The organism is Nocardia australiensis (genome assembly GCF_020733705.1).
GTDB lineage: Bacteria > Actinomycetota > Actinomycetes > Mycobacteriales > Mycobacteriaceae > Nocardia > Nocardia australiensis.
Map to the genome: position 1 here is coordinate 1,954,119 of NZ_JAJFZM010000001.1, position 461,373 is coordinate 2,415,491.

At 65.3% G+C, this 461,373-nt stretch carries 400 protein-coding genes, 6 tRNA genes, 7 pseudogenes and 1 riboswitch (2 of these 414 running past the window's edge); of the genes and pseudogenes, 235 read left to right on the forward strand and 178 right to left on the reverse strand.

Annotation, left to right across the window (positions count from 1 at the left end):
• Both LKE06_RS08810 and LKE06_RS08815 read right to left on the reverse strand, forming a co-directional pair.
• Nucleotides 1-509, reverse strand: partial view of an alpha/beta fold hydrolase gene (locus tag LKE06_RS08810; protein WP_227998112.1) — the 5' end (the start) only. The gene continues 544 nt to the left of window position 1, outside the view; the window shows 509 of its 1,053 coding nt (coding positions 1-509); its start codon is at nucleotides 507-509; its stop codon lies beyond the left edge, outside the window.
• Between the two features lie 401 nt (nucleotides 510-910).
• A complete protein-coding gene (locus LKE06_RS08815) occupies nucleotides 911-1,180 on the reverse strand; it encodes a hypothetical protein (RefSeq protein WP_227998114.1) in 270 nt (89 codons plus the stop codon).
• Nucleotides 1,181-1,404: 224 nt separating this feature from the next.
• Here LKE06_RS08815 and LKE06_RS08820 point away from each other — a divergent pair, with 224 nt between their 5' ends.
• Both LKE06_RS08820 and LKE06_RS08825 read left to right on the forward strand, forming a co-directional pair.
• Complete coding sequence (locus LKE06_RS08820; protein ID WP_372477307.1) at nucleotides 1,405-1,875, forward strand: DUF2752 domain-containing protein; 471 nt, start codon at nucleotides 1,405-1,407, stop codon at nucleotides 1,873-1,875.
• Between the two features lie 56 nt (nucleotides 1,876-1,931).
• Nucleotides 1,932-2,120: a hypothetical protein gene (locus LKE06_RS08825; RefSeq protein WP_227998116.1), complete on the forward strand. Its 189-nt coding sequence runs from the start codon at nucleotides 1,932-1,934 to the stop codon at nucleotides 2,118-2,120.
• Between the two features lie 9 nt (nucleotides 2,121-2,129).
• Here the strand turns inward: LKE06_RS08825 and LKE06_RS08830 are convergent, their stop codons facing one another.
• Together LKE06_RS08830 and LKE06_RS08835 are read right to left on the reverse strand one after the other, a co-directional pair.
• Complete coding sequence (locus LKE06_RS08830; RefSeq protein WP_227998117.1) at nucleotides 2,130-3,476, reverse strand: M1 family metallopeptidase; 1,347 nt, start codon at nucleotides 3,474-3,476, stop codon at nucleotides 2,130-2,132.
• Nucleotides 3,476-7,456: a Pls/PosA family non-ribosomal peptide synthetase gene (locus LKE06_RS08835; protein ID WP_255648974.1), complete on the reverse strand. Its 3,981-nt coding sequence runs from the start codon at nucleotides 7,454-7,456 to the stop codon at nucleotides 3,476-3,478. The genes LKE06_RS08830 and LKE06_RS08835 overlap by 1 nt, the downstream gene beginning before the upstream one ends.
• Nucleotides 7,457-7,912: 456 nt before the next feature.
• Nucleotides 7,913-8,026: riboswitch (SAM riboswitch) on the forward strand.
• A gap of 45 nt (nucleotides 8,027-8,071) precedes the next feature.
• Here LKE06_RS08835 and LKE06_RS08840 point away from each other — a divergent pair.
• The 4 genes from LKE06_RS08840 to LKE06_RS08855 all read left to right on the forward strand — a co-directional run bounded on the left by LKE06_RS08840 (nucleotide 8,072) and on the right by LKE06_RS08855 (nucleotide 11,442).
• Entirely contained in the window at nucleotides 8,072-9,391 is a 1,320-nt protein-coding gene (locus tag LKE06_RS08840) for an aminotransferase class V-fold PLP-dependent enzyme (RefSeq protein ID WP_227998119.1), read from the forward strand.
• Between the two features lie 121 nt (nucleotides 9,392-9,512).
• The gene (locus LKE06_RS08845; protein WP_227998120.1) at nucleotides 9,513-10,025 is read left to right on the forward strand and encodes a YbaB/EbfC family nucleoid-associated protein; all 513 of its coding nucleotides are present in this window, start codon (nucleotides 9,513-9,515) and stop codon (nucleotides 10,023-10,025) included.
• Between the two features lie 5 nt (nucleotides 10,026-10,030).
• A complete protein-coding gene (locus LKE06_RS08850; protein WP_227998121.1) occupies nucleotides 10,031-10,378 on the forward strand; it encodes a hypothetical protein in 348 nt (115 codons plus the stop codon).
• Nucleotides 10,379-10,383: 5 nt separating this feature from the next.
• Nucleotides 10,384-11,442 (forward strand): WXG100-like domain-containing protein, encoded by a 1,059-nt coding sequence (locus tag LKE06_RS08855; protein ID WP_227998122.1) that lies wholly within the window; start codon nucleotides 10,384-10,386, stop codon nucleotides 11,440-11,442.
• A gap of 53 nt (nucleotides 11,443-11,495) precedes the next feature.
• Here the strand turns inward: LKE06_RS08855 and LKE06_RS08860 are convergent, their stop codons facing one another.
• The 3 genes from LKE06_RS08860 to LKE06_RS08870 all read right to left on the reverse strand — a co-directional run bounded on the left by LKE06_RS08860 (nucleotide 11,496) and on the right by LKE06_RS08870 (nucleotide 12,969).
• Nucleotides 11,496-12,047, reverse strand: coding sequence for a flavin reductase family protein (locus LKE06_RS08860; protein ID WP_372477308.1), 552 nt, complete (start codon nucleotides 12,045-12,047; stop codon nucleotides 11,496-11,498).
• A 78-nt stretch (nucleotides 12,048-12,125) separates the two neighbouring features.
• The gene (locus tag LKE06_RS08865; RefSeq protein ID WP_227998123.1) at nucleotides 12,126-12,599 is read right to left on the reverse strand and encodes a YbaK/EbsC family protein; all 474 of its coding nucleotides are present in this window, start codon (nucleotides 12,597-12,599) and stop codon (nucleotides 12,126-12,128) included.
• 49 nt (nucleotides 12,600-12,648) lie between these two features.
• Complete coding sequence (locus LKE06_RS08870) at nucleotides 12,649-12,969, reverse strand: 2-oxo-4-hydroxy-4-carboxy-5-ureidoimidazoline decarboxylase (protein WP_227998124.1); 321 nt, start codon at nucleotides 12,967-12,969, stop codon at nucleotides 12,649-12,651.
• A gap of 151 nt (nucleotides 12,970-13,120) precedes the next feature.
• On the opposite strand from LKE06_RS08870, the gene LKE06_RS08875 reads away from it, so the two are divergent.
• The 4 genes from LKE06_RS08875 (at nucleotide 13,121) to LKE06_RS08890 (ending at nucleotide 16,593) form a co-directional block, all read left to right on the forward strand.
• Entirely contained in the window at nucleotides 13,121-13,942 is an 822-nt protein-coding gene (locus LKE06_RS08875) for a crotonase/enoyl-CoA hydratase family protein (RefSeq protein ID WP_227998125.1), read from the forward strand.
• A 15-nt stretch (nucleotides 13,943-13,957) separates the two neighbouring features.
• Entirely contained in the window at nucleotides 13,958-14,458 is a 501-nt protein-coding gene (locus LKE06_RS08880) for a MarR family winged helix-turn-helix transcriptional regulator (protein ID WP_227998126.1), read from the forward strand.
• A 198-nt stretch (nucleotides 14,459-14,656) separates the two neighbouring features.
• On the forward strand, nucleotides 14,657-15,961 hold the full coding sequence (locus LKE06_RS08885; RefSeq protein WP_227998127.1) for a sensor histidine kinase: 1,305 nt from the start codon (nucleotides 14,657-14,659) through the stop codon (nucleotides 15,959-15,961).
• On the forward strand, nucleotides 15,949-16,593 hold the full coding sequence (locus LKE06_RS08890) for a response regulator (RefSeq protein ID WP_227998128.1): 645 nt from the start codon (nucleotides 15,949-15,951) through the stop codon (nucleotides 16,591-16,593). Before LKE06_RS08885 ends, LKE06_RS08890 begins: the two co-directional genes overlap by 13 nt.
• A gap of 106 nt (nucleotides 16,594-16,699) precedes the next feature.
• Here LKE06_RS08890 and LKE06_RS08895 read toward each other — a convergent pair whose 3' ends face one another.
• The 3 genes from LKE06_RS08895 to LKE06_RS08905 form a co-directional block, all read right to left on the reverse strand.
• Nucleotides 16,700-18,223 carry an alpha/beta fold hydrolase gene (locus LKE06_RS08895; RefSeq protein ID WP_227998129.1) on the reverse strand — a complete coding sequence of 508 codons (1,524 nt, stop codon included), beginning with the start codon at nucleotides 18,221-18,223 and terminating at the stop codon, nucleotides 16,700-16,702.
• 92 nt (nucleotides 18,224-18,315) lie between these two features.
• Entirely contained in the window at nucleotides 18,316-19,494 is a 1,179-nt protein-coding gene (locus LKE06_RS08900) for a serine hydrolase domain-containing protein (protein ID WP_227998130.1), read from the reverse strand.
• A gap of 533 nt (nucleotides 19,495-20,027) precedes the next feature.
• Nucleotides 20,028-20,516, reverse strand: coding sequence for an inorganic diphosphatase (locus LKE06_RS08905; RefSeq protein ID WP_227998131.1), 489 nt, complete (start codon nucleotides 20,514-20,516; stop codon nucleotides 20,028-20,030).
• A gap of 211 nt (nucleotides 20,517-20,727) precedes the next feature.
• On the opposite strand from LKE06_RS08905, the gene dacB reads away from it, so the two are divergent.
• From dacB to hpt, 4 genes are all read left to right on the forward strand, one after another.
• Nucleotides 20,728-22,167 (forward strand): D-alanyl-D-alanine carboxypeptidase/D-alanyl-D-alanine endopeptidase, encoded by a 1,440-nt coding sequence (gene dacB, locus LKE06_RS08910; RefSeq protein ID WP_227998132.1) that lies wholly within the window; start codon nucleotides 20,728-20,730, stop codon nucleotides 22,165-22,167.
• Nucleotides 22,168-22,180: 13 nt separating this feature from the next.
• Nucleotides 22,181-23,302, forward strand: coding sequence for an Rv3626c family coenzyme F420 biosynthesis-associated protein (locus LKE06_RS08915; RefSeq protein ID WP_227999360.1), 1,122 nt, complete (start codon nucleotides 22,181-22,183; stop codon nucleotides 23,300-23,302).
• Between the two features lie 164 nt (nucleotides 23,303-23,466).
• Complete coding sequence (gene tilS / locus LKE06_RS08920; RefSeq protein ID WP_227998133.1) at nucleotides 23,467-24,540, forward strand: tRNA lysidine(34) synthetase TilS; 1,074 nt, start codon at nucleotides 23,467-23,469, stop codon at nucleotides 24,538-24,540.
• Nucleotides 24,541-24,617: 77 nt separating this feature from the next.
• Nucleotides 24,618-25,178, forward strand: coding sequence for a hypoxanthine phosphoribosyltransferase (gene hpt, locus LKE06_RS08925; RefSeq protein WP_227999361.1), 561 nt, complete (start codon nucleotides 24,618-24,620; stop codon nucleotides 25,176-25,178).
• Nucleotides 25,179-25,327: 149 nt separating this feature from the next.
• Here the strand turns inward: hpt and LKE06_RS08930 are convergent, their stop codons facing one another.
• Both LKE06_RS08930 and LKE06_RS08935 read right to left on the reverse strand, forming a co-directional pair.
• The gene (locus tag LKE06_RS08930; protein WP_227998134.1) at nucleotides 25,328-26,020 is read right to left on the reverse strand and encodes a cyclase family protein; all 693 of its coding nucleotides are present in this window, start codon (nucleotides 26,018-26,020) and stop codon (nucleotides 25,328-25,330) included.
• Nucleotides 26,021-26,029: 9 nt separating this feature from the next.
• Nucleotides 26,030-28,084: a serine/threonine-protein kinase gene (locus tag LKE06_RS08935; protein WP_372477309.1), complete on the reverse strand. Its 2,055-nt coding sequence runs from the start codon at nucleotides 28,082-28,084 to the stop codon at nucleotides 26,030-26,032.
• A 217-nt stretch (nucleotides 28,085-28,301) separates the two neighbouring features.
• Between LKE06_RS08935 and LKE06_RS08940 the strand changes: the two genes are divergently transcribed.
• Nucleotides 28,302-29,621, forward strand: coding sequence for an amidase family protein (locus tag LKE06_RS08940; RefSeq protein ID WP_372477357.1), 1,320 nt, complete (start codon nucleotides 28,302-28,304; stop codon nucleotides 29,619-29,621).
• A 7-nt stretch (nucleotides 29,622-29,628) separates the two neighbouring features.
• Here LKE06_RS08940 and LKE06_RS08945 read toward each other — a convergent pair whose 3' ends face one another.
• The 3 genes from LKE06_RS08945 to LKE06_RS08955 all read right to left on the reverse strand — a co-directional run bounded on the left by LKE06_RS08945 (nucleotide 29,629) and on the right by LKE06_RS08955 (nucleotide 33,371).
• Nucleotides 29,629-30,516, reverse strand: a complete 888-nt coding sequence (locus LKE06_RS08945; protein WP_227998135.1) for a LysR family transcriptional regulator — start codon at nucleotides 30,514-30,516, stop codon at nucleotides 29,629-29,631.
• Between the two features lie 417 nt (nucleotides 30,517-30,933).
• On the reverse strand, nucleotides 30,934-31,767 hold the full coding sequence (locus LKE06_RS08950) for an SDR family oxidoreductase (protein ID WP_227998136.1): 834 nt from the start codon (nucleotides 31,765-31,767) through the stop codon (nucleotides 30,934-30,936).
• The gene (locus LKE06_RS08955) at nucleotides 31,764-33,371 is read right to left on the reverse strand and encodes an aldehyde dehydrogenase family protein (protein ID WP_227998138.1); all 1,608 of its coding nucleotides are present in this window, start codon (nucleotides 33,369-33,371) and stop codon (nucleotides 31,764-31,766) included. Before LKE06_RS08955 ends, LKE06_RS08950 begins: the two co-directional genes overlap by 4 nt.
• Nucleotides 33,372-33,532: 161 nt before the next feature.
• On the opposite strand from LKE06_RS08955, the gene LKE06_RS08960 reads away from it, so the two are divergent.
• Nucleotides 33,533-34,840, forward strand: coding sequence for a PucR family transcriptional regulator (locus tag LKE06_RS08960; RefSeq protein WP_227998140.1), 1,308 nt, complete (start codon nucleotides 33,533-33,535; stop codon nucleotides 34,838-34,840).
• 22 nt (nucleotides 34,841-34,862) lie between these two features.
• Here LKE06_RS08960 and LKE06_RS08965 read toward each other — a convergent pair whose 3' ends face one another.
• Complete coding sequence (locus LKE06_RS08965) at nucleotides 34,863-35,123, reverse strand: DUF2277 domain-containing protein (protein WP_227998141.1); 261 nt, start codon at nucleotides 35,121-35,123, stop codon at nucleotides 34,863-34,865.
• A gap of 111 nt (nucleotides 35,124-35,234) precedes the next feature.
• Between LKE06_RS08965 and LKE06_RS08970 the strand changes: the two genes are divergently transcribed.
• Nucleotides 35,235-36,068 carry a DUF1266 domain-containing protein gene (locus LKE06_RS08970; protein ID WP_227998142.1) on the forward strand — a complete coding sequence of 278 codons (834 nt, stop codon included), beginning with the start codon at nucleotides 35,235-35,237 and terminating at the stop codon, nucleotides 36,066-36,068.
• Between the two features lie 97 nt (nucleotides 36,069-36,165).
• Here the strand turns inward: LKE06_RS08970 and LKE06_RS08975 are convergent, their stop codons facing one another.
• The gene (locus LKE06_RS08975) at nucleotides 36,166-37,107 is read right to left on the reverse strand and encodes a hypothetical protein (protein ID WP_227998143.1); all 942 of its coding nucleotides are present in this window, start codon (nucleotides 37,105-37,107) and stop codon (nucleotides 36,166-36,168) included.
• A gap of 351 nt (nucleotides 37,108-37,458) precedes the next feature.
• On the opposite strand from LKE06_RS08975, the gene ftsH reads away from it, so the two are divergent.
• From ftsH to LKE06_RS09070, 19 genes are all read left to right on the forward strand, one after another.
• Nucleotides 37,459-39,849 (forward strand): ATP-dependent zinc metalloprotease FtsH, encoded by a 2,391-nt coding sequence (gene ftsH, locus LKE06_RS08980; RefSeq protein WP_227998144.1) that lies wholly within the window; start codon nucleotides 37,459-37,461, stop codon nucleotides 39,847-39,849.
• A gap of 176 nt (nucleotides 39,850-40,025) precedes the next feature.
• Nucleotides 40,026-40,670, forward strand: coding sequence for a GTP cyclohydrolase I FolE (gene folE / locus LKE06_RS08985; RefSeq protein WP_227999364.1), 645 nt, complete (start codon nucleotides 40,026-40,028; stop codon nucleotides 40,668-40,670).
• A gap of 62 nt (nucleotides 40,671-40,732) precedes the next feature.
• Nucleotides 40,733-41,560, forward strand: a complete 828-nt coding sequence (folP, locus tag LKE06_RS08990; RefSeq protein ID WP_227999365.1) for a dihydropteroate synthase — start codon at nucleotides 40,733-40,735, stop codon at nucleotides 41,558-41,560.
• Nucleotides 41,557-41,928, forward strand: a complete 372-nt coding sequence (gene folB / locus LKE06_RS08995) for a dihydroneopterin aldolase (protein WP_227998145.1) — start codon at nucleotides 41,557-41,559, stop codon at nucleotides 41,926-41,928. Before folP ends, folB begins: the two co-directional genes overlap by 4 nt.
• Nucleotides 41,929-41,953: 25 nt before the next feature.
• Nucleotides 41,954-42,496 carry a 2-amino-4-hydroxy-6-hydroxymethyldihydropteridine diphosphokinase gene (gene folK / locus LKE06_RS09000; protein WP_227998146.1) on the forward strand — a complete coding sequence of 181 codons (543 nt, stop codon included), beginning with the start codon at nucleotides 41,954-41,956 and terminating at the stop codon, nucleotides 42,494-42,496.
• Between the two features lie 5 nt (nucleotides 42,497-42,501).
• Entirely contained in the window at nucleotides 42,502-42,972 is a 471-nt protein-coding gene (locus tag LKE06_RS09005; protein WP_227999366.1) for a DUF3180 domain-containing protein, read from the forward strand.
• A gap of 70 nt (nucleotides 42,973-43,042) precedes the next feature.
• A complete protein-coding gene (locus LKE06_RS09010) occupies nucleotides 43,043-44,083 on the forward strand; it encodes a DUF6779 domain-containing protein (RefSeq protein ID WP_227998147.1) in 1,041 nt (346 codons plus the stop codon).
• 200 nt (nucleotides 44,084-44,283) lie between these two features.
• Entirely contained in the window at nucleotides 44,284-45,237 is a 954-nt protein-coding gene (locus tag LKE06_RS09015; RefSeq protein ID WP_227998148.1) for a Rossmann-like and DUF2520 domain-containing protein, read from the forward strand.
• On the forward strand, nucleotides 45,237-46,190 hold the full coding sequence (panC, locus tag LKE06_RS09020; RefSeq protein ID WP_227998149.1) for a pantoate--beta-alanine ligase: 954 nt from the start codon (nucleotides 45,237-45,239) through the stop codon (nucleotides 46,188-46,190). Before LKE06_RS09015 ends, panC begins: the two co-directional genes overlap by 1 nt.
• A gap of 14 nt (nucleotides 46,191-46,204) precedes the next feature.
• Entirely contained in the window at nucleotides 46,205-46,624 is a 420-nt protein-coding gene (gene panD / locus LKE06_RS09025) for an aspartate 1-decarboxylase (protein ID WP_227998150.1), read from the forward strand.
• Between the two features lie 5 nt (nucleotides 46,625-46,629).
• Nucleotides 46,630-47,430: a type III pantothenate kinase gene (locus tag LKE06_RS09030; RefSeq protein WP_227998151.1), complete on the forward strand. Its 801-nt coding sequence runs from the start codon at nucleotides 46,630-46,632 to the stop codon at nucleotides 47,428-47,430.
• A gap of 158 nt (nucleotides 47,431-47,588) precedes the next feature.
• Nucleotides 47,589-48,209, forward strand: a complete 621-nt coding sequence (locus LKE06_RS09035) for a cysteine dioxygenase (RefSeq protein ID WP_227998152.1) — start codon at nucleotides 47,589-47,591, stop codon at nucleotides 48,207-48,209.
• Nucleotides 48,210-48,217: 8 nt separating this feature from the next.
• Nucleotides 48,218-48,640 (forward strand): rhodanese-like domain-containing protein, encoded by a 423-nt coding sequence (locus LKE06_RS09040; RefSeq protein ID WP_372477358.1) that lies wholly within the window; start codon nucleotides 48,218-48,220, stop codon nucleotides 48,638-48,640.
• Nucleotides 48,641-48,937: 297 nt separating this feature from the next.
• On the forward strand, nucleotides 48,938-50,404 hold the full coding sequence (gene lysS / locus LKE06_RS09045) for a lysine--tRNA ligase (RefSeq protein ID WP_227999367.1): 1,467 nt from the start codon (nucleotides 48,938-48,940) through the stop codon (nucleotides 50,402-50,404).
• Nucleotides 50,405-50,520: 116 nt separating this feature from the next.
• Entirely contained in the window at nucleotides 50,521-50,880 is a 360-nt protein-coding gene (locus tag LKE06_RS09050; RefSeq protein ID WP_227998154.1) for a histone-like nucleoid-structuring protein Lsr2, read from the forward strand.
• A 248-nt stretch (nucleotides 50,881-51,128) separates the two neighbouring features.
• Nucleotides 51,129-51,689 (forward strand): FHA domain-containing protein, encoded by a 561-nt coding sequence (locus LKE06_RS09055; RefSeq protein ID WP_227999368.1) that lies wholly within the window; start codon nucleotides 51,129-51,131, stop codon nucleotides 51,687-51,689.
• A 158-nt stretch (nucleotides 51,690-51,847) separates the two neighbouring features.
• Nucleotides 51,848-52,540: an anthrone oxygenase family protein gene (locus LKE06_RS09060; RefSeq protein WP_227998155.1), complete on the forward strand. Its 693-nt coding sequence runs from the start codon at nucleotides 51,848-51,850 to the stop codon at nucleotides 52,538-52,540.
• Nucleotides 52,541-52,993: 453 nt separating this feature from the next.
• Nucleotides 52,994-55,555: an ATP-dependent Clp protease ATP-binding subunit gene (locus LKE06_RS09065; RefSeq protein ID WP_227998156.1), complete on the forward strand. Its 2,562-nt coding sequence runs from the start codon at nucleotides 52,994-52,996 to the stop codon at nucleotides 55,553-55,555.
• Nucleotides 55,556-55,898: 343 nt separating this feature from the next.
• A complete protein-coding gene (locus LKE06_RS09070; protein ID WP_227998157.1) occupies nucleotides 55,899-56,543 on the forward strand; it encodes a vWA domain-containing protein in 645 nt (214 codons plus the stop codon).
• Nucleotides 56,544-56,603: 60 nt separating this feature from the next.
• On the opposite strand, the gene LKE06_RS09075 is transcribed toward LKE06_RS09070, so the two are convergent.
• Complete coding sequence (locus LKE06_RS09075; protein WP_227998158.1) at nucleotides 56,604-58,019, reverse strand: sensor histidine kinase; 1,416 nt, start codon at nucleotides 58,017-58,019, stop codon at nucleotides 56,604-56,606.
• A gap of 329 nt (nucleotides 58,020-58,348) precedes the next feature.
• On the opposite strand from LKE06_RS09075, the gene LKE06_RS09080 reads away from it, so the two are divergent.
• On the forward strand, nucleotides 58,349-58,789 hold the full coding sequence (locus tag LKE06_RS09080) for an OsmC family peroxiredoxin (RefSeq protein ID WP_227998159.1): 441 nt from the start codon (nucleotides 58,349-58,351) through the stop codon (nucleotides 58,787-58,789).
• Nucleotides 58,790-58,837: 48 nt separating this feature from the next.
• Here the strand turns inward: LKE06_RS09080 and LKE06_RS09085 are convergent, their stop codons facing one another.
• The 4 genes from LKE06_RS09085 to mhuD form a co-directional block, all read right to left on the reverse strand.
• Entirely contained in the window at nucleotides 58,838-59,356 is a 519-nt protein-coding gene (locus LKE06_RS09085; RefSeq protein WP_227998160.1) for a hypothetical protein, read from the reverse strand.
• Nucleotides 59,357-59,392: 36 nt separating this feature from the next.
• Nucleotides 59,393-60,181: a CbtA family protein gene (locus LKE06_RS09090; protein ID WP_227998161.1), complete on the reverse strand. Its 789-nt coding sequence runs from the start codon at nucleotides 60,179-60,181 to the stop codon at nucleotides 59,393-59,395.
• Entirely contained in the window at nucleotides 60,172-60,366 is a 195-nt protein-coding gene (locus tag LKE06_RS09095) for a CbtB domain-containing protein (RefSeq protein WP_227998162.1), read from the reverse strand. The genes LKE06_RS09090 and LKE06_RS09095 overlap by 10 nt, the downstream gene beginning before the upstream one ends.
• Before the next feature lie 422 nt (nucleotides 60,367-60,788).
• Entirely contained in the window at nucleotides 60,789-61,103 is a 315-nt protein-coding gene (gene mhuD, locus LKE06_RS09100; protein ID WP_227998163.1) for a mycobilin-forming heme oxygenase MhuD, read from the reverse strand.
• A 94-nt stretch (nucleotides 61,104-61,197) separates the two neighbouring features.
• Between mhuD and LKE06_RS09105 the strand changes: the two genes are divergently transcribed.
• Nucleotides 61,198-61,944 carry an alpha/beta fold hydrolase gene (locus LKE06_RS09105; RefSeq protein WP_227998164.1) on the forward strand — a complete coding sequence of 249 codons (747 nt, stop codon included), beginning with the start codon at nucleotides 61,198-61,200 and terminating at the stop codon, nucleotides 61,942-61,944.
• Between the two features lie 3 nt (nucleotides 61,945-61,947).
• On the opposite strand, the gene LKE06_RS09110 is transcribed toward LKE06_RS09105, so the two are convergent.
• Entirely contained in the window at nucleotides 61,948-62,841 is an 894-nt protein-coding gene (locus LKE06_RS09110) for an HhH-GPD family protein (protein WP_227999369.1), read from the reverse strand.
• A 152-nt stretch (nucleotides 62,842-62,993) separates the two neighbouring features.
• Here LKE06_RS09110 and LKE06_RS09115 point away from each other — a divergent pair, with 152 nt between their 5' ends.
• Both LKE06_RS09115 and LKE06_RS09120 read left to right on the forward strand, forming a co-directional pair.
• Complete coding sequence (locus tag LKE06_RS09115; RefSeq protein WP_227998165.1) at nucleotides 62,994-63,617, forward strand: carbonic anhydrase; 624 nt, start codon at nucleotides 62,994-62,996, stop codon at nucleotides 63,615-63,617.
• A gap of 122 nt (nucleotides 63,618-63,739) precedes the next feature.
• Nucleotides 63,740-64,405: a hypothetical protein gene (locus LKE06_RS09120; RefSeq protein ID WP_227998166.1), complete on the forward strand. Its 666-nt coding sequence runs from the start codon at nucleotides 63,740-63,742 to the stop codon at nucleotides 64,403-64,405.
• Nucleotides 64,406-64,414: 9 nt separating this feature from the next.
• Here LKE06_RS09120 and radA read toward each other — a convergent pair whose 3' ends face one another.
• The gene (gene radA / locus LKE06_RS09125) at nucleotides 64,415-65,824 is read right to left on the reverse strand and encodes a DNA repair protein RadA (protein WP_227998167.1); all 1,410 of its coding nucleotides are present in this window, start codon (nucleotides 65,822-65,824) and stop codon (nucleotides 64,415-64,417) included.
• A gap of 112 nt (nucleotides 65,825-65,936) precedes the next feature.
• Nucleotides 65,937-66,608, reverse strand: a complete 672-nt coding sequence (locus LKE06_RS09130) for a copper chaperone PCu(A)C domain-containing protein (RefSeq protein WP_227998168.1) — start codon at nucleotides 66,606-66,608, stop codon at nucleotides 65,937-65,939.
• 341 nt (nucleotides 66,609-66,949) lie between these two features.
• Between LKE06_RS09130 and carD the strand changes: the two genes are divergently transcribed.
• The 6 genes from carD to LKE06_RS09160 all read left to right on the forward strand — a co-directional run bounded on the left by carD (nucleotide 66,950) and on the right by LKE06_RS09160 (nucleotide 71,422).
• Entirely contained in the window at nucleotides 66,950-67,438 is a 489-nt protein-coding gene (carD, locus tag LKE06_RS09135; RefSeq protein WP_040686206.1) for an RNA polymerase-binding transcription factor CarD, read from the forward strand.
• 3 nt (nucleotides 67,439-67,441) lie between these two features.
• A complete protein-coding gene (ispD, locus tag LKE06_RS09140) occupies nucleotides 67,442-68,155 on the forward strand; it encodes a 2-C-methyl-D-erythritol 4-phosphate cytidylyltransferase (RefSeq protein ID WP_227998169.1) in 714 nt (237 codons plus the stop codon).
• A gap of 2 nt (nucleotides 68,156-68,157) precedes the next feature.
• The gene (gene ispF, locus LKE06_RS09145; RefSeq protein WP_227999370.1) at nucleotides 68,158-68,625 is read left to right on the forward strand and encodes a 2-C-methyl-D-erythritol 2,4-cyclodiphosphate synthase; all 468 of its coding nucleotides are present in this window, start codon (nucleotides 68,158-68,160) and stop codon (nucleotides 68,623-68,625) included.
• Nucleotides 68,626-68,690: 65 nt separating this feature from the next.
• Entirely contained in the window at nucleotides 68,691-70,118 is a 1,428-nt protein-coding gene (gene cysS / locus LKE06_RS09150; protein WP_227998170.1) for a cysteine--tRNA ligase, read from the forward strand.
• Nucleotides 70,118-71,098, forward strand: a complete 981-nt coding sequence (gene rlmB / locus LKE06_RS09155; RefSeq protein WP_227998171.1) for a 23S rRNA (guanosine(2251)-2'-O)-methyltransferase RlmB — start codon at nucleotides 70,118-70,120, stop codon at nucleotides 71,096-71,098. Before cysS ends, rlmB begins: the two co-directional genes overlap by 1 nt.
• Before the next feature lie 45 nt (nucleotides 71,099-71,143).
• Nucleotides 71,144-71,422, forward strand: coding sequence for a DUF4190 domain-containing protein (locus LKE06_RS09160; RefSeq protein WP_227998172.1), 279 nt, complete (start codon nucleotides 71,144-71,146; stop codon nucleotides 71,420-71,422).
• Between the two features lie 19 nt (nucleotides 71,423-71,441).
• On the opposite strand, the gene LKE06_RS09165 is transcribed toward LKE06_RS09160, so the two are convergent.
• A complete protein-coding gene (locus LKE06_RS09165; protein WP_227998173.1) occupies nucleotides 71,442-72,251 on the reverse strand; it encodes an enoyl-CoA hydratase/isomerase family protein in 810 nt (269 codons plus the stop codon).
• A 354-nt stretch (nucleotides 72,252-72,605) separates the two neighbouring features.
• Here LKE06_RS09165 and LKE06_RS09170 point away from each other — a divergent pair, with 354 nt between their 5' ends.
• Nucleotides 72,606-73,742: a serine hydrolase domain-containing protein gene (locus tag LKE06_RS09170; RefSeq protein ID WP_227998174.1), complete on the forward strand. Its 1,137-nt coding sequence runs from the start codon at nucleotides 72,606-72,608 to the stop codon at nucleotides 73,740-73,742.
• Between the two features lie 293 nt (nucleotides 73,743-74,035).
• Here LKE06_RS09170 and LKE06_RS09175 read toward each other — a convergent pair whose 3' ends face one another.
• The 6 genes from LKE06_RS09175 to kstR all read right to left on the reverse strand — a co-directional run bounded on the left by LKE06_RS09175 (nucleotide 74,036) and on the right by kstR (nucleotide 80,783).
• Nucleotides 74,036-74,623, reverse strand: coding sequence for an MmyB family transcriptional regulator (locus tag LKE06_RS09175; protein ID WP_227998175.1), 588 nt, complete (start codon nucleotides 74,621-74,623; stop codon nucleotides 74,036-74,038).
• The gene (locus tag LKE06_RS09180) at nucleotides 74,575-75,411 is read right to left on the reverse strand and encodes a metal ABC transporter permease (protein WP_255648989.1); all 837 of its coding nucleotides are present in this window, start codon (nucleotides 75,409-75,411) and stop codon (nucleotides 74,575-74,577) included. The genes LKE06_RS09175 and LKE06_RS09180 overlap by 49 nt, the downstream gene beginning before the upstream one ends.
• Nucleotides 75,412-75,440: 29 nt before the next feature.
• The gene (locus LKE06_RS09185) at nucleotides 75,441-76,376 is read right to left on the reverse strand and encodes a metal ABC transporter ATP-binding protein (RefSeq protein ID WP_227998177.1); all 936 of its coding nucleotides are present in this window, start codon (nucleotides 76,374-76,376) and stop codon (nucleotides 75,441-75,443) included.
• Nucleotides 76,376-77,260, reverse strand: a complete 885-nt coding sequence (locus tag LKE06_RS09190; protein WP_372477310.1) for a metal ABC transporter solute-binding protein, Zn/Mn family — start codon at nucleotides 77,258-77,260, stop codon at nucleotides 76,376-76,378. The genes LKE06_RS09185 and LKE06_RS09190 overlap by 1 nt, the downstream gene beginning before the upstream one ends.
• 153 nt (nucleotides 77,261-77,413) lie before the next feature.
• Nucleotides 77,414-79,984, reverse strand: a complete 2,571-nt coding sequence (otsB, locus tag LKE06_RS09195; protein ID WP_227998178.1) for a trehalose-phosphatase — start codon at nucleotides 79,982-79,984, stop codon at nucleotides 77,414-77,416.
• Between the two features lie 145 nt (nucleotides 79,985-80,129).
• Nucleotides 80,130-80,783, reverse strand: coding sequence for a cholesterol catabolism transcriptional regulator KstR (kstR, locus tag LKE06_RS09200; RefSeq protein ID WP_227998179.1), 654 nt, complete (start codon nucleotides 80,781-80,783; stop codon nucleotides 80,130-80,132).
• Nucleotides 80,784-80,915: 132 nt separating this feature from the next.
• On the opposite strand from kstR, the gene LKE06_RS09205 reads away from it, so the two are divergent.
• The 7 genes from LKE06_RS09205 to LKE06_RS09235 are packed head-to-tail and all read left to right on the forward strand — an operon-like array spanning nucleotide 80,916 to nucleotide 88,455.
• The gene (locus LKE06_RS09205) at nucleotides 80,916-83,141 is read left to right on the forward strand and encodes an acyl-CoA dehydrogenase family protein (protein ID WP_227998180.1); all 2,226 of its coding nucleotides are present in this window, start codon (nucleotides 80,916-80,918) and stop codon (nucleotides 83,139-83,141) included.
• 24 nt (nucleotides 83,142-83,165) lie between these two features.
• On the forward strand, nucleotides 83,166-84,230 hold the full coding sequence (locus LKE06_RS09210) for an acyl-CoA dehydrogenase family protein (RefSeq protein WP_227998181.1): 1,065 nt from the start codon (nucleotides 83,166-83,168) through the stop codon (nucleotides 84,228-84,230).
• Entirely contained in the window at nucleotides 84,215-85,375 is a 1,161-nt protein-coding gene (locus tag LKE06_RS09215; protein ID WP_227998182.1) for an acyl-CoA dehydrogenase family protein, read from the forward strand. Before LKE06_RS09210 ends, LKE06_RS09215 begins: the two co-directional genes overlap by 16 nt.
• Nucleotides 85,376-85,397: 22 nt before the next feature.
• A complete protein-coding gene (locus tag LKE06_RS09220; RefSeq protein WP_305082795.1) occupies nucleotides 85,398-86,336 on the forward strand; it encodes a bifunctional MaoC family dehydratase N-terminal/OB-fold nucleic acid binding domain-containing protein in 939 nt (312 codons plus the stop codon).
• Entirely contained in the window at nucleotides 86,333-86,809 is a 477-nt protein-coding gene (locus LKE06_RS09225; protein WP_227998183.1) for a MaoC family dehydratase, read from the forward strand. The genes LKE06_RS09220 and LKE06_RS09225 overlap by 4 nt, the downstream gene beginning before the upstream one ends.
• The gene (locus LKE06_RS09230) at nucleotides 86,802-87,980 is read left to right on the forward strand and encodes a lipid-transfer protein (RefSeq protein WP_227998184.1); all 1,179 of its coding nucleotides are present in this window, start codon (nucleotides 86,802-86,804) and stop codon (nucleotides 87,978-87,980) included. Before LKE06_RS09225 ends, LKE06_RS09230 begins: the two co-directional genes overlap by 8 nt.
• A 22-nt stretch (nucleotides 87,981-88,002) precedes the next feature.
• Nucleotides 88,003-88,455, forward strand: a complete 453-nt coding sequence (locus LKE06_RS09235) for an NUDIX hydrolase (RefSeq protein WP_227998185.1) — start codon at nucleotides 88,003-88,005, stop codon at nucleotides 88,453-88,455.
• On the opposite strand, the gene LKE06_RS09240 is transcribed toward LKE06_RS09235, so the two are convergent.
• Together LKE06_RS09240 and LKE06_RS09245 are read right to left on the reverse strand one after the other, a co-directional pair.
• Nucleotides 88,449-88,610 carry a hypothetical protein gene (locus tag LKE06_RS09240; protein ID WP_227998186.1) on the reverse strand — a complete coding sequence of 54 codons (162 nt, stop codon included), beginning with the start codon at nucleotides 88,608-88,610 and terminating at the stop codon, nucleotides 88,449-88,451. The genes LKE06_RS09235 and LKE06_RS09240 overlap by 7 nt on opposite strands.
• Before the next feature lie 55 nt (nucleotides 88,611-88,665).
• Nucleotides 88,666-89,259 carry a TetR/AcrR family transcriptional regulator gene (locus LKE06_RS09245; RefSeq protein WP_227998187.1) on the reverse strand — a complete coding sequence of 198 codons (594 nt, stop codon included), beginning with the start codon at nucleotides 89,257-89,259 and terminating at the stop codon, nucleotides 88,666-88,668.
• A gap of 63 nt (nucleotides 89,260-89,322) precedes the next feature.
• On the opposite strand from LKE06_RS09245, the gene zapE reads away from it, so the two are divergent.
• The 6 genes from zapE (at nucleotide 89,323) to LKE06_RS09275 (ending at nucleotide 94,956) form a co-directional block, all read left to right on the forward strand.
• On the forward strand, nucleotides 89,323-90,411 hold the full coding sequence (gene zapE, locus LKE06_RS09250) for a cell division protein ZapE (RefSeq protein WP_227998188.1): 1,089 nt from the start codon (nucleotides 89,323-89,325) through the stop codon (nucleotides 90,409-90,411).
• A 410-nt stretch (nucleotides 90,412-90,821) separates the two neighbouring features.
• Nucleotides 90,822-91,736 (forward strand): DUF4129 domain-containing protein, encoded by a 915-nt coding sequence (locus tag LKE06_RS09255; protein ID WP_227998189.1) that lies wholly within the window; start codon nucleotides 90,822-90,824, stop codon nucleotides 91,734-91,736.
• Nucleotides 91,733-92,227 (forward strand): hypothetical protein, encoded by a 495-nt coding sequence (locus LKE06_RS09260; RefSeq protein WP_227998190.1) that lies wholly within the window; start codon nucleotides 91,733-91,735, stop codon nucleotides 92,225-92,227. Before LKE06_RS09255 ends, LKE06_RS09260 begins: the two co-directional genes overlap by 4 nt.
• Nucleotides 92,228-92,256: 29 nt before the next feature.
• Nucleotides 92,257-93,219, forward strand: a complete 963-nt coding sequence (locus LKE06_RS09265; protein WP_227998191.1) for an AAA family ATPase — start codon at nucleotides 92,257-92,259, stop codon at nucleotides 93,217-93,219.
• Between the two features lie 10 nt (nucleotides 93,220-93,229).
• A complete protein-coding gene (locus LKE06_RS09270) occupies nucleotides 93,230-94,504 on the forward strand; it encodes a DUF58 domain-containing protein (RefSeq protein ID WP_227998192.1) in 1,275 nt (424 codons plus the stop codon).
• A complete protein-coding gene (locus LKE06_RS09275; RefSeq protein WP_227998193.1) occupies nucleotides 94,501-94,956 on the forward strand; it encodes a hypothetical protein in 456 nt (151 codons plus the stop codon). Before LKE06_RS09270 ends, LKE06_RS09275 begins: the two co-directional genes overlap by 4 nt.
• A gap of 55 nt (nucleotides 94,957-95,011) precedes the next feature.
• On the opposite strand, the gene chsH3 is transcribed toward LKE06_RS09275, so the two are convergent.
• Entirely contained in the window at nucleotides 95,012-95,872 is an 861-nt protein-coding gene (gene chsH3, locus LKE06_RS09280; RefSeq protein ID WP_227998194.1) for an enoyl-CoA hydratase ChsH3, read from the reverse strand.
• Between the two features lie 98 nt (nucleotides 95,873-95,970).
• The gene (gene kstD, locus LKE06_RS09285) at nucleotides 95,971-97,716 is read right to left on the reverse strand and encodes a 3-oxosteroid 1-dehydrogenase (RefSeq protein ID WP_372477311.1); all 1,746 of its coding nucleotides are present in this window, start codon (nucleotides 97,714-97,716) and stop codon (nucleotides 95,971-95,973) included.
• Between the two features lie 83 nt (nucleotides 97,717-97,799).
• On the opposite strand from kstD, the gene LKE06_RS09290 reads away from it, so the two are divergent.
• From LKE06_RS09290 to dmpG, 4 genes are read left to right on the forward strand one after another with little or no spacing between them, the layout of a single operon-like run.
• Nucleotides 97,800-99,434, forward strand: a complete 1,635-nt coding sequence (locus LKE06_RS09290) for an FAD-binding protein (protein ID WP_227999373.1) — start codon at nucleotides 97,800-97,802, stop codon at nucleotides 99,432-99,434.
• Between the two features lies 1 nt (nucleotide 99,435).
• Nucleotides 99,436-100,221 (forward strand): 2-keto-4-pentenoate hydratase, encoded by a 786-nt coding sequence (locus tag LKE06_RS09295; RefSeq protein ID WP_227998196.1) that lies wholly within the window; start codon nucleotides 99,436-99,438, stop codon nucleotides 100,219-100,221.
• 10 nt (nucleotides 100,222-100,231) lie between these two features.
• Nucleotides 100,232-101,146 (forward strand): acetaldehyde dehydrogenase (acetylating), encoded by a 915-nt coding sequence (locus LKE06_RS09300; protein WP_227998197.1) that lies wholly within the window; start codon nucleotides 100,232-100,234, stop codon nucleotides 101,144-101,146.
• A 14-nt stretch (nucleotides 101,147-101,160) separates the two neighbouring features.
• Complete coding sequence (gene dmpG, locus LKE06_RS09305) at nucleotides 101,161-102,192, forward strand: 4-hydroxy-2-oxovalerate aldolase (RefSeq protein ID WP_227998198.1); 1,032 nt, start codon at nucleotides 101,161-101,163, stop codon at nucleotides 102,190-102,192.
• Here the strand turns inward: dmpG and LKE06_RS09310 are convergent.
• The 3 genes from LKE06_RS09310 to LKE06_RS09320 all read right to left on the reverse strand — a co-directional run bounded on the left by LKE06_RS09310 (nucleotide 102,189) and on the right by LKE06_RS09320 (nucleotide 103,133).
• Nucleotides 102,189-102,584 carry a DUF5615 family PIN-like protein gene (locus tag LKE06_RS09310; protein ID WP_227998199.1) on the reverse strand — a complete coding sequence of 132 codons (396 nt, stop codon included), beginning with the start codon at nucleotides 102,582-102,584 and terminating at the stop codon, nucleotides 102,189-102,191. The two genes, dmpG and LKE06_RS09310, sit on opposite strands and share 4 nt — an antisense overlap.
• Entirely contained in the window at nucleotides 102,581-102,814 is a 234-nt protein-coding gene (locus LKE06_RS09315; RefSeq protein WP_227998200.1) for a DUF433 domain-containing protein, read from the reverse strand. The genes LKE06_RS09310 and LKE06_RS09315 overlap by 4 nt, the downstream gene beginning before the upstream one ends.
• Before the next feature lie 136 nt (nucleotides 102,815-102,950).
• Nucleotides 102,951-103,133 (reverse strand): PIN domain-containing protein, encoded by a 183-nt coding sequence (locus tag LKE06_RS09320; RefSeq protein ID WP_227998201.1) that lies wholly within the window; start codon nucleotides 103,131-103,133, stop codon nucleotides 102,951-102,953.
• Nucleotides 103,134-103,384: 251 nt separating this feature from the next.
• Here LKE06_RS09320 and LKE06_RS09325 point away from each other — a divergent pair, with 251 nt between their 5' ends.
• Nucleotides 103,385-103,918: a hypothetical protein gene (locus tag LKE06_RS09325; protein ID WP_227998202.1), complete on the forward strand. Its 534-nt coding sequence runs from the start codon at nucleotides 103,385-103,387 to the stop codon at nucleotides 103,916-103,918.
• A gap of 119 nt (nucleotides 103,919-104,037) precedes the next feature.
• Here the strand turns inward: LKE06_RS09325 and hsaB are convergent, their stop codons facing one another.
• The 4 genes from hsaB to hsaA all read right to left on the reverse strand — a co-directional run bounded on the left by hsaB (nucleotide 104,038) and on the right by hsaA (nucleotide 107,669).
• The gene (gene hsaB / locus LKE06_RS09330) at nucleotides 104,038-104,613 is read right to left on the reverse strand and encodes a 3-hydroxy-9,10-secoandrosta-1,3,5(10)-triene-9,17-dione monooxygenase reductase subunit (RefSeq protein ID WP_227998203.1); all 576 of its coding nucleotides are present in this window, start codon (nucleotides 104,611-104,613) and stop codon (nucleotides 104,038-104,040) included.
• Between the two features lie 20 nt (nucleotides 104,614-104,633).
• Nucleotides 104,634-105,536, reverse strand: coding sequence for an iron-dependent extradiol dioxygenase HsaC (gene hsaC, locus LKE06_RS09335; protein WP_227998204.1), 903 nt, complete (start codon nucleotides 105,534-105,536; stop codon nucleotides 104,634-104,636).
• On the reverse strand, nucleotides 105,536-106,426 hold the full coding sequence (gene hsaD / locus LKE06_RS09340) for a 4,5:9,10-diseco-3-hydroxy-5,9,17-trioxoandrosta-1(10),2-diene-4-oate hydrolase (RefSeq protein WP_227998205.1): 891 nt from the start codon (nucleotides 106,424-106,426) through the stop codon (nucleotides 105,536-105,538). The genes hsaC and hsaD overlap by 1 nt, the downstream gene beginning before the upstream one ends.
• A gap of 79 nt (nucleotides 106,427-106,505) precedes the next feature.
• On the reverse strand, nucleotides 106,506-107,669 hold the full coding sequence (gene hsaA / locus LKE06_RS09345; RefSeq protein WP_227998206.1) for a 3-hydroxy-9,10-secoandrosta-1,3,5(10)-triene-9,17-dione monooxygenase oxygenase subunit: 1,164 nt from the start codon (nucleotides 107,667-107,669) through the stop codon (nucleotides 106,506-106,508).
• Between the two features lie 195 nt (nucleotides 107,670-107,864).
• On the opposite strand from hsaA, the gene LKE06_RS09350 reads away from it, so the two are divergent.
• Complete coding sequence (locus tag LKE06_RS09350; RefSeq protein WP_227998207.1) at nucleotides 107,865-109,151, forward strand: 3-ketosteroid-9-alpha-monooxygenase, oxygenase component; 1,287 nt, start codon at nucleotides 107,865-107,867, stop codon at nucleotides 109,149-109,151.
• Complete coding sequence (locus LKE06_RS09355) at nucleotides 109,151-109,480, forward strand: hypothetical protein (protein WP_227998208.1); 330 nt, start codon at nucleotides 109,151-109,153, stop codon at nucleotides 109,478-109,480. The genes LKE06_RS09350 and LKE06_RS09355 overlap by 1 nt, the downstream gene beginning before the upstream one ends.
• A gap of 10 nt (nucleotides 109,481-109,490) precedes the next feature.
• Here LKE06_RS09355 and LKE06_RS09360 read toward each other — a convergent pair whose 3' ends face one another.
• Complete coding sequence (locus LKE06_RS09360; RefSeq protein WP_227998209.1) at nucleotides 109,491-109,898, reverse strand: PIN domain nuclease; 408 nt, start codon at nucleotides 109,896-109,898, stop codon at nucleotides 109,491-109,493.
• Between the two features lie 21 nt (nucleotides 109,899-109,919).
• Between LKE06_RS09360 and LKE06_RS09365 the strand changes: the two genes are divergently transcribed.
• Together LKE06_RS09365 and LKE06_RS09370 are read left to right on the forward strand one after the other, a co-directional pair.
• Nucleotides 109,920-110,174, forward strand: a complete 255-nt coding sequence (locus tag LKE06_RS09365; RefSeq protein ID WP_227998210.1) for a type II toxin-antitoxin system Phd/YefM family antitoxin — start codon at nucleotides 109,920-109,922, stop codon at nucleotides 110,172-110,174.
• A complete protein-coding gene (locus LKE06_RS09370; protein ID WP_227998211.1) occupies nucleotides 110,171-110,437 on the forward strand; it encodes a type II toxin-antitoxin system RelE family toxin in 267 nt (88 codons plus the stop codon). Before LKE06_RS09365 ends, LKE06_RS09370 begins: the two co-directional genes overlap by 4 nt.
• Before the next feature lie 93 nt (nucleotides 110,438-110,530).
• Here the strand turns inward: LKE06_RS09370 and LKE06_RS09375 are convergent, their stop codons facing one another.
• The 3 genes from LKE06_RS09375 to LKE06_RS09385 form a co-directional block, all read right to left on the reverse strand.
• Nucleotides 110,531-111,283: a DUF427 domain-containing protein gene (locus LKE06_RS09375; RefSeq protein WP_227998212.1), complete on the reverse strand. Its 753-nt coding sequence runs from the start codon at nucleotides 111,281-111,283 to the stop codon at nucleotides 110,531-110,533.
• Nucleotides 111,284-111,799: 516 nt separating this feature from the next.
• A complete protein-coding gene (locus LKE06_RS09380) occupies nucleotides 111,800-113,050 on the reverse strand; it encodes an MFS transporter (protein WP_227998213.1) in 1,251 nt (416 codons plus the stop codon).
• Between the two features lie 7 nt (nucleotides 113,051-113,057).
• Nucleotides 113,058-113,507 carry a MarR family winged helix-turn-helix transcriptional regulator gene (locus LKE06_RS09385; protein WP_227998214.1) on the reverse strand — a complete coding sequence of 150 codons (450 nt, stop codon included), beginning with the start codon at nucleotides 113,505-113,507 and terminating at the stop codon, nucleotides 113,058-113,060.
• A 456-nt stretch (nucleotides 113,508-113,963) separates the two neighbouring features.
• On the opposite strand from LKE06_RS09385, the gene LKE06_RS09390 reads away from it, so the two are divergent.
• Nucleotides 113,964-114,539 carry a phosphatase PAP2 family protein gene (locus tag LKE06_RS09390; protein ID WP_227998215.1) on the forward strand — a complete coding sequence of 192 codons (576 nt, stop codon included), beginning with the start codon at nucleotides 113,964-113,966 and terminating at the stop codon, nucleotides 114,537-114,539.
• A 399-nt stretch (nucleotides 114,540-114,938) separates the two neighbouring features.
• Here the strand turns inward: LKE06_RS09390 and LKE06_RS09395 are convergent, their stop codons facing one another.
• From LKE06_RS09395 to LKE06_RS09415, 5 genes are all read right to left on the reverse strand, one after another.
• Nucleotides 114,939-115,994 (reverse strand): acyl-CoA dehydrogenase family protein, encoded by a 1,056-nt coding sequence (locus tag LKE06_RS09395; RefSeq protein WP_227998216.1) that lies wholly within the window; start codon nucleotides 115,992-115,994, stop codon nucleotides 114,939-114,941.
• A complete protein-coding gene (locus tag LKE06_RS09400; protein WP_227998217.1) occupies nucleotides 115,991-117,016 on the reverse strand; it encodes an acyl-CoA dehydrogenase family protein in 1,026 nt (341 codons plus the stop codon). Before LKE06_RS09400 ends, LKE06_RS09395 begins: the two co-directional genes overlap by 4 nt.
• A gap of 88 nt (nucleotides 117,017-117,104) precedes the next feature.
• On the reverse strand, nucleotides 117,105-118,322 hold the full coding sequence (locus LKE06_RS09405) for an acyl-CoA dehydrogenase family protein (protein WP_227998218.1): 1,218 nt from the start codon (nucleotides 118,320-118,322) through the stop codon (nucleotides 117,105-117,107).
• Entirely contained in the window at nucleotides 118,322-119,215 is an 894-nt protein-coding gene (locus LKE06_RS09410) for an enoyl-CoA hydratase (RefSeq protein ID WP_227998219.1), read from the reverse strand. Before LKE06_RS09410 ends, LKE06_RS09405 begins: the two co-directional genes overlap by 1 nt.
• Nucleotides 119,215-120,768, reverse strand: a complete 1,554-nt coding sequence (locus tag LKE06_RS09415; protein ID WP_372477312.1) for a FadD3 family acyl-CoA ligase — start codon at nucleotides 120,766-120,768, stop codon at nucleotides 119,215-119,217. The genes LKE06_RS09410 and LKE06_RS09415 overlap by 1 nt, the downstream gene beginning before the upstream one ends.
• Before the next feature lie 98 nt (nucleotides 120,769-120,866).
• Between LKE06_RS09415 and LKE06_RS09420 the strand changes: the two genes are divergently transcribed.
• From LKE06_RS09420 to LKE06_RS09440, 5 genes are all read left to right on the forward strand, one after another.
• Nucleotides 120,867-122,057: an acyl-CoA dehydrogenase family protein gene (locus LKE06_RS09420; protein WP_227998221.1), complete on the forward strand. Its 1,191-nt coding sequence runs from the start codon at nucleotides 120,867-120,869 to the stop codon at nucleotides 122,055-122,057.
• Between the two features lie 23 nt (nucleotides 122,058-122,080).
• Nucleotides 122,081-122,905 carry an SDR family oxidoreductase gene (locus tag LKE06_RS09425; protein ID WP_227998222.1) on the forward strand — a complete coding sequence of 275 codons (825 nt, stop codon included), beginning with the start codon at nucleotides 122,081-122,083 and terminating at the stop codon, nucleotides 122,903-122,905.
• 102 nt (nucleotides 122,906-123,007) lie between these two features.
• Complete coding sequence (locus tag LKE06_RS09430) at nucleotides 123,008-123,745, forward strand: hypothetical protein (protein ID WP_227998223.1); 738 nt, start codon at nucleotides 123,008-123,010, stop codon at nucleotides 123,743-123,745.
• Nucleotides 123,746-123,875: 130 nt separating this feature from the next.
• Nucleotides 123,876-124,511, forward strand: coding sequence for a TetR/AcrR family transcriptional regulator (locus tag LKE06_RS09435; RefSeq protein ID WP_227998224.1), 636 nt, complete (start codon nucleotides 123,876-123,878; stop codon nucleotides 124,509-124,511).
• A 10-nt stretch (nucleotides 124,512-124,521) separates the two neighbouring features.
• The gene (locus LKE06_RS09440) at nucleotides 124,522-125,703 is read left to right on the forward strand and encodes an acetyl-CoA C-acetyltransferase (protein ID WP_372477313.1); all 1,182 of its coding nucleotides are present in this window, start codon (nucleotides 124,522-124,524) and stop codon (nucleotides 125,701-125,703) included.
• A gap of 174 nt (nucleotides 125,704-125,877) precedes the next feature.
• On the opposite strand, the gene LKE06_RS09445 is transcribed toward LKE06_RS09440, so the two are convergent.
• The gene (locus tag LKE06_RS09445; protein ID WP_308188333.1) at nucleotides 125,878-126,195 is read right to left on the reverse strand and encodes a hypothetical protein; all 318 of its coding nucleotides are present in this window, start codon (nucleotides 126,193-126,195) and stop codon (nucleotides 125,878-125,880) included.
• A 93-nt stretch (nucleotides 126,196-126,288) separates the two neighbouring features.
• On the opposite strand from LKE06_RS09445, the gene LKE06_RS09450 reads away from it, so the two are divergent.
• The gene (locus tag LKE06_RS09450) at nucleotides 126,289-126,504 is read left to right on the forward strand and encodes a hypothetical protein (RefSeq protein WP_227999448.1); all 216 of its coding nucleotides are present in this window, start codon (nucleotides 126,289-126,291) and stop codon (nucleotides 126,502-126,504) included.
• A gap of 11 nt (nucleotides 126,505-126,515) precedes the next feature.
• Here LKE06_RS09450 and LKE06_RS09455 read toward each other — a convergent pair whose 3' ends face one another.
• From LKE06_RS09455 to LKE06_RS09470, 4 genes are read right to left on the reverse strand one after another with little or no spacing between them, the layout of a single operon-like run.
• Nucleotides 126,516-127,604 (reverse strand): NAD(P)H-dependent flavin oxidoreductase, encoded by a 1,089-nt coding sequence (locus LKE06_RS09455; protein WP_227998225.1) that lies wholly within the window; start codon nucleotides 127,602-127,604, stop codon nucleotides 126,516-126,518.
• Nucleotides 127,601-128,359, reverse strand: a complete 759-nt coding sequence (locus LKE06_RS09460; protein ID WP_227998226.1) for a CoA-transferase subunit beta — start codon at nucleotides 128,357-128,359, stop codon at nucleotides 127,601-127,603. The genes LKE06_RS09455 and LKE06_RS09460 overlap by 4 nt, the downstream gene beginning before the upstream one ends.
• Nucleotides 128,356-129,240, reverse strand: a complete 885-nt coding sequence (locus LKE06_RS09465; protein WP_227998227.1) for a CoA transferase subunit A — start codon at nucleotides 129,238-129,240, stop codon at nucleotides 128,356-128,358. Before LKE06_RS09465 ends, LKE06_RS09460 begins: the two co-directional genes overlap by 4 nt.
• Before the next feature lie 14 nt (nucleotides 129,241-129,254).
• Nucleotides 129,255-130,019 (reverse strand): enoyl-CoA hydratase family protein, encoded by a 765-nt coding sequence (locus LKE06_RS09470; protein WP_227998228.1) that lies wholly within the window; start codon nucleotides 130,017-130,019, stop codon nucleotides 129,255-129,257.
• Between the two features lie 74 nt (nucleotides 130,020-130,093).
• Here LKE06_RS09470 and LKE06_RS09475 point away from each other — a divergent pair, with 74 nt between their 5' ends.
• The 5 genes from LKE06_RS09475 (at nucleotide 130,094) to LKE06_RS09495 (ending at nucleotide 135,373) form a co-directional block, all read left to right on the forward strand.
• Nucleotides 130,094-130,906, forward strand: a complete 813-nt coding sequence (locus LKE06_RS09475; RefSeq protein WP_227998229.1) for an SDR family oxidoreductase — start codon at nucleotides 130,094-130,096, stop codon at nucleotides 130,904-130,906.
• A gap of 42 nt (nucleotides 130,907-130,948) precedes the next feature.
• Entirely contained in the window at nucleotides 130,949-131,860 is a 912-nt protein-coding gene (locus LKE06_RS09480) for an SDR family oxidoreductase (RefSeq protein WP_227998230.1), read from the forward strand.
• A 904-nt stretch (nucleotides 131,861-132,764) separates the two neighbouring features.
• Nucleotides 132,765-133,841: a hypothetical protein gene (locus LKE06_RS09485; RefSeq protein ID WP_227999449.1), complete on the forward strand. Its 1,077-nt coding sequence runs from the start codon at nucleotides 132,765-132,767 to the stop codon at nucleotides 133,839-133,841.
• 9 nt (nucleotides 133,842-133,850) lie between these two features.
• On the forward strand, nucleotides 133,851-134,366 hold the full coding sequence (locus LKE06_RS09490) for an ImmA/IrrE family metallo-endopeptidase (protein ID WP_227998231.1): 516 nt from the start codon (nucleotides 133,851-133,853) through the stop codon (nucleotides 134,364-134,366).
• Between the two features lie 29 nt (nucleotides 134,367-134,395).
• Nucleotides 134,396-135,373, forward strand: coding sequence for a hypothetical protein (locus LKE06_RS09495; RefSeq protein WP_227998232.1), 978 nt, complete (start codon nucleotides 134,396-134,398; stop codon nucleotides 135,371-135,373).
• Between the two features lie 100 nt (nucleotides 135,374-135,473).
• On the opposite strand, the gene LKE06_RS09500 is transcribed toward LKE06_RS09495, so the two are convergent.
• Together LKE06_RS09500 and LKE06_RS09505 are read right to left on the reverse strand one after the other, a co-directional pair.
• The gene (locus LKE06_RS09500) at nucleotides 135,474-135,890 is read right to left on the reverse strand and encodes a helix-turn-helix domain-containing protein (RefSeq protein WP_033244044.1); all 417 of its coding nucleotides are present in this window, start codon (nucleotides 135,888-135,890) and stop codon (nucleotides 135,474-135,476) included.
• A gap of 362 nt (nucleotides 135,891-136,252) precedes the next feature.
• Entirely contained in the window at nucleotides 136,253-137,416 is a 1,164-nt protein-coding gene (locus LKE06_RS09505) for a steroid 3-ketoacyl-CoA thiolase (RefSeq protein WP_227998233.1), read from the reverse strand.
• A gap of 143 nt (nucleotides 137,417-137,559) precedes the next feature.
• Between LKE06_RS09505 and LKE06_RS09510 the strand changes: the two genes are divergently transcribed.
• On the forward strand, nucleotides 137,560-138,861 hold the full coding sequence (locus tag LKE06_RS09510) for a cytochrome P450 (protein ID WP_227998234.1): 1,302 nt from the start codon (nucleotides 137,560-137,562) through the stop codon (nucleotides 138,859-138,861).
• 103 nt (nucleotides 138,862-138,964) lie between these two features.
• Here LKE06_RS09510 and LKE06_RS09515 read toward each other — a convergent pair whose 3' ends face one another.
• The 5 genes from LKE06_RS09515 to LKE06_RS09535 are packed head-to-tail and all read right to left on the reverse strand — an operon-like array spanning nucleotide 138,965 to nucleotide 143,477.
• Entirely contained in the window at nucleotides 138,965-139,381 is a 417-nt protein-coding gene (locus LKE06_RS09515) for a nuclear transport factor 2 family protein (protein WP_227998235.1), read from the reverse strand.
• The gene (locus LKE06_RS09520) at nucleotides 139,378-140,268 is read right to left on the reverse strand and encodes a TIGR03619 family F420-dependent LLM class oxidoreductase (RefSeq protein WP_227999375.1); all 891 of its coding nucleotides are present in this window, start codon (nucleotides 140,266-140,268) and stop codon (nucleotides 139,378-139,380) included. Before LKE06_RS09520 ends, LKE06_RS09515 begins: the two co-directional genes overlap by 4 nt.
• A gap of 11 nt (nucleotides 140,269-140,279) precedes the next feature.
• Entirely contained in the window at nucleotides 140,280-141,446 is a 1,167-nt protein-coding gene (locus tag LKE06_RS09525; protein ID WP_227998236.1) for a thiolase family protein, read from the reverse strand.
• Nucleotides 141,443-142,477 (reverse strand): thiolase family protein, encoded by a 1,035-nt coding sequence (locus tag LKE06_RS09530; protein ID WP_227998237.1) that lies wholly within the window; start codon nucleotides 142,475-142,477, stop codon nucleotides 141,443-141,445. The genes LKE06_RS09525 and LKE06_RS09530 overlap by 4 nt, the downstream gene beginning before the upstream one ends.
• Before the next feature lie 10 nt (nucleotides 142,478-142,487).
• On the reverse strand, nucleotides 142,488-143,477 hold the full coding sequence (locus LKE06_RS09535; RefSeq protein WP_227998238.1) for a Zn-ribbon domain-containing OB-fold protein: 990 nt from the start codon (nucleotides 143,475-143,477) through the stop codon (nucleotides 142,488-142,490).
• A 195-nt stretch (nucleotides 143,478-143,672) separates the two neighbouring features.
• On the opposite strand from LKE06_RS09535, the gene LKE06_RS09540 reads away from it, so the two are divergent.
• On the forward strand, nucleotides 143,673-144,710 hold the full coding sequence (locus LKE06_RS09540) for an LLM class F420-dependent oxidoreductase (RefSeq protein ID WP_227998239.1): 1,038 nt from the start codon (nucleotides 143,673-143,675) through the stop codon (nucleotides 144,708-144,710).
• 22 nt (nucleotides 144,711-144,732) lie between these two features.
• Nucleotides 144,733-146,289, forward strand: coding sequence for an acyl-CoA synthetase (locus LKE06_RS09545; protein WP_227998240.1), 1,557 nt, complete (start codon nucleotides 144,733-144,735; stop codon nucleotides 146,287-146,289).
• Nucleotides 146,290-146,374: 85 nt separating this feature from the next.
• On the opposite strand, the gene LKE06_RS09550 is transcribed toward LKE06_RS09545, so the two are convergent.
• Entirely contained in the window at nucleotides 146,375-147,373 is a 999-nt protein-coding gene (locus tag LKE06_RS09550) for a sigma-70 family RNA polymerase sigma factor (protein ID WP_227998241.1), read from the reverse strand.
• A 168-nt stretch (nucleotides 147,374-147,541) separates the two neighbouring features.
• Here LKE06_RS09550 and LKE06_RS09555 point away from each other — a divergent pair, with 168 nt between their 5' ends.
• The 5 genes from LKE06_RS09555 (at nucleotide 147,542) to ehuA (ending at nucleotide 151,179) form a co-directional block, all read left to right on the forward strand.
• Complete coding sequence (locus LKE06_RS09555; protein WP_227998242.1) at nucleotides 147,542-147,961, forward strand: VOC family protein; 420 nt, start codon at nucleotides 147,542-147,544, stop codon at nucleotides 147,959-147,961.
• Between the two features lie 145 nt (nucleotides 147,962-148,106).
• Nucleotides 148,107-148,994: an ectoine/hydroxyectoine ABC transporter substrate-binding protein EhuB gene (gene ehuB / locus LKE06_RS09560; RefSeq protein ID WP_227998243.1), complete on the forward strand. Its 888-nt coding sequence runs from the start codon at nucleotides 148,107-148,109 to the stop codon at nucleotides 148,992-148,994.
• Nucleotides 148,995-148,998: 4 nt separating this feature from the next.
• The gene (locus tag LKE06_RS09565) at nucleotides 148,999-149,724 is read left to right on the forward strand and encodes an amino acid ABC transporter permease (protein ID WP_227998244.1); all 726 of its coding nucleotides are present in this window, start codon (nucleotides 148,999-149,001) and stop codon (nucleotides 149,722-149,724) included.
• Nucleotides 149,724-150,401, forward strand: a complete 678-nt coding sequence (locus LKE06_RS09570; RefSeq protein ID WP_227998245.1) for an amino acid ABC transporter permease — start codon at nucleotides 149,724-149,726, stop codon at nucleotides 150,399-150,401. Before LKE06_RS09565 ends, LKE06_RS09570 begins: the two co-directional genes overlap by 1 nt.
• Before the next feature lie 13 nt (nucleotides 150,402-150,414).
• Nucleotides 150,415-151,179: an ectoine/hydroxyectoine ABC transporter ATP-binding protein EhuA gene (gene ehuA, locus LKE06_RS09575; RefSeq protein WP_227999376.1), complete on the forward strand. Its 765-nt coding sequence runs from the start codon at nucleotides 150,415-150,417 to the stop codon at nucleotides 151,177-151,179.
• Between the two features lie 3 nt (nucleotides 151,180-151,182).
• Here the strand turns inward: ehuA and LKE06_RS09580 are convergent, their stop codons facing one another.
• Nucleotides 151,183-151,965: a crotonase/enoyl-CoA hydratase family protein gene (locus LKE06_RS09580; RefSeq protein WP_227998246.1), complete on the reverse strand. Its 783-nt coding sequence runs from the start codon at nucleotides 151,963-151,965 to the stop codon at nucleotides 151,183-151,185.
• 61 nt (nucleotides 151,966-152,026) lie between these two features.
• Between LKE06_RS09580 and LKE06_RS09585 the strand changes: the two genes are divergently transcribed.
• Entirely contained in the window at nucleotides 152,027-153,676 is a 1,650-nt protein-coding gene (locus LKE06_RS09585) for an acyl-CoA synthetase (protein ID WP_227998247.1), read from the forward strand.
• A gap of 200 nt (nucleotides 153,677-153,876) precedes the next feature.
• Here LKE06_RS09585 and LKE06_RS09590 read toward each other — a convergent pair whose 3' ends face one another.
• The 3 genes from LKE06_RS09590 to LKE06_RS09600 are packed head-to-tail and all read right to left on the reverse strand — an operon-like array spanning nucleotide 153,877 to nucleotide 156,599.
• A complete protein-coding gene (locus tag LKE06_RS09590) occupies nucleotides 153,877-154,341 on the reverse strand; it encodes a type II toxin-antitoxin system VapC family toxin (RefSeq protein WP_227999450.1) in 465 nt (154 codons plus the stop codon).
• Nucleotides 154,268-155,377 (reverse strand): acyl-CoA dehydrogenase family protein, encoded by a 1,110-nt coding sequence (locus LKE06_RS09595; RefSeq protein WP_227998248.1) that lies wholly within the window; start codon nucleotides 155,375-155,377, stop codon nucleotides 154,268-154,270. Before LKE06_RS09595 ends, LKE06_RS09590 begins: the two co-directional genes overlap by 74 nt.
• Before the next feature lie 28 nt (nucleotides 155,378-155,405).
• Nucleotides 155,406-156,599 (reverse strand): acyl-CoA dehydrogenase family protein, encoded by a 1,194-nt coding sequence (locus tag LKE06_RS09600; RefSeq protein ID WP_227998249.1) that lies wholly within the window; start codon nucleotides 156,597-156,599, stop codon nucleotides 155,406-155,408.
• Between the two features lie 156 nt (nucleotides 156,600-156,755).
• On the opposite strand from LKE06_RS09600, the gene LKE06_RS09605 reads away from it, so the two are divergent.
• The 12 genes from LKE06_RS09605 to LKE06_RS09660 all read left to right on the forward strand — a co-directional run bounded on the left by LKE06_RS09605 (nucleotide 156,756) and on the right by LKE06_RS09660 (nucleotide 168,323).
• Nucleotides 156,756-156,944: a ferredoxin gene (locus LKE06_RS09605; protein ID WP_227998250.1), complete on the forward strand. Its 189-nt coding sequence runs from the start codon at nucleotides 156,756-156,758 to the stop codon at nucleotides 156,942-156,944.
• 45 nt (nucleotides 156,945-156,989) lie between these two features.
• Nucleotides 156,990-157,907 (forward strand): 3-oxoacyl-ACP reductase, encoded by a 918-nt coding sequence (locus LKE06_RS09610; protein ID WP_227998251.1) that lies wholly within the window; start codon nucleotides 156,990-156,992, stop codon nucleotides 157,905-157,907.
• Between the two features lie 296 nt (nucleotides 157,908-158,203).
• Entirely contained in the window at nucleotides 158,204-158,968 is a 765-nt protein-coding gene (locus LKE06_RS09615) for an MlaE family ABC transporter permease (RefSeq protein WP_227998252.1), read from the forward strand.
• Nucleotides 158,969-158,972: 4 nt separating this feature from the next.
• The gene (locus tag LKE06_RS09620; protein ID WP_227998253.1) at nucleotides 158,973-159,824 is read left to right on the forward strand and encodes an MlaE family ABC transporter permease; all 852 of its coding nucleotides are present in this window, start codon (nucleotides 158,973-158,975) and stop codon (nucleotides 159,822-159,824) included.
• A gap of 7 nt (nucleotides 159,825-159,831) precedes the next feature.
• The gene (locus LKE06_RS09625) at nucleotides 159,832-161,046 is read left to right on the forward strand and encodes an MCE family protein (protein ID WP_372477314.1); all 1,215 of its coding nucleotides are present in this window, start codon (nucleotides 159,832-159,834) and stop codon (nucleotides 161,044-161,046) included.
• Complete coding sequence (locus tag LKE06_RS09630) at nucleotides 161,043-162,074, forward strand: MCE family protein (protein ID WP_227998254.1); 1,032 nt, start codon at nucleotides 161,043-161,045, stop codon at nucleotides 162,072-162,074. The genes LKE06_RS09625 and LKE06_RS09630 overlap by 4 nt, the downstream gene beginning before the upstream one ends.
• Nucleotides 162,074-163,141 (forward strand): MCE family protein, encoded by a 1,068-nt coding sequence (locus LKE06_RS09635; RefSeq protein WP_227998255.1) that lies wholly within the window; start codon nucleotides 162,074-162,076, stop codon nucleotides 163,139-163,141. The genes LKE06_RS09630 and LKE06_RS09635 overlap by 1 nt, the downstream gene beginning before the upstream one ends.
• Entirely contained in the window at nucleotides 163,138-164,421 is a 1,284-nt protein-coding gene (locus LKE06_RS09640; protein WP_227998256.1) for an MCE family protein, read from the forward strand. Before LKE06_RS09635 ends, LKE06_RS09640 begins: the two co-directional genes overlap by 4 nt.
• Entirely contained in the window at nucleotides 164,418-165,656 is a 1,239-nt protein-coding gene (locus LKE06_RS09645) for an MCE family protein (protein ID WP_227998257.1), read from the forward strand. The genes LKE06_RS09640 and LKE06_RS09645 overlap by 4 nt, the downstream gene beginning before the upstream one ends.
• A complete protein-coding gene (locus LKE06_RS09650; RefSeq protein ID WP_227998258.1) occupies nucleotides 165,653-167,059 on the forward strand; it encodes an MCE family protein in 1,407 nt (468 codons plus the stop codon). The genes LKE06_RS09645 and LKE06_RS09650 overlap by 4 nt, the downstream gene beginning before the upstream one ends.
• Entirely contained in the window at nucleotides 167,056-167,838 is a 783-nt protein-coding gene (locus tag LKE06_RS09655; RefSeq protein WP_227998259.1) for an Rv1363c family protein, read from the forward strand. Before LKE06_RS09650 ends, LKE06_RS09655 begins: the two co-directional genes overlap by 4 nt.
• Nucleotides 167,835-168,323 carry an Rv1363c family protein gene (locus LKE06_RS09660; protein WP_227998260.1) on the forward strand — a complete coding sequence of 163 codons (489 nt, stop codon included), beginning with the start codon at nucleotides 167,835-167,837 and terminating at the stop codon, nucleotides 168,321-168,323. Before LKE06_RS09655 ends, LKE06_RS09660 begins: the two co-directional genes overlap by 4 nt.
• Before the next feature lie 28 nt (nucleotides 168,324-168,351).
• Here the strand turns inward: LKE06_RS09660 and LKE06_RS09665 are convergent, their stop codons facing one another.
• From LKE06_RS09665 to LKE06_RS09680, 4 genes are all read right to left on the reverse strand, one after another.
• Nucleotides 168,352-169,851 (reverse strand): sensor histidine kinase, encoded by a 1,500-nt coding sequence (locus LKE06_RS09665; RefSeq protein ID WP_227998261.1) that lies wholly within the window; start codon nucleotides 169,849-169,851, stop codon nucleotides 168,352-168,354.
• Nucleotides 169,848-170,582, reverse strand: coding sequence for a response regulator transcription factor (locus tag LKE06_RS09670; RefSeq protein ID WP_227998262.1), 735 nt, complete (start codon nucleotides 170,580-170,582; stop codon nucleotides 169,848-169,850). Before LKE06_RS09670 ends, LKE06_RS09665 begins: the two co-directional genes overlap by 4 nt.
• Before the next feature lie 585 nt (nucleotides 170,583-171,167).
• The gene (locus LKE06_RS09675; RefSeq protein ID WP_227998263.1) at nucleotides 171,168-172,757 is read right to left on the reverse strand and encodes an alpha,alpha-trehalose-phosphate synthase (UDP-forming); all 1,590 of its coding nucleotides are present in this window, start codon (nucleotides 172,755-172,757) and stop codon (nucleotides 171,168-171,170) included.
• A gap of 83 nt (nucleotides 172,758-172,840) precedes the next feature.
• On the reverse strand, nucleotides 172,841-173,011 hold the full coding sequence (locus tag LKE06_RS09680) for a hypothetical protein (protein WP_227998264.1): 171 nt from the start codon (nucleotides 173,009-173,011) through the stop codon (nucleotides 172,841-172,843).
• 166 nt (nucleotides 173,012-173,177) lie between these two features.
• On the opposite strand from LKE06_RS09680, the gene LKE06_RS09685 reads away from it, so the two are divergent.
• From LKE06_RS09685 to LKE06_RS09700, 4 genes are all read left to right on the forward strand, one after another.
• On the forward strand, nucleotides 173,178-174,011 hold the full coding sequence (locus LKE06_RS09685) for an alpha/beta fold hydrolase (protein WP_227998265.1): 834 nt from the start codon (nucleotides 173,178-173,180) through the stop codon (nucleotides 174,009-174,011).
• A 132-nt stretch (nucleotides 174,012-174,143) separates the two neighbouring features.
• Entirely contained in the window at nucleotides 174,144-174,386 is a 243-nt protein-coding gene (locus LKE06_RS09690) for an MbtH family protein (protein WP_011207082.1), read from the forward strand.
• Between the two features lie 76 nt (nucleotides 174,387-174,462).
• Nucleotides 174,463-174,534: transfer RNA gene (locus LKE06_RS09695), tRNA-Thr, on the forward strand.
• Between the two features lie 263 nt (nucleotides 174,535-174,797).
• Nucleotides 174,798-176,042, forward strand: a complete 1,245-nt coding sequence (locus LKE06_RS09700; RefSeq protein ID WP_227998266.1) for a hypothetical protein — start codon at nucleotides 174,798-174,800, stop codon at nucleotides 176,040-176,042.
• 15 nt (nucleotides 176,043-176,057) lie between these two features.
• On the opposite strand, the gene LKE06_RS09705 is transcribed toward LKE06_RS09700, so the two are convergent.
• Both LKE06_RS09705 and LKE06_RS09710 read right to left on the reverse strand, forming a co-directional pair.
• Nucleotides 176,058-176,483 (reverse strand): HIT family protein, encoded by a 426-nt coding sequence (locus LKE06_RS09705; RefSeq protein WP_227998267.1) that lies wholly within the window; start codon nucleotides 176,481-176,483, stop codon nucleotides 176,058-176,060.
• Between the two features lie 38 nt (nucleotides 176,484-176,521).
• Nucleotides 176,522-176,899, reverse strand: a complete 378-nt coding sequence (locus LKE06_RS09710; RefSeq protein ID WP_227998268.1) for a PH domain-containing protein — start codon at nucleotides 176,897-176,899, stop codon at nucleotides 176,522-176,524.
• A 187-nt stretch (nucleotides 176,900-177,086) separates the two neighbouring features.
• On the opposite strand from LKE06_RS09710, the gene purD reads away from it, so the two are divergent.
• Nucleotides 177,087-178,352, forward strand: a complete 1,266-nt coding sequence (gene purD / locus LKE06_RS09715) for a phosphoribosylamine--glycine ligase (protein WP_227998269.1) — start codon at nucleotides 177,087-177,089, stop codon at nucleotides 178,350-178,352.
• A 109-nt stretch (nucleotides 178,353-178,461) separates the two neighbouring features.
• On the opposite strand, the gene LKE06_RS09720 is transcribed toward purD, so the two are convergent.
• A complete protein-coding gene (locus LKE06_RS09720) occupies nucleotides 178,462-178,803 on the reverse strand; it encodes a DUF6463 family protein (protein ID WP_227998270.1) in 342 nt (113 codons plus the stop codon).
• Between the two features lie 29 nt (nucleotides 178,804-178,832).
• Here LKE06_RS09720 and LKE06_RS09725 point away from each other — a divergent pair, with 29 nt between their 5' ends.
• Nucleotides 178,833-179,462, forward strand: a complete 630-nt coding sequence (locus LKE06_RS09725; protein ID WP_227998271.1) for a TetR/AcrR family transcriptional regulator — start codon at nucleotides 178,833-178,835, stop codon at nucleotides 179,460-179,462.
• A gap of 113 nt (nucleotides 179,463-179,575) precedes the next feature.
• On the opposite strand, the gene LKE06_RS09730 is transcribed toward LKE06_RS09725, so the two are convergent.
• Nucleotides 179,576-180,541, reverse strand: a complete 966-nt coding sequence (locus LKE06_RS09730) for a M23 family metallopeptidase (RefSeq protein WP_227998272.1) — start codon at nucleotides 180,539-180,541, stop codon at nucleotides 179,576-179,578.
• A 64-nt stretch (nucleotides 180,542-180,605) separates the two neighbouring features.
• Between LKE06_RS09730 and LKE06_RS09735 the strand changes: the two genes are divergently transcribed.
• From LKE06_RS09735 to purB, 3 genes are all read left to right on the forward strand, one after another.
• Complete coding sequence (locus LKE06_RS09735) at nucleotides 180,606-181,769, forward strand: pyridoxal phosphate-dependent aminotransferase (protein ID WP_227998273.1); 1,164 nt, start codon at nucleotides 180,606-180,608, stop codon at nucleotides 181,767-181,769.
• A 131-nt stretch (nucleotides 181,770-181,900) separates the two neighbouring features.
• Nucleotides 181,901-182,539 carry a TetR/AcrR family transcriptional regulator gene (locus tag LKE06_RS09740; protein ID WP_227998274.1) on the forward strand — a complete coding sequence of 213 codons (639 nt, stop codon included), beginning with the start codon at nucleotides 181,901-181,903 and terminating at the stop codon, nucleotides 182,537-182,539.
• Nucleotides 182,540-182,545: 6 nt separating this feature from the next.
• A complete protein-coding gene (gene purB / locus LKE06_RS09745) occupies nucleotides 182,546-183,967 on the forward strand; it encodes an adenylosuccinate lyase (RefSeq protein ID WP_227998275.1) in 1,422 nt (473 codons plus the stop codon).
• Nucleotides 183,968-184,037: 70 nt separating this feature from the next.
• Here the strand turns inward: purB and LKE06_RS09750 are convergent, their stop codons facing one another.
• Nucleotides 184,038-184,220, reverse strand: a complete 183-nt coding sequence (locus LKE06_RS09750) for a recombinase family protein (protein WP_305082796.1) — start codon at nucleotides 184,218-184,220, stop codon at nucleotides 184,038-184,040.
• Nucleotides 184,221-184,470: 250 nt separating this feature from the next.
• On the opposite strand from LKE06_RS09750, the gene LKE06_RS09755 reads away from it, so the two are divergent.
• Nucleotides 184,471-184,899, forward strand: a complete 429-nt coding sequence (locus LKE06_RS09755; RefSeq protein ID WP_227998276.1) for a hypothetical protein — start codon at nucleotides 184,471-184,473, stop codon at nucleotides 184,897-184,899.
• 308 nt (nucleotides 184,900-185,207) lie between these two features.
• Here the strand turns inward: LKE06_RS09755 and LKE06_RS09760 are convergent.
• From LKE06_RS09760 to LKE06_RS09775, 4 genes and pseudogenes are all read right to left on the reverse strand, one after another.
• Nucleotides 185,208-185,312: pseudogene (locus tag LKE06_RS09760) on the reverse strand (hypothetical protein); the annotation flags it as partial.
• A gap of 31 nt (nucleotides 185,313-185,343) precedes the next feature.
• A complete protein-coding gene (locus LKE06_RS09765; protein WP_227998278.1) occupies nucleotides 185,344-186,249 on the reverse strand; it encodes a TIGR03564 family F420-dependent LLM class oxidoreductase in 906 nt (301 codons plus the stop codon).
• Nucleotides 186,250-186,259: 10 nt separating this feature from the next.
• Nucleotides 186,260-186,976: a TetR/AcrR family transcriptional regulator gene (locus LKE06_RS09770; RefSeq protein ID WP_227998279.1), complete on the reverse strand. Its 717-nt coding sequence runs from the start codon at nucleotides 186,974-186,976 to the stop codon at nucleotides 186,260-186,262.
• An 80-nt stretch (nucleotides 186,977-187,056) separates the two neighbouring features.
• The gene (locus tag LKE06_RS09775) at nucleotides 187,057-187,407 is read right to left on the reverse strand and encodes an HIT domain-containing protein (protein ID WP_227998280.1); all 351 of its coding nucleotides are present in this window, start codon (nucleotides 187,405-187,407) and stop codon (nucleotides 187,057-187,059) included.
• A gap of 44 nt (nucleotides 187,408-187,451) precedes the next feature.
• On the opposite strand from LKE06_RS09775, the gene LKE06_RS09780 reads away from it, so the two are divergent.
• The 4 genes from LKE06_RS09780 to LKE06_RS09795 all read left to right on the forward strand — a co-directional run bounded on the left by LKE06_RS09780 (nucleotide 187,452) and on the right by LKE06_RS09795 (nucleotide 192,137).
• Nucleotides 187,452-187,649 carry a hypothetical protein gene (locus LKE06_RS09780; protein WP_372477315.1) on the forward strand — a complete coding sequence of 66 codons (198 nt, stop codon included), beginning with the start codon at nucleotides 187,452-187,454 and terminating at the stop codon, nucleotides 187,647-187,649.
• 179 nt (nucleotides 187,650-187,828) lie between these two features.
• Nucleotides 187,829-188,788 carry an alpha/beta hydrolase gene (locus LKE06_RS09785; RefSeq protein WP_227998281.1) on the forward strand — a complete coding sequence of 320 codons (960 nt, stop codon included), beginning with the start codon at nucleotides 187,829-187,831 and terminating at the stop codon, nucleotides 188,786-188,788.
• 148 nt (nucleotides 188,789-188,936) lie between these two features.
• Nucleotides 188,937-191,114, forward strand: a complete 2,178-nt coding sequence (locus LKE06_RS09790) for a S9 family peptidase (protein WP_227998282.1) — start codon at nucleotides 188,937-188,939, stop codon at nucleotides 191,112-191,114.
• A gap of 321 nt (nucleotides 191,115-191,435) precedes the next feature.
• On the forward strand, nucleotides 191,436-192,137 hold the full coding sequence (locus LKE06_RS09795) for a DUF2334 domain-containing protein (RefSeq protein WP_227998283.1): 702 nt from the start codon (nucleotides 191,436-191,438) through the stop codon (nucleotides 192,135-192,137).
• A gap of 99 nt (nucleotides 192,138-192,236) precedes the next feature.
• On the opposite strand, the gene gad is transcribed toward LKE06_RS09795, so the two are convergent.
• The gene (gene gad / locus LKE06_RS09800) at nucleotides 192,237-193,763 is read right to left on the reverse strand and encodes a glutamate decarboxylase (RefSeq protein ID WP_227998284.1); all 1,527 of its coding nucleotides are present in this window, start codon (nucleotides 193,761-193,763) and stop codon (nucleotides 192,237-192,239) included.
• Between the two features lie 169 nt (nucleotides 193,764-193,932).
• Here gad and LKE06_RS32870 point away from each other — a divergent pair, with 169 nt between their 5' ends.
• Complete coding sequence (locus LKE06_RS32870) at nucleotides 193,933-194,817, forward strand: amino acid permease (protein ID WP_308188336.1); 885 nt, start codon at nucleotides 193,933-193,935, stop codon at nucleotides 194,815-194,817.
• A gap of 9 nt (nucleotides 194,818-194,826) precedes the next feature.
• Nucleotides 194,827-196,185 (forward strand): dipeptidase, encoded by a 1,359-nt coding sequence (locus LKE06_RS09810; RefSeq protein ID WP_227998285.1) that lies wholly within the window; start codon nucleotides 194,827-194,829, stop codon nucleotides 196,183-196,185.
• A gap of 7 nt (nucleotides 196,186-196,192) precedes the next feature.
• Here the strand turns inward: LKE06_RS09810 and LKE06_RS09815 are convergent, their stop codons facing one another.
• The gene (locus LKE06_RS09815) at nucleotides 196,193-196,837 is read right to left on the reverse strand and encodes an MBL fold metallo-hydrolase (RefSeq protein WP_227998286.1); all 645 of its coding nucleotides are present in this window, start codon (nucleotides 196,835-196,837) and stop codon (nucleotides 196,193-196,195) included.
• A gap of 111 nt (nucleotides 196,838-196,948) precedes the next feature.
• Here LKE06_RS09815 and purS point away from each other — a divergent pair, with 111 nt between their 5' ends.
• The 3 genes from purS to LKE06_RS09830 all read left to right on the forward strand — a co-directional run bounded on the left by purS (nucleotide 196,949) and on the right by LKE06_RS09830 (nucleotide 199,310).
• Nucleotides 196,949-197,185, forward strand: a complete 237-nt coding sequence (purS, locus tag LKE06_RS09820) for a phosphoribosylformylglycinamidine synthase subunit PurS (RefSeq protein ID WP_227998287.1) — start codon at nucleotides 196,949-196,951, stop codon at nucleotides 197,183-197,185.
• The gene (gene purQ, locus LKE06_RS09825; RefSeq protein WP_227998288.1) at nucleotides 197,182-197,838 is read left to right on the forward strand and encodes a phosphoribosylformylglycinamidine synthase subunit PurQ; all 657 of its coding nucleotides are present in this window, start codon (nucleotides 197,182-197,184) and stop codon (nucleotides 197,836-197,838) included. The genes purS and purQ overlap by 4 nt, the downstream gene beginning before the upstream one ends.
• A 173-nt stretch (nucleotides 197,839-198,011) precedes the next feature.
• A complete protein-coding gene (locus LKE06_RS09830) occupies nucleotides 198,012-199,310 on the forward strand; it encodes a M18 family aminopeptidase (RefSeq protein WP_227998289.1) in 1,299 nt (432 codons plus the stop codon).
• Here the strand turns inward: LKE06_RS09830 and LKE06_RS09835 are convergent.
• Nucleotides 199,259-200,536: a glycosyltransferase 87 family protein gene (locus LKE06_RS09835; protein ID WP_227998290.1), complete on the reverse strand. Its 1,278-nt coding sequence runs from the start codon at nucleotides 200,534-200,536 to the stop codon at nucleotides 199,259-199,261. The two genes, LKE06_RS09830 and LKE06_RS09835, sit on opposite strands and share 52 nt — an antisense overlap.
• A gap of 248 nt (nucleotides 200,537-200,784) precedes the next feature.
• Between LKE06_RS09835 and purL the strand changes: the two genes are divergently transcribed.
• A complete protein-coding gene (gene purL, locus LKE06_RS09840; protein ID WP_227998291.1) occupies nucleotides 200,785-203,079 on the forward strand; it encodes a phosphoribosylformylglycinamidine synthase subunit PurL in 2,295 nt (764 codons plus the stop codon).
• The gene (locus tag LKE06_RS09845; protein ID WP_372477316.1) at nucleotides 203,076-204,839 is read left to right on the forward strand and encodes an alpha/beta hydrolase; all 1,764 of its coding nucleotides are present in this window, start codon (nucleotides 203,076-203,078) and stop codon (nucleotides 204,837-204,839) included. Before purL ends, LKE06_RS09845 begins: the two co-directional genes overlap by 4 nt.
• A gap of 60 nt (nucleotides 204,840-204,899) precedes the next feature.
• On the opposite strand, the gene LKE06_RS09850 is transcribed toward LKE06_RS09845, so the two are convergent.
• Nucleotides 204,900-205,190: a YiaA/YiaB family inner membrane protein gene (locus LKE06_RS09850; protein WP_227998293.1), complete on the reverse strand. Its 291-nt coding sequence runs from the start codon at nucleotides 205,188-205,190 to the stop codon at nucleotides 204,900-204,902.
• Between the two features lie 304 nt (nucleotides 205,191-205,494).
• On the opposite strand from LKE06_RS09850, the gene LKE06_RS09855 reads away from it, so the two are divergent.
• From LKE06_RS09855 to LKE06_RS09865, 3 genes are read left to right on the forward strand one after another with little or no spacing between them, the layout of a single operon-like run.
• Nucleotides 205,495-207,228: an alpha/beta hydrolase gene (locus LKE06_RS09855; protein WP_227998294.1), complete on the forward strand. Its 1,734-nt coding sequence runs from the start codon at nucleotides 205,495-205,497 to the stop codon at nucleotides 207,226-207,228.
• The gene (locus LKE06_RS09860) at nucleotides 207,225-207,866 is read left to right on the forward strand and encodes a CPBP family intramembrane glutamic endopeptidase (RefSeq protein WP_227998295.1); all 642 of its coding nucleotides are present in this window, start codon (nucleotides 207,225-207,227) and stop codon (nucleotides 207,864-207,866) included. Before LKE06_RS09855 ends, LKE06_RS09860 begins: the two co-directional genes overlap by 4 nt.
• A gap of 11 nt (nucleotides 207,867-207,877) precedes the next feature.
• A complete protein-coding gene (locus LKE06_RS09865; protein ID WP_227998296.1) occupies nucleotides 207,878-208,273 on the forward strand; it encodes a sterol carrier family protein in 396 nt (131 codons plus the stop codon).
• 5 nt (nucleotides 208,274-208,278) lie between these two features.
• On the opposite strand, the gene LKE06_RS09870 is transcribed toward LKE06_RS09865, so the two are convergent.
• The gene (locus LKE06_RS09870; RefSeq protein ID WP_227999378.1) at nucleotides 208,279-209,532 is read right to left on the reverse strand and encodes a YhgE/Pip domain-containing protein; all 1,254 of its coding nucleotides are present in this window, start codon (nucleotides 209,530-209,532) and stop codon (nucleotides 208,279-208,281) included.
• Between the two features lie 219 nt (nucleotides 209,533-209,751).
• On the opposite strand from LKE06_RS09870, the gene purF reads away from it, so the two are divergent.
• From purF to purM, 6 genes and pseudogenes are all read left to right on the forward strand, one after another.
• Nucleotides 209,752-211,380, forward strand: a complete 1,629-nt coding sequence (gene purF / locus LKE06_RS09875; RefSeq protein ID WP_227998297.1) for an amidophosphoribosyltransferase — start codon at nucleotides 209,752-209,754, stop codon at nucleotides 211,378-211,380.
• Between the two features lie 351 nt (nucleotides 211,381-211,731).
• Nucleotides 211,732-213,348 (forward strand): ABC transporter substrate-binding protein, encoded by a 1,617-nt coding sequence (locus tag LKE06_RS09880; RefSeq protein ID WP_227998298.1) that lies wholly within the window; start codon nucleotides 211,732-211,734, stop codon nucleotides 213,346-213,348.
• A 101-nt stretch (nucleotides 213,349-213,449) separates the two neighbouring features.
• A complete protein-coding gene (locus tag LKE06_RS09885) occupies nucleotides 213,450-214,457 on the forward strand; it encodes an ABC transporter permease (protein WP_443678129.1) in 1,008 nt (335 codons plus the stop codon).
• Between the two features lie 77 nt (nucleotides 214,458-214,534).
• Nucleotides 214,535-215,410: pseudogene (locus LKE06_RS09890) on the forward strand (ABC transporter permease); the annotation flags it as partial.
• 269 nt (nucleotides 215,411-215,679) lie between these two features.
• Complete coding sequence (locus LKE06_RS09895) at nucleotides 215,680-217,383, forward strand: ABC transporter ATP-binding protein (protein WP_227998299.1); 1,704 nt, start codon at nucleotides 215,680-215,682, stop codon at nucleotides 217,381-217,383.
• 314 nt (nucleotides 217,384-217,697) lie between these two features.
• Nucleotides 217,698-218,777: a phosphoribosylformylglycinamidine cyclo-ligase gene (purM, locus tag LKE06_RS09900; RefSeq protein ID WP_227998300.1), complete on the forward strand. Its 1,080-nt coding sequence runs from the start codon at nucleotides 217,698-217,700 to the stop codon at nucleotides 218,775-218,777.
• Nucleotides 218,778-218,939: 162 nt separating this feature from the next.
• Here purM and LKE06_RS09905 read toward each other — a convergent pair whose 3' ends face one another.
• The 4 genes from LKE06_RS09905 to ygfZ all read right to left on the reverse strand — a co-directional run bounded on the left by LKE06_RS09905 (nucleotide 218,940) and on the right by ygfZ (nucleotide 222,379).
• Nucleotides 218,940-219,155, reverse strand: coding sequence for a DUF3073 domain-containing protein (locus LKE06_RS09905; RefSeq protein ID WP_227998301.1), 216 nt, complete (start codon nucleotides 219,153-219,155; stop codon nucleotides 218,940-218,942).
• A 174-nt stretch (nucleotides 219,156-219,329) separates the two neighbouring features.
• Nucleotides 219,330-220,283, reverse strand: coding sequence for an asparaginase (locus tag LKE06_RS09910; protein ID WP_227998302.1), 954 nt, complete (start codon nucleotides 220,281-220,283; stop codon nucleotides 219,330-219,332).
• Between the two features lie 55 nt (nucleotides 220,284-220,338).
• Entirely contained in the window at nucleotides 220,339-221,025 is a 687-nt protein-coding gene (locus LKE06_RS09915) for an MOSC domain-containing protein (RefSeq protein WP_227999380.1), read from the reverse strand.
• 187 nt (nucleotides 221,026-221,212) lie between these two features.
• The gene (gene ygfZ / locus LKE06_RS09920; RefSeq protein WP_227998303.1) at nucleotides 221,213-222,379 is read right to left on the reverse strand and encodes a CAF17-like 4Fe-4S cluster assembly/insertion protein YgfZ; all 1,167 of its coding nucleotides are present in this window, start codon (nucleotides 222,377-222,379) and stop codon (nucleotides 221,213-221,215) included.
• A gap of 70 nt (nucleotides 222,380-222,449) precedes the next feature.
• Between ygfZ and LKE06_RS09925 the strand changes: the two genes are divergently transcribed.
• From LKE06_RS09925 to LKE06_RS09955, 7 genes are all read left to right on the forward strand, one after another.
• Nucleotides 222,450-223,370, forward strand: a complete 921-nt coding sequence (locus tag LKE06_RS09925; RefSeq protein WP_227998304.1) for an aminodeoxychorismate lyase — start codon at nucleotides 222,450-222,452, stop codon at nucleotides 223,368-223,370.
• Nucleotides 223,371-223,501: 131 nt separating this feature from the next.
• On the forward strand, nucleotides 223,502-225,001 hold the full coding sequence (locus tag LKE06_RS09930; RefSeq protein ID WP_227998305.1) for a cytochrome ubiquinol oxidase subunit I: 1,500 nt from the start codon (nucleotides 223,502-223,504) through the stop codon (nucleotides 224,999-225,001).
• Nucleotides 225,002-225,010: 9 nt separating this feature from the next.
• Nucleotides 225,011-226,060, forward strand: coding sequence for a cytochrome d ubiquinol oxidase subunit II (cydB, locus tag LKE06_RS09935; RefSeq protein WP_227998306.1), 1,050 nt, complete (start codon nucleotides 225,011-225,013; stop codon nucleotides 226,058-226,060).
• A 3-nt stretch (nucleotides 226,061-226,063) separates the two neighbouring features.
• Nucleotides 226,064-227,854 (forward strand): thiol reductant ABC exporter subunit CydD, encoded by a 1,791-nt coding sequence (gene cydD / locus LKE06_RS09940; protein ID WP_227998307.1) that lies wholly within the window; start codon nucleotides 226,064-226,066, stop codon nucleotides 227,852-227,854.
• A gap of 58 nt (nucleotides 227,855-227,912) precedes the next feature.
• A complete protein-coding gene (locus LKE06_RS09945) occupies nucleotides 227,913-229,817 on the forward strand; it encodes an ATP-binding cassette domain-containing protein (protein WP_227999381.1) in 1,905 nt (634 codons plus the stop codon).
• Between the two features lie 497 nt (nucleotides 229,818-230,314).
• The gene (locus LKE06_RS09950) at nucleotides 230,315-230,542 is read left to right on the forward strand and encodes a hypothetical protein (protein WP_227998308.1); all 228 of its coding nucleotides are present in this window, start codon (nucleotides 230,315-230,317) and stop codon (nucleotides 230,540-230,542) included.
• Nucleotides 230,543-230,660: 118 nt separating this feature from the next.
• Nucleotides 230,661-231,107 carry a hypothetical protein gene (locus LKE06_RS09955; protein WP_227998309.1) on the forward strand — a complete coding sequence of 149 codons (447 nt, stop codon included), beginning with the start codon at nucleotides 230,661-230,663 and terminating at the stop codon, nucleotides 231,105-231,107.
• A 163-nt stretch (nucleotides 231,108-231,270) separates the two neighbouring features.
• Here LKE06_RS09955 and LKE06_RS09960 read toward each other — a convergent pair whose 3' ends face one another.
• From LKE06_RS09960 to LKE06_RS09985, 6 genes and pseudogenes are all read right to left on the reverse strand, one after another.
• The gene (locus LKE06_RS09960) at nucleotides 231,271-231,969 is read right to left on the reverse strand and encodes a heme-binding beta-barrel domain-containing protein (RefSeq protein WP_227998310.1); all 699 of its coding nucleotides are present in this window, start codon (nucleotides 231,967-231,969) and stop codon (nucleotides 231,271-231,273) included.
• A gap of 289 nt (nucleotides 231,970-232,258) precedes the next feature.
• Nucleotides 232,259-232,564: a DUF1416 domain-containing protein gene (locus tag LKE06_RS09965; protein ID WP_227998311.1), complete on the reverse strand. Its 306-nt coding sequence runs from the start codon at nucleotides 232,562-232,564 to the stop codon at nucleotides 232,259-232,261.
• A 4-nt stretch (nucleotides 232,565-232,568) separates the two neighbouring features.
• Nucleotides 232,569-233,402: a sulfurtransferase gene (locus tag LKE06_RS09970; RefSeq protein WP_227998312.1), complete on the reverse strand. Its 834-nt coding sequence runs from the start codon at nucleotides 233,400-233,402 to the stop codon at nucleotides 232,569-232,571.
• Between the two features lie 131 nt (nucleotides 233,403-233,533).
• Nucleotides 233,534-234,001 (reverse strand): annotated as a pseudogene (locus LKE06_RS09975) (DUF4395 domain-containing protein); the annotation flags it as partial.
• Nucleotides 234,002-234,294: 293 nt separating this feature from the next.
• Nucleotides 234,295-234,732 (reverse strand): thioredoxin family protein, encoded by a 438-nt coding sequence (locus tag LKE06_RS09980; protein WP_227998314.1) that lies wholly within the window; start codon nucleotides 234,730-234,732, stop codon nucleotides 234,295-234,297.
• Nucleotides 234,733-234,737: 5 nt separating this feature from the next.
• Nucleotides 234,738-235,544 carry an LmeA family phospholipid-binding protein gene (locus LKE06_RS09985; RefSeq protein ID WP_227998315.1) on the reverse strand — a complete coding sequence of 269 codons (807 nt, stop codon included), beginning with the start codon at nucleotides 235,542-235,544 and terminating at the stop codon, nucleotides 234,738-234,740.
• Between the two features lie 295 nt (nucleotides 235,545-235,839).
• Here LKE06_RS09985 and LKE06_RS09990 point away from each other — a divergent pair, with 295 nt between their 5' ends.
• From LKE06_RS09990 to pstB, 6 genes are all read left to right on the forward strand, one after another.
• Nucleotides 235,840-236,604 carry a winged helix-turn-helix transcriptional regulator gene (locus LKE06_RS09990; protein WP_227998316.1) on the forward strand — a complete coding sequence of 255 codons (765 nt, stop codon included), beginning with the start codon at nucleotides 235,840-235,842 and terminating at the stop codon, nucleotides 236,602-236,604.
• Nucleotides 236,605-236,727: 123 nt separating this feature from the next.
• On the forward strand, nucleotides 236,728-237,636 hold the full coding sequence (gene mshD, locus LKE06_RS09995; RefSeq protein WP_227998317.1) for a mycothiol synthase: 909 nt from the start codon (nucleotides 236,728-236,730) through the stop codon (nucleotides 237,634-237,636).
• 247 nt (nucleotides 237,637-237,883) lie between these two features.
• On the forward strand, nucleotides 237,884-238,996 hold the full coding sequence (gene pstS / locus LKE06_RS10000; protein WP_227999382.1) for a phosphate ABC transporter substrate-binding protein PstS: 1,113 nt from the start codon (nucleotides 237,884-237,886) through the stop codon (nucleotides 238,994-238,996).
• Nucleotides 238,997-239,084: 88 nt separating this feature from the next.
• Nucleotides 239,085-240,056, forward strand: coding sequence for a phosphate ABC transporter permease subunit PstC (gene pstC, locus LKE06_RS10005; protein ID WP_227998318.1), 972 nt, complete (start codon nucleotides 239,085-239,087; stop codon nucleotides 240,054-240,056).
• Entirely contained in the window at nucleotides 240,056-240,955 is a 900-nt protein-coding gene (gene pstA, locus LKE06_RS10010) for a phosphate ABC transporter permease PstA (RefSeq protein WP_227998319.1), read from the forward strand. Before pstC ends, pstA begins: the two co-directional genes overlap by 1 nt.
• A gap of 18 nt (nucleotides 240,956-240,973) precedes the next feature.
• Entirely contained in the window at nucleotides 240,974-241,750 is a 777-nt protein-coding gene (gene pstB / locus LKE06_RS10015) for a phosphate ABC transporter ATP-binding protein PstB (RefSeq protein ID WP_227998320.1), read from the forward strand.
• Between the two features lie 172 nt (nucleotides 241,751-241,922).
• Here pstB and phoU read toward each other — a convergent pair whose 3' ends face one another.
• The 3 genes and pseudogenes from phoU to LKE06_RS10030 all read right to left on the reverse strand — a co-directional run.
• A complete protein-coding gene (gene phoU, locus LKE06_RS10020) occupies nucleotides 241,923-242,585 on the reverse strand; it encodes a phosphate signaling complex protein PhoU (protein ID WP_227998321.1) in 663 nt (220 codons plus the stop codon).
• 327 nt (nucleotides 242,586-242,912) lie between these two features.
• Complete coding sequence (locus LKE06_RS10025) at nucleotides 242,913-244,658, reverse strand: LCP family protein (RefSeq protein ID WP_227998322.1); 1,746 nt, start codon at nucleotides 244,656-244,658, stop codon at nucleotides 242,913-242,915.
• 937 nt (nucleotides 244,659-245,595) lie between these two features.
• Nucleotides 245,596-246,393: pseudogene (locus LKE06_RS10030) on the reverse strand (tRNA-dihydrouridine synthase); the annotation flags it as partial.
• A 121-nt stretch (nucleotides 246,394-246,514) separates the two neighbouring features.
• On the opposite strand from LKE06_RS10030, the gene LKE06_RS10035 reads away from it, so the two are divergent.
• Together LKE06_RS10035 and LKE06_RS10040 are read left to right on the forward strand one after the other, a co-directional pair.
• Nucleotides 246,515-246,748, forward strand: coding sequence for a ribbon-helix-helix domain-containing protein (locus LKE06_RS10035; protein ID WP_227998323.1), 234 nt, complete (start codon nucleotides 246,515-246,517; stop codon nucleotides 246,746-246,748).
• Complete coding sequence (locus tag LKE06_RS10040; protein WP_227998324.1) at nucleotides 246,745-247,179, forward strand: PIN domain-containing protein; 435 nt, start codon at nucleotides 246,745-246,747, stop codon at nucleotides 247,177-247,179. Before LKE06_RS10035 ends, LKE06_RS10040 begins: the two co-directional genes overlap by 4 nt.
• A gap of 234 nt (nucleotides 247,180-247,413) precedes the next feature.
• Here the strand turns inward: LKE06_RS10040 and dusB are convergent, their stop codons facing one another.
• Nucleotides 247,414-248,532, reverse strand: coding sequence for a tRNA dihydrouridine synthase DusB (gene dusB, locus LKE06_RS10045; RefSeq protein ID WP_227999383.1), 1,119 nt, complete (start codon nucleotides 248,530-248,532; stop codon nucleotides 247,414-247,416).
• Between the two features lie 494 nt (nucleotides 248,533-249,026).
• Here dusB and LKE06_RS10050 point away from each other — a divergent pair, with 494 nt between their 5' ends.
• Nucleotides 249,027-249,788 (forward strand): helix-turn-helix transcriptional regulator, encoded by a 762-nt coding sequence (locus LKE06_RS10050; RefSeq protein ID WP_227998325.1) that lies wholly within the window; start codon nucleotides 249,027-249,029, stop codon nucleotides 249,786-249,788.
• Nucleotides 249,789-249,832: 44 nt separating this feature from the next.
• Here LKE06_RS10050 and LKE06_RS10055 read toward each other — a convergent pair whose 3' ends face one another.
• Nucleotides 249,833-251,455, reverse strand: coding sequence for an acyl-CoA synthetase (locus tag LKE06_RS10055; protein ID WP_227998326.1), 1,623 nt, complete (start codon nucleotides 251,453-251,455; stop codon nucleotides 249,833-249,835).
• Between the two features lie 98 nt (nucleotides 251,456-251,553).
• Nucleotides 251,554-253,164, reverse strand: coding sequence for an acyl-CoA synthetase (locus LKE06_RS10060; protein ID WP_227998327.1), 1,611 nt, complete (start codon nucleotides 253,162-253,164; stop codon nucleotides 251,554-251,556).
• A 71-nt stretch (nucleotides 253,165-253,235) separates the two neighbouring features.
• On the opposite strand from LKE06_RS10060, the gene LKE06_RS10065 reads away from it, so the two are divergent.
• The gene (locus LKE06_RS10065) at nucleotides 253,236-253,505 is read left to right on the forward strand and encodes a hypothetical protein (RefSeq protein WP_227998328.1); all 270 of its coding nucleotides are present in this window, start codon (nucleotides 253,236-253,238) and stop codon (nucleotides 253,503-253,505) included.
• 24 nt (nucleotides 253,506-253,529) lie between these two features.
• On the opposite strand, the gene LKE06_RS33105 is transcribed toward LKE06_RS10065, so the two are convergent.
• From LKE06_RS33105 to LKE06_RS10085, 4 genes are all read right to left on the reverse strand, one after another.
• Nucleotides 253,530-253,685 carry a hypothetical protein gene (locus tag LKE06_RS33105; RefSeq protein WP_372477317.1) on the reverse strand — a complete coding sequence of 52 codons (156 nt, stop codon included), beginning with the start codon at nucleotides 253,683-253,685 and terminating at the stop codon, nucleotides 253,530-253,532.
• Nucleotides 253,686-253,975: 290 nt separating this feature from the next.
• Nucleotides 253,976-254,149: an acyl-CoA dehydrogenase family protein gene (locus LKE06_RS10075; RefSeq protein WP_227998329.1), complete on the reverse strand. Its 174-nt coding sequence runs from the start codon at nucleotides 254,147-254,149 to the stop codon at nucleotides 253,976-253,978.
• A gap of 176 nt (nucleotides 254,150-254,325) precedes the next feature.
• Entirely contained in the window at nucleotides 254,326-255,291 is a 966-nt protein-coding gene (locus LKE06_RS10080; protein ID WP_227998330.1) for an acyl-ACP desaturase, read from the reverse strand.
• A gap of 363 nt (nucleotides 255,292-255,654) precedes the next feature.
• Nucleotides 255,655-255,727, reverse strand: a tRNA-Lys gene (locus tag LKE06_RS10085).
• Nucleotides 255,728-256,594: 867 nt separating this feature from the next.
• Here LKE06_RS10085 and LKE06_RS10090 point away from each other — a divergent pair.
• From LKE06_RS10090 to LKE06_RS10105, 4 genes are all read left to right on the forward strand, one after another.
• A complete protein-coding gene (locus tag LKE06_RS10090; protein WP_227998331.1) occupies nucleotides 256,595-257,260 on the forward strand; it encodes a TetR family transcriptional regulator in 666 nt (221 codons plus the stop codon).
• Between the two features lie 94 nt (nucleotides 257,261-257,354).
• Nucleotides 257,355-257,427: transfer RNA gene (locus LKE06_RS10095), tRNA-Glu, on the forward strand.
• Between the two features lie 29 nt (nucleotides 257,428-257,456).
• A tRNA-Asp gene (locus LKE06_RS10100) sits at nucleotides 257,457-257,530 on the forward strand.
• Nucleotides 257,531-257,589: 59 nt separating this feature from the next.
• A tRNA-Phe gene (locus LKE06_RS10105) sits at nucleotides 257,590-257,666 on the forward strand.
• Nucleotides 257,667-258,085: 419 nt separating this feature from the next.
• Here LKE06_RS10105 and LKE06_RS10110 read toward each other — a convergent pair.
• Nucleotides 258,086-258,784 carry a hypothetical protein gene (locus tag LKE06_RS10110; protein ID WP_227998332.1) on the reverse strand — a complete coding sequence of 233 codons (699 nt, stop codon included), beginning with the start codon at nucleotides 258,782-258,784 and terminating at the stop codon, nucleotides 258,086-258,088.
• 429 nt (nucleotides 258,785-259,213) lie between these two features.
• On the opposite strand from LKE06_RS10110, the gene LKE06_RS10115 reads away from it, so the two are divergent.
• Nucleotides 259,214-259,396 carry a hypothetical protein gene (locus tag LKE06_RS10115; RefSeq protein ID WP_227998333.1) on the forward strand — a complete coding sequence of 61 codons (183 nt, stop codon included), beginning with the start codon at nucleotides 259,214-259,216 and terminating at the stop codon, nucleotides 259,394-259,396.
• 49 nt (nucleotides 259,397-259,445) lie between these two features.
• Here the strand turns inward: LKE06_RS10115 and LKE06_RS10120 are convergent, their stop codons facing one another.
• Nucleotides 259,446-260,081 (reverse strand): cytochrome P450, encoded by a 636-nt coding sequence (locus LKE06_RS10120; RefSeq protein WP_227998334.1) that lies wholly within the window; start codon nucleotides 260,079-260,081, stop codon nucleotides 259,446-259,448.
• Nucleotides 260,082-260,273: 192 nt separating this feature from the next.
• Between LKE06_RS10120 and LKE06_RS10125 the strand changes: the two genes are divergently transcribed.
• Complete coding sequence (locus LKE06_RS10125) at nucleotides 260,274-260,993, forward strand: polyprenol monophosphomannose synthase (RefSeq protein ID WP_255648506.1); 720 nt, start codon at nucleotides 260,274-260,276, stop codon at nucleotides 260,991-260,993.
• 35 nt (nucleotides 260,994-261,028) lie between these two features.
• On the opposite strand, the gene LKE06_RS10130 is transcribed toward LKE06_RS10125, so the two are convergent.
• Complete coding sequence (locus tag LKE06_RS10130) at nucleotides 261,029-262,528, reverse strand: HAD-IB family hydrolase (protein ID WP_227998335.1); 1,500 nt, start codon at nucleotides 262,526-262,528, stop codon at nucleotides 261,029-261,031.
• Entirely contained in the window at nucleotides 262,528-264,984 is a 2,457-nt protein-coding gene (locus LKE06_RS10135) for a glycerol-3-phosphate 1-O-acyltransferase (RefSeq protein WP_227998336.1), read from the reverse strand. The genes LKE06_RS10130 and LKE06_RS10135 overlap by 1 nt, the downstream gene beginning before the upstream one ends.
• Before the next feature lie 122 nt (nucleotides 264,985-265,106).
• Here LKE06_RS10135 and LKE06_RS10140 point away from each other — a divergent pair, with 122 nt between their 5' ends.
• Together LKE06_RS10140 and LKE06_RS10145 are read left to right on the forward strand one after the other, a co-directional pair.
• Nucleotides 265,107-265,871 (forward strand): DUF2127 domain-containing protein, encoded by a 765-nt coding sequence (locus tag LKE06_RS10140; protein ID WP_227998337.1) that lies wholly within the window; start codon nucleotides 265,107-265,109, stop codon nucleotides 265,869-265,871.
• A 103-nt stretch (nucleotides 265,872-265,974) separates the two neighbouring features.
• Nucleotides 265,975-267,285, forward strand: coding sequence for a salicylate synthase (locus LKE06_RS10145; protein WP_227998338.1), 1,311 nt, complete (start codon nucleotides 265,975-265,977; stop codon nucleotides 267,283-267,285).
• A gap of 84 nt (nucleotides 267,286-267,369) precedes the next feature.
• Here the strand turns inward: LKE06_RS10145 and LKE06_RS10150 are convergent, their stop codons facing one another.
• The gene (locus LKE06_RS10150; RefSeq protein WP_227998339.1) at nucleotides 267,370-268,989 is read right to left on the reverse strand and encodes a (2,3-dihydroxybenzoyl)adenylate synthase; all 1,620 of its coding nucleotides are present in this window, start codon (nucleotides 268,987-268,989) and stop codon (nucleotides 267,370-267,372) included.
• 144 nt (nucleotides 268,990-269,133) lie between these two features.
• Here LKE06_RS10150 and LKE06_RS10155 point away from each other — a divergent pair, with 144 nt between their 5' ends.
• The 3 genes from LKE06_RS10155 (at nucleotide 269,134) to LKE06_RS10165 (ending at nucleotide 274,617) form a co-directional block, all read left to right on the forward strand.
• Nucleotides 269,134-272,781, forward strand: coding sequence for a non-ribosomal peptide synthetase (locus LKE06_RS10155; protein ID WP_227998340.1), 3,648 nt, complete (start codon nucleotides 269,134-269,136; stop codon nucleotides 272,779-272,781).
• Between the two features lie 300 nt (nucleotides 272,782-273,081).
• Nucleotides 273,082-273,573: an SLOG cluster 4 domain-containing protein gene (locus tag LKE06_RS10160; RefSeq protein WP_227998341.1), complete on the forward strand. Its 492-nt coding sequence runs from the start codon at nucleotides 273,082-273,084 to the stop codon at nucleotides 273,571-273,573.
• 165 nt (nucleotides 273,574-273,738) lie between these two features.
• Entirely contained in the window at nucleotides 273,739-274,617 is an 879-nt protein-coding gene (locus tag LKE06_RS10165; protein ID WP_227998342.1) for an oxidoreductase, read from the forward strand.
• Between the two features lie 3 nt (nucleotides 274,618-274,620).
• Here the strand turns inward: LKE06_RS10165 and LKE06_RS10170 are convergent, their stop codons facing one another.
• Nucleotides 274,621-275,250 (reverse strand): disulfide bond formation protein B, encoded by a 630-nt coding sequence (locus tag LKE06_RS10170; RefSeq protein ID WP_227998343.1) that lies wholly within the window; start codon nucleotides 275,248-275,250, stop codon nucleotides 274,621-274,623.
• On the reverse strand, nucleotides 275,250-275,414 hold the full coding sequence (locus LKE06_RS10175) for a DUF5993 family protein (RefSeq protein ID WP_227998344.1): 165 nt from the start codon (nucleotides 275,412-275,414) through the stop codon (nucleotides 275,250-275,252). The genes LKE06_RS10170 and LKE06_RS10175 overlap by 1 nt, the downstream gene beginning before the upstream one ends.
• Nucleotides 275,415-275,898: 484 nt before the next feature.
• Here LKE06_RS10175 and LKE06_RS10180 point away from each other — a divergent pair, with 484 nt between their 5' ends.
• Nucleotides 275,899-276,990 carry a 3-deoxy-7-phosphoheptulonate synthase gene (locus tag LKE06_RS10180; protein WP_227998345.1) on the forward strand — a complete coding sequence of 364 codons (1,092 nt, stop codon included), beginning with the start codon at nucleotides 275,899-275,901 and terminating at the stop codon, nucleotides 276,988-276,990.
• 37 nt (nucleotides 276,991-277,027) lie between these two features.
• Here the strand turns inward: LKE06_RS10180 and LKE06_RS10185 are convergent, their stop codons facing one another.
• Nucleotides 277,028-277,465 carry a GNAT family N-acetyltransferase gene (locus LKE06_RS10185; protein ID WP_227998346.1) on the reverse strand — a complete coding sequence of 146 codons (438 nt, stop codon included), beginning with the start codon at nucleotides 277,463-277,465 and terminating at the stop codon, nucleotides 277,028-277,030.
• 88 nt (nucleotides 277,466-277,553) lie between these two features.
• Between LKE06_RS10185 and LKE06_RS10190 the strand changes: the two genes are divergently transcribed.
• A complete protein-coding gene (locus LKE06_RS10190) occupies nucleotides 277,554-278,474 on the forward strand; it encodes a sigma-70 family RNA polymerase sigma factor (RefSeq protein ID WP_227998347.1) in 921 nt (306 codons plus the stop codon).
• Between the two features lie 62 nt (nucleotides 278,475-278,536).
• Here the strand turns inward: LKE06_RS10190 and LKE06_RS10195 are convergent, their stop codons facing one another.
• Nucleotides 278,537-278,746, reverse strand: a complete 210-nt coding sequence (locus LKE06_RS10195) for a hypothetical protein (RefSeq protein WP_227998348.1) — start codon at nucleotides 278,744-278,746, stop codon at nucleotides 278,537-278,539.
• 173 nt (nucleotides 278,747-278,919) lie between these two features.
• Here LKE06_RS10195 and LKE06_RS10200 point away from each other — a divergent pair, with 173 nt between their 5' ends.
• Nucleotides 278,920-280,098, forward strand: a complete 1,179-nt coding sequence (locus tag LKE06_RS10200) for a pyridoxal phosphate-dependent aminotransferase (RefSeq protein ID WP_227998349.1) — start codon at nucleotides 278,920-278,922, stop codon at nucleotides 280,096-280,098.
• An 11-nt stretch (nucleotides 280,099-280,109) separates the two neighbouring features.
• Here the strand turns inward: LKE06_RS10200 and LKE06_RS10205 are convergent, their stop codons facing one another.
• Entirely contained in the window at nucleotides 280,110-280,796 is a 687-nt protein-coding gene (locus LKE06_RS10205; RefSeq protein ID WP_227998350.1) for a trimeric intracellular cation channel family protein, read from the reverse strand.
• Nucleotides 280,797-280,914: 118 nt separating this feature from the next.
• Nucleotides 280,915-281,559 carry a LysE family translocator gene (locus LKE06_RS10210; protein ID WP_227998351.1) on the reverse strand — a complete coding sequence of 215 codons (645 nt, stop codon included), beginning with the start codon at nucleotides 281,557-281,559 and terminating at the stop codon, nucleotides 280,915-280,917.
• Between the two features lie 151 nt (nucleotides 281,560-281,710).
• On the opposite strand from LKE06_RS10210, the gene LKE06_RS10215 reads away from it, so the two are divergent.
• The 4 genes from LKE06_RS10215 to LKE06_RS10230 all read left to right on the forward strand — a co-directional run bounded on the left by LKE06_RS10215 (nucleotide 281,711) and on the right by LKE06_RS10230 (nucleotide 286,344).
• On the forward strand, nucleotides 281,711-283,369 hold the full coding sequence (locus LKE06_RS10215) for a DNA repair helicase XPB (protein WP_227998352.1): 1,659 nt from the start codon (nucleotides 281,711-281,713) through the stop codon (nucleotides 283,367-283,369).
• Between the two features lie 85 nt (nucleotides 283,370-283,454).
• Nucleotides 283,455-284,123, forward strand: a complete 669-nt coding sequence (locus LKE06_RS10220) for a DUF3239 domain-containing protein (RefSeq protein WP_227998353.1) — start codon at nucleotides 283,455-283,457, stop codon at nucleotides 284,121-284,123.
• Between the two features lie 53 nt (nucleotides 284,124-284,176).
• Nucleotides 284,177-284,815 (forward strand): LysE family translocator, encoded by a 639-nt coding sequence (locus tag LKE06_RS10225; protein WP_227998354.1) that lies wholly within the window; start codon nucleotides 284,177-284,179, stop codon nucleotides 284,813-284,815.
• A gap of 134 nt (nucleotides 284,816-284,949) precedes the next feature.
• Nucleotides 284,950-286,344: a M1 family metallopeptidase gene (locus LKE06_RS10230; RefSeq protein ID WP_227998355.1), complete on the forward strand. Its 1,395-nt coding sequence runs from the start codon at nucleotides 284,950-284,952 to the stop codon at nucleotides 286,342-286,344.
• A gap of 6 nt (nucleotides 286,345-286,350) precedes the next feature.
• Here the strand turns inward: LKE06_RS10230 and LKE06_RS10235 are convergent, their stop codons facing one another.
• Nucleotides 286,351-287,172: a hypothetical protein gene (locus LKE06_RS10235; protein ID WP_227998356.1), complete on the reverse strand. Its 822-nt coding sequence runs from the start codon at nucleotides 287,170-287,172 to the stop codon at nucleotides 286,351-286,353.
• Between the two features lie 310 nt (nucleotides 287,173-287,482).
• Between LKE06_RS10235 and LKE06_RS10240 the strand changes: the two genes are divergently transcribed.
• Entirely contained in the window at nucleotides 287,483-288,010 is a 528-nt protein-coding gene (locus LKE06_RS10240; RefSeq protein ID WP_227998357.1) for an LppU/SCO3897 family protein, read from the forward strand.
• 11 nt (nucleotides 288,011-288,021) lie between these two features.
• Here LKE06_RS10240 and LKE06_RS10245 read toward each other — a convergent pair whose 3' ends face one another.
• The gene (locus LKE06_RS10245; RefSeq protein ID WP_227998358.1) at nucleotides 288,022-290,319 is read right to left on the reverse strand and encodes a helicase-associated domain-containing protein; all 2,298 of its coding nucleotides are present in this window, start codon (nucleotides 290,317-290,319) and stop codon (nucleotides 288,022-288,024) included.
• 108 nt (nucleotides 290,320-290,427) lie between these two features.
• Here LKE06_RS10245 and LKE06_RS10250 point away from each other — a divergent pair, with 108 nt between their 5' ends.
• Nucleotides 290,428-290,616 (forward strand): hypothetical protein, encoded by a 189-nt coding sequence (locus LKE06_RS10250; RefSeq protein ID WP_227998359.1) that lies wholly within the window; start codon nucleotides 290,428-290,430, stop codon nucleotides 290,614-290,616.
• Between the two features lie 114 nt (nucleotides 290,617-290,730).
• On the opposite strand, the gene LKE06_RS10255 is transcribed toward LKE06_RS10250, so the two are convergent.
• Nucleotides 290,731-291,378 (reverse strand): resuscitation-promoting factor Rpf1 domain-containing protein, encoded by a 648-nt coding sequence (locus tag LKE06_RS10255; RefSeq protein WP_227998360.1) that lies wholly within the window; start codon nucleotides 291,376-291,378, stop codon nucleotides 290,731-290,733.
• A 371-nt stretch (nucleotides 291,379-291,749) separates the two neighbouring features.
• Complete coding sequence (locus tag LKE06_RS10260) at nucleotides 291,750-291,992, reverse strand: hypothetical protein (RefSeq protein WP_227998361.1); 243 nt, start codon at nucleotides 291,990-291,992, stop codon at nucleotides 291,750-291,752.
• 199 nt (nucleotides 291,993-292,191) lie between these two features.
• Here LKE06_RS10260 and LKE06_RS10265 point away from each other — a divergent pair, with 199 nt between their 5' ends.
• A complete protein-coding gene (locus tag LKE06_RS10265; RefSeq protein ID WP_227999386.1) occupies nucleotides 292,192-292,617 on the forward strand; it encodes a cold-shock protein in 426 nt (141 codons plus the stop codon).
• Between the two features lie 88 nt (nucleotides 292,618-292,705).
• On the opposite strand, the gene LKE06_RS10270 is transcribed toward LKE06_RS10265, so the two are convergent.
• The 3 genes from LKE06_RS10270 to LKE06_RS10280 form a co-directional block, all read right to left on the reverse strand.
• Complete coding sequence (locus LKE06_RS10270; protein WP_227998362.1) at nucleotides 292,706-293,293, reverse strand: DUF2771 domain-containing protein; 588 nt, start codon at nucleotides 293,291-293,293, stop codon at nucleotides 292,706-292,708.
• Nucleotides 293,294-293,344: 51 nt separating this feature from the next.
• Nucleotides 293,345-295,156: an MFS transporter gene (locus tag LKE06_RS10275; protein WP_227998363.1), complete on the reverse strand. Its 1,812-nt coding sequence runs from the start codon at nucleotides 295,154-295,156 to the stop codon at nucleotides 293,345-293,347.
• A 111-nt stretch (nucleotides 295,157-295,267) separates the two neighbouring features.
• Nucleotides 295,268-296,041: a glutaminyl-peptide cyclotransferase gene (locus LKE06_RS10280; RefSeq protein ID WP_227998364.1), complete on the reverse strand. Its 774-nt coding sequence runs from the start codon at nucleotides 296,039-296,041 to the stop codon at nucleotides 295,268-295,270.
• Between the two features lie 17 nt (nucleotides 296,042-296,058).
• Between LKE06_RS10280 and LKE06_RS33110 the strand changes: the two genes are divergently transcribed.
• From LKE06_RS33110 to LKE06_RS33120, 3 genes and pseudogenes are all read left to right on the forward strand, one after another.
• Entirely contained in the window at nucleotides 296,059-297,468 is a 1,410-nt protein-coding gene (locus tag LKE06_RS33110; RefSeq protein ID WP_372477318.1) for a DUF3027 domain-containing protein, read from the forward strand.
• 194 nt (nucleotides 297,469-297,662) lie between these two features.
• A pseudogene (locus LKE06_RS33115) lies at nucleotides 297,663-297,797 on the forward strand (hypothetical protein); the annotation flags it as partial.
• Nucleotides 297,782-298,261 (forward strand): annotated as a pseudogene (locus LKE06_RS33120) (hypothetical protein); the annotation flags it as partial. The pseudogenes LKE06_RS33115 and LKE06_RS33120, both read left to right, overlap by 16 nt.
• 2,412 nt (nucleotides 298,262-300,673) lie before the next feature.
• Here the strand turns inward: LKE06_RS33120 and LKE06_RS10295 are convergent.
• Nucleotides 300,674-301,288 (reverse strand): TetR/AcrR family transcriptional regulator, encoded by a 615-nt coding sequence (locus tag LKE06_RS10295; protein WP_227998365.1) that lies wholly within the window; start codon nucleotides 301,286-301,288, stop codon nucleotides 300,674-300,676.
• Nucleotides 301,289-301,415: 127 nt separating this feature from the next.
• On the opposite strand from LKE06_RS10295, the gene LKE06_RS10300 reads away from it, so the two are divergent.
• Nucleotides 301,416-303,479 carry a neutral/alkaline ceramidase gene (locus LKE06_RS10300; RefSeq protein ID WP_227998366.1) on the forward strand — a complete coding sequence of 688 codons (2,064 nt, stop codon included), beginning with the start codon at nucleotides 301,416-301,418 and terminating at the stop codon, nucleotides 303,477-303,479.
• Between the two features lie 15 nt (nucleotides 303,480-303,494).
• Here the strand turns inward: LKE06_RS10300 and LKE06_RS10305 are convergent, their stop codons facing one another.
• Complete coding sequence (locus tag LKE06_RS10305) at nucleotides 303,495-303,731, reverse strand: DUF2530 domain-containing protein (RefSeq protein ID WP_227998367.1); 237 nt, start codon at nucleotides 303,729-303,731, stop codon at nucleotides 303,495-303,497.
• Between the two features lie 64 nt (nucleotides 303,732-303,795).
• Here LKE06_RS10305 and LKE06_RS10310 point away from each other — a divergent pair, with 64 nt between their 5' ends.
• Complete coding sequence (locus tag LKE06_RS10310) at nucleotides 303,796-304,227, forward strand: MarR family winged helix-turn-helix transcriptional regulator (RefSeq protein ID WP_227998368.1); 432 nt, start codon at nucleotides 303,796-303,798, stop codon at nucleotides 304,225-304,227.
• A gap of 898 nt (nucleotides 304,228-305,125) precedes the next feature.
• Here LKE06_RS10310 and LKE06_RS10315 read toward each other — a convergent pair.
• Nucleotides 305,126-305,533 (reverse strand): YccF domain-containing protein, encoded by a 408-nt coding sequence (locus LKE06_RS10315; RefSeq protein WP_227998369.1) that lies wholly within the window; start codon nucleotides 305,531-305,533, stop codon nucleotides 305,126-305,128.
• A gap of 110 nt (nucleotides 305,534-305,643) precedes the next feature.
• Nucleotides 305,644-306,849: a GNAT family N-acetyltransferase gene (locus LKE06_RS10320; RefSeq protein WP_227998370.1), complete on the reverse strand. Its 1,206-nt coding sequence runs from the start codon at nucleotides 306,847-306,849 to the stop codon at nucleotides 305,644-305,646.
• A 185-nt stretch (nucleotides 306,850-307,034) separates the two neighbouring features.
• Here LKE06_RS10320 and LKE06_RS10325 point away from each other — a divergent pair, with 185 nt between their 5' ends.
• The gene (locus LKE06_RS10325; RefSeq protein ID WP_227998371.1) at nucleotides 307,035-307,838 is read left to right on the forward strand and encodes a TrmH family RNA methyltransferase; all 804 of its coding nucleotides are present in this window, start codon (nucleotides 307,035-307,037) and stop codon (nucleotides 307,836-307,838) included.
• Complete coding sequence (locus tag LKE06_RS10330; RefSeq protein ID WP_227998372.1) at nucleotides 307,835-308,149, forward strand: DUF2537 domain-containing protein; 315 nt, start codon at nucleotides 307,835-307,837, stop codon at nucleotides 308,147-308,149. Before LKE06_RS10325 ends, LKE06_RS10330 begins: the two co-directional genes overlap by 4 nt.
• On the opposite strand, the gene LKE06_RS10335 is transcribed toward LKE06_RS10330, so the two are convergent.
• The 3 genes from LKE06_RS10335 to serC form a co-directional block, all read right to left on the reverse strand.
• On the reverse strand, nucleotides 308,146-308,889 hold the full coding sequence (locus tag LKE06_RS10335; protein WP_227998373.1) for a DUF6928 family protein: 744 nt from the start codon (nucleotides 308,887-308,889) through the stop codon (nucleotides 308,146-308,148). The two genes, LKE06_RS10330 and LKE06_RS10335, sit on opposite strands and share 4 nt — an antisense overlap.
• Before the next feature lie 461 nt (nucleotides 308,890-309,350).
• Nucleotides 309,351-310,481, reverse strand: a complete 1,131-nt coding sequence (gene sepH / locus LKE06_RS10340; protein ID WP_227998374.1) for a septation protein SepH — start codon at nucleotides 310,479-310,481, stop codon at nucleotides 309,351-309,353.
• 236 nt (nucleotides 310,482-310,717) lie between these two features.
• On the reverse strand, nucleotides 310,718-311,842 hold the full coding sequence (gene serC, locus LKE06_RS10345; RefSeq protein WP_227998375.1) for a phosphoserine transaminase: 1,125 nt from the start codon (nucleotides 311,840-311,842) through the stop codon (nucleotides 310,718-310,720).
• 64 nt (nucleotides 311,843-311,906) lie between these two features.
• On the opposite strand from serC, the gene LKE06_RS10350 reads away from it, so the two are divergent.
• Nucleotides 311,907-312,611 carry a hypothetical protein gene (locus LKE06_RS10350; protein WP_227998376.1) on the forward strand — a complete coding sequence of 235 codons (705 nt, stop codon included), beginning with the start codon at nucleotides 311,907-311,909 and terminating at the stop codon, nucleotides 312,609-312,611.
• 13 nt (nucleotides 312,612-312,624) lie between these two features.
• Here LKE06_RS10350 and LKE06_RS10355 read toward each other — a convergent pair whose 3' ends face one another.
• From LKE06_RS10355 to LKE06_RS10370, 4 genes are all read right to left on the reverse strand, one after another.
• Entirely contained in the window at nucleotides 312,625-313,212 is a 588-nt protein-coding gene (locus LKE06_RS10355; protein ID WP_227998377.1) for a GTP-binding protein, read from the reverse strand.
• Nucleotides 313,209-317,024 (reverse strand): HAMP domain-containing sensor histidine kinase, encoded by a 3,816-nt coding sequence (locus LKE06_RS10360; protein ID WP_227998378.1) that lies wholly within the window; start codon nucleotides 317,022-317,024, stop codon nucleotides 313,209-313,211. Before LKE06_RS10360 ends, LKE06_RS10355 begins: the two co-directional genes overlap by 4 nt.
• A 175-nt stretch (nucleotides 317,025-317,199) precedes the next feature.
• Complete coding sequence (locus LKE06_RS10365; protein WP_227998379.1) at nucleotides 317,200-318,054, reverse strand: polysaccharide deacetylase family protein; 855 nt, start codon at nucleotides 318,052-318,054, stop codon at nucleotides 317,200-317,202.
• Between the two features lie 175 nt (nucleotides 318,055-318,229).
• On the reverse strand, nucleotides 318,230-319,378 hold the full coding sequence (locus LKE06_RS10370; protein WP_227998380.1) for a citrate synthase 2: 1,149 nt from the start codon (nucleotides 319,376-319,378) through the stop codon (nucleotides 318,230-318,232).
• 244 nt (nucleotides 319,379-319,622) lie between these two features.
• Here LKE06_RS10370 and pdxH point away from each other — a divergent pair, with 244 nt between their 5' ends.
• The 4 genes from pdxH (at nucleotide 319,623) to LKE06_RS10390 (ending at nucleotide 323,499) form a co-directional block, all read left to right on the forward strand.
• Nucleotides 319,623-320,279: a pyridoxamine 5'-phosphate oxidase gene (gene pdxH / locus LKE06_RS10375; protein ID WP_227999388.1), complete on the forward strand. Its 657-nt coding sequence runs from the start codon at nucleotides 319,623-319,625 to the stop codon at nucleotides 320,277-320,279.
• Between the two features lie 54 nt (nucleotides 320,280-320,333).
• Nucleotides 320,334-321,620 (forward strand): MFS transporter, encoded by a 1,287-nt coding sequence (locus LKE06_RS10380; RefSeq protein WP_227998381.1) that lies wholly within the window; start codon nucleotides 320,334-320,336, stop codon nucleotides 321,618-321,620.
• Nucleotides 321,621-321,793: 173 nt separating this feature from the next.
• Entirely contained in the window at nucleotides 321,794-323,098 is a 1,305-nt protein-coding gene (locus tag LKE06_RS10385; RefSeq protein WP_227998382.1) for a citrate synthase, read from the forward strand.
• 41 nt (nucleotides 323,099-323,139) lie between these two features.
• Nucleotides 323,140-323,499 (forward strand): FKBP-type peptidyl-prolyl cis-trans isomerase, encoded by a 360-nt coding sequence (locus LKE06_RS10390; RefSeq protein ID WP_227998383.1) that lies wholly within the window; start codon nucleotides 323,140-323,142, stop codon nucleotides 323,497-323,499.
• Nucleotides 323,500-323,628: 129 nt separating this feature from the next.
• Here LKE06_RS10390 and LKE06_RS10395 read toward each other — a convergent pair whose 3' ends face one another.
• From LKE06_RS10395 to LKE06_RS10415, 5 genes are all read right to left on the reverse strand, one after another.
• Nucleotides 323,629-324,798: a YhgE/Pip domain-containing protein gene (locus LKE06_RS10395; RefSeq protein ID WP_227998384.1), complete on the reverse strand. Its 1,170-nt coding sequence runs from the start codon at nucleotides 324,796-324,798 to the stop codon at nucleotides 323,629-323,631.
• A gap of 71 nt (nucleotides 324,799-324,869) precedes the next feature.
• Nucleotides 324,870-326,177: a sensor histidine kinase gene (locus LKE06_RS10400; protein WP_227999389.1), complete on the reverse strand. Its 1,308-nt coding sequence runs from the start codon at nucleotides 326,175-326,177 to the stop codon at nucleotides 324,870-324,872.
• A 133-nt stretch (nucleotides 326,178-326,310) separates the two neighbouring features.
• A complete protein-coding gene (locus LKE06_RS10405; RefSeq protein WP_227998385.1) occupies nucleotides 326,311-327,018 on the reverse strand; it encodes a response regulator transcription factor in 708 nt (235 codons plus the stop codon).
• A gap of 760 nt (nucleotides 327,019-327,778) precedes the next feature.
• Nucleotides 327,779-328,168 carry a hemophore-related protein gene (locus LKE06_RS10410; protein ID WP_227998386.1) on the reverse strand — a complete coding sequence of 130 codons (390 nt, stop codon included), beginning with the start codon at nucleotides 328,166-328,168 and terminating at the stop codon, nucleotides 327,779-327,781.
• A 125-nt stretch (nucleotides 328,169-328,293) separates the two neighbouring features.
• Entirely contained in the window at nucleotides 328,294-330,348 is a 2,055-nt protein-coding gene (locus LKE06_RS10415) for an AMP-binding protein (protein ID WP_227999390.1), read from the reverse strand.
• Nucleotides 330,349-330,694: 346 nt separating this feature from the next.
• Between LKE06_RS10415 and LKE06_RS10420 the strand changes: the two genes are divergently transcribed.
• From LKE06_RS10420 to LKE06_RS10445, 6 genes are all read left to right on the forward strand, one after another.
• Nucleotides 330,695-334,513, forward strand: coding sequence for a sensor histidine kinase (locus LKE06_RS10420; protein WP_227998387.1), 3,819 nt, complete (start codon nucleotides 330,695-330,697; stop codon nucleotides 334,511-334,513).
• On the forward strand, nucleotides 334,510-334,923 hold the full coding sequence (locus tag LKE06_RS10425) for a roadblock/LC7 domain-containing protein (RefSeq protein WP_011207200.1): 414 nt from the start codon (nucleotides 334,510-334,512) through the stop codon (nucleotides 334,921-334,923). Before LKE06_RS10420 ends, LKE06_RS10425 begins: the two co-directional genes overlap by 4 nt.
• A gap of 7 nt (nucleotides 334,924-334,930) precedes the next feature.
• A complete protein-coding gene (locus tag LKE06_RS10430; RefSeq protein ID WP_227998388.1) occupies nucleotides 334,931-335,305 on the forward strand; it encodes a DUF742 domain-containing protein in 375 nt (124 codons plus the stop codon).
• Nucleotides 335,286-335,888 (forward strand): GTP-binding protein, encoded by a 603-nt coding sequence (locus LKE06_RS10435; RefSeq protein WP_227998389.1) that lies wholly within the window; start codon nucleotides 335,286-335,288, stop codon nucleotides 335,886-335,888. The genes LKE06_RS10430 and LKE06_RS10435 overlap by 20 nt, the downstream gene beginning before the upstream one ends.
• A 54-nt stretch (nucleotides 335,889-335,942) precedes the next feature.
• Complete coding sequence (locus LKE06_RS10440; protein WP_227998390.1) at nucleotides 335,943-337,448, forward strand: carboxyl transferase domain-containing protein; 1,506 nt, start codon at nucleotides 335,943-335,945, stop codon at nucleotides 337,446-337,448.
• A gap of 241 nt (nucleotides 337,449-337,689) precedes the next feature.
• On the forward strand, nucleotides 337,690-338,547 hold the full coding sequence (locus LKE06_RS10445; RefSeq protein ID WP_227998391.1) for an aldo/keto reductase: 858 nt from the start codon (nucleotides 337,690-337,692) through the stop codon (nucleotides 338,545-338,547).
• A gap of 564 nt (nucleotides 338,548-339,111) precedes the next feature.
• Here the strand turns inward: LKE06_RS10445 and LKE06_RS10450 are convergent.
• A complete protein-coding gene (locus tag LKE06_RS10450; RefSeq protein ID WP_227998392.1) occupies nucleotides 339,112-340,200 on the reverse strand; it encodes an NAD(P)-binding domain-containing protein in 1,089 nt (362 codons plus the stop codon).
• A gap of 90 nt (nucleotides 340,201-340,290) precedes the next feature.
• Here LKE06_RS10450 and LKE06_RS10455 point away from each other — a divergent pair, with 90 nt between their 5' ends.
• From LKE06_RS10455 to LKE06_RS10480, 6 genes are all read left to right on the forward strand, one after another.
• Nucleotides 340,291-341,016: an enoyl-CoA hydratase gene (locus tag LKE06_RS10455; protein WP_227998393.1), complete on the forward strand. Its 726-nt coding sequence runs from the start codon at nucleotides 340,291-340,293 to the stop codon at nucleotides 341,014-341,016.
• Nucleotide 341,017: 1 nt separating this feature from the next.
• The gene (locus LKE06_RS10460) at nucleotides 341,018-342,160 is read left to right on the forward strand and encodes an MBL fold metallo-hydrolase (RefSeq protein ID WP_227998394.1); all 1,143 of its coding nucleotides are present in this window, start codon (nucleotides 341,018-341,020) and stop codon (nucleotides 342,158-342,160) included.
• A gap of 36 nt (nucleotides 342,161-342,196) precedes the next feature.
• Nucleotides 342,197-342,403, forward strand: a complete 207-nt coding sequence (locus LKE06_RS10465) for an antitoxin (RefSeq protein WP_227998395.1) — start codon at nucleotides 342,197-342,199, stop codon at nucleotides 342,401-342,403.
• A gap of 49 nt (nucleotides 342,404-342,452) precedes the next feature.
• On the forward strand, nucleotides 342,453-344,747 hold the full coding sequence (locus tag LKE06_RS10470; protein ID WP_227998396.1) for an ATP-dependent DNA ligase: 2,295 nt from the start codon (nucleotides 342,453-342,455) through the stop codon (nucleotides 344,745-344,747).
• A 93-nt stretch (nucleotides 344,748-344,840) separates the two neighbouring features.
• Nucleotides 344,841-345,029 carry an antitoxin gene (locus tag LKE06_RS10475; RefSeq protein WP_227998397.1) on the forward strand — a complete coding sequence of 63 codons (189 nt, stop codon included), beginning with the start codon at nucleotides 344,841-344,843 and terminating at the stop codon, nucleotides 345,027-345,029.
• 211 nt (nucleotides 345,030-345,240) lie between these two features.
• Complete coding sequence (locus tag LKE06_RS10480; protein WP_227998398.1) at nucleotides 345,241-346,455, forward strand: lipase family protein; 1,215 nt, start codon at nucleotides 345,241-345,243, stop codon at nucleotides 346,453-346,455.
• A gap of 30 nt (nucleotides 346,456-346,485) precedes the next feature.
• Here LKE06_RS10480 and LKE06_RS10485 read toward each other — a convergent pair whose 3' ends face one another.
• The 5 genes from LKE06_RS10485 to LKE06_RS10505 all read right to left on the reverse strand — a co-directional run bounded on the left by LKE06_RS10485 (nucleotide 346,486) and on the right by LKE06_RS10505 (nucleotide 352,534).
• Nucleotides 346,486-347,127: a DUF8020 domain-containing protein gene (locus LKE06_RS10485; RefSeq protein ID WP_227998399.1), complete on the reverse strand. Its 642-nt coding sequence runs from the start codon at nucleotides 347,125-347,127 to the stop codon at nucleotides 346,486-346,488.
• A 218-nt stretch (nucleotides 347,128-347,345) separates the two neighbouring features.
• A complete protein-coding gene (locus tag LKE06_RS10490; RefSeq protein ID WP_227998400.1) occupies nucleotides 347,346-348,023 on the reverse strand; it encodes a DUF1345 domain-containing protein in 678 nt (225 codons plus the stop codon).
• A gap of 119 nt (nucleotides 348,024-348,142) precedes the next feature.
• A complete protein-coding gene (locus LKE06_RS10495) occupies nucleotides 348,143-348,880 on the reverse strand; it encodes an energy-coupling factor transporter transmembrane component T family protein (RefSeq protein WP_227998401.1) in 738 nt (245 codons plus the stop codon).
• Nucleotides 348,877-351,009: an ABC transporter ATP-binding protein gene (locus LKE06_RS10500; RefSeq protein ID WP_372477319.1), complete on the reverse strand. Its 2,133-nt coding sequence runs from the start codon at nucleotides 351,007-351,009 to the stop codon at nucleotides 348,877-348,879. The genes LKE06_RS10495 and LKE06_RS10500 overlap by 4 nt, the downstream gene beginning before the upstream one ends.
• A gap of 58 nt (nucleotides 351,010-351,067) precedes the next feature.
• Nucleotides 351,068-352,534 carry a flavin-containing monooxygenase gene (locus tag LKE06_RS10505; protein ID WP_227998402.1) on the reverse strand — a complete coding sequence of 489 codons (1,467 nt, stop codon included), beginning with the start codon at nucleotides 352,532-352,534 and terminating at the stop codon, nucleotides 351,068-351,070.
• Between the two features lie 106 nt (nucleotides 352,535-352,640).
• Between LKE06_RS10505 and LKE06_RS10510 the strand changes: the two genes are divergently transcribed.
• Nucleotides 352,641-353,699 carry an AraC family transcriptional regulator gene (locus LKE06_RS10510; protein WP_227998403.1) on the forward strand — a complete coding sequence of 353 codons (1,059 nt, stop codon included), beginning with the start codon at nucleotides 352,641-352,643 and terminating at the stop codon, nucleotides 353,697-353,699.
• Nucleotides 353,700-353,702: 3 nt separating this feature from the next.
• Here the strand turns inward: LKE06_RS10510 and LKE06_RS10515 are convergent, their stop codons facing one another.
• A complete protein-coding gene (locus tag LKE06_RS10515; protein ID WP_227998404.1) occupies nucleotides 353,703-354,482 on the reverse strand; it encodes a metallophosphoesterase in 780 nt (259 codons plus the stop codon).
• Nucleotides 354,483-354,640: 158 nt separating this feature from the next.
• A complete protein-coding gene (locus tag LKE06_RS10520; protein ID WP_227998405.1) occupies nucleotides 354,641-355,078 on the reverse strand; it encodes a MarR family winged helix-turn-helix transcriptional regulator in 438 nt (145 codons plus the stop codon).
• Nucleotides 355,079-355,165: 87 nt separating this feature from the next.
• Between LKE06_RS10520 and LKE06_RS10525 the strand changes: the two genes are divergently transcribed.
• The gene (locus tag LKE06_RS10525) at nucleotides 355,166-355,801 is read left to right on the forward strand and encodes a TIGR03086 family metal-binding protein (RefSeq protein ID WP_227998406.1); all 636 of its coding nucleotides are present in this window, start codon (nucleotides 355,166-355,168) and stop codon (nucleotides 355,799-355,801) included.
• 21 nt (nucleotides 355,802-355,822) lie between these two features.
• Here LKE06_RS10525 and LKE06_RS10530 read toward each other — a convergent pair whose 3' ends face one another.
• Together LKE06_RS10530 and LKE06_RS10535 are read right to left on the reverse strand one after the other, a co-directional pair.
• Nucleotides 355,823-356,617, reverse strand: a complete 795-nt coding sequence (locus LKE06_RS10530) for an RluA family pseudouridine synthase (RefSeq protein ID WP_227998407.1) — start codon at nucleotides 356,615-356,617, stop codon at nucleotides 355,823-355,825.
• An 85-nt stretch (nucleotides 356,618-356,702) separates the two neighbouring features.
• A complete protein-coding gene (locus LKE06_RS10535; RefSeq protein ID WP_227998408.1) occupies nucleotides 356,703-357,704 on the reverse strand; it encodes an adenylate/guanylate cyclase domain-containing protein in 1,002 nt (333 codons plus the stop codon).
• A gap of 378 nt (nucleotides 357,705-358,082) precedes the next feature.
• Between LKE06_RS10535 and LKE06_RS10540 the strand changes: the two genes are divergently transcribed.
• Nucleotides 358,083-358,565 (forward strand): cation:proton antiporter regulatory subunit, encoded by a 483-nt coding sequence (locus tag LKE06_RS10540; protein WP_227998409.1) that lies wholly within the window; start codon nucleotides 358,083-358,085, stop codon nucleotides 358,563-358,565.
• 3 nt (nucleotides 358,566-358,568) lie between these two features.
• Complete coding sequence (locus LKE06_RS10545) at nucleotides 358,569-359,816, forward strand: cation:proton antiporter (protein WP_227998410.1); 1,248 nt, start codon at nucleotides 358,569-358,571, stop codon at nucleotides 359,814-359,816.
• Here LKE06_RS10545 and LKE06_RS10550 read toward each other — a convergent pair.
• Nucleotides 359,790-361,898, reverse strand: a complete 2,109-nt coding sequence (locus tag LKE06_RS10550; protein ID WP_372477359.1) for an acyltransferase family protein — start codon at nucleotides 361,896-361,898, stop codon at nucleotides 359,790-359,792. The two genes, LKE06_RS10545 and LKE06_RS10550, sit on opposite strands and share 27 nt — an antisense overlap.
• 196 nt (nucleotides 361,899-362,094) lie before the next feature.
• On the opposite strand from LKE06_RS10550, the gene LKE06_RS10555 reads away from it, so the two are divergent.
• Complete coding sequence (locus tag LKE06_RS10555) at nucleotides 362,095-362,307, forward strand: hypothetical protein (protein ID WP_227998411.1); 213 nt, start codon at nucleotides 362,095-362,097, stop codon at nucleotides 362,305-362,307.
• A 238-nt stretch (nucleotides 362,308-362,545) separates the two neighbouring features.
• Here the strand turns inward: LKE06_RS10555 and LKE06_RS10560 are convergent, their stop codons facing one another.
• The 3 genes from LKE06_RS10560 to LKE06_RS10570 form a co-directional block, all read right to left on the reverse strand.
• Nucleotides 362,546-363,301, reverse strand: a complete 756-nt coding sequence (locus LKE06_RS10560; protein ID WP_227998412.1) for an SDR family NAD(P)-dependent oxidoreductase — start codon at nucleotides 363,299-363,301, stop codon at nucleotides 362,546-362,548.
• Between the two features lie 199 nt (nucleotides 363,302-363,500).
• On the reverse strand, nucleotides 363,501-365,033 hold the full coding sequence (locus tag LKE06_RS10565; protein WP_227998413.1) for an acyl-CoA synthetase: 1,533 nt from the start codon (nucleotides 365,031-365,033) through the stop codon (nucleotides 363,501-363,503).
• Between the two features lie 9 nt (nucleotides 365,034-365,042).
• Nucleotides 365,043-366,170: a DUF5938 domain-containing protein gene (locus LKE06_RS10570; RefSeq protein ID WP_227998414.1), complete on the reverse strand. Its 1,128-nt coding sequence runs from the start codon at nucleotides 366,168-366,170 to the stop codon at nucleotides 365,043-365,045.
• A gap of 258 nt (nucleotides 366,171-366,428) precedes the next feature.
• Between LKE06_RS10570 and LKE06_RS10575 the strand changes: the two genes are divergently transcribed.
• Nucleotides 366,429-367,070: a TetR/AcrR family transcriptional regulator gene (locus LKE06_RS10575; protein ID WP_227998415.1), complete on the forward strand. Its 642-nt coding sequence runs from the start codon at nucleotides 366,429-366,431 to the stop codon at nucleotides 367,068-367,070.
• A gap of 256 nt (nucleotides 367,071-367,326) precedes the next feature.
• Here the strand turns inward: LKE06_RS10575 and LKE06_RS10580 are convergent, their stop codons facing one another.
• The 3 genes from LKE06_RS10580 to LKE06_RS10590 form a co-directional block, all read right to left on the reverse strand.
• Nucleotides 367,327-367,722, reverse strand: a complete 396-nt coding sequence (locus tag LKE06_RS10580; protein ID WP_227998416.1) for a cytotoxic translational repressor of toxin-antitoxin stability system — start codon at nucleotides 367,720-367,722, stop codon at nucleotides 367,327-367,329.
• A gap of 149 nt (nucleotides 367,723-367,871) precedes the next feature.
• A complete protein-coding gene (locus LKE06_RS10585; protein WP_227998417.1) occupies nucleotides 367,872-368,660 on the reverse strand; it encodes a GTP pyrophosphokinase in 789 nt (262 codons plus the stop codon).
• Nucleotides 368,661-369,046: 386 nt separating this feature from the next.
• Nucleotides 369,047-370,039, reverse strand: a complete 993-nt coding sequence (locus LKE06_RS10590; RefSeq protein WP_227998418.1) for a hypothetical protein — start codon at nucleotides 370,037-370,039, stop codon at nucleotides 369,047-369,049.
• A 301-nt stretch (nucleotides 370,040-370,340) separates the two neighbouring features.
• On the opposite strand from LKE06_RS10590, the gene LKE06_RS10595 reads away from it, so the two are divergent.
• Nucleotides 370,341-370,892 (forward strand): hypothetical protein, encoded by a 552-nt coding sequence (locus tag LKE06_RS10595; protein ID WP_227998419.1) that lies wholly within the window; start codon nucleotides 370,341-370,343, stop codon nucleotides 370,890-370,892.
• Nucleotides 370,893-370,923: 31 nt separating this feature from the next.
• Here LKE06_RS10595 and LKE06_RS10600 read toward each other — a convergent pair whose 3' ends face one another.
• The 9 genes from LKE06_RS10600 to LKE06_RS10640 all read right to left on the reverse strand — a co-directional run bounded on the left by LKE06_RS10600 (nucleotide 370,924) and on the right by LKE06_RS10640 (nucleotide 378,665).
• Nucleotides 370,924-371,076, reverse strand: coding sequence for a hypothetical protein (locus LKE06_RS10600; RefSeq protein WP_227998420.1), 153 nt, complete (start codon nucleotides 371,074-371,076; stop codon nucleotides 370,924-370,926).
• Nucleotides 371,077-371,234: 158 nt separating this feature from the next.
• On the reverse strand, nucleotides 371,235-372,563 hold the full coding sequence (locus LKE06_RS10605) for a hypothetical protein (RefSeq protein ID WP_227998421.1): 1,329 nt from the start codon (nucleotides 372,561-372,563) through the stop codon (nucleotides 371,235-371,237).
• 3 nt (nucleotides 372,564-372,566) lie between these two features.
• Nucleotides 372,567-372,869 carry a WXG100 family type VII secretion target gene (locus LKE06_RS10610; RefSeq protein WP_227999393.1) on the reverse strand — a complete coding sequence of 101 codons (303 nt, stop codon included), beginning with the start codon at nucleotides 372,867-372,869 and terminating at the stop codon, nucleotides 372,567-372,569.
• A complete protein-coding gene (locus tag LKE06_RS10615) occupies nucleotides 372,869-373,207 on the reverse strand; it encodes a WXG100 family type VII secretion target (protein ID WP_227998422.1) in 339 nt (112 codons plus the stop codon). The genes LKE06_RS10610 and LKE06_RS10615 overlap by 1 nt, the downstream gene beginning before the upstream one ends.
• Before the next feature lie 874 nt (nucleotides 373,208-374,081).
• Complete coding sequence (locus LKE06_RS10620) at nucleotides 374,082-374,387, reverse strand: hypothetical protein (RefSeq protein WP_227998423.1); 306 nt, start codon at nucleotides 374,385-374,387, stop codon at nucleotides 374,082-374,084.
• Nucleotides 374,388-374,813: 426 nt separating this feature from the next.
• Nucleotides 374,814-374,889: transfer RNA gene (locus LKE06_RS10625), tRNA-Arg, on the reverse strand.
• Nucleotides 374,890-375,067: 178 nt separating this feature from the next.
• Entirely contained in the window at nucleotides 375,068-375,889 is an 822-nt protein-coding gene (locus tag LKE06_RS10630) for a DUF1542 domain-containing protein (protein ID WP_372477320.1), read from the reverse strand.
• A gap of 88 nt (nucleotides 375,890-375,977) precedes the next feature.
• Nucleotides 375,978-377,450, reverse strand: a complete 1,473-nt coding sequence (locus LKE06_RS10635; RefSeq protein WP_227998424.1) for a flavin-containing monooxygenase — start codon at nucleotides 377,448-377,450, stop codon at nucleotides 375,978-375,980.
• A gap of 72 nt (nucleotides 377,451-377,522) precedes the next feature.
• Nucleotides 377,523-378,665 (reverse strand): acyl-CoA dehydrogenase family protein, encoded by a 1,143-nt coding sequence (locus tag LKE06_RS10640; protein ID WP_227998425.1) that lies wholly within the window; start codon nucleotides 378,663-378,665, stop codon nucleotides 377,523-377,525.
• Between the two features lie 166 nt (nucleotides 378,666-378,831).
• Here LKE06_RS10640 and LKE06_RS10645 point away from each other — a divergent pair, with 166 nt between their 5' ends.
• Nucleotides 378,832-380,484, forward strand: coding sequence for a long-chain fatty acid--CoA ligase (locus tag LKE06_RS10645; RefSeq protein ID WP_227998426.1), 1,653 nt, complete (start codon nucleotides 378,832-378,834; stop codon nucleotides 380,482-380,484).
• 108 nt (nucleotides 380,485-380,592) lie between these two features.
• On the opposite strand, the gene LKE06_RS10650 is transcribed toward LKE06_RS10645, so the two are convergent.
• Both LKE06_RS10650 and LKE06_RS10655 read right to left on the reverse strand, forming a co-directional pair.
• Nucleotides 380,593-380,985 (reverse strand): SCO5389 family protein, encoded by a 393-nt coding sequence (locus LKE06_RS10650; RefSeq protein WP_227998427.1) that lies wholly within the window; start codon nucleotides 380,983-380,985, stop codon nucleotides 380,593-380,595.
• 68 nt (nucleotides 380,986-381,053) lie between these two features.
• Nucleotides 381,054-382,100: an NAD(P)H-dependent flavin oxidoreductase gene (locus LKE06_RS10655; RefSeq protein ID WP_227998428.1), complete on the reverse strand. Its 1,047-nt coding sequence runs from the start codon at nucleotides 382,098-382,100 to the stop codon at nucleotides 381,054-381,056.
• A gap of 260 nt (nucleotides 382,101-382,360) precedes the next feature.
• On the opposite strand from LKE06_RS10655, the gene LKE06_RS10660 reads away from it, so the two are divergent.
• From LKE06_RS10660 to LKE06_RS10695, 8 genes and pseudogenes are all read left to right on the forward strand, one after another.
• Entirely contained in the window at nucleotides 382,361-383,191 is an 831-nt protein-coding gene (locus LKE06_RS10660) for a M23 family metallopeptidase (protein ID WP_227998429.1), read from the forward strand.
• 42 nt (nucleotides 383,192-383,233) lie between these two features.
• Nucleotides 383,234-384,217, forward strand: a complete 984-nt coding sequence (locus tag LKE06_RS10665) for a helix-turn-helix domain-containing protein (protein WP_227998430.1) — start codon at nucleotides 383,234-383,236, stop codon at nucleotides 384,215-384,217.
• Between the two features lie 201 nt (nucleotides 384,218-384,418).
• Nucleotides 384,419-391,762 (forward strand): non-ribosomal peptide synthetase, encoded by a 7,344-nt coding sequence (locus tag LKE06_RS10670; RefSeq protein ID WP_227998431.1) that lies wholly within the window; start codon nucleotides 384,419-384,421, stop codon nucleotides 391,760-391,762.
• 131 nt (nucleotides 391,763-391,893) lie between these two features.
• Complete coding sequence (locus tag LKE06_RS10675) at nucleotides 391,894-397,716, forward strand: non-ribosomal peptide synthetase (RefSeq protein WP_372477321.1); 5,823 nt, start codon at nucleotides 391,894-391,896, stop codon at nucleotides 397,714-397,716.
• A 329-nt stretch (nucleotides 397,717-398,045) separates the two neighbouring features.
• On the forward strand, nucleotides 398,046-405,437 hold the full coding sequence (locus LKE06_RS10680) for a non-ribosomal peptide synthetase (protein WP_227998433.1): 7,392 nt from the start codon (nucleotides 398,046-398,048) through the stop codon (nucleotides 405,435-405,437).
• A gap of 300 nt (nucleotides 405,438-405,737) precedes the next feature.
• Nucleotides 405,738-418,145, forward strand: a pseudogene (locus LKE06_RS10685) (amino acid adenylation domain-containing protein); the annotation flags it as partial.
• Between the two features lie 248 nt (nucleotides 418,146-418,393).
• The gene (locus tag LKE06_RS10690) at nucleotides 418,394-419,416 is read left to right on the forward strand and encodes an alpha/beta hydrolase (protein ID WP_372477361.1); all 1,023 of its coding nucleotides are present in this window, start codon (nucleotides 418,394-418,396) and stop codon (nucleotides 419,414-419,416) included.
• Nucleotides 419,417-419,565: 149 nt separating this feature from the next.
• Complete coding sequence (locus LKE06_RS10695; RefSeq protein WP_227999396.1) at nucleotides 419,566-420,804, forward strand: Nramp family divalent metal transporter; 1,239 nt, start codon at nucleotides 419,566-419,568, stop codon at nucleotides 420,802-420,804.
• Here the strand turns inward: LKE06_RS10695 and LKE06_RS10700 are convergent.
• Nucleotides 420,801-421,826, reverse strand: coding sequence for an SDR family oxidoreductase (locus LKE06_RS10700; protein ID WP_227998435.1), 1,026 nt, complete (start codon nucleotides 421,824-421,826; stop codon nucleotides 420,801-420,803). The two genes, LKE06_RS10695 and LKE06_RS10700, sit on opposite strands and share 4 nt — an antisense overlap.
• 673 nt (nucleotides 421,827-422,499) lie before the next feature.
• A complete protein-coding gene (locus tag LKE06_RS10705) occupies nucleotides 422,500-423,315 on the reverse strand; it encodes an enoyl-CoA hydratase (protein WP_227998436.1) in 816 nt (271 codons plus the stop codon).
• Nucleotides 423,316-423,455: 140 nt separating this feature from the next.
• Between LKE06_RS10705 and LKE06_RS10710 the strand changes: the two genes are divergently transcribed.
• On the forward strand, nucleotides 423,456-424,718 hold the full coding sequence (locus LKE06_RS10710) for a TetR/AcrR family transcriptional regulator (protein ID WP_227998437.1): 1,263 nt from the start codon (nucleotides 423,456-423,458) through the stop codon (nucleotides 424,716-424,718).
• On the opposite strand, the gene LKE06_RS10715 is transcribed toward LKE06_RS10710, so the two are convergent.
• Entirely contained in the window at nucleotides 424,671-426,170 is a 1,500-nt protein-coding gene (locus LKE06_RS10715) for an aldehyde dehydrogenase family protein (RefSeq protein ID WP_227998438.1), read from the reverse strand. The genes LKE06_RS10710 and LKE06_RS10715 overlap by 48 nt on opposite strands.
• A gap of 387 nt (nucleotides 426,171-426,557) precedes the next feature.
• Here LKE06_RS10715 and LKE06_RS10720 point away from each other — a divergent pair, with 387 nt between their 5' ends.
• Genes LKE06_RS10720 through LKE06_RS10730 form a run of 3 tightly spaced genes read left to right on the forward strand, consistent with a single transcriptional unit; the run spans nucleotide 426,558 to nucleotide 429,240 of the window.
• Nucleotides 426,558-427,562: an ATP-binding cassette domain-containing protein gene (locus tag LKE06_RS10720; RefSeq protein ID WP_227998439.1), complete on the forward strand. Its 1,005-nt coding sequence runs from the start codon at nucleotides 426,558-426,560 to the stop codon at nucleotides 427,560-427,562.
• Entirely contained in the window at nucleotides 427,559-428,377 is an 819-nt protein-coding gene (locus LKE06_RS10725) for an ABC transporter permease (RefSeq protein ID WP_372477322.1), read from the forward strand. Before LKE06_RS10720 ends, LKE06_RS10725 begins: the two co-directional genes overlap by 4 nt.
• Nucleotides 428,374-429,240 (forward strand): ABC transporter permease, encoded by an 867-nt coding sequence (locus LKE06_RS10730; RefSeq protein ID WP_227998440.1) that lies wholly within the window; start codon nucleotides 428,374-428,376, stop codon nucleotides 429,238-429,240. The genes LKE06_RS10725 and LKE06_RS10730 overlap by 4 nt, the downstream gene beginning before the upstream one ends.
• Before the next feature lie 419 nt (nucleotides 429,241-429,659).
• Here the strand turns inward: LKE06_RS10730 and LKE06_RS10735 are convergent, their stop codons facing one another.
• Both LKE06_RS10735 and LKE06_RS10740 read right to left on the reverse strand, forming a co-directional pair.
• The gene (locus LKE06_RS10735; RefSeq protein ID WP_227998441.1) at nucleotides 429,660-430,844 is read right to left on the reverse strand and encodes a lycopene cyclase family protein; all 1,185 of its coding nucleotides are present in this window, start codon (nucleotides 430,842-430,844) and stop codon (nucleotides 429,660-429,662) included.
• Nucleotides 430,845-430,967: 123 nt separating this feature from the next.
• On the reverse strand, nucleotides 430,968-431,444 hold the full coding sequence (locus LKE06_RS10740; RefSeq protein ID WP_227998442.1) for a hotdog fold domain-containing protein: 477 nt from the start codon (nucleotides 431,442-431,444) through the stop codon (nucleotides 430,968-430,970).
• Nucleotides 431,445-431,980: 536 nt separating this feature from the next.
• Between LKE06_RS10740 and rpsJ the strand changes: the two genes are divergently transcribed.
• The 12 genes from rpsJ to LKE06_RS10800 all read left to right on the forward strand — a co-directional run bounded on the left by rpsJ (nucleotide 431,981) and on the right by LKE06_RS10800 (nucleotide 438,555).
• Nucleotides 431,981-432,286, forward strand: a complete 306-nt coding sequence (gene rpsJ, locus LKE06_RS10745; protein ID WP_003938093.1) for a 30S ribosomal protein S10 — start codon at nucleotides 431,981-431,983, stop codon at nucleotides 432,284-432,286.
• Nucleotides 432,287-432,300: 14 nt separating this feature from the next.
• Nucleotides 432,301-432,966: a 50S ribosomal protein L3 gene (gene rplC / locus LKE06_RS10750; protein WP_227998443.1), complete on the forward strand. Its 666-nt coding sequence runs from the start codon at nucleotides 432,301-432,303 to the stop codon at nucleotides 432,964-432,966.
• Nucleotides 432,963-433,649, forward strand: a complete 687-nt coding sequence (gene rplD, locus LKE06_RS10755; protein WP_227998444.1) for a 50S ribosomal protein L4 — start codon at nucleotides 432,963-432,965, stop codon at nucleotides 433,647-433,649. Before rplC ends, rplD begins: the two co-directional genes overlap by 4 nt.
• Nucleotides 433,646-433,951: a 50S ribosomal protein L23 gene (rplW, locus tag LKE06_RS10760; protein WP_040731336.1), complete on the forward strand. Its 306-nt coding sequence runs from the start codon at nucleotides 433,646-433,648 to the stop codon at nucleotides 433,949-433,951. Before rplD ends, rplW begins: the two co-directional genes overlap by 4 nt.
• A gap of 33 nt (nucleotides 433,952-433,984) precedes the next feature.
• The gene (gene rplB, locus LKE06_RS10765; protein WP_227998445.1) at nucleotides 433,985-434,824 is read left to right on the forward strand and encodes a 50S ribosomal protein L2; all 840 of its coding nucleotides are present in this window, start codon (nucleotides 433,985-433,987) and stop codon (nucleotides 434,822-434,824) included.
• A gap of 17 nt (nucleotides 434,825-434,841) precedes the next feature.
• Nucleotides 434,842-435,123 (forward strand): 30S ribosomal protein S19, encoded by a 282-nt coding sequence (gene rpsS / locus LKE06_RS10770; RefSeq protein WP_227998446.1) that lies wholly within the window; start codon nucleotides 434,842-434,844, stop codon nucleotides 435,121-435,123.
• Nucleotides 435,120-435,521, forward strand: coding sequence for a 50S ribosomal protein L22 (gene rplV / locus LKE06_RS10775; RefSeq protein ID WP_227998447.1), 402 nt, complete (start codon nucleotides 435,120-435,122; stop codon nucleotides 435,519-435,521). Before rpsS ends, rplV begins: the two co-directional genes overlap by 4 nt.
• A complete protein-coding gene (rpsC, locus tag LKE06_RS10780; protein WP_227998448.1) occupies nucleotides 435,522-436,331 on the forward strand; it encodes a 30S ribosomal protein S3 in 810 nt (269 codons plus the stop codon).
• A 3-nt stretch (nucleotides 436,332-436,334) separates the two neighbouring features.
• Nucleotides 436,335-436,751, forward strand: coding sequence for a 50S ribosomal protein L16 (rplP, locus tag LKE06_RS10785; RefSeq protein ID WP_227998449.1), 417 nt, complete (start codon nucleotides 436,335-436,337; stop codon nucleotides 436,749-436,751).
• Complete coding sequence (gene rpmC, locus LKE06_RS10790) at nucleotides 436,751-436,990, forward strand: 50S ribosomal protein L29 (RefSeq protein WP_227998450.1); 240 nt, start codon at nucleotides 436,751-436,753, stop codon at nucleotides 436,988-436,990. Before rplP ends, rpmC begins: the two co-directional genes overlap by 1 nt.
• A complete protein-coding gene (rpsQ, locus tag LKE06_RS10795) occupies nucleotides 436,987-437,256 on the forward strand; it encodes a 30S ribosomal protein S17 (protein WP_227998451.1) in 270 nt (89 codons plus the stop codon). Before rpmC ends, rpsQ begins: the two co-directional genes overlap by 4 nt.
• A gap of 129 nt (nucleotides 437,257-437,385) precedes the next feature.
• Nucleotides 437,386-438,555, forward strand: coding sequence for an MFS transporter (locus LKE06_RS10800; RefSeq protein ID WP_227998452.1), 1,170 nt, complete (start codon nucleotides 437,386-437,388; stop codon nucleotides 438,553-438,555).
• Here LKE06_RS10800 and LKE06_RS10805 read toward each other — a convergent pair.
• From LKE06_RS10805 to LKE06_RS10815, 3 genes are all read right to left on the reverse strand, one after another.
• Nucleotides 438,548-440,131 (reverse strand): hypothetical protein, encoded by a 1,584-nt coding sequence (locus LKE06_RS10805; RefSeq protein WP_227998453.1) that lies wholly within the window; start codon nucleotides 440,129-440,131, stop codon nucleotides 438,548-438,550. The genes LKE06_RS10800 and LKE06_RS10805 overlap by 8 nt on opposite strands.
• Nucleotides 440,132-440,456: 325 nt before the next feature.
• Nucleotides 440,457-441,200 carry a CPBP family intramembrane glutamic endopeptidase gene (locus LKE06_RS10810; RefSeq protein ID WP_227998454.1) on the reverse strand — a complete coding sequence of 248 codons (744 nt, stop codon included), beginning with the start codon at nucleotides 441,198-441,200 and terminating at the stop codon, nucleotides 440,457-440,459.
• Nucleotides 441,201-441,401: 201 nt separating this feature from the next.
• Entirely contained in the window at nucleotides 441,402-442,331 is a 930-nt protein-coding gene (locus LKE06_RS10815; protein ID WP_227998455.1) for an RluA family pseudouridine synthase, read from the reverse strand.
• A 160-nt stretch (nucleotides 442,332-442,491) separates the two neighbouring features.
• On the opposite strand from LKE06_RS10815, the gene LKE06_RS10820 reads away from it, so the two are divergent.
• On the forward strand, nucleotides 442,492-444,357 hold the full coding sequence (locus tag LKE06_RS10820) for an ABC transporter ATP-binding protein (RefSeq protein WP_227998456.1): 1,866 nt from the start codon (nucleotides 442,492-442,494) through the stop codon (nucleotides 444,355-444,357).
• Complete coding sequence (locus tag LKE06_RS10825; protein ID WP_227998457.1) at nucleotides 444,354-446,090, forward strand: ABC transporter ATP-binding protein; 1,737 nt, start codon at nucleotides 444,354-444,356, stop codon at nucleotides 446,088-446,090. The genes LKE06_RS10820 and LKE06_RS10825 overlap by 4 nt, the downstream gene beginning before the upstream one ends.
• 95 nt (nucleotides 446,091-446,185) lie before the next feature.
• Here LKE06_RS10825 and LKE06_RS10830 read toward each other — a convergent pair whose 3' ends face one another.
• The gene (locus LKE06_RS10830; protein WP_227998458.1) at nucleotides 446,186-446,887 is read right to left on the reverse strand and encodes a siderophore-interacting protein; all 702 of its coding nucleotides are present in this window, start codon (nucleotides 446,885-446,887) and stop codon (nucleotides 446,186-446,188) included.
• Nucleotides 446,888-447,226: 339 nt separating this feature from the next.
• On the opposite strand from LKE06_RS10830, the gene LKE06_RS10835 reads away from it, so the two are divergent.
• The 7 genes from LKE06_RS10835 to LKE06_RS10865 all read left to right on the forward strand — a co-directional run.
• A complete protein-coding gene (locus LKE06_RS10835; RefSeq protein WP_227998459.1) occupies nucleotides 447,227-448,522 on the forward strand; it encodes a SidA/IucD/PvdA family monooxygenase in 1,296 nt (431 codons plus the stop codon).
• 35 nt (nucleotides 448,523-448,557) lie between these two features.
• Nucleotides 448,558-449,493, forward strand: a complete 936-nt coding sequence (locus LKE06_RS10840; RefSeq protein ID WP_227998460.1) for a methionyl-tRNA formyltransferase — start codon at nucleotides 448,558-448,560, stop codon at nucleotides 449,491-449,493.
• 24 nt (nucleotides 449,494-449,517) lie between these two features.
• Nucleotides 449,518-450,273, forward strand: a complete 756-nt coding sequence (locus LKE06_RS10845) for a thioesterase II family protein (protein WP_227998461.1) — start codon at nucleotides 449,518-449,520, stop codon at nucleotides 450,271-450,273.
• Entirely contained in the window at nucleotides 450,270-451,613 is a 1,344-nt protein-coding gene (locus LKE06_RS10850; protein WP_227998462.1) for a beta-ketoacyl [acyl carrier protein] synthase domain-containing protein, read from the forward strand. Before LKE06_RS10845 ends, LKE06_RS10850 begins: the two co-directional genes overlap by 4 nt.
• Nucleotides 451,606-454,707: a nocobactin polyketide synthase NbtC gene (gene nbtC, locus LKE06_RS10855; RefSeq protein ID WP_227998463.1), complete on the forward strand. Its 3,102-nt coding sequence runs from the start codon at nucleotides 451,606-451,608 to the stop codon at nucleotides 454,705-454,707. Before LKE06_RS10850 ends, nbtC begins: the two co-directional genes overlap by 8 nt.
• Before the next feature lie 12 nt (nucleotides 454,708-454,719).
• Nucleotides 454,720-460,995, forward strand: coding sequence for a non-ribosomal peptide synthetase (locus LKE06_RS10860; RefSeq protein ID WP_227998464.1), 6,276 nt, complete (start codon nucleotides 454,720-454,722; stop codon nucleotides 460,993-460,995).
• A 100-nt stretch (nucleotides 460,996-461,095) separates the two neighbouring features.
• On the forward strand, nucleotides 461,096-461,373 hold the 5' portion of the coding sequence (locus tag LKE06_RS10865; RefSeq protein ID WP_227998465.1) for a non-ribosomal peptide synthetase. It continues 4,666 nt past the right edge of the window; 278 of the gene's 4,944 nt are visible here — the first part of the coding sequence; it begins with the start codon at nucleotides 461,096-461,098; its stop codon lies beyond the right edge, outside the window.

Genomic DNA, 461,373 nt, shown 5'->3' on the forward strand with positions numbered 1-461,373 from the left:
GTGTTCACCAGCATGACAGCGCTCGCGCGGCGGCGGACCTGCTCGGGGTAGCGAGCTGCCCACGCCTGCAACGTCATTCCGCCCATGCTGTGCCCGGCGAGCACGGCGCGTTCGCCGGGGCTGAGGGCGGCGTCCAGGACCGCGGACAGATCGTCGGCGAGCGATTCCACGCTGGGGCCGACGGTGCCGAGTTGGCTTTCGCCGTGGCCGCGCTGGTCATAGCAAACCACGCGATACCGGTCGGCGAAGGCGTTGATCTGGGGGTTCCAGTACTCGATGCTGCAACTCCAGCCGTGGATCAGCACGATTGGCTGTCCATCGGCGGGGCCATAGGCGTGCACGCGCAAGCTGGCGCCGTCGACGGTGGTGACGGGGATGACCTCGTGGGGGACGGTGGGTGTGTTCAACGTTGCGGTCCGGTAGGTCCGCGATCGCAGTCCGGCACGGTAGGCGGCGGTGAGGGCGCCATTGCGCACCTCCGCCAGCGTCTTCATCGACTTCACCAGCATTACGGCACTCCTTTGTGTCTGGCGCCACGCTACCGCGCAAGCAGAGTGCTTGCTAGTGCAAGCGCTTGTTGCCCGAAAATCTGGCTCAATCACCTGGATATCCGATATTCGGACGGTCGAACTGTCCTAATCAAGGAAAACATTGAGCACTCTACGTTTCTTCCGCCGTCCCAGTGGGCATATCGCCGGTGCCGCGCGCGCCGTTATCCCAGGACATCAGGGCCTCTGACCTGGGGTCGAACTCAGAACCGGTCGGGCACCGACCAACGGTCGTCCGGCGTGCTCGTTTGGGCATCGCGATGGACGATGCGACTGGGTGCCGACGGGGTGTGAGCACCCGTGGGCACCGCGCAATCGTCGCCCGCTACTCGAGGCGCCGGCGTGAGGTCGAAGTCGCCGACTCACCCGATGGAGAACAGGGCCGCGATATCCTCGGGCATTACCAGGCAGACCTGATCGTCTGGGTGAAAGTCGTCGGGAGCGTCGCGCCGGTTCGGCGCCTGTACGAAGACGACCAGGGAGGAACCATCTCCCGGATCGATTTCTACCGCGACATGACCGGAGAAATCGTTGTCCGGAGGTATATGCCAGTGGCTCACGTGCCCGAATTCGAGCTTACGAGCCGCACTGACCCCGAATCCGTCGAGCCGGGTATCGCCAGCGGCATCCACCCGCGAAATTCTACTCTAGCTGCGGAAACGCCGGGATTTTTCGATCATTTCAGGCCGCGAAGGACTGCCGATACGCTAACTCGGGCGGTCCGAGGGAACGGGCCTCGAGTCGGTGGCCCCGTCGCGCAATATCTTGCGGGTTCGCATAACTGGCCGACGATCGGCGATGCCCGCGCGGTCGATGTCCGCGGGTGGCGGCGGTGGGCGCGGCGCGGCTACCGTGGATGCTTGTGGATACCTCGCACGCGGCAACCGATTCGGCTGTGCACCCGGCGCCGGATCGCGAGAATCGCCCGGGGTGGCGTGCGGTCGGAGTGCCGCTGATGGTCGCGGGTACGGGTGTCGCGGCCGCGTTGCTGCTGCATTTCCGGGATCCGCACGTCGAGGGCTCATACGGGATCTGCCCGGTGTACGGACTGACCGGGTTCTACTGTCCGGGCTGCGGTGGGATGCGCGCGATCCACAATCTCACCGATGGACAGGTCGTGGATTCACTGCACAGCAATGTGCTCGCGGTGCCGCTGGTCCTCGGCTTCGTGCTGTTGGTGACCGATTGGACGGTGCGGGCCTGGCGCGGGCAGCGGATGCGTCTGCCCAGTATCAGCCGCACCACCATGTGGACGCTGCTCGCACTGTTCGCGGTGTATTCCGTGGTGCGCAATACGCCGTGGGGCACCTGGCTGACTCCGGTCTAGCCGCGGTCCGCGTGGTCGGCGTGATTCTCGTGGGCGCGACCAGGCAAGCTTCGAGTATGAGCAACTCACTGAAGGAACGCGTCCGCGCGAAGCTGCTGCGCCAGCTCGGCGAGGACGGACCACTGGATTCCGAGCAGGATGACCCGCGACAGATTTCGGTTGAGTCCGATCTGGACGCGCTCGACAGCGTCGCCGACGACGATCCGCTTGTCGAAGAACTGGCGGCGCGCTATCTCGTGTTCTAGCCCGGCCCGCTAGCCGGCCGACGTGCCGCCATAGGGCGGTAGCTGGGGCAGCGGCTCGTTGTTCAGCCACTGGTCCCACAGCGGGCGCAACGGAACGAGGCTGTAATGCTCTGCCAGGTCGGTGAATTCCTCGGTGCTGACCGAGGCGTGCCGGTGGCGAATGGTCCACTCCCGCAGCAGATCGAAGAACGTCAGGTCGCCGAGTTCCAGGCGCAGGGCGTGTAGCGTGAGCGCGCCGCGCTTGTAGACCCGGTCGTCGAACATGCGCTGCGGGCGGGGATCGCCGACGCAGATGTCCTGAGGTTCCCGCGCCAGGTTGTGGCGGGCGGCGCGGGCCATTTGGTCAGCGCTGGGGCCGCCCGATGCCTCCGACCAGATCCACTCGGCGTAACAGGCGAAGCCCTCGTGCAACCAGATATCGCGCCACTGCCGGATGGTGAGGCTATTGCCGAACCACTGGTGCGCCAGTTCGTGTGCGACGAGGCGTTCGGCACCGCGGCGGCCGTCGCAGTGATTGGCACCGAAGATCGAGATGCCTTGGGCTTCAGTGGGAATTTCCAGGTCGTCATCGGTGATGACGACCGTGTAATTCTCGAAGGGATACGGGCCGAACCGTTCGGCGAAGACGTCCATCATCATCGGCTGCCGAGCGAAGTCGTGTTCGAAGTTGGCGCGCAACCGGGCAGGCACAACCGCCTGCATCGGCACCGGCCCGTGTGGGGGACCGATCCGGTACTTCTGGTAGTGGCCGATCTGGACGGTGGCCAGGTAGCTGGACATCGGCTCGGACTGTTCGTACACCCAGGTGGTCTGGCTGGCCTTGGTCTGCTTGCGCACCAGAGCGCCGTTGGCGAGCGCGTAGTACGGCGTGTCGGTGGTAATCGAAATCCGGTAGCTCGCTTTGGAACTCGGGTGATCGTCGCACGGGAACCAGGAGGCCGCGCCGTTGGGCTGACTCGCCACCAGCGCGCCTTCGGTCAATTCTTCCCAGCCCACTTCGCCCCACGGCCCGCGCACCGGTTTCGGCACGCCGACGTACTGGATCACCAGTGCGAGCACGCCACCCGCGGGGATCGCGTGTTGCGGTGTGATGACCAGCTTTCCGTGCTGGTGGGTGTATTTCGCGGGCTTGGCACCATTGACCGTTACCTTGGACACGCCGAGCGATTGGGCCATATCGAGCGCGAACCGAGGCCTGACGGCCGTGGTGACCGCGGTGATTTCGGCGCGCGCCGCCAGCCGGTTACTGGCGACCTTGTAGACGATGTCGAGTTCGTACCTGGATACCCGGTAGCCGCGGTTTCCGTTCTGCGGCAGGTACTCATCGATGGGTTCGTCGTAGAACTTACCTGGCATCAGCGGGCCGCTCCGGCCTCGCTCGGCGTCGATTCGGGCCCGTCGGGTGTGGGGGCGGGACTTGACCATGGTGCGATTGGATTGCCCCACCAACGCGTGGACGGCGGGACCGTGTCACCACGCATGACCAGCGAGGCCGGGCCAATTGTCGCGCCGTCGCCGATCCCGGCTGCGGGAAGCGCGACACAGTGTGGTCCGAGGGTGGCCCCCGCGCCGAGAGTGACGGTGTCCATAGCCATGATCCGATCGTGGAAGAGATGGGTCTGCACCACGCAGCCACGTTCCACGGTCGCGCCGTCACCGAGAGTCACCAGGTCCGCCTCCGGTAGCCAGTAGGACTCGCACCATACCCCGCGACCGATTCGCGCACCGAGACCACGAAGCCAGAGGTTCAATACCGGAGTACCCGTTGCGGCACGTGCGAACCATGGCGCGGCAACGGTCTCGACGAAGGTGTCGGATACTTCGTTGCGCCACACGAACGGACTCCACAGCGGATGCTCCTCGGCGCGGATTCGACCGACCAGCAACCATTTCGCGGTGACCGCGCTCACGCCCGCGCTCGCGCCCGCGGCCATCAGCACCAAGCCACTCAGCAGCGCGGCGGCCAGGTAGCCGATCGATTGCGCGGTCCATGCCAGGGTGAACAGCACACCGAGACCGATGGCAAAACTCACCAGTACTGGGATGAGCCTGCAGGTTTCGACGATCCCGCGAGCCACCTTCAGCCGCGGTGGCGGATCGAAGGTGCGCGCGGTATCACCGGCCTCGGAGGCGCGGCGCAGGCGCACCGGCGGGCTGCCCAGCCAGGAGGATCCGGCTTTCGCCTTCGACGGAGCGGCCGAAAGCACGGCGACCAGACCGTTTTTCGGCACACGTCGACCCGGCGCCGTCATTCCGGAGTTTCCGAGGAACGCGCGCTTGCCGACCTTCGCGTCACCGATATGCAGCCAGCCGCCACCGAGTTCGTAACTGGCGATCATGGTGTCGTCGGCGAGAAACGCGCCATCGGCGACGGTGGTGAACTTCGGTAGCAACAGCACCGTGGACGCCTCGACGCTCTTGCCGATCTTCGCGCCGAGCAGGCGCAGCCATACCGGCGTGAGCAAGCTGGCGTAGAGCGGGAACAGGAAGGTGCGGGCCGAGTCCAGCAGCCGCTCGGTGGCCCAGGCTTGCCAGCCGACCCGGCTGCGCACCGGGTGGTGGCCCTCGGTCAGCCCGATGCTGAGCAGCCGAACCGCGATCAGGGTTGCCACCGCGTAGATGGTGAGGCTGAGCAGCGTGGCGACGGGCAGGATGGCGAAGCCGCGGCCGAGCGCGCCCGGAAGCGTGCTGGCGTCACGGATGAACCAGGCGATGAACGCGCCGCCCGCGGCAAGTCCGAGGATGGGCATGGACGCCAGCGCCATCGAGGTCACGCCGAAGATCGCGACCCAGTGCGGTGCCCTCGCGGGGGTGCTATCGGGCCAGCGGTGGTGGGCCTTACCGACTTTCGTCGCGGGTGAACCCGCCCATTCCTGCTCGGCCTTCACCTTGCCCGATACCGCCGAACCCGCCACGATCTCGGCGTTCTTGCCGATTCTGCTGCCGGGTAACAGGATCGACCGCGCACCGATCACAGCGCCGGGCCCGATGACGATCGGGCCGATATGCACGACATCGCCGTCGATCCAATAGCCGGACAGGTCGACCTCGGGTTCCACGCTGCAGCCGTCGCCGAGTTCGAGCATCCCGGTCACCGGTGGCAAGGTATGCAGGTCGACACCGTTGCCGATCTTCGCGCCGAGCGCCCGCGCGAACGGCACCATCCATGGTGCGCCGGAAAGGCTTTCGGCGCCGCTGGCTTCCGACAGTCGGACCGCCGCCCAAAGTCGCAGGTGTACCGATCCGCCACGCGGATAGTTGCCGGGGGTCACCCCGCGCAGCAGAATTCGAGCGCCGGTCGCGCAGATCACCATGCGGCCGGGGGGCGAGATGAACAGCAGGAACGCGGCAAGCGTCCACCACCAGGACAAATGTGGCAGCCACGGTAGCGAGCCGGACCACCCGGCGATATTCCCGACGATCGCCAGCCAGGTGAGCCACTGCAATCCGGTGAGTGTGGACAACGGAACGGTCGCCAGTACCTGGATGATTTGGGCACGGCGCGGGGTGGGACGCACGGCGCGGGTCTCGACGGCCGCGCTCGGCGCCGTTTCGTCGAGCAGTTCGGCCAGCGCGCCGAGGCGAGGGTGGTCGTAGAGGTCGGCGACGGCGATGCGAGGGTAGCGTTCGCGCAGTGCGGTGACCAGTTGTGCGGCCGCGAGCGAGCCGCCGCCGATGTCGAAGAAGTCGGTGTCGGGGCCGGTGACTTCGGCGCCGAGGATGGCGTCCCACAATCCGGCGACCCACTGTTCGGTCTCGGTGAGGTTGTGGGCGGGGGCTTCGGTGTCGTTCGGTAGCGGCCAGGGCAGCGCATCCCGGTCCACCTTGCCCGAAGTGCGGGTGGGCAGTTCGGGGACGATGGCAAGTCGTGGGACCAGCGGGGCTGGAAGTTGTTCGGCGAGTATGGCTCTGGCGGCCGGTATATCGAAGTCGGGGCTCGTTCCGGTCAGATAGCCGATCAGAATCTTGTTATCGGCCTTGGTAGTTCGTATCGCTACGGCGGCTCCGGTGACACCGGGCAGATGTTGTAGCGCGTTGTCGATCTCGCCGAGCTCGATGCGGCGTCCGCCGAGCTTGATCTGGTCGTCGGCACGGCCTAGGAAGACCAATCCGGCACGATCGTTGCGGACCAGATCACCGCTGCGATATGCACGTTCCCATCCCAATGACGGTAGGGGAGCGTATTTTTCGGCGTCCTTCGCCGGGGCGAGATAGCGAGCCAGGCCGACGCCGCCGATCACGAGTTCGCCGGATTCGCCTTCGCCAACCGGGTTTCCGGCCGGATCGACGACCGCGAGATCCCAGCCGTCCAGCGGTAGTCCGATCCGAACCGGAAAACCGCCGTCGAGCAGTGCCGCGCAGGCGACCACCGTGGCCTCGGTGGGGCCGTAGGTATTCCAGACCTCACGTTCGTCGGTGCCCGCCAAGCGTTCGGCGAGTTCGGGCGGTACCGCCTCGCCGCCGAAGATCAGCAGACGGACCGGGTCCAGCGCGTCGGCGGGCCAGGTCGCGGCCAGTGTCGGCACCGTGGAGACGATGCTGATTTCCCGGCGGACGAGCCAGGGCCCGAGGTCGGCGCCGGTGCGAACGAGGGCGCGGGGCGCGGGCACGAGGCAGGCGCCGTGGCGCCAGGCCAGCCACATTTCCTCGCAGGACGCGTCGAAGGCGACCGACAGTCCGGCCAGCACCCGGTCGCTGGGACCGATCGGTGCGTCCTGGAGGAACAGCCGAGCCTCGGCGTCGACGAATGCGGCGGCGTTACGATGAGTGACCGCAACACCTTTCGGTATTCCGGTGGAACCGGAGGTGAAGATGATCCAAGCGTCGTCGGCGGGGGTGGGACGCGTGGACGAGTCGTCGGCCTGTTCGAGCTCGGCCGCGCTACGGTCGGCGCCGACCGCGGTGGTTTCGACACCGGTTGCCGTCACGATCGCGGTGACGCGTGCCTCGCCGAAGACCAGCCGGGCGCGCTCCTGCGGATCGTCGGCGTCGACGGGAACATAGGCCGCACCGGCAGAAAGGATCGCGAGAATTGTGACGTAGAGCGCACGGTTCCCCGACGGCATCCGGATACCGACCCGGTCGCCCGGGCGAACCCCCGCAGCGGTCAATCGAGCTACTTCGGACTCGACCTCGGCGAGCAGTTCGGTGTAGCTGAGTACAACCTGCCCGTCGTCGATCGCGGCAGCCTCGGGGTGGGTGTGCGCGGTGTCGGCCAGAATGTCGACAAGGGTCCTGGCCTGCGGTGCGAGTGTGCCTCCGAGCAGTGGGTCGGGTGCCGGTTGGCCAGGGATCGGGCCCTCGCCCGCCGCGGCGTCGACCTGCGGCTGCAGCATCACGTCCTACCCGCCTCTCATAGACCTGCCTAGCGCTTCATGAGTGTTGTTTCACAAGAGGGTTACCAATGGGCGAACTCCACGGTGACCAAGTGTCCACGGTACCTGCGGTACTGGGCTTTTTGCCGCGCGCCGAACCGAGTGGTCGGTCGGCTCGGGCCTGCTATTTCGCCGCCGAGTACCTACAGCCCGAGCGGGTGCGGGTCGGCTTTCCTTCGTCGTCGAGCCGGTGCGGGCCGGTGTCGGTGGCCGTTCGATATGTGCGTCGGTACGGCGGCGCTCGGTCCGTCCGATCTGGGTGATCGACAGTGACCGCCAGTCGGCGGGCTCACGAATTTTGGCCTCGCGAAACCGTGTTCTACCTGCGTAAACGGTACAGCTGGAGTACGGTGGGCGCGACGGTGTTCTGCGAATTTTGTTTGACAGCGGCCAGTCGGGTCTGTCAATCTCGCATCAGGTCATGAGTACCAGCGAGAAGCCCTGGCTAGCTGGTCGGCAACCCTCCTCCGCGGTGGGGTGCTCCAGGTGACGACCCGGCCGCCGCCTAACCGGGCGCGGCAAGCGCGGACTCGAACATCCACTGGTGACGAGTCCCATAGTCGACGGGATTTCGTAATGACTGCTGTTGTGGACCAAGCCTGTGTCGCCCTCGCTCGGGTATCCGGCGACGATCTGCGGGTGCCACTCGTCCAGGGCGGGACGACCACCTACGCGAACTTCGATTACGCCGCGAGCGCTCCGGCATTAGCGCAGGCCACCGACCGTGTGCAGCAGTTGCTGCCGTTCTACGCCAGCGTCCATCGCGGTGCGGGTTACGCCTCACGGATCTCCACCGAGTGCTACGAGGCGGCCCGCGGCACGCTGACACGATTCCTCGATGCCGCCGACGATCAGGTGGTGGTCTTCACCCGCAACACCACCGATTCGCTGAATCTGCTCGCGGGGTGCGTGCCGGGCGACACCGTGGTGCTTGATATCGAGCACCACGCGAATTTCCTGCCGTGGAACCGGCACGGTCGGCGCGTCGTACCGGCCGCTGACACGGTGGAGGAGACTATCCGGCGGCTCATCGCCGGACTGTGCACCAAACCTGTGGCGCTGTTGGCGGTCACGGGCGCATCGAATGTGACCGGCGAGGTGCTTCCGCTCGAGCGGCTGGCCACCATCGCCCATCAATGCGGCGCCAGGATCCTGGTCGATGCCGCGCAACTTGCACCGCATCGGCGAATCAGCTTGCGCGACACCGGTATCGACTATCTGGCCTGCTCCGGTCATAAGTTGTACGCACCATTCGGTGCGGGAGTACTGGTCGGCAGGCGCGATTGGCTCGATGCCGCCGAGCCGTATCTGGCCGGCGGCGGCGCGGTTCGTCAGGTCAGCGCCACGCATACCGATTGGGCGCCCGCTCCGCAGCGTCACGAGGCCGGTTCCCCGAACGTGCTCGGTGCCGCCGCGCTGGCCGCCGCGTGTGACGCACTCAGTGCGATCGATTCCGAATCCCTTGCCTCCCATGAGCGTTTGCTCGCCGAGCGCCTTCGTGCCGGGCTGTCGGCCATCCCCGGTGTCGACCTCCTGCGGATTTGGTCCGACAGCCCCGACACCGTCGGCATCGTTGCCTTCTCCGTCGACGGTTTCGCCCCCGGTGAGGTTGCCGCATACCTCTCCGCCGAACACGGCATCGGTGTTCGCGACGGCCGCTTCTGCGCGCATCCGCTGCTCGCCCGCCTCGGCCTGGACGGTGCCCTGCGCGCCAGCATCGGCCTCGGCACCTGTTCGGCCGACGTCGACCGCCTCGTCGGCGCCATCGTGACCCTCGTCGAATCCGGTCCCGCCTGGAATTATGCGAGCACCGACGGACTGTGGAACCCGACACCGGAAACTCGCCCCTTCAGCACGACAGACTCCGGTGCCGGTGGAGCACCCTGCGTGATCTGACGGCCGGACCGAGGGTGTGTGCCGAGGTTTTCATCCTGATGGAACCGATCGCCGCTTACCGGCGTCTATAAACGGTGATGGCACTCGTCCGGTCGGGGCGGGAGATCGGGAAGGCGGCTGAATGAGTTCGGCAGAGTTGAACGCGCTCCAGTCCTGGACGGACACTATGAGCGGCCAAGTCCAGCACATGACAGAGGTTTACGAGCGGCAGTTACAGCAGTTCGGGGAGACCAAGACGGAGCTGGCGAAACTCACCGTGCAGGGGTGGTCGCAGGATCAGCTGGTCCGGGTCACCGCGAATTCGGCGGGAGTTCCGCTGGAGGTGTGGGTGGCGCCCGAGGCGTTCAAGCGATCGAACCCGGAACGGCTCGGCGCGGCGATGACCGAGGCGGCACAGGCCGCGGCGCGGGCGGCCAAGGAGCAGCTCGACACCAGGTTGGCGCCGGTGCTTTCGGAGCTGGCCGAGATCGGTCTGCCCGAGGATCCGTTCGGTGCGTTGCCCTCCATAGCCCGGCCCGATGGCGATCTGCTGCCGCCACCGCCACAACCCGCGCCGCAACCGGAGGTCGCCGCGGTGCCGCGCAGGCTCGACGACGATCCGGACGATGAAGGCCCGCACTGGAAGGGCTGGTAACCGTCATGGCTGGTAACGACAACTTCCGGCTCGATCCGGATCAGTTTCGTTCGATCGCAACCGAATTGAGTGCTTTCAGCCAGGAGTTCGCCGCCGATGTCGCGGAGTTCACCAGCGGGTTCAGTGCCGACGAAGACGGAATCGGCGACGACGAGTTCGCCCAGGCGTTCATGCAGAACTTCACCGACCCATCCGGTGACGCGATGCAGATGCTGCAGGGAGTGGCCGGTCTGATCGAGTCGATCGGGCAGCGGTTCACCACGGTGGCGGACGCGGTGAATCTGACCGACACGAACTTCAAGGAAGCCATCGACAAGGTCACGAACGAGGTCGATCCGAAAGAGCAGGGGTAGGGGACATGGGTTTGCAGATTCCACCGGCGTTGCGGCCGGTGGCGGCAGTTGTCGTCTATCGCTGGCCGAAGGCGGACGAGACCAAGCTATTTCGGCTGGGCAACCTGTTCGAGAAGAAAGCTGTCAAGGTCGACCGGTACCGCGACAAGGTCGACGCCAAGGTCGAGGAGGCACTCGGCCATATCGAGGGCAAGACCCATGACGCGATCGAGGAATACCGCAAGAAGGTCAATGATGCGCTCGACACCCTGGTCGAGTTGCTGCACGGCCTCGCGCTGGCGCTGAAAATCTATGCGGCCCTTGTGCTCGCGATCAAGCTCTACATCATCGCGATGCTGATTTACACCGCTGCTCAGCTCGCCATCGCCGCCGCGGCCGCAGCGCCGACACTCGGTGCGAGCGCGGCCGAAGCGGCGGCGATGCAGGCCGCGGTCAAGGCGGCAGTTACCGCCGCGTTGCGCAAGCTGATCACGCAGATCTTGACGCAAACGGTGGTCAGAGCAGCTATCGGCGCCGGACGCAGCGCATCACTGGAATTCATCCGGCAGACCGTAAAGATCGAATTCGGCCGCCAGAATGGTTATGACACAAGCCGTCTCGCTTATGCGGCCGAACGTGGCGGGTTGACCGGCGGCGTTCAGGGTGCACTGAACAAACTGGGTTTCGATCCCGTAGAAGCGAAGAAACTCGGCACCCAGCTATCCCAAGCGGTCCTCGGTACGATGCCGAAGCTCTCGGAGGAGAACAAACCCGATCATTCCGACGACAGCGCCGAGGTGCCCCCGACGCCGAATGCGCCCAGCGTGGAGCCGACCAGTCCGCAGCACGCACCGTATGTTGACCCATCGCAACAGCCTTCCGGCGAGGCGGGCAGCGAGAGTGCCGGTGGTCAGGGAACGGAGCCGTCGTCGGTGCCTGCGATGGGCACCTCGACTCCCGTCGAGCTCGAGCAGAGTTCGATACCCGACGTCGGCCCGGTGCCGACCCAGCCCTCATCGCTGGACTTGGGGCAGGGCGACACCTTCAATATCGAGGTGCGCGTGGGGTCTTCACTGGATCTGTAGGCGCCGGATTCGCCTGCCGGGCAGTTGTATTCGGTGAAAACGTCCGGCCGAGCTCACTCGTTGAGTGAAGTCGGGCGGTGGTAGTGGCCCTTGTAATAGAGCAAGGGTGCGGCGATCGGGGTTTCGTCGGTGTTGTCATGGACTCGGGTGACCAAGCCGACGGTGAGCGTGTGATCCCCGATGGGAATGAGCTGTTGGAGGGTGGCGCGCACCCAGATAGGCGTGCCGTGCAGGACCGGCTCGTCGGTATCCAGAGTCGTCCAGAGCGAACGGTCGACGAAGCGTTCCTCGGCCGTGCGCGCGAAGCGCTGCGCCAAATGCTGCTGGTGCTCGCCGAGGAAGTGGATGACCACCGAATCGGCGTCGAGCAGGGCCGTGATGCTCGATGAGGTGTGTGCGATGTTGAACGAGACCAGCGGCGGTTCCAACGACAGCGATGCGAAGGAGGTCGCGGTGAAACCGACGGGACCATTGGGGGAGGAGAGCGTAATGATGGTGACGCCCGCTGGATAGTGGCGCATAGCTGCGCGGTACTGCTCGGCGGCGATGCCGCTCAGGTCATCGGGGATCTGCAGGTTCGTGGCTGGCCGTGGTGCTTCGGTCACATGACGAAACTACGCCCATTAACGCGGTGCCGTGGGTGGGTGGCCATAGTTCGACATCGGCCTGGGCGCACTCGAGGTTCAATCCACGTCGATCGGAAGCCCCGCAGTAATGCGCACCAGCTCGCGAAAAGAGGTGCGGAACACGGTGTTCGGATGTCCACCCGCGGCCCACAGCTCGCGATGGCCCGCCAGTGCGGTGTCGACCCAGGTCGGCAGGTTGGTGGGATGCCCGACCGGGGCGACGCCACCGATCGGCTGACCGGTGACCTCCTGGACCATATCGGCGGGCGCCTGGGTGAGCTTGCCCTCCAACCGCTCGCCCGTGAGCCGCAGATCGACCTCGTGCGCGCCGGAGACCAACAGCAACACCGGATCATCGTCCAGCAGGAACACCAGTGATTTGGTGATGGCGCCCACATCGACGCCGAGCGCCCGCGCGGCATCGACTGCGGTGGGGGTCGGTGCGGGCTGGGTAACGATGACACCGTGATGGCCGCGCGCGATCAATGTGTCCGCGACTCGGCATGCGACTGGTGGTAGGGACCTGCGCATATGACCAGGGTAGAGCGACTGCGGGCGGTGCGCCGGGCGAGAAGGTCGGTCAGTATTCGGGGTAGCCCTCGGCGGGGCCGAGCATCGTATCGATCCGCGCGCGGACTATTCGAGCAAGTTCGGTCACGCATCGCTGCGAAACCTGTTCGTGCACAATCGCATCGAACGCACGATTCAGATCGGACCGTGACAGAGCGAGCAGTTCGATATCCGCCTGTGCCAGCAGTGCGTCTCGATTGGGGAACGGTCGGGCATCGGCGATCTTGGCGGCCCAGGTGACATTGCAGCAGCACTCGAACAGCGCGTGAACAGCGTGGCTGTGACCAATGATGTTGAAGCGGTCCAACCCGATTCCTTGATGCATCAACATAACGGCCTCCGTGCCCGATAACGCAGATTGCCCAGGGGACCAATCATGAGCCTGCGGCAAAGTGCCAGACCAGCGCTGTACGTCATTTTTGCACAGCGTTAACACTGGGATCCGGAATTGCGGTCCCCACGTGCCTGGATACGCTGGGCGGATGACTGATTGGCAGGCTTTCGCCGTTGAAACCAAGGACCATGTCGCACAGGTCACCCTGATCGGTCCAGGTAAGGGCAATGCGATGGGGCCGGATTTCTGGCGCGAGTTGCCGGAAATCTTCGGTGGGCTCGACGCCGACCCCGAGGTGCGGGCGATCGTGCTCACCGGTTCGGGAAAACATTTCTCCTACGGACTCGATCTGCCCGCGATGGCGGGGATGTTCGGAGCGCTGTTGGCGGATAAGGCGTTTGCCGCGCCGCGCACCGATTTCCTTACCGAGGTGCGCCGGATGCAGGCCGCGGTGACCGCTGTGGCGGATTGCCGCAAGCCGGTCATCGCCGCGGTGTCGGGCTGGTGCATCGGTGGCGGGCTGGACCTGATTGCAGCCGCCGATATTCGCTACGCGAGTGCGGAGGCGAAGTTCAGTCTGCGCGAGGCGAAGGTGGCGATCGTCGCTGATATCGGGTCGCTGCACCGGCTGCCCGGCATCATCGGCGAGGGACAATTGCGTGAGCTCGCCTTCACAGGCAAGGACATCGATGCGGCGCGGGCGGAGAGGATCGGTCTGGTCAACGAGGTATTCGCCGATCAGGACGCGGTGGTCGACGCGGCGCACGCGACGGCGCGCGAGATCGCCGCGAACCCGCCGCTAGTGGTGCAGGGTGTCAAGGACGTGCTCGAGCAACGGACGAAGAACGAGGTGGCCGCCGGGCTGCGGTATGTGTCCGCGTGGAACGCCGCCTTCCTGCCGTCAGAGGATCTGACCGAGGCCATTGCGGCGGTGTTCGAGAAGCGGGCACCAGAGTTCAAGGGCCGGTGAAGGCAGGTCTGCGTCGTGCAATCAGCAACTGATGAACGGGCGATCGACACGATCGCGGTTCAGCTCACCGCGCTCCAGCGGATTCGCAACAGCGCTCTCGGGGCCCGAACCGATGACGGTCTCGACCCTGCGGCGTTCGCGGCACTGTTCCGGCTGCTCACCGACGGGCCGATGCGCTCGGGCGCGCTCGCGGAGCTGCTGCGTTCGGATGCCTCGACGATCAGCCGCCAGGTCGCCCAGCTTGTCGAGCGGGATCTGGTGCAAAGACAGGCCGATCCGGCCGATGGCCGCGCCACCGTGCTGGTGGTGACCGACTGCGGCCGTCGTCTGGCCGAGCGGATTCACGAACACAGGCGCGAGAACCTCACTCAGGTAATGGCGGAGTGGACCGCGCCGGACCGGACCGTCTTTGCCGAGTTGCTGCGGAAGTTCGTCGAGGACTTCGAACGTGCCGGACCACACATGGTCGCGGCGATGCGCCGGTTGAACCTTGACAGGACGGAGAACGAGTCGTGACAGCGCCGGCGGTTGCTCGCGCTCATCCGGTGCTGTCTCGAAGGGAAGCGCCCGCCGTGCAGGTCGGCGGATTCGAGGCTGTCCCGAGCGCGAGGCGCCATTCGCGCAGGATGCCGGGTCGTGGTTTGAGGTGGGTCCGGAGGACAGTTTGCCGACTGGTGAATCCAGTTGCGCAGTCGGTTGATATGGCGGGCAGACGTGAAGTCGCCGGTAAACGGTGCGGGTGGACTACGGTTTTTCCGTGACGATGTCGTGGGTGCGCTGACGATGCGCCAGTTCCGGGAGCGGGTGCGGCGGCTGCCGTCGGCGATCGGCTATCTGGGTGTCGGGGGTGTCACGTCGGTGTTGTCCCTATTCGCGCTGATCGGTCTGTTGATCGTGGCCGCACTGAGTTTGATCGGGGTGGGGATTGCGGCGATACCCGAGGCGATTCGGGTCATCCGGCCCCTTATCGGAGCTGAACGGCGCCGTGCCGGTCGGCGACTCGGTGTGCCGATCGAGGCGGCCTATCAGCCGATGGTTGGTGATCTGCGGCATCAACTCGGGACGGTTTTCACCGATCCGGCCAACCGGGGCGATATCGGGTGGCTGGTACTGCACGCGGTCACCGGAATCTATGTCGCGGTGCTGGCGGTCGCGTTGCCGCTGAGCGCACTGAATCAGCTGGCGATTCCGGTGTATTGGCGGTTGGTTCCCGAGGGCTCGATCACCAGCTTCGGTTTTGTCGTCGATTCGTGGTCGAAAGCGCTGTTGAGCCTGCTGATCGCGGTGCCGGTCGGCGTTTTCGCGCTGCAACTTCCTACTATCGCGGGCTGGCAGGCCGCTGCGGCCCGAATACTTCTCTCGCCCCCTGAGGGCGTCGTGCTCGCGGACCGGGTAGTCGCCCTCACCGCGACCAGGGCGGCCGCGCTGGACGCGCACGGCGCGGAACTGCGCCGGATCGAACGCGATCTGCATGACGGCGCGCAGGCCCGGATCGCAGCGGTGATCATGCAACTCGGCCTGGCTGACCAACTGCGTGAACAGGACCCGGAGGCGGCGCGAAACCTGGTACGCAAGGCGCAGGACACGGCGACCGCCGCGCTGGCGGAGCTGCGCGATGTGGTGCGCAGTGTGTATCCGCCGGTGTTATCGGATCGCGGTCTGGCGAGCGCGATTTCGGCCCTGGCCGCCCGCGGCCCAATCCCGGTCGTGCTCGACCTCGACCACGTGGGTAGGCGTCCGGCGGCGGTCGAGGCGGCAGCCTATTTCGTTATTACCGAGGCGCTGACGAACGCAACCAAACACTCTGGTGCAGCGGCTATTTCGATAGTGCTCGGCGGTGCGCCGGAGCTGCTGCGGATCGAAATCTCCGACGACGGCGGCGGCGGCGCTCACGAGTCATACGGCGGCGGCCTCGCCGGCATCCGCCGACGTGCCGAAGCGCTCGACGGACGCATGGAACTGACCAGCCCGGAGGGTGGCCCTACTGTGTTGCGGGTGGAGTTGCCGTGCGGGTCATGATTGCCGAGGACGATGCCCTGTTGCGTGAGGGGCTGGTGCTACTGCTGAATACGGCGGGCATCGAAGTGGTCGCCGCGGCCGATAATGCGGATGACTTCCTTGCTGCGGTGTCCGCGGATCGCCCGGACGCGATCGTCGTCGATGTTCGGCTGCCACCGACGTTCACCGATGACGGGCTGCGCGCTGCGGTGCGGGCGCGTGAACTGCATCCCGGGCTGCCGGTGCTGGTGCTGTCGTCCTACGTCGAGGATAGTTATGCCGCCGAATTGCTCGGTGATGGCGCCGGAGGGGTCGGTTATCTACTCAAGGAGCGGGTCGGGAAGGTGGATCGCTTCCTCGACTCGTTGCGCCGGGTCGCCGATGGCGGTACCGCGATGGATCCCGAGGTGATCTCGCAACTGCTGGTGCGGCGCAAGGCGGACGATCCACTCGCGCGCCTGACCGTGCGGGAGCGTGAGGTGCTCGCACTGATGGCGGAGGGGCACGACAACTCGACCATCGCCGAGCGCATAGTCGTCAGCGAGGGCGCAGTGCAAAAACACATCAGGAGTATTTTCGCGAAGCTCGGGTTGTCAGCCGACGATGTCGGTCATCGACGGGTGCTTGCGGTACTCGCCTATCTGAACGCGTGATCCCGCCTGGGCGCGTCGCGAATACGTAACTCGCTGGGTCCGGTCATGGCGGGGCCCAGCGAGTTATCGTGCTCGAAATCAATTGTCACCGAGGGAAAATACGGTTTCAGTCCGCGTGGCAGGTGATGTCTTCGGCGGGCAGGGTGCCGTCGCGGAGGTAGGTGTTCACCGCGTCGTAGGTGCAGTGGTTCTCGAAGCGCCCGAATATCCAGTGAATCGGCACATCCTGCAATGTCACCATGCGTGACGCACTCAACGCGTTGTGCATTGCGACCGCGCCCGGATAGGACGTGCGAGTGTCGCCGGTGGACTGGACGATCAACGTTGGCACCGAATTGTGCACCACCGTAGGTGATTCGACGGGTGGCGCCCAGAACGCGCACGGTGTGATGTTATTGACGAAACTGCCGAATACCGGCTGCGTGGCACGGGTGGCCTCGATATTGCGCAGATACCAGGCCGGGTCGCGTGGTGCGGCGACATCACCGCACATGACGGCCATCTGAGCCGAATTATCGCGTGGTTGCGCGTCCAGCATGAAGACGAGGTCTGTGTGCAGGTCCGGCGAGATGTCGACAGGCTTGCCCTCGGCGGCATCCGCGATCTGTCGCAGCTGCTCGGCGACATGCTCGTACTGACGTGGGTCGTCCAATCCGGTGAACAGGACCAGCGGCAGGATGTGGTCGTCGATCATGAAGCCGCCGAGCCGAATCGGGTCCGCGGCCGAGCGTCGGATCAGATCCGCCACCGTGGTGCGAACCGCGTCGCGGGTGGTACCGAAGTGGTATGTGTCGTCGCGGGACGCGGTCCAATCCGCCCAGAGGTCGAGGGCGTTCTCATTGGCGGTGCCCATGTCCTGGATCATGCCGACCGGGCCGTAGCGGGCCGGGTCAACACTGCTGTCCAATACGATTCGGTCTGCGCGTTCAGGGAACATCTGAGTGAAAACCGATCCGAGGTAGGTCCCGTACGACGTGCCGAAGTAGCTGACCCTGTCCACACCGAGGGCGCCGCGAATCACATCCATATCCCGTGCGGTATTGCGGGTGGTGAAGTACTGTAATCGCGCACCCTCGGCAGCCGTGCAGCGTGCCGCGAGGTCACCCTGTGACGCAACGGATTCCGCGAAGCTCGCAGCATCGATACCGGCCGATTGCAATCCGAATCCGTGCGGCCAGTGGCAGTCGACCGGGGAGGAACGTCCGACCCCGCGCGGGTCCATACCGATCAGGTCGTAGCCGGCTCGCACGTCGGGCGTCATCGCCGCGCCGACGTCAACCATGAAGTCCAAGCCCGCGCCGCCCGGCCCGCCCGGGTTGGACAGCATTACCCCGCGCCGATCAGTATCGGCCGCGGCTATCCGGGATATTGCGACAGTGATCGTATTACTCTGTGGCGCAGCATAATTCAGCGGAACGGTAACGTCGGCGCACTGCGCGCCCGCCGGGTCCAGTCTTGGGTCCTCGCACGACTTCCAGTCGAGCGTTTGGTGATAGAAGCGGTCGAGGGCCGGGGTATTCGGGTCGGCCGGGCTGTGTGCGTCGGCAGGGGCCGTGCAGGCCACCATCGCTCCGACAATCAGGGCGGCGATTGTGGCCTGTACGGTCACCATCGCCTTCTTGCGATTCACGGGAGATCCTCCGATTGTCGTTCGCCTATGCGGCTTTCGGTGTATTCCGGTCGGCTCTGTTTGTGGCCGATAGTGTTGTGCTGCCGCTTTTTTCATTCACCGCAGATGGCGATGCCGAACGCTTTCTCTGTCGCGTCGAATGCCTCTTGGTCGGTGGGTAATTGGTTGACACTCACCGTCACCGCGGTTCCGTCGGCAGCGACGCCGGTGCGAACCTCGAAGCCAGGGATGCTGCCGCCGTGGCCCCAGACTTCTTTGCCGCACGGCATCGTGCGATGAATCAGGCCGAGGCCGTAACCCGCCCCCGGCTCCCGATCGAATGGCATGGTTTGCCGCATCTGCGTCAATTGCGCTGCCGGGACCAGCTTTCCGGCCAGAAGTGCGGTGAAGAACCGATTGATGTCTGTTCCGGTAGAGATCATGGCGCCCGCCGCGCCACCCCAAGAAGGGTCCGCGTTTGTGAAATCGACACGCTTGCCATCAATTTCGTGATATCCGGCCGGATGCGGTTCGCGAATGGTCGTCTCGCCAGGTCCGGGAAAATACGTCTCGTGCAACCCGAGCGGCTCGATGATTCTGCTGGTGATCTCCGCGGCGAACGGACGGCCGGTCACCTGTTCGATCAGCATGCCGAGCAGGATGTAATTGGTGTTCGTGTAGACCGCTTTGGTGCCCGGTTCGAAGCTTGGAGGCATCCTCATCGCCCGGTGGACCAGGTCGGCGGGTGTGAACGACCGCCAGCGCATTGCGTCGTCGAGCGGGTCGAGCTGCGCGCCGTCGCGATTTTCCATACCGCCGCCGGGGACGCCGTGGCCGACATAATCGGGTAGACCGCTGCTGTGCTGCAATAGATTTCGCACCGTCACCCGGTTCCCGTCGTTGCCGTTGCCCTGCGCGACGCCGGGGAGATACCGCTCGATCGGTGCGTCCAGCTCCACCTTTCCTTCGGCTACCAGCTGCATGACCACCGTCGAGACGAATGTCTTGGTATTGCTGCCGATTCGCACATGCGCGTCCGGGTCGAACGGTGCGCCGGTGCTCAGATCGCCGGCGCCCGAGGTAACTGTCCGATGCCCGCCAGGGCCGTCGATGACAACCTGGACACCAGGAAGACCGCTCTGGACGATGTCATCCATCGCCTTGGTCAGTGTGGGTGACGGCGCGGAGTCGGTCGGCGTCGGTGTGGTGGGATCGCCACTGCACGCCGTCGCGGTCAGGATCGCGGCCGTCATGATTCCCGCTAGCGCGGCGCGGCGTCGTAATACCTTCATCAGCAGGGGTTTCCTCCTCGTGAAGCCGGGATTCCAACGTGCTGCCCCGACGCAAACGAGCCTAGGAATCCGGGCCCCCGCTGCCGATCTCCCGCGCACCCGAATTCCAGATGGTGCCCGCAGGTGCCCGGCGGTAGTGCCAGCACTACCGCCGCAGAATTCTCCGGTGCGAAAACAAGAAGCGCGGGAAGCCCGAGATGTGGACTTCCCGCTCTAATGTGTTGCGCCGGAGACTAATGAACCGCCAAACCCTGGGCTGCCGCACGTCCCCCCACACGCGCCCACTCGCCACGACAACAGTTTCCGAGTCAAGCAAGACCGACTGGATCGCCAAACCCTGGGGGGCCGCACCAGCGCACCCACGTGCCCACTAGGCACAACAACAGTTTTCGAGCGAAGCGAGATCGAGCACTAAAGTTCGCGGCCGGCTCGCGTCCGAGGGGCAAATGCGATCCTGCGACGAAGTCGCGAGCATTTGCCCCTCGGACGCGAGCCATAGGGGCCGCGAACACGCCGCGCCAGCGGCCAAAAACTCAGTGCCCGTTGTCCTTCAGCCGCTTGATCGACGCTTCGACCTCGGCTTCGGCTTCGGCGCGCCCGACCCATTCCGAGCCTTTGACGAACTTGCCCGGCTCGAGATCCTTGTAGCGCTCGAAGAAGTGCTTGATCGCGGCCAGTTCGAACTCCGGCACATCGGCGAGATCCTGGATATGATCCCAGCGCGGATCGCCCGCGGGCACGCACAGCACCTTGTCGTCGCCGCCCGCCTCATCGGTCATCTTGTACATCGCGACCGGGCGTACCGCGATGAGCACACCGGGGAAGACGGAATCGGGGAGCAGGACCAGCGCGTCCAGCGGATCGCCGTCCTCACCGAGCGTGTTCTCGATGTAGCCGTAGTCGGCCGGGTAGACCATCGACGTGTACAGGAACCGGTCGAGCCGGACCCGGCCGGTCTCGTGATCGACCTCGTACTTGTTACGAGACCCCTTGGGGATCTCGATGGTGACGTCGAACTCCACGCCATCTCCTTCTTCCAGTGGATATAAGAGTCGGCCGGGCATGAGCTGCCAGCGACTGCTCGCGGGTCGCTCGAAACACACTGCCGACTCGTCAGGTTGTTCTGGGGAACGGTTGCGCAACGAGGATAGTGTGGGCGTCGAGCACATGGGTGCGGCAGGCGGCCGCGTTGAGGAGAGACGGCGGGACGTGGTTGGTCGGAGCAATAAAAACATGGGTGGTCTGGCTGCCAAGCGGCGCCGCAGGATGTGGATCTGGTTCTCGGTCACACTGGTCGTGCTACTGGTGGCCGGGGGCGGGGTGCTGTTTGCCCTCAAGCCGTGGACGCCGGAATTCCGGCACGGTGGGCTGACGATAGCGCAGCCGCCCGCATCGGCCCACCCGTTCCCGCAGGTCGCGCCCGCGCCGTCGAACGCGCCCGCGCCGAGCACTTCGGGTATCGCCGCCGCGCTCGGGTCCGTTGTCGGAAATCCCGATCTCGGCGCGTTCGCCGGTGAGGTCACCGATGCGGACGGTTCGAGCGTGCTGTGGAGCGGCGAAGCGGACAAGCCGATGATCCCGTCCTCGACCGCCAAAATCCTGACCACGGCCACGGCGCTGCTGGAGATGCCACCGGACCACCGGGTGACCACCCGCGTGGTGGCCGGCGCGACACCGAACGAATTGGTGCTTGTCGGTAGTGGCGACCCAACGCTGACCGCGCAGCCCGATGGCAACGGCTACTACACGAACCCAGGGCGCCTGCAGGATCTTGTGACACAGATCCGGTCCGCGGGTGCCGCGGCAGACACCATCGTGGTCGATACCTCCGCCTATTCCGGCCCGACGATGGCACCCGGATGGGACCCGATCGACATCGGCGACGGTTCTATCGCCCCGATCGAACCGGTGATGATCGATGGCGGGCGGCTCGATCCGCTCGTCGAGTACTCGCCGCGCACCGCGACCCCCGCACTCGACACCGGACGCCGCCTGGCCACCGAACTCGGCCTCGACCCGGCTCGAGTGCGCATCGGTGCGGCCGCGCCGGGTGCACGCGAGATTGCCGCCGTGCATTCCGCGCCGCTGCGTGACCGTCTCCACGACATGATGGTCCACTCCGACAACATCCTCGCCGAGACGATCGGCCGCGAGATCGCGGTCATGACCGGATTCGACCAGTCCTTCACCGGCGCGGTCGCGGCCGTGACCGCCGGACTGACCAAGGCTGGATTCGATCTCACCGGCATGTCGATGCACGACAACAGCGGGCTATCGACGGAGGATCGGGTGCCACCACGGCTACTGAACAAGGTCCTCTCGACGGCCGCGAAGCCGAGCGGTTCCGGCGTCGTACAACCGACCGGCACCATGGCTCAACCCGAAACCGACCAGCTCGCGGTCACTTTGGCGCCGCTGCTGGACGACCTGCCGGTCGCGGGTTCCACCGGCTCGTTGATCAGCCGCTACGTCGACCGGAATCGGGAGGGCGCGGGTTGGGTGCGGGCCAAGACCGGAACTCTCTCGGTGGCCAGTGCGTTGGTCGGTTATGTGCTCGACCGCGATGGGCGCGTGCTCACGTTCGCGCTGATGTCGAATGATCGGCCACCGGAGGTCAGCAGGCCCGCACTGGATGCCATCGCGGGCACGCTGCGCAATTGTGGATGTACATGACAGGTGGATGACCATGTTCGAAGGCGCTGACAAATCAGGCGATGCCAATAACGGTGTCGCCGCACCGGACAGCGCTACCGAGCGTCGTTCCGGACTGTCCGGTGCGGTCGATTGGCGGCTGGCCGCGCGTACCGGTGCCGCGTTGGTGCCCTCGGGGCCCCGCACATCGCGGTATTCGGCCGAACAGGTCGTCGCCGAGTTGGCAGAGGCATCGGTGCGGGCCGAACGGCCGGTCCGCGAGGTGAGCGGATTGCTCGACGATCAGCCGGTGCCCTCGGCCCGGATCGTCGACCGGCGCGGTTGGATAGGTGCCGCCGCCGACTCCATGGCCCAGCTGACCGGCACCGGACTGGATACGAACGGGCGCGGCAAGCTCACGCTCGTCGGAAAACCGGCGGGTGTGCAGGCCGGCGCGATGCTGGCTTTTCTGTCTACCGCGATCCTCGGCCAGTACGACCCGTTCACCGGTCCTGACGGGACACTGCTGCTGGTGGCACCCAACATCATGTCGGTGGAACGCGCGCTCGGCGTCTCGCCCACCGACTTCCGTCTCTGGGTCTGCCTGCATGAGGTGACCCACCGTGTGCAGTTCTCCTCCGCCCCCTGGCTCGCCGATTACATGCGCACCAATGTCGATGTGCTAGGTGCGGCAGGCGATGAGCCGCTCACGGATATGATGTCGCGGCTCGTCGACGAGGTGCGCGATCGCCGCCGTGGTACCAATGCCGACGATCCGAGCGCACGCGGCATTGTCGGCCTGCTGCGTGCGAGCCAGGCGCCCCCACAGCGGGAGGCGCTCGACCGACTGTTGATGCTCGGCACACTGCTCGAAGGTCACGCCGATCATGTGATGGACGCGGTCGGACCGGTCGTGGTGCCATCGGTCGAGCAGATCCGGGCCGCCTTCGACAAGCGCCGCACGCGTCCGACCAATCCGCTCCAGCGGCTACTGCGCGCCCTGCTCGGGGTGGACGCCAAGGTCGCGCAATACGTGCGTGGCAAGGTATTCGTGGATCATGTGGTCGATCGGGTTGGCATGACGCAGTTCAACACCGTATGGACGGATGCCGAGACCCTGCCGCGTCCGGACGAAATCGACGATCCGCAGCGGTGGATCACGCGAGTGCTCGATTAGTCACCCATGTCGGGGCCGGCCGGAGCCTCGCCGCGTTGCGGGTGCGCTGACCGCTCGGTTTCCATGATGGTGTCCGCAGCACTTCTCGTGCGATGGCCGAGCCGGTCCTATCGATGCTATTGGTCGGCGCCGATGGGCGCGGCTCTCGTCGGTAGTCTCCGGGTATGAGCGGAGCGGCAGGGGCGACGCCACGGAATACGCATCCGAGGACCGAACACGGCGGCGAGCCGGTTCGACGGCTGCCCGAAACCGAGGCTGTGCTGAAGGTTCGGCACGCTGTCCGGGGTTGGCTGGCCGAGTATGCCCCGCAGGAACGGTCGGTCGCGGTGGCGCTGTCCGGTGGCGCGGATTCGCTGGCGCTGATGGCAGCCGCGGTGGTGGAGGCGGACCAGGTCGATGCTTTGGTCGTCGATCATCGACTCCAGACCGGATCGGATGCGGTCGCCGCCGCCGCGGCGTCCGCTGCGTTGAAACTCGGTTGCCGGTCGGCGCGTGTGCTCACGGTCGATGTCGGCAGCGACGGGGGGCCGGAGGCGGCGGCACGGCAGGCGCGATATGGGGCACTGGACGCGGCGCGCGACGGACTACCCGTATTGCTCGGTCACACCCTCGATGACCAGGCCGAAACCGTGCTGCTCGGTCTCGCACGCGGGTCGGGCGGACGCTCGATCCAGGGTATGGCGGCGTTCACCGCCCCGTGGGGCAGGCCGCTACTGGGCGTGCGGCGCGCGACCACCAGACAGTTATGCGCCGACCTGGGACTGACGCCACACGAGGATCCGCACAATTCCGCTCCGGAGTTCACCAGGGTCCGTTTGCGCACTGAGGTGCTGCCGCTGCTCGAAGAGGTACTCGGTGGCGGTGTCGCGCCCGCCCTCGCCCGCACCGCCGAGCAACTCCGCGACGATGGCGTGGTGCTCGACACGCTCGCGGCCGAACTGTTGCGCACGGCTGGTGCGGATTCGGGCACTGCCGACGCGATCGGTCCGGTCGCCGATGGGGCGACTCTGTCGATCGAGACACTCGCCACTGCCCCCGCGGCGCTGCGCAGGCGGGCGATGCGGGCGTGGCTGCTGGCAGGTGGAGCGAAAGCGCTGACCGACAGGCATTTACGCGCAGTCGACGAACTGGTGACCAGCTGGCGTGGACAAGGCGGCGTCGCCGTCGGCGGCGGGGTGCCGGGCCACAGGTTGGTCGTGGCGCGTGAACATGGCAGGCTGACTCTGCGTCTGCGTTGATCACACCCAACCAACGCGGCCGATGACGCACAATGAAACAGCAGTCGGGATCGACACCACGGAAGGACACCTCTGACGTGTACGGGGATGACATCGCGTCGGTGCTGATCACCGAGGAACAAATCGCGGCCAAGACCCATGAGCTGGCCGATTTGATCGCCAAGCGCTACCCGGCCGACGCCCCCGAGGGCGACCTGTTGCTGGTCGGTGTGCTCAAGGGCGCGATCTTCTTCATGACCGACCTGGCCAAGGCGCTGCCGATTCCCACCCAGCTGGAATTCATGGCCGTCTCCTCATACGGTTCGTCCACCTCGTCCTCGGGCGTTGTGCGCATCATGAAGGACCTGGACAAGGACATCGCGGGCCGCAACGTACTGATCGTCGAGGACATCATCGACTCGGGCCTCACCCTGTCCTGGCTCGAGCGCAACCTCTCCACCCGCAACCCGGCCTCCCTGGAGGTAGTCACCCTCCTACGTAAGCCGGACGCACTACGCACCCCCGTCGACGTAGCCCACGTAGGCTTCGACATCCCCAACGAATTCGTCGTCGGCTACGGCCTCGACTACGCCGAGCGCTACCGCGACCTCCCTTACATCGGCACCCTCGACCCAAAGGTCTACGGCGGCCCCGCCTGACCACGCGGCGTTGCCCCGCCCCAACAATTCGCTCTCGAGTGCGTCCCAACAATTCGAGTCACACCGAATTCCGTCGTGCGATCTGCTTCGGTCAAGACCACAATGCCGCGACACGATTTCGGTGCCATCGGGCTTGGTGCCCGAGACACCTACGGCACGATCCCGAAAACCGTTGCGGGCGAGCCCGAACCGCCCCGATATATCGCCCCACCCACGAGGATCCAGGCCCCGGTCACCGGCAGTTCGGCAAGGTTTGCGAGGCATTCCAGGCTGATCCGATGTTCCCGATACAGCAATTTCGATACCGCGTAACTGTCATCACTGCCGAGATCCGGTCCGAAAGTGTCGATGCCGAGCGCGCCGCGCCGACCGAGTCGTCCGGTTCGCAACAGCCACCGCATTGTCTCGACCGCGAATCCCGGCTGCTGGTCTCTGATGAATGCTGGTGTGCCCCATTTCCCATCCCATCCGGTCCAGGCGACTACCGCGGACTCATCGGGTATGCGGCCGTGTTCGCTTTCCCATTCGGTTAGATCGGCGACGGTGATCGCGTAGCCGCTGTTGCGTTCGCACCGCTGCCGGACATCGACTTTCACGACGGGCAGCAGTAGATCGTCGAGATCGAGTTGGTCGGCGGCCAGTCCGTCGGCATGAAAGTGGATCGGTGCGCCCCAATGGGTTCCGGTGTGCTCGCCCTGGTGAATATGGCGCAGGTAGTAGCCGTCATCGGCGATCGTGGCCACGAGATCGGTGCGGAATTCCGGGTCCCCGGGAAACAGAGCTATGGTCGCCGGATCGTGCACATGCGACAGGTTTATCAACCGCCCGAACGGCGCTGTCATTAATTCTCCTCAGGCGGACGCGCCCAGTTCTCGCTCCATCGGTTCATCCGGCGCGACAACCCGTTCCAGGGCGCGCAGATCGGCCTCCAATGCCCGGAATAGTAGGTACGCGCCGATGAACGCGACGATACCGCCCGCGCACAGCACGCGAACCGCGACAATCACGGACGGAATGTCGCCGGGCGGTAGGAACGTCACGCCCGCGACCGCGAGCAGCGGCACCGATGCGGCGATGGCCAGATATCGATTGCAGCGACGATCCAGCCCGCGCAGCCTCGCGGCGTCGTCGGGACTGATTTCGCCGCGCCGCAAGAACACTGGATAAATGCAGCGAACCATGTAGAACGTCACCAAAAAGAACGGATATGCCACTGCGATCGCGCCGCACACGATCTGTGATGTCAGGAAATGGACAACCGTGCTGGCTGTGATGTTGTCGCCGGTTGCCAATTTCAATGCGACCGGGAAGATAATCCCGGCGATCACCCACAACGAGAACGCGATGACCACCGCACGGTCGCCGAGTAGGAGCGCGTCGGCTCTGGCGCGGCGCAGTGTGCCCGCGTCGTATCGCCGTCCGCGCCGCAGCCCATGCGGTACCGATAGGACGTATCGGGACGTGTACACCAGCAGCGCCGCGCCGAGCGGGAAAAACACTGAATTCACTACACCGGTGATGACGAGAAATGTGTGTTGGGCGTCCGCGTCCATTCTGTTGATGATCAGATGCTTGTTGTGCTGGATGTTGTAGATCGCCGCGAGCACATTCGGCACTCCGACGGCCAGCGCGACGATCAGGAATCGCCATGGCCGTAGCCGTAGCCGCCAACTGTTCCGCGGCGGATCGACCAGGTCCCGTGCCCGCGAATCCATGCACACGTCCAATTGCTTGGCCAGCGTCGCACCGCTCGACCAGCGCCGGGAGCGGTCGGGTTCCAGGCAGGTCAGCAGCACCCGGCGCAGCGCGGCGGGGCAGTTGGGCGGCACCCGGTCCAGTGCGGCCGCCTCCACACCTGTGCTGCGTTGCTCCAGCATTGCCTCGAGCGTGGTGTCGTCGCCCTGCCCATCTGCGTCGGCGGTAGAGTCATCGAAAGGTTTTGCGCCGGTGAGTAATTCCCACAGCACCACACCGAGTGCATAGATGTCGGCGCGGGTGTCGAGGTCCGCGGCGCTGCGGTCGCGACCTGGGTGGCACGCCTCCAACTGCTCCGGCGACATGTAGGCAAGGGAGCCGCCGAAGTAGGCGACCGGACTACTGTCTTTCGCATTGCGGCTGTAGCTGATGTTGAAATCGGCCAGTTTCGGCACCGCCTCGGCGGTGAGTAGCACATTGGCGGGTTTCACATCGCGATGCAGTACACCATTCCCAGACGCGTATTCGAGGGCGTCGGCAAGTCTGCGGCCCAGCCACGCCACGGTTTCCGGCCAGTTGAGTGCGGCAATTTCGGTGCGCACGCTGGAATCGGTCGGCCGGATTTCGCCTTTTTCCTCCATGGCCGCGTCGACGGCGTCGAGAAGCAATTGCCCGTTGCGTTCGGCGGGGGGCGTGGCACGGACCCAGCGCAATACGCCAAGCAGCGTGCCGCCCGGCAGGAACTGCATGTAGAGCAGCCGCAGGCGAAGCATTTCGCCGTCGGCTTGCTGCTCGGCGCCGAGGACCCGTTGATCGAAGACGCGCACGATGTAGTCATGGTCGAGCTGGGCCAGCGTCTGCGGTTCGGTGCCGCGATCAGCGGAAATCTTCACCGCGACCAGCCGCTGCATGGAGCGCTGCCTGGCCAGGAAGACCCGGGCGAACGAGCCGGTGCCCAGGCCGGTCAGCAGGTCGAAATCATCGATTTGCTGCCCGATTTCGATCTTGTCGAGGGCGTCGTATTGCCCGGGACCGCTCCCGGCACTCGGGATCGCGGTTGCCGTTCGGGTGAGATCGGCGGTGTAGCGGGTCACTTCTGTATTACGAAGAGGCCCCGTCGTTTGGTTCAGTTGAGTACCGGCGGGTAGGCGGTCGGCGGATTCCCTCGAGGAATTCCGCCACACCCGACGCCATCGTTCCCGAGCGGTCATCCGAAATGATAACTTGCGCCTCAATAGCGGATCACCCGATTTCGACAACGATGCGACGGGGGAGAACCAGCACATGCGCAATAAGGCCACCGCGGTTGCGGACGAAACGACCAGTACGGATGCGACTCCCGAGGCAGTGACTGATCGAGCACCGGCGGCCGCCGAGGAAATCCCCGACTCGATTGATTCAGCCGCGCCACGCGGCCCCGCCGCGACGATGGCGGCTGCCGTACGGGACGGTTCGATGATTCCGACCGAAATTCTCGATACCACCCTGGAACAGATCACTGCGGACAGTCGGAAACTGAACGCGTTCACCGTGGTTCGCTCCGCGAAGGCGAAGGCCGAGGCGCTGGCATTGGAGCAACGCGCTGATCTGGATGCGCTGCCACTGGCGGGTGTGCCGCTCGCGGTCAAAAACAATATTCCGGTCGAAGGCGAGACGAACCTAGCTGGTTCGGCCGCCACCGACACCGGCCCCGCGACCGCCGATCACCCGGTGGTGCGTAGGTTGCGCGCTGCGGGTGCGGTGATTGTCGGGTTGACCGCCGTTCCCGAGTTGGGCTTGTGGCCGATGACGGATGGTGCGGGGCGCACGACCCGCAATCCGTGGAATACCGCCCGCAGCGCGGGCGGCTCGTCCGGCGGTTCGGCGGCGGCGGTAGCGGCTGGGCTGGTTACGGTGGCGCATGGCAGCGACGGGCTCGGTTCGGTGCGTATCCCCGCGGCGTGCTGTGGGGTGTTCGGAATCAAGCCGGGCCGTCATACGATTCCCTCCGAGGTCGGTCGCGACTCATGGGCGGGCATGGTCGAAAACGGTGTTCTCGCCACGACCGTAGGTGACGCGGCGCTGACGCTATCGGTGATGGCGGCGCGACCTGATCTTGCCGACCTGGATCCACCGGGCCGACTATGTATCGCGCTGGTGGTGGCGCCGCCCTCCCGATGCTTCCGCGTCGACCGTAATTGGACCGAAGCGGCACGCACCGCAGCCGCCGTCGCCGAGGCGGCCGGGCATCTCGTGGAGCCGGCAATGCTGCCCTACGGTGAGTCGATCATTCCGGTATTTCTGCGCTGGCTCGTTGCCGGTCTGCGTGATGCCGCGGCGCTCGCCCATCCGGAACGGCTGCAGAAGCGCACCCGCCGTCACCTTGTGCTGGGCAGGTTGGTGCAGCGACTCGGCCTGGTCCGCCAGGGGCAGGCCGATCGGGTGGAGGCGCGACTGCTGGAATTCTTCGAGCGCTACGACGTGGTGATCACCCCGGCACTGGCCGCGCCGCCACCGAGGGCCAGGGCATGGCACACCCGTGGCTGGCTTGCCAATGTTATCGCCGGTTCCCGGTTTTCGCCGTTCACCCCGTTGTGGAACTTGGTCGGCTGGCCCGCGGCCTCGGTGCCGATGGGTATGCATCCGCGATCGGGTACGCCGGTGGCCGCGCAGCTCGCGGGACCGCCCGGCAGCGAATCGATCCTATTGCGCCTGTCCGCGCAACTGGAAGGGCTTCACCCGTGGGAGCGCACCGCGCCGCGCCCGTAGCGAAACCTCAGGCGTTGACTGTGGAGGTCTGCGATGAAAAACCACCGTCGGCGGCTCGTCCGGCGAATTCGAGAATGGTCGGGCGATTGTCGTCGGCGCGCCACGCGACGGCCAACTCGCACGGTGCGATACCGGTGACCGGTCGCGCGGTCAGGCCCGGCCAGCGATACATCGGGACGTTGTTCTCGGCGAGCAGGCAGATGCCAAGGCCAAGGCTCACGGCCTCGAGGCGGTCTTCCGGAGTGGCTGCCTCGGCGCCGATCTTCGGCTGACGTCCGTTGCGGGCGTCGTTGCCGAGCCAAAAGTCGCGTACCGCACCGGCTTCGGTGGGCAGCGCGATAAACGACTCGTCCAGCAGATCGGTGAACTCGATGCTTTCCTGGCCGGCCAACGGGTGGTTTTCCGGTAATAGCGCCCAGCGCGGCTCGGTGCGCAATACCTGCCAGCGGTAGCGGTTCGGATCGGGTAGCGGGAGCCAGACCAATGCCAGGTCGGCTTGGCGGCCCGAGAGCCCACTGGACGGATCGGTCCACGATGCCGAGTGCAGCGCAAGTCGGTGGCCACTGGCGCTTTCCAGGTCGTTGAGTAGACCGCGGCCGAGCGTGGACTGGATGCCTACGCGCAGCACCTCGCCCGCCTCCTGCAGCGAGACGTTGGTGACCTCCCACAGCTCCAGGATCTTGCGGGCACCTTCGAGCAGTTCCTTGCCCGCGACGGTCAGCGCGACGCTGCGCTGGTTGCGGTCGAACAGGACCACGTCGAGCTGACGTTCCAGCTGACGAATCTGACGCGACAGGGTGGGTTGAGCGATATGCAGCCGATGCGCGGCGTTGGTGAAATGCAGCTCCTCAGCGACAGCGACGAAATACCGAAGGTCGCGCAAATGCGGGTCCATAGCCCCTTGCTATCAGAATCGGTCCTGAATTTCTAGCCTAATCAGGCCGGAAAGTTCGGATAGTGGCATCAAAACAGTCGATGGGTTTGTTAGGGACAGCATATTGCCTGCCATGGTCATTCGCACTATCGAGTCCGCGAACATCCCGGGCTTACCTGGTGTATTGGTCTTGCGCGAGCTTGTTGGGCGGGTGACCAGCGGCGATGTAACGATTCCCGCTGCGGTCGCGGTTGTCGTCGCGTATTCGAGAGTGGTCGGTCATCGTCTAGAAATCGACGTCGGGGCCAGGAGGCTCCCTTGCGAGGCTTGTGGTGATATATGTCACAGATCAGTTTGCAATTGGGTTACGACGATCGAAAAAGGCGCTGTGGCCGTGGAATACACGACCACAACGCCTCGCGTCGAGACCGCCGAGCGTCAGAGCCCGCGAGCCCGGTCCTCGTAGGCCTTTCGCTTCTCCGCATCCACATCGCCGAGGAACGCGTCACCGGAACCGAGCGCCCTGGCGAGCCCATCGGCGACGGATTCCGGCAGCAGATTCACCAGCTGCGCGAGGAACCCGGCCATTGCGGTCACCCTGACCTTCGACTTCGGGGCCGAGATCAGGCCGACGACGGCACTAGCGATTTCCTCCGGCTCTGCCGGCCGTAGCAGCTTCGGGGCGCTCACTCCGGACCCCAACTCGGTGTTGGTCAGCGTCGGCAGCACCGAAGAGAATGCGACGCCTGAACCCCGATACTCCGCACGCAGTGTGTCGGTGAACCCGAGCACCGCATGCTTGCTCGCGTTATATGTGGCCAGGCCCGGGATATGGGTCTCGCCCGCCAATGACGCGATATTGATGATGTGGCCGCTCTTGCGCGGCAGCATTCGCGCCAAACCGAGCTTGGAACCGAGAATTACGCCGTAAACATTGATGTCGAGGATCCGGCGGGTGATCTGATCCGGCTCGTCCACAACCCTGCCGGTCGGCATGATGCCCGCATTATTGATAAGGACGTCGATCCGGCCGACGGTGCGCTCCACCTCGTCGAGGAAACTCTCGAACGAAGCGGGATCGGTGACATCGAGCTTGGCGGACAGCTCGAAATCGTGGGTGGCGCCCGACTCCTTCAGCGTCGTCTCGTCGATATCGCCGATCGCGATCTTGGCGCCGAGTGCTCGCAACGCGGTCGCGGTGGCCAGTCCGATGCCGCGCGCGCCACCGGTGATGACGACAACCTTGCCGCGAATGTTTGCCGTGTTGCTCACCGGTCGTCTCTCTTGAGCTTCAGCAGTGCCGGAATATCGATTCGGCGCAGGCCGCGCGCACCAGCGGCTCGCATTGCGCCGATCGCGACGAGCAGCTTCGGCATCTGGTACGGGAACCAGATCAGCTCCTTCTGCTGGGTCGGCAGGATCGGCTTGGTGATCGCCTTCTGACGGCAGTACTTCCGGACGCCGTTCGCACCGCCCCAGCGAGCGCCGACGCCGGACTGTCCCCAGCCGCCCATCGGCAACGCGAAGTTGAAGAGGTTGGCGAAGACATCGTTGATATTGACCGCGCCCGCGTTCAACTGCCGCGCAACGCGTTCGCCGCGATCCTTGTCTCCGGTCCACACGGAGGCGGACAGGCCGTAGGTCGAATCGTTGGCCAGGCGCACCGCTTCGGCCTCGTCGGCGACCTTCACCACCGGCAGGGTCGGGCCGAAGGTTTCCTCGTTGATGCACGACATGGTGTGATCAACATCGACGAGCACGGTCGGCTCGAAGAAGGTGCCGACACCGGTTCGTTTGCCGCCGGTCAACACCTTCGCGCCGGCCGCGACGGCCTCCTCGACGTGCCGTTGCACGATCGCCACCTGGTTCTCGTTGGCCAACGCGCCGACATCGTGCTTGGATTCGCGGCCGTCGATGCCCAGGCGCAATTCCTTGACCGCGGCGGTCAGCTTCGCCACGAACGTGTCGTAGACCGGCGCTTCGACGTACACCCGCTCCACGGAAATACATACCTGGCCTGCGTTGAACATGCCGCCGAACGCGATGCCGTGCGCGGCGCGGTCCAGGTCGGCATCGGCCAGCACGATGGCCGGATCCTTGCCGCCCAGCTCCAGGCTGGAGGGAATCATCCGCTCGGCGCAGGCAGCGGCGATCCTGCGGCCGGTGGCGGTCGATCCGGTGAACTGGATGTAGTCGGCGTTCTCCACTACCGCGGCGCCGGTCGCCCCGGCGCCGGTGACCACGGCGAAGACCGGCGGCGCACCGATTTCGGCCCAGCCCCTTGCCAATTCGAGTGCTGAGAGTGGAGTCACCTCGGACGGCTTGAGAATGACCGCGGCGCCGGCGGCGAGCGCGGGAATCACGTCGATGATCGGCATGGCCAGCGGGAAGTTCCACGGCGTGATGATGCCGACGACCGGGTGCGGCTGGTAGATGGTCGTGAGCTTCTTGACCCGAGCCAGCGGGCTGTGCGGTGACGGGTGCTCGTCGGCGAGGAACTTCGCGGCGCGACGGGCGTAGTAGCCGGTCAGGTCCACCGAGAATGCGGGGTCGATGAGAGCGTCGACGCGTGGCTTGCTCGTTTCCGATTGCAGGACATCGGCGAGGTGTTCGGTGTTGTCGACCAACCAGTCCTGCAGCTTCAGCAGCCATTCCTTGCGGCCGTCGGGACCGATGGCCTCCCACTCCGGTTGGTAGAGGCGAAGCTCGCGCACCTTGGCCGCGACCGCCTCGGGGGCCTCGTCGGGTACGGTGCCGACGAGCTCCCCGGTACCGGGATTTCGTACCTCGATGATCGCGGGGGCCGCGCTCTCGGGAGCGGCCTTGCGTGTCGACGCCTTCTTCGCCGCGCCAGGCGCGGATTCGGTATTGGTCACTGCTGTTCTCCCACTGATGTTGTGCTGTGAACCGCTGGTGCCTGACGACTGAGAATCAGTTCACTGACCTATGATCGTGGCACAAGTGCATGGGACTTTCTTGGACCGATTTGTCAAGGTGGCCGGTCATTTTTGTATCAAGAGAACAAATCGGAGGCACGATGACTCAACTGTCGCGTTCCGGGACGGATACTGTCGGGCCCAATAGCGAAGTGGTTCGAGACTGGCTGGCCGAATACGTGTACGAAACGACGCGCATAGGAGCCATCGAACAGGTCGTCGACCGGCTCGATGGCGCGATCATCGCGCGGGTACCGGAGCTGGCCGATCGCGATATGCGTCGCGATCTCGCCGCGAGTACCAGGGCCCATGCCAGGGTGATGCTGAGCGGACTCGCCAGTGACACATTCGAATTCGTATTGCCGTCGGAGGCGCATGCCTTCGCGCGGACACTCGCCCGGCGCGGCTACGACCTGCGGGTACTGCTGCGGACCTACCACGTCGGCCAGGAAGCGGTGCTCGAATACATGACCGAAGCCGTCGACGAGCGACGCCCGCCCGCCGATATCGAACGCGCCGTGATGCTGCGGCTGTTCGAGCGGTCGACCAGATGGGTCAGCACCTCGGTCGAGGAGCTCACCGATACCTACATGGAGGAGCGCGAACGGGTGCTGCGCGCGGCCCTCAACCGGCGCACGGAAACCGTGCGCGCGCTGTTGGCGGGCGATGAACTCGATATCGAACAGGCCTCGGTCCGCCTCGGCTACCGGCTCGCCCAACAACACTTGGCCTTCGTGATGTGGACCGACGAACCCGCGGGCGGCGACGGTGAGATGAGCGGAATGCTGGAACGGGTCGCAGGCAGGCTGGCCTCGGCTCTCGGCAGTGGTCGGATGCTCACCATGCCATCCGGAGCGAGCGGTATGTGGGCGTGGCTCGGACTCGACGATGAACAACGCGCCACCGAATTGGCTGTGTCCGGACAGTTGGAGCGCATTACCTCGGAGCTGGTCGCACCTCCGGTGTGGGTGGCGTTCGGGGTTCCAGCCCCGCAGGTCGCGGGGTTCCGGCGCAGTCATCATGAGGCCGTCGCGGCCAGGCAGGTCACCGAGCGTGGGCCGGTATCCGGGGAGAAGTCCGATCGTGTCACCGGGTATCGAGGCGTGGAAATCGCGTATCTGATCGGGAGCGACGATGTCGCTATGCGCGGCCTGATCGACCGGGAGTTGCGTGCGCTGGCCGGCCGGGACGCCAATGCCGGACGGTTACGCGACACGCTGCACGCCTACTTGAAAAGTCGTCGCAGCCCAGAGGCCGCGGCGAAACTGCTCGGAGTGCATAAGAACACGATTCGCTATCGGATCCAGCGAATCGAAGAGCTGCTCGGACATCCGATCGAAGAGCGCGGTCTGCCCCTGGAGCTCGCACTGACCTGCGTCGCTACCTATGGCACCGACATATTGCCATGAGCCATGACGCTTGCGGCGAACCCTATTCCGCCGCTTCGCGAGCCGCGATCCGGCGTAGTGGTGGCTCGGTGCTCGGCGCGACCCGTCGATCCGGTAGCTCCGCGAGTAGTTGTGTGGTCGCCGACGCGATGGCCGCGACGGCCTTGTCTACCGCTGGTTTCGTCGTGGAGCTCAGGCCGGACACGCCACCGACCTTGCGCACGTACTGCACTGCGGCAGCATAGATTTCCTGCTCGGTGGCCGCAGGTTCCAGGCCACGCAGGACGGTGATGTTTCTACACATGGGTGCACACTAGTCCTCCGCTTGCCCATGCGGCAGGGCAAGAACGACACCGGCGAATTCCGTTGCCGAATACACGAGCCCTCCGCGGAATGATGGGGAACAATCGGGGTCATGTCTGCCCGCGGTGTACCCACCATGACTACCTTCCCCTACGAAGAGCTGGACAAGCGGGAGGAAGACCATTGGTCCGGCTCCGCGGTCACCGACAACGAACTGAGGTCTTTGGCGCTGGGCGCGTTCTATTCGGCCCGCTGGGACGCCTTCCATGACGCGCTGTTGCTCGGCCCCGAACGCGAGCACCCGCTCGGTGACCGCCGCGAACTCGCCATCGATACTCTGACCGGCGCCTGGGGCATCACCGACGGCACCGAGGCGCGAGCGTCGATGGAGCAGCTGCTCGAAGGAATGCACGCGCCGCTGTACGCGATGGTTCATCCGCTCGTGATGGCCTCGGTCAACGCCAGCGAGCGAGACCGCTTCGGGGAACGGGCCGATCGGCACCGCGCCTTCCTACGCCAGGTCGGTTCGTTTCGCGGCATGGACAATCCAGAGTCGCTGGTTCGCGATTACGACATCTGGTCTCAGGCCATCAAGATCGGTTTCACCGACCACCTGGCCCGCCCGCTGCCGAGCGATATTCACGCTTGGGACCTCGCCAGAGTGGTCGCGGTGGCCCGAATGGCTTTCACCGCAGGCTATCTGGACGCCGACATCGCCTGGAGCTACCTCGCCCGTGCCCTGCCGCTCGCACAGCGCAAATACCGCAACTGGCGCCAATTCGGCGACGCCTACCTGGCCGGCTGGACCTATTGGCAAGCGTGCGAGGACCTCGCCGAACTCAAAAACGGCGGCGTCGACCGTCGCATGGAACTACTGCGCCTGTGGATGCGCCCGACCAGCCCATGGCGCCGTATCACCTTGTCGGAAAATAACCTCGAGGAGTAACCGGCACGCGTCCGAGTGGCCGAGACTTACGCTCGCGGGCGCAAGTCTCGGCCACTAGGACGCCGGCCGCAGCGTGTCCGGCACATGCAGTGCGAAGCTAACTCGGCAGTGAGCGCAGGATCCCGCGACCGTAACGCTGGAACTGGGTGTCGTCGACCATGCCGAGGGAGTGCCGCTCGACGAGCAGTTCCCATTCGGAGTACAGCTGGGCGACGCCCGGGTCGGCCGGGCCGGCCACACCATCCGCGGAATCGAGCCGAACGGCGAAGTTCACCGCGCAGGTGACGCGTTCGATGTCGGCCCGGTCGGTTCCGGTGAAATGCAGCGTCACATTGCCATCGTGCACGTCGATACCGGATTCGCCGCGAATCGCGCCGATCTCACCCGGTGCCGTCGTGGCGCCCTCGGTGGTACGGGCCCACAGGACGGCAGGCATGGGTAGTTCGTGCGCGTAGCGTGAGCCGGTGCCGATCGAGATGAACAGCAGCCTGCCCGTCGTCGCGGCAAGTAGGCCCGGTCCACCGTCCGTGGGTGGGTGGGCGGCGGCGATCGCGGTCTCGAGCACATATTCATCGGCGGTGACGTAGCGGTTCAGTGCGGTGATCGCCGACTTCGCCTCACGCTTGGGGGCCATGCGACGCACAGCCCGCTCCACGTCCGCCCTGGTCGGTCCGCTCTTGCCCCAGGTCGGGGTGGGCGGGGCCAGATCGGGAGCGGCGACGTCGATGCGCTGCGAGTCCAAGATCTGGCCGTTGATCCGGTCCACGATCTCGTTGGCGGCGGGCACATCATGTTCGGCTATGAGTACCGGAAGTGGAGTCCGGTCGGCGGGCACGCCCGTGAGTACCGGTGTCGGATAACGCAGGTAGATCTCGATTACGACCGCGTCATCGGCGCGCCGGTTCAGCCGGACCTTCAATAGGTCTGTGACCGGCACATCGAGCACGCGCTCGCCGTCGGTTCCCGGCCGTAGGACGACCAATCGTCCGCCCCCGTGCCGCAATATCGCTGTGGGTGTCCGTAGCTCGACTATGTCCATACCCCCTGCGCTCTGTTTGGTTATGCGGCGCTCCCGGGGTCTCCAGGGCTACGCAAGTTACCGCCTCCGTGCCTGTCGCTCGCGCCGCGATGTCTGTGTCGTCGCTCACGATAGGCCGAACATGCCATGATTGTGACCACTTGGAGCAACCCGACCTGAGACCTCGGGAACCACCGTCGTTCCCCGGGCGTTTACTTGTCGAACCGCACCAACTGCCGAACTGCGCGATGTATCGAGTAGACCGTACGCGGTAACGTGGCATGTCCGCATCCGAACCCACCGGAACCGGACGCGTCGCTAGGCATGCACCGGAGACACACCGGAAAGGACTGGCCGCCCGGCCTACGCTCTATGAACCGCAAGACAGTGTTTCGCACCCTGGCAATAGTCTCGGGCATTCTGCTCGTGATCTATGCGTTCAGCTATTTCGGCAATGACACGCGCGGCTGGAAGAGCGTCGACACATCGGTGGCGTTGACTCAGCTGAACGACAAGAGCAACGTCAAGACCGTTCAGATCGATGATCGCGAGCAGCAGCTTCGTATCGAGCTGAACAACGGCAACGATGCGACCAGTGGCTCGACGAAGATCATCGCCAAGTATCCGGGCGGTGGTGAGGCGTCCGCGCAGGTTTTCGACGCTCTGCAAAAGTCCGGTGCGCCCTTCAACACCGTGGTCAAACAGGAGAGCTGGTTCACCCAGATCTTGCTGTTCGTGCTACCGATGGTGATTCTGCTCGGCCTGTTCATCTTCGTGATGTCGCGTATGCAGGGCGGTAGTCGTGGCGGCATGATGGGCTTCGGTAAATCGAAGGCCAAACAGCTGTCGAAGGATATGCCCAAGACCACGTTCGCGGACGTGGCGGGTGCCGATGAGGCTGTCGAAGAGCTGTACGAAATCAAGGACTTCCTGCAGAACCCGGTCCGCTACCAAGCGCTCGGGGCGAAGATCCCGAAGGGTGTGCTGCTCTACGGCCCGCCCGGCACGGGTAAGACGCTGCTGGCTCGCGCCGTCGCGGGCGAAGCCGGCGTGCCGTTCTTCACGATCTCCGGTTCGGACTTCGTCGAGATGTTCGTCGGTGTCGGTGCTTCCCGAGTGCGTGACCTGTTCGAGCAGGCCAAGCAGAACAGCCCCTGCATTATTTTCGTCGACGAGATCGACGCGGTTGGCCGCCAGCGCGGCGCCGGCCTCGGTGGCGGTCACGATGAACGTGAACAGACCCTCAACCAGCTGCTGGTCGAGATGGACGGTTTCGGCGACCGTACCGGCGTGATCCTGATCGCCGCGACCAACCGGCCGGACATCCTCGACCCCGCGCTGCTGCGTCCGGGCCGGTTCGATCGCCAGATTCCGGTCAGCAATCCCGATCTCGCCGGTCGTCGTTCGATTTTGCGGGTGCACTCGCAGGGCAAGCCGATCTCACCTGACGCGGACCTGGATGGTCTGGCCAAGCGCACCGTCGGTATGTCGGGCGCGGACCTGGCGAACGTGATCAACGAGGCCGCCCTGCTCACCGCGCGCGAGAACGGCGCGGTGATCAGCGGCGAGCAACTCGAGGAGTCGGTGGACCGCGTGGTCGGTGGACCGCGTCGCAAGAGCCGCATCATCAGTGAGCACGAGAAGAAGATCACTGCCTATCACGAGGGTGGGCACACGCTTGCCGCGTGGGCGATGCCGGATATCGAGCCGGTCTACAAGGTCACCATCCTGGCGCGTGGTCGCACCGGTGGGCACGCCATGACGGTGCCCGAGGACGATAAGGGCTTGATGACCCGCTCGGAAATGATTGCCAGGCTGGTCATGGCGATGGGTGGTCGTGCGGCCGAGGAACTGGTGTTCCACGAGCCGACCACGGGCGCGTCCTCCGATATCGATCAGGCCACCAAGATCGCTCGCGCGATGGTGACCGAATACGGCATGAGTGCGCGCCTCGGCGCGGTGCGCTATGGCCAAGAGCAGGGTGACCCGTTCCTCGGCCGTTCGATGGGCATGAGTTCGGATTACTCACACGAGGTCGCGGGTGCCATCGACGAGGAGGTACGTAACCTGATCGAGGCCGCGCACACCGAGGCGTGGGCGATCCTGAATGAGTACCGTGACGTGCTGGATGTGCTGGCCACCGCGCTGCTGGAGCGGGAAACGCTGCATCGCAAGGACCTCGAAGTGATTCTCGATGCGGTTGACAAGCGTCCGCGGATCACCGCGTTCAACGACTTCGGTGAGCGGTTGCCCTCGGACAAGCCGCCGGTGAAGACGCCGGGTGAGCTGGCCGCCGAGCGCGGCGAGCCGTGGCCGCCGGAAGATGCGGTCGTGCCGCCGTTGCCCGCGGCCGCAACGGCCAACGGCTACCCCGATCCCGGCTTCCAGAACCCGCCGCAATACGGCGGCTATCCAACGCAGCCCGCGAATGGTTACCCACTGCCGCAGCAGCCCCCAACCGCCGCCTACCCGCGGCAGGGTGGTGGGACGCACGGCTCACGACCGGACTACGGTGCTCCGGCCGGTTGGTCGGCGCCGGGCTGGCCGCCGCGCGACGAAAACCAGCAGCCCTCAGGGCAGCCGGGTTACGGCGGCAGGCCGCAGGATGGACCGCCGCAGCGGCAGGGGTACCAGCAGCCGTGGAACCAGCCGCCGGGTGGACAACCCGGCGCGGACCGTGGCGGTTACGGCGAACCGGGCCGGGACGATCCCAACATCGAGGGCGAGAATTCCGACTGGGATGGGCCGAACGGCCGCCGCTGAACAATGGCGACGTTCGCAGTCCTGGGCGGCTGTGCGCGTGACCCGTCGTTCGTACGGCAGACCAGTGACGATTAGGCTCGACCATCGGGGTGCCGATTGATTGCCGGCACCCGAGATTTTGGAGGTGTCCTCGATTGTCGGCCAAGAATCACGTCGGCGGCCACACACTTGCCGGGTTGGACAATGGCCAGGCGGACAAAGGACGGTCGGATATTGCGCGCGAACCGGAACTGATCGCGCTCGAAACGGGTAGCACATTCGACCAACCACGGGCCGAAGCCGCGATCCGGGAATTGCTGATCGCGGTCGGGGAGAATCCCGACCGCCCCGGTCTGCTCGACACGCCGGCCCGCGTGGCCCGCGCCTATCGAGAGATGTTCGCCGGCCTGTACGTCGAGCCGGACTCGGTACTGAATACGACGTTCGACGAGGGGCATCAGGAGCTCGTGCTGGTTCGTGACATCCCGTTGTACTCCACCTGTGAGCACCACCTGGTGTCGTTCCACGGTGTCGCGCATGTCGGGTATATCCCGGGCACGCACGGCCGGGTGACCGGACTGTCCAAACTGGCCAGGCTGGTCGACCTCTACGCCAAGCGCCCGCAGGTGCAGGAGCGGCTGACCAGCCAGATCGCCGACGCCATTATGCGCAAGCTGGACCCGCGCGGCGCGATCGTCGTCGTCGAGGCCGAACATCTGTGCATGGCGATGCGCGGTATCCGCAAGCCCGGCGCCAGCACAACCACATCCGCCGTACGCGGACTGCTGCAATCCAATGCCGCCTCGCGTGCCGAGGCCCTCGATCTCATTCTGCGGAAGTGAACGAGGTCGCGGTGCCCGGTCTCGGGGGCGTCAGTCCGCGCGGCGGTCGTTCCTGCGTCGTGATGGGCGTCGTGAATGTCACCAGTGATTCGTTCTCCGACGGTGGCCGTTATCTGGATCCCGGTCTGGCGGTCGCACACGGTATCGAGATGTTCGAGTCCGGCGCCGACATCATCGATATCGGCGGTGAATCGACCAGGCCCGGCGCGATTCGGATCGATCCGGAATCCGAGGCGGCTCGAGTGGTTCCGGTCATCCGCGGCCTGGTCGCCGCGGGCGTGCCGACCAGTGTCGACACCATGCGCGCGGGCGTGGCCGAGGCGGCGCTGGCGGCGGGGGTATCGGTGGTGAACGATGTCTCCGGCGGTCGCGCCGATCCCGATATGGTGAAAGTCGTTGCGGCGGCTGATGCTCCGTGGATCCTCATGCACTGGCGGGCTGGCGCCGACTATCGGCACACCGGCCCGGCTGACCATTACGACGACGTGGTCGCTGAGGTGCTCGCCGAACTCTCCGCACAGGTGGAACTGGCTGTCGCCGCAGGCGTCGATCCGGGTCGCCTGATCCTGGATCCGGGCCTCGGCTTCGCCAAGACCGCCGAACACAATTGGGAGTTGCTCGCCGCACTGCCCGAATTGGTGGCCAACGGCCTGCCGATTCTGATCGGCGCGTCCCGAAAACGCTTCCTTGGCGCGCTGCTCGCCGACGCCGCGGGCCCACGCCCGCCCGGCGGTCGCGAAACCGCGACCGCGACGATCTCCGCATTGGCGGCCGAGCACGGCGCCTGGGGGGTGCGGGTGCACGATGTCCGCGCCTCACTGGATGCCATCGCCGTCACCGACGCCTGGCAACGCGCTGCTCGGCAGCTCTCCGGAGGAGACGACCGATGAGTGACCGAATCGAGCTGCGGGGCTTGCGCGCCTTCGGCTATCACGGAGTCTTCGAACACGAACGCCGTGATGGTCAGGAGTTCGTCATCGATCTCACGGTGTCCGCCGATTTCGCCGCGGCCGCGGCGTCCGACGATCTCGCGGCCACCATCGACTACGGACAGCTCGCCGAGCGCGCCGTAAGGATCATCGAGGGCCCACCGCGCAATCTCATCGAGACGGTGGTGTCGGAGATCGCCGATGACGTCATGTCCGATCCGCGCGTACGGTCGGTCGAGGTGGTGGTGCACAAACCGTCCGCACCCATCCCACACACCTTCGCGGATGTTCGCGTCGTCACCTCGCGGGACCGGGAGAACGTGGCGTGAGCGAGCGCAACAGCGGGGGGCGGTCTTGAGCCGGGCCGTGCTGTCGATCGGCTCGAATATGGGGGATCGGCTCGCCCATCTGCGCAGCGTGGTGGATGGCTTCGGATCGCGGGTTGTCGCGGTGTCGCCGGTATATTCGACCGCGCCGTGGGGTGGTGTCGAGCAGGACGATTATCTCAATGCCGTTGTGGTGGTGGACAACCCGCAATACGGTTGTCGCGAATGGCTGCGGCGCGGTCAGCAGTTGGAGCAGGCCGCTGACCGCGTGCGTGAGGTGCGATGGGGGGCAAGGACTCTCGACGTCGATGTGATCACGTGTGTCGAATCGGTGGGCGGTTCCCCGTGCCACAGCGCGGATCCGACCCTGACGCTGCCGCATCCGCAAGCGCACAATCGGGCCTTCGTCTTGATTCCGTGGCTCGATGTCGAGCCGGATGCGGTGTTGGAGGTCGACGGCCGTCCGCGGCCGACGCGTGAGCTGCTCGACGGTCTGGCTGCCGGGGAACGCGCGGGTGTGCACCCGACCGAGTTCTCGCTGTCGAGACCGGGGCCGCAGAGGGAGGTGTAGTGCAGCTGAAGCCGACTCGGATTCTGGACCTGGTGGCGAATGTTGTTGTCGCCGCGGTCATTGCGTGGATCGCGACCCGGATGGCCTACAGCAATTTTCCGCCGATTTCGGTATATGCCGGTGCCTCGCTCTATCCGGTCGCCGCGATCGAGGTGGCGCTGGCGTTCATCATCCGGTCGCGCATCAATGAACATCAGATCGGCACCGGCACGCACCAACTGCATCCGATTACCGCCGCTCGCGCAGTCGCATTGGCAAAAGCGTCGGTGCAGGTGGGTTCGCTGGCAGCGGGTGTCTGGCTGGGCTTTCTCTGCTGGGTTTTTCCGCAGCGCGGAGAACTGCGCGCTGCCGCCGCCGACAGCCCCAGCGCGGTGGTCGGACTGCTGGCGGGGGTGGCATTGGTTGCTGCGGCCCTGTGGCTCGAGTATTGCTGTCGTGCCCCCGACGACCCATCGGACGATCCAGCTACCACGTAGCAAATATTGTTGATCGAATCACGACATCGGATTCTGGGCGCGGCTCGTCATGCAAGCTACCCTGGCGTCCATGGTTTCACCCTCCCGTAGCAGCACTTCCCGTCGTTCACGGGTCGATGCGGGAAAAATATTCGTTGGTGTCTTGATTCTGACCGGTCTGGTTGCCAGTTTTTTCCTGGTATTCAGCGACAGTCTGCAATTTGTTCGTATCGGTCTGGTGGCGGCGCTCTGGGCTGCCGTCATCGGCGCGTTGGCCGCGACCCGGTATCGCAAAGAGGCCACTATCGACAAGGCTAAGGTGCGCGACCTGCAGACGGTGTACGAGCTCCAATTGGAGCGCGAGATCACCGCGCGGCGCGAATACGAGCTAGGTGTCGAAGCGCGGGTGCGTTCCGAAGTCGGCGCGGACGCGTCCGAACTCGCCGCGTTACGTGCCGAACTCACCGTGCTACGCCAGAGCCTGCAGCGTCTGTTCGACGGCGATCTGCCGATGGACCGTCCCGCGCTGCACGCCGATGCCACCCGAATCCAAGAACTGCCGAGCGCGGTGGCCGATCCCGCGAACGATAGCTCGGCGAATGCCGGCACCGCATCCGCTGCGGCCGCGCAGCAATCGTGCAGCAACGTCACTCCGGTCTTCTACGAAGATCATCCGGAGCCCCCCATGTTCGCCAGCCCCTTCGACGAACCCGTTACCGCCGAAACCTCGGTCGTGACGAGCGATCGCGAAGAGGATCAGACCACCACCGATCCCACCGATGTCGAACGCGACGACAATGGCGAAGTAGCCCCGCCGTGGTCCCCCCGTGGCTGGGCAGATGCCTTCACCGAAACGTCCCTCGACTCCGATGAGGAACCCGCCCTCCTCGAAGCATCGACCCCGGCGCAAGCTGCCACCCCCGCCGGGCCGAAACCGGCCCCGCAGCCCACCTCCTCACCCCGCCCAACCGCATCCCCACGCCCGACCTCATCAACCCCAACCATCGGCACCTCCAGTTCGCGCCGTCGACGCCGAGTGGATGCCGACGCCGACTCCAGCACCCCCTCCCGCCGCCTCTCGGTGGCCGAGATCGTGGCAAACCTCCAGTCAGAACAAAACGGCCGAAACTAGTACCCGCGAACCCGAACCGGACACACAACAGTCGGGTGCCGGATCAACACTGCGTCCAACCTCACCCTCACACCCCATGGCACCGGCAAACTCCCGGCCGATATCCTCGACACGTAACGTCCGGTACCCACGCAACGGGACTGGAACGGATTAAGCGTTTGGCTGGACATATCCGCCCATCGCACTTCGAGAGGACAGTGTTGACCTCGAATCCTGGCAACGGGCCGGTGGGGCAGGGCCCGGCCGGCTTCGATCCCGCGCCCGCACGCCTGACGGTGGGAGTCGTTTCGGCGGGTCGCGTCGGTTCGGCGTTGGGTGCCGCGCTCGAGCGCGCCGGTCATGTGGTGTTCGGTGTCGTCGCGATTTCCGATGCTTCGGTGCAGCGCGCCCGTACTCGGTTGCCCGATTCCGAGATTCTGCCGGTCGAAGCGGTGGCGGCGCGTAGCGAGTTGTTGCTGCTGGCGGTGCCGGATGCGGAATTGGCCGGGTTGGTGCGTGGTTTGGCGTCGGCCGGTGTGGTTCGCCCCGGCACGATCGTCGCGCATACCTCAGGCGCCAATGGTGTCGGTGTGCTTGCTCCATTGGCCGAGCGCGGTGCGCTGCCGTTGGCTATTCATCCCGCGATGACCTTCACAGGGCACGATGAGGACGTGGCCCGGCTCGGTAACGCGTGTTTCGGGATCACCGCCGCTGATGAGGTCGGTTTTGCGATCGCGCAGTCGTTGGTCATCGAAATGGGTGGTGAGCCGGTCCGGGTGCAGGAGGAGAACCGGCTGCTCTACCACGCCGCGCTGGCGCATGGCAGCAATCATCTCGTCACGGTGATCGTGGATGCGCTCGACGCGCTGCGTACGGCGCTATCGGGGCCCGGCCTGCTCGGGCAGCAAATCGTCGACGATCAGCCCAACGGGTTGGCCGAGCGCCTGCTTGCCCCGTTGGCCTCGGCCGCGCTCGATAATGCGCTGCGGCGCGGCCAGTCCGCGCTGACCGGTCCGGTTGCGCGTGGTGACGCTGATGCCGTCGCCGCTCATCTTGCCGCGCTCGCCGCCGTCGACACCCGGTTGGCGGCGGGCTATCGCGCGATGTCGTTGCGCACCGCCGAGCGCGCAAAATCCGATCCCGCTCTGATCGAACTGTTGGAAGGACGCCATTGATGGATCCGAAATTGCGCGGCACTTTCCGGCCGGGCGAAATTACCGTGCATCACGATCCCGAGGTGCTGCAGGCCGTATCGAAGGCACTGCGCGGGGTCGGGCGCACCGTCGGTTTGGTGCCGACTATGGGCGCGCTACACGAAGGGCATTTGGAGATCGTGCGCCGCGCCAAGCGGACCAACCAGGTGGTGATCGTCTCGATCTTCGTGAACCCCTTGCAGTTCGGGGCGGGCGAGGATCTCGACAAGTATCCACGCACGCTGGACGCCGACGTCGAATTGCTCCGCAATGAGGGCGTGGAGTTGGTGTTCGCGCCGAGCGCGTCCGATATGTATCCCGACGGGATGCGAACCACGGTGCATCCGGGGCCGGTCGGGGCCGAGTTGGAGGGGGCGAGCCGCCCGACGCATTTCGCGGGTGTGTTGACGGTGGTGGCCAAGCTGTTGCAGATCGCGCATCCGACCGAGGCGTTCTTCGGCGAGAAGGACTATCAGCAGCTCACCTTGATCCGTCAGCTGGTACGCGACCTGAACCTCGATGTGAAGATTGTCGCGCTGCCGACTGTTCGCGAGCCCGATGGGCTCGCACTGTCCTCGCGCAACCGGTATCTGGATTCGCCGCAACGTGAATTGGCGCTGGCCTTGTCGGCGGCGCTTGCCGCGGGCAGGCATGCGGGCGGACTCGGCGCGGACGCGGTGCTCGCTGCCGCGCGCGGCGTCCTCGACGCGGCCCCCGGTGTCGAGGTCGACTACCTCGAGCTGCGCTCCTCGACCCTCGGTCCCGCGCCGGTGAACGGTAATGCCCGGTTGCTCATCGCGGCCAAGGTCGGCGTCACCCGCCTGATCGACAACACGGCCGTCGCACTCGGCGCGCCGGTGGACGGCGGCCATCCCACTCTGCCCGATTCGCGTGTAGTCGCGGACGACCCCCAGCCTGCCCGGGCCGACATTTAGGAAAGGCGGCGACGATGTTGCGCACCATGATGAAGTCGAAGATCCACCGTGCCAAGGTGACCCACGCGGACCTGCACTATGTGGGTTCGGTCACCGTCGACCAGGACCTGCTCGACGCCGCCGACCTGCTCGAGGGCGAACAGGTCTGCATTGTCGACATCGATAACGGCGCCCGTCTCGAGACGTACGTGATCGCGGGTGAGCGTGGTTCTGGTGTGATCGGAATCAACGGTGCCGCAGCCCATTTGGTCCATCCGGGTGATCTGGTCATTTTGATCGCATACGGAATGATGGACGAGCGTGAGGTCCGCGAGTACGCGCCGAAGGTGGTATTCGTCGACGACCGCAATCGTCCGACCGATCTCGGCTCCGATCCCGCGCACGCGCCGGAGGGCTCCGGTTTGGTCACACCGCGCTCGCTGACCGTCGTCTGACGGCCATGCTGCTGGCCATCGACGTCCGCAATACCGGTATCGAGCTCGGGCTTTTCTCGGGTAGTGGAACGCATGCGAAGTTGGTGCGGCACTGGCGGATGCACACGAATCCGCTGCTGACCGCCGACGAGTTCGCCATGCATGTGCGCGGCCTGCTCGGCGCGCAGGTGACCGAAATCGTCGGGGTTTCGGCGCTGTCCACGGTGCCGCCGGTGCTGCGCGAAATTCGCACTATGCTCGCCCGCTATTGGGAAAATGTGACGCATGTCGTAGTGGAACCCGGTGTCCGCACGGGGATTCCGTTGCTTGTCGATAATCCCAAGGAGATCGGTGCGGACCGCATCGTGAACACTCTTGCCGCGCATCATCTCTACGGCACCGCCGCGATCGTGGTGGATTTCGGCACCGCGACCACTGTGGACCTGGTTTCGGCCAAGGGGGAATTCCTCGGTGGCGTACTCGCGCCAGGTGTGGAGATTTCCAGCGAGGCCCTGATCGAGCGTGCCGCATTGCGCCGGGTCGAGTTGGCGCGGCCGCGGTCGGTGATCGGGAAGAACACCGTGGAAGCCATTCAATCCGGCGCGGTATTCGGTTTCGCCGGCTTGGTGGACGGCCTGATCGATCGGATCCGCGACGAATTCGACGCCTTCGCGGGTGACAACGTCGCGATCGTCGCGACCGGCGCGAGCGCGCCGCTGATCGTTCCGGAGTCGGAAACGATCGACCACCACCAGCCGTATCTGACGCTGACCGGCCTGCGTTTGGTCTATGAACGCAACAATCAGCGTCGTAAAGGAACTGCGTAGCGTGGCCGTACATTTTGACCCGGGTTTGCGCACTGCTACACTCGCGGACGTGTATTTCCGCGTGACCACCCAGGAGTGTTGTCGAGGCTGATCCAGCCTCGACCGTTCGAGGCTGACCAAGTCCCTCGACCGTTGACACATCTCCTGGAGATTCGCTCATGCGTTCTTCCGCGCCTTCCCTTTCTTCCGACCGGGACGCCTTTTCGGCTGACCCGCCATTGAATCGCGCCATCGCTTCCGCACTTCCAACTCGGTTGCGTCCGGCCGATCTGCTGCGATTGACCGACGAGGGCGCCGAGGATGTGCTCAGCGGCCGTTATGACCATTTGCTGCCTGTCGGCGGGGTATGGCCATCCGACGAACGTTGGGCGGCTCGACTACTGACCGATGACGAGGTCGATGTCTGGCTGATCAGCTGGACTCCGGGAAAATCCACCGAATTGCACGATCACGCTGGATCCCTCGGCGCACTGACCGTGCTCAGTGGCGCCCTCTCTGAATATCGCTGGAACGGAACGGAATTGCGGCGGCGCACGCTCACCGCAGGTGATCAAGCCTCGTTCCCGATCGGTTGGGTGCACGACGTGATGCGTGTCCCTGCCGGTCCCCAGCCTGTCGACGAATCCAACGCCGCATCTGTCGGTCCCCTCGATCCGACGCTCAGCGTGCACGCATATTCACCGCCGCTGACTGCCATGTCTTATTACGAGGTCACCGGCCATGGCAACTTGCGGCGCACCCGAACCATCCTCACCGATCAGCCCGAAGGTGATATGTAATGACCCGCTTGACCATCGCCCAGATGCTCGACAACGCACGGTCCCAGCTGAACCGGATGTATGCCTTCGAATTGCCGAAGGCGCTCGATAGGGGTGCGATTCTGGTGGACATCCGGCCGCAGGCGCAGCGCGGGCGCGAAGGTTCGTTGCCGGGCGCATTGGTGATCGAGCGGAATGTGCTGGAATGGCGTTTGGATCCCTCCAGTTCCGCCCGCTTATCGCTGGCTACCGATCACGATGTGGAATGGATCGTCGTCTGCTCGGAGGGCTATACCTCCAGCCTGGCCGCCGCCGCACTGCAACAACTCGGTCTGCATCGCGCGACCGATGTGATCGGCGGTTACCAGGCGATGAAGGCGGCGAGTCTGCTTACCATAGGAACTCGGTCTCCGCACTTCGCCCGTGAGATCGCCTCGCTCGCCTCGCTGTAATTTCCGGCCGGTTAGTTCTTCTTCGAAATAGGCGGCGACGCAGCGGGTTTCGCCTATCTTCGGCGATAGCGCGCGGCTGATGCCCAAGCAAAATCGGGCATCGGACGGTGCCGGAATCGATACCGAAGTGTTGTCTCATCGCGCAGCCTGGGCGGCGCGTAAAACGATTTCCGGTGCCCGCTAGTGTTGTTGGCTGTGAGCACCCCGAACACCCCCTCGTCCGGTCGCTCTGCGGGCTCGGTTCCTGCGGAGCAATCCAGCCGTCCTGCGCCGGAAGTCGATGACGTCCCGGAACAGATCCGCATTCGACGAGACAAGCGCGAGCGGCTGCTCGCCGAGGGCGGTGAGGCGTATCCGGTGGTGGTGCCGCGTACGCATACCCTCGCCGAAATTCGGACCGCCTATCCGGACTTGGAGCCCGACAGTCAGACCGGTATGCAGGCCGGTGTCGCCGGCCGCGTCATTTTCATGCGCAATACCGGAAAGCTGTGTTTCGCGACCCTGCAGGAGGGCGACGGCACCAAACTGCAGGCGATGATCAGTCTGGGCGGTGTCGGCGCCGACGCGCTCGCGGCCTGGAAGGCCGATGTCGACCTCGGCGACTTCGTATTCGTGCACGGTGAGGTCATCTCGTCACGGACCGGAGAATTGAGCGTGATGGCCGATTCCTGGTTCATGTCGGCCAAGTCGCTGCGCCCGCTGCCGGTTGCGCACAAGGAGATGAACGAGGAGTCCAGGGTCCGGCAGCGTTATGTGGATCTGATCGTGCGTCCCGAAGCCAGGGAAATGGCGCGGACGAGGGTCGCGGTGGTGCGCGCGATGCGCGATGCGCTGGAACGCCGCGGTTTCCTCGAGGTCGAGACGCCGATGCTGCAGACGCTGCATGGCGGTGCTGCGGCCCGGCCATTCGTCACGCATTCAAATACGCTCGATATAGACCTCTACCTGCGAATTGCGCCGGAACTGTTCTTGAAGCGTTGCGTGGTCGGTGGCCTCGAGCAGGTCTTCGAGATCAACAGGAACTTCCGTAACGAAGGGTCCGACTCCACGCATTCTCCGGAGTTCGCGATGCTGGAAACGTACCAGGCCTACGGTACTTACGATGACTCCGCGCGTATGACTCGAGAATTAGTGCAGGAAGTTGCGCAGGAGGTCTTCGGAACGCAGGTGGTGACCCTCGCGGACGGTACCGAATACGATCTGCGCGGCGAGTGGGCGACGGTCGAGATGTACCCTTCGCTGTCGGATGCGCTCGGTGTCCCCGTCACTCCGGAAACTACGGTCGCAGAATTGCGTGCACTAGCCGATCGGGTCGGTCTGGAAATTCCCGAGGATAAGGGCTATGGCCACGGCAAACTTGTCGAGGAACTCTGGGAACATCAGTATGGCGACAAGTTGTACGCACCAACATTCGTGCGTGACTTCCCGGTGGAGACGTCACCACTGACGCGGCAGCATCGGAGCAAGCCGGGAGTTACCGAGAAGTGGGACCTCTATGTCCGTGGCTTCGAGTTGGCAACGGGCTATTCGGAGTTGGTGGATCCGGTGATCCAGCGCGAGCGGTTCGTCGATCAGGCTCGACTGGCCGCACAGGGCGATGATGAGGCGATGAAGTTAGACGAGGACTTCCTCGCCGCGATGGAGCACGGCATGCCGCCAACAACGGGAACTGGTATGGGAATCGATCGGTTGTTGATGGCACTGACGGGATTGGGAATCCGGGAAACGATACTGTTCCCAATTGTGCGTCCAGTCACCCGCTGACCATCGGATTCCATAGCAGTAGTCCCCGTGTTGGAATTTTCGGAATTCGGGGTATTCTTGCCTCGGGTAATCGGCCTAGTATGCGGGTCGCACGATTTCGAGAGGACGTTCATCTCATGGCAAAGAAGGTCACCGTTAGCCTGATCGACGATGTCGACGGTGAGTCCATCGCGGACGAGACCATTGAGTTTGCGATCGACGGTGTGTCGTACGAGATCGACCTGTCGTCGGCAAATGCGTCAAAGCTGCGCGACGGGCTGGAAGAGTGGGTTTCGAGTGCACGGCGTGTGAGTGGTCGGCGCCGGGTCAAGGCTGCCGCAGCTGCGCCGGGAAGCCCCAAGAGCCGGGTATCGATCGATCGCGAACAAAGTGCTGCAATTCGCGAGTGGGCGCGGCGTAATGGCCACAAGGTGTCCGCGCGGGGGCGTATCTCCGCCGACATTACCGACGCGTACAACAAGGCTGCGAAGGCCTAAGAAGGCCTAATTTTCTCTTTTAGGGCTGCCGCCCCGGGCAAATCGTGCGACGCCTGGGCGGCAGACTTGTTTGTGTATGTCGTTGTATAGGGACGGTTCGATCTTGCTCGGCTTACCCGAAGGCGGCACGATGGAACCGTGCAGACGATGTCGCTGACGGTATGGCATGGCGAGGTATCGGCGCAGTGACCGGATTTGTCGGATCGTTGTTGCGGTTTACCGATGATTCGGGCCGCCAGCAGGAGTTCATGCTCAGCCCGGACCAGCAGCGCGTCACCATCGGCCGGTCCTCGCAGGCCGATCTGGCGCTGCGCTGGGACGCCGAGGTTTCCAGGCTGCACGCGGCCATCGAGTATCTCGGGACGCAGTGGACCATCGTCGATGACGGTCTGTCGCGCAATGGCACGTTCGTCAACGGCGAGCGGCTCGTCGGCAGGCGCAGGCTGATGGCGGGGGATCGAATCCGCGTCGGCACCTCGCTGGTGTCCTTTCATGATTTCGGCAGAGTCGTCGACGACGCCACCCGCACTTCGGCCGCAGCGATTCCAACATTGCGCTCGCTTACCGAGACTCAGCGCGCGGTGTTGATCGCGCTGTGCCGTCCGTATAAAAACGGGGCCGGGTTTGCGACGCCCGCCTCCAATCAGCAGATCGCCGACGAACTGTTTCTGAGCGTCGATGCGATCAAGACTCATCTGCGTGCGCTATTCGCCAAGTTCGGTGTGGAAAGCCTGCCACAGAACCGGAAAAGAGTCAGACTGGCCGGTTTAGCCATGCAGAGTGGACTCATATCCGATCGGGATCTTTGAACCGTATTCACCGCGGCCTCGTCGCGCCGTGATGACCGTAGACGATCGCTTAGCCGGGTGAGTGTCTGGACCATGGTTGGTCGCGGCCGTCGGCGGTTGACTGAGAGTCGTAAAACGGAGCGGTTCGGGCTCCGGCACGATCCTCGGTAGGAGAAACCATGACCGCCTTTCGAATCGCCGCACTGGTAGCGGCGACGCTGGCAACCGGCCTGATCGCCGGTGTCTTCTACGCGTACGCGAATTCGGTGATGCCCGCGCTGAACCGGACCGATGACCGCGCCATGGTCGATGTGATGCAGAAGATCAACGTGGTGATCATCAACCCTTGGTTCATGATCGGGTTCCTCGGCACCGTCGGGTTCACCGCGCTCGCCGCGGCGCTGCACCTCGGCAAGGACCATCGCACCGTCCTGATCTGGGTCGCGGTTGCCTTGGCGCTCAACGTGATCGCCTTCGCGGTCACCTCCGGACTGAATGTTCCGCTGAACGACCAGCTCGCCGCGGCGGGGGATCCGGCCTCGATCGGCGATCTGGCGAAGATCCGTGCCGACTTCGAATCCGCTTGGGTCCGTTGGAATATCGTCCGGGCCGTGCTGCACACCGTGGCGTTCCTGGTGCTGTGCGGTGCGTTGTTCGTCGCCGGGATGCGGCACGGGCGCGTGGCAGCGGACGCGGAGGTCAACAGTCCGTCTTTCGCTCGACATGGCGCCGCCGCGGTGACTGCGGGCGGCGGCCCGGCTGTCGCGGGGCAGCCGCAGCGCCACTACCTAACCCACTATCAAACGCGGCATGCGCCACGGGGCGGGCAGTTCCCCGGCCAGTTCGGCGGCCCCGGATACCGCCGCGCTTGACCCCTACCGGTTGTCTCCGTCGTCCGCCCCATGTGACCGGTTCCGGCCCCTCCCAGCCATGGGAGGGGCCGCTTACTCTGGATTCCGAGGGCGAGAACACCATCGTTCCGATTGCCCTCGTTCGGCCCGGGTGTGCGACTCATTCAGGTTTGTCTCCGGGGCCGCCGGGTAGCCCAGGTTGGCCAGATATGACGGGTTGAGCCTGGTCGGTGTTCGCTGAGGGCAAAACCTCGGCGGAAACGAATCCCGCGATGCCCGCGTTATGAGTGAATGACCGTGCTGTCGCTGGTCCGCAATAGGGTGGACTGGAGGCGGCGTGAACCCCTGCCAACTAGAGTGGATGGCGGGGGCCGCAACCCCCGGGCTTCATGGCAGGCTGACGCCCAACCGTTTGTTACACAGCACACTGCGGCGTCTGTTGCCAGAATGTCGGAGCAGGAGAGTGAGGGAGCGATGTTCGAGAGGTTCACCGACCGCGCGAGGCGTGTCGTTGTCCTGGCCCAAGAAGAGGCCCGGATGCTCAACCACAACTACATCGGCACCGAGCACATCCTGCTTGGGTTGATCCACGAGGGCGAGGGCGTCGCGGCGAAGTCGCTGGAGTCGCTTGGTATTTCGTTGGAGGGTGTGCGCAGCCAGGTGGAGGAGATCATCGGTCAGGGCCAGCAGGCTCCGTCCGGTCACATCCCGTTCACCCCGCGTGCCAAGAAGGTGCTGGAGCTGAGTCTGCGCGAGGCGCTGCAACTCGGCCATAACTACATCGGCACCGAGCACATTCTGCTCGGGCTCATCCGCGAGGGTGAGGGTGTGGCGGCCCAGGTGCTGGTCAAGCTGGGCGCGGACCTCAACCGCGTGCGCCAGCAGGTCATCCAGCTGCTGTCCGGATACCAGGGCAAGGAGCCGGTCGAATCCGGTTCCCGTGGTGAGGCGGGTACTCCGTCCACCTCGCTGGTGCTCGACCAGTTCGGCCGCAACCTGACCCAGGCAGCGCTCGAGGGCAAGCTCGACCCCGTCATCGGCCGCTCGAAGGAAATCGAGCGCGTGATGCAGGTGCTGAGCCGCCGCACCAAGAACAACCCGGTACTGATCGGTGAGCCAGGTGTCGGTAAGACCGCCGTGGTCGAGGGCCTGGCCCAGGCCATCGTCAACGGCGAGGTGCCCGAGACCCTCAAGGACAAGCAGCTCTACACCCTCGACCTGGGTTCCCTGGTGGCGGGCAGCCGCTACCGTGGTGACTTCGAAGAGCGCCTGAAGAAGGTGCTCAAGGAGATCAATACCCGCGGCGACATCATCCTGTTCATCGACGAGCTGCACACGCTCGTCGGTGCGGGTGCCGCCGAAGGCGCCATCGACGCTGCCTCGATCCTGAAGCCGAAGCTGGCCCGCGGTGAGCTGCAAACCATCGGTGCGACCACCCTCGACGAGTACCGCAAGTACATCGAGAAGGACGCCGCCCTGGAGCGCCGGTTCCAGCCGGTCCAGGTGGGCGAGCCGACCGTCGAGCACACCATCAACATCCTCAAGGGTCTGCGCGACCGTTACGAGGCGCATCACCGGGTGTCCATTACCGACGGTGCGCTGGTGGCCGCGGCGACGCTGGCCGACCGCTACATCAACGACCGGTTCCTGCCGGACAAGGCGATCGACCTGATCGACGAGGCGGGTGCGCGCATGCGTATCCGTCGCATGACCGCGCCGCCGGACCTGCGCGAATTCGACGACAAGATCGCCGATGCGCGCCGGGAGAAGGAAAGCGCTATCGACGCGCAGGACTTCGAGAAGGCGGCGCGGCTGCGCGATAAGGAAAAGCAGCTGGTCGCCAAGCGCGCCGAGCGCGAAAAGCAGTGGCGCTCGGGTGATCTCGACGTGGTTGCCGAGGTCGACGATGAGCAGATCGCGGAGGTGCTGGCCAATTGGACCGGTATCCCGGTCTTCAAGCTCACCGAGGAGGAGACCACCCGTCTGCTCCGCATGGAGGACGAGCTGCACAAGCGGATCATCGGCCAAGAGGATGCCGTCAAGGCCGTCTCCAAGGCGATCCGCCGCACTCGCGCCGGTCTGAAGGATCCGAAGCGCCCCTCGGGCTCGTTCATCTTCGCCGGTCCGTCCGGTGTTGGTAAGACCGAGCTGTCCAAGGCGCTGGCGAACTTCCTGTTCGGCGATGACGACGCGCTCATCCAGATCGACATGGGCGAGTTCCACGACCGCTTCACCGCGTCGCGGCTGTTCGGTGCCCCTCCCGGGTACGTCGGCTACGAAGAGGGCGGTCAGCTCACCGAGAAGGTGCGCCGCAAGCCGTTCTCCGTGGTTCTGTTCGACGAGATCGAAAAGGCCCACCAGGAGATCTACAACACCCTGTTGCAGGTCCTGGAGGACGGTCGTCTCACCGATGGCCAGGGTCGGACCGTGGACTTCAAGAACACGGTGCTGATCTTCACCTCGAACCTCGGTACCGCGGACATCTCCAAGGCCGTTGGTCTGGGCTTCTCCCAGAGCAACGCCGAGGGCTCGAACTACGAGCGGATGAAGCTCAAGGTCAACGACGAGCTGAAGAAGCATTTCCGCCCCGAGTTCCTCAACCGCATCGACGACGTGATCGTCTTCCATCAGCTCACCACGGAGCAGATCGTGGAGATGGTGGATCTGATGATCGCTCGCGTGGCCAAGCAGCTGAAGAACAAGGACATGGAGATCGAGCTGGCTCCGCAGGGCAAGGCGCTGCTCGCCAAGCGTGGCTTCGACCCCGTGCTCGGTGCCCGGCCGCTGCGTCGCACCATTCAGCGCGAGATCGAGGATCAGCTGTCGGAGAAGATCCTCTTCGGCGAGATCGGCCCCGGCCAGACCATCGTGGTCGATGTCGAGGGCTGGGACGGCGAAGGCTCGGGCGAGGATGCCAAGTTCACCTTCACCAGTAAGACGAAGCTGACCAAGGAACCCGCGACCGAGGAGAAGCCGGAAGTCGTGCTTACCGGCGCGGGCGAAGGCACCACTGAGACAGCGGCTTCGGGCGAGTAGGCCGAATCGCATCGAAAAGGCCCTCCTCCACTGGATTTCAGTGGAGGAGGGCCTTTCGCTATCGCCGTGCGCGCCGATCGGACTCACGGAGCACGGCCAGCCGGCTGCGGTACTGATCCTCGGTGGTTTCACCGCGTGCGAAGCGATACGCAATGCGCCGATTCCGCTCTGGTGCCGGAAGAACTGCCGCCAGCCTGACGCCGGGCACCCCGCACCCGACATCGGTCCTGCGGCGCTGGTCGCAGTACGCCTGCACGCGTACGGCGTAATAACGCGCGGGCGGCGGTTGCCCGGTCCGCGTACGGTGGATGACGTTCGCGAAATCGAATCAACGGGGGTGTTCATGACAAATCAAGACCTGACACTGATCGCCGTGCTGCTCGACCGCTCCGGATCGATGCAGTCGATCAAATCGGATACCGAGGGCGGGCTCGCCGCCTATTTCGAGCAGCAGCGCGCTGTGCCGAAAACCATTCAGGTGACGCTGGCACAGTTCGACACCGAATACGAATGCCTGTACGCGAACCGTCCGCTCGCCGAGGTGCCGCCGCTCGAGCTGCGGCCACGCGGAATGACCGCGCTGTATGACGCCGTTGGCAGGCTGATCACCGATGTGGGTGCGGAACTCGCGACGCGGCCCGAGCATGAGCGGCCTGGCACGGTTATTGTCGTCGTTCTTACCGACGGACATGAGAACTCCAGCAAGGAGTGGACACACGCCTCGGTGAAATCGCTGATTACCCAGCAGCAGGATGTGTACAACTGGAACTTCCTGTTCCTCGGCGCGAATATGGACGCGGTGGCGATCGGCACCGAAATGGGTTTCGACCCGAAGCAATCGATCACCTACGCGGCGGCACCGGCCGGTGTCCGTGGCGTATTCGGTGCCGCGGCCGCGTATTCCGCACGTGCCCAGGCCGCCGCGCCCGGCGCCCCTCGTCAGGCGTTCACCGATGCCGAGCGCGAGCAGGCGAACCCAGGCAGCTGATCGTCATTTTGCGGGGGTTCCCGCACCCCGTCGGCTCGATGAGTGCTGCGCGATTGTGTCTCACCGCGCCTCCTGTGTGGTCGAGTCACTCGGTTTCGGACCGAGCATCCGCGAGGGCAGGCGTGCCGCGACCCGGAACCCGCCGCTGGGGCGTGGGCCCGCGGTAAGCGCGCCGCCGAGTGCGTGGGCCCGTTCGCGCATGCCGATGATGCCATTACCGCTGGTCGATCCGGACCTCGTCGCAGTGTTGGTGGGGCGCGTGTTGTCGACGGTGATATCAACCGACTCCGCGGTGTAGCGCACGGTCACCATGGCCGCCGCGCCCAGCGCATGGCGCGCCACGTTGGTTAGCGATTCCTGGATGATCCGCACCGCGGCTACATCGATCACGGTCGGCAAATGGTGTGCCTCGCCGATGACGCGTGTCTGTACCGTCAGCCCGGCCGCGCGGGCGCGTTGCAGGAGAACATCGAGGTCCGCGATGCTCGGTGCGGGTGCACGAGGTGCGTGGCGCGGTGTCACGATATCGGAATTGCGTTCGGTATGAACGGAATTGCGTGCAGCCCGCTTCGGACCACGCTGAGCCTTGCTCGAACTCGACGCCTCCCCGGAAACCGGCGCCTCCCGATTCGAATCACCCGACGCGTGCTTGTTATCGTCTCGCAGGTTGTCGATCTCCCTGATGGGAGCGCTTTCCGTCGACTCGGGATCGGTGCTCGCGGCTCCGCTGCGGATCGAATGCAATAGCGTGTGCACCTCGGCGAGCGCGTCCCTACTCGCGGTCTTGATCGCCGCGAGTGCGGATGCTGCCTGCTCCGGCTGCTTGTCGAACAGCTCTAATGCCACCGATGATTGCACGTTGATCAGCGAAAGGCTGTGTGCCAGTACGTCGTGCAGCTCGCGCGCGATGGCCAGCCGCTCCTCGGTCGCCCGCCGCTGACGCTGCGTCTGCTCGTCACGTCGCGCGGCCTCGGCGCGCTGTCTGCGCACCGACAGCATCGCGTGGCGCTGCCGGATCCCTTCGACCACCGCAATGAGCACACCGAGCCAGGCGATCATTCCGAAGGCCAGCCACGAATTGGCGGGGTATCCGATCAGTGCCGGTACCGGCCATACCAGTACGAGATAGCCGATCGGAACGAGAGGGTAAGTCCACCAACGTGATCCGATCACCGCCGCGGAGATGAACGCGATCACCAGCGAGACAAAGATCGGACCGTAACCGTAGCCGCGCAGAAGATAGGTCACGCAGGCCGCGATCGTCACAAACAGCACCGCGAGCGGCTGGTGACGCCGGAAGATCAGCGCAATGGGGCCGACCAGCAACAGCGCGTAGCCGAGCAGGTCCAATGCGTGCGCTTCGGGCTGATTCAGGTTGGCGCCTCGGCCCCCTGCCACCTGGATCACCCCGACCACAAGCACAATGCCGAGGTCCAAGCCGACCGAGCCACGTTTCCATTCCCCTGGCGCTGTCACCCTTGCAGCCTATTAGCAGCTACGTCGCCTGGCGTCCGCCGCGCTATGTATTCAAGGGATATGACTGCAAGGGATACGACTGCAAGGGATACGACGCGGGTAGGCCCAGGCGCGTATCCCGAACACCGCCGCGCGACGGATGTGTCGAACCTGGTCGGCGGCGGATTCTCGAAGCATGACAGATTCCATTGTGGTCACTGTGGGGTTGACCTATGCCACACAGCGGTCGACGGCGTGAGCATGAGCGTCACCTCCGGTGAGGTCTACGGATTTCTCGCCGCGTAGGTTCGAGATGAACCTTGATTCGCACCTCGAGTGAAAGGACCGTGATGCCCACACGTACCGCGCGCACCGCTTGGACCGGCACCCTGCAGGAGGGTTCGGGACAGGTCGAGCTGGCCAGCTCCGGAGTCGGCAAGTATGACGTGTCGTTCCCCAAGCGTGCCGCCGAGGATGCCGACGGCACGACCAGTCCGGAGGAACTGATCGCGGCGGCGCATTCCGCGTGCTTCGCGATGGCGCTTTCGGCGCAGGTCACCAACTCGGGTGGTACGCCGGAGAGTCTGGATGTTTCGGCCGATGTGACTCTGGGCCCCGACCGGGACGGCGGGTTCCGCATCAGCGCCATCAAGCTGACCGTGCGCGGCCGGGTCACCGGACTGGACGACAACGGGTTCGCCGCGGCCGCCGCGGCGGCCAAGGCGGGCTGCCCGGTCAGCAAGGCTCTGGCGGGCGTCGACAACATCACCCTCGACGCGGCCCTCGTCTAGATCGGCTTCGCGACGATCCCCGCACACCATTCAGGGCGCTGCCCGGTGTCATTCAGGCGCTGCCCGGTGTGCGGGGATCGTCGCGCGAAAGTAGCGGCGTGCGGACGGCGCGTACATCGCGGGGATGGCGACGAGGACCGCGATAACATGCCCGGTTCGGAAGGTTCCGGTGAGCGCGGCGGTGACCGTCAGATTCTCGAAGAGGTCACCGATTGCCTTGGCGGACAACGTCGCTGCCAGCGGTTCGATGATCAATGAGGCCAGCCCGACCACCCCGATGCCGAAGGTGAGAATGATGCGGGCCCAGCGCGCGCCGCGCAACATTCGGCAGGCGACGGCGAGAACGACCAGGTAGATAGTGCCCCGGATGGCAAGGCCGGTCGCGAGGGAGCCCACTGCGGCATTCGGTTCGTCGAGTCGCACGGTGACATAGGTGAGCGCCTCGCCGGCACCGCACAGCAGCGCGACGACGAGTGCGGTGAATGCCACCGATACCGAGCGGGGTTGCTGTCGAGGATGTTCGGTGCGCAGCTGTGCTGGCCACACGGAAAAGGCAGTGCCGGTCATGGAACCGACACTGCCCTGGGGTTTCCGAACGCCGAATCAGTCCGAGGTAGCGACCCGCCCTCGTACCGGAGTGCTAGTCCGCGTTGCGAATTCGGTCAGCGCCGCGAATCCGAGGCCGAGGCAGACCCACAGCGTGGTCGATTCGGCCAGCGATGCTGCCCGGAACTGCCACAGCAGGGTTGCCGGGAAGTCCGCGCTCACCTCGTTCACGCCGGGCAGCAGGATGTAGCCGAACCCCGCGACCAGCACGAAAGCCGCCACGCCCGCGATCAGCCGGACAGTATCGAGCTGTGCGGCAAGCCTTTTGTAGACAAAAACACCGATGGCCACGGCCGCGAGGCCGAGCAGTACCGAGGCCAACCACAACAGGGTGCGCTGATTGATCGTGTCCGGATCGCCGACCGCGGGTGGATTCGCCGGGTACTTGAAGAACGGCACCGCGACTAGGGCCGCCCAGCCGCCGATCGCCAGTCCGATCGCGAATTTCGGCCCGGCCAGCATGGTGTACCGACGGGTGAAATGCGCGACCGACGCGAAGATCGCGCCGAACGCCAAACCGGCGAGGCCGAGCGCGAGGAATTGCCCCGCCCTCTGACCGTTCCGGCTGACCAGCGGTTCTTTTGCGTCACCGTGCGAATGCCCGGATCCCGCTTCGGCACCGTGCTCGGTGTGTTCGGATGCGGAATGCGCTTCTTCGATGGCAATTGCGGCGTCCACCTTGGGCTCGCCGACGAAATAGCCCACCGTAGCGGCCAGCAGACCGGCGATGAGGCCGGCCAGCAGGCCGCGTAACAGTAGGATCTTCAGCGTTCCGATCAGTGGCACGGGACACTCAGCAGGTGGCGTCCGTCGTGCATCAGCTCATGCAGGTACATCCCGCTACGCGAGATAACGCCCTGGTCGAAGCCGACCAGGTACAGCGTGAGCAATGCGAGAAGAACGACACCGACTGCGATGAGCACGGTTGCCAATGAGTCGGTTGCCCGGCTCGGTGAATGCGCGATGGCCATTGGAATCCTCCTAGGGATGCGCGTCCCGTCGAGTGGTCGATGCGACGGTGCCGGTGTCTGGCTTTCCGGCACCAGGACTCGAATCGAACCCTTCTGGGTAGGGAACTCATCCTGATGCTCGGAATACAGTGGCGCGACCGCTCCGGATTCACACCGGAATTACCGCGTCACCATCGCGTTTTGTCATTCGAACTGTGACATCCGTATGCGCTTGCCGTCAATAGCTCAAATCTTTACCCAGTCGCGCCGCGCGCTCGGGTCGATGCACGGCGGATCTGCCGGGCGATCAGGAACAAGTGGGACCGTCACGCGCGACGGCCATCTTGTTCCACCAGGTGAGCACGGGCGCGACCACCGCGCCCGCGCCGTATGCCGCGCAGAGCAGGCGATCGGCGCGGGTCAGCGAATGCGGTGCCGAATCGTCAGGAGGCGGACTTCGCGGCGACGTCGAGGACGACCTCGAACTCGAGCAGCGAAGCCCCGGTCGCGACCGGCTTGGCCCGTTCGCCCGAATGCGCTTCGCGCGCGGGCCCGTCCCGCCACTGCGCGAAGGACTCTTCCGAATCCCATTGGGTGACAACGAAATACCGGTTGTCACCGGCCACCGGGCGGAGCAACTGGAAGCCGAGGAACCCCGGCGAGCCCTCGACCGCGTGCGCACGGTGGGCGAACCGCTTCTCCAGTTCGGGCCCCGCGCCCTCGGGAACCTCGATCGCATTGATCTTCACAACAGCCATGGGACCGACAATACGTCTGTCGATAGCAAACGCCTACGGCGAGCGGCGGGGGGCCGCGAACACCCGGCGGTGTCGGCGCTGCAAAATCGACAGGGTGTTACACGACGAGGGTGGGGCAGGGGTGCCGATCCTGCTGCTACATGGATTGATGGGGAGCGCGCGCACCTGGGGTGATCAGGTGGCGTGGCTGCGCGGGTATGGGCACGTGTACACCTTCGATGCGGCCGGGCACGGCCGTGCGGCGCCCGCGGAGTTGACCACCGAGGCATTCGTCGCGGACCTGGCCGCCGCGACAGCGCCGATCACCGAGCCCATGGTGGTGATCGGACATTCCATGGGCGGGCTGCACGGCTGGGTCTTCGCCGCGCAGTACCCGCGGCGAGTGCGGGCGCTGGTCGTGGAGGACATCGCTCCAGATTTCACCGGACGTACCGCGCAGCACTGGGCGGCCATGATCGACGCCTGGCCGCAGCCATTTCCGGATGAACGCGCGGTGCTCGACTTCTTCGGCCCGGTGGCCGGACGGTATTTCCTGAATTCGTTCGAGCATGGGCCCGACGGCTACCGGCTGCACGGATCGGTCGCCACCTTCCGCGATATCTCCGAGGAGTGGGGCACCCGCGATTTCTGGGCCCAATGGCGCGCGGTGCGGGCGCCGGTGCTGCTGATCGAGGGCGAATTCACGATTACTCCGGAGGGGCAGATGCGGCAGATGGCAGCCGAGCACGCCGACGCCGACTACGTGCGCATACCCGATTCCGGTCATCTCGTGCACGATGACCAGCCTGCGCGTTATCGCGCCGAGGTCGAGCGATTTCTGCGCCGGGTGCTCGGACGGTAGCGGCTACCCCTCGGGTTGGCCACCCTCGCCTGCCAGCGCGAACAGACCGTCCGCAGTCTGCTCGATCAGCCCGTCGATCAGCAGTGAATCCAGGGCGCGATCGCGCTGTCCCGGGTCGCGAGTCCAGGCGATATCCAGCCGGATCCGTTCGACCGGTCCACTGGCGTCGCGCAGTACGTCCAGTAGCCTGCCGCGGGCTTGGCGGTCAGTGCCTTCGTATTTCTGCGTGCGCTTGACTACCTCGGATACCGGCCTGCCCGCCGCGACCCACGCACATTTCGGCAGTGGGCAGCGCGCGCAGTCGGGCGTGCGTGCGGTGCACACCGTTGCGCCGAGTTCCATCAGCGCCGCGGAAAACATCGCGGCCCGGTCGATCTGCCGTGGCAGCAGCGCCTCGGTCTCCGGTAGATCGCGCGATGACGGATTCCCCGCCTCGGCGCGTCCATGCACCGCGCGAGCTACCACCCGGCGAACGTTGGTGTCCACCACCGGAACTCGTTGACCGTAGGCGAAGCAGGCGACCGCACGCGCTGTGTACGCGCCGACGCCGGGCAGTCCGAGCAGCACCTCGACATCGGCGGGGACCTCGTCGTCGTGCTGTTCGGCGAGCACTCTGGCGCATTCGTGCAGCCGCAGCGCCCGGCGCGGATAACCGAGTTTGCCCCACGCGCGCAGTACCTCGGCCTGCGAGGAGGTCGCCATGGCAGACGGCACCGGCCACCGGGCGACCCATTCCCGCCAGATCGGTTCGACCCGCACCACCGGTGTCTGCTGCAGCATGATCTCGCTCATCAGGATCTGCCAGGCAGACACTTCAGCGCGGCGCCAGGGCAGATCACGCGCGGTCTCCTGGTACCACCGCAGCAATGCCTCAGCATCCACGCGGTTTACTGCCACTCCGTCCGTTCGCACCTGGCCCGCACCCTCGTGCGCTGCGCTTGGCTTCGGCACCGCCTCACCGTTCCTCGTGTATTTCGGCCCGTCAATATTTGCCGACTCGTAACGAGCCGGACTCGCTGGTAGCCATTGGTGCATGCACAATGGACGGTATGCCTGATTCCAACCCGGTCAGTGCTTGGAAATCCCTTCGCGAGGGAAACGAGCGCTTTGTCAATGGCAACCTGCTGCATCCTAGCCAAGGGGCTATCGACCGGGCCAAACTCGTCAGCGGCCAGCAACCCTCGGCGATCCTGTTCGGTTGCGGTGACTCGCGCGTCGCCGCCGAACTCATCTTCGATCAGGGTCTCGGCGATATGTTTGTGGTGCGCACCGCCGGTCACGTAGTGGACAGCTCGGTGCTCGGCTCGATCGAATACGGCGTGCAGGTGCTGGACGTGCCGCTGATCGTGGTGCTCGGACATGACAGCTGCGGTGCGGTCGGTGCGACGATCGCCGCGCTCGATGGAGGCGAGGTGCCAGGTGGGTTCATTCGCAGCGTCGTCGAGCGGGTCACGCCGTCGATCTTGATCGGCCGCCGGGAGGGGTTGTCGACGATCGACGAGCTCGAGGCGAGGCACGTGGTGGAAACGAGCAAGCTGCTGATGCAGCGGTCCATGATCATCTCCCAGCGCGTCGCGACGGGAGGGTGCGCGATCGCTTGTGTCACATACAAACTCGCCGACGGCAAGGTCAAATTGCAGCGGGTCGTCGGCAATATCGGGGAGCTCGCCTGACTCGGAAGAGGAACTGTTTTCCCAGCGTGCGGGCCGAAATTTGGTTGCCACGATCGCGTTTTCCAGCCCGACACGCCGGGGTCCTGAGTCGCTGCGCTCGATCGTGCGCTTACCGTTGAGGCGTGCTGGAACCGAATGGACCGCTGCCTCCGGAGATCTATTGGCGTCGACGCGTTCTCGCCATCGGAATCCTGGTGGTGGCGCTCGCGCTGGCGATCTGGTTGGTAGTTATGTTCGCGCGCGGTGGTAAGTCCCCCGCGGACACGTCGGCGGCGACTTCGACGTCGGCGCCGACGGCAGCCGGCACGTCCTCGGTTAAGCCGTCGACCAGTGCGGAATCGAGCGCGCCGAAGCCCTCCGACGGTGCCGACGTGAGTGGTGCTCCGGTCGCGCAGGAGCAGTGTCCGGATCAGTCGCTCGCCGTGCGGGTCACCGTCGAACAGCCCACCTATAAAACCGGCGAGCAGCCGGTCTTCGGCATTGTGATCACGAATATCTCCTCGGCGGCGTGCTCGCGCGATGTGGGTTCCGGCCTTCAGCAGGTTTCCGTGCTCACCCTCGACGGTCAGCGCAGGCTGTGGTCGAGCACCGATTGCTACCCGGACGGCCAGCCCGATGTGCGCACTCTCAACCGCGGTGAGCAGGCGGCGTTTACCGTCACCTGGTCGGGTTCGACCTCGCAGCCCAACTGTGCGGGTGATCGTGTTCCGGTGCCGCCGGGCGCGTACGCCGTTGTCGCGCAGCTCGGTTCGGTACGCAGCTCGAGCGAACCGTTCAATATCGCGTAGTCGTGGTGGTCAGAAGGTAGGGGCCAGTTCCGCCGCGGGTTCGTTGCGTGCCTTACGTAACTTGGCCAGTCGAATAGCCGACTTCACGTCGGTCACCTCGTGAATCTTCATACCGCTGCGCGCCCGTTCGGTTCCCGGTGGCACCAGGGCGGTCGTGAAACCGAGCCGCTCGGCCTCGGCCAGCCTGCGCGCGAGTCCGGTCACCTTGCGTACCTCACCCGCCAATCCGACCTCACCGAGGATCACCCAGCCCGGCGGAATCGCGATATCGGATTCGGCGCTCGCGATGGCGAGGGTAATCGCCAGATCGGCCGCGGGTTCCAGCAGCCGCATGCCACCCACCGTAGCGGCGTACACGTCGTGCTTGCCGACGAAGATCCGGCCGCGACTCTGTAGCACGGCCAGGACCATGGCGACACGGTTGTAGTCGAGCCCACTGACCGCTCGGCGCGGCGACGGATTGTCCGTTTTCACGGTGAGGCCCTGGACCTCGGCTACCAGCGGTCGTTTGCCGTCCATCGCGACGGTGACCGCGGTGCCGGGCACCGAATCGGTGCGGTGGTGCAGGAACAGTCCCGATGGATCGGTGACGCAGGCGATGCCGTCGTCGTGCAGTTCGAAGCAACCCACCTCGTCGGCGCCGCCGAAGCGGTTCTTGATCCCGCGCACCATGCGCAGCGTCGAATTCTTGTCGCCCTCGAATTGCAGTACGACGTCGACCAGGTGCTCCAGTGTGCGCGGGCCGGCGATATTGCCGTCCTTGGTGACATGTCCCACCAGCAGAACCGCGATCCCGCTCGCCTTCGCCAGTGATGTCAGCGCGGCGGCCACCGCCCGCACCTGGGTGACGCCGCCGATGGTGCCGTCCACATCGGGCGCGAGCATCGTTTGCACCGAGTCGACCACCAGCAACGACGGCCGCACCTGTTCGACGTGTCCGAGTACCACTGAAAGATCGGATTCCGCTGCGAGATACACCCGTTCGTGCACCGCACCGGTTCGATCGGCGCGCAGCCGAACCTGTCCCGCCGACTCCTCCGCGGTGACATACAACGACTTCTCATCGCGCTGATTCGCCCAGCGGTGCGCGACCTCGAGCAGCAGTGTCGACTTGCCTACTCCCGGCTCGCCGGAGAGCAGCACGACCGACCCCGGCACGATGCCGCCACCGAGCACCCGATCGAGTTCCTCGACCCCGGTCGGCCTGGCGCGAGTCACCTGAGAATCGATCTGGGAGATCGGCGCCGCGGCCGTGCTCGGCAGCATAGCCCGCCGTCCGGCCGGTGTGCCCGGACCGCCCGCCGACCCGGCTACCTCGTCGACAGTGCCCCACGCGCCGCAGTCGGGGCACTTACCCACCCACTTGGCGACCTCATGCTTGCAGGCCGAGCATCGGAAGATCGACTTGGTCTTTGCCACAGGCGCACCTTACGTACCGCATCCGACAACCTGCCGTGCCCAAAAGAACACGGCTGCCGCGCCGATGCGCGGCAGCCGTGTCGACCCCGCGCTGCGGCGGAGCGGCAAGCGATCAGTGCCCGCCCTTGGCGGGCTCGGCGGGGCCGGACAGGTCCGACTCGTGCCGCTCGGTCGATCCGGCATCGACCGGAACATGGACCTGCACGGTGCCGTTCTGCTTGAAATTGAACGAAACGGTATAGGTGAGGCCGGGGGTGATGTCCTCGGTCAGGCCGGTGATCTCGATGGTCGCCGCCTTTGCCGCCGGATCGGTGGCCGGCTTGTCAGTGGGCTGCTGGGCGTGCGCCCCGGACGTCGGCGTGGCCGAGGTCGTCTCGGCCGCGCGCTCGGTCGAGCTGGCCACGACGGTCTGCTGTGGCCTCAGGATGAACGCCGAGTCACCCGGCGGCGGGGTGATTTTCACGGTGCCGAGATCGGTGGTGACGCTGGTGAGTTCGTCCTGGACCGACTCGCTGTTGTTGATGATCGACAACGCTATGAGCGCACTGCCGCCCTTGGTGTTGGTGTAGCCCTCGCCGGGGAAGACGATGTGCAGGTTGCGCAGCGAGATCGTGTTGACGTCCGCGTGGTTGCCGTTCACCGCGGCAACCTGGTCCGCGGTCTGCGAGACCTGGCCCGCGCTACAGCCGGACAGTACGAGCGCCGCGCCTGCTGCGAGCGCGGCAACCGTCACCATGCGACGTCGCGGCCCCTTCGAGGCGGTCACAGCTTTCAGGGCAGTCACGGGTTGTCCCTCCATGTCGACCGGGCACACTCCGCTAGGGAGAGTAGTAACTAGGCAGCGTAGTAGTTGTCTCCACGCAGCGGACGCCGGGGCTCGCGACTCGCTGGTGATTGGTAACAGTTCGGTCGACTGTGTGGCGGGGCGGAGTTGCTGCCAATCGGGCCGAAGGGGTGATGTGGCAATCGCACCGGTCGATAACTCGTTCTGGCACAACGTAATGCACACCAGGTGTGTTCTGTCAACCCCCGTGGTTGGCTCGTTGTGGCCCTGACCTGCACAGTTGATCGCGCCGTTATCGAGTCGCATGTTAAACTGTGAACATCGAAAGGGGCACGGGACACATGATTTTTAAGGTCGGAGACACCGTCGTTTACCCCCACCATGGAGCGGCGCTGATCGAAGCTATCGAGACTCGCACTATCAAGGGTGTGCAGAAAGAGTATCTGGTCCTAAAGGTCGCTCAGGGTGACTTGACTGTTCGCGTTCCCGCGGAGAACGCCGAATATGTCGGCGTTCGTGACGTCGTCGGCCAGGAGGGTCTCGACCGAGTCTTCCAGGTGCTACGGGCGCCGCATACTGAGGAGCCGACGAACTGGTCTCGCCGATACAAGGCCAACCTGGAGAAGCTCGCCTCCGGCGATGTGAACAAGGTCGCCGAGGTCGTCCGCGATCTGTGGCGTCGTGAGCAGGATCGTGGCCTGTCCGCGGGCGAGAAGCGCATGCTCGCCAAGGCCCGCCAAATCCTGGTCGGTGAACTCGCGCTTGCCGAGGGTACCGATGACGGCAAGGCCGAGACACTTCTCGATGAGGTTCTCGCAGCGGCCTCCTGAGGCATGAATGTTGTGAGCAACGACGGTTCTGTCGTTGCATTGGTACCTGCCGCCGGTCGTGGCGTCCGTCTTGGTGAGTCGACACCGAAGGCGTTCGTCGCGGTCGGCGGTACACCTATGGTCCGGCTTGCCGTCGACGGTCTGATCGCCTCCGGGGCGGTCGACCGGGTCATCGTGATGGTTCCCGCCGAATTCGTGGACAGCGCCGTTGCCCTGCTGCCGCCCTCGGATTCGGTTCGGGTGGTGGTCGGCGGCGCCGAGCGCGTCGATTCGGTGCGCGTCGGCATCGCGGCCGCTCCCGACGCTGGTTATTTCCTCGTACACGACGCCGCCCGCGCGTTGACGCCGCCCGCGCTGATCGCCCGGGTCGCTGCCGAACTGAGGGCCGGGAAGCCCGCAGTCGTACCCGCCCTGCCGGTTGTCGACACCATCAAGTCGGTCGACGCGCTCGGCGGCGTGACCGGTACCCCGGACCGCGCGGGACTGCGGGCCATTCAGACACCGCAGGGTTTCGCGGCCGGGCTGCTTCGCGACGCGTACGTGGCCGAGGGCGTCGCGGCCACCGACGACGCGGGGCTCGTCGAATTGCTCGGCACCCGGGTGCACACCATCCCCGGAGATCCATTGGCTTTCAAAATCACCACGCCACTCGATCTGCTGCTCGCGCACGCGGTACTCGACGGCGCGGACATTCGACGGGCGGTTGGCAGGACATGACCATGCGCGTGGGGATCGGCAGCGACGTGCATCCGATCGAACCCGGCCGCCCGTGCTGGATGGCAGGGCTGCTCTTCGACGGCGCCGACGGCTGCGCCGGACACTCCGACGGCGATGTCGCGGCACACGCGCTATGTGACGCATTGCTCTCGGCGGCTGGCCTCGGCGATGTCGGCGCGGTATTCGGTACCGGCAGACCGGAATGGGAAGGCGTATCCGGCGCCGCCATGCTCAAAGAGGTGCGCAGGCTGCTCGACGCGGCGGGCTTCGATGTGGTGAATGCGGCAGTGCAGGTCATCGGCAACAAACCGAAGATCGGACCACGCCGAACAGAGGCGCAGGAGGTGCTCGGCGAGCTGCTCGGGGCCCCGATTTCGGTGTCAGGAACCACCACCGACGGACTCGGACTCACCGGTCGCGGTGAGGGGGTCGCGGCGGTGGCTACCGCGTTACTGACGGCTCGGGTATAGCATCCGGCCCGCCGGACCCGAGCCGGGCCATGAACCAGCAGGTCGACCCGCTAGTATCGACGGTCGTGACTCTGCGCCTTTTCGACACCGAGACGCGGACCATGCGGGAATTCACCCCGCTGGTCCCCGGCCATGCCTCGGTGTACCTCTGTGGCGCAACGGTTCAGGGGGAGCCGCACATCGGCCATGTGCGCAGTGGCGTCGCCTTCGACGTGCTGCGGCGTTGGCTGAGCGCCAACGGCTATGACGTGGCCTTCATTCGGAATGTCACCGATATCGACGACAAAATCCTGAACAAGGCCGCCGCCGCGGACCGGCCCTGGTGGGAATGGGCCACGACGCACGAGCGCGCGTTCGACCGGGCCTATTGCGAGCTCGGCGTGCTGCCGCCATCGGTGGAGCCGCGGGCAACCGGCCACATCACGCAGATGGTCGAGCTTATGCGGCGGTTGATCGATCGTGGGCACGCGTACGCGTCCGAAGGCAATGTCTACTTCGACGTGGTCAGCTACCCGGATTACGGCAGCCTGTCCGGACACAAACTTGATGACGTGCACCAGGGCGAAAGCCTCGGCCTCGGTAAACGCGATCCACGCGACTTCACGATGTGGAAGGCGGCCAAACCGGGCGAGCCGTCGTGGCCGTCGCCTTGGGGACCCGGACGGCCCGGCTGGCATCTGGAGTGCTCGGCAATGGCCGAGTACTACCTCGGCGCGCAGTTCGACATCCATTGCGGTGGTATGGATCTGATCTTCCCGCACCACGAGAACGAGATCGCCCAGTCCAAGGCCGCCGGTGACGGTTTCGCTCGCTACTGGCTGCACAACGGCTGGGTGACCATGGGCGGCGAGAAGATGTCCAAGTCGCTGGGCAATGTGCTGTCGGTGCCCAATGTGCTCAAACAGGTTCGGGCCGTGGAACTCCGGTTCTACCTGGGTAGTGCGCACTACCGTTCGATGCTGGAGTACTCGGACAAGGCGCTGCACGACGCCGCGCAGTCCTATCAGCGCATCGAGGCATTCATCCACCGGGTCGCCGAGCGGGTGAGCGGGATCCCCGTCGGCAAGTGGACCGATGGGTTCGCCGCCGCCATCGAGGACGACCTCGCGGTGCCGAAGGCGCTGGCCGAGATTCACCATGTGGTGCACGAAGGCAATAAGGCGCTGGAGGCGGGTGCGGTGGACGCCGCGCAGGAGCTGGCCGGTCAGGTGCGCGCCATGCTCTCCATCCTCGGAGTCGATCCGCTCGATCCGCACTGGTACACCGCGCAGGACAATTCGGCCGCACTCGACGCGTTGGACGTGCTGGTGCGTGCGGAACTCGAACGCCGCCAGCAGGCGCGCGCGCAGAAGGATTGGGCGAACGCCGACGCGGCGCGAGACCGGTTGCAGGCTGCCGGCATCGAAGTAACAGATACAGCTAACGGTCCGGAATGGTCGCTGGCCGCTACGGCATCATCGCCCCGCGCGGTGCAGAGTGGAAAGGCGAACTGATGGCGGGTAACTCGCAACGACGCGGCGCGATTCGTAAGGGCGGCACCAAGAAGGGCGCCGTCGTCGGCTCCGGCGGCAAGCGCCGTCGCGGCCTCGAGGGACGTGGCGCGACTCCGCCCGCCGAGGCCCGTACCAAGCATCCTGCGGCCAAACGTGCCGCCGCCAAGGCGAAGGCCGAGGCGAAGGGACGTCCCGGCCCTCGCGGCAGTGCCGGTCGTCCAGCGGGTCGCAAGAACGATGACGCACCGGAGATGGTGCTCGGTCGCAACCCGGTGGTCGAATGCCTCCGGGCCGGTGTGCCCGCGACCGCGCTGTATGTCGCGGTCGGCACCGAGAACGACGACCGGCTCTCCGAGAGCGTGCAGATGGCCGCCGACGCGGGCATCGCCATTCTGGAGGTGCCGCGCACCGACCTGGATCGGTTGAGCGCCAACGGTTTACATCAGGGCGTCGGGCTACAGGTGCCGCCCTACCGATACGCGCATCCGGACGACTTGCTCGCCGAGGTCCGTGGTTCCGCCGAACCGGCCCTGCTGGTGGCGCTGGATAATATTTCCGACCCGCGCAACCTCGGCGCCGTCATTCGCTCGGTGTCGGCCTTCGGCGGTCAGGGCGTGCTGATTCCACAGCGGCGCAGTGCGAGCGTTACCGCGGTCGCCTGGCGGACCAGTGCGGGCGCCGCGGCCAGGCTGCCTGTCGCGCGGGCCACCAATTTGACTCGCACGCTGAAGGATTGGGCTGCCAAGGGCATTCAGGTCGTCGGCCTCGACGCGGGTGGCGACACCACCCTCGACGATTTCGACGGCACCGAACCAACCGTGATCGTGGTCGGTTCGGAGGGCAAAGGACTGTCGCGACTGGTCCGCGAGACCTGCGACTCGATTCTCGGGATCCCGATGGCGGGCCCGGTGGAATCGCTGAACGCCTCCGTCGCGGCAGGCGTCGTGCTCTCGGAGATCGCCCGACAGCGCCGCGCCTGAGACGAATCACGCGCAAAGGCGGACCAGCCCAGTAGAATTCGGCTTGTGGTGATACCCAACCAGCCCATCGGTCAGCCGATCGAACACCCGAATGCGACGGCGGTGCTGTGGCTGGGCGCGGCGAGCATGTTCTGCTGCGGCCTACTGGGGCCGGTAGCGTGGGCGCTCGGCAAGCGCGCCCTCGACCAGATCGAAGAATCCGGTGGCGCCTACGGTGGCCGGGCTCAGGTGCTCGTCGGATATATCCTCGGGGTCATCGGCACGATCTGCATGGTCATCTTCGCCGGGATCTTCCTGCTCATGCTGATCGGCGGACGCGCCTGAGCGCGCGGCCGAACATCGATCAATCCAGGCCCGGTTGCTCCGACGCATCGTTGCGGTCCCAGGCCGGCCATTCCTCGGTGACGCTGCCGGACCAGTTGGGCTGCCTGCGGTCACGAAACGCCGCCATGGCTTCGCCGCCGTCGATGCTCTTGCCGACACGCTCGTTCAGGTCCGTTTCCAGCCTGCCGACCATTGCCGGAGTCATGCCGATGCCCTCCCATAGCAGCCGCTTGGATAGTGCCACCGGCAGCGGCGCCGACCCGTTCGCGATGTCGTGCGCGATCGCCAGCGCCGTCGGCAGTACCTCGCCTGCCGAAAGTGCGCCGTTGGCCAAACCCATCGCCTTCGCCTCGTCGCCGTCGAAGGTACGACCGGTCAACATGATGTCCGCCGCATTGGCCATTCCCGCCAGCCGCGGCAACGTCCAATGCACGTAGCCGTCGGCGAGCACCCCGCGCCGCACCTGATTGAGCCCGTACACCGCATCCTGTGCCATGTAGCGCAGATCGCACTGCAGAGCCAGCGCCAGACCGATGCCGACCGCGTGGCCGTTCACCGCAGCGATCACCGGTTTGCGCACCCGCCACGGCGGTGGGTCGATGGTGGCGCTCACATCGCCTACACGACTGGACAGATCCGCTCCCGCACAGAACGCAGGTGGCGTACCGGTGATCACGACGACACGAATCGAATCCTCGACGTCACACCGCTGTAGCGCCGAACTCAACTCGGTAGCCATCGCCGGAGTGAAAGCGTTCTGCTGGGCGGGTCGATTCAAGGTAAGCACGGCGATGCCCGCAGAGACATCAACGAGCAGTTCCGAACTCATGCCACAGGATGGTAGCTGTGTTTGTTTGGCAGCGCCTGCGGCGCTGCGTGTTCGCGGCCCCTTTGGCTCGCGTCCGAGGGGCAAATACTTGCTCCTGCGTCGCTTCGTATTTGCCCCTCGGACGTGAGCCGGCCGCGAACTCTAGTGCTCGGTCTCGCTTCGCTCGAAAACTGTTGTCGTGGCGAGTGGGTGCGTATGTGGGGTGGTGCGGGACCCGGAGTGCGGTAGGAGGCGTTGCGTACCTGGGTGCGCCAGGACGCGCGGGCGGCCGGGATGCCGGGGCTCCGAAATTGGCAGATATGGTGGGGTTGGCACTACCGCCATGGCCGGGTCGAGCCTGAGAATATGGAAGGCGTGAAACGAGGAGTTCTCGCCTGTGCCGGTGCCGTGCTCGCCGGTGTTATCGGTGTCACGACGCCCGCCCACGCGACCGCCCCGCCGCCCCCACGACTGCAGGAGGCGCTGGACCGAGCGGTGGCCGAGGGGTATCCGGGCGTCATCGCCTACGCGAGAAATGGGAGCGAGGTGTGGCGCCTGAGCGCAGGAACGGCCGACCGCGCGAGCCAAGCTCCGGCCGAGACCACCGACAGGTTCAGGATCGCCAGCAATACCAAGGCGTTTGTTGCCACGGTCGTGCTGCAACTTGCCGCCGAGGGCCGCCTGGGGCTCGACGATCCGATCGAACGCATCCTGCCGGGCGTCGTGCGCGGCAACGGTAACGACGGTCGCTCGATCACGGTCCGGGAACTACTGAACAACACCTCCGGCATCTACGACCCCACCACCGACCCCGCCTTCTTCGATCCGTATCTGAGTGACCACGATTGGGGATTCGTGTATCGCCCGCACGACGTGGTGGCCGCGGCGATGACCCATCCGCCGCTCGCCGCCCCGGGTACTACCTGGTCCTATTCGAATACCAACTATCTGCTCGCGGGCATGGTCGTCGAGGCCGTGACCGGGCACCCGGTGCAGGACGAGCTGCGCGACCGCCTGCTCATCCCACTCGGCCTCACTCACACCACATTTCCGCTCACGGATCCGCAGATCCACGGACCGCATCTGCACGGTTACGACCTGTCCGGCAACGACATGACCACCTTCAGCCCGTCCTACGACTGGACCGCCGGCGCACTGATTTCCACCCTCGACGACCTTGCACAGTTCCATCGTGCACTGTTCGGCGGGCACCTTCTGCCTCCCGATCAGCAACGTGCGCTGGAGACCCCGGTCACGCTGCCCGGAGCCCCCGGATATGGCCTGGGAGTGCAGAAGTCGACGGTATCCTGCGGAACCAGCGAGGTCGCGGTCTGGGAAACCGACGGCGGCGGACCGGGCTTCACCAGCATCGCCCTGACGAGCGCGGACGGATCGCGTCAGCTGATTCTGGTCGGCACCGTGTTCGATCTGGCCGCTGACCTGCGACACGAGATTCCGGTCCCACGCACCGACGCACTGGCGGCGGCACAAGATGCCGTTTTCTGCCCATGAGACCGGTGGGTGCGTGGCACCGACGGTCGCACGTGTTGTCTGCCCGGGCGTGCGTGAGACAGCCGGCGCGTGGGTAGGTCGGCGGCGGCTGTCGATACTGTCACGCAATATGCAGGACCGCGTCGGCGCCGTCGAGTGTCGCTCGGTCGAGGGGAAAGTAGCCCTGGGCAGGTTGGTATCGGTTCGGATGCGAGCGGGTCCGAGTGTGACGGGTGTTGTCAGGCCCAGGTGCTGATGCGACTGCTCAGGTAACCCTGCCTCGGCGCGGCGGATGGCGAGCAGGTTCTGGGCCATTAAGCCGTCAGCTCGTGCAACGCCTTGGCCGCCGAACTTTCCGGTTCGGCCGTATAGATCACGATCCGTTGGTCCGTACCGGGCACCGACAGGGTCTGCGCGTCGAGTTCGATCATACCCACGTCCGGATGGACGAATCGTTTCCAGATCGTGGCCGTGGGAGCCACTTCGCGTGCGGCCCAATCGTTCTGGAAGTTGATATCGCGCGTGGACAGCCACGCGATCAACTCCGGGATCCGCGGATCGTTCGGATACCGGACCGCCGCGCCCCGAAGCTCGGCAACCGCCTGCCGGACGAATTGCGCCTCACCGTCCGGGCCACCACACGACACCTGCGCCGTTCGGGAACCGAATGCCGGTCGCAGCAGGTTGCGTTCGCTGCCGAGATCGCCGATCAGTTTGGCGGCCAGCGTATTCCGCGCAAGTACGTCGTACCGGACGTTCTGGACGTACGCGGGTACCTCGGTGAGCCGCTCCAGCATCCGCAGTACTCCCGGCGATACCTCGCGGTCTGACGGCAAACGAAGCGCGTCGACGGCTACCTGGCGCGAGCGGCTCGGCGACGTCGTGGACCGGCGACCCGGCAAATCAGATAGATGAGGAACGAGATGGTGGTGACGAATGTCGACACCGGTACACCGGGTGCCAGCGACAATAGGATGCCGCCCACTGCGGCGATTTCGGCGAACACGACCGCGAGCACGGTGGCGCGCACCGGATTCGCGGTGAGCTGCGCCGCGGCGGCGGCCGGGGTGATGAGCAGTGCGAGCACGAGTAACGCGCCGACGATCTGTACGCCGAACGCCGCGGTAATGCCGAGCATGACCGCGAAGACCACCGACAGCGTGCGCACCGGCACGCCGCGGGCCGATGCCACCTCCGGATCGGAGCTGGCGAACAGCAGCGGCCGATAGACAACAGCGAGTACCGCGAGCACCAGCACGGTGCAGGTCATCAGCAGCGCGAGCCCGCTGTAGCCGACGCTGACCACCTGGCCGGTCAGCAGCGAGAACTTCGATCCGGCGCGATCTGGACCGAGCCAGAGAAACAGCACCGAGAGCCCGAGACCGAAAGAAAGCACCACCGCGATCACCGAATCGCGTTCCCTGGCTTTGGTTCCCAGCACACCGAACAACACCGCCGCGATCACCGAGCCCACAATGGCACCGAGGCCGACACCGACGCCCGCCAGCAGCGCGGCCGCGGCACCGGTCAGCGAGAGCTCGCTGGTGCCGTGCACCGCGAACGACATCTGCCTGCTGATGATCAATGGTCCGATCGCGCCGGCCAGCAGTCCGAGCATGGCGGCGGCGAGTACGGCCTGCTGGACGAAGGGGTAGGAGAGCAGGCTCGCGGTGGTGGAGAAGTCGAACATCTTCGACAGCACGTCCGAGAGTTTGTCGATCACGAGCGAACCCCACTCGACTGCGGCTCGGCAACCGAAAGCGGTGCGTCCGACAGCCCGATCTCGGAAACGGTTGCGCCGTGGCAATGTTGGGCCCCGGCGGTGCCGAGCACGTCCATGGTGTCGCCGGTGCCGACGACGACCAGCCTGCCGCGCACCCGTAGCACATCGACCTCGGTCTGATACAGCTGCGAGAGCACCGCCGAGGTCATGACCTCGTCCGGAGTACCGATGCGGAACTTTCCGTCGACCAGATACAGCACCCGATCCACCAGCGGCAGAATCGGATTGATCTCGTGGGTCACGAAAAGCACGGCGGTGTCGTGGGTGCGCCTGCGCCGGTCGATCAGCTCCGACACCAGCCGCTGATTGGCCAGGTCGAGGCTGAGTAACGGTTCGTCGCACAGCAGCACCTTGGGATCGCCGACAAGTGCCTGCGCGACCCGCAACCGCTGCTGTTCACCACCGGACATGGATTCCAGTGGCGCATATGCGAATTTCTCCGCACCCACATCGGCGATGGCCGCGGCGACCTTGCGCTTGCGTGCCGCGCGGCCGCGTAATCCGAGGCCCCAGCGGTGTCCGTCGACACCGAGCCCGACGAGGTCGACCCCGCGCAATTGGACCCCGGCATCGATCGTCTTCTGTTGCGGCACATAGCCGATATCGGGGTTGCCCGCCCGCGCGGGCGAGCCCGCGATGCTCGCGGTGCCCGAGCCGAGCCCGAGCTGTCCGAGCAGCACCTTCAGTAGTGAGGTCTTGCCCGAGCCGTTCGGCCCGAGGACGGCGACGAATTCGCCCGGTGCTACCTCGAGATCCAGATCCTGCCAAAGGGTGCGGTCACCGAAGGACAGTCTGGCGGCGTCCAGGCGGACCGCGGGCGTGGCGGTGTCGGTGGTCGAAGGCTGTTCGGCCAGCTCTGTCTCAGCTGTCATCAGCTCAGCGCCGCGGCGAGAGCTTGGGCGTTGTTCGTCTGCCACTGAACGTAATTCACTCCGTTGGGCAGGGTTTCGGTCACCTCGACAACGGATGTCCCGCTCGACTGCGCGATCCCGCGCAAGTCCTTGGTGATCTTGTCCTGGGTTTGCACGTTGTAGATCAGCGCGCGCACCTTCTTGCCGGTCAATAGATCCTGGGTGGCGGCGACGGCGGCGGGCGCGGGATCGGTCTCCTGCTCGATAGCCTCTTGGAACTCGTGCGGGGTCAGGTCGTCGGTTCCGGCGGCGGCGAGCAGATAGTGCGCGAGCGGTTCGGTCTGCAGCACAGGCGTTTTCGGGTGCTCGGCGGCGAGCTTGCTCGCGATCGCGGTTACGTCGGCCAGCTGGCTTTTGAAGATATTGGCGCGTTCGGTGAAGGCGTTGGCGGCGTCGGGGGCGATCTCGCCGAGCGCGGCGGCGATGCGGTCGGCGACCGTGGTGACGGTGCTCATGTCGTAGAAGACGTGCTCGTTCTCGTCGCTCTTGTCGGTGCGGGAATCGAAGGCGTCGACGGTGCGCTTGTGCTGGCCCGATATGGCCTTTTCGATGAATTCGTCGTAGCCGCCACCGTTGTAGACGACGAGATCCGCACCGCTGATCTCGGCGGATTCGACGGCCGAGGTCTCGTGTGAGTGGGGGTCGGCGGCCGGGTCGCTGATGATCGCGGTCACGGTGGCGTCGGGCCCCGCGATCGTGGTGGCGATGTCTCCCCAGACATTGGTGGAGGCGACGACCTTCGGTTTGCCGGAATCGTTCGAGGTATTGCCGCAGGCGGTGAGGGCCATTGCGGTGGCCACCCCCACGGCGATGCCGGTGAATTTCATGGCAATTCGTGTTCTCACGCGGGGGTGCTCCTGGCGGTGCTCTAGATCATAATGGAAATCGTTACCGTTTTACTTTAGCAAGGTCGTCCCCTGTGCACGAACCGATACGGGATGCCGACGAGTCGGGCCCGCGAACGGATTCGTTCACGGGCCCGACTGCGTTCGAGTGCGTCAGACGAGCGCTTCGACCGGCTTGCCCAACAGCTGGGCGCAGCGCAGCAGGCCGAGATGGCTGTATGCCTGTGGGTGGTTGCCGAGCGACCGCTCGGCAACCGGGTCGTACTCCTCACTGAGCAGTCCGGTCGGTCCCGCGACATCTACGAGCTGGGCGAACAGTGCCTCGGCATCCGAACGCTTGCCGATAAGCAGGTACGCCTCGACCAGCCAGGCCGCGCAGAGATGGAATCCGCCCTCGCCGCCGGGCAGGCCGTCGTCGTGATGGTAGCGATACACGGTGGAACCGCTGCGCAACTCCGCTTCGGTGGCCACAACCGTCGCCGCGAAGCGCGGATCCGACGGATCGACCAACCCGCTGAGCCCGATATGCAGGGTGGCAGCATCGAGGTCGCTGCCGTCGTAGGCGGCAGTGAAGGATTGGACCTCTTCGTTCCAGCCCTTGGTCGTCACCTCATCGGCAATGGTGTCGCGCAACGTCATCCAGGCCGGGTCGACCGGACGATCGAATTTCTGCGCCAGGGTGAGCGCCCGATCGATCGTCAGCCAGCCCATCACCTTCGAATACACGTGGTGGCGCGGGTTGCCGCGGATCTCCCAGATGCCGTGGTCGGGCTCCTGCCAGCGCCGCTGCACCGCGGAAACCATTGCGTGCACCAACTCCCAGTCGGCGTTCGGCAGCGCCTCGGCCGGATCGGTGATCCCCTTGTGCTGGCGGCCGTGCGCCAGCGAGGCGATGAGATCGACGATCGGTCCGAACACGTCCAACTGCACCTGCATATTCGCGGCGTTGCCGACGCGAACCGGACGCGAACCCGCGTAACCCGGCAGCTGGTCGATCACGGCCTCGGGCGGCAGCGTCTCGCCGTAGAGGGTGTACAGCGGATGCAGTCGTTCCGGACCCGGCAGCGTTTCGAGGACCCTGTGTACCCAGTCGAGGAACTTCTCCGCTTCGTGCAGCGAGCCGAGCGAAACGAGGGCCTGCGCGGTCAGCGAGGCATCGCGCAACCAGCAGTAGCGGTAGTCCCAATTGCGTACGCCACCAATATCTTCCGGCAACGATGTGGTGGCCGCCGCCAGGATCGAACCGGACGGAGCATGTACCAGACCACGCAATGTGAGGGCTGAGCGCTTCATCAGATCGGGTTTCAATGCTGGCAATTCGAGCCCGGCCGCCCACTGCGACCAGTAGCTTTCCGCGTCGCGCCGGCGATCCGGCTCACTGACTGCGGCGGGTGCGAGATGATTTGTGCCACAGCGCAGTTCGAGCACGATCGGGCCGTGTGACGGAGCGATGACGGCCCGCGCGGAACTGTGTGTGCCGTCGGTGAGAATTTCCCATTCGACGCCGGGGGAGCGCAACACCATCGGGTCGTTGGTGCCGAGCACCCGCAGTCCATCGGGGTGAGCTTCGATCGTCACCGGCACCTGGCCGAATTCGGGTCGTGGCGCGAATGTCACCACGGCCTTCGCCTCACCGGTGATCACCCGAGTCAGGTCGGTGCGGTTGGGTGCCACGTCGTGCGGCAGATAGTCCACCACCTGCAAACTGGCCCAACGGGTTTCGACGGTCATGGTGCCATCGACATAACGCTGTGAGAGGGGCAGTGCCGCGCGCTCCGGCGCGATCGTGAAATGCCCTGCCTGTGGGCCGCCGAGCAGATGCGCGAACACGGCCGCCGAATCCGGCTCCGGGTGACACAGCCAGGTCACGGTCGCATCGGGAGTCAGTAGCGCAACCGAACGTGGGCTGGCGAGCATGCTCAATCGTTCGATACGCGGCGCGCTCGCACCCGCCAGCCAGGTGCGGCGCTCCTCGAGCAGAAACGCGAGTGCGCGCGCCACCTCCTCGGTGCTGTCGACCCGGTACTTGGCCAGGCTCTCGCCCTCGCCGACCTTGATTCCGATGTCGGGACCCGACAGCACCCGAAACGCCTTCTCGTCGGTGACGTCGTCACCGAAGAACACCGCGGCCGCGGCGCTCTCCTGGTGCCGAATCGTCTCGAGGGCGGTGCCCTTATCGGTTGGGATGACCGCGAGTTCGATGACCGATTTACCCTCGGTCACCTGTACGCCGACCCAGCACGCCGGGCCCTGGCGGACGTTCTGCATCGCACGCAACCCGATTTCGGGGGTCGCGTTGCGAACATGCAGGGCGACGCTGGCCGGTTTCGTCTCGACCGTGACACCGGGATTGTCCGCGGCAACCCGGGACAGCGCGGCCTGTACTTCGGTCAGCAGTTGTTTGGCGTCGTTATCGATGGCGTGCACGAAACCGACATCGAATTCCGAACCATGACTACCGATCAACTGCACCTCGACCGGAAGCCGCGACAGTGCCGCGAGATCCCGCAGCGCGCGACCGGAAATTACGGCGGCGGTAGTCCCGGTGAGACCGGCCAGCGCCCGCAGTGCGCTCACCGATTCCCGATGGGGAAACGCCTTCGTGGGGTCGGAGACGATGGGCGCGATCGTCCCGTCGTAATCCGATGCGATCAAAAGCCGTGGCACGCGTGCAACCCTCGACAAGGCACGGCGAAGTTCCAGTGGCAGATCCTGTGCGCTCACGCATCCAACCTAGTGATCGGAGGAGTATTTTCATGGGCGCGCTGAACAATACTGGGTTTCATTTGCAAGGATGTTTCGGCGCTGCCTGGGCCGAGCGCGGACTATTGTGCTCGATCCGACACCGAGTTCGCCCGACGTTCGCTGGTTACGGTCGGTCGCTTTCGCCGAGTAGCAGGTCGACGGTCAGTTCCAGGCGTTCGGTGACATCGGTCGCCGATGCGCGACGGGTCAGCCAGGCCACCAGGTTCGACAGCCACACATCGCTTATTACCCGCGCGATCGCCAGCTGGTGTTCGGTGGGTTCACCGTCGTTCATGGCGCGGGCGAATACCCGATCCATGACCTTGCCGACCCGGTCGACCTCGGCGGCAGCGGAGGCATCGGCGAACATGAACGCCCTGGTCATGGCCTCGGTGAGCAGTGGGTCGCGCTGCATCATCCGCGTGATCTGGGTGAGCAGCAGGTGCATGCGCTCACGCGGCGACTGTCCGGCGAGGGGCCTGCGTTTGCCCTCGATCTGCTCGAACTCGCGCGAGAGCGCCGATACCAGCAGGTGGACCTTGGACGGGAAGTATCGGTAGAGCGTCCCGACCGCGACATCGGCGCGTTCGGCCACCGCACGCATTTGGACCGCGTCGTAGCCGCCCTTCGAGGCCAGTGCCAGAGTCGCGTCCAGAATTCGCTTCCGGCGTTCCCGCTGCGCGGCCGAGCTCAACTCATCTTCGCTGAGCGTGGCGACCGTTGCGGTAGGCGGCACCGCGCTCGAGTTGGCTGGCTGCGAACGGGAGGGGCTGGCCATTGCTGAGCGTCCTTTCCGGAAACGTCGTGCGCATTCGATCACCGTGACGGGGTCGTCTCTTGACTTCCGCCCGGCTAGGATATTAGAACATGTTCTAGGTGTGGGAGTCACGCCGGAGAGGCGGTAACGAGTGTGACCATTGCCACCACTGACGAGCATAAAGCCGTTCAGGAGTCGATGCGTGGATGGGCCGGATCGGTCCGTCCAATTGCAACAATGCGCGACGATGCCACCAACTTCTGGCGCGCTTACTGGCCCGCGCTGGCGGACCTCGGAGTCTTCCGGGTAGCTGTCGCGGAGGACGCGGGCGGTGCGGGCGGATCCGTCGCCGACCTGGCCGTTCTGGTCGAGCAAGCCGCCCACGACCTGGTGGGCGGGCCGGTGCTGGCGACAGCATTGGCGAATCTGGTCACCGCGGGCGCCATCGCGGAGGAACTACCGTGCGGTGTCGCGCTCGACCTCGTCGTCGAATCTGCGGTCAGTGTACCGTCCGCATCCGGTGAGCTATCGCTGACCGGTGTCTGGGATTCGGTTGTCGGCGCCGCGTCGGGCACCGCGGTGCTACTGCCCGTGCGGACCCCGAATGGGCGGCGCTGGTGCCTGATCGAGCCGGACACGGCAGGTTTGCGGGTGGAACCGCTTTCGCCGCTGGATCCGGGCACCCCGCTGGCCAAGGTGGGCTGCACTGCGGTGCGGGTCCCGGCCGAGCGGGTATTCGAGTCGCCGCACGCGGTCGAGGATCTCGTTGTCGTGCTGGTCGCGGCCGAACTCGCCGGGCTGGCCGGCTGGTGTCTGGAGACCGCGGTCGAATACGCCAAGGTGCGTGAGCAATTCGGGCGCCGGATCGGGTCTTTCCAAGCGGTCAAACACATTTGCGCGTGGATGCTGTGCCGGACCGAGCTGATTCGTGCCGTCGCCGCTGATGCCGCGGCCGCGGTGGACGAGGGTGGCGCGGAGTTGCCGATCGCGGCCGCGATCGCCGCCGCCATTTCGCTGGACGCGGCGGTCGAGACCGCGAAGGACTGCATTCAGGTCCTCGGCGGCATCGGATTCACCTGGGAGCACGACGCGCATTTCTATCTGCGTCGGGCGACCGCCCTGCGTCAGTTGCTCGGCGGTTCCGCGCGCTGGCGCGCGAGGGTGACCGAGTTGACCCGGGCCGGAACGCGCCGAACCACCGGAGCCGACCGGGTTTTCGCCGCGGCGCGCGCGACGGATTCGGAGGCGGCGGCGGAGCCTGACCGCCGTACTCCCGACCGCAGCCAATCGAACACGTCCGACGGTGTCGCCACCGTTGACAGCAGCGCGAACGAACTGGCCGCCGAGGTGGCAACGATCGCCGCGCTGCCCGTCGAGCAGCGCGCCAATGCGCTGGTCGAGGCCGGTCTGGTGATGCCGCACTGGCCCGCGCCATACGGTCGCGGCGCGGATCCGATGACCGGCTTGGTGATTTCGGAAGAACTGCGCCGCGCCGGGCTGGAAGCACCCGATCTCGCGATCGGTGGCTGGGCGGTGCCGACCCTGCTGCAGCACGGCACCCAGGAGCAGATCGACCGATTCGCCTGGCCAACCCTGCGTGGCGAGGTCGTGTGGTGTCAGCTGTTCAGCGAGCCGGAGGCGGGGTCAGATCTGGCCGCACTGCGCACTACCGCCAAAAAGGTGGACGGCGGCTGGGTGCTGCGCGGCCAGAAGGTATGGACATCGCTGGGCGATAAGGCGAACTGGGCGATCTGCCTGGCTCGCACCGATGCCGACGCGCCGAAACACCGTGGCATCAGCTACTTCCTGGTGGATATGCGCAGCACCGGGTTGGAGGTACGTCCGCTGGTGCAGATCACCGGTGAGGCGCGCTTCAGCGAGGTATTCCTCGACGATGTCTTCGTCCCCGACGACTGTGTGGTCGGCGCGCTGAACAATGGCTGGAAGATCGCCCGCTCGACCCTGTCGACCGAACGGGTCGCCATGGGCGGCAACGGCATCGGGCCGGTGCTCGAGGAGCTCATCGCCGAGCTGCCAGCGGCCGGGCCGGGCGCCGAGCTACTGAACGACCGTCTCGGCGGCTTCGTCGCCGACGCGATCGCCGGTCTATTGCTGGAACAACGTGCCGCGGTACGCATGCTGGCGGGCGGCGATCCAGGAGCACAGAGCAGTGTGCGCAAACTCGTGGGTGTCCGGCATCGCCAGGCAGTCGCGGAATTCGCCGTGGAGACGGCAGGTCCAATCGGTGCGCAGGACTCGGAAGTAGTCAAAGAGTTCCTGCTCACACGATGTTTGTCGATCGCGGGTGGTACCGAGCAAATTCTGCTGACCGTGGCCGGTGAGCGAATCCTCGGACTGCCCCGCGACGCGGACAGTTAGTCGTCGAGTCAGCTGGGAGAACAAGTGGACTTCACCAGAGACGAGGGCCAGGATGCCGTGGCCGAGGTCGTCGTCAGTTTGCTGGAACATGAGCCGGCACGTGATATCGAGCTGTGGCCGAAGCTCGTCGACAGCGGGTTGCTGTCGGTCGCGTTGCCGGAACGCTTCGGCGGTGATGGCATGGGCGTGCCGGAAGTGTCGGTGCTGCTGACCGAGCTGGCCACCGACGCGGTGGCCGTGCCCGCCGTGACCACGCTCGGCTTCGGGCTGTTGCCGCTGCTTGCGGCATTGCCCGACAGCATCGCCGAACAGGTATACCCCGAGATCGCCAAGGGAGCCGTGCTCACAGCGGCGCTGAGCGAGCCCGCCAACCCGTTCGTCGTCAGGCCGGCGACGATCGCGGTGTCGGATGGGGATTCGGTCCGCATCACCGGCCACAAGGTCGCGGTGCCGTATGCCGAGCAGGCCCGCTGGCTGCTGATTCCGACCAATTCCGGTATCGCCCTTGTCGATTCGGCGGCCGAGGGGCTGACCATCACGCCGTCACCGGTATCCGGTGGGATCCCCGAGGCCACGGTTCGACTCGAGCAGGTCAGGATTCCGGCCGACCAGTTGCTGACCGGTGGGGTTGCCGATCTGCACCGGTTCGCGGTCGCCTCGATCGGTGCCGTCGCGGACGGACTGCTAAAGGGCGCACTCGTGCTGACCTCCGAGCATCTGCGCACTCGCAGGCAATTCGGCAGGCCGCTCGCCGAATTCCAGGCGGTGGCACAGCAGATCGCCGACGTCTACGTCGTTTCGCGCACCCTGCACGCGGCGGCGGTCTCGGCGAACTGGGCATTGGCGCAGGACGACACGAGTTCTGAGCACCAGGACCGGATCGATGACGATCTCGACGTGCTCGCCTACACCATCGCGTCGCAGCTGCCCGCTGCCATGCAGAAATGCCATCATCTGCACGGTGGCCTCGGCGTAGACATCACCCATCCGATGCACCGCTACTACTCGCAGGCCAAGGACATTGCCCGCTGGCTGGGCGGCGAATCATTCCGACTCGATCGATTGGGGACCAGATGTTCATCGATCTAACCGCGGAGCAGCGCAAGCTGCGCGATGAATTGCGTTCGTACTTCGCTGATCTCGTAACTCCCGAGGAGGAGGCCGAGATGGCGATCAACCGGCACGGCGACGCCTACCGCGCGGTGGTGCGCCGGATGGGCGCGGACGGCTGGCTCGGTGTCGGCTGGCCGAAGGAATACGGCGGCCAGGGTTTCGGGCCGATGGAACAGCAGATCTTCTTCAATGAGGCGGTGCGCGCCGATGTGCCGTTGCCGCTGGTGACCCTGTTGACCGTCGGGCCGACGCTGCAGCAGTTCGGCACCGACGAGCAAAAGGCGAGGTTCCTGCCCGGAATCCTTTCCGGCGATGTCCATTTCGCGATCGGGTATTCCGAGCCCGAGGCGGGCACCGACCTGGCGTCGCTGCGCACGAGTGCCGTTCGTGACGACGCCGGGGACTGGATCATCAACGGGCAGAAGATCTTCACCACCGGCGCCCACGAGGCCGACTATGTCTGGCTGGCCTGCCGCACCGGATCGGTCGAGTCGCGCCATCGCGGCATCACGATCCTGATCGTGGACACGAAGGATCCGGGCTATTCCTGGACCCCGATCATCACCTGCGACGGCGCGCACCACACCAACGCGACCTACTTCGACAATGTCCACGCACCGGCGAACATGCTGGTAGGTGAGGAAAATCGGGGCTGGAAGCTGATCACGACGCAGCTCAATCACGAGCGGGTGAGCCTCGGCCCGTCCGGCAAGATCGAGCAGCTCTACGACCGGATACACGACTGGGCGCAGCCACGCGGTGTGCTGGCCGAGGTCGACGTCCGCCGTTCACTCGGCCGCATCCACGCCATGGTCCGGCTCAATGAATTGCTGAACTGGCAGGTCGCAGCGACTGTCGGCGGCGATCAGGCGACGGTGATCGCCGATGCCTCGGCGACCAAGGTCTTCTCCACCGAATCGCTGCAAGAGGCGGGCAGACTCGCCGAGGAAGTTATCGGCCGCTACGGCGATCCCGCCGATCCGTCCACCGCCGAGCTGCTGACCTGGCTGGACCGCAGGACCAAACAGAACCTGGTGGTGACCTTCGGCGGCGGTGTCAACGAGGTGATGCGCGAACTGGTCGCCGCATTCGGGCTGCAGTTGCCGCGAGTACCGCGATAGTGAACAACCAAAGGAGCCGCGCATGCCGGAAACCATGACTCCGGAAGCGATTACCGCTGCCGCGAACCGCATTATGGCGGCGGGCGATTGCGCGCCCCGCCGCGGGCGTGATTCGGTGAACCAGCCGATGATCAATAACTGGGTCGAGGCGCTGGGCGATACCAATCCCGTCTACGTCGACACCGACGCCGCCGTGGCCGCCGGATTCCCCGGCGCCGTCGCGCCACCGGCCATGGCCCAGGTGTGGACCATGTTCGGGCTCAACGGTTCTCGCCCCGACGATGATCCGATGGCACAGGTGACCGAGCTGCTCGACGCCGCGGGCTATACCTCGGTGGTCGCTACCGACTGTCAGCAGACCTATCACCGATATGTGACCGTTGGGGAAGAGATTTCGGTGACCAGCAGGTTGGCCGAGATCCGTGGTCCGAAGCGGACCGCGCTGGGTGAGGGCTGGTTCGTCACTTTCCAGACCAGCTGGCAGGTGGGTGACGAGGTCGTCGCCGAAATGTTGTTCCGGCTGTTGAAGTTTGCGCCGGGCACCGGGACGGCACCGAAGCAGCCGACCGGCGACCGCGTCAAACCGCTGGTCTCCTGGGATACCGAATTCTTTTGGGCAGGAACCAAAGCCGGGGAGTTGCGGATCCAGCGGCTGCCCGATGGCACACTGCGACATCCGCCGATCCCGGCGATCTGGAAGGACAAGTCCGAGCAGACCGATTATGTGGTCGCCTCGGGGCGCGGCGAAGTATTCAGCTACGTCGTGCATCACGCGCCGAAAGTGCCAGGGCGGCAATTGCCGTTCGTTGTCGCGCTTGTCGAATTGGAGGAAGGCGTGCGAATGCTCGGTGAACTGCGCGGCATCGACCCCGCCGAGGTGAAGGTCGGGCTGCCGGTCGAGGTGGAGTTCGACAAACTCGACGACGAGGCCGTGCTGCCGGTATGGCGGGTGCGGGCATGAGTGAGCGAACATTGGGCACAGCCGAGCTTCGAATAGGCACAGCCGAAAAGGCAACCGATACGACCGTGCGGGTCGGCACCATACTGCCCGAACTGGTCATCGCAGTTGACCCGACCTTCGTGATCAGTACTGCCCTGGCCACCAGGGATTTTCAGGATGTCCACCACGATAGGGACAAGGCAATCGCACGCGGTTCCAAGGACATTTTCGTCAATATCCTCACCGATACCGGGCTTGTGCAGCGCTTTGTCACCGACTGGGCCGGACCGTGCGCCGTTGTGAAATCGATCGCGCTGCGGCTGGGGGTTCCGCTGTATTCCGGTGACACCCTGACCCTTTCGGGCACCGTGAGTGAGATCGTCGGCGAGGACATTCACATCGATGTCGTCGGTCGCGACAGCCTCGGTGACCACATCACGGCGAAAGCTGTTATCTCCATGCGGTTTCTGAATGAGCGGGCTTCGAATGACTGAACAGGGTATCTCGGGCCGCGCGGCCATTGCTGGTATCGGCGCCACCGATTTTTCCAAGGACTCCGGCCGTAGCGAATTGCGGTTGGCCGCCGAGGCGGTCACCGCTGCCCTCGCCGACGCGGGGCTCACACCCGCCGATGTCGACGGGCTGACAACGTTCACCATGGATACCAATACCCAAGCGGCGGTCGCCCGCGCGGTGGGCATTCCGCAGCTGAAATTCTTCAGCCACATCGGTTATGGCGGTGGTGCCGCGTGCGCCACCGTCCAGCAGGCCGCGATGGCGGTCGCTACCGGCGTCGCGGATGTGGTGGTCGCCTATCGCGCGTTCAACGAGCGTTCGGTATCGCGTTTCGGCCAATTCTCCACGGCCTTGGCCACCGCGCCGACCTCATCGGGCATCGATGCCGGTTGGTCGTATCCGCAGGGACTGGGCACGCCCGCGGCCCAAGTGGCCATGGTCGCCCGCCGCTACATGCACGTATACGGGGCGACGAGTGAGGATTTCGGTCGGGTCGCCGTCGCCGATCGCAAGCATGCCGCGGTGAATCCGAATGCCTTCTTTTACGGCAAGCCGATATCGCTGGAGGATCACCAGAATTCGCGCTGGATCGCCGAACCGCTACATCTGCTCGACTGCTGCCAGGAGTCCGATGGTGGTGTCGCGATCGTGGTCACCAGCGTCGAACGCGCCCGTGACCTGCCGCAGCGTCCGGCTGTAATCGCCGCTGCCGCACAGGGTTCCGGTGCCGATCAATACGTAATGACCAGCTATTACCGCGACGCTCTCACCGGACTTCCGGAGATGGGTCTGGTCGGCGAACAACTCTGGGCTCAGAGCGGTCTGCGACCCGAGGATATGCAGGCCGCGATTCTTTACGACCACTTCACCCCGTTCGTTCTCATGCAATTGGAGGAACTCGGCTTCTGTGGTCGCGGCGAAGCCCGGGATTTCATAGCCGACGGCGCGATAGAACTCGGTGGCAGACTGCCGCTGAACACGCACGGTGGCCAACTGGGGGAGGCGTATATCCACGGCATGAACGGCATCGCCGAGGCCGTCCGCCAAATCCGTGGCACCTCGGTAAACACCGTCGAGAATGTGCGGAATATCCTGGTTACCGCGGGCACCGGCGTCCCGACCTCTGGGCTGGTCCTCAGCGCCAACTGAGCCGCGCCGGAGGAGGAGCTACATGGTCGCGCGGCACCTCGTCGACGTGCACGTTCTGCTGATACGCGACGGCGGGCTCCTGCTCAGCCGCCGTCGCGGTGACGACGAGTTCGACGGCCTGTGGCACCTGCCCGCCGGCAAGCTCGAAGCGGGGGAGCCCGCCGCCGCCGGGGCGGTGCGGGAGGCGCGCGAGGAGGTCGGTGTCGTCATCGACCCAGCGGACCTGCGCCTGATCCACACCGCCCACGTGGTCGGCTCGGGCCACGAACCCCGGCTCGGCCTATTTTTCGAGGCGCCGCGCTGGACCGGTGAGCCGACCAACCGAGAGCCGGACAAATGCTATGAACTCCAATGGTTTCCGCTCGACGCATTGCCGTACGACTCGCTCATCCGCTATCCCGCGGCCGGCATCCGCGCGTATTTCAGCGGTATCGCCTACAGCGAGTTCGGCTGGGCGAGCGGCGGCCGTCAGTAGCAGCCGCGCACGCCGGACACCGACCAGACCTCGGTGGTCACACCGTTTTTCGGCCGAAGGATATCGGTTCCGCTGACGGCGATGGTCGCACTGTCGGGACCGGTGAACTTCGCGCCGTACGGCCGTGCCACGAATTCGGTTCGGCTGTCATCCATTTCGATGACCGGTTCGCCCTCCGGTGTGAAGACCAGCCCGGAATTGAAGGCCAGGTCAGCTGCCCGCGTGGGCGGCCTCGAGATAGATCGACAGCACGGCTGCGAGTTGGTTGATGCTCTCCGGCGTGTCGGTTGGAAAGTCGGCGCGGGCGCCGGCGAAGCGATCGAATACCGCGCCCTCGATGACGGCGATGAAATCGGCCGCGGCTACCGCTGGGTCGGCGGCGCCGATGGCTTGGAAAAGAGTTCGGGCACGTTCGGTCGAGAACAGGCTGTTGGCCAGCTGGGCGTGCAGATCGGTGTCGGCGAGGCGGTCGATGATGAGTGCGTGCCGGACAATCAGGTGATGGCGGCGTTCGGTCAGGAGCCGGTCGAGCCACGCGGCGATGTCATGTGCGGTGTTATCGAGGTCGATGGGGCCGGTTGCCGGAAACTGGGCGGCGACGAAATCCTCGCGGGAGCGGGTGGTGATCCGCGCGGCGATGGCTGTGATCAACGCGGGTTTGGTGCGGAAGTAGTACGAGGTAGATCCGGCAGGCAGGTCGAGCTCGGTGTCGAGAGCGCGATGGGTGAGCGCGCGGATGCCGTGGGTGGCGATCAGGTCGATGGCGGCGTCGACGATCAGCGTGCGTCGGTCTGTTGTGGACATCGTCACCTCTCCTGGCGGCCTTAACCTCTTTCCTCTACAACTGTAGAGGAAAGGGAGGTTGTGGTGAATATCGGTGCGATCGAATTGGATGCCGACCAGGCGCGAGCGGCAGCCCGGCTCGATGAACTCCTCGACCGCCACGGTCGGCCGGTCAAACGTCACCGTGGCATCTATCTGCACGGTCGACCCGGCCGCGGCAAGACCATGGTCATGAACCAATTCTTCGGCAGCGTCACCTCGAACCGCAAGCACCGATTCCACTTCCACGCCTTCTTCGCTCGATTGACCGCCCTGCGAGCCGAATCCGGAGCCATCGACCGCGCTATCGATACCCTGCTCGGTGACGCCCGGTTGGTGTGCTTCGACGAATTCCACGTGCACGACATCGGCGACGCCATGCTGATCACCCGCGTGCTCGACGCGCTGTTCGCCCGCGGCATCGTGCTGGTGGTGACCTCCAACTATCCGCCGGAAAAACTGCTACCCAACCCGCTGTTCCACGACAGGTTCTTACCGACAATTGCCCGCATCGTCGCCAATCTGGAAGTGGTCTCCGTGGACGGTCCGCTCGACTACCGCACCCGAGTTCCGCGCGACCCAGCGGCCACCGGCTTTCGGGCCGGACGGTACCTGGTCGGCGCCGAATCGGCCCTCTGGCGCCACGCTGTCATTGCCGCCGACGGTGAATCGGACCGCCGCGGTGGTGCCGTCGTGGCCCCGGCGCCGGGCCGGGCGGGGATGAACGTCGCGAGCACGCGTGTCGGCGAGCCTCACCCCGATGGCGGCCCTGAGGTAGTGGTCGGCGCACGTCGCGTTCACGCTCGCTCCGTCGAAGGTGCCGCGATCGTATTCGATTTCGCGAAGCTGTGTGGCACGCCGACCTCGTCGGCGGACTATGTCGAACTCGCCCAACGGTTTTCGACCTGGACCCTGTGTGATGTACCCGCCCTCCGTGCGGTGGCTGTTGATTGGGTCATGCGACTGGTGAACCTCATCGATGTGCTCTACGACGCGGATCTTTCGCTCACCGTCTCGGCCCGTGTGCCATTGGCCGATCTGGTGGCGGATATCGCCCTCCCCGATATCTCGCGCACAGCCAGCCGGTTGAGCGAGCTCGACCAGTTGGGCGACCCTCTCGGTCGCGGCGCGTAGCGATCCGGCTAAACCTGGTCGCACAGCAAATATCGGCTGTTTTGAAACGTCGCGCGGTTGAGCGAGCCGGGCAATAAGACGCCGGATCAGACCGGCCGCCAGCAGTCGGGCCCGGGCGGTCGTGCCACGGACGAAGTCCGGGCGAGGCTACGTCGATGCAGTCGCGTGCGGTAGCCGGATAGGTGCTGTCACAAGTTTTGGGCGCGGGGTTTGTGAGGCCGCCCGAACTGCTGTAATGCGTTCGCGCCGGGCCGGTCGAAGGCATGGTAGTACGGGATAGACAAGACGTATTCCTAAGTATTCGATTCGCTCTCGAGCAGACCGTTCGGCGTGTAACGATGTGGCTGTTTTGTGCAGTACTCAGATGTGGCGGTAACGGAGTGGCAGGGTCGCGAGCGCCGATATTGCGCATGATCGTGCTGATTACGCTGCTTGCGATTGCGGCGATGTCGTTGCGCGGGCACATTCCGGGGGCGACCCAGACTTCAGACCATCAGTCGACGCCTTCCGCGCTGGCAGTGGCCTTGATGCCGGTGTTGCTGACGGTGTCGGTGGTCATCCTGCTGGCCGGTGTGATTGCCAGCCAGCATCGGCTACCGCTGGCGATGCCCGAACCCGAACGTGGCAGTGCGGAGCAACGATGGCGCCTCGGCAAATTCGGCCTGCTGATACTGGCCGTGCTTGCTGGTTTCTCGCTGCTGATCGCGGCGGCCACGGCGCTGATTTTCGTCGGCCGTGGCCGGGAGACCACGACCGCCACGACCGCGCCGCCGTCCGGCTCGCCCCGGCCTACCGGCGAAATCGTCACCACCGCGCCGGCACCGAATCCGGCCGGCGAGCCCGCGCAGCTGACCGGGATAGCGCTATGGCTGGCCGTGGTCGCGGCCGGGGTGCTGGTAGCGGTTGCTCTGGTCGGACTGGTCGTGGTCGCCATGACAGCGCGCGGCAAGCCAGCGACGGTGCCCGCGCCGCCCCCGCCCGCCGCACCGACGACGGGTTCGCTGGCCAGGGCGGCCGAAATGGGCCTGGCCGCCATGAATGTGCCGGGCCAGGATCCGCGAACCGCGATCATCGCCTGTTACGTCGCCATGGAGAACGGCCTGTCCTTCGACCGCTCGGCCGCCCCACTGGCCTCGGACACCCCGATGGAGGTGCTGGCACGCGCCTTCGAACGGGGTGCCCTGCACGACGCGTCGGCCAGGGAACTGGTCGCATTGTTCGAGGAGGCCAGGTTCAGCCCGCACTCGATGCTGGAGTGGCAGCGGATGCGTGCCGAACAACTTCTGCGCATCGTGTTGGCCGATCTGCAGGGAGAAATGGTATGAGCCGCATGGGAATTGTGGTCGTCGCGGTGTTACTCATCGGGTTGATCGAGCTCGCCGCGGTCCGCGAGGCACGCGGCACGATGCTGATAACCTGCGGAATCCCAGTGGCACTGGCCTTTATCGCGCTGGTCTGGTCATTGCGGGAACACTCAGTGCAGCCCGATACCGACCCAGGCGATATCGAGAACGGTCCGGCCGAGATGCTGCACCACTGGCACGCCAGGGCGGAGATGCTGGCCGATCGCGCCGATGGCACCCGTGCTGACTGGGATCGTCACCTTCGTCCGTTGCTGGCCAAGGAATTCGAGTTGTCCACAGGCATGCGGGTCGCGAAGAACCGCAAAGCGACCGAGGCCGCGGGGGTATTGCAGTTCGGCCCGGAGCTGTGGCTCTGGGTGGATCCGGCGAACTCGGCACTGCGTGATCAGACGACTCGGGCACCGGGGCGGGCGGCACTGGATGAAATCCTGCGACGCCTTCAGAGAATGTGAAATGGGTTGAGACAAGTGCGAGTAGACAAATGACGATGCCGATGGACGCGACCGTCCAGCGCAGCGACGCGGTGCTCCGGGAACTGTCCCGGGTCATCGTCGGCAAGCGCGACGAGTTGCAGCTGATCATGATCGCCGTACTATCCGGCGGTCACGTTCTGATCGAGGACCTACCCGGCCTCGGTAAAACACTTATCGCCAGATCCTTCGCGGCCGCGCTCGGCCTGGAATTCACGCGCGTGCAGTTCACACCGGATCTGCTACCCGCCGACCTCCTCGGCTCCACCATCTACGACATGTCCACGGGCCGGTTCACCTTCCGGCGCGGGCCGGTGTTCACCAATGTGCTGCTCGCCGACGAAATCAACCGGACCCCACCGAAAACGCAGGCCGCGCTGCTGGAGGCGATGGCCGAGGGGCAGGTCAGCATGGATGGTGAAACCTTCATGCTGCCACAGCCTTTCATCGTGCTGGCCACCGACAATCCGATCGAATATGAGGGCACCTATCCGTTACCGGAGGCGCAGCTCGACCGCTTCGCGATCCAGTTGCGCCTTGGCTATCTGTCCGAGCACGACGAAACACAAATGATCCGCCGCCGCTTGGAGCGCGGCGCGATACCGCCGACGGTGGGGCAGGTCGTGGACGCGAACGGGTTGCTGGAGATGCGGCAATCGGTCGAGTTCGTCACCGTGCATCCCGATGTGGTCAGTTATGTGGTCGCGCTGGCCGCCGCGACGCGCGGGCATCCACAGGTGGAGGTCGGTGCCAGTCCGCGCGCCGAACTGGATCTGGTGCAGATGGCGCGGGCGCGGGCGCTGTTGCTCGGGCGCGATTACGTGATCCCGGAGGACGTCAAGGCGCTCGCCGTTGCGGCGATGGCGCACCGGATCACGCTGCGACCGGAGATGTGGGTGCGCCGGATTCGCGGCGAGGATATCGTCACGGAGCTATTACGTCGCCTTCCGGTTCCGCGCGCGTCGGTGAGGTGAGTCCTCGACCATGACCCATCGCGATGGGAGCACCACGGTAGACGCCGAATTGCGGTGGCGGCCCGCGCCATTGGTTTACATGCTCGCCGGGTGTGCGGCGGCGGCGTTGGTGCTGGCCGTGGTCTTCGGCAAATGGCAGCTGGTGGTCTTCGCCGCGCCGCTGCTCGGTGTGCTCGCGACCGCACCATGGCAGCAGTCCTCGACCAAGATCCAGGTCAACGACGGCGGAACGCTGCGCTGCTTCGAGTCGGAGGAGGTCGTGCTGACCGTGGCGGCCTCCGTCGAGGCCGGGCACGCGCTGCTGCGCATGAAACCGGACAAGGTTGCCGGACTCGGGATCGAGATCGAAGAGGCGAACGATTCCGCAGCGGCGCCCGCCGGGCTGCGGCTGGGGTTGACGGCGCAGCGCTGGGGGCGCTATCCGCTGTCGGTGCGAGTTTCCGCGCTCAGCCCGGCGGGGCTGTCGCTGGCGACCGTCGCGCTGCCCGCAGGCCAGCTGTTCGTGTACCCGATCACCGATCCACAGCGAATGCGCTTGCCGCGCACCGAACTTCCCGAGCGTCTCGGCACCCACCTCACCCGCAAACACGGGCCGGGCGTCGAATACGCCGACATCCGCGCCTACGCACCCGGTGATCAACTGCGCACCGTGAACTGGCCGGTGAGCGCGCGCCGCGGCAGGTTGTATGTCACCGAACGGCTGACCAACCGTTCCGCGGATGTGGTTGTCCTGGTGGACACCTCACAGCAGGCGCCGGGGCCCGCCACCGCATCGCTCGAGCTGTTGGTGCGTGGTGCCGCGCAGGTGGTGCAGTCGACGCTGCAGGCGGGAGACCGTACCGCCGTGGTCTGTCTCGGCCAGCAGCCGCGCTGGCTGCGGCCGGATATCGGGCGACGGCAGTTCTATCGAATCGTCGACACCGTGCTCGATGTCGGCGAGGAACACATCACGACCACCGGCACGCTCGCACCGCATCGCGCGGTGCCGCTCGGCGCGATCATTGTCGCCTTCTCCACCCTGCTCGATACCCAGTTCGCGCTGGCGCTGATCGACCTGCGCAAACGCGGACATGTGGTGGTGGTTGTGGATGTATTGCGCGGCACGCCTTTTCATGAAAATCTCGACACGACGCTGGCCAAAATGTGGCAGCTGGAGCGGGCTTCGATGTACCGGGATATGGCGACGGTGGGTGTGAATATCGTGGCCTGGACCGAAAATGCGCGCCTCGATGAGGTAATGCGCCTGATTCCCGAGCATCGCCGGACCGTGCGGGTGCGGCGATGACTCGTTTCTTGGCTGTGCTGTCGGGTGTGCTGCTGGTCGGGGCGGTGACCCTGATGACGCCGTTGGCCGGTATCCCCGCATTGATCCTGGTCGCCGTCGGCTGGTGGGTGCGGCTGTCGGCCGCCGCGGCGGTGTTGCTCGCGATCGGTGTGCTCGCCTTTGCCGACACTGGTGTGCTCGCCGCCACCGCGGCGGGATTGGTGGCCACCACCTACTTGTTGAACGCGGCGACCGTTACGGCGCCCGCCGGGGTGGTACCCACGACAATTCCCTCTGTCCTCGGCGCGGTCGGCTTCGCCGCGGCTGCCGTCGGTGCGGCGCTGTTGCCATGGCGTCTCGCGTGGGCGCCGGTGGCAGCGCCGGTGCTCGTGATTGTGCTGTTCGCCTTGGTGATTCAGGGCCTCGGTGTTCGGCGTAGCCGGGTGGATACGGGGGAGTCTTCGCCGGGGTAGTCGCGACCGGCTCGCTGCCGCACGGTTGAGACAGCGGGCCGGATCGACCCGAAAACTACCGGAAGCGCAGTGTGACGTCGCTGAGCACCGGAGCGTCATCGCGTTCGACGACCGTCGCGGCGATCGTCAATTCGCCGTCCGCCCGCCAGATTCGGGTGCGAATCGTTTCGCCGGGGTACAGCACCCCTGCGAAACGCGCGCGGAATCCGGTGACCCGGCTCGCGTCCGAACCGAGTGCGATATCGGTCGCGGTCTTGCAGACGATGCCGTAGGAGCACAGGCCGTGCAGGATCGGGTCGGGGAAGCCTGCGGCGCGGGCGAATTCGGGATCGGAATGCAGCGGATTGCGGTCTCCGCACATGCGATACAGCAGCGCCTGCTGGGGCAGCGTCGGTGTCCGTGTATCGAAATCCGGTGCGCGATCGGGCAATACGGACTTGGTGCTCGGGCCGCGTTCGCCACCGAAACCGCCCTCGCCCTTGGCGAAGATGGATGAGCGCGCGGTCCACAACGGGTCACCGTCCGAACCGGTGACCGTGTGCTCCTGCACGACTACCGCCGCGGCACCCTTGTCCCAGATCTCGCTGATTCGGCCGGTGCTCGTCGCCTTACCGCCGGCGGGAATCGGCCGGTGCACCTCGATCTCCTGGTGTCCGTGCACGACTTTCGCCAGATCGATGTCGATGCCGGGGAACACGACCTTCGGTGGTTCGGTGTCGTGAAACGTGGCCGCGACGGTCGCGAACGTCGGCAACACCTGTGGGGTGCGATCGTCGAGGTAGCGCAGTTCGGCCGGATCGGTCCAGCGTGCGCCGCCGCCGAGTCCCAGGTGATAGAGCTGCACGTCGGATGGCGACCACGCGAACTCCCGGCTCGGAAGCGTCGCTCCGAGCGCAATATTCGGGTCGATGGGCATCGAGTTCTCCTTCTGAATGCTGGTGGACTGATCGTCGTGCTCAGGTGCCCGATGGGCAAGGGGGTGACCGCTGCGTGAGATCGACGCCCCTGAATCGCCTAAGCCTCGGCGGCGGCCTTCGCTGCCAGCCGTTTCTTGCGCTCGGCGATATCCAGCACGGCCAGGTAACCGAAGGTGATCGCGGGGCCGATGGTGGCGCCGGGGCCCGCGTAGGTGTGGCCCATCACCGGGGCGCTGGAGTTGCCGGAGGCGTAGAGGCCATCGATAACACTCTCGTCTTCGCGCAATACGCGACCAGCGGTATCGGTGACCAGCCCACCCTTGGTGCCGAGGTCGCCAGGCACGATCTTGGCGGCGTAGAACGGACCCTGCACCAGCGCGGCCAGGCACGGATTGGGCTTGACGGTCGGATCGCCGTAGTACCGGTCGTAGTGGCTGTCGCCGCGGCCGTAGTCCTCGTCCTTGCCGAGCTCGGCGAAGGTGTTGAACCGGGCGACGGTCGCGGCGAGGGTGTCGGCGGGTACGCCGATCCTGTCCGCCAATTCCTGGAGGGTGTCGGCCTTGACGATGTTGTCGTTTTCCATCCAGCGGGAAGGAAAGCGCAAACCGGGCTGCAATCCGGCGAAGATATAGCGGTTGCGGTAGCGCTGGTCGAACACCAGCCACGAGGGGATGTTTTCGCCCGGCCCCGCACCCTGTCCGTATTCGCCACCGTACATGGTATGCACGGCCTCGACGTAAGGAGCGGACTCATTACCGAATCGCTCACCGGTGGCGTTGACCATGATGGTGCCGGGCAGGTTGCGCTCGGCCAGGGCGAACCACGGCTTGCCGCCCTTGAAGACGGTCGGTCCCCACCAGGCATCCTCCATGAAGCCGACGGCGCCACCCGCCTCCATACCCGCGACGATGCCGTCGCCGGTATTGGCCGCCGCGCCGGTGGTCCACTCGGTGGTGATGGGCTGACGCTGGTATTTGGCGCGCATCTCGGCGTTGCGCTCGAACCCGCCGCTACCGAGCACCACGCCATAGCGTGCGGTGAAGGTGACGGATTTGCCGTCACGCAGCGCCTCGACGCCGGTGACCACGCCGTCGGTCACGACGAGCTTGGTCAGCGGAGTGTTCAGCAGCAGCGGGACATTCGCGTCCATGAGGCCCTTGCGCATCCCGGCGATAATGGCCTGACCCATGACCATCAGGTGCTTGCGGGTAAACTTGGCCCAGTAGGTGCGCGCGCCGACGCGCATCGCCCGCATGATGCCCTTCGGGTGGCGGCGGATCAGGTTGAGCCGGACGAAATCGGCCTGCGTGATCGCGACATTCAACGGGGCCTTCGCGTATGGCGGCTCCAGGTTGAATCGCTCCTCGCCGAGGGACATGGCGTCGAACGGCTTGGGCTCGCACGAGCGGCCCTCGCCCTTGCCGCCCGGTGCTTCCGGGTAATAGTCGGAGTAGCCGGGCACCCAGTTCATCTGCAGCGGGGAGTGATCGAGCACGAAGTCGAAGGCTTCCGCACCACGGTCGATGTAGGTATCGATCCGCTCTTTCGGGACCACGTCGCCGATGATGCTGTGCAGGTAGGTGCGTGCGACCTCGCGGTCGTCGGGTCGCCCGGACGCCTGCAGCGCCTTGTTGCCGGGAATCCACACCCCACCACCCGAGCGCGCGGTGGACCCGCCGTAGTGCGCGGCCTTCTCAATGATCACCACGCTCAGCCCATGGTGTGCGGCGGCGAGGGCTGCGGTCATGCCTGCGGCGCCGCTGCCGACCACCACCACGTCGTAGCTGTGTGGATCATTAACCGGATCATTCATGTAGAACACGTTATAGAATGATGCCGCCATTGGTCTATGTTGTGTGGCAGAAGACTTGCTTGGCATTTCATGCGCTGAGAAACTCGTTACAGTTTCGGACCGGAGTGAAGTTTATGGGGCTCGAGTGGGACCTGGCCGCTGACGTGGTCGTTGTCGGATATGGCGCCGCGGGCGCGGCGGCCGCGCTGGAGGCGACGGCCGAAGGCGCGCAGGTGCTGGTGCTCGATCGGTATGCGGGCGGCGGCGCGTCGGCGCTCTCGGGCGGCGTCATCTACGCGGGTGGCGGTACCTCCGTGCAGCAAGCGGCCGGTGTGACCGATACTCCGGAACAAATGCTCGCCTATCTCGAGCGCGAGGTCGGTACCGCGATCACCCCGCAGACGTTGCGGCGATTCGTGGACGAAAGCCCGGCCATGATCGAGTGGTTGCGGGGTCACGGTGTCCCATTCGAGGCGTCACTGTGTCCATACAAGACCTCCTATCCGAATGACAGCTACTACCTTTACTACTCGGGCAGCGAGGTCTCCGGCTATGGTCGTGATGTCGCGACACCCGCGCAGCGCGGACACCGGGTCAAAGGCAAGGGCACCTCGGGCAAACAGCTGTTCGCGCCGCTGGCCGCTTCGGCATCGAGGCGCGGGGTGCGCGTGGAAACCCTCACGCGGGCAACCACATTGATCCTCGACGACAACGGCACCGTGATCGGCGTCGAATGTCGCACCCTGCGCGACGCGCCGGGCCGGATCCGGGACCGCTATACCCGGATGGCGAAAATCGCGGCCAAGCCAGGAATCTACTATCCGCCGCTGCGTAAGGCGCTGGATCGGCGGTTGGCCGAGCTGGATCGCCGCTACAGCACCACGATTCGAATCCAAGCGCGTCGCGGTGTGGTGCTCAGCGCAGGCGGATTCATCGCCAATCGCACGATGTTGCGGCAGTTCGGACCGCAGTATCGCGGCGGGCTTCCACTCGGCACCACCGGGGATGACGGCAGCGGCATTCTGATGGCGCAGCAGGCCGGCGCGGCAACCGACCGGATGGGCAATGTCTCGGCGTGGCGATTCATACTGCCGCCCAGTGCTTTTACCGGTGCGGTGCTGGTCGACGCGGACGGCCGTCGGGTCATCGATGAGACCCGTTACGGCGCTGCGGTCGGCCACGCGCTGATCAACGAACACGCGGGCAAGGGCTGGCTGCTCGCCGACGACACCTTGATGCGCACCGCGATCGCGCAGATCCCGAAGCAGTCGGCCTGGTTCCAGCGCGGGCAATTCGAGGCGATGCGGCGCACCGCGGTCCGCGGCCAAACCCTGGACGCGGTCGCCGCGAAGGCTGGGATCGACGCGGCGGGCCTCCGTGCCACCGTGGCCGCCCACAATGCCGCCATCGAGAACGGCACGCCCGACCCGGTGGGTAAACCGGCCGACTTCACCAAAACCGTTGGCGCCGGACCTTTCTGGCTGTTGGACGTCAGCATCAAACCCAGCGTCATCAACCCGTGCCCGATGCTCACCCTCGGCGGTGTCGTCGTCGACGAGACCAGCGGCGCCGTGCGGACTACCGCGGGAACCGATATTCCCGGCCTCTACGCGGCGGGCCGGACAGCGGTCGGAATTTGCTCGGATTCCTATGTCAGCGGGCTGTCGCTGGCGGACTGCATCTTCTCCGGCCGGCGCGCGGGACGGGCCGCGGCGGGCGCGCAATCTCAGCACTTGGCGCTGAATCCGACAACTGTGGAAGGAAACTAGCGTGCTGACCGACGCGGTACGAACCAAACTGGCCGATGAGCTCGACGTCGCCGAACGCGACCGGGTGGCCATCGACCCGCTGGTCGCCCGGTATCCCGATATCGATGTAGTCGACGCCTACGAAATCCAGCTGATCAATATCCGGCGCAAGCTGGCTGGTGGTGCCCGCGTGGTCGGGCACAAGGTCGGGCTGTCCTCGCTGGCCATGCAGCAGATGATGGGCGTCGACGAGCCCGATTACGGCCACCTGCTCGCGGATATGGAGGTCTACCAGGACATTCCGGTGCCCGCGTCGCGTTATCTTTTCCCTCGGGTCGAGGTCGAGGTCGGCTTCGTGCTCGGCGCGGACCTGCCGGGGGCGGACTGCACCGAGGTCGACGTGCTCGCCGCCACCGTCGCCTACGCGCCCTCCATCGAGCTGATCGACTCGCGCATCAAGGACTGGAAGATCGGGCTGACCGACACCATTTCCGACAACGCGTCCTCGGCCGGGTTTGTGCTCGGCAGCGAGCGGGTGGCACCGAAAGACCTGGATATCAAGGCCATCGACGCCGTGCTGACCCGCAACGACGAGGTGGTCGCCGAGGGCCGCAGTGACGCGGTACTCGGTGATCCGGTGATCGCGGTGGCCTGGCTGGCCCGCAAGGTCGCCAGTTTCGGGGTGCGGTTGAAGGCAGGCGACATCGTGCTACCCGGCTCGTGCACGCGCGCCATCGACGCCCATCCGGGTGATTGTTTCCACGCCGAGTTCGCTGGACTCGGTTCCGTTCGTTTGCAATTCACGTAGGAGGCTTGCCGTGTCCGAAACGGGGACCGTCACCGCCGCGATCGTCGGATCCGGCAATATCAGTACCGATCTGCTCTACAAGCTGCTGCGCTCCACCACGGTGCAGCCGAAGTGGATGATCGGAATCGACCCGGAGAGTGAGGGTTTGAAGCGGGCCCGCGGGCTCGGGCTGGAGACCTCACACGAGGGTGTGGACTGGCTGCTCGCACAATCGGAACTGCCGGACCTAGTCTTCGAGGCGACCTCGGCGTACGTGCATCGTGCTGCCGCGCCCAAGTATGCCGCGGCCGGCATCCGCGCCGTCGACCTCACGCCCGCTGCTGTCGGTCCCGCTGTGGTGCCGCCGGTGAACCTGTCCGGCGCGAATCTCGATGCGCCCAACGTCAATATGATCACCTGCGGTGGCCAGGCCACCATCCCGATCGTCGCGGCCGTGTCGAGGGTGGTGCCGGTGGTCTACGCCGAGATCGTCGCCTCGGTGTCGTCGGTCTCCGCCGGACCGGGCACCCGCGCCAATATCGACGAGTTCACCAAGACCACCTCGCGTGGTGTGGAGACCATCGGCGGCGCGCAGCGCGGCAAGGCGATCATCGTCCTCAATCCGGCCGAGCCGCCGATGATCATGCGCGACACCATCTTCTGCGCGATCCCCGAGGACGCGGACACCGATGCGATCGCGGACTCCATCCATCGGATGGTCGCGGATATCCAGAAGTACGTGCCCGGCTACCGGCTGCTGAACGAGCCGCAGTTCGATCCGCCGTCGGTGGTTTCCGGTGGTATGGCAAAGGTTTCGGTGTTCGTAGAGGTAGAGGGCGCGGGCGACTTCCTGCCGCCTTACGCGGGCAACCTCGACATCATGACCGCCGCCGCCACCCAGGTCGGCGAGGTCATGGCCAAGCAAATTCTTTCCGCCCGGGTCTGAGAAGGGATCGGACAATGACTTACTCAGCAGAACTCGACATCCGAGTCACCGACTCGTCGCTGCGCGACGGTTCGCATCACAAGCGTCACCAGTTCACCGCCGACGATGTGCGCGATATCGTCACGGCTTTGGACGGTGCCGGTGTGCCGGTCATCGAGGTGACCCACGGTGACGGCCTCGGCGGCTCGTCGTTCAACTACGGCTTCTCGAAAACCCCTGAACAGGAACTGGTCAAGATCGCGGCCGAAACGGCGAAGCAGGCCAAGATCGCGGTACTCATGCTGCCTGGCGTCGGTGTCAAGGAAGACATCAAGGTCTCCCAGGACAACGGCGCGTCGATCTGCCGCATCGCAACGCACTGCACCGAAGCGGATGTCTCCATCCAGCACTTCGGCCTGGCGCGCGAACTAGGCCTGGAAACCGTTGGCTTCCTGATGATGTCGCACACCCAGCCGCCGGAGGCGCTGGCCAAGCAGGCCCGCATCATGGCCGACGCGGGCTGCCAGTGCGTGTACGTGGTTGATTCGGCCGGAGCGCTTGTCCTGGAACAGGTTTCCGATCGCGTCGCCGCTCTGGTCGCCGAACTCGGCAACGATGCCCAGGTCGGTTTCCACGGTCATGAGAACCTGGACCTCGCGGTCGCCAACTCGGTGTACGCGGTCCGCGCGGGTGCTGAGCAAATCGACGGCAGCACCCGACGTTTCGGCGCGGGCGCGGGCAACACCCCCGTTGAGGCTTTCGTCGGCGTCTGCGACAAACTCGGCGTCAAGACCGGCATCAACTTCTTCGCGATCGCTGACGCCGCCGAAGACGTCGTCCGCCCCGTCATGCCCCAGGAATGCCTCCTGGACCGCCAGTCCCTCATGATGGGCTACGCGGGCGTCTACTCCAGCTTCCTCAAGCACGCCGAACGCCAAGCCGAACGCTACGGCGTCTCCGCCGCCGAAATGCTCGTCCGCGCAGGCAAGCGCAAGCTCGTCGGCGGCCAGGAAGACCAGCTCATCGATATCGCCCTGGAACTTCAGCGCGAGGCCACGACCGTCTAAGCCTGGCCCTGGGCCTCAGGTGCCACGTCGGGATCGCGATCGGTATGTGCAACCAGCCGGTCGCGACCCATTTCCACAACTGAACAACCCGCGAATAGCTGAACGATCTCCTGTAGATGTGCCGCAATAAGCGTCAATAGCGCGGAGTTCGTGATGTTTCCGGTAGCAACGATCAGCAGAGACTGCGGGCACCCGTCGAGAACATGACTGATCCAGAAGTCGCGGTCTTTAGAGACGACCGTGCGGCCGTCGCGGTCGGCGAGAGTCGCGATCGTGCGGTCCGGGGTGCGGTTTCCATGCATGAGGTTGGATGTGTGCACGGCATCGTGCCCTGCGGTCGTCAGGAAGGTTGCCAGCTGTCGAGGCAACTGCGCGTCGACGAGGAACCTCACGCAGCATCGAACGGGATCGTGGTCCTTTGCGCAGTCACCACGGCAGCGTACTCGAGGGTCGCCAGGATGTCCTCGTGTTCGAGGTCTGGATAGTCACTGAGGATCTCGTCAGAGTTCATGCCTGCCGCAAGTAGTTCCAGCAGCATCTCGACGGGATACCGCAAACCCCGCACCACAGGCTTGCCGTGGCAGATTTCAGGGTCGGAGGTGATGCGTCCGAGAAGAGACATGGTTCTACTGTATCTAGTGAATCGAGCGGTCGTGAGCCTCTCGGCGAGCTCCTGTACTGGAGTAGCAAGTCTGGGTGGGTGCCGGAGACGGTTTCGGCGGTCGGTGTTCGGTCCCAACCGGACGTGACCCGCTCTGTTAGTTAATCGACCCCGGTGGTGAAATCCACTGTGTCGGTTGGCTGGTCGCGTTGGCGACCGTCTCGAAATCGCGGTCGTAGTGCAGGATCGTGAGGTCATTGGCTTCCGCGGTCGCCGCGATTACCAAGTCTGCGACGCCGGCGCTGCGATGGTGGCCTTGCTCGGTCAGGAGTTGCTGCACCTGATGCGCTCGACTCCACGCATTGTCCGGGGTGACCGTCCAGCCGATCGAGCCGACGTGTATGCCCCCGCCGAACTAGGCGGGTCGGCGGTCACGAGCCTCTCGGCGGCGCTGGTGAGCTCCTATACTGGCAGGGCAAGTCCGGTCGGGTGTCGGAGATGAATTTCGGCGGTCGGCGTTCGATGGATATGTAGTCGAGGGTCGCTTGCGGGTCGGGTCGAGCGGCCGACGCCTCTCGCGAGGAGGGCGCTATGCCTGATCCGACTCATACCAAAGTCTGTCTGAACTGCCGGGAGTATCACGAGCCCGCGTTGGCGGTATTTCTTGTTCCGCAACCGCTGGTTCGGGGCGGGTGCATTCTGCATCTGCTGGAGCAAGCGCCGATCACCATGCCCGCGAATGTGCTCCAGCTCGACCCGGAGTTGATGGACTTGATACAGACTCAGGTCGAGCCGAACAGTTCGGTGCGCGCGCGGTTCCAGGATTTCTCCGCACGGCTGCCCGACTATGCGGGGACCAAGGCCATCCTGCACGATCACTTCATTGCCGATCCCGCGCCGATCGGCCTCGATACAACGGATGCCGCCGATATGACCCGCCTGGAATTGCTGCCCGAGCGGCCGGTCGGCCTCCGGCGCGTTGATGACTTCCAGGACTACGCCGTGCGCCGAGCGATGCTGGCCATCTATCGCCACTTCGAAATAGATCAGCGGATACCACTGCTCTATCACGGCTACGCCGACCCGGCCAACGGCTGGTTCGCGCTACGCGCGGCCTCGGCCTGACCGCGAAATCGAAGCATTGTCATCGCCGAACTCGTTGCGGCTGTACCCGCTGTTGCGGGTGTACAACGGCAGCCCGCGTGATGATGCGATCGCCGCCCTGGCGGCCCGCGTGGCGGCAGTCAGAGCCAGGTGTCAAGTGTCGTGGTTGTGAGGAAGTGGTCGAGGTCGTGGCGCCAGGGGGCGGGAGTGGTTTTCTCCGGCTCGATTGCGGTGTACTGGCCGCGGTAGAACAACAGCGGCCTGCCGGAGATGGTCGACTCCGACAGGGCCAGCACTCGGCCGATCACGATGTAGTGGTCGCCGCCGTCTACGACGCTGTCCACCTTGCACTGGATGGTGGCCAGCGCGTCGTCCAGCAGCGGAAGCTCCAGGTCTGAAGTGTGCCAAGGGGTTTCGGCGAACTTATCGGGTTCGCGGGAGCCGAACCTGGCGCACAGTTGCTGTTGTTCTTCGGCGAGAACGTTAACGCAGAACTGGCCGGACTGTTCGATGGTTGCCCAGGACCGGGAGGCCTTGGTGGGGCAGAACAGCACCAGGGGCGGTTCGAGGGACAGGGCGGCGAACGACTGGCAGGCGAACCCTATCGGGCCGCCATCGGCATCGAAGGTGGTGATCACTGTGATGCCGGTGCAGAACTGCCCGAGCACATTCCGGAACTGCCGTCCGTCGATCGCGGGATACTCGTCGGTTGTCATCTCGCTCGCCCTGTTCGTCATTACTGTTGCATTCCGACCGTGAAGTCGTGACCCCACAGACTCACCGCGGTGGATTCGCGGGCTATCCATGAATGATCGTCGACTTCGAGCCCCTCGCAGCCGAATTCGACATCGAATCCACCTGGTGTCTTCATGTAGAACGACAGCATCTTGTCGTTGACATGCCTGCCGATCGTCGCCGACATCTTCACCTTCTTGCGCAACGCGCGATCCAGGCACAGGCCGACATCGTCGGAGCCCTCCACCTCGAGCATCAGGTGCACGATGCCGCTTGATGTCGGCATGGGCAGGAAGGCCAGTGAGTGATGGCGCGGGTTGCAGCCGAAGAACCGCAGCCAAGCCGGTTCACCATCGGCCGGACGGCCGACCATCTGCGGTGGCAGCCGCATCGAGTCGCGCAGCCGGTAGCCGAGCACGTCCCGGTAAAAGGTGAGCGATGCCTTGTCGTCCTTGGTGCTGAGCACCACATGACCGAGGCCCTGTTCGCCGGTGACGAACTTGTGTCCGTACGGGCTGACCACGCGCCGATGTTCCAGCGCCGCACCGTGGAATGCCTCGAGTACGTTGCCCGAGGGATCCTCGAAACGGATCAGCTCGTCGACCCTGCGGTCGGCCCGCTCCGCCGCCGTGCCTTCTTTGTACGGCACTGCGGCCGTGTCCAGTCGGTCGCGAATGTCCTGTAGCTCAGCGGCATTCGCGGTCTCCCAGCCGGAGATCTGCAGCTGATCCTTGTCGCCGGGGACAATGACAAGCCGGGCCGGGAAATCGTCCATCCGCAGGTACAGCGCGTCGGGATCGGTGCCCTTGCCCTCGACCATCCCGAGCACCTTGAGCCCGTACTCACGCCAGGCCGCCATATCGGTGGCCTCGATGCGCAGATACGCCAGTGATCGAATGCCCATCACTTCTCCTGTTTCGAAGCGGAGACGTCGGCGAGGAAATCGGTTGCGAGCCGGTTGAATTCGTCGAACTTCTCCAATTGCGCCCAGTGCCCGCAACCACCGAACACGTGCAGCTGAGCGCGCGGTATGGATTTCAATGCGACCAGCGCGCCGTCGAGCGGGTTGACGCGATCCTCCCGCCCCCAGATCAGCAGCACCGGCTGGCGCAGCTTGTAGGAGTCACGCCAGAGCATGCCCTTCTCGAAGTCGGCCCCGGCGAAGGACTTACCCATCGCTCGGGTCGCCGCGAGCGATTCGGGCTGACTCGCCGAGGCGAGCCGCTCGTCGATCAGTTCCTCGGTGATCAGCGACTGGTCGAAGACCATGATCCGCAGGAACGCTTCGAGATTGGCCCTGGTCGGTTCGTAATTGAACTTCCCGAGCAGCTTCACGCCCTCGGTTGGATCGGGTGCGAACAGATTGGTGCTCAATCCGCCCGGTCCCATCAGGATCAGCTTGCCCGCGCGATCGGGGTTGTCCAGCGCGAACCGCACGGCCGCGCCGCCGCCGAGCGAGTTGCCGAGCAGGTGCACCCGGCCGGTGATCTTCAGGTGGTCGAGCAGCTCGCGCAACGCCGTCGAGCTGTGCACGAAGTACTGCGGGTGATCGACCGGCTTATCCGACCAGCCGAACCCGGGCTGATCCACCGCGAGCACATGAAAATCCTTGGCCAGCACGGGGATATTGCGGGCGAAGTTCGACCACGAGGACGCACCGGGACCGCCACCGTGCAGCAGCACGATCGTCGGTCCGTTGCCGACACCGGCCTCGTGGTAGTGCAGCCGCAGGTCCGGCCGCACCTGCGCGTACCGCGAGGTGGATTCGAAGGTCAGTTCTACAGTCGCGGTCAACGGATCCTCCGTGTCTCGCGGGGGCTCCCGCACCCCGTCGGTGTCTCGAACGCTTCGTGATCGTGTCGCACGCCGCCTCCTAGACCATGCCGTCGGTAACGGGCAGCCCGAACTCGTGGGTGCCGTACATGACGTAGGCGCGCTCGGGATCGTTGGCCGCGTGCACCCGGCCGGCGTGCGCGTCACGCCAGAAGCGTTGCAGCGGAGTGCCGTTCGCGAGTGCGGTGGCGCCGGAGCTCTCGAAGAGTTTGTCGATCGACGCGATCGCCCGGCCGGTGGCGCGAACCTGATCGCGCCGAGCCCGCACGCGCAGGTCGAACGGAATTTCCTTGCCCGCGAGCAGCAGTGCGTACTCGTCGGCGACGTTGCCCGACAACTGCCGCCAGGCGGCGTCGATATCGCTGGACGCCTCGGCGATGCGCACCTTGGCGAACGGATCGTCCTTCGCCTTCTCGCCCGCGTAGGCGGCGCGCAGGCGCTTGCCCTGGTGTTCGACGTGCGCATCGTAGGCGCCGTAGGCCATGCCGACGATCGGCGTCGCGATGGTCGTGGGATGGATTGTGCCCCACGGCATCTTGTAGACGGGATCAGTGTTCTGTTCCAGGCCTGGCGACTTCAGCTCACCCATCGCGCGGAAGCTGAGGAATCGGTGCGACGGCACGAAAACCTCATCAACCACAACGGTATTCGAGCCGGTGCCGCGCAGGCCGACCACGTTCCAGACGTCGTCGACGCGGTAATCAGGACGCGGAATGAGGAAGCTGCCGAAGTCGACCGGCTTGCCATCCTTGATCACCGGGCCGCCGACCACCGCCCAGGTGGCGTGGTCGGAGCCCGAGGACCATGCCCACGCGCCCTTGACGATGTAGCCACCCTCGACCACCGTGCCCGCGCCCATCGGGGCGTAGGACGAGGAGATGCGAACGTCGGTGTCCTCGCCCCACACGTCTTCCTGGGCCTGCTGCGAATACAGCGCGAGATGCCAGTTGTGCACGCCGACAATGCCTGCCACCCATCCGGTGGACCCGCACGCGCTCGCGATCTTGCGGACGGTGTCGTAGAAGACCACCGGGTCGGCCGCGTGACCGCCCCACTGTTTGGGTTGCAGCAGCCGGAAGAAGCCGGTCTCCTGTAGCGCCTTGATCGATTCGTCGGGGATACGCCGCAGGTCCTCGGCTTCCTGCGCGCGCTCGCGCAGCGCCGGCAACAGCGCTTCAACCCGTTCGGTCACTTCTTGCGTCATCTCGGGACCCGCTCCTGCCTGGTCGGATTGATAACCGGTACTCATTTGCCTCTGAGACTAGAACAGGTTCTTATTTATGTCGAGAACGGGTGTGCATTGCAGGTCACAGATGAACATGTGCAGGAAGTGGGCTGAATCGCTGGCATGGAACGCGACATTTTTGTAACGTGTTCTAGTACAGAAGGAGGAATCGCAATGGCAGTTACCCCACCGCCGCCGAGCGACGCGCCCGGAGGCGGCAGCGCGCGTAACCATGGAGGGACCCGGGAGGTGGCAAAACCAGCACCGCTAGCCGGTGCGAAGGTTCGAGAGCTCGATGTGGGCTCCGCGCCGACCCGCTTTGCGCGGGGATGGCATTGCCTCGGCCTGGCGAAGTCGTTCCGTGACGGGAAGCCGCATGCCGTCGAGATATTCGGCACCAAGCTCGTCGTTTGGGCCGACAGCAATGACGAACTGCGGGTGCTCGACGCGTACTGTCGGCATATGGGCGGCGACCTGACCATGGGCGAGGTCAAGGGCGACGACATCGCCTGCCCGTTCCATGACTGGCGCTGGGGCGCCAACGGCAAATGCACCGCGATTCCTTACGCGCGGCGTGTACCCCCGTTGGCGCGCACCAGGAAATGGACGACGCTCGAGCGCAACGGTCAGCTGTTCGTCTGGCACGACCACGAAGGTAGCCAGCCGCCGCCGGAAGTCACCATCCCGCACATCGAGGGGCCCTACACCGACGCCGAGGGCAACCCGACCGAACAGCTCGACAGCGGCTGGACCGAGTGGACCTGGAACTCTCTGCTGATCGAGGGTGCGAACTGTCGAGAGATCATCGACAACGTGGTCGACATGGCGCACTTCTTCTACATCCACTACGCGTTCCCGACCTACTTCAAGAACGTTTTCGAGGGGCACATCGCCACTCAGTTCCTGGAGACCAAGGGGCGTCCGGATATCGGCATGGCCTCCAAATACGGCGGCGATACGCTGCTGAAATCGGAGGCGTCGTACTTCGGGCCGTCCTACATGATCAATCCGCTGATCAATATCTACAGCGGATACGAGGTCAAGAGCGTCCTGATCAACTGCCATTACCCGGTGTCGCAGGATGCTTTCGTCCTGCAATGGGGCATCACGCTGGAGAAGCCGCAGGGCGTCGAGGGCGAGATGGCCGACAAGCTGGCCAAGAAGATGGCCGAGGGTATCAGTCTCGGGTTCTTACAGGATGTGGAGATCTGGAAGCATAAGTCCAAGGTCGACAACCCGCTGCTGTGTGAGGAAGACGGCCCCGTCTACCAGCTGCGCCGCTGGTACGACCAGTTCTATGTGGACCTGGCCGACGTGACGGACAAGATGACGCAGCGCTTCGAGTTCGAGGTCGACACCACCAAGGCCAACGAGGCGTGGGAGGCCGAGGTCGCGGAAAACCTGCGCCGCAAGGCGGAATCTGATGCGGCCGAGGCCGCCGAGGCGGAGGCCAGCGTCTGATGACCACATGGGCGAAAGCACCCGACTTCGCCGACCAGCCGGCTCGACGAGCCGCGGTGCAGGCCCAGACCGTGGTCGACAAGCAACGCTATCTGGAAGAGGGCCTGACCCCGTTGCGGTGTCAGGCCTGCCAGAGCGAGGTGCTGGTGCGTAAGAGCAGTTCGCATCAGACCTCGGTGCAGTGGACCGAAAGCCCGGCCACGCACTGTCCTGTTTTCGCCAAACTGAGCGAGCAGGGCAGTGCGCCCGGGCGCCCGGATTCCTGCCCGGATCTGGAGAAGACCATCAAATGGGCGGTCGACGAGGGCGTACTCGAGGTTGTCGAGTAGCCCGGGATTGTCAAGATGTGCGAGCGCCGGGCTTCGCCGGTCCCAGCCATTGGTGCGGTTGACCGGTGACCGCCGCTATGCGGTCGAAGTCATGATCACGGTGCGGCAAGGTCAAACCGCGTAACTCCGCCGTGGCGGCGAGGACGAGGTCCACCGGCCCCGCGCTGCGATGCTCACCACGTTTTGTCAACTCTGCCTGGACTTCCCAGGCTCGAACGTAGGCCCGGTCATCCACCGGTTCCCAGCCGAAAAGCGTTCGCATGTCTTCGATATTCCGGTCCCTGTCGGACGCGGAGCGTGCACTGTAAAAGAACTCGAGTTCGACGATCGGGCACACCGCGATCAGCCCGGCCGCCGCGGCGCGTTGCCAGGCAAAACAATCGGGGTCGGGAGCACTCGATGACAGTGATGTGTACACATCGATGTGTACGCTCGAGGTATGTCCGAGATCAGTACTCGCGAACTACGCGCCAATATCGCCCAGTACATCGACGCTGCTCAATCCGGCGAAGAAGTGATCATCCTGCGTGATGGTGTGCCCGCTGCCGCGCTGGTGCCGCTGTCGGTGGTCGAAGCCGTCGACGCCGCCGAAGACGAATTGCTCGCACGCGAAGCCACCGCTCGTCTGGCCGCCGACGAACGCGTGTACAGCATGGCCGAGGTGCTGGCCGATATTTTCGAAGGGCGGAAGTGAAGTACACATTCGCGTTCCTCGAGTCGGCACGCCGGGAACTGCGCGACCTGTCGCAGCGAGACGCCATGCGGATCCTGACGGCGCTCACCATTCTCGGTGAGGATCCGTACGCGCAAGGCCCTGACGTGCGCAAGCTGAGCAATTTCGACGGCTATCGCCTGCGGGTCGGCAGGTTTCGCATCGTGTACCGCGTCGAAGACGATGTACTGGTGATCCTGGTCGTCAAGGTGGGATGGCGTAAAGATGTCTATCGGGGGTTGTGAGCGCGGCCGGGAAACCCAACTGCCACTTGATTGATCCGCACCTCCGTAAGCTACCGGCGCGAGGTGGATGGCTGTCGCGGCGAAGCCTTCCGATCAGGCGAAGGGCGACTTCGGACGTTCCTGGAGTTCGCCATCGAGATAGATATCGACCTTTTCGTTGTAGAAACAGGCGAGGCCGGCGACTTTCTGACTCTCCGGCAGCGGTGTGCGATAGCCCCACACGACATCCGGGTATTCCTTGTCGCCGATGCGGACAGTCCAGTAGGCGGCGGTGCCCTTGTATGGGCAGCTGGTGTGGGTATCCGACGGCTCGAGCAGGTCCATGCGGACATCCGGTAGCGGCAGGTAATACCTTGCGGGAAGACCGGTTTCGAACAGGATGCGCGGTGCATGCGAGTCGGCGACGGTGACGCCGTCGATTTCCACGCGCACGTGGCGGGAACTGGTCAGAATATCGACGCGCGAATACGGGTTGCGCGGATGCACGTAAACCGGTTCGTCCTCCTCGAACCATTCGCCCATCGAATTCCAGTCCAGCCGGACCAGATCATTGAGCTCGGTCAGCGGCGAATCGAGATACCGCAGCGCGGCGCCCGCGGCCGTAACGCCATCCACCACCACGTCGTACTCGGTCGCCTCACCCCGGCTGGGGGAGTGCTTCGAATTGCCGTTCGGTTCGAGCTTCGCCCGCAAATCCGCGGCGGGCAGATAGTAGGTCGGGTAGTGCGGGCTCTCCCACACCAATACCGGTCGCAGCGAATCGGCAACCAGCTGGCCGCCGAGATAGACCCGAACCCGCTTCTGACTGGCCTCGACCTTCACGCGCCCGCGATTGTCATCACCCATACCACTCGACGGTACTCCCGCCGCGAATCCCGCAGTCACAGGAGATCGGTGACGTCACGTTCCGAGCCTTGCCCGTCAGACACCGAAGGGTGTGCGGTCTATTTGGATGCGGTCAGTTTTATGCGATCCGGGTCGATGGGTACGCCACGGGAACGTAGGCGGTCCGCAGTTTCCCTCGTGGAAGGCCGAGGTGGTGCGGGCCACGCTGCCGCTCAGATGATCCAACAGACTTTTTGTCTTGTGTGCCACGCGGGCCAGCGGGTTACCGCCGAATTTGTCCACCATAGGTTGTCGAGATTGGTTGTCGAGCCACCTGCATGCCGGTCTGGATTGAAAGTGGCGGTTCGTGCAACTTCGAATACTGAGGGAGGAGCCAGTCTGGCAGGCACCTCAGCCTTTCTCATTGCTGGGAACAAAATGTCAGCGCTCCGCATGCGGCACGGCGCGTGGCGAGACCCCGATCCGCGGGGATCGGGGTCTCGATCTATGTCGCGGGTGAACGGATCTCGAGGGCGCTCACTCGTCGCCGATGGTGATGGCCTCCGCCTCTTGGACACTGTGCGGGGCCGGGTTGTGGTCGTCGATGTGGGCCAGGGCCGATCGGCCGATGACCAGGACAAGTACGCCGGCCGCGGTGCAGACGGCTCCTACCCAGAACGGGAGGCCGGTGCTGTGCTCGCCGAGTTTGCCCGCCAGGTAGGGGGCCACCGCGCCGCCGGCGAAGCGGACGAAGCTGTAGGCGGCCGAGGCGGTGGCGCGCTCCACGGGGGCGGAGATCATGACGGCCTCGGTGATGAGGGTGTTGTTCACACCGAGGAACAGTCCCGCGACGACGGTGCCGACGATCAACACGGTCTTGTTGTCGGAGAACATGCCCATGACCGCCAGGTCAGCGGCGAACAGTGCCAGTGCCGCACCCATCATCGGCAGCGTGCCGAACCGGCGTTGCAGGCGCGGTGCGAGGAAGACCGACGAGAGGGCAAGCAGGATGCCCCAGCCGCAGAAGATGAATCCAATGGCATAGGTGCCCATATCCAGCGGGAACGGAGTGTAGGCGAGCAGGGTGAAGAAGCCAAAGTTGTAGAGCAATGCGGTGATGCTGACCGTCAGCAGTCCGCGGTGACGCAATGCCTTGAAGGGGGCGGCCAGTGAGGTGTGCTTGGCCGGCTTCGGGCTCTCGGGCAAGAGGGTGACAATGGCGATGAATGCGATGGCCATCAGGACCGAAACACCGAAGAACGGTCCGCGCCAGCTGATTCCGCCGAGCACGCCGCCGACCAGCGGGCCGGTCGCGATGCCGATGCCGAGTGCGGCCTCGTAGAGGATGATGGCGCGGGCGACGCCGCCGGTAGCAGCGCCGACGATGGTGGCGAGGGCGGTCGCGATGAACAGCGCGTTGCCGAGACCCCAACCGGCACGGAACCCGACGATCTGGCCGACGGTGCCGGACATGCCTGCCAGCGCCGCGAAGACGATGATGATCGAAAGACCGGCCAGCAGTGTCTTTTTCGCGCCGAAGCGGCTGGAAACCACGCCGGTGATGAGCATGGCCACGCCCGTCACCAGCATGTAGCTGGTGAACAGCAACGACACCTGCGACGGCGAGGCATGCAACTGCTCACCGATCGGCTTGAGAATTGGGTCTACCAGGCCGATCCCCATGAACGCGATAACGCTCGCGAAGGCAACGGCCCATACGGCTTTGGGTTGACCGGTCTTCTCCGGCGCGCTCACTCCACTGTCGGAGCGAGATGGGGCCATGCTCATAGTAATGTCACCTCGATGTCGGATAGTGCTGTGGCGCAGTACTTTTCAGTGCGTCCAGCAGTTCGTTCAGATCTGTTTCCATTCGGGCGAGTCGGTCGGCGTCGAACTTGGACAGTCGAGTCGCGAGAGCGGTACCGAAGGCGCGGCGCGCGCGGTGCAGTCGGTCACGTCCGGCCGGGGTGAGTTCGACGACGACGGCCCGGGAATCTTCCGGGTCCTTGCGTCGGGACGCGTATCCGTCCGCGACGACTCTGCCGATCAGCGCCGTTGCCGCCGGTTGAGAGCATCGATCGATTCGGGCGAATTCGCTGACCCGTACCGCGCCGTGTTCTTCGAGCACCGCGAGTGCCCGCATGACGGCACGTGGTAAGTCATCGCTGCTGATCACCCTGGCCAGCCGGGTCAGCCGACCGGCGGTGACGAGTAGATTGACGACGCTGTCCTCTGCTGATGCCACCTGAGCCTGCTGCACCCGACTATTATTACATAGCCTAACTATGTATTGTATTTGAAATGTGTCACGAGGCTTCTACCTGCGGTGATGGGATGTCGGCGGGGCGTCGCCCGGTTCGACATCGACCACAATCTCCATCGCAAACCCGCTATCACCCAATGGTGCACGAGACGGTTCGAGTACTGGCGTGGCGGGAGGCGCGGAGCACGGAAACGTTGTGAGGGTTTCGCCGCATGGTGCGGGAGTGACGCGATCGGCGCACTGCGTCAATGGTCTTCCACTGCAAGAGATATCACTGCGCCGAAAGGACGACAAAGCAGTGTTTCGAACTGGACTGAGGTCGGGCTGGTGCCCGCCTCAGTCGTCTCGGAGCCATTGGTTGCGGGTAGGGCTGGTGCATATTCGGGCGCGGTGAGTTCAGGGCACTGCCACTGGTGGCGTTGGGGCAGGATGGGCACCGTGAATCTGGACCTGGACATCCTGATGTTTCTCGTCGGGCATCGAACAGCGGTGTTGACCACGTTGGCGCGGTCGGCGATGGATATCGGGACCGGCGATCTAGGGATAGCGCTCGCGGGACTGATGTTCGTGGGAGTGGTGGTCGCCGGGCGGTGGTGGCGGGAGGGGATCACGATCGGCGTCTCGGTGTTGGTAGCGCAGGCGTCGGCCAGGGTGTTGAAGCAGATCATCGCGCGGCCGCGGCCTCCCGAGGAGTTCGCGGTGGTCCAGGTCGGGGCCTTCTCGATGCCGTCGACCGTCGCCGCGATGACCGCGGCGCTCGCGGTGGCCGTGTACTCGGTCGTGCCGTGGCGAGCGGGGCGCCGGCGGTACGCCGGAGGACTGCTCGCGACAGGTGTCGTGGTGATCGGCTGCGCGATGGTCTATCTCGGGGCGCATTGGCCGACGGACGTGCTGGCCGGGTGGGGTGTGGGAGTGGTCGTCGGCGTGATCCTGGTTCGGTTGTCGCGGACCGTGAGCCGGCGGTACCCCATACTGGCGCCGACCACTGTCGAAGGTCCGGCAGAGGACCGGTAGTGGGTCTCATTGCGAGCGGCTTCACCACGCGGCGCTGCACTCCCGGCCGTCGAGTGGAATGGTCCGCAGCCGCTTCCGGCCGCGAGCTTACGGCGAACGGCTGCCGATAGCATCAGGAATCCGCACTGCCGAACAACGCACATTCGAACCAATCCATAACCAGCGCGGCCTCTGTGCGTCCGGCGGGATGTCGGTATCGAGCGTGGCGTGTAGGCACCTGCGCGGCGACAGGCGCGGAAATGAACGGTCGCGGACGCTGGAAGCACGGCATAAAGCCCGTTGTCGGGTCGGGCCTGACGCCTATCGGCATGAACATGGCAACACCTGAATTGGGTCAGGTGTTGCCATGTTCGTTTCGCTACGCCGAGTGTGGCGCTGTGGTTGAGGTCGGTCGAAGGGCTAGGCGGACTGTGCGAGTGGTCGGTGGGGGGTGCCGAATAGTTGGGTGTCGCCGTGGGCGCGTTTGAAGAACAGGTGAGCGTCGTGTTCCCAGGTGATCGCGATGCCGCCGTGTAGTTGCACGGTTTCGGCGACGATGGCGGTGAGTGCTTCCGAGCAGTGGATACGTGCGGCCCATACGTCTTCGGCGGCCGATGGGCTGGCCGAGGCGATGGCGGCGGTGGCTGCGTAGGAGGCGGATTTGGCGGATTCCAGTAGCACGTACATGTCGGCCATGCGGTGTTTGAGTGCTTGGAAGCTGCCGATCGGGCGGCCGAACTGTACTCGGGACTTGGTGTATTCGACTGTCATGTCCAGGCACTGTTGTGCGGCGCCGACTTGTTCGGCAGCCAGTGCGGCCCAGGCGATTTCGTGCAGTCGTGTGGTGACGGCCGCTGGATCGGCGGTGCCGAGTGCGCGCGCCGGGACCGCCGCGAAGGTGATCTCGGCGAGTTTTCGGGTCGGGTCCATGGTCGGGACGGTGCGGCGGGTGACGCCTGCCGCGGCGGCCTCGACCTCGAACAGCCCGGACGTCGTCAGCACGACGAGTGTATCGGCGCTCGCGCCATTGAGCACGTAATGGGCTGTGCCGGTGAGTGTTCCGTTCTCGGCATATACACCGGGTTCGTCCCAGCCGCGCGCGTCCGCCCAGCACACGGCAATGGTTCTGGTGCCCTCGGCGACCTCGGGCAGTAATCGGGCGCACGCGTCGGCGTCGCCCGACAGCAGTACTGCCTGTGCGCCGAGTACGGCCGAACCGATCATCGGGACATCGGCGAGGGTGCGCCCCAATTCGCCTACTACCAACAGTGATTCGGCGAGGGATGCACCGATGCCGCCGTACTCCTCGGGAATCGCCAGTGCCGCGACGCCGATCTGCTCACACAGCAGTCGCCACAGTGCCTCGTCGTAGCCGAGTTCGGTGGCCATGCCCGCGCGCACCGCGTCACGCCCGGCGTGCTTGGTGAGCAGTGCCCGCACGGAGGTGGTGAATTCCTGATGTTCGGGGCTGGTCATGCGATACCTCGCGAGGCTCGGTCGGCCGCCGCGCGCAGGGCGTGCGCGATCCGCGAGCGGTGCAGATCGGCGGTTCCCCATGCCGAGCGGAGTGCGGTGACTTTGGTCAGCCACAGCGACAGGTCATATTCGGCGGTGTAGCCGATGGCGCCGTGCACCTGGAGGGCGGCACGTGCGGCCTGGTACGCGGCGTCACCGCAGGCGATGACGGCCGCCGATACATCGCGGCTGCGGGTGGAATCGGCCATGGTGAGCGCGGCCCGATACAGCAGTGGCTCGGCCAGGTCGAGGCCGATGAGCACATCGGCCAGCTGCTGTTTGACGGCCTGGAATTCACCGATCGGCTTACCGAACTGCTTGCGCTGCTTGGCATATTCGGTGGCCGCGTCCAGCAGGGCGCGACCCGCGCCGAGCAATTGCGCGGCGGCGGCGAGCGCGCCGGTGTCGAAGGCCGCCGCAACGGCCTCAGATACCTGCGGACCTTCGGCGACGGTGTCGTCGGGTTGGACGCTGAACAGGCGGCGGGCCGGATCGACCGACCGCACCAGACCGGTACGGTGCGCGGTGCACAGTTTGTCCCCGTCGGCGATCAATACGACCTCGGCGGTGTCGGCGTCCAAGGCGACGGTGCGCTGATCCGGCGCGGCGAATGCCAGGGTGCCGAGTGCCTTCCCATCCGCGAAGCCGGGCAGCCATCGTCCGGCGGGCCCCGCGTCCGGAAGTCCCTGCAACAGTGCGGGAATCGCGGCGGCGGTCTCGACCAGTGGGCCGGGCGCGGCGGCGCGGCCGACCTCGACGAAGGCGACGACCAGATCGATCGGATCGGCCCCGATCCCACCGTGCTGTTCCTCGACGGCGAGGCCGAGCACACCGGCACCGGCCAGCTGCCGGATCAGTGTGCGGCCGGGGCGCGGATCACCGGACGCCCAGGAGCGCACCGCGGCGGGCGTGCGCCCGGCATCGAGCAGCTTGCGCACACTGGTGCCGAAGTCGACTTGTTCCGGGCTGAGCGCGAATCTCATCGAGCCCTCCTTTGCATACGCGACTCCCGCGTCGCGGAAGCGGACCGATCGATGACTCGAGACGGGACGTTGGACAGGTATCGCGCTCTCATCGGCTGCTCCCTCTCGGCAATCCGAGCAGCCGCTCGGCGATGATATTGCGCTGAATCTCGTTGGTACCGGCATAGATCGGCCCGGACAGCGAGAACAGGTAGCCGTCGGTCCACGGTCCGGAGTGTTCGGCGGCGGCGCCGAGCACCTCCAGCGCGGTCTCGTGCATGGCGATATCGAGCTCGGACCAGAACACCTTGGTGATCGACGATTCGGCGCCGAGCTTGCCGCCCTCGTTCAGCCGAGTAACCGTGCCGAAGGTGTGCAACCGGTAGGCCTCACTGCCGATCCACGCGTCCACCACCGCATCTCGCTGGCTGGTGTTGGCAGCGTCACCGGTCTCGAGCCACAGGTCGGTCAGCCGCTGTGCGGTGGCGGTGAACCGGCCGGGGCTGCGCAGTGACAGGCCGCGCTCGTTGCTGGAGGTGCTCATGGCAACGCGCCAGCCGTCGTTCGGTTCGCCGATCACATCGCGATCGGGTACGAAGACGTCATCGAGGAAGATCTCGGCGAAGCCGGGTTCGCCGTCGAGCTGGGGGATCGGACGCACCGACACGCCGTCGGCCGACAGCGGGAACATCACATAGGTGAGTCCGCGATGCCGCCCCCGGCGGCTGCGGTCAGGCCCGGAGGCGGCAGCGCCCGTAACCACGGCGGGCCCCGCATCCGCCGCATCGGACACAGCCTCCGGATCGCTGCGGAACAGCCCGAAAGCCCAGTCCGCGAACGATGCTCGCGAACTCCAGGTCTTCTGGCCGCTGAGCAGCCAGCCGCCCTGGGTGCGGCGTGCGGTGGAGCGGATTCCGGCAAGATCGCTGCCCGCCTCGGGTTCCGACCAGGCCTGTGCCCAGATATCGTCGCCGCGCGCCATCCTGGGCATGATGCGCTCGAGCTGCTCGGGCGTGCCGTGCTCGAAAAGTGTTGGCGCCAGTAGGAATATACCGTTCTGGCTGACGCGTCCCGGTGCACCTGCCGCGTAGTACTCCTGCTCGAAAAGCACCCATTCCAGCAGTGAGGCGTCGCGGCCGCCGTACTCCGGCTGCCAGGAGACCACCGAGAGGCGGGCATCGGCGAGGGTACGTTCCCATTGACGGTGCGCCTCGAAACCGGACTTGGTATCCATCGAGGGCAGCGGTGTGGTGGGCTTATTGGCGGCCAGGAATTCGCGGACCTCCCGCTGGAATTCCTGGGTCGCCTGGTCGAGATCCAGATCCACTACGTTGTCCCGTTCTGCTCGGCTGGGGCGGTACTCGCCGTGGCCTTCATCGTTTTGGCATTCATGCCGCCGAGCGAGTCGGCGCCGACTTCGGCATTGTGGGCGTGCGCGAAGTGATGCAGGCCGAAAACCGAGTCCATGCCCGTGCGCATGCCCATCTGATCCTCGGCCTGGTTCACGGCCTTCTTGGTCAGCGCCAGCCCGAATTGCGGCATGGTCGCGATCTTTTCGGCCAGTGCGAGGGTTTCGTCTTCGAGCTCGGCGCGCGGCACCACTCGGTTGACCATGCCCCATTCCTTGGCCTGTGCCGCACCGAAGCGGTCGCCGGTGAACAGGAACTCCTTGGCCGCGCGCGGACCCATCACCCACGGGTGCGCGAAGTACTCGACACCCGGAATACCCATGCGAACAACAGGATCGGAGAAGAACGCGTCGTCGGAGGCGACGATCAGATCGCATACCCAGGCGAGCATGAGCCCGCCCGCGATGCACGCGCCCTGCACCATCGCGATGGTCGGCTTGGGAATTTCGCGCCAGCGACGGCACATGCCGAGGTAGACCTCGAGCTCACGCGCGAAACGCTGATCGCCACCCACCTTGTCGACGTGGTCCCACCACAGCGTCGCCTTGTTCGGGTAGCGCACATGGTGATCCCGGCCCGGGGTGCCGATATCGTGACCGGCGCTGAAGTGTTTTCCGTTGCCCGCCAACACGATCACGCCGACCTCGGGGTCCTCGACGGCACGCTCGAACGCGGCATCGAGGGCGTAGGTCATCACCGAGTTCTGTGCGTTGCGGTAGTCGGGCCGATTCAGCGTGACAATCGCGACCCGGCCCCGCCGCTCATAGGTGACGACATCACCCTCGTCAGGAACACCCGCTTCGTCCGACATTACGACTTCTCCTCACGTAGTTGACGTTTCAGCACTTTCCCGGCGGCGCTGTAAGGCAGCTGGTCGCGGAATTCGATGAACCGCGGCACCTTGAAGTTCGCGAGCACGGTGGTGGCATGGGCACGCACTTGCTCATCGGTCAGCTCGGCACCGGGCTTGCGCACGACGTATGCCTTGCCTACTTCGCCCATCCTGGTATCCGGAACGCCGATGACAGCGGATTCGGCCACGCCGTCCAGTCGCGCGATGGCCTGCTCTATTTCGGCCGGATACACGTTGAAACCGCCGGAGATGTACATGTCCTTGAGCCGGTCGGTGATCCGCAGGTAGCCGCGCTCGTCGAGGGTGCCGATATCACCGGTGTGTAGCCAGCCGTCGGCATCGATGGTTTCGGCGGTGCTTTCGGGATCGTCGAGGTAGCCGCGCATGACATTCGGTCCGCGCAGCAGCACCTCGCCGTCCGGGCCGATCCGCAGTTCGAAGTCGGCGATGGGACGGCCGCAGGTGCCCGCGATGGTCGCGGCGTCGTCGTCGGCGCGGCACATGGTGCCGAACCCGGATGCCTCGGACAGGCCGTAAGCGGTGATGACGACATCGAAGTCGAGCTCCGAGCGCATCCGCTCCACCAACACCACCGGCACCGTCGCCGCGCCCGTCACCGCGACCCGCAGGGTACTCAGGTCGAAGCTGTCGCGATCGGGGAAGTCCACGATGCTCTGATAGATGGTCGGCGGCCCGGGCAGCACCGTAATCTGCTCCTGGCTCACCAGCCGCATAGTGGCCGGTACGTCGAACACAGCCTGCGGAATGATCGTCGCGCCGGTGACCAGGCAGGCCAGGATGCCCGCCTTGTAGCCGAAGTTGTGGAAGAACGGTGTGACTACCAGATAGCGGTCGGAGCCGGTGAGAGTGCTGCATTCGGCCCAGGCGCGAACCACCGACAGCGCCTGCCGGTGCGCGACGAGGGTGCCCTTGCTGCGTCCGGTGGTGCCGGAGGTGAACAGAATGTCGGAGATGTCCTCCGGGCTGACCGATTCCGCGCGCTCGCCGGCTTCTTCGACCGTGACGGATTCGGCGATTCCGGCCAGCCGAGACCAGTCGAGCGCGTCGGCGTCGTTGGTTGTGGTGCCCGCCTCGACCGGGATGACGACCACGGTGTCGATCTTCAGTTCCGGTGCGGCGGCACGTAGTTCGGCGAGGCGGTCGCGGCCGAGGAAGGTGCCCGCGATGAACAGCGCCTTCGCCTCGACCCTGGCCAGCACGTCGGCGGCCTCGTCCGCGACATAGCGGGTATTGAGCGGCACCAGCGCCGCGCCGGTGTAGTGCGCGGCCAGCGCGGCGATGACCCAGTGGTGGGTGTTGGGCGCCCACATGGCGACCCGGTCGCCCCGCTGCACGCCGCGGGCGATCAGCGCCCGCGCCACCTCCTGAACCGCTGCCAGCAGCTGCGACCAGTCGAGCCGGACCGCGCCGTCGCCGAGGGCGGGCGCGGCGCCGAAGGTGCGCGCGGCGTGGTGCAGTGCCATGGGGGTTGTTTGTGCGGGGGGTGTCACGGTTGTCCTCACCGTCGGCGGGGTCTTTTTGCGCTGTCTGCTCGATCAAAGTTGCCAGGCTCTAACAAAGCAAGTGCTTGGTAGGTTATCCTACCGGCGTGGTTGCGATCCAGACCTCAGATTCCGACACTGCCGCATCGGACGCGCGGTTTTCCGCAGAAGTGCGCGAGTGGTTGGAAGAGAATCTCAACGGAGAATTCCGCGAACTGCGCGGACTAGGCGGTCCGGGCCGGGAACACGAGGCGTTCGACGAACGCCTCGCCTGGGACCGGCACCTCGCCGCGTCCGGCTGGACCTGCCTCGGCTGGCCCAAGGAATACGGCGGACGCGAGGCGACGGTGCGCCAGCAGGTGATCTTCCACGAGGAGTACGCCAAGGCCAATGCGCCCGCCCGGGTCTCGCATGTCGGCGAGGAACTACTCGGGCCGACGATCCTCGCTTTCGGCACCGAAGAGCAGAAGGCGAGATTCCTGCCCGGCGTCCGGAATGTGACCGAACTGTGGTGCCAGGGCTACTCGGAACCAGGCGCGGGCTCGGACCTGGCGGCCATCACCACCAGCGCCCACCTCGACGGCGACGAATGGTCGATCAACGGCCAGAAGATCTGGACCTCACTGGCTCACGTCGCCGACTGGTGTTTCGTGATCGCCCGCACCGAGCGCGGCTCGACCCGCCACAAGGGGCTGTCCTACCTGCTGGTTCCCATGAACCAGCCGGGTATCGAGGTCCGCCCGATCATCCAGCTGACCGGAACCTCGGAGTTCAACGAGGTCTTCTTCGACAACGCTCGCACCGATGCCGACCTGGTAGTCGGCGCACCGGGCGACGGCTGGCGCATCGCCATGGGCACCTTGACCTTCGAACGTGGCATCTCCACCCTCGGCCAGCAGATCAGATTCGCTCGCGAACTGGCCGACGTCGAAGCCCTCGCCCGCCGTACCGGTGCCGCCGACGATCCGCTGATCGCCGACCGGATCGACCGTGCCTGGGTGGGGCTGCGGGTGTTGCGTGCGCACGCCCTGCGGACCATGGAGGGCACCGGCGCCGATGATGGGGGACAGGCATCGGTCTCCAAGCTGCTGTGGGCCAATTGGCATCGCGGCCTCGGCGAACTCGCCATGGCAGTGCTCGGCCCGGCCGGTCTGGTCGCCGACGAAGACGATCTCAACGAATGGCAGCGGCTATATCTGTTCACCCGCGCCGACACCATCTATGGAGGATCGAACGAAGTGCAGCGCAACATCATCTCCGAGCGTGTGCTCGGCCTGCCACGGGAGGCACGTCCATGAGTGCGACATCGCAGAGTGATTCAGTGGCGGATAGTGGTCAGGCGACGGGCGGGCATGGTCCATTATCCGCCGCGCCCCAGCCCGTTTCCGGTCACGGTCTGCTGACCGGCCGCACCGCGGTGATCACCGCGGCCGCGGGCACCGGCATCGGCTCGGCCACCGCGCGCAGGCTGTTGTCGGAGGGCGCCGATATCGTCGTATCCGATTGGCACGAGCGACGTCTCGGTGAAACCGAGGTCGAGCTGAAGGCCGAATTCCCGGATCGCCGGGTGGCCTCGATTGTCTGTGATGTGCAGAGCACCGAGCAGGTGAACGAGCTGATCCGCGGCGCCGCAACGGCTTTGGGTCGCATCGACATCATGGTCAACAATGCCGGGCTCGGCGGCGAGACCCCGGTTGTCGATATGACCGACGAGCAGTGGGATCGCGTCCTGGACATCACGCTCAACGGCACCTTCCGCTGCACCCGCGCCGCGCTCGGCTATTTCCGCGAGGCGGGGCACGGCGGCGTGATCGTGAACAACGCCAGTGTTCTGGGCTGGCGCGCGCAATACGGCCAAGCTCACTACGCCGCGGCCAAGGCCGGTGTGATGGCGTTAACTCGTTGCAGTGCAATCGAAGCCGCCGAACTCGGCGTGCGTATCAATGCCGTCGCGCCGAGCATTGCCAGACACGCCTTCCTGGACAAGGTCAGCTCGACCGAACTGCTCGACCGGCTGTCGGAAGGTGAGGCATTCGGGCGGGCGGCGGAGCCGTGGGAGGTCGCGGCGACGATTGCGATGCTGGCGAGCGATTACACGACGTACTTGACCGGCGAAGTGGTTTCGATCAGCAGCCAGCGCGCCTGAACACTCCCCGCTGACCAGCCGAAAAACGGTGGCCCGTTGCGCGGCCGGGTGTGCCATGCTTGGAGAGGTCGTATCCCGCACTCTCCAAAAGGGGCGATGGCTATGGGGCTCGATCGCCCACAGGCCCGCGAACAACTGGAACTCGAATTGGTGCGCGAAGTGGTGCTGGCCAGGCGCCGTCTGGACAGCTTGGTATTCGCGGCGCTGACGCTCGGCGCCGAGCTGACGCAACTACCCGAGCGGGCGACCGCGACCAGGGCCGCGCAAATCCTGGACCGATACGCCGTCGACGAGAATGAGATCGCACGCGATCCACGTGCCGCGTTGCGCGCGGATATAGCCCGCGATAACGAGCGAGCCTGCCGGATCGGCCTGCGCGGGCAACCTCGTGCGGTGTCGTCCGAGCAGGACCGGCACCGAGCGCGGCAGGCGGCTCTGTTGAGTGAGGTGCGCGCCGATCTACTCGAGGTCGTACGCAAATGCCGGAAGTTCCGGTTCGATCGAGTCGCGTTCGCCGACGAGATCGCGCAGGGGCTGTGCGCGGCCACCGACAAGCTGGTGGTCGGTGCGGATACGGACACCTATGCGGCATGGCAGCGCGGCATGGTGCTCGCGCTGAAGGAAGAACCGGTCGAGTTCGGGCCGCCACGAGTAATGGCGACGGTGGATGCCGGGCCGGGCCGTGGCCACGTCACCGTCGAATGGGATAGCTGCGAGCGGCGATTGGCACTGGTCGCGAGGATGGCGCGTGCGGGGATTTCGCCGGTTCTCATCTGTGATCGGCTGATTGCGGACCTGTCCACCGCGTCTCCGCTGAGATATGTACTGCGGGGTGTCTGATTTGGTGTGCTTATCTGCCGCTGACGCGAGTTGGGCGCGGACCTTTGTGCTGGTCTCGCTGCGCTCGAGTTGCGGTAGTGGAGTAAGACGGTTCAGATGGGCATAGACCAAGCAAATGCTTGGTTGTATTATGGCTGATGTGACCGCACCAGACGTCTCGAAATCAGCACGGCGCAATGAACTGCTCGCGCTGGCGGCCGAACTGTTCGCCGAGCGGGGATTGCGCGCGACGACTGTGCGCGATATTGCCGATGCGGCCGGGATCCTATCCGGGAGTCTCTATCATCACTTCGATTCCAAGGAGTCGATGGTCGACGAGATCCTGCGCGGGTTCCTCGACGATCTGTTCGGGCGCTATCGAGAGATCGTCGCCTCGGGACTGAGTTCGCGAGATACCTTGGAAGCCTTGGTGATTGCCTCCTATGGGTCCTTCGACCGCTCGCATGCGGCGGTGGCGATCTATCAGGCCGAGGCCAAGCGGCTGCGCTCGTCGGAGCGGTTCACCTATATCGCCGACTACAACCGTGAGTTCCGCGAGCTCTGGCATCAGGTGCTGACCAACGGTGTGCGCGAGGGCAGCTTCCGTGCGGAACTCGACGTCGAGCTGGCGTATCGCTTTCTACGCGACACCGTTTGGGTCGCGGTGCGCTGGTACCAGCCCGGTGGCCACATCACTGTCGACACTCTTGCCAAGCAATACCTGACCATCGTGCTGGACGGGCTCACCGTGCCTGAGCACACCGCCGCGCTTGCGCAAACCAAGTAGGAGTTCCCAGATGTCAGCACCTTCCCGCCGTCCTTACACCCCGTTGCGCGATGCCTATGTGATCGACGCGGTGCGTACCCCGGTCGGCAAGCGCAATGGCGCACTGGCCGCGGTGCACCCCGCTGATCTCGGCGCGGCCGCGATGCGCGGTCTGCTGGACCGCACCACCATCGACCCGGCGGTAGTCGATGACGTGATCGTCGGCTGTGTCGACAACGTCGGCCCGCAGGCGGGCAATATCGGCCGCACGGCATGGCTCACCGCCGGTTATCCGGAGGAAGTTCCAGGCGTGACGGTCGACCGTCAATGCGGGTCGAGCCAGCAGGCCATCAATTTCGGCGCGCAGGCCATTATGAGCGGCACTGCCGAGGTGATCGTCGCGGGCGGTATCCAGAACATGAGCGCCATCCCGATTTCCGCGGCCATGCTCGCGGGCAAGGCGTACGGATTCGACTCGCCGTTCGTCGGTGCGATCGGTTGGGATCACCGCTACGGCACCGGCGAGGTTACGCAGTTCAACGCCGCGCAAATGATCGCCGATAAGTGGAACATCAGCCGAGAAGAGATGGAGCGCTGGGCATTGCGCAGCCACGAGCGGGCGCGCGATGCCATCAAGAACGGCCGTTTCGATCGTGAGATCGTGCCGGTCGATGACTTCTGGATCGACCAGTGCCCGCGCGAAACCACCCTCGAGAAGATGGCGTCGCTGCCGGTGCTCGCCGAGGGCGGCACGCTCACCGCGGCGGTCGCCAGTCAGATCTCCGACGGTGCCAGCGCTACGCTGCTTGCCTCCGAATGGGCCGTCGAGGAATACCGATTGCGCCCGCGCGCCCGCATCCATCACGTGAGTGCCCGCGCCGCCGATCCGATCATGATGCTGACCGGCCCCATCCCGGTGACCAAGTGGGCGCTGGAGAAGTCCGGGCTGACCATTGACGATATGGATGTCGTGGAAATCAACGAGGCATTCGCCTCGGTGGTACTCGCCTGGCTGAAGGAGACTGGCGCAGACCCGGAGAAGGTCAACGTCAACGGTGGCGCGATCGCCCTCGGCCACCCGCTCGGTGCCACCGGCGCAAAGCTTTTCGCGACTCTGCTCAACGAACTCGAGCGCGTCAACGGCCGCTACGGACTGCTCGTCATCTGCGAGGGCGGCGGCACGGCCAACGCCACCATCATCGAACGGCTCTGATCCGCCTCTTTCGAATAATCGGGCCGGCCGCGGGGGCGATGTGGTGGTGGGTGCGCCGAATCGTACCCGTTATCGATGTGCTCCTGTGATCAGTCGTCGACGAGAACCCGATGCTGCCCGGAAGCGATTCCAGGGGAGGCATTTTGGTTCCGTCGGCGGCTGGTCATGAGTGGCTCACCCGTCGAGGATGTGCGGCATACCGGCGCGATATCGGTCCGCGTCGAGTCGTTTGGCCGGCTCGAAGACCGGCAGGCTGACCAAGGGAAATACCTCGGCGCGGGCAGCGGGATCGTCTGCGGTGGTCGTCAGGTCGATATTGCTGCGCACGTGGTCGCCGCCGAAGAAGAGGTTGGGGATCGCGCACCTGGCATCGGGCTGATGATCATAGGAACCGACCGTGTTGACCAATAGTTGTGTCTCATTGCGGATTTCGCCGCCGGACCAGGTGATTCCGGGATCGATATGCCAGGAGTGGATGTCCTCGTCGCGCAACCACCCTGGGTGGATTGGGTGAGGAAGAACTGGATGCCGGTCATCCAGTCGGTGACCAGTTCGCCCATGCCAGTCAAATGTGGGTCGGCGTCGATGATTTCGTCGCTCAGCAACGGGACGGTCTTGTCGACCGGCATCGCGCAGATGTACCTGTCCGCAGTGACGGTGGTGGCCGAGCCGCTCTCGATGGTCGAACGTGCCATCACCGTCACGTTCGCCACCGATTCCGGAGCCCCCGACGACGCCATGGCCGACGCGCTCGGCCGCGCGATCTGGCTGGTGGTGTACGGCGCCGCGCCGCGCGGTTGACTCGCGGCGTACTAGGACTGTGCCGCAGGCGCTTTCGAATCTCCGCGCAGTGTGGCGATCGTATCGATCCGCGCGATCGCATCGGCGATGATGCGGTCGATCAGCTCTTGACAGGTCGGCAGATCCTCGATGATGCCGGTGACCTGTCCCGCGGCAAGCACGCCCGCGTGGGTATTGCCCTCGACGAGCCCCGCGCGCAACAGCATCGGGGTATTGGCGGCCATCACAACCTGAGACCAGCTGAGGTCCTTGGCCTTTCGCATGGCGAGCCCATCGCGGACCATGGTCGACCACTTCATGCCGGTCATGCCCTTGAACTTCGCCGCATTCGACACTGCTGCGGCCAGACCGCGCCAGCTGCCCGAATGTTCCAGGCGTGCAACCAGTTCGGTATTGAGCACGCGATGTGGCATGCCGTCGACCTTGAGGGAGACCACGGTGTCCTGCAACTGCCTGGCCAGGTACTCCTGTTTGACCGCATCCGGCACTGTGCTCTCCTGCGTCAGCAGGAAGCGGGTGCCCATCGCGATGCCCGCCGCACCGTAGGCCAGTGCGGCGGCCAGGCCGCGACCATCGAAGAAGCCACCTGCCGCGACGACGGGGATGTCGACCGCGTCCAGCACCGAGGGCAGCAATAGCGTGGTCGCCACCGGGCCGGTGTGACCACCGCCCTCGCCGCCCTGCACGATCACCGCGTCCGCGCCCCATTTGGCGACCTTCACGGCGTGCTTCGCCGCGCCGATCGACGGAATCACCACGACCCCGGCATCTTTCAGCTTGGCGATGAGGTCCGGTTTGGGAGCGAGCGCGAACGACGCGACGGCGACCTTCTCGCGGATCAGCAGGTCGATGCGTTCACCGGCGTCGGAGGCGTCCGCGCGAATATTCACGCCGAACGGCTTGCTGGTCTGTGCCTTGGTCTTCGCGACGGCTGCCTCCAGCTCCGCGAAGGTCATGGTGGCCGAGGCGAGAATGCCGAGGCCGCCCGCCTCCGCGGTGGCCGAGACCAGGCTCGGACCGGCCACCCAACCCATACCGGTCTGTACGATCGGATGCTCGATGCCGACCAGTTCGGTCAGCGGCGTCCGCAGCGAACTCATGACGGTACCTCGGACTCGCGAACCTTCTTGGGATCAAGCACTTCCCGAATGAGTCGCAGCTGCTCGGCGGTGGGCAACGCGGTCTCGTCCACCGCGCCGAGGTCGGCGATCTCGAAGGAGGTGTTCTCGGCGACCTCGGCGGCGGAGACCCCCGGGTGCAGGCTGCGGGCCCGCATCGTGTGGCCGGGGCCCTCGAAATCGAAGACGCCGAGGTTGGTGACCACCCGGTGCAGGTGGTGGAAGCGGAAGGCCGGGTTGGCGGGATCGACCTTGTCGTAGCCGACACCGGAGACGATGTCGACATTGTCGACGAAGACCCGCTTCGTATGCCGCGAAACCCAGTAGCTGGTCGCATGATTGATCGTATTGCCCGGTGCGCCGCGCACCCCGAACATCTGCCTGGTCGGCTGTCGCAGCGCGCCGAATGCCGACAGGTTCTGATTGCCGAATCGGTCGATCTGATTGGCGCCCATCACCACATGGCGGCGGCCCGAGGCCACCACATCGAATACCCGGCGGAACGGAATCCAGCCCTCGGTCGGCGCCTTGCCGCCGAGCCGGGGGGTTTCGGCGAACAAAAGCGCCTCACCGTCGGAGAGCAACAGGTCCGGCTCGGTGGTGAGCTTGGCCAGGCGCGCCCCGATGATCGACATCGGCGACATCGGGCTGGCCATGATTTCGCCTGCGCCGCTGAAGATTTCGGCGCACGCGGCGGCACAGATCTCGGCGCGGGTAATGGTCTCGGTGCTGGTCACTTCGACACCTCCTTGGTGAACCTCTGCACGGCGGCCTGGTACTCGTCCTCGGAAACGGCCAGATATGTGTCGACGAACTGTTGCCAAGACTCTGGCGTCTTCGCCGATTCCACATAATGGCGCTGGAACTTCTCGTCACGGCCGTAGCTGTCACCGGCGAGGGTGAAGTGCGCGCCGCCCGGCGCCTCGACTACGCCGTCGACCATCATGCGGTTGAGCAGCAGTGATTGCAGTGGAACGGTTTTCACCAGCTCCTCGGTATCGACAACCCGCTCCACCGAGAGGTAACGGCGCTCCGCGGCCAAGCAGTAGAGGTCATCGAAATACGGGTCGACGCCGGTGTAGGCCGCGTTGCCGTGCTTGTCGCCGAGGTTCAAGTGCACGAGCGCCGCATCGAGTTTCAGCGCGGGCATCGCGACCAGTGTCTCGGTCCTACCGTCGGCATCCGCGTATGGCGAGGCGACGGTAAGCAATTCGCCGTCCCAGAAGTTGACGACATCGGAGCCGAGCCCAGCGCGAATCGGCAGGAACGGTAGCCGCGCCGCCGCCGCCTCGAGGCCGCATTTGAGCATGCCCTCGTCCATTTCCCTGGCCGCCAGCGCACCCGAGGTGCGCGCCTTGGAGAACCACGGATCATAGAACGGCGGCGAATCCAGCGATACGAAGCCGTAATACGCCTTGCGGACCTTGCCCGCCGAGCAGAGCAGCCCGAGATCGGGTCCGCCGTAGCTCACCACGGTCAGGTCAGTGATGTCCGAGCGCAGGATGGCTCGTACCAATGCCATCGGCTTGCGCCGTGAACCCCAGCCGCCGATGCCGATTGTCATTCCGCTGCGCAGTTCGCCGACGACCTCGTCGAGCGACATTCGCTTGTCTCGCATGGCTTTCTGTCCTCCTACTCGCCGGCCTTGCGGGCCGCGAGGTCGTCGTCGAACCTGGCCCTGATCTCGTCCGCGACACCGGCGAGGTTCAGCTCGAACGTGAAGCCCTGCTCGTAGCGGTAGCTGCGGTGCACGTCCTGCACATCGATGCCGTTGAGTGCTCGCTTCGCGGCGCGGATCACCCGACCGTCCTTGGTCGCGATGTTCTTCGCGACTTCCATTGCGGCGGCGTCGAGTTCGGCGCGCGGTACCACCTGGTATACCGAGCCGAAGTGCTGCAACTGCTGCGCGGTAATGGTGCTCGCGGTGTAGAACAGCGCGCGCATGAGATGTTGGGGCACCAGTCGCGACAGGTGGGTGGCGGCGCCGAGCGCGCCACGGTCGACTTCGGGCAGGCCGAAGGTGGCGTCGTCGGAGGCGATCACCACATCCGCATTGCCGACCAGGCCGATTCCGCCGCCGAGGCAGAAACCCTGCACCGCCGCGATCACCGGCACGGGGCAGTCGTAGACCGCCGCGAACGCGTCGAAGCAGCCGTGATTCGCGTCGATCAATGCCTGATGTCCCGGCGTCCGCTGCATCTCCTTGATGTCGACGCCCGCATTGAATCCGCGGTTCTCCGCGCGCAGGACCACTACCTTGGTCTCCGGGTCGCGCCCGGCCGCGCGGAGTTCGTCCGCGATGGTGAACCACCCGTCGGACGGTATGGCGTTGACCGGCGGGTAGTCGACCGTGACCACGGCGATCCCGGTTGATTCGGAGTGACGGTTGATCCCCATCGCATGTCCCATCGTGAGTGCTTATTGACCTGGGCGCATTGGCAAAGCAAGCAGTTGCTTGGTAGGTTAGCACGGTGGCACTCGAAATCGATCTCGCCGGCAGCGTTGTCCTGGTCACCGGAGGCGTGCGCGGAGTGGGCGCCGGGGTGAGCAAGGCGTTCCTCGAGGCGGGAGCGACCGTGCTGGCCTGCGCGCGACGACCGGCTGACGACCTGGTGCGCGGCGACGGGCGGGAAATCGAATACCTGGCCTGCGACGTGCGCGATCCCGCGGCGGTGCGGGGGATGGTCGAATCCATCATCGAGCGGCACGGTCGCCTCGATCACCTGATCAACAATGCTGGGGGCGCGCCGTTCGCCCTGGCCGCCGACGCGAGCCGCAATTTCCACACGAAGATCGTAGAGTTGAATCTCCTTGCACCGCTGCTGGTTTCGCAGGCCGCGAATGCGGTGATGCAACAGCAGTCCGGCGGTGGTTCGATTGTGATGGTCTCCAGCGTCAGCGGTCACCGACCCTCGCCGGGCACCGCCGCCTACGGTGCCGCGAAGGCGGGCGTCGATAGTCTCACCGCCAGCCTCGCGGTCGAATGGGCGCCAAGGGTTCGGATCAACTCGCTCGTTGTCGGACCCGTCGAGACCGAACAGAGCCAACTGCACTACGGGGATCAAGACGGCGTCGACGCGGTGGGGGAGACGATTCCACTCGGGCGGATGGCCCGGCCCGAGGACATCGGCCGCTGCGCTGTCTTCCTCGCCTCACCGCTTGCCTCCTACGTCAGCGGCGCGACGCTGCTCGTCCATGGCGGCGGGGAGCGACCCGCGTTCCTCGCCGCATCTAACGCAGCCGCATCCAACGTGGCGGCGTCCAGCACGAATACCGGCGCCTGAATACCGATATCCAGCCACCCGAGAACGAAGAGGACAACAGGTATGGACACCGAGCAGATCTGCGCCGGGCGCACCGTCATCGTCACCGGCGCGGGCCGTGGCATCGGCCGTGCGCACGCGCTTGCCTTCGCCGCAGCGGGCGCCCGTGTAGTGGTCAACGATCTCGGTTCGGCGCTCGACGGCGCGGAAACCATTGAGACGCCCGCTCAGCAGGTGGTCGCGGAGATCACCGCGCTCGGTGGTGAGGCCGTGGCCAACGGTGACGACATCGCCGACTGGGAAGGTGCGCGCAGCCTGATCCAGCAGGCCGTCGATACCTTCGGCCGTCTCGACGTACTCGTCAACAACGCGGGCTTCGTGCGCGACCGGATGTTGGTCAATCTCGGTGAGGACGAATGGGACGCGGTGATCCGCGTGCACCTCAAGGGCCACTTCGCGACCATGCGGCACGCGGCCGAATATTGGCGCGGCGAGTCCAAGGCCGGTCGCACCGTGGATGCCCGCATCATCAACACCAGCTCCGGCGCGGGCCTGCAGGGCAGCGTCGGCCAGGGCAACTATGGCGCGGCCAAAGCGGGTATCGCGGGTCTCACACTGACCGCATCCGCCGAGTTCGCCCGTTACGGCATCACCGTCAACGCCATTGCCCCCGCCGCCCGCACCCGGATGACCGAAACCGTCTTCGCCGACACCATGGCCGCACCGCAGGACGGCTTCGACGCGATGGCGCCGGAAAACGTCTCCCCACTGGTCGTGTGGCTCGGCAGCGCGCAGTCGGCCGGAGTCACCGGCCGGATGTTCGAGGTCGAGGGCGGCAAGGTCGCCCTCGCCGAAGGCTGGCGACACGGCACCGCCGTCGACCGCGGCGCCCGCTGGAACCCAGCCGAACTAGGCCCCGTAGTAGCCGACCTGATCGCCAAAGCAACACCACCAGAGCCCGTATACGGCGCCTGATCGAATCGCCACCCTCCGGGTGCCGCGCGCCCAATACCGCCGCCCCCACTCGCCACGACACCAGCGCCAATCTGTGTGCAGATGTGGGCGGTGCCGCATGAGTCCGCTTGCGTGCTTACGCGGTGCGACAACAGTTTTCGAGCGTAGCGAGTGCGGGCCCTCGGCTGCCGAAGCGCAGCGTCTATCTGTGTGCAGAAGTGGGCGGTGCCGCCCGGGCCCACATGCGCACCCACTAGGCGCGACACCAGTTTTCGAGCGTAGCGAGATCGAGCACTAGAGTTCGCGGCCGGCTCGCGTCCGAGGGGCAAATACGATGCGACGAAGGAGCAAGTATTTGCCCCTCGGACGTGAGCCAAAGGGGGCCGCGAACACGCCGCGCCAGCGGCCAATAAACACAGCAAACCTCACTGGACTACCCAAACCCCAAGTCCCGCACGCCCCCCACCCACTCACCACAACACCAGATTCCGAACGAGATCAACCACTAGAGCTCGCAGCCATAGTGCCCACGGACACGCCCCGTCAGCAGCCAAAACCCAAAACCCAGAACCCAATGCCGTTGTAGACCTGACTCCCTACCCCTACCGTCCACGCCGACACTGGCATCAAACCAAACATATGGCCCGCCATCGCTGACATGATCGCCGAGGTGTTGTCGCCGAATCCAGTGTGAACCAGTCGGTTCGGCGCCAGTCGCGCCGACGGGTTTGCGGACTTGTCGCACGAGGTTAGCTGCGGCGTGCGGGTCGACCTCTATGCGGAGTTTGGCTGGGGTTTACTATGGGCAATCGTTATCAAAGTCCCCGGCCTGTGTTAACGCCGGGCAAGAGTTCTGCGCTGTATCGGATGAGGGGATGGCTGGCGCATGGCCGTTGGTCGCACGACACGTGCAGTCGCAGTTGCTGTGGCTGTTGCCGGCTTTGCGCTGTTCGGGGGCGTCGCAGCCCAGGCTCAGCCCGATTCGCCGGGCTCATCCGGCGGGTCCGGCCGCGACGACGGCTCCGGGAACTCGCCGTGGCAGCCGCTGAATATTCCCGGCCAGCAGGTTCCTGTCGACTTGCCGATTGAACCGTCCGACGCCGCGTCCGATGTCGCGCTGGTGCCTGGTTCCGCCGCGGCTGGCTCGGCTGGGGCTGGCTCGGCGGCGGCTGGCTCGGCTGGGGCTGGCTCGGCGGCGGCTGGCTCGGCTGGGGCTGGCTCGGCGGCGGCTGGCTCGGCAGCCACCACGGGAATTCTCGGCGCGCTGCTCGGATCGGGTTCGGCCGGACTCGGTGGCGTACTCGGTACCGGCTCGGCGGCTGTCGGTTCGGCTGCGGCCGGTACCGGTTCGGCGGCGCTCGGCACCGGTTCCGCTGCTGTTGAAACCGGTTCCGCCGCAGTCGGTTCCGCTGCAGTCGGTACGGGCTCGGCGCTGGCGGGTACGGGTTCCGCAGTCGGCACGACCGGTTCGGCCGCCGTCGGAACCGGTTCTGCCGCAGTGGGTTCGGCGGGTGTCGGTTCGGCCGGTGTCGGTTCGGCCGCGACCGGTTCTGCCGCAGTCGGTTCCGCCGCAGTGGGTTCGGCGGCCGTTGGTTCGGCGAGCCCGTTGCTACTGCTGTTGATTCCGCTTCCCACTCCACCCGCCCCGGCCGTGCCGCCCGTCCCGATGGTGATTCCGTCCGCACCGGAGGCGCCGCAGATTGCCCCGATTCCGGTGCTCGCGCCGCCCGCACCCGGAGCGGTTCCGGCCGACGCGCCGACTCCGCCGCCGCCTGCGTCGGCCGCGCCGGCCGCTCCGACCGCTGCCAAGCCGAACCCGGACATCCGGCCGACGAGCGCGAACGACGGACTGCCCGAACCGAAATTGTTGTCGGTAGTCGGTGGCCTCGTCGCTATGGCACTGCTCGGAACCGGTTCTGGCGCAGTAAGTTTCCAGAGTGCGTCGGCCGCGCAGGCTCGCGTCGACGCGGCACGCGCCCAGTTTTTCGGACCGCGGGCATAGGGGACAGAAATGAGTGAGAGCAGGACGCAGAGTAGTTCCCGGTCCTACCGCCGGGTGGCCGCAGCGGTCGATGCCGTATGCGCGGTCGCCGCGGATTCCGACGCGACCACCCTTGACGAGGTCGTCGCATCGATCGCCTCCGAACGCGACCGGCAGATCGAGATCGCCAGCGCCGATTTGGGGCCTGGCGTTTGTGGGCAGCGCAGGTTCTATCCCGATCGCGACGTGATCGTGCTGGCCAACGCACTGCCCAGCCGCGATCACACACTCGCCCATGAGCTGGGTCATATCGTGTTCGATCACGAAGGTGCGCCCGCGCCTGAGGTGACGCTGGAGGCCAGCGACGATTTGATCGCCTACATGCTCAGCCAGCGGGCACATCAGCAGATCATGGATGACGGCGCGGATGAACTCGCCGAATGGGAGGCGGAGACCTTCGCCGCCATGCTGATGACCCGGCTGCGCGTATTCAACAGCCGGGGCGCAGGCGTCTCGGTCCTTCGATTCGATGAGGCTCTCGGATGACCCTGTGGTTGACGGCCATACTGGTCTGGATGGCTGCTGGTGGGCGAGTCGGCCGCGTGCTTGTGAAGCCCGCGACGACCGCCCGAGTGGCCATCGTTGTCGCGGTGGCAGCCGTCGCACTTGGCGCGACTGTCGCCGTTCCCGAGATCGCATTGGCGATCGACAACTTACTTCCGCGCGGGCTGCACAACGCCCTGCTGTCGCAGGGCGTACTGGTGTCGGCCTGGATCCTTTTCGTGACGGCCACCTCCGTGGTCGCCTCCGCCGCCTGGCCGGTGGTGTCGCGCCAGAACCTGCGCCAGGTCGCGATGGTTATCTACACCATCGGATTGGTGGCGATCGCGATCAACCTCGCCTGGTCGACCACCTTCGGCTGGCTGATCGTCACGCTCGGCAGCGTCTTCATTGTCATTACCGGGCTGCGCAATCTTGACTGGACGACCCTGGGTCGCGGCATCGCGATCTACACCGCGGGTACGGCTTTTGTTGCGGTGCTTGCGATTCTGGAGATCCGCCGGGCATTCATCGACGCGCCGCGCACGGCGGCGGGTCAACCGGCGTGGGCGTGGCCGGCGTGGGAGATCGCCAGCCTGCTGATCGCGTTCGGCGCGGTGTGGATCGTGGTCGAGCTTTGGGTGAAGGCGCATCTGCTGCTGCGCCAGATCCGGCCGCTGCACCGCACCATGATCGGCCGCTTCCCCGAGGTGGTCGCACACGAGCAGACCAGTTCCTCCACGCAGCTCAAGGCATCCGATCAGGTCGCGCAGATCATGGACGCGCTGTATCTGCAGTCCGGCGGTGGCGTCGAATTGATTGCCGCCGGAGCACCCCCGGCGTCCCCGTTCGAACGTGCCGATCGAGTCGCGGAGTGGGCACGTAACCCTTTGGGCGACATAGTGATCGATGCGCGGTGGATCGCTCCACCGGCGGGAATCAGCCCGCGCGGGTGGGTTCAGACCATCGCCCGCGCCTTCGATGCGACTACTGCAGTGCCCGTACGTAATTGAGCGGGTGTACCCGCTCAGTGTCCGTTCGACTGTTAAGCGAAGACCCGCAACGCAATACGGTGCGGCCCGAGGGCCGCACCGTATTGCGTTGCAGGAGAACCTATTCGGTGCCGTCCGGAGGAACTTCAGGTAAGCCTTCGCTTGCCCGCAATTTCTCCGCCATGGACGTGAGGAGGTTCTGGGATTCTTCGGACAGATCGAAAGCCCTACTCGACAGCCGCCTGAGTCCATAGCCCTGAAGCTGGGCGAGTAACTCGAGATCGTGATCGATCTTTGCGGCGTAGATGTCGTTGAAGAAGTAGTCCGGCTTGACCTTGAAGAACTTGGCCAGTGCAGCCACCGTTTCGTCCGACGGATTGGTCCGCTGCCCCGACCGCAACTGGGAGAGGTACGGTTTGGAGATCGGATGCCCGGAGGCCGTCAGCGCCGCCGCAACCTCCGCGTTGGTGTGCGGCTTGCGCCCCGGGGGATGCACGGTTTCGAACAGCTTGTTCAGCCGCGCCGCGAAATCAGCCATTGTGAGCCGCCCAATTCCCTTCGCTGTACTAACAGTCGTTATCTCGGATACGTATCATTGATATTAGCGGCTCAGTAACTGAAAACCTACGCCTGATTCAGGATTTCCTTGAAGCTTCTAGGTGCCGCTCCGGGGAAGTGACTGCGACCGTTGCGTTTGCGGGTCACCCCAACGCCTCTTGCGAAGGGGGGCTGTAACCCGGTTCTGGCCCGTCGCAGCGATCTTCCTCGACTTCTCCATGGTAGCCGAAAGATAGCTGACGTCTCATCTAGTTGCCCGTGCAGATCTTCATGTGGTGTACGACACGTTTTCCCAGTCCTGAGATGAATGTTCAACCAACCATGGGGAATTGGTCGACGCTGCTAGAGGCGTTCAATGATAGTTCCTGTCGCGAGTGCGCCACCGGCACACATGAGCACCATTGCGGTGCTTCCGTCAGTTCGCTCGAGTTCATGCAAAGCCGTTGTGATGAGCCGAGATCCAGTGGAACCCACCGGGTGTCCGAGTGCGATCGCACCGCCATTGACATTTACCCGGTCTACGTCTGGATTGTGTACAGAAGCCCATGAGAGTGCGACGGATGCGAAAGCCTCATTGATCTCGAATAGATCGATGTCGCCGATATTCATACCCGAGCGTTCCAGTAGGCGGCTGCATGCCTGCACGGGTCCGTCGAGATGGAACTCGGGCTCGGCGCCGACAAGTGCCTGCGTGACAATTCGGGCGCGCGGGCGCAATCCCGCTCGCTGCGCGGCCTTTTCGTCCATCAGTAGCACCGCGGCCGCGCCGTCGGAAATCTGCGACGAGGTTCCCGCGGTGTGGATCCCGCCCTCCAGTACCGGCTTCAGCTTGGCGAGGCTATCCAGGTTGGTCTCTCGCAGGCCCTGATCCTTGGTGACCTCGAGCTTCTCGCCGGTGAGGTTGCCCTCCTTGTCCACGGCGGGTGCGGTCACCGAAAGCACTTCGCGATCGAAACGTCCCTCGGCCCACGCCTGCGCGGCCCGCTGCTGTGAGCGCACGCCGAATGCGTCCACGTCGGCACGAGTAATGCCGCGCCGCTTGGCAATTCGCTCGGCCGCCTCGAACTGATTGGGTAGATCGATGCTCCAGGAGGCGGGCCTGCGCGGCCCGGCATTCGTTCCGACGTTGGCACCCAACGGAACTCGGCTCATGGCCTCCACGCCGCAGGCCATGCCGATATCGATGGCGTCGGTCGCGATGAGCCCGGCGATCAGATGATTGGCCTGCTGGGCGGAGCCGCATTGGGCGTCGATGGTGGTCGCGCCGGACTGCCACGGCAGCCCGGCATGCAGCCACGCGACGCGGGTGATGTTGTTGGACTGCTCGCCGGCCTGGGTGACGCAGCCGCCGATGACCTGCTCAACGAGGGCGGGGTCCAGGTGTGCCTTTTCGAGCAGGCCGCGCTGGGTAAGGCCGAGTAGCTCTGCGGCATGCAGGCCCGATAGCCAGCCCCCGCGCTTGCCGATCGGGGTGCGAGCGGCCTCTACGATGACGGGTGTGCCCATGTCCAACCTTTCGTTAGGGGACAGAAAACTGCAACGTGTATCCACGATAGGCACAGGGGGATCTGTCCTGGTTCTTTCCTCATTATCCCGCCTGTGCTTCAATGATTGTAGAACGTGTTGCAGTTTATCGAAGGAGGCATTTGGTGGTAGCCCCTCGGAATGCCCAGCCACTAGCGACTGCTCGCAGGTCGCTCGAAACGACACCGAATCTGCCGGAAGGGTTCGATGTCACGGACCCGGACGTCTACGCAGAGCGGATTCCCGTCGAGGAGTACGCCGAACTTCGACACAGCGCGCCGATTTGGTGGAATCCACAGCCAACAGAGGTCGGTGGTTTTCACGACGATGGCTTCTGGGTCATCAGCAAGCACGCGGATGTCAAGGAGATCTCCCGGCGTAGCGATGTGTTCTCGACCTTCGAGAACACCGCGATCCCGCGCTTCAATGACGACATCCAGCGTGAGCAGATCGAATTGCAGCGGCTGGTGCTACTGAACATGGACGCACCTGAGCACACCAAGCTGCGCAAGATCATTTCCCGTGGCTTCACTCCGCGCGCCATCAACGGCTTGCGGGCCGAATTGTCCAATCGCGCCCGCGAGATCGTGGAAGCCGCCGCCGAGTCCGGGTCGGGCGACTTCGTCACCCAGGTCGCATGCGAACTGCCGCTGCAGGCGATCGCCGAGCTGATCGGCGTTCCCCAGGAGGACCGGATGAAGGTCTTCGCCTGGTCCAACGAGATGACCGGATACGACGATCCGGATATCGACGTCGACCCGGTGGCTTCCTCAGCCGAGATCCTCGGGTACGCCTACCAGATGGCCGCGGCGCGCAAGGAATGCCCGGCCGACGACATCGTCACCACTCTGGTCGAGGCGGATGTCGACGGCGATCAGCTGACACCTGAAGAGTTCGGCTTCTTCGTGATCCTGCTCGCCGTCGCGGGCAACGAAACCACTCGCAACGCGATTACCCACGGCATGATGGCCTTCCTGGACCACCCCGATCAATGGGAGCTGTTCAAGAAGGAGCGCCCGGCCACCGCGGTCGACGAGATCATCCGCTGGGCCACCCCGGTCACCTCCTTCCAGCGCACCGCGCTGGAGGACACCGAACTGGGCGGCGTGCAGATCAAGAAGGGGCAGCGGCTGGTGATGCTGTACCGGTCGGCGAACTTCGATGAGGACGTCTTCGAGGACCCGGAGAAGTTCGACATCATGCGCGCCGATAACCAGCATTTGTCATTCGGCGGCACCGGTGCGCACTTCTGTGTCGGCGCGAATCTGGCGCGGCTGGAGGTCGAACTGATCTTCAATGCGATCGCCGATCATCTGCCCGATATCACCAAGATCGGCGTTCCGAAGCGGCTGCGTTCCGGTTGGCTCAACGGCATCAAGGAATTCCCGGTCGACTACAAGACCTCGGGTTGCCCGGTGGCGCACTGAGTCACCTGAAGACCGATACGCGAAAAATGGCCCTCGATCCGGTAGTCCACAACCGGTTCGAGGGCCATTTTCGCGTACCGAGGGATGATACGCGAGCTGATGGTCAGTCGCTGCGTTTGGCGGTGGCCATAGCGCGGTCGACCTCCCAAAATGCGCGTAGGGCAGCGATTTTCCCCGAATCGTCGACCCTGTAGGTGAATACGCCGTCAGCGTCGATCTGGTGGCCGCCCAGCTTACTGCGGATGGTCCCGGTAAAGGCAACCTCGTTGCCGCAGGCGAACGAGTCGTTGAACAGGAACTCGATCGAATCGGTCTGCGCGATCGCCTTGTCCCAGAATGCGGCAATGGCGTCGCCGCCGCGATGTCCCTTGCCCTCGGGGTCGAAACCCGAGGGGCCGATGGGATCTTCGACAATGCCGTCTGCCGCGAACAATGCTACCCAGGCTTGTTTGTCCCTGGCGCGTACGGCGGCCTGGGACGCGAGTCCGGCTGTCCTGGCTGGATGTTCGCCTGTGCTCATCGGTGCTCCCGTGCGACGATCGGCTGCTCGATATAGGCCGCGGCGAAGCGGCGTAGCGATTCCTGTTTGGCGGCGAGGTCGCCGTCGAAGCCGATGCCGTCGGCCAGGAATGGGACGACGATGGTGTCGGTGACCCCGGCGTCGGCCAGATCCTGGTATCCGGAGCGACCGAACCGGTCGACGCACACCGCCTGGATCTCGAATGGGTCTGTCGCACGGCCGAATTCGGCACGCAACGCATCCAGCTTGCCGATGGTGCGGCACAGTTCTTCGTAGGTCATCATGGCCGAAGTCCAGCCGTCGCCGACCCGCGCCGCGCGCCGCAGCGCGGGCTCGGTGTGCCCACCGATGTAGAACGGCACCGGTCGGCTGGGGGCGGGGCTGACCTGTAGCGGGTCGAAATCGAAGAATTCGCCATGGAATTCGACCATTCCGCCACTGAGGACCAGTTTGATGACCTCGATCATCTCGTCGACGCGGGCGCCCCGTCGCGCGTAGGGCACCCCGCACCACTCGAATTCCTCTGGTGCCCAACCGATTCCGACCCCGAAACCGAACCGGTTGCCGGACAGGTTGGCGACTGAGCCGACCTGCCTGGCCAGCAGCAGTGGATTGCGCGAACCCAGCTTCAGCACGTTGGTGTAGAAGTGGATCCGGCTGGTCACCGCCGCCATCGCGGTCGCGCCGATGAGTGGATCGACCCAGGGGGTTTCCGGCCCCCAGAAACGGCTGCCATCGGCGGTGTAAGGGTATTTCGCCGCCGCTGATTTCATGTAGAACAGTGAGTCGGGCAATGCGATCGAGGTGAACCCGCATTCCTCCGCGGTCTTGGCCAACTCGGGCAGCTGCTCGAGCGGGCTCAGCGCAACCCCGAGGGTGAACTTCATCGGCTTCGTATTCATCGACGCTCCGACCCGACCACCCACATCGAGAAGTACTGTGACCCACCGCCATACGCGTGACCGAGCGCCTTCTTGGCATTCTCGACCTGATAGGCGCCCGCCCGGCCCATGACCTGCTTGGCCGCTTCGGCGAACCGAATGAGCCCGGAGGCGCCGATCGGATTCGAGGAGAGCACGCCGCCGGATGGGTTGATCGGGAGGGCGCCGCCGATCTCCGTTTCGCCCTTGTCGGTGAGCTTCCAGCCGTCACCCGGCGCGACGAAACCGAGGTTCTCCAGCCACATCGGCTCGAACCAGGAGAATGGCACATAGATTTCGGCGACATCGATCTCGGCGAGCGGGTCGGTGATACCCGCGGCCTTCCACAATGCGGCGGCCGCGTCCTGGCCGGCCTGGGGGTTGACCTGGTCGCGCCCGGCGAAGGTGGTGGGCTCGGTACGCATCGCGGTGCCGTGCACCCAGGCGACCTTCTTACCCGCTGCCTCGGCCGCCGTGGCCGTTTCTTCGTCGCCGATCACAACCGCGCACGCGCCATCCGAGGAAGGGCATGTTTCGTCGAATCGAATGGGATCCCAAAGCATTTGGGATCCGAGCACCTTCTCCAGTGTGATGTCGGGTTGGTGCAGGTGTGCGAGCGGATTCTTGGCGCCGTTGCGGCGGTCCTTCACCGCGACCATCGCGCCGATATGACTCGGCGCGTTGGATCGGCGGATGTAGGAACGGACATGCGGTGCGAAATAGCCGCCCGCACCCGCGCCGACCGGCATGGTGAACGGCACCGGAATCGACAACGCCCACATGGCGTTCGATTCCGACTGCTTCTCCCACGCGATCGCCAGCACCCGCTTGTGCACACCCGCCTGCACCAGATTGGTTGCGACGATGCCGGTCGAGCCGCCGACCGATCCGGCGGTATGGACCCGCAGCAGCGGTTTTCCGGTGGCGCCCAACGCATCCGCGAGATACAGCTCGGGCATCATGACGCCCTCGAACAGGTCTGGTGCCTTGCCGACGACGACGGCGTCGATATCGGCGATGGTGAGACCCGAATCCTCGAGCGCGCGATCGATTGCCTCACGGCACATGCCCGCCATGGACACGTCGGTCCGTTTCGTCACGTGATGGGTTTGTCCGGTGCCGAGCACCGCGGCAGGAAAACTCACGACTGTGCCTCCAAAACGGTCACAAGGTTCTGCTGCAGCACGGGGCCGCTGGTGGCATGGGCGAGTGCTCTATTGGCAGTGCCCGCCATGATGGCCTCGGCCGCGAAGCCGATTCGTTCCAGGCCGGCGGCGAACATCGGGTTGGCCGCCAACGCGCCGCCCGATTGGTTCACCAAAGTGGCGGACTTCAGCCCGATCGCCTCGGCGAGGATGAGCTGTTGATGGCTGAACGGGGCGTGCAATTCGGCAATATCGATGCCGCTGGTGTCGCCGCCGGTAACCGCCTGCGCCGCCGCCGAAGTCGACGGTGAGACGGTGAGATCGCGGGCACCCAGCTGGGGAGTGTCCACGCGATGGGCCATGCCCGTGATCCACGCGGGACGCTCGCAGAGTTCGCGAGCACGGTCGCCGACCGCGAGCACGATGGCCGCCGCCCCGTCGGTGATCGGAGCGCAGTCGTGCGCGCGCAACGGATCGGCGACATACGGTGTGCCGAGCAGGCTTTCGATGTCGCCATCCTCACCCGCGGCCACCGCCGCCATATCGCGTTCGGTCCAGCGTCCCGCATCGAGCCCGGCCCGCGCCTGCAGGCCGGCGATCGAGAGCGAGTCCGGCCACAGCGGAGCGACCAAATAGGGGTCGAGCTGCATAGTGAGGATCTGACGCAGCGTGCCGGCCGAGGACTTGCCGAAGCCGTACACCAGTGCGGTCGTCGCCTGACCCGAACGTAGCTTCACGAATGCCTCGTAAAGCGCCCACGCGGCGTCCATCTCCACATGGGATTCATTGATCGGCGGTACCGCGCCGATGGCATCGATGGCGGAGATGAATGAAAAGGCCCGGCCGGCAAGGTAATCCGAGGATCCGGAGCACCAGAAGTCGATATCGGACTTGGTGATGCCGAGCTGGGCGTAGAGCCGCTGGAAAATTGGCACCAGCATCTCGACACCATTGGTAGTGCCGAAGGTTTCCGGCACATGCGGTGCGTGGGCGAAACCCACGACCGCGATATCGGTGGAATTGTCGGTCACGTGGGCCTCTCTAGAGGTGATGCTTGTAGGTGTCGTACTCGGCGTCCGGTTCGCCGGAGGGACGGAAGTGGTCCACGTTCTCCAGCCCGTAGCCCCACTCCTCGCGCGGTTTCCACACCGCCTCCACCCGCATGCCCATCCGCACTTCACTTGCGTCGCAACCGAGGACGAGGTGCAGCACCGGAATATCGGCACCGTCCAGCAGGACGTAGGCCGCGACATACGGCGGCTTGATGCGCTGCCCGAGGTAGGGCACGTTGACGATGCAGTACGTGGTGACGGTGCCACGGTCGGGCAGTTCGACGACCTCGTCGGTCGGCCTGCCGTCGGTCGGGTTGGCGCCACGCGGGGGGAAGTACACCTTGCCCGCGGCGTCGGTGCGCCCGCCGAGCAGTTTGCCCTCGGCGAGTCCACGCAGATAGACGCTCTCCTGCGGGGAAGCGGTGTGCTTGTAGCTTAGGTCGACCGGGGTGGTGATCACCGTGACAGGATCGGCGGCAGCATCGAATTGTGGTGTCGCGGTGGAGCTTTCGCCCGGCTCGAAGCAGGCGATGTCCTTGATGCTGCCTTCGGTCGCGGCGCCCCAGCGCACGGCCACTCGCATGCCGGTCCGAATCTTCTCAGGCGAGGCGACATCGACTGCGTGCAGCAGCGTGGTATCGGCGCCGTCGAGCCGGATCAGCGCCCAGGCGAAGGGGCGGTCGAACGGCTGGCCGGGCAGTGGATCATGGACCCAGGTCCACGATTCGACGGTGCCGGTGTCGGCGACATCGACGAAATCGGTCAGCGGTGCGGAGGTGATCGGATCGAATTCCGGCGGCGGCACCAGCACCCGCCCGTCCGAGCCGCGCACACCGACGACTTTGCGGCCGCGTAGGGCGGTCAGGAAGGTTCCGATCGTCGGTCCGACGGATCGGGTGTAGTCGAATCGCACCCGAAGGGGCGCGCTGAGTACATCGGGCACGGTGTGGCTACCCGTCGCCGGGTCACCGTCGGTCATCGAGTCGCTATGCGACGTTGTGTTCAATTCCGACCCTCTCTAATCCGCGATTGTGCCGGATGCAGTATTCCCACCCGCCGCCCGACCGCCACTCCCCATGGAGTCGCTCAGCGGCGCAGTATTTTCATCAGCGACAATATCGAGTAGAACAGGTTCTTATTCTGCTGGCAAGCAGTTGCCGGGAAGGGGTCGATCATGAAGTTCGGTTTGCAACTCGGGTACTGGGGCGCGGCGCCGCCGGAAAATGCGGGCGAGTTGGTTCTCGCCGCCGAAGAGGCCGGTTTCGACGCGGTGTTCGCGGCCGAATCCTGGGGTTCGGATGCCTTCGGCCCACTGGCCTGGTGGGGTTCGCGGACCGAACGCGTCCGGCTGGGGACCTCGGTGGTGCAGTTGTCGGCGCGCACGCCGTCGGCGACCGCGATGCACGCGCTGACGCTGGACCATCTCAGCGGTGGCCGGATGATTCTCGGGCTAGGTGTGTCCGGGCCGCAGGTGGTGGAGGGCTGGTACGGGCAGCCGTTCGCCAAGCCGTTGCAGCGCACCAGGGAGTACGTCGGCATCATTCGCCGAGTGCTCGAGCGGCAAGGGCCCGTTACCAGCGAGGGGCCGCACTATCGGCTGCCCTACGACGGGCCGGGGTCGACCGGACTCGGCAAGCCGCTCAAGCCGATCGTGCATCCACTACGTGCGGATTTGCCGATCTGGCTGGGCGCGGAAGGGCCGAAGAATGTCGCGCTGACCGCCGAGATCGCCGACGGCTGGCTCGCGATCTACTACGCGCCACGGCTGGCGAACATGTACAACGACTGGCTCGACGAGGGCTTCGCCAGGGCCGGTGCGCGGCGCTCGCGCGAGGATTTCGAGATTGCCGCGAGCTGTCAGGTGGTGCTCACCGACGATCCCGCGAGCGAGATCGAGCGGATGCGCTGGATCACGTCGCTCTACATCGGCGGCATGGGTGCGCCGGAATTGAATTTTCACGCGCAGGTGTACCGGCGGATGGGTTACCAGCGCGAGGTCGACGAGATCGGCAGGCTGTTCATGGCGGGTAAGAAGGCCGAGGCCGCCGCTGTGGTGCCGGACGAGATGATTTTGGATACCGCCATCATTGGTAATGAGGAGCATGTTCGCAAGCAATTGCGGGTGTGGGACGCGGCCGGGGTGACCATGATGTTGGTGTCGGTGCGCGATCCCGAGCAACTGCATCGGCTCGCACCCCTTGTCGATATGTAGAACACGTTCTAGATTCAAAGACGTGACGACGCAGGAGTCAGTAGAAATTCTCGGTCTGTGGAACATCGCGAACGCCGAACCCGATCGGATCGCTCTTGTCGACCCATCGGGCCGGGAGGTGACCTATCGCGAATTGGCCACGCTATCCAATCGATACGGCACCGGGCTGCGAGCGCTGGGCCTACAGCCCGGCGACGTGCTGGTCAGCATGGTGCATAACTGCGTCGAGGCGGTCGCCGCGTACTTCGCTGCCTACCAGGCCGGTCTGTACATCGTCGCGGTGAACTGGCACCTGACCGGCCCCGAAGTCGCCTACATCCTGACCGACAGTGAAGCGAAGGCGTTCATCGCAAGTGATCGCTTCGCAGCCGCCGCGACCATCGCCGCGGACGAGGCCGAACTGCCTGCCGTGGCACGTTTCTCGGTGGGCGAGATCGAGGGCTTCAAATCGGTGGCCTGGCTCAGCGCCGCCGACACCGGAAGGCCCGATAACCGCACCACCGGTGCGCCGATGCTCTACACCTCCGGAACCACCGGGCGCCCCAAGGGGGTTCGCCGCCCGCTCACCGGCGCCGATCCGGATGTCGTTCCGCCGCACTCGACCGCCTTCTTCGGATTGTTCGAGCTGGCGCCCTATGACAACCATGTGCACATCTGCGGCTCGCCGCTGTATCACACGGCGGTGCTGAACTGGGCGACCATCTCGATTCAGTTGGGGCACAAGGCTGTTCTGATGGATCGCTGGGACGCCGAAGACATGCTGCGGCTCATCGAAAAGCATCGGGTGACCCAAAGTCATATGGTGCCGACCCAATTCCATCGGCTGCTCGCCCTGCCCGAGCAGGTGCGCGCCAAATACGACGTGTCCTCGCTGCGCAGCATGGTGCACGGCGCCGCGCCGTGTCCGCAGGAGACCAAACGGCAGATGCTGGAGTGGTGGGGCCCGACGGTCACCGAGTACTACGCGGCTACCGAGGGCGGCGGCACCGTGATCAATGGAACCGACTGGCTGCGCAAGCCAGGCTCGGTCGGTAAGGCATGGCCGTGGTCGGTGATCAAAGTGCTCAGCGAGGAGGACGGCAGCGAGCTGCCCGCCGGTGAGCCCGGGCTGGTCTATATGCGAATGGGCGCTTCGAGTTTCGAGTACCACCACGACAAGGAGAAGACCGAAGACGCCAGGGTCGGTGACCTGTTCACGGTCGGTGATATCGGGCACCTCGATGAGGACGGGTACCTCTATCTGCACGACCGCCGCTCGGACCTGATTCTGTCCGGTGGCGTGAACATCTACCCGGCCGAAATCGAGAGCGTGCTGATTACCCATCCGAAGGTCGCCGACGTGGCGGTATTCGGTCTGCCGCACGCGGATTGGGGACAGGAGGTGAAGGCGGTCGTGCAGCCCGCGGACGGGTTCGAAGGCAGCGAGGAACTCACCGCCGAGCTACTCGCCTTCGCCGCAACACAATTGGCGAAATACAAGATGCCGCGGTCGGTCGACTACCTCGACGAGCTGCCACGCGACCCGAACGGGAAGCTCTACAAGCGCAAGCTCAAAGACAGCTATTTGGCTACGTCCTGACAGTGTCGGCGGATCAGCGCCGTCGTCCCGGAATTCCCGCCGACGACGGCGCTGGTTTGTATCGGTAGGTGTTGTTCGGTGCCGACTAGACGGGTTCACGCAGTTCGGTGGGCAGTCCGAACAGCGGGAAAAGCTTGTTGGTATCGAGGAAGAAGTTGAGTCCGGAGATGGCCTCGTTCGCCAACTCCAGCACCGTGATCGACCATGGCACCCACACGCCCGGCACATCGCTTGGCTTGTAGTGGCCGAACGCGGGCAGGCCGTTGGCGCCCGCCAAGGGGACCAGGCGGGAATCGCGACAGGTACTGCCGGTACCGAGCATGAACGAGGTGACGTTCTCCGGGCCGGAAATCCACAGTTCGAGTGGCGGCATGGACAGTGCCACATCCGCTTTCAGCAGGGTGGTCAAGGTATCCATGTCGTATGCCTCGAACGCCTTGACGAAATCGTCGACCAGCTTGCGCTGGTTCTCGTCGGTCTCGTCGTAGCGGTCGGTGACCGTGGGCTGGACTTTCGACATGGTGGACCTGGCCCGCTGCAATGCGCTGTTCACCGAGGCGGGGGACATGGTGAGCGCTTCAGCGGTCTCGCTCGCCGAGAAACGCAGCACCTCACGCATGATCAGGATGGCGCGCTGGGTGGCGGGCAGATGTTGGCAGGCGGCCACGAATGCCAGGCGTAGCGTGTCCTTGGTGCTGGCGTGTTCGGCCGGATCCGCCCCGAACGCAAGGGCATTGGGGATCGGCTCGATCCAGACATAGTCGGGCTGCGGCATCGGCAGCGGTGAATCCGGGCGCGAAGGTCCGGCCAGATCCATCGGCCGGGCGCGGCGTTGCGGGCCGTCGATCATGTCCAGGCAGACATTGGTCGTGATCCGGTATAGCCACGACCGTAGGCTGGCCCGCCCTTCGAACGAGTCGTAGGCCTTCCAGGCGCGGGTGAAGGTCTCCTGCACCGCGTCTTCGGCCTCGAAGGAAGATCCGAGCATTCGGTAGGCGTAAGCGCACAGCTCCCGCCGGTGCCCCTCGAAGGAGGAGAGCACATCAGGGGAGAGACCGGCGGTTTTGCCGGACGAGTCGGTCATGAAAAATCACACTGCCACAGCCCACTGACACATCACAGCCCCATAAGTCTTCGACCTGCGACATCAAGATCATCGCCGGGGTGGCGATGAGTTATGCGACGACGGTTCGTCTCTATCTGTGAACTGACAAACCGGACCACGCACTTGGCCGAGCAAAGGACGCCGAACATGAGCAACAAGATGATCTTCATCAACCTCCCCGTCGCCGATCTGGACCGGTCGAAGAACTTCTACGAGACGCTCGGCTGGAAGGTGAATCAGGACTTCACCGATGGCAACGCGGCCTGCATCGTGGTCGACGACAACATTTGCCTGATGCTGCTGACCAGGGATTTCTTCCCGACCTTCAGCCGCCGCCCAGTCGCGGACACGGTCTCGGCGATCGGCGCCGCCTACGGGCTTTCGCTGTCGAGCGCCGAGGGGGTCGACACCCTCACCGCCGCGGCGTTGTCGGCGGGCGCCACCGAGGAGGTCAACGAGGACAAGCGTGCGCAGGAGGCACTGGTCGGCATGCACGGCCGCACCTTCATCGACCCTGACGGCCACCAGTGGGAGCCGTTCTGGATGGACTACCCGAGCGGCAACTGAGCGCGACCGGATCGGCATACCATCCGATCCGGGCTGGCGTTGGCGCCTGGAAACTTTGCGATCTCATCACGCTTTAGCGGTTCGGTGCGTTGTCCCGAATGCCCGGGTTGACGCTTTTTGCATCCGAATCTAGGAGCGAGTGATGATGAAAATCGGTGCTGGAGTACGGCGAGGCGGCCTGCGTCGGATGGCCGCGGTGGTCATGGCCGCGAGCGCCGTCGCCATGTTCTCCGGTTGTGGGCTGGGTGGAAACGACGCGGCCGCGGTTACCTACGAGGATGCCAAGAAGTCCGGCAAGATCAAGGTCGGTTTCGCCAATGAGGCGCCGTGGGCGTTCCTGGATGAGAAGGGCGAACTCGCGGGTTACGCGCCGACCGTCGCGCGTGCGGTGCTGAAGAACCTCGGCATCAACGAGGTCGAGGGCGTGGTCACCGATTTCGATGGATTGATCGATGGTGTGCGCGCGCAGAACTACGCGTTCGTCGCGGCGGGCATGTCCATAAATCCGAAGCGCTGCCAGAGCTCGGCGTTCGCGACGCCCGACTTCAAGGTGGGGACCTCGTTCCTGGTGCCGAAGGGCAATCCGCGCCACATCACCCAGTTCGCCGACATCACTCGCGAGAACGTGCGCATCGCGACACTGGGTGGCGCGACCGAGAACGGCTACGCCCAGGCCGCGGGCGTTCCGTCGAACCTCATCGAGCCGATGGCCAAACAGGACGACATCCTGCGTGCCGTGCGCAATAACGACGTGTACGGCGGCGCGATGCTCGACGTCACAGCGTCCTGGCTGGTGAAGAACAACGCCGATGCGGGCCTCGAGGTCACCCCGTCCATCCAGGGCGGTGCCAAGCCCGAGGTCGGCACCTTCAACTTCCGGATCGGTGATGACGCTTTCCTCGCCGATTTCAACCGTGAGCTGCGCAAACTGCACGACAGCGGTGAATGGCTGCAGCTGGTCGAGCCGTTCGGCCTGACTGCGGCCAACGAGCCGCCGCCATCGCTGACTACCGAACAAGCCTGCACGGCCTGAGCCCTTGTCCGGCAATCTTCATATCTACATCGAACGGATTTACGAGGGTCTTCCGTTCACGCTGTGGGCTGTGGTCGGCGGCATCGCACTCACCGTAGTGCTGTCCTTCATCGCCGGCCTGGCGATGCTGTCGCCACATCGGTCGGTGCGATTCATCTCCAGGGTGTACGTCGAAGGGTTCCGTGGCAGTTCGGAGGTCGTGCAGCTGTTCTTCTTCGCGGTCGCCGTTCCGATCTTCTTCGGGGTCACTCTCGGTGCGACGGCGCGGGGGCTGCTGCTCATCGGTGTGATCGTGCTCGGTCTCAATCACGGCGCGTACGGTGCCGAAATTGTCCGTGGCGCAATCGGATCCGTGCCGCAGGCGCAAGTCGACGGTGCAGTAGCACTGAATCTCAGTCCGCTGCAACGTATGTGGCGGGTCATACTGCCGCAGGCGGTGGTGGAGATGCTGCCCTCATTCAACAATCTGTTCATCCAATTGCTGAAGGGCACCGCGTTGCTGAGCTTCATCGCGGTGCCGGAGATCTTCAAGAAGGCCGATGAATTGCGGGCGGTTCCGGCTTTCTCTCGGGAGCTCGGCGTGATCTACGTCCTCGAGCTGGTGTGTTATCTGGTCATCGCGGTGATCATCACCCTGATCATGCGGGTGCTCGAGCGGTTGGCGGCGCGACGAGTCGGCCGGACGCCGCCGAGGCGCCGACGGTCGCTGGCGATGGGGGTGAGTACCTGATGGAGAAGTGGCGTTGGGACCGATTCTTCGATGCCTTCCCGTATATCTGGGATGGGCTGCGGGTGACGATCGAGTTCACCGTGCTCGGCTCGCTGGTCGCTTACCTGCTCGGGCTGATCTTCGCCGTGCTGCGGCAGTTGCGGATTCCGGTATTCGATCAGCTGCTGTGGATGTTCATCGAATTCATCCGCAGCACACCGCTATTGGTGCAGATCTTTGTCCTGTACTGGTTGGTGCGCCCAGCGTTGCTCGGTGCGCTGCCCATCGAACAGCAGCGCCTGATCGTCGGGGTGACCGCGCTCGGTGTGCATTACGCCTGCTACACCTCGGAGGTCTTCCGGGCGGGTATTGATGCCGTCCCGAAGGCGCAATGGGAGGCGGCCACCGCGCTGAGTCTGCCCCGCGCGAGAACGTGGACCGATGTGATCCTGCCGCAAGCGGTGCCGCGCGTGCTGCCCGCGCTGGGCAATTACACCATCGCCATGTTCAAAGAGGTACCGCTGCTGTCGTCGATCGTCATTCTCGACATGGTCTACCAGGTGAAGACCGTGTACGCCGCCGACACCGGCGGTGCGGGGCCGGAAGCGTGGTTCGCCGCCGGTCTGACCTTCCTGGCCCTGAGCTATCCGTGCTCGATTTTGATTCGAAAGTTGGAGCGTCGTGTCGGAACATTCTGAATCGCCCGCGGCGATGATCCGGTTCACCGATGTGGAAAAACGGTTCGACAATGTGGAGTGTCTGAGCGCCCTGAATTTCGTTGTGGCACCGGGGGAGTTCGTGACTCTGATCGGCCCGTCGGGTTCCGGGAAGACGACGATCCTGCGCCTGGTGATGACTCTGGAGCGAGTCTCCGGCGGCACCATCGAGGTGGACGGTGAGCCGCTCAGTCATATGCGCAAGGGAGATCGGCTGGTGCCCGCCGATGAGGCGCACTTCCGTCAGGCTCGCAAGAAGATCGGCATGGTGTTCCAGCAGTTCAACCTCTTCCCGAATATGAATGTGCTGCGCAATGTCACCGAGGGGCCGGTCCGCGGCCTCGGTAAGTCCAAGCAGCAGGCCGAGGCGCGGGCGCGGGAATTGCTGGAGTTGGTCGGGTTGTCGGACAAGGTCGACGCCCGTCCGGCGCAGTTGTCCGGCGGGCAGCAACAGCGGGTGGCCATCGCGCGTGCGTTGGCAATGGAACCCGAGGTGCTGCTGCTCGACGAGGTGACCTCGGCGCTCGATCCTGAATTGGTGGCCGGTGTGCTCCGGCTGCTCGGTGACATCGCCGCGACCACCGACATCACGTTTCTGTGTGTCACCCACGAAATGCAGTTCGCGCGAAGCGTTTCCGATCGAGTGATGATGTTCGACGGCGGCCGGGTGATCGAGGACGGTGATCCGGAGAAGATATTCACCGACCCCGATCATGAACGGACGCGGGAGTTCCTGCGCGCGGTGCTCGACCGCGAATGAACCTCAGCTGCCGGTGAAGGTCGGCTTGCGCTTCTGCGCGAACGCCTTCGGGCCCTCCTTGGCGTCGGCCGATTTGAAGACCGCGGTGCCGAGTTCGGCATCGATCTTGAATGCCTCTTCCTCGTGCATGCCCTCGGTCTCGCGGATGGTGCGCAGGATGGCCTGCACCGCGAGCGGTCCGTTGGCGGCGATCTGGGCGGCCAATTCGAGCGCTTTGTCCAGTGCCGTGCCGTCGGGCACCACATGCCCGATCAGGCCGATGTCCTTGGCTTCGGCGGCGGTGACGTGCCTGCCGGTGAGCAGGATGTCCGCGGCCACGGTGTAGGGAATCTGGCGGACCAGCCGCACCGCCGAGCCGCCCAGCGGGAACAGGCCCCAGCGTGCCTCGGACACACCGAATTTCGCGCTCTCGCCCGCCACCCGGATATCGGTGCCCTGCAGGATCTCGGTGCCGCCCGCGATCGCCGGACCCTCCACAGCCGCGATGAGCGGCTTGGTGAGCCTGCGTCCCTTGAGTAGTGCCTCGATCTTGGACATATCCCAGCCGCCGCCCTTGAACGAGTCGCCGGGGTGCTGGGTGGTCATCGCCTTCAGGTCCGCGCCCGCGCAGAACGCGCCGCCCGCACCGGTCAGAATCGCGACGCGGATGTCGGGATCGCTATCCACCTGGTCCCAGGCGTCACGCATGATCGCCATCATCTCGCCCGACAGCGCGTTGCGGGCCTCCGGGCGGTTCATGGTGACGATGAGAACGTGATCGCGTTTCTCGACGAGGCAATCTGGCATTACTCAATCTCCTGACTCTCAAGCCTTGTCAGAAACAGTAACACGTTCTATTTTTAGCTCTGTGAGCTACAACATAGCGGACTTAGTCGAACACGCCATCGATCTGATGCCCGACCGCGTAGCGCTGGCCGACGACAGTCGCGAGGTGACTTACGCACAGCTGGAGGAGCGGGCCAATAAACTGGCCCACTACCTGCTGGAACAGGGTGTCCAACCGGGCGACAAGGTAGGTATCTACTCGCGCAACACCATCGAGGCCGTCGAGGCCATGGTCGCGGTGTTCAAGGCGCGCGCCGTGATGATCAACGTGAACTTCCGGTACGTCGAGAACGAGTTACAGCACATCTTCAGTAATTCGGACATGGTCGCGTTGATTCATGAGCGCCGATACAGTGATCGGGTCGCCAGCGTGCGCCCGAAAACGGCGTTGCTGAAGACGGTCATCGTCGTCGACGACGATACGACCGGCGCCATCCCCACCGCAGCGGATTCGGTGGAATACGAGACCGTGCTCGCGCAGTCCTCGGCCGAGCGCGACTTCGGCGATCGATCCCCCGATGACGTCTACATGCTCTACACCGGCGGCACTACCGGACTGCCGAAGGGAGTGATGTGGCGGCAGGAGGATGTGTGGCGGGTGCTCGGTGCCGGCATCAACTTCGTCACCGGCGAATACGTCGATGACGAATGGGAACTGGCCAAGGTCGGCGCGGCCAACCCGCCGATGGTGCGCTTCCCGATTCCGCCGATGATTCATGGCGGTTCACAGTGGGCCACCTTTCACAGTCTGTTCGGCGGCGGCAAGGCCGTGATGATCCCGGAGTTCAGCGGGCACGGGGTGTGGCAGCACATCGACCGCCACGGGATCAACCTCATCTTCATCACCGGCGACGCGATGGCCCGGCCGATGATCGACGCGTTGATCGAGGGCAATCCGGAAACCGGTGAGCCCTATGATCTTTCGACCCTGTACGTGATCGCCAGCAGTGCGGCGCTGTTCTCGCCGACGCTCAAGGATCAGTTCCTCGAGCTGTTGCCCAACCGTCTGATTTCGGACTCCATCGGCTCATCGGAGACGGGCTTCGGCGGGTTGTCCGTTGTCGCCAAGGGAGCTACCCACACCGGTGGGCCTCGGGTAAAGATCGACGCGGCCACCGAGGTGCTCGACGAGGACGGCAATCCGGTGGTGCCCGGCTCCGGAGTGGTGGGCATTCTCGCCCGCAGTGGTCATATCCCGCTCGGCTACTACAACGACGAGGCCAAGACCGCGGCAACGTTCAAGGAGATCAACGGCGTTCGCTACTCGATCCCCGGCGATTTCGCCCGCGTCGAGGAGGACGGCACCGTGACGATGCTCGGGCGTGGTTCGGTGAGCATCAACAGCGGCGGCGAGAAGATCTACCCCGAGGAGGTCGAGGGCGCGCTCAAATCGCACCCGGAGATCTTCGACGCGCTGGTGGTCGGTGTGGAGGACGCGCGATGGGGCCAGCGGGTCGTTGCCGTCGTCCAGTGCCGCGGCGGCGACCGGCCCTCCCTGGAGGAATTGCGTCCGCTGCTGACCAACGAGATCGCGCCCTACAAGCAGCCGCGCAGCCTGTGGTTCGTCGACGAGATCAAACGCTCACCCGCAGGTAAACCGGATTACCGTTGGGCCAAGGAACAGACCGAGGCCCGCCCGGCCGACGAACACGCCGAGGCGAGCGGCAAGTAAGCGGGAAGTTCGGGTCACAACGGTCGGGACCGCCACGAAACCGTGGCGGTCCCGACCGTTTGGCGGGAATGAGCTGGGATCGAGGTAGGTCGGCTATCCGCGCCGGATTGAGGCGAGCCGAAATCGTCGGGCTGGTCCGCGGTTGGCGAGTTCGGAGAGTTGGTAGGCCAGTTCGCGCGCCACAACCAGCGGGCCCGTGTTCAGGGCATGGGTGCGATCAGCTTTACGGTCGGAAAATAGCCGCGATACCGGACGGCGTCACATGTCAGCAGTTGGTATCCGGCGACTGCGGCATGGGCGCCGATGTAGAAGTCGGGCATCGGGGAGCGCTTCTCGCCGCTGTCGCGGCGATAGCGCTGAAACGCCTTGCCCGCCAGGAAGCCGGCCCGGAATGGTAGGGCCTCACGCTCGAACTCGTCGGCGGGCAGCAAATCGTCCAGATCTTCGACGGTGTCGTACCCGACGGAGACCTCGGCGTAGATGATCGGGTTGATGACAGCGCGAACGGGCTGATCAGCGCTGTTGCGTCGGTCCAGAAATCGGCCCGCCGATGCGTTACCGGCGGGCCGATTTCGATGCGGATTTCCTAGGTCAGGCAGGAGTCTCCGCCAGCAGCGAGCCGATGGCGCGCAGGTGATCGGTCGCCGTGCCGAGTGCGAATTCATTGTGCTTGGCGGCAGTGAAGTAGTTGTGCACGATGTGGTCGCGGTCGATGCCTACCCCGCCGTGCACGTGAACAACGGTGTGGGCGACGCGGTGGCCGGCGTCGGCGGCCCAGAATTTCGCGGTATGCACCGCTTCGGCGCTGGGCAGGTTCTCCGACAGCTGCCAGGCGGCCTGGGTGACGGCAAGGCGTAGGCCTTGCACGTCGATGTAGCTGTCGGCCAGGCGTTGCGCCACGGCCTGGAAACTGCCGACAGCTTTACCGAATTGTTCACGCTCGCGGGCGTATTCGGCGACGAGCTCCAGCGCGCGTTCGAGTGTGCCGAGTTGCTGGGCGCTCAGGCCGAGCCAGGCTCTGGTCAGCAACCAGTCCAAGATCTCGGCCCCCGCTGCCACGGTTCCCACCAATTCGGCTGGGGTGTCGGTGAATTCGAGCGAGTACTCGGCGCTTAGGTCGGTCACCTGCTGGGCCGTGAGCTGAATCGAGGCATCGGACGGATCGACCAGGAATACCGCAGAACGTCCGGAAACCGTTGCCGGGACCAGGATTCGGGTGGCCTGCGCGGCGAAGGGCACTGCGAGCTTGGCGCCGGTGATCCGCCAGCCGCTGTCGACCTCGGCGGCGGTGGTGGTCGGTTCGGTCGGGTCCCAGTTCTGCTCCTCGGCCAATGCGACAGTGAGAATCGCGCTGCCGGAACCGGCCCGGGTCGCCCAATCGCGTTGTGCCTCAGTGCCGAACGTGGCCAGTGCGCCCGCGCCGAGCACAACCGACCACAGGTACGGCACCGCGGCGACATATTTCCCGAGCTCACGCAGGACGGCGCTCTGTTCGAGTGGGCCGAAGTCGTTGCCGCCCACGGTCTCCGGCAAGGCTGCGGCGAGCACTCCGGTCTCGGCGAGTGACGCCCACAGCTGCTCGTCGAAACGCACGGCAGTCTTGTCCAGTTCGCGCAATCGGTCGGCGGTGACGAGCTTGCCGCACACCTCGCCGGTCAGCCGGGCGAGATCGAGCTGGGCCTCGGTCTGGGTGAAATCCATGGCGATCTACCTACTTTCGGGTGGCTCTTTATCGCGCCGAGGCCGGCTGCTTCAGGGCGGTCATGGCGATGATGTCGCGCTGGACCTCGTTGGTGCCGCCACCGAAGGTGAGGATCAGTGCGGCGCGGTGCATCCGCTCCAACCGGCCGCGCAGCTGCGAGCCGGGGGAGTCCTGGCGCAGGTATGCCTGCGGGCCGAGGATTTCCATCAGCAGCCGGTATGCCTCGGTGGCCAGCTCGGTGCCATACACCTTGCAGGTCGAGGCATCCCACGGCCGTGGCGCGGCATCGCCGCCCGCGTCGGCTCGGCTGGCGATCTCCCAGTTCAGCAGCTTCAGGTACTCGACTTTGGCGTGCACCCTGGCGAGATTGAGCCGCACCCATTCCTTGTCGATCACGCGCTGGCCGTCGGCGGTTTTGGTGTTGCGCGCCCACTCCACGGTCTGGCGCACGGCCAAGCCGAGTGGTCCGGCCGAGGTGAGCGCGACCCGCTCGTGGTTGAGCTGATTGGTGATCAGCGCCCAGCCGCCGTTCTCCTGACCGACCAGCGAACTGACCGGCACCCGGACGTCCTGGTAGTAGGTGGCGCTGGTGTCCGGCCCGGCCATGGTGTGTACCGGAGTCCACGAGAAACCCTCGGCCGTTGCCGGCACGATGAGCATGCTGATGCCCTTGTGCTTTTTGGCGGTCGGGTCCGTGCGCACCGCGAGCCAGATGTAGTCGGCATAGGCGATCAGGCTGGTCCACATCTTCTGGCCGTTGATCACGTAGTCGTCGCCGTCGCGCACCGCGGAGGTGCGCAGGCTGGCGAGGTCGGTGCCCGCGCTCGGCTCGGAGTAGCCGATGGAGAAATGCAGTTCACCGGCCGCGATCTTGGGCAGGAAGAATTTCTTCTGCTCCTCGCTGCCGTAGTGCATGATCGTCGGCGCCACCGAGTTGATGGTCAGGAACGGCACCGGCGCGCCCGCGATGGCCGCTTCGTCGGTGAAGATCAGCTGGTCCATGGTTGGGCGATCCTGGCCGCCGAACTCCTTGGGCCAGGCTAGGGTGAGCCAGCCGTCGTGGCCCATTTCCTGGACGACCTCGCGGTACACGTTGCCCTGCCCGTACTCACCGGTCTGCGAGCTCAGCGCGGCTCGGCGCTCCGGGGTAATCAGCCGGGCGAAGTACTCGCGCAGTTCCGCACGGAGCTCTTCCTGCTGCGGCGTGTACGCAATGCGCATGGCAATACCTCATGCCTTCGTTCGATTGGGTTCGAACCGATCATTGCATATCAACTGAAACATGTTCCAGTATTGGGAGCGAATCCGCTCGATGGCGACGCGTGCGACGGCATCGGCTTGTTAGGCTTCGATCAGTGGCGCAGTAAAGGAGTCCTCATGAAGGTCAGTGTCGATTTGGACCAGTGCGAAGCGAACGGAATCTGTGTCGGAATCGCCCCCGACGTGTTCGAACTCGATGACGAGGACGTGCTGCACATCGTGGAGGCCGAGGTACCGGCGGATCGGCTCGCCGATGTGGAGGACGCGGTGGCGCAGTGCCCGAAGGCGGCTTTGCGTTTGCGGTGACCCGGCTTCTTGCTCTATATAAGAACACGTTCTAGAGTCGCTGCCGTGAGCGATTCAGAAGTGACGGGCAACACAGACCTCGCGGGCCGGGTGGCGATCGTGACCGGATCCGGCGCGGGGCTCGGTCGAGCCGAGGCGCTGGCGCTGGCTGCGGCGGGTGCCTCGGTGGTAGTCAACGACCTGTCCGAATCAGACGCGGTAGCCGACACTCTCGCCGAGATCAGGGCACTTGGCGCGAAGGCGGAATTCGTCGCGGGCAGTATCGCCGAACGATCCACCGCCGACACGCTCATCCGTACCGCGGACGAGGCATTCGGCGGCGTCGACATCGTCGTGAACAACGCGGGCATCACGCGTGACCGCATGCTGTTCAACATGTCCGATGAGGACTTCGACGCCGTGATCGCGGTGCATCTGCGTGGTCATTTCCTGTTGTCGCGCAACGCGGGATCCTATTGGCGCGCCAAGTCGAAGGCGGCGGGCGCGCCGATCTACGGCAGGCTCGTCAACACCTCATCGGAGGCGGGCCTGCTCGGGCCGGAGGGGCAGGCCAACTATGGCGCCGCGAAGGCGGGTATTACCGCGTTGACGCTGTCCGCGGCGCGTGGCCTGTCCCGTTTCGGGGTGACGGCCAACGCTATCGCGCCTCGTGCGCGCACCGCTATGACCGAGGCTGTATTCAGCGCGGCCCCTGAGGGGGGCGTCGATCCGCTTTCACCGGATCACGTGGCCCGATTGGTCGCGTTCCTCGCCTCGCCCGCGGCCGCCGCGGTCAGCGGTCAGGTGTTCGTGGTCTATGGACCGATGGTGGCGCTGATGGCGGCACCGGTGGTGGAACAGCGCTTTGACGCGGCCTCGGATCAGTGGTCCGCGAGCGATCTCGCCGCCACGCTCGGCGGGTACTTCGCCGATCGCCCCTCCGGGCGTACGTTCTCTGCATCGTCGTTGATTGATCTTGGCTGATCGCTCACTGATGGCAGGTGCCATCGTTCAGCTGTTGATCGCATGACCAACTGTTGATCACCGATGCGGCACTTGGTAGACATGGGAGTCAAGGTGTGTGACGCCTCACAAGGGTTGGCCCATCCTGAACTGACACATGTTGCAAATTCGTCGGCCGAATTCAAGAAAACGAGCACTTCAAAAGTGTCAAAAAGCTTCCAACAACAAAGTGAACATGTTCTAATCGTTGCGGCGATGCGGCCGCGAGCGCGTCGTGCGGTGAGCTGTAAAAGCACGTTTAGCAAGGAGGATCGCGCATGAACGAGGTCCTTACCGTGCCATTGCGGGCCGTCGGCGGGTTCTTCGAACTCGTTGCCGACGTCGCGCGGGCAAGTATTAAGAGGCCCTTCCAGGGGCGTGAATTCATTGATCAGGCGTGGTTTATCGCTCGCGTATCGATTGTCCCCACCCTGCTGGTCGCAATTCCATTCACCGTGCTGGTGAGCTTCACGCTGAACATCCTGCTGCACGAGATCGGCGCTGCCGACCTCAGCGGTTCGGGTGCGGCATTCGCCGCGGTCACACAGGTCGGGCCGATCGTCACCGTGCTCATTGTCGCGGGCGCGGGTGCCACCGCGATCTGCGCCGACCTCGGCGCCCGAACCATTCGCGAAGAGATCGACGCGATGCGCGTACTCGGCATTGATCCGGTCCAGCGTCTGGTGGTGCCACGGGTGCTGGCGTCGACTTTTGTCGCGTTGTTGCTCAACGGCCTGGTGTGCACCATCGGCATCGTCGGTGGTTTCTTTTTCTCGGTACTTCTGCAGGGCGTGAACCCGGGCGCGTTCGTCAACGGCATCACTCTGCTGACCCAACTGCCCGAGCTGGTCATTTCCGAGGTGAAAGCCGGCTTGTTCGGGCTGATCGCCGGACTTGTCGCCTGCTATCTGGGCCTGAATGTCAAAGGCGGACCCAAAAGTGTCGGTGATGCGGTGAATCAGACCGTAGTCTTCGCCTTTATGGCGCTGTTCGTGGTGAACGTGGTGGTTACGGCCGTCGGCATCAAGTTCTCGGCGCGGTGACCCGATGGCCTTTGTGATCCAATCGCGGTTCCCCCGCACTGTGCGGCGAGTACGTCGAGTTTCGGACTCACTCGATTCGGCGGGTAAGCAAGCTGTGTTCTATGCGCAGACGGTCGCGTCCATCCCGCGCGCGCTGACGCACTATCGGACCGAGACAATCAGGTTGATCGCCGAGATCAGCATGGGCTCAGGTGCGTTGGCGGTTATCGGTGGCACCGTTGTCATTGTCGGATTCCTGACATTGTTCACCGGCGGCACCATTGCGGTGCAGGGTTACAGCTCGCTCGGCGATATCGGTGTCGAGGCATTAACCGGCTTCTTCGCGGCCTTTATCAATGTGCGCATCGCGGCGCCCGTGATTTCCGGTATCGGGCTGGCCGCCACCATCGGAGCGGGTTCCACCGCGCAACTCGGCGCCATGCGAGTCGCCGAGGAGATCGACGCACTGGAATCGATGGCGATCCGGCCGGTGCCGTATCTGGTCGGCACCCGAGTGCTGGCGGGCATGATCGCGATCGTGCCGCTCTACGCGCTCGCGGTCATTTGTTCGTTCATAGCCAGTCGTTTTGCCACCGTGGTTATCTACGGTCAGTCCGCGGGCGTGTACGACCACTACTTCTCCACGTTCTTGATCCCCAGCGATATTCTCTGGTCGTTCGCGCAGGCGATTGTCATGGCGCTGGCCGTCATGATGATTCACACCTACTACGGCTACAACGCCGCGGGCGGGCCGGTCGGTGTGGGGATCGCGGTCGGCAACGCGGTGCGGTCCTCGTTGGTCGCGGTGGTCATGGTGACGCTGCTGATCTCGCTGGCCATCTACGGCACCTCCGGCAACTTTCATCTCTCGGGGTAGAGCGGGTATGGCGCAAACGAAGCAAGCAAAAGGCAGCCTGTCGGCAGCGCTGCATGGTGGGATCGGCCTGAAACTGGCCGGTCTGGCGATGGTGCTCGTGCTGGTCGCGATCGTGGCTGTTTCGCTGGTCATGTTCGCCGGTGGGTTCACCCGAACCTCCACAGTGACTATCGAATCCCCGCGCAGCGGACTGGTGCTCGACCCGGACGCGAAGGTGAAGATCCGCGGGGTCGAGATCGGCCGGGTCGCGGAGATCGACCAGATCGGCGATGTCGCACGGCTGCGGCTGGCGCTGGATCCGGAGCAGATGAAGCTGGTGCCCGCCAACGCGACGGTGGACATCAGGTCGACCACCGTGTTCGGCGCGAAGTATGTGAACTTCATTGTGCCGCAACAGCCGTCGTCGGATTCATTGCGAGCGGGCGCGACGCTGACCGCGCAGGCGGTGACGGTCGAGTTCAATACGCTGTTCCAGCGACTGACCGACGTGCTCGCCAAGATCGAGCCCGAGAAGCTCAACGCCACACTGCAGGCGCTCGGGTCCGCGCTCGACGGACGTGGCGACAAGCTCGGCGATCTACTCGCCCGTAGCGACGCCTACCTACGTGACATAAATCCGAGTCTGCCCGCGCTGCAACGGGATTTGGCCTCAACCGCCGGAGTCACCAACCTCTACGCCGATACCGTCCCGGATTTGTTGCGCACCACCGACAACCTGACCGTGACCGGCAAGACGATCGTCGACAAGCAAAAGCAGATCGATGCGTTGCTCGCTGACGTCATCGGGCTTTCCGACACCACCGGCTCGGTACTGCGGGAAAACGAGGACCAATTGGGGTCCGCGCTCGAACTGCTGCGCCCGACCGCGGAGTTGCTCAACGAGTACAAGCCCGCGCTGCACTGCCTGGTTGTCGGCCTCGCCGATGTGCTCCCGATCGGTGAGGACATCTTCGGTGGCCGATTCCCCGCAGTGCCGTTGAACGCGGGCTTCATGCCCGGCGCCGACCCGTACCAGTACCCGAACGATCTGCCCAAGGTCAACGCCACCGGCGGACCACACTGCGATGGAATCGAGAACCGGGTGCCAGACAGCCACGCCAACTACGTGGTCACCGACACCTCCGAAGGTCATGTGTGGACGCCGTCCACGACGACACATCCCAATGGCCCCAAGGTGTTCCAGCTATTGTTCGCCGGGCTGCCCGGGGTGGAGGTGCCATGAGTTTCAAACCCCGCGCAACCACCGTCAAGCTGACGATCTTCATGGTGGTCATGGCACTCGTGCTCGCCGGGCTGGTCGTCGTGTTCAGCCAAATGCGCTTCGCCCGCGAGAGCGGGTACCACGCGATCTTCACCAGTTCGTCCGGAATTCTGCCCGGAATGAAGGTCCGGATCGCGGGCGTCCCGGTCGGGTCCGTGACCGACGTGCAGGTGGGTAAGGATCATCTCGCGCACCTCGACTTCGACGTCGACAGCAAGCACCGGCTCTACACCAGCACGACGGCGACCATCCGCTACGAAAACCTAGTCGGGGACCGCTATCTCGAGCTTCTGGACGGTCCCGGTGTGGCGAAGCCGATGTCGAAGGGCGCCACCATCGACAAGGATCGGACCTCGCCCGCGCTGGATCTGGACATGCTGCTCGGTGGCTTCAAACCGCTACTGCGCGGCCTTGATCCGGCCCAGGTGAACGATCTGACCAATGCGCTGCTGCAGGTTTTCCAAGGCCAAGGCGGCACGCTGGTCGCGCTGCTCAACAGTTCCGGGTCGTTCAGCAAAACACTCGCCGACCGGGACGCGCTCATCGGCAGCGTGATCGAGAACCTGAAGACCGTGCTCGCCACCATCGACGACCGTAACGAGCAGTTCGGCACCACGCTCGACGAATTGCAGCGACTGGTAAGCGGTTTGGCCGCGGACAAGGATCCGATCGGTGCCGCGCTGCCTCGGATCGCGGGTGCGACAGGCGATTTGACCAACTTGCTCGCGCAGGCCAGGCCGGATCTCAAGGCGACTATCGAGGAAACAGGCCGTCTCGCAGCCAATCTCGATGACGGCTCCGACACCGTCCAATGGGTGTTGGACAATCTGCCCGAGGCTTACAAGAAGCTGGTCCGTATCGGTTCCTACGGATCGTTCCTGAACATGTACATCTGCGGGACGAACATCCTCTTCGACGGTCCGAATGGTCAGCCGATGGTTGTCAATTTGCCCGGTGGGCAGGGGACCGGAAGGTGTGCGAAGAACTGATGAGCGAAATTCGATCACGCGCAGTCCCCATCGGTATCGTCGGCATCGTTGTCGCGGTGACGGTCGCGCTGTCCGCGCTGCAGGTCGACCGGCTTCCGTTCATTCGGTCCGGTGCGGAATACTCCGCCTTCTTCGCCGATGCGGGCGGGCTGGTGCCCGGCGACGACGTCCAGGTCGCCGGCGTGCGCTCCGGACGGGTGGAGGATGTGAAGCTCGACGGTGGGAAGGTCTACGTCCGGTTCACGCTGGATGAATCGATCGTGCTCGGCAACAAGACGGCCGCGGCGATCAAGACGAACACGGTACTCGGCCGCAAGTCGCTCGAGGTGACCCCCGCGGGCGCTGGCTCGACCCGGCGCGATAACACGATTCCCTTGGAGCGCACCACCTCTCCCTATTCGCTCACCGATGCGCTCGGCGATCTGTCGAACACCGTCAGGGACCTGGATATGGACCAGGTCAACGAGACGCTCGACGCGCTGTCGACAACATTTGCCGACACACCGGCACCGTTGCGGTCGGCATTGGACGGTGTCACCCAGCTCTCGCGGAGCCTGAACAAGCGCGATCAGGCACTGACCGATTTGCTCGGACATGCGCAAAGCGTCACGAAGGTGCTCGCCGACCGCAGTAATCAGATCAATTCGTTGCTGGTCGACGGCAACAGTCTGCTCGGCGAACTCAACAACCGGCGCGCCGCGCTGAGCCAGTTGGTCGTCTACGTCAACGGGCTCGCCAAGCAGCTCAGCGGATTCGTCAATGACAACGAAGCGCAGCTGAAACCCACGCTGGACAGACTGAATTCGGTACTGGACCTGTTGGAGCGTAACCAGAAGAACCTCGCCGACGCCCTCGATGGGCTCGGGCCCTTCGAAGCCGCACTCGGCGAGCAGGTCGGTAGCGGCCCGTACTTCCAGGCATACGTATCCAACGCGACCAGCCCCGGTTTGCAAACCTTGGTCGACTCCCTGGTCTGGCCTCAGCACGTACCCGATGACCTGCGCCACTACTTCACCGAGCCGTCGCCGCCGTCGATCGGACCCGCGATTCAGGAGCCGCCGCGATGAACGCACTTCGTAACGTTCGACGCACTCCGCGCTGGGTTCGCCTGGTCGCCGGGGTGGTCGTGGTCGGCCTGGTGGTGGCTCTGGGGTGGTCGGTACTGTCGCGGATCGGAAAGACCGGGATCACCGCGTATTTCCCGTCGACCAACGGACTGTATGCCGGTGACGAGGTGCGGGTACTCGGCGTCAAGGTGGGCCGGATCGACTCCATTGAGCCGGGCAAGGACCAGGTAAAGGTCAACCTCACCCTGGACCGTGGCATCGACATCCCCGGCGACGCGAAAGCGGTGATCATCTCGCCGTCGCTGGTATCGGCCCGATTTATTCAGCTGGCACCCGCCTACACCGGTGGGCCGAAGATGCGCGATGGCAGCTCGATTCCGATCGAGCGCACTGCCGTCCCGGTCGAATGGGACGACATCAAGACCGAATTATCCAAACTGGCAACAACTCTCGGCCCGGTCGGCGACGACAAGCAGGGCTCGTTCGGGCGGTTCGTCGACACCGCCGCCGACAATCTCGCCGATGGCAATGGTCAGGCCCTGCGTGACACGTTGCGGGAGCTGTCGAGCACCTTGAATACGTTGTCCGACGGGCGTACCGACCTGTTCGGCACCATTCGCAACCTGCAACAGTTCGTCGACGTGCTCTCCAAGAGCAACGACCAGATTGTGCAGTTCGGCGGTCGGCTGGCCTCGGTATCGTCGGTGCTGGCAAGCGTTTCCGACGACCTCGGTGCCGGGTTGGACAATCTGGATATCGCGGTGGGCGATGTGAAGCGTTTCCTGGACGAGCGCGGCGGAGCGTTGACCGAGAGTGTTGAGCGGCTCGGTGCGGCCACCCAGGTACTGGTCGACAAGCGACCGCAGCTCGAGCAGGTACTGCACTCCGCACCAACGGCGTTGGTGAACTTCTACCAGATCTATGACCCCGCGCAGGGCAGTCTCACCGGTGCGGTCGTCGCACCCAACTTCGCGAATCCGGTCGCTTTCCTGTGTGGTGCGGTTCGCGCCATGCAGACCAACGAATCCGATCGCAGCGCCGATCTGTGCGCGCAGTTCGTCGCGCCCGCGATTCAGTCGCTGATGATGAATTACCCACCGCTGTTGGCCAACCCGGTCTCCAATCAAACCGCGTTCCCCGAGCAGCTTGTCTACAGTCCGCCGAGCCTCGCCCCCGACGGGCCGCCCGCCGCGGCGTCGGAAACGGCTCCGGTGACCGTACCGAGCGGAATTGCCGGACTGGCTATTCCGGGACTGACCATTCCGGGAGGAGGACGATGATGCAACGTCGACGGATCCGGATCGCCGGTGCCGCGATCGGCCTTGCCACGGTGCTCGGCGTCAGCGGATGTCAGTGGGACGGCCTCAACTCGCTGCCGATGCCGAGTGCGGCGGGCAGCGACCCGAATGCCTACGAAGTAAAGATCCAAATGCCCAATGTCACCACTCTGACCCGGAATTCACCGGTTCGCGTCGATGACGTGGCGGTGGGCACGGTATCCAATATCGAGGTGCAGGACTGGCACGCACTGGTCACCGTCAACCTCATCCACGATGTGAAACTGCCTGCCAACGCGGTCGCCAAGATCGGGCAGACCAGTCTACTCGGCAGCAACCATATCGAGCTGGCCGCGCCGAAAGATGTTCCGGCAGAGGGCGAATTGAAGAACGGCGATCTGATCCCGCTGGATCGGGCCGGCGCGTATCCGACGACCGAGCAGACACTTTCGTCATTGTCGGTGGTGCTCAACGGCGGTGGTATCAGCCAACTCGAAACCATCACCCGTGAGCTGAATGCCACGTTCAACGGTCGTGAGGATGCGATCAGGGATCTACTGCCGCAGCTGGCCGAGCTGACCGCGACCCTGGATACCCAGACCAACGACATCATCAACGCCATGGATGGTCTCGATAGATTCGGCGGACAGCTCGCACAACAGAAGGATCGGGTTGCCGCGGCCATCGAGCAGATCCATCCGGCACTGACCGTGCTCGCCGATCGGCGCGAAAACATCACCAACACATTGGTCGCGGTAGGTGATCTCAGCGATGTGGTGCAGCGGATCATCGCGCGCAGCGGCGACGACCTGAAGGCCGACCTGGCGAATCTGGCACCGGTAGTGCGGACGCTCGCGGACACGGGCGACAAACTCGTCGAGTCGCTGAAGGTGCTGCTGACCTTCCCATTCCCGATGAAGAACCTCGGCAACGCGATCCAAGGCGACTACATGAACTTGATCATGACCGTGGACTTGACGGGTAAGCGACTGGACTCGAACTTCCTGACCGGCACTCCGCTCGGTGGCCGCTTCGGTGGCGTCGAGGGTGCGCTCGGCGGCCTCGCCGGATCGGCGGAAGGCAACAGCGACCCGGCAACCGCGCCATTGCAGCCGCCGCCCGCCACGCCGTCGCCGTCGCCGTCCCCGAGTATCCCTGGGCTGCCGCCGATTCCGGGTCTGCCCGCGATTCCGGGGCTTACCGTTCCGCCTGCGGGGCAGGAAGGTGCGGGTCGATGAAACTCACTAGGTTCGTCCGGGTCCAATTGGGGATCTTCGCGGTACTGACCGTCATCGGACTGGCGGTCATGGCCAGCACCTATGTGCAATTACCCGCGATGTTCGGCATCGGCCGCTACGAGGTGACCGTGCGACTGGCCGCTACCGGCGGCCTGTACCCGACGGCCAATGTCGCCTATCGCGGTACGAATGTCGGCAAGGTAGAGGAAGTTCGGCTCACACCGGAAGGGGTCGATGCGAAGCTGTCCATCGACAGCGACTACAAGATCCCCTCCGATGTCGACGCCTGGGTGAAGAGCGTATCCGCGATCGGCGAACAGTATGTCGACCTGATACCGGTCTCGAATCCGAAGGGGGGCAACCTTTCCGACGGATCAGTGGTCGAGCAGGACCGCACCAGGCTGCCGGAGGACATCGGCTCGGTACTCGACCAGTCCGAGCGGTTGCTCGCCAGCGTGGCCGACACCAAGCTCAGGGAGGTGATCGATGACGCGTTCAAGGCGTTCAACGGGGCCGGCCCCGACCTGCAGAAGTTCATCGATTCCGCTGCTCTGCTGGTGCAGGAGGCGCAGGACAGCGCCGAACCGACCAAGGATCTGCTGGAAAAGATCGGTCCACTGCTGGACACCCAGAATCAGTCCGACGCCGCCATTCGCGAGTGGACAGCCGACCTGGCCACGGTGACCGATCAACTGCGCGCGCACGATCCGGCGCTGCGCAACGTTATCGACAAGACCCCGGCCACCGCGCAAACGGTCAGCTCACTGTTCCAAGATCTGAAACCGACACTGCCGCTGTTGCTTTCGAACTTGGTGAGTGTCGCTCAGGTCGGTGCTACCTACCACGCCGGGTTGGAACAGGTCCTGGTGGTTTTCCCTCCGCTGGTCGCGGCCTTCATGACCGTCGTTCGTGGGCCGGCGGAATACGGCGCCATGGTCGACTTCCACCTCGAGCTCAACGATCCGCCGGGCTGCACCACCGGCTTCCTCCCGCCGGACCAGCGCCGGGCCCCGTCCGAACTCGACAGTCCCGACAGCCCGCCCGGCATGTACTGCAAGGTGCCGCAGAATGCTCAGGAAGCGGTGCGTGGCATCCGCAACACGCCGTGTGTAGAAGTGCCGGGCAAGCGGGCGCCGACTCCGGAATTGTGCCGCGACCCCAATGGCTATGTGCCGGAAGGTAACAACCCGCCCTTCGGTGCGCCGCAGGCGGTCACGCCGTCGAGTGCGCCCGCCGGTGACCAGGGGTCGACCCACCCGGCCGCGCTCGGCAGGTCCTACGATCCCGGCACGGGAACGTTCGTCGGACCGGATGGGCGTACGTACCGTCAGGGGGACATCGGGAAGGATGGATCCGGAACGATACCGTCCAGCTGGCAGGCGATGTTCGAGGAGCAGCAATGAGTGAACCAAGCACAGGGAGCAGCCGATCTCGGCGACGCGCGGTCCGCTCGGCGGGGCCGCCCCCGGATGAGCTGGGCAACAACCAGCCGGTATTGAGCGATGCGATCACCAGCGACGAGGCCCTCACGGACTCCCTCGTGGAACCGGAAGCGGCCCTCACGGACTCCCTCATGGAACCGTCCGAGGCCCAGACCGTGACCGCCGCAGTGGTGGCGTTGACAAAGCCCGAACCACATATCGCCGACGCGCCCGCGGATTCCGAACCGCCGCAACACACCCCGAAGCGTGGCCCCCGACGGTGGCTACGGGTCACCGGGGCGGCAGTCGCCGCACTTGTCGTCATCGCACTCGTGGCGAGCAGTGGCTTCTTCATGTACGGCCTGCATTCTGCCGATACTCGTGACGCGCGTCGCGCGGACTACATCCAAACCGCCAAGCAGGCCATCCTCAACCTCACGACCATCAAGGACGACACCGCCAAGGCGGACATCGACCGCGTTCTCTCGGTGGCCTCCGGTGAGCTCAAGGCCGAATACTCCGAACGCAAGGACGCATACGCGAGCGTGGTGGAGCAGGCCAAGGTGAAGGCAACCGGCGAGATCATCGAATCGGCCATCGAGAACGAAGATACGAGCTCGGCACGCGTGCTGATCGCCGCCAAGCAGACCCTGACCAACGCGGGCATGGCGGACCCGCAGACGCGGTTCTACCGGTTCCGGGTCACCCTCACCGACGGTGACAATGGGGTCACCGCCTCACAGGTGGAGTTCGTGGCATGAGTAAACGCCGATTGATCGTGTGGACATCCGCTGTCGGACTCGTGGTCGTGGCGCTGGCCGCCGTCTGCGCAGTGACCGGATACCGGTACTGGGACGATCGCCAGAGCGAACAGGCCCGCACCCAGGTCGTCCCCGCCGCCCGGCACACGGTCGAGGCGATGTTCACCTACAACTTCAACACCGTGGACTCCGAATTGCCCAAGGCCGCCGACAGCCTCGCCGGCGGCTTCCGGGACGACTACCTGAAGCTGATCAAAGAGGGGATCGCACCAGCCGCGAAGGAAAAGCAGCTCACCGTCCAGGCCACCACCCAGGCCGGCGGTGTCGTTTCGGCCGAGCCCGAGCACGCGGTTGTGCTGCTCTACCTGAATCAGGTGAGTACGGGCAAGGATTCGCCGCAGGCCAGCATCAGCACCAGTCGCGTGCGTGTCAGTCTCGACAAGGCCGACAGCCGCTGGCTCGTTGCCGCGGTCACACCCGTTTAGGCTGTTCCAGCTCTGAAGAAGCTGCGGATCATGGCATTTCGCGGGGCAGACGGACCGTGAAAGTGGCGCCCTCACCCGGCGCGCTCGCCACCTCGACAGTGCCGTTGTGCGCGGCGACCAGCGCCTGCACGATCGAAAGACCGAGGCCGGTGCCGCCGCTGGCACGGGTGCGTGAGGTGTCGGTGCGGTAGAACCGCTCGAATACCCGATCCGCCTCGTCCGCGGGCAGGCCAGGGCCGGTGTCGGCGACTTCCAGCCGGACTTCGTCGGAGGCCGGAGTCAGGCCGACCGTCACCGCGGCGCTCGGCGGGGTGTGTGTCAGTGCGTTGTTCAGCAGGTTGGCCAATACCTGGCGCAGCCGCTGTTCATCGCCGAGTATCTCCAATGTGCCTTCGCCGGAATGGATTTCCAGTTCCACCGAACGCCGCAGTCCATCCGGGTCCGCGGCGGCGGCCATGGCGCGCGCATTGTGCACCGCATCGCTCGCGACCGCGAGCAGATCGACCGGACCCTGTTCCAGCGGGCGCTGCGCGTCCAGGCGGGCCAGCATCAGCAGGTCCTCCACCAGCAGACCCATCCGTTGCGCCTCGCGTTCGATGCGATCCATGAACATGCCCGGATTGTCGATCGCACCCTGACGATATAGCTCGGCGAAGCCGCGGATCGTGGTGAGTGGTGTGCGCAGTTCATGACTCGCATCGGCGACGAAGCGTCGCATCTTCGCCTCGGAGCGCCGTGCCGCCGATTCCGACGCTTCGGTCGCCGCGAAAGCACTCTGGATTTGGGCGAGCATGCCATTGAGCGATTGAGACAGTCGATCGACCTCGGTGTTGGTGCCGCGCACCGGAACTCGGCGATAGAGATCGCCCGCGGCGATCGCCGCAGCCGTCTTCTCCACCGCGCGCAGCGGCCGCAAACTACGCCGGATCACGAAATACGCCGCCACCGCGAGCGCCGCGAGCACGGCCAAGCCGACCACCAGCTGTAGTCCGACGAGTCGACGTACGGTCTCGATGTTCTGAGTGAGTGGCAGCGCGACCGTTGTCGTCGCCTCCGGCGTTTGCACCGTAATCATCCGCCACTGCACCGAGGAGCCATTCCTGGAACCGACCGTCGCCGGTTTGGTGATGCCGATAACCCCGGGCGGCGGGTCGCGATCGGCACGCCATGGACCCGGCGGATTCGGTAGCTCGGGCTCGGCATCGACATTGAAGGGCCGAGTATCGACATACACACCATCGCCGCCCGACGGTTGGGAGTGAATATAGAAGGCGCTGGGCAGATGTGGTGGCTGATTCGGTGACGGCTGCCGTGGCGGACGCATCCACGCCGCGGTGGCGTCGTGCAACTGCTGATCGGTGCGGCGCAATAACGAACTCTCCAACACCGACGTGACAACCGTCCCGGAGATCAACAGCCCCAGCCCCGACAGGATGACAAGCGCGAGCACCAGCGTCACCCGCAAAGGAATTGCCGACCAGGTACCCGAAATCCTGCGCCGGAGTCGCCGCAGCCTCGGCGGCGTCACTTCTCGCTCTGTCGCGTGCGACTCGGCGCGCGCATCACATAGCCGACCCCACGCAGCGTGTGGATGAGCCGCTGATCCCCGGTGTCGACCTTCTTACGCAGATACGACACATAGGTCTCGACCACACCGACCTCACCACCGAAGTCGTAGCGCCACACGTGATCCAGAATGCGCGGCTTACTCAACACCGTGCCCGCGTTCACCATGAAATAGCGCAACAGCGTGAATTCGGTGCGGGACAACGCAACCGGCTCACCCGCCTTCCACACCTCATGGGTATCGTCGTCGAGTTCGATGTCCTCGAAGCGGATTCGTGAACTCTCCCGCACCGGAGTGTGCTGACCGGACCTGCGCAGAATCACCCGCAACCGCGCCACCACCTCCTCCAGGCTGAACGGTTTGGTGACGTAGTCATCGGCGCCCAGCGTGAGACCGGCAACCTTATCCTGCACCTCATCGCGGGCGGTGAGAAACAACACCGGCGCGTCGATACCGTCGGCCCGCAGCCTGCGCAACAGGCCGAAGCCATCCATCCCCGGCATCATCACATCGACGATCATCGCCTGCGGCCGGAAACTACGGGCCTTGTCCAGCGCTTGCGCGCCATCGGCGGCCGAATCGACCTCGAAACCCTGGTAGCGCAGGCTGACCGAAAGGAGCTCCACAATCATCGGCTCGTCGTCCACAACTAGGACCCGGGCCTCAGGCGTGTTCTCCGCGGGCGCGCTCATAGCTTCATGGTCCGGCAGTGGGCTGGGAACATGCTGGAGGTTTCCTGGGCGAATGCTGTGTTGTTTGGCAGCGCCTGCGGCGCTGCGTGTTCGCGGCCCCCTCTGGCTCGCGTCCGAGGGGCAAATACTTGCTCCTGCGTCGCATCATATTTGCCCCTCGGACGCGAGCCGGCCGCGAACTCTAGTGCTCGATCTCGCTTCGCTCGGAAGCTGTTGTTGTGGCGAGTGGGTGCGTAGGTGGGGTGGTGCGGCACCCGGAGTGCGGTAGTCCAGTTTGGTGCGGTGTTTATTGGCCGCTGGCGCGGCGTGTTCGTGAGCTGGCCGCGAACTTTAGGGTCGATCTCGCTGCGTTCGGAAACTGGTGTGGTGGCTGGTGGGCACGTCAGTTGGGGTGGTGCGGGACGCGGGGGTTGGTTGCCAGTTAGGGGGTGGTGCGGGTTGTACTCGGGTCGGTCGTGGACTGCGGGGGCTTGCTTCGCCGGGGGCTGGTGTTGGGGTGTGCGGGGAGGCGGTACCTGGAGGGTGGCTGTCCAGGTAGGTGGTGTGGTTTGTGCAGTCGGTGATGTCGGTCTTTTGGGGGCGGGTTTATCTGCGGGGGGTGCGGGATTCTGGGTAGACGTCGTCGTCGGTTAGTAGGGCGCTGCCTGCTACCTGGTCTTGGGCCAGTGCTTCCAGGAAGGAGCGGGCCCAGCGGTCTACGTCGTGGGTTAGTACCTGGCGGCGAAGGGAGCGCATGCGGCGGCGCTTGGTGTCGCGGTCGTCTTCCAGTGCGGAGACGATGGCGTCCTTCACGCTGTCGAGGTCGTGTGGGTTGCAGAGGTAGGACTGGCGCAATTCGGCTGCGGCGCCGGTGAATTCGCTCAGCACGAGGGCGCCGTTGAGGCCGCTGTGGCAGGCGATGTACTCCTTGGCGACGAGGTTCATGCCGTCGCGAAGCGGGGTGACGAGCATGACGTCGGCGGCCACGAAGAACGCGATCAGGTCCTCACGGGGGATGGGACGGTGCAGGTAATGGACGACCGGGTGGCCGACTTGCGAGAATTCGCCGTTGATCCGGCCGACCTGGCGTTCGATGTCGCCGCGCATCTGAATGTAGCTTTCCACCCGCTCGCGGCTCGGTGTCGCCAGCTGCACCATCACTGTCTCCTCCGGGTCGAACCTGCCCTCCACCAGGAGTTCCTCCAGCGCGCCGAGCCGGATATCAATGCCTTTGGTGTAGTCGAGCCGGTCGACGCCGAGCAGGATGTTCTTCGGATTGCCGAGCTCGGCGCGGATCTTCGCGGCCCGTTCGCGCACCGAGCGGCGGCGCGAATGCTCGTCGAGCTCGGCCGAGGCGATCGAAATCGGGAACGCCCCCACCCGGACGGTGCGAAATCCGACCTGCACCACCCCGAGCTTCGAGCGGACACCGACCGTGCCACGCGAGGTGGGCTGACCGGCGAGGCGCCTGGCCAGGTACAGGAAGTTCTGCGCGCCGCCAGGCAGATGGAATCCGATCAGATCGGCGCCGAGCAGGCCATCAATGATCTCGGCCCGCCACGGCATCTGCATGAACAGCTCGACCGGCGGGAACGGAATGTGCAGGAAGAACCCGATCGTCAGGTCCGGGCGCAGCATGCGCAGCATCTTCGGCACCAGCTGCAGCTGATAGTCCTGCACCCACACGGTCGCGCCCTCGGCGGCGACCTTCGCGGTCGCCTCGGCGAAACGCCGGTTCACCTGGACGTATGCCGACCACCATGCGCGGTCGTAGACCGGCCGCACGATCACATCGTGATACAGCGGCCACAGTGTGCCGTTGGAAAATCCCTCGTAATAGTCGGCGACCTCTTGCGCGGACAACGGCACCGGATGCAGCTCGAGCCCGTCTTCGATAATCGGATCGACCTCGATGTTCGGCACACCGGCCCAGCCGACCCACGAGCCCTTGTTGCCGCGCAACACCGGCTCCAGCGCGGTGACCAGGCCACCAGGGCTGCGCTTCCATCGAGTGGAGCCATCCGGCAAACGTTCCAGATCGACCGGAAGTCGGTTGGCGACGACAACGAAACCGGAACCGGAACCGTTACCCTCCAAGCGACCGACCTTCGCTACCTCGAATTCGGCGTTGTTGGATGGTAGCTCTGCTAGAGCGTGCTCGGAGTCGTTGGACGGATTGTCAGTCATCTGGTCCACTCACGCATCCTTTGCGCGTCGCTTTTACCGGTGAAGTTGTCGGTTTGTCGACGGCGCCGTTGTCGTCGAGCTCGATTCGCTCGTTACTCGCCTCTGGTGCTGGGGCCGATGCCGAGCATCGACAACAGCATCCGGCACTCGTCCGCGTCCTCCGCGTACGCGGCGACGACTCGCTGCGCCTGGCGAGCGGTCTCGTCGGCGAGTGGCTCCAGCTCGTCGTCCGCGATGTCGTTCGCGCTGCTCTTCGCGGCCATCTTCTTGTCCTCCCGGCTTATTACGCTCGTACGTACGAGTAGTTAATGGTATCTGGCAGTGATAGCAACGCGCCGCACCCGATACCAGTTCCCCCGGGGCTGTTACACCCGCACATCAATCCCTATACCGTGGTTGCGCATCACCACTCCACGAAAGGGTTCGAAGATGCCGGTCGCCACGGTAAATGGAATTCCCATCAACTACCAGGTCAAGGGCGACCGTGCCAAGGGCACCACGGTCAAGGGATCGGCCCCCCTGGTTGTGATGATCATGGGCACGGGCAGCCCGGGCCGGGTGTGGGAACTGCATCAGGTTCCAGCGCTGATCGCCGGCGGATACCGAGTGTGCACCTTCGACAACCGAGGCATTGCGCCATCGTTCGAGGCCGCTTCCGGCATGACGATCGACGAGCTGGCCGCCGATACCGCCGCTCTCATCGAACTGCTCGACGAGGGACCCGCGCTCGTTGTCGGCACCTCGATGGGTGCCCGGGTCGCCCAGGAATTGGCCCTCGCCCGACCTGAATTGGTGCGCAAGGCGGTATTCATGGCCGGTCATGGACGCCTCGACCAGTTTCAGAAGACGCTCTCGCTCGGCGAACACGAACTCGACGCTAGTGCGATCAAACTGCCGCCGAAATACGACGCCGCGATAAACGCTGTCATGAACCTTTCTCCCGCCACTATGGCCGACCAGCCCGCCGCCCGCGACTGGCTGGACCTGTTCGAGTTCACCGGCGGCCCGGTCACGCCCGGCATTCGGGCCCAGCGCCGAATGGATCATGATTTCGACCGGCTGCAGGCATATCACGCAATCAAGGTGCCATGTCTGGCAATCGGATTCGCCGATGATCGGATGATTCCGCCGTACCTTTCGCGCGAGGTGGCCGAGGCCATACCCGACGCGCGCTACCAGGAAGTTCCCGACGCCGGGCATTATGGTTACCTGGAGCGTCCCGAAGCTGTGAACAAGATCCTGCTCGATTTTTTCGAGGGCTGAGGTAACCGCCTACGCGTAACGTCTGCCTTGCTAGGGTCGACAGAACGCTCGGGGAATCATCCGGCGCCACAACCAGCGCCGGGCGGGTCCGGAGCTATCCCGTACATGCGCCATGTATCCAGTGAGGTGAAATTGAGCACCAATCCCTTCGATGACGAAGACGGCCGCTTCTTCGTCCTGGTCAACGACGAGGAACAGCATTCGCTGTGGCCGGCCTTCGCGGAGGTTCCGGCAGGATGGCGAGTTGTTTTCGGCGAAGACAGCCGCGCCGCGTGCGTCGAATACGTAGAGAAGAATTGGACCGATATGCGTCCGAAGAGCCTGCGTGACGCGATGGCCGCCGACGACGCGGCCCGACAGGGCGCCCAGTCCTGACCTGACCGCCGTTACGTGACACCGATATCCGGTGTCACGTAACGAGCACGCCCGGTTATGATGGGCACCGCTTTCCGCCTCCTTAGCTCAGTGGTAGAGCACTCGCCTTGTAAGCGAGCGGTCGTCAGTTCAATCCTGACAGGGGGCTCTCATGTCGGCTGTTGTGTGGCTGAGCTCAGTGGTAGAGGCCGTGTCGTTGTTGTAAGCGAGCGGTCGTCAGTTCAATCCTGACAGGGGGCTCTCATGTCGGCTGTTGTGTGGCTGAGCTCAGTGGTAGAGGCCGTGTCGTTGTTGTAAGCGAGCGGTCGTCAGTTCAATCCTGACAGGGGGCTCTAGTGTCAGCCGCTGCGTTCAGCGGTTTGTTGGGCTTAAAGTGACTGCGGCACTTGGTTTTCGGCATGGAGCGTGAAGTTGCTTGCGAAGTTGGACGATTCCGCGATGATCTGTGGTCTGTTCGGCGTGCCGGAAAAACGTGGTGCTGCCTGTGAACTGGCCGGGGATCTGATCCGTCGGCGGCGGGGCGACCATTTAGAGCTGATCAGTGCGCTCGCCGACGATCTCGACGAACCACTCTGGGCTCCTGCGAAGGTGCTGAGTGGCCTGGGGCCCGCGGTTGTGCCGGTGGCCGATCGCCTCTTCGATGAGCTGGCTCAGTGGCGGCTGGTCGCCGAGCTGCCCGCAGATCCGGAGCCGCCGATGCATCTGCGGCAGCCGGGCCGGAAATTCACCACAGCGTGGTTGCTCCTGAGCGGTGACGGTCGCTCACCGAACTATGTCGGTCCATTACTGCAGGCGGTCGCGAATACCGGGGACCCGCGCGCCGTCGCGCCGGTGCGTCGAGTGCTGGAATTGGACGAGCTGCCGTTCGGGCTCGCCGACCTGTTGGAGCCGCTCGGCGCGCACGCACTCGAACTGGTGCCGCTCATCCGCCGCCGGATGGTCGAATCACATGCCCGAACCTCCCCCGAAAACCTTGTTCGCGCACAGCAATTGGCCCGTGCGCTCGGCAGGATCGGGGACTCGGCGGCTGAGGCGGTCGAGGAGGTGGCCGCGATCGCGGATGGGGCATGGGTGCTCGAAGTGCTGCGCGGTTTTGGTGCGGGCGCGAATTCCGCAGTGCCGGTTGTGCTTCCATTTCTCGATGCCGCCGAGCCCCGCGTCCGCCTCGAAGCGGCGGCGACACTATGGCATCTCACCGGCGATCCCGAACCGGCCTCGGCGGAGCTGTCGGTCGCACTGTCGAACGGCCGCGTGCGCGCCACCGAGGTGGCCGCGCAGCTGGGGCGCACCGCCAGTGCCTGCGCGCCCCAGCTGCGCCGAATGGTCGACAGTGAATCCCCGGCGATCAGCACTCCAGCTGCTATCGCCCTCTGGCGGGTCACCGGCGAGCCGGAGCCGACGGTCAGCGCGCTGCTCGCGCCGGGCGCGGCCCGGTTCGTCGGATTGAGCGACGGTGACCCCAACGATTGGGACATCTCGACTTCGAAGCTGTCAGCGGTGGCGAACTGCTTCACCGAACTCGGCACAGCCGCTGCTGCCGCCGCCCCACTGTTGGCCAGCGAACTGGCCAAAACCCGGCGCATCCATCCCAGTGTCGGCTTCGACCGAGAGATCTATCGCGCCTGCGAACGAGCCCTCGCGGCGGTTACCACCTGAGCACCCTCGACGGCGTTACTCCGGGACGTTCGCGCTATGGCCGAGATCGCGCAGCGCCTGCTTGATCCTGGCCTGGGCGTCGTCTAACGATTCGGGGGAGGGGTTCGGGTCTGCTCCCGAAATATCGAAGTTGCCCATGGTGAACGCCGGGAAGACGTGCAGATGCAGGTGTGGGACCTCGAGGCCCGCGATGAGCAGGCCGGCGCGTGGTGCGTCCCACGCCTGCCGGACCGCCTGGCCGATCTTCTGCGCGACGACGTTGAGCCGTGCGAAGGTGTCGGCGTCGAGGTCCTGCCACTGGTCGAGTTCCTTGCGGGGGACCACCAGGGTGTGGCCCGGGGTAACCGGGGCGATGGTGAGGAAAGCGACGAATTCGTCGTCCTCCCAGACGAATCGGCCCGGCAGCTGGCCCGCGATGATCGCGCTGAAGACGGAAGGCATGCCTCGCAGGCTACGCCCAGGCCCCGGTACGATCGCGATTACACCGCTACGAAGTGCGACAGAATGCCCTGCACCTCGTAGATATCCACCTGGCGATTGAACCGTTTCTGCACCGGCTCGTGCGACCCCGAGATCCAGATGGCGAGCTCGGCGTCCAGATCGAAGGTGCCGGCGGTTTCCACCGAGAAATGGGAGATCGCGCGGTAGGGGATGCTGTGATAGCTCACCTTCCGGCCGGTGACGCCCTGCTTGTCGACCAGGATCAGGCGGCGGTTTGTGAACAGGATGGCGTCGCGGACCAGCAGGTACGCGGCGTATACCTGTTCGCCCTCGCCGAGGAGTCTCGCGTATTCCTGTTGTGCCGCACCGGGATCGATTCGCCCCGCATTGCCCATCAGTCCGTCGATCAGGCCCATCGTTGCACGTCCTTTGTGTGGTCCGAGTGCAGTGCGGGCAGAGCTCGTGCCCGTCTGCTAAATCATCCCTGTAGCGGTGAGGGCCAGCACGGAAAGTTCGACACACGCCGCGCGACGCGCCGTAGCGCCGGACTCGCGCACCTACTGCCGGTCCGAGCGCGATCGCCGCACCTTTAAGCTGTCTGCCGTGCGCGTACTCGTCATCGGTTCCGGAGCCCGTGAACATGCCCTCGTCCTGGCGTTGCGCCGGGACCCCGCGGTGAGCGCGCTTTACGCCGCGCCCGGCAATGCGGGTATCGCCCAGCATGCGCGGATCCGGCCGGTCGACCCGTCCTCGGGGGAGGCCGTGGTCGCGCTGGCCACCGACCTCGCCGCCGACCTCGTGGTGATCGGCCCTGAGGTGCCGCTGGTACTCGGGGTCGCGGACGCGGTCCGGGCCGCTGGTATCGCGTGCTTCGGTCCTTCGGCGGACGCCGCGCGGATCGAAGGGTCGAAGGCGTTCGCGAAGGACGTCATGTCGGCGGCCGGAGTGCGAACCGCGCACAGCGAGATTGTGGACAATCCGGCGGATCTCGATGCCGCGCTGGATCGATTCGGTCCCACCTGGGTGGTGAAGGACGACGGCCTGGCCGCAGGCAAGGGTGTGGTGGTCACCGCTGATCGGTCCGCCGCCCGCGATCACGGCGCCGAACTGCTCGAAAACGGGCATCCCGTGCTGCTGGAATCCTTCCTCGACGGGCCGGAGGTTTCGCTGTTCTGCCTGGTCGACGGGGAGACCGTGGTCCCGCTGCTGCCCGCACAGGATCACAAGCGCGTCGGTGACGGCGACACCGGACCCAACACCGGCGGCATGGGCGCGTATACGCCGTTGCCGTGGCTGCCGGAGGAGACCGCCACGGCCATTGTCGAGGACGTGGTCAAGCCGGTCGCCGCCGAACTGGTGCGGCGCGGCAGCCCGTTCTCCGGTCTCCTCTACGCGGGGCTCGCGATCGGCTCGGCCGGTCCTGCGGTGGTCGAATTCAATTGTCGCTTCGGCGATCCGGAGACTCAGGCCGTGCTGGCGCTGCTGGAAAGTCCGCTCGGCGAACTGCTGAACGCCACCGCCACCGGGACCCTCGCGAAGGTTGACGCGCCGCGCTGGCACGACGGCGCCGCTGTCGCCGTGGTGGTCGCCGCCGAGAATTATCCGGACCGCCCGCGTATCGGCGACGTGATCACCGGCGCCGGTGACGGCGCCACCGACGAGTCCGCCGCGGTGCTACACGCCGGAACGGCTCAACGTGAGGACGGCGCGCTGGTTTCCGCCGGCGGGCGCGTCCTCAGCGTCGTTGGTGTCGGTGCGGACTTGGCCGAGGCACGTGTGCACGCGTATGACCGCGTCGCGGCTATCAAACTTCCGGGCAGTCACTACCGGACTGACATCGGGCTGGCTGCGGTGGAGAACCGTATCTAAGCTCCGGCGGTGCGAACTTTCGTGCTTGATCTCGCTTCGCTTGGAACCCGTTGTTGGCGAGTGGGCGCGTAATGGGGGACGTGCGGGACCTCGGGGTTCGGCTATCCGGTTAGGCGCTGTGTATTGGGCTGTTGGCGCGGTAGGAGCGGACGCCGAAGGCTAGGGGTACGAGGAGGGTGAGGAAGCCCGACACGGGCTCGAAGGCGAGGCCGGAGGCTGCCAGGGCGGCGGTCGCGGCGAGGATCGGCGTGGTGACGTATCCGCGGGTTCGTTCGACCTCGATGACGGCGATCCCGAGGGCGACGGCGGCGACCCCGAACTCAGTGAACCAGAACGACAGGTCGGTGTCCTGGTCCTTCGTGGCCCACGTGACGACACCGAGGGCAGTGTGTGCTGCCCCAATGAAGGTGAGCATGGTGCCGACTATCGGGAATCTTGTTTTGGAATACATATTCGTAAACTATGTCTTAGTCTGTTCCCGTGGCAAGACCCCGGCGATTCACCGACGATCAGGTCCTCGACGCGGCGCGTGATCTGCTGACCGACCCGATGGTCGCCCGCCCGGGTATCGCCGCCATCAGCGCCGCCTCCGGCGTACCAACCGGATCGATCTACGTGCGCTTCGCCTCGCGCGACGAACTGCTCGCGCGGCTGTGGCTGCGCTCGATCCGTCGCTTCCAGACCGGCCTCGTCGAGGCGCTATCCGGGCCCGATCCGCTGCTTGCCGCCGCCGCCTACCTGCCGCGTTATTGCCGCGACCAGCCGACCGAGGCGCGGGCGATGAAGATGTTCCACCGCGACGAGTTGCTCGAGGTCGGCCCGGAGGACCTGCGGGCCACGATCGCTGCAGTCAACGACGATATGAACGCCGCGCTGCGCAATGCCGTCGCCGCCGAGTTCGGTGCTGCGGACGATCGCGGAATGGCCATCGCGGGCGCGGCGGTCAAAGCCATCCCATACGGCCTGGTTCGCGACTTCATCGCGCGAGCGGCGCCCATACCGGACTGGGTGGACGACGTTGTCCTCACCGCGTCGGCCGCCGTCGTGCGCAAATTCCGCCAACCACCCCCACCTGCTTGTGCCCCTCGGCAGGATTCGTTGACTCAGTAGGTTGTGGCTAGTGGGGGCGTAAGTGGGGTCGCGCGGCAGCCCAGGATTTGGCGGCCCAGTCGGTCTCGCTTCGATCGAAACTGTTGTGTCCTGGATCGTTTGGTGCGGTTGGCTCAGCCGACGCGCAGGCCGTGGGTGGCGAGCCATTGCTGCGGGTCGACGTGCTGGTTGCCGATGATGATCTCGAAGTGCAGGTGTGGGCCGGTGGAGTCGCCGCGGTTGCCCATGCGGGCGATCTGCATGCCCGCGGGGACGCGTTCGCCGACGGAGACGAAGAAGTCGTACATGTGCCCGTAGACGCTGATGCTGCCGTCGTCGTGGCGGATGCGCACCCAGAGTCCGAAGCCCTGGGCCGGTCCGGCGTCGATGACGGTGCCGTTGGCGACGGCGTAGATCGGGGTGCCGATCGGGCCCGCGATGTCGATACCCGCGTGGAAAGTGCCCCATCGCGAACCGAATCCGGAGGTGAAGGTGCCGAGGGCGGGTAGTACGTAGCCGGTGATTCCGGGCAGCACCGCGCCCGCGCCGGGAATTACCGGTGCCGCGCCGGAGGTCATCCACGGCTGCTGTTGCCCGGCTACCGCGGCGGCGGCTTCGTTCTTCGCGCGTTCGAGGGTGGTACGCGCGGCGGCGGCGACCACCGCCTGTTCACGCAGCTGTTCACCATTGGCGATGGCGTTGAGATACCGGCGCACCGACGGCGGCGTCGACTGCAACTGTGGCGGGTAGGCGGCGGCGACGCGTTGAATCTCGTTCGGTCCGACGCTGCGATCGGTGACCGCCCACCGCAGCGGCGAATCGGCCGCCGCGAGCACTGCCGCCGCACAAAGTCCGGCGATAAGGATTCGATGCCTTTTCAGCAGTGCGCGATAGTCGGGTCGCGGCCGCTGCTGCCACATCGTGCGAAGGTCCGGCCGCGGTCGTTGCCCGAGGGCTCGTATTTCCCGCCGGACTCGCAGCAGCATGGCGCGATAATCGCGATTCTCCTGCGGGTTTGCACGCCAATCGGGAGGAATGACTCCGATGCCACCCACTCCACGTACTCGTTGCAGCCCAGCGCGGCGAGCCTTGTCAAGCATTGCGCCGACGATAGACCCGATCGAACGGCGGCGTGCGCACGCCACGATGCTCTACCGTCTTTCTGTGTCCAGAGAATCTCGCCGGTCGACCATCCCACCCTTCTACGTGATGGATGTATGGAAAGCCGCCGCCCAACGGGCCAGATCGCACGGCGATGTGCTGGTGCTGGCCGCAGGACAACCATCCACACCGGCACCCGTTCCGGTGCTGCGCGCGACCAAGGCGGCCATCGATGCCGAATTGCTCGGTTACACAGAGACTTTCGGCATCCTGCCGCTGCGTGAAGCTATCGCCGAGCATCACCGCGACACCTACGGTTACCCGGTCGACGCCGACGACGTGGTGGTGACGACCGGTTCCTCGGGCGCGTTCACCCTCATCTTCCTCGCCGCTTTCGACGTCGGCGACACCGTCGTGGTGGCGCGCCCCGGTTACCCGGCCTACCGAAACTGCCTGGCCGCGTTGGGTTGTCGCGTTGTCGAACTCGATTGCGGTGCCGAAACCAGATTCCAGCCGACCGTCGCGATGCTGGAGGCACTGCCGCAACCGCCCGCCGGCCTGGTGGTGGCGAGCCCGGCCAACCCGACCGGCACCATGATCGACCCGGCCGAACTCGCCGCAGTGGCGCGCTGGTGCGAGGCGCACGGCACGCTGCTGATCTCCGATGAGATCTACCACGGCATCACATATGCCGGCGCGAGCGCGGGCACATCCTCGGCGTGGGAGACCTCGCGCGAATCGGTGGTCATCGGCTCGGTGTCGAAATACTTCTCGATGACCGGCTGGCGTCTGGGCTGGATGCTCGCCCCGAGCGCGTTACGGCCGGCACTGCAACGGCTGGCCTCGAACATGACGGTCTGTCCGCCCGCCATCTCGCAATACGCGGCGCTACACGCCTTCGGCGCGGAGGCGAAGACCGAACTCGACGGCCACGTCCAGCGATACGCGACGAACCGGCGGCTGTTGCTGGAAGGTTTGCCAGAACTCGGCATCACCGACCTCGCCCCGGCCGACGGCGCTTTCTACGCCTACGCCGACATCGGGCATCTCACCGATGATTCCAGAAAATGGTGCTCTGAGGTGCTCGATCACACCGGCGTCGCACTGGCGCCCGGCGTCGACTTCGACACCGTCTCCGGGCATCGGAAAGTGCGCTTCTCGTTTGCTGGCGCAACCGCGGACATCGAGGATGCGCTGGTTCGTCTTCGTCACTATCTTTGTGACTGATTCTTGTGTCCGGCAACGAGTTTGCATAGTGCGTCACTCGGAGCGCGTGGATACGGCTAAAACAACGGTGGCTGGGGGTTTCCTCGCTGATTTCGCACGGATGAACTGATGACGACTGGCACGATGGCACGGTGATAACCGCGACGACCCCGAAAGGCGAACGGCGTCGCCAGGCTCTGGTAGCGGCCGCCGCCGAGTTGTTACTCGAAGGCGGATTCGATGCGGTGCGACATCGCTCGGTCGCAACGCGCGCCGACCTCCCATTGGCGTCGACGACGTACTACTTCGAATCGCTGGACGATCTGATCGCGCGAGCGGTCGAGTTCAGCGGCAATTCGGAGTTGGACGCGATGCGGATGCGGGTAGGCGATGTCAGCCACCGCCGACGCGGCGCGGAGGCGACGGTCGATCTGTTACTCGACGTGCTGGTGGGCGCCGATGCACACGATCAGGACGCGCGCGGTCAGCTGATCGCGCGCTATGAGCGGTCGGTTGCCTCGGCCCGGCATCCCGAACTTCGGGAAGTGCAGCTACGACTACGAGCGCAGCTCGACGAACTACTAGCCGATGTCCTACGCCGATCCGATCGGATGGCCCGATCCGAGCAATTGCGCAGGCTGGTTGCCGTTGTCGACGGCGCGGTGGTGGCGGCGCTGAGCGAAATAGACCCGGAGCCCAGGCGCATGGCGCGCGGGGCGTTGCTGGAGGTGATCGATATCGTCGCGCCTGCCACGCCCCAGCAGATGGACCGGGTGCGGGCATTAGACTGACCGAACGTGACCATCGTTCCGAACGTCCTCGCCACCCGATACGCCAGCCCGGAACTGGTGCACCTGTGGTCGCCCGAGAACAAGATCGTGCTCGAACGGCGGCTGTGGCTGGAGGTGTTGCGGGCGCAGTCGGAGCTCGGCATCGAGCTCCCCGCCGGTGTCCTCGACGATTACGAACGGGTCATCGACCAGGTGAATCTCGCCTCGATCGCCGAACGTGAGCGGGTCACCCGCCACGACGTGAAGGCTCGCATCGAGGAGTTCAACGCGCTGGCCGGGCATGAGCATGTGCACAAGGGTATGACCAGCCGCGACCTCACCGAAAACGTTGAGCAACTACAGATCCGGCTCTCGCTCGAGCATGCGCACGCGCACGGTGTCGCGATCGCGGCCCGGCTGACCGAGCGGGCCGTCGAATACCAGACGGTGGTAATGGCAGGCCGTTCGCACAATGTCGCCGCCCAGGCAACCACGCTCGGCAAGCGTTTCGCCTCCGCGGCCGATGAACTGTTGATCGCGTTGACCCGGCTGCGTGAGCTCATCGACCGGTATCCGCTGCGCGGCATCAAGGGCCCGATGGGCACCGCGCAGGACATGCTCGACCTGCTCGGTGGCGACCCGGCCAAGCTGGCGACGCTCGAGCAGCAGGTCGCCAGGCATCTCGGTTTCGCCACCGTGCTCACCAGCGTCGGCCAGGTGTATCCGCGTTCGCTCGACCACGATGTGCTCTCGGCACTGGTGCAGGTCGGCGCCGGTCCGTCGTCATTCGCGCACACCATTCGTCTGATGGCGGGACACGAGCTGGTCACCGAAGGTTTCCAGCCGGGCCAGGTGGGCAGCTCGGCGATGCCGCATAAGATGAACACTCGTTCCTGCGAGCGCGTCAACGGCCTGCAGGTGGTGCTGCGCGGTTACGCCTCGATGGCCACCGAACTCGCGGGCGCGCAATGGAACGAGGGCGACGTGTTCTGCTCGGTGGTCCGCCGCGTCGCGCTGCCGGACGCCTTCTTCGCGATCGACGGCATGATGGAAACATTCCTCACCGTGCTCGCCGAATTCGGCGCCTACCCGGCCGTCATCTCCCGCGAACTGGACCGCTACCTGCCGTTCCTCGCGACAACGCGCATGTTGATGGCCGCCGTCCGCGCCGGGGTCGGCCGCGAAACCGCGCATGAGGTCATCAAGGAACACGCGGTCGCAGTCGCTCTCGCCATGCGCGAGCAGGGGCGAGAACCCGACCTGCTCGACAGGCTCGCGGCTGATACTCGGTTTCCGCTCGACCGTGCTGGGCTGGATGCCGCGCTCGCTGATAAATCCGCGTTCATCGGGGCTGCGGCGGCGCAAGTATCTGATGTTGTCGCGCAGGTTCAGAAGCTTGTGGAGGCCTACCCTGACGCGGCTCGGTACACGCCGTCTCCGATCCTGTAGCCAGCTTGCGGCGATGGCCTGGTCGGCAGGCATCGGCGTAGCGGTCTCCAGCTAAGAGCCCGCCGGCCATCTAAGCGGCCCGCGCCCTTGTCCGGTGGTCCGAGCAAGCATCGAGTTCGGGGCGTTCAGCCTTAGCGCCGGACACGCCATGATCGGTGAAGATCCGTTGTGCGCCAGCGGCATTCAAAGCTTCGAGTTGGAGCTGTGGGTCTTGATCCGTGGTGCTGACTCGGGGGTATCCGATGACTGCCATATTCCCCGCCTGTCTCAAAAACTCGACGATCTGACAGTTTTGAGACCAGAGGTTATGAGACAGGTTGTCAAGACAGTTCGAGAGACTGTTTGTCGAGGATGCCGCGTGACTCGCAGCGGTAAGTGGCGGTGTTTCGTGATGTCAGGTGGCGCCGATGACGAATGTGCTGCGGGCGGTTTCGACGATGTTGATTGGTTGGACTGTGAAACCCCCTGGGGCGATCAGGGCTATCTGACAGAAGGGCTACTCCGTGCAGATCACCGGTGAACACACGTCGGCGTTCCTGGACCGGTTCATCACCTTCTACGACAGCGTCGTCCTCGGCGTTGCCATCCAGGCCACACCCGGCAAGCTCGCCACGGTGAAGGTCACCATCCAGGCGATGGATAAGTCGAAGCCCAGGATTCCTGGTCGGGGTGACGCACGGAGGTCCGAGTGGTGTCAGGTTGAGTTGACCGTGTTGGGGGTGCACGAATATCGGTTTCTCGAGAGCAGGCAATTTCCGTATCGGGTGCTCTCGGACGGCATGGCCGTCGCGGCGTCTGCGAACGAGTTCGTACTCGACCTCGACCCAGGCCCCGACGATTGGAGCCCCGCACAGGTACATCGCGAAGGCCCCTACTCCAAGCAATATGTCGTGGGCGAACGCGGCGACTACGAGGTGAGGAACATCCGGTAATGCCGCATGCGGCGTTGTCCTGAACGGCTGGTTCGGAGGTCCTGTAACGGTTGCCGTGTACGCATCAATGTCAACCTGTCGGGGGTTTGCGATACCTTGCCGGGCCGGTTCGAATTCGGCGATGGACCCGAGGATCTAGCGGACTTCAACGAGCGGGCTCGGACGCTGCTCGTGGCGTAGGAGTTAGGGCGGACTGTTCGACCGCTCTACTCACTGTTAGAACGGGATGTAAAACTCGACAATCGAGTATGCGATCGGCACTATTGCGGCGAGGTTCGGGGCCGTGCTCTACGGCCGGAGGCGTCCGACTACCAACGGTTCTCGAGCATTGGCCCCAAGGCGTGTCCGCCGACAAGGTGCAGGTGGTAGACCTCCTGGCCGCCGTGGCGGTTGCAGTTCGAGATCACCCGATACCCCTGAGACGGCTACGCGTCTTGCTGCTTTTCAGCTTGTGAGGGCGCTCAACATGTCCGTCGTGCGTGCCTGCTCGGTTTCGGTGCCGATTGGCATTGCCACCAGTTCTGTCGCTCCGGCGTCGAAGAGGCTGCGGATCCGACGTTCGACGGCTTTCTCGTCGCCGAGTATTGCGGTGTGTTCGGGTCCGCTGACGCCTTCTCGTTCCAGTGCGGTGCGGTAGCTGGCGATCTGGCTCGCCCCACCGTATCGCTGGGCGAGTGAGGCCCTGAGGATGTCCTCGTCGTCAGTCACACCGACGAACAGGCATGCCACCACTCGGGGTGCCGGCCGTCCCGCGGCTGCTGCGGCGCGGGTGAGAGTCGGAACGATATGGTTGTCCAAGGCCGACGGCCCGACCCACGTGGTTACCGTGCCATCTGCCAATTCCCCCGCAACCCGCAGCATTGCGGGCCCCAAGGCGCCGATCAGAACCGAGGGTGGCGGTAGCTGCGGGACATCGATCCGCCCCACGGCTGTCAGGTGCTCGCTGGTGGAGGACACACTCTCGCGGCGCAGCAAGGGCATCAGCACCTGTAGGTATTCCCGTAAGTGCCGAGCGGGTCGCTGGAACGGATAGCCGAATTGCCCCTCGATGATGTGCGGATGGCTGACACCGATGCCGAGTGTCAATCGGGAGCCGGTGGCGGATTGTGCTGTCAAGGCTTGGCCGGCCAGCACGAGCGGGTGCCGTGGATAGGTGGGGACTACCGCCGTTCCCACCTCGATCGCCGCAACCTCTCTGCCGATGACCGCAACCGCGGTGAGCGCATCCCAGCCGAAGTCCTGGCCCAGCCATACGCTGTGCATCCCCGAATCGGCCGCGCCGCGAGCGCGATGCACCAGGTCGTTCACCGTGGTGTTCGGTTCGTGGGGGATCAGGGTTCCGATATGCATTCCGGTTCCTTCAGCTCGTGGTCGGGTACAGGAGCGCGCGGCCTTGGTCGGCGGCCTCAGCGAATAGGGAGACCGCTCGCTGGTGGATGTCGCGGACGGCCTGGGGCGCCAACTGCAGGGGTTCGAAGGCGCGGCGCACGGTGGTGGCCAGCAGTCGCGCCTTGTGCTCATGCGAAAGATCGTGTGCGCCTCGGTCGTAGGCGTCTTCGTTCAGATAGCCGTGCAGGACAGCGTGATAGCCGTAGGAGATTTCGTCGATCGACAAGTCATCACGCAACAGCCCATGAGAGGCCAGCAGGCTCAGGTAGTCGTCGAACGCGCGGTGATGGTGGATGCCCTGGCTGGTGTGGAGCTCGGTGGCCAGTCTGCCGAGTACTTCGGGGTCGGTCGTGTACAGCGCCCGCAGCAGTGGCCGCCGCATCACACCGAGGAAGTGGACCTCGGTCATCCGATGGAGCACGGTAGTCGTCATATCCTCGTGCAGCACGCTCACGAGTTGGTCGATCGAGTGCACGACCTCGCGTTGCAACACTGCGAGCAACAGCTCGTCTCTGGACTTCCAATGCAGATAGATGGTGCCCTTCCCGACCCCGCCCCGGTCGGCGATGTCGTCCACGGTCACCCGCCGGTAACCGTGCCGGAGCAATAACTCCGACGCAACGTCCAATAGCTGATCCGCCCGCCGCTGGCGGGCCTCCTCGGTGCGGGCACGGCCTTCAGGGGACACGTCAGCGACCATATGACCAAATGGGAATGTTAGTCAACTAGTCACTGATGCGGACGACGTCAAACAGGACAACCGACGCACTACCAACGGTTGTCGAGCATTGGCCCCAAGGCGTGTCCGCCGACAAGGTGTAGGTGCAGGTGGTAGACCTCCTGGCCTCCGTGTCGGTTGCAGTTCGAGATCACCCGATACCCCTGCTCGGAAATACCTTCTTGCGCGGCTATTTTCGCTGCTACCGTCAGCATTCGCCCCAGCGCTGGCTCATGTTCCGGCCGTGCGTCGTTCAATGACGGAATCAGCTCGTTGGGCACTATCAACACATGTGTCGGAGCCTGGGGGCGAATGTCCCGGAAGGCGGTAACCAGCTCGTCCTGGTACACGATGGTGGCCGAGGCCTCGCCTCGGACGATCCTCAGAAATGTGGTGTCCACAGCCTCACTGCCTACCCGGTAGGGCTATTGTCTGCAATTCACATATGCGGAGCATGAACCTTGATGTGTTGGCGTTCAAGGACATTCGGCCGATGACGCCGGGGCATTTGCAGGTGATCCCGCGGACGTGGCGGGATGGGTTCGGCCTGCGCGGGCGGCCGACGAGCTCGCGGCGTGGCGACCTGGACTACCTGGCGGGCTCGATTCGCGGCGCGCTCGAACGGTCCGAGCGAGGTCGCTGAGCGAATTCGGCGGGCAGAACCGGGACGGTGTCCGTTGGGTCCGAAACGAGCCATTCGTAAAAGCTATCGCGAGCTGGGTGGTTTGCTGAAGAAACGCCAGAATGCCGAGTTGCTTACTGAGCTATGTCACGTGGGTTAGGTTTGAACGTCACGTGTGGTGTGCAGATGGAGATGAGGGCATGGGAAGAAGTGTTGTTGCTGCAGCTGTGCTGACATTTGTTTTCGGTGTACTCGGTCCGGTGTTGGTGACACCGGCGCACGCATCCGCCGCGCGGATTGTGGGGATCGATGAACTGAGCCCGACCAAGTCGGCGGTTTTCATCGACTCACCGTCGATGGGCAAGACGATTCAGGTGCAGGTGCTGCACCCGGCAGGCGGCGGCTCGCGGCCCTCCTACTACCTGCTCGATGGCCTTGATCCCGGAGTCGGGCAGAGCACCTGGACGAACGCGACCGACGCGGAGAATTTCTTCGCGGGTAAGAACCTCAACGTGGTACTCCCAGTCGGCGGCCAAGCCAGCTATTACACCGACTGGCAGCAGGACGATCCAAAGTTCGGTCGCTACAAATGGGAGACCTTCCTGGCACAGGAATTGCCCCCGATCATCGACGCCCACTTCGGTGGCAACGGCGTGAACGCTATCGGCGGCCTTTCCATGGGCGGCATCGCGGCGTTCGTCATCGCGGCACGTAATCCGGCGCTCTACAGCGCGGTCGCCGGCTACAGCGCCTGCCCGGATATCGCCGTGGCCCAGGGTGCGGTGATGTTCTCGATCGCCAACCGTGGCGGCAACCCGCTGAATATGTGGGGCCCGCCCGGTAGTCCCGGCTGGTCCGAGCATGATCCGGCGCTGCTGGCGAACGGGTTGCGCGGCAAGGCGATCTACCTGTCCAGCGGCACTGGAATCCCCGGCCCACACGAGGTGGAGATCAAGCCGCAGCTGGCGGAGAACATCTTCCTCGGCGGCCCGGTCGAGGTCGGCGTCAACGTGTGCACGGTCCACTTCGAACAGCATCTGCGCGGTCTTGGCATCCCCGCCCACGTCGACTACCGACTCACCGGCACTCATTCGTGGTCCTACTGGCAGGACCACCTGCACGCCTCCTGGCCCACCATCGGTCCTGCCATCGGGGCCTGACGGGCCGTTGTCGGCGGCGACGAGTCGAGTCGTCGCGGACCCCGACGAACCTCGGCCGAACCTCGGCCGAGCTTTCCCGGGAAGGCATGGTGGCGGCGAACGGCGCGGTCGCCACGACGGCAGTCGTTCGCGCCGCTACGGTAGAGCCATGGCTCTCGACAGTGGTACCGGAACAATCTCCAACACCGACGGTGTTGTGACGGCGCCGATCGCCAAGGTGGTGCCCGCCGAACGGGTCCACCACGGCGACACCTTCATAGACGAGTACGAGTGGCTGCGGGACAAGGAGAGTCCCGAGGTCATCGAGTACCTGGAGGCGGAGAACGCCTACACCGAGGTGCGCACCGGCCACCTGCAATCGCTGCGGGAGAAGATCTTCGATGAGATCAAGGCACGCACACAGGAGACCGACCTTTCGGTGCCGACCCGCCACCGCGAGTACTGGTATTACTCGCGCAGCTTCGAGGGCAAGCAGTACGGCGTGCATTGCCGCTGCCCGATCGACGCTGATGCGGAAGGTATCGATGCCTGGACACCGCCGCAGCTGGAGGTAGGTACCGCCATCCCGGGCGAGCAGATCCTGCTCGACAGCAACGAGGTCGCCGAGGGACATGACTTCTTCGCGCTCGGCGCATTCTCGCTGAGCCACGACGGCAACCTGCTCGCCTACTCGGTGGACACCGTCGGCGACGAGCGGTACATCCTGCGTTTCAAGGACCTGCGCACCGGCCGGTTGCTGGCCGACGAAATCACCGGGACAGCGCCCGGCGCGACCTGGTCGCTGGACGGTACCCACGTCTTCTATCAAACGGTCGACGAATCGTGGCGGCCCGACACCGTATGGCGTCACCGCCTCGGCACCAGCACCGATGCCGACGTGCAGGTGTTCCACGAGCCCGACGAGCGCTACTGGGTCAGCATTGGGTCGACGCGCTCGGAGAAGTACCTGATGATCTGGGTCGGGTCCAAGATCACCACCGAGGGCTGGGTGCTCGAATCCGAGAATCCCGAAGGTGAATTCCGGGTCATCCTGCCGCGCCGCGAAGGTGTCGAGTACTCCGCCGAACATGCCGTGGTGGGCGGCGAGGACCGATTCCTTATCTTGCACAACGATGTCGTGGACGGGGCGAAGGCCGAGAACTTCGTGCTCGCCGACGCGCCGGTCGCCGATCCGTCGAATATGACGGTGCTGATCGGCCACCGCGATGACGTCCGGCTGGAGGACATCGATTGCTTCGCGGAGCACCTGGTTTTGAGCTACCGGCGCGAAGCCCTTACCCGCCTTGCCATTTGGCCGCTGACCGATTCAGGGTACGGCGAGCGCCACGAACTCGAATTCGACCTGGAACTGTTCGCCGTCGGCTCGGGCGCCAATCCCGAATGGGAGCAGCCGACGCTACGGATCGGGCTCACCTCCTTCATCACGCCGCTACAGGTCTTCGACTACGTGCCCGCCACCGGCGAGTTGCTGTTGCGTAAGGAGCAGCCCGTCCTCGGCGGGTACGACCCGAATGACTATGAGCAGCACCGGGATTGGGCTGTCACATCGGACGGTACCCGGGTTCCGATCTCGCTGGTGTGGAAGAAGGGCCTCGACACCGCCGTCCCGAAACCTTTGCTGCTCTACGGTTACGGCTCATACGAAGCCAGTATCGACCCGTCCTTCTCGGTCTCACGGCTGTCGATGCTCGATCGCGGCATGGTCTTCGCGGTCGCCCATGTGCGCGGTGGTGGTGAGATGGGCAGGCTCTGGTACGAGAACGGCAAAACGCTCACCAAGAAGAACACCTTCACCGACTTCGTCTCCTGCGCACAGCATCTCATTGATGCCGGCACTACCTCGGCCGATGTGCTGGTCGCCGATGGCGGCAGTGCGGGCGGGTTGCTCGTCGGTGCGGTCGCGAACCTGGCACCGGAGTTGTTCGCCGGAATTCTGGCGAACGTACCGTTCGTCGATCCGCTCACCTCGATCCTCGACCCGTCGCTGCCGCTGACCGTCATCGAATGGGACGAGTGGGGTAATCCGTTGGCGGACAAGGACGTCTACGACTACATGCGCTCATACGCGCCGTATGAGAACGTCGAGGCCAAGGATTACCCGGCAATCCTCGCCATCACCAGCCTCAACGACACCAGGGTGCTGTACGTGGAACCCGCCAAGTGGGTGGCCAAACTGCGCGCCACCAAAACCGGCGACGCCCCTCTACTGCTCAAGACCGAAATGAGCGCGGGCCACGGCGGCGTCAGCGGACGCTATGAGAAGTGGAAGGAAGTCGCGTTCGAGTACGCGTGGGTCCTCGACACCGTCGGGTTGGCCGACGCGTAACCCGACACTCGGCAGGCTTCGCCCACCACATGGACCACCGCGCAAGGCCCAGTCGAGCGCGAACTCGCTGCGACACTGGGCATTCCGTACGAACGGGTCATGCTCGCGGCGCTCATTGCACTGGCGTACACGATCGGCACCGAACTCGAGCCCGCCGCCCGGGTATCGCGCGCGCAGATGCTGCACTGGGATCGCTGGAGGTCGGCGATCCGGGCTCGGCGTCGGCGGCCGCGATGGTCGAACAGGGCTCGTGACGCGGAGTTCGTTACCAGGTCATCCCGGCTGCACGCACAGTACATCTGACGCAGGCATCGTAGGTTCATGAATGCTGAGTTGATCGTGTCGGTTTCCGGGATCCGGGACACCACCCGGGACGCGGCAATCGAATTCGCCGCGGAGATGGATCAGCGCGACGTACGGCTGTCGCTCCTGGTGGCGCCGCGGCTACGTGGTAAATATCGCCTGGTCGACGACCCGGCCACCCAATCGTGGCTGCGTGGGCGCCGCGCACGCGGCGATGCCATCGTGTTGCACGGCTATGACCAGGCGGCGACCAAGCGGCGCCGCGCCGAGTTCGCGACACTGCCCCGGCACGAGGCGCGCTTGCGGCTCACCGCCGCGGACCGGGTGATGGAGCAGGTCGAACTACGGACCCGGCTGTTTGCCGCCCCGCGCTGGAATGCCTCCGCGGGCGCGATCGAGGCGTTGCCCGAGACCGGTTTCCGGCTCGCGCTCGGCTTGACCACGATCCTCGACCTGGAACGCGATGTCGCGCAGAAGGCGCGCGTTTACGGCATCGGCGAGGGTTTCCGAGTCGAGCCGTGGTGGTGTCGCGCGCTGGTGATGGGGGCGGCTCGCACGGCGCGCCGTGGCGGCGTGGTGCGCCTTGCGGTGTCGGCGGCACAGCTCGGCCGTCCGGGCCCGCGCCAGGCGCTGCTCGATGCGGTCGATCTCGCACTGTTTCACGGTGCTGTCAACGAGGTCTACCGCTGGGAGCCGTTCACCGTGGCCAGGGCGGCATAGCCGCGACAGTGCGGGTACGCGGTGTTGCCCGCACCGCCGCGCGAGGTGCCGTCGCCCGTAATTGGCGTGACCGGGCGGCGGCACCGGGGGACTGCGACGTTACGACTTCGCTTTGGCGCGCTTGGTTTTCGCGGGTTTGGCCTTCCCGGTATCCGCCTTCTTGCCGGGGACGGCAGCGCTCACGCTCGTATCCGGCACGGCCGCGGTCGCGCTGTGAGTGAATCCGCCCGCCTCCGCCCTGGTGAGCGACGTCGTCAAGGGGTGGCGCACCAGCTGACTCATGCCGCGAATGATGTCCGAAAGCAGCAATTCGGCCATATCGATAGTGAATCCGTGCCGCACCAGCGCGCGCATGATGGTCTCGCCTTCACGGTTGGCGGGCAGCGGATAGGCGGCGATCAGCCAGCCGCGGGTGCGCAGTCGATCCGACAGATCATAGAGATTGAATCCCAGGTCCCGCTCGTCCTTCAGTCGCCACGACACAGCGGCGATGCCGCGGTGCGGGGCGCCGCCGTGGACTATTTCGAACGGACCGAGCGCGGTGAGACCGGCGGCCAAATGCTTCGCGACATGGTAGAGCTGGGTCTGTACCCGACTGTATCCGCTGCGCCCGAGCCGAATGAATTCGTAGTACGACGTGATCACCTGCCCACCGGGCCGGGAGAAGTTGAGATTGAAGGTGGCCATGCTGCCGCCGAGGTAATCCACATTGAAGATCAGTTCACGCGGCAGGTCGCCCGCCGCCCGCCAGATCGCCCAGCCGCAGCCGAGCGGGGCAAGCCCGGTCTTGTGGCCGGAGGCGTTGATCGACCTGACCCGCGGCAACCGGAAATCCCAGATCAGGTCCGGCGCGGTGAACGGGGCGAGGAAACCGCCGCTGGCGGCGTCCACGTGAATCGGGATATTCAGTGCGCTGACCTCTTGCAGCCGGTCGAGTGCTTTGCTGATGCCTTCGATGTCCTCATAGAGCCCGGTGAAGGTCTGACCGAAGGTCGCGACCACCATGATGGTGTTCTCGTCGCAGTGAGCGGCCACGTCGTCGGGGTGCATGGTCAGCCGGTCGCCGCGCAGCGGGATCTGCCGGATTTCGACGTCGAAATAGCGTGCGAACTTCTCCCAGCACACCTGGACCGGGCCGCAGACGAAATTCGGTGTCCCGGTGCCACCGCGTTGCCGCCAGCGGAATTTCGCGGCCAGACCGCCGAGCATCGCGGCCTCGCTGGATCCGGTGGTCGAGGTGCCGAGCGTGCCCGCCGGATCCGGGGCGTGCCACAGGTCGGCGATCATACGCACGCAGCGCCGTTCCAGTTCGGCGGTTTGCGGGTATTCGTCCTTGTCGACGATGTTCTTGTCCATGGATTCGTTCATCAGCCGGTGTGCCTGGTCGTCCACCCAGGTGGTGCAGAAGGTCGCCAGGTTCATTCGGGATGTGCCGTCGAGAAGTAGTTCGTCGTGCACGATTTCATAGGCGATCTCCGGGAACATCTCCCGCGCTGGAAAGCTGTTCTTGGGTGCGGTGCGGTCGATCGCGGACATGGCGAAAAGGTCTTCGGACTGTGGGGAATCGGGCATCGAAACGGCCTCCGAGTATCGGATTGCTTGGTATTTGCCACGCGTCTTCAGCATGTCACAACGCCTTTGGTGTTCCGGCCTTGGTGGCACAGACCGTTTGGTCGGGCGAATTCACCCATAAGGCCGACTAGTTCGTGCCAGAGTTTTATTCAGCGGCAAATTGCGGGCCGCTCCTGGGGTGTGCGGTATCGGATCGAACCGAGACGGGCAGGAGGGAGCGGCGATGACGACGAAGGTGGCGCCGAAGGCAACCGGGACGAACTATATATCCTGGGTGACGCTGGCCCTCATGACCACCAGCTCGGTGGCCAGCCTGCGGTCCGCGGAGCTGGCATCGGGTTGGGAGGGCGGTGTCTACCGGTGGGTTGGCGACGGCTTGTCCAAGCCGCTCGGTTTTCTCGCGGTGTGGTGCCAGTTTGCCATGACGATCTTCTATTATCCGATTCTATTGGCTTATGTGGCAAGCACTTTCGCATATATTATCAACCCGTCGCTGGCGGCGAACGGGGTGTACGTCGCGATTGTCATCATCACCGTCTATTGGGCGGGGGTATACATCTCGGCGCAGGGCACCAAAACGGTTGCCGGACTTTCGGCCATGGGGCTTATCGTAGGCACCCTGATTCCCGGCACGATGCTGGTATTGCTCGGGTTCTTATTCCTCGCGCAGGGCAACCCATCGGCCGCACCGATGGATGCCGGCCATCTGCTCCCGGCCTGGACGGGCCTGGCCAGCCTGGTGCTCATCGTGGTCGGTGTCATCGCGTTCGAAGGCATTCACAATGACGCCGAAGCGAGCACCCGGGCCGAGCAATTACACGACCGGCTCGTCGACGCGGGCATACCCGCGCCGCAACCGCGGGTCATCGCCGACACGCTTGGCCGGGACGGCGGACTGGTCTGCCAGGATCCGTCGTTGCCGCTGATCAAGGCCCGGTACCAAGCCTCGGTCAGCAACGGTGCGAGTGGACCGGGCAACAGACCGATCATCGGCGATCGCGACGTAGCGACGGCCGTGGAATTGGCCATTGCCACCTACTGCCCTGATCGCCTCGGGGAATACCTGGATCAGGTGCAGGATATGAAGTTCGACAATACGACTAAGTGAGGCGCTGGCATGATTTCCGACGATCCTCGTACTGCTGAGCTGCGCAAGCGGGTCGCGGCCCTGATGTCGCAGGCGAAAACCGATCTCACCCAACTAGTCTCGTTCAAATCAGTGGCTGATGCGAGGCAGTTCCCGCCCGAGGAGTGTCGCCGGACCGCGCAGTGGGTGGCGGATGCGTTCGCGGCGACCGGCCTGACCAAGGTCGGCCTGCACGAAACCCCCGACGGCAGTAACGCGGTCATCGCATCGCGGCCGGCCTCCGACGGCGCCCCGACGGTATTGCTTTACTGCCACTACGACGTTCAGCCGCCGATGGACGATGCCGCGTGGCGCACCCCGGTCTGGGAACTCACCGAGAAGGACGGCCGCTGGTACGGCCGCGGCAGCGCGGACTGCAAGGGCAATATCATCACGCACCTGACCGCGTTGCGCGCCATCGCTTCCGACGTACCGCTCGGAATCACGCTGGTGGCAGAGGGTTCCGAGGAACAGGGTACGGGTGGGCTGGAACGGTTCGTCGAAATCAACCCGGAACTGCTGCGCGCCGACGCGATCCTGGTCGCCGACTGCGGGAATTTCGCCGTCGGTGTGCCGACGTTCACAGAAACGTTGCGCGGCAACGTGAATGTCGTCATCACCATCGAAACACTCGCCGGGCCAGTGCATTCCGGGATGTTCGGTGGCCCCGCCCCGGATGCGTTGGCCGCGCTGATCCAGGTGCTGGCTGCCACGCGCGACGAGCGTGGCAACACCACCGTGGCCGGTCTGCCGAATGACCAGACTTGGTCCGGCGTGCAATACCCGCGAGAGCAATTCCGCGCCGACGCGGGCGTTTTGGGTGGAGTCGAGCTGAGCGGGGACGGCACCGTCGCCGATATGCTCTGGGCGCGACCGGCTTTGACGGTGCTCGGCATCGACGCGCCGCCGGTGGTCGGCTCAGCCGCCGCCATCCAGCCTTCGGCCCGGGCTCGGCTGAACTTGCGCATCCCACCGGGCACCGATCCGAACCAGGCCCTGCGTGCGCTGACCGCGCACCTACAGGCGAACACACCGTGGCAGGCGAAGCTGACGGTCGAAACAGAGTCCACCGGTGCACCTTTCAAATCCCGCAGCGGCGGCCCGGCCCGCTCCGCGATGGAAGCGGCGCTGGCCGCTTCCTACGGCCGGGCGCCCACCACACAGGGGCAGGGTGGCTCGATCCCGTTGTGCAATGTCTTCGCCGACACCTACCCGGACGCGGAGATCATGCTGCTCGGTGTCGAGGAACCGAAATGCCTGATCCACGCTCCCAACGAGAGCGTTGACCCCACCGAGATCGAACACATGGCCCTGGCCGAAGCGCTGTTCCTGAGCAGTTATGGGCAGTGACACCGACCTACAACTCGGCCGAATCCTCCGGCTCGATCACCTTGAAATCGGTTCCCGCAGGACTCATTTCGGTCAGCCGACCGAAGTAGATGCCCTGCGCCTCGGGGACGATGATGCCGTAATGGATGGGCAGTGCGGTGCGTGGAGAGACCGCGCGCAGATAGTCCACCGCCTCGCTGATCCGCATCCACGGCGCCGCCGCCGGGATGGCCAGCACCCCGACCGGCACCGGTGGCACCCACAGCGAGTCACCGGGGTGCACGAGCTGCGCGGGGTCGTCGGGGGTGCCGAGCTGGAACACCGTGTTGTCGATCACCGGGATGTCCGGGTGTATCACCGCATGCCTGCCGCCGCCACCGGTGATCCGCAGCTCGCCGAGTGCGAGCACATTGCCCGCGTGCACCGCCTCCCATGGTTCGCCGCGCTGCGCGGCGGTCTGTGGGTCGGCCAGCAGCCGGGCTGCGGGATTGGCGTCGATCAGCGCATCGATCCGCAGCGGGTCGATGTGATCAGGGTGCTGATGGGTGACCGCGATGGCGTCCAGGCCGGTGATGCCCTCGAAGCCGTGCGAGAAGGTACCCGGATCGAACAAGACCTTCTTGCCATGCAGTTCGACGAGGATGCAGGAGTGGCCGAAGTGGGCAATGCGCATTCGGTCATGTTATCGGCCATCGGCCGATTTCAACCGGACCCCGCAGGCAGCCCGAACTTCCTGGACAACTACGCTGCTGCGGTAACCCCAATACCACCTGAGGAGCAACGCGTGGCACGAGTCGTGGTCGAGGTGATGCCGAAGGCCGAGATCCTGGACCCGCAGGGGCAGGCAATCGCCGGCGCGCTCCCGCGTCTGGGATTCGCCGGAGTCTCGGATGTGCGGCAGGGCAAGCGATTCGAACTCGATATCGACGACAGCGTCAGCGATGCGGAGCTCGAACAGATCGCCGAGGCGCTGCTGGCCAACACCGTGATCGAGGAATGGAAGGTCGTTCGCGTTTCATGAGCCGTATCGGGGTCATCACATTTCCCGGCACGCTCGACGATGTCGACGCCGCCCGCGCGGTGCGGCTGGCCGGTGCCGAAGCGGTCAGCCTGTGGCACGCCGACGCCGACCTGAAACAGGTCGACGCGGTGATCGTGCCCGGTGGCTTTTCCTACGGCGACTACCTGCGTGCCGGTGCTATCGCCCGGTTCGCGCCGGTCATGGGTGCGGTCATCCGTGCCGCGGGCAAGGGTATGCCCGTGCTCGGAATCTGCAATGGCTTCCAGGTGCTCTGCGAGGCGGGCCTGCTGCCGGGTGCGCTGACCCGCAACGAGGGCTTGCATTTCGTCTGCCGCGACGAATGGCTCCAGGTGGAGACCGCGGAAACGGCGTGGACGTCTCGATACGAAACCGGCGCGCAGATCCTCGTCCCGCTCAAGTCCGGCGAGGGGCGCTACCAGGCTTCGACCGCCGTGCTCGACCAGCTGGAAGGCGAAGGCCGGGTGGTGTTCCGGTACGCGGGCGACAATCCGAACGGATCACAGCGGGGTATCGCGGGGATCGCGTCGGCCAATGGGCGTGTGGTTGGGCTGATGCCGCATCCTGAGCACGCCACCGAGCCGTTGACCGGGCCCAGTGATGACGGGTTGGGGCTTTTTCTTTCGGTTGTTTGAGCTGGCCCTTGAAACCTATGGGTGAGGCGTGTGGTTGAGCGAATCTGCTCAGCTAGGGGTGGCTTACTCGACATGTAGGTGCGGTGTGTGGGGGCCGATTCGGGTGCTGGGCCGCGGGCTTCACGGCCCGGTCTGTCGGGGTGGTTGCGGGCGCTCTGAATAGGATCGTGGGTATGCCTGTTTCCAATACTTCCGCTACGGCCGGTGGGTTGTGTGCGTTCGTTGATGCGTCACCTTCACCGTTTCATGTCTGCCGGACGGCGGCCGCGGAGTTGGAGGGTCTCGGGTTCACTCGGTTGTCCGAGTCGGAGCCGTGGCCGTCGGATGGGCCTAGCCGTCACTATGTGGTTCGCGGCGGTTCGTTGGTGGCTTGGGCTACCGCGGATTCGGCGGGGGCTACGCCGTTCCGGGTTGTGGGTGCGCACACCGATAGTCCGAACCTGCGGGTGAAGCAGCATCCGGATCTGGCCGTCGCTGGTTGGCAGCTTGTCGGGTTGGAGCCCTATGGCGGCGCATGGCTGAATTCTTGGCTGGACCGGGAGCTCGGTATCTCCGGCCGGTTGAGCGTGCGCGATGGAAATGTGGTGCGGGAGCAGCTTGTTCGTATCGATTTGCCGATTCTGCGGGTGCCGCAGCTGGCGATACATCTGTCCGAGGATCGGCGCGGTGTCACGCTGGATCCGCAGCGGCATGTCAATGCGATTTGGGGTCTCGGGACCGCGCCGCGATCGTTCCTCGATTTTGTCGCCGAGCATGCGGAGCTCGACCCGGGCGCGGTGCTCGGCTGGGAACTGATGACCCACGATCTGGCACCGAGCGGGCTGGTCGGACGCGACCGTGATCTGGTCAGCGCGCCGCGGCTGGACAACCAAGGCACCTGCTATGCGGGTCTGCGCGCGTTCCTCGCCGCGATCGATGAACCCGGCGCCGCCATTCCGGTGCTGGCGATGTTCGATCACGAGGAGGTCGGCAGCCAGTCCGATCGGGGCGCCCAGTCAGACTTGCTGCCGACCGTGCTCGAGCGAATTGTGCTTTCTCGTGGTGGCGGACGTGCGGAATATCTGGCCGCGCTGGCCGGATCCGTCTGTGCCTCAGGGGATATGGCGCACGCAACGCACCCCAACTATCCCGACCGGCACGAGCCCGCGCATCGGATCGTGGTAAATGGCGGCCCGGTGCTGAAGGTCAACCAGAACCTGCGCTACGCCACCGATGCCGCGGGCGCGGGTGCGTTCGCGCTGGCCTGCGCCCAGGCGCAGGTGCCGTTGCAGCGCTACGTGCATCGTGCCGATCTGCCGTGCGGTTCTACCATCGGCCCGATGACCGCCGCGCGCACCGGGATGGCGACCGTCGATGTCGGCGCTGCCCAGTTGGCGATGCATTCGGCCCGCGAAATGATGGGCGCCGATGACGTTTCGGCCTACGCCGCCGCGCTGGCCGCGTTCCTCACCCCGGCCGAGGCCGGGCGGTAGGCACTCGACACACCCACCACGAACAGCGCCAGGGTGGCCAGCACATAACTGCTGCCGATGAGCTGCTGCCACCATGCCCAGCCGAGTTCGAGGTCGTGCTGGTGCGGCAGCAGCCATTGTGGGCCGATCGCGAACAGCACCGTGGCGCCCACCACGGTTCCGACGAACAACCTGCTGCGGGCGCCGCGGGCGATGGCATCGGCGGCCACGACCAGCGCGGGCGCGATCCACACCCAGTGATGTGACCACGACACCGGCGAAACCATCAGCACCGCCGCCGCGTTGACCATCAGCGCCGCCACCTCCGAGCCGGCCTCGATGAGCTTGCGCATCCACAGCGCGGCCAGCGCGATCGTCACCAGCGACAGCACGATCCAGATCAGCGTCGCGGTCGAGTCGGGGACTCCGAGCCGGAAGGCCATGCCCTTGATCGACTGATTGCCCGCGTAATAGGGCGGGCCGATGCGGCCGGTATCGGCGAGTGTGTGGAACCAGTATTCGACCGAATCGCTGGGGAACAGCAGGAATCCGAGCCCGACCGCCGCGATCGCCGACACCACCAGGGTCCCCGCCGCCTTCCAATCCTTACGCAGTAGGAAGAACAGCAGAAATCCGCCCGGGATCAGTTTCACCGAGACCGCGATGCCGATCAGCATGCCGCGCGGCCAGAACGGTTTGCGCACCAGGCAGTCCATGGTGATCGCGGCCATCAGCACCAGGTTGATCTGGCCGAACCCGAATGTCTGCCGGATCGGCTCGAGTGTCTGGGTGAGCGCGACGGAGGCAATGACCAACGGCAGCAGCGTCATCCGATCCAACCGCGGTCGCAATCGGGCGAGCACCAGCCAGATCGTGATGCCAAGACTGAGCACCGAGGTGGCCACCACCAGCACCTCGGCCAGCGGCAGCGGCATCAAGGCCAGCGGCCCGAAGAACAGGGCCGCCAGCGGCGGATAGGTGAACGGCAGCCCGATCCCCATCACCGGAGGCATCGGGCCGTACAACTCGCCGTCGTCCAGCCAGACTCGGGCACCGTTGCGATAGACCTGCAGGTCGATGTAGCCGTGCCACCAATGTGCGAGCAGCGAGATAGCCGCCGAGATGACGAAAAGCGTGATGGCGCCCATCAGCCAGCGCACCTGCTGGTCCGATATCGAGGCCCGCCGCACGCTATCCGAGGTAACGGGCTGCTCAGCCTGGTCCGCAACCCCCGATCGTTCGCTCACCGGCAAAGCGTAGCGGTTGCGTTGTCGCTCAATGTGTGCCGACCCGAGCCATTTGCCGGGACTTACACCATGTTCTGTATCACATTTCGTGCCCGGTGATTCGGCGTCGCTATCCGCTCTCGACCCCCGCGAACCCGGTGATCCGGGCCGCTGGCCGATGCGGCCCGTGGCTCGGCGAGAGCCACAGCTAAACTTTGCAAGCGAATCCCCAGCTTCGCGCTCCCGGCCCGAAAGGACCCTGGTACTCCGTGACTCCGCAGGTCGACACCGTCAGCGCAGCCGCAGCAACTCCCGACATTGCGCAGCCGTATAAGGAACTAGGTCTCAAGGACGACGAGTACACGCGGATCAGAGAGATCCTCGGTCGCAGGCCGACCGACGCCGAACTGGCGATGTACTCGGTGATGTGGAGCGAGCACTGCTCCTACAAGTCCTCCAAGGTGCATCTGCGCTACTTCGGCGAGACAACTACCGAGGCGATGCGGGCGTCCATGCTCGCGGGCATCGGTGAGAACGCGGGTGTCGTCGATATCGGCGACGGCTGGGCGGTCACCTTCAAGGTGGAAAGCCACAACCATCCCTCTTACGTCGAGCCGTATCAGGGCGCCGCGACCGGTGTCGGCGGCATCGTGCGCGACATCATGGCGATGGGTGCGCGACCGATCGCGGTGATGGACCAGCTGCGCTTCGGTGCCGCGGACGCGGCCGACACCAGGCGCGTAGTCGACGGTGTGGTGCGCGGTGTCGGCGGCTACGGCAATTCGCTCGGTTTGCCGAATGTCGGCGGCGAGACCGTATTCGATGCCTCTTACCAAGGCAACCCACTGGTGAACGCGCTGTGCGCGGGTGTCATGCGGGTCGAGGATCTGCATCTGGCCTTCGCATCCGGCGCCGGCAACAAGATCATTCTTTTCGGTGCGCGCACGGGACTCGACGGTATCGGCGGTGTGTCGGTGCTGGCGTCGGACACTTTCTCCGGTGACGAGTCTGGTGCCGGCCGAAAGAAGCTGCCCAGCGTCCAGGTCGGTGACCCATTCACCGAGAAGGTGCTCATCGAGTGTTGTCTCGAGCTGTACGCGGCCAAGCTCGTGGTCGGTATCCAGGATCTCGGCGGCGCCGGATTGTCCTGTGCCACTTCGGAGCTGGCAGCCGCGGGTGACGGCGGTATGCACATCGACCTGACCAAGGTGCCGTTGCGCGCCACCGGCATGACTCCGGCCGAGGTGCTTTCCAGCGAATCGCAGGAGCGCATGTGCGCGGTCGTCACGCCGGAGAACGTGGACGCGTTCATGGCGGTGTGCAAGAAGTGGGACGTGCTGGCCACGGTGATCGGCGAGGTCACCGACGGCGAGCGGCTGGTGATCAGCTGGCACGGCGAGACCGTCGTCGACGTGCCGCCGCGCACGGTCGCCCACCAGGGGCCGGTGTACGAGCGCCCGGTGCGGCGGCCCGACGATCAGGACGCGCTGATCGCCGCGACCCCGGACGCGCTGCCCCGCCCGAAGACCCCCGATGAGCTGCGCGAAACTGTGCTGCGGATGATTTCCAGTCCGCAGCTGTGCAGCCGCAAGTGGATCACCGAGCAGTACGACCGCTACGTGCGCGGCAACACCGTGCTCGCCGAGCACGCCGACGCGGGTGTCATCCGGATCGACGAGCAGTCCGGTCGCGGTATCGCACTGGCCACCGACGCGTCGGGCCGCTACACCAAACTCGACCCCTACACCGGCGCTCAGCTCGCGCTGGCCGAGGCTTACCGCAATGTCGCCACCACCGGTGCGACGCCGAAGGCCGTCACCAACTGCCTGAACTTCGGTTCCCCCGAGGACCCCGGCGTGATGTGGCAGTTCCAGCAGGCCGTGCGCGGTCTCGCAGATGGTTGTGTGGCCCTTGGTATTCCGGTGACCGGCGGCAACGTCAGCTTCTACAACCAGACCGGACAGGACGCGATCCTGCCGACCCCGGTGGTCGGCGTGCTCGGCGTCATCGACGACGTGCATCGGCGCATCCCGACCGGTCTCGGCCTGGAACCGGGCGAGACGCTGATCCTGCTCGGCGATACCGGCGACGAGTTCGGCGGTTCCATCTGGTCGCAGGTCGCCCACGATCACCTCGGCGGCGTGCCGCCCAAGGTCGACTTCGCCCGCGAGCAGTTGCTCGCCGAGGTACTGACCGCCGGATCCCGTGACGGCATGATCAGCGCCGCGCACGATCTTTCCGAGGGCGGGCTCATTCAGACCGTCATCGAGGCCGCGCTGGCCGGAGAAACCGGTTGCCGCATCCTGCTTCCCGAGGGCGCTGACCCGTTCGTGACCCTCTTCTCCGAGTCCGCCGGTCGCGTGCTCGTCGCGGTGCCGCGCTCCGAGGAGACCCGCTTCACCAAGATGCTCACTGCCCGCGAGCTGCCTTGGGTGCGTATCGGCGTAGTCGATCAGGGCGCCGATACGGTCGAGGTCCAGGGCCAATTCGCCATCGGCATGGATGAATTGCGTGCTGCGCACGAGGGCACGCTGCCGAAGCTGTTCGGGGCAAACGCGGTTTGACCGGGACTGGGGCTCGAGAGGTCTCAGTACGTCTACGCGACGGCGTCGGCAGGATTGTCGGCGCCGTCGAACGCTTCTTTCATCCCAACTATCCGGGGTTGATCGTTGCGACAGTCTTCTTCGCCTGGTCGCTGACTCCCTCACTACTGCCGAGAGATTGGCTGTTCGGGGGCCTGGTCAGCGGTATCAACGCGGCTATCGGCTACGGCGTCGGCTGTGCGCTGGAGTGGTTGTACCGCAGGTGGATTCGGCCCAATGTGCACCTGCCGGACGCTGTCACGCGGGTATTGGAGAAGCGACCGAATTGGCTGCCGGGTGCCGTCAAGGTGACGATCGTGCTGGCATGCGTGATCGTCGCGATCGTCATGCTCGTGCAGTCGGCACGCTGGCAACGCGAGATCACCGCGCTGATGGGTATGGATTCGACCACGACATCGGGGTACATGCGCACCGGCGCGCTGAGCGCGGCCGTGGCCGCGATCGCCATCGGGATGTTCCGCGCCGTCCGTTGGCTGGTGCGCTGGGTTGCCGGTGAGCTGACCAAATGGGTGCGCATTCCGCGCCAGGTGGCGATGCCGGTCGGTTTCGTGCTCGTGACGGTCGCCGCGGTGCTGTTGTTCAACGGTGTGCTGTCGAAAGCCTTTTTCAACGTGGCGAATTCGGCGTTCAGCGTCCGCAACGGCCACACCTCCGAGAATGCCGCACAGCCGCAGCAGCCGCAGCGTTCGGGCAGCCCGGCCTCGCTGGCAAAGTGGGAGACACTCGGTTCGGAGGGGCGCTGGTTCGTGTCCTACGCGCCGGACGCCGCGACGATCAGCAAGGTCACCGGCAAACCGGCGCGCGAGCCGATCCGGGTGTATACGGGTTTGGAATCCGCGGACGGACCCGAGGAGCAGGCCGAACTGGCGGCGGAGGAATTGGAGCGCACCGGCGCCTTCGACCGTGAGGTACTGGTTGTGGTGACCACGACCGGTACCGGTTGGGTCGATTCGACCACCGCCGAATCCATCGAAATGATGTTCGGCGGCGACACCGCGATCGTCGCGAGTCAGTACTCGTACCTGCCGAGCGTGCTTTCGTTCCTGTCGGACAAGGACAAGGCCACGCAGAACGGGAAGCTGATGTTCGACAAGGTGCACCAGCACTGGTCCGCGCGGCCCGCGCAGGCACGGCCGAAACTGCTCGTCTACGGCGAGAGCCTGGGCTCGCAGGGGTCCGAAGGCGCCTTCGGTGGGCTGGCCGATATCCGGTCGAGGACCGACGGCGTGTTGTGGGTCGGGCCGCCCAACTCGAATCGGCTGTGGAGCGAATTCGTCGCCCGTCGCGATCCCGGTGCGCCCGAAGTCTTGCCGACCTACGCCGACGGGCTGGTAGTGCGTTTCGCCGACGGCCGCGGCGACCTGGCCCGACCCTCGGATAATTGGCTGACCCCGCGCATCGCCTATCTCCAGCACGCCTCGGACCCGGTGGTGTGGTGGTCGCCCGATCTGCTGTTCAGCCAACCGGATTGGCTTACCGAGCCGCGCGGACCCGACGTGTCACCGGCGATGTCGTGGTATCCGATCGTCACGTTCTGGCAGGTCGCCGCCGACCTGCCCAACGCACAAGGCGTCACCGACGGGCATGGGCACCGGTACGGCACCCTGGTGCTGGATGGCTGGGTGTCGATCGCGCAGCCGCCGGATTGGTCGGCGGATCTTTCCGATCGCATTCGCGCCTACCTCGAGCAGTCGGCCGTAGATGAGCGCGAGCTGAAATAGCACGCGACACCTGAGCGGGCCAGGACCCCTCGTGTGCGGGGCCCGCACAGGTGCGCGTACTCAGGCGACGGACTTGAACGGATCGTGTTCGGCGATCAGTTTTTCCATCCGTGCCTCGTCGATGCGGCTGCGTACGGTCGTGGTCTCGTGCTGGTCGCGAACCACCTTCGCCAGGGTGAAGGTGCTCGTCACCAGGAACAGGACCGTCATTGCGAGGAAGCCGCGCTGCCAGATGTCCAGTGGGAGAAAGAAGATGCCCGCGCCCGCTCCGAAAAGGCCGATGCCGAACGCGATCGCGGCCTGTGCGAAGAAGGCCGAGGTGGCCTTCGGCGCTGCGTTGGGTGTGCTCATGGGGATAAAGTCTGCTGGCCCCGCGTCGCGGACAACCGGGTACAACTACTCGAGTCCGCCGGGTAGTTGTCGTAATCGTCTGAGTACCTGGACAATCGGACGATAGGTAGTGATGGGGTCCATCGATCCTGCCATCGAGCGTGGTGTCGCGCGCACTGTGATATATGCCCGGGTCCCCGCGTGGCGGCCGAGTCGACGCGCCTGCTGGTCGTACCCCACCGCCATACTGTTCAAGTGATAACCATTGCGGACCCACCGCCGCCCGTACCCGACCCGCGCGCCGCGCTCGCACACTGAGTCCGCCGTGCTCGGGACCGCCACAACTCTGACGAAGCTGCGTACGCGCAGCGTCGTCGCGGTGCGGCGTGCCGAGGACATCATCGACTTGAACTATGTCGGGCTGATCGTCGCGACCGTGTTCTTCGCGCTGTCGGTGACACCGTCACTGGTGCCGCGCGACTGGCTGTTCCAGGGCCTTATCAGTGGTATCAATGCCGCGCTCGGCTACGGCCTCGGCTGTGTGCTCGAATGGCTGTTCCGGCTATGGATCCGGCCGCGGCTGAAATTCCCCGCGCCGCCGACCTGGGTGCGCTACGCGGTGAAATCCGCGATTCTGTTCACCGCCGCGTTGTGCGCGGCCCTGATGTTGGTGCAGTCGGCGCGCTGGCAACGCGAAATCACCGCGATGATGGGCATGGAAAGCACCACCACGTCGGCCTATCTGCGTACCGGGCTGCTCAGCATGGCCGTGGGTGCGGCGGTGGTCGCGGTGTACCGGACGTTGCGCGAGATCATTCTGTTTCTGGCCCGCCAGCTCAATCGCTGGGTGCGGGTACCACGCGAGCTGGCGCCGACGGCGGGGTTCCTGGTGCTGGTGCTGTTTACCGTGACGGTTTTCAACGGCGTGGCCTCGCGGGCCTTCTTCGCCGTGGCCAACTCGGCGTTCAGCGTGCGCAATGACTACACCTCGCAGCACGCGGTTCAACCGGTGCGGCCCGAACGCTCGGGCAGCCCGGCCTCGCTCGCGAAATGGGATTCGCTCGGCTTCGAGGGGCGATGGTTCGTATCGCACGGTCCGACGGCCGCCGCGATCACCTCGGTGACGGGCCGACCGGCCCGCGAACCGATCCGTGCCTATGTCGGACTGGAATCGGCGGCCACCGATGAGACGCCGGCGGAGTTGGCGGTCGCCGAGCTCGAGCGCACCGGAGCGTTCGACCGGAAGGTGCTGGTGGTGGTCACGACCACCGGGACCGGGTGGGTGAATTCGATGGCGACGGCGGCCATCGAGTACATGTACGGCGGCGATACCGCGATCGTGGCGACGCAGTACTCCTATCTGCCCAGCGTGCTGTCCTTCCTCGCGGACCGGGGCAAGGCGGCGACCGCGAGTAAGCAGCTGTTCGACGCGGTATACGAGCATTGGACCGCGCGGCCGCCGCAATCACGCCCGAAACTGCTCGTATACGGGGAGAGCCTGGGGTCGCAGGGGTCGGAGGCGGCCTTCGATGGGCTGGCGGATCTGCGGGCGAAGGTGGACGGTGCGTTGTGGGTGGGGCCGCCGAATTCCAATCGGCTCTGGCAGCAGTTCGTTTCGCGTCGCGATCCGGGTTCGCGCGAGGTGCAGCCGGTGTACGCCGATGGCCTGGTCGTCCGATTCGCCACCGATAGCGCCGATCTCGCCAGACCCGGGGCCGAATGGCGTTCGCCACGCATCGCATATCTGCAGCACGCGTCGGATCCGATCGTGTGGTGGTCGCCGGATCTGATCTTCTCCAAACCGGATTGGCTCTCGGAGCCGCGCGGTGCCGATGTGTCTTCACAGATGCAGTGGTGGCCGTTTGTCACGTTCTGGCAGGTGGCCGCGGATCTCACTAATGCGCAGGGCGTCGCCGACGGCCACGGCCACCGCTACGGCAGCCTCGTTCTGGACGGCTGGGTGGCCGTCGCGCAACCACCTGACTGGACCGCGGAACTATCCGACAAGATCCGGGCGCAGATCGAGGCAGCCGAGGACTACGAGCGGGACATAAAGTGAGTCGCGTCCCGAGAGTCATTGCCGCCATCGGTATCCCGCTGATGTGGAGCAATGTCGCGCTGCCACGGCTGCGCCTCGGTATGCGCGGGCGCACTGCCGTCAATGCCGGATTCGCCACCGGTTATGCGTTCGCGTTCGCTGGCAGGCCCAACTGGTTGTCGAAGTGCGGGCTGCGCGATGGGCTACTGGCCGGAGCGATTGTCACTGCGGGTTATGCTGCGGCACTTGCCATTCCAGCGGTACGCGGCCGGCTCGGGGGGATCGCCGACCGTAGCCCGGAGGTATCGCCGGTCGAGTGGATCACCGTGCACATCCCCATCGGCACCGTCTACAGCGAAGAACTGGTCTTCCGGGCCACCTTGGATCCGTTGCTGGATAGCACCTTCAGTGCGGGCGTCGGCCGCCCGCTCGGCGCGGCGGTCTTCGGTCTGTGGCACATCCGACCCGCCAGGGCAGCCGACGATAACATAGCCGCGTCGATCGCGGTCACCACAATGGCCGGTCTCGTTTTCGGATGGTTGCGCCGCCGGGCCGATAGCGCCGCGGCCCCGGCGTTGCTGCACCTGGCGGTCAACGCTGGCGGTGCTATCGCGACCCTCGCGCCACCGGTAGGCCCGCGACATCGCGCCGTTCAGTAATCTCATTGCCCGTGGCGGGACGTGCGACGGTGGATCCGGCAGCGGTAAGGGCCGCGGTGGTGGCGGTGGCCGACTGGTTGCGTGACGAGTCCGCGCCCAAACCCGGCCGCACCGAACTGGCGGCGGCGGTCCGCACCAGCGTGCGTGCGCTCGCGGCGTCCGCGCCCGGACATTCGGTGGAGGTGCGGGTGCCGCCGTTCGTCGCTGTGCAATGCGTCGAAGGCCCGCGGCACACCAGGGGTACGCCGCCGAATGTGGTGGAGACCGATCCACGCACCTGGCTGCTGCTGGCCACCGGCCTGCTCGATTTCGCTGCGGCCGTGGACAGCGGCGCGGTCAACGCCTCCGGTAATCGCGCCGTCGAGGTCGCACACTGGCTGCCGATCCTGCGGGTAGCCGCAGACTGAGCGATCTACTTCGCGGCGGCGGCGCGATGCAGACCCTTGCGGTCGTAATACCGGGTGATGACCGCGCCGAATACGACGCCGATGGCTAGCCCGAGCGCGGTCATCCACAGGCCGCGCCCCAGTCCGGCGGAAAAGTTGTTGTCGAAGTACAGAATCGAGCGAATGCTGAGGAACACCTGGTGCATCGGCTCGAATTCGGCCAGCCAGCCGAAGTACTTCGGAGTCGCCTCGATCGGTACCGTGCCGCCCGAGGAGGGCAGCCCGAGGATGACGAACAGGATCAGGTTCACCAGCAGACCTGCGGAGCCGAATGCCGCGAGCACCGATAGCCCCGTGAAACCGACGGCAATGATCGCGAACGCGCTGTAGAGGTACAGCCCGAGCGGATGGTCGACCGGCATCCCGATCGACTTGGCGACAATGACGAAGACACCGGCGATGGTGCTCGCCGCCAGAACCAGCACGCCCCATTTGATGAGCAGCGTGTGGAACCGGGAAATGGGGGTCGGCGGGAAGTGCACGAACCAGGGGCCGTACTCGGTCGGTACGAATCCCAGTGACGCGTCGACCATCGTATGAATGGTCATCGAACCGATGACGCCGGCCAAAAGCAGCAGCAGTGCGAAGAAGAAGGCGGTCAGCCCTTGGCCGGTGCCGTTAGGCAGCGGGCGGAACTCTTCGGTGACGATCTGTAGCGGACTCTCCAGCGCGACCCGGGTAACGCCGCTCAGTTCCGTGGCAGGCGGTCCACCCGGTGCCGGGGTCAGCTGCGCCTGCACCTGCTCGGTTAGTTGCTTGCCGACCTGCGCGTTGACCTGCGGCAGCGCCTGCGCGCCGATGCGGCCGACGATCTGGGTGGCGAACGCTCCGGTGCGCGGGTTGGTCTGCAGGGTGATGATCGGGCGCTCGATATCGCCCGGCACCACGCTGCCGACACCGAATATTCCGAGCCGCTTGCTGAAATCGCCCGGAATGATGATGGCGCCGTAGACCTTTCCGGACTGCATCTGGAGCTGCGCCTCATTGATCCCCAGCACCCGTAGGTCGATCTCGTCGGCGGGCACGGCCTGCTGTAGTCCTGCGGCGACCTGGTCGCCGAAGTTGACGTGCTGCGCCCCGAATGTGTCCCCGACGTCCTGGTTGACCAGCGCGATCGGGAAGTCGTGCAGGTTCTTTTCCGGATCGACGACATAGTCCAGATACATGATGCCGAGCAACGTTGTGAGCAACGTCAGCACGAGGACCGGTGCGATCACCATGCGAACCCAATGTCGGCGCTCTGGCTTACCCGTGTCGCCCCCTGCCGCGCCCCCGCTGTTTTCGACAGTCGTCACGGGAGGTGACGTTAACAGCTGATCGTGCCGGATTCGGCAGTTCGCGGCGGCGATTGCTGCATGGATGCGGCGTCGGTGATCGAGCACCGATGATCACCCGTAGAATGATGGTTGCCCCCAAGCCCGCCCGAACAGGGAGCAACGGTGACCAACGCCGAATTGCCGGTCGACAACGCGTCCGTTCATATTTCTACAGCCCCGGATCAGGACGAGAACGAGCCACGCGAGGAGTGTGGTGTTTTCGGAGTCTGGGCGCCGAGTGAGGATGTGGCGAAACTCACTTACTACGGCCTGTACGCATTGCAGCACCGTGGTCAGGAGGCGGCCGGTATCGCCGTTTCCGATGGCTCGCAGATCCTGGTTTTCAAGGATCTCGGACTGGTCAGCCAAGTCTTCGACGAGCAGACCCTGGCCGCGATGCCGGGCCATATCGCCATCGGCCACTGCCGCTATTCCACCACCGGCGCCGTGACGTGGGAGAACGCGCAGCCGATCTTTCGGACCACCGCCGTTGGCTCCGGACTTGCCCTGGGTCACAACGGAAATCTGGTCAACACGGCCGAATTGGCCGATCGTGCAAGGGAACTCGGCCTGATCGGCGGTAGCCCGATGTCAGGCGGGCGCCAGGCGCCGATCGCCGCGACATCGGACTCCGATGTGATGACCGCGCTGCTCGCACACGCCGCCGCGGATTCGAGCATCGAGCAGGCCGCCATGCAACTGCTGCCGACGCTGCGCGGCGCGTTCTGCCTCACCTTCATGGACGAGCACACCCTCTACGCCGCGCGCGATCCGCACGGGGTGCGGCCGCTGTGTCTGGGCAGGCTCGAGCGTGGCTGGGTTGTTGCCAGCGAGACGGCCGCGCTCGATATCGTCGGTGCCGCATTCGTGCGCGACATCGAACCGGGCGAACTGCTGGCGATCGACGCCGACGGCGTGCGTTCGATGCGCTTCGCGAACCCGGAACCCAAGGGCTGCGTCTTCGAGTATGTGTACCTGGCCAGGCCCGACAGCACCATTGCCGGCCGCTCGGTGCACTCCACCCGGGTCGAGATCGGCAGGCGGCTGGCCACGGAGCATCCGATCGAGGCGGACCTGGTCATCCCGGTCCCTGAATCGGGTACCCCTGCCGCGGTCGGCTACGCCCAGGGGTCGGGCGTGCCCTATGGGCAAGGTCTGATGAAGAACGCCTATGTCGGGCGCACCTTCATCCAGCCGAGCCAGACCATTCGTCAGCTCGGTATCCGGCTCAAGCTCAATCCGCTGCGCGAGGTGATCCGCGGGAAGCGACTCATCGTGGTGGATGATTCCATCGTGCGTGGCAATACCCAACGCGCACTGATCCGAATGCTGCGCGAGGCCGGCGCGCTGGAGATCCATGTCCGGATCGCCTCGCCGCCGGTGAAGTGGCCCTGCTTCTATGGCATCGACTTCGCTTCCCGCGCAGAGTTGATCGCCAACGGTGCTGGCGCGGAGCCCGCGGCACGAGAGGGCGCGGTCACGGATTCCGTTCTCTACGAAGAGATGGTGGAGGGCGTGCGCCGTTCGATCGGTGCCGACACCCTCGGCTACATCTCGACCGAGGGCATGATCGCCGCGACCGAGCAGCCTCGTTCCCGGCTGTGCTGTGCGTGCTTCGACGGAAACTATCCGATTGCCCTGCCCACTGAGGCGGCCATCGGGAAGAACGTGCTCGAGGGCATGCTCACGGGCCGCCCCGAGTCGATCCTGTTGGGCGACAACGCGAACGCGGATGCTCTGAGCCGTCCCTGATATCTGCTGTTACTTCGGCGGTTCGGCGTATCTCGCCGAACCGCCGAAGTGTGTCGTGGGGTCGGCGGCTGAGCCAGGGGAGACCGCCATATTGTCTCGGCTCGTGACCTGGCGTACTCGAGACGCCGCGACCGCGGTTTCGGCGCGAACCTGGTCATTCGTCCGTTGATTGCGTCGCGTCTCTGCGTCCTGCGCAACGACTGGTAACACCCGGCAATTTTTCTTTTGAAAACGCAACCTGTCGGAAATGGTTCGTGGGTACGGTCCCGGATATATCGGAAGTTCACCGTGTCCGTGCCGGGGCCTGTGATCCAGGAGACGCGGTGCGACGCTCGAGAAGTGGGGCCGGAGATGTTGGTTTCGAAGACGCCTGGGAGACGGCAGCGGATTCGACGAATAGCGGTCATCGGCGCGGCTGCGCTACTTGCCGCTGGACTCGCCGCGTGCGGTTCCGGACGTACGGGGGGTGGCGGTGATGGCGGCGGACTGGTGGCGGGCACCACGGATAAGATCTTCTCGTTGGATCCCGCGGCCGCCTACGACAATGGTTCGTTGCTGGTCGAGACCCAAATCTATTCGTATCTGATGAATTTCGCGCCTGGTGATGCCACGCCGAAACCGGATGCGGCGGAAAAGTGCGAGTTCACCACGCCCACCGTGTACACCTGCAAGCTGAAGCCAGGGCTGAAGTTCGCCAATGGAAATCCATTGACCGCCAACAGCGTCAAGTTCTCCTTCGACCGGATGCTCGGGATCAACGATCCCAACGGACCGGCCTCGCTGATCGGCAATCTCGACAAGACCGACGTTGTCGACGACCTGACCGTGGCGTTCACGCTCAAGGTGGCCAACGATCAGACCTTCCCGGCGATCCTGCCGACCCAGGCCGGGCCGATCGTGGACGAGAAGGTCTATCCCGCCGACAAAGTAATGGCCGACGAGGATGTCGTGAAGGCCAAGGGCTACTCCGGGCCTTACACCATCGCGAGCTACGACAAGAACAAGCTGGTCGAGTACCAGGCGAACCCGGACTACCAGGGCATTCTCGGGACCCCGAAGACCTCGACGGTCTCGACCAAGTACTACGCAACCTCCGACAACATGAAGCTCGACCTGCAGAACGGCGCGCTCGACGTCGGCTACCGGTCCTTCACACCGACCGACATCGAGTCGTTGCGCGGCAACGACAAGGTCAAGGTGGACGACGGTCCCGGCGGTGAATTGCGCTACATGGTGTTCAACATGAACACCATGCCGGGCGGCACACCCGATCAGAAGCTCGCGGTGCGCAAGGCGCTGGCCTCCTCGATCGATCGTGTCGCGCTGGCCGACGGGGTTTACAAGAACACCTACACGCCCGCCTATGGCTTTGTGCCGCAGGGCATGCCGGGTGCGGCGGAGCCACTGAAAGAGCTCTATGGCGCGAAGCCGAGCAAGGATGTCGCGGCAAAGTTCCTCGCCGACGCCGGTATCGCGACTCCGGTCGAACTCAACCTCCAATACAACCCGGATCACTACGGCTCCAGCAGTTCCGAGGAGTACGCGGCGATCAAATCGCAGCTGGACGGCACCGGGCTGTTCAAGGTCAACCTGCAATCCACCGAATGGGTCACCTATCAGAAGGAACGGGCCCGCGACGGCTACCCGCTGTACCACTTCGGTTGGTTCCCGGATTACCCGGACGCCGATGACTACCTGAGCCCGTTCTTCGGACCGAACAACTTCCTGCAGTCGCACTTCGAGAACCCCGGCATAAACGCGCAACTCACCGCCGAGCAGACCGAGCCCGACAAGGAAAAGCGGATCAAACTGATCGAGCAGGTACAGCGTGATCTCGCGCAGAACCACCTGCCGACGCTTCCACTGTTGTCCGGCAAGCTGATCGCGGTGTCCAATCCGAAGGTGCAGGGGGTGCCCCAGACGCTCGACGCGTCGTTCAAGTTCCGTTACACGGTGCTGAGCAAGTGACCTCGGGTGATGCCGGGCTCGAGGCAACGCCTCGGGTCCGGCGGTTCCGGCTGCCGGGCCGCGTCAAGGGGGGTGGCGGGGACTCGCGGCAGCTTGCGCTATTGCGGTACTTGGGGATTCGGCTGCTGCTGATTCTGCCGACCGCGTGGATTCTGGTCACGGTCGTGTTCTTTCTCATGCGGGTGATCGGCGATCCGATCAGTGCCGCCATGGGTGGGCGCATGACGCAGGAGCAGATCGAGGTGCGCAAGGAAGCGGCCGGGCTGAACCGGCCGATCCTGACCCAGTACTGGGAATATCTTTCCGGGCTGCTGCACGGGGATTTCGGCTACTCACAAGACAATCGGCAGATCAGCGAGGTAGTGACCACCTACGGTGCGGCGACACTCGAGCTGGTGTTCTGGGCGCTGCTCGTCGCGTTCGCCGTCGGGGTGCCGCTGGGTAGATATGCTGCGACACACCGTGATTCGACCGCTGATGCGGGGTTGCGAATGTTCGCGATCTTCGCCTACGCGGCGCCGGTCTTCTTCGTCGGCATGCTGCTCAAGCTGATCTTCGCGGTGAAGCTGGATTGGCTGCCCGTCGCGGGCCGGGCGAGTACGCCGGTAGAGCTGGAACTGCAGCACGTATCGCCGAAGACCAACATCATGGTGGTCGACGCGATTCTGTATGGAGACACCAGCTATCTGATCGACGTGCTGAAACACGCTGTGCTGCCCGCGATCGCGCTCGGCTTGCTCACCGCGGGCATCTTCCTGCGGCTGGTACGGATCAATCTGATCCAGACCTTGCACAGCGACTATGTGGACGCGGCAAGGGCCCGTGGACTGTCCGCGCGGGTGGTGACCGGCAGGCACGCGGTGCGCAACGCGATGATTCCCATCGTCACCGTGATGGGCATGTACATCGCCATGATGCTCGGCGGCGCGGTGCTCACCGAAACCACCTTCGAATGGAAGGGTCTGGGCTACCAGCTCGCGGAGTATCTGCATCAACGCGACTTCATTGCTGTGCAGGGCATTGTCGCATTCGTCGCGCTCGTGGTCGCCGCCATGAGTTTCGTGGTGGACGCCATTGTGGCGATGATCGACCCGAGGGTGAGATTCTGATGACCGCACCGGAATTGGCGAACGAGCCATTGGTCGTGCCGCCGGAACCGCCTGCCGTGCGCAGGCGGCTGCCGGGGATGCGGCTGCTCACAATGACTGCCGGGCTGCAGCGTGTGACCCTGCTCATCGGCCTCGGCCTGGTCGCGTTGTTCGTGCTCACAGCGGTCTTCGCGCCGCTGATCGCGCCATACGGCCTCGCTCAGAACACCTCGGACGGTGTCGCTTTCGTCGCGCAGCAACCACCGTCGGGACAACACTGGTTCGGGACTTCGGTACGCAGCGAGGATGTGTTCTCGCGGGTGATCTTCGGTGCCCGCACCGCCCTGCTGGTGATCGTGATCTCGCTGACGCTGTCGCTATTGGTCGGCGTGCCACTGGGATTGGTGTCCGGGTACGTCGGTCGCTCGGTCGACCGAATACTCGTGCTGTTCATGGACGCCATCTACGCCTTCCCGACGCTGCTGCTCGCCATCGTGGTTTCGATCGTGGTTGCGGGCGGGCAATCCAGCAGCTTCGGCGGGGTGCTGTCGGCGGCGGTGGCCATCACGGCGATCTATGTGCCGCAATACTTTCGGGTGGTCCGCAATGCGACCGTCGCGGTGAAGAACGAACCGTACGTGGATGCCGCCCGGGTCACCGGCGCGTCCACCACCCGAATCCTGTTCCGGCACATTCTCGCCAACGTCACCCAGTCCTTGCCGGTGATCGTCACGCTCAACGCGGGCGACGCCATCCTCACCCTGGCCGCACTCGGTTTCCTCGGTTTCGGTATCGAACCGACCCAGGCCGCCGAATGGGGTTACGACCTCAACAAGGCACTCAACGATGTCTCCAACGGCATCTGGTGGACCAGCATCTTCCCTGGCACAGCCATCGTGCTGGTGGTGCTCGGCATGACGCTGGTCGGCGAGAGCCTCAACGAGGCACTGAATCCGCTGCTGCGCACCCGCCGCGCGGTGGCGGTGTCCGCCGACGACACCATCGTCGTCGTGGCGGACGATGCTGAAGAGACCGAGTCGGCCGACATCGCCGCGGAGCCAGCGAACGCGGGAAAGCCCACCGTCACAAGCGAAACCGCGGCTAGCCAAGAGCCGGTACTGGTGTTCGGTGCTGACACGGCCGCAGTCGGCCGGAGCCTGTCGGATACGAAGGCCGAAACAGTGGGTGCCGCAGCCGAAACCGATGCCGTTGGCGAAGCGGATACCGTGGAAGGACGAGACCAATGAGTGAGCCGACTTTGGTCACCGATCGCAGCCCCGCGCTGTCGATCGAATCGCTGTCGGTCACCTTTGCCACCGACGCGGGACCCGTCTATGCGGTGAGCGATGTGTCCTACGAGGTGTTCCCTGGTGAGGTCCTCGCCATCGTGGGGGAATCGGGTTCGGGGAAGTCGGTGAGCTCCCGGACCGCGATGGGGCTGCTGCCGTCCACCGCGCGGGTGCGTGGCCTGGTCACGCTCGGCTCGGAGGCGATCACCTCGATGAGCGAGCGACAGCTCACCGCGCTGCGCGGCGGTGCCATCTCGATGGTGTTCCAAGAACCCGGTCTCGCCCTCGACCCGCTCTTCACTGTCGGGTTCCAAATCGGCGAGGCATTGCGGGCGCACGGTGATATGAGCCGCAAAGCGGCTAAAGCCCGTGCGGTGGAATTGCTTCGTCTGGTCGGGCTGCCCGATCCGGAGCATCGGGTCGACTACTACCCGCATCAACTCTCCGGTGGGCAGAAGCAGCGCGTGGTGATCGCGATCGCCATCGCGTGTGAGCCCAAGGTGATCATCGCGGACGAGCCGACCACCGCACTCGATGTCACGGTGCAGGCCGAAATCCTGGAGTTGCTGCGCGATCTGCGCGACCGCATCGGCAGCGCCATCGTGCTCATCACCCACAACATGGGCGTGGTCGCCGACCTAGCCGACCGGGTCGTAGTGATGCGCGACGGCAAGGTGGTGGAGGAGGCGTCGGTCGACGAGCTGTTCGCGAATCCACGCGCCGACTACACGCGCGCGTTGCTCGCGGCGGTCCCGCATCTCGGCACCGAACAGCTCGCACATGGTCCTGCGGAGGACACCACCATCACTGGTGATCCGGTGCTGGAGGTGACCGATCTGGTGGTCCAGTTCCCCGGCCCATTCGGCCGCCCGCCTTTCCGTGCGGTGGACCAGGTCAGCCTGAGTATCCAGCCCGGCGAGACGCTCGGACTGGTCGGTGAATCGGGCTCAGGCAAATCGACCATCGGACGCTGTGTCGCCGCCCTGCAACGCCCGACCTCGGGCATTGTTCGGGTCCGTGGGCGCAACATTGCCGGACTGTCCCAGCGGCAATTGCGCCCGATCCGGCGTCGCTTCGGCTTCGTCTTCCAGGATCCGGCCAGTTCGCTCAATCCCCGGCTCACCGTTGGTGAGTGTGTCGCGGAGCCACTGATCGTGCACAAGACGGGCAGCACCGCCCAGATTCGCGATCGGGTGCGGCAATTGCTCGACGATGTGCAGCTACCCTCTGGCACCGACGGCAGATACCCGCATGAGCTGTCCGGTGGCCAACGCCAGCGTGCCAGCCTCGCCAGGGCCCTCGCCCTCGACCCCGACCTGCTCGTCGCCGACGAGCCGACCAGCGCCCTCGACGTTTCCGTGCAGGCGGCCGTGCTCGAGTTGTTCGGGCAGTTGCAACGCGAGTTCGGCTGGGCCTGCCTGTTCATCAGCCATGATCTGGCCGTGGTCGACCAGTTGGCCGACCGCATTGTGGTGCTGCGCGATGGCGCGGTGGTCGAACAGGGCGACCGTGACCGCATCCTGCGGGCACCGGAACAGGAGTACACCCAGCGCCTGGTCGCCGCCGTACCGGTGCCGGACCCGGTCGAGCAACGCAGAAGGCGAGCGGAGACAGCGGCGTTGTTCGCGACCGAGCCGGATCAACCCGAGGCAAAATGACGGTGTGACACTTGATTTCGCGCCTGAGATCCCATTCGGCAGCACCGATTGCCCAATCCTCGTCGCATCCGGTTGTCGACCGTAGACGCGAAGTGGCGGCCGGGCACCGGGGTGGATCGCCCTGGTACGGCCGGACTCGCCTGCACTCGACCACCGGGCCATGACCTGTCCGAACCCGTACCCGATGACCGGTACGGGGTGTGGGAGTTCGGCAAAAGTCGCGGCGAGGCGGATGAGGCTGCATGCTCGTTATCCGGCTCCGGTAGCGTGATCTGGCATCTATCCGCCGATTCGGTTTGGAGCTTTCCCCGAAAATGACTGAACAGACACCCAGTGTCGCCGGTGCCTCCTACGCCGCAGCGGGCGTGGACATCGAGGCCGGCGACCGCGCCGTCGAGTTGTTCGGACCATTGGCGAAGAAGGCCAGCCGTCCCGAGGTCCAGGGTGGCCTCGGTGGATTCGCCGGACTGTTCGCGCTGAAGGGTGGCTATCGCGAGCCACTGCTTGCCGCCTCCACTGACGGCGTCGGTACCAAGATCGCGGTCGCGCAGGCGATGGACAAGCACGACACCCTTGGGCTCGACCTGGTCGCTATGGTCGTCGACGATCTGGTCGTCTGCGGTGCCGAGCCGCTGTTCCTCCAGGATTACATCGCGGTCGGCAAGGTTGTGCCAGAGCGGGTCGCGGAGCTGGTCTCCGGCATCGCGGAGGGCTGCGTCCAAGCGGGCTGCGCGTTGCTGGGCGGCGAGACCGCCGAACACCCCGGCCTGATGGATCCCGACGACTACGACCTGTCCGCGACGGGTGTCGGCGTGGTCGAGGCCGATATGGTGCTCGGCCCGGACCGGGTCCGCCCCGGCGATGTCGTGATCGCCATGGGCGCCTCCGGCCTACACTCCAACGGCTACAGCCTGGCCCGCAAGGTGTTGCTCGATATCAGCCGGATGTCGCTGACCGGGCACGTGGAGGAGTTCAGCCGCACACTCGGCGAGGAACTGCTCGAGCCGACCCGGATCTATGCCAAAGATTGCCTCGCCCTGATCGCCGAGACCGATGTGCGCACCTTCGCCCACGTCACCGGCGGCGGGCTGGCCGCCAACCTGGCCAGGGTGTTGCCCGTCGGTTTGGTCGCCGAACTCGATCGTGGCACCTGGAATCCCGCGCCGGTCTTCAAGATGATCGCCCAGCGTGGCCGGGTCGAGCGCGTCGAGATGGAGAAGACCTTCAATATGGGCGTCGGCATGGTCGCCGTCGTCGCGCCGGAGGACGTGGACCGTGCACTGGCCGTGTTGACCGCCCGGCATATCGAATGCTGGACGCTGGGCACCGTCAAGAAGGGCAAGGACACCGACGCGCTGCGGGCGATCCTGGTCGGCGAGCACCCGAGGTTCTGACAGCCGAGTCCTACACAGACCGTTCCAACAACAGAGTCCCGCATCGGCCGATACGGGACTCTATTGCTGCTAGCTATGTGGTTGCGCCCTGGCGACACGAGGTCACTGGACGCATGAAAGCGGGGGAGGCGACCGCCTCCCCCTTTTGTACGTTGACATGTGTCAGCGGCGCCAGTCGTCGTACTTGTCGTCGCTGTCCCAAGAGGATCGCGACTCGTCGACGTCATGCTCGTCGGAGATCACATCACTGCGCTGCGCGGCGGGAGCACTGCTGCCCGCCAATTCGCGCTGAAGGCTCGTGAAGTCGGTCGACGGAGAGCTGTACTTCAGCTCGCGTGCGACCTTGGTCTGCTTTGCCTTAGCCCGGCCACGGCCCATGGCTGACCCCCTCGCGTCACTGCGGGGCGGCCTGGGGTGGTTTGGCGGCCCCGTTCGAATTGATATCTTCCTGACAGACACTTTAGCGTGTGTCCGGCGGTCTCGCTTCCAGGAGTGGGCGAAGTACCAATCAACCGACACCGTTTGCCCGTGTGTCGCCGTCCGGGCGGACGCTCACAGCACCCCGGGAATGGCCCGGATCACACCGACTCGGGCGCCGCCGCCGAGTACCGCGGGGGCCGCCAACTCGGTGTGCGCATCGGTCCATTCGATGCCCATTCGGTGCAGAATGGCCAGCGTCAGGGGGATTCGTGCCCGATCGTGGCCGTCATCGATCTTGTAGGCGAACGCCATTCCGTCCGGCAGCGCGCCCGCGTGCACGCCGTCGGCGCCGATCTTGCAGACCAAACCGGGGGTCGCCCGCATAGTCAATAAATCCGGTGCGTTCGTGCCGGAAATCACTCGCGGATGGGCGCGGATGGCGTCGGCTACCCGCCGTTCGGGGGCGCTCGGCGCGGCCGTCGCCATGGTCGCGAACGCGTGCGCCAGGTTCACCAGCGAAACCGGGATGATCGGCAGCCCGCAGCCGTCGATGCCGAGATCGGACTCCGGCTCACCGGTGAGTTCGGTGATGGTGGCGACCACCGATTTTTGCAAGGGATGCGACGCGTCCAGGTAGCCCTCGGTGGGCCAGCCATTGATCGCGCAGGTTGCCAACATTGCCGCGTGCTTGCCTGAGCAGTTCATATAGACCCGGCGCGGCCCGGCCGGATCGGCGAGCGCGTCGAGCCTGGCACGTTCGTCCGAGGGCAGGTCGGGCGGACATTCGAGCGCGTCCTCGTCGAAGCCGAACCGGTCGAGCAAGCGCCGCACCAATGCGACATGGTCTGGCTCGCCGTAATGCGAAGCCGTGGCGATGGCCAGCTCCGCGTCGTCGATTGGTTCGAAACCGTTGCGCAGCAGTGTGATCGCCTGCATCGGCTTATTGGTGGAGCGCGGAAAGATCGGTAGATGCACCTCGCCGAGTGTGAGGCTGGGTGCCCCGTCGGGGGCGATGATCACCGCGGAGCCGCGATGCACGCATTCGCGGAAGCCGGAACGGACCACCTCGACGAGCTCAACGCTCACGATCGCACCTCGCTGATATCCGGCGCGATCGTGGCCGCGCGCATCGCTTGCTTACTCATCGAGTGGCACCCTTCGCGGAGTCACCGGTGTGCTGTTGTCGGGCGCGCTCGGCGTTCGCATGGCGGCGCGCGTGCCGTTCGACCTGCATCCGCACGCCCGCCGATACCGACGGCTCGTCTCTAAGCAGCAGTTCGAGCCGGTCCTGGTCGTTACCGGTGAACAGATCACGGACGGTGACACCGTGCTCCGGGACGTATTCGACCCGCACCTCGTCACCCGCTCCGATGCTGCCCTCGGTCAGTACCCGCAGGTAGGCGCCGGTATCGCTCTGAAGTGTGAAGCGCTTGACCCACTGCGCCTCGCCGGACCAGTGCTGGAAGGTCGCACACGGCACCCGCGGCGCACTCACCTCGAACACCGCGTCACCGATCGCCCAGCGTGCGCCGATCACGGCATCACTGACCGCGAGGCCCGCGATCCGCAGATTCTCGCCGAACCATCCGGCGGGGAGTTCGCGGCCGAGCTCACCGGCCCAACGTTCGGCATCGGCCTGGGCGTAGGCATAAACGGCCTGGTGGGTGCCGCCGTGGTTCGTGGTGTCGCACACGTGATCACCCTCGAGCCCGAGCGTTCGCACCGCCACTCGACCAGGCTGGGGACGCTTGTCGATCGCGGTCCGCCCGATCTGGCCTTGCACATCGAGTTCGGCGTGAACAACGCATACCGCGAGCACTGCGCTGATCGGCGTCGCGTGTTCGCGAGTGGCCGCGCGGTCGAGTCCTGCGGCTTCGTCGCCTTGCTCGGGCCACTCGGCCTCGAGCTGACTACCGACGTCGCTGGTAGGACTGGCTGCGCTAGGGGTCGGTGCGGTGTGGCCGGGATTACTGTGTGTCACAGAGGCTCCGATCGGCTGCTCTGAGGTGGGCCGCTCAGCGTCCGCGCAGGCGGTCGACCGCGAGCCTGCCTGCCTGGGGCGCGTCGTCGGCGGGCACTGAATCGGGGTCGATGGCGGCGGCGGTCGGTCCGGCGATCAACGCGGTATCGGCCGGGATGGTGCGTTTGATCAATGCCAGGGCGATCGGGCCGAATTCGTAGTGGTCGATGACGGTGCCGAGCCTGCCGACCGCGCGTCCACCCGCGGTGACGTTCTCGCCCGGCGTCGGGCGTGCGTCGGCGGAGCCATCGAGGTGCAGCAGCACCAGATGGCGCGGTGGTTTCCCGAGATTGTGCACGCGGGCAACGGTTTCCTGCCCGCGGTAGCAGCCCTTGTCGAGGTGGACCGCACCGTGTTCGGCGATCCCGCCGATCCAGTGCGCCTCGTGCGGAATCGTCCGCTCGTCGGTGTCCAACCCGACGCGGGGGCGCCGCGCCGCGACGCGCAACGCCTCGAAGGCCCACATGCCCGCGGGCTGGGCGCCCGCGGTGGTCAGCCGGGTCCACAGGACGTCGAGCTGTTCGCGCGGGATCACGAGATCAAAGGAGTCATCGGTCGGCCACGGCATCCGGCGCAGGAAACCGCCGCCGGGCAGCGGCACCGCCTGGTAGATGCCGGGTAGCGGACCGGTGATGCCCAATGCCTCGGTCAGTTCGCTCACCTGCGGGCCGAGCAGGCTCAATACCGCGTGATCGGCCGCCGCCTCGGGCTTGGCATCGGCCCAGAAGACCATCTTCCGCAGGAATTCCAGCAGCGTGGGCCCACGGTCGGCCTCGGTGTCGATCCACAGGGTGCCGTCGATATCGGTGAGCACGAAATGGTGCAGTACCCGGCCATTGAGATCGAGGTCGAGGTCTTCGGCCGACTGCCGGTCGCCAAGGTTTGCGATGTGCTGGCTGCTGATGGTGTGCAACCAGCTGAGTCGCTCGGCGCCGGTGACAGTCAATACGAACCGGTGCGACCGATCGACGATCGCTACCCGTTGTGTGGCCGCGCGTTGTTCAGCGAATGGATCACCGTAATGCCAGGCGACGGCGGCATCCGGCGAACCGGGTGCTCCAGCGACGGCATCCGGAACAGCGAGGATGGGACTGGGTACTACGACCACCGACACGGCCTCCACTCTAGGCGGGTGGTCGCGTGTGTGCTGAAGTCGGGCCATGAAGAGAGATCGATCGCCAACATCGCCGTGATGTAGGCGCGTCAGACCAACACCGCCTACTCTTCCTCGCATGGTAGATCGAGTTCTGGTAACACTCGACGGCGCGGTCCAGGACGCGGACGCGCCGTTGTTATTTGCCGACGATATCGGCGTGCTGCGCGGCGACGGTGTCTTCGAGACAGTCTTGGTGCGCAACGGCGATCCTTGCGCAATCGAATTTCACCTCGGCAGGCTGCGTCGTTCCGCCGAGGCGTTGGACTTGCCCGAGCCCGAGTTGGGGCGGTGGCGTGCAGCCATCGAGCAGGCGGCGAAGGAATGGGGGGCCGATCGCGAGGGCCTGATGCGCCTGGTGTTCACCCGGGGGCGTGACACCGAACTGTCCGGCGCGAAGTCGTCGGTCACCTCCGGAGATCTCGCCGCGGCGGTTCCGGTGCCGACGGCCTACGTGCTGGTGCTGCCGGTTCCGGAGCGGGTAAAGCGGGCCAGGACGGATGGTGTCGCGGTGGTGACACTTTCGCGCGGCATCTCGGTCGATCTGGCACAGGCCGCGCCGTGGCAGTTGCTCGGTGCGAAGACGCTGTCCTACGCCACCAATATGGCGGCGCTACGGTTCGCCCACCGCATGGGCGCCGATGACGTGATCTTCACCAGCACCGAGAACCGCGTACTGGAGGGTCCGCGTTCGACCGTGGTGATCGCACGGGACAAGAAGCTCATCACCCCGCCCGCGAAGAACGGCATCCTGCCCGGCGTCACCCAGCGAGCGCTGTTCGTCGAGGCCGAAAAGGCCGGTTGGCAGTGCGAATACAAGTCGCTGTTCACCGCCGATCTGCTCACCTGTGACAGCGTTTGGTTGCTGTCGAGTGTCACGCTCGCCGCGCGGGTGAATTCGCTTGACGGACTGCGGATGATGGCGCCGGACAACGCGGAGGAGATCATCGAGCTCGTGGAACGGGCAGTGGCGCGGTCCGGGGCCATCGGCGATTGGTGATTCGACCGGCTGAAGATCGGAGAGGATGACGCTCAGGAACCTATAGGCGTGTCGTGGCCTGAGACACGTTGACCAGCACAGCCTGCGGCGTAGTGTGTACTACGACATGTCGTAGATCGGCTGGAGGTCGAATGAGCGTCCTTGACATCTCGCGCTGGCAGTTCGGCATCACAACCGTCTATCACTTCATTTTCGTCCCGCTGACGATCGGTCTCGCGCCGCTCGTCGCCGGCATGCAGACCGCGTGGGTGATCACCGGCAAGGAGCATTGGTATCGGCTGACGAAGTTCTTCGGGAAGCTGTTCCTGATCAACTTCGCGCTCGGTGTCGCCACCGGCATCGTCCAGGAATTCCAATTCGGAATGAACTGGAGCGAATACTCGCGATTCGTCGGCGATGTATTCGGCGCACCGCTCGCGCTGGAGGCGCTCGTCGCGTTCTTCCTGGAATCGACCTTCCTCGGTCTGTGGATCTTCGGCTGGACGCGGCTGCCCAAAAAACTGCACCTGGCCACCATTTGGATCGTCGCGATCGGCGTGAACGTCTCCGCGTACTTCATCGTCGCGGCCAATTCCTTCATGCAGCATCCCGTCGGCGCCAGATACAACCCGGAGCGCGGGCGCGCCGAGCTCACCAGCATTTGGGAAGTACTGACGAACAACACGACGCTCGCGGCCTTTCCACACGTCGTCGCGGGTGCCTTTCTCACCGCGGGCACCTTTGTAGCCGGCATCTCCGGTTGGTGGATGGTGCGCAACGCGCGCAGCGGAGATGAGACGAAACTTGCCGAGGCGCGCGGTATGTGGCGCTCGGCGGGGCGCGCGGGCATGTGGGTGATTGTGGTGGCCGGTGTCGCCATCTTCTTCACCGGTGACATTCAGGGCAAGCTCATGTTCGAGCAGCAGCCGATGAAGATGGCCTCGGCGGAATCCTTGTGTCACACCGCAACCGACCCCGACTTCTCCATCTTGACCGTCGGCACCCACAACAACTGCGACAGTGTGACGCACGTGCTCGAGGTGCCCTATGTGCTGCCGTATCTGGCCGAGGGCGAATTCAGCAACGTGACCCTGGACGGCGTTGTCGATTTGCAGCAGGCATACAACCAGAAGTTCGGGCCCGGTGACTACCGGCCCAACCTGTTCGTCACCTACTGGTCCTTCCGCGCCATGGTCGGCCTGTCCGCGGGCGCGATCGGACTGTGGTTGGTCGGCATGTGGATAACCAGGCGCGGTCGAATCACCGACAAGCGCTGGTACTCGTGGCTGTGCCTGATCGCCATCCCGACGCCGTTCCTCGCCAATAGCGCGGGGTGGGTGTTCACCGAAATGGGCAGGCAGCCTTGGGTTGTCGCGCCGAACCCGACCGGTGATCCACAGCTACGGCTGATGGTGCAGCAGGGTGTCTCCGACCATGTGGCAGGCACGGTGATCACGTCGCTTGTGGTGTTCACCCTGCTCTACGGCGCGCTCGCGGTGGTGTGGTTCTACCTCATGCGCCGGTATGTCATCGCTGGACCGGAGGAGCCGACCCTCGGCCCGCCCGGTGCCGGACCCGGCGACAGCGGTGGTCCGGCCGGTCGGCATCGCGCCGAAGAACCTGCCGTCGAACAGCTTTCGTTCGCCTACTAGGAGTCGACGATGAGTTTGCAAGAGTTCTGGTTCATTCTGATCGGCGTACTGTTCACCGGCTACTTCGTGCTGGAGGGATTCGACTTCGGTGTCGGTATGCTGATGCCGATCCTCGGCAAGGGCAGCGACGCTCGCAGGCGGGTGGTGCTCAACACCATCGGCCCGGTGTGGGACGGCAACGAGGTGTGGCTGCTGACCGCGGCCGGCGCGATGTTCGCGGCCTTTCCCGAGTGGTATGCCAGCCTGTTCTCCGGGTTCTATCTCGCGCTGCTGCTGGTGCTCGTCGCGCTGATCGTGCGAGTCTGTGCCATCGAATACCGGAGCAAGATCAACGATCCGCGCTGGCGTTCCTGGTGTGATGTCGCGATCGGAATTGGTTCCTGGATACCGGCTTTAGCGTGGGGCTGGGTGTTCGCGAATGTGGTTCGTGGCGTCCCGCTGGACGAGAAGAAGCAGATCGTGGGTTCGGTATGGGATCTGCTCGGGCCTTACGCCCTGCTCGGCGGACTGACGACCGGGTTGCTGTTCGCATTGCACGGCGCGGTCTTCCTGGTACTGAAGACCGGCGGCGAGGTGCGTGACGATGCGGTGCGGACCGTTCGGATTCTGCTCGCGCCGACGATGGTTGTGGCCGGCACCTTCGCGGTGTGGACGCAACTGGCCTACGGCACCGGCTGGACGTGGATCCCATTGGCGCTGGCGATAGTCGGACTCGTTACCGCGACAGCGGCCTCCTTCGCCCACCGGGACGGCTGGGCCTTCACCGGAACCGCGCTCACCATCGCGGCGGCGACGGTACTGCTGTTCGGATCGCTGTACCCGAATGTCTTGCCCTCCACCATCAGTGACCTCTTCGACCTCACCATCGACAAGGCGTCCTCGACGCCGTACACGCTGAAGGTGATGAGTTGGGCGGCGATGATCGTCACCCCGGTCGTGTTGGGCTACCAGGGCTGGACGTACTGGGTGTTCCGCAAGCGGATCACAGTCGAGCAGATTCCAGCGCACATCGGGCTGCCGCTGCAATCGGCCGTGCCGGTGGACGCGAGCAAGGACTGATCCATGGCTCGCCCGCCCATCGATCCGCGCCTATGGCGCCACGCTCGTTCGGCACGCCGCTACCTGGTGTCGAGTGTGGCGCTGTCGCTGGTGATTACGGTCTGCATCGTGATCACCGCGGTTGTGCTGGCGCGGGTACTGGCTGGGGTGGTCACCGATCCCGGCCGCGGCACCCTCGGCGCGTGGGCTACCGAACTCGTCGTGCTGGCCTGCGTTGTCGGCTGCCGGGTACTGGCCACCTGGGTGCAATCACGGTTGGCGCACCGAGCGGGTGCGACCGTGGTGACCGAGCTCGAAAGCGCGGTCCTGGCAGCAGGTGCGAAGCTCCCGCCCCGCGAACTCGAAACTCGCCGAACCGAACTCGCCGTCGTCGTCAGCACCGGCCTGAGCGGATTACGCGGCTACCTGGTCGGCTACCTGCCTGCGCTGCTGCTCGCCGTACTGGTGCCCCCGGTCGTACTGGTGGTGATAGCCGTCCACGATCCGATATCCGGCGTCATAGCGGTCGTCACGCTTCCGCTGATCCCGGTTTTCATGATCCTTATCGGCCTGCTCACCCAGGGCCGCGCCGAAGCGACTCTCGCCGCGACCACCCGGCTGTCCGACCAGCTACTCGACCTGTTCGCCGGTATGCCGACGTTGCGTGCGCTGGGCAGGGAATCGGGCGACACTGAAAGCCGAAGGCCGGGTAGCCGGGGCGAACCAGCTCGTTCGATGGAACACCGAGTGCGCGAGTTGGGAGACGCGTTGCGGCAGCGCACCATGCGTGCGTTGCGGATCGCATTCCTGTCCTCGATGGTGTTGGAAATGCTTGCGACACTGAGTGTCGCGCTGATCGCGGTCTCCATCGGGCTGCGGTTGGTATTCGGTGGGATGAGTCTCTACGCCGGCTTGGTAGCGTTGATACTGGCGCCGGAGGTGTACCTGCCGCTGCGCATGGTCGGTGAGCGGTTCCACGCGGCACAGGACGGAATGGCGGCCGCCGACAAAGCTTTCGCCGTCCTCGATTCGGAACCCGCGGGCTCCGAGGATGCCTCGCTGGATTCGAGGTCGAATACCGGGGATAGTCGCGGCGACACCAGAATTGGAGATTTCGCGGGTGCCATCGAGATAGCCGATCTCGCGGTGCGTGCCAGAGACGGGTTCGCGCCTGCCGGATTGTCGGCGATGCTGCGCCCGAATACGGTAACGGTGCTGACCGGCCCCAACGGGAGCGGGAAATCGACCGCGCTGCAAGCGATCCTGGGGTTGACCGCGCCGGAGGCGGGATCGGTTCGAGTCGATGGAACCGATGTTCGTGATCTGGATGAGGATCGCTGGTGGTCGCGGGTGGCCTGGCTACCGCAGCGTCCCGTTCTGGTGCCCGGAACGCTGCGCGAAAATCTCGAGCTGCTCGGGGCCCGCACGCCCGGCGGGTCGGCCAAGGGAGCCGCGCGAGTTGCCGATGAGCTCGAAGCCGCCTGCATCGCAACCGGATTCGACACTGTCCTCGCCGAACTGCCGCACGGCTGGGACACCGTGGTCGGCGTCGGTGGCGTCGGCCTCTCGCTGGGGCAGCGCCAACGCCTGGCACTGACCAGAGTGCTCGCCGCCGACCGCCCCGTCCTACTGCTCGACGAACCGACCGCCCACCTGGATTCCGACAGCGAAGCCACCGTCCTGCGCGCCCTGAAACAACGCGCACGTGCCGGCGCCACCGTCATCATCGTCGGCCACCGGCCTTCGGTCCTCGCCACCGCAGACCAACTCGTTCCCGTCCACGCCGCCGAACTGATGGAGGCGCAGCGACGATGAGCCCGACTCGTGAACGGGAAAGCAGGTGGTAGCGAACGTGTTCGGTGACATTCGGCGGATGTGGCGACTGCTCGGTTTGTCGCCGTGGCGTATCACGGTGGCGATCGGTTGGGGCACGCTGGCGTTGGGCAGTGGGCTCGGGTTGGCCGCGTTGGCGGCCTGGCTGATCGCGCGGGCCTGGGAGATGCCGCCGGTGCTGGATTTGAGCGTAGCCGTCGTATCGGTGCGGGCGCTGGGTATTTCGCGCGGCCTGTGCCGTTATCTGGAACGCCTTGCTACGCATGATGTCGCGTTGCGCGCGATGACGACGGCCCGCACGACCGTCTACCGGACGCTCGCTCGATCCGACATCTGGATGCGACGGCCCGCACGCGGCATCGGTTCGCGGGTCGAGACGGCACGGACCGTTCGTGGCGTGAGTGTCGGCCATGCGACTCCCAACTCGGCCGCCGGGAAGTTCGGCGACTCCGCTCGCGGTGCTGATAGCCGTCCCGGCGACGCCGCACAGCTGCGCCGTGGCGATCTGCTGGTTCGAATCGGCGGTGACATCGACGATCTCGGTGCGGTGGTGGTGCGCGTGCTCGTGCCGATCGCGGTGGCGATCATCCTGTCGGCTGCGGCGATCGGTCTGCTGGCCAGTATCTCGGTTGCGGCGGCGGTGATTCTGGCTGCCGCGCTGGCGGTTTCGGGAATCCTCGCGCCATGGTTGTCGGCGCGGGCGGCGCGCGACGCCGAAACGGCGGTGCGCGCCGATCGCGCCGAGTTCACCGCGCAGGCGGTCACGGTTCTGGATCATGCGGCCGAATTACGGGTCGCGGGCCGCCTGGACGCGGCGCTCGCGGCCGCGGACAGCGCGGCGCGACGCGCGGTGGCTGCGGAGGATTCGGCGGCCGCACGCAACGCGTGGGCGGCCGCAGCGACACCGTTGTCGATCGGTGCCAGCGTGCTCGGCGCGCTGCTCATCGGGATCACCATCTACGGCCCCAATGGCGGCGGTCCCGGCGCGATGACACCGATGGCGCTGACCATCCTTGTGCTGCTACCGCTCTCGGCCTTCGAAGCGGTCGGGACCCTGCCGGCCGCGGCCCAGGCACTGACCACGGCCCGCGCCGCCCTGCATCGTCTGCCCCGCGTGCAGCAGCGGCAGAACGCGCATCACGATGCCCCGGCGACGCACGACCCGACCGAAGTGGCCGTAGCGAACGGCCGACTCGACCGATCGCACGCCCCGAGGGCCGTTCTCGTCGCCGCGCACGATGACTTCGGGCGGGTACGCCGGCCAACCGGCTACCCCGATGACGACACGACCGTTCGAAATCGGTTCGGCGCTTTGCGAAGCCCATTGCCGGACAACCTCCCGGACCGCCCCGAAGGCCGGCGGATCGCCGTTGTCGGCCCGAGCGGCGCGGGTAAGACCACGTTGCTCATGCACTGGGCGGGACTCTTCGATACCCCAAAGGCGGGCGTCACATTCTTCGCCGAAGACGCGCATCTCTTCGGCACCTCTGTGCTGGAGAACCTCCGCGTTGCCCGTGGCGACCTGACCGAGCGGGAGGCCGAACTCACCTTGCGCACAGTGGGTCTCGGTGACTGGCTCGACTCGCTGCCGGACGGCGTCGACACTGACCTGATCGGCGGCGCGGCGGCCGTCTCCGGCGGCCAGCGCCGCCGCATCCTGCTCGCTCGCGCCCTCATCTCGCCGGCGCGGGTTTTGCTGTTGGACGAGCCGACCGAACATCTCGACGACGCCGCGGGCGCCCAGCTGCTGCGTGACCTCCTCGACGTCGACAGTGGCCTGGTCGAACCGAACCGAACTGTGGTGCTTGTCACACATCGGTTACCGCCCGAGCATCATGCCGACACGATCGTGCGGGTGTCGGCATCAGGCCAGGTCACAACCGATTTCCCAACGCCGGACCGAGTCGGTTCGCCCCGCCGGGAAATTCCGTTGCCGTTGCGCTGACACCTCGCTAAATTCATTCGTACACAAGGAAGGAGGTGGTTCGAGAAATGTATTTTTCCAGGACACGTGAGGTGGCTGCGCGCTAGCGCCACCGCTGCTGGAGGATTCCCGCGCGAGCGCTAGCGAATCCAACGCAGTCACCCGGCCCCCGAGCCCCCGGTCCAGTCCGACCGGGCCTTGTGTGAGTTGCATCCACAAGGAAGGCTCGGGGGCCGTTTCTGTATCCGCTTGCGAATTGTCGAAGAAGTGGGTTAGCGATGCGCGTATATCTGGAATCAAGCCATCGGACCTTGATAAAGCAAAGCGTACGGCAGACGGTATAAATCATCGGTCCGAAAATCAGACTGACGATCGAAAGCCTCCGCCTAGAAACACCTTACGAGAAGATCTGGAGAAGTCTCCCTCGAGAACCGCAGGTAATATTGCATAAGGCAACGGCCCTCCCGATGGAGGCATCGTCAAGCGTGGTCCGGATGGGAGCATTGCGAATCACTGGGATGCTGGTCAGAAAGGGTGAAGAGGCAGGGCTATGTGCGGTCTTGGAGGTTTTGGGGCATCGGTCAGAGGACCCTGACTCCGACTACATCGCCTACCGGCTCAGGGAGTTGCAGATTTTCGACCAGGTTCCGATATTGCAGAATGCGAGACTGCTCCGGGACCTGTCGTCGGAGAATGTCCGCGACGGTTTGGGTCAATTGGAAGAGCTGTTCGGCAGGGAGGTGTAGTCCCGGGTGGGTGTGGCCGTACTTTGCCGATTCGGATCGGCTATGGAATGGGTGTTGCGTGCGGAGGTCGGGTAGGGCTGACTACACTCATCGTGTCCGTTCTATGAGGGGGTTGCTGGTGGCATCGGAGGGTCTCACTGCGACGGTTGGGCTGCGCATCGGGGCGATTCGGCGGATGTTTTATGTGTGTGGGGAAGATGTCGACCGGTCGGAGGGGCCGATCGAGTTGACGTTCGATGACGGTTCGGTGCTGTTGCTGGATGCGGGTAGTGACGGCGAAGAACTGCGTGTTGGTTCGGTGGCGTGGCACGACCCGTTCGCGGGAGTGACGGAACCCGAATACATCGAGTATGTCGCGGAATCCGGTAAGTACACGGCGTTCGATGTCGGCTCGGAGCACCCGTATTCGCAGCTGGTCGGCGGCCTGGTCATGTCCATCACCGAGTCGCGATTGCGTGATGATCGACTGCGTGGCGCTGTGCTCGAGGTGAGCGGCTCGAGGCTTGCGGTCGAAACGGTCGCCGATGAACTACTGGTCAGCTGGGACCATCGTCCGGCGTGTTGAAGCGCGGCGCCGCTACGCCGTGGCTCGCCATTTGGAATTGGCCCGCGAATCACGCTCGTGCTCAACAGATCTGGTTGACCACGGCCAGTAGAACGGGAAACGCCCCGTCCTCGTGTAGAGCGAGGTGGGGCGTTGGTTCGGTTGGGCTGGAACGGGATTCGAATCAGCCGATGTAGCGCTGGAGACGGGCCGACAGGCGGGGTTCGAGTGGGCCGTCGGCGACCACCCGTTCCTCGACGTAGGCGAGATCGCCGCCCTCGACGATGCCGTAGAGCCGCTTGGCGCCACCAACCACGATGCCGGATTGGCTGCGGATCACCACGTCGGTGGCAAGTTCCCAGGACGACTGGGTGAGCGCGGTGCCGTAGAAGAGTTCGACGATACCGGTGCTGTGGGTGAGCAGCAGTTCGATGACCTCGTCGTCGCCGTCGGCCCCGACTCGCCAGAATCCGTTCTCGCGCAGGTCGGGCCCACCGTAGCTGCCATCGGATTCGATGACCCAGGAACGGGACTCCCAGGACAGATAGTCGCCGCCATCATGCGAGACGATGATCTGCTGGCCGAACCGGTAGTCGCCGCGCTCCGGCGAGTTGCCCTCGCCCTCACCGCGCCACACCCCGATCATCGGCAGCAGCGCCAGCATCGAGGAACTCAGGTCCGGACCGAGCCGTAGGTTCGCGGTGTCTTCCGGCAGCGGCAAATCCGGCAGCACCGGAATATTGCGGGCACTGGTCGATTTAGCCCGCTTGGCCGCATCGGCCACGGCTTTATCGCCACTGCGGCGAGCGGCCGGAGCGGCGCCGTTCATGTTGTCACTCGCTCGCTCGGCCGGATCGGAACCTTCGCTCGCGAGTTCGCTCACGCCTGCGCCTCGGCCTGCGCCTCGCTGGCGCTCAGCTCCGGCGCGATCGAACGATGTTCGACTGTGCCCATTGTTCGCTCGCTCCGCTCGCTCATGACTCGGTGAACAGCCGGTAGAAGACGTACAGGCCGAACCAGCCGATCAGCACGGACACGGCTACCAGCAGAATCTCGAAGATGAGGACCACATTTGAAGTCTAACGACTGACGCGCCGCTCAGCACAACGGCCCCGGTGCTCCCCGTGAATTCGCGGGAGGCGCCGGGGCCGTTTGCGGCTTACGGTCGCTGGTTACTTCGCGACGGTGACCTCGACGGGGTGGATGCCCGCGCCGTCGGGACGGATCTCCGTCGAGCCGTTGCCGGCCGAGGAGAGCACCCGTACCGTCCACGCGCCCGGTGCGGCGAAGAAACGGAAGTCACCGGTGCCCGAGGCGACAACCTCAGCGGTGAAATCGCCATTGCCGTCGAGCAGACGCACGAACGCGCCGCCGACGGGCTGGCGGTCGGCACTCAGGACGCGGCCGGTGATGACCGTTTCCTTCTCCACGTCGACTCCGGCCGGAATGGCCTGACCCTGGGTAGGTGCTGCGCACATGTGATTAGGCTCCCAACTCGATAGGTGCACCGACGAGGGAGCCGTACTCGACCCAGCTCCCGTCGTAGTTCTTGACATTCTGGTGGCCGAGCAGCTCCCGCAGCACGAACCAGGTGTGCGAGGAACGCTCGCCGATGCGGCAGTAGGCGATGCTGTCCTTGGACCCGTTCAGGCCGGCCCCGGCGTAGATCTCGGTCAGCTCGCCGTCGGACTTGAAGGTGCCATCCTCGTTCGCGGCCTTGCTCCACGGCACGTTGATCGCGCCGGGGACGTGGCCCGGACGCTGGCTCTGCTCCTGCGGCAGGTGGGCGGGAGCCAGGATCTTGCCCGAGAACTCATCGGGCGAACGCACGTCGACCAGGTTCTTGACGCCGATGGCGGCGATGACCTCGTCGCGGAAAGCGCGGATGGTCAGGTCGGGTGCGACCGCCTTGTACTGGGTGGCCGGACGGCTTACGGAGTCGCTCGACAGCGGGCGGCCGTCGAGCTCCCACTTCTTGCGGCCACCGTCGAGCAGCTTGACGTTGTTGTGGCCGTAGAGCTTGAAGTACCAGTACCCGTATGCGGCGAACCAGTTGTTGTTGCCGCCATACAGCACAACCTCGTCGTCGTTCGCGATACCGCGCGCGGAGAGCAGGTCGGAGAACTGCTCCTGGTTCACGAAGTCGCGACGAACCTGATCCTGCAGGTCCTTCTTCCAGTCGAGCCGGACGGCACCCTCGATGTGACCGCCGTCGTAGGCGGAGGTGTCCTCGTCTACCTCGACGAAGACGACGCCGGGGGCGTTGAGGTTCTCTTCGGCCCAGTCAACGGAGACCAGGACATCGGAGCGAGCCATGTTGTTCCTTTCAAAGATGACTTGCAGGGTCAGTTCGATGCCGGGGACCCAGCGGGGTGAGCGTCAGGCCCGGAGGCGGCAGCTTGCGTGACCATGGAGGGCCCACGAACACCGCGATTAGATCCGGTCCGGCGAAACCGGGCTACCAGGGGATAGATCTGGCAACCCAGGCAGATCCCGAACGCCGCGTTCAGGAACGCCGCGAACAGGGCGAAGCCGGCGAACACCGCGCCGACGACGGTGGAGCCGGCCAGGAAACCCAGCAGGCTGACGGCACTGAAGACCAGGCCGAGTAATTGGGCGAACCGCAGCGGTGCCACGGGTTCGGTTTCGGTCGGCGGGCCGACGCGCGGTGCGACGAGCATGGCGTAGATCCGACCGTAGGGGCTGCGCCGTGGACCGGTGGCGGCGCCGATCGCGAAGACCACCGCTTGAATGGCGATCAGCACGGTGGCGGCCGCGGTGGAGACAGCGGCAAGGATCAGCACGACGACGAGGACAGCGCTGGTGATCCACGCGGCGAAGCGAGGTCCGCGGACGTCCACGTAGTTGGACGCGGTGGCTCGTCCGAAGGCAGTGCTACTGGTTTCGGGTGGCATTGTGTGTACTCCTGCGCTGAATGGCTCTATCGGCTGGAAAATTGCCAGTTCGCCGGGGGATCAACATGATCACTCGCACGGCGGACATTAGGTCGGCGTCAGGAAATCTGGAACGACCGACCGGTCAGCGGCACAGGCAGCAACAACCACCGAGGCGACACAGATCAACTGTGCGGCGTCGGGTGAGCATCAGCTCATGGTTGGAATACACGAGAGGCAGTTTACCCGGTTTGGCCGGGGAATTGGACCTCGGGTTCGTCGCACTGGCTATAAGGCCTCGTGAATCGAGGTTTTTACACCGTCAGTGGTTCCACTGCGGTACGCAGATCGGTGGACTTGGGGACGCCGGAAATCCGGAATCGCTCCCTGCCCTCGATGTCGAAGACGAACGTGGTCGGCAGCGAGAGCACGTTCAACTCTTTGGCCAGCGCGGGCTCGGCATCGATATCGACCTCGATGTCCAGCGGCGGGTTCGGCGAATCCGCCAGTTCGACGGCCACCCCGGAAACAACTCGCCGCACCGCGGCGCACGGGCCGCACCAGTCCGCCGAGAAATGCAGGACGGCGGGACCCGAACCGGTCATGCCCGCGGCAGCGAGTAGATCGGCTCGCGCGGACTCGGTCGGTTCGGTGACAGTGGCGGCGCGCAGCTTTCCGTCCCGGCGGCGCAGCAGTGAGCCGACCGCGAGCGCGGCGAGCACGATCAGCACCAGGATTGTGATTTCGATCATGGTCGCTACAATCGGTCGAGGTCGATGGTCACGTTCTCGCCCTTCCCTTCAACCACGATCTGCCCGCCCTGCGCGTAGACCTTGGTGGGTCGCAGGCCGAACGGCAGTTCCTTGGTATCGATTGTCCGCGTGAATTGGGCGAGCACCGCGGGGCGGTCGGCTTCCGGGACGAATACGGTCGGGGTGGTTTCGGTCCCGGTGCCGAGGTAGAAACCCGTCGCGACGATTCGGACCTGGTCGCCATCGACCAACAGATCCGCCTGCACGCTCACCTTGTCACCGCCGAGCGGCGCACCGGCCACCGTGGACGCGACCGGCGTCCCTGGCAGGGTGCCGGTGAGAACCAGCAGGCCGGCGGTCGTCATCCCGGATCCGCCCGAGCCACCCGAACCGTCGGACTTATCGGCGGGACGCGAATGCACTTGCAGGTCGGGGACATTGAAGAGTCTGCCCAGTTCGGTGGGCTCGAGGCGCATCCGTCCCTCGACGCGTTCCACCGGAACCCGCCGCACACTGCCGTCCACCAGATCATGCAGCGGCAGGTGCACCCCGGTCAGTGCCGCTTCGGTGGATACCTCACCGGGGATGTCCGGACGCATGACGCGTGCGCGGATATCGACACTCTGGAAACGGCCGTCGACGGCCTGGCCGAAGAAGGGGAAGCCGTGGATGGTGACCTCGGGATCGGCGATGAGATCGGCGCCGACCCGCAGTGCGCGCGAAACCCGATACTCGGAATAGGCGGCGGCGCCGAAGTCGATAATCACCGCCAGACCCGCCAGGCACAGCAGTCCGATGATCAGCTTGCGCATGCTAGCCAGCCTCTCCGCGTCTTGTGCCGGTCATGGGCGCCGCGAACGCTGCATCGCGGGCCGGCGGTCGAGTATGTGGCCGGATTCTGGGCGTACCCGGTGAACTACCCATGTGCGCACGATATCGGGTGTCGCGTTGCGGGCTGATTCGTGTCTACCAGAGTGGCATGGACACCCGGAACGCATGGTCATCGGCGTTGACGCGCTAATGTTGCACTCGACTACCTGTGATTAGCGACGTGGCTTCGGTGGTGAAGCTGTTGCCGTCGGCGCTACGAGATAGGAGGAGGGGCTTGTGGAGCTGCTCCTGTTGACCTCCGACTCCAACCCAGAGTCGGTATTGCCTTCGCTCGCACTGCTAGCGCATAACGTGCGTCCGGCACCGACCGAGGTAGCGTCCCTGCTCGAAGCGGGCACCGCGGATGTAGCACTTGTCGACGCGCGCACCGATCTGGCCGCCGCGCGCGGTCTGTGCCGACTGCTCGGTAGCACCGGTTCGTCGGTGCCCGTTGTCGCCGTACTCACCGAGGGGGGCCTGGTGGCAGTGAACGCCGATTGGGGCGTCGACGACATACTGCTGCCCGGCACCGGTCCGGCCGAGCTCGACGCCAGGTTGCGGCTGCTGGTCGGACGCAACGGCGGGGTGGCCAGCCCGGAGAGCAGCGGCAAGATTACCCTCGGCGAATTGGTGATCGATGAGGGCACCTATACCGCGCGTTTGCGCGGTCGCCCGCTCGATCTCACCTATAAGGAATTCGAGCTGCTCAAGTACCTCGCGCAGCACGCGGGCCGGGTGTTCACCCGGGCGCAGCTGTTGCAGGAGGTGTGGGGATACGACTTCTTCGGTGGCACCCGCACGGTCGACGTGCACGTGCGCCGGCTGCGCGCCAAGCTCGGCAGTGAATACGAATCGCTGATCGGTACCGTGCGCAATGTCGGATATAAGGCGGTGCGCCCGTCGCGGTCGTCGGCCAAAGGCGAGCCGGTCCCGGTCCTCGAGAGCGACACCGAGGGCACCGATGATGCTCCGCTCGAACCTGTTAACGGGTCCTTGCCGTGAGCTGAGCCGTGCCCGGTGGCCGAACCGCTGTGGCAGCGGCCGCAATCGGGCCGGAATGCCCAGAGTCGCTGTGGCGTTCGCCGCAATGACACCGAAGCCGCAACCGTGGGAGGTCCGCGTCCGATGACCGAGGCGACAGAGCACTGGATAGAGCAAGTCGATGCGAACACGGCGCGAACGGTGCGCGCGTTGCTCGAACGTGCCACCGCCGCCGACGACGTCGCGCCGGTTTCCGAGCAGGCCGTGCTCTCGTTGACCAGCGCCGGTGCGGCCCGCCATCTGCTCGTGCGCGATGACGATGCGGTCGCCGGGTACGCGAATCTTGTTCCCGCGCACGGTGAACATCCCGCGATGGCCGAGGTCGCGGTCGATCCGGCGGCCAGGGGCCATGGCATCGGCACGCGACTGGTGGCTGCCGCGCTCGCCGAGGGGGGCGCCGGAACCCGGGTGTGGGCGCATGGAAATCGACCGCCCGCGCAGGCTGTCGCGGCACGTCTCGACCTGGTGACAGCGCGCGAGTTGTGGCAGATGCGTCGCGCTCTGGCAACACCCGAGCTACCGGAACTGTCCGTCCCGGCCGGGATCGTGCTGCGCACCTATTCGGGTCCGGATGACGACGCGGAGTTGTTGCGGGTCAATAGCGCGGCTTTCGCCTGGCATCCGGAACAGGGCGCCTGGACCGAGCGCGATATCGCGGCCCGCCGCGACGAGCCGTGGTTCGATCCGCAGGGCCTGTACTTCGCGGCCGATGCCGCCGATCCCGGCCACCTACTCGGATTCCACTGGACCAAGGTGCATTACGACGAGGATCCGATGGTCGGTGAGGTCTATGTGGTCGGTATCGACCCGGCGGCGCAGGGGCGCGGGCTCGGTCGGTTGCTCACCCTCGCCGGACTGCGTTACCTGCGTGAACGCGAGCTTGCCGAGGTTTTGCTCTACACCGAGGCCGACAACACCGCGGCAGTTCACACTTACACCCGGCTCGGCTTTGCCGCTGCGCACATCGATGTCGCTTACGCGCCGCGAGACTGAATAGCCGGGGCCATCTCAGGGTTAGCTGAGTAGCACTGGGGCAAATGTCACATATGCCGGGCTTATTCGCGCCGGGCTGTTCACTCCCCGTTCACCCAGCTCGGTCCAACTGTCAACCGTGCGACTCTACGTTACTTACGGGCGGCACAGTTGCCGCCTGGTGCGCAGGTTCCCCGCGAACGGCACCACGAAACCCGCCCGGGCCGGTGAGGGACCGGGCGTGTCGAACGCGATTCCCGGAGGAATAGTGAACTTCAAGCGCAGCAGCGCCCTCGTCGGCGTGCTAGCCGTCGGCACCATGACTCTCGCCGCATGTGGCAGTGACGACAACTCCTCGACCATCGGTGCGACCGGCGCGAGCGTCGATGTCGCCTGTGGTGGCAAGCAGGCCCTCAAGGCCAGCGGTTCGTCGGCGCAGAAGAACGCCATGGAGCGCTTCATCGCCGCCTACGAGGCGAACTGTAGTGGCGACACCCTGAACTACACTTCCAGCGGTTCGGGTGCGGGTGTCAACGAATTCATCGGTGGTCAAACCGATTTCGCTGGCTCCGACTCGCCGCTGAGCGCCTCGAAGCAGGAGCCGGCCAAGGCTCAGGAGCGCTGCGGCGCCCCGGCGTGGAACCTGCCGACCGTCTTCGGCCCGATCGCCGTGACCTACAACATCGACGGCGTCACCGACCTCGTCCTCGACGGCCCGACCGCCGCCAAGGTCTTCAACGGCACCATCACCACCTGGGACGCCCCGGAGATCAAGGCGCTGAACCCGAACGCCAAGCTGCCCTCGGACAAGATCTCGGTGATCTTCCGCAGCGACGAGTCGGGCACCACCGACAACTTTCAGCTCTACCTCGACGGCGCCTCCGACGGTGCCTGGGGCAAGGGCGCGGGCAAGGTCTTCGCAGGCGGTGTCGGCGAGGGCGCCAAGGGCAACGAGGGCACCTCGGCCGCTATCAAGAGCACCAAGAACTCGATCACCTATAACGAGTGGTCCTTCGCCAAGTCGCAGGACCTGTCGATCGCCCAGATCATCACCTCGGCGGGCAAGGACCCGGTCCAGCTGAACGCCACCTCCGCCGGCAAGGCCATCGACGGCGTGAAGATCAAGGGCGAGGGTAACGACCTGGTGCTCGACACCTCCTCGTTCTACAAGCCGACCACCGCGGGCGCCTACCCGATCATGCTGGCCACCTACGAGGTCGTGTGCTCGAAGTACAGCGACGCCGACACCGCCAAGGCCGTCAAGGCGTTCCTGACCTCGGCGACCAGCAACGGCCAGCAGGGTCTCGACGAAGCCGGTTACGTCCCGATTCCGGAGCAGTTCAAGACTAAGCTGACCGCCGCGATCAACGCCATCTCCTGATCGCACTGCCATGACCGTGCACCCTGAGGTGACCGCCGCGGGCTCGTCGGACTCGACGGGCCCGTCGGCGGCTGGAGATACTTTCCTTATGCCGAGTGAACCGAGCACCGAACCTGCCAAGAAGGTTCGTCCTGGCCACAACAACCGGGCCGAGACCATCTTCCGGTCGCTTGCGACCGCGGCCGGTGCGACTATCGTCGCCGCCATCGCGCTGATCGCAGCGTTCCTGCTGATTCGCGCGGTCCCCTCGGTCATGGCGAACGAGGCGAACTTCATCACCAGTACCGAATTCAACACCAGCAATGCCGACCACCTTCGGTTCGGCATCCGCGACCTTTTCATGGTGACGGTGCTGAGTTCGATTCTCGCGCTGGTGATCGCGGTGCCGATCGGTGTCGGTATCGCGCTGTTCCTGACCCACTACTCGCCGAAGGCGATGGCGCGTCCGTTCGCGATGCTCGTCGACCTGCTCGCCGCGGTGCCGTCGATCGTTTTCGGCCTGTGGGGTTTCCTGGTGCTCGCACCGAAATTGGAGCCGGCGGAGAAGTTCCTGAACACCAAGCTCGGCTGGTTGTTCCTGTTCTCCGATGGCAATGTGTCGATCTCCGGTGGCGGCACGATCTTCACCGCGGGCGTCGTGCTCGCGGTGATGATCCTGCCGATCATCACCTCGGTCTCGCGTGAGGTATTCAACCTCACGCCCGCCGCGCACATCGAGGCCGCCCACGCGCTCGGCGCCACGAAGTGGGAGATGGTGCGGATGACGGTGCTGCCCTTCGGGCGCAGCGGTGTGATCGCCGGGTCCATGCTCGGCCTCGGTCGCGCACTCGGTGAGACGATCGCGGTGCTGGTCGTGCTGCGGACCTCGGCGCAGGCGGGCGGCTGGTCGCTGTTCGACGGCGGCTACACCTTCGCATCCAAGATCGCCTCCGCCGCTTCGGAATTCAGCTCGCCGCTGCCGACCGGCGCCTATATCGCGGCTGGTTTCGTGCTGTTCGCGCTGACCTTCATCGTCAACGCGCTGGCACGGCTTGCGGCCGGCGGAAGGGTGAACGGCTGATGACCACCACGCTGGACAAGCCCATCAAGGCTCCGACCTTTCGGCATGTGAGTACCGGCCGCCGGATCCGCAACAACATCGCCACTGGCACGGTGTGGGTGTGCTTCGCGATCGCGCTGATCCCACTGGTATGGGTGCTGATCATGGTGGTCAGCAAGGGCTTCGACTCGATCGCCTCACTGGACTGGTGGCAGAAGTCGCAGAAGGGCATCCTGCCGGACCAGACCGGCGGCGGTGTGTATCACGCGATCTACGGCACCATCGTGCAGACGGCCATCGCCGCGATCATCGCGGTACCGCTGGGCATCATGGCCGCCATCTACCTGGTCGAATACGGTCGCGGCTTGCTGGCCAAGACCACGACATTCATGGTGGACATCCTCGCGGGTGTGCCGTCCATCGTCGCGGCCCTGTTCATCTTCACGCTATGGATCGCCACCCTCGGCTTCCCACAGAGTTCCTTCGCGGTGTCGCTGGCGTTGGTGTTGTTGATGCTGCCCGTGGTGGTTCGCAGCTGCGAGGAAATGCTGAAACTGGTTCCGGACGAACTGCGTGAGGCGTCGTACGCGCTCGGCATCCCGAAATGGAAGACGATCGTGCGTATCGTCGTGCCGACGGCGGCGCCCGGCATGGTCAGCGGCATCCTGCTTTCGCTGGCGCGAGTGATGGGCGAGACCGCGCCGGTGCTGGTGCTGGTCGGCTACAGCAAGTCGATCAACACCAACCTCTTCGACGGCAATATGGCCTCGCTGCCGTTGCTGATCTACCAAGAGCTGGCAAACCCGGAAGCGGCGGGCCGGGAACGGGTTTGGGGCGCGGCGCTGACGCTGATCCTGCTGATCGCGCTGCTGTACGCAGTGGCGGCGGTCGTCAACAAACTGCTCACGCGGAATCGATAAGAGCGAACGGATATTCGGATGGCCAAGCGGATCGACGTCAAAGACCTGAACATCTATTACGGCAAATTCCATGCCGTCGCCGATGTCAAGCTATCGGTACTGCCGCACAGCGTGACCGCCTTCATCGGTCCGTCGGGTTGCGGCAAGTCCACGGTGCTGCGCTCGCTCAACCGCATGCATGAGGTGACCCCGAATGCCCGGGTCGAGGGCGCGGTGCTGCTCGACGGCGAGGACATCTACGGCTCGCAGGTCGACCCGGTGGGAGTGCGCCGCACCATCGGTATGGTGTTCCAACGTCCGAACCCGTTCCCCACCATGTCGATTCGCGACAATGTAGTGGCCGGGCTCAAACTGCAGGGCGTGCGCAACAAGCAGGAACTCGACGAGGTCGCCGAGCGCTCGCTGCGCGGCGCCAACCTGTGGAACGAGGTGAAGGACCGCCTCGACAAGCCAGGTGGCGGCCTCTCCGGCGGCCAGCAACAACGTCTGTGCATCGCCCGCGCCATCGCGGTATCGCCCGACGTGCTGCTGATGGACGAGCCATGTTCGGCGCTGGACCCGATCTCCACCCTGGCGATCGAGGACCTGATCACCGAGCTGAAGAAGGAATTCACCATCGTCATCGTCACCCACAACATGCAGCAGGCCGCGCGCGTGAGTGACCAGACCGGCTTCTTCAACCTGGAAGCCCAGGGCAAGCCGGGCAAGCTGATCGAGATCGACGACACCGAGAAGATCTTCTCCAACCCGGGGGAGAAGGCGACAGAAGACTACATCTCCGGTCGCTTCGGCTAGGTATTTCGGCTCGACAAAAAGGCCCGCCATCTGGCGGGCCTTTTGTGTGAATACCTTGCATACCAGCTGATTTCGTCAGTTCGCGGGAATTCGAGCCCAGAGCGCATCTCCCCGGCCGCGCGGGCATCAATGGGCCCGCGCGGCACCGGCCGGTTGAACCGCCGGGAGGCGCTCAGGCCTCGGTGTCGGGGTCCGGCGGCAGCACGCCGGTGACCAGGAAGATGACCCGGCGGCCGATCTCGACGGCGTGGTCGGCGAAGCGCTCGTAGTAGCGGCCGAGCAGCGTCGCATCCACGGCGGCGGCGACGCCGTACTTCCAGTCGCGATCCATCAGCAGCGTGAACAGGTGACGGTGTAGATCGTCCATCGCCTCGTCGTCTTCGTTGAGCTGTGCGGCGCGCTCCGGGTCGCGCGTCTCGAGCACCTCCTTGGCGCCGGCGCCCATGTTTACCGCGATCCGGCCCATCTCGGCGAAGTAGCCGTTGACGGATTCCGGCAGCGCGTGGTTGGGATGGCGCCGCCTGGTGACCTTGGCCACGTGCAGGGCCAGCGCACCCATTCGATTCACGTCGGCGACGATTTGGATGGCGCTGACGACCTGTCGCAGGTCGCCCGCGACCGGAGCCTGCAGCGCGAGCAGCGCGAATGCCCGCTCCTCGGCGTCCTGGATCATTTCCGCGATCCGATCGTCTTCGCTGATCACCGACTCGGCAAGGGCGAGGTCGGCTTGGAGCAGTGACTGGGTGGCCCGATCCATGGCCGAACCCGCCAGACCGGCCATCTCGCCCAGCAGGTGGGCAAGATCGGCCATTTGCTCGTTGTAGATGACACGCATAAAACCAGACACTAGTTCCCAGTGCTGACCAAGTCACAAACGGCGGATGAATGACCGGTGCTGTCGGTTAGCGGCAGCATTGCCGCAGTTGAGAGCGGCCTACTTGCAGCTCCTGTCGCTGGCGTTCACGTGCTCGAGATCCGAGGGCAGTGTGACCGGTGTCGCACTCGCGGACGCGCTGACCGGTACCCCGGTGATCGCATCGCCGACCGACGTCGGTGTGGTGATCGTGCCCCCGCGAAATCGGCACCGATCACCACCCCGATAATCTCGCCGAGATCGCTGGTCTGTTCCAAGAGCGGCAGTAGCGGGGACAATCGTGGCGAGCTACTGGCAGGTTTCATCGGCGGCGTTGACGTGTTCCAGGTCCGACGGCAATACGACAGGCGTCGTGCTTGTCGAGGTGCTGACCGGAACGTTGGTAATCGCATCGCCGACCGACGTCGGTGTGGTGATGGTCCCTGTGAAATCGGCGCCTATCACCACCTCGATAATGCCGCCGAGATCGCTCGCCTGTTCCAGGAGTGCGCCGGGTATCGCAGTGGCCACTGTTGCCGCCTCCGCCTCGTTACCTGACGCGTACCGGATTTTTGAGGTCGGTGTGGTGCCGCCCGAGTAGTTACCGGTCCCGTAGATCGGGAAGCCCTGGTTGCCCAGTTTGGTGGCGGCTTTGGCGCCGGCGCCGGAGACGTCCGAACCGTTGGACACCAGCAGCGACACCGTGTTCGGATCGACAGCGGTTAGCTTCGGTGGGGCGGGCGGAGCAGTTGTGCCCAATCCCGCAGCGGGCGCCGCCTTCTTCTCGCCGGGTAGCGGCTGGTCGTCGCGGATCGCGTTGAAGATCGCCTTGATGTCGGAGTCGCGCGGAATCTCGTTGCCGTAGGAGGTGGTGCCACCGGTCGGAATGGTGAGGAACGTCACGGCGCCCGCGTCGACCTTCTGCAGTGAACGACCCAGCGTCAGCAGGGCGTTGGTATCAACCCGGTCTACCCACGTGTGCTTGGTGAAGGCGTCGATGAAGCCACGCAGCTTGCCGGGGTCGAACAGCACTTTGCTCGACAGCGCACCGCGCAGCAATGAGGCGAGGAACCGCTGCTGCCGGTTTATCCGGTCGTAGTCGCTGCGCTCCTCGCCGACCACATGACGGGCACGTACGTAGTTGAGTGCCGTTTCGCCGCTGATGTGCTGCGTGCCCGTGGTCTCCAGCACGGTGCCGAGGATCTCATCGACGATCGGCTCGGTTGTGCAGACTTCTACGCCGCCGATCTGGTCGACCATCGCCTCGAACCCGGAGAAGTCGACGCTGATGAAATGGCCGATGTTCAGGCCGGTCATCTTCCTGATCACGTTCACGAGGCACTTCGGGCCGCCGAGGGCGTAGACGGCGTTGAGCTTGTCGCCCATGGCCGAAGGGAAGGTTTCGTCGGTGTATTGAACCTTGTCATTGTCCCAGCCGTTGCACTGCGGCCTGGTGACATCGAGGTCACGAGGAAACGACACAACCACGACTCGCGATCGGTTCTTGGGGATATTCACCAGCATGACTGTGTCTGCGCGGGAGCCCTCGGCGTCGTCTGTCGATCCGGCGCCTAGCTGCCCGTTGGCGCCCACCCGAGTGTCGGTTCCGACGATCAGGTAGTTTTCGTCGCCGAGTTGCGCGTCTGCGTCGACGACGTCATCCGGATGGTCGTCGAGCGCGGAAACCTGGGTGAAGTTGCTGGCAATCGAACGCTGATAGCTCCAGCCGCCGCCGGTGACGAGTAGCGCCACGACCGCGAATACCGCGAGGGTGCTGCGTCCTGCGAGGCGCAGCCGCCGGTCGCGGCGCTGCCTGGCAGCCGCGAGCCGGGACAGCGGAGGGTTGCCGACAGGCTTCGGTGTTGCCGATTCGGTCTTCTCGGACTTGGTGGTCGGCCAGCCCGACGTGCGCCGTTTGGTCTTGGTGGGCTCGGCGACCGGCGGGATGACGTCGGTGACGACCTCGGGCGGATCCTGGGCGCCGGGTGCCTTCGAGGACGCGCGCCGACCGTCCTTTACTGTGCCGCGCCGGCTCGGCTCGGCTCGGCTGGACACGGGCTGCCCGCCGGTGATGTCGTCGACGACAAGGGAGGAGCCGGTGGCGCGGTGCGAGGAACCGCTCGGGGCTGGGGCGCTCGCTGCCTCCGGGGCGTGGCGAGATGTGCTCGCCGGTGGGCGCGCGGCGGCCGTACCCGCGGCGTGTGCGGGGGCACTAGCTGGGGGCGGTGCCGGGTTCTCGGACCGGCGGGTTGCGCGTCCGTCGGCGCCACTGCGCGGTGGGGCCTCACCGCGCTGTTTCGATGCACTGCGGGATGTTGCCTCACCGCGTGTTGCCTCGCCGCGTTGGGCCGGGTCCCCGCGCGATGCCGATGGGCTGCGCTGGGCCGCTGGGCCGCGTTGCGCTGTTTCGCCGCGCTGTGTTGCGTCGCCCCGTTGGATGGCCCCACTGCGTGGTGATGATGCCGCGGCGCGCTGCGCGGGGTTGCCGCGCTGTGCTTCTGCACCGCGCGTTTCTTCACCGCGCCGCGTTTCTCCACTGTGTTGCGTCGCTGCGCCGCGTTCGCTGGGCGCGCCGCCCGGCGCCGGGATATTGCCCTCGCTCGGCGTTGCTGCCCGGCGCTTTCGGCCGCCTCGTTCGTTGTCGACCTTCTGGACGAGATCCTGCACCGTGAGCGGTGCTGAGCCGGTCTCCGGGGCGCCTTCGGTATGTCTCGATCGCCGGGACGACCGGGAGCCGTCTGGTTCAGAGTCATCCGCCGTGGGATAGCGCTCCCACGGGGCACGACCTCCGGGCCGGGGCACATGCCCGTGCCGATCGTCACCCACCAACGAACCTCGCTTTTCGTTTTCGACGCTTGGCTATCCGCCACAACTGCCGTTTCGACCGGCATGACCGATTCCGCCAATGATAACGATTTCGCCACGGCGGGCCAGCTGGGTACGAAATCGGCAATGCCACCTGCGTGTTTCGGGTGGTGGCGGATGGGAGGCGTCAGCCGCCGCTGTGCATCAGATCGGCGCCGTCGGGCACTGCGGGATCGTCGGGCCAGCCGTGTGGCAGTGCGACCTTGCCCGGCGAACCCTGGCGGCCCCTCGGCATCCCTCGGGAATGGAGCGGTCGGGTCGAGTTGCCCTATCAGGTCCTGCAATTCGGTGAGTCGCGACACAGTCGCGAAGGCGCGGCGCAGATCCGCGCCGACCGGGAAGCCCATCAGGTACCAGGCCATGTGCTTGCGTAGATCGCGCATTGCCTTGTCCTCGCCGAGATGCTCGGACAGCAGTGCCGCGTGGCGGTAGAGCACCTCACCGACGCGTCCCAAATTCGGTGCCTCGGGCAATGATTCGCCGCGCAGCGCCGCCTGCAATTCGCCGAACAGCCACGGCCTGCCGAGGCAGCCGCGCCCGACTACGACACCATCGCAACCGGTTTCGTCCATCATGCGGACGGCGTCGGCGGCGGAGAAGGTGTCACCGTTTCCGAGTACCGGGATGGTCCGCACGGCCTCCTTCAGCCGGGCGATGGCCGACCAGTCGGCCTGTCCCGAATACCGCTGTGCGGCCGTACGGGCATGCAGCGCAACGGCCTTCGCGCCTTCGGCCTCGGCGATGCGGCCCGCGTCGAGGTAGGTCAGGTGGTCGTCATCGATGCCGATGCGGAACTTCACCGTCACCGGCACACCCGCGGGTTCGGCGCCGCTGACCATGGCCCGCACGATCCGGCTGAACAACGCGCGCTTATATGGCAGCGCGGCCCTGCCACCGAGCCGGTGACCTTCGGTACCGGGCAGCCGGTGTCAACACAATGACAATAGATTGATCGTGCCGAACCCGCAGGTAGCACAGGTGTCGGTGGCAGTCTTCCAACCCCGATCTACATGTCATTAAGATGGTACATGTGTTAGGGTTGGTACATGTCTTTGAAGCGGACCAATGTCTACGCCGATCCTGTCGACCTGGCCATGATCAAGGAGGCTGCGGCCAAGCGTGGCGTGTCCGAAGCCGAGATCATCCGGCGCGGTATCCACCTTGCCGCGCTGAGTACGCGGGTCTGGGGTGCGGATATGGACTTTCCGACCTTCGATGATGTCGACGAGCCAGTGGGTGAGGTGACTCGGGCGGTCGTGGAGGGGACTCGGCGCCGGTGATCGTCATCGGTGATACCTCGGGGATCATCGAGGCATTCGCCAAGGGGACGGAGTCACAAGCCTGCCGCTCGGTTCTCAACGATGCGAGTCTCGTGGTCATCTCGCCACTGGTGTTGACTGAGGTCGACCACCTGGCGAAGGCCCGCTTCGGCTCGAACGCCCGAGATAGGATCCTGGCGTTCGTTTTCGATCAGATCGAGCGAATGCGATTCGCGCTCCCGGATGTCTCCGGTCAAATCGCAACGGCCCGCCGGGCGAAGGAATCCTATCCGGGCCTGGACCTCGACATGGCCGATGCGTTCAACGTATGTCTGGCGGCTGAGTACCACACCGAGACGGTACTAACCCTGGACCGTCGTGATTTCCGTGCCATTCGCCCGCTGACACCGGAACATGCGCACTTTCGGTTGCTGCCCGACGACCTGACATGACCCGGCCACCCGGACCGGGTGGGCTCGATTACCGGGTCCAGATGATTGTGGCGAACAGCCGTCGCTTTACGGAAGGCTGCTCCACCACCGAGTTTCGTTCCTCGTTTGCCGACACTGGACTATCGGCGCAATAGGGCGACGCTGCAAGCGACGATCCAGGACAGCCAGCCGGTCCAGCCGGCCAAGCCGATCACCGCGAGGGGTTCTCGTCAGCTTCCGGCGTGGTCTGGGGTTCTATCCGCCGGAGTGCATCACGTCGGCGGCCGACGGGATGGTGTCGTCCTCCGGGTCGTCGAGCCAGCCTTCGGGCAGTGCCACCTTCTTCTGTGGCGAGCCCTGCCGCCCGCGCGGGCCGGTGGCGGCGTCGACGGGGAACGGAACGTCCGGATCCAGTTGTCCCACAAGGTCTTCGATCTGGTGCAGACCGGTGACGGTGGCGAAGCGGCGGCGCAGTTCGCTGCCGACCGGGAAGCCCATCAGATACCAGGCCATGTGTTTGCGGATGTCGCGCATGGCCTTGTCCTCGCCGTCGTGTTCGACGAGCAGGCAGGCGTGGCGGATGAGGATCTCGCCGACGCGGCCGAGGGTCGGGCCGTCGGGGATCGGTTCGCCGCGCAGGGCCGCCGACAGTTCCGCGAACAGCCAGGGGCGGCCGAGGCAACCGCGGCCGATAACGACTCCGTCGCAACCGGTTTCGGCCTGCATGCGCAGTGCGTCGGCGGCGGTGAAGATATCGCCGTTGCCCAGGACGGGGATCGTGGTGACGGCTTCCTTGAGCCGGGCGATGGCCGACCAGTCGGCGGCACCGGAGTAGAGCTGGGAGGCGGTGCGCGCGTGCAGGGCGACTGCAGCCGCGCCCTCGGCCTCGGCGATGCGTCCGGTGTCGAGGTAGGTGTGGTGGGTGTCGTCGATGCCGATGCGGAACTTGAAGGTCACCGGGACCTCCCCGGCCGCCGCGACCATCTCCCGGACGATATTGGCGAACAGCCGCCGCTTGTAGGGCAGCGCCGACCCGCCGCCCAGCCGCGTTACCTTGGGAACTGGGCAGCCGAGATTGAGGTCGATGTGATCGGCCCAGCCCTCACCGACGATGATCCGGACCGCCTCGCCGAGGGTGGCCGGGTCCACGCCGTAGAGCTGCATGGAGCGCGGGTGCTCGTCGGCGTCGAAGGACATCATGTGCAGGGTCTTCTCGTTGCGTTCAACGACGGCCCGCGCGGTGATCATCTCGCAGATGTAGAGGGAGGTGGGGCTGCCGAATTCTCGACACAGGGTGCGGAATGCGACGTTGGTGATGCCGGCCATCGGGGCGAGCACGACGGGCGGGTCGATCGGGTACGGGCCGACCTGCAGGTCGTGTCTGATCTCGGTGGATGTAGGCACAGGCCCAGTGTCGCATTGGATGGTTTGCGGCCTGGATCACCCTGTCGTCGATGGCTCCGGTGGGTGCCTCTCGAAAATGGTCAGCCACAATCGATCAGTTCTGCATTCTTGGCCGCTATGATCGTGATCGGTTGCGTCTGCAACGCCTTCGACCGGCAAAGTTGGCAATCGTCGTCTCGATCAACTGATCAGAGGTAGTTCCCGGATTGTTTGTTCGATCCGGTCTGCCAGTCGATTGCCATCGTGATCCGAGACGATGTCTCGGTTGTAGACGATGTCCAAGTTCAGCTGGCCTTCGGCGCAGGTCGCGAAGATCACGGGGTGGGACCGGGCTGGTCACGATGAATCGGATGTTCTCGAAGATGACGGCTCTCGACGTGTTGTCTTGCTTGCGCCACGTGAGCTGTTGTGTACCTTTGGGATTGAGTTGTCGTGGCGAGTTTTGCCAGGACCGAAGGGGTGCCGTGGTTGAGGATGTTGCCGACTTGTTGGTTCGGACACGCGAATTGCTGGATTCCGCGCTTTCAAGGATCGATTCGACCGGAAGCGCCGCCGAGGAGACAGTAGATATCGCGCGGGTGATACCCCGGGACGACTGGGGCGAGACATTGCAACAGCGCCTGCGTGGGGTGCAGGTCGAGGTGACGATCGCGATCTCCGATCCCATCCAGGCTCGGCGGGAGTATCTCGACGCGGATGCCCTGCTCCGAGATTTCATCGCCGCTGGCAAGCGGGTACGGATCCTCGTATCCTCGCAGTACGCCGACGATCACGATCTGGAGGAATTGCTGCCGGATCATTCGTTCAGCGATCGAATCCGTGTCACGTATACCAAGTTCCACAACACGATGGTTATCGACGGCCGTCTGGGGGTGGTGTGGACACACGTGAACGGGCAACCGCAGGCGTATTTCGCCACCGAATTTGCCCTGCTGGGTGCCATCCACCAATTTGTCACCCAAACCTGGGCGACCGCACTCCCGCTGCAAGATCATGTCGCTTTGCGCCACCGTGGATTCGGCGAAATGGAAATAGCGGTCCTGCGATTCTTGAACGCCGGCGTCACCGACGAAGTGGCGGCACGCCGACTTTCGGTCTCCACCCGTACCTATCGCCGTTATCTCGCCGACGTCATGATCCGGTTGAACGCCGCGACCCGTTTCCAGCTCGGTGCCCGCGCAGCCGAACTGGGACTGTTGAAGGAGGATGTTCGCGCGGACGCCTGACAAGGGGTTGTGAGCTACTGGCCAGGCATCCGCGCGAACCCTCGTCACCGCGGAGAGCGCTTCAGTTCGGCGTTATCCGCGGCGTGCTTCTTGGCGGCGGGGTAGTTGGCCTTGCCGCTAGGCTGGCGCATCATCTGCTCAACGATCCAATAGCCGCGCGGCGCTTTGTATCCGGCAACCTTAGTGCGCACATGCCCGTCGAGAGCGGCGAGGTCGAGTTCGAAATCACCGCTTGGCTGCACCAGCGCTGCGACCGAATTCCCGAAGCGCTCGTCCTTGATACCGATCACCAACGCATCGAACACATCCGGGTGCGACTTGAGGGCGCCCTCGACCTCCTCGGGGAAGACCTTCTCGCCGCCGGTATTGATGCATTCCGATCCGCGCCCGAGCAAGGTGACGGTGCCGTCCTCCTCGTAGCGCGCGTAGTCGCCGGGGACGACATACCGGGTTCCGTCCACCTCGACGAAGATGGTCTTGGTCTTCTCCGGATCCTTGTAGTAGCCCAGCGGCACGTGCCCGCTGCGCGCCATCCGCCCGACCGCGCCGGGCTTGGGCTCCACCAGTTTTCCGTCGTCGTCGATGAGCGCGGCCTGCGCGCTATATTTCACCCGCGGCCCTTGGGAATGATCGGAATCCTTGCTGACCACGGCGAGTCCGGTGCTGCCGCTCTCCGAGGATCCGATCACATCGGTGATGAACAGGTTCGGGAACAGCTCGAGGTACTGCTGCTTGAGCGCCTGCGAGAACAAGGCGGCGTGGCTGCTGAACGCCCACAGCGACGACACGTCGTAGTTCTTCGCACGGTAGGCGTCGAGCAGCGGCTTGGCCATGGCGTCACCGACCACGGTGAGCACGTTGACCTGCTCCCGCTCCACCGTCCGCCACACCTCATCGGCATCGAACCGCGGCACGAACACGACGGTGCCGCCGGAGTTCAGCGCGATGAACGCCGCCCACTGCGCAGCCCCGTGGATCAGCGGTGAAAGCGGCGCCATCACAATGCCATTGGGCGCGGACTTGGCATTGTTGGCCAGTTCCCATTCATCGGCGACGTATTCGCCGGTGACATGGTTGATGCCGCCACCGAGCGTGCGCCACACGTCCTCATGGGTCCACATGACGCCCTTGGGGAACCCGGTCGTGCCGCCGGTGTAGAGGATGTAGAGGTCATCGGATCGGCGTTCGTCGAAGTCACGGGCGGTGGACTGCCCGGCGCGCGCCTGGTCATAGGAGATGCCGTCGTAGCGCGTGTAATCCCCGTCGGTGCCGTCGTCGATGACGATGAGGCCGGTCAGCTGCGGGGTGGTCGGCGCGACATCGGCGACGACATCGGCGTACGCGCGCTCGTGGACCAGGGCTTTCAGGTCGGCGTTGTCCACGATGTAGCGGACTTCCTCGGCCACATACCGATAGTTGACACACACCGAGACCGCGCGCAGCTTGTAGGTCGCGATCATTGTTTCGAGGGCCTCGATGGAGTTGCGCGAATACACCCCGACGTGATCGCCCTTGCCGATTCCTCGCGACGCCAGGTGGTGTGCCAGCTGGTTCGCGCGCTCGTCGAGTTCTCGGTAGGTCACCCGGCGATCGCCGCAGATTACGGCGATGCGATCGGGCACCGCGTCCACCGCGTGTTCGAAGAGGTCTGCAACATTGAAAGCCATGCGACCAAGCTAGGACCGGCCACAGTGCGGGACAACGGAAGTCCTGGCCGACAATTGGCAAAAAGATGACAGCGCGTATCGGCCAGGTCGCCGCCGTCTCAGCGCGGAGTGAGCACCGCGTCCTCGTGCTCGCTCGCGAACCGCTTGGCCCACGCGTAGTTCGCCTTTCCCGTCGCCTGCCGCTGCATGTCGGCCACCAGCCAATAGCCCCGCGGCGCCTTGTATCCGGCGATCCGATCGCGCGCGTGCGCGTCGAGGGCGGTGATATCGACCTCGGCGCCCGCCCGCGCCTGCACGATCGCGCCGACCCGCTGCCCGTATCGCTCGTCGGGCAACCCGATCACCAAGGCGTCGTAGACATCCGGATGCGATTTGAGCGCACCCTCGACCTCCTCCGGAAACACCTTCTCCCCACCGGTATTGATGCACTCGGACCCACGCCCGAGCAACGTCACCGTGCCGTCCGGCTCGTAGCGCGCGTAGTCACCAGCGAGCACGTAGCGGATGCCGTCGATCTCGTGGAAGATACCGGCGCTCTTGACGGGGTCGTTGTAGTACCCGAGTGGAATGTGCCCGGTCCGCGCCACCCGGCCGACGACACCGGGCGCGGGCGACAGCCGCCCGCCGTCCTCGTCGATGAGGATCGCCTGTGCGCTGAAGTTGACCCGCGGCCCCTGTGAATGATCGGAATCGCTGGTAACCCTGCCGAATCCGGTGAACCCGCTCTCCGAGGATCCGATGGCGTCGGTGATGAGCAGATCCGGGAACGTCGCCAGGAAATCCTGTTTCACTGACTGCGAGAACAGGGCCGCGTGACTGTTCAGAATGCGCAGCGAGGACACGTCGTAGTCGCCATCGCGGTAGGCGTCCAACAGCGGCCGTCCCATGGCATCGCCGGTGATGGCCATGGCCGCGATTCGATACTGCTGCACGAGATTCCAGATCAGGCCAGGGTCGAAGGCCGGCACCAGCACGACGGTATTGCCAACGAACAATGCTCCGAGCACGGCCCACTGCGCGGCGCCGTGGATCAGCGGGGAGATGGTGAGCCGCACGACCCCGGTGCCGACAACCGCCCGCCCCGATTGTTCCCATTCGTCGGCCGTGTATTTGCCTGTGGCGAAGTCGATTCCGCCGCCGAACACGCGCCAGACATCCTCGTGCCGCCACATCACGCCCTTGGGGAATCCGGTGGTGCCGCCGGTGTAGACGATGTAGATGTCGTCAGGACTGCGTGGCGTGAAGTCCCGCCCGGCCGTTTGCTCTGCCAACGCTCGATCGTAGTCGACTCCGCTGTAGGCGATCTCGCTGCCGTCCTCGATCACCACCGTATGGCGCAGCCCGGGGGCAGCCTTCCGCGCGGCCGCCACCTTGTGGCTGTACTCCCGTTCGTGCACTAGCGCAACCAGATCCGCGTTGTCGAACAGGTACCGCAATTCCTCGACGACATAGCGATAGTTGACCGCGACCGACACCGCCCGCAGCTTGTAGGTGGCCAGCATCGTCACGACGGTCTCGATGCGGTTGCGCGCGTACACGCCGACGTGGTCACCGGGACCGATCCCATTGGCCGCCAGATGCTTTGCCAGTCGGTTGGCTTGCTCATCCAGCTCCCGGTAGGTGAGCTGCCGATCCCCACAGATGAGAGCGGTTCGCTTCGGTACCGCGTCCACGGCGTGTTCGAACAGGTCAGCGACGTTCAATGCCATGGCCGCAAGGTAGACCGGCAGTCGGGGGAGAACAACGGGTTGTCAGCAACCGGACTCGCTCGCCATCGAACTTGGCAAATTCTGACCGATTCCTGGGTAAGCGCATCCGGTTCACCGTGGACACCCGAGTCCTCGACGATCCCGAGCATCTGCTGACGGTCTTCCCGCTCGACTTTGTGTACCGCATTGTCTCCTCGGGCATCGACAGGCGAGTTGCCTTGCGGCAGGCCGAATTTCCGTTTCCGCGACTATGGAATGCGCGCGATTACGATCCCGTTTTCGCGGCGCCGCAGGTCTCGACGCCGAAACCGCCGCCTTTGTCTTCGACAGCGACCGACTGAGCGCGCCACTCGCGGACCGAGGAATCATTGATCGCCTGGAATCGCAATGCCCTGCCGACGTGCTCTGGCGCCGCGATTACGGATCCCCGCTCTCGGAGCCTTCATAATTTCGCTGGTGCCGCCGTGGACCTGCTGAATGCGGGAATCGGTAAAGATCCGCGCGATGGGATATTCGGCCATGTCGCCGTAGCCGCCGAATAGCTGCGGACAGCAGTCGGTGAGGATGTTCTGCTGCTTCGTTTCGACGGCGATGATCGACAGTCCGCCCGCGCCGCCTGGTGCTCATTTGCCTGGCGGATAACGAGCACCAGGTCGGGCAGGAAGCCATTGGAGATGAAGGTCTTCGCTCCGTTGATGACGTTCGTCGCCTTCGGTCTTCGCGGTAGTGCGAATCGCCCGTAGGTCCGGGCCGGTGCTGGGCTCGGTCATCGCGACGGCGGTGACGATCTGCCGGAGGTCATCTTCGGCAGTCAGGTCGTGTGCTGCTTGTCGGTGCCGTATTCGGCGATGTAGTGCGCGTTGATCGTGCTGTGCATTAGGTTGCCGAGGCTGGGCGCCAGGGCGCGCACCTGCTCGATGGTGATGACCGCCTCATGCCGGAAATTGCCGCCGTCACCACCGAATTCCTCCGGACGCTCGGGCATAGCAGGCCCAATTCGCCTGCCTTCAGCTAAATTTCGCGATCGATGTGTTGTTGCTGGCCCCACCGTTCCTCGTGTGGCGTGCACTCTGAAGTAGCGCGATCGTGGCCGAGTCGGACAATAAACGCGCCGCCGCCCGGAAATCCGGGCGGCGGCGCGTTTGTTCGGTATTGGTGCGATCAGCTCACAGCCGACGCGGTCAGCTCACGCTTCTTCGCTTCGCGGGCCAGCATGCGGTCGCGCTGCTCCTCGAATTTGACCACGTCACCGGCCAGCTTCTCGAGGAAGACGGCGAGGCGGTCGCGGACGGCCTCACCGCGCGGGGTGAAGTCGGTTCGCTCGAAGATGTTCCACTTCTTGAGGACCGGCTGTACCACCTCTTCGAGGTGCTGGCGCAGGTCGTAGATGCCGTGCTTGGCCATCAGTACGCCGTTGCGGCGGAAGTTGGGCATGCCCGCACCGGGCATCTGGAAGTTCTCCAGGATTAGCGTGATCGCCTCGATGGACTGGTCCGGCGTCAGATCGAGCGCCGCACCGCACATGTTGCGGTAGAAGATCATGTGCAGGTTCTCGTCGGCGGCGACGCGCTGCAGCATGCGGTCGGCGATCGGGTCATCGCACACCCGGCCGGTGTTGCGGTGGCTGACCCGGGTGGCCAGCTCCTGGAATGTCACGTAGGCGACCGAGTGCAGGAAGCCGGCGTCGGCCTCGGTGGGGGAGGCGAATCCGTTGGTCATATGGATCATGCGCGCCTCTTCGAGGGCGACCGGGTCGACACCGCGGGTGACCACCAGGTAGTCGCGCATGACGATGCCGTGCCGGTTCTCCTCGGCGGTCCAGCGACCGACCCAGGTGCCCCAAGCGCCGTCTTGGGAGAAGTTCTCGGCGATCTCACGGTGATACGAGGGCAGGTTGTCTTCGGTGAGCAGATTCGTGATCATGGCCGCCTTGGCGACCTCGCCGAGTCGGGACTGCTCGGGGTCCCAATCCACGCCGCCGAGCGCCGCGAAGTTGCGACCCTCGTCCCACGGGACATAGTCGTGCGGATGCCATTCCTTCGCGAGGGAGAGGTGCCGGTTGACGTTTTCTTCGGCAACCGGCTCCAACTCCGTGAGCAGCTCGAGTTGAGTCAGATCCCTTGCCATGCATATGCCCTTCATGTGTACGTACGCTCTTGCAGGTCGTTCCCCACCGTAGGACCGTGCCGATGCGGCCATACCTTACGGCACCGTAAGTGTGATGCGAAGCGCATCAGTTCAACAAGCGGTGTCCGGCGATTCAAGTCATGCGCCATCATGGCGTTCGGCGGCCAACCCCGAGTGTCTGACTTCGGCCTGTTGTGTTGAGTCTCCTGCGGCGTTGGGTCTATCGCTGTCGCGAGAGGGTTGTTAGCCCGAGGTGCTCGAGGGCACATGATGTCCGCTTCCGCACTGCCCTCGGCCCGCGTTGTCCGTCTGTGGGGCGAAAACATGATCGGGCGCCCGGTGCTCACCGGACGCCCGACGCAGTGCCCCCAGTAGGGCTCGAACCTACGACCTGCGGATTAAAAGTCCGTAGCTCTACCAACTGAGCTATAGGGGCGCGGTGGGCCAGTGTAATGGTCCGGCCGCGCATTCGGTAACCGGGGGATGGGGTGGGTTTGACGTATCCCGGCTGTGGGCGATGGGGTCGGTGTTCGAGTGGGGTGGCGGCATCGCCGTGGGGGGCCGAGATTCAGCGTGGCGCCGGGTAACAAAGGATGCGAGTGCAGCGATGCTGCCGGTAAACATCTGGTACCCAGCTTTGTTCATTTCAACGTCCCATGGATATCATCGAAACATGTTGCCTACCAAAGTTTTTGGATTTACGGTTGGCGCGGAGCTGGAGCTCGGGGGAGCGCGTCGTCGATCTGGACGGGTGTCGCGCGCCGAATGGTCACGTGTCCCACCTACCGGTCGGCTCGGATGAACATGGCTGCGGCGCTGTCGAATTCTGCACTCGGGCAGGCGATCCCGGTCGATTGCGAGAGGTTTGCCGTAACAGATAAGTGGGCCGATCCGCTGTTGGACTCTTCGGTTTGCCGCGTGTTGTATCGCGGTTACGGGTACCGTGGCGACTTGGTGAAGACCGAAAGAATCGCCGCCTTGTCGGGGGTTCCGGAATTCGGCTTATCGTTGTTGTATGCGAACGTGTCGCGGGCGGTACGACCGATCGTGACTTCCTGCGAGTCGACGCCGGGGGAGGCAGATCCGAGACGAACAAATACCCGGGTGCGCACCCCCTGCGGCGCACCCGGGCACGAAAATTGTACCAGCCGGTGTATTTCAGGTTTTTCGCAAGTTTTCGTACTGGAAGTTTGAAACTGGGGCGAAAACCCGGTTGAAGTATTAATAAAACTTATAACTTCGCGCCACGGGCTGCTCCTTTGGGCAGTGATTGGCGGCGAGTAGCTTCGGAGGCATTTCGAGCATGGCACGGCAGCAGGAGCGGGCCCGCCGGACACGTGCGGCGATAATCAGGTCCGCCGCCGTTGAGTTCGGGAAGAGCGGCTATGCCGCTGCATCACTCAACCGCATTTTGGAAGGTTCGCGTGCCACCAAGGGCGCCATGTACTTTCATTTCGACTCCAAAGAAGATCTGGCCCGCGCCGTCCTGGAGACGGCGGTCGAACGTTACCGTGCCTCGGTCGAACGTTGGCTCACCAGAACCGATCTCGGCGCGCTGGACGTTCTGCATGGGATGACCGACGAGATCGCGTTGCGGTTGGAGCACGACATCATCGTGCAGGCCGAATACCGGTTGATCATCGAACCCGATTTCTATCGGGACGTACAAACCGGTGGTGGGCGAATCCTCGGCCGGGGCATTCGGGTACTCGCCGTCCGCGCCATCGAGCAGGGGCAGTTGCGTGCCGAGGCCGACCCCGATCGGTTCACTCGAACGCTGGCCGCCGCGCTCGCCGGTCAGCGGTACATGGTGGATCTGTTCGGCAGCAGGGTCGATCTGCGTGCCAGATTCCAGGAGGCGCTCGAGGTCATGATCGAATCCGTGGCCACCCCAGAGTGGGGTGAGAAGTTCCGTAAGGACGGCTGGCAGATCCGAGCTCGCCTCGAAGAGCTTGGTTTAGGGCTTTGACCAGCCGGTTTGGGAAACTCCACTGGTCTGTCATAAGCTAACCGAGCTCCCAACGGACACCCGTTGAAAGCCGGTCTGGAGGAATCCAGGACGAGCCCCCTTCGTCTAGCGGCCTAGGACGCCGCCCTTTCAAGGCGGTAGCGCGGGTTCGAATCCCGTAGGGGGTACGGTCTTCGGACCGTTGGTAGCAACGCAAGGCCCTGTGGCGCAGTTGGTTAGCGCGCCGCCCTGTCACGGCGGAGGTCGCGGGTTCGAGTCCCGTCAGGGTCGCAAGATAAGTGCCGGAGCAATCCGGCACTTCGCGTATGGCATGCAGTACAGATGCCTGCGGCCAGGTAGCTCAGTTGGTACGAGCGTCCGCCTGAAAAGCGGAAGGTCGCCGGTTCGATCCCGGCCCTGGCCACCAACTCCCCTCGACATATTGCATGGTCGGGGGGGATTTTTTATGCCCATACCCCGGGGTATGTGTTCACGACCGGCCGCTGTAGATCGCCGATTCCCGTCCGATATTGCACGTGGGGCTTCAGCCCGGCTTGCGGACTACCGCTGAGGCGACGATTCTCGCAGTCCCTCGAGCCGGACAACAGTCGGGTAACCGCAGGCGCTCTTGATTGTGCATGGCGGAATTCGGCTACAACCGCGCGAAGTAACGTGCGTACGCGAAGTCGACCACAGACAGGCCGCCCTTCGTAAAACGCTGGGCTTCAACAGATCTGGTCGGTGCGCTGTCGTGGGGTGTGTGTACCTCCAGCCGAGGGGCGGTGGGCATGGTCCAGGCATCGCGCCCAGGAAGGAGGTGATGGTTATTCGTCGGGGTGGGCTGTCCTACAGGATCTTCACCCCGTGCCATGTTGCCCCCGTCATCATGGTCTCGCCGAGTCGAGGGTTTGTGCCGGACAGGTTGGCCAGCTCCTGCGGTGACGGGCAGTCGTTCGCTGGGCCGTTAAATCTGTCTCGCATGCTGTCGAGAAGGGCTTTGTCATAGCTGGACGCGCTGTCGTAGATCGCGTTGATGCGATCCCCGATCGAGGGGGAATAGTCCACGGCGTCCATCAAGTGCGCCGGTGTGGGGGAGAGCGATTCCTCACGGAGAGAAGCTCTGGGGTTCAGGCGGTAATCCGCTTGCGCCCAGGCGTATCCGCCCCGTTTAGTGGCCCGCAGCTCCATGCGGTGAACGTTGTTGCGGCGGTATATGTTCTCGAGTCCACTGGTCACTGACTTGCCGTAACCTTTGCCGGTTGCCGTTTCTACCAGCGCCATGTAGCTGTTGTTGACGACGATTCTGCCGTGGGAGTCGGTATAGATCTTGCGTTCGATTCGACCGATACGGCTGCCATTTTCGTCGTGTACCGCCGCCGAGAATTTGAAGCCTGCGCGCTGCCGCGCCCGCCTCCCGCCCCGGTATACCGGGGCGTAGGACGCTTCGAGCAGTTTCAGTTGGCACTTGCCGTAGTCGCCGTCGGCCAGCATTCGAGTCAGGTGTAAACGCAACTGAGCATCATCCCGGTCCTTGGTCCGAAGCACCCCACGTATGGTCGGTCTCGCCGAATGGCTGCTGGAGCGTGGGGAATTCTGCTCGAGGTGCGGTCGTGGAGGCGAGCCGTCATCGCGTGCGGCTCTGGCGAAAGCGTCAGCGCCGGCTCGGCTGGTTGCCTCGAGGCGTGCCGGATTGTTTTCGATCCTGCGAGCGGTGGGATGAACTACCGAGTCGACCTGGTGTCGCATGGCCGATCCGAATAGGCGGCCGAGGTGTGCGGTCATCTCGCGGAACATTCCAGCGGGACCGCTCATCCGAAGTCGCCTGCCGCCGCCACTCGGCCCACACTATGGCGGCCGGTGCGCGACGACGACACATCTTCCCACCGCTGGCGAGCGATGTCCCCGATGCGGGAGCGGAGATATCTGATGCCGCAAACCCGGAACCGGGAACGGGATCGGTGGGATGCTGGGGCCATGGCTGAGCGCTGGTACTACTGCCTGAAGCACAAGAGGGCCGAACAAGGGCTTCAGTGCTGGTTCCGGGATCGGATGGGGCCGTACCCGGACCGGGCGATGGCGGAGCGTGCTCTGGAGATCGTGCGTGCGCGCAATGATCGCGAGGATTCGCGCGATCGAAACTGGCGAGAGGGCGATTGAAGTGACCGGCGCACGTCGTTGTGACACGTCGCGCGCCGCGTCATCGCCCTCAGACCATCGAGGGGTCGCGCAGGAGTTCGAGTACCGCATTGCCGATCAGATTGACAGTGGTCTCGTGTCCGGCCGCGAGTAAGAGGAACAGCATGGAAATGAGTTCCTGCTGGTCGAGCCGGTCGCCGTCGTCCTTCGCGATGATGAGCTCCGAGAGCAGGTCCTCGCGAGGGTTGTCGGTGCGAGCCGAGATCAGCTCCGTCAGGTAGGTGAAGAAGCTGACACCGGCGCTGGTGCGCTCCTCGATGGAAGCCGAATTGTTGACGACGTTTGCGGTCCAGGTACGAAATGCGTCCTTATCGTCATCCGGCACGCCGAGCAACTCACAGATCACCGCGATCGGCAAGGGGAACGCATAGCTGTCCAAGATGTCGGCGGTTTCCGGGGTGCTCACGTCGTCGAGCAAGGTGTCGGCGATCGCAGTGATACGCGGACCGAGATCCTGGACCGCGCGGCTGGCGAACGCCTTCGCGACGAGGCGACGCAGCCGGGTGTGCTGCGGCGGATCGGCGAACAGCATGTTGTCGTTGATGGCTCCGTTGAACATATCCGCCGCGCCGTTCTTGGCCAGGACTGCCTGCCCCTCGGGTGAGCCATGGATATCGATGGCGAAATATCCCTGCGCCGCAAGCATTTCCGGGCGATTGTTGCACAGGTGGCTGATGGGATTGCTGAGGTTCGGCGAAAGTTCGCGGACCATGGAGTGGCGTGCGGGGAGTGCGCTCAGGCACTCTTGCGCCCGATCAAGTACGGTTCTTTGAAATCAGACGAATGCTCGGGGTCCTGTCGTGGGCTCGGGGCTACAGGTGAGCAGGGAGGGCGACCCTTGAGGGTTACCGTTGTTGTGCCGACCTACAACGAGCGGGAAAATCTGCCGGTTGCGGTGGAGCGGCTGACTGCGCTGCCAGTGCCCGACCTGCACGTGCTCGTGGTGGATGACAATTCGCCGGACGGTACCGGTGAGGTCGCCGACAAGTTGTCGGCGGAGCTACCGAACGTTGTCGGTGTGCTGCATCGCACCGAGAAGGACGGATTGGGCCGGGCTTACATCGCCGGGATCACGCTCGCGCTGGACGAGGGCGCCGACGTGGTGATCCAGATGGACGCCGACCTGTCGCATCCGACCGAGGTGATTCCGGCGATGCTGGAGAAGCTGACCACTACCGATGCCGGCGTGGTGCTCGGCTCGCGCTACGTGCCCGGCGGGTCGACCGCCGCGGAGTGGAAGTGGTACCGCAAGGCGCTCTCGGCGTGGGCCAATTTCTATGTGAACCTGATTCTGCGGCTCGGCGTGAAGGACGCGACCGCGGGATTCAAGGCGTGGAAGGCCGATACGTTGCGCGCGATCGACGTCGCGTCGATCCGCAGCAATGGCTATTCGTTCCAGGTCGAGATGAACTACCGGACGGTCAAGCAGGGCATTGCGATCGCCGAGGTACCGATCCGGTTCGAGGAGCGCACGATCGGCGCCTCCAAGATGAGCCTCAAGGTGCAGCTGGAGTCGGCGCTGATGCCATGGAAGCTGCTGTTCGGTCGCTCTGTGTAGCGAACGACATTTGTCGTCGTGTGGTGCTCGCGTCGTCAGCTCGCGTCCGGTTCCGGCCAGTTCAAGAGAGTCTCCAGATAGAGCCGCCGAACCGACTCGACCTCATCATCCATATCGTCGGGCGACCAGCCGCTCACATCGATGGGTTCCAGAATGGCGACGTCGACGGTTCCTTTGCGCGCGATCATCGAATCACGCCAAGCGATTTCACCCGCGTTGCGGATCACCACCGGTATCACCGGCACGCCTGCCTGTAACGCGATATGGAATGCGCCTTTCTTGAACGGTAGTGGGCCTGGTGTATAGGAGCGGTGACCTTCGGGGGCGATGGCGATCGACAGACCACCACGCAGCGTTTCCACCACCGGCGCCAGCGCGGCCTTCGCACGCTCGGTATTCGAGCGGTCGATGAACGTCACACCGACGAATCGCATCAGCGGGCCGAAGATCGGATTGCGGGTCAGCTCCTTTTTGCCGATGCCGGTTACGCCACCCTCCAGAACCCTCGGCACGATGATGACGTCGAATTGGCTTTGATGATTGAAAAGGAAGACGGCCGGGCGGGGTGCGCGAGCATGCGCCGCGCCGGACAACCGGATTCGCACTCCGATGACACGCAGGGTGGCCCGCGTCGCATACGCCATCAGCCCGTCGGCCATTTCGCGACGCTGCCTGGTGTAGGACTTGGCCACGACACCGAGGGTGGCACCGCCGAGGAGCGCGGCGAATCCGGCGTAGGTCCGCACGTAATCGCCGAGCCCGGGTGCCTGCCTCGCCCGGAAGGAGACGGTCGGCCAATCCTGTTCGGCGGCGAACATGCCGAGCCGTCGATCGGGGTTCACCGGGATCGGATTACCGACGAGCGACAGCAGCGGTACGTCGGCGACGGTATTGGTGTAGGCGTAACTGCGGCCGAGATCGATACCGTTGGTGGCGGCGAAACCGCGCACGGCGTCGGCTTTGCCATTGCGCCACAGCGTTTTTCCCTCGACATATCCAGTCAGGGTGCCCTCGCTGGTCGCCATCGACGTGCACAGCACGTGCTCGATGCCGAGCGCGGCAGCCGCGGGCGCGACCTGGAATCGGGTCAGCGAACTGGCCAGGATGACGGTATGCCCGGCGGCCTCATGGGTCCGGATGAGCTGCCACGCTTCGGGATACAGATGTCCATAGATGGCGCGGCGGAATAGCTGTGCGCCGAGTTCGTCCAGGTCGGCCTCGTTCCGGCCGGCCAGCGCTCGAGTGGTCAGTTGTAGGAAGCGCTCGAACTGGCCGTCGGTGAGTCCATTGCGAATGCCCCCGAGCAGGGTGGCCGACGCGGTCCGCGCCGCGCCTGGCCGAAAGACTCGCTTGCGCAACGAGGGGTGGGTGAAACCGTCGACAATGGTGCCACCGAAGTCGAATACCGCGGCGATCTCGGCGCCCTGCGGTCCCGATCGAATTGCGGCGAGTACGGATTCGAGATCCGAGTCGATGGCCGCGCGTCGCGGCTGCCGCGCCGTCGCGGTGGGCGCGGTGTCATCCGGTTGGGCCATCACGGCTCCCGCACCAGCCGGTTGGACGGATCCAACGACGCGGCCTGCGAGATGCGGGTTCCGATGGTGCGCAGCCGGTCGGCGAATTCGATTCTGCACTCGGACAATTCGGCCCTGAGCTCGGCGGAGTCCGGTCCGACGGGTGCGAGCAACCCGTGATTGTCCGCGAGTTTCAATGCGCTGGTGAACAGTTCGATGGATACCGATTCGGGGCTGTGCAGCCGCTGTTGCAGCATCATCTGTTTGCCGACCGCGACGCATTCCGCGATGAACTGTTTTCGATCGATTTCTTCGACGGGATCCCTGGCGGCCAGCCGTTCGGCCACCACCAGCTGCGCGTCGAAGAACGAACGCAGGGTGCGGTGCGCCATCATGAATCCGGACGCGGTGAGTTTGGCCAGGACGTCCTCGCCGAAGGTGTCGGCCCGCGTGTGGCTGTGCCAATCCGGGTCGACCAGCAGCATTTCCGCGGTCAGCTGGGCCGCGAACTCCACCCGTTTGGGGAAGAAGAAGTCGAACTTCAATAGATCGCGAAGGCGGAAAGCCTCGTCCCACCCGGCTTTGAGCTGATCCGGCGCGGGGGCGTCGAGGGCGGACAGAATGGACAGTTCGAGAATCGCCCTGTTGATGAACCAGTGTACGGCGCTATTGCGATAGAACGCGGCCTCCAGGTGTGCGCCTGCCTCGATCGAGTAAACCGGTTCCAGCCCACCGCGATAGACGGTGACCACCTTGGCCAGCGACAGTTGTTCCAGGACCACCGCGAGACTCTGATCATCGCGTAGTGCGTCGAGTTCGCCGTGCGGCAGATCGCGCTTCTCGATATAGCTCAATACCGGGGCGAGCACGGAACGAACCTCGCCGAGGGTGAGGGCGCGCTCGTGCACGCCGAGCAGCGCGAGGGTGGCCAATGCGTTGACCGTGACCGGGGTGACCGCATTGATGCCGACCGCGACCTCGAAGGCGAGCCGCTGTACCGCTAAGCGCTCCTGCTCGCCGACCGCGTCCGCGCCGGCGTCGCCAGGCTCGGGCTCGGTGGGCTCGGTGCGATGCAGCGGTATCGACAGCGGCGGTGCGATGAGCGGATCACCATGTGCGGCGAGTCGATCGCGCGCCGAAAGCGGTTCACCGAAGCGAACATAGACGCGCCCGGCCGAATGCTGCTGGCTACGAACATAACGTGCCAGCCAGGCCAGACCCTCGGGCTTCTTCTTCCCGTCCACCTGTTCGGTGGCGATGGCGCCCAACTCGTTGAGCCGCTCGTAGGTGATCGACACCGGAATCAGCATGACGTCGTCGATGCGATTCGAACGGACCGCGGCGGCAAGGTAATTCAACAGCCCGTAGCGCGGCGGTCGCAATTTGCCGGTGCGGGTGCGGCCGCCCTCGAAATACCACTCCAGGTTGAAGCGTTTGGCGAGCAGGTAGGCGAAGTACTCCTCGACCACCGCCTTGTACACCTCGTCGTCGCCGAAGCTGCGCCGGATGAAGACGGTGCCGGTGCGCCGAGCGATCGGGCCCATCGGCCAGAAGCTGAGATTGGCACCGCCGATCACGTGGTTCGGCGGAAAGTCATTGCGGGCCAATACATCGCCGAGTACGAAAGCGTCGACGTAGGAGCGGTGCGAGGGCAGGAAGACTAGCGGATAGCGACGGTTGAGCGCCCGCAACGCGGTCAACCCGGACTCCTCGGTGTCCACCTTCCAGGTGGAGGCGTGTACCGGCCGCATCGCCTGGGTGAACAGGTCGGAGACCAGTCGGCTCTGCGCGGCCACGAGTTCACGCAACGCCTTCTCCGCGCGCCGGTACACCTCATGCTGGTTGGCGCCGATCTGGTCGGCGATGAGGTCGAGGCGCAGCAGGAAAGCGGGTGAGTCGAGGATCTCCTCGGCCACCAGCCTCGGCACCTTGTACCGATCGCCGATTACGTTGCGCTCGGCGCGCTCGAGGGCGACCACCGCGGCGCGCACGATGGCGCGGGCGAACGGCTCCGCGGTGCCCGTGGTCAATAGCGCTGCGGCCTCCGGGTTGTTGGCCCGTAGCTCGCTGAGTAGGGCAGGCGCCCCGGTCAGTACCACGTGCCGGTCCGGGGATTTGCCGATGAGCCTGCGCTGGGCCAGCGCGTGCGGCTTGCGAGGATTACTCAGCAAGGCAAGGTCGGCGAAGGTGACTCGGCGGACTCCGTCCCGTTCGGGCGGCAGCCACAACACCCGCACCGGGAGGACGAGCGGATCGTCATGACGCCCGACCAGCCGGGTGGCGATGGCATCGGAGTCGAGGTCGAGCTGCGTGACGGGTACGTCGATACCGAGTTCGCCGACCAGGCCACCATCGGTCAGCCAGGCGCCGATGAGCCCGCGCTCCACTCTCGATCCGGCGTCGACAAGGGCAACCACCGACCTCGGTGTCGTTGCTCGCTGAGCCGGCGCGGGTGAGTCCCCGCGGTGATCGATCATGTCTGAATCCCTCCGTAACTGACGGTCTTCCTATTGAAGCCCGCCAGGGGATTCCGCGCAGGAACTCCGGCACGCGAGTTGCCGGCGTGCTGCTATCTCGTGAATCGAACTAGGCTGCGCGCATGGATTGGGCGCTGCGCGCGTGCGGTTGGCGCGGTCACTACACCTACGCGCCGGACGAAGCGCAATTGCGGGATCGGCTGTCGGTCGACACCGTTGCGGGACAAGCATGGCGTTGCCTGCGTTGCGGCACCTTCGTGCCCGGCGACCCGGTTGGCTCAGGGCCTGCCGATCATGCACCGGAGGTCCCGCGTGGGCGGCTGCTGCGGGATCGATGGCTGATGCGGGCGTTGGCGATCGAGCGGTTGCTGCGCGGTTTATTGCTGGTGCTGGCAGCCGTCGTAGTCTTCGAATTCCGTTCCTCGCGCGAGACCATGCGTGCGGCGTTCGACAAGGATGAGCCGCTGCTGCGGCCCTTCGCCGATCAGATCGGGTGGGACATCGATCGATCCAAGCTCGTGCGTCTGGCCGGTGAGGCGTTCGATCTTTCGAATACGGCACTGATGTGGATCGCGATCGCCATCCTTGGTTACGCGGGTTTGCAGGTGATCGAGGCGGTCGGATTGTGGCTGGTGAAGCGCTGGGGCGAGTATTTCTCGGCCGTCGCGACCAGCATCTTCCTGCCTTTGGAGATCTACGAACTGACCGAGAAGATCACCGCGCTGCGGATTGTGGCGCTGGTCATCAATATCGCCGCTGTGGTCTGGCTGGTCTACAGCAAGCGGCTGTTCGGATTGCGCGGCGGCGGGGCGGCGTATCACGCCGAACACCATGCGGAAAGTCTGCTGAGCGTCGAGCGTTCCGCGATCGCGGTGCCTACTCAGTGACGCGGTGACCGGCCATCGCTGTGGCTCTCGGCACAGTCGCAGCGTAGTCAGGTAATGCTAACCTTACTCACTAAAGTTAGGTCAGCATTACCTTGGAGGATCGTTGTCGACCACGGAGCGCTTGCGCGTTGAATATGTGACCGATCCGGCGGCAGCGATGTCCCGGCTGGCGGCGGCGGACCGGTTCGGCGAGTACGTGATGTACGAGCGTCCCGGCGAATGGGTGTTCGCGGCGGACCCGCTCGGCAGCGTGGAACTGGACGCCGACGAACTGCGGGTGGTCTGGGCAGGCCGGACTACCACGAGCGGGTGGAAGGGCAGCCCGGCGGGCGTGCTCGATCGTGCGCTCGATACCTTGCCGTTGGGCGGGCGGCAGGCATACGGCTGGATCGGATTCGAATTCTGTGCGTGGGCGCTGGATGCCACCGCGCATCTGCATCCGCGAACAGCGCTGGCGCACTTGATGATCCCGCGCATCGAAGTGCGGGTCGGCGAGTTCGGCATTCGCATCTCCGGAGCCACGCCCGCTGAGACCTGCGATATTCATGACCTCATCGCGGCCTCGCAGGAGAGCGAACTGCCGCGGGCGCATCCGACCGATATCCGCCTCGATCCCACCGGATACCGCGACCGAGTCGCCGAGGCGGTGGACGAAATCCGTTCGGGCCGTTACCAGAAGGTCATTCTGTCCAGGAAGGTCGATTTGCCGTTCGCGGTGGACGTGCCCGCGACCTACCGGCTCGGCCGGGCGGCCAATACCCCCGCCCGGTCATTTTTGCTGCGGCTCGGTGGGCTGGAGGCGGCGGGATTCAGCCCGGAGCTGGTCGCCTCGGTGGACGCCGACCGCGTCGTCACCACCGAACCGCTCGCGGGTACCCGTGCCTTCGGTTTCGGCCCCGATATCGACATGGCGGCTCGCGCCGATCTGCTGACCGATCCCAAAGAGATTGTTGAGCACGCAATTTCGGTACAAACATCGTTTGCGGAGATCAGCGCGGTCGCGGCTGTCGGCACGCCCGCCGTCTCGGACTTCATGGCGGTGCGCGAACGCGGCAGCGTCCAGCATCTCGCATCAACGGTGCGCGGCCGGCTCGCCGCCGACCGTTCCAGCTGGGACGCGCTGGAGACGCTGTTCCCTTCGGTGACCGCCTCCGGTATCCCCAAACGCGCCGGCGTCGACTCGATCTTCCGGCTCGACGGCGCACCGCGCGGCCTGTATTCCGGTGCGGTGGTGACGATTTCGCCTACCGGCATGATGGAAGCCACCCTGGTGCTCCGCGCGGTCTATCAGACAACCGAGGGCGCCTGGCTGCGCGCGGGTGCGGGCATTGTCGGACAATCCCGCCCGGATCGGGAGTTCGAGGAGACCTGCGAAAAGCTCGGCAGCATCGCGCCGTACGTGGTCAAGGCGTAACGCGTCCGGCTACCTTCGACTGAAGAGGGTTCGCCTGAAGAGGCCCGGCCGAGTTCGTATCGGCCGGGCCTCCCGCGTGCGTCGTCAGAATTCGGCGCGCAGTGCCTTCTTGTCGATCTTGCCGACGGCGGTGATGGGCAGCGTTTCAGCGAAGCGCAGCAGGTCGGGGAGCTTATAGGTGGCCAGACCGCGATCGATGAGAAAGGTCTTGATCTCGGCGAGCGTCGGTGTGGTGTCCGCGACCACCAGTATCACGCAGACCTTTTCGCCGAGTGCGGCGTCGGGCAGGCCGACGGCCGCGGCGTGGCGGACGGCCGGGTGGGCGAGGAGATGTTCTTCCAGTTCGTCGCAGGAGATGTTTTCGCCACCGCGATTGATGACGTCCTTGAGGCGGCCGGAGACGATCAGGTGGCCGCTCGGCAGGCGACGGACCAGGTCGCCGCTGCGGTAGTAGCCGTCGGGGGTGAAGGCGCGGGCATTGTGTTCAGGGGCGCGATAGTAGCCAAGAATTGTGTAGGGGCCCTTGGTGAGTAGTTCGCCTTCGGCACCGGGCTCGACGTCGTTGCCGTCGGCGTCGACAACGCGGACCTCATCGGCGGGGGAGAGCGGTCGGCCCTGGCTCGTGCATACGATGTCGGCCGGGTCGTCGAGACGGGTGTAGTTGAGCAGGCCCTCGGCCATGCCGAATACCTGCTGTAACTTCGCGCCGAGTGCGGGTTCGACATCGCGTGCGTTGACCTCGGCCAACCGGGCGCCACCGACCTGAAGCAACCGCAGCGATTCGAGATCGGCATCCTCCCATTCGGTTGCCGCACACCATAGTTGGGCCAGCGGTGGAACCACAGCGGTCACCGTGACCCGGTGCCGCTCTATCACGGCGAAGGCGCTCTCCGGGCTCGGGTCGGTCAGGAACGCGATCGCACCGCCGACACCGATGGTGCCGAGGATGCCCGGGCACGACAGTGGAAAGTTGTGTGCCGCGGGAAGTGTCGCGAGGTAGACATCGCTCTCGGTCAGTTCGCACACCTTGGCGCTTGCGGTGGCGTTATAGACGTAGTCGTCGTGGGTGCGGGCGATCAGCTTAGGCAGGCCGGTCGTGCCGCCGGATACCAGCATCAGCGCGATATCGCTCGGATCGATCGCCGGAAGCGAATTGCCGGCGCGCGGAATCGAGTTCAGGTCGGTGAAGGTTCCGGGGTCACCGAGCACCAGCACATGGCGGAGTGTGGAGACCGACAGCTCGACCGTCGCCGCCAACTCGCGGTAATCGAAGTCGCCGAGCCGGTCGGCAATGAGGTAGGCGACCGCGCCGGAAAGCTCGGCGAGATGTTCGATTTCGGCTCGGCGGTGTGCGGGCAGGGCGAGAACCGGGATGATGCCCGCGCGCAGCAACCCGAACAGCACGGTCGCGAATTCGGGGACGTTCGGCAGTTGTACGACTACTCGATCGCCAGGCTCGATGCCGAGCGCGAGCAGGCCGTGTGCCATGCGGTCCGCATCGGAATCCAGTACGGCGTAGGTGCGCACGGTGTCGCCATCCAGCAGTGCGGGGCGTTGCGGGTGGTGACGCGCCGTTTCACGCAGGAGGTCACCGAGCGGGCGACCTGTCCAGTAACCCGCGGCGCGGAAGGTTTCCGCGGCGGCATCGGGGAAGGGGGCATAGCCGTCGCGATGGGAGGTGGGCGTGGGGGCTGTCGAAGTCACGGTCTGCCTCACGGGTCTCGAAGATGTACTGAATGATTAGGGTCTCATAAGGAAGGTTAGGCAACCCTATCTCAATTTGATAGGCTACCGCCGAGCAGTCTCGATCCGCCGAATACGGTGGCAACCAAGGAGCGACAGCGGCGTATGGAGTCAGCACAGCGACAGGGGGAACGATCCCGGCGGGCGTGGACAACAGATGATTCGGCGATCGACCGGGACCAAATCCGTGCCGCAATAGCCCGGCAACTCGACGTGCCCGCGGACACCATCACCGACGACGCCGACCTAATTCAGCTGGGCCTCGACTCCATCCGGACCATGAAGCTGGCCGGCGCCTGGCGCAAACGCGGCATCGACATAAATTTCGCGCTGTTGGCCGCGAACCCGACAGTCGACGGCTGGTTCGAACTGATCGGTGGCGCTGATGAATCCGACGCCATCGCGCCAGGGTATTCGAACAATTCTTGGGGATCGAATGATGCCGCGTGGCAGCCTGATTCGACGCATTCGCGTCCGGCTGGTGGGGCCGAGGATCCGGTGACGTCCGATACCGATGACCCTCCGTTCGCGCTCGCGCCGATGCAGCACGCGTATTGGATCGGGCGGTCGGAGTCGCATGAGCTCGGCGGGGTCGCGGCGCACCTGTATGTCGAATTCGATGGTGCGGGTGTCGATCCTGTACGGCTGGAGCGTGCGGTCGACGACCTTGTGCGGCGGCATCCGATGCTGCGAACCCGGTTCCTGCCCGACGGTACGCAGCAGACGATGACGCGGCCCGGGCGGCCGGTGTGGACATGCACCGACCTACGTGGGCTCGATCGGCAAGAGGTCGAGCGCGCGTTGGAGTCGCTGCGGGACAACAACACCCATCAACGCATGGCGGTCGAGGACGGTCAGGTCATCGACATCGCGCTGACCTTGCTCGACAATGACCGCACCAGGTTGCACCTCGATGTCGACATGCTGGCGGCGGACGCGATGAGCTATCGCATTCTGCTCGATGATCTCGCTCGGCTGTATCGCGGCCAGACACTGCCGCCGCAGACATATACCTTCCAGCGTTACCTCGCCGATAATCCCAGTGGTGTCGGCGCCGAACATGATCGGGATCGGCAGTGGTGGCAGCAGCGGCTGCCCGAGCTGCCTGGGGTTCCGGAACTGCCGCAGGCATCCCCTGGTCCGGCCCGCGACGCGGGTGTACAGGCCGCTCACAACAAGACCGTGCGTTACCACCGCTGGCTCGCCCCCGAGGCGAAGGCGCGGGTGTTCGACGCTGCGCACGCCAGGGGGATTACCCCCGCGATGGCGCTGGCATCGGTGTTCGCCGAGACCATCGGCGGTTGGTCGGCCCAGCGTCGGTTCCTGCTGAATTTGCCGCTGTTCCACCGGGAGCCGGTGCATCCGGAGATCGATCGGGTGGTCGGCGACTTCACGTCATCGGTACTGCTCGAGGTCGATGTGACCGAACCTGCCACCGTCACCGAACGGGCCCGCGCCCTGCAATCGAGCCTGCACACCGCCGGCGCGCACACGGCCTATGCCGGGTTGGAAGTGTTGCGCGATCTTGGTCGTTCGCGCGGCGAGCCGGTGCTCGCGCCGATTGTCTACACCAGCGCACTCAACCTCGGTGAGTTGTTCGCCGACACCATTACCGAGACCTTCGGCGATCCCGTGTGGATCATCTCGCAGGGGCCGCAGGTGCTGCTGGACGCGCAGATCACCGAGGTGCGCGGTGGCCTGTTGTTGAACTGGGACGTGCGCGAATCCGCTTTTCCCGCAGGCGTTATCGAGGCGATGTTCGCCCGCTATATCGATGCCATCATGCGGCTGGCCGGTGACGTCGAATCGGCTGATGTGAGTCAGCCCTCGGCCGCGGGCTGGGATGCGGAGGCCGCCTTGCGGATACCGCTGGAGCAGGCGCAAGTACGGGCCCGCGTCAACGCCACGGCAGGGCCGGTCACCCGACGACTGCTGCATACCGGATTCTTCGCCAGCGCTGCGACGAATCCCGATGCGCCCGCGCTGATCTGGGAGCCGGGCGGCACCGTCTCCTACGGTCGACTGGCCGCCGAGGCATTGGCTATCGCCGGTGCGCTGCGCGGCGCCGGTGTGCTGCCGGGTGATTCGGTCGCGGTGCAGCTGCCGAAGGGCCCGGACCAGATCGTGGCGACGCTCGGCGTGCTCGCGGCGGGTGCGGTCTATGTGCCGATCGGGTTCGACCAGCCAGCCGCTCGTCGTGCGGAGATCCTGCGCACCGGCACGGTGGTCGCCGCGCTGACCGTCGGGAGTCGGAGCATTCCCGAGGTGCGGACCCTCGCGCTCGCCGAGGCCCGATCCCACCCGGAACCATTGCGGCGCCCCATCTTCGGTGATCCGGAAACGATCGCTTATGTGCTGTTCACCTCGGGTTCCACCGGTAAGCCCAAGGGGGTGCAGGTCCCGCATCGTGCGGCCATGAACACCATCGACGACCTGAACGAGCGTTTCGGGATCGGCGCGCGAGACCGTGCGCTCGCCCTTTCGGCACTCGAGTTCGATCTGTCGGTGTATGACATCTTCGGCATGCTGAGTGCGGGCGGCGCCGTGGTCACGGTGGACGAGGCTCAGCGCACTGAACCCGCGCGCTGGGTGGAACTCGCAGTGCGCCACGATGTTTCGCTCATCAACTGTGTACCGAGCCTATTGGACATGCTGCTGACCGCTACCGGCGGCCTGCGCCTCGACGCGCTGCGCACCGTCATCCTCGGCGGTGACTGGGTGGAGGTCACGCTGCCGGGCAGGCTCGCCGCGGTGGCACCCGACTGCCGGTTCGCCGGACTCGGTGGCGCCACCGAAACCGCGATCCACTCGACCATCTGCGAGGTCATCGACGCGCAGGTGCCCGCCGATTGGACCGCCGTGCCGTATGGCGTCCCGCTGCGCAATGTGCAGTGCCGTGTCGTCGGCCCCACTGGCCACGACTGCCCCGATTGGGTGACCGGTGAGTTGTGGATCGGTGGTGCCGGCGTCGCGGCCGGCTATCGCGGCGACCCGGAGCGCACCGCCGAACGTTTCGTCGTGCACGACGGCATGCGCTGGTACCGCACCGGTGACCTGGCTCGCTACCGTCCCGACGGTGCCCTCGAATTCCTCGGCCGCGCCGATCATCAGGTGAAGATCCGTGGTTATCGCGTGGAACTGGGTGAGGTAGAGAGCGCGCTGCGTCAGACGCCAGGCGTCCACCAAGCCATCGCGGCCGTGGTAGGTGCCGCCGCTCCGAAACTGGTGGCCGCCCTTGTCGCCGAACCGAACGCCGAAATCACTTCCGATGTGGTACTCGCGGCGGTCGCGGATCTCCTGCCGTCGTACATGATTCCGGCGCGCCTGGAGATACTCGCCCACCTGCCGCTCACCTCGAATGCCAAGCCGGACCGCGCGGCAATCCGTGCCCTGCACGAGAGCATCGAAACCACCGCCGAATTCGTGGCCGCGAGCACCGATTTGGAGCGTGCGCTCGCCGACATCGTCGCGACCGTCCTCGAGACCGATCGGGTCGGCGCAACCGACGATTTCTTCGCCCTCGGCGGGGACTCGGTACTGGCGACCACGGTCATCGCCAGGATCCGTGAGTGGCTGGACGCCTCCGACACCATCGTCGCCGATCTATTCGCGGCCCGCACCGTGGCAGGTCTGGCGCACCGGCTACTCGAACGCGAGGAACGCAAGGGCTCGACCGGTCGATTGGAAGCAGTCGCCGGAATGTATCTGGAGGTTGCGGCCATGAGTGATGATGAGGTGCTCACCCAGGTGTGACACCAGGTTGGTGGGCGATCGTCGCATGACCCGCCACGCGTTGCCGGCAGTGCCACATGCGGGGCTCGTGACGCTCGCAGCAGGCCGATGTACTGATCAACAATGCGACAGCCCGAATCCGCATCCACAAGGTGCTGGACTTGCCTGTGGAGCTACGGACGACCCCAATAGTTGAGAGGTGGTGAAAAGCGGCCGACGAGCCGCGCGCGATCGCTCCGGCTGTCCGCACTGCCCGCGAACTGCCGGACCGCATTAGCCTGTTCACCACCTACACAGCCCAAGCCACTGCCAAGGAGTGAGATGCCCCCGATCCAGGTCGCGGTTTGCGGACCACGGCACTGCACCGACATGGACGCGGACAATGCGCGGGAGGTCGGCCGCCTGCTGGCCGAGACCGGGGCAACTGTGCTGTGCGGCGGGGGAATTGGGGTGATGGCGGCGGTTGCCGAAGGTGCGTCATCGGAAGGCGGTTTGGTGATCGGCGTGCGGCCGGACGCCGATCGGTCTCGCGTCTGCGACGGACTGTCCGCGGTTCTATACACGAATATGGGTGAGGCCCGGAACGCGATCCTGGTCTGGTCGGCGGATGCCGTGATTGTGGTTGGCGGCTCGTGGGGGACGCTGTCTGAGTTGGCGCTGGCGAATCGGCGTGGCGGGGTGCCGGTGGTGTCGGTCGGTGGCTGGCAGATCGTCGACGCCGACGGCGCATCCGTAGGCGGGGGCTTCACGGCGGCGAATGCGGGCGAGGCTGTCGAATTCGCCCTAGCTCACGCCTCGGTCAGTCGATCCTGAATCTGGCCGGTTAGCCTGATCCGCCTGTCGGTCGTGCAGGCACGGCAGATGCTCTTGACCGAGCGATCGGTTTCGTTGGGTATCCCCGCCGCGCGTTTGCCGGCAGCGCCACATGCGGGCTCGCTACCGGTTACGGCCGCGCCGTATCGGACTAGACTTCCGGGTATGAGCAGGTGGGATGCCGCGAATGTGCCCGGTCAGGCCGGGCGGACGTTCGTCGTCACCGGCGCCAACGGTGGGCTGGGAGCGGCAACCGTGCGCGCGTTGGTGGCGGCGGGGGCAGCGGTGATCCTGGCCTGTCGCAATGTGGCGAAGGGTGAGTACGTCGCCGCCGCACTCGGCGAGCGGGCACAGGTGCGCAGGCTCGATCTCGCGGATCTGGCTTCCGTGCGGGAGTTCGCCGATTCGGTATCGCAGGTCGATGTGCTCATCAACAATGCTGGTGTGATGGCGCTGCCGCTCAGACGGACCGCCGATGGGTTCGAAATGCAGTTCGGCACAAATCATCTCGGCCACTTCGCCCTGACCGGGCTGCTGCTGGACAAGATTTCGGACCGAGTGGTGACGGTGTCCAGCGGCGCGCACCGCATGGGAGAGCTCGATCTGGACGATCTGAACTGGGAGCGCCGCAAGTATCGGCGATGGGCCGCGTACGGCCAAGCCAAGCTCGCCAATCTGATGTTCGCTTACGAACTGCAGCGCCGGCTGACCGCGGCGGGATCGCCGAAACTATCGGTCGCGGCGCACCCCGGCTATGCGGCGACCGAACTGCAGTCGCATACCGAGTCGATTCAGGACATGGTCATGGCGCTCGGTAATCGGCTACTGGCGCAGAGCGCCGAAATGGGTGCACTGCCATCACTTTTCGCGGCGACCGAAAAGGTCGAGCCGGGTGCGTACTATGGGCCGAACGGCCGGATGGGGCTGCACGGCTATCCCGGGCGGTCCGGTTCGAGCGCGGCGGCGAAGGACGAGCGGGTCGCGCGCGAGCTATGGGAGTTGTCGGAGAAACTGACCGGCGTCACCTACACCTTCGGCGGGTAACGCTCAGCCCAGTATTTGCAGGTCGTAGAAGATTTGGTAGCGGTTCGGGTCGTCGGGCAGAAACCAGTGGAAACCCTCCAGCGCGAAGATAGCGATCAGATTGATCGCCAGCACGATGCCGAGGAACCACAGCGCGATCATCCCGATGATCCGCTGTGGAGTCGCCGAGATGGATGCGGCAGCAGTGCGGTGTGAAAACGACAGCACCACACCGATGGTCGCGATCGCGGCCACGAAAAGAATCAACGCCCAGACATATAGGTGCAGGCCGAGCAACGGATCGCCGTAGCCGGGGTCGCCCGGCAGGATGTGCAGCATGGTCTGGCGCCAGGAAGCGAATCCGCCTGCGACGCAGCCGACTACGGTCAGTCCCCAGCCTGCGGCGTAGTCGGTGGCCTCGATCGCCCCGTTCATGCCCTCGCGCACGATGGTCGCCGCGCCGAGCGCCGCCAGCGCCATGAACATGCGCTGGACGACGCACAGCGGGCACGGATATTCCCATGCGCCGAACTGAAAGGCGAGCCCGCCACAGATCACCCCGGTCCACCCGAGCACGAACACCACCGCCAGCCAGTATTGAAGCTGCCCGAGCGCCGCGCGCCTACGTGTTGTCGATGCCGTAATGACCGACATCAGTAGCTCAATCCGAGTCCGAGGCCGCTGGTTATGTGATGGGCGAGCAACAGCACCGTCGCGATCAGTAGCACCCACCACGCGCCGATCACCACCCGCCGGGAGCGTTGCTGGAACAGGGCGATCATGGCCGCCAGCAAACCCGCGAAAATGAGGGTGTCCATGCTGCGGACCGTACCTGCCGGTGCCTCTTACCAGCGGGAATGATGCGTGGACACGCCGTAATCGGCGGCCTCGGTGGGCCGGGCTTGTCAAGACTAGGCGCCCGACGCCTGGCCCAACCGGCCCCGGCCCCGCCACGCCGCCAACGCTGAGTCGTTAGTGACTCATGCCATGCCTGATCGCCGCCATCGCGATGATCAATGCCTGGAACCGGATGAACGTCATCGCCCGCACCCCCGCGGGCAGCTACGAGCCAGGCCAGTGGGGCTGAGACGGCCCTGAACGCGCCGTGCCCGTGCGGCGCGTTCACTGCCTGGTACTGTTTCCGACGTGCAGCGCGTGTATTTCTGGTTTAGCAAGCCGGCCCCGGGTGGGTCGGTCTGCGGCAACCTGCTGCGCTGACCAACTTCCACCCCGAGCCGGATGATGACCGGCTCGATGGGTATCGCATCCGTGGGTCGGCCTGATAAAAAGGAACCCACCACGATGACTACTGCAGCCGACGTCAACGCGCGGCATTCCGATCTCGATCATCAACGCACCCTCAGCGTGAGCCCACTGCGCTCGCCCGCCGAGGTGCGCCGGGTACACCCCACCACTGACGCGCTCGCCGATACGGTCCGCGCGGGCCGCGAGCACACCGTCGATGTGCTCACCGGCGCCGACGACCGCCTCATGGTGATCGTGGGACCGTGCTCGGTGCACGATCCGGCCGCCGCACTGGACTACGCGCGCCGATTGGCCGCCAAAGCGGCCGAACTGGACGATCGGCTGCACGTGGTAATGCGGGTGTACTTCGAGAAGCCGCGCACCACCCTCGGCTGGAAGGGTCTGATCAACGACCCGCACCTGGACGGCTCTTTCGACGTCAATACCGGGCTCGGCATCGGTCGCAAACTGCTTGCCGACATCACCGCGCTCGGCCTGCCGGTGGCGTGCGAATTCCTCGACCCGATAACCCCGCAGTACATCGCGGACCTGGTCTCCTACGGCGCCATCGGCGCCCGTACCGCGGCCAGCCAGGTACATCGTCAGCTGAGCAGCGCGCTGTCGATGCCGGTCGGCATCAAGAACGGCACCGATGGTGACGTGCAGGTCGCGGTCGACGGCGTGCGCGCCGCCGCGGCCAGCCACGTGTTCCCCGGCACCGACCTGGATGGCCGGGCCGCGCTTATCCGCACCTCGGGTAATCCCGACTGCCACGTGATCCTGCGCGGCGGCAGTACCGGTCCGAACTACGACGCGGCCTCGGTCGCGGAGGCATGCATCCGGCTGGAGAAGGCTTCGCTGCCGCAACGAATCGTGGTGGATGCCAGCCATGGCAACAGCAACAAGGATCACAACAAGCAGGTCGACGTGGTCACCGATATCGCGGGCAGGCTGGCGGCCGGTGAGCCGGGCATGGTCGGTGTGATGTTGGAGAGTTTCCTCGTCGCCGGTCGTCAGGACCTGACCCTCGGCCGGGCCGGCGAGCTCGCTTACGGCCGATCGATCACCGACGCCTGCCTGGACTGGGAGACCACCGCCACGCAACTCGATCGCCTCGCCGAGGCCGTCGCACAGCGCCGAAACCGCTGACGCCCATCGGCCGTCCCGGCGAAAGCCGGGGCACCGGTCAGACCCCCGATGGCCAGCCTTCCGCCGGATCCGGTGGGTCGCAGGCCAACCGTCCGGCCTGCCGGCTGTCGCGGCGGATCCCGCGTTGCACGCTGCCGAGCCGAGCCATGCCCTCATAACGAAAGCCGTTGCGGCGAGCTACTGCGGCGGAGGGGTGATTGCCCGCGAAGGCGTGCCAGCCTATGCGGCCGAGGGCTAAACCGTCAGCGTGGAAGCCGAATTCGCACACCATCGTGACCGCGCGCGACATCATCCCGCGCGAGCGGTATTCGGGTGCCGGCCAGTAGCCGACCTCACGCGCGGATTCGTCGGCCTTGCCGAGACCGATCATTCCGATGACCGGTCCGTCCGCGCGCGGACGCAATGCCCAGATCGGGTTGTTGTCCGCCCAGCCCCGCGCGACAGCGGGTGATCCTCCATTCGAGCATGGTGTCACGCGTAGTCGGTCCACTCATCGGGTTTCGCCTCGCGGTCTCACGGGAGGTGTGGTAAATGGGTCGTTCGGCAGACCGTAGAATCTGACGATGGTTGCCGCTCTTCTCGCCGACTTGTTCGAATCGCATCGAGCACATCTGCTTTCCGTCGCCTACCGGTTGACCGGCAGCGTCGGCGATGCCGAGGGCGCCGTGCAGGAGAGCTGGCTACGGCTGGCCGGGACCCACCAGTCCGAGATCGAGGATCTGGGCGCCTGGCTAACCACGGTGGTGAGCCGAATATGTTTGGACCGCTTGCATAGTGCCGCTGTGCGCCGAGAAGCCTATGTGGGGCAGTGGCTACCGGAACCGGTAGTGACCGCATTGTCGCCGTCCAGCCTGCCCGACCCCCTGAATGAGCTGGTCCGCAAGCACGAATACCGTCTCGCCGCGATGGTTGCGCTGGATAGTCTGACACCACCGCAGCGGGTGGCTTTCGTTCTACACGACGGTCTTTCGGTGCCGTTCGGCGAGATTGCCGAGATTCTCGACCTTTCCCCGGATGCCGCGCGGCAACTCGCGGTGCGCGCGAGGGAAGCGGTCGCGCAGACGCCGGAGCCGGTTCCTGATGCCGAACACGAGGCGGCGGTGCGGCGTCTGCTGGATGCCTTGAACACCGGGGATATCGGCGCGGTTACCGCTGCGCTGCACCCGAATTCGGTGATGATCGGTGATGCCAACGGCACTACGGCGACGGCGATCGACGTGCTCTACGGTGCCGAGCGTATCGCCGGCTTCATCCTCGGTCTCCGTAAGCACGGGCTCGACGGGTCTGCGGGCACACCGGCGATCGAATTCGAATTCGCTCTGGTCAATGGGCAATTGGGGCTGGTGCTGAAGTCGTTCGAGGCGGGCGCCCTGCCGGGGGTGTATCGGACCAGTGTGGTTGGTTTCACGGTTCGTGATGGATTGGTATGGGGTGCTTACGATCTGGCCAATCCCGATAAGCTTTCGGGTCTGCGTCTCGGGTGAGCGACGCCAGGCCGGGCCCTCATCGATTGGCCTGGCGTCGCCGGGTTGCTACTGCTCGATCACTACGGTGTGGCCGAGCCGGTGAACCAATCGCCGGTGGATGACCCGAGGCCGCCGTTGCCGGTCGACGATCCGAGACCGAAGTCCCCGGTCGAGGAGCCGTAGAACGAGTTCGCGATCAGATCGTGCGCGACGTCGCGGATGAAACCCAGTACTGATCCGGCGACCTCCGACGCGGCCGGCTGCAGTACCAGGTCGAGATATGAGGCCATATTCGCCCCTTTCGAGAATTCGCCTCGCGGCGAGTTGTGAGGTAGAACACGGCGAGGTTAGCGGCCGTCGGGATAGCGCACAACCATGCAGGTAGAAGCCGTAATCCAAAAGTGAAACATAGCCTTTCGCTATCTAATGGCAACGATAGCGACCGCTGGGCTACTCTCCGAATATGCTTCCGCGATCCGCCACAGTTGCCCGTTTGCGCCCCTTCGCGTCGACGATCTTCGCCGAGATGACCGAGCTGGCCATTCGTCACAACGCGGTCAACCTCGGCCAGGGGTTCCCGGACGCCGATGGTCCCGCCGGCATGCTCGAGGTCGCCCGACGTGCCATCGCCGACGGCATGAATCAGTACCCGCCGGGTCGCGGTATGCCGGTCTTGCGTCGCGCCATCGCCGACGATCGAGCCCGTCGTTACGGCACCCACTACGACCCGGACACGCAGGTCCTGGTCACTGTTGGCGCGACGGAGGCGATCAGCGCCGCGATGCTCGGCCTGGTCGAGCCCGGCGCGGAAGTGGTACTGATCGAGCCCTATTACGACTCCTACGCGGCGGCCGTCGCACTGGCGGGCGCAACGCGACGCACCGCCCGGCTGGTCGCGGACGGTGACCGTTTCGTCCTCGACCTGGATAGCTTGCGTGCGGCCATCACCCCGGCGACCCGGATGCTGGTGGTGAACTCGCCGCACAACCCGACCGGAACCATCCTGGATCGGGCAGACCTGACCGCCATTGCTGAAATAGCCTGCGAGCACGACCTTCTCGTGCTCACCGACGAGGTATACGAGCACCTCGTCTTCGACGGCGCCGAACACATCAGCCTCGCCACGTTGCCCGGAATGGCTGAGCGAACGATCGTGGTATCCAGTGCCGCAAAGACATTCAGCGTCACAGGTTGGAAGACCGGCTGGGCGTGCGGGCCCGCACGCCTCATCGATGGAGTACTCGCCGCCAAGCAGTTCATGACCTTCGTGGCGGGCGGCCCGTTCCAGCCCGCCGTGGCCCATGCGCTGAACAATGAACTCGGCTGGGTAGCGGGTCTGCGAGATAGTCTGTCGAACAAGCGTCTTCGGCTTTCGGCGGCGCTGGCCGACACGGGCTTCGAGGTAAAGGCGAGCTCCGGCGGCTACTTCGTGTGTGCGGACATCACCCCTATGGGAGCCGAGGACGGGCTCGCTTTCTGTAGGCGACTACCGGAACGGATCGGCGTCGCCGCCGTGCCGGTCAGCGTATTCGTCGACAATGTTGAGTCATGGAATAGCTTGGTGCGCTTCACCTTCTGCAAACGTGACGAAGTATTGGACGAAGGCGTGCGCCGCCTGCGTGCGGGCGTGCCCGTGACCTGAGGTCGGCGGCGTCATTCGCCCGCTTCCTTCTGCCGCCTGGTGTGCCGTGCCTGCGGCGCGTGCCATTGGAACCGCCGCGCCAGTAGCCGGAGCGCAATCGCGACCAGTGCCGCGAGCAGCCCCGTCCAGGCTTGGTAGGCGTCGAAATGCAGCAGCGCCGCTGTCGTCGTGGAGCCGAAAAGCGCGGGCACCGCGTATAACTCCTGATCCGGGCGCAATACGCTCGGCACCTGTCCGCTGAGCACGTCGCGGATCACACCACCGCCGATCGCGGTGACCATGCCGAGCAGCGCGGCCGTAGGAGCGCCGGTGCCGTGGGCGTAGGCGACGGAAGTGCCCGTCACGCAAAACAGTCCGAGTCCGACCGCGTCGGCGATCTCGAGCGGGCCGCGGGTCAGCTTGCTCGTCGGGTGCCGGAAGAAGATGACGAGCGTGGCGAGCAGGGACGCGCTGAGGTAGGTCAGATCGGTGAACGCGGCGGGTGGGGTGCGGCCGATGAGCAGATCACGAATGACACCGCCGCCGAGCGCGGTGCTGCACGCCAGCACGGCCATGCCGAAGATATCCAGGTTCTTGCGAACGGCGAGCAACGCGCCGGACGTCGCGAACGAGATGACACCGAGCAGTTCGCCGATGCGCTGGGCAGCCGTCACCGCTGAGTCGAGCTGCGTGGCCATGATGTCGATTCCGGCGTTCATGAAATCCGTTCCCTTTCGCGTCACTCTGCTGGAGCAGGTTTGCACGCCGGATTCGGTGTTAGTTCCGCGACACCCTGGTTATCGCGGCATGCCGGTGCCGGGCAGGCCGCTCGTGTGCTCAGGCCGGTGTCGGGCGGGCACGGTCGGTGGCGAGCAGGACAGCGATGGTGCCGAGCATCGTGCCCATCACGTATCGCTGTGCGCGCAGCCACAGCGGGTGGCCGGTCAGGAAGGCCGATATACTGCCCGCGCCGAGCACGATCAGGCCGTTCACCGCCAATGCCACCATGATCTGCACCATGCCCAGACACAGGCTCTGTAACCACACCCGGCCGTGTTCGGGGACCACGAACTGGGGAATCAGGGCCATGTACATGATCGCGATCTTGGGATTGAGCAGGTTGGTGACCATGCCCATGGTGAACAGCCGCCGGGGCGGGTCGGCAGGCAGCGTAGCGGGGGAGAACACCGAGGTTCCGCCGGGCCGCAATGCCTGCCAGGCCAGCCAGCCGAGGTAAGCGGCCCCGGCGATTTTCACTGCTGCATATAGGCCGGGCACCACCGCGAACACCGCCGTAATGCCCGCGCTCGCCGCCGTCAGATAGACTGCGAACCCGGCCGCGACTCCGGTCAACGACACCAGCCCGGCGCGCCGCCCCTGCGAGACGGTCCGTGACACCAGGTACATCATGTTCGGCCCCGGGGTCAGCACCATGCCGAGCGCGGCCGTAGCCACCCCGATTATCGCTGTCGCCTCGGTCATGATTGTGATTGTTGCCGATCACTGCTCGCCCCGTCTCGGTCCAGTTGGACCTTGCTGGAGGTCCGCGTGCAGGTTGTGACGGGTTGCGGGCAGGTGGGCTGTCGGTGGGGTCAGGAACAATGGTTCGAAGGGCGTATACGAAGGAGGCACCGTGACCGACGGTCCGCTGATCGTTCAGAGTGACAAAACGCTGCTGCTGGAGGTCGACCACGAGTTGGCCGGTGCGGCGCGGCAAGCCATCGCGCCGTTCGCCGAGTTGGAGCGGGCGCCGGAGCACGTGCACACCTATCGAGTGACGCCGTTGGCGCTGTGGAACGCGCGCGCGGCGGGGCACGACGCCGAGCAGGTGGTGGACGCCCTGGTCAGCTTCTCGCGTTATGCGGTGCCGCAGCCGCTGTTGGTGGACATCGTCGACACTATGGCCCGCTATGGGCGGCTACAGCTGGTGAAGAACCCGGCGCACGGGCTCACGCTGGTCAGCTTGGATCGGGCGGTGCTCGCGGAAGTGCTGCGGCACAAGAAGATCGCGCCGATGCTCGGCGACCGTGTCGATGAGGACACCGTGGTGGTGCACCCGTCGGAGCGCGGTCACATCAAGCAGATGCTGTTGAAAATCGGCTGGCCCGCCGAGGATCTGGCGGGCTACGTCGACGGCGAGGCGCACGCGATCGACCTGGACTACGCCGGTGGGCACTGGCATCTGCGCGATTACCAGGAGATGGCCGCGGATTCTTTCTGGGCGGGCGGGTCCGGTGTGGTGGTGCTGCCGTGTGGCGCGGGCAAAACCATGGTCGGCGCCGCCGCTATGGCCAAGGCGAAGGCGACCACATTGATCCTGGTCACCAATACCGTGGCCGGTCGGCAGTGGCGTCGCGAGCTGCTGGCGCGCACCTCGCTGACCGAGGACGAGATCGGCGAGTACTCCGGCGAACGCAAGGAGGTCCGGCCGGTCACCATCGCGACCTACCAGGTGATCACGCGTCGCACCAAGGGCGAGTACAAGCATCTGGAGCTGTTCGACAGCCGCGACTGGGGCCTGGTCATCTACGACGAGGTGCACCTGCTGCCCGCTCCGGTCTTCCGGATGACCGCGGACCTGCAGTCGCGCCGCAGGCTCGGCCTCACCGCGACGCTGGTGCGTGAGGACGGCCGCGAGGGCGACGTGTTCTCGCTGATCGGCCCGAAGCGCTACGACGCGCCGTGGAAGGACATCGAGGCGCAGGGTTGGATCGCGCCCGCCGACTGTGTCGAGGTCCGGGTCACCCTCACCGACGCCGAACGAATGGCCTACGCGACCGCCGAACCGGAGGAACGCTACAAGCTGTGCTCAACGGCACACACGAAAATTGCTGTGGTGGAATCGATCCTGGACCAGCATCGGGACGCGCCGACGCTGGTGATCGGCGCCTACCTCGATCAGCTCGACGAACTCGGCGCCGAGCTGAACGCCCCGGTGATCAAGGGCTCCACGAAAACAAAAGAGCGCGAAGAACTTTTCGATGCCTTCCGGCGCGGTGAGATCCCGGTTCTGGTGGTGAGCAAAGTGGCGAATTTCTCCATCGATCTACCGGAAGCCTCGGTGGCGGTGCAGGTTTCGGGCACCTTCGGATCGCGCCAGGAGGAGGCGCAGCGGCTGGGAAGACTGCTGCGGCCGAAGCAGGATGGTGGCCAAGCCCACTTCTATTCGGTCGTCGCACGTGACACCCTGGACGCCGAATACGCCGCGCACCGTCAGCGTTTCCTCGCCGAACAGGGGTATGCCTATCGCATTACAGATGCCGACGACTTGCTGGGCCCCGCCATCGGCTGAGCGGCTGCCTGCCTTCGCTCGTCCCGAATAAGCCACGCCAATTAAGCGGAGGCGCAACCTCCGAAACGTGTGCTAGGAATGAAACGTGCGACGCTTCGAATTCGCGGTCGACCGCAAGCATGCGCATGCGGTCAACGAGGTCTTCGCCGACCTGCGTCGATTGCGCGTCATGGCGATCGCTGCCGCGATCATCGCCGCGACCGGCGCCGCCTACCTGATCTGGCTCGATCATCCGTGGGCCTACCTGCTCGCGGTCGCCTTCGCGCTCGGCGCGGTAACGTCGCTGTGGGTGGCGCTGTGGACCCCGCACCGGTCCAGCATCGACAAGCTCTACGCCGACGGTGAACTCGTACCCGCGGTCGTATCCGAAACCCACCCGAACGGGGTCGTGTTGCTCGCCCTTGTCGATGTCTCGAAGCCGGAGACGGCCGATCCGCGCTACGCGCTGGTGATCAGGAAGGTCAGGGATCTGCCCGGCCACCAGAAGCGGGCGGGTGAACGGGTGCCGTCGGTCGCGGTGCGCACCGATCGAGCGCCACGGCAGGCGGGCGAGCGGTGGCAATCGGTCAGTGCCATGCCGATCGCGTGGGGCACTCGCGACGACACCGTCATCGAACGGGCCCGCGCCGCGATCAGCGAGACCGAATGGCGCTTGCTCACCGACAATCTCGCGCTCGCCGACAAGGTTCGCCGCACCTCGGCCAAACGACTGCTGCTCGACCCGCACCACCTACCCGATGACCTCGGCGCGTGAATTCCGCTGTGATCTTCCAGAATTTTCCTTGCCCGCCCGAATAGACTCTGTGGATGGTGCCCGCTTCCAATCTGCTGGCCTTCGTCGCCGCATCGTTCCTCATTATCGTCATTCCAGGTCCCGGTGTGCTCTTCACCGTTGGCCGGGCCCTCGCACTCGGCAGGCGCGCGGCCCTGGTTTCGGCCCTAGGTCATGCGGCGGGGGTCTTCTTCGCACTGCTTTTCGTCGCGATCGGCCTCGGCACACTGCTCGCGGCATCGGCGATCGCGCTCACCGTGGTGAAATTCGCGGGCGCACTGTATTTGATGTATCTCGGCATCCAGGCGATCCGGGAGCGCAAGACGTTGCGGGAGTCGCTCGGCGTGCGGGTCGATCCGGTCTCCGATGCTCGGGTCTTCCGGCAGAGCATCTTCGTCGGGATCACGAATCCGAAGGCGATCGTCTTCTTCTCGGCGGTGCTCCCGCATTTCGCCGACCCCGACGCGGGGCGGCTGCCGCTGCAGATGCTGATCTTCGGCACCATCTTCCTGGCCATCGCGGTGATCTCCGACAGCGCCTGGGGACTGCTCGCCGCGCAGGCCCGGACCTGGTTCGCGCGGTCGCCACGCCGGCTGGAGACGGTCGGCGCGGCGGGCGGTGTGATGATCGTCGGCCTCGGTGCGTCGGTGGCGCTGACCGGCACCGCCGACTGAAGCGGCTACCATCCAGCAGTGCTGATCAGGGGTGCTCTTCGTAATTTCGCGAGGCCGCCCGCGGGAGTCGTTCGCGCGGAGTCGGCGCGCTTGCGGGAGGGTTTCAGCGGCGGTGGAGAAGGGGTGATGGTCGAATGAGGTTGTCCGGCATATTGTGCGCCGCGGCTGCGGGCGCGCTGCTGGCGGTCTCGTCAGCGCCCGTGAACGCGGATCCGCTGGTCGGGTCGCCGGGGCTGGGCGATCCGTATTATCCGCTCGACGGCAATGGTGGCTACGACGTCGGCCATTACGACGTCACCCTCGACTACGACCCGCCGACTCACCTGCTCACCGCGACCACTCGCATCGACGCCACCGCCACCCAGGCACTGCGGGCGTTCAACCTGGACTTCAATGGCCCAGAGGTGCGGATGGTGTCGGTGAACAATCTGCCCGCCGCCTTCGACCGCAACGGCGAGCACGAACTCACTGTGACGCCACTGCTTCCGCTGCTGCCCGGCCTGCCCTTCACGGTGACCGTGGATTACGCGGGCCCCGCCGCCGACAGCGCGGGGGAGGGGTGGACGCTCGCGCCCGGCGGCGGCGCGTTCGTCGCCGGTGAACCGCATTCCGCGTCCAGTTGGTACCCGTTGAACGACACACTGTCGGACAAGGCCACCTTCGCCGTGCACGCGACCGTGCCCGCGGAATGGGAAGTGGTATCCAACGGTGTTCGTACGCGGAACACGGTCGCCGACGGCAAACGGACGGTCGGCTGGGAAGCGCATCAGCCGGTCCTTGGCTACCTGACCACCATCGCGATCGACCGCTTCAGCTTTCTGGATCAACGTCGCGCCAACGGTACCCCGCTGATCAGCGCGTTCGCCCCCGACGCCGAACGCAGCAGGGAAACCGAGCAGCGGCTGCCGGAAATCCTCGACTTCATCGAATCCCTTTACGGCCCTTACCCATTCGAGTCGTCAGGCGGGATCTACGTCGACGCGGACCTGAACTTCTCGCTGGAAACCCAGACCCGCCCGATTTATGCGCCATGGACCGATCTACAGACCGTGGTGCACGAAATCACCCATCAATGGTGGGGTGATTCGGTATCGGTCCGGCAGTGGTCGGATATCTGCCTGAACGAGTGTTTCGCCAGCTATACCGCCGACTACCTGTGGCCGGAGCGAATGGACGGTACCGACGTCGACGCCGAATACCACAAGACCATCGAAAAATACCGCGACATCCAGAAGTTCTGGGATATATCGCTGGCGAATCCGGGCGTGGGAAACGAATTCACCTCCGTCTATTATCGCGGCCCGCTATTCCTGCACGCATTGCGCAAACAGCTCGGTGACAACGTGTTCTTCCCTGCCGTCCGGGAATTCAATGCCGCGCATGCCTACGCCAACGCCTCGATGCCGCAGTTCCGCACCTTCATGCAATCGAAGTCCCCGACCGATCTGACCGGCTTCTTCGACGCCTGGCTCGATAAGACGGAACTGCCTGCCGACGAGTACCTCTACCCGGGTGTACTGCGCGGGTAGCGCGGCTTACTGGTCGACGACGCGCTCACGAGCTCGTTGTACACATCGCTCGACCCGGTCGAGTTGCTTTTGAGCAGAACGTAATCGGTCTCGCGCATCGTGATCGGCCGCGCGCGCGAACTGCTTCTGCTGTTCGGCGTGTGCGAGCTCCTCGCGCAGTGCCGTCAGGTGAGATTCGCTGTCGGCCAACTGATTCGCCGCATATTGCGCCGCCGCCTGCGCTGAATCTATTGCTGTGCGGGCAGATTCGAGTGCATCGAGTGCGTCGGCCAGCTCTCGGCGTGCCTCCTCATCCGGGCCGGTGGTGGGAGGTGGTGGTGTATCCACGTCATCGACCGCGGCGAGGATGGGTCCCGCGGGCCCGAAGCCGTCGTAGGTGGCGGCGGTGGTCAGCGTCCCTGCGCGCACCCGCTCGGCCACCTCGGTATCGGCGAGTGCGGCGGTGAGCGTCTGGCTCACCTCGCGCAGTACGGCCTCGCCGACCGGATGGCCGTGCTCGGCGGCCAGTGTCGCGGCCCGTTTGGCGAGGGCGTTCACCAGTTGCTGACGCTGTGCGCTCAGGCTGCGCAACTGTGTGCCCGATAGCTGCCGCTGCGCGGTGCGCAGGGCCGTGCCGAGTCGCAACAGTGCTTCGACATCGCCGGGTTCCGCGCGTGCCAGCAGGTTCACCGTCCACGCGGTGAGCGTGGGTTTGCGCAACTTGGCGATGGCCGCCGCGAGCTGTTTGTCGCCCGCGGCTTTGGCGGCCTTGACCCGCTCGGCTCTCGCGGCAACGAACTGACCAGGGTCGAGCCCGTACAAGTCGCCGGAAACCGCCTCGAGGGTCATACTTTCCAAGCGTAACGATCTCACCTCGGTGTGCGACAGAGTGCACGGATTGTATGCACGTCCACGGTGGACGAAGCGTGAAAGGTATTGATAGTGAACTACTTTGGATTCCAGCTCCTGGGCCGCCTGCTCCCGACCATCCTCGGCCTCGCGATGCTGGGTATGTACTCGGGGTACTGAGCACCGCCCACTCCCGCCCGCGGGGCTTGCCGAGGGTCATCCCCATTGCTGATGCGATTGTGGCGACCGTGAGGGTATCCTCACCGCGTTCACGACTGACGTGAACGCGTTCGGTGAGAGAGGTTTTCAGGTGAAGTTCCCAGGAACGAGGCTGCTCGCACGTATAGTGCTTGCCCTCCTGGCGGTGGCCGCGGTCGCGGTCGCGGTAACCGGTTGTTCGGCAATCGAGGATGCGAGCAAGTCCGACACGGCCAAGGCCGAGGTCGGTGACTGCATCAATGTCATCAAGGGCTCGGCCGTCGATTCCAAGACCGAACCGGTCGATTGCTCGTCGGAAAAGGCCGTCTACAAGATTGCGCAGACCTACGACACGAAGACCGATTGCGCGCAGGATTACACCTCCTACGAGGAGACGATGAACGGCGGTACCACCGCGTTCCTGTGCCTGGCGCCGAACTTCAAGCAGGGCAGCTGCTACGCCGATAACAGCCTCACCGGTTACCAATTCGCGGACTGCGCCGCTACCGAAGCCAGCTTCAAGGTGATCCAGCGCATCGACGGGCAGGTCGATGAATTGCTGTGCGGTTCGGACTCCGACAAGTTCATCACCGTTGCCGATCCCAAGACGACCTTCTGCCTCGGCAAAGTCAACGGCTGATCACGCACCGATTATTCGAGTAGTGCGACCGACGCGATCCGGTGCAGTGTGAAGTGCCGGACCGCGCCGGTCACCGGGTCCAACGCGTCGAGCTGCCCATTACCCACCTTCAACGGCTCGACCACTCGCTGGGTCGCGACGCCCTGCGCGTCGACATAGCCGATATTGACCGATCGCCGCACCCGCGCCGCCAATTGCAGCAATGCCAGTGTCGCCTGGGTGCTGGTCCGGGTGCCATCGGTGCGTACCGCCTGTCCATAGCGGGCGCTGGCGGCGCGTTCGCCCGCCCGCAGCTCCGCAACCAGCAACTCCAGCTGCTCGGTGCTCGGCGGCGTCGGCCGATAGGGCTGGCGGGCTTTCGGCCGGACCACGATCCGTGCGCCACGCGGCCGCAGATCGACGATTGTGCCTCCTGAGTCCTCTCCAGCGGGCGCGAATCCCGCCGCGCGCAATTGTTCGAGTACCTCGCCGAGCGGAGCCTGCGCGATCGCGACAGAGGGGGCGATGGCCCGCAACGCCAGAGTGCGGGCGACCGGCGCGCCGAGCACCTGCGCAAGTAATGCCGGGTCGTCACTGCGTACGAAAGACTGCGCCATCCCGGCGCGTAGCTGTCCATGGCGCCGGGCGACATCGTCGATCAGATAGGTCAGTGCCTGCGGAACCGGCGTGCGTGAGTGCATCGTGAACAACCCGTGCAACTCCGCCGCCGTCAGGCCGGCGTCCAACGCGCGCCGGACCGAGGTTTCGCCGACTCGATAAACCGTTGCCGCCCCAGCGGATTCGACATCCGCGACCAGTGCGACGCGCTGCTGCAATTCCGGGGTGAGCGGGCCGGGCGCGATCACCGTCAGATCCGCTTGAACCAGCACATGGTCGACCGGATCCGGTAGCGCCGACTCCATCGCCGCCTCGGCATCGGCCGCGCTCGTCGCCGCGCCGTGCAAAAGCGCCCGAGCGGGTGAACCGAGTGCGCCACGTCCGATAAAACCGATAGCCGCCGCTTCGGCGAGGATGTGCTCCACGGCTTCCGAGCGAAAATGCCTGCGCCAACGGGGCGATCGCCATGCCATGATCCGGCCGATATCGGCGGGGTCCACTGCCGTCCCGGAGGGATATTCGGCAAGCAGGTTCAAGACCGCCCGCCGGTCGCGCGGCGCGTGCGCGGTCCGCAGTTCGATCGAGAGCGCCGCCAGCGGTTTGTCATTGGCATCGCGCATCCCGATCATCCACGGCATCCGGTCCAAATCCAGCCAGGCCAGCGCGAGCATCGCCCAGCGACGCGCGGGCGGCGCCTCACGCCAGCCGTCGGCCGCGGGTGTTGGTGCCCAGAAGTCGTCGGCGGAATCGAATTCCGGCGGCGGATCCGGCAGCCCCTTCTCGACAAGCCGCGCCGCCGCGAGTAGTTCGACCAGCAGCCCGGCCCGCGCTTCGTCGACCCCGGTCTGCTTGGCGATCCTGCGCAACTCGCGCACACCGAGCCCACCGGCCCGCAATGCGGGAGCAGGCGCCTGGCCCAGCGCCTCGAGCACATCCGTGCAGTGCCGCAGTAGTTCGCCGACCTCGCCGGCCGCCACCGCGTTCACCTCCGCGGAGGTCTGCTTGGACAGTCGCGGTTCGGGCGGCATCAGCGCGTGCGGGTCCGTTACCGGCTCCCTGCGCAGCACCTGACCGACGGTGACCGGAAGCTCGACGGTCTCCTCGTCGATCCAACGCAGCAGCCGACGCGACAACAACTGTTGAATCGGGCGGTCGACCGGTGTGCCCGGTGCGGCGTCCCTGGTGCGCCCACGCGGGCCGGTAGCGGCCAGCTTGTCCAACAGCGCCCGCTCGGGTGGCGCGATCTCGGCAAGCCCCGTGACCACCTCCGACTCGGTGAGCGAATCCGGAATCTGCGTGGTGCTGCCGATAGGCCACGGCAGTCCCTCCGTGGCGGCCGGAACCAGATGCAGGTCGTCACCGGAGGTCCAGACCAGCGCGCGGTCGGTCAAGCGCGCCAACGCGACCTTCAACGCCGCGGCGGTCACCCGTTCGCCCAACTGCACGTGCAAGTCGTTGCGCGATAGCGGGGTCGCGGGCCGATCCGACCGCGTGACACCGTGAACCGCAAGGGCTTCCACCACAGCGAACTCGAGCGTGTCGAGATCATCGGTGGCGCGCAGCACCGACGCGCGCTGCTCGGCGCGCGCGGCAAGCACCGTCATCGACGACGGCAACGGCACCGCGAGATCAGGCCGCAGCTCGAGCAGGGCCACCAGTTGGGCATCAGTTCGGGAGCCGAGCCAATCGGCCAGCGAATCGGTTGCAGTCATACTCGCCCAATCCTCCGCGACACCTGCCGACTCCGAAAATCAGTCATTGCGTCACGACCTTAGACGCGGCGAATCAGCGCCCGCTTGGCGACGTGCCAGAATGGAGCCGTGGTGAACAAATCGAAGAAACCCTATGTCGATAATGGCTGGCCATCAGCGGCCGACGGTGAGCATGTGGTCACCGAACTCTCGTCGGCCCGCTCCGGCGGCCTCTCACCATACGGTGAAGACACCGAGTTTCCGGTTCCCGTAGACCAACTGCCCTACATGCACCCGAATACCGTAATCAACCGTTGAGCCTCGAGCGTTCGGTCCTGCGCTGAGCGCACGACCGAGCGTCAAACCTTGGCCGGACAAACGAGAGCCCCCACATCGCCGTTGATGTGGGGGCTCTCGTCGTCACTGCGAGGCTCAGGAGGGGAGAAGTCCCTTGTTGGCCTCGAAGAAGTTCACGATGCTCGGATCGAGCTGGGTGTTGTTCGACTTGGCGCCATTGAGGAAGTTCAGGGCTTCCTGTGGGATCTGGACGCCTTGCGACTGGACCACGGCAACTGCGCGGTCTACGGCAGAGTAGACCTGCTGCGAGCTGTCGGTGGCGTGGGTTCCGTCGGCGGCCTGGGTTTCGAGGGCCGGGGCAGACGGCTGCCAATGCGGGGTCTCTGCGGCATGTGGTGCGGTGCGCTCTGTCGGGGCGCTGCTCAGTCCGAGGTTGGACGAGCAGGAAGGCCAAGCGCCCCAGCCCTGGGATGCGAGCACCTTCTCGGCGACGGCGATCTGCTGTTCACGGCTGGCCTGGTTGGCGGTCGAGGCGTACTGGCCGCCTCCGTGCGCGCTCCAGGTGCTCGGCGAGAACTGCAGCCCGCCCTGGAAACCGTTGCCGGTGTTGATGCCCCAGTTGCCGCCGGCCTCGCACTGCGCGAGACGGTCCCAGTCGGAGTCCGGTGCCGCAGCGGCGTTGCCGGCGAAGGCTACACCGGCGGTGCCGATGATGGCGCCGGTAACGGCGACCTTGGCAACGGTACGCCCGGTGGAGGTTGGCTTGCGATGGCGTCCACTCATATCCGGTTCGTCTGCCTCTCCTACGCGCCTGCAAATGGTTCGGACTGAGAGGTCGTCCGCCCGCCCTCACCCCTATTTCCGTCGGGGTCCGGTACCCGCGGGGTGAGGTTCGGTGCGGCGGGCCGGTGGTTGCCGGTTGTCCCGGCTGGGTACGACCGTACGACGATCTACGCGAAAAATCACCATTTGGTAACCGGCGTGTACGCGTGCGTCTCGGACTGGTCTCGGACGGGTCAGAAGGGCGTCCGCGCAGCTGAGAACCATTGCGAACGCGCCGATAAAGGGCCGTCACCAGTCCGTGACCCTGTCGTTATGTGACCAGGATCACATCCAGGATTCGGTAACGATTACCCCGGGTATCCGTGTTCGCGTCACCTAGACCTGCGACCTGACCACAGGGCGTACCCGATACCGATCAGGAATCCGAGCGGCGCGAGCATCGCCGTCAGGTACAGCCACAGCCCCGGCGAGGAATCACTGAGGATCGGTGTCAGGAAAATCGCGACAATTGCCAGCAATCCGATCGCGAACAGGCCGAGCGCGAGATACAACAGCCGGTCGCCCCCGCGACGCGGAGACGGGCTCGGAGGTGGTGGCGCGGGTGGGTTCGTCACGCGAAGACCGTAAAACTGATGTGCTTGCGTTATCGGCACCGGGGTAGACTCTTTGCAATCGCGTCCTGCATGCCTGTGGGGCGCGTTCTTTTCGCAAACTGTCAGGATCTGCTCGCGCGTTCGCGCGGCGGGTCCCGGGCAGACGGATGTGCTCGGGCCGTTGGGGTTCCGAGTTTCGAATGATGAACGGGTGAGCGCAGTGCCGACCGGCAGGGTGAAGTGGTACGACGTCGAAAAGGGCTTCGGCTTCCTTTCCCAGGACGAGGGGGAGGATGTCTATGTCCGTTCTTCTGCGCTGCCCGACGGCATCGAAGCGCTCAAGCCTGGCCAGCGCGTCGAGTTCGGAATGGCCGCGGGCCGTCGTGGCCCGCAGGCGCTGAGCCTGAAGGTGCTCGAGGCGCCGCCGTCGGTCCGTCATAGCCAGGACCGCGAGCGCGGCGGCCATAAGGAGCCGGTCGTCCGTAAGCACACGCCGGACGAACTGCACGGGATGGTCGAGGACATGATCACCCTGCTGGAGGCGAAGGTGCAGCCGGATCTGCGCAAGGGCAAGTACCCGGATCGCAAGACGGCGCAACGGATTTCCGAGGTGGTGCGCGCGGTCGCGCGCGAACTCGATCACTGAGCGCCGGATCGCCGCCGTACGTCGCGGCGAGTGCGGGTATCGCAAGGCCGGGTCTGTTCGCGAAATCGCTTGGCGCGTGGGAAGTCCGCTACAGCGTGCTGATCGACCAGGCGGCGTGCGGCAGGTAGAACTCCTGGCCCGTCTCGTCTTTGGCGAGAATCGGCAGCTGCATTTCGACGCCGACCAGGCGCAGGTCCGGTTCCGGCTTCGAATCGATGGTCAGCGCGAGCGAGCCCTCCGGATAATCGTTGCGACTCACGATCTGGTCCACGGTTTCGCCATTGGGCAGCATGTAGACCAGCCGCGCGATCCATGGCGCGTCGGCGATCTTCTTCGGCAGCGACAGTTGCAGCGGGTAGCCCGGCGGCACCTCTAGGCGAACGGTCTTGCCGCTGAGGCAGTCCGGCGTTTCCTCGCCACAGGGCAGCCGCGAGAAGATCGAGCTGTTATCGGCGTCGGCGCCGCGTTCGGGCAGGATGTGGCAATCCTGCATGAGCGGTGTGCAGTATCCGTAGGGCGGCACCGTGACAGCCGTCCCGTGCGCGTATGCGGTGAGCTCGGGCTCGTGTTCTGGCGCGTCACGGATCAAGACCGCGAGCACGCCGACAAACGCGATGATGACCACCAGCAGAGCGGTCGTGCCGAGCGCGAGGATGGTGCGGGTCTTCTTGGTCACGACCGTGCCTCGCTCGACTCGATCGCGATGTCCGTGGTTGGCTCGCTGCGCTCACTCACAGATGGGATCTCCTGTCCCTCGTTGCATGCGTTGGGTTTCCGTGCCGCGTTGTTTGCCCGCTTCGGGGGCGTGCGGCCGGGCGGACGGTACTTCCTGCTCCGCGTGCTGTGGCCGATTGCCGCCGAGGCCGGGCAGCAGGGAATGACCACGGAAACTGACAAAGGTCTGGATCAGGCCGACCACGAGTATCCCCGATACGACCGCGAAGCCCTTCCAGTAGTCGGTGGGCAGCAGTACGCCCGCCGCGCCGCCGACCACCCAGCTCAGTTGCAGCACGGTCTCCGATCGGCCGAAACCGGAGGCGATGGATTCGGGCGGCAGGTCGTCCTGGATCGAGGCATCCAAGGACACCTTCGCCAGCGCGCTCGCGCCCGAGGCGACCAGGGTGGCCAGGCCGGCGCCGAGCAGGTTGTCGGTGAATATCGCGACCACCGCGACCAGGGTGCATGCCGCGGTGCAGCCGAGCACGATCAGCGACGGCTTGCCGAGTTTGATTCGCGCGCCGGTCGCGTTGCCGGTGAAGTTGCCGATCGCCGCCGCGACGCCGACCACACCGAGCATGGCCGCCTGCTGAACCGGACGATGCTCGGTCGCCTTGGCGACGAACGCTACATAGAAGGTGAGGAACCCGGTCAGCACCCGAATGGCGCTGTTGCCCCAGAGACCGGTGACTACCGAACGGCCCAGCGGCTGCCTGCGCCGCCGCGGCGGGATCGCGGATTCCGTTGCCGAATTCAGTATTTCGGTGTTGGCGTGATAACTGAGTGTCGCCGGGACCTCACCCTCGGTGACCTCGACCCAGCGCGGAATGCGCAGACTCAGATAGGCACCGGCGATGGCGAGCGCTGTCGCGAATGCGAGCGCGCCCGTCGAGCCCGCGATCGCGGCGGCGAGCGCGGCCAGCGCACCCGCGCCGATGGTGCCGCCGACCAGGCCGAACACGGTGAGTCGAGAGTTGGTGCGCACCAGATCAATATCGGGCGGCAGCACCCTTGGTGTCACCGCGCTCTTGAGCACCGAGAACGATTTACTCCCGATCATCATGCACAGGGCGAGGGGATACAGCGCCCAGGTATCGAACTCGATGATCAACACCACCGCGACCGCGGCGCGCAGGGCGAACGATGTGGCCAGCGCCAATCTGCGTCCGCGTTGCAGACGGTCGAGCAATGGTCCGATCAGCGGTGCGATCACCGCGAACGGTGCGATGGTGATCAGTAGATACAGCGCGACCTTCGACTTGCTCTCCGCGGTCGCGCTGGCGAAGAACAGCGTGTTCGCGAGCGCGACGGCGATCGCGGCATCGAGCGCGAAGTTCGCCATCGTCGCGTAGGTCAGCGCGGTTAGGCCCGACTTGTCGGCGCCATCCGCCTTGGCCGCGCGCTGGAAGCTCGCGATACCGCGCTTGGTCAGCTGTTGGCCGCGCATGGCGGCGACCCGGGTGACGGTCAGTTTGCGCGGGATACGTTGCGGATGCGCGGGGATGTCGTTCGGCGGTTGGGTGCCGGATGGTTGCTTGCGCATATCGGGTCCGGTCGGATCGGATCCGTGATCGGACATGCGGCGGGTTTCGAACTCGCCGCTCCCCGCTGGTTCCGACCGGCTCTCGGGCAGCGGCCGGGTCTGCGCGGGCGGCGGGCTCGCGGCGGGCCTGCGTGATCGCAGCGGCGGTAGTGGTCCGCGATCCGCGGGCGTGTTGGGCGGCGGATAGCGGTCGAACCCGGGATGGCGCTGGATCGGTGCAGCCTCCTCGCCATCCCACGGACCACGGTCAGGGCCGGAGGGATCACGGGGGGTAGTCACGCATTCAATTCTGACTCATCCACCGCTCGACGTCTTATGCCGGAGGTCGGTGCGTCGAAACTCTCCCGCCTGCTCGGGGGCGAATGCCCGGCTGACCGAGCGCAGGTGTGATCAGGTAGGCACAAATCGGACTTCGAACATGGTCGGCCAGTACTTGCCGGTGAGCATGAAGTGGTCGGTGCCGGGCAGTTGGGCGATGCCGTTGAGGGTGTCGGCGCTCGCGCGGACGGTAGCGGGGAGCAGGCCGGAGGCATCGATTACGGCCAGCACACTGCCGGTTGCGGGATCCAGGCGCAGGATCCGGTCGGTGGGCCAGTCGTTGGCGTATACCGAACCATCTGCGGCGCAATCGAGTTCGTTGAGGTGGACGCCGGGGTGGCTGGTGAACAGGACGGTGCCGGTGGGGGCGAAGGTGACCGGGTCGCGGAAGGTGAGTTTGTTGGTGCCGTTGCTCATCACCAGCCGGTCGCCCCGGGTGCATATGCCCCAGCCCTCGCCGTCGTAGCGCACCTGGGCGCGTTCGGTCAGCGTCCGTGGATCGCGGGCGAAGGCGATGTTGTTCTGCCAGGTGAGTTGCCAGAGGGTGTCGCCCGCGAGTGTGACGCCTTCACCGAAGTACGGCTCGGGCACCTCGGCGCGGGCCTGTTCGGCGCCGGTGGTCATGTCGACGGTGCGGACCGTCGACGCGCCCGGCATGCCGGTGCCTTCGTACAACACGTCGCCGTGAATCTCCAGGCCCTCGGTGAACGCCGTCGGATCGTGCGGACGGGTGTCGATGACCTCGATTTTCAGCCGAGGTACTGCGTCGTCGGTGCTGCTGCACCCGGTCAATGCGAGCATGCTGACCAGTACTGTGACGGCCAACGAACGCCGATTGCGCTCCATACGGCAAAATGTAGGCCGTGAGCGCAGTTTCTGTTTCGGAGTCCGGAGTGTGGCCGGTCCTGGCCGACGCCGTCGACGTGGCCCGTCGAGCGCTCGTCGAGTTGGAACCCTCGGGTGTCGGCGTGCATCTGGGGGTGACCGCCGAGGGCGACAGCGCGGCCACCCACCGGTTCGAGGCCACCCTGCCCGGCTATCGCGGCTGGCAGTGGGCCGTCGTCGTGGCGGCCGCACCCGGTGCTGGGTACGCGACGGTGAGCGAGTCGGCATTGCTGCCCGGGCCGGATGCGCTGGTCGCACCCGACTTCGTGCCGTGGGATCAGCGGGTTCGGCCGGGCGATCTCGCGCCGGGCGATCTGCTCGCCCCCGCGCCGGGCGATCCGCGGCTGGTTCCCGGCTATGTCGCGACCGGCGATCCGGTTGTCGACGAGGTCGCGCTCGAGGTCGGCCTCGGCCGCACCCAGGTACTGAGCCTCGAAGGCCGGGAGGAAGCTTCGGAGCGCTGGTACTCCGAATTCGGTCCCGACACCGATATGGCGAAGGCCGCCCCGTCAACCTGCGGCCTGTGCGGTTTCTACCTCCCGCTCGCCGGCTCGCTGCGCGCCGCGTTCGGTGTGTGCGGCAATGCGCTGGGCGCCGATGGTCGAGTGGTGCACGTCGAATACGGATGCGGCGCACACTCCGACACGGTGGCTCCCACCGGCGCGGGCTCGCCCCTGTGCGAGGCATACGACGACGCCGCTTTCGACGTGATCGCCCCGGAAGCCTCCCGCAAGACGGAATCGAACAGCGAGTCTCGGGCCGACTCCAGTGGGACCGATGCCGACCCCGACACCCCCGAATCAGGTAGCTCGGTCGAGGTGAACGGTGCAGCTGCGGGGTCCTCATCCGATACCACGGCCGAATCGAATTCGGCTGCCGAGCCGGCGACGGCTGCCGGTGTTGTGGATGTTCCTGTCGAGGTGAACGACGGCACTGTCGTGCGCGGCGATGCCGAGGCGGGGCCGGGCGCGGATCCAGCGAGTGACCGTTCGGCCGAATCGGTTTTGGATCGTGAGTCGTCGGAATCGGATGACGTGGCTTCGGGGAGCGCCGTCGACGCGCGACAGGCCCAGGTCGAGGTAGCCGGAGGAGTCGCGACAGACGAGCCGGTCGCGAGCGCCGAGGCGGTTGTGTCGGGGCCGAGCGCGGATGAGATCGCGTCGCAGCCGAAGTCGAGTGTCGAGTCGCCGTCGACCGCTGGGCAGGCACTTGCTGTGGAATCGGCCCAGAATCCTGAGGATGCTCCGCAGGGGCGTTCGGCCGATGACACCGCGCCGGTCGCGAGCGCCGAGGTGGCGCCGGATGCCGTGCGCTCGCCGAAGGTCGATGCTGTGGACGAGGCGATCGAGCGTGTGCGGCCGGAGCCCGAGTCATCGGCGCAGAGCTGAGCGACGCGGCCGGGGTATCCGATCCATTCGGTACCTCGGCGCTGCGTGCGGCGGTCCTGGCCGCCTGGCGTGATTCGCCGACGCGGTTGCGTGAGGATGCCGCCACCGAGGCGGATCTCGTTCGCGCCGGGTATCGCGATCGGCTGCTGACCGAGCTGGCGCAGAACGCGGCCGACGCCGCGACGAAGGCGGGCGTGCCGGGGCGGCTGCTGGTCTGGCTCGATGGCCGTGACTTGCATGTCGCGAATGACGGTGCGCCACTGGATGTTTCCGGCGTACATGCCCTCACCGCCTTGCGCGCGTCCGCGAAGGCGAATCCGGTGGCGAGCGTCGGCCGGTTCGGTGTCGGCTTCACCGCGGTGCTTTCGGTAAGCGACGACATCGAGGTTCGCTCCACCACCGGTTCACTGCACTTCTCCCGTCGGCGCACCCGAGAAGCCTTGCGCGCCAACGCGATCACCATGCCGGACTCGGTCGGTGCCTTCGACCCGCCCGTCCTACGACTCGCCTGGCCGCGCGAAACCCACCCTGTCGGCCACGCCGACACCGAGATAGTGCTCCGGCTACGCGACGATATAGACCCACCCGCGCTACTCGCCGCAATGCAAGCCGAAGCCATCGAGCTTCTGCTGGAACTGCCTGCCCTGCACAGCATCCGAATCGGCGACGACGAGCTGGCCTGCACGGTCACCCAACCGGGCCACCTCGGCCACACCTCGCGCGAACCGTGGCTCGAAGAATCGCCACCGGCCGATTCGCGGGGGCTGGATGTAGGCGCGGGCGAGCGAAATAGGTTGCGGGAGCTGCGTATTGATGGTCCGGGGCGTCAGCGTCGGATGTGGTGGGAGTATCGGACCGCGCGTGCTCGCTGGCTGCTGCCGTTGCGAGACGGCCGGCCGGTCGCGGCTGACCCGGATGTATTGCGGGCCCCGACCCGCTCTGACGAGGAGCTCTCGCTACCCGCCCTGCTGATCGCCGATATCCCCATGCAACCGGACCGTCGTCGCCTGTTGCCAGGGGCCCGCGTTGCCGAATTGGCGCAGGGTTACGCTGATTTCGCCCGTACCCTGCCGGTTCGCGACCGGCTCATCGTGGTCCCGGCGCCAGGCTTCGCACGCAGCGAGACCGATGGGCTGCTGCGCGAAGCGCTTGTCAGGGAACTTCAGACACATTCCTGGTTGCCGGTGGTGGCGGTCTCCGGTCCGGCGACAACCCGCGATGAATGGGAATCACCGTCGCCCAAGGGATCTCCAGGTAGCGGCATAGCGGCTGCGTCGGTGCCTGCGCCCGAAGCTGAAGAGGATCTCGGATTCGACGGTCCGGCAGCGTTCGGTTCCGGGCTCGAGCCGGATGCTGTTGGCCGAGGGCCGGGCAATGCGGAGGCCGTGGGCGGCGCTGTCGAGGTACCTACTCGGGCGAGTGTGTTCACCGGGTTGACAGCGGAATTGGCGGGGCTGCTCGATGATGTGGTTGGGCCACTGGTGATTCCGGCGCTGTCCGGGCGGGCGCATTCCGAGGCGCTCGGTGTGCTCGATGTGCATCGGATCGGGTTGGCGCGGCTTGCGGAGTTGTCCGGGGGATTGGAGCGGGCGCCGCAGTGGTGGTATTCGCTCTATTCGGCACTGGAGCCCTTTGTGGTGGATCCGTTGGCCGCGGAGGAGCTGGGGGTGCTCGCGGTGCCGCTAGCCGATGGACGGCTCGTGACGGGCCCGCGCACAGTGGTTCTGGATGATCTGCTCGAGGTACCGATTCCGGTGCATTGGGCGCGGCTGGCGCACCCCGAGGCGGCCCATCCGCTGTTGGCTCGGCTCGGCGCGCGCTCGGCCACCGCGGAAGATCTGTTGAGCGATCCCGGGCTGCGTGCCGAATTGGAGGATCAACCAGGCGATCCCGATACGGCCGACGCGGTGCTGCGGCTCGCCGTGAACGCGGATCCGGCCGCCCTGCCGTCTTGGCTCGGCATGCTCGAATTACCGGATAGCGCAGGGGAGTTACTACCCGCGGACGAGCTCTTGCTACCTGGCGCGCCCTTGCGCGGCCTACTGGTCGAGGATTCGCCATTCGGCACCGCCGCAACGGATCTTGTTGATGGTTATGGGGTAGAGGCGCTGCGCGCGGTCGGCGTCGGCTGGGATTTCAGCGTCGTCATCGAGGAAGACCCGACCGGCCCCGACCACCATCTGGACGACGAAGAACGCTGGTGGTCCAACCTTTCCGAGGACCCGCCACGACTGGCCGCTGTCCGTGACCTGGACCTGGTCGACGAGACGGTGTGGCCGGAAGCATTGCGGCAGTTGACCGCTGGTGCGCACACCCGCCGCCTGCTCACCGACCCCGACGGCTACACGGCCTGGTGGCTGCGCAGGCACGCTCGTATCGACGGCACACCCCTCGGCCTGCTCCGCCACCGGGATGAAACCGAATTCGCCGATCTGCTAACCGAATTCGCTGCTCCCGGCCTCGGAAGCTCGGATATCGACGCCCTGCGTGCGGTGCTGGCGAATCCTGATGCCATTAACCCAGAACTGGCCGTCGCGCTATTGGCCGCGCTTGCCGATGGGGCGAAAACTCCTTCACCCGAGGTGATTTCACGAACTCATGCACGGTTGGCCGCTGCGGTCGCCGCCGGTCACCTCGACCTGGCCGATATCGATCCGCCCGACCGGGTGCGCGCACTTTCCGGTGCCGCTGTCGACCCCTCCGACGCACTCGTACTCGACCGGCCGTGGTTCGGCCTGGCGCTGCCACCGGATCGTCTGGTGTTCGGTGATATCGACACGGCCCCCGCGCTCGCGGCCCTGCTCGATCTGCCACTGATCTCCGAAACCGTAACCGCCGAGGTCCTGAGCGCGGGCCGCCGCACCACCTGGTCGGCTGAACCGCTCGGAGTCATACTGCGCCAACTATTTACGCCGCCCGTGCCCGATGGTGATCTGGTGCTTCACGAGGAGGACGTGCTGGTTCGTTTGCGCGGCGGCGTCGAAGCCACGGTTTCGGTCCCGTGGTGGCGCGACGCCGACACCACCCATATTCGGATCCCGCAGCAGCAGGGCTGAATTCGAGCGCCGCGCTCGCGGTACCCGAGGACATCGGCGCTGATGCGCGAGAAGCTGATTCAACGCTCGCACCCTACTCGCGCCGTGAACCATCATGCGGGTGCTCGATTCGCCGCAGGCGAAACGCCGTGCGCGCCAGTCGGGTCCGATCACGCCGCGTAGTTGGTGACCATCTCGCTCAATAGATCCAGCTGACCGCGAACACTCTCGCTGTCGTTGTCGACCAGCCAGCGCAGCACGATCCCGTCGATCACATTGAGGGTGAAGCGGCTCAGGTCGCGCACCGGGACGGTCCAGCTGCTTCCGGTGGCATCGCGCGCGTGATCGAGGATGTCGACGACGGTGGAGTCGTTGAACGCGTACTGTTCGCGCGCTATCGCAATTTTCGCGGGAGTTTGTTCGCCTTCGCGAAGTGCGTAAGTCGTGGTTTCGTAAGTGAGTAGTTGTCGCTGCGGTGTGGCTTCAATGTTGAGCCACATGAGTTCCAGTCCAGCACGCACTAATTTTTGAAGTGCTTCTTTTCCACTTCCGACGTCTTGCCATACTGTTTCATTGGCATCGACAGAATCACGTAATTCCATCGATAGCGCCTTGACCAGCTCGGTCATCAGTGCGTCCTTGTTTTCGAAACAGTAATGCACCACACCAAGCGAAACACCGGCTGCCTGAGCGACATCGCGCGTGGTCACGCCCGCGACGCCCTTTTTCTCGGCAAGGCCGATGGCGGCCTCGATAAGGTGGGCCCGTCGTTCTTCGACGCTCAATCGGGAGGACACGTCTGCGAGTTAAGCGTTCATGAAGCGTGTAGTCAATTCGCGAGCGAAAAAATCTCCACTGGACGATCGTCCAGTTGTGTGGTTCAGTGCACAACGGGATCGAAAGGAGACACATATGCCGGTGTCACGCAGAACGGTTTTGGCTCGAACGGCGGTGGGCTCGGCCGCGCTGGCTACCGCCGCGGCGGCGGCCACGGTGCCCGGCGCGACGACTACGCTCGGCGCATCCGCCACGGCCGCACCGGATTCCGGCGAATACCTGATCGGAATCGGACTGTCCGACATCACCGGACCGGCCGCCGAATGCGGAATGATGGGCTACTCGCAGTTCGACCAGCAGACCGCGGGCATCCACCTGCGCCCGCGCGCCCGCGCGTTCATCATCGAAAGTGGCGATCACCGGATCGCGTTCGTCGTAGCCGAGAACGGCATGATCTTCCAGTCCGTCCATCGTGGTGTCATGCAGGAACTCGCGCGCCGCTTCGGTGATCGCTACACCGAGCAGAACGTGCTGCTTACCTCGACGCACTCGCACGCCACCTGTGGCGGCTCCAGCAATGACTACGCCTACAACCTGTCGATCCTCGGTTTCCAGCAGCAGGTCTACGACGCCGAGGTCAACGGCATCGTGGAGGCCATCGCCGCCGCGCACGCCGACCTCGGCCCCGGCACACTCGCGCTCGGTCGCGGCGAACTACACAATGCCAGCGTCAACCGGTCGCGAGTTGCCTTCGACCGCAACCCCGATGCCGACAAACAGCAGTTTCCGCAGGCCGTCGATCCCGCAGTCACCGCGCTGTCGGTGGTCAAGGGCGGCAGGCGGGTCGGCACAATCACCTGGTTCGCCACCCACAACACCTCGATGACCAACCAGAACCGCTTGATCAGCGCGGACAACAAGGGCTACGCGTCGTTCACCTACGAGCACACCGATCATGGCGTCCGCTACCTCGACGGCGACACCGATTTCGTCGCTGCCTTCGCGCAGACCAACGCCGGTGATATGTCCCCCAACCTGAACCTGCGACCGGGCTCGGGGCCGACCGACGACGAGTTCGAGAACACCCGCATCATCGGCGAGCGGCAGTACGACGCGTCGAAAGCCGCGCTGGCCGAGGCGAAGTCGCTGCAAGGCCCCGTCGACTCGATGCTCTGCTACATCGACCTCGCCGACACCGCCGTGGACGGCCGCTTCACCCCGGACGGGCAGCCGCGTCACACCGTGCCCGCCGCCGCTGGCGTCGCGCTCATCGCGGGCAGCACGGAGGACGGGCCCGGCCTGCCCGGCATCCCAATCCCCGAGGGTGTGCGCAACCCGTTCATCGACGCACTCGGCGACCCCCGTCAGCCGGCGCCGTCCTGGCTCGCGGATGCCCAGGCGCCCAAGGCGATTGTGGCCCCCCTCGGGTTGCTGCCGCCGGTGCCGTGGGTGCCGAATGTGGTGCCGATCCAGATCGTCCGGATCGGGGAGCTGTACTTGGCTTGTGGCGGTGCTGAATTCACCATTGTGTCCGGCCTGCGGATCCGCCGCGCCGTCGCTGCCGCACTCGCGGTGCCATTGGAGCAGGTGCTCATGCAGGGCTACGCGAACGCTTACCACGAATATGTCGTCACCCCGGAGGAATACGACTCCCAGCAGTACGAGGGCGCATCGACACTGTTCGGCCGCTACACGCTGTGCGCCTACCAGCAGGAATTCACCCGGCTGGCAACGGCTTTCGCGGCTCGTCGGCAAGTACCGCGCGGGCCCGCGCCGCGCGACGTATCCAACCTACAGCCGAACTTCCAGCCCGCGCCCGGCCCCGACGCCACACCGCCCGGCCGAAATTTCGGCGATGTGCTGCTCCAGCCAACGGCCGCCGCCCGCGGCAGCCAGGTCGCCGCCGAGTTCGTCTCCGCGCACCCGAAACACAACCCGCGCCGCAACGGCACCTTCCTGGAAGTGCAGCGTCGCGGTGACTCCGGCGACTGGGTGCGCGTCTCCAACGAGGGCGAATGGGCGGTGCGGTTCTACTGGAGCAAGCGGGGTACCGCCGAATCGGTAGCCCGCTTCACCTGGGATGTCCCTGCCGACGCGGCCACCGGCAGCTACCGAATGCAACACTTCGCCGACAGCCTCACCCCCGACGGACGCCTGCACCCGTTCACCGGTACCACCACCGAATTCGAAGTGGGCTGAGCGGCCGATCGATGTCTACAGTCCGGTTTGGGCGCCCTTGTCGCCGCGCCGCGCCGCCCGCCGCTGAATGGCGAAGATGGTGTACCCGAGTAAGCCGACCGCCAGGCCCATTAGACATACCGGCCGAGCCCATTCCCAGCGGTCACTGGTCCACACCACGATAGTGGCGATCAGCCAGAGGATGCTGCCGACCGCGAGAACCGGCCGCGGATCGGTGAAACGCGGTGGTATCTGCGGAACATTCTGGGTCACACTCACACAGTAGCGACGGGGATCAGTCGATCACCCGCCCGCGTGTCACGTATCGTTCTGCTTTGTGACGACGCCATCGGATATACGAGCTCTAGCTGGTGAGCTGTCGCTCGCGGTGGTCCGCCTGACGAGACATCTGCGGGGCAGACGCGCCGACGCTCAAATATCGCTGACCCAGCTGTCAGTGCTGGCCACCCTGCGCCGCGAGGGCGCGATGACGCCGGGCGCGCTCGCGGCCAAGGAACGGGTGCAGCCACCTTCGATGACACGGGTGATCGCATCGCTGTCGGATCTGCGACTGGTAGTGCGCAAACCGCACCCGACCGATGGCCGTCAGATCATTGTCTCGCTGGCCGATGCCGGTCGGGCCTTGATCGAGGACGAGACGAACGCGCGTGAGGCGTGGATGACCGAACGACTGTCCTCGCTCGGTGAGGACGAGATCGCCGTCCTCACCAAGGCGGTCGTCATCATGAAGCAATTGGTTGCCGAGTAGGTGGGGCTGTGTTGTTTGGCGGCGCCTGCGGCGCCGCGTGTTCGCGGCCCCTCTGGCTCGCGTCCGAGGGGCAAATACTTGCTCCTTCGTCGCGTCGTATTTGCCCCTCGGACGCGAGCCGGCCGCGAACTTTAGTGCTCGGTCTCGCTGCGCTCGGAAGCTGTTGTCGTGGCGAGTGGGCACGCAGGTGGGTTGGTGCGGCACCGACTGTTTCTGTAGCTAGTTCGGGTGCCTGTGCTTTGGTAGCTGAGAGGGCTCGATCTTGCTGCGAGACTGTGTCGTAGGTGGGTTGCGGGGGGACTCGGGGTTTGGGTAGCCCAGTGAGGTTTGCTGTGTTTATTGGCCGCTGGCGCGGCGTGTTCGCGGCCCCTAAGGCTCGCGTCCGAGGGGCAAATGCTCGCGACTTCGTCGCAAAATCGCATTTGCCCCTCGGACGCGAGCCGGCCGCGAACTCTAGTGCTCGATCTCGCTACGCTCGAAAACTGTTGTCGTGGCGAGTGGGCACGCAAGTGGGCTCGTGCGGCACCGACCGATTCTGTACCCCGTTGGGCACCTGTGCTCGGTAGCTGCGAGGACTGGATCTTGCTGCGAAACTGTGTCGTGGCTGAGGCGCGTGGGTGGAGTTGCGAGGGACCGGGGTTTGGGTAGTCCAGTTAGGTTTGCTGTGTTTTTGGCCGCTGGCGCGCCGCGAACTTTAGGGCTCGGTCTCGCTTCGCGCGGAAGCTGTTGTCGTGGCGAGTGGGCACGCAGGTGGGCTTGTGCGGCACCTGACAGTTTCTGTACCCGTTAGGTGATGGCCGTGCGTTGGTGGCTGGGTTTCGGTGCGCTCGAAACCTGGTGTTGTGGTGAGTGGGTACGTTGGGTGGGCGGTGCGGCGCTGACTGTTTTCTGTATCGCGTTAGGTTGATCGGGCGCCGAACGGTTGATCGCTGTCGACGATTTCGCGGCCTAATGGGAACAGTGACAGTGGGATCATCTTCAGGTTGGCCCAGCCGAATGGGATCCCGAGGATCGAAATGAACAACGGGATGCTGGTCAGCAGGTGCCCAATCGCGAGCCACCAGCCCGCGACAATGAACCAGATGATGTTGCCGAGCAGTGACCCGGCGCCGGCGGAGGGTTTCTCCACGGTCGTCCGGCCGAACGGCCACAGCACGTAGGCGGCGATCCGGAACGACGCGATCCCGAACGGGATGGTGATGATGAGGACGCAGCAGATGATTCCCGCCAGTATGTAGCCCAGCGCCATCCAGAACCCGCACAAGACGAGCCACAGGATATTGAGAACGAGCTGAATTGGCTTCATAGTGTCAAGCATGCCAGCGGACCGGCATTTCGGGCATCACCCTGGGGAACTACTCGCGCTCCGGGGCGACCCTGAGAATACCGCTGTCTACGGGTCTAGACGATGACGTGTCAGAAGAACCAGCCGAGTTCCGCGTCGCGCTCGGCGCCGAACGCCTCGTCGATCGCGCGCAGCTGCCCGGAATCCTTGGCCCGCAGTCGATTTGCCGCCGCGAACACCCGCGCCGGGTAGGCGCCGAGGTACATACTGCCGAGTACGTCGATACCGAGTTCGATATCGGCGGTGCGGTCGGTCGGTGTGCAGTCCGCGATACCGTCGCGCACCCGCAGCGCGAAAGTACCGCTGGCGTCACGGAACGGATCGGTGACGGCGAAAACGACATCCAGGTCGCGTCGATACGAGCGGGCATTGAGCGCGGCCGGTACGTCCATGAGCCGCAACCACAATCCGTCGTGGCGTGACGTTGTGCGAACCAGCCGCAGATCGGTGAGCAGATAGGGGAGCGGATCGTTGTCGGTGAGCACCGCCTCGATATGGGTGCACAGTTCGAGTCCGAACAGCGCCCGCCACAGCGCGGCGTGCGCATCGGCGGTCACTGTCCGCATCTCCGCCACGACGGCGGTCTTGCCGTATTCGCGATGGTGATAGCGATACAACGCATATCCGTCCGGGTGCACGAACGCGAACAGGTTGGTGCCGCCGCCACGAAAGGGCACTGGATCGGCGAACATCATGTCCCAGCGAGCGTTTGGACGTTCCTGTGCTCCGGGAACCAGCCTGCGCCACCGGTCGTAGATCGCCCGCACCGAATCGGCCGCGTCGGTCACCGTGCGCAGTGTGCCACCACCCGGATCGGGCGTGGACGGCAGGAACTCGCCGAACCGCCGATCGATCGTCACCGCGTTCTCCCGGATTGTCGGCCCGTACCCGAACCGCCCATAGATGGCGCCCTGGCTGACGGTGAAGATGGTCAGCGGCAGCCCGGCCGCCTCGGTGCGCCGATGCTGTTCGGTGTACATGGCCCGCAGAATCCCGCGCCTGCGGTGCGTCGGCGCCACGCTTACCCCGGCGATCCCGCAGACCTCGACGGTCCGTTCATCGGGCACCGTCAGCGTCATCGTCGTGGACCGGATATGTCCGATGATGCTGCCGTTGTCGACCGCGACGATCGCCTCGGCCGTCGGAAACACGTGCCGAATCATGTCCCCGTGCTCCGGGCCGGTATGCATGCCGAAGGCGGTATCGCCGAGCAACTCGATGGCCGCCGCGTCATCTTCGGTGGCCGACCGAATGGTGATGCCGGGTATCAGTGTCATCGCTCGACCTTCGCACGCGTCACGATCGCGCGCACCGGATTTCGCGCCGAGCGACCGGACCGGCGATGTCGTGCGGTCCGTTCGGTCCAGCCCGGCCGACTCTGTCGACGCGACGGCATCGAGTCGATCCGTGGGGTGGTAGATCCGGTTGCGGCGCTGCGAACGTTGCGCGGCAGGATGTAGCCGTGGCCGAAGTGATCGACATCGATGACCCCGCTGACCCGCGGGTCGATGACTTCCGCGATCTGAAGTCCGCCGATCGCAGGCCCGACCTGCCAGGACGGAAAGGGCTGGTGATCGCGGAAGGCGTCGTGGTCGTCCAGCGGATGCTGGATTCGCGGTTCACCCCGAGCGCGCTGCTCGGGGTCGAGAAGCGTCGCACGGAACTGGCCGATGACCTCGCTGAGGTCGATGTGCCGTACTTCCGCGCGACCGCCGAGATCATGGCGGAGGTTGTCGGGTTCCATCTGAACCGTGGTGTGCTCGCGGTGGCGAAACGACCCGTCGAACTGTCGGTGGCGCAGGTGCTGACCGGCGCGCGCACCGTCGCGGTGCTGGAGGGCGTGAACGATCACGAGAACCTCGGATCGATGTTCCGCAACGCGGCCGGCCTCGGTGCCGAGGCGATCCTATTCGGGGATCGATGCGCCGATCCGCTGTATCGGCGAGCGGTGCGGGTGTCGATGGGGCATGTGCTCCGGGTGCCGTTCGCGCAGTTGCCGAAGTGGCCCGGAGACCTGGATATATTGCGGGAAAACGGGTTTCAGATAATTGCCCTCACTCCGGACCCGGCGGCGGCGAATCTGGCCACGGCGATGACGGGGGAGCGGGTGGCCTTGTTGCTCGGTGCGGAGGGCCCGGGATTGACCGAGGAAGCCATGCGCGCCACCGACATTCGGGCCAGAATTCCGATGTCACCGGGCACCGACTCGCTGAATGTGGCGACAGCGGCGGCAATGGCCTTCTATGAACGGGTGAGGATGTCGTGAGCAGCTACTTGCCGAACGGGGCGTACCGGCCCTATCAGCCCTACCACGACCCGACGCCGTGGGCGGCGGGCCTGACCGTCGCCGGCATGGTGGCGGTGTTGACCGCCGTTGCCGTGTACTCGTTCGGAGACGCGCTCGCACAGGTGCATCCGTTGCTCGCCGTGGTGGTGAACCTCATCGCGGCCATCGGCGTTGCGCCGACGGCCTGGCGCTGGCGCAACGCCCTGGTGACCCGCTGGATAATCGCGGGCGGCGGAGTGGGTGTGCTGCTGGGCTGGGTGGCGCTGGTGATCGGCGGGTTGGCGAGTTAGGACACGCGGTCGCGGCCCCGCAGCCAACTGAACAGGCCGCGCCGGTGTCCCGGGTCGCCGGGTGTCATCCCGTCAGGGATGGTGACGGTGGTTTCGGGCGCCTGCCCCTTCGGATACAGCGTGAACCCGCACACGGAGACATCGCCGGGCAGTAAAGCGCCGTCGGCGGCCGGTGGGCGGTAGTGGAATCCGAGCCATTCATTGTTGGCGGCGTCCGCGAAATCGGGGGGATCGAACGGCAGTGTCTGCGGGTCAGGCAGGTCACCGGGAAGCCACCGCACCGGATGATCGCCCGCCCAGTACGGCCGCTCCCAGACCAGCGGCAGGCCCTCGTCTTCGAGGATGTTCACCCGCGTCGAGCTGAACGCCCGTCGGAATTCGCCACGCTCCCAATGGGCGAACGCACCCCAGCCGTGTACGGTGTCGAACGACACGAGATAGGTGTGCTCCGATGCCAGCGGGCGGACAAGCAGTTCGGGTAATGCTGTCGGGCGCAGTAGAGCCGCCTGCGTCGAGCACACCACGGTGACACCGGGATAGCAGCCGATGTACACCTCGTCTGCATCCGGGCCCGCGCAACCACCCAGCGTGCCGACCATGATCGGCCGGACGTCGCGGTCGGCATGCAACTGCTTTGCCAGGGCGAGTGCGGCGTCGGGGTCGGGATCGTGATTCTGGCGGAGTACCGCCAACGGGTCGACCGCGTCGACGTACCAGAGGGACGAAGCCTTGGATAGCATTTCCCGCACCTCCCGATGGTTGCACGAAACAGCTCCGCGAACTTCGAGCAACTCTCGGTGAATTTGAAAACATAGCCTTACCGAGGAAGCCCGTCGTCAGCATTTGCAGTAGCTGACACACGAAAAATCTACTCGCACTTTGTCCGAAAGATGTGGCTTCGCCCGCGAACACGCCAGCAGCCCAAGAAATTCGCCCAGCAGCGCCTACTCAGCTACCCCGAAGATTCCTCAGCAAACGTGCGTGCTGGAAGCCGAGGTCCGCTTCTCGAGCGGCCGCCGGTGCCGCCACTGCGTTGCGCGAATCTGTCGAGAAATCGGGAATTCATACGTTAGAACACCAGAAATACCAACTGATTTCGCTGGCACATGGATAACTCACCCGGAACCGGCCAACTCACTCACCAACCGCCGACATCACACCTGGCTCTGGCCGAAAGACCTGGGTCGGCGCGAACGCGCTTCTAGTGGCCGGAGCTACGGACACCGAGCAGCACGTCCTCCCAGGACGGCATCGGTGCCTTACCGCGCTTGGTGCGGTTCGGCTTCGCGGGAACGGTCTTGCCGTTGTTGCCCGGCTTGCCCGTCTCTTCGGCCGCGGGCGTCTGGGGGGCGCTAGGGGTCTTCGGTCCAGCGGGTGCGGCACCCGCATCGGTCGCCGCAGCTCCCGCGGCGGCAGGAGTCGCATTCGAACCCGCCGAAGCCGAGGTGGCGTTGCCACCGGCCGCTGGAACTGTGTTGGTGCTCGCCGCCGGGATGGCGGCGCTGCTCGCGGCGGCCGGAATCGCGGCGGCACCGCCACCCGCGACGACGGAACGCTGCTCGTAGTACTCGTCCAACGTCGGCTGCCGAGACGCCGTACGCGCGGCCGGTGCCACGGCTTCGCGGGCCGGACGGGTCTCGGCGGGACGAGTCTCTGCCGGGCGTGTCTCCACCGGCGGTTCGAGGGCGGCTGGAGCCTCGATCTCGGCTTGCGGCGCGGGAAGGATTGTGGCCAAACCGCGTAGCGCGCGACCGAAGTCGGGATCGATCAGATCAGAGGCCGGGGCGTCCAAAGGCGCCACCGAACCGCCGTGCGCGTCGGGCTGGTAGCGCCAATGCGCGGTGATATCGGAACGGCCGTTCTGCCACTGCAATTGCGCGACCCAGAAGCCCTTCTCGTCTTTCCAGGCATCCCATTCGGCGCCCTCGATATTGTGCCCACGTTCGGTGAACGCGGCGGTGACGATATCGATGAGGGTTTCCACAGCGGGACCGTCGCCGCGAACCGGGTGCGCCTTCTGTGCGAGCTCGGCAGCGCGTGCGCGCTCCAATAGAACCGGATAGGCGAACCGGTCGACCCGGCTGGCCGGCATCCCGGACTCTTCAGTGACCTGTTCGACGGAGGCACCGGCACGGATACGAGCTTGAATATCGCGAGGACGCATAGTTGCTTCCATTTCGATCTCAATCTGGCCGAATCGGGCAAGGTCTCCGCGTGCTGCGGCTCGAAGCTTGTCGTCGGCAGGCAGCCGGTATTTGTTGCCGGTCTCGGCGTCGATACACACGATGTGCGTGGAGTCGGGCGTCACCCCGATCACTCGAAGTTCACGCACCGTTACCTCCTTATCGCGTCGGCTCGCGACACCGCCCACTTTTCGAAACAGTAGTGCACTCTTGATGATCTCGCCGCAAGACACGCGGGGCGGAAATCTGGGAGCAATCCCCTGCCCCCCGCTAATCTGCTGTGTTCGTTTTCGACACCCGTGGATGCTGAGTGTTTGCGGCTCGCGGTGTAGTCGCGCAGGCAACCATCATTCGCGCTCGGCGCGTGCTGGTTGCCTGCGGACAATCAGCCCAGCTGCGCGACGACGTAGTCGATGCTTCGGGTCAGCTGGGTGACATCTTCGGGGTCGATTGCCGGGAACATGCCGACGCGCAGCTGGTTGCGACCCAGCTTGCGGTAGGGTTCGGTGTCGACGATCCCGTTGGCGCGCAGCGTCTTCGCGACGGCGGCCGCGTCGACCGAATCCGCGAAGTCGATGGTGCCGACCACCTGGGAACGGTGCGCGGGGTCCGCGACGTACGGGGTGGCGAATTCGCTCGACTCGGCCCACGAGTACAACCGCGACGACGAATCCAGCGTGCGCTTGACGGCCCAGTCGAGGCCGCCGTTGCCGTTGATCCACTCGATCTGATCGGCGAAAAGCAGCAGGGTCCCCAGCGCGGGGGTGTTGTAGGTCTGGTCCTTGGTGCTGTTGTCGATCGCGATCGGCAGCGAAAGGAAATCGGGAGCCCAGCGACCTGACGCCTTGATCTCCTCGACCCGCGCGAGCGCGGCCGGGCTCATCAGCGCGACCCACAGGCCACCGTCGGAGGCGAAGCACTTCTGCGGGGCGAAGTAGTAGACGTCGGAATCGGTGATGTTCACCGGCAGGCCACCCGCGCCGGAGGTCGCGTCGATGGCGATCAGCGCGTTCTCCGAACCGGCCGGGCGCTGCACCGGAATGGCGACACCGGTGGAAGTTTCGTTGTGCGCCCAGCCGATCAGGTCGACCGAAGGATCCGCCACCGGTTCCGGCGCGCTGCCCGGCTCGGCCGAGACCACAATCGGATCACCGATGAACGGATTGCCCTTGGCGACCGCGGCGAACTTCGAGCTGAACTCACCGTTGGTCAGATGCAGCGAGCGCTCGCGAATCAGCCCGAACGCGGCGGCGTCCCAGAACGCGGTGGTACCGCCATTGCCGAGTACGACCTCGTATCCGTCGGGCAGCGCGAACAATTCACGCAGACCACCGCGCACGCGCGCGACTACGTCTTTTACCGGCTTCTGCCGGTGACTGGTTCCGAATACCGAGGCGCCGACCTCGACGAGGGACCGCAGCTGTTCCGGTCGCACCTTGGAGGGGCCGCAACCGAATCGTCCGTCGGCGGGCTTGAGATCGTCGGGAATCGTCGGGAACGCAGTGGTCATGCGCAATAGGGTAGTCGGTGGTATTGCTGTGTCGCCTACCACACTCCAGCTAAGGTTGACGCTCATGAGTATGGCGTCGGCTAACTCCGGGTGGCGGCTGCGCGGGCGGCGGGCACGGAACTTCGGACTGCGCCCGGCCACGATGTCGGACACGGCGCGACGGGAGTTGCTGATCCGGGGAACCGCCGGGTCGGCGACCATCCTTGGCGTCCGGCAGAGTTCGGCGGCGACGTTCGCGAGGCCGTCGATGGTCACCTCGGCCGCCGAGTACGAGCCGGGCGCGAACGCCCCAGGGCACGTCTTCTGGGTCCGGGTGCAGGCCGATGGGGTGCTGCCCTACGAGACCAGGGTGCGTCAGCGTGTAGGTGCTGACGACCTGGAATGGATGCAGCCGGGTGATGTCGTCTGCTGTCGCGTGGATCCGGGTGATCGTGACCGGCTGGTGCTGTACGTGCCCGACGCCGCCGAAGCGGGCCGGGCCAGTATTTCGAAGATCCTGTCCGACGGTCGCCGCGCCGACGCGACCGTGCTCGCCGCCGCCCCGGTGGCCGCGGACTACAGCGGCCGCGACGACCCGGTGCTGCGCCTGGATCTGGAGCTGCACGCATGGGACGAGCCCAAGCCATGGCGGGTGCGCCTGGTGCAGTCGGTGCCGTTGACCGCCATCGGCCTGGTCGATCTCGGCCAGCATCTCGAGGCCGCCTTCTTCACCGTCGATCGTGGTGAATCGGTAGCGGTCGATTGGTCGGCGTCCCTCAGCGAGCGCTAGGCGGGCCCGCCTCTCACTTCGGGGAGACGCGGCTCAGCGCGTACCGGGTAACCGCGATCAGTGCGTCCTTCGCCGACTCGCGGTTGCGTGCGTCGATCATCATGACCGGGACATCGTCGGGCACTGACAGGGCATCCCGGATGGCCTCCTCGGGGAAACGGGGTGCGCCGTCGAATTCGTTCACCGCGACAAGGAACGGTAGGCCGAGCTCCTCGAAATAGTCGACCGCGGAGAAACTCTCGTCCACCCGGCGGGCATCGACCAGCACGATCGCACCGATGGCGCCGAGGCTGAGGTCATCCCACATGAACCAGAATCGGTGCTGGCCCGGGGTTCCGAACAGATAGAGGACTAGATCGTCGGCCAGGCTGATGCGGCCGAAATCCATTGCCACGGTGGTGGTCTGCTTGTCCGGAACCGGCGAGGTGTCGTCCACCTCGGAACTGAGATCGGTGATCACGGCTTCGGTGCGTAGTGGCACGATATCGGATACAGCGCCGACCAGGGTTGTCTTGCCGACGCCGAATTCACCGGCGATCACGATCTTCGCGGAAACGGCGCGGGTGCCGGAGGAGTGGTCTACGGATTCTACTGTGGTCATCGGATGTCCTCGGCTGCAAAGGGTTTCGACGTTCGAGTTGCTCGGCCGTCACGTACACCACGGTCATATCTGTTGAGTCCGGCTCGGATCGACTCGGGGTCGGGTCGGGCTTGGTTCGAGTGCTCGGTGCCCGTCTCGGCGCCGCCCGGGACCAGCAGGTTCCCGGGTTCGCGCTGCGGCAATCCGGATTTGGTGCGCTCGGTTACCGGCTGATCCGCCGCTCGCCGCGCCGCCGACCACCCCTCGTCCGCTGCCGAATTCCAACTCACCGAAGCCTCCTCCTGGCTGGTCACCGGGTCTGTGAGCCAGGCCGAAATCATTCCCGCGAAGATCGGGGTTGTCGCGCTCTCGTCCCCGGTCGACGCGGACCGCGTCGACCGAGTATTGGTCTGTACGCCCCCGGCCGCCGTTTGTGGGGGCTGATCGGCCGATTTTCCAGGCTGTGATTCGGATTCACCTGTCCGCGTGGTGAATTCGGGCAGTTTTGTTGCGAGTGCAGATTGTGTTGCCGGGGTCGGGGTGGTGGGGCTCGCTGGTCGCGGCTCGGGTTGCATTGTTGGCGAGCCGAATTCGGATAGTACGTGTGCGGCGTGTGGTGGTGAGGGGAGTGGTTGTGCGGGCGAGGTGGGGCCCGCCGGCCGTGATTCGGGTGGCGCGGCGGACGATGCCGGTTCTACGGGGGGTGTGGGCGGGGAGGTGAATTCAGATGGTGCGGATGCGGGGCTCGTGCCGGTGTTGGTCGCTACGGGAGCGTCCGGTGGGGTGGGTGAATTAGGTTGTGCCGGGCACGGATTGGATTCTGGTGGCGTGGGTGCTGCTTGCTCACCGGTGGTTGAGACGTCCGTTGGTGCGGCTGCGGATGGCTTTCGGGGGCGACGGAAGAACGAGGCTGTCTTGGTGGCTCGTCGTTGATGTGCTTGCGCGGCGGTGAGGTTCGGTGTGGCCGTGGGTTGGGCTGCGGACCGTGTGGCAGGTTCGGTGGTTGGTGCAGTCGCGGCGGTTGCTGAGTTCTCAGCGGTGGACGACGTTCCAGCACCGGCGGTAGTTGCCGAACCTGATGGTAGTGCGGCGGCCGAGCCAGACGATGTTGCGGCAGTTCCCGGGCTCGCGAGCGTTGCGGTAGTAGCCGATGTCGCTGACGATCCGGCCGCTGTCGGGTTCGCCGCGGTGCGCGACGTCGCGGGGTCGACAGTCGACGCTGGGGTGACCGGGGTTGTCGCACTGGAGTCGACTGTCGACGCCGCACCGGTCGTCGGGTTTGCTGATGGTGCGGTGCCCGCCCGGATTGCTGAGGTTGCGGCGCCTGCCGGGTTCGATGACGTTGTAGAAGTTGTTGGGCCCGTGGATGTTTCGTGGTCTACCGGGTTCGGCGGGTTCGCTGGTGTCGCTTCGGCTGTCGGGTTCACCGGTGTCGCGACAGTTCCCGAGGGCGCGGTTGTTGCCGCGGCTTCGGGATTCGCTGGGCTGGCCGGTGTTGCTGCGGCTGGGGCGTCCGCTGGGCTGGCCGGTGCTGCGGCGCCTGGCGTGTTCAGCGGTATTTTGGCAGTTGGCGCGTCCGCCGACATCCCGTGGCCTGTCAGGCTTGGCGAGGTCGACGGGCTTGCGGATGCCGCCGATTTCAATGGCGTCGAACTGGTTGTGGTCGCATCGAGTCCGCCGCCGGGCTTGCGGCGACCTCTGCGGTTGGCGCCCGGCACTCGTTTCGGGAGACCGTAGCTGGTGATCTCGGCCGCGGGCGGCTTCGGCTCGGGCCCGGGCTCGGGCTCGGGCCTCGGTTCGTTGGCGACCGCGCCGGCGGCGAGTGCTTGCCGTGCCGTCGGCGCGGCGACGATGGCACGTGGCCTGATCGGCTTGGGCTGCAACGACTTAGGGGTGACCGGGTCCGCTCCGGTCGCCGAATATATGGCGTCGCGGTGCACGGGAATGACCGGCTGACCATCGCCGGGGGTGCCGAGGTCCTGGGACGCAACCGCGATCAGTGTGGCGGGGATGTGCAGGCTTGCGGTGATGCCGGGATTCGACGCGCGATCCTGGGTGCGGCGCAAACGAACCGTGATGCCGTGGCGCTCGGCGAGCCTGCCGACCACGAAGATGCCCATCTGCCTGGTCGTCGCCAGGGTCGCCGACGCCGATGTCGACAGCCTGCGGTTGATGTCGTCGAGTTCGTCGAGGCCGATGCCGATGCCTTTGTCGATAACCTCGACCAGCAGCCCACCCTCGGAGGTCCGGCTGTAGGCGAAGGTGACGTCGGTGTCGGGCGGCGAAGCCCGCAGCGCGTTCTCCAGCAACTCGGCGATCAGATGCACCATATCGGTGGCGGCGGCACCGATGACCCAACCATCCGGTGTCGCACCGGCTTTCACGCGCTGATAGTCCTCGACCTCGGAGAGCGCGGCGCGCAGAATGTCGCGTACCTCGACCGGCCCGGACCGGTCGTGCCGAGCTTTCGTGCCCGCGAGCACCAGGAGATTGGCGCTGTTTCGCCGCATGCGAGCGGCCAGGTGATCGAGCCGGAAGAGTTGGTCGAGGCGTTCGGGATCCTTCTCCTCGAACTCGAGCGCGTCGATCATGCTGAGCTGGCGGTCGACCAGGGTCTGGCTGCGCCGGGCCATGGTGACGAACATGTCGTTGACCTGATCGCGCAATAGTTGTTGCTGCGCCGCAAGTTTGAGCGCCTGTGCGTGTAGCCGGTCGACCGTGCCCGCGATCTCGCCGATCTCCTCGCCGGTATGCACCGGCACCGAGGTGACCACGATCTGCTCCAAATGCGTGCCGCGACTGATCCGCTCGACCTCGTCGGGCAGATCGCGATCGGCGAGTTTCGCCGCTCCCGCCCGCAGTCGGCGCAGCGGGCGCAACAGCGAACGCGCCACCAGCACGGCTAAACCGAGCGCGGCGACCAATGTAGCGAGCACAACGATGGAGGACTGGATCCAGGCCGATCGGGCGGCATCGACCTCACTATCGACGTCCGCGAGGATGCCCTCGACAACCCTGTGCGCCAACTCGGTGAACATATCGCGTGATTCGATAACCAGCCGCCGCAGCTGCACCGAATCGACGTCCCCGGTTTGTATCGCCTGGTCGACCATGCCTTTCAGCACCGCGTTGTTGGCCCGGATCACGCCCAGTTCGGTTTTCGACGAGGGCAATTCCCGTTCGATCACGGAATTTGTGGCGAGGTACGAGCCCTGTGCGGTGTCGAATTCGTCGGCCAGTTTCGGATTCTGCATCGCCGACATCGCGGCCATCAGCCACTTGAACCCCTGGGCCTTGCCGAGGAAGACACCGAGCAGTTGCGTCCTCGCGGTGACAATGCGGCTGATCCCCGTCGGCGCGAGCAGTTTTTCGATGGTGCTGACCGTCTCGTTGACGATCGTGTTGTTCAATCCCACCGCCTCGAGCGGATCGCCGGCCGCCTTGCCGCCGGCACGAATGATCTCGCTGGTCGCGGTCATCTGACGCAGTGCGGTGGCGACGGCGGGGTCGATTCCTGATCGCCCGGCGCGCAGCGTGGCCTCGGTGATGGTGGCGGACAATTCGACCAGGTCCTCGTCAGTGGCCGAACCATAGACCTGCCCGAAGGACACCGTCGACGCCGCCGACTCGAGTGCGGTGATCGCTGGAATGTCGGAGATGCGGTCGGCCGCGTCATTGAAGTCGGAGTAGTTTCCGAAGGAGGCTGACAACCGCAGGCCACCGAGCAGCATGGCTGCGGCGAGTGGAAGCGCCACTGCCGCAGTGACTTTCCAGCGCACCCGCCACTGCTCGAGGTTCCGCCACCGAGTGCGCGCGACACTACCCTGCGCCACCCTCATACCGCCTTCCGCTCGGATCGGCCCGTTTGAACAGCCGCAATCCGTCTAGCCGTCATGCTGTGCCCGATACCTGGGCATGGCTGACCACGGGACAGCATCAGCATCGGTACCTTACTGGACTCGACGTTAAAGGTGCTGGCGTTTAGCCGGTATCCGGCCCGCGACCCGATCAGAGATGGACAAAGGTGAAGCCCGCCGAACAAAGTGTGGGCAACGCGGCCGTCATGCCCGCGGCGGTCGCGGACTTCGGCCGGTGCATATGCGCGAGCGAAATCGCGCCGGGCTGCGCGGCGTTCATCGAATTCGCCACCGTGCCCGCCTTCGCGGTGGCGCCGTAATCGGCGTTGATGCTGAAACCGACGGGGGTCTCGCCGAGATCGTTGACGATCGACACCGCGACATCGTCATAGTGGGCGGTACCCGCACGAAAGAAGCGCGGTGGTTTGCCGAGCAGCGCGGTCAGCCGCTCATGGTTTGCCCACACCTCGTCGACTGCCTCCTGCGGCGAGCCGGTACCGGCGATCTTATAAGCGGATCGGCCCGTCACCGACAACGGCCGGTGCGCCATGCCGTGGTTGGCGAGCTCGAACAGTGGGTTCGCGGCCAGCTCCGCGGCCCGGCTGGGATTCGCGTCGATCCAGCGCTTGTTCAGAAACAGTGTGGCCGGAAACTGCTGGGAGATAAGTAGATTCAACAGCGTCTCATCGATATCATTGTTGTTCGGTCCGCCGCACGCATCGAAGGTCAACGCCATCTGCTTGCCGGTCGCCGTGAAACTACTGATGATGCCGGGCATCTGCATGCCCCACGTCTGCGGCGCGACACCCGAATGCCGGGCCGCCACCGCGGCTGGGATGACGGCGGGCGGCGCCTGTCGCACCGCGGACACCGGTGCGGCCGTCGCGCCGACCGTCGTGGTCGTATTCGATTGCGCGATCGGCGACTTGCCGTTCTCGGTCGTACATCCGGTGCTCAGACCCGCGACGGCGGCGGCGCCGATCCCGAACATCCGCCGCCGTGACATCCCTCTACCTGACATCACATACCCCGCTCTCTGCGCAGCTGTGCCTATCTTGCTCGGGCCCGAGACGATCCGTGTGCGTTGGCTCCTGGGACTAGACGAGAGGGTTGCGAACAAAGAATGCTAGCTCTCGCTTCGGTCGAAACCTGTAGTCGCGATGCGTGGCCGCGTGTTGTGGTCAGGAGTGGGTGATGCTGTTCCAGCCCGCGACCTCTTCGGGACGGCGTGGAGCCGGGCCGGTGTAGATCGCGGCGGGGCGAACGAGCTTGCCCAGTTGCTTCTGCTCGAGGATGTGAGCACACCAGCCTGCGGTACGGCCACAGGTGAACATGGCGGGCATCATGTGCGCGGGCACCTCGGCGAAGTCCAGGATGACGGCGGCCCAGAATTCGACATTGGTCTCGATGGCACGGTCCGGGCGGCGTTCACGCAGTTCGGCGAGGGCGGCCTGCTCGAGTGCGGCGGCGACCTCGTAGCGCGGGGCGTCGAGGCGCTTGGCGGTGGCGCGCAGTACGCGGGCACGGGGGTCTTCGGCCCGGTACACCCGGTGCCCGAAGCCCATCAGTTTTTCCTTGCGGTCGAGGATGCCCTTGACCAAAGCGCGCGCGTTACCGGTCTTTTCGACCTGCTCGATCATCGGCAGCACGCGCGCGGGCGCACCGCCGTGCAGCGGGCCGGACATGGCGCCGATCGCGCCGGATAGCGCGGCAGCGACATCCGCGCCGGTGGAGGCGATGACACGCGCGGTGAAGGTGGACGCGTTCATGCCGTGCTCGGCGGCCGACACCCAGTAGGCGTCGATGGCCTCGGTGTGCCGCGGGTCCGGGTCGCCCTTCCAGCGGGTCATGAATCGCTCGGTGACCGTAGTGCACTCGTCGATCTTGCGCTGCGGTACGGCGGGCTGATAGATGCCGCGCGCGGACTGCGCGACGTAGGACAGCGCCATGACCGAGGCGCGAGCCAGGTTGTCGCGGGCGGTTTCGTCGTCGATATCGAGCAGCGGCTCATAACCCCAGATCGGGGCGAGCATGGCCAGGCCGGCCTGCACGTCGACCCGCACGTCGCCGGTGTGCACCGGCAGCGGGAACGGCTCGGCGGGCGGCAGGCCGTGACCGAACTGGCCATCGACCAGCAGCGCCCACACGTCCCCGAAGGTCACCCGGCCGAGGACGAGGTCTTCGATGTCGACTCCGCGGTAGCGCAGCGCGCCACCGTCCTTGTCCGGCTCGGCGATATCGGTGGTGAATGCCACCACGCCCTCGAGGCCGCTGACGAAATCGCTGGGTACGGTGGCCTGACCACCTGGAACCGCGGGGCTGGTAGTCATGTTGTGACTCTCCTTGCACATCGGGTCGCATGTTTGTGGGCACAAGGATGCGATTGGCCCAGCACATGCCGATCACAAAAACACTAGCTCGTTGCTACCGCGGAGTAACGTCTGGCCCATGCGTGACCTGGACAATTCATCTGACGGCCAGGAAACGGCCGAAAACCTGGTAGGCGCGGATCCGTCCGTCCTTCGAACGGCCGCGGATCCTGCGGCGTTGCGGGCTGGGACCGATCTCGCCGCGATGCGGGCGGAGTACGGCGGCACCCCGTACGGCAGTAGCGAAGACGCCGATCTGGACGAAAATTGGTTGGCGGGCGGTTGGGAGCCGTTGCTGCGGCACTGGATCGAGCAGGCCACCGCGGTCGGCATCGCCGAACCCAATGCGATGGTGCTCGCCACCGTCGCGCTCACCGATGCCGGACCGCGCCCGGTGGCCAGAACGGTGTTGTGTAAGGGTCTTTCGCCCGAGGGCGTGACCTTCTACACCAACTACGACTCGGCCAAGGGCAGCCAGCTGACCGCGGATCCGTTCGCGGCGGCCACCTTCGTCTGGCCCGCGTTGGGTAGGCAGGTGCATGTTCGCGGCGCGGTCGAACACGTGCCCGCCGACACGACAGCTGTCTATTGGCGCTCGCGACCGCGTGACTCCCAGCTGGGTGCGTGGGCCTCGCGGCAATCTCGCCCGATCGGCTCACGCGCTGAACTCGATCGCGTTCTGGCGGAGACCACCGCGCGATTCGCGGAGGTCGACGAGATCCCGGTGCCACCGCATTGGGGCGGGTATCTGCTGCGGCCTGACGAGGTGGAGTTCTGGCAGGGCAGGCGCAGCAGGCTGCACAACCGGATCCGCGTACTGATCGATGGCGCCGAACCGCGGGTGCAACGCCTGCAACCGTGAGCAGTGACGAATATCGCGTCGAGCCATCGGGTTCGGCTCGTTACGCTCTCGCCGGTGAAACTGCTCGCCGACATCACCCCGCTGCGATATCCGGACTACCGGCGACTGTGGTCTTCCAATGTTGTCACCGTCATCGGATCGCAGCTGTCGGTGGTGGCGGTGCCGCAGCAGATCTACCAGATCACTGGAAGCTCCGGGTACGTCGGTTTGGCCGGCCTGTTCGGGCTGGTGCCGCTGATCGTTTTCGGGTTGTGGGGCGGTGCGCTCGCCGACGTGATGGACCGGCGCAAACTGCTGCTCATCACAAGTGCGGGGACCGGAGTAACCGCGCTCGCTTTCTGGGGGCAGGCCGCGGGCGGGCTGGGCAATGTCTGGGTTGTGCTCGGCCTGTTCGCGTTGCAGCAGGCGTTCTTCGCGGTCAACCAGCCGACCCGCAGCGCGGCCATTCCCCGGCTCTTGCCCGCCGAACAACTCGCGGCGGCCAATTCACTGAGCATGACCGTCCAGCAGGCAGGTGCCATCGCCGGACCGGTGCTGGCCGGTGCGTTGATTCCGGTGCTCGGGCTGTCCACGCTGTATCTCATCGACGCCGTCGCGTTGCTGGCCACGGTATGGGCGGTGTGGCGGCTGCCCGCGCTACCGCCGACCGGCACGGCGCGTAAGGCCGGATTCCGTACTGTCCTGGACGGTTTCGCCTATCTCGCGACCCAGCGCATCCTGCTCGCCTCATTCGCGGTGGATGTAATCGCCATGGTGTTCGGCATGCCACGCGCCTTGTTCCCGCAGATTGCCCAGGAAACCTTCGGTGATCCGGCGACCGGCGGCGTCGCGCTCGGCCTGCTGTTCGCGTCCATGTCGGCGGGTGCGGTGCTCGGCGGTGTTTTCTCCGGCTGGATACCGCGCATCCGCCGCCAGGGCATGGCCGTTGTCGTGTGCATCGTGCTCTGGGGTCTGGCGATGGTCGGGTTCGGTCTCGCCGTCGGGTTCGCCGACCTCGGTCTCGGGTTCGGGCTGTGGATTGCGTTGGGCTGCTCCGCATTCGGCGGTGCCGTCGACATGATCTCGGCCGCGCTCCGCGTGACGATGCTGCAGACGGTAGCCACCGATGAGATGCGAGGCCGGTTGCAGGGCGTATTTATCGTCATCGTCGCCGGTGGGCCGCGTATCGGTGATGTTGCCCACGGTTTTGCCGCGGCGAGCTTGGGTACCGCGGTCGCCGCGGCGGGCGGTGGTGTGCTGGTCGTTATCGGTGTGGTGATCGCGGCGCTGGTCTTCCCCGCGTTCGTCCGTTACCGGGTGAGCAGGACACATTCGGAACCGGTGGCCGCGACGCGCGAGTGAGGGAATAGGGCGAAGTGGGGCGAAACCTCACCCGTGGAAGACACGTTTGTGAGTACGTCCGGTCGGCACCCTCGTTCCCAGGCCGTGCGAGCAGCGACTAGCGTCTAGTTGAGCGCATCGCCGTGCCGACCGCACCCCGATGCCGACGGTCCTAGCCTGAGAGGGATCCTTCCGTGCCCGAAAAAGACCACATAAACGACGCCAAGCCGGTGCTGAGCTACCCCGGTGGCGAATACGCCATGACGATCGCCGAAGCCAAAGAGGGCAATGACGGCGTCGACCTCGGCAAATTGCTGGCGAGCACAGGATATGTCACCTATGACCCCGGTTTCACGAATACCGCGCCGACCAAGTCGGCGATCACCTACATCGATGGTGAAGCGGGAATCCTGCGTTACCGCGGTTATCCGATCGACCAGCTCGCCGGGTCCTCGAACTTCATCGAGGTCAGCTACCTGCTGATTTATGGCGAGCTGCCGACGCAGGCGCAGCTGGAAGATTTCACCGACCGGATCCGCCGCCACACCCTGCTGCACGAGGACCTGAAGCGGTTCTTCGATGGCTTCCCGCGCAACGCGCACCCGATGCCGGTGCTGTCCTCGGCGGTGAACGCGCTGTCGGCGTACTACCAGGACTCGCTGGACCCGCGCGACCCCGAGCAGGTCGAGCTGTCCACCATCCGACTACTCGCGAAGCTGCCGACCATCGCGGCGTACTCATACAAGAAGTCGGTCGGCCAGCCCTTCCTCTACCCGGACAACTCGCTGAGCCTGGTCGAGAACTTCCTGCGGATGACCTTCGGCTTCCCGGCCGAGCCATACGAGGTCGACCCCGAGGTCGCCGCCGCGCTGGACATGCTGCTGATCCTGCACGCCGACCACGAGCAGAACTGCTCCACCTCGACAGTGCGTCTGGTCGGGTCCTCGGACGCCAACCTGTTCACCTCTGTTTCCGGCGGTATCAACGCGCTGTGGGGCCCGCTGCACGGCGGTGCCAACCAGGCCGTGCTCGAGATGCTCGATGACATCAAGGCCGCCGGCGGCGATGTCAAGGAATTCATCCGCAAGGTCAAGAACAAGGAAGACGGCGTGAAGCTCATGGGCTTCGGGCACCGCGTCTACCGCAACTATGACCCGCGCGCCTCGATCGCCAAGCAGCACGCCGACTCGATCCTGAGCAAGCTCGGCGGCGACGACGAACTGTTCGATATCGCCAAGGCGCTCGAGGAGGCCGCGCTGACCGACGAGTACTTCATCTCGCGTCAGCTGTACCCGAACGTCGATTTCTACACCGGCGTCATCTACAAGGCCATGGGCTTCCCGACCCGCATGTTCACCGTGCTGTTCGCGATGGGCCGCCTGCCGGGCTGGATCGCGCACTGGCGTGAAATGCACAGCGAGCCACTGAAGATCGGACGCCCGCGCCAGATTTACACCGGATACGGCGCGCGTGACTACCACGAGATCACCAACCGCTAGTTCCGTCCGCTCTATCATTACCTATCGAAGGGGATAGCCGAATGACCAAGCCGGAGATCGAGTTCCAGGCGGGCCCCGCGCCCACCGAGCTGGTGATCAAGGACATCATCGAGGGCGAGGGCGCCGAAGCGGTGCCCGGCGGCAATGTCGAGGTGCACTACGTCGGCGTCGAATTCGAATCCGGTGAAGAGTTCGACTCCTCTTGGAGCCGTGGCGAATCCCTCACCTTCCCGCTGCGCGGCCTGATCCAGGGCTGGCAGGACGGTATCCCCGGTATGAAGGTCGGCGGTCGCCGCCAGCTCACCATCCCACCGGAGCTGGCCTACGGCCCGGAAGGTGCCGGTTACAAGCTCTCCGGCAAGACTCTGGTCTTCGTCATCGACCTGCTGAACGCGGGCTGATACGCGAAAACCCGTGCTGCGGCCCGTGTTCCACCTCGGTGGAACACGGGCCGTACTGCGTGGTACGCGGCTGAATTCGCGTGACGCGCCGCCCTCGGTGAGGTGGGCAAGGTACTCCACCTCATTGGATCATTCCCGGACGATCTCGACCGGGTCGGTCAGGGCAAGGGCCAGTGCGGCCTGTTGGGCCCCGCTGCGCTGGGGGAGCGCGGCCATGGCCTTGTCGGTTTGGGTGCCGAGGTTGGTGACGATCTGCTGCAGGCTGGTGACACCCGCGTTCATTTGGGTTATGGCACTGACCAATTGGGCACCGCCCTCGTCAGCGAGTTTCGGCAGGCCCTCGGCGAGTTTCGCGCCCTCGTTCAATTGTGCGCTGGCGCTTTTCAATCGGTCGACCACGGTACGCAACAGCGTGCCAAGGTCGGTATCGGGATCGACCGCGCTGCCGGTCAGCTCGCTGAGACCGGTGAGCTGGGCCCCGGCCTGGCCCGAAACACCGCGCAGGGCTTCGAGTTTCCCGATGATATCGACTACCTGCGGGTCGCCGGCGAAGGGCAGCGCGCGTAGTAGCGGAAGGATCTGGTCCAGGCCGCCGTTCACCGAGTTGGCGGTCTGCTCGACCTGGGCGATGGTTATTCCGGCCGAATCCAGGGCGGAGGCGAGCTGATCCGCCTGGGCGGCGGCGCCGTCGACCGTCGAGTTCAGTAGGGCGATCGCCGAAGTCAGTTGCGCGGACCCCGCTTTGGCGTAGTCGAGGAATCCGAGTAGCTCGTCGGCGCCCGAACCGAACTGCTCAGCACCGGAGGCTGCCGCGTTCACTCCGGCATTGAGTAACTGGGTGGTCAATCGCACGGTCGAAAGCTGGGTGCGCGCCTGCGCGACAGCCGAGAGCGCGGCATCGACACCGGTGGCGCCGATGCGGTGGGTTACCTCGTTCACGGCCGCGTTCACCAACTCGGTATCGGCGTCCCTGTGGGTGGCGACGGTGACTTTGGCCCGCTGCGGCTGATCGCCGGCCAGCGTGCCGATGGCGGCGGTGAGATCGCTGGGCAGGGTGATCACCGCGGCATACTCATCGAGGTCTGCCGCACCGGGCTCAGCCGTCGTCCACTCGTAGCCGCCCTCGTGTTCCAACGCCTGTACGACACGTGCGCCGGTCGGGCCGGTGTCGGTGTTGACCAGGGCGATACCGGTCGGCGCGCTCGTGGTTCGTGCGCAGGCCGTCAGGCTGCCGCCGAGCGCTCCCGCGGCGACGATCCCGACAACGAGAAGTGCCCAGCGGGCGCGTTTTCCGATCACATCACCGAAGCTTATGAGGCCGAAATGGTGCGACGAGTAGCGTTTCTATGAGAGTTCGGTAAGGGACGCGGTCATAGTGCGGTGCGGTCGGGCAGGCGCAGCACCAGGCGAACGCCACCGAGCGTGCCGTCATCGAAATAGGCGCGCCCGCCATGTAATTGGGCTTGTTGGGCAACCAATGCCAAGCCGAGCCCCGAGCCGCCCTTGCTGGCCTGGCTGCCACGGAAGAAACGGTCGAAGACCGCGGCGCGTTCGTCGAGCGGAATGCCGTGACCGTTGTCGTCGATAGAGATCACGATGTGCCCGTCGGTCGCCCGGTGCGCGGACACCAGGGCGTCGGTGGCGCCGCCATGTGTGACGGAGTTCTTCAACGCGTTGTCGACGGCGAGACGAAGGCCGGCGGGTAGGCCGCGGGTCACCAGTTCGGCGTCGGTGTCGATGCGCACGGTCAGTCCGGGGAAGTGCCGCATGGCGTCGTGGGCGGCCTGATCGCACAGATCACCGACATCGGTGGCGACGTGATCGCGTTCGTTGGTGAGATCACCGGTGGCCAGGCGCTCCAGCGCGGCAAGGGTGGTTTCCACCCGGCCCTGGCTGCGGGCCAGGTCGGCGAGGATTTCGGAGCGTTGCGCCTCGACCAGATCGAGGGTCCGCAACACCTCGAGATCGGTACGCATCGCGGTAAGCGGGGTACGCAATTCATGGGCGGAGACGGCGGCGAAGTCGCGTGCGGTCTCCAACGCCGCCGCGGTCTCACCCTGCGCCTGATCCACCCGATCCAGCATGGTATTCACCGCGTCGGCGAGCCTCTCGGCCTCCAAGACGCCCGATCCGTCCACCGGTGCGGGATTGTCCGGCGCGGGACGCCCGCTGCGCGCCGCGACCTGGTGGGTGAGGTCGGTGATCGGGCGCACCGCGCGTCCGGCGAGCAACCAGCCCAGAGCCGCCGCGGCGGCGATGGCGAGCAGGGCCCCCGCCAATACCCAGCGTTGTTGCTCAGCGGTCGCTCGGGCCGCCTCCGCGGCGGGAATGCCGAGTGAAACGGTGCGGCCGGGCGGCTGGTTCTCGGTTGTGGTGAGTATCCGATAGCGGGTACCCGCTACGGTCATCGTGCGAGAACCTGTTGGTAGATCGGGCAATTGGGTCGGGCCACTGGCTGCGACCTTGCCGTCATCGCGGACGGTGACCGCCAAATTGTTGTTCAACCCCGACAGTGTGACGAACCCGGCGGCGAGCTCCGGCTGTAGCAGCACGATCCGCGAAACAATGGTGAGCTGCTGATCGATCTGTGTCACGTTGTTGCGCTCGATCGCGCGCACGGCGATCGCGCTCAAGATGGTCACAATGATGATCGCGCCGGCCGCCGCCGCGGCGGCCACTCTGGTGCGCAGTGAAAATGACCGGCGCCGACGGACTTTCGGCCGCACGTCGGTACCGGCGTCGGCGCCGAGCGCGGAGACCGGGCCCGGCGCTTTCGGAACCGCTGAACTCGAATTCACCCGCACAGCCGGTTCATTTGGACGCCCGCAGCACGAATCCGACGCCGCGGATTGTGTGCAGCAGCCGTGGTGTGTCGGCTACCTCGAGCTTGCGCCGCAGATAGCCGACGAACACATCGACCACATTGGTGTCGGCCGCGAAATCGTAGCCCCACACCAGTTCCAGCAGTCGTTCACGGCTGAGCACCACCCCCGCGTTCCTCGCCAGCGTGGACAACAACTCGAATTCCCGCTTGGTGAGCTCGATTTCGCGACCGTGCAGAAGTGCGCGATACCCCGCGACGTCGACCTCGAGCGGCCCTACCGTTATCGCGCCCGGGGTGATCGCCACCGGGGCATCCGCGCGCCTGCGCAGCAGCGCCCGGATCCGCGCCACCAACTCGGCGAGCACGAATGGCTTCACCAGATAGTCGTCGGCCCCGGATTCCAGGCCCGAAATGCGATCGTCGACCGACGCCCGCGCGCTCAGCACACAAATAGGCACCTCATTGCCGAGCGCACGCAACGCGGTCACCACCCCGGCACCGTCGAGCACCGGCATGTTCATGTCCAGCACGATCGCGTCAGGAGACTCCTCGGTCACGCTGCGCAACGCCGCCGCGCCGTCCCTGGCGACCAGCACCCGGAACCCGGACAGCCGCAGCCCGCGCTCGACCGAGGCGAGCACATCCTCATCGTCGTCGACAACAAGGACGGTCGGGGTTGAGGTCACGTGATCCATTGTGCATGTGCTGTGTTTTTGGCCGCTGGTGCGGCGTGTTCGCGGCCCCCTTTGGCTCACGTCCGAGGGGCAAATACTTGCTCCTGCGTCGCGTCGTATTTGCCCCTCGGACGTGAGCCGGCCGCGAACTTTAGTGCTCGGTCTCGCTTCGCTCGGAACCTGTGGTTGTGGCGAGTGGGTGCGTATGGGGGCGGGTGCGGCATCGACTGTTTCTGTAGCTGGTTGGGTGCCTGTGTTCGGTAGCTGAGGGGGCTGGATCTTGCTGCGAGACTGTGTTGTGGCGGGGCGCGTGGGTGGGGTTGCGGGGGACTCGGGGTTTGGGTAGTCCAGTGAGGTTTGCTGTGTTTATTGGCCGCTGGCGCGGCGTGTTCGCGGCCCCCTTTGGCTCGCGTCCGAGGGGCAAATACTTGCTCCTTCGTCGCATCGTATTTGCCCCTCGGACGCGAGCCGGCCGCGAACTCTAGTGCTCGGTCTCGCTACGCTCGGAAGCTGTTGTCGTGGCGAGTGGGTGCGTCAGTGGGCTGGTGCGGCACCCGGAGTGCGGTAGTCCAGTTTGGTGCTGTGTTTATTGGCCGCTGGCGCGGCGTGTTCGCGGCCTTGAGGTTCGCGTTCGAGGGGCAAGTACTTGCTCCTTTGTCGCTTCGTATTTGCCCCTCGGACGTGAGTCGGCCGCGAACTTTAGGGCTTGGTTTCGCTTCGCTCGGAGGCTAGTGGGTGCGTAAGTGTGTGTGGCACCCGGAGTTCGGCTGGCCGCCGGGGGCTAGTAGCTGTGGCAGGAGTCGGCCACAGTTTGGATGGTGTCGCGCAGACCCGGCGCGCGGGGATCGTTCTGGGCCTGTTGGGCGGCGTCCGGGTTCTGCTCGACCATCGACTGGAATTCCGCGCGGCGTTGCTCGACCGGCTGATCGAATTTGCGCTGTAGCTCGGCCTTCTGGTCCGGGTTCGCGTCGAGCATCGAGGCCAGCTGCGGTGCCTCGGCGTGCAACGCGGCGTCGACCTGGGCGAAGGAACAGTCGGAGTTCAGCAGCGGCGCGGCCAGGTCCGCCATCGGGTCGGCCGACGCGATGGCCGGTGCGAGGAGCACGACAACCGTGGCGATACCGCCGGTGGCGAGGGCGGCGTAGCCGGGACGGCGGAGCAATGCCTTCATGGAGTGCCTCCAGATCTTCGAGGGGTGCGTCGTAAGGGGGGCTCGACGCTGTCTGCGAGGCTATTGCCGAGTGCTGGCACGGATATGAACAAACTCTGAGAAATCTCTGAGCGAGGTCCACAAATCTATGACGGCACAACCGGATCCGCGTTCGGCGCGACATTCGATGCGCGTGGCCGCGTGGTCAATATTTGGTCCTCCAGCGCGGCGAGTACCGATGGATCCTCGATGGTCGATGGAACTTCATACGGGTCGCCCGCGGTGATCTGCCGGATCGTTTTCCGCAGGATCTTGCCCGATCTGGTCTTGGGCAGCGCGGTCACCACAACGGCGTCGTGCAGTGTGGCGATGGCGCCGATCTGCTCGCGCACCTGGCTGATCAACTCCGCGCGCAGCTGTTGCGGATCGACCTCGACCCCGGACTTGAGCACCACGTAGGCGATCGGGCGCTGGCCCTTGAGCTCGTCGGGCAGGCCGATCACCGCGCATTCGGCGATCATCTCGTGGCCCGCTATGGCGGCCTCGATACTGCCCGCCGACAGCCGGTGCCCGGCCATATTGATCACATCGTCGCTGCGGCCGAGGACGAACAGGTAGCCGTCCTCGTCGAAATAGCCGGAGTCGCCGGTCAGGTAGTGGCCGGGGAAGGCCGACATATAAGAACGGACAAATCGGGGTTCATCGCGCCATAGCCCGGTGAGGGCGCCCGGCGGCATGGGTAGCCCGATCACGATATTGCCCTCGGTATTCGGCGCGACCGCGTTGCCCTCGGCGTCGAGCACCCGCAAATGGAATCCGGGTACCGGCACCGAGGCCGATCCGGCCTTGATCGGAAGTTGCTGTAGTCCGAGCGGATTCGCGCAGATCGGCCAGCCGGTCTCGGTCTGCCACCAGTGGTCGACGACGGGGCAATCCGGTCGGTCCGCCAGCAGGGTGCCGGTCGCCCATTCGTAAGTCGCCGGATCGAGCCGCTCGCCCGCGCAGAACAGCGCACGCAACGATGACAGGTCGTAGCGACGGACGAGGGTCGCGTCGCCGTCGGCCTTTCGGATGGCGCGCAGTGCGGTCGGCGCCGTGAACAGCACGCGGACTTTGTACTCGTCGACCACCCGCCAGAACGCGCCCGCATCGGGCGTACCGATCGGCTTGCCCTCGTAAAGGAGGGTTGTCGCGCCGACGAGCAGCGGCGCGTACACGATGTAGGAGTGCCCGACGACCCAGCCGACGTCGGAAGCCGCCCACATCACCTGACCCGGTCCCATGTCGTAGATGTTTCGCATCGACCAGGCGAGCGCGACCGCGTGTCCGCCGTTGTCGCGCACCACACCCTTGGGCTTCCCGGTGGTGCCCGAGGTGTAGAGGATGTAGAGCGGATCGGTCGCGGCCACCGGCACCGGATCGGCGGGCCGCACGTCACGCACGGCGTCTTCCCAATCCAGCCACCGGGCCGCGACGGTGGCGGTGGAACTCGGTAGCGATTCGGTCGCTTCCTGCGGCGCGGTGAAGGTGATGGTCGGGAACTGTGCGCGCTGCTTCACGATGACGGCGCGCGTCGCCGTCGACTCGGTAAGGTCCAGCGCTTGCATGACGATCGGGGGGTATTCGATCTTCCGCCCCGGTTCCACCCCCCCAGAAGCTGTGACAATCAACACCGGCTCGGCGTCGTCGATGCGCACTGCGAGTTCGGGCGCCGCGAAGCCGCCGAAGACCACCGAATGGACCGCGCCGATGCGCGCGCAGGCCAGCATGGCGATTACCGCCTCGGGGATCATCGGCAGGTAGATGACCACGCGGTCACCCTTGGTGACGCCGAGCCGGACCATCGCACCGGCGAAGCGGGCAACCTCGTCGAGGAGTTCGGCGTAGGTGTAAACACCCTTGGTTTGGGTCACCGGGGAGTCGTAGATCAGAGCGGGCTGGTCGGCTCGGTTCTCGGCGATCGCGGTTTCACCGAACACGTGCCGGTCGAGTGCGTTGACCGATGTGTTGAGTTGCGCGTCGGGAAACCACCTGGCCACGGGCCTGGAGGCGGTGTCGACGATCTGGGTCGGTGGTACTTCCCAGTCGATCGCCTCGGCCGCGCTGCTCCAGAAATCAGCGGGATCGACCAAGCTGGTCTGGTAAACCGGTCGGTACTCGTGCCTCGCGTGCCCACCCGCCGCCCGGCAACCGTCCCCCACCGGATCGCTACGCGATGCTGTGCTCAATCTCGTGACTCCCTAGCCTCGCCTCGATGCCCGCCTCGATAGATCAGCACGATTGTGGCAGACTTCACGCGACGTCCGTTTGGGTGCCGCGACCTTTGGTTATGCCTGGAACGGGCAGGTCAAGGCCGGTAGCCGTACTCGGGGTATACCAAGAAGTTATTGATCCGTTAGAATCTGATGTCACTTATTTGGGCCGTCGTAGACGCTTTTTCTCGGCCAGCCGCAGTTCCTCGGCCAGCTCTGCCTGTCGAGCCAGCATGCGATTGTGGAGGTTCGCTGATGGCGCGTGGTTGGGGCCAGTTTGGAAAGTGAGTGGGAGATGCGTGACGCCGCTAGGTCCGGCAGAAAACGCTGGGCGCTCGGCAACTGGGACCTGCGCTGGAAGGTTACGGCTGTTTTGGCCGTGCCACTAGCAGTCGCGGTTGGCCTCGGCGTGTCCAGGATCGCTTCGGAATTCGCCGCGGCGAACCGACTCGATAGTGCCGCACAGAACATCAGTGCGATCCCTGCCATCACCGCGCTGAGCGCGCAGACGGCGACAACAGCGGCATCGCAGATGATCGCGCTGTTCCCGGGTGCGCCATCGATCGTTTCGGACCAGAACCTGGCCGATCTCGACAAGGCGATCACCAACGCGGAGTCGGTGAGCAACAAGCTCAACGGTGTGCCGGGCGCCCGCGCGGCGCTCGACAGCATGCTCACCCAGGGCAAGGCTGTGCACACGCAGGGTAAAGCCGCCTCGACACAGTCGAGCTCCGACATCGTGGCGATGATCGACCGGGTCCGCAACGAAAGTGTGCGAATCGTCGAGGGCACGGTCGGCCAGGTCAGCGATCCGGCCATCGACGCGGCGAAGCTGCGGTTGGTCGACTCGCTCAACACACGCGCCACGCTCGTCGGCGAGGTCGCCGCCTTCCCGGAAGTGCTGCGCAACGCGGAGACCGGGGTGCAGGGCTTCCTCACCACGGCCAATACCGAGCGCGCGCTGCTCAACGTGCTCGCGCACCGGTTCCCCGACGGAGATCCCTCGATCGCCGACCTACGGGCCGGCATCGATACCCGAATCGCGCTACTCAACAGCCCACAGGCACAGGCAGGCCAGATCCCGATCGGTGATCTGAAGAACTCGCTGACCGCCAGCCTCGATGTGTACGAGCACGTCGTCGGCAAGGCGACCAGGGACATCGACAGTGCGATGAACTCGCTGGTATCCAGGGCCAACACCGACGCGTGGACCTACACCGCGGTCGTCATCGCGACCATTCTCGCGGCGTTGTTGCTCGCGGTGTTCGTGGCCCGATCGATGATCGTGCCGCTGCACCGGCTGCGCCTGGCTGCCTTGCGGGTGGCCGAGAGCGATCTGCCGCATGAGGTTGCCCAGCTGCGAACCGGTGCGTCTCCGGAGGATGTGCCGCTGGAGCCGATGCCGGTGCGTAGCACCGAGGAGATCGGCCAGCTGGCTCGCGCCGTTGACGATATCCACGGCCAGGCGTTGCGTCTGGCGAGCGATCAGGCTCAGATGCGTTCCCAGGTCAACGACATGTTCGAGACCCTGGCGCGGCGCTCGAAGTCGCTGGTCGACCATCAGCTCACCCTTATCGAGGCGATGGAGTACGACGAGAAGGATCCACGGCTGCTGGAGAACCTCTTCCGCCTGGACCATCTCGCCGCCCGTATGCGCCGTAACGGCGACAACCTGCTGATTCTCGCTGGTACCAAACAGCGTCGCGCCAAGTCGGCGCCGGTCGAGATCGCCGATGTGCTGCGTGCCGCGATCTCCGAGGTCGAGGACTATGAACGCGTCAAGCTCGGCGCGACCCCTCGCGGTTCGCTGGTCGAGCCCGCCGCGTCCGATATGGCGCACCTGTTCGCCGAGTTGCTGGACAACGCGCTGCGTGCCTCACCGCCGGAGACCGATGTGAAGTTCACCTTCGCGCAGGCACACGATCAGGGCATGCTGATCGAGGTGGCCGACCGGGGTATCGGTATGCCGCCGTCGGAGATGGCTGATATCAACCGGCGGCTGGAACAGGCCGCCGAACCGGGCCCCGATACCGCCCGGCACATGGGTCTTTTCGTGGTCGGCCGGTTGGCAGAGCGACACGGGCTCACCGTGCGCCTGCGGTCGACCTTCGACACCGCGCGCGATCCGGGTGTCACCGTGACGGTGCATGTTCCGATCGGGCTCATCGTCATCGGATCGGGACAGCAGTCCGCGCTGCCGACGCAGGCCGGGCCGCAGGCGCCGGCCGGTATCCCACAACGCCAGTCGACTCCTTCGTCGATGCAGATGCGGGGGATCACCAGGACGCCAGGCGGCAACGTGATGGTCACCGTTGACCCCGGTGTCAGCGGTCCGCTGCCGATTACAAGTCGGGATCCCGCGGCTGCGGGTGGGCAAGCGCCAGCCGACGGCGCGCTGCCGCAGCGGTCGCCGGGATCGAGCATGGCCGCCGGGCTCAACCCGAATTCGGCGCAGTCCGGTCCGACTTTGCGCCCGGCGCCCGGACAGCAGGGACAGGCGCCGAACGGCCCGCAGCGCGGCAAGCTGGCCGCCGCGAATCTGCCCAAGCGCAGCCTCGCCGCCGGTCCGCCGCGCCCGCCCACGGGTCCCGAGCCGACCGTGTCGGGTCCGGTGCCGCGCGATCCGAGCTCCGGTGAACTGCCGCTGCGTCAACCCGGTGCCAACGGCGGACCACAGCGGAATACCGCAGGCGGTCTGCCACAGCGCCAGCCCGGCCTGAACGGTGCGCCGCAGCGTGACACGAATGCCGGTGGTCTGCCCCAGCGTGAGCCTGGTGCCGGTGGTCTGCCGCAGCGCCAATCGCCGCAGCTTGACCCGAGTGCGGGTGGCTTGCCGTCGCGTGAGCCTGGTGCGAATGGTCTGCCGCCGCGTGATTCGAACGCGGGTGGCTTGCCGCCGCGTGATTCGAACGCGGGTGGTCTGCCCCAGCGTGAGCCTGGTTCCGGTGGTCTGCCGCAGCGTCAATCGGGTTCGAACGGCATCCCGCCGCGTGATCCGGGAACAGGTGGTTTGCCGCAACGCGATCCCGGTGCGAATGGTCTGCCGCAGCGTGATTCGAATGCCGGTGGCTTGCCGCAGCGTGAGCCTGGTGCGAATGGTCTGCCGCAGCGTGATTCGAATGCCGGTGGCTTGCCGCAGCGTGAGCCTGGTGCGAATGGTCTGCCGCAGCGTGATTCGAATGCCGGTGGCTTGCCGCAGCGTGAGCCTGGTGCGAATGGTCTGCCGCAGCGTGATTCGAATGCCGGTGGCTTGCCGCAGCGTGAGCCTGGTGCGAATGGTCTGCCGCAGCGTGATTCGAATGCCGGTGGTCTGCCGCAGCGTGAGCCTGGTGTGAATGGTCTGCCGCAGCGTGAGCCGGGGGCGGGTGGACTGCCGCAACGCGACAACACCGGCAACGGTCTGCCACAACGGGATACGGGTGTGAGTGGGCTACCGCAGCGTCAGGCCGCGGCCACGAACCTGCCGCAGCGGGATGCGACAACCGGTCTGCCGCAGCGTCAGCCCGGCTCGCAGGTGCCGCCGGAACTGCCACCGCGCGACCCGATCGGTAACGGACTGCCGCAGCGTGACACTGCGGCGGGACTCGGTCTGCCACAACGGGAGTCGAGCGACACACAGTCGGCGCCGAGCGGCGAGCATCGCGCGGTATCGGATTCCGATTCGACGCTGGTCGGCCGCGATCCGGGCAAACACAGCTTCAAGCCCGATCCAGGCAAGGCCGCGTCGTTCTTCCAGACCCGATTGCAGCCCGCGGCCGAAACCGACGTGCCGATGGACAGCCCGATCTTCGCCGAAATGATGTCGGCGTGGCTGTCGGATCCGAACCCGGACCGGTCCCAGGCGGCCGCGGCCTTCGAATCACCGGGCGACGAGGGCTGGCAAGCCGCGCGCCGAGCGAGCGAGGCACAGTCCGAAACAAAGACGGCCGCGGGGTTGCCGCAACGCAATCCGGGCGGAAGGCTGGTCCCCGGTGGCGTCAACGGCGCCGCGGATCGGGCACCGCGTCGCGACCCAGAAACGATCAGGTCCAGCTTGAGTCGTCACCAGCAGGGCGTCCGGGATGGCCGTGCATTGAAGGCAACCAACCTAACCGGAGATAAAGGAGACCGATGAACCCCGATCTAGGTGGTACGAATCGTCAGCTGGATTGGCTGGTTTCGAACTTCGCCAACGAGGTTCCTGGCGTAGCGCATGCTGTCCTGGTCTCGGCTGACGGCCTGCTTATGGCCGCGAGCGCCCAGCTGCCCGTGGATCGAGCCGAGCAGCTCTCGGCCGTCACGGCGGGACTCGCAAGCCTCTCGGTGGGGGTGTCGAACCTGTTCGAAGGCGGCACCGTGCTGCAGTCGGTGGTCGAGATGGAGCACGGTTACCTGCTACTCATGGCAGTCGGCGATGGCTCCTACCTTGCGGTGCTGACCAACACGTCCTGCGACATCGGTCAGGTCGGCTACGAAATGGCTCTGTTGGTCGAGCGTGTTGGCCAGACAGTTCAGGCCACACCACGCGTCACGATGGGTTCCTGATGGTGGGATGGACATAGACGATCACCGCGTGGGGAGCGGCGAGCCAAGCCTCGTTCGCCCATACTCATTGACTGCCGGCCGCACCAGGCCGGCGGTCGAGTTGGCGTTGGAAGCTCTCGTCGCATCGCATCCGGTCGCCCTGGAGCGGCAGTTCGAACTGACCAACATCGAAACGTCCATCGTGGAGTTGTGCAGAGAATCGCCGTCCGTCGCTGAGGTAGCAGCTCGCTTGGGTATCCCGATCGGGGTGGCTCGCGTGCTGGTCGCCGACCTCATCGAGGCCGGGCATGTGCGGGTCTCGGCGACTTTGAAAGACGATTCCAGCGACGATGAACGTCGCGAGCTGATCGAAAGGGTTCTCAGTGGACTCCGGCGTATTTGATTCGACGGCGCAGGTCGATACCCGAACCACCAAGCCAACTTCGGCGAAGATCGTTGTCGCTGGTGGCTTCGGTGTCGGCAAGACCACGTTGGTCGGTGCTGTTTCGGAGATTGTTCCGCTGCGCACCGAGGCATTGGTGACCAATGCCAGCACCGGAATCGATAACTTGACGGGCGTTCCGATGAAGTCCACCACCACGGTGGCCATGGACTTCGGTCGGATCAGCCTGGCCGACGATCTGGTGCTTTACCTGTTCGGCACACCGGGCCAGTACCGGTTCTGGTTCATGTGGGACGACCTGATCCGTGGCGCCATCGGCGCGGTGGTGCTGGTCGATACCCGCAGGCTGGAGGACAGCTTCGCGGCCGTCGACTACTTCGAGGCGCGCAACCTTCCGTTCCTGGTGGCGCTCAACGAATTCGACGACTCACCGCGCTACCCAATCGAGGACATTCGACAGGCCCTCGCCGTGCCTGCCGATGTGCCCATCCTGTCGATCGACGCGCGGCGGCGTGAGCCCGCGAAGCACGCTCTGGTTTCGCTGACCGAATACGCTCTGCGCAAGGTAATGCAGGGCTACTGAGTTGCTCGCGCGGTGCGCGTGCCGGAACTCGATCGGGTTGATTAGGCTCGCCCGGTGAGGATTTCGGCGCGCGAACTGCTCGGGCAGTTGCTCGACCATGACTCGTATGTCAGCTGGGACGGGCCGCCGGTAGCGGTGGCCGCATCCCGGCAGTATCACGAGGATCTCCGCAAGGCCGAAGCGGTGGCGGGCACCGATGAATCGGTGCTCACCGGCGAGGGGCTGCTGCGTGGCCGGCGGGTAGCCGTAATCGCTTGCGAGTTCGGGTTTTTGGCGGGCTCGATCGGTGTCGCCGCCGCCGAGCGGATTGTCACGGCGGTCGAACGTGCCACCGAACTCGGCCTGCCGCTGCTGGCCTCGCCCACCTCGGGCGGTACCCGGATGCAGGAGGGCACGGTCGCCTTCGTGCAGATGGTGAAGGTCGCGGGTGCCGTCGCGACGCACAAGGCTGCGGGCTATCCGTATCTGGTGTATCTGCGCGACCCCACCATGGGTGGGGTGTTCGCGTCGTGGGGTTCGTTGGGGCACATGACCTTCGCCGAACCGGGTGCGCTGATCGGGTTTCTCGGGCCGCGAGTGTATAAAGCCTTGTACGGCAGGGATTTTCCCGAGGGCGTGCAGATCGCCGAGAACCTTTATCGCAGCGGGGTCATCGACGGTGTCGTCGGCGTGCCGGTGTTTCGCCGGATCGCGCACCGCGCCTTGAGTGTGCTCAGTGGTGTGCCGGATTCGGTTGCCGCGGAGCCGGGTTGGGCCGCGCCGGTGCGAGATGCTCGTCAGCTCGAGCCGGTGGCCGCATGGGAGTCGGTGCGAATATCGCGCCGACCGGATCGGCCGGGCCTCCGTGACGTCTTACGCCATGTGACACAACGGGTTCCGCTCAGCGGCACCGGGCAAGGCGAGTCCGATCGAACCATCGTGCACGCGCTGGCGCGTTTTCGCGGACAGCCATGTGTGGTGTTCGGGCACGATCGTTCGGGGCAACGGGGCGAGCACACCATGGGCCCCGCCGCGTTGCGCGAAGCCCGGCGCAGCATGGCGTTGGCACAGGAGTTGCGCCTGCCGCTTGTCTTGGTGATCGATACGGTCGGTGCGGCGCTGTCAAAAGAAGCCGAGGAGCGCGGGCTGGCACCCGAAATCGCCCGCTGCATAGCGGATTTGGTGACTCTGGATACTCCGACAATATCGGTGCTGCTCGGTCAGGGCACCGGCGGTGGCGCGCTCGCGTTGCTGCCGGCGGACCGAGTCCTCGCCGCCACGCACGGCTGGCTGGCGCCGCTGCCACCGGAAGGGGCCAGCGCGATCGTGTTTCGCGACACCGAGCACGCACCGGAACTGGCCCGAGCGCAACGAATCCGCGCCCTCGACCTCCTCGAAGACGGTGTCGTAGATCGGATCGTGCCGGAACTACCCGACGCCGCCGACGAACCGGTCGATTTTGCCCGCCGCGTGGTGGCCGCCATCGCCGAGGAACTCGCGGCGCTGCGGGCCCAGCCGGTATCACAGCTGCGAGCCTCGCGACACGCGCGCTACCGCAGGCTCGGCCTACCCGAGGGCTGAGCGTCACGGTTGCGTGTGCGCGGGGCTGTCGCTCGCGAGACCGCGTTCGAGTGAAGAGAGCGTTCGACTCGGCGCCGTCCGGAATGCCGTCACACCAGAATTCGACGTCCGAATTCGATCCTCGCGGCGGGTGTGCGGATGGCGAATCGTCGTCCCAAATACCCTTCCTACCTGCGAATTGTCCGTCAACACGCCGGGGGTTGTCGTTGACGACTCGCTGCGGCACTTCTACCTTCGACAGGTGACCTTCAGAAGCGAGACCTGCGCCATTGCCTCGATCGTGCTGAACGACGGGAACGTGATCCCGCAACTCGGTTTCGGGGTATTCCAAGTTCCGCCCGACGATGTCTCCTCGGTGGTCACGACCGCACTAGAGGCCGGCTACCGCAGCATCGACACTGCCGCGATCTACGGCAACGAGGAGGGCACCGGCCGCGCCATCCGAGATTTCGGGCTGCCGCGCGACGAGGTCTATGTGACCACCAAACTGTGGAATTCCGAACAGGGCTACGACTCCACACTGCGCGCCTTCGACGCCAGCATGGACCAGCTCGGCCTGGACTACCTCGATCTGTATCTGATCCACTGGCCTGCGCCGAAGGCAGATCGCTACGTCGACACCTTCCGAGCCTTCCGAGTGTTGAAGGCGCAGGGCCGGATCCGGTCGATCGGTGTATCGAACTTCACCATTCCCGCTCTCGAACGAGTAATCGGTGAGACGGGCGAAGTGCCGGTGGTGAACCAGATCGAACTGCATCCCCGAATAGCTCAGCGCGAACTGCGCGCGTTCCACGACAAATACGCCATCGCCACCGAGGCATGGAGCCCGCTCGGCCAGGGCACGCTGCTCGACAACCCCACCATTGTCGGTATCGCCGAAGAGGTCGGTTGCACGGCCGCACAGGTGATCATCCGCTGGCACCTGCAGTCGGGCATTATCGTCATCCCCAAGTCCGTCACGCCCGAACGTATCGCCTCCAACTTCGATGTCTTCGGTTTCGAACTGATACCCGAGCACATGGCTGCGATCAATGCTTTGGACGAGGGCGCACGTATTGGGCCCGATCCTGCGACGTTTGCTGCGGGGTTGGAGGGGTAGTTGGGTTTGGGTTTTGGTGCGATTGCGAACTTTGGGGCTCGGTCTCGGCTCGCTCGGAACCTGTGGTTGTGGCGAGTGGGTGCGTATGGGGGCGGGTGTGGCATCGACTGTTTCTGTAGCTGGTTGGGTGCCTGTGTTTGGTAGCTGAGGGGGCTGGATCTTGCTGCGAGACTGTGTTGTGGCGGGGCGCGTGGGTGGGGTTGCGGGGGATCCGGGGTTTGGGTAGTCCAGTGAGGTTTGCTGTGTTTATTGGCCGCTGGCGCGGCGTGTTCGCGGCCCCCTTTGGCTCGCGTCCGAGGGGCAAATACTTGCTCCTTCGTCGCGTCGTATTTGCCCCTCGGACGCGAGCCGGCCGCGAACTTTAGGGCTCGGTCTCGCTTCGCTCGGAAACTGTTGTCGTGCCTGGTGGGCGCGTTATGGGGGACGTGTGGCACTCGGGGTTTGGCGATCTGGTCAGTTTTGCTTGGCTCGTAGTCTGGTGGTGTGGCCTAGTGGGCGTGTTGTGGGGGTGCGTGGCGCCGCGGGGGTTGGTAGCCAGTTAGTGGTGTGTTGGCTGGGGAATTACTATGTGCGGCTGTCCAAGTAGGTGGTGAGTTCGGTGGCGGCGGCGCGGCCGGCTCGGTTGGCGCCGATGGTGCTGGCGGATGGGCCGTAGCCGATCAGGTGGATGCGTGGGTCGGCGGCGACCTGGGTGGCCAGGCGGCCGGTCATGGTGATGCCGCCGCCGGGGCCTCGCAATCGCAAGGGGGCCAAATGGTCCAGGGCACTGCGGAATCCGGTGGCCCACAGGATGACGTCGGCGCGCTGGAATGATCCGTCGGGCCAGCGGATGCCGTCCGGTTCGATGCGTTCGAACATCGGATGCCGGCGCAGCACACCACGTGCCCGTGCGGCGCGCAGTCGCTCGTCGAGGGGCAGGCCGGTCACCGATATGACCGAGCCGGGTGGCAGGCCGCGACGTACCCGGTCTTCCACCATGGCAACGGCACGACGGCCGTCTTCCTGGGCGAACGGGGCGTCGCGGAAGACCGGTTCGGATCTCGTCACCCAGGTGGTGGTCGTGATCTTGGAGATCTCGTCGAGCAGCTGGACCGCCGAAACACCGCCACCGACCACGATGACGTGTTTCCCCGCGAATTCCTCGGCCGTGCGGTACTCACGCGTGTGCAGCTGCCGTCCGGTGAAGGTTCCGGTGCCGGGGTAATGCGGAATGAAGGGATGTTCCCAGGTGCCGGTGCCATTGATCAGGCCGCGGACGCGAATGATGCCGGCCGGGTCTGTCTCGGCGTTGAGCACCCGGTCCGGGGCCTGGTGATCGCAAACGACGTTGACCGAAACCTGCCGTCGAACCCGCAGGTCGAAGTGCTTCTCGTAGAGCTCGTAATAGCGCGGGACCGCGGTTGCCGCGGGCGTTGATTCGGATCCATCGGGCAATGTCTGCGCGAACGGCATGCCGGGCAGGTCGTGCACCCGGTTGACAGTAGTCAGCGTCAGCGATGGCCAGCGGAATTGCCAGGCACCGCCGGGGCCGGGCGCGTGATCGACGATCAGGAAGTCGTGTTCGGGACGCAATCCGAGCCGCTGTAGGTGATAACCGGCCGACAGCCCAGCTTGACCAGCACCGATCACCAGGATGTTGAAATCTGTCGGCACAGCGGGAGATGGTATCCCCTTGAGCGGAATGTGGCACCGACTGTGGCAGAGTTGATGTAACCACTCGAACCGGTCAGTTGGGGAGGATGCATGCTCGGAGTTAGCCGCGATGGCGATGTCATCACCATCGAATTGCAGCGCGAGGAGCGTCGTAACGCGCTCAACAATGAATTGGTTGCGCAGCTGCGCGAGGCGGTCCTGGCGGCGGCCCAGGAAGCGCGGGTGATCGTCCTGACCGGCCATGGCCCGATTTTCAGCGCCGGCGCCGATTTGTCCGGCGTCTATTCCGATGAGTTCCTACAGGGCCTGATGGAAATGCTGCACACCATCGAATCCGTCCCGGTGCCGGTGATCTCCGCGATCAACGGCGGTGCGCTCGGCGCGGGTGTCCAGCTTGCGCTGGCTTCGGACCTGCGGGTAATCGATCCGAACGGCTACATCGCGATTCCCGCGGCGAAGCTGGGTATCTCGGTGGACCGCTGGACGGTCCGGCGGCTGGCGTCGCTGATCGGCGGCGGCCCGGCGCGCACCATCCTGCTCGGCGCGGAACAGGTGTCGGCCGCCGACGCCTATACCTTCGGTTTCGCCAATAAGCTCGGCACCCTGGCCGACGCGCAGACCTGGGCGAAGTCGATTGCCGCACTGGCGCCGTTATCGCTGCGCCACATGAAGTTGGTGCTCAACGACGATGGCACCCGCGACCCGGACAACCACCAGCAGCGCGCCGCGCTAGAGGCGGCGTGGACCAGCGCGGATGCCAAGGAAGGTCGGCTGGCTCGCACAGAAAAACGCGCCGCGAAGTTTCTGGGGCGATGATATGACGGTGAAGAAAATCCTCGGCGCCGCGGCGGGCGCGCTCGGCCTGATGTGGGTGGTTCGCGCGGCGTGGGGAATCCCGTCCGCGATCGGCGCGTCCATGTCGGCGATTCAGCCATACGCCAGCGGTGCGGTGAGCTATCGCGACCGCCATTTCCACAACACCGAGCCGGGCAGCCAGATTGTCGCCGGCTCGGCCCGTTCACTGCTGTATTCCGCATTGACCCGGCGCAATGCCGGGCATCCGCGCGGGGTGATTCCGCTGCAAACCCCGGTGGTTCCCACCGAGGCGGCCGATCTCGCGGTGACCTGGTACGGCCACGCCTCGGCGCTCATCGAGGTGGACGGCTACCGGATTCTCGCGGATCCGGTATGGAGCGACCGGGTTTCGCCGTCGGCGATCATCGGTCCGACGCGGATGCACCCGGTTCCGTCGCCGCTGTCGGATTTGCCGCCGGTGGATGCCGTGATCATCTCGCACGACCATTACGACCACCTGGACAAGGCCACCATCCGGTCGCTGGTGGCCGCTCAGACCGCGCCCTTTCTGGTGCCCATCGGAATCGGCGCGCATCTGCGGCACTGGGGTGTCCCGGAACATCGGATCGTCGAATTGGATTGGGGCGGTTCGGTATCGCTGGCCGCGCTCGGCCGGACGCGGGAGGGGACCGATCTGGTGCTCACCTGTACCGAGGCACGGCATTTCTCCGGTCGCGGGCTGGTGCGCAACACCACGCTGTGGGCATCGTGGTCCATCGTCGGCGCCACCCGGCGGGCGTACTTCGGCGGCGATACCGGCTATACCAAGGCATTCGCCGAAGCCGGTACGGCGCTCGGGCCGTTCGATCTGACGTTGCTGCCGATCGGCGCGTACGACGAGCGCTGGGCGGATGTGCATATGAACCCGGAGGAAGCGGTCCGCGCACACGCTGACCTGTGTGTCGGCGATCCGGGCCACGGACTGCTGGTCCCGATCCACTGGGCGACGTTCAACCTGGCCTTCCATGGATGGTCCGAGCCGGTGCACAGGATGGTCGAGGCGGCGCGTGCGGCCGGTACCGCCGTCGCGGTTCCGGTGCCAGGGCAGCGCGTCGACCCCAATGGGCTGTCACCACGGGATTCATGGTGGGAAGATGTGGGTTGATCCACCTCGCTTCGCCCAATAGGAAGGAACGACAGCATGAGTCTGGCGGACAGTCTGAAAGGCTTGCTCGGCAAGGGTAAGGCAGCGGCGTCCAAAAATGCCGACAAGATCAATGATGCCGTCGACAAGGCCGGTGACTTCATCGACGACAAGACCAAGGGGAAATACACCGACAAGATCGAAAAGGGCAAGGAGGCCGCAAAGAAGGTAGTCCCGCCGGATCAGCCCGGTCCCGGGGCCTGATGTTTGGCGGGGGCCCGCTCGTGTCGGTCCCCGCCGGTAAAACTCTGCCATGGTGACCCGCCGAAAATTCGGTGGCGGCTCGGGTCAGCCGAGTATCGAGGTTGTCATCAGCAACCTCGACAAGGTGCTGTACCCGGCAACCGGAACCACCAAGGGCGAGGTCATCGCCTATTACGCGGCGATCGCGCCGGCTATGCTGCCGCATATCGCGGGCCGCCCGGTCACTCGCAAGCGATGGCCCAATGGGGTCGATGAGCCATCGTTCTTCGAAAAGAACCTGCCCACGCATGCCCCGTCATGGCTGCAACGCCACACCATCGAGCATTCCGAGCGCCCGGTGGTGTATCCGGTGATCGACTCCGAAGCCGGGCTGGCCTGGCTCGGACAGCAGGCGGCGCTGGAAGTCCATGTGCCGCAATGGCGTTTCGACGGCGACGACATCGGCGCGGCCACCCGGCTGGTGTTCGACCTCGATCCTGGCCCAGGTGCCGGGCTCGCCGAATGCGCGCGGGTCGCGTTGGCCGTGCGTGACATGGTCGAAGGCATCGGGTTGCGGGCCTTTCCGGTTACCAGTGGTAGCAAGGGGATTCACATTTATGTGCCGCTCGATCGGGAGCTGAGCCCAGGTGGTGCCTCGACGGTCGCCAAGCAGGTGGCGACGAATCTCGAACAGCTGCAACCAGATCTGGTGACCGCGACGATGGCGAAGGCGGTACGCAAGGGCAAGGTATTCCTGGACTGGAGTCAGAACAATCCCGCCAAAACCACGATCGCACCGTACTCCTTGCGTGGCCGAGCGCAGCCGAACGCGGCAGCACCGCGCACCTGGGCCGAGATCGAGAACCGGAAGAGCCTGCGGCACTTGCGGTTCGACGAGGTACTCGCGCGCTGGCGCGACGACGGCGATCTGCTCGCCGAGCTCGACGCGCCGCTGGCGAGCGCCGACGCGCTGACCAAGTATCGGTCGATGCGCGATCCGGCGCGAACACCGGAACCGGTGCCGGATGCGGTCACCGATTCGGGACCGGGCGATCGGTTCGTTGTCCAGGAGCATCACGCGCGGCGGTTACATTGGGATGTGCGGCTCGAACGCGATGGGGTCTTGGCGTCATGGGCGGTGCCGAAGGGGCCACCGACCTCGTCGGCCCAGAACCGTCTCGCGGTACACACCGAGGATCATCCGCTCGAGTATCTCGACTTCCACGGCGCGATTCCCAAGGGAGAGTATGGCGCGGGAGAGATGACCATTTGGGATTCGGGCACCTACGAGACCGAGAAGTGGCGCGATGACGAGGTCATCGTCGAATTCCACGGTAATCGCCTGCGCGGCAGATATGCGCTGATCCGGACAAACGGCAAGCAGTGGCTGATGCATTTGATGCGTGAGCAGCACCCGTCGGCCGAAGCGAGCGACACCGAGCAGCCGAGCACGGTGACGACGCGGCGATCGAGCCGAGCCGCCGTGTTTCCCCGTGGTCTGGAGCCCATGCTGGCGACCCCGGGTGAGGTCGCAGATCTCGATGCCACCGAGTGGTGCTTCGAAACCAAATGGGACGGGTTCCGGCTGATTGCCGAAATCGATAACGGCGCAATGACCTTGCGCAGTCGAGCGGGCAATACCGTGACGGACCGTTATCCGGGAATGGCCGCGCTGGCAACGGAATTGGCTGAGCACAGTGTGGTTCTCGACGGTGAGGCCGTGGTGTTCGACGAACGCGGTGTGCCGAATCTGGGTCTGTTGCAAGCGAATGCGATGCGGGCGGTGCTTGTCGCGTTCGATGTGTTGTACCTCGACGGTACTTCGCTTGTGCGCAAACGATATTCGGATCGTCGCCGGGTGCTCGAGGCGCTCGCTTCGAATGCCCCGTCGCTGCTGGTGCCGCCTCGGTTGGATGGCTCCGGCGCCGATGCGCTGCGCTACAGCCGTGACCACGGGCTGGAGGGCGTGGTCGCCAAACGCGTCGATTCGGTGTATTTGCCTGGTAAGCGCGGACATTCGTGGGTGAAGGAACGGAACTGGCGTACCCAGCAGGTGGTGATCGGGGGCTGGCGACGCAGTGACGCGCGCAGTTTCAAATCGTTGCTGGTCGGAATACCGCACAAGGGCAAGCTCTACTATGTGGGCCGGGTCGGTACCGGATTCGGTGACGCCGATATGAAGCAGTTGGCCGTTCGGCTGTCCGAGCTGGAACGCAAATCCAGCCCGTTCGATAACGAAATGACCGCCGACGAACGCGACGACGCGGTGTGGGTGCGTCCGAAACTCGCTGGGACCGTGCGGTTTATGAACTGGACCGAGACCGGCCGCCTCTGGCATCCCGGCTGGTTGGGGCTGTCGGACTGAGCTGTGCGGCGCTGTCATGGCCGCGTGCTGGGTAGGGTGAATCCGCTTTTGTATCGGATCGAACTGTGTTGGCTCGACAACGAGGAGTGCCCCGTGGATTTCAAGAACCTGGCGAACAAGGCGATGGGCCTGGCCCAGAAGAACGCCGACAAGGTCGACACGGCCATCGACAAGGCCGGTGACCTGGTCGATAAGAAGACCGACGGTAAGTTCGCCGGTCAGGTCGACTCCATCCAGGATGCGGCCAAGAACGCGGTGCGCAAGGCGGGCGAGTCCGCCTGAGCCAGGTTCGGCGGCGGCGGATCCCCCAGGTGATCCGCCGCTGTGCGCTACCTGCGGTGTCGGGTCGGTGTGGCGAATCGCCGCTCGGCGATGGGTCGTTGCCCGGCCCCTCCTGCGGCAGTACGGTAGACGCGCATCGAGGCCGGTCGGCATCAAGCGGTGGCGCACCGGCGCACCGAGCGCTTAACCGTGTCGACCACTGGAGGCCCCGATGAAACACCTTCGTCGAGCGTTTTTCGTCGCGTTGGTGGTACAGCTGATGTCGGTCGCGATGCTGCCGACGGCGGATGCGCGGGTGCCGCGGCCGGATGATGATCCGTTCTATGCCGCGCCCGCCGATCTGGCCGCCTATTCCAACGGCGTGGTCACGCGATCACGGCCGATCGCGTTGTACGGGCTGAACCTTCCGGTGTCAGCGTGGCAGGTGCAGTACCGCAGCACCGATCCTCTTGGTAGACCGGTGGCGGGTATGACCACGGTGATGGTGCCGAACGCGCCGTGGCCGGGTCCCGGTGCGCGGCCGCTGCTGTCGTATCAGATCGCCGAAGACAGCCTCGGCACTCGATGCGCGCCGTCGTTCGCGCTCAGCGGCGGTTTCGATGTGAGTGGTATCAACACGCTGATCGACACCGCTTTCATGGCCGAGGCGTTGCGGCGCGGCTGGGCCGTGGTGACCAGCGATTACGAGGGCCCGCAGTCCAGGTTCCTGGATGGCGTGAATTCCGGGCGCGGGGTGCTCGACGGTATCCGCGCCGCCCGCATTCTGGCGCCCGATGGTGTCGGGCCCGCGAGTCCGGTTGGTGCGTGGGGTTATTCGGGCGGGGCCTTCGCCACGCTGTGGGCGGCACAATTGCAACCGACCTACGCTCCCGACGTGCAGTTCGCAGGCATCACCGCAGGCGGTGTGCCGTTGAACTGGCCCGCCATCGCCGAGGGGGCGGACGGCGGTGCCCAGGCCGGGCTGTCGATGCTCGTCCTGTTGGCCGTTGCCAAGAACAATCCGAACGCCGCGATCTCGAATCTGCTCAATGAGCGCGGCCGCACCATGCTGGCCGAGGATTCGACCGCCTGCGGTTCGGATCTGATCATGAAATACGCGGGTGCCCGCGTCGATGACTTCGCCGCTCAACCGGATCTGCTGTCGCACCCGGAATTCCTTGCCGCGACCGAACCGCACGAACTCGGTGCCGCCGCACCGGTAGCGCCGATGTACCTGTACCACAGCACAACCGACAACGTCGCCCCCGTGGCCGGGTTCACCGATCTGCTCGGCAAGTATTGCGCTCGCGGCGCCAACATCAGCTTCGTGAATTCCATGCTGCCCGGGCACAACCCGACCGCGGTCGGTGAGGCCCCCGGCGCGATGAGTTTCCTGGCCGACCGCTTCGCGGGAGCGCCGATCGCCCCGGGGTGCCAGGGCCGGTAGGAATTGCCCGACCGGCCTCGCCGACCCGCCCTAACGACCGGTGGTGTCCATCCATGTGGTGGTTCCCGGCTGGGCCGCCAGGGTGCCGATCAGATCGATGCCCGCGATCACGAGCGTGGGGCCGCCGACCACGATGGTGCCGATGACTCCGCCGATGGCCGCGCCCGCGACAACGCTGGCGATTACGGTTGGTCCGGCGAAAATGCCGGCCAGCCCGACCACCGCGCCGATTACCGTGCCGATGAAAGCGCCTATCGCAGTGGCGATTGTGAACTGCGTCAGGAATGAATCCTGGGCCCGCTGGTTCTCCGCGGGCGAGGCGACCGGCGTCAGTGGTGCGGGCCGTGCACGGGTGACATCTCGCACCGGGGTCAACTCGAGCACCCGGCCCGCGTCCGCGATCGCGTGCGGCATCGGGAACTCGACGCCGTCCTGCCGGAACGACAGCGGCAGCGTGACGACAGTATTGCCCGCCATATCCTTGATTTCGACGGTATCGCCCGTCACCTCGAACACGCCGTTGGTCAGTGTGGTGACGATGGTGTCGCCTACCAAATTCGCTTGGTATCCGATGTCGGTCGCGGGGGCCGACTGCGCGTGTACGGTGCCCGCACCGACAGCGACGGTGGCAATGATCGGGATGGTGGCGGCAGTGATCGTGCGGAAGATCATTTCGGTGTTCCAATCTTCATCAGGTGTGACGCCCTACCGAACACCCCACCCGCCGAGAGTTTCCGTCTCCGTGCGGAGACATGATGCGATCCAGACAACGCTAGCCGAAGTAAGGTACCGCGCGAAAGCGCGTTCAGAGCGAGAATTGAGTGGTTATTCTCTCCCGCTTGGATCGTGAATTTCGTTGTAGTGGTTGGCTATATCGCTGGCGAGTGCTGCTAGTGCAAAACGTTGATCGCGCGAGCTATCACCATCGCCGCGAGAACGAGTGAGATCGCGGACTGCGCCATCATCAGCGCCTTGGCCCACCGCGACATCGGCATCACATCGGTCGGGCTGAACGCGGTCGCGTTGGTGAACGACAGATACAGATAGTCCATGAACTGTGGCTCCCAGTCCGGCCGTGACAACTCGGGATTCTGCATCTGCACGAACAGGAAGTCCGGCAACGGCTTTCGCGCGTGCGCCCGCGCGGCGGGTCCGCCGCGATCGAACTCCCAGTAGCCCAGTCCGAATACCACCACGTTCGTCAGCCAGATCGCGCCACCGGACGCGAGGAGTTTCGCGGGCTCGTCGCTGAGGGTGCCATCGATGATTCCGCCCACCAGTCGAACCACCGACCAAGCCGCCGCCAACGCCAGCACCGCACACAGGCCGAGGCCGGCCCAGCGCAGCCACGTCTCCTCGCGGTTGATCCGAATCGGATTGGCCACCAGCAGTACCACCAGTAGCACCACCTCGAACAATGGCAACAACCAGGCGGGTTGCGGCAGGAACTGATTGGGCAGCATGACCTGGAGGGTCACAATGCTCAGCACCGCGACGCTGGCTCCGACCCGCGACTCACCGGCCGTGCGTCGCTGCCAGGCCGGAACGTCGTCGTCGCTATCGGTCACACCGGCCAGTATCCCTCCGCCTCAGGCCGATTCGGCTGTTCGGCGCGCAGCGCGGCCGGTGTGGTCACGTGACGGCTGGCCCGGTGATGGGTTCCCATTGAGTCCGCCGATTCCAGCGGTTACAGCAATAGTCCGAGTGCGACGCAACCGAGACAGATCGCGACGACAGTGGCCAGTGCGATCACGTCGTTGCGGCCGGGGGAGCTGGGATGGGCGGTGAGCTGACCGGTGCCGCCGCGCGCGGTGATGGCTTCGCCCAGCTCGCCCGCGCGGCGGGTGGATACCGCCATCGCGGCGGTGAGAATGTCGATCAGCGGGTTCTCTGCGGCGCGATGGACCATATCGGGTTTGGGGCGGAGTTTCCGGGCCGCACGCAGCACCCGCATCTCGTCCATGAGTAGCGGCAGGCCACGCAGGGTGAGGGCGACCACGACGGCCCATTCGTCCACCGGCACCCGCAACTTGCGCAGTGGAGCCCCCATCCTCGCGAGCGCAGGTGCGATATCACCCATCGGCGTGGTCCAGGCGATCATGAACGAGGCGGCGACCATGATCAGGCCGAGGGCCACGATCTGGGCATAACGCAACACCGCGGCGCCGCCGATCGGCACATTGGTGAGCGCGCCGATGCCGAGCAGGCCCCAGAACCACCAGGGCAGCCGTGGCAGGGTGCCGATCGGCAGCCGGGCGAGCACCCCGACCAGCAGCAGGAAAGCGACCATCACGCCGAGTACCGGCCAGGATGGCACGAACATCAGTACGAGGCTGATCAGGAAAGCCGCGATTATTTTGGTACCCGCCCATAGGTTGTGGATCGGGCTTGCTATCGGTACCTCACGGAAGAGCACGGTGCTCATGATTGCCCTCCATGCTCGAGTCGCCAGGCGGTGGCGGGTTGCGAATCGGGGCGGTGCGTCGCGGCGGCCGAGCTGCTCGCACCGGCGGGCACCGGCTCGGCGCCGAGGATTCGCCCGGCTCGCAGGTGCACCGTCCGGTCACACACGCCGGCCAAATCGTCGACGTCATGCGAGATGATGATCAAGGTGTGACCCGAATCGCGAAGGCGGGCAAGCAGTTCGACGACATCGGCGCGCCCCTCGGGATCGAGACCGGCCAACGGTTCGTCAAGCACGACAACCTGTGGGTGACTGGCCACGATCGCCGCCAGCACCACCCGCTTGGCCTGCCCGCCACTGAGTTCCTCGATGGAGTTGGCGGCAAGCCTGCGATCGAGGCCGACGGCGTCCAGTGCCCGTCCCACCGCGCCGGACCCGGTGGCCCGGCCACCCCAATCGGCGATCTCGGCCCCGACGGTCTGCTTCTGTAGTTGCAGCCGGGAATGCTGGAACGCCAACGCCACGTGGCCGATCCGTTTAGCGATCGGCTTGCCGTCGAGTTCGCACCGGCCGGAGCTCGGCTCGATCAATCCGGCTATGACCCAGGCGAGTGTGGATTTGCCGGAGCCGTTGCCGCCCACGACAAGTAGCGCCTCGCCGCGGTGGACCGAAAGATCGACACCGTGCAAAGCCGGTGCCTCCCAGGGGGTTCCACGATTGTAGGTGTGATGGATATCGCGCAGTTCCAGGATCGAATCGCCCATCGCGCTGCGGCGTGGCAGGCGTACCGGTGCGGGCCAGGCGGGCAAGCGTTCGACGGTGCGCCCGCTCGATAGGTGCACGACCCGATCGGCGGCGTCGGCGTCGGCCTCGTGATGTGTCACCAGCACCACCGCCATGTTGTGGTGTTTCGGTAACCCGGCGAGCAGGCCGACGAGATCGCGGCGGCCGTCGGGATCGATCATCGAGGTCGCTTCGTCGGCGATGAGCAGTGCCGGACGCCGAGCCAGTGCCGCCGCGACTGCCAGCCGCTGCTGCTGGCCGCCGGACAGGGTGGCGGTCTCCCTGTCTCCCAAGCCGTCCAGGCCGACCTCGCGTAACAGTCCGTCGATATCGACGTCAGCGGCGAGTTCCTCCGAAAGGCCCCACACCACGTCGTCGGCGACCAGCACACCGAGGGTCTGACTCTCGGGACGTTGCAGCACCAGCGCGGTGCCGCCCAGCGCGCCGAGGCCGGCCGAGCCCGGTCGGTGCACGATGCCCGAGGTGGGCGCGAGTCCGGCGAGCAATCGGGTGAGCGTGGATTTGCCGGAACCGTTGTGGCCGACGACCGCAACGAACTCGCCGATGTCCACCGTGAGCTCGACATCTTGCAACGAGTTGCCCGCCGCACCGGGGTAGCGGAAGGTGACATCGCGCAGCGTCACCGGAAGGGGGGCCACGGGGCGGTTATCCGGTGGCGCGTCGAGCCGGTCGCGGCCGGGTAGACCGGTCAGCCGGTCCAGGACCGAACCGAGCACGTACCAGGAGAACACCGCGGTCCCGACGACTCCGGCGGTGACGGTCACCGCGATCCAAATCCACCACGAGGCAAGTATCGAATCGGTCAGATCGCTGACGACCCGTCCCAGCGGCTCCAGCAAGGTCTGACGTGCCGCGAGGTTTTCGACGCCGTGGGCAGTATTGCGGATGCTGTCGAACAGCAGATCGCGGGAGCGGGAGAACACCAGCAGCGACCCGACCGCGAACGACGCCCAGACCAGTCCGACGAGCAAAGACAGTCCGAGCACGGTGACCAGCCCACCCCCGCGCCGTTTCACCGTGCCGATAATGCCCGCGAGGGTGGCCGAGCTCACCAGTCCGATCGCGGGCGCGATACCCGCCGCGACGAAGGTGACCAGCGCCGCCGCAATAGTGGCGGTGACCAGAGCCCGCAGCCGATAGCGGTGCGCGAGCATGCCGAGCGGCACCGCCGCCACGAGTTGTAGTCCGGCGGCGAACGGAATCACCGATCCGATGGTGACCAGTCCGACCGTGACACCGCCCAGCACCGCACCGGTAGCCAACTCGATTGGGCGCAGCGCTCCGCGCTCGGTTGAGCTCAGCGCTCCGCGCTTGCGGGGGCCGGTTGCTGGGGGCAGATCACTCACGCAACAAGTCTGCCAGCCTTACCTGTAACGGTTGCGCGGATGCGCATGGCTATATGGTTCAGGAGGTGGGTGTGAGGCGGTAGTCGGCCGCTTTGACCCGGCGAATGCGGCGCCGGTAGCTGATCTGGGTGCCCGGCCAATTGTTGGTGATCCGGCCGGAGGCATTGCGGTACCAGCTGGAGCAGAAATTCCATGGTGTCCTGTCCAGGCGTTGCTGCAGGGCGGTGTTGAACCGCTGCTCGGGGTCCGCGCGCACTTCCAGACTGTGGCCGGGGCGGGCGGCCAGCAGTTCGACGGCCTGCCGGATATAGCGGGCCTGCGATTCGATCATGTAGACGATCGAGCCGACGCCGAGGTTGGTGTTCGGGCCGTAGATCAGAAACAGATTCGGGAACTCGGGCACAGTGATGCCGTAGTAGGCATGCGCGCCGCTTTGCCACGCATCGGAGAGTTTACGGCCGCCGCGGCCGTAAATCGTGATAGGCCAAAGGAATTCGGTGCCCTTGAATCCGGTCCCGTAGATGATCACATCGGCCTCGTGCACGGTGCCGTCGGCGGTGCGCGGGCCCGCGGGGGTGATTTCGGTGATCGCCGCGGTCTGCACGGACGCGTTCGGCTGGGTGAGCGCGGGGAAGTAGTCGTTGGAGAACAGTCCGCGTTTGCATCCGATGGGGTAGTCGGGGGTGAGCTTGGCGCGCAATGCCGGATCGCTGACCTGCTTGTTCAGGTGCCGCATCGCGACAGCGCCCACCGCGGAGGCGATGCGCGGAATTTCGACCAACCCGAGCGCCACGAATTCGGTGGCAGCCCACCAGCCGAATCGCTCGGCGAGCAGCGCGCCGGGCAGTCGCGCGAAGAGTTTGTGCTGAATGGGCCTGTAGTCGGTGTCGAATTTCGGCAGCACCCAGGCGGGGGTGCGCTGGAACAGGGTGAGGTGTTCGACCCGCGGCTGGATCTCGGGAATGTATTGAATCGCGCTCGCGCCGGTTCCTATGCAGGCCACTCGCTTTCCGGTCAACTCGACGGTGTGATCCCATTCGGCGGAGTGGAAGCTGCGGCCGGCGAAGGTGTCGATGCCGGGGAGGTCGGGCAGGGCGGGCCGCGACAACTGGCCGACAGCGGGGATCAGGACCTCGGCTGTGCGCGAGATTCCGTCGGTCGTCCGGACGGTCCACCGGCCGGAGGTGTCATCGAACTCGGCGTCGGCGACCTCGGCCCCGAAATGGATGTGCGGTAGCAGTCGATGTCGGTCCGCGACGCCGTGTAGGTAGTCGTGAATGGCGGCTTGGCCCGAATAGCGCTGTGGCCAGTCCGGCTTGGGCTCGTAGGAGAACGAATACAGCGGTGAGGGCACATCGCAGGCGGCGCCGGGATAGGTGTTCTCCCGCCAGACGCCACCGATGTCGTCGGCCCGTTCCAGAATGGTGATGTCGTCGAAACCGCTGCGCCGCAGCTCTATGGCCATTCCGATGCCGCCGAAACCGGATCCGATGATGATGACCGACGGCCGGTTGCCAGCATTCATGTGACACCTCTCACAGTTTTTCGTCTGACCCCACTGTAGGACCGTCCGGCGCGTTGGCGCTGGTATTCGCGGTCGGCGGATCGAGATTTTCGGCCATAATGGCGGTGTGGAGCGGGTACAGGATCCGGGAATCCGCGACTGGAATTTTCCCCGCGGAATAGCGAGCGTGGCGCTGATGGTCGGCTACGCCGGCGAACACGGCGTGCCCGCGACCCGGATGCTCGCCGGGACCAGACTCACCGAGGCGATGCTGCGCGACCCCGACGCCCAGATCGATGCGTATATCGAGCTCGCCGTGGTCCGCAATCTGGTGCGCGAACTCGCCGACCGCCCCGCGTTCGGCATCGAGGTCGGTCGCCGCTACCGCATCACGACCTTCGGCATCTTCGGCTTCGCCTGCGTGAGCAGCCCGACGCTGGGTGAGGCGATCGGGTTCGCGCTGCGTTATCTGGAGCTGAGTTTCACTTTCTGCCTTCCTGTCGCCGAATGGCGTTCCGGAGAATTCGTCGCGTGGGTGCACGACGAATCGATCCCCACCGATGTTCGCCAGTTTCTGGTGGAGCGCGATGTCGGCGCGATGCATCAGGTCCTGAGCGATCTATTGGGTAAACCGCTGCCGCTCGCGCGCGCCGAATTTCGTTCCGCCGAACCGGCATACGTCGACATGCTCACCGACGCGTTCGGGGTTCATCCTCGATTCGGGCGAGCGCAGAACCTGTTCTCCTTCGACCCGGCGATGCTGGAACAGCCACTGCCGCAGGCGAACGAACACACCTGGGCGATGTGTCTCGCTCAATGCCGTGACCTGGTCGACCGGCGTCGCGCTCGCACCGGTATCGCCGCCGAGGTGCGTGAACTGCTGGTGCCCGGTGGCGCGAAGGGCTTCACCGCGCCAGCCGGAATCGATACCGTCGCAAGCAATCTCAATATGAGCACCCGCACCCTGCGCCGCCGCCTCGACATCGCGGGCACCAGCTATCGCGCCCTGCTGGACGAGGTGCGCCGCGCACTCGCCGAGGAAATGCTCACGGCCACACCGCTTTCGGTGAGCGACGTGGCGATCCGACTCGGTTACGCGGAAGCCTCGACCTTCATTTTCGCGTTCAGGCGCTGGACCGGTGCCACCCCGGCGGCCTACCGTCGCGCGCGAGTGCCGCGCAGATAGCCGCTACAGCGGCTGTACGCCGAGCCAGCCGCCCATCGGGATGCTACGGAAATACGTTGTCATGCGGTTGTTTTCGTCGATGACATGCAGGGCGACCGCGGGATCGGGGGCATAGTCCATGACGTGGTCGGGCAAGTCGAGTTCCCATTCGCCGCCCAGTACCGACGCGGTGCTCGGGGCTACCAGCAGGGGGCGTCCGGCGAAGGTCGTGGCCACCGAGGAGTGGGCGTGGCCGCTGACGACGCCGACGATGCGTTGATCGGCGGCGACGATTTCGGCGAGGCGGTCCGGTTCCATCAGCGAGATCTCATCGATGACGGGGCTGAACAGATGAGCGGGCGGGTGGTGCAGTGCCAGCAGTATCGGCCCGTCGGCGGGGGCGTCGGCGAGTGCTCCGCGCAGCCAGTCGTAGGTCTCGTCGGTCAGTCGCCCGGCGGGCTCGCCGGGGATGCTCGAATCCAGCAGTACGACGGTCAATTCGCCGACGCGGTGCACATGGTTGATCGGTGCGGTAGACGCCGGTTCGCCCAGCAGCGCGATACGGAAGGCGGCGCGGTCGTCGTGGTTACCCGGTATCGAATACACCGGGATATCGGCTTGCAATGCCATCCGCGCCTCGGCGTACTGGTCCGGCTGGCCGGAGTCGGTGATGTCGCCGGTCAGCAGGATGGCATCGGGTCGTCGGCGCAGATCGGCGAGATAGGCCATCACCCGCTCGACGCGTTCGGCGTTGCGGGCGCCGAGATCGAAATGGGTATCGCTGACCTGAGCCAACAGGATCATCGGCGTTCGCTTTCTCTGGGGGATCGCTCCGTTGCGTCAGGGTGTGCCCGCGTCGCGTTCGCGGCACGTCATCAGGCTAGTTGACCTGCGCATTACCCGTCGCCGTGAGTCTCGACACGCCACGGTGGCACCTGGTCGGAAAGTGACCGGAGGCACGATCAGTCCGGTCGGTCCGTGTTCGAGGCCCACAGCGTTTGCAAGCAACGAAGGAAGGTGCGGCGGTCTGCCGCGGGCAGCTGCGCCAGCAGGATTTCTTCCTGTTCCCGGATCTCGCGTTGTGCCCGGTCGCGGGTGGTGCGGCCGGCGGGGGTGAGTGATACCAGTCGCGCGCGGCGATCGGCCGGGTCGGGGTCACGTCGGATGAGGCCGCGCTGCTGAAGGTCGTCGAGGACGCCGATGATGCGGGTCTTGTCGGCACGAATCGCCTTCGCCAGCGCGGCCTGGGTGTAGACGGGCTGGTCGCCGAGTCCGAGTAACACCGCATAACCCCACATCGTCAGGTCGTGGCGTTCGAGCACGGGCAGTTCCGCCGCGGTGAGCGCGCGGGCGAGCGGGGCCATCATCGCGGCCAGATCGGGTCGCTTGGCTTCGGGCATGGATTGAAAGTACTGCTTGGCTTATTGTAAGCGTGAGCTTACGATAAGCGTGCGCTTATGATTAGGACTCTATCGAGAGGACCACTGATGGCCACTGATTCAGATACCCGCGATGTCCACGTGCGGGCCGTCGACGAGGTCGATCTCGTCGCGTTCAACACTGAAGCCGTCCGCACCAGCATCGATCTGGTCGCCCATGTCACGCGAGCAGACCTGTCCAAGCCGACGCCATGCGCGGACTGGACACTGCACGGCCTGCTGACGCACATGATCGCCCAGCACTACGGATTCGCGGCCGCGGCGCGTGGCGACCAGGATCCGGTGCTGTGGAAGCCGCGCCCGCTCGGTGACGACCCCGCGGCCGACTACCGCGCCGCCGCCGAACATGTCATCGCGGCTTTCGCCGAGGACGGCGTACTCGACCGCGAGTTTCCGCTACCAGAATTCAGTCGCCGCTACCTGTTCCCCGGAGCCCAGGCGATCAGCTTTCATTTCATCGACTACGTCGTACATTCGTGGGACGTCGCCCGAACCCTCGGCAGGGCAGTGACTTTCGACGACGAACTGCTCAAAGCCGCGCTCCAGGTGGCCGAGGCCGTTCCCGGCGGAACCGTCCGCCTGACCCCCGGCTCCGCGTTCGCGCCGGAAGTCGAGTGGTCCGGAGCTTCCGGCCTCGACGGCATCGTCGCCATGCTCGGCCGTTCCCCAGCTTGGCCGCAGTAGCACGCCGTGTCCGACACGCCGTTATGCGCTTGCGTCACTCGGTGATTCGTTGTCTCCCAAGAGTTTGTCGGCTCGGTTCAGGATCGCGGTGGGGTCGAAAGAATCGGCGTGCACGGGTCGCCAGAAGTCCGGGCCGGGCGTTGCTTCCAGCGTCAGTTCCGGGGGAGTGCGCCAGGGGGCGGCGAGCCCGAGGCGCCAGGAGTGCAGGTGGGTCCGGTCGCAGCTATTCGATTTGTCGAACAGTGGATCACCGAGAATTGGGTGGCCGATCCAGGCCAGGTGCACGCGGATCTGGTGACGACGGCCGGTGATCGGGCGCAGTGCGAGGACCGTGTGTTCGCCGCTGTGGTGGATGGTCGTGAACTCGGTGACCGAGGGATAGTTCTTGGTATCCAATAGGTCTGTCGCCTCGACGAACCAGCGGTCGCCCTGGCGGCGAATGCTCTCGCGTGGCGCGGCGATGCGGACTCGGTTCTTGCGTCCGACACTGAGCGGCAGGTCGATGACACCGTGATCGGGCAGCCCCGCCGACGGGACGATGGCCAGGTACACCTTGCGTGCGGTCTGTTTGTTGAACTGCCTGGTCAGCTGTCCGTGCGCGCCGAGTTCCTTGGCGAACAACACCAACCCCGAGGTCACCTTGTCGATCCGATGTACCGGATACAGCGTCTCGCCCGCCGCGGCCGCGGCCTCGACAATGTCGACATCGTGCCGCTCCCCGGTGACAGAGATACCCGCGGGCTTGTTCAACGCGATAACAGCCGCGTCCTCCACCACCGAGCACCGCTCCCGCAACCACACCCAATCCACATCCACCTCAAAACCTTAAACCCGGCGGTGAGTGGTACATGGCCGCGGCGAACATCGAGAAGACCTCTCCACCAGGTCCGCTCGTGGCGAATTATCGGTGCCCGCGGCGCAGGACGTGGGGGCGTAAGCGGTTGAAGCCGCGGACTCGGACGCTGCGCAGGTTGCGGATGTCGAATTCGGGGTCGCCGTCGAGGGCGGCGGCGGCGGTGTCGTCGATCATGACGCTGCCGGGGCGGGCTACGCCGGTGAGGCGGGCCGCGATATTCACCACTGAGCCGTATAGGTCGCCGAAGCGTTGCAGGACGGGGCCGTATGCCACCGCGACGCGCAGGTCTGGGGTGCCGCCGACCATCATCGTCGACTCCTGGATGGCCAGCGCGATTCTGGCGGCGTCGGCGGGGTTCTCCGCGGCGAACATCACCTCGTCGCCGACATTCTTGATCACCCAACCACCGTTCTCGGTGATCGCGGTGGTTGTGGTGGATTCGAACGCCTCCAGCAGCATCGAGAGCTCGTCTGGATGCAGGTGCCTGGTCAGGCGGGTGTAACCGACCATATCGGCGAAGCCGACCGCCAATTCCCGCACGGAATCGCCCGCGGTGGTGCCCTCGTCGAGCGATCTGGCCAACGCGGCGGCGAGATGGCGACGCCAGGCGTAGGCGTTGAGCTTCTCGAGGGTGTCGATGGCAGCCTCGGTGGCGGCGCGGGCGGTCTCGCCGGGGTCCGCGGTGGGATCGGCCCCGGCGATGCGCTCGGTGATTTCCGCGAGCACCAGATCGACCTGCCACTCCGCCAGACGCGCCATACCTTGCCCCAGCGTGCGCGCCGTCGCCGCCTGGTGTCTGGCACTACTGGCCGACAGCACGTTCAAGGTGCGGAAGTTATGGACCGCGGCGATATCGGCGTCCGTGTAGTCGACCGCATCGTCTTCGCGTACCGCCGGAAACCCGAGCGCGGTCCAAAGCCGTTGCGTGAGCTCGGTCGACGTCCCGGACCGCTCGGCGACCTCGCGCCGGTTATACCGGCGTGGCCCGTCGAGCAGATACGACTCCACGACCGACTGCACCAACTCCGAATTCTCGGTGGGAACCATGGCCGGTACCTTACGGCCAACCCGCTGGTCAGTGGACCCTTCCGGACAGCGGACCGCCACTGTGCGGTTAGCAGGCCAGAAGCGCTCGGACCGATGGGGCAAGTTCGTACCGTCGCGAGGGGAACTCCGGCATCGGGCCTGCTCCAGTGGGCGACGTGGGGAGATCAGTCGGTTGGTCAATGGAGGCGACCGGAATGTGGTGGCCGGTCATTCTCGCTGATCCGGGCCGCTGTGTGCTGGCTGGCCGAGAGGTGCGGTGTTGCGCCGTGTTGGTCGCGCGGCGCGGAGGCGGCGTGAAACGTGCAGGTGCGGTGCGATAAGATTTGGGCAAATCGCCCACCGGTCGGGGGACTCGGGTGGGGTAGTTATGGTCGAGGGGTGAATGTTGAGGTGACATTGTTACCGGGGATCGGTGTGCGTAAGGACTTTCCGATCAAGAGCGGGCGGCGCCGGATCGGGGTCATCGATCATCGAGACGGCACCTTGGATCTGATTTTGAGTAAGGCCGATGACCCGGATGTCACCGAGCAGTTGGCGCTGTCGGCGAACGAGGCGGCCGCGTTGGCGAACCTGCTCGGAGCGCCGCAATTGGTGGCGCGATTGCGCGCCGAGCACAGCGACCTGGAGGGAGTCAACACCCGCCAGTTCCCGATCACGCGGAGCTCGCCCTATAACGGGCGAGTGCTCGGTGAGACCGAAATGCGCACGAGAACAAAGGCTTCCATCGTCGCGGTGATGCGCGCCGGACAGGTGATCGCCTCGCCGGGTCCGGATTTCACTTTCGGCGCGGGCGATCTGCTCGTCATCGTCGGCACCGCGGCCGGGCTGGACGCCGCCGCCCAGATCCTGAGCCGCGGCTGATCGATGGTGTTAGAGGGAACCGCGCTCGCGCTGATTCAGCTGGGCGCGGTATTTTTTGGTCTCGGTCTGCTCGGGCGGCTGGCCGCTCGAGTCGGGATGTCGCCCATCCCGTTCTATCTCATCGGCGGTTTGGTATTCGGCAATGGTGGGTTCGTCGCGCTGAGCGATGTGGATGAGTTCATCCACATGGCCAGCGAGATCGGCGTGGTGCTGCTCCTGCTGCTGCTCGGCTTGGAATACAGTGCCTCGGAACTGGTTACCGGGATGCGAAGATCATGGCAGGCCGGGCTGCTGGACATCGCACTCAATGCGACACCCGGAGTACTGGTGGCGATCGGTCTGGGGTGGGGTTTCACCGGAGCGATCGCGATGGCGGGCGTCACCTATATCTCGTCCTCCGGCATTGTCGCGAAGGTACTGAACGACCTCGGGCGACTTGGTAACCGGGAGACGCCGGTGATCCTATCGATCCTGGTGTTCGAGGATCTGGTTATGGCCGGCTATCTGCCGGTGTTGACCGCGGTGCTCGCCGGTGTCGGCTTCCTGACCGGGCTGAAGACTCTCGCTATCGCCCTGGTCGCGGTGACCGTGGTGCTGGTGGTCGCACTGCGTTACGGCAAATACGTCTCGGCGGTGGTCGCCAGCGACGACCGCGAAATCTTCCTGCTCAAACTGCTCGGCGCGGCATTGCTTGTCGCCGGTTTCGCATCGGCGGTACAGGTGTCAGCGGCGGTCGGCGCGTTCCTGCTCGGTATCGCGATCTCGGATTCGACCGCGCATAACGCGATGAAAATCCTGGAGCCACTGCGCGATCTGTTCGCCGCGATGTTCTTCGTATTGTTCGGGCTCACAACCGATCCCGCGAGCATTCCACCCGTCCTCGGGTGGGCGTGCCTGCTGGCGGTTGTCACTACCGTCACCAAGCTGGCGACCGGCTGGTGGGCCGCCAAACAGACCGGGGCATCGCGCTACGGTCGCGCCCGCGCCGGAACGGCGCTGGTTGCCCACGGCGAGTTCTCGATCGTCATCGCGGGATTGGCCGTCGCCGCGGGCGCGGTCCCCAGCGAGTTCACCGCAATGGCCACCACATACGTCCTGATCATGGCCGTCGCAGGCCCCATCGCCGCCCGCGTGGTCGAACCGGTCCTCGGCATTCTGAGCCGCCGTCCCGTCCCGGCCCGCCCAGCGGTCGAACCGCAGGCCCCACAGCCGGATTCGGTCGGTTCACCACCATCCGAGGATCGGGTGTAACTGCCGGCCCAGCTCGGGGGCCAGCGAGCGCGAGTAGCTCGTGGTGAGGTGGTGTTCGTCGTGGTAGATGAGGATATTGCCCTCGGCGACCGGGCAGACGTCGGTTTCGCAGATGGCGTCGGTCAGGTCGAGTGGGAAGACATTCGGGAAGGATGCCGCTGGTGCGGCGGCCGGGTTGACCGGGTCGAGCGCGTAGTCGCGACTCATACCGCAGCCGATTCTGTCACCGCCTTTGGCCAGGCAGTCGGCGGCACGGTAGCGCACCTGGTCGCGCCGTAACCAGGGAGTGTCGCGGATGGCGATCACATTGAGGCCACGGTCCGACAGCTCGGTCCACACGTCGAGGTAGTCCTGCGGAGTTTCGTCGCCCGCGTCGTCGCGGGGACGGGTTCCGGTGGTGAAAACCCAGTCGGGGCGTTGTTCGCCGAGGAGATCGATCACCTCCCGCGACCAGTCATGGCAATCCGGGATCGGCTCACCCTTGTAGCTCGGGTCGTTGGCGACCGTGAGCGGGCAGCCCATCTTCAGATACACCTGGATCCGGAAGTGGTGCTCATTGGCGAGTTCCACCAGCGCGGGAATCCAATGCTCCGCGTGTGAGCTGCCGACCACCGCCATGGTGCGTTCGGCGGCGGCATCGCCGTAGGTGCAGGTGATCGCCTCACGGGTATCCCAGTCCGCGATGCAGCCGTCGGTGGTGGGGTAGGGCAGTTCGGCCGGTGCCTCGAAAACCGATGGGCGCATCGGAGCCTGCGGCACGTGGGCGCCACTGGCCAGGGCCTCCGCGCCCGGATACTGCGCCGGGTTCAGGTAACCGACCAGCTGTGGTGGATGCGCGCTCATCGCCACATGCCACGTCATCCCGAGACCGATCGCGATCACCCCGACCGTTGATACCGCCACGCCCACGCCGCGCCGGTACCGCATCGTCATCGGGGACGGTTGTTTCGACCGCAACCGCAGCGGTTCCTCGACGAAATGCTGGGTCGCGTACGCCAATACCGACGAGACGGCGATAACTCCGAACCCGCCGACGAACCCGGCCGTCGACGCGCCGCTCTCGAACAGGAAGAAGATCAGAATCGGCCAATGCCACAGATACAAGGAGTACGACAACGCACCGAGCTCGACCATCGGCCGCGACGCGAGCGCTCGCAGCGCGAACGGCCGCGACGCCAACTCGAGATTGTTTCCGGCCACGATCAGCGCCGCCGCGGCGCCCACCGGCAGCAGCGCGGCGGGTCCGGGAAAACGGTTGGCGCCGTCGACGAGGAAGCCGCACGCCCCGACAATGGCCAGACCGGCCACCGCGAGCACCACGCGCAGCACCCGAGGCACCGAAAGCCACGGCACGGCAATCGCGAGTAGCGCTCCGGCGAGCAGTTCCCAGGCCCGCGCGAAACTGTCGTAGTAGTTCCAGCCCTGATGCGCGGCGGAACCGTTGTCGGCGTAGACGAACGACAGCACTGCCAGCACCGCGACCGTCAGCGCCAGCACCGGCCGCAATGCCCACGAATGCCCCAGCCGCTCACAGGCCCAGGTCAGCGCCGCGACCAGCAGCACAACGGCCACATAGAACTGGCCTTGTACTGCCATCGACCACAAATGCTGCAGCGGGCTCACCGAAGGATCGGCCGCCAGATAGTCCGACCAGGTCAGCGCTAGATGCCAGTTCTGGTAGTAGAACGCCGACGCCAGCGTCTGATCGGCGATATCGGACCACTGGGTGAACGGCCGCAGCGCCACCGTGGCCGCCACCACCGCCGCGAGCACGACCGCGAGCGCGGGTAACAGCCGCCGCAGCGTGCGTCGCATGGTGAACAGCACACGCACCGAACGGCTCGACTCCACTTGACGCAGAAGTAGTCCAGTGAAGAAGAATCCCGACAACACCAGGAACACGTCCACACCGCCGGACACCCGCCCGAACCACACGTGGAACACGACCACGAGCGCGATCGCGAGACCGCGCAATCCGTCCAGATCGAGGCGGTATGCGGCCGCAGGCCGAAGGGGGGGAGTGCTGCCGGTTTCGACGCGCGTGGTCGCCGTCGAGGATGGCAGCGAACCTGCCGTCACCACGCCCGGCGGCGCTGCGACGATGACGCTGCCCACTCGATATGACGACAGCCGCCATCGGCGGAAATTATCGATAGTCCCGGCACGTGAATTTTCCTACCATGTGAGGGAAACGCCGGTCCAATTCTCGGTGGTGCGTCGCTGCGCGCCGCGACGCGGCCGCAGTCGAGATTGATTGCTCCAGCGGGCCTGGGACCGAGTGCTGGAGACGAAGCCGGTTCTCATCGGCTCTGATCTGTCAATGATGGAAGCGCTCAACAGCTATGGACGGCCGTTCCACCAGCGTGGACGGGAGATGGTGCTGGGTCCGCTCAACCCGGCGGAGGTGGGCGAGATGCTCGGCCTCGATCCCGCCGCGTCCTTCGATGTGGCCTTGATCACCGGGGGAATTCCTGGAGGCAACGCTCAGTGATCGGCGGAGCGCTCGCTCGCCTGTGCAGCGCCCGGGCCGAACTTGCCGTCGTGACTCGGTCGGACGTGCGGATTCGCCGGGCTGTCGATGACCCTGACCATGAACCCGCGGAGTCGCCTGGCCGCAGATGGTGCCGGAGGTCCGCCCGAAAACCAGTGTCATCCGGCGGACTCCGACCACCCCTGAACCTCATCCGGGCGGGTTGCAGACGACGTCCACGGCGCCCCGCGCGCTGGGGTCAGACCAGTGAGGCGGTTAGGCCACCGTCGAGGATGTAGTGGCTGCCGGTGATCCATGCCGCCCGGTCGGAGGCCAGGAACGCGGTGAGCTCGGCGATGTCCTCGGGGGTGCCCAGCCGGCCCTGCTTAGCCGCCACGAGGTCGCCGAAAGGCACCTGAGTGGCAGCTTCGAAGTCGGGGATCAGACGGTCGACCATGCTGGTGTCGGCAAAGCCCGGACACACTGCGTTGACGCGGACACCATTCGGCCGCATCTCGACCGCGGCGACGCGGGTGAGTTGGATGAGCGCTGCCTTGGTGGCGCAGTAGGAGCCGAGCAGGGGGCTGCCTCCGACCCCGGCGATCGAGGCGATGTTGACGATGTTGCCCTTCGACGCGACGAGATGCTCGATCGCTGCTTTCATCACCACGAATGCCCCACGGACGTTGACTGCGAAGATCCGATCGAAACTGTCCGTGGATTGCTGCAGCAGCGGTGAGGAGATCTCGATACCGGCGTTGTTGACCAGCACATCGAGTCCGCCGAGAATGCCGACGGTCTCCGAGATCGCGGTCAGTACCTGGGCCTCGTCGGTAACATCACAGTTCGCGACACCCGCAGCTCCGATCTGTTCGGCGGTCCGCGCCGCCGCATCCTTGTCAATATCGCTGACCACCACACGGGCGCCGCGCTCGGCGAACAGCGTGGCGATGGCCTTACCGATGCCGGCGCCGGACCCGGTCACGAACACTCGCTTGTCTTGCAATTCGGACATTGTCTTCTTTCCTTTCATTCAACAAGTTGCGATCACGACGGTCTGAATGTGTTTTGGTTGCTAGTGCGACCTTCGGCCACCCGAGAGGCCTCACCGGTGCAGGCCTCTCAGGGTTCCGAACCGTCGGGTCCGGCACCAGGCCAGTCGAACGGCTGAGTGCCGCGCTGTGGTGATGGTTGTCATGGCCGATGTGCGACTCTCATTTCTGCATGGCGCTTCGAACCTCGTTCTTCAGAACCTTGCCGACTTTGGAGCGGGGGAGATCGGTCCAGATCTCGATCTGCTTGGGCGCTTTGACACTGCCGATACGGGATTTGACGAACCTGATGAGCTCGTCGGTCGTCACCGCCTGATCCGGCCGCAATTGCACTGCGGCGGTGACTCTTTCCCCCCATATCTCATCGGGCAGTCCGATCACGGCGCTTTCCTTGACTGCGGGGTGGTCTAGGAGCGCTTGTTCGACCTCGGCGGAGTAGACGTTGAATCCGCCGGTGATGATCATGTCCTTGGCCCGGTCGACGACGTAGAGGAAGTTGTCGTCGTCGAGATATCCGATGTCGCCGGTGTGGTGCCAGCCATGCGCGCTCACCTCGGCGGTAGCCTGCGGATTCTCGTGATAGCCGGCCATGACCAGCGGCCCCCGCACAACGATCTCGCCGCGTTGTCCACGCTCCAACAACGCTCCGTGGTCGTCCATGATCGCCACCGTCGTCAGTGGTGTCGGCCGGCCCGCCGACGACAACCGCTCGGTGGCGATCGACCCATCGGGCCGGAAGTGGTCAGCCGGAGCGAGTGTGGTGATCATGTTCGGTGCCTCGGTCTGACCGAACAGCTGACCGAGGACCGGGCCGATCCTGGTCAATGCCTCCGCCAGCCGTGCCGGCGAAATCGGCGCGGCTCCGTACCACAGACACCGTAAGGACGACAGGTCGGTGGTATCGAGAGCAGGGTGGTCGAGCAGTCCGTAGATCACCGTGGGCGGCAGGAACGCATGCGTGATCCGATGGCGTTCGATCAGGGCCAGGAACTGCCCGATATCGGGCGCGGTCATGATGACGATCTCCCCGCCCAGGCTCAGGATCGGGAAGGTCAGCACCCCGGCCGAATGCGTCAGCGGCGCCAAGGCCAGATAGCGAGGACGTTCCCCGAACGGGTAGCTCATCAGCGCCAGCGCCGTCGAGGTCATCATGTTGTCCTCGGTCAGCCGGACCCCCTTGGGCTTGCCGGTAGTTCCGCCGGTGCCGGCGAGCATGCACACGCGGCCCTCGGGGTAGCGGCCCAGTTCCGGTTCGGCGCGATGATCCGACAGCCACCGCTGGAACGAGACCGTCCCATCGACCTCGCCGTCCAGACACACCAGCCACTGCAGCCGGGGCAGTTGGTCCCGGATGCGTGCCACCAGATCGGCGAACTTGCTCTGGAAAAACAGGAACCGGCATCCGAACAGGTCGAACAGTTGCCTGTTCTCGTCAGCTTCGTTGCGGGGATTGACCGGGCACCAGACCGCCCCTGCCCGGGAAATCCCGAACACGCAGGTCAACGCCAGCGGGTCGTTGGCTGACAGGACTGCGACACGATCTCCGGTCTCGATGCCGGTGTGCTGCAACGCCCCCGCGATGGCGACGGTCTGGTCGTAGACCTCACCGTAGCTTCGGGTTATGCCGTCGGCGGTCAGGCACGGCGCGTCGCGTCCCAGCGAAACGCCCTTGTCGAGATACTCCGCGAGTAGCATCGTCGGACCTCAGTGGTGGGCGGTGACGATCGGATCGAGCACCAGGCCGAAGGCACGCAGCACGCCCAGCAACTCCCGATGCCCGAACGCCTGGCAGCTGGAAGTGAACCCGACCGCCCGTGGCGGCGCCTTCAGCAGATGCGCGGCACCATACGCATTGAGCAGCGCGGTCTGCTTGTAATTGCAGTTGCCGTGGATCAGGCAGTGCACCCGCCCCAGCGGACCCGAGGCATACACCGAGTCCAGCGAGGTGTTGATGCGCGGGTTCTCCCTCGGCGGTACCTCGCTGCGGATCGACGTCGACACCGCATCGATGATCTGGTACTTCTCTGCCTCCGACTTCCCCTCCATCTGCTCCAGGGCACCAGACACCATCACCGGCACACCCAGCATCAAGGGCCGGTTGATCACGCCTCCGAGCGCCCGCGCGTTCGCCACACGCGGATCGTTTTTGAACCACACCGGATGGGAGGTGCCACCCCACGGCAGCGCCAGCCCGAGCTCATGCTGACCAGGAACCACGACCTGATACACACCATCCTCGGCCGGCCATTCCACGTACTCGTTCTGCTCGAGGTAGTACGCCTTGGAGAAAGCGGCGTTTGTCAGGATCGTGTTGGTCGACGCGACCGTCGGATGCCCCTTCCAGAACACCTCGATGTCCAGCGTGTCCAACCCCGGAGTCTCCAGGCAGATGTTGGCTGCGATCTCACCGATGGTGTACATCTGCGCCAGACCGGGTGTCAGAACCAGCTTCTGCGCAGCGAACTCGCTGCCGTAACTCTGCTCGACGTCGATCATCCAGTTCTGTTCACCGTTGGTGTCGGTGTAGTGCGCACCGATCTCCAGGCACGCCTCCACTACCGCGTGTCCCCACCTTGCGAACGGACCCACCGTGTTCAGCACCACATCGGCGCCGCGGAACGCCTCTACCAGCGCCTCCTTGCTGTGCTCGACTTCGACGATCTCGTGCTCGACCGTATCGATCCCGGGCACCGCGCCGACCACGCTCTGGAGCCGCCCGTAATCGCGGCCGGCGGCGAGAAACGGGATGTTGTACTCGCGCAGGTACTCGCAGATGAGTCGGCCGGTGTACCCCGAAGCCCCGTAGACGACGACACGCTTGTCGGTTGGCATCAGATTTGTCCTCTCGTGATTCGATCGCCGCGGAATCGGCAGATCGAGTGGGCTGGGCACCATTTGTGAGACAGTTCACAATCATGGTCGGTGTGTGCTCCACGCCACGCTAGAGATTTCTTTGACAGTCGTCAAGATATTCTTGGCCAGTCGTCAAGATTTCATTTGACGACCGTCCAAAAATCGATGGTCGGCCGGCTGTCTACACTCGATGACAACCGGTCGACACGACGCGGGCCCTAGAGAGGAGCAGACGACGTGACACAGGTCGTTAGCCCCCGTGCGCGCGTAGAAGAACGTGCCCGCGACAAGTTCCAGGCGAAACGCAACGAACTCGCCAGAGCCACCCTGCAGACCCTGGCCGAACGCGGATACGCTCGCACGAGCCTGCGTGAGATCGCGCAGAACTCCGAATACTCACACGGGGTGCTGCACTACTACTTCTCCGACAAGCTCGACCTGATCGCCCATGCGGTGCGCCAGTACGAAGCCGTTTGCATTACCCGCTACGACGAAGTCGTCGAGGCTGCCACGGACGCCGAGGGACTGCGCACCGAGTTCGCCGCTACCTACTTCGGCACCCTGGTGGCCGACGCGCCGGTCCATCGCCTCTGGTACGACCTACGCAACCAAAGCATGTTCAGCGAGTCGTTCCGCGGCGAAGTCCTCGAAATCGAGGCGCATCGCGAAGATATGATCTGGCGAGTCGTCGCACGCTACTGCGAACTGCGCGGCACCACCCCGGGCATCGACCCGGCCACCGCCTATCTCGTCCTCGACGGGATCTTCCAGCGTGCGCTGCTGCACCACCTCGCCGGGAACACCACCGAACTCGGCATCGTTCGCGGCCAGCTCGATAGGGTCTTCGCGATGATCGACACGATGTCGGATCACCAGTGATCACGGTGTCGGCCGGTACCGGGTGATCCTCGAATGCGGTTGCCTCGAGCGATGACTCCCGCTCGGCTCGATCGGTACCGACGTCCTCGACGAAGGCACGCAGACATTCCCATCGGGTACCTCGGCGGCCCGTTGGTCCGGAACGCTCGCCCGCTGCCACTCATCATTTGGCCAGGGCAAACTGCTGGGAGCCACTACAACCACGGTTGCCGATACGGCATTCCGGGCAATCCCACATTCGGCCGGCGTCGGTTTATCAGCCCCCTGTTGCCCAGTACTGGTTCAACCGCTCGATCGCAGCCTCGTTCGACATCAACGCCACCTCCGCATCTGCCAAGCCGACACGGTGGATCAGCAGGTGGACGAGATCGGCCGGCAGTGACTCGCGCGGGGTGGCACGCTGCCCTCGGTCCGGGCGAACCTTGTCCAGCGCACAAGCCCGGAAGGCTGATTCGTCGACGACGAGCTGGTCACGGAAGATGTGTGCCCATATCGACGGCCCGTATCCAGTGCGGTCCACCGGGCGGGAGATCCGGGTACGCAAGGTCCTTCCGTCCGGAAGTGGCAGCTGGTAGGTGACGTGATGAGTTCCGGTGCGCCCCTGGGTATCTCGAAGGAGGCTGCGGGCGGCGCCGAGCATCGGTGCAGGCAATTAATGAAAGGCGCAGCTACTGAGATACTTTGGCTGTGTCGATTCGGACGACGAGGAGTCCGTCGTCCAGTGCGATTGCCGACCGCTGTGAGGGCTGGACCCGTGCTGGCTGCCATATTCGCCGCAGCGCGAGCTGCCGCGTTCGCGACTCAGGCCGGTTGCCCGCCGGGCAATCGGTGCGCGGGACGGTTTGGGGTGATGCTGTCGTACAGCAGGCTGAGATCCAGCGAATCGGCCGGGCTTGTCCGGGTGTGCTCTGTGTGGTCGACCTGGTGATGGAGGGCTTCCATCTTCTCGTCGAGCTGGGTGGCCACCTCGGCGGCCTGGGCTAAGTCGCTTCGGAGGTTCGGGGGTACTTCGCCTCGGTACTTGTAGTAGATCTTGTGCTCGAGGCTGGCCCAGAAGTCCATTGCAATGGTGCGGATCTGGATCTCGACCGGCATTCGGTCGGTGCGGTCGGAGCGGAAAACCGGAATCGACACGATCAGATGCAGGCTTTGGTATCCGTTCGGTTTGCGGTTGGTGATGTAGTCGCGCTCCTCCAGAACAGTGATGTCTTCCTGGCCGGCCAGCATGTCCCTGATCTTGCCGATATCGGAGATGAAGCTGCAGATCACCCGGACCCCGGCGATGTCGAGCACGTTCTCCCGGATAGCGGCCAGGTTCATCGCGTAGTTCTTGCGCTGGACCTTCTCCAACACGCTTTCGGGTGACTTGAGCCGCGAGCCGACGTGCTCGATGGGGTTGTACTCGTGGGTGTTGTTGAAGTCCTCACGCAAGATATTGATCTTGGTCGTGATCTCATCGATCGCGAATTTGTAGCCGAGCATGAAGTCGACGAACTGCTCGCGGAGCAAGCGGATGTCCGCGACGTTGAGGCGCCCCCCATTGCTGAGCAGGTCGCCATCGGAGGTCGGAGTAAGTTGCCAGGATCTCATCGAGTCCATTGTGCCCTCGTTGCGCATTCGCCGCCGCAGGGCGCAGTTGATGCCGATCGAGTCGTAGCCTGTTCCCACAGGGGCGGGGACCGGATCGAGAATGCTGGCGACGACTTCGTGCACGGTATGTCCGGCTTTGTGCAGGGCTTGTGTCTTCGGCGGGGCGTGTCGAACATGGGAACGAGGACGACCTGCGGTTTTCGGGTGGGCGGTTGGTGATCGAAGCCGGCTACCAGAACGACGTTGATCTGCAGCTCTACGTCCAACCTCGTTGGTTTGCGCCTACTCCACCCCCGAGTCGTGGCGGACGTCTGCGGAGATTTTAATTATGCGATGAGCTCGAACTCGCGGGACGAGTTGGCAAAGAAATGAGATAGGGTGTGTGTTCAAGTGAATTCACTTGCATTCGGAGGGTGATCCTTCCAATATTCTAATAGGTTATTATAGCCCGGCGGGTAGACTATGCGCATATCTTCCCTCATGATTGCGCAACCCCAGGCGTCTCCTGTTATCATTCCCTCTTTCTGTATCTCCTTTAGGCGCTCTGCGGACCAGTCGGCGATATCTCGGGGATATCCTACGGTTTGCAAGTGCTCGCTGAATCCAGCTGGATCCACCGTCCTGAGTTGCTTCACGAGGTCTGGATCAAGAGGTTTTCCGATGTGTGCTGCAACGAATTCAGAACGCATCATGGTGGAATTATTTGTCGTCTTGGGTGGGAGGAGTCCTTCATTGTCGGTCGCTGCTAATTTTCCGGGCCTGTCGGTGCGGACCAGGGCATTCTTTAGATGACGGTCACCGCTCGCCATGATGTAGTCGAGCGCCGCGACCCGTTGCCCCTCGAGGGTGTTGGTGTGGAGCGCAGGCCCGGAGTTCGGTACGTATTCTTGTAGTGATCCCTCCCCTAACGGTCCGTTCCATCTTCGCGTGTATGGGACAATGTCGAGTCCGAGTACCTGGTCCGCCTCCCACATACCGACCTCATCCCGGATGCGGCTCGTACTATGGCGAATCTTATAAATTCCAATCGGCTTTCCGTTATGTCGGATCAAATAGTTATAACCCTCTCCGCCTATTCCGGTGTCGTATTCCAGATCATCCCATTTCGGCATGTTGTGCACACTTACCGGCAAGGCGGGATCGAACCTCTTATCGGCGCTGCGGCGTATGGCGTCCGCCTCCAATTGGCGGTTCAGTTCCTTTGCTGACAGTAGGCGGTGAAAATTTTGATCTGTGTCGTCTGCCGTCCTCGCGGCAACCCGTAACATTTCGGCGCTGTCGTCGGGAATTTGCCGAGCAGCCGCACTGCCGTCAGGGAGGCGTACCTTAAGTCTGTTTCGGATCTGATTCAACATGTTGACCAAGACGTTGTTAAACATGTTGATTGCCTCCCGATCCTGGATCGTTTTGACCGCATCCCGATGCGCATCGAACCGTACCCGATTATCCCCATGCTGCTACTCAGCTGAGCCGCTATCCGGGCACTACGATCGGTTATTACTCAACCTAATGTCGCGTCGGTTCGCGCTGGTCGCCTGCGGTCTCTATTTTCATCGATCCGTAGTCGACGGTAGGTACTCGAACCCCGAACCCGCTGTTAGTGGTTCGGGGTTTTCCTGCATTCACAGCCGATCGCAGGCAGTCCCGTGCACGCGCCCGGGTTCGTCGCGGTCGGCGACGATGACCACTTCCGGCGTGTTCGCGCTTGGACGAGCCCGCGCCCACAGCATTGCAGGTCGCCGTCAGTCCGGCATGGACGGTGCGGTCGGCGTCCTTCTCTCCTTCGACCAGGTAGATATCCTCGCGGTCACTGACAGCGCGGCGAACATCGGGAAGCCGATACAGCACTGGCCCGAACCCGTCGGACTCCACCGGCCGCCTGAGTCGACCTTGCGTTGGAAGAACTGTTTCTCGTTCTCGTGTTCATGCTGCAACGTGCAGCTGGACGACCTCGCCGAGTGGGTCGTCACGCTCGTCGGTATAGAGGTAGATCGTGGCGACGTGCCGCCGCCTGGTTACCCTGCCGAGCCGCGCCTTCTTTGGGCGGCTTCGCGGGCAGGCGCGCGGAACGCGGTCAGGCGGGAGGGGCGCGTCTCTGCCTGGCTTGAAGGTCAAGCTATGCAGCGGTGGAATCTATCGATTGTCTTTCTCGTGGGTACATGCGAGGTCGTCCAGCACGTCTTTCGGTCCTATTTGCGATTTCGTCGCTATCTTTATGGTTCGGTCACCTAGGTTTGGTAACGCCTGCCGGTCACTCGGTGGATCAGTCGCCAGTGAACCATAGATATCCCAGTGCGCGCATTGCGTCTTCGGCCGCTACGAGCAATGTCTCGACAACCCTGCGTTCGTCTTCGAGTGGGGGATTCATGGCCGACAATTCATCGATAAAGAACCGCAGCTGGTAGCTATTGAACATAGTGTCAGCGTACGCATGAATTTCGCCCAGCATGGAACCCTCGGGAGCTGCCTGTACCATTCTGGATAGCGTCGAACCGTCTGTGTTCACATATCCTTCAAGTTGACGGTGCATCCGGTCCTGAACAGTGACTGAGATTCCCATTTATTCTTAGCCTCCTAGGGGATTGGGAACATATTTACGACAGTGCCCCACCTGTCGGTAATCACCTTGTATCGGGAAGTGGACTTGCCTCCAGACTGCCCAACGTCTTGGCCCGCATCAACATCGCGCTCGTAGTTTCCATACTTGTTCGGTCCTCGCGCCGTAGTATTCTCCGCGCGATCGACAAGTTCATCTAGATCTTGGTCGGGTGTGAAGGTGCTCTTGTTGGGGTCGGTGTCTGCGGTGTGATTACCATCGACATGCTTTTCCCTAATATATTCCTCAGCGGCGTCGGTCAGGCCACCAAGCGGTATTGCTGCCGCCAGGGGAAGATTCTGGTACTTGTCGTCACTGCTGTCGTCGTCCATCTTCGTGATGAGGATGGCCAACCCAGCGATGGTCGCGAGTCCACCCGTCGCCAGCGCCGCCGAGGTGAAGGTCATGCCGTTGAGCGAGGTGAAGAACGTTCCGATAGCACGCGCGATAGCAACGGCGGCGGTGTCGAGGGTAGCGGCTTCCACCCCACCCACCGTCTGTGGCTTTTTGATCATCATCACTGCGGCCGCGATAACGACGGAGGCACCTACCACCGCCATCGCGAACTGAGTGTTGATCTCGGAGCGCATCGCCGCCAACGCGACGTTGTGGGCATCGGTCGCTGCGGCCATGTCGCGTGCGGCCAGTTCGATCTCGCCCGCGCTGGTCGCGAGCGTGCGAAGGTGTGCGGCCAGGTAGGGGATGTCTTGTGGAACGTTGGACCCGTAACCACGTTCCAGCCCGTCGGCGGCCATTTTGAGCCGGGTTTGAGCACCGAACGCTGGGGTTGACCCGGCGAAGGTTTTCCAGGCCGTCGCGGCGCGAGCCAACTTGACCGTGTCGCCATCGGGGATCTCGCCACCGGCGATCTTCGCGGTGATCTTGTCATACAGGTCGGGGATCTCCGACTCGAGTCCCCGGCTGTTGGTTCCGGACGCGGCGACGCCGATGACTGAGTTCGCCCCGTATGGCAGCTCTGAGGGCACGGCGGGCAGTGTCGGTGGATCGCCCTTTTTCGGGTCCCGATTGGCCTTGTACTCCCCAGCTGCCCAGTTGTACCCGGCTGCGGCCAACACGTCACCGAAATGCTGGAGGGCCCGCGCGAAGTTGGTCGCGACCAGGGTCATCGCGGCGGCGCGCTCGTCGTAGGCTTTCGACCACGCTTTGACGGCCGTGTACCCGCCAGCCATTCCGCTGGTCTCCAATAGCGCGGTCTGTAGGGGGTTGTAAACGGTTTGGAATTCTTCCGACAGTGCGTAGCATACCTTCGCCGCGCTCTGATACGACTGCGGGGAAACCGAAACCACGAGCTAGCCACCGCTCATTCTAAGATTTATTTCCGCTGCCGCCCCGTAGGCATTCCGAGCGGTGACGGCGGCGGTGTGCATCTCAGTTATTCCCTCAACAACCTCCGCTGCCCCGGTCGCCCATTCTCGGTAGGCCTCTTCCTGGGCGGTGGCCGCCAACCCCTGCCAGTTTTGTTGGACGGCGGCGATTCGGTGGTTGAGGCCTTCCAGGCTTTCAGTGAGGAAGCCGATGAATCCGTTGGCGCGGCTGACCAGACCGTCCAGCTCGTCGATGTCGACGGTGAAATCGCGGGAGTTCTCGACCATCACATATTCAGCTTCGGTAGGTCGAGTGAATGCAGGTGAGTCGCGTTCGAAAGATCTTGGTGGGCAATAGTTTTGCTCGTGACGCCGAGCAATCCCGCCATGGTCGCGAGGGCCTCCAAGACATCGGCGGCACCCTCCTTGGTCTCGGTCCAACCAGTACCGAATGCCTCTGCCGCCGGCCCGGTCCAGTTGTCGAGGACGCTCGTTATCTCGCGGTCGAGTGAGTTGAGGCCGTTGATCAGTGAATCGGCGACTTGCTGGACGTAGGTGCCAGCATCGGTCACCTCGTCTGGAACCATCGCGAAGTCTTGTCCGGGCGTACCCGACTGAGTTGACACAAGCCCCCCTCCCAGAGACAGATGCCCAGGAGCCTAGCCGCAACCGGCACCTGGACGCGAGCCCCGAGCTGCATTAAGTGGCCGTCGAGCACGCCCCATGGATGAAGTGCACCGACGGACCGTGCTCCTGCGGACGTTGGTTGATCGGGTGCGTTATGTGGCTTTCGCGGCCTGATCGGGCGTAGGCACCTGTGCGGCGAAGGCCTTCTCTCGCACCGCCTCCCCTGCCCAGTCCGACCATGCCGGATAAGACTCAATCTCGGCCCACCAGGCATTGAATCGCTCCCGGGTTTGATGCGCACTTTCTTTCTTGGGAAGGGCATTTGTCAATCCCTCGCGCCAGGAACATCGGAAGACCATAGGTGAGAGGGTAATTCGGTCGCAACATTCGTTTACCCTTGAGTTGTCGGGCGGGCACGACACCAACTTCCCGGCCCGATGCGACGTCGCGGCTGTGGCCCCTGGCGGTGTTCACCGGTGGCCTTCGGGCGGAGCGAGTTCAGTTCATTCCCATCCGGGTGGACAGTTGGTGTGCGCGGCTCGCGGCGTTCTGTCGGTCCACACTGAAGGTTGTGTGTGGATCGTTCGGGCCGACCGAGTCGCGTGGGCCACCGCTGGGCTCACGGCACTACCACCGCGCGCACGGCGACACCGATATGCGGATCGTCTTTCTTCCGGTGTCCCCGTCACAGCTCGTACCCGGCGGTCCCGTCGTATTCCTGGCCTCGGGCCTGGCCCGCGAAATCCTGCTCGCTCCCACGAGCCTCGCCCACACGACTACGATCGCGCCGCGCGCTCGCCTGCATCGAATCCTCGCCGACGAACTCCACGAGATGCACAAGCAGCCCACGCGACCGCGTATGCACCGGCCAGATCACCCGGCATCTCTACGAAAAACCCTGGGAACAGGTGCAATCGAGGGGTCTGATTCCGGCCAGGTAACCGCTCGGGGCGTGCCGCGCAGTTCCTCCGGTGGCTGACTCAGCACGAGGACGAGCTGCCCGACAAGGATGCCGCCGACAACGAACTCCGCGACCGTGAAATGGCTCGCTTGGTGCGAGCGCGGCACCCGGACGATCAGGGCCCGGGACGGGATCGAATATCCGGCGTATTCCTCGGATTTCCTCAGCAACCGCCGCATATAGTGGTGCGGGTGCGCATCGAGCGAACGGCTACTCACTCATGGCGGCCCTGGTCGAACCGGCCCGAAGGATGATCGACGAGCTGGATCCGTTGCGACTCCGAACAATTCGGTACCGCCGAGACGCAGCACGAGTGGATGGGCGACATGTGGAGTGACGGGTCGCCGACCCTCCGGCAGGTGCGTGTAGGGCATGCAACGAGATCCCGAACGGTCGCGTGAGCGAGAGCGCCGTGTCGTCCGACCGGGTCGGAACGCCTGGATATCGACGAACCGTGAGGTTTGGGAGCGGTCACAGACTCGGTCGAAATGGTCGGCCGTCCTGGTGCGGGCGCGTCCAGCGGTACTGACAGCGCCGCCGAGTGTCCAGTGGCGCCTTCGCTATCTCTGACCTGCGGCAATGGCAACCGCGCATATGTGTGCTCGCAATTGTGACCTGATTGGAACCGTTTCAGGTGTCCAATTTGGTGCCCTCGGCAGGATTCGAACCTGCGACACCCGCTTTAGGAGAGCGGTGCTCTATCCCCTGAGCTACGAGGGCTGGTGGGGGCGCTGCTTGGGGAACAGGGCGGCGCCTGACTGGTTGTCGGGGAGTCTACCGTGTTGGAGGCGAGGGGTCAGAATCGTTGGTGCGTCGGGGTGTGATGCGGACTGAACGTCGGCGGTGGGGCCAGACGATCGGGGGGAATGTGCGGTCGCTGTTTATTCGGACCGGATGGTCAGAAGCCGCCGTCGAACCCGCCGCCGCCGTCGAACCCGCCGCCGTCCCAGCCGCCGTCGTTTCCACCGGCGGAGTCGTAGCCACCCTGGTCGTTGCCGGCGTCATAGCCTTGATCGCTGCCCTGGTTATAGCCGTTCGCATCGCCGCCCGCGGCGTCGAGTCCGTCCTGGTAGCCGTCGCCGTAGCCGCTTTCGAATCCGTGTGCGTCGTAACCCACTCCGGACATACCGGAGAACAGCGACGAGAACAATAATGCCGAACCCAGGCCCCAGGCGCCGCCGACGAGGGCGGGTCGCCACCATGGCTCGGAGTACCAGCCCGCGGGGACGGGGCGTCCGGCCACCCGGCCGCCTGGGTAGTAGTTCGGTGTCTGCGATGACGGGTCCGGGGAGGCCGCGACCTGCCTGCCGTCGTATTCGATGGTGCGGGTCTCCGAGACCTTGCCTGCCACGTCCTGGCCGTCCAGCGCGGGGACCTCGGGGCCGGGGTCCATGTCCATCGCGGTGCGTGCCGCGCGGATGTAGTACATGCCTTCGATCGCGGTCTGTTTCGCCAGCCTGGCCTGCGCGGGCGTGCGGGCCTGATCGATCTGCGATCCGGCCGCGATATTGCGCTCCGACGCATCCGCGAGCGCCTGCTTGGCGGCGTCGTTCGATCCGGTCAGGTTGTAGATCTGGCCGGCGAGCCGCTCGATCATCTGTCTGGCGTCGGCGGCGGCGTCGGCGAGTTCCGTCGCGGCGCGCTGCTTGGTCTGTTGTGACAGCAGCACGACGAACCCGGCCGCCAGCACGACCAGGACGATGATCAGTACCCACAACATCGCGCGCCTTTCACCGGTTTGTCGAGGTCGCGTCCAGTTTACCGACGGCTTGCTGAGACTTTGCTGAGCTTCGTGGCGGCCTATCCGGCTAATCGGTCGCGACGGGCGCTTGTGTCTCGTGATAGTCGGCGTCGGTGAAAGTCTTCGTCTTCCAACGGTATAGGACGGTGGCGCCGGGCCAGTTGTTCGTGATTCGGCCCGCGGCGTTGCGATACCAGCTGGAGCAGAAGTTCCAGGGGGTGTCTTTCAGGCGTCGCTGTAGCCAGGCGTCCCAGCCTTGCTCGATGGCCTGTTCGGCGGCCAGATAGCGGCCGGGGCGGTCGGTGAGGTACTCGACGACCTGACGGATGTAGCGGGCTTGCGATTCGAGCATGTAGATGATGGATCCGGAGCCGACGTTGGTGTTCGGGCCATACATCATGAACATGTTCGGGAAGTGCGGAACCGACAGGCCGAGGTAGGCGCGGGCACCTTCCTCGCCCCAGACATCGGCGAGCTTGCGGCCGCCGCTGCCGTAGATGTTCATCGGCGCGAGAAACTCGGTCCCTTTGAATCCGGTGCCGTAGATGATGACGTCGACCGGATGCTCGACGGCGTCGCCGGTGCGGATGCCGGTCGGGGTGATCGCTTCGATCGCGGTTGTCTCCACGGCGACGTTCGGTTGCGCGAGTGCCGGGAAGTATTCGTTGGAGAACAGGCCGCGCTTGCAACCGGCCGCGTAATCCGGTGTCAGCTTCGCGCGCAGTTCGGTATCGGGAATCTGCTTGGCGCGGTGGCGATCGGCGAGCGCGACGACGGGGCCCTTCATAGCGGGAAGGTCGGTCAGCGCGAGCGCGAGCACCTCGAAGGTGAACCAGATCGCGAACCGCTCGGCAAGGCGGGTCGGTGGCAGATATTTGAACAGTGCTTTATATGCCGGGCTGTATTCGACATCGAACTTCGGCAGCACCCACGCCGCCGATCGCTGGAATAGCGTGAGGTGCTCGACCTTCGGCTGAATGCGCGGAATGTATTGAATGGCACTGGCTCCGGTGCCGATACAGGCAACCCGCTTGCCGGTCAGGTCGACGCTGTGATCCCACTCGGCGGAGTGGAAAGCGGCGCCGGTGAAGGTGTCGATGCCCGGCAGGTTCGGCATGGCGGGGCGTGAGAGCTGGCCGACGGCGGGGATGAGGATCCGCGCGGTGAGGAGTTCACCATCGGCGGTGCTGACGATCCATTGCCCGGTCGGCTCGTCGAATTCGGCGTCGGTTACCTCGGTGCCGAATCGGATGTAGCGCTGTAGGTCGTGCTTTTCGGCGACGCCGCGCATATAGGCGTGGATATCGCGCTGCTCCGAAAACCGCCGTGGCCAATCGGATTTGGGCTCGAACGACCATGAGTACAGCGGCGAGGGCACGTCGCACGCGGCACCGGGGTAAGTGTTCTCCCGCCACACGCCACCGAGATCGGCGGCCCGCTCGAGAATGGTGAAGTTCTCGATCCCGGACCGGCGCAGCTCCAGCGCCATGCCGAGGCCCGCGAACCCGGCGCCGATAATGATGATGGACGGTGTCGTCATGATTCGAACGTATGCGGGAGCCGCGTGGCTACGAAGACATCACCGGACGTGAAATCCACACTTTCGGCCAGACTAGCTGCCCGCGAGTTGGCGCGCGATGACGAGGCGCTGAATCTGGTTGGTGCCCTCGAAGATCTGCATTACCTTCGCCTCGCGCATGTAGCGCTCGACCGGGAAGTCCTGGGTGTAGCCGTAACCGCCGAAGACCTGGACCGCGTCGGTGGTGACCTTCATGGCGGCGTCGGTCGCGACCAGTTTGGCGACGCTCGCCTGCCGCGAATAGGGGACTCCGGCATCGCGGCGGCGGGCCGCGTCGAGGTAGGTCGCGCGCGCGGAATCCACTGCGGCGGCCATATCGGCGAGCACGAAGCCGAGGCCCTGATGATCAATGATGTGCCGCCCGAACGCTTCTCGCTGCATGGCGTAGGCGACGGCGTCATCGAGGGCGCGTTGGGCCAAACCGGTGGCGACCGCGGCGATACCGAGGCGGCCGGAGTCCAGTGCGCTGAAGGCTATCGAAAGTCCCTGTCCTTCGGCGCCGATCAGCCGTTCGGCGGGCAGGAAGGCGTCGTCATAGGCGGCGGTAGTGGTCGGTACCCCTCGCAGGCCCATCTTCTCTTCGGGCTTGCCGAAGCTCAGTCCCTCGGTGTCGCGGGGGACCAGGAAGCACGAAATACCTCGGGAGCCCTCGCCGGTGCGGGCGAACAGTGAATAGAAGTCGGCGCGACCGCCGTTGGTGATCCAGGCCTTCGTGCCGGTGATTCGGAACCCGCCCTCGACCGCGGTGGCCCGGCAGCGTAATGCCGCCGCGTCGGAACCGGCGTGCGCCTCGGAAAGGCTGTAGGCGCCGATGGTTTCGCCCGAGAGCATGTCGGCGAGCCAACGCTGTTTCTGCTCGTCGGTGCCGAAGGTGAACAACGGATGGCACGACAGGCTGTGCACGCTGACCGCCACCGCGACCGCCGCCCAGCGACTCGCCAGTTCCTCGAGCACCTGTAGATAGACCTCGTAGGGCTGCCCGCCGCCGCCGAACTCTTCCGGATACGGCAGGCTCAGCAGCCCGGCCGCACCGAGCGCGGGGAAGACACCGTCGGGGAACGTGCCGGTTTTCTCGCACTCGACCACGCGCGGTTCGAGCACCTTGTCGGCTATATCGCGAGTCAGCTCGAGTAGATCCCGAGCTTCGGGCGTCGGCAGCATCCGATCAACAGGCATGCCTCCTGTTCTACCGCTAGTTCCTGCGGCGCCCCGCCCCGCCCCCGGTGCGTTCGGACGCACGGACATGGCCGACGGGCTACCGCTACTGTTGAGTAGCATCCGCGATGTGATGTGCCTCACGGTCGGTGAGCGTTTGACCAGCCACCGAAGAAAAGGAGTTCCGATGTTGAGCACCATGCAGGACGACCCGTTATCCCTGGCGACATTGCTGCGGTACGCGTCGACGTTCGCCGGTGATTCGACCGTGTCCACCTGGACCGGGACCGACGTGCGCACGATGACCTACCGCGAACTGGGGGCCGAGTCGGCTCGGCTGGCGAATGCGTTGCGTGGGCTCGGGATCGACGTCGGTGATCGGGTCGGCACGTTCATGTGGAACAACACCGAGCACATGGTCGCCTACATCGCGGTACCCGCGATGGGGGCGGTGCTGCACGCGCTCAATATCCGGCTCTTCCCCGAACAGTTGGTCTACGTGGCCGATCACGCACAGGACAAGGTGGTGATCGTCGACGGCACGCTGCTGCCGATGTTCGCCAAGTACCTGCCGAACCTGAAGACGGTCCGCCACGTGATCGTGGCCAATGGCGACGCCACCGCGCTGGCGGCGCCCGCGGGCGTGCAGGTGCACTCATACACCGAACTGCTCGCCGACCGGTCCGACAGCTACGACTTCCCGGTGATCGACGAACGATCCGCTGCCGCAATGTGTTACACCTCGGGCACCACCGGTGACCCGAAGGGCGTTGTGTACTCGCACCGCTCCAACTGGCTGCACGCCATGCAGGTCTGCTCGCCCAACAGTATGGGCTTCACTGAGGCCGACTATGTGCTCGCTATCGTTCCGCTGTTCCACGCCAACGCCTGGGGTCTGCCGTACGCGGCCCTTATGTCCGGTGCGAATGTACTGATGCCGGACCGTTTCCTGCAGCCGGGCCCGTTGCTGGAAATGTTGGAATCGCAGAAGCCGACCTTCGCCGCCGCCGTGCCGACCATCTGGGGCGGTGTGCTGGCCGGACTGGCCGCCAAGCCCCAGGATATTTCGCATCTGCGGTCGGTCGTGGTCGGTGGTTCCGCGGTGCCGCCATCGATGATGCGAGCGTTCCAGGAGCAGCACGGTGTGCGCATTCTGCACGCCTGGGGCATGACCGAAACCTCGCCGCTCGGCAGCGTCGCGCATCCGCCCGCCGGGGTGACCGGCGAGGATGAATGGGTTTACCGCTACAGCCAGGGGCGTTTCCCCGCGAACGTGCAGGCACGGCTGGTCGGCGACGACGGCAGCATCGTGCCGAATGACGGAAAGTCGTTGGGCGAACTCGAGGTTCGCGGACCGTGGATCACCGGCTCCTACTACTCACCCGAGGGCGCGGAGATCGACCCGGACAAGTTCGACGACGGCTGGCTGCGCACCGGTGACGTCGGCAAGATCACCCCGAACGGGTATCTGACGCTGGTCGACCGGTCCAAGGACGTCATCAAGTCCGGCGGCGAGTGGATCTCCTCGGTAGATCTCGAGAACGCGGTGATGGGCCACCCATCGGTCGCCGAGGCCGCGGTCATCGGTGTGCCGGACGAGAAGTGGGACGAGCGCCCGCTGGTCGCGATCGTGCTCACCGAGGGCGTCGAGCTCGGGGATTCCGAAAAGCAGGCCGGTGAGCTACGCGACTTCCTGGCCGGCAAATTCGCCAAATGGCAACTGCCGGAACGCTGGGCCTTTATCGCGGAGGTACCCAAGACCAGCGTCGGCAAGTTCGACAAGAAGGTACTGCGCGCACAGTACGCCGACGGTGCCCTGACGGTCGTCACCCTGTCCTGAGCGATCACCCCGCGTCACCGAGGTGGTGGCGCGGGGTGGCCGGAAACCACCGCACCACCCGGCGCGAGCGAAATGCGTTGCCGCGCCAGGTTTATGCGGTGACCCGTATCAGCAGTTGCGCAGTTCCGGGTTTTGATTGAGCAGTTGGGCGCGGGTACCGATGAACGTGCTGTAGGTATCACCGCCGACCGCGGCCAGCGGGAAGGCCGCGACCCGGTGACAGTTCTGGAAGGCGAGCTTCACGCCGAAGTGGCGTTCCAGACCGCCGCGGATGGCGTCGGACGCCATGGCGCGCAGCAGTTGTCCACGTGCCACTTCATCGGGCGGGGCAACCAGGTTGTCGGCGTATCCATCGGCGCCGGAATGTAGTTCGCCGGCGATCCGGCTCACGACCTCCCAGGCGTATGGCAGTGAATTACGAACACATTCGACGAAGTCCGCGTCCTCTACTTCGCCACGTTCGGCGCGTTCGAGTAGTGCGGTGGGGACATCGAGGGACATAGCGCTCTCCTCGGAGATTGAGGTGGATGGCGGATGCGATGCCACTGCAGTCTAAACGAAAGTCGTTGTCAACAATCCTCGATTCGTCGTGAAAGTGCCCTTTGCAAAGCGGTTTTCGTATCGGAGGCCAGGGTCTGGACCAGTTCGCCGGCCGGTAATGCGGGAGCCAGGGTGTGTGTCTGACCAGCCCAGAGGTTCACCTCGTCCGGATTGCCCGCGGCCCTGGCGGCGGCCCGCAATGGTGCTGTGGCGTAATGGATTTCCGGATACGCGCTCGGCGCGTTGGCGCTATGGGAATCCATGAAGCGGTTGCGCAGGCCGCGTGCCCGGCGGCCGGTGAACGCACGGGTCAGCATGGTCGGGGCGCCGGAGCCGATCGCGGCCCGATGCACCGGATTGGTGCCGGCCTCGGGGCAGCGCAGGAACGCGGTGCCCAGCTGCGCGGCGGCCGCGCCCGCGGCGAGTGCCGCCGCGATACCCGCGCCGGTCACGATGCCGCCCGCGGCGACGATCGGACGATCGAAGCTGGTGGTGAGAATCTGCAGCAGCGCGAGCAGACCGAGCGGATCGGTGCTGTCATCTGCGACCCGATCGACGAACGTGCCCCGATGTCCGCCCGCCTCGGCCCCCTGCGCGATCAGCGCGTCCGCGCCCGCCTCGACCGCGATCCGTGCCTCGGCGGCGGAGGTCACCGTTACCCACACCTCCGATCCGGCCTCGTGCAGCCGGGCTACCTCCGTCGCTTTCGGGCAGCCGAAGGTGCAGGTGACTACCGAAACCGGTGCGGCGACAAGCAGATCCAGCTTGGCATCCCATTCGTCGGTGTCGTGTTTCGGTGTGCCGAGATCATGGTGCGCGCCGAGTTCGGCCAGGTAGTCGGCGAATGTCTCGGGCGGTGTCGCGGGACCGGGCGCGAACAGGTTGACACCGAACGGCGCGGTGGTCAGCTCACGGGTCGCGGCGAGCCGCGCCGCGGTGTCCGCGGCGGTGAGGTAGCCGGCGGCGAGTATTCCGAAACCGCCGGCGGCGGTAACGGCCGCGGTCAATTCCGGAGTGGAGGGGCCGCCCGCCATGGGGGCCAGCACGATCGGGACGCTCAGTTCGTCGAGTATCACGAACTCCAGTGTCGCCCACCTCGACCCGAGACCGGCAGCGTACCGGCGTCTCGAGGTCGAAGGTTGCGAAATGATCACGACGGGGTAGAGTTCCCGTCACAACGGACACCGAAACGTTACCTAGTTCGGTACCGGCGGATCGTGAAAAATCGGTCGGCACCGGCGCGGAGTTCGTTGACAAATTTCGTTGACAAAATGTCGGCCGGACTCTAGGACGCAGCGTGTCGCAGCATCGAGTAGGACCCAGTTCCATAACCGTTATGAGCCTTATGGGCGACGGTGTTTCGGGTCATCCGACGCGGCATCGCGCCCAGTCGAACTCCACCGATCGGGTCAAGGTCGCCGCGGGTGTCGCCGTCGCCGCGAGCGCGCTGTTCGGCACCGTCAGTCAGGTGGCCCCGGCCATCGCCGCGCCGCTGCTGCCCGGTTCCCACGACGCCGATGAGGCCGACGCTCCCGTCAGCTTCGAGGGCACGAATGCCGCGCCGGTCGCGGAGGCCAAGGCAGTCGCGGCGCCGGTCGCCGAGACCGCGCCCGCTCCCGCACCTGCCACGCAGGTTGCCAACGCAGTGGCCGCGCCGATCTCCACTCCGTTCGGCATCGGCGGGCTGCCGCCGGAGATCGCGGGACCGCTGTCGCAGGTCGAAGACATCCTGCAGGGTGTGCAGCATCAGATCGCCCCGGCACCCGCGGTGCGTCCGGTCGCCGGTGCGGTCAGCTCCGGATACGGCAGTCGTTGGGGGCAGATGCATTACGGCCTCGACTTCGCCGATCAGATCGGCGCTCCTATTCATTCCGTCAGCAATGGCACCGTGATCGAGGCGGGCCCGGCTTCGGGCTTCGGTTTGTGGGTGCGTGTGCAACAGGACGACGGCACCACCGCGGTCTACGGCCACGTGAACGAGATGTTCGCGCACGAGGGGCAGCGCGTGAACGCGGGCGATGTCATCGCCACCGTCGGCAACCGGGGCAATTCGACGGGGCCGCACCTGCACCTGGAGATCTGGAACCCGGATGGCAGCAAGATTGATCCCATGCCCTATCTGGCGGCGAAAGGTGTTCCGCTGCAATGGGGCCCGTCAGCGCACTGATTCCGGCACGCACGCGGCCCTATCGATCGTTAGGCTCAGGCCGTGACAGCGCTGGGTGACATCTTCGAGCCTGAATCACCGCACGGCCGTGCCTACGCGGTATTGGTTCATCATCCGCGATCGAGCCTGGCCGATATCGCGCAGTACTTGGGTGTCGCGGTCGAGGAAGCCGCGACGTCGCTGAACGTACTGTGCGAGTTGGAGGCCGCGGAGCGGTTCGTCGGCGCCGATGGTTCAGTGCTGTGGGATGCGCACGCGCCGGAATCACTATCGGAGGCCGAGGCCAGGCGCAGGCAGCAGGACATCAACCAGATGCACGCCGCCGCGACGCGTCTGAGCGAGACCTTCCGATCCGTGCGACGCTCACCGCGCGCCAACGGCTCGGTGGTGCCGGTGTTCGAACGGCTGGAGATGCTCGCCGACTTCGAGGAAATGCAGTCCGCGGCGAGCAGCGGGGTCAAGATGATCGAACGCGGACCATACCTCAGCGATATCGAGCGTGAGCAGCAGCAATTCCAGCTGAAACGGGCCAGGATGGGCGACGGCATCCGCTACCAGACGCTGTATCAGGACACCATCTATCAGGATCCGGAGCGGCTGCGGCACGCGCTGGCCGCCAATTCCAGTGGCGCGCAGGCGCGGACCCTGCCCGAGCCGCCGTTCAAGCTGATCATCGCCGATAACGAACGCGCCTGCCTGGTGCTGCATGCCGACGAGCGTCGACCCGACCCGATGGGGTTACGCATCAACGGTTCCTCGGCATTGCGCCTGGTGATCAAGACCTTCGATGTGCTGTGGTCGCTGGCCGCGCCGATTTCGATGAACCCGGCCGCCGACGAACTCGACGAGCGCGACAAGGCGATCCTGACCCTGATGGGCCTCGGCGCCACCGACGACACCATTGCCCGCAGACTCGGAATGTCGCGGCGCACCGTGGTGCGGCGCACCGCGCGGTTGCTGGAACGGCTCGGTGCGAGCACGCGCTTCCAGGCCGGGGTGCAGGCAACCCGCCGAGGCTGGCTGTGAAGTCCCTCACGGATTGTGTGGACGCGGCAACGTAGGACGAAATCTGGCCGATATTCGGTTGGTATGCCCGCGAACAGCCGAGTCCGGCTCGATGTTTCGCCTTGCTTATATGATTGCCCGAACCGTGCCGGCTCAGGACGCTACGCCCTTCGAGTTGGGGGTTGTTCGGCCGTGCTCTATGCGAGAGGTGAAAGTACTCGAATGGATGGTCCTCGTCGCTCTGTCCGCGGAAGCCGTCGTCGTCGGTCGGGAACACCACTGTTCGGGCAGCTGCTGACCGCATCGGTGGAATCAGCGGCCGATACGGTGGCGATCCGATTCAATCCGACCGGCGACCCGACCGACCAGCGCGAGCTCACCTACCGCGAGCTCGATGAGACCTCGTCGCGACTGGCGCGTGAACTGATCGACCGTGGTGTCGGCCCCGGCGGGTTCGTCGCGGTGGGTATCACCCGGTCCATCGAGTCGATCGTGTCGATGTGGGCGATCGCGAAGACGGGTGCCGCGTTCGTGCCGGTCGATCCGTCCTATCCGGCCGATCGTATCGAGTACATCCTGTCGGACTCGGGCGCGAGCCTCGGCCTGACCGTCGCGGCGCATCGTGCGGTGCTCGGGACCTCGATCGAATGGATCGAACTCGACGACGAGGCGCACGCCGCGCGAGTCGCGGACCGGCCCGCGCATCCCATCTCCTACGCCGACCGCATCGGCACCCTCACCGAGAACCACCCCGCCTACGTCATCTATACCTCCGGTTCCACCGGGCGGCCGAAGGGTGTCGCGGTCGCGCACACCGGATTGTCGGTGGTCGCCGCGGTGCGAGAGAAGCTCGAGGTCACCGGCGACGCGCGCGTGTTGCACGTGAGCTCGCCGAGTTTCGACTTCTCCATCATGGAGTTCTTCATGGCCTTCACTACCGGTGCGACGCTGGTGGTCGCGCCGCCGGGAGTGTTCGGTGGCGCGGAACTCGCCGATCTATTGCGCCGCGAGCGGGTCACGCACGTGATGATTACGCCGGGCGCGCTGGATTCGGTCGACCCGACCGGCATCGACGACCTGCGTTCGCTGGTTATCGGCGGCGAACGGCTGCTGCCCGAACTGATCGGGCGCTGGGTTCGCGACGGCCGCAAGGTCTACAACTTCTATGGACCGACAGAGACCACGGTCGTCATGACCGCGTCGGATTCGCTGAGCGTCGGCGATCCGATCACGATCGGCAAGCCATGGGCGGCAAGCATCGGCACGTTCATCCTGGATTCGCGATTGCGTCCGGTCCCTGTCGGCGTGACCGGCGAATTGTATGTGGCCGGGCCGGGTCTCACCCAGGGTTACCTCGCGCGACCGGGGTTGACCGCGGAACGTTTCGTGGCGAGTCCGTTCGGCGAAGAGGCGGGTAGTCCGGGGACTCGGCTCTACCGCACCGGTGATCTGGTGCGCCGCGCCGAGTCCGGTGATATCGAGCATTTGGGCCGCTCCGATTTCCAGGTGAAGATCCGGGGCCTGCGCATCGAACTCGGTGAAATCGACAGTGCCCTAAGCAATCACGCGGATATCGACTTCGCGGCGACGCTGGGTCGCACGCTGCCATCGGGCGTGACCGCATTGGTGTCGTATGTACTGCCCCGCGCGGACGAGAGCGGGAACCGGGTCGCGGTGGATACCGCGGCACTGGCCGATCATGTCGGGGAAACGCTGCCCGCCTACATGATTCCGCAGGCGATCATGGTGCTGGAGACGATTCCGCTGAACCCCGTCGGCAAGCTCGATCGCGCCGCGCTGCCGGAGCCGGTGTTCGCGACACGCGAGTTCCGGGCGCCGTCCACGCACGTCGAGCAGGTCGTCGCCGAGGTGTTCGCGGCGCTGCTGTTGCCCGATGATCCGAATGCCAGAGTCGGCGCCGACGACGACTTCTTCTCCCTCGGCGGGAACTCGCTGCTGGCCACCCAGGCGACGGCGCGGATCGGTAGCGCGCTCGATGTACGAGTGCCGGTGCGCATGATGTTCGAGGCGTCCACCGTCGAGGCTTTGGCCGCGCAGGTGGCGGCCGAGACCGGCGCGGCCACCGGGCCGACCTTGCGGGCTCAGCAGCGGCCCGAGCGGATCCCGCTGTCCTACGCGCAGCAGCGGATGTGGTTCCTGAACCGGTTCGACCCGGCCAGTGGTGTCAACAACATTCCGCTCGCGGTGCGGTTGTCGGGTGTGCTCGATCTCGATGCTTTGCGCGCCGCCGCGGGGGATCTGGTCGCCCGCCACGAGGTGTTGCGGACGGTTTACCCAGAGGTCGACGGCGCGGGTACGCAGGTGGTGCTGGCGCAGGCGGATCCGCGCGCGGTCCCGGATCTCGAGGTGGTGCCCACTACCGCGGCGGAGCTCGCCGAACTCGTGATCGGTGTGGTGGTCGCCGGATTCGATGTGTCGGCGGCACCGCCGGTCAGGCTGCGAGTGTTTCAGCTGAGCGAGTCCGAGCATGTGCTGGTCTGCATCGTGCATCACATTGCCGCAGACGGCTTCTCGATGGGCCCGCTCACCCGGGACCTGATCTCCGCTTATTCCGATCGGGCCCGTGGCGCGCAACCTTCACTACCCGCGCTCGCCGTGCAATACGCGGACTTCGCGATCTGGCAGCGTGCGGTACTCGGCGACGAAGACGACCCGGAATCATTGCTGGCCAAGCAGATCGACTTCTGGCGCTCCGAATTGGCCGGGCTGCCTGAGCAACTGGAATTGCCCGCCGATCGCCCGCGCCCAGCGGTGATGTCCAACCGGGGCGCCGTATTCGGCTTCGATATCGACGCCGACACTCATGCGGCGCTCAACAATCTTGCACAGCAACATAATTCGACACTGTTCATGGTTGTGCACGCGGCGCTCGCGGTGCTGTTGGCGCAGCTGTCGGGCAGCAGGGACATCGCGATCGGCACGCCCGTCGCCGGGCGCGGTGAGGCCGCGCTCGACGACCTGATCGGCATGTTCGTCAATACCCTTGTGCTGCGCAGTGATGTCGATCCCGACCTGTCGTTCGACGATCTGCTGCGCGAGTTCCGCAAGATCGACGTGGCGGCCTTCGGGCATGTCGACGTGCCGTTCGAGCGACTGGTGGAACTGCTCGACCCCGCGCGTTCGATGGCGCGTCATCCGCTGTTCCAGGTGCTGCTCGCGTTCCAGAACATGACGCACACCCAGCTGGAATTGCCCGGCCTCGCGGTCTCGGGCGTGGATTTCGGTGCCGCGATGGCGAAGTTCGATCTCGAGCTGACCGTGGTGCCGCACGATGACGACGGCGTGCCGAGCGGTATGACGGCCACGTTCACCTACGCGGTCGATCTGTTCGATGAGGCGACGGTGGCCGGGTTCGCGCAACGGCTGAACAGGGTGTTCGCCGCGATGCTCGATGACCCGCAGCGGCTCGTCGGTTCGGTCGAGCTGCTCGACCCGGCGCAGCGGCAGCGAATCCTGGTGGACTGGAACGATACTCGGCACCCGGTTGCCGAGGAACTGCTGCTGGATGGCTATCGGTGTGCGGTTGTGGCGCGTCCGGATGCGGTTGCGGTGTCCTACGAGGGTGCTGAGCTGACCTACCGTGAGTTCGATGAGCGGGTGAATAAGCTTGCGCGTCTGTTGATTTCGCGGGGTGTCGGTGCGGAATCGTTGGTCGGTCTCGCGGTGCGGCGTTCGCTGGATCTGGTGGTCGGCATGTATGCGATCGTGACCGCGGGTGGCGCTTACGTGCCGCTGGATCCCGATCATCCGCAAGAGCGGATCGCGCACATTCTCGATACCGCGGAACCGGTCTGTGTGCTGACGACGCCGGTGGATGCCGTCGCCGCCGATGTGCCGGTGCTGTACGTGGACACCGTTGAGCTGGAAGCGTTCTCGGGCGCACCGGTCGCGGTCGATGAGCTGCTGCGACCGGTGTCGCAGGCGAATCCGGCGTATGTGATCTTCACGTCCGGTTCGACCGGTCGGCCCAAGGGGGTCGCGGTTTCGCACGGGGCTGTCAATAATCAGATCGAGTGGATGCTGGCGGAGTATCCGCTCGGCCCCGATGATGTGTATTTGCAGAAGACGGCGACGACGTTCGATGTGTCGCTGTGGGGTTACTTCATGCCGTTGCGTGCGGGCGCGAAACTGGTTGTCGCCACCCACGACGGCCATCGAGACCCCGTCTACATCGCGGAAACGATTGCCGCACAACGGGTCACCGTGACCGACTTCGTGCCATCGATGCTGACAGTGTTCGCCGCGCACACAACCCCGGGCACCTGTCCGACTTTGCGTGATGTGTTCGCTATCGGTGAGGCGCTGCCGCCTGAGACGGTCGCCGCACTGGCCGAGGTTTCGACCGCCACCGTGCACAACCTGTACGGGCCGACCGAGGCCGCGGTCTCGGTGACCTACTGGCCCGCGCGGGCCGGTGAACTCACCACCGTGCCGATCGGCCTGCCACAATGGAATACCCAGGTATTCGTGCTGGATTCGAGATTGCGGCCGACGCCCGCCGGTGTCGTCGGCGAGCTGTATCTGGCAGGTGATCAGCTGGCGCGTGGCTATGTGGCCCGTCCCGACCTGACGGCGGATCGGTTCGTGGCCAATCCGTTCGAGCCGGGTTCGCGTATGTACCGCACCGGTGACCTGGTGGTCTGGCGCGAAAACCCCCACCGGCTGGAATATTTGGGCCGCACCGACTTTCAGGTGAAGTTCCGTGGCCAGCGCATCGAACTCGGCGAGATCGAGACGGCCTTGCTCGGTCGGCCGACGGTCAGCCAGGCGGCGGCCGTGGTGTCGCCATCGGCGACCGGCGATCAGCTGGTCGGCTATGTGGTTGCGCGTCCCGGGCAGCAGATCGAGCAGCAGCAGTTGCTCGCCGAGATCGCGGAAGTCCTTCCGGTCTATATGGTTCCGGCCGCAATCGTCGTGCTGGATGCCTTCCCGCTCAATACCAGCGGCAAGCTCGACCGCAAGGCGCTGCCCGCGCCGACGTTCACCGCGCGCGAGTTCCGTGCCCCGGTCACCCAGTCCGAGGAAATCGTGGCCACCGTATTCGCCGAGGTGCTCGGCGTCGAACGGGTCGGCGCCGACGATGACTACTTCGCGCTCGGCGGCAACTCGCTGCTTGCTACCCGCGCCGTGGCGCGAATCAACGATGCATTGGAAACCAATGTCGCGGTAAGGGATCTGTTCGAGGCATCGACGGTGGCGGCGCTCGCGGCCAGGATCGTGCCCGGTGTCGGCCGTGACGCCGCCGCCCGCCCACCGCTCATCCGCGCGACCCGCCCAGAGTCGGTGCCGTTGTCGCTCGCGCAGCAGCGTATGTGGGTGCTCAACCAGCTCGATACCGAATCCGCCGCCTACAACCTGCCTTTCGCGATTCGGCTGACCGGCACACTCGACGTGGACGCGCTGCGGCTCGCCGTCGAGGACGTGCTGATACGACACGAATCGCTGCGCACCCGCTTCCCGACCGCCATGGTCGGCGGGCAACCGCACCAGGAGATCGTGTCCGTCACCGAGGCGCTGCCCGATGGCCTCCGGGTCGAGACTCCCGCCGATGTCTTCGGCCGCGTCGCCGAGCTGATGTCCGCCGGATTCGATGTCACCGCACAGGTGCCGGTACGCATCGTGCTGCTGGCCAATGGTGCCGCCGACGACTATTTGCTTGTGCTTGTCGCGCACCACATTTCGGCCGATGGCGCGTCGTTCGCTCCGCTGGCGCGCGACCTCATGGCCGCCTACCTCGCGCGCGTCGGGGGTGAAGCTCCGGGCTGGTCGCCGCTGCCGGTGCAGTACGCCGACTTCGCGCTGTGGCAGCGCGCGGTGATCGGTGCCGATGACGACGAGAACTCGGTTGCCGCACGGCAATTGGCGTACTGGCGCGAACAGCTGGCCGGGCTGTCGGGGCCATTGGAGCTGCCACTGGATCGCCCGCGCCCGACCGTGCCATCGAATCGAGGTGCGTCGGTGAGCCTCAGCATTGCCGCCGAGGTCCACGAGGGGCTCACCCACATCGCCCGCAGGCATCGCTCGTCGCTGTTCATGGTGGTGCACGCGGCGCTCGCCGTGCTGCTCTCGCGTCTGGCGAGCAGTTCGGACATCACCATCGGCACGCCGATCGCGGGACGCGGTGAGCGGGCGCTCGACGAGCTGGTCGGCATGTTCGTCAATACCCTGACGCTGCGCACGCCGGTCGAGCGGACCGCGAGCTTCGACGCGCTGGTCGAGCAGATTCGCGAGACCGATCTGACCGCGTTCGCCAATGCGGATATTCCATTCGAGCGGGTCGTCGAGGCCGTCGCACCCGGTCGGTCGGGCCCGCGCAACCCCCTGTTCGGGGTGATGCTGGTGTTCCAGAACCTGGAACAGCCAACGCTCGAGCTGCCCGGCCTGACCGTCGGCGCGGTGGAATCCGGTGAGCTGCCCGCGAAGTTCGATCTGCAGCTCGCGGTGGAGCCGCGTCAGCTCGCGGACGGGGCCCCCGGTGAGATAGTCGCGGTATTCACCTATGCCGCAGACCTTTTCGATGAATCTACGGCCCGGGCATTCGGCCGTAGGCTGGAGCGCATTCTGGCCGCGGTGGTCGCCGATTCACAGGCGCCCGTCGGTGATATCGACATTCTCGACGCACAAGAGCGCGACCGGGTGCGCACCGCGCCCGCCGCGATCGCGGAGCCGAGCGCGACCGCATCGGGCAACGGAACCCGGTTGCCGCAGGCACTGGCCGCGGCGGTGGACGACGATCCCGACGCGCCCGCGCTGGTGTGGGGCGAGGAGGAAATGTCCTACCAGGACCTCGACGCCCGCTCCGCACGCCTGGCCCGAGTGTTGATCGAGCACGGCTGCGGTCCCGGCACCGGGGTCGCGGTGCGGCTCGATCGCGGTGCCGATTCGGTTGTCGCGGTGTGGGCGGTGCTGAAGGCAGGCGCCGCGCTGGTGCTGCTGGCCACCCCCGACACCCCGCTGCCCGCCGCTCCGGTGGCGAAGATCGGCTTGACGGCTGGTCAGCATCGGGTCGGCATCGACGATGTCGAGTGGCTGCGCCTGGACGACGCGGCGACCGTCACCGAAATCGCCGCGCAATCGGCGCGTCCGGTGACCTACGCGAACCGGACCGGGGTGTTGCGCGGCGACGATCCGGGGCTGGTTATCGCGGCCTCCGGCGTCACGATGACCTATGACGAATTGGCCGCGGCCACCGATCGGCTGCGCACCCGCACCGGTCTCACCGTCGACTCCCGCACCTATCGGTACGGCAGCCCGGATTCGCCCGCCGCGCTGCTGGAGGTGGTCGCGGCGGGTGCGGCCGGAGCGACCCTGGTCGTGGTGCCCGGCGCCGAGCTCGCGAATTCGGATCTGGCAGCCTCCCTGGCCGACGAATGGGTTACCCACCTGCTTGCCGATCGAGCCGGCCTGGACGCCATCGATACCGCGTTGCTGGAGGATCTACAGGCAGTGGTGCTCGACGACGGCCAGGCGGCTGGAGCGGTGTCGGTGTCCGGGCCCGCCGAGGTGGTTCTGCTCGATGAGCTGCTGCCGGTCGGATACCGGTAAAAACGTACGCCGGTGACCGGTGTGGTTCTGTGGCATGTGCATAGGTGACGAGCGGGTAGGAAGAGTTCTGTAATGGTCGGTGTGGTCCGAAACGAGCGAGCGGCACGGTACGGCCGTGCTCTAGCGGTGATGTGCGCATGACTCGCCCGGCGCGCGTACGCCCGACCAGAACCAGGCGCGCTCGCGTCACCACCCTGCCGCAGCTGATGGCCACCGCGGTGGAGGCCGATCCGGCAGGCGTCGCGATCGCCTTCGCCGACGCCACGACGACACTCGCCGAGCTGACCTACGCCGAGCTCGACGACCGCTCCACCCGGCTGGCGCGATTGCTGATCGAGCGTGGGATCGGCCCCGAGGACCTGGTGGCGGTCGGCATACCGCGATCGGTGGAGTCGGTGGTAGCGGTGTGGGCGGTCGCCAAGAGCGGCGCCGGGTTCGTTCCCGTCGATCCGAATTATCCGGCCGACCGGGTCGCGCATATGGTGTCGGATTCCCGTGCGGTGCTCGGCTTGACGGTCGCGCCGGTGCGCGGCGAACTACCGGATCTCCTCGACTGGCTGGAGATCGACAGCGCGGAACTCGAGAGCCGGCTGGCGGCCTATCCGGCCGATCCGGTGACGAACGCGGATCGGGTGCGCCAGCTGCGCGCCGAGCACCCGGCTTACGCGATCTACACCTCCGGCTCGACGGGCATGCCGAAGGGCGTTGTCGTCACCCAGGCCGGGCTTTCGAGCTTCTGCGACGAGCAGCGCGAACGTTATGGCGTGACCACGTCCGCTCGGACGCTGCATTTCGCCTCACCGTCCTTCGACGCGTCGGTGCTGGAACTGTTACTGGCGCTGGGTGGTTCGGCGGCGATGGTGGTGGTGTCGCCGACGGTGTATGGCGGCGCAGAGCTGGCCGCCCTGCTGCGCGCGCAGCGGGTGACACACGCGTTCATCACGCCCGCGGCACTCGCCTCCCTCGACCCCGATGGCCTCGACGACCTGCGGGTCGTGGTGGCTGGTGGCGAGGCTTGCCCACCGGAGCTGGTGCGGCGCTGGGTGATTCCGATTTCCGGTGGCACCAGGCAGTTCTTCGATGGGTACGGGCCGACCGAGACCACGATCATGACCAATATCTCCGCGCCGATGGTGCCGGGGGAGCCGGTGACGATCGGGGGCGCGATCCGCGCGATTACCGAACACGTGCTCGACGAGCGGTTGGCGCCGGTGCCGGACCGGGTTGTCGGTGAACTGTATATATCCGGTGCGCAGCTGGCCCGCGGGTATCACGACCGGCCGGGACTGACCGCCGCCCGGTTCGTAGCCGATCCGTTCGGTGCGCCGGGTGCCCGGCTCTACCGCACCGGTGACCTGGTGCGCTGGACCGCGAACCAGGAGCTGGAATACCTGGGACGCAATGACTTCCAGGTGAAGATTCGCGGGTTCCGTATCGAACTCGGCGAGATCGACGCGGTGCTCGCCGGAGCCGAGAGCGTCGACTTCGCGGCCACTATCGGTCACGAACTCGACAGCGGCGCGACGATTCTTGTGTCGTACGTGCACGCGGCGAATGGGGGGTCCGCCGATCCGGCCGAGCTGACGATGCTGGCCGAACGCAGTCTGCCCGCGCACATGGTGCCGACCACCATCATGGTGCTCGACGAGATTCCGTTGACTCCGGTGGGCAAACTGGATCGGCGCGCACTGCCCGCTCCGCAGTTGCGTACCAAGACGTTTCGCGCACCATTGGGGCGGTTGGAGATCCTGGTCGCCGACACCTTCGCCGCCGTGCTCGCCCTGGATGCCGCCGTCGGTGCGGAGGATGACTTCTTCGAACTCGGCGGCAACTCGCTGATCGCCACCCAGCTGATGGCGCGCCTGGGCGCGGCGCTGGACACGCGGCTGCCCGCGCGATTGCTGTTCGAGACCTCGACGGTCGCGGGACTGGCCGCCGCTGTCGAGCAGCACGCGGGCGGCGGGCGCAAGGCGCTGGTCGCCGGTCCGCGGCCGCAGCGTGTTCCGCTGTCGCTCGCGCAGCAGCGAATGTGGTTCCTCAATCGGTTCGACTCGGCGTCGGCGGCCTACAACATCCCCATCGCGGTGCGGTTGTCCGGCGCGTTGGATGTGGACGCGCTACGTGGCGCGATCGCGGATCTTGTCACACGCCACGAGGTGTTGCGCACCGTCTACCCGCAGACCGGCGATGGTCCGGTACAGCTGATCCTGCCGCCGGAACAGGGGATCGTGGACCCCGTGGTGCGGACCGTCGGGCCCGAGCAGCTCCAGGCCGCGGTGCTGGAATTGATGTCGACCACTTTCGATGTCACCGCGGAGGTGCCGGTTCGGATCGCTCTGTTCGCGGTCGAAGCCGAGGGGACACCGAGCGAATACGTGCTCGCCATGGTGGTGCACCACATCGCCGGTGACGGAACGTCGATGGGGCCGTTGACTCGTGACCTGATGACCGCCTATGCGGCGCGAACGGCCGGTGCCGACCCCGGATGGGCGCCACTGCCGGTGCAGTACGCGGACTACAGCATCTGGCAGCGGGAGTTGCTCGGCAGCGAAGACGATCCGAAGTCGTTGGCGGCCGAGCAGGTCGACTACTGGACCTCGGCGCTGGCGGGTCTGCCCGACCAATTGGAGCTGCCTGCGGATCGGCCGCGCCCGGCGATGCAGTCGTTCGCGGGCGCCACGGTCGACGTGCGCATCGACGCCGAAACTCACCGTGCCCTGGTCGAATTGGGGCGCGAGCATGGCGCGACGCTGTTCATGGTCGTGAATGCCGCACTAGCGGTACTGCTTTCGCGGTTGTCGGGTACCGAGGACATTGCCATCGGCACGCCGATGGCCGGTCGCGGTGAGGCGGTCCTCGACGATTTGATCGGCATGTTCGTCAATACCCTGGTCTTCCGCACCCAGGTGGATACGGGGGCCGCGTTCACCGATGTGCTCGGTCGCCAGCGCGAGACGGCGATCCAGGCGTTCGCGCACGCCGACGTGCCGTTCGAGCGTCTGGTGGAGGTGCTCAACCCGGTGCGTTCCACCGCTCGGCACCCGCTGTTCCAGATCGGGCTTTCCTTCCAGAATCTGGCGCAGGCCACTCTGGAGCTACCCGGCCTGACGGTATCGGGCGTCGATTTCGATACCGCGGTATCGCAATTCGACCTGCACTGGATCATCACCGACACCTATGACGTGGCAGGCGCGCCGGCCGGGATGGGCGGCGCTGTTACCTACGCGACCGACCTGTTCGACGAGGCGACCGTGCTCGGCTTCGTGGAGCGGTTCCAGCGACTGCTCGCGGCCGTCATCGCCACCCCGCGGCTGGCCGTCGGTGACATCGAATTGCTCGACGTCGATGAGCGAAGCGAGTTGGTGAACCGTCGCAATGCCACCGTGCACAGGGTTGACCCGAACGCGACTCTGGTGTCGATTCTGGACGCGACTGTCACCGCGACGCCGGGCGCCATCGCGCTGGTCGGGCCCGACGGCTATCCATTGACCTATGGCGATCTCGATGCCAGGGTGAATCGCCTTGCCCGGCATCTGATTTCGCTTGGGGTGGGCCCTGAGCAGCGGGTAGTGCTCGCGCTGCGGCGTTCGGTGGATCTGGTGATCGCGATGTACGCGGTGGCCAGGGCGGGGGGCGCGTATGTGCCGCTGGATCCGGATCAGCCCGCCGAGCGGGCCGCTTACATTCTCGAAACCGCGCGCCCGGTGTGTGTGCTGACCGACGCCGACACCGGATTCGAATCCGATGCCGCCGTGGTGGTTCGGGTCGACGAGCTCGATCCGGCAGATGTCGACGCCGCGCCGATCACCGACGCCGACCGGGTAGCGCCACTGTGCCCCGCGCACACCGCGTACGTGATCTTCACCTCCGGTTCGACCGGACGACCCAAGGGGGTCGCCGTCCCGCACGGCGCGATCGCGAACCAGTTGCTCTGGAAGGCAACCGAATTCGGTCTCGGGCCCGGCGACGGGGTGCTGCTGAAGACGGCGGCGACCTTCGACCTTTCGGTATGGGAATTCTGGTCTGCGGTGGTCTGCGGCGGCAGGCTGGTGGTCGCCACCCCGGACGGGCATCGCGACCCGGCTTACCTGAATGACCTGATGGCGCGCGAATCGATCACCACCCTGCATGTGGTGCCTTCGATGCTCGACGCGCTGCTGACCGGCCGTCTGCCCTTCACACTGCGGCGGGTGCTCGCGATCGGCGAGGCGCTGCCCGGCGCGCTCGCGCAACGCTTCCTGCGCACCTATCCGGTGAAGGAACTGTTCAATCTCTATGGTCCGACCGAGGCGGCGGTGTCGATCACCAGCCATCGGGTGACCGACGCCGATACCGTGTCGGTGCCGATCGGGCTGCCCGAGTGGAACAGCCAGGTCTATGTGCTGGATGCGCGGCTGCGCCCGGTTCCGGCAGGAGTGTCCGGCGAGCTGTACCTCGCGGGTGCGCAACTTGCGCGCGGCTACTTCGGCCGACCGGATCTGAGCGCGGACCGGTTCGTGGCCAACCCCTTCGGCTCCGGCAGCCGGATGTATCGCACCGGCGACCTCGCGGCCTGGAACGCCGCCGGTGAGCTGGAGTATCAGGGCCGCACCGACTTCCAGGTGAAGGTCCGTGGCTTCCGAATCGAGCTCGGCGAGATCGAGGCCGCGCTCGCGGCGCTGCCCGTACTCGCCGGGTCCGCCGTAATCGCGAAGTCCGACACCAAGACCGGAGATCGTCTGGTGGCCTACCTGGTACCCGCCGATCGCGAGGCCGGTGTCGAGGTGGCCGAGGTCAAGGCCGCGCTGAGCACCGCGCTGCCGTCCTACATGGTCCCCGACGCGTTCGTGGTCCTGGAGGCGTTGCCGCTGAATGCGAACGGCAAGCTGGACCGAAAGGCGTTGCCGGAGCCCGAGTCGACGGCGGGTGTCTATCGGGCGCCGGTCACCGAGTGGGAAACACTGGTTTGTCAGGCGTTCGGTGAGGTGCTCGGTATCGAACGAATCGGCTTGGACGACAACTTCTTCGCGCTCGGTGGCAACTCGCTGATCGCGACAAAGCTGGCCGCGCGACTGGGTTCGGCACTGGCCCAACAGGTTCCGGTTATGCTGTTGTTCACCGGACCCACCCCGGCGGAACTGCTCGCCCAGTTGGAGGCACGCGGAGTAGGCAGGCTAGATGCGGGCGCCGCGTTCGATGTGATGCTGCCATTGCGACGATCCGGTACGGCCGAGCCGCTGTTCTGTATCCATCCGATCGGCGGCATCGCCTGGTCGTTCGCCGGTCTTGCCGCCCACCTCGACCAGGACCGGCCGATCTACGGACTGCAATCGCCGGTGCTCGGTTCCGATGAGGCGCTGCCGGATTCGATCGAGGACTGGGCGCGCCGCTACGTCAAGGAGGTCCGCGCGGTGCAGCCGGAGGGGCCGTATCACCTGCTCGGCTGGTCGCTGGGCGGTGTGCTCGCGCACGCCATGGCGGTGCAGTTGCAGAGCGAGGGCCAGCAGGTCGCTCTGCTCGCGATGATGGACAGCCAGTTGGTCGCGACGACGGGCCAGGCTGCGGCCGTGCCGATCGCCGAACTGCTCGGCGGATTGCTCGGCGGCCAGGCGACCGATCTCAGTCTTGGCGCGGATGTCGAGGTGACCCAACTCGCGCAACGACTGGCGGAGTTGCCCGAGCCGTTCGCGTCGTTCGGCGCCGAGCGGATCGCGCGGGTGCTGGAGTCCGGCATTCGCTCGGCGTCATTCATCGGTGAATACCGTGCCAAGCCGTTCGTCGGCGATGTCGTGTACTTCACCGCGGCCCACGATGATCCGACCGGCAGCGCCGGTGCCAGGACATGGAGCGACGCGGTATCGGGTGCTGTGCACAACTATCCGGTGCGGACCACACACTGGCGAATGACCACCGATGCCGCGCTGACCCAGATCGGCTCCGTGCTGAATTCGGTCTCGCACCGATCGGCCGGCTAGCTCGGACATGGACGATCGAGTCTGAACCATTGATAAGTCACAATGTCCGTCGTTGTGGCGCACCGGGCTCGCCGCTGAGGGAGAATCAAACCTACCGGGGCGTACACCACGTGCACACACTCGATGAACGTGACAGAAGCCGCGGGAGCGGTTTTGCAACAACCGAACAGCCTCGAACCGATGTGTGGAGCGAACACTGGCGATCGCGACCACACGTCTACACTCGTCGGCGTTACCCGGGTATCGGCCCTGGATAACGTCCTCGGGGCGGGGTTTGGAGATAGTTCGGCCGCGCGGGCCAGCTTGACGCGAGAGGTGAATGCACTCGAATGGATACTGCTCGACGTGCTGGTCGTAGTAGCCGACGACGTCGGTCCGGGGCACCGCTTCTCGGGCAACTGCTGACGGCCGCGGTCGAGTCCGCCGCGGATTCGGTGGCGATCCGGTCCGATCCGACCGGTGATCCGGCCGATCGGCGCGAGCTGACCTACCGGGAGCTGGACGAGGCGTCCTCGCGACTCGCGCGCGAATTGATCGATCGCGGTGCCGGACCCGGCGATCTGATCGCCATCGCGATCACCCGATCGGTCGAATCGGTGCTCGCGGTGTGGGCCGTCGCGAAGACCGGCGCCGCCTACGTGCCGGTCGATCCGGCCTATCCGACCGACCGCATCGCGCATATCCTGTCCGACTCCAAAGCCCTTTTCGGTCTGACCGCCCGGGCACATCGACCCGGCCTCGGAACCTCGGTCTACTGGATCGAACTCGACGATCCGGTGGTCGCCGACCGCTTCGCCGTCCGGCCCGGCCACCCGATTTCCTACACCGATCGCGTCCGGCCGTTGCTCGATTCGCATCCCGCCTATGTCATCTACACCTCGGGTTCGACCGGGCTGCCCAAGGGCGTCGTGGTCACCCACACCGGCCTGTTCGGCATGGTCGCCACGCAATGCGAGCGGTATGGCATAACAGGCGAATCCCGACTGACGCACCTGAGTTCACCGAGCTTCGATTTCTCGGTGATGGAGATGCTGTTCGCGTTCTCCACGGGCGCCACGCTGGTGATCGTGCCGCCGCAGGTGTTCGGCGGCGCGGAGTTGGCCGATCTGGTGCGCCGTGAACGGATCACCCATCTGTTGATCACCCCGGGGGCGCTGGAGTCGGTCGAGACCGCGGATCTGGATGAGTTGCGGGCCATCGTGCTCGGCGGCGACCGGTCCAGCCCCGAACTCGTTACGCGCTGGGCCACCGATGATCGTGCCGTGTTCAATGCCTACGGCCCGACCGAGGCCACGGTCATGGTCACCACTGCCGGGCCGATACGTTCGGACGAACCAGTGACGATCGGTGCGGCGATCACCGGTGTCGGCGCGTTTGTGCTGGATTCGCGTCTGCGGCCGGTGCCCGCGGGAGTGGTCGGCGAGCTGTATGTATCCGGTGCGGCGCTGGCACAGGGCTATTTGCGCCGACCCGGCCTGAGCGCGGAGCGGTTCGTCGCCAGTCCGTTCGGTGCGGACACCGGGCATCCGGGTGCCCGGCTGTACCGCACCGGCGACCTGGTGCGGCGGCGCGAATCCGATGGCGTCTTCGAATATTTGGGCCGCTCCGATTTCCAGGTGAAGATTCGCGGGTTGCGGGTCGAACTCGGTGAGATCGATAGCGCGCTCACTGCGCACACCGCTATTGATTTCGCCGCGACGCTGGGGAGAACGCTGCCGTCGGGGGCGATGACGCTGGTCTCCTATGTGCTGCCGCATGCCGGGCATACCGTCGACCCCGCCGAGCTCACCGCATTCGCCGGAAAATCGTTGCCCGCGTACATGGTTCCCGCCACCGTCATCGTGCTCGATGAGATTCCGCTGACCCCGGTGGGCAAGCTCGATCGTGCGGCCCTGCCCGACCCCGTGTTCGTCGCCAAGCGGTTTCGCGCCCCGGCCACCCGCGTCGAACAGGTCGTCGCCGACGTTTTCGCGACGCTGCTGCTGGCTCCCGATACCGTGGACGGCGTCGGTACCGATGACGATTTCTTCGAACTCGGCGGCAATTCGCTGCTCGCCGCGCAGGCCGCGGCCCGTATCGGCAACGCACTCGACACCCGCGTGCCGGTGCAATTGCTGTTCGAGGCAGCCACGGTGTCGGCACTGGCCGCGCGGGTGACGCGGCTGGCGGATACGGCCGCGGGTCCGGCACTCGGCACGCGTCCACGTCCCGAACGTATTCCGCTGTCGTACGCGCAGCAACGAATGTGGTTCCGCAACCGCTTCGACCCATCCTCTCCGGTCGACAACATTCCCGTCGTGGTGCGGCTGGCGGGGCGCCTCGATGTCGACGCGCTGCGCGCGGCGGTGCGTGATGTGGTGCAGCGGCACGAGTCGCTGCGCACCATCTATCCCGACTCCGACGGTGAGGGCTTCCAGGTGGTGCTGCCCGTCGATGATCCTCGGGCCGTCCCGGAACTCACGACGCGGGCGGTGGCCGAGGTCGATCTACCGCACTTCGTCACCGCGGCCATGGTCGGCGGTTTCGATGTGACGGCGGCGCCGCCGGTGCGGCTACTGCTGTTGCAGGCAGGCGAATTCGAGCATGTGCTGGTCTGCGTCGTCCACCACATCGCCGGCGACGGCTTCTCGATGGCCCCGCTGACCAGGGACCTGATGTCGGCGTACGCGAGCAGGTCCGAGGGCGGGCGGCCGCAATGGTCGCCGCTGACGGTGCAGTACGTCGACTACACCCTCTGGCAGCGCGAGACACTCGGCGGCGAGGACGACGCCGATTCGACGCTCACCGCGCAGATCGCCTTTTGGCGCGACGAATTGGCTGCTCTCCCCGGACAATTGGATCTCCCAGTAGACCGGCCGCGCCCGGTTGTCGCGGGCCACGATGGCGACACCATCGCTTTCGATATCGACGCCGAATTGCACCGTTGCCTGCGTGACATTGCGCGACAACACAATTCGACGCTGTTCATGGTGGTGCACGCCGCACTCGCGGTGCTGCTGGCGCGCCTGTCGGGCACCAGGGATATCGCGATCGGTACCCCGGTCGCGGGCCGTGGCGAGGCCGCGCTCGACGACCTGATCGGCATGTTCGTCAATACCCTGGTGTTGCGCACCGACATCGACCCCGCCCGCAGCTTCGATCAGTTGCTGCGCGAGGTGCGCCGGATCGACATAAATGCCTTCGGCCACGCCGACGTGCCGTTCGAGCGGTTGGTCGAACTGCTCGATCCGGCCCGTTCCACGGCGCACCATCCATTGTTCCAGGTGATGCTGATCTTCCAGAACCTCGCGAGGCCCGAGCTGGAATTGCCCGGCCTCACCGCATCGGGCATGGATATGACGATCCCGCTCGCGAAGTTCGACCTGCAACTGGAAGTGGTCGAGGACCTCGGCGCCGATGGTGCCGCGCACGGTATTTCGGCCGTGTTCACTTACGCGACCGACCTTTTCGACGCGGCCACCGTGCAGGATTTCGCGGACCGGTTCCGCCGGATCCTGGCCGCAGTCGGCGCCGATTCCGCCACGGCGACCGGCGATATCGACGTGTTCGTGCCGGGGGAGCGCGAACTGGTGCTGCGCGAATGGAATACCCCGGGCGTCCCGGTTCCCGAGGTGACGCTGGTCGACCTCATCGCGACCCAGGTCAGGCAGCGGCCCGACGCCGTCGCCGTGCGGTTCGGCGATATCTCGCTCACCTTCGGTGCGTTACAGCGCCGAGCCAACCGGGTGGCGCGGGCTCTGATCGCGCGCGGTGCCGGACCGGAATCGCTGGTGGCCGTCGCCGTCGCGCGGACCGAGGATCTGCCGGTGGCCCTGCTCGCCGTGCTGACGACCGGCGCGGCCTACCTGCCCATCGACACCTCCTATCCGGCGCGACGACTGGAGTTCATGCTCGCGGACGCGGATCCGGTCTGTGTGCTGAGCACCTCCGGTGAGCGAGGCGCGGTGCCCTCCGGTGAAATTCCGGTCGTGCTGCTGGAGGAGGTCGGAAACTTCGCCGACGACCGTGTCACCGATGTCCACCGGGTCACCCCACTGCGTCCCGACAACCTGGCCTACGTCATCTACACCTCGGGTTCGACCGGCACGCCGAAGGGCGTCGGCGTCGCGCATCGCAATGTGCTGGAGTTGTTCGCCAATACCCAGCTGCTTTTCGAATTCGATGAGTCCGATGTGTGGACGCTGTTCCATTCTGTCGCGTTCGACTTCTCGGTCTGGGAGCTGTGGTGCGCGCTGGCCAACGGCGGCACCGTGGTCATGGTCGATCACCTCACCTCTCGTTCGCCGGAACTATTGCGCAAGTTGCTGATTCGAGAACGGGTAACCGTGCTCAATCAGACGCCCTCGGCGTTCTATCAACTCGCCGAGACCGATCGCGCGACGCACGGCACGGATCGGGGCGCACTGGCGCTGCGATATGTGGTGTTCGGCGGCGAGGCATTGGATCTGCGCAGGCTGCGACCGTGGTACGAGCGGCACGCGACGAATGCGCCGTGGCTGGTGAACATGTACGGCATCACCGAAACCACGGTGCACGTGTCGTTCCTGTCGCTCGACGAGCACCTGATCGACAATCCGGCCAGCGTGATCGGTCGCGCTCTGCCCGGTCTCGACGCCTATGTGCTCGACACTCGGCTACATCCGGCACCGGTCGGGGTGGTCGGGGAAATCAATGTCGCCGGTGCCCAACTCACCCGTGGCTACCTCGGCAGGCCCGGGCTCACCGCGACCCGATTCGTGGCGAACCCGTTCGGTGCGCCGGGATCCCGGATGTACCGCAGCGGCGATATCGGCCGATGGGTCGGATTCGGCGGCGCGGCAAGCCTCGAGTACGCGGGACGCGGCGACCGGCAGGTCCAGTTGCGTGGCTTCCGCATCGAACTCGGTGAGATCGAATCCGTGCTACTGCGTGGCACCGGGGTCAGCCAGGCGGCGGTGGTGGTCCGCTCCGGCGAACACGCCGGCGACCGGCTCATCGGATATGTCGTGCCGGCCGATGACGCCGCGACACAACTCGACCCGATCGAGCTGCGCGCCCGGATCGCCGAATTCCTGGCCGGGTACATGGTTCCCGATGCGATCGTTATCCTGGACGCGCTACCGCTCACCGCCAACGGCAAACTCGACCGAAAAGCGCTGCCCGCACCGGAATTCGTCAGCGACACGACCTACCGTGTGCCGGGATCGCCGATCGAACAGGCCGTCGCGGACGTGTTCACCGACCTGCTCGACGTCGCCGAGGTCGGCCTGGACGACGATTTCTTCGCCCTCGGCGGCAATTCGCTGCTCGCGACCAAGGCCATTGCCCGCATCAACGAAGCCTTGCACTCGAATGTCGTGGTGCGAGAGTTGTTCGAGGCCAGCACTGTCGGCGCGCTCGCGGCCCGAGTCCTTCCGGGTGCGGCGGCCGGGGCAAGTGCGCGCCCGCCGTTGCGACGGATGAACCGGCCCGAGCGGGTGCCGCTGTCGCTGGCCCAGCAGCGGATGTGGGTGCTCAACCGCCTCGACCCGGACTCGCTCGCCTACAACATTCCGATGGCGATCCGGCTCACCGGCGCGCTGGACGTCTCCGCGCTGCGCTACGCCATCGCCGATGTCCTGGAGCGGCACGAATCGCTGCGCACCCGCTATCCGACCGATGGCCCTGGCGGGCTGCCCTATCACGAGATCCTGTCTGCCGAGGAAGTGCTGCCCGGCGGCCTGGCGGTCGAGACCACCGCCGAACCGGTCGCGCGGCTGACCGACATGATGTCCACCGGATTCGATGTGACAGCACAGGTTCCGATCCGCGCGCTGCTGCTGGATGTCACCGCGGCGATGCGCCGCCCCGACGCCGCGCAGGTGCATCTGCTTGTGCTGGTTGTGCACCATATCGCCGCCGACGGGGCCTCGATGGCCCCACTCTCACGCGACCTGGTGACCGCGTATCTCGCTCGGATCCAGGGGAATTCGCCGTCCTGGCTGCCGCTGGAAGTGCAGTACTCGGATTTCGCGATCTGGCAGCGCAAGGTGACCGGTTCCGAGGACGACGAGAATTCCATCGCGGCAAGACAGTTGACGTTTTGGCGCGAGCAGCTAGCTGGATCCGCAGGGCCGCTGGAACTTCCGCTGGATCGGCCACGGCCGCACACGCCTTCGATGCTGGGCGCGTCGACCTGGATCAGCGTGCCCGCCGAGGTGCACGAGGGTCTGGTTCGTATTGCGCGAGAACATCATGCGACATTGTTCATGGTCGTGCACGCGGCGCTGGCCGCCTTGCTCGCCCGGTTGTCGGGCAGCTCGGATATCGCGGTCGGTACCCCGTTCGCGGGACGCGGCGAACGTGCGCTCGACGATCTGGTCGGCATGTTCGTCAACTCGCTCACCCTGCGTACCGCCGTGAGCTCCGCGACCGGCTTCGCCGAGCTGGTCGATCGAGTCAGGGAGACCGACCTTTCGGCATTCGCCAACGCGGACATTCCCTTCGAGCGGGTGGTGGAGGAGACGGTCGTCGCGCGCGATGCCGCACACCATCCCTTATTCCAGGTGGCGTTGTCCTTCGAGGACGCCGAGCCGCCGACCCTGGAGCTGCCCGGGCTGTCGGTGACCAGGCTCGACGGTGGCACGGTCACCGCGAAGTTCGATTTGCAGGTGATCGTCGAACCGCGTCACGGCGCCGATGGATCACTTGGGGAGATCGTCGCGGTATTCACCTATGCGACAGACATTTTCGACGAGGCGACCATCCAGGGATTCGGGCGTCGTTTCGAGCGCATCCTCGCGGCCGTCGCCGCGGATCCGCGGATCGCGGTGGGGGATATCGACATTCTCGACACCGAGGAACGCGATAGGGTGCACGTCGCGTTGCCCGCGAAAGTCGAGGCGAGCACCGGGGCGTCGACCGCGCGGATCGCGCTCCCCCAACTATTCGCGGTCGCGGTGGAAACCGACCCCACCGGACCCGCGGTGGTGTCCGGCGAGACCGAGGTGTCCTATCAGGAACTCGACGCTCGCTCCTCGCGGCTGGCGCGGGTGCTGATCGGGCACGGCTGCGGACCCGGTACCGGTGTCGCAGTGCGGCTCGATCGCGGTATCGATGCGGTGACCACTGTTTGGGCGGTACTGAAGTCGGGTGCCGCACTGGTCTCGGTACCAGCGACCGACTCGGCGGTGCCGCGCGAACCGGCCATCAAGGTCGGCATCGGCGCCGCGAGCGAGCTCGCCCGCACTGCGCCGACGGCCGGCATCGAATGGCTGGTGCTGGACGATCCCGCCATAGCCGCCGAAATCGGCCTGCAGTCACCGAAACCGGTGACCTATACGACCCGGACCCGAATCCTGCGCGGCGATGACCCGGCGCTGGTCCTCGGCACGACCGGCAGCACCCTGACCTACGACGAATTGGCGGCCGCGGCCGATCGTCTGATGACCGGTGCCCGAATCACCTTCGAATCCCGGACCTTCCGCTACGGCCGCCCGGATGCGCTGGCCGCGCTGCTCGAAGTGGTGGTCGCCGGTGCGACCGGCGCCTCGGTGGTGGTCGCGCCCGGTACCGGAGACGCCGCGTTGCCGTCGATGCTGGCCGGGGAATGGGTCACCCACCTGTTCACCGACGCCGCCGGTCTCGCCGCGACTGATCTCACTGACCCGGCTGACCTGCTGGTGGTCCTGCTGGACGACGGTGCCGCCATGCCCGCCGATACCACCATCGAGGTGCTTGCCCTACCCGATCTACTGCACTAGCCGGTTGCTTGGTCTTCGCGGTGTCGGCGCGGGCATCGGAGGGAAGTTCATCCGATGCCCGCATTCGGCAGTCGCAATTTCGGTACGCGACCCCATAATGTAGGCGGTCCCCGTTCCAGCGGTGTCGTGTTCGTCGAGAGTTCACGCCGGGTGCGCTACCGGTAACGATTGCCGGGCACCCCCACGATGCTCAGGTAGGCGCTGGAAGGGGGAGCACGTCAGGGTCAATAGGTAGGGTGAGCTGCTCATGTTTCGCGTGGTCGGGCAAGGTTGGCACGAGGTGCGGGCAGCGGTGCTCGCGTGACGCGCACCGCGCGGCAGCGCCCGACCAGGATTCGTAGGGCGCGAACCACCACATTGCCGCAATTGATCGCCGCAGCCGTCGAGGCGAATCCCGCGGGTGCCGCAGTCGTATTCGCCGACGCGACCACCCGGTTGCTCGCGCTGAGTTACGCCGAACTCGATGAGCGATCCAACCGGGTGGCACGGTTGCTGATCGAGCGCGGTATCGGTCCGGACGATCTGGTCGCGGTGGCCATACCGCGGTCGGTGCACTCGGTGCTCGCGGTCTGGGCGGTCGCGAAGACCGGTGCCGGATTCGTTCCGGTGGATCCGAATTATCCGGCCGACCGAGTCGCGCACATGATCGCCGATTCGGGCGTCGGCGTCGGCCTGACCATCGCCGCGGCAGGCGACAACCTGCCGGGCGCGACCGAATGGTTGGTCATGGACACCGCCGACAGCGCGCAACTGCTGGAGGAATACTCGGCGGAGCCGATCAGCTACCTCGATCGGGTGCGGCATTTGTATGCCGAGCACCCTGCCTACGTCATCTACACCTCCGGATCGACCGGCAAGCCGAAGGGCGTTGTCGTCACCCACGCGGGGCTCGCGCGTTTCTGCGACGAACAGCGGGCGCGTTACGGCGTGACCCGCGCCTCGCGCACCTTGCATTTCGCGTCGCCGTCCTTCGACGCTTCCGTGCTGGAGATGCTGCTCGCACTGGGCGGCGCGGCGACGATGGTTGTGGTCGCGCCGACGGTGTACGGCGGCGCGGAACTGGCCACCGTATTGCGCAGGGAGGCAGTGACACACGCTTTCGTGACCCCGGCCGCGCTGGCGTCGGTGGAGCCGATCGAGCTCGACGAGCTCGCGGTGGTGATTGTCGGCGGTGATGTCTGCCCGCAGGAGCTGGTGCGCCGCTGGGTTTCGCCGATCGCCGATGGCCGGATGCGCGGATTCTTCAATGCCTACGGCCCCACCGAGGCCACCATCGCGACCAATATCAGCGCGCCGTTGGAGCCCGGCGTACCGGTGACGATCGGCGCGCCGATTCGAGGGCTAACCGCGTATGTGCTCAACGATCGGTTGCTGCCGGTGCCCGATCGGGTGGCCGGTGAGTTGTACGTGTCCGGCGACCAACTGGCGCGCGGCTACCACGAGCAACCCGCGCTCACCGCCGCCCGCTTCGTCGCGAATCCGTTCGATCCGGACCACCCCAGGCTCTACCGCACCGGTGACCTCGTGCGCCGGACGGAATCGGGTGAGCTGGAATACCTGGGTCGCAATGATTCTCAGCTGAAGATTCGTGGTTTCCGCATCGAGCTCGGCGAGATCGACGCGGTGCTCGCCGCGCACCCGGGTGTCGACATCGCGGTCTCCATCGGCCATGAGCTCGACAGTGGCGCGACGGTCGTGGCGTCCTACGTGCATGCCGCGAACGGAATGCCGGTGGATATCGCGGCATTGACCGAGCTGGCCGAGCAGAGCCTGCCTGCTCACATGGTGCCCTCGGCCATCGTCGCGCTCGACGCGGTCCCATTGACGCCGACCGGCAAGCTGGACCGGGCGGCGTTACCCGCACCCGTGTTGGCGGCGAAGGCGTTTCGCGCGCCATCGACGCCCGTCGAGGAGATCGTCGCGGGCACCTTCGGCGATGTGCTCGGCGTAGCTCGAATCGGCCTGGACGACGATTTCTTCGCCCTCGGCGGGAATTCCCTGCTCGCTACCCAGGTGACCGCGCGGTTGGATGCCGCACTGGAGACCGGGCTCGCGGTGCGTGATCTTTTCGAGGCGCCGACGGTCGGTGCGCTGGCGGTGGTCGTCGAACACAAGGCGGGTTCCGGGCGTGCGAGGCCGCCGCTGGTCGCGGGCGAGCGTCCCGAATGGCTACCGCTCTCGCTTGCCCAGCAACGGTATTGGTTCCTCAATCAGTTCGATACGACCGCCTCGGCGGTCGATAACATTCCGTTCGCGGTTCGGTTGTCGGGTGCGCTGGATGTGGCGGCACTCGGTGCGGCGATCGGGGATGTGCTCGCCCGCCACGAGGTGCTGCGCACCACCTATCCGAGCATCGATGGTCGCCCGCGCCAGCTGATCCACCCGGTACCGCCGGCACCGTTCGACCTGCGGGTCCTCGACCTGGACGAAGCCGATCTCGTATCGGAGCTCATCGCCTTCGCGCTGAGGACCTTCGACGTGACCATCGAGGTTCCGATCGCCAACGCACTGCTTCGGCTCGCTCCCGACGAGCACGTGGTGGCGTTCGTCGTGCACCACGTCGCCGCGGACGGCGCGTCGATGGCGCCATTGGCGCGCGATCTCATGACCGCTTACGCCGCGCGCGTGGCCGGGCAGGCGCCGAACTGGGTTCCGCTGTCGGTGCAGTACGCCGATTACGCGCTGTGGGAGCGTGCGGTGCTCGGCGACGAGAACGACCCGCAATCGCTTGCCGCCCAGCAGATCGCGTACTGGCAGGCCACCCTCGCCGGATTGCCGGACCAGCTGGAACTGCCGACTGATCGGCACCGTCCGCACACACAGTCCTTCCGGGGCAAGTCGATTCGCTTCGAGATCTCCGCCGACCGGCACGCACGGCTACAACAGCTGGCGCGCGCCGAGCACGCCTCGCTGTTCATGGTCGTGCACGCGGCGCTGGCGGTGCTGTTGGCCCGGATGTCGGGGACCGAGGACATCGCGGTCGGCACCCCGATCGCGGGTCGTGGCGAACGTGAACTCGATGACCTGATCGGCATGTTCGTCAACACCCTGGTGTTCCGCACGAAGGTTGCCGCCGGGCAACGATTCTCGGACCTGCTCCGCGAGGTGCGGGAGCGGGATCTGGAGGCGTTCGCCAACGCCGATGTGCCGTTCGAGCGGATCGTCGAGGCGCTCAACCCGGCGCGTTCCACGGCCCGCAATCCGCTGTTCCAGGTGGGCCTTTCATTCCTGAACCTGGCCGAGACCACCTTCGAGCTGCCCGGCCTCTCGATCGCCGGGGTGGAATTCGATACGCGGCTGGCTAAAACGGATCTGCACCTTTCCCTGAACGACCGATACGCCGATGACGGCATGCCCGCGGAGATCGTCGCCGAATTCGGTTACGCCACTGACTTGTTCGATGAGTCGACGGTGCGCGGATTCGTCGATCGGTTCGTGCGGGTGCTCGACGCGGTGATCGCCGACGCCGCCGTGCCGGTCAGCGAGATCGATTTGCTCGCGCCGCAGGAGAGTGCCCGGATTCTCGGTGCGTGGAATGACACGGCGTATGAGGTTGATTCGGCGGCGACGTTGGTGTCGATGTTTGATGCGACGGTTGCGGCGGCGCCGAAGGCTGCGGCGTTGTTGTCTGATGAGGTTGTCGGTGAGCGTGTGGAGCTCACTTATGGTGAGCTTGATGCGCGGGTGAATCGTTTGGCGCGTTTCCTGATCGAGCGTGGTGTTGCGCCGGAGGATCGGGTGGCGTTGGCGATCCGGCGTTCCATCGATCTTGTGGTCGCTATGTACGCGGTCGCGAAGTCGGGTGCGGCGTATGTGCCGATCGACCCGGATCAACCTGCCGATCGTGTCGAATACATTCTCGATACTGCGGCACCGGTGTGTGTGTTGACCACAGGTCGTGACGGATTCAGCGCGGCGGGGTTCGACACTGTGGTGATCGATGAGTTGGATTTGTCGGCTTGTTCGAGCGTGCCGGTGTCGGCGGGTGAGCGTAATGGTGTGTTGAGCGCGGCGAATACCGCGTATGTGATTTTCACTTCGGGTTCGACTGGTCAACCGAAGGGTGTCGCGGTCTCGCACGGCGCGATTGTCAACCAGTTGCAGTGGAAGACCGCGGAGTTCGGTCTCAACGCTGGTGACGCGGTGTTGTTGAAGACCGCGGCGACGTTCGATTTGTCGGTGTGGGAGTTTTGGTCGGCGGCGGTGTCGGGTGGTCGGCTTGTTATCGCGGCGCCGGAGGGGCATCGTGATCCGGCTTACCTGAATGAGTTGATGGCTGATGAGTGGGTGACCACTTTGCATGTGGTGCCGTCGATGCTGGACGCGCTACTCGGTGATGGGTTGCCTGATTCGTTGTGGCGGGTGCTGGCTATTGGTGAGGCACTGCCTGCTGGTGTGGCTCAGCGGATGCGGGAGGCGTATCCGCGTGTCGAGTTGTTCAATCTTTATGGTCCGACCGAGGCTGCGGTTTCGATCACCAGTCATCGTGTTACCGCCGCTGATGTGGTGTCGGTGCCGATCGGTGTGCCGGAGTGGAATAGTCGTGTGTACGTGTTGGATTCGCGGTTGCGTCCGGTTCCGGTGGGTGTGTCGGGTGAGTTGTATCTTGCGGGTGCGCAGTTGGCGCGTGGGTATTTCGGTCGTGCGGATTTGTCGGCGGATCGGTTTGTTGCGTGTCCGTTCGGGTCGGGTGTGCGGATGTATCGCACGGGTGATGTGGTGGCGTGGAATGGCTTGGGTGAGTTGGAGTATCGGGGTCGTACCGATTTCCAGGTGAAGATTCGTGGTTTCCGTATCGAGCTCGGCGAGATCGAATCCGCGATCCTGCGGCAGCCCGCCGTCACCTCGGCGGCGGTGCTCGCCCAGAGCGATCCGCGTCTCGGTGACCGTCTGGTCGCCTACCTGGTCCCGGTCGAGTCCGGGACCGGCGTAGATGTGGTCGCGGTGAAGTCCGCGCTTTCGGCCGTGCTGCCGTCCTATATGGTGCCCGGCGCGTTCGTTGTGCTGGACCGATTGCCGCTGACCGTCAACGGCAAGCTCGACCGGAAAGCGTTGCCGGAGCCGGAGTTCGAAACGCAGGCGTTCCGTCGGCCATCGACCCCGATCGAGGAAATCGTGGCGTCGGTATTCGCCGACGTACTCAACGTCGAGCTGGTCGGCGCTGACGACGATTTCTTCGCCATGGGCGGCAACTCGCTGCTGGCAAGCAGGGTCGCGGCGCGGATAGGTGCGGCACTGTCCACCCGGGTGCAGGTTCGCGCGCTGTTCGAGGCCCCGACGGTGACGGGATTGGCCGCCGAGATCGAGCGGAACGCCGGCTCGGGCGGACACACGGCCCCGACCGCGCAGCCGCGTCCCGATCGAATTCCGCTCTCGCCCGCACAACTTCGCATGTGGTTCCTCAACCAGTTCGACACCGCATCGGCCGCGTACAACATTCCGGTGGCCATCCGCCTGTCCGGCGATCTGGATATCGCCGCGCTACAGCGGGCCGTCGAGGACATGGTCGCTCGGCATGAGGTATTGCGGACCATTTACCCGCAGACGACCGACGGTCCGGTACAGCGGATACTCGAGCCGCACGAGGTACGCGTCGATCTGGCACCGACGGCGATCGCGGAAGACGCGGTGGCCGAGCAGGTTCAGCGGATCGTGTCCGCCGGATTCGATGTGAGTCAGGAAGTCGCGTTCCGTACCGAGTTGTTGCGGCTCGGCGACCGCGAGCACGTCCTGGTCTTCGTCGCGCACCACGTCGGTGCCGACGGCTGGTCGATGGGACCGCTGGTGCGCGACGTAATGCTCGCCTACACCGCCCGCCTCGACGACGTGGCCCCCGCGTGGGCTCCGCTGCCCGTGCAATACGCGGACTACACCCTCTGGCAGCGCGAGCGGCTCGGCACCGAATCCGAAGCCGACAGCCTCATTTCAGCGCAGGCCGGGTACTGGCGCAATGAACTGGCCGGTCTGCCCGACCGGCTCGACCTACCCACCGACCGGTCGCGCCCCGCCGTGCCTTCCTTCGCGGGCGGGCGCACCGAATTCGCGATCGACGCGCAGGTCTATGCCGGATTGGCGCAGGTAGCACGCGACCACCAGGCGACCATGTTCATGGTCGTGCATGCCGCGCTCGCGGTATTGCTGGCCCGGATGTCGGGTACCGACGACATAGCCATAGGCACTGCGGTGGCGGGTCGTGGCGAGGCCGAACTCGACGACCTGATCGGCATGTTCGTCAACACCCTGGTGCTGCGTACCCGGGTGCCCGGCGAACTCACCTTCGCCGAACTACTCGCGCGCACAAAGGATTCCGATCTGCGGGCCTTCGCGCACGCGGACCTGCCGTTCGAGCGGCTCGTCGAAATGCTCAACCCGCGGCGTTCGACCGCGCGACACCCGCTGTTCCAGGTGGCGCTTTCGTTGCTGAACCTGCCCGAGCGCAGCTTCGAACTGCCCGGGTTACGGGTCGATACCGTCGAGTTCGACAACACGATCGCGCCATACGACCTGTCGTTGACCATCTGGGCGGCGGGCGAATCCACCGACGATATTGGCATGCGCGGCGAATTCACCTTCGCCCGTGATCTTTTCGACGATGCCACGGTGCGGGTATTCGCCCGCCGATTCGCTCGGCTGCTTGCCGCTATCGCCACGCGCCCCGGCACTCCCGTCGGTGACCTTCCACTGCTCGACCCGGCCGAATACACGCTGCTCACCCGCGGTCACCGCGATCAGCTCACCACGACCGAGTTGCTGCCCGACCTGTTGACCCGCGCGGTCGGTGACAACCCAGATGCCGTTGCCGTTCGCGACGCGGGCCGGTCGATCAGCTACCGGGAACTCGACGAATACTCCTCGCGGCTGGCGCGCGTGCTGATCGGACGCGGTATCGGCCCGGAAAACACTGTCGCGCTGGCCTTCCCGCGCAGCTATCGGATGGTCGCCATGGTCTGGGCGGTGGCCAAGGCCGGTGGCGCGCACGTGCCGATCGACCCGAATTACCCATTGGACCGGATACGGCACATGGTGGCCGATTCGGGTGCGGTCGCGGGTATTACCGACGGCGCGTATGTCGAGCAGCTGCCCGGCAGCGGGTGGCTGGTGCTCGACAATCCCGCCGTGGAGGCCGCACTCGGCAACTATTCGCCGCAACCGGTGACCGATCGTGACCGGGTGGCGCCGCTGCGTGCACAGCATCCGGCGTACATGATCTTCACCTCAGGGTCGACGGGGATACCCAAGGGCGTCACAGTCACCCACGCCGGACTGGCGGGGCTGGTCGAGGAATCGACCGAGTTGTTCGGGGTGCGGGCGCAGCACCGATTCCTGCATCTGTGCTCGCCGAGTTTCGACCCGTCGGTGCTGGAATGGTTGTGCGCCTTCAGCACTGGCGCGACGCTGGTGATCGCCGGCCCGTCCGTGCTCGGAGGTACCGACCTCGCGGAACTATTGCGCGCCGAGCGGGTCACGCACGCGATTTTCACACCCGCCGTGCTCGGCACTGTCGACCCGGCCGGGCTGTCGGATCTCGAATTTCTTTGTGTCGGTGGCGATGTGACCACGCCAGACCTGATGGCCAAGTGGCAGCCGGGTCGCCGGTATGTCAACGGCTATGGGCCGACCGAGGCGTCCGTCGCGGTCTCGTATGGTGACCTGAATCCGCTGCGGCGCATCACAATCGGTAGGCCGGTGCGTGGCATGACACTGCTGGTGCTGGATTCCCGGCTGAACCCGGTGTCCCCTGGCGTGGCAGGCGAGTTGTACCTGGCCGGTGCCGGGCTTGCGCGCGGCTATCACAACTGCGCCGGACTGACCGCGGACCGTTTCGTCGCTGACCCGTGGGGCGGGGACGGCGCGCGAATGTACCGGACCGGCGATGTGGTGCGCTGGTACTGCGCCGACCCCGACCGGGACACCGATGATACGGCGCGCGAACAGGATTGGGAGCTGGAGTGGATCGGTCGCTCGGACTTCCAGGTGAAGATCCGTGGCTTCCGTATCGAACTCGGCGAGATCGACGCCGTGCTTGCCGATTACGACGACGTCGAGTTCGCGGTCACCATCGGTCGCGAAACCACCACCGGCGAGACGATGCTGGCCGCCTACGTGCTGCCGACGCCGGGGCGGGTCGTCGATCCGGCCGCGCTCACCGAATTCGCGGGCGACATACTGCCCGCACACATGGTGCCCGCGGCGATCGTGGTGCTCGACGAGCTCCCGCTGACCCCGGTCGGCAAGCTCGACCGCGCGGCATTGCCGGAGCCCGAACGCCTGTCACAGCAATACCTGGCGCCAGCGACTCCAATGGAAGAGCTGGTCGCGCGAGTATTCACCGAGGTACTCGGTATCGAGCGAGTCGGTGCGGACGAGGACTTCTTCACCCTCGGCGGCAGCTCACTGGTCGCTACCCGCGCCGTCGGCCTGCTGCGTGCGGAGACCGGCGCTCAGGTACGTGTGCAATGGTTCTTCACCGACCCAACCGTCGCGGGCCTAGCCCGCCGAATCAGCGTCGAGCAATCTGTTATCGCGGAATCTGGGGTGGCCGAGTCCGATGTCATCGAGCCTCGCGGCACCGAACCCGATGCCGTGGCGCGCGATGATGCGAACGCTGCTCTTGGCGTGCTGCTGCCGATTCGGTCGGCGGGTGCCGCAGCGGCCTTGTTCTGCATCCATCCGATGGCCGGACTGTCCTGGTGCTACAGCGGTCTCGCGCCATCGATGCCCGTCGATCGTCCGTTGTTCGGGTTGCAATCGCCCGCATTGTCCGAGCCAGACTACTGGCCGGATTCATTCGACTCGATGGTTCGCCGCTACGTCGCGGAAATCCGCGCGGCACAACCGGAGGGGCCATACAGTCTGCTCGGCTGGTCGCTCGGCGGCGCGCTCGCACACGCCATCGCGGTCGAACTGCAAACCGAGGGTGCCGAAGTCGCGCTGCTCGTGCTCCTCGACGGCCGCAGCGACGGCGATATCGCCGATTTCCGTACCGAGGTCCGAGCCGCCTTCGCGCAATTCGGCGTCGATGCTTTCGCCGGCGACGACGACATCCGGTATCTGGACGACGCCGCATTGGCGGCCCTGCACGCCGCCATCCCATCCGAGCTCGCCGTCCTCACCCCCCAACGCGTGCGCCAGATCTACGGCGCCGCGGTCCACTCCGTAGAACTCGCGCTCGCCCACCAGCACAAGATCTTCCGGGGCACCATGGACTACTTCACCGCCGCGGGCCACGAATCCGAACCCGCCGCCTGGCAGCCCTACGTGACCGGCGCGGTCACCACCCACCCGACAGCCGCGACCCACGAACAACTCACGTCTCCCGAAGCTCTGGCAGACATCGGCCCCCGCCTCACCACCCTCCTCAACCGCCCCGCCGAACCAACACCACCTCGACTCCCCGCAACTGCGCAACCGCCGGAAACCCCGCAAAGCTCAGTGGTGTCGGGCATCGAGCCATCGTCGACGATAACCGCCGCCCGCGCCATACCAGCGGATGCGGCTAGCGAGTCACACGAGTCACCCGCGTCGCAATCGCCTGGAGCCCAACATAGTTCGACAGCACTGGACACGGAGTCTTCAACGGAATCCGCTGTTGCCCACGACGCGATGTCGACGCCCGAGAATGCCACGGAGCCAGACGAGCCCGTCGCACCGGATTCGCTGGGCGCCCCCGCGAGTTCGTTGGCATCGGACCCAGCGGCCTGCTCGGGTGCCGCTCGAGGGGCGGTGCATGAGCGTGCGATCGGGCCAAGGGAGCCCATCGCACCCGAGCCGTACCCCGTACTGGAACCGTATGGAGCCCACCGACGTTCGGATGTCTCGGACACAGAGGCTTCATCAGAAACCGCTGTCACTCGAGACCCGGTCCCGCCGACCGAAGCGACCGCCGCAGGTTCCTCCGCGAACTCAGCCGCCCGGCATGGGATTCCGATAGGCGAGTCCGAAGAACGCAATGCGCCTGCGTCGGAATCGCCTGGAGCCCACCGACGTTCGCTTGCATCGGATACCGCCATAGCGGCCACTGCTACTGACGGCGCGGTGTCGGCGCCTGATACGCCGGTCGAGGCGGGCGGGTTACTCGAGCCAGGATCGCGTGGACATTCGCAACGCCCGATCGTGTCGGAGATCGAGAGTTCCAAGATCGAGAATTCCTCGGATGCGGGTGTCGTCCGGGGCGCCGTGCCCGAGTCGGATGGGCGCCACGCGTCCGAGCGAGTTTCTGCGTCGGAATCGGCTGGTGTGCATCGGCGTTCGCCGGTGTCGGATGCCTCCTCGAAGACCACCACCGCTGAGGGAGCGGCGCCTGATCCGGCTATCGAGCCAGAAGAGTACTTCGCGCCGGAATCGACCCTGACGTCGGAAACGCTTGGAGTCGCCCGGGGGGCGGTGGACTCGGATATCGAGAGCTCCTCGGCGGCGGTTGTTGCCGAGCGGGCCGCGGCTACGTTCGAGGCGGGGGAGTCTCTTGCGTCGGTGTTGGCGCTCGAGCCGGAATCGGCTGTAGCGGATCAGGTTTCGTTGGTGTCGGATGTCGAGGTTGCCTCGAGGTCGGCTGTTGTTCGGGGTGCGAGATCGGTGCCAGGGTCGACTGTCGGGTCGGACGAGTCCCGCACGTCGGAATCGCTGGCGGGGGCTGCTGAGCCGGAACTCGGCGCTTCCGCGCGGACGGCTGCCGCTGCTGCCGTGCGGGTAGGGCCAGAGATAGCCGCCGAACCCGGCGAGGTCGTGGCTCCGGAGATGGCGGTGTCCGCGCGGGAAGTCGCTGCGGCCGAAGCGGTCGTCGAGCCGGACGTGCGCGTGACGTTGGATTCGCCGGATGAGACAGCTGCGGGATCCGAAGGTGTAGTGGTGTCGGATGTTCGAGGATCGTCCGAAATGGCCGCTGGTCGCGAAGACCCGGTCGGGCTGGGCGCGCGGGTCACGGGGCTGGGTGACCTCGCGACCGCGTCGGAGAAGGTTGCTGCCGTGGACGCTGCGGTTATGTCTGAGGCGCCGGCTGACCCGGCCGAAGAATCGACAGCGGCTCCGGTGGTCGCTCCCGCATCCGCCGAGATCACATCGCCGAAGATGCGGTCAGCGTTCGAGATCGTCGCAAGGCTGGAAGCCCAGGTCGCCGCGGAGGTCGAAGCAGCACGGTTGGCTGATGAGGCTGAGGCAGCACGGTTGGCTGACGAAGCTCGAGACGCGCGGCTAGCCGAGGCTGCGGCGCGGTTGGCCGAGGCGGCAGAGGCCGTGCGGTTGGCCGATGAGGCCCAGTGGCGGGCGGAGGTTGCGCGACAGGCGGAAGCCGCGCGTCTGGCGGAGGAGGCGGAAGCTGCCCGGCAGATGGAAGCTGCCCAGCAAGCCGAAGCCGCGCGGGAAGCCAGGGCGGCCCGGCAAGCGGCGGCACTTCGGGAAGCGGTGCTCGTGACCACGCGCGATGTCGATGACATATCCGGTGTGCTCCCACTGATTCCGAATGCCGGGCGACTGCTGGACATCGGTGTCGAGGTGCGGGCGATCGTGATCGATGTTCCGGCAGGCACCACACCCGATGCCGTACAGTCCGCCGTCGATACCGTGCTCGAACAGCACCCCATGCTGTGGGTACGGCTGCGTCAGGGCGATTCCGTCACGGGCACACCGATATTCGAGGTCCCGGCCGCCGAAGAACGTTTCGACGAGGCGTTCCTGCGGCTGGATCGGGCGGGCGCCGAGACCGCGATTCCGTTTGATGATGTCGTGCGCGAGGTGGCCACCGAACTCGATCCCGCGCGAGGCCGCAATATCCGGTTCGTGCTCGTCACCGGACGGGCGGCCGCAACGCTGATCGTGGTGGCCAATGGCCTGGTCGTCGACGACAGTTCCTGGCGCACCATCATCGACAAGCTGGCCGTGGCCTGGTCGCGCGGTAGGCACGCAACCGCCGCCGTGCCGGAATCGGGGCTGCGAGCTCTGCTGAGCGCGCTGTCGCGGCGGACCGAGGGTTCGGCCGCCTTCGACGAAATCATGTGGTGGCAGGACATTTTGAGCACCGTCCCCGCCACCCTCAATGTCGCGGGCGGAACGAATCCGCGTGCCAGGCGCCGGGTTTCGCTCACCATCACCACCGAGGGCACCGCGGCGGTCGCCGCCGCGGCGGCGGCCCATGAGGCCGGCATCGACGAGGTCTTGCTCACCGCGGCGGCTCTCACCCTGATTACCGCCGCAGGGGAAACCGTCACCCGCACTATCGGCCCGGTGGTCCGGCTGGCCGCCGATGCCAGATCGCTCATCACGACCGACGCCATCGTCGGCGGGTTCACCACCGACTTTCCGCTGCCATTGCGTCTCGACGGTGTGGATATCGCGGATGCCCTGGTCGGCGGACCCGCCGCGGGCATCGCGATCGAGCAGATCAGGGAACTGCGCCGGGCGGCGCCCGCGCGTGGCGTCGGCTATGGCGTGCTGCGCTACCTCAACCGCGATACCGCGAGCCGGCTGCGGGCGCTGCCCAAGGGCCGGTTCGCGCTGCGCTATCGAGATTTGCGCCCGGCCAAGGTGCACACCGACGCACCAGTCGGCGACCTGCTCTTGGAGGTGATGGCCGACGCGACCCCCGAAGGCATGCTGGTCCGCTTCGACTACGCCTCGGATGTGTTCGGCGGCGACGAGGTCAAGACCTTCGCCGAGCACTGGATCCGCGCGCTCGGTGGCCTCGCCGAGCACGGCCAGCGGTTGGTCGGTGGCTGATCCGGCGGCACCGAGCACGAATCACAGCGGGTCGAGATAATCGATTTCGGCCAGCTCAGGCATGATGGTGCAACGTTGTGGTAACGATGCCCGCTGTCGTCGCGACAACATAAACCGTAGGGTCGGCGTGGTGCCGAGGTGCGGATGCCCGGCGGCCATGGAAGAGCCCACCCGTTATTCCGATACGAAGTGAAGGTGTGAAATTGATCCGTCGACAGTCCCGGCGCCGCGGCACGCGTGCCGCCGCGATGATCGCGGCGACCGCAGTTCTCGCGGGAGTCATGTCCGGATTCGGCGCATCCACAGCGACGGCAGACCCGATCATGGACTCCAAGAGTCTGCTCGCGAACCCGACGTCGCCGAATGGCTCGCGCATCACCAAGGCCGAGTACAAGGACGACCGCAGCATTCGGCTGTCGGTGTACTCCGCGGCGATGGACAAGACCATTCCCGTCGATGTGCAGCGTCCGGCCGACGCGTCCGTGCCGCGGCCGACCCTGTACCTGCTCAACGGTGCCGGTGGTGGCCAGGACGACGCGTCGTGGGTCGCCAAGACCGACGCGCTGAATTTCCTGTCCGATAAGAACGCCAACATCGTTCAGCCCATTGGTGGCAAGTGGAGCTACTACACCGACTGGATTCAGGACGACCCGGCGTTGGGCCGTAACAAGTGGAAGACCTTCTTCACCGAGGAACTGCCGCCGCTGATCGACGGCGCGCTCGGCACCAATGGCGTGAATGCTATTGCGGGCCTGTCCACTTCGGGCACCACCGTGCTCGCGCTGCCGATCGCCAAGCCGGGTCTGTACAAGGCCGCCGCCGCCTACAGCGGTTGCGCGCAGACCAGTGACCCGGTCGGTGCGCAGTTCGTGAAGCTGACCGTCGAGACCTGGGGCGGTGGCAACACCGACAACATGTGGGGTCCGGAGGGCTCGCCGGAGTGGGCGGCCAATGACCCGTATGTGAATGCCGAGAGTCTGCGTGGCGTCGACCTCTACGTTTCGTCCGGCAATGGCCTGCCCGGCCAGTACGACACGCTCAACGGTGAGTACGCGCTGCCCGGCGCCTACGGTCTGGCCAACCAGATCCTCATCGGCGGTGTTATCGAGGCGGGCACCAATTACTGCACGCACAACCTGCAGAACAAGCTGAACCAGCTCGGCATCCCGGCCACGTTCAACTTCCGGGACTCCGGCACCCACTCCTGGGGCTACTGGAACGACGAGCTGCGCAACTCCTGGCCGACCCTGGCCAAGGGTATGGGCATCTGAACCAGCATCGTCAGAGCCGCTGACCTGGCCTGATTACCTACCAGCCGTCCTGGTTGCACCATCGGTGCGACCAGGACGGTTCGTTTTATGCAGGAACCGCTAACCAAAAAGTTCGGTAACCCGTAAAATTCTGTTCTGTGAGTACAACCTTGGTGGATTCGGCGCGTTCCGCGTCCGCACGCGCGAGAGCTGTGACGGTTCTGCTCGGTCCGGCCTTCGTCGCCGCGATCGCCTATGTGGACCCCGGCAATGTGGCCTCCAATATCAGTGCGGGCGCCGAGTTCGGCTACCTGCTGGTGTGGGTGATCGTGATGGCCAACGTGATGGCGGGTTTGGTGCAGTTCCTGTCCGCGAAACTCGGGTTGGTCACCGGTATGTCGCTGCCCGAGGCGGTCCGGTCGCGCTCGAGTCGTTCGGTGCGCTTGGCGTACTGGGGGCAGGCGGAGACGGTCGCGATGGCGACCGATCTGGCCGAGGTTGTCGGTGGCGCGATCGCGTTGCACCTGCTCTTCGACCTCCCGCTGCTGGTTGGCGGGATGATCACCGGCGTGGTGTCGATGGGGCTGCTCATGGTGCAGGATCGGGGCGGCCAGCGGCCATTCGAGCGGGTAATCACCGGGTTGCTCGCGATCATCGCCATCGGTTTCCTGGCCAGCGTGGTGATCGCGCCGCCATCGGTTACCGGGACGCTTGGCGGAATGGTGCCGCGCTTCGACGGCACCGAGAGCGTGCTGCTGGCCGCGGCCATGATCGGTGCGACGGTCATGCCGCACGCGGTATACCTGCATTCCGGGCTGGCGCGCGATCGACACGGTAACCCGGAGGTCGGCCCGCACCGAGTGCGGCTACTGCGCGCGACCCGGATCGATGTCGGGCTGGCCATGGTGCTCGCGGGCGCGGTCAACCTGGCAATGCTGCTGATGGCCGCGCACACCCTGCGTGGGCGCGACAATGTCGACACCATCGAGGGCGCCCATGCCGCGGTCGGCGACGCACTCGGCCCGATGGCCGCGCTGCTGCTCGCCATCGCCCTGCTGGCCTCCGGCCTCGCCTCGACCTCCGTCGGAGCCTATGCGGGCGCGATGATCATGCAGGGACTGCTGCGCCGGAAAATACCGTTGGTGGCGCGCCGGGTGGTCACGCTGATCCCGGCGCTGGCGATCCTCGCCGCGGGTGTCGATCCGACCCGTGCGCTGATCGTCTCGCAGGTGGTGCTGTCGTTCGGGATTCCCTTCGCGTTGATTCCGCTGGTCCGGCTCACCAGTAATCGCGTGCTAATGGGCGCCGACGTCAATCATCGCGTCACCACAGCGCTGGCATGGCTGGTCGCCGGCATCATCACACTGCTGAATATCGCGCTGATCTATCTCACCATCACCGGCGCCTAAACCCAGTTCTCGATCCAGTACTTCCAGATGATCGGGGCATACGCGGCCAGCGGCGGCACTTTGATATCGGTTACCGCGAGCGCCCCGGTGGCGTGGCCCGCATCGAATCGGCAGGTGAACTCGCTGTGCTCCAATACATCCAGCGGAACGCCGACCCGGGGGAGCAGTCGGTGCGCGCCGGGCACCCGCAGCATCATGTCGAGACCGCGTTTGGGCATTACCTCCACCAGGTGAGGTGCGCCAGCCTCGTCCGCGAACAGATTGAGCGCCTCGACCGCCGTCTGCTGGCGTGGATCGACCAGATGGAAGGTTGTCTTGTCCGAACCAGGCTGGTGCGCAAGGTAATCCAGAGCGCGGGTCACGAAATCGACCGGCACCATGTTGGTTTCGCCCAGCTTCGGCACCAGCACCGGCAGGATTCGTGGCAGTTGAGCCGCCATTCGTAGTAGCCGGAAGAAGTAGTAGGGGCCGTCGATCCGGTCGAACTCGCCGGTGCGGGAATGGCCGACGACGATCGGCGTCCGATAGACGCGCCAGCTCAGTCCGGACTCGCGCACGACCCGCTCGGCCTCGAACTTGGCCCGCTGCAACGGGGTAGTGAGCGCCTGCCCCTGATCGAACATGTCCTCGGTGAACAGCCCCTCGAACGAACCCGCCACCTCCACCGTCGAAACATGATGCAGCAGACCGGCTTTCAGATTCGCCGCGACATCGACCACATGCCGGGTCCCGTCGCCGCCCTCGGCCATGTCATAGCTGGAGGCTAGATGGAAAACATGGTCGATCGACCCGCGATGCTCATCAAGCCACTGCGGATCGATGCCGAGCCCATCCGCACCGAGATCGCCAGGCACCCCCCGCACCCGATCCCCACCCGTCCACTCGCGGGCGCACCAAGCAAACCGCCCAGCCGAATCTGCTCCCGGCCGAACCAATACATGAATATCCCCTGCCCGCTGCAACAACTCGGGAATCAGGAACCGACCGATAAACCCAGTAGCACCAGTAACCAGGTAAGCCATAGCCGATGAACATAGCTTATAAACTCGCCGCGCCGTGCCGAACCCAATAACCAAACCTCGCAAATCGACTGAACGCCGCCCCGAGGTGCCGCACCAGCCCATAACAGCTCTCGAGCGCAGCGAGACCGAGCCCTTCGGCTGCTAAAGCGCAGCACCTATCTGTGTGCAGAAGTAGTAGGCGCCGCATGAGCCCGCTGACGTGCTCGTTAGTCGCGCCCCAGTTTCGAGCGCAGCGAGACCGAGCCCCTCAACTGTCAAACCACGGCACTATCTGTGTACAGAATCGGTCGGTGCCGCACGAGCCCACTTGCGCACCCACTCGCCACGACACCAGTTTTCGAGCGAAGCGAGATCGAGCACTAGAGTTCGCGGCCGGCTCGCGTCCGAGGGGCAAATACGATGCGACGAAGGAGCAAGTATTTGCCCCTCGGACGTGAGCCAAAGGGGGCCGCGAACACGCCGCGCCAGCGGCCAATAAACACAGCAAACCTCACTGGACTACCGCACTCCGAGTCCCGCACGTCACCGCATACGCACCCACTGCCTCGCCGTCGTCTTTCTCGCCGTCGTCCGCCCGACCGTCATTATCCCCCCACCAGCCGACGAATACGCACACAAATATGCCCGTCCAGCACCACCTGATCCGTACCCATCAGGCGCCCTGCACCACCCGTCAAGCAGACCCGAATACCGGCTTACGCTTGGTCAGCATTGCCGCCGCGCCCTCGAAGAAATCAGCCGACTGGAGCAATTCGGTTTGCCCGGCCTTCTCCGCTGCGAGTGTCGTGTCCAGCTGGGTCAGGGTGGCGGCGTTGAGTGCGTTCTTCGTGAGTTCGAGTGCGCGACGTGGGCCGCTGGCGATTTTCGCCGCCGCGGCTTCGACCGTGGCGTCGAGTTCGTCATCGGGGAGGACTGCGGTGAACAGTCCGGCCGCCTTCGCTTTTGGTGCGGGCAGTCGTTCGCCGAGTAGCGCCATCTCGGCGGCGAGCGGGCGTCCGGCCGCTGCGGCGACCATCGAGGCGGCGCCGCCGTCGGGCATGAGGCCGATGTTGACGAAGGCGAGCAGCAGATAGGACTCTTCGCTGGCGTAGACCAGGTCGGAGGCCAGCGCGATGCCGACGCCGACGCCCGCGGCCGCGCCCTTGACTCGTGCGATGACTGGAATCGGTGCGTCGACGATGGCTTTGACGAGTCGGTTGGCAACGTCCATCACCATGTCGGGGGTGATACCGCGTTCGGCTTCGGATGCGGTTGCGGCCAGATCGGCGCCGGTGCAGAAGTCGGTGCCTTCGCCGGTCAGCACGATCACTCGCACCGTGGGGTCCGCCGCTGCGGCGAGGAAGGTGTCGCCGAGCGCGGTCATGGTGTCGTAGTCAATGGCGTTCTTCCGCTTCGGCTTGGTGATGGTCACCCGGAGCACGTTGCCGTCGTGGACGGCGGAGAATCCGGCGGGAGTGGATCCAGGCGTTGCGGAATCGATGTTGCTCATGGGGTGCTCCTGGTATGGAATTTGGTGGGATCGCTACGGCCGGCGCCATGAATAGTGGTTAATTATGCGAATTGTGGTTAACTTAGGATGATTTGCTCGGCGCTGTCAACAGTGGCGCCGGCTGGAGAACGGAGAGCTACATGGTCGCGGATGGCAGCGAGGTCCACCTCGCTCCCGCGCGGCCTGAGACCGGCCGGACGGTGCGCCGCCGCCCAAAGGATCGCAAGGTGCAGATCATTCGGGCGGCGGCTCGCGCGTTCAGTGACCGCGGGTATTACCCGGTGGGTGTGGATGAGATCGCCGCCGAGGTCGGTATTTCCGGGCCCGCGCTGTACCGGCATTTCCGCAATAAGTACGCGCTGCTCGTCGCGGCCGCGGAAGAGGGCGCCCGGCACCTGCTCGGGATTGCCCGCGCCGCGGACGATCCGCAGCTCGAGCCATCGCGTCGATTGGATGCCCTGATCAAGGCCATGAGCGAGCACACTATCGACATTCGGCGCGAGGCCGGACTCTACCGATGGGAGCGGCGCTACCTGGAGCGCGAGGATCGAGTCCGGATCCGAAAAATCTACGACGATCTCAATGCGACAGTGGCCGCACCGATCGCGCGGCTTCGACCTACCGCGCCACCCGAGGATGTCGCGACGCTCGCCGCCGCGGTGCTCAGCGCGATCGCCAGTATCTCCGCGCACCGCACCGCGCTGTCGACCGCGCGGCTACTGCCGCTGTTGCACGATATGTGCTGGTCGATCCTGGGTGCCGAGTTGCCGCCCGCGTCGTCGAGCCCAGATCCTGGACCGGTGGTCCGTGGGCTGCCGGTCACATCGAAACGCGAACAGCTACTCACCGAGGCGATCCGCATTTTCGGCAGGCAGGGATACCACGAGGCGAGCATCGAGGAGATCGGCGCGGCGGTCGGCATCAATGCTTCCAGCGTGTACCGGTATTTCACCAGCAAGGCCGACCTGCTCGCCGCGGCGTTCCATCGCACCGGTGACCGGGTCGCGATCGCGATCACCGAGGCACTCGCCGAGTCGAGCAGCCGTCCCGACGCGGTCCGACGCATCGCCTACCAGCAGGCCAGGCTCACGTTCACGATGCCGGAAATCATGCCGGTCTACTACGCCGAGTTCAGCAATCTGCCGCAGGCCGAACAGCACAAACTACGTGCCATCCAACGCCAGAACATTCTGGAATGGGCCAACCTGCTCGACGGTGATCAGGTTGAGGCCAGGTTCCGCGTGCACGCCGCTTACGGTCAGGTGATCGATGTCGGCAGGCTGACCAAGTTCGATGCCAGGCCCGAACAATTGGCCCGGGTGTGCGCGCTGATGGAGGCGGTGCTGCTCGGCGGCTCAGCGCCAGCCGTGCCGACTGCGGAAGATGGTTTTGGCCAGCCGTAGATTGCGCGTATGGCGATCGAAGGTGGACAGGTGCACCAGCGACCGGTAGCGCTTGCGGGCAATGGCGAGGGTCCGGCTGAACTCCCGCAGACCTTGGTCGCCATGGTGATGGCCCTGGCCGTATTCGCCGACTCCGCCAATGGGTAGTGCCGGAATCCCGGCGTAGGCGGTCGAGGAATTGATAGTCACAACGCCGACCCGGAGTTGCTCCGCCAGCGTCTCGACGCTGTGCACGTCCCTGGTGAACACCGACACCGCGACGCCGTTGCCGACCGCGTTGATCCGTTGCGCCGCCTCGTCCATATCCGCGACCGTATTGACGATCAGCACCGGTCCGATGCCCTCGCCGGTGATCACGACGCTTTCCTCGGGTACCTCGGTCAGGACGATGGGTTCGATATAGGGCTCGCGGATCGAGTCGAGTCCGCCGACGACCGCCCGGCCACCGCGGGCCAGCGCGTCGCGAACCTGCTTGCGCACCACGTCGACCTGCGAATCCAGGATCATCGGCCCATAGGACGCGCGCTTGTCCGCACCCGGTCGCAGCCGACGCGCCTGTTCGGCCACCAGTTCGAGGAACCGGTCCGATACCGAACCGGCGACGTAGGCGCGCTGGATGCCGGTGGCATTCTGGCCCGCGTTCGCCATCGCCCCGAAGACCGCGGCCTCCGCGGCGTCGTCGAGTTTCGCGTCGACGTGCACGACCATGGTGCCCTTGCCGTTTCGCTCCACCACCACTGGAGTCATGTTCTGCGCGCAGAGCGAGATCACCTCACGCGCTCCGGCATCCGAGCCCGCGTAGGCCAGCTTGTCGATCTTGGTCCGACACAGCGCGGCGTCGGTCGAGTGATCGCCGGTAACCACCTGCAGCACAGGTTGATTCGGGGCCAGCCGGTTCCAGCTCTCGGCGAGCCAGACTCCGACTCCGGTGGTGAGTTCGTTCGGTTTGAACACCACGGTATTGCCCGCCGCCATGGCGTAGGCGATCGAGCCCATCGGGGTGAACACGGGGTTGTTCCACGGACCGAGGACACCGACGACGCCGAGCGGCAGGTAACCGACCGAGGCGTGTTGGTTGCGGGTCAGCAGGGTGGATCCGAGCCGATGACGGTCCAGCACCCTGGCCGCGTTGCGCGCGGCCCAATCCAGATTCTCCACGGCCAGCATGACCTCGATGGCCGCGTCCGCCTCGGGTTTGCCGGTTTCCTCGCAGAGGATCTCCACCAATTCGCTTGCCCGCCTGGTGATGCTGCGTTTCCAATCGAGCAGCCAGCGCTTGCGTCCACCGAATCCCAGTTCGGCCCACCACTTTTCGGCCGATCGCGCGGCGCGTACGGTACGGTTCAGTTCGCTGGCGCCCATCACCGCGTAATTGCCGACGATCTCGCCGGTACGCGGATCGTATGACGTCAGCACGTTCGATTGGCCCGATTGCTGCGCGGTCTCGGCCATGGCTACCTCCCGCAGAGTCGATCCGGCGCAGTCGCTTCGCCAGAAGCAGCGCTGCCGCCGCCGAGTGAGTGCATGTGTTTCCCCGAATAGCAGACTATGGTCGCCGCGGCGGCCCGACAAGGCTCCGGCGCCGCCGATGCGCTATCGCTGGTATGCCGAATCGGCATCGAGCCAGCACGGAGCCGATCGACCCGAATTATTGTGAGCAAGCGCACACATGAGTGGGCGGTCGGGTGGGTACCGCGCGGACGCTGCCGCGGGAAACGACGCGAGCCTGAAATGACCGTGCCGGTAACATCGCGCCAGGCGGTACGGATCACCAACCCGGACGTACTTATGTGTGCGTTGCGGCGACCAGGTCGCCCCCCGGCCGATAGTGGAGAGTTGATGCCGAGCTTGAACCAAGCAGATTCGCACCCGAGTCCTGCCGCGGTCGATCCGAGTGATTACGCGGTTTTCGTCGACAATGTCAGGAAATCCTTCGGCGACGTCCACGCGCTACGAGGTGTCAGCTTTCGTGCCGAGAGGGCCAGTGTTCTCGGCATCCTCGGCCCGAACGGTGCGGGCAAGACAACCACGGTGAAGATCCTGTCCACGCTGTTGCGCGCGGACGCCGGCACCGCCGTCGTGGCCGGCCACGACGTGCAGAAGGATCCGGCCGGGGTGCGGCGGTCGATCATGATGACCGGCCAGTACGCCGCGCTGGATGAGAACCTGTCCGGCCGGGAGAACCTCGAGTTGTTCGGCAGGTTGATGGGCCTGACCAAATCCGCGGCCCGTAAGCGTGCCGATGTGCTGCTCGAGGAATTCGACCTGACCAGCGCGGGCCGCCGCGCGGTGAGCAACTATTCGGGTGGTATGCGCCGCCGTGTCGATATCGCCTGCGGTCTGGTGGTGCGGCCGGAGGTGGTGTTCCTCGACGAACCGACCACCGGATTGGACCCGCGCAGCCGCCAGGGTGTCTGGGATCTGGTGACCGCGCTCAAGAACCAGGGCATTACGGTCCTGCTGACCACGCAGTACCTCGAGGAAGCCGACGTACTCAGCGACAACATCATCGTCATCGACAAGGGCACCGTGATCGCCGAGGGCACCGCCGACGAACTCAAGGCCAAGACCGGTGGCAGCTACTGCGAGGTTGTTCCGCTCGACCCGAAACACCTCAGCGACGCCGCCACCGCGCTCGGCGATCTGGTGCCGGCCGCGGTGCTCGTCGAAATCAATGGCGGGGACCGGATCTCCATCCCGGCGCCCGACGGTGCGGCCACCCTCACCGAGGCATTGCGCAGGCTCGACACCGCCGATATCGCGCTGGCCGATATCGCGCTGCGCAGGCCGTCGCTCGATGACGTATTCCTCTCCATCACCGGCCATTCGGGCGGCAACGCGTGAGTGCTCCTACCGTCGTCGGCCCCGATACCGCGACGCTGTTCATCGACCTGCCCGATGCCACGCCCTCGTCGTTCGCCCAATGGCGGGCCCTGACCGGCCGGATCATCCGAACAATGGCCACCAAGGGTGAATTGATCGTCGCGGCGATCACCCCGCTGGTGTTCACCCTCGGTTTCTATCTGCCGCTGCGCTATGTGATGAAGTTCCAGGGCATCGATTACGCGCAGTTCGTGATGCCGATCATCGTGCTACAGACCATGGCCTTCACCATGATGTCGAACGCGCAACTGTCGGCGTTCGAGGCGCTCACCGGGCTCAGTACCAGGTTGCAGACCATGCCGATCGGGATGCTCGTCCCACTATCGGCGCGGATCGCGGCCGGAATGGTCCGCTCGGTTGTCTCGCTGACGGCGGCGCTGATCTTCGGGTACCTGATCGGTTTCCGGTTCGTGGCCGGATTCGGCCAGGCCGTGCTGTTCTGTGTGTTCTCGCTTGCGGTCGGCACCGTGCTCGCGCTCGGCGCCGACGCGCTCGGCAATCTCACCAGGAGTCCGGAATCGTTGAGCCAGGCGTTGACCCTGCCCACATTGATCCTCGGCATGCTCTCCTGCGGATTCGTGCCGGAGAGTAGTTTCCCGACCTGGATCCAGCCTTTCGTGCGCAACCAGCCGATCTCCCAGTTCTCCTTCGCATTACGCGATATGGCGCAGGACGGAGTGAGCTGGCAGGTGCTCTGGGTGCCGCTGGTCTGGTTGGGCGGTTTGGTCATCGCGTTCACCCCGTTGGCGATCTGGGCGAGTGTGAGGCGGGCATGAGTTCGATCGAGGCAACCAGACAATCCGCCGCCCCCGAGGCGCCCGGCCTGGCCGGGAACACTCCACTACCGGAGGTGACCGCCAAGTCCGAACACGCGCTGAGCACCTGGGTGACGCACAGCATGATCCAGTGCAAACGGTTGTTGATGGTGTGGATGCGTGACCCGGCGACCACCATTCAGACGCTGGTCTATCCGGCGCTGACGCTGCTGATGTTCCGTGTCGTGCTCGGTAAACCGATAACCGCGGCCACCGGCATGCCGAGCATCTACGGCCAGGTCGCGATGATCACGCTCGTCGCCGCGATGTCCGGCGCCGTGGTCAGCGCGCTCGGATTCAAGCGCGAAAAAGCCACCGGTCTGCTCGGCCGTTTCTGGACCATGCCTGTGCACCGGGCAGCCGGGCTGACCGGACGATTGCTGGCCGAGGCGTTGCGCGTGCTCATCACCACCGTGTTCGTTATCGCGGTCGGCTACGCCGTCGGCTTCCGTTTCGGTCAGGGGCCGCTCGCGGCGCTCGCACTGATCGGCATTCCGGTGCTGTTCGGGATCGGCTTCGCGGTGCTGGTCACCACGCTGGCGACCATCACCGAGGGCATCCTGCTCGTCAGCCTCATCGGCACGTTCAACACCCTGCTGATGTTCTTCAACTCCGGCTTCGTCCCCGTCTTCGCCTATCCCACCTGGTTGCAGGACACCGTCGCCAATCAGCCCATGAGCTGTGCCATCGATGCGATGAAGGGACTGTCCTACGGAGGGCCGGTCGCCGAACCGCTGCTGAAGACCCTCGCCTGGACCCTCGGCCTGATCATCGTGTTCGCCTACCCCGCGATCCGCGGCTACCGCCGCGCCGCTGAAGCTTGAGTTATCGGCTGTGTTGTTGGCCGCTGGCGCGGCGGGTTCGCGGCCCCGAAGGCTCGCATCCGAGCAGCCGAGACTCGCGACTTCGTCGCCTCGCTTCGGCTACTCGGATGCGAGCCGGCCGCGAACGGGTCGCTCGTAAGACTCGCTCCGTGGGGGTGAGTCGGGGTGTCGAGGTCGCGACCACGGGGTGTTGGTGTTGGGGGTTGTTGGCCGCGGGGGCGGCGGGTTCGCGGCCCCGAAGGCTCGCATCCGAGCAGCCGAGACTCGCGACTTCGTCGCCTCGCTTCGGCTACTCGGATGCGAGCCGGCCGCGAACGGGTCGCTCGTAAGACTCGCTTCGTGGGGGGTGAGTCGGGGTGTCGAGGTCGCGGCCACGGGTGTTGGTGTTGGGGGTGTGGGTGCTTGTTTGGGCTTTCTGGTTAGGGGGTGGTGTTTGCCGCGGGGGCGGGGGTGAAGTCGTGGTTGAGCCACCGGTTGCGGTTGGTCCAGCCGACCAGGTCGTAGCGCCAGTGGAAGGGCCAGGTGTGGGTGACTGTGTTGATTAGTACGGCGGCGAGGGCGATGTAGTCGTCGTGGGTCGAGAGTAGGGCGCGCTGGCCGCGGGGGGACGCGGTGAAGAAGGCGTCGAACATGGAGATGGACTGTTCGATGGTCAGGCGGCCCAGGCCCCCGAGGCCGCGCATGCGCATCCAGTAGGTCAGGCGGGCCTGCCGGGACCAAAGTTGCGTGATGGGGTCGCGGTCCTGTTGGAGCGTGGTGATGGCGGTGTCGACGAGTGCGAGCGAATCGGCGACACTGTATCCGGTGCAGGGATGCATCATGCCGCCGCGTGAACCGAACGGAATCGCTTGGGCAGTACCCTTTTTCGGTGGTGGCTGATCCAGTGGATAGTGCGCGGCCTCGATCGGTTCGTCGCCGGTGAGGGTGATTCCGTGCGTGGCAAGTCGGCTCAGTGTGCGGTTGCGCAGCTCGTGTTGCGGCATGCCGCCACGCAGGCCGAGGCTGGTTTCCTCGAAGAGTACGGTGCCGTCACCGACTGGGACGGCGTAGAGGAACGAGGGCGGTTCGCCCGGGCCCGCCCCGTTTTCCGGGCGCCAATCCAGCAGCAGCCCTTCGCCATCGGCGATCATCGGCGCCGCGGTCTCGGCGTCGACGAAGATGCCGTGCGCGCTGGCCGCCCGGCGCCGCCCGGGTGCCGGCAGCCCGCGGGTATCGAAAACCGTTGCCGCACCGAGGATTGTGCCGTCGGTCAGTTCCACCTTGTGGGCGTCGACGCGGGTCGCGCGTCCGGCCAGCACGGTCGCGTCATCGAGCGGCAGCGCATCGCGCAGGCCGGATTTGGATAGCACACAGTAGGGGCGTTCGATGCGATGCTTGGTGTTCGTCCAGACCGTCGGCGCTTCGATCCGAGTAGCGATAGCCGTGGGCGACAACCATTCCGGCAGTTCATCCATCCAGCATGAGAAGGTGGGCGGCCAGGGTCGCTCCGGACGCGGATCGACGGCGGTCACGCGCAATCCCGCCAGCATCGCGCGGTGTGCCAAGGCGCGCCCGGTCGGACCGAGACCGACCACGCAGACATCCGACTTCGTATGCACGCCCATATCGGCAATCAAACGGTCCCAGCAGCACCGACGCAACTGTTCCGCGTGGTGCGGACCCGAAGGGTCGGTGACCCGCGTCCACGGGGCGTCGCCGCACGTTGCGGGCACCCGGGTGCCCGCCGACTACTTGGGTGTGACCCAGGTGGTGATGTCGGCGTGTACAACCTCCAGCCCGCTCTTGTCGTATATCGACACGGGCACGATCAACTCCTGCCCCGTCGTGATCGTCGCGAAGTCCGGAATCTCAGGCAGCTTCGCCACCGCACGCAGCCCGGTCTCCGCCTTGGCCAGGTACTGCACGTTCATCGCCTTGGGAATCCAGCGGTGTGTGCCGGGCACCGTCGCCTCGCTCAGCATCCCCATCGCCACCTCGGCCAGGTTGCACGCCGCGATCGCGTGGTAGGTGCCCAGATGGTTGTGAATGCCGAACCACTTCGGCGAGGTCACCTCGCACAACCCTGGCTCCAGTCGCACCACGCTCGGCAGCACCGTGCCGAAGTACGGCACCCGGGCCACCATGCCCAGCGAGAACAGCGTGTGCCCCAGCCGGTTGTCCGGCAGTTTCTTCCAGGCCCGATGGGTCGCGGTCTCTTTTGTCATACCCGCTATCTTACTCGGAAGTAAGTTTGGTTCGGATGGTGAAGCGGCATACTTTTCGCTGGGTCGAGAGCCTGCGGGGGCGCGCCCGGGATCCGGGGTCCGACCTGCGCTGGGGGCGGCCGGAGTGAATGGGTGGGGGGTGGATTTGAAGTCGTCGGTCGGGTCGGGCATACTGTTCGGGTTGCCTTGCGCCGGGCCATCCCTGTTCTACGGGTTATGGAGGGTTGCTAGGCGAGCAATACCCAATCGTGTACCTCACTGGATTCCAGTGTGGGTGCGTCCGGGACAGTGTTCCGAAGCCTGAGGTGAATTTCGATTCCGGGGCAGAGGAATGAACGGATGGGCGACACGCCCGACCGCGTGGACCGGAGAACCATGACAGATGAACAGCGGCGAATGATCGGGCGTGCCCGGTCGCGGTCTCTCTCTCGAGCTGAGACGTCTTCGTGTGTTCGGGCTGTGCAAATTGAGGGTGGTTCGGACGCTGTAGCCGGCGTTCGGGTCACGAACGAAAAGCGGAGAAAAGGACACTTAGCGTGGCGGGACAGAAGATCCGCATCAGGCTCAAGGCCTACGACCACGAAGCGATCGACGCGTCTGCGCGCAAGATCGTGGAGACGGTGACCCGCACCGGGGCCCGTGTCGTCGGGCCGGTGCCGTTGCCGACCGAAAAGAACGTGTACTGCGTCATCCGTTCGCCGCACAAGTACAAGGACTCGCGCGAGCACTTCGAGATGCGTACGCACAAGCGGCTGATCGACATCCTCGACCCGACGCCGAAGACGGTTGACGCGCTCATGCGTATCGACCTGCCGGCCAGCGTCGACGTCAACATTCAGTGACGGGGACTCGAGACATGACTGATAACAAGAACAGGCCAGCGGCCGGCATCCTGGGCACCAAGCTCGGCATGACCCAGGTGTTCGACGACAATAACCGCGTCGTTCCCGTGACCGTCATCAAGGCCGGACCGAACGTCGTTACCCAGATTCGCACCATGGAGCGGGACGGCTACAGCGCCGTCCAGGTCGCTTTCGGCGCCATCGACCCGCGCAAGGTGAACAAGCCGGTCTCCGGCCAGTTCGCCAAGGCCGGTGTCACCCCGCGTCGCCACGTCGCCGAAATCCGCGTCGCGGATGCTTCCACCTTCGAGGTCGGCCAGGAGCTGACTGCCGAGGTGTTCGAAGAAGGCGCGTACGTGGACGTGACCGGCACCAGCAAGGGCAAGGGCTTCGCCGGCACCATGAAGCGTCACGGCTTCGCCGGTCAGGGCGCCTCGCACGGTGCGCAGGCCGTGCACCGTCGCCCGGGTTCCATCGGTGGTTGCGCCACTCCCGGCCGCGTGTTCAAGGGCATGCGGATGTCGGGCCGGATGGGCAACGACCGCGTCACCACCCAGAACCTCTCGGTTCACAAGGTGGACGCCGAGAACGGCCTGCTGCTGATCAAGGGAGCGATCCCGGGTCGTCGCGGCAACGTCGTCGTCGTCAAGAGCGCCGTGAAGGGTGGTGCACACGCATGACCAGCTCCGCAGTAAACACGGAGAAGAAGACCAACCTGACGCTTCCGGTCAAGGAACTGGGCGGCAAGACCAACGGCACCGTCGAACTCCCCTCGGAGATCTTCGACGTGACCGCCAACGTCTCGCTGATGCATCAGGTCGTCGTCGCGCAGCTTGCCGCGGCCCGTCAGGGCACGCACTCCACCAAGACCCGCGGTGAAGTCCGCGGTGGTGGCAAGAAGCCGTACCGGCAGAAGGGCACCGGCCGCGCCCGTCAGGGCTCGACCCGCGCGCCGCAGTTCACCGGTGGTGGCACCGTCCACGGCCCGCAGCCGCGTGACTACAGCCAGCGCACCCCCAAGAAGATGATCCGCGCCGCGTTGCGCGGAGCGCTTTCGGATCGGGCGCGTAACGAGCGCATCCACGTGATCACCGAACTGGTTGCCGGGCAGGCCCCGTCGACCAAGACGGCCAAGAGCTTCCTCGAGGAGCTGTCGGACCGCAAGAAGTTCCTCATCGTCCTCGGACGTGAGGACCTGGCGGCCTGGAAGAGCGTGCAGAACCTCGAGTTCGTGCACCCGATCGCGCCGGACCAGCTCAACACCTACGACGTGCTGGAAAGCGACGAAGTGGTGTTCAGCGTGGAGGCCTTGAACGCCTTTGTGCACGGCCCCGCCGAAACTGCACAGGAGGAGAGCAAGTGACCACCATCGCCGACCCCCGCGACATCCTGCTGGCGCCGGTCATCTCGGAGAAGTCCTACGGACTGATCGAGGAAGGCACCTACACCTTCATCGTGCACCCGGACTCCAACAAGACGCAGATCAAGATCGCCGTCGAGAAGGTCTTCGGCGTCACGGTTACCAGCGTCAACACCGCCAACCGTCAGGGCAAGCGCAAGCGGACCCGCTTCGGTTACGGCAAGCGCAAGAACACCAAGCGCGCGCTCGTGACCATCTCGGCCGACAGCAAGCCCATCGAGATCTTCGGAGGCCCGGTCGCGTAAGCGCCTGGGAATCCAGAAAGTAGAGAAGAACTCATGGCAATCCGTAAGTACAAGCCGACAACCCCTGGTCGCCGTGGCTCGTCCGTCTCGGACTTCGCCGAGATCACCCGGTCGACCCCCGAGAAGTCGCTGATTCGCCCGCTGCACAGCAAGGGTGGTCGTAATGCGCACGGTCGCATCACCACTCGGCACCGCGGTGGCGGCCACAAGCGCGCCTACCGTCTGATCGACTTCCGTCGACTGGACAAGGACGGCATCCCGGCCAAGGTCGCTCACATCGAGTACGACCCGAACCGGACCGCGAACATCGCGCTGCTGCACTACGTGGATGGCGAGAAGCGCTACATCATCGCGCCGAAGGGCGTGCAGCAGGGCACCCCGATCGAGTCCGGCCCCACGGCCGACATCAAGCCGGGTAACAACCTGCCGCTGCGCAACATCCCGACCGGTACCACGATTCACAACGTGGAGCTGCGTCCGGGCGGTGGCGCGAAGATGGCTCGCTCCGCGGGCTCCAGCATTCAGCTGCTCGGTAAGGAAGGCACCTACGCCACGCTGCGTATGCCGTCCGGCGAAATCCGTCGCGTCGACGTGCGCTGCCGCGCCACCGTCGGTGAGGTCGGCAACGCCGAGCAGTCGAACATCAACTGGGGCAAGGCCGGCCGTATGCGCTGGAAGGGCCGTCGCCCAACCGTCCGTGGTGTCGTCATGAACCCGGTCGACCACCCGCACGGTGGTGGTGAGGGCAAGACCTCCGGTGGTCGCCACCCGGTCAGCCCGTGGGGTCAGCCGGAAGGCCGCACCCGCAAGCCCAACCGTCCGAGCGACAAGCTCATCGTCCGCCGCCGCCGCACTGGCAAGAACAAGCGATAACCAGGAGGGAGTAGAAGATGCCACGCAGTCTTAAGAAGGGCCCGTTCGTCGACGATCACCTCCTCGCGAAGGTGGACGTTCAGAACGAGAAGGGCACGAAGCAGGTCATCAAGACCTGGTCGCGTCGTTCCACGATCATCCCCGACTTCATCGGCCACACTTTCGCCGTCCACGACGGTCGTAAGCATGTCCCGGTGTTCATTTCGGACAACATGGTCGGGCACAAGCTCGGTGAGTTTGCGCCGACGCGCACGTTCAGGAGCCACGTCAAGGACGACCGGAAGAGCAAGCGGCGATGACGACTGAAACTCAGAACCCGACGGCTCGCGCGACGGCTAAGCACGTTCGCGTGACCCCGATGAAGGCTCGTCGTGTCGTGGACCTGGTCCGCGGCAAGCGAGTCGAGGACGCACTGGCGATCCTGAAGTTCGCTCCGCAGGCCGCGAGCGATCCGGTTGCCAAGGTCGTGGCAAGTGCCGCGGCGAACGCCGAGAACAACCTGGGCCTGAACCCGTCGACACTGGTCATCTCCACGGCCTATGTCGATGAGGGTGCGACCATGAAGCGGTTCCAGCCGCGTGCCCAGGGCCGTGCTTTCCGCATCCGGAAGCGCACCAGCCACATCACCATCGAGGTCGAGAGCGTCCCCACCGCCGGTGGATCCACTCGTAACCGCCGGAAGGGAGGGGCAAAGTAAATGGGACAGAAAATCAACCCCCATGGCTTCCGCCTCGGTATCACCACCGACTGGAAGTCGCGTTGGTACGCGGACAAGCAGTACGCGGAATACGTGAAGGAAGATGTCCAGATCCGCAAGCTCCTCGCCACCGGCATGGAGCGGGCGGGCATCTCGAAGGTCGAAATCGAGCGCACCCGTGACCGTGTGCGTGTGGACATCCACACCGCGCGTCCTGGCATCGTCATCGGCCGCCGCGGCGCCGAGGCCGATCGCATCCGCGCCGAGCTGGAGAAGCTCACCAAGAAGCAGGTGCAGCTGAACATCCTCGAGGTCAAGAACTCGGAATCGGATGCGCAGCTCGTTGCTCAGGGTGTTGCCGAGCAGCTGTCCAACCGTGTGGCGTTCCGTCGCGCGATGCGTAAGGCCATCCAGTCGGCCATGCGTTCGCCGAACGTCAAGGGCATCCGTGTGCAGTGCTCGGGCCGCCTCGGTGGCGCCGAAATGTCGCGCTCGGAGTTCTACCGTGAGGGTCGGGTTCCGCTGCATACCTTGCGTGCGGACATCGACTACGGCCTTTACGAGGCCAAGACCACCTTCGGTCGTATCGGTGTGAAGGTCTGGATCTACAAGGGCGACATCGTCGGTGGCAAGCGTGAGGTCACGGCTTCGGCCGCGCCCGCCGCTGGTGACCGCCGCGAGCGTCGTGAGCGGCCGAGCCGCCCGCGTCGGTCCGGTTCGGCCGGTACCACCGCGACCAGCACTGAGGCCGGGCGTGCTGGCGCCGCTACTGCGGTTGCCGACGCTCCGGCAGAAAAGCAGGAGGGCTGACGCATGTTGATGCCTCGGAAGGTCAAGCACCGGAAGCAGCATCACCCGGGTCGTTCCGGAATGGCAAAGGGCGGCACCTCGGTCGCGTTCGGTGAATACGGCATCCAGGCTCTCGAGCCCGCCTACGTCACCAACCGGCAGATCGAGTCGGCGCGTATCGCGATGACTCGCCACATCAAGCGTGGCGGCAAGATCTGGATCAACATCTACCCGGATCGCCCGATCACCAAGAAGCCCGCCGAGACCCGCATGGGTTCCGGTAAGGGTTCGCCGGAGTGGTGGATCGCGAACGTCAAGCCCGGTCGCGTGATGTTCGAAATGAGTTACCCCAATGAGGAGACCGCTCGTGAGGCCCTGCGCCGCGCGATGCACAAGCTCCCGATGAAGTGCAGGATCGTGACAAGGGAGGAGCAGTTCTGATGGCTACCGGAACACCGGCCGCAGAGCTCCGCGAGCTCACCGAAGAGGAGCTCGTCGCCCGCCTGCGTGAGTCGAAGGAAGAGCTGTTCAACCTGCGCTTCCAGATGGCGACGGGTCAGCTGGACAACAACCGTCGTCTGCGTGTCGTTCGTCACGAGATCGCGCGTATCTACACGGTCATGCGCGAGCGCGAGCTCGGTCTGGCCTCGGCACCCGCTGGCAAGGGAGATGCGGCATGAGCGAAACGAAGGAAGAGCGCAACAGCCGCAAGGTACGTGTCGGCTACGTTGTGTCGGACAAGATGAACAAGACGATTGTCGTCGAGCTGGAAGACCGTTACCGGCACAAGCTCTACGGCAAGATCATTCGCACCACCTCCAAGGTGAAGGCGCATGACGAGAACGAGACCGCCGGTATCGGCGACCGCGTTCAGCTGATGGAGACCCGCCCGCTGTCGGCCACCAAGCGCTGGCGTCTGGTCGAGGTCCTCGAGAAGGCCAAGTAAGGCTGATCTCGAGAAACTGAGTTCGAAGCCGAAGGCCCGCTTCCCATTTGGGAAGCGGGCCTTTTGCGTCGAGGACACGTGTGGCGAAAACCGTTGGCGTGAAATCGCGGCCGGTGACATTCTCGGGCGGTGCGGTCCTATCGGCAGATTCTGTCCAATCCGGCAGTCCGCAACGTCATCCTGCTAGGGACGCTGGTCCGGATTCCGTTCTTCGCGGGGGCTGTACTGCTCGCGTTGCATGTTGTGCAGACGTTGCACGGCTCCTATTTTCAGGCAGGGGTGCTGAGCACGGTCGTCACCCTGTGTACCGCGTTGAGTGGGCCGTGGCGTGGCAGATTGCTCGACCGGATGGGGTTGCGGCGCACGATCGCACCGTCCATTCTGGTCGGTGCGGTGTGCTGGTCGGTCGCGCCGTTCGTCGACTATGTTCCGTTGCTGGTGTTCGCCGGGGTCGCCGGACTGGTCGATATCCCCATCTTCGGAGTGGTTCGCCAGGCGGTTATCGCGGCAACTGTCGAGCAGAACAGGCAATCCGCACTCGCGTTGGAGTCGGTATCGGTGGAGTTGGCCTTCATGGTCGGGCCGGTGCTCGGAGTCGCTGCGGCCACCTGCTGGTCGACGACGGCGGTGCTGTTCTGCGCGCAGATGTGTCATGTGCTCGCCGGGATTCTCCTGTGGTTGCTGAATCCGCCATTGCGGTCGGATACCGACGACAATGCGAAGGTGGCGGTCACGCGTCGCAGCTGGTTCCAGATCGAATTCATCGCGCTGTGCATCGGTGCGAATGTGGCGATGGTGGCGCTCGCCGCTGCCGAACTGACCCTTGTCGCCGCTATGCGGGAGTTCGACGCGCAGCGATGGCTTGGTGCGGTGATGGCCGCGTGGGGTTTGGGGTCGCTGGCCGGCGGCCTCGTCTACGGCGCATTGAATCGATCGATCTCGACCTATGTTCTGCTTGCCGCGCTGGGCGCCGTCACCGTTCCGATGGCTGTAGTCGGTGGACCGGCATCCCTCGCGGTGGCGGGCTTCGTAGCCGGACTCTTCTGCGCACCAACGGTTATCGCGTCAGTCGACCAGTTGAGTCGAGTCGTTCCGGAAGGCGGTCGCGGCGAAGCGATCGGTTGGCATGGTGCGTCCATGACCTTCGGCAATGGCATCGGTAGTTCCCTCGCGGGCATCGCCATCGACGCGGGCGGGTTCCGAGCGGGGTTCGGCGCGTCCGCAGTACTCGCCCTCGTGCTCGGCGTTGCGTTGGCGATATCGGTCGGAGCGAAAGGCTCGCGTTTGTTCGTCAACTGACGGCGTAGGGCCTGCGGACTTTGCGGGCGGAGTCGAGGACTCGGGCCACGGAGGAGCGGGGGAGGCCGACTTCGCTGCCGATGCCGAGGGGGGTCCAGGATTGGTCGGCGAGGGTGAGGATTTCGGCCAGTTGCTCGACAGGGAGGGTGGACAGCCCGCGTTCGGCGATTTCCCTTGCTGCCGCCCATACTTCGACGTCGTCCAGTTCGGCGACAATGTCGTCGGTCTCGGAGTAAGGGGGTTCGGCGGGCAGAGCTTGGGCGGTTTCATTGCTCACGTCAACTGAGTTGCCGCGAGGCTCCTCGGCAGTGGAACGCTTGTTGTCCTCGGCGCTCGCTACCTGGAGTTGAGTGCCGCCGCGGACGGATTGGTCCAGGCCGAGATCGGTGTGATCGCCCGACATCGAGCCCTGATGGTTGATCGCGTCGGGCTGAATGTCGCTGGAGCTGGGCCCAATTTCGTCGGAGCCGGACTGAATCTCGTCGGGGCCGATCCGAATGTCGTTGGTGTCGGGCTGCGCTTTGCTGGCGCCGGGTCGGTCACCGGCATCGACGATCGGCGTTGCGGAACGCTGCCCGCTCTGGGCAGTGCGCGCGCCCGTGTGTAACCGATCGCCACCCGTCGAGTGCTGTTCAGGAGACGTGGTGCCGCTGTTGGATTCGAGGGTCCCGCCGGTCGGGCCGATCGTTGGATCGGCGAGTGGATCCACGTCGTGGTTGGCGAGTAATTCGAGGAGGTCCGCCGGCTCGTCGCGTGGGATTGTCGGCACGGTGGCCACAACTCGCCGGCTTTGCTGGAGGTTGGGCCCGTCATCGGCATCGACGACGGGCGCGCTATCGATGAGTAGGGCGTAACGCGCGGATACCCAAGCGTGCAGCCAGATTACGACGCCGACCATGATCGGTGCGATCGCGTATTCGGCGGCACGGCCGAGCGCGCCCGCGGCGAGATGCGGACCGGCGTTGAGTGCGATGGTGGTGCCGAGCAGGGCTGCCTCGAAGAAGATCACCTTGCCTCGGGCCAGTTCTCGGCCCCACCGGGCGGCGGTTGTCGCGGCCACCATAATGGTGATGATCGGGATCGAGATCATGGCCTCGATGCCATAACTCAGCCAGTACAACGGATCGGTCATATCGCCGCTCGGCACGAGGTTGTGCTGAACGTTCACCCCGGCCCACACCATGCCGAGCACTACGACCGCGATCAATGCGCGCGAGGACCATTCGGCCCGTCGATACAACTGAGCCAGTCGCGCATCCTGATTCGACACCCGGCGTCGTGCCGCCAGCGCCCGGCGGTGCCAGCGAGCATCGGCGTCATCGGCCTTGCGGATCGCCGCCGCGGTCCGCCGATCCCGCACTTCGGCCGCGAGTTCGTCCTCCACAGCGCGGCGTCGCTGTAGCCGCCGCTGTGTCCGAACCCATTCCGCGAGCTCGCGTTCCGCCGCGACTTCCTCATCGGACAGCACCGCGAGCAATGCCGAATCGTGCTGCAGCGGTAGCTTCCCCCGCGCGGTGGCCACCTGCTGCGCCAACGCCGCGATCTCGGAACTGCCGGCCGACTGTTCGTCGGGCATAGCGAGCCTTCCCAGGAGTAGGCGTCAAACCGTGCGCCCTACTTGCTCGAACATACGTGTGATCGCAGTGAGACTAAACCGGCATCTGGTCGTGGTCAATGACAGCGTTCACATGGTTCGAGCAAACAGCTGACTCGGCAATGTCGCAACTCGAGACTTCGTATCGGCAGGCCGCAGCCCGGCGCGGTCGGTCGTCGAATGATGGATCGTGGACCATGTCGGCTACGCCGGGGCCCCGGAATGGGCGCGGCGATCGGTGTGCACCGGTGCGGATTCGCTGTGCGGCCGAGAGCTTGTCTTGCAACGCCGCGTGCGGCGCGCCCGATCAGGCGAAGGTAGTTTGCCAGACAATCGCCGCGGCAAGCGCGCCAGCGCCGTTGAGCGACCAGTGCAAGGCTATCGGCGCGAGCAGGCTGCCGCTGCGTCGCCGCAGCCAGGTGAAGACCATGCCCGCGGCCGCGGTGGCGATGACGGCGAGCAGGATGCCGATGATCTGACCCGCCGGGCCGCCACCGATGAATCCGGTCAGGCCATGGTTGCTGCTGGTCAGACCGAGCGATGAGGCGATGTGCCACATGCCGAAAAGTAGTGAGCCTGTCGCGAAGACACCGCGCACGCCATAGACGCGGTCGAGGGTGCCGTGCAGGACACCGCGGAAGGCCAGTTCCTCGGGGATAGCCGTTTGCAGCGGGATCACGATCATCGATGCGATGAGCGCACCGGAGATGGTGGCGTAACGGTCGGCGAGGAAGAACGGCCGAGTGATCGGCAGTGCGGCGCCGATCGCCACGACGGCGAGCACCAAGCCCACCGCACCCAGCGCGTACAGCGACCCGCGCCGCCAATGTCTTGGGGAAAGCCCGAGCTCCGACCAGCCGAGGCCGCGGCGACGAACCAGCGCGAGCAGGATGACGGCGGCGAGCGGGACGGTGAAGATGCTGGCCCACACGGTGGTGAAATGGGCGATCAGATTGGTGCCTGCCAGGACGGCCACGACGACGACCACATCGATGTACGCGTGCAGTTTGTGGCGGGGCGGAGCCGTTTCCTCGAGGTCCTGTTGAAGCACCCGGCCAAGTGTACGGATGTGCGGAACCCGCGGCGCCGACGAAAGGCGGACCGGCCGGGCAGGCATTGAAATCGGGAATTCGGCGTCGTAGCTCATTTTTCGCTCATGAGCGTGGCAATGTCCGATTCACCATGATCGTTTACGAGAATTGGCGTGTGACGAAGCAGACCGATGTGAGCGGGGCTGGAGCGCCGGGTGGTGTCAGCCTGCCCACTTTTCCGGGTCATCCCATGCTTGTAGCGTGCGCGTCGTTTCGAAACGACGCGGCTCGCCGCTGATCGGATCGGTGAACTCGAGCGCCGCCGCGAGTAGCTGTAATGGCCGGGTGAAATCGTCGACCGGTTTGTCGGTGATATCCGGATAGAAGTCGTCACCGAGGATCGGGATTCCCAGACCGTTCATGTGTAGACGCAATTGATGGGTGCGGCCGGTATGCGGGCGCAGTCGATAGCGGCCCAGGCCGTCGCGATGCTCCAGCAGTTCGATCCGTGTTTCGGCATTGGGCTCACCCGGCACTTCCTGCGCCGCGAGCACCTGTTTTTCCTTGATGATCCGGCTGCGGACCGTGCGTGGCAGTTCGAGATCGGGATCGAACGGTGCGATCGCCTCGTATTCTTTGCCGACGGTGCGCCTGTGGAACATGGTCTGGTATGCGCCGCGGCGGGCCGGGTCGATCACGAACAGAATCAGTCCGGCCGTGACACGGTCGAGTCGGTGCGCGGGTATCAGATCGGGCAGGTCGAGTTCGCGGCGTAGCCGAACCAGTGCGGTTTGCAGGATGTGCTGGCCGCGCGGAATGGTCGCGAGGAAGTGCGGCTTGTCGATCACCAGCAGGTCGTCGTCGCGATGCACCACGGTGATATCGAATGGGACCGTGGTTTCTTCGGGCAGATCGCGATGGAACCAGACGGCCCCGCCGGGCTTATAGGGCGCGTCGGGCGCAATCGGTCCGTCGAGATCGACGATTCCACCTTCGTGCAGCAGTTGGTCGATGCGCGCCGGGGGCACTCGGGGCAGCCGTTCGACCAAATGGTCACGGACGGTCGCCCAATCGCCCTCCTCCGGCATTCGGAGGCGGGCTGGATCCAGGCCGTGCCGCTTGGGCAACGGCGGCTGCTGCCGCCTTCTCATCGAGACCAACGGTAGTCGCCGCACCTCGGACGGAGCCGACCGGGAACCGGTGTGAACGACAACGGGGATGTAACTTAGCCTTACCTACCTTTTTGGCCGCGCTTGTGTGAGGATGAGGGCGATTCCGGCGAGATTCACGAAGGTCGAGAGGCGAGGTCAGATGACGGTGGAGGTCGCACCGGTAGCGACTGCGGATACGGGGAACCGGCCGCCGCGAGCGGTACGGAAGGAGCGCAAACAGCAAGAAGCATTGGCGCGCAAGGAGATTCTCGCGCCGGTGCGGCGCACGCTTACGCTCGCGAGCATCATCGTCGCCATCGCCTCGGTGGGCACCGTGGTGCCGTTCATCCTGATCGTCGAGGCGTGCGGTGAGCTGCTCGCCGATTCGGTCGACACCGATCGCGTGTGGCGGCTGCTGCTGATCGCGGTCCTCGTGCTCGCAGCGCGTGGGCTCTTGCAGGCGGCGGCATTGACCTGGTCGCACCTGGTGGACGCTAGTTACCAGCTCACGCTGCGCAGGCTGCTTGCCGCGAAGCTGACCAGGGTGCCGCTCGGCTGGTTCGGTGAGCGGTCCTCCGGCGAGGTAAAGAAGTATCTGCAGGACGACGTGGAGGCACTGCACTATCTGGTGGCGCACGCGAGGCTGGAATTCGTCGGCGCGCTCACCGTCCCGCTTGTCACGCTCGGCTACCTGGTCACCGTCGATTGGCGGCTCACCCTGGTGTTGCTTATTCCGTTGGTCGCCTACGCGGTGTTGTTCGGCAGAATGATGGATCAGGACGGCCGGGACCGGATGGCGGTCTACAACCGCTGGGAGCGGCGCACCCAGGACGCGACCATCGAATTCGTCGACGGTATCCAGGTTGTCCGGGCGTTCGGTCAAGCCGGCAAGGCGCACAAAACATTTCAGGACGCGGTGGACGGTCAGGCCAAGAGCCTGGATCGGTTGAAGACACCGATTATCCGGGTCCAGTCGGCGTCCGACATTGTGGTGGCTCCGGTTTTCGTCATGCTGGTCGTCGTGCTCGGTGGGCTTGTCATGGTCGGCCTTGACTGGGTGGCGCCACTGGATGTGTTGCCGTTCTTGCTGGTCGGTCTCGGATTGGGGAGTTCGCTACTCGGTTTGGGTTACGGTTCGCAGGCATTACGCGCGGCCGGTGCCGCCGCCGTGCGACTGCATGAGCTGCAACAGACGCCCGAATTGACCTCGCGGCCGCCCGTGGACTCGGCGCGGGACCCACGGACAGTCGCCGGCACAGTCCGTTTCGAGGATGTCCGGTTCGGCTATCGCGCCGATCACGAGGTGCTGCGCGGTATCGATCTCGAACTCGCGCCGGGCACTATCACCGCGCTGGTCGGTCCGAGTGGATCCGGTAAATCGACACTGGCCAAGCTGCTACCACGCTTCTATGACGTCACCGCTGGTCGTATCACCATCTCGGGCAAGGATATTCGCGACTATCCATCCGACGAGCTGTATCGCACCGTCGGATTCGTGTTCCAGGACGTGCGGCTGATCCGCGGCACGGTGCGGGAAAATCTCCAGCTCGCCCGGCCCGACGCGGGCGACGATGCGCTCGAACGCGCGGCGCGAGCGGCCCAGATCCACCATCGGATCCTGGCGCTGCCGCGTGGCTACGATTCCGAGATAGGCGTCGATGCGACGCTGTCGGGCGGTGAGGCGCAACGGCTTTCGATCGCGCGGGCGCTGCTCGCTGATACCCCGGTGCTCGTGTTGGACGAGGCGACCGCGTTCGCCGACCCGGAATCGGAGGCCGCCGTACAGGATGCGCTCGCCGTGCTGGTCGCCGGACGTACGGTGCTGGTCATCGCGCATCGCCTGCACACCATCACCGGTGTCGACCGAATTCTGGTGCTGGAGAACGGGACTCTGGTCGAGCAGGGCGATCACGACAGCCTGTGTGAGGCCGGTGGCACCTATCAGAGCCTGTGGGAAATCAACGAGGCCGCGCTGAGTCGACTCGCACTGGTCGGGGATGGCGTATCGAAAGAGGGGACACGATGATCGGTAAGGTTCTCGGACTGGTTCCGGGCGAGTTCGCCCACCTCACACCGAAACTGCTGGCTGCCATCGTCGGTGCGGCATTGAGTCAGGCGCTCGCCTACCTATTGCTGGTGCCGGTGCTGGAGGCTCTGTTCGATGATGACCTCGGTCGGGCCTGGTTCTGGGCGCTGTGGATGCTGGTCGCCGTCGCCGCGGTGGTCATTTTCGGGTACCTGCAAGCCGCGATCGGACTGCGGATCGGTGTCGGCATGCAGCGTGGCCTGCAAACCCGCCTCGGCGATCATCTGAACGCATTGCCGCTGGGTTGGTTCGAGACGCACAGCGCCGGACCGCTGTCGCGGATCGTTGTGGAGAATGTGCGCGAAATCCAGGGCCTGATCGCGTATCTGCTGGCCAAGGTGTTCACCAGCATCCTGGTTCCGTTGGGGGTCGCGGTCGGCATGTTGTTCATTGATTGGCCGATAGCGGTGGCCATGCTGCTGGCCGCCCCGGTGTTGTACCTGATCAATGGTGTCGCCAACCGCGCGTACACCCGGTCGGATGAACGAATGCACGCCGCCGCGGCCGAAGCTGATTCGCGGGTGGTCGAATTCGCGCAGGCACAGCCGGTATTGCGGGCCTTCGGTGCGGTCGGCCCTGGTAACCGGGCACTGGACAGTGCGCTGACGCGGCAGCGCTCGGCCATCTCACGGCTGATGTTCGCGACAGTGCCGGGGCTGATCGTGTTCGCACTGTTCGTACAGGCGGTCTTTCTGGTGCTGGTCTACCTCGCCGTGGGCAGGATGACCGACGGTGCGATCTCGGCCGCAGCCACGATCGCGCTGATCGCGGTGAGTGCCCGGTTCATCGAGCCGTTGAATCAGGCCGCGCAGCTGGGCAATGCGTTGCGCTCGGCCGCGGCGGCAGCCGACCGGGTCACCGAGTTGCTCGCGCAACCGGCACTGCCGGAGTCGAAGAAGCCGGTCATACCGGGGGCGCCGTCGGTTGTCTTCGACGATGTCTCGTTCGGATACCGGCCCGGCGAACCGGTGCTGTCAGATTTGACGTTCTCGGTACCCGCGGGCACGACGACGGCGATTGTCGGCCCGAGCGGCGCGGGCAAGACGACACTGCTGAGACTTGTCGCCCGGTTCTACGACGTCGACTCCGGCCGGGTCGCGGTCTGCGGGCACGACGTGCGTGAGCAACCTTCGGAGACCCTGCTCGACCAGCTGTCGCTGGTCTTTCAGAATGTCTATCTGTTCGACCAGTCCGTGGCCGACAACATTCGAATCGGCAGGCCCGAAGCCACCGATGCCGAACTGCGCCGGGTGGTCGAGGCGGCCAGGGTGGACGAGATCGTCGAGCGACTGCCCGATGGGCTCGACACCGCCGTCGGTGAGGGCGGCGCGACACTGTCTGGTGGTGAGCGGCAACGGGTTTCGATCGCCCGCGCCCTGCTCGAGGACGCGCCGATCGTGCTACTCGACGAGGCGACCAGTGCGCTGGATCCGCACAGCGAGGCCGTTGTGGTCCGTGGCATGCACGAAATCACCAGGGACAAGACGGTGATCGTCGTCGCACATCGCCTGGCAACCATTGCGCACGCCGACCAGATCCTGTTCCTGGACGGTGGCCGCATTGCCGAACGCGGAACGCACGACGAGCTATTGGCGCTCGATGGGCGCTACGCGGACTTCTGGAACGAACGCTCCCGTGCTTCGGGTTGGCGTCTGGAGCCCGTTGCGGTCTAGAAACGCCACCGCATTCCCAGGGCCTCGTACTCGTTCGGGCGGGAGCGAGTATGAGGCGCGAGAAGTGTTGTGGCGCTGGCATATATGCCTTGGAACTATTTCCAGTACGCCCGGGATTTGATCGATGTCTTGGGCAGACCATGAGTTGTCCCGAGCGCCTTGACGATCGTGCGCGTCGTATGACCGTCGCAGGCCACCCAGGCGTAAGCGTCTTGCGAGCAGTCAATTTCGTGCGCCTGCTCGCGCAGCAGCCTGCCGTCGTCTATGCGCTGCAGCCAGGTCACCTGATGCTGCGGTCTATTGCGAACCGGCAACATTGTGTCGGATTCGTATTGCCATTCCAGCCAGACGCGGGCCGGGACATCGCCGATCGCGTCGAGCAGCGAATTGATCGCGGGCAGCGATGCGGTATCGCCGAAGATAAGGAACTCGCTGGGCAGCGGATCGGGGAGTTCGAAGTCGGAGCCGAGCACCGAAACATCGATTTCGTCACCGGCCGTGGCATTTTGGGCCCACACCGAAGCGGGGCCGTGGTGCACGGCGAATTCGATCGAGAACGTGTCGTCGGCCGGGTCGGGGTCGACGAGGGTGTAACCGCGCTGATGTTCCTTCTCGCCGTCGGGGATCCAGAGCCGAACCCACTGGGTGGGGTGAATGGGGTGGTCGGCGAGCAGCCCTCCTGCGGAGAAGCCGAGCCGCAGGTACTTGTCGGTGACGTATTCGGTCGAGGTGACCGTGAGCCGGTAGTCCTCGGCACGCCACGCCTTCAGCATCAAGCCTTCGAATCCTCTACCCATACAACTAAGGTTAGCCTAAGAACACCTGGGAGTCGTCTGTGGTCTGGATCACTGACTTCGAATGCGGCAAATAACCCTCGCGACCGGAGGCGCATTGCCGTTGTGGCGCAGGTATTTACACCGTGCGGGCCAGCATCGCGATGCTGGCGACCGTGCATTTGCCTTGGTGGCTCAGCCGACTTGTTCCGGGGTTGATCATCGGTGCGTCCATTCGTTTGTCTGCGTGAGTGCGTCCGTTCGCGGGCTGGTACTACTGTGCAATATAAGGTAAGCCTATGCAAAGAAGATAGCGGTACTGGTGCGGCAGATCACCGCGGCATATTGAGCAGAGGAGAACCGGTGGAAACGCTTCTTGTGGTGGGCGCCGGCCCGAAAGCCCTTGCGGTGGCGGCGAAAGCGCACGTGTTGCGGCAGCTGGGTTTGCCCGCGCCGCGGGTCGTGGTGGTGGAGGCGCACGCGGTCGGCGGCAATTGGCTGCCCAGCGGCGGCTGGACCGATGGGCAGCATCGGCTCGGCACCAGCCCGGAAAAGGACGTCGGCTTCCCGTATCGCTCGACCTGGGCGCGCGGACGCAATCGCGAGATCGACGCGGCCATGACGGCGTACAGCTGGACATCGTTCCTCGTCGAGCATGGCACCTACGCCGAATGGGTCGACCGCGGTCGACCCAGCCCGCACCATCATGTGTGGGCCAAATACCTGCAGTGGGTGGCGCGCGCAATCGATCTCGAGGTGGTCTTCGCCACGGTGGATTCGGTCGCGGCCGCCGCCGATGGCTGGCTGGTCTCGGTGACCGACGCCGACGGCCTGACCACCGAAATCGACACGGACGCACTGATGATCACCGGCCCTGGCCGCAGCCGCCAAGCTCTGGCCGAACATCCACGGGTGCTGAGCATTGCCGAATTCTGGGATCTGGCGGGCAAGCGCGGTCTGCCGCCGTCCTCACGCGCGGCGGTGATCGGCGGCGGTGAGACCGCGGGGTCGGCGCTGGACGAGCTCGTCCGCCACGACATGCTGACCATCTCGGTCATCTCGCCGCAGGCGACGATCTATACGCGAGGCGAGAGTTACTTCGAGAACTCACTTTTCAGCGATCCGATCAAATGGAACGCGTTGGGCATGGAGGAGCGTCGCGATGTCATCCGTCGCACCGATCGCGGTGTCTTCTCGGTGCGGGTGCAGGAGAGCCTGATCGGTGACAATCGTGTGCATCACCTGCGGGGCCGGGTGGTGCGGGTCGCCGAACACGGTGACGGTGTCGCGATGACATTGCGTAATGATCGCCGCCCGGACCAGGTGCACGCCTTCGATCTGGTGGTCGATGCGACCGGCGGGCAGCCGCTGTGGTTTCTCGAGCTTTTCGACGCGAATGTGGCCGACCTGCTCGAGCTCGCGGTCGGTGGTCCGCTGAATCAGGCGCGGATCGAATCGTCGATCGGTTACGACCTCGCGGTGTCGGGGCTGGAGGCCAAGCTGTTCCTCCCGAATATGGCCGCGCTCGCACAAGGGCCCGGTTTCCCGAATCTCAGTTGCCTCGGCGAACTTTCGGATCGCGTATTGCGCACCGCGTCGGTTCGCGGGCCAGCTGGAGTCCGCGGGACTGCCCGCATCGACTCCGCAATACTAGGGTAGGCTACCCTTAATTCGTTCTAGGTGAGGTTCTCTTCATGCGTATCGTGTCGTTCGGCTTCCAGACCTGGGGGCGCAAAACCCTACAGGCCCTGATCGATTCGGAGCACGAGGTCGTGCTCGCAATCACCCACCCGGCCAGCGCGGACTCCTACAAGGGGATCTGGTCGGACTCGGTCGAGGAGCTGGCCAACGAGCAGGGCATTGCGGTGCACCTCACCGAACGCGCCGACGCGGCAACAATCGACCTGGTCAAGCGTGCCGAGCCGGATGTGATCGTGGTGAACAGCTGGTACACCTGGATGCCCGCCGAGCTGTACAACCTGCCCACACATGGCACCTTGAACCTGCACGATTCGTTGCTGCCGAAGTTCACCGGGTTCTCGCCGGTGCTGTGGGCGCTGATCAGTGGCGAGTCCGAAACCGGCCTGACCATCCATCGGATGGACGAGGGCTTGGACACCGGCGACATCCTGGTGCAACGCTCGCTGCCGATCGCGGCGACCGACACCGGCACCGAATTGGTCTTGCGCGGAATGGAACTCATTCCCGGCGCGCTGCATGAAGCTCTCGCCGCGCTCGAATCCGGTACCGCGCAATGGCGACCGCAACACAAATCCGAGCGGACCTACTTCCACAAGCGCTCCGAGCGCGACAGCCGCATCGATTGGACCTGGCCCGCAGTCGATCTCGAGCGTTTCGTGCGCGCGCTGTCCGACCCGTACCCGCGCGCGTTCACGTTCTATCGAGGCGAGCGCATCGAGGTGCTGGAGGCGGTCGTTTCGGAGGCGCGCTACGGCGGAACGCCAGGCCGGGTCATCGTGCAGGAAGGCGGTGGCGCGGTGGTCGTCGGCCAGGAGGCGCACCGGGGGCGCAATCGCGGCCTGGTGATCACCCGGGTGCGCGGCGCCGACGGCGTCGAGCATTCGGCGGCCGAATTCTTCGTTCGCGGTGGCTATCTCACCGCCGAATGAACTAGCTAGTGCAGGAGTCTAGAAATGCCAGCAAATCTCGGATGGATCCGGCAATTCCATAAGCCCGGTGAGATCGAACTTCCACCATTGCTGATCTGCCCGCATGCGGGAAGTGGTGCCTCCGCCTATAGGGCCCTCTCCAAGGTTCTCAGCGAACACTTCGATGTGCTGATCTTCCAATATCCGGGGCGGCAGGACCGCGCCCGCGAGTCGGCAATGGAAACCCTACCCGAGATCGCGGCCGGAGCCCTCGCGGAATTCCTTGCCTCCGAGCACAATCGCGGCATTCCAATTACGGTTTTCGGTCACAGCATGGGCGCCATGGTGGCGTTCGAATTCGTTCGCGCCGCCGAGGCGGCGGGCGTGGAGGTTCGGCTGTTGGCTCCGTCTGCCGCTGTTTCGCCGGGGCGTGCGGTCGAACTGCCGCCGCATCCGACCGACGACGAGCAGATCCTCGACCACCTGTCCGCGCTGGAAGGCACCGGAGCCGACGTGCTGGCCAGCCGCGAAGTCATGCGTATGGCGTTGCCGGTGGTGAAGGCCGATTACCGCGCCTTCGACGCGTACGCCTGCCCGGCGGACGTGCGGGTGGCGGCGAAGATTCACGTTCTCGGCGGTGCGGAAGACCATCTGATCACCACGCGCGAATTGTATGCCTGGGCTGGTCACAGTGCACAGGATATCGAGGTGACCGTCTTCGACGGCGGACACTTCTATCTGAACGACAGTGCCGCAGGTATCGCGGAATTGCTCGCGTCGGAGATGAATCGGGTCAAATGACACACACAGCAGACCCGATCGTCATTTCCGGAATGGCGGTGGAGGCGCCGGGCGGCATCGATACCCTTGCCGAATTCTGGTCGGCCCTCGCGGACGCGCGCGAACTCATCGGACCATTTCCCCGGAATCGGGAATGGCCGATCGACCAACTGCTTTCACTGCATCGCACCGAAGGTTGGGGTCGAGTCTGCGATGCGGGTGGATTCCTGTCGGGTGCGACCGAATTCGATCCGCCGTTCTTCGGGATTACCCCGCGTGAGGCGGTTGCGATGGACCCTCAGCAGCGTGTCGCACTGCGGGTGGCCTGGCGGGCGCTGGAGAACGCGGGCATCAACCCGGGTGCGCTGGACGGGGCGGAAGTCGGCTGCTTCATGGGCGCGTCGATCAATGAGTACGGTCCCGCGTCGTCGGCGGTCACGGAACACACCGGCTATCGGGTTACGGGCACGGCCCTGGGCGCGATCGCCGGGCGAATCTCGCATGGACTCGGCCTGGTCGGGCCCTCGCTCACCACCGATACCGCGTGCGCGTCCTCGTTGACGGCACTGCACCTGGCCGCGAACGCGGTGCGCGCGGGTGAATGTGAGTGGGCGCTGGCCGGCGCGGTATGCGTAATGGGCTCGCCCGCAGCATTTGTCGAATTCTCGAAGAACAATGCGCTGGCCACCGACGGGCATTGCCGGTCCTACGCGGCCGACGCCACCGGCACCCTGTGGGGTGAGGGTGCCGGAGTGGTTGTGGTCGAACACGAGTCGCGGGCCAGGGAACTCGGCCATCGGATCTACGGGCGGCTGCTCGCCTCGCGGGTGAACCACAATGGCAAGGGCGCGCCCATCGCGGTGCCGAGTGCCTCGGCACAGCAGCGGTTGATCGAGAAGACCCTGTCCGCGTCTGGAATTCGGGCCGACGATATCGGAATGATCGAAGGACACGGCACCGGGACACCGGTCGGTGACCCGCTCGAGCTGGCCGCGCTGGCTCGGGTCTATGGCGGCACGGATCGCGAAACCGAAGGGCCGCTATTGGGTTCGGTCAAGTCGAACATGGGGCACGCGCAGGCGGCCTCAGGGATTCTCGGCCTGATCAAAGTGCTGCTGAGCGGTGTCAATGGACAGATCCCCGCGAGCCTGTACGCGGACCGCCCGACAACTGAAATCGACTGGTATACAACAAATCTGCGCCTGGCTACCGAACTCGAACCATGGGCTGCAATTGATGGCGTCCGATACGGCGCGGTCTCGTCGTTCGGAGTAGCCGGAACCAACGCACACGCCATCGTGGCGATGCCGGTGCTGGAGGATCACCAGCCCCGCACTACGCCGAGGAGGTCTGATGTCTGACTATCGACTCCCGGACGGCACCATTCCCGTATCGCTGTCGTCGGACACCGAGGGCGGGGTGCGCGGTGAAGCGGCGGCTATCAGGAACTACCTGGAGCAGCATCCGCACGTATCGCCGGACCAGCTGGCGGACATGCTGTTTCGCACACGGGTGGCACGCAGGTATCGCGCGCTGGCCATGGTCGATGACCGCGACCAACTCCTTGACGCGCTGTCCGCGATCGTCGCGGGCGCCGAACATTCGGCGGTGGTATCGACGACCGGCGTGGCGTCGGCCCGTCGGATCGGGTTCGTATTTCCCGGCCAGGGCAGTCAGCGGCCGGGGATGGGGGCGCTGTATTACGCGGCGTCCGAGGCATATCGGGCCGAGATCGACGCGTGCGCGCAGATCCATGACCAGCGTTTCGGACATTCGGGCCCGCTGCACTACCTACTCGGACACGAGGGGGAATACGCGGACGCGGTCTGGGAAGTGCAGCCGGCGTTGATGTTCCATATGGCCGGGCTGGCCGCCATGTGGCGCGCCGCCGGGGTGGAACCGGCCGCGACCGTCGGGCACAGCCAGGGCGAACTGGCCGCCGGCGCGGTGTCCGGTGTGATGACGCGGCGCGATTCGGTGCTCGCCGTGACCCATCGGGCGCGACTGGTCGAGCGGATCTCTCCGCGCGGCTACTCCATGGCCGTGCTCGGCATGGACCGCGACAGCTGCGAAGACCTGATGGCCCGCAACTCCGGGTGGGCGGAACTGTCGGTGATCAATTCGCCACACATCCTTGCCATTTCGGGTGACCAGGACACGATCGTGGAGATGGTCGCCACCGCGACTGCGAAGGGACAGTTCGCCAGGGAGATTCGGGTCGCCTATCCGGCGCATACCTCGATCGTGGCCGAGCTGAGGGCGGATTTCGAAGCCTTCCTCGGCGACGAGATGAGCAGCCTCACTTTCGCTGATAGTGATGTCCCCTGTTACGGGGCCACTCTCGGTGCGGCGATCGGATCCGAGCTGCGGCAGGAGGAGTACTGGTACTGGAATCTGCGCAATCGCGTGCGGTTCGACCGGGCGATCGTCGCCGCGGCCGCCGACGGGGTGGACACTTTTGTCGAGGTGTCGGAGCATCCGATGTTGCAGTTGGCGGTGCAGGAGAACCTGACGCTGGTACCGCACGAGGTGGGGTTGGCGCCGCGCGAGTTCCAGGTAATCGGAACCTCGGTGCGAACGGCTACGGGACTCGCGGAGTTCACCAGAAACCTCGCGACGGTCGTGGTCCACGACCTGAACTACCGGTGGGAGGCGTTGCGAGTCGAGTCCGATTCCGCTGCCCCGGTTCGATTGCCGCTGCGTGATTTCCCCAATACGGTGCTCAATCCGCAAAAGCTGTGGGCTGCACAGCAGTACGAGACGGCGCCACGTCTCGACGCAGCGGCGGCCGCGGGTCGATATCCGGACCGCCTCGCCGAGAAGTGGATACGTTTGGAGCGCCGATCGCTGGTCTCGCCACGCACGCTCCTGATTGTCGACCCGACCGGACGCTGCGGTGATATGGCCGCGGCGTTGGGGACTGCGGCCTACAACCATGGCGGTAGTGCGACCGTCTTCGATCCGGCCACTCCGGAGCCCGCCGGGCACGACACCGTTGTGGTGCTGCTGGCGGAGCTGCCGGATATGGATGGTCCCGCCGCAGTGCGCGAGGTCGCCGACTTCTTCGAATCACCTTGGCTGCCAACGCTCGATGCGAGCATCACCGACTGTTGGCTACTGACGATTGGTGGCGAGTCGGTGCTCGCCGACGATCGCTCGCCGCATCTTTTCCACGGCGCGTTGTCCGCCGGATTCCGTTGCATCGGAATGGAGCACATCGGCACCGCCTTCCGGCATCTGGATCTGGAATCTCCTGATGCCGACGCCGACGCGATCGTTCGCGCCCTGCACGCCAAGGATGAGCCGCAGTTGGCTCTGCGCGACCGCGGCCTCTACGCAAAGCGGCTCGAGGTCGATTCGCAACCGGTCGCCGAGTCGATCGGCCCCGGCGCGAATGACCTCGATCATGTCGTGATCGTCGGTGGCACCGGCACTTTGGGCTTGAAGTTCGGTGAGTACCTCGCCGAACGCGGTGCGCGACGTATCACGCTACTGAGCCGCTCGGGAGCAACCGACGCGGTGGCGGGGCGCCTGCGAGCAATCCGGGAAATCGGTGCGGCCGAGGTCGTAGTTGTCGCGTGCGATGTGACCGACGAGGCGGCAGTGCGCCGATTCGTCTCCGCGCACGCGGACCCGGTGAGCATGCTGGTGCACGCCGGGGTGAACTATGTCGGCGCGGAACTCGCCGACGTCACGTCCGCCAAGGTGCTGGAGATGGCGAGCTCCAAGATCATCGGCACCGAGCTGCTGCTGCGTTCGCTGCCGTTGACCGAGGATTGCCGGATAATCATCTGTTCTTCGGCGGCAGCGACTTTCGGCGGCCGGGGCCAGATTCTCTACGCCACGGTCAATCGGATGCTCGATGTGCTGGCCATGCGGTTGCGCGCGACCGGCATGAATGCCGTTGCGGTGCAATGGGGTATCTGGGATCTCGCGGGTCCGCTGCACGCGGTCGGCCTGGACCGCGTCACCGCGGCCGGTGTGGTTCCGATGGATCCCGGTGCGGCACTGACGGTCGGGCTCACCGAGCACGCGGAACGCGGCAGGCCGGGAAACCGCCTGGTGGCGGCGGCCGACTGGGCGCAGGTGCACGCGCTGATGTCCGCGGTGGGTTTCGGGCCGATCCTGACCGAGGTGCTCGATCAGGTGCCGCGACACGAGCCACCGAGCGCGGCCGTGGTTCCCGATGCCGTCGAGCAGGTGCCGGTCGTGCCGACGGGTGCGTCGCTGTCCGACCAGGTGCGCACGCAGCTGGGCAAGGTCATGGGGACCGAAGGCGACAATGGTTTCGACGGCTCGGTGCCGCTGGTGGCCCTCGGCCTCGATTCCCTGCAGGCACTGGACTTCCGCAAGCGGGTGCGGGCCGAACTGAACCGCGATCTCCCGGTGGCGGCCATTCTGGGCGGCGCGTCGTTGGACGACGTCGTACGCCTGATGGCCGGCAGCAACGTCTAGGCGGAGGATGCCATGTCGAACAATGAGCTCATCAGCGTGCCGGAGCGCCGAAAGGCGCTGCTGCGCAGGCGGTTATCCGAAAGCGGCCTGACCGCGACCCAACCCGCGTCCGCGCCGACTCGGCGCGCGAAACCGGGGGAGCATCAGCCGCTTTCGGCGGCGCAGCGCCGGATGTGGTTCCTGCAAACCCGCGATCCAGAGGACACGACCCTCAATATCTGTGTCGCCTACCGATTGACCGGCACGCTCGACGAGATACGCCTTCGCGACGCGATGACCGCAGTGCTCGACCACCACGACATCCTGCGCACCACCTATGGCACCGGCGAGGACGGCGAGCCGTACCAGCTCGTCGACACCAGCATAGAAGTGTCCTGGCAGACACACGATCTCACCGACCAGCCGGAGTCCGCCAGGCCACGCAGGCTGGAGGTGCTCGCCCGCCGTGAGTTCGGCAGGCCGTTCGACCTCTCCGTCGAGTCACCGCTGCGAGTCAGCCTGGTGCGCACCGGCGCCGAGGAGTACACCCTCGTGCTGGTGGTGCATCACATCAGCTGGGACGACGATTCATGGGCGGTCCTGTTCGCCGAGCTGAATGCCGCCTATCGCGGTGTGAGCGACGCGGTAGCAGTGTCAGCGCCCGGTCGGCCGGACGCGCAGTTCGTCGATGTTGCGGTTTTCGGCGACACCGCCTCCCACGATGACGCGAGCGATATCGAATACTGGCGCAGCACCCTGCGCCCACTGCCCGAGGCGCTGGAACTGCCGGGTGTTTCCGCCACGACCGCCGCCTCCGCCAAGCGGGCCGACCGCCGCACCGTTCCCCTGACTCGCGAGCTGGTCGAGCGGGTCGAGAGCTTCGCCAGGGCCAACGGCGCCACCCCCTTCATGGTCTGGCTCGCCGCCTACGACGCGGTGATCCACCGGTACACTGCGGCGACGGATTTCCTTGTCTCGGTTCCCATTACGGTGCGCGATGCGGCGGCGCAACCCCTGATCGGCTACTTCGGCAACACCCTGCTGCTGCGCGCCACCATCGGCGCGAACGACTCGTTCGCCGACTTCACCCGGACCATCCGTGACACCTGCCTCGGCGCTTTCGCGCACCAAGGTGTCGGGATCGACAGTGTGGTCCGCGAGGCGAATCCGCGTCGGGTCGGCGGTCGCGACGGGCTCGAACAGCTGGTCAGCCTCGGGTTCAGCGTGCGCAAGAGTGCCGATGGCTTCGACCTGGACGGGGTCGAAGCCAGACAGCTGGATCTGGGCAGCCAGGTCGCGCAGGTTCCGCTCGGCCTCACCGTGGTGATGGCCGACGAGGGCGCGCACCTGGAGGCCGAATACCGAATCGCCGATCTCGACGGTGCCTTGGTCGGGCAGTTGCTCGGGCATCTTTTGCAGTTGCTCGACAGCGCGCTGACCACCCCGCAGCGCAGGCTCGGCGACATCGACATGCTCGGCACCGCCGACCGGGCCGAGATCGTCGCGCGCTCGCACGGTGAGATCGTCGAGGCGGCATCGAGCACCCTGGTCGCACTATTCGAGGACCGGGTAGCGGCGACGCCGGACGCGCTCGCGATCGTCGCGCCGGGTACCCGCGTCGAGCTCGACGTCGAGCTCGGCTACGCCGAACTGAACCATCGCGCGAATCGACTGGCGCACTGGCTGATCGGTCAGGGCATCGGTACCGAGGAGATCGTCGGATTGCGCTTGTCGAACTCGGTCGAGTTCGTTGTCGCGGTCCTGGGCGTACTCAAAGCGGGCGCCGCGTATCTGCCGATCGATCCGGCCTACCCGCAGGATCGCATCGACTACCTGGTCACGGACGCCGCACCGCGCATGGTGCTCGGCCGAGTCGAACTCGCTGCCGCCGAGACCGCCGCGAACGTGCTGCCCGCCACAGATCCAGCCGACAGCGATCGAGTCCGCCCGCTACTGCCGCAGAACCTCGCTTACGTCATCTACACCTCGGGTTCCACCGGAAAGCCCAAGGGCGTCCCGGTCTCGCACGCCGCGATCGCCGAGCATTTGTCCGGCTTCAACGCCGAGTGGAGCATGACCGCCGAAGACCGGCTGCTGCAATCGTCGTCGGTGAGCTTCGATGCCTCGCTGCTGGATATCTTTGTGACCCTGACCCTCGGTGCCCGGCTGGTGATTCCGAAGCCGGACGCATTCCGTGATATTCCGTACGTGGCCGAGCTGATCACCCGCTGCGGGGTGACTGTGCTGCATATGGTGCCCTCGATGCTCAGCACCTTCCTGCTGCTGCCCGAGGTCAGCGAATGGCGGGCGCTGCGCCATGTTCCGGTCGGCGGCGAGGCGTTGCCCGGCGAGGTGGCCGACAAGTTCGCGGGGGTCTTCGATGCCGAGCTGCGCAACCATTACGGGCCGACCGAGGCCGTAGTGTGTGCGACCCATATGACGGTGGACGGTCCGCAGGGCACCCGGATCGTGCCGATCGGTATGCCGAATCAGAACGTCACCGTGTACGTGCTCGACGAGGCACTGCAACTGGTGCCTTCCGGTGTGGTCGGTGAAATCTATTTGGGTGGTGTGCAATTGGCGCGCGGCTACCTGAATCGACGCGGCCTCACCGCCGAACGTTTCGTCGCCGACCCGTTCGCGCCTGGTGCTCGCCTATATCGCACCGGAGACTTGGCGCGGCGCAACAGCAATGGTGAGATCGAGTTCGTCGGACGCGCGGATGAACAGGTCAAGGTGCGTGGTTTCCGTATCGAACTCGGTGAGGTCGAGGCGGTCATCGCCGCATACCCCGGTGTCGGTCACTGTGTCGTAATCGCGGTCGCCGATCAGGCGGTCGGTGCGATGCTTGCCGCGTATATCGTTCCGGAACAGGGGCTTTTGGTGTCCACACTGAGCCTCGACGATGTGCGTTCGCATGCCGCGGCGGTGCTGCCGGAGTACATGGTTCCCGCAGCGTTCGCCGTGATCGACGAGATCCCGCTGACCGTGCACGGCAAGCTGGACCGGCGCGCGCTGCCGGATCCCGAGCGTGCCACCACCCACCGCTACCGGGAACCCGGCACCGCCACCGAGATACGGCTGGCCGCGCTGTTCGGCGAGATCTTCGGTCGCGACCAGGTCGGTGCCGACGATTCGTTCTTCGAACTCGGCGGTCATTCGCTGCTGGCCACCCGGCTCGTGGTGCGGATTCGCACCGAATTCGGGGTCGAGATCGATGTGCGGGCACCGTTCGACGCGCCGACGGTGGCCGGTCTTGCCGCAGTCATCGAGGGAACTACCGCTCGCGTGGTCGCCGCTGTGCCCGTGCTGGCGAAACGACAACGGCCCGAGCATGTTCCGCTGTCCTACTCACAGCTCGCGCTGTGGTTCCAGCGAAAGCTGGAGGGGCCGAGCGCGATCGGCAATATTCCGTTCGCGGTCCGGCTCGATGGCCCGCTGGAAATCGACACGCTGGCTGTCGCACTCGGAGATGTCGTCGCCAGACATGAGGTGCTACGGACGGTGTTCCCGGAGCAGGGTGGCGTGCCGTATCAGTCGGTGCGACCGGCCGGGCCCATCGACGTGCCGGTCACGGTGCTGGAGGATCGGGACCGGTTGCGCGACGAACTGGCCGAAGCGGGACGGTACCGCTTCGCGGTGGATTCCGAGTTGCTGATCCGACCGCAGATCTTCACGCTGGACGCGCGGACGCATGTGTTGTCACTACTCGTGCATCACTTGGTGGCCGACCACTGGTCGTTCCGGACGATCCTGAGTGAACTGTCCACCGCTTATCGAGCACGAACCACCGGCAGTGAACCGGATTGGCCCGCGCTGGAAGTCCAGTACGCGGACTACGCACTCTGGCAGCGCGATGTCGTCGATTCGCTCGACAACCAGGTCGATTACTGGCGTACCACGCTCGCGGGCCTGCCCGAGGAGATCAATGTCGCGCCGGATCGTCCGCGTCCGGCCGTACTGGGCAAGAACGGTCATGTCGTCGCCTTCGAGGTACCCGCAGCCCTGCGCGCCCGGCTACAGGCCATGGCGGAATCGGTGGGGGCCAGCGAGTTCATGCTCTACCAGGCCGCGGTGGTGACGCTGCTGCACAAACTCGGTGCGGGCGTGGACATTCCGCTTGGTACCCCGATCGCGGGCCGCGTCGACCCGGCCGCCGCCGAGCTCGTCGGACTGTTGGCGAATATGGTGGTCCTGCGCAACGACCTGGCCGGCGACCCGACACTGCGGACCGTGCTCGAACGTGCCCGCGACACCGCGCTGCGCGCTTACGGCAACCAGGACATTCCCATCGAACGCCTGGTCGATGCGCTGAACCCGCCGCGATCGCGGGCCCGTAACCCGCTGTTCCAGGTAATGATGCACTTCCGGGTAGAGGACTGGGACACCACGGGTGCGGGCTTCGATGCCGGAACCTCGATGACGGTGCTGCCGTTGGACTTCGACATTTCGCTACTGGATCTGAGTATCAACTTCTTCGCCGGTAATGGCGGCGGGTTCGATGCGAGCGTCATCGTCAATACCGATCTGTACGATCCGAGGACCGGAGAATTGTTTGCGCAGCGGATGATTCGAGTTCTGACCGCATTCGCTGACCACCCGGAGTCCACCATCGGGGAACTCGATGTGCTGGCCGCCGACGAGCGAGAGCGCGTGCTCGGTGAATGGGCCACCGGTGTCGATGTTTCTGGGACCCCCAGCCTGCTTCAGCTGGTTCAGCGCGGTCGCGGCGTGCCCGCGCAGCGGCCCGCGGTCCTGTGCGGGCACGAATCTCTCAGCTACGGTGCACTGTTCGACCAGCTCGACCGGCAAAGCCGGGCGGGTTCCAGCGGCGGCGTGATCGATGGAACGTCGGGTGCGGCAAGCGACAATGCCGCGAATAGCGACGTGGTGCACGATCTCTCGCATTCCAACACGTCCAATATGCTGCTCGACTATGTCGCACCGGAAGCCGGCGGCGCTTCGATCGACGGTGTGCTTCGGCGTCTCGCCGCACTCGATATGATCGCGAATTCCGGTGGGGTGCTGGGAATCTCGGATGTCGATGGGTCGGCTCTCGCGCTGACACCGCATGCGATAGCGATTGCCGTAGCGGACAGCCGGTCGGTCGCCGCCGACCGGCGCACCGAATTCCTCGACCGCGCAACCGGTTCGCCGGACGTACGTCTGGTCGCGGCACCGTGGACGGGCACGACTATCGATATCGAGCTGGTCGCCGCACTTGCCGATGGCGCGACGCTCGTCATCGCCACCGAATCGCAGCGCGAGGACCCGGTTGCCCTGGTGGAGCTGATCACCGCGCACGCCGCGACGCACGTGGTTGCCGACCCCGCCACGCTCACCAGGTTCGTGCACACCGGTGTGTCGATGCTGCCGACGGTGCGGCGCTGGGAGGTTACTGGAACCAGTTGGCCCGCAGCGCTTCCCGACCTGCTTCCGGCGCTGTCCGCCGGTTCTATAGCCACCTTCGACTATCGGATCGCCGAGCACGCGGGGCCGGTGCTGCGCGGCGTGCTCGACGGCAGCGGGCGGGCCCGTCCGATACCGGGTGCCAGGGTGCTGGTGCTGGATGAGGCATTGCGGCCGGTGCCGCCCGGCGTCTTCGGAGACATCTACGTAGGCGGTGCGGGACTCGCTGTCGGGTACGCGGATTCGGACACCGGATTCATCGATGATCCGTTCGCACCGACAGCCGGTGCGAAACTGTCGCGGACGGGGGACCGGGCGCGCTGGGACTGCTCGGGTCGACTGTCCTTCGCGGCGGCACCGGCACCGGCACCGGCACCGGCACCGGCACCGGCGTCGGTGCGTCCGGGGATCGGCGATCGTGCCGCGATCTCGCTGAACGGTTCGGTGACCTCGGTGAGCTCATCCGATAAGGCGATGGCTTCGGATGGCTCGGTGTCATCGGATGCCGCGAGCACCGAGACGCAGCGGCAACTCATCGCCATCCTCGAAGAACTACTCGAGATCGATGACGTAGGCCCCGACGATGGCTTCTTCGCCCTCGGCGGCGACAGCGTCATCTCCATCCAATGGTCGGCTCGCGCCAACGAAATCGGCCTCCCACTCTCCCCGCAACTGGTCTTCGAACATCTCACCATCACCGAACTCGCCGCCGCCGTCGACGCGGCCGTGCGCGCGGGCGTGACTGTGACCATCGGTCAGGCCTTCGGTGGCTCGGACGATGCTGGTGCGCTCAGGCCTGAAACTGAGACCGGTCACGCCGAACATGCGGCGATGACCGTATCCGGCCTCAGCCAAGACGCTCTTGCGTTACTCGGTACGGCATGGAAGCAGTCGCGATGAGGGGCGAGGGCGTCTCGTCTTGCGCCGAAGGACCGGCTGGGTGGGGTATCGAAAAGTGCTGCGGCGATGAGTTCAGTTCGACCAGGAAGGCGACGCGGCGATGAGTGTGGATCGGAGCATCCCCGCCGAGATCGAGGACGTGCTCGCACTGAGCCCGCTACAGGAGGGATTGTTCTCGCTGGCGCAGCTGGCGGCGGACGGTGTCGATCTGTACACCATGCAGTTCGTCATCGACGTCGGCGGTCCGGTCGATGTGGCATTGCTGCGTCGCAGTGCCGAGGTGATGTTGGAGCGGCACGCGAACCTGCGAGTGTCGTTCTGGGACAAGGATATTCCTAAGCCGGTGCAGATTGTGCCGAGCTGGGTCGAGCTGCCGTG

What these genes read in the sequence shown, in the direction of transcription:
- LKE06_RS10840 (WP_227998460.1), top strand. Translation starts at nt 448,558, where the DNA reads ATGCGTATCGTGTCGTTCGGCTTCCAGACCTGGGGGCGCAAAACCCTA.
- LKE06_RS10590 (WP_227998418.1), bottom strand. Translation starts at nt 370,039, where the DNA reads ATGTTTAACAACGTCTTGGTCAACATGTTGAATCAGATCCGAAACAGA.
- LKE06_RS09950 (WP_227998308.1), top strand. Translation starts at nt 230,315, where the DNA reads ATGCTGGTCAGAAAGGGTGAAGAGGCAGGGCTATGTGCGGTCTTGGAG.
- LKE06_RS10850 (WP_227998462.1), top strand. Translation starts at nt 450,270, where the DNA reads ATGACACACACAGCAGACCCGATCGTCATTTCCGGAATGGCGGTGGAG.
- hsaA (WP_227998206.1), bottom strand. Translation starts at nt 107,669, where the DNA reads ATGACGCAAGAAGTGACCGAACGGGTTGAAGCGCTGTTGCCGGCGCTG.
- LKE06_RS10560 (WP_227998412.1), bottom strand. Translation starts at nt 363,301, where the DNA reads ATGTCCGAATTGCAAGACAAGCGAGTGTTCGTGACCGGGTCCGGCGCC.
- LKE06_RS09380 (WP_227998213.1), bottom strand. Translation starts at nt 113,050, where the DNA reads ATGAGCATGGCCCCATCTCGCTCCGACAGTGGAGTGAGCGCGCCGGAG.
- LKE06_RS10180 (WP_227998345.1), top strand. Translation starts at nt 275,899, where the DNA reads ATGACTACTGCAGCCGACGTCAACGCGCGGCATTCCGATCTCGATCAT.
- LKE06_RS09555 (WP_227998242.1), top strand. Translation starts at nt 147,542, where the DNA reads ATGAGCAACAAGATGATCTTCATCAACCTCCCCGTCGCCGATCTGGAC.
- LKE06_RS09640 (WP_227998256.1), top strand. Translation starts at nt 163,138, where the DNA reads ATGAACGCACTTCGTAACGTTCGACGCACTCCGCGCTGGGTTCGCCTG.
- LKE06_RS10860 (WP_227998464.1), top strand. Translation starts at nt 454,720, where the DNA reads ATGTCGAACAATGAGCTCATCAGCGTGCCGGAGCGCCGAAAGGCGCTG.
- LKE06_RS10075 (WP_227998329.1), bottom strand. Translation starts at nt 254,149, where the DNA reads ATGCCCGAGCGTCCGGAGGAATTCGGTGGTGACGGCGGCAATTTCCGG.
- rpsC (WP_227998448.1), top strand. Translation starts at nt 435,522, where the DNA reads ATGGGACAGAAAATCAACCCCCATGGCTTCCGCCTCGGTATCACCACC.
- purM (WP_227998300.1), top strand. Translation starts at nt 217,698, where the DNA reads ATGACTGAACAGACACCCAGTGTCGCCGGTGCCTCCTACGCCGCAGCG.
- LKE06_RS09480 (WP_227998230.1), top strand. Translation starts at nt 130,949, where the DNA reads ATGGACACCGAGCAGATCTGCGCCGGGCGCACCGTCATCGTCACCGGC.
- ispD (WP_227998169.1), top strand. Translation starts at nt 67,442, where the DNA reads ATGAATGTTGTGAGCAACGACGGTTCTGTCGTTGCATTGGTACCTGCC.
- LKE06_RS08915 (WP_227999360.1), top strand. Translation starts at nt 22,181, where the DNA reads ATGTTCGAAGGCGCTGACAAATCAGGCGATGCCAATAACGGTGTCGCC.
- LKE06_RS09765 (WP_227998278.1), bottom strand. Translation starts at nt 186,249, where the DNA reads ATGCATATCGGAACCCTGATCCCCCACGAACCGAACACCACGGTGAAC.
- LKE06_RS10535 (WP_227998408.1), bottom strand. Translation starts at nt 357,704, where the DNA reads ATGGTTCCCACCGAGAATTCGGAGTTGGTGCAGTCGGTCGTGGAGTCG.
- LKE06_RS09685 (WP_227998265.1), top strand. Translation starts at nt 173,178, where the DNA reads ATGCCGGTCGCCACGGTAAATGGAATTCCCATCAACTACCAGGTCAAG.
- LKE06_RS09440 (WP_372477313.1), top strand. Translation starts at nt 124,522, where the DNA reads ATGTCAGCACCTTCCCGCCGTCCTTACACCCCGTTGCGCGATGCCTAT.
- LKE06_RS10740 (WP_227998442.1), bottom strand. Translation starts at nt 431,444, where the DNA reads ATGACAAAAGAGACCGCGACCCATCGGGCCTGGAAGAAACTGCCGGAC.
- LKE06_RS09500 (WP_033244044.1), bottom strand. Translation starts at nt 135,890, where the DNA reads ATGGCTGATTTCGCGGCGCGGCTGAACAAGCTGTTCGAAACCGTGCAT.
- LKE06_RS09035 (WP_227998152.1), top strand. Translation starts at nt 47,589, where the DNA reads ATGCGTTCTTCCGCGCCTTCCCTTTCTTCCGACCGGGACGCCTTTTCG.
- LKE06_RS09605 (WP_227998250.1), top strand. Translation starts at nt 156,756, where the DNA reads ATGAAGGTCAGTGTCGATTTGGACCAGTGCGAAGCGAACGGAATCTGT.
- LKE06_RS09400 (WP_227998217.1), bottom strand. Translation starts at nt 117,016, where the DNA reads ATGAGATTCGCGCTCAGCCCGGAACAAGTCGACTTCGGCACCAGTGTG.
- LKE06_RS08935 (WP_372477309.1), bottom strand. Translation starts at nt 28,084, where the DNA reads ATGACCGCTCGGGAACGATGGCGTCGGGTGTGGCGGAATTCCTCGAGG.
- LKE06_RS09780 (WP_372477315.1), top strand. Translation starts at nt 187,452, where the DNA reads ATGCGGAGCATGAACCTTGATGTGTTGGCGTTCAAGGACATTCGGCCG.
- LKE06_RS08830 (WP_227998117.1), bottom strand. Translation starts at nt 3,476, where the DNA reads ATGCCAGGTAAGTTCTACGACGAACCCATCGATGAGTACCTGCCGCAG.
- pstC (WP_227998318.1), top strand. Translation starts at nt 239,085, where the DNA reads ATGCCGAGTGAACCGAGCACCGAACCTGCCAAGAAGGTTCGTCCTGGC.
- LKE06_RS10060 (WP_227998327.1), bottom strand. Translation starts at nt 253,164, where the DNA reads ATGGCATTGAACGTCGCTGACCTGTTCGAACACGCCGTGGACGCGGTA.
- LKE06_RS08825 (WP_227998116.1), top strand. Translation starts at nt 1,932, where the DNA reads ATGAGCAACTCACTGAAGGAACGCGTCCGCGCGAAGCTGCTGCGCCAG.
- dmpG (WP_227998198.1), top strand. Translation starts at nt 101,161, where the DNA reads ATGACTTACTCAGCAGAACTCGACATCCGAGTCACCGACTCGTCGCTG.
- LKE06_RS09470 (WP_227998228.1), bottom strand. Translation starts at nt 130,019, where the DNA reads ATGGGGATCAACCGTCACTCCGAATCAACCGGGATCGCCGTGGTCACG.
- pstB (WP_227998320.1), top strand. Translation starts at nt 240,974, where the DNA reads ATGGCCAAGCGGATCGACGTCAAAGACCTGAACATCTATTACGGCAAA.
- LKE06_RS10630 (WP_372477320.1), bottom strand. Translation starts at nt 375,889, where the DNA reads ATGTTGTGGGTACTGATCATCGTCCTGGTCGTGCTGGCGGCCGGGTTC.
- LKE06_RS09365 (WP_227998210.1), top strand. Translation starts at nt 109,920, where the DNA reads ATGTCCGAGATCAGTACTCGCGAACTACGCGCCAATATCGCCCAGTAC.
- LKE06_RS10635 (WP_227998424.1), bottom strand. Translation starts at nt 377,450, where the DNA reads ATGACGACACCGTCCATCATCATTATCGGCGCCGGGTTCGCGGGCCTC.
- LKE06_RS08870 (WP_227998124.1), bottom strand. Translation starts at nt 12,969, where the DNA reads ATGTTGATGCATCAAGGAATCGGGTTGGACCGCTTCAACATCATTGGT.
- LKE06_RS09070 (WP_227998157.1), top strand. Translation starts at nt 55,899, where the DNA reads ATGACAAATCAAGACCTGACACTGATCGCCGTGCTGCTCGACCGCTCC.
- LKE06_RS10055 (WP_227998326.1), bottom strand. Translation starts at nt 251,455, where the DNA reads ATGGCTTTCAATGTTGCAGACCTCTTCGAACACGCGGTGGACGCGGTG.
- LKE06_RS10350 (WP_227998376.1), top strand. Translation starts at nt 311,907, where the DNA reads ATGAGTATGGCGTCGGCTAACTCCGGGTGGCGGCTGCGCGGGCGGCGG.
- LKE06_RS10235 (WP_227998356.1), bottom strand. Translation starts at nt 287,172, where the DNA reads ATGACCCTCGAGGCGGTTTCCGGCGACTTGTACGGGCTCGACCCTGGT.
- LKE06_RS09945 (WP_227999381.1), top strand. Translation starts at nt 227,913, where the DNA reads ATGTGGCGACTGCTCGGTTTGTCGCCGTGGCGTATCACGGTGGCGATC.
- LKE06_RS10455 (WP_227998393.1), top strand. Translation starts at nt 340,291, where the DNA reads ATGCTCGGAGTTAGCCGCGATGGCGATGTCATCACCATCGAATTGCAG.
- LKE06_RS10525 (WP_227998406.1), top strand. Translation starts at nt 355,166, where the DNA reads ATGGCCACTGATTCAGATACCCGCGATGTCCACGTGCGGGCCGTCGAC.
- mshD (WP_227998317.1), top strand. Translation starts at nt 236,728, where the DNA reads ATGACCGAGGCGACAGAGCACTGGATAGAGCAAGTCGATGCGAACACG.
- LKE06_RS10120 (WP_227998334.1), bottom strand. Translation starts at nt 260,081, where the DNA reads ATGCTTGCGGCGCAGGGATATTTCGCCATCGATATCCATGGCTCACCC.
- LKE06_RS10300 (WP_227998366.1), top strand. Translation starts at nt 301,416, where the DNA reads ATGCCGGTGTCACGCAGAACGGTTTTGGCTCGAACGGCGGTGGGCTCG.
- LKE06_RS09065 (WP_227998156.1), top strand. Translation starts at nt 52,994, where the DNA reads ATGTTCGAGAGGTTCACCGACCGCGCGAGGCGTGTCGTTGTCCTGGCC.
- LKE06_RS10195 (WP_227998348.1), bottom strand. Translation starts at nt 278,746, where the DNA reads ATGGCCTCATATCTCGACCTGGTACTGCAGCCGGCCGCGTCGGAGGTC.
- LKE06_RS10210 (WP_227998351.1), bottom strand. Translation starts at nt 281,559, where the DNA reads ATGACCGAGGCGACAGCGATAATCGGGGTGGCTACGGCCGCGCTCGGC.
- LKE06_RS10405 (WP_227998385.1), bottom strand. Translation starts at nt 327,018, where the DNA reads ATGGATCACGTGACCTCAACCCCGACCGTCCTTGTTGTCGACGACGAT.
- hsaB (WP_227998203.1), bottom strand. Translation starts at nt 104,613, where the DNA reads ATGACAACCGACGAGTATCCCGCGATCGACGGACGGCAGTTCCGGAAT.
- LKE06_RS10845 (WP_227998461.1), top strand. Translation starts at nt 449,518, where the DNA reads ATGCCAGCAAATCTCGGATGGATCCGGCAATTCCATAAGCCCGGTGAG.
- LKE06_RS09970 (WP_227998312.1), bottom strand. Translation starts at nt 233,402, where the DNA reads ATGGCTCGCTCCGATGTCCTGGTCTCCGTTGACTGGGCCGAAGAGAAC.
- LKE06_RS08975 (WP_227998143.1), bottom strand. Translation starts at nt 37,107, where the DNA reads ATGGACATAGTCGAGCTACGGACACCCACAGCGATATTGCGGCACGGG.
- LKE06_RS10595 (WP_227998419.1), top strand. Translation starts at nt 370,341, where the DNA reads ATGACCACTTCCGGCGTGTTCGCGCTTGGACGAGCCCGCGCCCACAGC.
- LKE06_RS09080 (WP_227998159.1), top strand. Translation starts at nt 58,349, where the DNA reads ATGCCCACACGTACCGCGCGCACCGCTTGGACCGGCACCCTGCAGGAG.
- LKE06_RS10705 (WP_227998436.1), bottom strand. Translation starts at nt 423,315, where the DNA reads ATGAGCAACATCGATTCCGCAACGCCTGGATCCACTCCCGCCGGATTC.
- LKE06_RS09670 (WP_227998262.1), bottom strand. Translation starts at nt 170,582, where the DNA reads ATGAGCGCGCCCGCGGAGAACACGCCTGAGGCCCGGGTCCTAGTTGTG.
- LKE06_RS09165 (WP_227998173.1), bottom strand. Translation starts at nt 72,251, where the DNA reads ATGAGTTCGGAACTGCTCGTTGATGTCTCTGCGGGCATCGCCGTGCTT.
- LKE06_RS10225 (WP_227998354.1), top strand. Translation starts at nt 284,177, where the DNA reads ATGGTGCCCGCTTCCAATCTGCTGGCCTTCGTCGCCGCATCGTTCCTC.
- LKE06_RS09645 (WP_227998257.1), top strand. Translation starts at nt 164,418, where the DNA reads ATGATGCAACGTCGACGGATCCGGATCGCCGGTGCCGCGATCGGCCTT.
- LKE06_RS09395 (WP_227998216.1), bottom strand. Translation starts at nt 115,994, where the DNA reads ATGACCAGCCCCGAACATCAGGAATTCACCACCTCCGTGCGGGCACTG.
- pstA (WP_227998319.1), top strand. Translation starts at nt 240,056, where the DNA reads ATGACCACCACGCTGGACAAGCCCATCAAGGCTCCGACCTTTCGGCAT.
- LKE06_RS09660 (WP_227998260.1), top strand. Translation starts at nt 167,835, where the DNA reads ATGAGTAAACGCCGATTGATCGTGTGGACATCCGCTGTCGGACTCGTG.
- LKE06_RS08945 (WP_227998135.1), bottom strand. Translation starts at nt 30,516, where the DNA reads ATGGACCCGCATTTGCGCGACCTTCGGTATTTCGTCGCTGTCGCTGAG.
- LKE06_RS09680 (WP_227998264.1), bottom strand. Translation starts at nt 173,011, where the DNA reads ATGGCCGCGAAGAGCAGCGCGAACGACATCGCGGACGACGAGCTGGAG.
- kstD (WP_372477311.1), bottom strand. Translation starts at nt 97,716, where the DNA reads ATGGCGGCATCATTCTATAACGTGTTCTACATGAATGATCCGGTTAAT.
- LKE06_RS10115 (WP_227998333.1), top strand. Translation starts at nt 259,214, where the DNA reads ATGGCTGAGCGCTGGTACTACTGCCTGAAGCACAAGAGGGCCGAACAA.
- LKE06_RS10825 (WP_227998457.1), top strand. Translation starts at nt 444,354, where the DNA reads ATGATCGGTAAGGTTCTCGGACTGGTTCCGGGCGAGTTCGCCCACCTC.
- LKE06_RS10505 (WP_227998402.1), bottom strand. Translation starts at nt 352,534, where the DNA reads ATGAATGCTGGCAACCGGCCGTCGGTCATCATCATCGGATCCGGTTTC.
- LKE06_RS09230 (WP_227998184.1), top strand. Translation starts at nt 86,802, where the DNA reads ATGACTGAACAGGGTATCTCGGGCCGCGCGGCCATTGCTGGTATCGGC.
- LKE06_RS10165 (WP_227998342.1), top strand. Translation starts at nt 273,739, where the DNA reads ATGAGCAGGTGGGATGCCGCGAATGTGCCCGGTCAGGCCGGGCGGACG.
- chsH3 (WP_227998194.1), bottom strand. Translation starts at nt 95,872, where the DNA reads ATGCCCATCGACCCGAATATTGCGCTCGGAGCGACGCTTCCGAGCCGG.
- LKE06_RS10680 (WP_227998433.1), top strand. Translation starts at nt 398,046, where the DNA reads ATGGATACTGCTCGACGTGCTGGTCGTAGTAGCCGACGACGTCGGTCC.
- LKE06_RS10245 (WP_227998358.1), bottom strand. Translation starts at nt 290,319, where the DNA reads ATGACTGCAACCGATTCGCTGGCCGATTGGCTCGGCTCCCGAACTGAT.
- cydD (WP_227998307.1), top strand. Translation starts at nt 226,064, where the DNA reads ATGGCTCGCCCGCCCATCGATCCGCGCCTATGGCGCCACGCTCGTTCG.
- tilS (WP_227998133.1), top strand. Translation starts at nt 23,467, where the DNA reads ATGAGCGGAGCGGCAGGGGCGACGCCACGGAATACGCATCCGAGGACC.
- panC (WP_227998149.1), top strand. Translation starts at nt 45,237, where the DNA reads ATGGATCCGAAATTGCGCGGCACTTTCCGGCCGGGCGAAATTACCGTG.
- LKE06_RS08965 (WP_227998141.1), bottom strand. Translation starts at nt 35,123, where the DNA reads ATGTGTAGAAACATCACCGTCCTGCGTGGCCTGGAACCTGCGGCCACC.
- ftsH (WP_227998144.1), top strand. Translation starts at nt 37,459, where the DNA reads ATGAACCGCAAGACAGTGTTTCGCACCCTGGCAATAGTCTCGGGCATT.
- LKE06_RS09750 (WP_305082796.1), bottom strand. Translation starts at nt 184,220, where the DNA reads ATGGCAGTCATCGGATACCCCCGAGTCAGCACCACGGATCAAGACCCA.
- LKE06_RS09255 (WP_227998189.1), top strand. Translation starts at nt 90,822, where the DNA reads ATGATCGTGCTGATTACGCTGCTTGCGATTGCGGCGATGTCGTTGCGC.
- LKE06_RS09290 (WP_227999373.1), top strand. Translation starts at nt 97,800, where the DNA reads ATGGGGCTCGAGTGGGACCTGGCCGCTGACGTGGTCGTTGTCGGATAT.
- LKE06_RS09630 (WP_227998254.1), top strand. Translation starts at nt 161,043, where the DNA reads ATGAGTTTCAAACCCCGCGCAACCACCGTCAAGCTGACGATCTTCATG.
- purQ (WP_227998288.1), top strand. Translation starts at nt 197,182, where the DNA reads ATGAGCCGTATCGGGGTCATCACATTTCCCGGCACGCTCGACGATGTC.
- LKE06_RS09720 (WP_227998270.1), bottom strand. Translation starts at nt 178,803, where the DNA reads ATGTATTCCAAAACAAGATTCCCGATAGTCGGCACCATGCTCACCTTC.
- LKE06_RS10175 (WP_227998344.1), bottom strand. Translation starts at nt 275,414, where the DNA reads ATGGACACCCTCATTTTCGCGGGTTTGCTGGCGGCCATGATCGCCCTG.
- LKE06_RS10205 (WP_227998350.1), bottom strand. Translation starts at nt 280,796, where the DNA reads ATGAACGCCGGAATCGACATCATGGCCACGCAGCTCGACTCAGCGGTG.
- rplP (WP_227998449.1), top strand. Translation starts at nt 436,335, where the DNA reads ATGTTGATGCCTCGGAAGGTCAAGCACCGGAAGCAGCATCACCCGGGT.
- LKE06_RS10035 (WP_227998323.1), top strand. Translation starts at nt 246,515, where the DNA reads ATGTCTTTGAAGCGGACCAATGTCTACGCCGATCCTGTCGACCTGGCC.
- LKE06_RS09495 (WP_227998232.1), top strand. Translation starts at nt 134,396, where the DNA reads ATGGCTGCTGGTGGGCGAGTCGGCCGCGTGCTTGTGAAGCCCGCGACG.
- LKE06_RS10335 (WP_227998373.1), bottom strand. Translation starts at nt 308,889, where the DNA reads ATGCTATCCAAGGCTTCGTCCCTCTGGTACGTCGACGCGGTCGACCCG.
- LKE06_RS10730 (WP_227998440.1), top strand. Translation starts at nt 428,374, where the DNA reads ATGAGTTCGATCGAGGCAACCAGACAATCCGCCGCCCCCGAGGCGCCC.
- LKE06_RS09870 (WP_227999378.1), bottom strand. Translation starts at nt 209,532, where the DNA reads ATGGTGATCGCACCGGTCCTCGTGCTGACGTTGCTCACAACGTTGCTC.
- LKE06_RS10170 (WP_227998343.1), bottom strand. Translation starts at nt 275,250, where the DNA reads ATGTCGGTCATTACGGCATCGACAACACGTAGGCGCGCGGCGCTCGGG.
- gad (WP_227998284.1), bottom strand. Translation starts at nt 193,763, where the DNA reads ATGCTGAAGACGCGTGGCAAATACCAAGCAATCCGATACTCGGAGGCC.
- rpsQ (WP_227998451.1), top strand. Translation starts at nt 436,987, where the DNA reads ATGAGCGAAACGAAGGAAGAGCGCAACAGCCGCAAGGTACGTGTCGGC.
- LKE06_RS09515 (WP_227998235.1), bottom strand. Translation starts at nt 139,381, where the DNA reads ATGAGCACAGGCGAACATCCAGCCAGGACAGCCGGACTCGCGTCCCAG.
- LKE06_RS09595 (WP_227998248.1), bottom strand. Translation starts at nt 155,377, where the DNA reads ATGGATTTCACCCAGACCGAGGCCCAGCTCGATCTCGCCCGGCTGACC.
- LKE06_RS09785 (WP_227998281.1), top strand. Translation starts at nt 187,829, where the DNA reads ATGGGAAGAAGTGTTGTTGCTGCAGCTGTGCTGACATTTGTTTTCGGT.
- LKE06_RS10670 (WP_227998431.1), top strand. Translation starts at nt 384,419, where the DNA reads ATGGATGGTCCTCGTCGCTCTGTCCGCGGAAGCCGTCGTCGTCGGTCG.
- nbtC (WP_227998463.1), top strand. Translation starts at nt 451,606, where the DNA reads ATGTCTGACTATCGACTCCCGGACGGCACCATTCCCGTATCGCTGTCG.
- LKE06_RS10610 (WP_227999393.1), bottom strand. Translation starts at nt 372,869, where the DNA reads ATGGTCGAGAACTCCCGCGATTTCACCGTCGACATCGACGAGCTGGAC.
- LKE06_RS10135 (WP_227998336.1), bottom strand. Translation starts at nt 264,984, where the DNA reads ATGATCGATCACCGCGGGGACTCACCCGCGCCGGCTCAGCGAGCAACG.
- LKE06_RS08865 (WP_227998123.1), bottom strand. Translation starts at nt 12,599, where the DNA reads ATGCGCAGGTCCCTACCACCAGTCGCATGCCGAGTCGCGGACACATTG.
- LKE06_RS10700 (WP_227998435.1), bottom strand. Translation starts at nt 421,826, where the DNA reads ATGGCTTACCTGGTTACTGGTGCTACTGGGTTTATCGGTCGGTTCCTG.
- LKE06_RS08850 (WP_227998121.1), top strand. Translation starts at nt 10,031, where the DNA reads ATGGCTGGTAACGACAACTTCCGGCTCGATCCGGATCAGTTTCGTTCG.
- LKE06_RS08855 (WP_227998122.1), top strand. Translation starts at nt 10,384, where the DNA reads ATGGGTTTGCAGATTCCACCGGCGTTGCGGCCGGTGGCGGCAGTTGTC.
- LKE06_RS09260 (WP_227998190.1), top strand. Translation starts at nt 91,733, where the DNA reads ATGAGCCGCATGGGAATTGTGGTCGTCGCGGTGTTACTCATCGGGTTG.
- panD (WP_227998150.1), top strand. Translation starts at nt 46,205, where the DNA reads ATGTTGCGCACCATGATGAAGTCGAAGATCCACCGTGCCAAGGTGACC.
- LKE06_RS09350 (WP_227998207.1), top strand. Translation starts at nt 107,865, where the DNA reads ATGGCAGTTACCCCACCGCCGCCGAGCGACGCGCCCGGAGGCGGCAGC.
- LKE06_RS09030 (WP_227998151.1), top strand. Translation starts at nt 46,630, where the DNA reads ATGCTGCTGGCCATCGACGTCCGCAATACCGGTATCGAGCTCGGGCTT.
- dacB (WP_227998132.1), top strand. Translation starts at nt 20,728, where the DNA reads ATGGGTGGTCTGGCTGCCAAGCGGCGCCGCAGGATGTGGATCTGGTTC.
- LKE06_RS10160 (WP_227998341.1), top strand. Translation starts at nt 273,082, where the DNA reads ATGCCCCCGATCCAGGTCGCGGTTTGCGGACCACGGCACTGCACCGAC.
- LKE06_RS32870 (WP_308188336.1), top strand. Translation starts at nt 193,933, where the DNA reads ATGACGACGAAGGTGGCGCCGAAGGCAACCGGGACGAACTATATATCC.
- LKE06_RS09490 (WP_227998231.1), top strand. Translation starts at nt 133,851, where the DNA reads ATGAGTGAGAGCAGGACGCAGAGTAGTTCCCGGTCCTACCGCCGGGTG.
- LKE06_RS10815 (WP_227998455.1), bottom strand. Translation starts at nt 442,331, where the DNA reads ATGAGAAGGCGGCAGCAGCCGCCGTTGCCCAAGCGGCACGGCCTGGAT.
- LKE06_RS08970 (WP_227998142.1), top strand. Translation starts at nt 35,235, where the DNA reads ATGTCTGCCCGCGGTGTACCCACCATGACTACCTTCCCCTACGAAGAG.
- LKE06_RS09060 (WP_227998155.1), top strand. Translation starts at nt 51,848, where the DNA reads ATGACCGCCTTTCGAATCGCCGCACTGGTAGCGGCGACGCTGGCAACC.
- LKE06_RS10255 (WP_227998360.1), bottom strand. Translation starts at nt 291,378, where the DNA reads ATGAGTGGACGCCATCGCAAGCCAACCTCCACCGGGCGTACCGTTGCC.
- folP (WP_227999365.1), top strand. Translation starts at nt 40,733, where the DNA reads ATGGGCGTCGTGAATGTCACCAGTGATTCGTTCTCCGACGGTGGCCGT.
- LKE06_RS10570 (WP_227998414.1), bottom strand. Translation starts at nt 366,170, where the DNA reads ATGCCAACCGACAAGCGTGTCGTCGTCTACGGGGCTTCGGGGTACACC.
- LKE06_RS09375 (WP_227998212.1), bottom strand. Translation starts at nt 111,283, where the DNA reads ATGGGTGATGACAATCGCGGGCGCGTGAAGGTCGAGGCCAGTCAGAAG.
- LKE06_RS10410 (WP_227998386.1), bottom strand. Translation starts at nt 328,168, where the DNA reads ATGAAGGCATTGCTCCGCCGTCCCGGCTACGCCGCCCTCGCCACCGGC.
- LKE06_RS08875 (WP_227998125.1), top strand. Translation starts at nt 13,121, where the DNA reads ATGACTGATTGGCAGGCTTTCGCCGTTGAAACCAAGGACCATGTCGCA.
- LKE06_RS10320 (WP_227998370.1), bottom strand. Translation starts at nt 306,849, where the DNA reads ATGACACTGATACCCGGCATCACCATTCGGTCGGCCACCGAAGATGAC.
- LKE06_RS09115 (WP_227998165.1), top strand. Translation starts at nt 62,994, where the DNA reads ATGCCTGATTCCAACCCGGTCAGTGCTTGGAAATCCCTTCGCGAGGGA.
- LKE06_RS10390 (WP_227998383.1), top strand. Translation starts at nt 323,140, where the DNA reads ATGACCAAGCCGGAGATCGAGTTCCAGGCGGGCCCCGCGCCCACCGAG.
- LKE06_RS09215 (WP_227998182.1), top strand. Translation starts at nt 84,215, where the DNA reads ATGTTCATCGATCTAACCGCGGAGCAGCGCAAGCTGCGCGATGAATTG.
- LKE06_RS09520 (WP_227999375.1), bottom strand. Translation starts at nt 140,268, where the DNA reads ATGAAGTTCACCCTCGGGGTTGCGCTGAGCCCGCTCGAGCAGCTGCCC.
- LKE06_RS10520 (WP_227998405.1), bottom strand. Translation starts at nt 355,078, where the DNA reads ATGCCCGAAGCCAAGCGACCCGATCTGGCCGCGATGATGGCCCCGCTC.
- LKE06_RS09235 (WP_227998185.1), top strand. Translation starts at nt 88,003, where the DNA reads ATGGTCGCGCGGCACCTCGTCGACGTGCACGTTCTGCTGATACGCGAC.
- LKE06_RS09810 (WP_227998285.1), top strand. Translation starts at nt 194,827, where the DNA reads ATGATTTCCGACGATCCTCGTACTGCTGAGCTGCGCAAGCGGGTCGCG.
- LKE06_RS10155 (WP_227998340.1), top strand. Translation starts at nt 269,134, where the DNA reads ATGGAGTCAGCACAGCGACAGGGGGAACGATCCCGGCGGGCGTGGACA.
- rpmC (WP_227998450.1), top strand. Translation starts at nt 436,751, where the DNA reads ATGGCTACCGGAACACCGGCCGCAGAGCTCCGCGAGCTCACCGAAGAG.
- LKE06_RS10230 (WP_227998355.1), top strand. Translation starts at nt 284,950, where the DNA reads ATGAGGTTGTCCGGCATATTGTGCGCCGCGGCTGCGGGCGCGCTGCTG.
- rplD (WP_227998444.1), top strand. Translation starts at nt 432,963, where the DNA reads ATGACCAGCTCCGCAGTAAACACGGAGAAGAAGACCAACCTGACGCTT.
- LKE06_RS08840 (WP_227998119.1), top strand. Translation starts at nt 8,072, where the DNA reads ATGACTGCTGTTGTGGACCAAGCCTGTGTCGCCCTCGCTCGGGTATCC.
- LKE06_RS09435 (WP_227998224.1), top strand. Translation starts at nt 123,876, where the DNA reads ATGGCTGATGTGACCGCACCAGACGTCTCGAAATCAGCACGGCGCAAT.
- LKE06_RS09185 (WP_227998177.1), bottom strand. Translation starts at nt 76,376, where the DNA reads ATGACAGCTGAGACAGAGCTGGCCGAACAGCCTTCGACCACCGACACC.
- rplB (WP_227998445.1), top strand. Translation starts at nt 433,985, where the DNA reads ATGGCAATCCGTAAGTACAAGCCGACAACCCCTGGTCGCCGTGGCTCG.
- LKE06_RS09985 (WP_227998315.1), bottom strand. Translation starts at nt 235,544, where the DNA reads ATGCGCAAGCTGATCATCGGACTGCTGTGCCTGGCGGGTCTGGCGGTG.
- LKE06_RS09655 (WP_227998259.1), top strand. Translation starts at nt 167,056, where the DNA reads ATGAGTGAACCAAGCACAGGGAGCAGCCGATCTCGGCGACGCGCGGTC.
- LKE06_RS09325 (WP_227998202.1), top strand. Translation starts at nt 103,385, where the DNA reads ATGCCTGATCCGACTCATACCAAAGTCTGTCTGAACTGCCGGGAGTAT.
- LKE06_RS09180 (WP_255648989.1), bottom strand. Translation starts at nt 75,411, where the DNA reads ATGTTCGACTTCTCCACCACCGCGAGCCTGCTCTCCTACCCCTTCGTC.
- carD (WP_040686206.1), top strand. Translation starts at nt 66,950, where the DNA reads ATGATTTTTAAGGTCGGAGACACCGTCGTTTACCCCCACCATGGAGCG.
- folB (WP_227998145.1), top strand. Translation starts at nt 41,557, where the DNA reads ATGAGTGACCGAATCGAGCTGCGGGGCTTGCGCGCCTTCGGCTATCAC.
- LKE06_RS10465 (WP_227998395.1), top strand. Translation starts at nt 342,197, where the DNA reads ATGAGTCTGGCGGACAGTCTGAAAGGCTTGCTCGGCAAGGGTAAGGCA.
- LKE06_RS09795 (WP_227998283.1), top strand. Translation starts at nt 191,436, where the DNA reads ATGAATGCTGAGTTGATCGTGTCGGTTTCCGGGATCCGGGACACCACC.
- LKE06_RS10585 (WP_227998417.1), bottom strand. Translation starts at nt 368,660, where the DNA reads ATGAGATCCTGGCAACTTACTCCGACCTCCGATGGCGACCTGCTCAGC.
- pdxH (WP_227999388.1), top strand. Translation starts at nt 319,623, where the DNA reads ATGCGGGCGGAGTACGGCGGCACCCCGTACGGCAGTAGCGAAGACGCC.
- LKE06_RS09050 (WP_227998154.1), top strand. Translation starts at nt 50,521, where the DNA reads ATGGCAAAGAAGGTCACCGTTAGCCTGATCGACGATGTCGACGGTGAG.
- kstR (WP_227998179.1), bottom strand. Translation starts at nt 80,783, where the DNA reads ATGGCCAGCCCCTCCCGTTCGCAGCCAGCCAACTCGAGCGCGGTGCCG.
- LKE06_RS10640 (WP_227998425.1), bottom strand. Translation starts at nt 378,665, where the DNA reads ATGCCTGTTGATCGGATGCTGCCGACGCCCGAAGCTCGGGATCTACTC.
- LKE06_RS09355 (WP_227998208.1), top strand. Translation starts at nt 109,151, where the DNA reads ATGACCACATGGGCGAAAGCACCCGACTTCGCCGACCAGCCGGCTCGA.
- LKE06_RS09455 (WP_227998225.1), bottom strand. Translation starts at nt 127,604, where the DNA reads ATGAGTTCGCTGCGGACGCCGCTGACCGAACTGGTCGGCATCGAGCAT.
- LKE06_RS10370 (WP_227998380.1), bottom strand. Translation starts at nt 319,378, where the DNA reads ATGACTACCAGCCCCGCGGTTCCAGGTGGTCAGGCCACCGTACCCAGC.
- LKE06_RS09055 (WP_227999368.1), top strand. Translation starts at nt 51,129, where the DNA reads ATGCTCAGCCCGGACCAGCAGCGCGTCACCATCGGCCGGTCCTCGCAG.
- LKE06_RS08900 (WP_227998130.1), bottom strand. Translation starts at nt 19,494, where the DNA reads ATGAAGGTATTACGACGCCGCGCCGCGCTAGCGGGAATCATGACGGCC.
- LKE06_RS09590 (WP_227999450.1), bottom strand. Translation starts at nt 154,341, where the DNA reads ATGAATTCGCACTCGGCACGGCGACCGATCACCTGCGCGCCATCGGCT.
- LKE06_RS10515 (WP_227998404.1), bottom strand. Translation starts at nt 354,482, where the DNA reads ATGATCCTGTTGGCTCAGGTCAGCGATACCCATTTCGATCTCGGCGCC.
- LKE06_RS10460 (WP_227998394.1), top strand. Translation starts at nt 341,018, where the DNA reads ATGACGGTGAAGAAAATCCTCGGCGCCGCGGCGGGCGCGCTCGGCCTG.
- ehuA (WP_227999376.1), top strand. Translation starts at nt 150,415, where the DNA reads ATGATCCGGTTCACCGATGTGGAAAAACGGTTCGACAATGTGGAGTGT.
- LKE06_RS10080 (WP_227998330.1), bottom strand. Translation starts at nt 255,291, where the DNA reads ATGGCAAGGGATCTGACTCAACTCGAGCTGCTCACGGAGTTGGAGCCG.
- rpsS (WP_227998446.1), top strand. Translation starts at nt 434,842, where the DNA reads ATGCCACGCAGTCTTAAGAAGGGCCCGTTCGTCGACGATCACCTCCTC.
- LKE06_RS08845 (WP_227998120.1), top strand. Translation starts at nt 9,513, where the DNA reads ATGAGTTCGGCAGAGTTGAACGCGCTCCAGTCCTGGACGGACACTATG.
- LKE06_RS09600 (WP_227998249.1), bottom strand. Translation starts at nt 156,599, where the DNA reads ATGCGCATTGCGTACACGCCGCAGCAGGAAGAGCTCCGTGCGGAACTG.
- LKE06_RS09450 (WP_227999448.1), top strand. Translation starts at nt 126,289, where the DNA reads ATGATTTCGTCGCTCAGCAACGGGACGGTCTTGTCGACCGGCATCGCG.
- LKE06_RS09965 (WP_227998311.1), bottom strand. Translation starts at nt 232,564, where the DNA reads ATGTGCGCAGCACCTACCCAGGGTCAGGCCATTCCGGCCGGAGTCGAC.
- LKE06_RS10645 (WP_227998426.1), top strand. Translation starts at nt 378,832, where the DNA reads ATGTTGAGCACCATGCAGGACGACCCGTTATCCCTGGCGACATTGCTG.
- LKE06_RS10690 (WP_372477361.1), top strand. Translation starts at nt 418,394, where the DNA reads ATGATCGCGGCGACCGCAGTTCTCGCGGGAGTCATGTCCGGATTCGGC.
- serC (WP_227998375.1), bottom strand. Translation starts at nt 311,842, where the DNA reads ATGACCACTGCGTTCCCGACGATTCCCGACGATCTCAAGCCCGCCGAC.
- LKE06_RS09550 (WP_227998241.1), bottom strand. Translation starts at nt 147,373, where the DNA reads ATGACCGACTCGTCCGGCAAAACCGCCGGTCTCTCCCCTGATGTGCTC.
- LKE06_RS08820 (WP_372477307.1), top strand. Translation starts at nt 1,405, where the DNA reads ATGCTTGTGGATACCTCGCACGCGGCAACCGATTCGGCTGTGCACCCG.
- ygfZ (WP_227998303.1), bottom strand. Translation starts at nt 222,379, where the DNA reads ATGGCCCGACTTCAGCACACACGCGACCACCCGCCTAGAGTGGAGGCC.
- mhuD (WP_227998163.1), bottom strand. Translation starts at nt 61,103, where the DNA reads ATGGCTGTTGTGAAGATCAATGCGATCGAGGTTCCCGAGGGCGCGGGG.
- LKE06_RS09905 (WP_227998301.1), bottom strand. Translation starts at nt 219,155, where the DNA reads ATGGGCCGTGGCCGGGCTAAGGCAAAGCAGACCAAGGTCGCACGCGAG.
- LKE06_RS10130 (WP_227998335.1), bottom strand. Translation starts at nt 262,528, where the DNA reads ATGGCCCAACCGGATGACACCGCGCCCACCGCGACGGCGCGGCAGCCG.
- LKE06_RS10660 (WP_227998429.1), top strand. Translation starts at nt 382,361, where the DNA reads ATGAGCCTTATGGGCGACGGTGTTTCGGGTCATCCGACGCGGCATCGC.
- LKE06_RS09625 (WP_372477314.1), top strand. Translation starts at nt 159,832, where the DNA reads ATGGCGCAAACGAAGCAAGCAAAAGGCAGCCTGTCGGCAGCGCTGCAT.
- LKE06_RS09880 (WP_227998298.1), top strand. Translation starts at nt 211,732, where the DNA reads ATGTTGGTTTCGAAGACGCCTGGGAGACGGCAGCGGATTCGACGAATA.
- LKE06_RS10200 (WP_227998349.1), top strand. Translation starts at nt 278,920, where the DNA reads ATGCTTCCGCGATCCGCCACAGTTGCCCGTTTGCGCCCCTTCGCGTCG.
- LKE06_RS09705 (WP_227998267.1), bottom strand. Translation starts at nt 176,483, where the DNA reads ATGCCTTCCGTCTTCAGCGCGATCATCGCGGGCCAGCTGCCGGGCCGA.
- LKE06_RS09085 (WP_227998160.1), bottom strand. Translation starts at nt 59,356, where the DNA reads ATGACCGGCACTGCCTTTTCCGTGTGGCCAGCACAGCTGCGCACCGAA.
- LKE06_RS09930 (WP_227998305.1), top strand. Translation starts at nt 223,502, where the DNA reads ATGAGCGTCCTTGACATCTCGCGCTGGCAGTTCGGCATCACAACCGTC.
- LKE06_RS09265 (WP_227998191.1), top strand. Translation starts at nt 92,257, where the DNA reads ATGACGATGCCGATGGACGCGACCGTCCAGCGCAGCGACGCGGTGCTC.
- cydB (WP_227998306.1), top strand. Translation starts at nt 225,011, where the DNA reads ATGAGTTTGCAAGAGTTCTGGTTCATTCTGATCGGCGTACTGTTCACC.
- LKE06_RS10365 (WP_227998379.1), bottom strand. Translation starts at nt 318,054, where the DNA reads ATGTCACGGCGGCGGATGTTCGGGATCGGCGCCGCCGCCGTCGCGGGT.
- LKE06_RS09710 (WP_227998268.1), bottom strand. Translation starts at nt 176,899, where the DNA reads ATGGGCCTGATCGACGGACTGATGGGCAATGCGGGGCGAATCGATCCC.
- LKE06_RS10735 (WP_227998441.1), bottom strand. Translation starts at nt 430,844, where the DNA reads ATGGGCGTGCATACGAAGTCGGATGTCTGCGTGGTCGGTCTCGGTCCG.
- LKE06_RS10710 (WP_227998437.1), top strand. Translation starts at nt 423,456, where the DNA reads ATGGTCGCGGATGGCAGCGAGGTCCACCTCGCTCCCGCGCGGCCTGAG.
- LKE06_RS10565 (WP_227998413.1), bottom strand. Translation starts at nt 365,033, where the DNA reads ATGCTACTCGCGGAGTATCTCGACAAGGGCGTTTCGCTGGGACGCGAC.
- LKE06_RS09245 (WP_227998187.1), bottom strand. Translation starts at nt 89,259, where the DNA reads ATGTCCACAACAGACCGACGCACGCTGATCGTCGACGCCGCCATCGAC.
- LKE06_RS33105 (WP_372477317.1), bottom strand. Translation starts at nt 253,685, where the DNA reads ATGGCCGAATATCCCATCGCGCGGATCTTTACCGATTCCCGCATTCAG.
- LKE06_RS09240 (WP_227998186.1), bottom strand. Translation starts at nt 88,610, where the DNA reads ATGGATGACAGCCGAACCGAATTCGTGGCACGGCCGTACGGCGCGAAG.
- rplV (WP_227998447.1), top strand. Translation starts at nt 435,120, where the DNA reads ATGACGACTGAAACTCAGAACCCGACGGCTCGCGCGACGGCTAAGCAC.
- LKE06_RS10485 (WP_227998399.1), bottom strand. Translation starts at nt 347,127, where the DNA reads ATGATCTTCCGCACGATCACTGCCGCCACCATCCCGATCATTGCCACC.
- LKE06_RS09815 (WP_227998286.1), bottom strand. Translation starts at nt 196,837, where the DNA reads ATGCGCATTGCCCACTTCGGCCACTCCTGCATCCTCGTCGAACTGCAT.
- LKE06_RS10480 (WP_227998398.1), top strand. Translation starts at nt 345,241, where the DNA reads ATGAAACACCTTCGTCGAGCGTTTTTCGTCGCGTTGGTGGTACAGCTG.
- LKE06_RS10280 (WP_227998364.1), bottom strand. Translation starts at nt 296,041, where the DNA reads ATGGAGCGCAATCGGCGTTCGTTGGCCGTCACAGTACTGGTCAGCATG.
- LKE06_RS09540 (WP_227998239.1), top strand. Translation starts at nt 143,673, where the DNA reads ATGAAGTTCGGTTTGCAACTCGGGTACTGGGGCGCGGCGCCGCCGGAA.
- LKE06_RS10470 (WP_227998396.1), top strand. Translation starts at nt 342,453, where the DNA reads ATGGTGACCCGCCGAAAATTCGGTGGCGGCTCGGGTCAGCCGAGTATC.
- LKE06_RS08940 (WP_372477357.1), top strand. Translation starts at nt 28,302, where the DNA reads ATGGCGGCTGCCGTACGGGACGGTTCGATGATTCCGACCGAAATTCTC.
- LKE06_RS09580 (WP_227998246.1), bottom strand. Translation starts at nt 151,965, where the DNA reads ATGCCAGATTGCCTCGTCGAGAAACGCGATCACGTTCTCATCGTCACC.
- LKE06_RS09925 (WP_227998304.1), top strand. Translation starts at nt 222,450, where the DNA reads ATGGTAGATCGAGTTCTGGTAACACTCGACGGCGCGGTCCAGGACGCG.
- LKE06_RS10720 (WP_227998439.1), top strand. Translation starts at nt 426,558, where the DNA reads ATGCCGAGCTTGAACCAAGCAGATTCGCACCCGAGTCCTGCCGCGGTC.
- LKE06_RS09095 (WP_227998162.1), bottom strand. Translation starts at nt 60,366, where the DNA reads ATGGCCATCGCGCATTCACCGAGCCGGGCAACCGACTCATTGGCAACC.
- LKE06_RS09535 (WP_227998238.1), bottom strand. Translation starts at nt 143,477, where the DNA reads ATGACCGACGGTGACCCGGCGACGGGTAGCCACACCGTGCCCGATGTA.
- LKE06_RS10830 (WP_227998458.1), bottom strand. Translation starts at nt 446,887, where the DNA reads ATGGGTAGAGGATTCGAAGGCTTGATGCTGAAGGCGTGGCGTGCCGAG.
- LKE06_RS09570 (WP_227998245.1), top strand. Translation starts at nt 149,724, where the DNA reads ATGGAGAAGTGGCGTTGGGACCGATTCTTCGATGCCTTCCCGTATATC.
- LKE06_RS10090 (WP_227998331.1), top strand. Translation starts at nt 256,595, where the DNA reads ATGGCACGGCAGCAGGAGCGGGCCCGCCGGACACGTGCGGCGATAATC.
- LKE06_RS10315 (WP_227998369.1), bottom strand. Translation starts at nt 305,533, where the DNA reads ATGAAGCCAATTCAGCTCGTTCTCAATATCCTGTGGCTCGTCTTGTGC.
- LKE06_RS10420 (WP_227998387.1), top strand. Translation starts at nt 330,695, where the DNA reads ATGCGTGACGCCGCTAGGTCCGGCAGAAAACGCTGGGCGCTCGGCAAC.
- hsaC (WP_227998204.1), bottom strand. Translation starts at nt 105,536, where the DNA reads ATGGGCATTCGATCACTGGCGTATCTGCGCATCGAGGCCACCGATATG.
- LKE06_RS09615 (WP_227998252.1), top strand. Translation starts at nt 158,204, where the DNA reads ATGAACGAGGTCCTTACCGTGCCATTGCGGGCCGTCGGCGGGTTCTTC.
- LKE06_RS09010 (WP_227998147.1), top strand. Translation starts at nt 43,043, where the DNA reads ATGGTTTCACCCTCCCGTAGCAGCACTTCCCGTCGTTCACGGGTCGAT.
- LKE06_RS08960 (WP_227998140.1), top strand. Translation starts at nt 33,533, where the DNA reads ATGACTCAACTGTCGCGTTCCGGGACGGATACTGTCGGGCCCAATAGC.
- LKE06_RS10545 (WP_227998410.1), top strand. Translation starts at nt 358,569, where the DNA reads ATGGTGTTAGAGGGAACCGCGCTCGCGCTGATTCAGCTGGGCGCGGTA.
- LKE06_RS09465 (WP_227998227.1), bottom strand. Translation starts at nt 129,240, where the DNA reads ATGCGAGACAAGCGAATGTCGCTCGACGAGGTCGTCGGCGAACTGCGC.
- ispF (WP_227999370.1), top strand. Translation starts at nt 68,158, where the DNA reads ATGCGCGTGGGGATCGGCAGCGACGTGCATCCGATCGAACCCGGCCGC.
- LKE06_RS08835 (WP_255648974.1), bottom strand. Translation starts at nt 7,456, where the DNA reads ATGCTGCAGCCGCAGGTCGACGCCGCGGCGGGCGAGGGCCCGATCCCT.
- LKE06_RS10355 (WP_227998377.1), bottom strand. Translation starts at nt 313,212, where the DNA reads ATGACCACAGTAGAATCCGTAGACCACTCCTCCGGCACCCGCGCCGTT.
- LKE06_RS09430 (WP_227998223.1), top strand. Translation starts at nt 123,008, where the DNA reads ATGGGGCTCGATCGCCCACAGGCCCGCGAACAACTGGAACTCGAATTG.
- ehuB (WP_227998243.1), top strand. Translation starts at nt 148,107, where the DNA reads ATGAAAATCGGTGCTGGAGTACGGCGAGGCGGCCTGCGTCGGATGGCC.
- LKE06_RS10820 (WP_227998456.1), top strand. Translation starts at nt 442,492, where the DNA reads ATGACGGTGGAGGTCGCACCGGTAGCGACTGCGGATACGGGGAACCGG.
- LKE06_RS09315 (WP_227998200.1), bottom strand. Translation starts at nt 102,814, where the DNA reads ATGTCTCTTCTCGGACGCATCACCTCCGACCCTGAAATCTGCCACGGC.
- rplC (WP_227998443.1), top strand. Translation starts at nt 432,301, where the DNA reads ATGACTGATAACAAGAACAGGCCAGCGGCCGGCATCCTGGGCACCAAG.
- LKE06_RS09635 (WP_227998255.1), top strand. Translation starts at nt 162,074, where the DNA reads ATGAGCGAAATTCGATCACGCGCAGTCCCCATCGGTATCGTCGGCATC.
- LKE06_RS09790 (WP_227998282.1), top strand. Translation starts at nt 188,937, where the DNA reads ATGGCTCTCGACAGTGGTACCGGAACAATCTCCAACACCGACGGTGTT.
- LKE06_RS09275 (WP_227998193.1), top strand. Translation starts at nt 94,501, where the DNA reads ATGACTCGTTTCTTGGCTGTGCTGTCGGGTGTGCTGCTGGTCGGGGCG.
- LKE06_RS09980 (WP_227998314.1), bottom strand. Translation starts at nt 234,732, where the DNA reads ATGATCGAAATCACAATCCTGGTGCTGATCGTGCTCGCCGCGCTCGCG.
- LKE06_RS10600 (WP_227998420.1), bottom strand. Translation starts at nt 371,076, where the DNA reads ATGTTCAATAGCTACCAGCTGCGGTTCTTTATCGATGAATTGTCGGCC.
- LKE06_RS09220 (WP_305082795.1), top strand. Translation starts at nt 85,398, where the DNA reads ATGCCGGAAACCATGACTCCGGAAGCGATTACCGCTGCCGCGAACCGC.
- LKE06_RS09620 (WP_227998253.1), top strand. Translation starts at nt 158,973, where the DNA reads ATGGCCTTTGTGATCCAATCGCGGTTCCCCCGCACTGTGCGGCGAGTA.
- LKE06_RS09850 (WP_227998293.1), bottom strand. Translation starts at nt 205,190, where the DNA reads ATGAGCACACCCAACGCAGCGCCGAAGGCCACCTCGGCCTTCTTCGCA.
- LKE06_RS10495 (WP_227998401.1), bottom strand. Translation starts at nt 348,880, where the DNA reads ATGAGCACCGTGCTCTTCCGTGAGGTACCGATAGCAAGCCCGATCCAC.
- LKE06_RS10805 (WP_227998453.1), bottom strand. Translation starts at nt 440,131, where the DNA reads ATGCCCGACGAACAGTCGGCCGGCAGTTCCGAGATCGCGGCGTTGGCG.
- LKE06_RS09830 (WP_227998289.1), top strand. Translation starts at nt 198,012, where the DNA reads ATGCCTGTTTCCAATACTTCCGCTACGGCCGGTGGGTTGTGTGCGTTC.
- LKE06_RS10140 (WP_227998337.1), top strand. Translation starts at nt 265,107, where the DNA reads ATGGATTGGGCGCTGCGCGCGTGCGGTTGGCGCGGTCACTACACCTAC.
- LKE06_RS09410 (WP_227998219.1), bottom strand. Translation starts at nt 119,215, where the DNA reads ATGTCGGACGAAGCGGGTGTTCCTGACGAGGGTGATGTCGTCACCTAT.
- LKE06_RS10190 (WP_227998347.1), top strand. Translation starts at nt 277,554, where the DNA reads ATGGTTGCCGCTCTTCTCGCCGACTTGTTCGAATCGCATCGAGCACAT.
- rlmB (WP_227998171.1), top strand. Translation starts at nt 70,118, where the DNA reads ATGGCGGGTAACTCGCAACGACGCGGCGCGATTCGTAAGGGCGGCACC.
- LKE06_RS10430 (WP_227998388.1), top strand. Translation starts at nt 334,931, where the DNA reads ATGGACATAGACGATCACCGCGTGGGGAGCGGCGAGCCAAGCCTCGTT.
- LKE06_RS09270 (WP_227998192.1), top strand. Translation starts at nt 93,230, where the DNA reads ATGACCCATCGCGATGGGAGCACCACGGTAGACGCCGAATTGCGGTGG.
- LKE06_RS09650 (WP_227998258.1), top strand. Translation starts at nt 165,653, where the DNA reads ATGAAACTCACTAGGTTCGTCCGGGTCCAATTGGGGATCTTCGCGGTA.
- LKE06_RS09505 (WP_227998233.1), bottom strand. Translation starts at nt 137,416, where the DNA reads ATGGGCACACCCGTCATCGTAGAGGCCGCTCGCACCCCGATCGGCAAG.
- LKE06_RS09895 (WP_227998299.1), top strand. Translation starts at nt 215,680, where the DNA reads ATGAGTGAGCCGACTTTGGTCACCGATCGCAGCCCCGCGCTGTCGATC.
- phoU (WP_227998321.1), bottom strand. Translation starts at nt 242,585, where the DNA reads ATGCGTGTCATCTACAACGAGCAAATGGCCGATCTTGCCCACCTGCTG.
- LKE06_RS10425 (WP_011207200.1), top strand. Translation starts at nt 334,510, where the DNA reads ATGAACCCCGATCTAGGTGGTACGAATCGTCAGCTGGATTGGCTGGTT.
- LKE06_RS08930 (WP_227998134.1), bottom strand. Translation starts at nt 26,020, where the DNA reads ATGACAGCGCCGTTCGGGCGGTTGATAAACCTGTCGCATGTGCACGAT.
- LKE06_RS10650 (WP_227998427.1), bottom strand. Translation starts at nt 380,985, where the DNA reads ATGTCCCTCGATGTCCCCACCGCACTACTCGAACGCGCCGAACGTGGC.
- LKE06_RS09730 (WP_227998272.1), bottom strand. Translation starts at nt 180,541, where the DNA reads ATGCTTGACAAGGCTCGCCGCGCTGGGCTGCAACGAGTACGTGGAGTG.
- LKE06_RS10715 (WP_227998438.1), bottom strand. Translation starts at nt 426,170, where the DNA reads ATGGCCGAGACCGCGCAGCAATCGGGCCAATCGAACGTGCTGACGTCA.
- LKE06_RS09225 (WP_227998183.1), top strand. Translation starts at nt 86,333, where the DNA reads ATGAGTGAGCGAACATTGGGCACAGCCGAGCTTCGAATAGGCACAGCC.